This is a genomic window from Clostridioides sp. ES-W-0016-02, assembly GCF_020641035.1.
In the GTDB taxonomy this organism is placed as follows: domain Bacteria; phylum Bacillota; class Clostridia; order Peptostreptococcales; family Peptostreptococcaceae; genus Clostridioides.
In genome coordinates this window covers 3,246,869-3,708,241 of record NZ_CP061361.1, presented here as the reverse complement: position 1 = coordinate 3,708,241, position 461,373 = coordinate 3,246,869, and the positions used below count along the sequence as shown (strand labels likewise).

Below are 461,373 nucleotides of genomic sequence, written 5' to 3'. Positions count from 1 at the left end.
AATACTAAAATATTGACAAATGATGATATAATGAAATATGAGATAGCCTCTGAACTAGGTCTTATGGACAAAGTTGGAGAACGTGGGTGGGCAGGACTTACAGCTAAAGAAGCTGGAAGAATTGGAGGTATGCTTACATCACGCAAAAAGAGGCTGAGAAAGATTGTGGAGGGGCAGAATAAAAAGGATGAGTCAATATAGTGATTTTGCGTTTGTATATGATGAACTTATGAATGAAGTTGATTATGATGGATGGGTTAAATATATAGAAGATATAATAGCTAATGAAGGTGTAAAAGTAAAAAATATATTGGAATTAGCATGTGGTACAGGTAATCTCACAATTCCATTAACTAAAAAGAGCTATGATATAGCTGGAATTGATATATCTGATGAAATGCTTAGTGTAGCAAGAGAAAAGGCAGAAAAAGAAGGCGTAGAGTTAGTTTTACTTCAACAAGATATATCAGAGCTGGACTTTGATATATCCGATTTGGATTGTGTACTTTGTGCTTGTGATGGATTTAATTATATAACTTATGATGATGATTTAGAAAATGTATTTTCAAAAACATATGAATTATTAAAGAAAGATGGAATCTTTATATTTGATATAAGTTCATTTTATAAATTAGCCAATATATTAGGAGATAATATGTATGGAGAAAACAGAGAAGATATAGCTTATATGTGGCAAAATTACTTTGATGATGAAGAAAATTTGATTGAAATGGAACTGACATTTTTTATTAAAGATGAAGATGGAAAGTTTGAAAGATTTGAAGAAGTACATCAACAAAGGGCATATACTGAGGATGAAATAATTGATATGCTTAAAAAATCTGGATTTAGGGATATAAAATCTTATGGAGATTTTACATTTGAAAAACCTAATGAAGAAAGTCAAAGGATATTCTTTGTATGTAAAAAATAAAGCTTTTCTTGTTGTGTACAAAAAGAAGTGTTATTAATATAAAATATTATTGGTAAAAATAAAAAAGGTAAAGTTTTCTGTATTAAAAATTAAAGTAATTTAAAGTAGTAATATAGAAAAAATAATAATATAGAAAAATAGTATGATTAACAAAATGTGGAGGAATACAGATGAAAGATTATGTACTAAGAGCGACATCAGGAAATGGTCAAGTTAGAGCATTTGTTGCAACTACTAGAAATACAGTAGAAGAAGCTAGAAGATTACATGAAACTACAAAAGTAGCAACAGCAGCACTTGGTAGAACATTAACAGCAACATCTATAATGGGATTGATGATGAAAAATGACAGTGATAAATTGACTGTAATAATAAAAGGTGGTGGACCAATTGGAACTATCATCGCAACAGCAAATTCTAAGGGGATAGTAAAAGGCTATGTAGGAAATCCTCATGTAGAAGTTGAAGATTATCCAAATGGAAAGTTGAATGTTGCAGCAGCAGTGGGGACAGAAGGTGTTGTAAAAGTTATTAAAGACTTAGGTCTTAGAGAGCCATATAATGGAACTTATCCATTAGTAAGTGGAGAAATTGCAGAAGACTTTACTTATTACTTTGCAGTGTCAGAACAAACTCCATCAGTGGTAGCTTTAGGTGTTCTTACAAAAGAGGATGAAGTTGAGTTTGCTGGAGGCTTTATAGTTCAATTAATGCCAGATGCAGAAGAAGAAACTATCGCAAAATTAGAAGAAAATGTAGCTAAATTACCTTCAATAACTAATATGTTAAAGGAAGGAAACTTACCAGAAGATATATTAAATAGAGTTTTAGATGGTTTAGAGCCTAAAGTACTTGATACTTGTGAAGTTGGATTTGAGTGTGAGTGCTCAAAGGAAAGAGTGAAAACTGCTTTAGTGGCAATAGGGAAAAAATCTTTGGCTCAAATAATAGAAGAAGATAAACAGGCAGAAGTTGGATGTCAGTTCTGTAACGAGAAATATATGTATAGTGAAGAAGAGTTGATTGAAATTTTAAAGGAAATGTAGAATAAAATGAATGTGGAATATTAAAATAGTAGCATTAATAGTGAAATATTAAAATATCAGTATTAATATAGAAATTTAAATATAATTCATTAAAAATAAGAGTTATATGTTAAAAGATGTTAAGAAAGAAATCTAAGATATGTTGAGAAAGATAAACTTAATAAATTTTAAGAATTAAAGGGCTTTCTAATTGCAGTATTTGTAATATTGCGATTGGAGAGCTTTTTTAGTTTATTGTGCCTTGTGTCAAAGATTGTATAAAGCTACAAATTATTGTAAAATAATTTGTGTATTTTAACCTATTTACAACAAAAATTTACAAGATATTTGAATTGATAAAAAGGAGAAAATTTTAAGAATGGAAAACAAAAAAAAGCACATAGTCATAAGTATATTAATACTGTTTATGATATTTATAATGGCTATTAACCTTAATGGTAAACTCGAGACACCTATTCCACAGAGCAATAGCAGAAAATTTAAATCTAATGCTGTATTTTACCCACAGCATCAAGATGATGAAGTCTTATGGGGAGGAAGTGCTATTGTTAATGCAATAAAACAATGTGGAACTGATAATGTATATGTTGTGTTGGTATCAGATGGCTCTGGAGTGAACGTTTTTAGAGCTAATACTAAATTTAGAAATTTAACTAGGAAGCAAAAGGAAGAGCTTAGGAACAATGAATTTAAGTCAGCACTAAAAGAGCTTGGAGTAAAACAACAAAATATAATTATACTTGCTGATATAGATAAAAAAGAGGGGACACATTATAAGTTAATGGAAAAGACAATATTAGATTTTGAACATAAATTTAAGGGTGATGTCACTCATATAGCTCATCATTATAAGTACGATGACCATATAATGCATAGAAAAAATGGGGCAGTTTTAAAGAAGCTTAAACGTGAACGTAAGATAAAAGATGACTTGTATTTTATAAAACCAAAATATGTAAAGTACATACCAAGAAATGAAAGAGCTATTTATAAAGCAACTAATTTTAATGATTATAGTAAGGTCAAAAGTGCGTGTTATGAATATAAGGTTGTAAATTCAAAACGAAAAATGTATGGTATAGGGTATATCTCAGCACATAGCTATTTTGAAAACCTTTTAAATGACCCTGAACTTACGTCTGTGTTAAGTGAAGATTAAAGTAATTTACATAAAGGTATCTTAAAAATATTATTTACTAATGATAAAAAAGTATTTGAGGATAATAAGAATATATTATGATTAGACAAGGTTTAGTATCTCAGTTATGATTTTAAAAATCATTTTGAGGTACTTTTTTTATGCTCTTAATAAGTTTATATAGACTTTTTATATGAAATTTTAAACCCTACAGTATACAACCAAGGGATAGGTCACGTGCTATAATTTGCTATAAAAACAATTTAGGAGGGTAAAGTATGGGTAATGAATTTATAGTTTTAAAAGGATGTAAGGAAAATAATCTAGATAATATTTCATTAAAAATACCAAAAAGAAAAATAACTATATTTACAGGTGTATCTGGTTCTGGAAAATCGTCTATTGTTTTTGAAACAATTGCAAAAGAATCACAACGTCAATTAAATGAGAGATTTAGTACTTTTGTAAGAAGTTTTTTACCTAAGTATGGAGAAGTTAAAGCTGATTGTATAGAAAATTTATCAACACCGATTATTATAGACCAAAGTAGACTTGGAGGTAATTCAAGGTCAACCTTAGGTACTATCACAGATGTAAATTCCTTTTTAAGGGCTTTATATTCTAGATTTGGAAGCAAGCATATAGGTAATGCTAACATGTTTTCCTTTAATGATGTTAATGGTATGTGTCCAGATTGTCATGGGCTTGGGAAAAAACTAATACCTAACATGAAGCATATTCTTGATATGAATAAATCGCTAAATGAGGGTGCTATTTTGCTTTCAGGTTTCGGAGTGGGTTCTTGGCACTGGAATATATTTGCCGAATCAGGATACTTTAATATTGATAAGAAAATATGTGATTATTCAGAGAAAGAGCTGAAAAAATTTTTATATGGTGAGCCAGAAAAGATTACAGTAGAAGAAACTGGAAAAATAAATATGACATATGAAGGCTTAATGGTTAAGTTTAATCGTCTATATCTAAGTAAAGAAGGAGAAATTTCTGAGACTACTAAGAAAAAATTGAGTAAACTCCTTATAGAAGACAAGTGTCCTGTTTGCAATGGAAGAAGACTTCATGAAAGCGTATATAAATCTTTAATTAATGGCTACAATATTGCAGACTTGACAAGTATGCAACTTGATGAATTAGTTAAGGTTATTAAAGATATAAATGAGCCAGAAGCACAACCTCTACTTAAAGGAATACTAGAAAAACTAAATAACATCATAGATATAGGTCTAGGGTACTTAACTTTAGATAGGGAAACATCATCACTATCAGGTGGAGAATCTCAGCGTGTAAAGATGGTAAAATATTTAAATAGTAACCTTGTAGATTTGATGTATATTTTTGATGAGCCAAGTATAGGTCTTCATCCAAGAGATGTTTATAAATTAAATAATCTTCTAAGAAAATTACGTGATAAAGGAAATACAATTATAGTTGTTGAGCATGACCCAGATGTTATTAAAATTGCAGACCACATTGTAGATGTAGGTCCAAAAGCTGGTAGGTATGGGGGTAAAGTTGTATATGAAGGAAGTTATGAAAAGTTGCTTTCAAGTGGGACATTGACAGGAAATGCCTTAAATAAAGCTCTTTCTATTAAGGAAAATGTAAGAGAACATAGAGGATATTTAGAGGTTAAAGATTGTAATAAAAACAATTTAAAAAATATATCTATAAAGATACCTAAAGGTGTATTAACTTTAGTGACAGGAGTAGCAGGAGCTGGTAAGAGTACATTAATTAAACATGAATTTTTAAAGCAAAATACAGATGCTGTATTAATAGACCAAAGCCCTGTATCAGCTAATTCTAGGTCAAGCTTAGCAACATATAGTGGAATTATGAACGATATAAGAAACAGTTTTGCAAAAGTAAATGGTGTTAAAGCGTCTTTGTTTAGCTCAAACTCAGAAGGAGCTTGTGATAATTGTAAAGGCTCTGGAACAGTACAAACAAACCTTGCATTTATGGAAAGTATAAAAAGCACTTGCAATATTTGTGAAGGAAAAAAATTTAAAAAAGAAGTTTTAGAATATAGATTTCAAGGGCAAAATATAATAGAAATTCTTGAAATGTCGGTTTCAGATGCGATTGAATTTTTTAGTCTAAAACAGATTAAAAAGAAATTACAGTGCATTGAAAAAATGGGAATCGGATACCTTACTTTAGGGCAAACTCTGGATACATTATCTGGAGGAGAGTGTCAAAGATTAAAGCTTGCTAATGAATTAAATAAGGAAAGTTCAGTGTATATATTAGATGAGCCGACAACAGGTCTTCATATGGCTGACATTGAAAATTTTATAAGTATAATTGAAGAGATTGTAGATAATGGAAATACAGTTATCATAATTGAACATAATATAGATATAATTAAAAGAGCAGATTGGATTATTGATATGGGTCCTGAGGGAGGGACAAAAGGTGGGAAAGTAATCTTTGAAGGAACTCCAAAACAATTGTCTAACAATAAAATATCGCTAACAGCAAAATATATAGTATAATAAATAAAATACAATAAATATAGATGATATATGAGTAAATATAATGGGTATATAATATGATAGTTAAGTTTAACAATAATAAATAATATGATAAATATTCAAATTTAATTAAATATAGTGTCAGAAATCCGTTTAAATAGCAAGTTTTTAACGGTTCTGACATTTTTTATTATTTTCATGAAGATTGACAAGGTAGGATTTTCTATTAGTTACTTTTTAGTGTCTACTTGAAAGTTTGATATTATGACCTTAACATGTAATTTATGGAATAATTTACTTAGTGTAGTAAGATGCAGTCTATAACTAAACTATAATTTTATAATTTGAATCTTATTAAGTAAAACTCATAAAAGGAGTGTAAGTAATGCTAAACGATATGCTAACGCTATTATCTGAAAGAAGTGATTTTTTTATAAAACTATCCATCGAACATTTGACAATTTCTATTATTTCTATAATAATTGCAATTGTTTTAGGTGGTATAATTGGTATCATTGTAAGTGAATTTCACAAGTCTTCTAAGCCCATCTTGGGGACTATCAATTTTCTATACACTATACCATCTATTTCTATGTTAGGTTTTTTGATACCATTATCTGGAATTGGAAATACTACAGCTGTTATTGCTCTTACTATATATGCATTATTACCTATGGTTAGAAATACATATACTGGAATTACTAACGTAGATAAAAATATACTTGAAGCAGCGAAAGGTATGGGAAGTACAGACTTTCAGATACTATATAAAATAAAACTTCCACTAGCCTTACCTGTTATTATGTCTGGGATTAGAAACATGGTTATTATGACAATTGCATTGACTGGTATCGCTTCATTTATAGGTGCTGGTGGTCTGGGGGTAGCTATATATAGAGGAATCACAACAAACAACACAGTAATGACAGTCACTGGAAGCATTCTTATTGCTCTATTGGCTTTGTTATTTGATTTTATTCTAGGATTAGTAGAAAGATTTTTACAAAGAAAAAGAAAAAAGAAAAATAGGAAAAAAGTATTTGCCATTCTAGGAAGTCTTATCCTCATAACAACTATCTTTACATCTTATTTTTTTAACTCTGCAAAGACTCAAACTATTCATATTGCTACAAAACCAATGACTGAACAATATATTCTTGGTGAAATGTTGGATATTTTAATTGAAAAAAATACAGATTTAAAAGTAGAAATTACACAAGGTGTAGGCGGAGGAACATCCAATATTCAGCCAGCTATGGAGAATGGAGAATTTGATATTTATCCAGAGTATACAGGGACAGGATGGAATATGGTACTGAAGAAAAATGAATTATACACTGAAAATATGTTTGAGAAATTACAATCTGAATATAAAACTAAACTTAAAATGCAGTGGACTGGGATGTATGGTTTTTCTAATAGTTATGCGTTGGCAGTCAGAAAAGAAATTGCAGATAAATATAAATTAAAGAATATCTCAGATTTGAGAGATATATCTTCTAAATTGACATTTGGTGCAGAGTATGATTTTTATGAAAGAGAAGATGGCTATACTCCACTATGCAATACCTATGACTTACACTTTAAAAACACAGTTGATTTAGATATTGGACTTAAATATCAGGCAATCAATGAGGGAAAAATTGATGTAATGCCTATATTTACAACTGATGGTCAGTATAGTGTTTCAGATGTTGTAGTTTTAAATGATGATAAAAGCTTTTATCCATCTTATCAATGTGGAAATGTTATTCGTTCAGAGGTGTTAGAGGAACACCCAGAGCTTTCAAAAGTATTCCAGATGGTTAAAAATATTTTAACTGATAAAGAGATGGCTAAATTGAATTACGATGTAGAAAATAATAATTTAGAGCCTAGAGAAGTTGCACATGAGTTTTTGAACAAAAAGGGACTTTTATAATTGGAGGAAATATAATGACACCTATTATACAATTTAAAAATATTGAAAAACAATATAATGATAAAACAATCATAAATAATCTAAATTTAGATATAGAAAAAGGAGAATTTTTAACTGTTATTGGGTCATCTGGAAGTGGAAAAACAACACTTCTAAAAATGATTAATGGTCTTATTTTGCCAGATGGAGGAGATATTTTAATTAATAAAACAGACATTAAAAATGAGGACTTAATTAAATTAAGAAGAAAAATAGGCTATTGTGTGCAGGGAAGTGTTCTTTTTCCTCATATGACTGTTGAAGAAAATATTTCATATGTGCCAAATCTCCTTAATCGAAAAAATAAGTTAGAGATAAAAAATGCTGTAGACAAATGGATGCAAATCGTAGGATTACCAAATGATATGAAAACAAGATACCCATCTGAATTATCAGGTGGTCAGCAACAGCGTGTAGGGATTGCACGTGCTTTAGCTTCTTCGCCAGAAATCTTATTGATGGATGAACCTTTTGGAGCTGTTGATGAAATTACACGAAAACAGTTACAAAAAGAGATAAAAGAAATTCATAAAAAAACAGGAATTACGATTATCTTTATTACACATGATATTTATGAGGCCTTGATTTTGGGTACAAAAACTTTAGTATTGAATCATGGAGTCATTCAACAATATGATACTCCTGAAAATATTTTAAATGCTCCTGCGAATCAATTTGTAGACCAATTACTGAATGTAAAAAAATCTATAACAAGTTATGATGACTTAAAAGAATAAAGTTAATCCAAAAATTAAATTATGATAATACTGAAAAGCTATTGACCTTGAGTTAACTTTAAGTCGTATACTAAAAATGTAAGAATAGTTAAGCAAGGCATAGGAGGTATTAAATATGGATAGAGAAAGAGATTTAGGTACAGGAGCAGTTTTCCCTATTGGGGAAGAAAACAAAGCATTTGCACAGTATTTTACAGGAGAATGTTATTTAAATATGCTTACTACTAAGGGTGTGGGAATTGGTAATGTGACTTTTGCTCCTTCTACAATCAATTCATGGCACATACATCATAAGGGTGGACAGATTTTACTTGTAACTGGAGGTAGAGGATATTATCAAGAGTTTGGAAAACCAGCTCAGGAATTGCATGCAGGTGATGTAGTTAATATACCACCAGATGTAAAACACTGGCATGGAGCTGCACCAGATAGTTGGTTTCAGCATCTAGCTGTAGAAGTACCAGCAGAGGGAGCCTTCAATGAATGGTTGGAGCCTGTATCTGATGAAGACTATGGTAAACTAAAATAGAATATTTATAAACTTATAAAAAATGAAGAGTGTATATTAGTTAAAATTACTAAATATACACTCTTTTTATTTTGAATTAATGAAAACTTAAGAGAATAATAGTTTTTTAGAAAATAAAATTAGTATAATAAAATAGGAAACTCAATGATTTAATGTGTATAAAAAATATGGAGGAAATAAAATGGAAACTATAATGGTTGTAGAAGATGATATTATGCTTAATAATGGTATATGTTTTAACTTACAAAGTGATGGATTTCGAGTTGTACCAACATATAGTCTAAAAGAAGCTAAAGAGAAATTTGAGAAAGAAAAAATAGATTTAATGATATTAGATGTAAATCTTCCTGATGGAAATGGATTTGACTTGTGCAAAGAAATAAGAGCTAGTTCAAAAGTAGGTATTCTGTTTTTGACAGCATGTGATATGGAATCTGATATTGTAAATGGATTTAAGATAGGAGCAGATGATTACATAACAAAGCCATTTAGTATAAACATATTGATACAAAGAATAAAAGCACTGCTTAGAAGATGTAATGTTGAAATACAAGAAGAGGTCTTATTTGAGGGAGAATTTGAATTTAATTTTGATAATATGACTGTAACTAGAAATAGCGAAAATATAATCCTTTCACCTATAGAATATAGAATTCTAAAGAAATTGGTGCAACATAAAAATGAAATAGTTACAAGACAAGCATTGATAGATGCAATATGGGACAATGATAGTGAGTATATGGAAGAACATGCATTGACTGTAAATATAAATAGATTGAGAAAGAGAATAGACCAGAAAACATCAAAGCATAAGTACATAAGAACTATTTATGGAATAGGTTATATGTGGGTTGGTGAACAAGATGAAAAATAATAAAAGTTTAAATAAGAACTATTACAAGAACATTTCTATTATATATTTCATAGTGTCATGTTTATCCTTAATAATAATAAGAATGCAAACTAACAAAATTTTATATGTGCATCCTGACTTAGCTGAATTTATTGTAAATATTAATTGTATAATTTTAATTTTTATATTTACTATGTTTTTTATATCGTTATTTTTTGTATATAAAATAAGAAAAGACATAGTTGAATTTAGTAGCAATATCATATATAACATAGATGAATTTATATCGGGTAATAAAAATATGCACTTTGATTTAAATAAAGATACTTTAACTGCAAAAGTTCAAAATAAAATTAAATATATGATAGAGGTTATGGAAGTTAAAAACAGCAAGTATTCAGAGGAAAAAGAAAATATAAAAACTTTAATATCAGATATATCGCATCAAATAAAAATACCAATAGCTAATATATCTATGTATAATGAGACTCTAATACAAAAAGAGTTAGATAGAAAGAATCAAGTATTGTTTTTAGAAAACATGCAAAGTCAGGTAAATAAATTGGACTGGCTGGGAAAAGCACTTATAAAAATTTCTAGGTTAGAAACTGGTATTATATCTTTGAATACGACTAAAAGCAGAATAAGTGATACTATTGCAAGTGCATTAAGTGGAGTCTTTTTAAAATTAGAAGAAAAAAATATATTACTAGAAATTGATTTAGATGATAAAATTGAAGTTTGTCACGATAAAAAGTGGACTAGTGAAGCTTTATTTAATATTATAGAAAATGCAGTAAAGTATACCAATGAGGAAGGAAAGATAAGTATAAAGACTGATAAAATGGATATATTCACTAAAATTATCATAAGTGACAATGGAATGGGTATAGATGAGAGTGAAATAAACAATATATTTAAAAGGTTCTATAGAAGTAGAGAAGTTGGGAATATAGAAGGTATTGGAGTTGGATTGTACTTAGCAAGAGAAATTATAAATAAACAGAATGGATATATAAAAGTAGATTCTCAAAAAAATATTGGAACTACATTTAATATTTATATGAAAAATTAGACTTAGCATTTATTTAAAATTGATGTTTATAATATATAACTTGAAAATAAAATCAAAAATTCTTAGAAGTAGTGTATATAGTGTTTATTAGATAACATTATATGCACTATTTTTAGTTTCACTTCAATAAATATCACAAAATATCTCAAAATTGTTATAATTCATATCTAAAATATAACAGCACTGTGAGGATTGGATAGGGGCTTACATGATAATATCTAAGTAAGGAATCAATAAGCGTGAAAGTTTAATATACAATTAAAAAATATATAAAATAAAGTAAGAGGGAGATTTGATTATGAAAATACTGGAGACTAATAATTTAAAAAAATATTATGGAAAAGGTGAAAATATAGTAAAAGCTTTAGATGGAATAAATATAAGTATAAATAGAGGGGAGTTTGTAGCTATAGTTGGGACTTCAGGTAGTGGAAAAAGTACCTTGTTACATATGATAGGGGGACTTGATAGAGCAAGTGATGGAAAAGTAATTGTTGATAATAATGATATATTTGCTATGGATGATGAAGAACTTACAATATTTAGAAGACGTAATGTAGGCTTTATATTTCAAAATTATAATTTAGTTCCAATACTAAATGTTTATGAAAATATAGTATTACCTATAGAACTTGATGGATGTAAAATAGACACTAAATATATAGATGAGATAATAGAAGTTTTAGGATTAAGTCAAAAAGTGGATGACCTACCAAATAATCTATCAGGAGGACAGCAACAGAGAGTAGCTATTGCAAGAGCTTTAGCAACAAAACCATCAATAATACTAGCTGATGAACCAACAGGTAATTTAGATAGCAAAACAGAACAAGATGTGCTAGGACTTTTAAAAGTTACTAGTAATAAGTTTAGCCAAACTATAATTATGATAACTCATAATGAACAAATTGCTCAAATGGCTGATAGAATTATAAGGATTGAGGATGGAAAAGTTGTAAATAGAGGTGAGAACAATGTTACAGAATAACAATAAGGAAATTATAAAAAAGTTAAGTAATAGAAGTTTCAAAACAAATAAAATGAGAAATATAGTTTCAGTGCTTGCAATAGTATTGACAACAGTTTTGTTTACATCATTGTTTACAGTGGGATATAGTATGTTGGACGCTTTTAATAGTTACAAAGCTATGGAATATGGGACAAAGAACCATGTTCAATTTCAAGCTTTAAGTAATAGGCAAATTGAAATTATAAAAAAAGATAGTTCAGTAGACAAAAACAGTATTGGAATAGTAAAAAACATAGCAAGTTTAAAAAATCCAGAGTTTTCAACTCAGACAGTGAATTTAACCGTTTATGATAAAAAAAGTCTTGAAAATGCTGCAAATGTAGAGATGATTGAAGGGAGTTTACCAAAAAATAATGATGAAATAGTCATGCCTACAAAGATATTAGATATGTTAGATATACCTCATAAAATAGGTGCTGAAGTAAAATTAATAATTCCAAAAACTAAAGATGGGGTACTAACTAATGAAAAAGAAACGTTCAAATTTAAACTAGTTGGATATTTTGAATACAAAACAGCTACAGCAATACCTCTTCATGATGTATTTACGAGTGAAGCTTTCTATGATAATTACAAAAAAACAAATGAAGTAGCTCCTACAAGTGTATCCTTTAATTTTTTTAATGATAAAGATTTGCAGTCTAAATTTGATAAACTAACTGAGAAAATCCAACCTTATTCAGGAAAATCAACTATAAATCCTATATATTTAAGTAAACAAGCAACTACTTTCAAAGAAGTTGTTAAAAATGTATTACCAATAATCTTAATTGTAATGCTTATACTTTTAAGTGGATATTTATTAATTTATAATATTTTTTATATTTCAGTTGTTAAAGATATAAAATATTATGGATTATTAAAAACAATAGGAACATCTCCATATCAATTAAAAAAATTGATTATTAAACAAGCTAATAGATTATGTATAATAGCTATACCAATAGGTTTATTATTGGGATTTTTAATAGGAATAGTGTTTGTTCCTCTAGTTGGTAAGTTTATGGATGGATTAAATAAAACTGCATTTGAATATTTTAATCCGTTAATATTTGTATTTGCCGTTGTATTTTCATATGTAACTGTTAGATTGTCATGCAAAAAACCTGCTAAGATTGTAAGTTCTGTATCTCCTATAGATGCTGTAAGATATAGTGATAAAAGTAATAAGATTAAACGTAAGTCTAAAAGAGGGAAAAGTGGTTCTAAAATTCATAAGATGGCATTTGCAAATGTGTTTAGAAATAGACGCAAAGCTATTTTAGTTTTAGTTTCTATGTCACTAAGTTGTATAATATTTTTGACTGTATCTGCAATTATAAGTAGCTCTAATCCAGAAAGAGCTGCTGAAGGTATGATGTTAGGGGATATAGAAATACGTCATGGACTTGCAGACACTGCTAAATCTGAAGATAACGAAGTTGCTCCAATTGACGAAAATCTTATAAAAGATATTAAGAATCTTGATGGAGTGAGTAATGTAAGTAAGGTGTACAAGGATTTAAGTTATATAGTTTATGAAGGAGATTTAAAAGATGAGATATTGACTCAAAAAGTAGATGAAGAATATAAAAAGCAATTTCTTCAGGGCAGAGACCCAAAAGAAATTGCAGAAAATAATGGTTTTTTAGCCTCAGATACAGTTGGATTATCTTCAGGTAGATTATTAAGTAAACTATCAAAAAACAATATTATATATTCTCAAAAGAATTCTAAAATACTGTCAGGTTCTATAGATGAGAAAAAATTTGATGAAGGTGGATATGTAGTAATTACTGGGCATGAAGGAAGTAAAATAAAAGCAGGAGATAAAATTAAGTTTAGATATTTAAAAGGAGATACTATAGGGAAAGGATATATAGATAAAGAGTTTAAAGTCATGGCAGTTTTTGATGGTGCACAAAATTTTAATATGGGGATGTACATTAATGAAAATGACTTTAAAAATATGGTTATAAAGCCATATATAGAAAATCTGGTAATTGATATAAATGGTGATGTGAAGTCTGTTGAAAATAAAATAAATAATTTGAATAAGAAATACAATAATCCATATACAAAAGTTTATTCAAAAAATATCTATATAGAAGAGGCAAGAGAGAGTCAAAAGGTTATAAAGATTGTAGGTATGAGTGCGGTATTTATAATAGGATTGATTGGAGTGCTAAACTTTATAAATACTATGATAACAAATATAATGTCTCGTAAACAAGAGTTTGCAATGATTGAGGCAGTAGGAATGACAAGAAAACAGCTTCAAAGAATGATAATGCTTGAAGGTTTTTATTATGGGGTGATAATAACTATTGTAAATCTTACTTTTGGAAGTATCGCAACATTTTTAGGGTTTAATATTATGAAATTAAGATATTCTGTGTATGCTTATCCATTAGGGGCGCTTATAATAAGTATATTAATAGTATTTTTGATAACGTCTATAGTGCCTTTAATAGTTTATCATAATGTTTCTAAGGATAGTATTGTTGAAAGAATTAGGGAAGCTGAATAATAATTAAATATAATAGAAACTGAATAATGGTTAAATATAATTCAAGCTAAATAATAATTAAATGTAGCATAAAAAAATATTTTTTTATATGCACAATAGAAAGAGGATGTCGCATTAGCACGTTAAATTTGTTCTGTGATAGCTCTTTTTTGCTTATAATAATACATTTAGAATGCTTTTTTTAATGATGGATATATATTACACATTTGTTTTTTACTATTTTATTGTGCAGTTTAGAAATGTTATGAGTTAACAACACAATAATGTATTTTGATAAAACATTTTTTTACATTGGCTTAAAAATCTTCTAAATTTCATATTTTGCTTTACTTGAGCGAAAGATCCTTCTGCTTGTATACTTCTATTCATTCTAAGCTGACATCCCTCTGGGCTCATAATTATATTTAAGTTTTCTTTTTTCATGAAATAACTTAGACACTTGTAAGTTCCTAGTTTTATTCTCAAGAGGAATTTTGCTATTATTCTTCTTGAGACAACTGCTTTTATACTGAGAATTATGGTATTCTTTAAAAGTGTGACAAGTTATTTCACTTTTATAGCCTGTTTTTGATTTCCTATTTATTATTTTATGAGCAAATAATTTTTTACTATTTTTACAAATATAATAATCATTTGCTTCATTATAGTCTATATTATCAATATGTCCAATATCAGTTTTATATATTCTAGTTTTACTAATTTCATAATTTGTAGGTTTTATGAAAGATAATTGATCATTACGCTCTAAAAATGTATAGTTTTCCTCAACTTCATATCCAGCATCAGCTATTATTTTAGGATATTTAAACTTAGTATAGTCATCAATAAATTTTAAAAATGGTATTAATGCTGTAGTATTAGTAAGTTGATGTACTAAACTTACCCAAACCATATATTCTGAATTTACAGCAAATTGTATATTATATGCTGGTTTCAGTTGTCCATTTTTCATTCTCATAAAAGTTACATCATTATCTGTTTTAGAATAACTATTTCGTTAACCCATTATATGAAGATCTTTAGTATATTTTTAAAATCTATCAATATAATTATTTAATTGCTTGATATGTTTTTGAACAATAGACTTTTTCTTTCCTTTTTCATGAATAAATGTTATTTTTGATTCTTTTGATATTGATAAAGATACTTTAAAGTGTGATATTAATGAAAATAATCCTAAGTTTAAAAACTTATTGAGAAGAGATTTTGTATTATATAATATTAGATGAGGTATAGGTATATACGCCAATTTAGATGATGATCTTTATGATTATCCTAGTAAAGTATATCGTTATGCTATAGCGCTTAGAAATATAAATATATTAGGTGTTTCTAATTCATAAAAAGTTAATAGAATTATTCTAATTGTGAAATTAACAATCTATACATTTATAAATATTGCCCATTAAATTTCACAACAAATGCTTTTATAAAGTGGAATAAATATAAATTACATAATAAAGATGAATATATAATATCTCATCTAGTTTTTAACTTTAAAGAAATAGAATAAAAAAGTAAGTTATTTAGAATGAAAACGAGTAAAATAATTAATAGTTATGAATGCTATTATTTCAAATACAGAAAATAAGAAATAGTTATAAATTAGATACAGTTAATAAAAAAATAAAATATATAATTTTATTTTGATATTTATTTAAAATAAAAATAAAAATTTAATAATTATTTTATGAATATAAATTTATAAAATAAAAGAATAAAAATAAAATAAATGATTTGGATTATATGGTTTAGATAAAATATTTGCTGAATATCTATCTTTAACATAAGAACTATGTTAGTTATGAATATAAATTTTGTAAAATAAGTAAAATTCAGGTACTAATTATACAAAATTTTTATATATAAAAGTTATGTATTATATATTTATGATTATAATTGTTTTATTTTTAATTAAATCTATTCTATTATAATAGAATAGATTGTAAAAAAAATAAAATATTAATAGTATATTGTTGAAAAATGAAAAAAAGATTTCGAAAAAATTATGTTAAAAGTTTATGTAGATGAAAATAAATATTAAATATAAAAAAGAAAAATAAATATTGAATAATTATTTGATTAGTTATAATAAGGCTATTAAATAATAATAAAATTATGTACAAATTATTTTTGCTTCAAAATAACAAGAATACAATGCATTTTTTGAATATTTTGAAAAAATGAATATAATATGTTTTTTATTATATTTTTTTGTATATAAAAAAGTATTGTAATGAGTAAAAAAAAATAGTAAACTGATTTCATAAAAATGATTTTTATATGAATCTTAAGAATAGGGAGGGGTTTATTGGAAATATATAGATTTATTGATTTGGAATCTAAAAATAGAGTTATAAACTTTATAAACTTATATTTCGATGAGATAAAGAAACAGTTCATTAATAAAAGTTTAAATCTCAATTATGCAGAAAGTATATTATTATCTATTGCAGATGGATTTTTTTTATTTAATTCAAATGAAAAAGAAATTTTTGATGAAATAGGATATTTCTTATGCAAGTACATAAAAGAAGATTTAGAAAAATATGGGATATATAAATCTTTAGGAATGCTATCAGGTTTTGGATACACATGTTTTTGTGTAAATTCATATAGTAATATTACTGGTAATTTGAAAAAATTTTCTAATACTTTAAATAACATACTATTAAATGAAGTTTATGAAAATGTAAAAAAATATTACCATCAAGATTTATGTGTTGATAAATATGATTTAATATCAGGTATTTCAGGGAATTTATATTATTTGCTTGATTGTAATTTTATTTTAGATTGTGATATAAAGAAAATTAAATATATAGTTAGATATTTGGTTTATCTTTCTTTATACGATAATGAATTTATTAATTATTTTATTTCAAAATTTGATTCTTTAACTAATCTTGAAAAAGAAAATTCTAAGTTTAAAAATGGATCTTTAAATTTTGGATTATCTCATGGTATTATAGCTCCATTAGTTGCAATATCAAAAGCTTATTCTTTAGGTTTTATTGTTAGTGAAATAGAAGATTCTATAAAGACAATTTATTCATTATATAATAATGAACATTTTAAAATCAAGAAGAATGGATTAGAATTTTGGCCATCTCAAATTTCTATGGATGAATATTTAAATAAGACAGTTGTAAAATACTTTGTAATGAATTCAAGTTGGTGTTATGGTAATTTTAGCATATATAGATGTCTTTATAAAACTCTAGAATATTATGATTTATCAGAAAAAAATAAAAAAAGATATTTGGAATGTTTATATAACATATCAATAATAAATATAGATGAACATAATTTATTAAGTCCTTCATTATGCCATGGATATGCAGGAGTTCTTTGTCAGATTTTACAATGCTACTATGAGACAAGTGATTGTCAATATTTAAAACAGATAAGTAATATTTTAAAAAAAATAGAAAGCTTATACAATAATAACAACTTAATGATTGAGAAAGATTATAAAATATTAATGGATGATAATAACATATTTAGAGAAGGATTTAAGTATGATTTTTCATTATTAGAAGGCAGAACTGGAATAGTTTTATCTTTTCTAAATTTATTTAATAACAATTTAAGTTATTGTAAATTACTACTTATTGATTAAATGGAAGTGATTATTATTAAACTAAAAATCTTAAAAATGAAACAAATAATGAACTTAATTTTAGAAACTGATAAAAAATTTATCTTTATAAGTCTAATATCTTCAGTAATTTTATCAATTATACCATTATTATCTATAAATTTAATGCAAGAGATAATTAATTTATTACAAATAGGTAATAAGAATCTAGAAAAGATTTTCTCTATTGTAGTTTTATATTTGATTATTAATTTGGTACTCTCTATACTAGAGATGTTGTTAAGTTATTATAATAGCAAATTTGGATTAAAATTTAATTTGCATTTAGAAAACTTGATTTTAAGAAAAGCATCAAAACTATCACTAAAAGACTTTGAAGATAGTGATGTATATGACAAGTTCAATAGAGCTCAATCAGAAATTAATGATAAAATTATACTTATGATTAGTACTATGATTGAACTGATAACTATATCAACAACTAGTATTTTATATATTTTGAAATTTATGAGTTTCAATATTTGGATGATGCCTTTTATTATAATTATACCTATTATAAAATATTTTATCATAAACAAACTTAATATTAAACAATATAATATTATTAGAAATAGAACAAATGAATATAGAAAGTCATGGTATTATAGTTATTTAATTACCAATGGAGATGCTTTCAAAGAATTGAAAATAAACAATTTATTTTCTTATTTTATAAAAAAGTACACTACATATAAAATTAAGTTTAATAAACAAGATCTAACATTGGCAAAAGAAAGATTAACTAAAATGTCAATTTTAAATGTATTAGAAGAAATTATTGATGGTATATTATTTGTAATAATAATATATTATGGAATAATTAGAATTATATTAATAGGTGATGTTATTACATATACAAAATTAATAATGAATATTAAAGATAATATTAAGAAATTTTTGAATTCAATGACAACATTGAAAGAAAACAGTTTATATGTAGATATGTTTTTTGAACTTTTAGATATGACAGATGAAGTTGATTTTCAAGTAAAAAAAGATTTAACAAAAATAGATTCTATCAAAAAGATTGAATTAAAAAACGTGTTTTTCAAATATAAAGAGAAACAAGATTATATATTAAAGGATATAAACCTAGTTTTAGAAAAAGGAAAATCTTATGCAATTGTAGGTTTAAATGGAAGTGGAAAAACTACTCTGGGAAAATTAATAATGGGATACTATTTCGATTATAAAGGTGAAATTTTAATTGATGGAATTAGTCTTAGAGATATAGATATGGATTCATATAGAGAAAAAATGGGTTTTTTATTTCAAGACTTTCTAAGATTTGAAGCAACATTCAGAGAAAATATTTACTATGGAAATTTAAATCTAATTGATAATGATATAAATTTAGACAAGATAACAAATAGATTTGATTTAAATAAGATTTTAGAGGGTGAGAATGATAAATATGATACTCAACTGGGATATTGGTTTGATTCTGGAAAACAAATTTCAATGGGACAATGGCATAGAGTTGCATTAGCAAGAACTTTTGTTAAAGATGCAGATGTATATTTGCTAGATGAACCAAATTCTAGTTTGGATCCTCTAACTGAAAATAGCTTATCGAATTTATATTCTGAAGTTTTTGAAAATAAAATAGGGATAATAGTAACTCACAGATTCATAAATATTGTAAAGAAAGTTGATGAAATAATAGTCATGGATAGTGGCATTGTTATAGAGCAAGGAACACATGAAAGCTTATTGAAATATGGGGATTTGTATTCAAAGCTTTATAAAATACAATTAGAAGGAGATGTTTTTTATGGAGAATGCTAATATATATAAATGTCATGATGTTTTCATGGTGAGAACACCATCTTTGCCAATAAACATATACTCAGAATTGGATAGCAAATATAATGAAAATGTAGAAAAACTAATTCAGGATTATAATTTATACGATTTTTTTGGAGAGAATTTACTTATATCAAGTAAAAATTTATATGATTCTTTTAAAAAATATACTATTAATAAAGAAGAAGGTAAACAAAAAAAAATAAGGAAATATAATGAAAGTATTTTGAAATATTTGATAAGATCATCATCAAGACCGACTCCATTTGGAGGACTTAGTAAGGTTGGATTAGCAAAATTTACTGGTGAAAATGAAAATGAGAAAAATAAATTAATAAGTATATCTAAGGATTTAGTAGTTAAAAAAATTAGTGTTGATAATTCTTGGTTTCACTATATAGTTAATTTATTTGAAAGTGATAGAGATATCTTAATTCAACTTAACTTAAAAATAAATCCATTATGTTATAAATATGGAAATAGATTTAAAAATCCCTATTGCTCTAACTTAGGTAATGAAAATAACATAAATAGAAATAACATTAAATATTCAAACTTAGTAAAACAGATTAAGGAAGAACTAAAATCTTTTAAAAGTTTTAATGAACTATGTTCATCTATATTGGATATGTATGAAGGAATTGACGAATCAATTGTTTATGATACTATCATTAAACTTATAAAAAGTGAATTTATACTAACTGAGTTGAGAACCGATTTGTTGACTTCAAACCCATTAAAAAAACTAATTTCGAAACTTGAGTTAATAGAATTAAATGAAGAGAAAAAAATAATTTTATCAAAATTAAAGGAACTGGATTATTTAATATTTCTTTATAATAATTGTAATTTAAATAATATTAATAGTATTTTTTCTATAATGGAAAGTATACATAAAGTAAATTCATACTTAATGTTGAATACTGGGATTAAATTTAATAATAATTCAATCAATCTTAATATAAAAAAAGATTTAGAAGAATTTGTAAATATTTTTAAATACTTATATGTTGATAAGAAGTATATAAATGAGAATAAACATTTAGAACAAGAATTCCAAGAAAAATATGGGTCTAATACAGAAATTTCTTTTATAGAATTTATTGACTCTAATGGTTTTAATGCAATAAATAAATTTAGATATAAAAATGATTATAATAATATAATGTCTGAAAGAGAAGAAAAAATAAATGATTTATTAGATAAAAAGTTAAGCTTATATCAACTAAATCATAATGATGAAATAGTAATAGAAGAAAATGATATAAAAGATGATATTAAGTCATGTATTGATTTACCTATATCATTTGATTTAAATATTTTTATAACACAAGATAAAATGAACAAATATAATTACTTTCTTGGTCCTAACAGTGGGAGTATCGAAGGGGGTGCTATGTTTCAAAGATTTGAAGAAGTTTTAGATGAAAAATTATTTGAGGAGCATAGGAATATATATGATGAAAAAAATGAAATAATTGATAATGATCATATAATAGCAGAAATAAAAGAAATAAACTCTTATGGAAGGATTACTAATATATTCAATAAAACAAGAAATTATGAGCATTATATAAACTGTGGATTTCCTTCTAAAAGTATTGATTCAGATATTAACATAGCAGATTTATCGGTAGGTATAGATGATAATGATTTATTTTATATTAAGTACAAAGATAATAAAAAAATAAAGTTTGTATTAGATAATATGATAAATCCAAACTTAATAAATGATGTAGCATATATTTTATATCGTATAACAAGTAACTATAATAATCACTTTTTATCTAGGATATATATGTTCAAAAATATTAACAGATTTTACATACCAAGAATAAAAATTGGAAAGGTCATAGTTTTTCCTAAGACATGGATATTAAACTCTCATGATTTTTCAATAGAGAATCGTTCTAAATTTCACTCTGAGTTAAAAGTATACATAAATAAGTTTTCTATTGATAAATTTGTTTATTTAAAAAATGATGATAATCGTTTATTGATAAATTTGGAAAAGGAGATATATAGTGAAATAGTATTATCTTCATTAAGAAAAAATAAAGTAATTGAACTTTGTGAAGTTGAAAGTAATCTTATTGATGGGAGCATAGTAACTGATGAGAATAACAATAACTATGTGTCAGAATTTGTATTTACATTTATGGTAGAAAATTATAAAAAAACTAAACCAATAAGACAAGGTAAAAGAGTAATAAATAATTATAGATGTTTTAATTTATTTTCAGATGGGTGGATTTATTTCAAACTCTATGGTATAGGAGATAGAGATCTAGAAATATTAAATTCTATTGTAGATGATTTAATTCCTAATTTAGATAAACACTTATTTTTCTTCATCAGATATTCAGATACTATAGGAGAACATTTAAGAGTACGATTTAAATTTGAGAACAAAGAAAGTTCTTTAAATAATATAACAATAATTAGTAATTGGATAGAGCAAATACAAAATGATGGAATGATTAATAAAGTAATATTTGATGTTTATGAGAGAGAAACGAATAGGTATGGAGGTTTCAATCTTATTAGTAAAGCTGAAGAACTATTTGAATCTGATAGTAAATTTGTAATATCATTATTAAATCATTTTGATACTTCAAATCAAGAAGAGTTAGATAAAATTTATCTATTTGGAGTGATTTCTATTTTAAAAACATTAACTCAAAATCTAGAAGAACTATATGAAATGTTAAGAATATTTGATGACTTAGAATATAGAAAAAATTTTCATAAATACGACTTTAATTATGTTAGCTTTGTTGAAAATATTATAAATGAAAAATTTGAAGGATTTATGGAAGAAGAACAGTTGTTAAAAGAATATCTACATAGGAAAAATAAACTAATTCAATTTAAAAAATTAATTTACAATGAAGAATCAATTGTTAATATTGATGATCTCAGAGATGTACTCTTATCAATATCACACATGTTTTGCAATCGTCTACATGGTAATAGAAATTATGAAAAAAGAATTTTATCATTAGCTTTTTTGTCAACTAATAAAATTATTAATCAATTAAAATACAAACAATAATCATGTAAATAACAAATGCTTTGTAAATATATAAAAAATACAAGGAGATGAACGTAAATGGGTAAATTTGATGATTTTGATATTGATTTAAAAGAAAATAAAAATGGTAATGATGTAGAACCTCGTTTAACTGGTGCTGTATGCTTTAGTATAAATGTATCACTTGAAGCTTGTACAACAGTAATGTCAAAAGTTACATGTGGAGAGAGTGGTAATTGTAATATTACAAAGATAAGTAAATGTACAGGTAGATAATTTAATTAACATTTATGATTAAATAAATTTTATAAAGCATTTGTTATAAATATAGTATTAGTAGTCCTTTACAAGTAAAAATATAGCTGAGTTTGAGTTTTGTAATGAATAGGCTCAGCTATATCATTGGTTAATTTCAATTCAATTTTAATGATTAACTAAATAGTTTTATTAAGCAATAATACTTAAAAGAAAGTTTATAAAATGTAGAAACATATTTTAGTAGTACAATATATTTTATCAAAATTTATTTAAGATATAAAAATCACTGATTGTTATTTAATAAACAAATTATTCTAACAATTGCTAGTTTGAATAACAATAATTCAAAAACAAAAGAAATTATAAAAACTTAAATAGTAATCATGTAAGTAACAGGTGCTTTATGAATATATAAAAATACAAGGAGATGAATATAAATGGGTAAATTTGATGATTTTGATATTGATTTAAAAGAAAATAAAAATAATGAGGTACATGCAGAGCCTCGTAAAACTGGTGGAGAGATATGCTTTAGTATAAATGTATCACTTCAAGCTTGTACAACAGTAATGTCAAAAGTTACATGTGGAGAGAGTGGTAATTGTAATATTACAAAGATAAGTAAGTGTACAGGTAGATAATTTAATTAACATTTATGATTAAGTAAATTTTATAAAGCATTTGTTATAAATATAACATTAGTATATCTCTATAAGTAAAAACATAGCTGAGTCTAAGTATTCTAATAATTATTATAAAAAATTTAGACTCAGTTATATCATCATTTGATTTCAATTTAATTTTAATGATTTTTATACATTATTTTTTATAAAAAATTAAAAAGGGAGGTTATGTTTATTGAATTTACAATCAAAATGGATAAACTTTTTAAATCCAATATATATTAGTAATGAAAAAAAAAGAAAAAAAATACAAACTATAATATTTTTTTCTATAACTTATGGTTTATCCTATTCATTAGGTCTACTATCAATATGTTTTAGAGACTCTATAGCTCAAGAAAGTTTTGCTGGATTTATGATGATATTACCATTATCTTCAGTTTCTATTGCAAAATTTTACACAGAAGGAAGAACTAATGATAAATATGATTTTTATTCATCAATAATATTATTTTTCATTACCTATTTATTTTTTTTTATTATTGAATTATTAAATTTAATAAATATTAATCAATTTCAATTAGTGAATTCTAGTTTAATTTTAATAAGTAGCTTATGCGTTATTGTCTATTCTTTTAGAATAAAAAGTTTACATATTTTGAAAAATTTTAAAATAGGTATTTTACTAATTTTTTATTTTATATTTTCTCAAATTGTTTTTGGAGTAATAATAAGTGATAATCAATTTAATTATAAAAATTTCTTGAATTATATATTCCTTCCTATAGTATCATTAACATATATTTATCCTTTTTTATCTGAAGAATATGGTTGGAGATATTTTTTACAAAGTATTTTTTTTGATAGATTTGGTAAAAAAATAGGTATTATAATGGTAGGAACCTGTTGGAGTTTATGGCATTTACCATTACAATTTACACTATATAGTCCCAAAGCTCCAATAATTGGATCTATAGCCCATTTGATATATGGTATTGGACTTTCTATATTTTTAGGTTATGTTTATATGAAAACTAAGAATATATGGTACTGTTCTATAATTCATGTTTTAATTAATAGTTTAGGTGTCATTTTCAATGACTCTGAAATGGTCATTAGTTATCATACTATTATAAAAAGATTGATATTTATATTATTGTTTTATATTCCATTTCTACTCACAAAAGAATACAATAAAGATTTATAACTAATTTATATAAAATAAAGTTTCAAATAAATGTTTTTATAGAAAACTCATTATAACAGTGAAAAATAAATAATTCTATATTTAAATTTAAAAGTATTGTATAAGAAATTAGTTTATAGATGATTTTAATAATATATTATACTTTATTAAAATTTACATTAAATATACAAAAAATTATTAATTTTTTATTGAATTAAAAAAGTTAGATATACTAAATTTTTCATTGAAAAATTTTAATGTGAGGTGTTTATTATTAAAAAGAATATTGTAGCAATTACTGGCTCAAATAATGCTAATTCCAAGACAAAGAAAGTTACAGATAAAATACTTGATGAACTTATAAAACTTAATTCAGGGTATGAATATAAGAATATTTTATTAGGTGATTTTGATATTAAGTACTGTATTGGATGCCAAAAATGTTTTAAAAATGGATTTTGTGAAATGGATAACTTTGATAATTTTACTCTTATTCGTGAAGATATGAAAAATGCAGATATTATAATTTTTACTTCTCCTGTATATGTTGATAGTGTACCTGGAATAATGAAAACATTTTTAGATAGATTATCGTATCAGTGTCATATCTTAAGTCTTTCAGGAAAATTAGGTTTTACTTTAGCAGTTGGAGATCAAGGTGGAACAGAAAAAGTTAATGAGCATTTAGATAGTATGCTTAAACACTTAGGTGTTAAGGTATTATCGAGCTATAGTTTTTTAAATATAAATGATTCAATTCATGAAAAAACATCTTTGATAGCGAAGGATATATTAAAGAAGACACAAGAGAATTATGGATATTCTAATTATTATCTAGAGCGATTGTTCAAAGCTTATAAAGTAGAATATATATCCGAAGCCTATAAGAATAAAATATCAAAACATAATGAAATAAAATTTTGGAATCAAAATTGGATAAAAAAAACTGATTCATTTCAAGAATTCGCTATAAAAAAAAGGAGTATAGATCATGATTTTACAGAAAAGTAAGATTGAACTAGAAAATGAGTATTTTGAGAAAATTAAATACATTATTGAATGGTATATGTTGTCTATAAAAGAAGAGTATATAAATGATTATATACCACCATTTAGATATGAAGATTATTTAATTACAATTTCAGAGTTTTTGCCATTGATAAATAATGAGAGTAGAGAAGAATATATAGAAATGGGATATAGTTTAGCAAAAGGGATAAAACATAAATTAGAATATGAATTTGAAAATTATAAAAATCCTTATATGTATTCTGATTTAGGATATATGGCTTTCTCAGTATATTTATTTAATAAAAAAACTGGGCTTTTAGAGAAGTTTTTATACTCACTAAATAATTTATTGCTAAATGAATGTTATAAAAAAGTTATAGTTCTAACAAGTAATAATATATTTGATGTAAATACAAAAAATACTGATTATGATTCAATATATGGAGTATCAGGAGTATTAAACTATCTTTTAGAATTTAAATGGAGAGATGAAGATCTTTTTAAGATAATAAAACTTGGGGAATATCTTATGTCGCTTTGCCTTGAATATGAATATAAAGGATATATGGTTCCAAGATTTCATATTAAACCTGAAAATTTAATAAATGAAAAGTATAAATATATATTCCCGGAAGGAAGTTTAGATTTTGGTATGGCTCATGGTATGTTAGCGCCTTTGATTTCAATAACAAAATTGAAAAGTAAGGTTGAAAATATAAGAGAAATTGATAAGGCTATAGATAAAATTTTCAACTTATATGATGTATTTTTAAATAAAGATGATGGGTATTATAAATGGCCATCACAATTATCTATTGAAGACTATTTAAAAGAAGAAAGTAATTACAATTCTTTTGCAATGTCAAGGTGGTGTTATGGAGGGATTAGCATAGCTAAGGGATTGAGAAATGCTTCTTTAAACTTAAAAAATGATAAATTAGTGAAGAAATATGATAACATATTAAAGAATTTATTGACATATAAATATGATGAGTATTATTTGACTACACCTATTTTATGTCATGGTCACAGTAGTATTTTATCTGTAATGACAATAATGTATAAAGAAACTAATGATAAAGATTATTTGTATAATCTTAATATGACCTTGAAAGAAATATTTCAATTATTTGAACCATCATTAAAGTATGGTTTTAAAACATTAGATGATTCAATAATAGATAGTACTTCATTTTTAGAAGGAACAACTGGAATAATCTTATCATTAATTTCTATATTAAGTAAAGAATCTGATTATGAGAAATTATTATTTTTATCTTAAATTAAAAAATTTAGTATAAAAGATATAATTTTTAATTTTACATCTTTTATACTAAATTAGTTTATCAAAATATGTGTGAAGCTGAAGGCTCTAATGTTTTTGGATGTAATTGTCTTATACTGTATTTTTTCAATATTTATAAAGTTAAAATATTACCAAGAATCTGTATTAGAGCAAAATGTAATAATGTTTATATGAGTAAGTGAATATAGTATAAGGATTTTGGCTTTGTACATAAAAATAAAAATACTTGACAAACCATTGGAATATTAATCGTGTCCAAATACATATTAGAGGAGACAAAATTATAGAAGTTCTAGAATCATGAAAAAATATTAGAATAATAGATATAGAAAAGAACTTGTAAGCTAGGGTAGATTTCTGGGTTTAAAATAACGTATTTAATTTATTTGTATAGAACAATTAAAAATTTACTTATTGAGATAATTAAAAAATAACTGTCACAGAAAAAATAATTTACTCATGTGACAGCCATTTTTGATATTATGTTTTTGTTTTTTATCTGAAAAATTTAAAATAAAAATGTTATTTTAATAATCTAAATAAAATTTATTTTAATATTAATTTTTTATTTTCTTAATATATCACTTTTAGTCAGTCCATTTGATTTACCTTGAGGAGTCCAATGATAATTAGACATAGATTTAAATAGAAATCTAGGAAAGTTAGGTGATATAAAAATATTATCTTTACTAGAAGTGTTACTATCTATGTTGTTACTAAGTATATTCTTTGATAGTTCTCCTAATGAAGTTCCTAAGCTTTTTTTGGGACCTTTACCTAAAGGAGTAGATTGTAATGAACCTAGCATTTCTCCTCCACCAATTCCTATCCCTTGAACCCATGTAAAGTTAACCCTTTTACACCAATTTTCTATCATTTGAATTGCTAAATGAGTTTGTTTCCCTTCATAGAATCCACAGTTAACTATTGCATATACTGGAATAGATTTTTTATTTAGTTTCTTCGCACATTCTTCACATTCCTCTAAAAAACGAATTAAATGAGAAGGAATGCCATCTACATAAAGAGGAAATGCAATTATTAACCTATCACAAGTAAGTATGGCTTCAATAGCTTTAGGATATTTAGATACATTGTCTATTTTAAATGTGAGAATGTCATTATCCTTTTGTATAAGTTTTTCTACTTCAGATAAAAAGTATTGTGAATTATTTTCTTTTACTTTTGGGCTTCCATTTATCATTACTATATTCATAAAGATTCACCTCTTACATCTTGTGGATTTTTAAAAAATGAAACAGAATGTTCCTTCATATTGAGATTTACAGCATTTGCACGTACTAGATTAGTAGCAGTGTCTTTTTCAGTATCTGTAATACAATCCCCATAGAATAAAGCCTTTAAATTTATCTGTTTTTCATATCTATTTTTATGATGCATTTCATTATTCTTTATTACAAAGTATGGAAGGAGATAGCTTATACTTCTATCAAGTATATTCTTAATAAATGGGCTAAATCCACCGTAACAACATCTACTTATTATAATAAGTTCATCAGAATCAGCTATCAATTTACCCATATTTCTGTAATAGTCTTTTATGACACATGTAGTAGGTGTTTTAATCCAACAACCAAAACAACCAATACACTTGTGGATTTCTTCAGTGTTTGAAAGTATTTTTATATTGTTATCAAGTTTAGGTAATAAATTATCTAAATCTTTTTCAGTTAAATCATGTATTAAAAGTCTCATAAATTTTACCCCCTTTATATTATGTAGGTTGACTTTTATAATTCTATCCTACAATTTTTTTAATAAATCATTACACCAATTAATTACAAAACTATAATAGTCAACGCCATAAATCATTGTGAAATACATACATGTGTATTGGTCAATACAACAATTTTGTTCTACCTCAGTTTTTTGTGCATCTAATTTATTTAAAAGTAATTCAATTTCAGCTATCAACATTTTTAAGTTTGTTTCAATTATTTCTTTAGGTAAGTACTCATAAAAAAATATGTTAACAAGGTGGTTATGCTTTGTCTTAGAAAATTTAATTGGTTTTTCTAACCACTCGAGAAAGTATGATTTCCCTATATCAGTTATGGAATATAGTTTTTTTAATTTGCCCCCATCTATAACTTCGCGATAGTAGATATAATCTTTTTCTTCTAATCTTTTAAGCGCAGGATAAATACTACCAAAACTAGCATCAAAAAAGTATGAAGTACTTTGTGACATCTTTTGTTTTAAATCATATCCACTTAATTCTTTTTCCATCAGAAATCCTAAAATAATGTATTCTAACATAGTGCCTCCTAATATCGTTTATGTATATATTGTTTAGTTATATATCGTTTTGATATATTAATTATTACAAATAATGGGTAGACTGTCAATATGTTTTTAAATTAAGTTTTAAACAGAAATACAGATTATCGCTTAAACACTAGGTTTATTATCAATATCTTAAGTTTTAAGAGTTGAATTTACCACTTACATAAGAACTTTGATATGATAATATGATTAAAAGCATATAAATTATTTGAATAGTGCACAAAACCGCAGATTGTATATAATTCACTAATTAGTGAATTATATACAATCTGCGGTTTTTATTCGCTGAATTTATAGCCAACACCCCAAACAGCCAATATATTGTGGATTGTCTGAGTCAGTCTCTATTTTTTTCTTAGTTTTGTACAAATGACGACGTTAGATTATTAACCTTTTATGGTATTGTCATAGCTCCAGATGCTTTCGTATAGCTGTTTTTTTGCAAATTTAACTACTTCCATCCAGTTATAACCTTCTAGTCAATTTCAAATTTTCTAGTCAGTCAATGATAAAGATAAACTGAAATTTGGGAACTCCATGTTATGCCCATAATAGATTTACTTGCTGGATAACAAAAATAATTTTTTTGTAGTGCTGGCATTCACTTTTATCGTTGCTTTCACTGGAAAAAGAACATTTCCGCTATTGATATAGGTGCTAACATTCAAAAAATCCCATACCTTCAAATGCCACCTTTAATAATGGCATTGACACTTTGTTTTTACCACTAATGTTTATGACACGAAAAAGAGCAATATATTTTTCCAACTTAAAGAACCTCCATCTATTATAAATAATCTTTGCTTCAACTTTCAATTTGCATTTACACCCAACGCTTAAATACTACAATTTCAGCATCAGAATCATAAACGCTATACTCAGATACCATGAGATATTTTTCATCAGCAATAATTCCATAATATCTGTCACTGTCTTTTTTGCTAAGCTGATTTCCAAAGTAAATTTTATTATCGTCCCAAAACTTTACAAGCTGCCCTTTTGGCAAGCTATATTCAATGTTAATGAAAGAGCCTTTCAGTGCATTAAGTTCTGTGACTTCTTCCATATCTTGTATATTAAGTGCATTAAATGCTGCAATCAAATTCTTTTTGAATTTGTATAGAGCATCTTTACCTTCTTTCAAACATAATGCAACCAAGCACTCTGAACCAAAAGGATGACCTTTCGTTTCATCACATCCGTTACAAGTGTTACTCAATTCGCATTTCCTACAATCAACTCCGCAAATAGACTTAGTCATTTTTAATTTTCCTCCTTAAATTTTATTTTATCGAGTACGTCTTATCTACTTAGTTTGGATTTTACAGTGGATAGGCGTACATCTTTTTCACAGGTCTAATGTACTTAAAATACTGGTCTGGGTTATAATAAAAGTACATGATTCTTCCAGGGGTAATATCAGGACAGTAACCCTTACCAATGTAATCAAAAGTTGCCATAGCCATTTCAATCTTTTCTTCAACACTACAATTTTCCTGTTCATAATTAAATGGACCATGTTCAAAGATGATATACTCGGCTTCAGGAATATCAATCATAAGCATTTGTGGCGGAAGTTCCCCTTTATAATCAAAAGGAAGTCGTACGCCCCAACACTCTGTACGGAGAATACCCCAATCGCAGAGCCTGCCATCTGGACTGTTTATATAAGCCATAATCTGACCACTTCCACAGTTAGCTTCGCTTCCACCATCATCATCCAATTTACCCTTGATGCTGTCGAGCAAACCACAAATTGTTTCGTGGTCCTGTCCTAGAATAAGGTTTTGTTTTCTCCAAAAATCCCAATACCCGTTACTTTCATTGTTTTTAATGTACAAAAATTTATGTGCAGGTATGGTTGCAAAATAAATCTTGACACCATCTGTTGATTTAATCATTCCTATTTCTCCTAATCCTAAAAAGTAGCGGTCAAAAGGGGTTATTTTTGTACGAAGAACGACTGGCTTAGGATTTTTTCGATATTCACTTGGTGTTACACCATAAGTTCTTTTGAAAGCTCTGGTAAAAGCTTCATGTGATGAAAATCCATAATCAAAAGCAATGTCCAATAGACTCTTATCACTGTCCCTAACCTCTTTTAATGCAAAGGCTAATTTTCTATTCCGCAAGTAATCTCTAAACTGCATACCCGATATTTCTTTGAATTTTTTCGTTGTATAAAATTCAGAATATCCTAATTTGCGAGAAAGAAAGCGTAACGTTAAGACTTCGCCGTTGTAATTTTTAATACATTTGTCAATCTCGTCAATGATTATCTGAATTTGTTGTTGCCACTCATACATTTAACTATTCACCTCGTTTCAATTACCCTACATTCATTATAACGAAATAGAGAAGTTATGGCTTGATTTTACTTGTTGTCATTTAATTTTAATTCTGTGGATTTGCATCTTGTCTAATTTACTATATTATGTCACATTGACATGACAGCTTAAAAGGAATTAAGAATTAGGAACTATTGACAAAGTGTAAATTTAGCAGTAAAATAATTGCATGAGCAAATAGATTGTTGCGCTCGCAACAAAAATATAAATAACAATATTAAGGAGAGAACATGAGAGAGCTATTAAAATGGGTTTCCATTATAAATAGATATAACGCAAACTATATTGATAGGAAATTGGCTGATATTGGAATTAATAATAGCCAATATTTTTATGTATTACACATATGTAGTAATCCAGGTATTACACAGGATACTATATTTAAAAGAATTCTTGTAAATCCTAGTAATATAACAAGAGCTTTGGCAAACCTAGAAAAAGAAGGGTTTATCACTAGAGAACCAAGTGTTAAAGATAAAAGAACATGGCATCTGTATCCTACAGAAAAATCTTTGGCATGTTATGATGAAATAATAAAAATAACGAATGGATATGTAGAGGAATTGTTAAGTTCATTTAAAAAAGAAGAGCAAGAGTTGTTCATGTCAATGTTAAAAAAGACTGCTTTTATAGCTATTGATATGAATGAAGAAGCAAAATTGGAGGCGAAGGAAGATGGAAGAAAAATATAAAGAACCATTGGAGTATGAGAAAGTTTCAAAATTATTGACTAAGTATGCAATACCTAGCATTATAGCAATGTTAGTAAGTGCGTTATATAACATAGTTGACCAAATTTTTATCGGGCAAGGTGTTGGAGTGTTAGGTAATGCTGCTACAAATGTTAGCTTTCCACTAACAACAATATGTACTGCAATTGCTTTATTATTAGGTATTGGTGGAGCATCTAAGTGCTCATTAGAATTAGGTGCTAAAAATTCAGAAAAAGCTACAAAATCAGCGGGAAATTCTATTTGTCTAATGGCTATCTTTGGAATAAGTTTGTTTATAATAGTATCAATATTTTTAACACCACTATTGAAATTCTTTGGTTCCACATCAGAAATATTACCTTATGCACACACATACACAAAGATTACATCAATTGGATTGCCATTTCTTATAATGTCTACTGGAATGAGTAAGTTGATACTTGCTGATGGAAAACCAAAAGCTTCTATGTTTTGTATGTTGGTAGGAGCAGTTATTAACACAATTTTAAATCCACTATTCATATTTGTGCTTGATATGGGAATTGCTGGGTCTGCTTTAGCTACTGTTATTGGTCAACTTATATCTTTTGGCTTTAGTGTTTATTATGTAATGAATTTTCAACATATTAAACTACATAAGAAAAGTTTTAAATTAGAAAGTATAATTTATAAACATATATTTGCGCTAGGTTCAAGTTCATGTTTTAACCAATTAGCAATGACTGTAACACAAATAGTTATGAATAATACGTTGGCATATTACGGAGCTAGGTCAGTTTATGGAAGTGAAATTCCACTTGCTTGTGTTGGTATCATTATTAAAGTAAATATGATTTTTATATCTATAATTATTGGTATATCACAAGGGATGCAACCAATTATAGGATACAATTATGGAGCTGAAAAATATAATCGTGTAAAAGAAGCATATAAGTTAGCAGTAGGAAGTGCAACTGTTATATCTGTTATTGCATTCTTATGCTTCCAATTCTTCCCACGACAAATTACATCTATATTTGGTAATGGGAATGAAACTTACTTTATATTTGCAGAACATTATTTTAGAACTTTCTTGTTCTTAACATTTATAAATGGTGTTCAAATAGTATCATCAACTTTCTTTACATCAATTGGAAAATCAGTACTGGGACTTTTTACTTCTTTGACTCGTCAGATTCTGTTTTTAATTCCATTAATAGTGATTTTACCAATGTTTATGGGTATTGATGGAGTAATGTATGCGGGGCCAATAGCGGATGCCGCTGCTGCAATGGTATGTATATATTTTGCAGTTCATGAAATGAAATCATTGACTATAAAGCAAAATAAAGTAGTGAGTAATCATAAGGAGATTGTAGAGGTATAAGATAATCTTCAATAGTTCTAACAGCATAGTAATCAAATTATTTTTTATGGTAAGTAAATTGTTTTTATTGAATTTACTTACCATATTTTAATTATAAATAGTTATTTATCTCCATTTAGTTACATCATTTAACTTTAATCTAGGTCTTTTTGCTGGTTGTTCATCAGGATAACCTAACGATATTGCTGCAACCAATTGACTATCTGTATCTAACCACTCACATAATTCACGATATGCAAAGTACACATCACAAATCCAAAGACTACCTAAACCTAATTCTGCAGCTGTAAGAGACATATTTTGAATTGCAGCTCCAATTGATTGTATGTTTGCCATCTCATAAAAACGTTCTTCAGCAGATAAGTTTTCTAAAGGTGACTTTCCCAACTTGTTTAAAATAAAAATTGTTATGGGAGCTTGTTTCATAATTTCAACAGTATAATTTGCTCCTGCAATATGTTGACGACTTTCTGGAAGAAGTCCATTGTTATCAATTTCATTTTGAATACCTTTGCTCATCGCTCTAAGCATAGATTCTTTTTCTTTTTCAGTGACAACAATAAATTTCCATGGTTGTCTATTTTTAGATGAAGGTGCATCTATTCCAGCTTCAATTATTTTTTCTATAGTTTCATGTGAAATATTTTGATTTTTATATTTTCTAATGCTACGTCTTTTCGATATAGAATTGCTTATCATTATAGTAACCTCCATTTATTTTTGTTAATTTTTCCAAGTAAGGTTTTTATTTAAAAGATTATATTAGTTTTAAAAATATATTTAGATAAAATCTATTTATATAAAATATATTTACGTTATGTTTACAAAAAACATATTCACATATAGAAGAATTGTTTTAATTATTTTATCATTAATTTAGAAAAAAGTCATTGTCTTTAGAAGTAGAACATGAGAATTCTGGTAAAAATAACACTGAAAATTTAATGTAGCTTTATCAAGGTATTAGTACTTGTATATTTACAACCTAGTGCAGAAAGCTCACTCTTTTAGGTGTGGATGGATAGCATAGATAGTGTATAAAAATATTGACATTAAGGGATTAACATACTATAATTATTTAAACATAAATATAAACATAAACATAAAAACAAAAATAAATACTTATGAGGTGATGTAATGAGATTTGATATGGATAATCTGTTATATATACTAATTTATATGACATTATTAGTATCTATCCTTGGATGCATAATTTACTTTTGTAAAGACCTCTTATATCATAAAATTAAATATGTTTTAAGGAAAAACATATTTATAAATAGATTTACATATTCTGAAAAAAGATTGCCTAAGCATTATATTGTTTTTCAAAAATATGATATTTGGAGGTATTATAGTATATTTTAATTTGAAATGATTCTATTACAGTTCAAGAATTTAAAATAAAAGGAGAGAATAGAATGGATTTCATTTCAAATATACTACAAGAGGTATTAAATATATTATTTAGTTTTACAGGAGATTTTGGGATTGCAATAGTACTTATAACTTTAATAGTAAAGTTGATGCTAATGCCATTGTCATTAAAACAAAGATTTTCTATGAAAAAACAACAAGAATTGGCAGAAAAGATGGAACATATAAAAGAAAAATATAAGGATAATGCTAAAGAACTTGAAAAGCAACTACAGATGCACTCTGTGGAAAGTATGAAGAGTATGATTGGGTGTTCCACAATTTTACTACAAATGCCAGTAATATATGCACTGTATCATGTATGCTTAAACATGCCAAAGGGATTTACGACAGTTATAATTCCTTGGATTGCTAATTTAAATACAGCTGATAATTTATTTATACTACCTTGTATATACACATTAACTATGCTAGCTCCAAATTTAATAAATTATATACCATATTTTAAGGTGAGTTCTCAAAGAACATTTAATAAACAAACGATTATAATGACTACTATAACGAGTCTTATAATAACTGTTAGAACTCCAGTAGCCCTAGGTCTATATTTTATAACAAGTGCAATTTATGCATTAATTGAAGAGATTTGCTTTAGAATATATTTTAATCAAAAAAATAAACTAGTATTAAAATAATATAATAAGTATTTTATAAATTCTTAGCCTGCCAACATGAATCAAAGTTGGCAGGCTATTTTTATAAATTGGTAGGTTATTTTTATAAACATATTATTTTCTAAAAAATAGTTACAAAATAAATTAATATAAACTAAAATAAAGTTAAAAAACTGAGATGATAAAATAATAATGGCTAAAATATTAGTAGTAGAAGATGAAAAAAGAATGCAAGATATCATTGTAGAATATATGCAAAAAGGAGGATATACTTGCATAACTGCTGATGATGGAGTAGAAGCACTTACAATAGTGAAGAATAATGATATAGATTTAATGATATTGGATATTATGATGCCATATTTAGATGGATTCTCAGTATGTAGAGTTTCACGTGAAATGACTAATATACCTATTATTATGTTGACAGCTAAAGGTGAAGAAGAAGATAAATTAAAAGGCTATGAGTATGGGGCTGATGATTATAAAATGTTATGATGTATGAGAGTATCTCATTAAAATGATTTTTTATAAAAAGATTGTTCAAAAACTTCATGATTTCAATAATCACAGATTTAGGAGTATAGAGAAGCTTTTTATCAAGAATAGGAGAAATATTTTATTTTCAACATGGTATAGTGGGGAAGATGTAAGCCTTAAATGTAGTTGAAGTAGAGTAGTTAAAGAATTAAGAAGACTCAATAATTAAGAATATTATAGAAAGGAATAATGTATTATGAAAATGCCCAATAAGATTGAAAATATTATGTTTGCTCCCTGTGGGATGAACTGTAAAGTCTGTTATAAACATTGTTATTCAAAGAAACCTTGTCAGGGATGTTATGCAGGTGACTTGGGGAAACCAGAACATTGCAGAAAGTGTAATATAAAAGAGTGTACAAAGATAGAAAAGATTACATACTGTTTTGAATGTGAAAAATTTCCATGCAAATTGGTCAAAAACTTGGAAAAAAGTTACAATAAAAGATACGAAGAGAGCCTTATAAAAAATAATATTTTAGCTAAAGAGTCTGGAATAACTACTTTGATGGAAGCAGAATTAAAAAAATGGACTTGTATTTATTGTGGTGGCATTATTTCTTTACATGACTCTGAATGTTCTGAGTGTCATGCTAAAAAGGAATCAAAATAATAATAGCCTTATTGGCATATAGCTTTTCTCCGTTTCATTTAATTCTTGATGAAAATGAATATGTAAATGAAACGGAGGTCTATAAAATTTGAACTAGGTTAATTAAAACTATTGTAGTGATTAAAACTATCTTAGTGTATTATGTATAAAAATCAAAATAGAACAATTAAAATTTATCTAGTATATTACCTAGTTTATTTAGTGTATTACTTGATTTTTTTAGTATATTACTTAGTTTCTTTAGCATATTATTTAATTTCTTTTGATTTAAAGATGCCTTGCTTATAAAATTGTCCTGAATAAGGAATAGATAAAGCAAAAAATGCAATTATTACACCTGAAACAATAATCAAGAAATTAATAGATACCATATCAGCAAGTGGTCCAAAGAGTATCATCCCAAGAGGTATAAGACCAGTATATATAATAGTAGGTAAGCCCAATACACGACCTTGCATTTCTGGTACTACATGTTCTTGCAACATGGTCATAGCTGTTGCTTGAATAATTGGGATTGAAAAACTGGTAAAAAACATGAATATGAAAAATTGCCAAGCTTGTGTAACAGACCCCAAAATAATAGAAAAGATAGCATAAGATAACATTGCCAAGAAAAATGTCTTATTTCGATTTTTAAAGCCACCAAATATTCCTATAACTAATCCACCTAGAACCATACCTGAAAAGCCAATCATTTCAATAATAGATAGATAAATATACCCCTTACCAAATGTACGCTCAATCAATAATCCTATAAGAAAGCCTGATGGTACGCAAAGAAAAATGAAAGCGCCATAAGTAAAAACTACTTTTCTAATAAATTTATCCGAAAAAGAGTATTTTATTCCAGATATCATGTCTGTTAAAAATGATACTTTTTCAGTTTGTTTTATTATATTATGTTTAGGTATTTTAATGAAGCAGAGTAATACAATAGCAATAATTGCAGTAATAATATCAATTAAAAGTACTTGAGATATTTTATTTCCTAGACCAAGAATTGCTGCGGATACAATAGGAACTATAAATTGAACTATAGATTGAAGACTGCCATTCATACCATTAAAACGCATTAAGTGTTCCTCTGGCACAAGTTGAGGAATCAGTGCATTTACAGCAGGTGTCTGTACACCACTTCCTAAAGAACGAATAATAGATACAACAGCAATTGCGATTAATTCATTTTCTCCTTTAATTCCTGACATCATAAGCATAAGTAGTATTAGTGTAGAAGCAGCGATTATAGTATCAGATACAATGATGAGTATTTTTCGATTATAGTAATCTGCCCATACACCTGCAAAAAAAGATATTAGCATTTGTGGTATGAAGGAGCATACAGTTAAGATTGTTACCCATATGCCTGATGACGTTTGAAGTGTGATATACCATATCATTGCCATCTGTACAAGTGATGAACCAAATAGGGAAATATATTGGCTCACTAAAAAGGTAAGGATTTTTTGCTTCCATGTAAAATGAGTATTTTTGTTTTCCATTCTATTCCTCCTTTGATTTGTGTGTTTAATTTTTCTTGCTCTTAAGAATAACACACAAATCAAAGTATGGAGTTAGAGTGGAGGGTTAAGAAAATTGTTCTTTCATGCTTTGAAGATGAGATTTCATTGATTTTGTGTTGTATTCCGCCTCTTTCAATGAGGTTATCAATTTGTCACATACTGAGATAATTTCATCATCGTCTTTTGGAGTATCAATAATATTTTTAATATTAGCATTGGGATTACAAGACAAAGCATTTAACATTCTTAAAATAGCTGAAAGAGAATAGTTTGCAGAGCGTAACGAATTAATAATTTTAAGGCGCTTTATATCTTCATCAGTATATACACGATAACCATTTTGCTTTCTTTTTACTTTTAATAACCCGTTCATTTCCCAATTTCTTAAAGTATCTATTGTAACCTTTAAGTATTCTGAGGTTTCTTTTCTAGTTAAAAATAACTTGTCTGTCTCTTGTGTGTTTCCATTTAAAATTTCTTTAACAATATTGATTGCTTCCTCAGCATTTGATTTTTCTATTTCTAATTGTTGTAAGTAGTGACTAACAAGAGAAATAGCTTTGTCAAAATCTTTATTTGCTGATGTTCTGACAATCTCAATTGCATTTTTTCTCAATCCTCTTTGTGTAACTTCAATTTTTAAGGCTGTACGAGCAAATTTAAATTGCTCTATATGAAAATCGTTAAAAATACGATAGCCATTAGGATTACGCTTAGGTTTAGGTATTAGTTCAAGTTCTTCATATAAACGTACTGTATTAGGATGTATACCAATTAAATCTGCTATTTCTGATGTTGTGTAGGTATTCATTTATATTCAACTCCTCTTGTGTGTATATAGCATCAACAATAATATCACTAAACGAAAGTCTGGTGTTATAGTGGAGGGTTGTTATAATCATTCCATATACAACTATTCTATTATAGAAGTAAGTATATGTTTTTTAATAAGCTGCCATCTATCACGAGGTTTAAAAACTATCTTAGATGGTATTGCTATAACCAAATCGTACTTTGGTATACAACAGATGGCATTTCCTCCAGCTCCCATTGCTGAATACCAAAGAGTTCCATCTTCTTCACATAGCCACCATAGATAACCATACTCATTGGAATTCATTTTGGTTGATTCTTCAATCCATGATTTAGATATAATACATTTATTATTCCAAATACCATCATTTAAATACAGAGAACCAAATCGTAACATATCTCTGGCACTCAATGTAAGTCCCCAGCCACCAGCAGTATTACCTTGCCTGTCTTTTGCCCAACCTTTAAGATTTTTTCCAAATAAATCTTCAAAATCAAAATTTTCTATATCATAATCGGGTATTTCTCTCATACCAATAGGTTTGAATAGATGTTCATTAGCAAACTCACGAGCACACTTTCCTGTAGTATTTGTAATAATAGCTGAAAGTAGGTGAACTCCAGCTGAAGAATATTTGAAAGTTCCAATGTTTTTGTTTTGACCAAGTTGATTTAGGGCATATTTTACCCAATCTCGTTGTTTAGAAAGTCTCTCTAATGATTCAGTTGTATTTTTAAAAGGGTATGGTGCAGTCATCGTAAGCAAGTGGCGTATAGTTACTGCTTTTTTGTATATATCAGCAGGGCTACAATTATATTCAGGAAAAAAATCAACAACTTTTTGCTCAACATCCTCTATATAACCCTTGTCTATTGCGATACCAATTAGGGCTGATATGATACTTTTTGTGACAGATGCAACATGAAAAGTATCGTCAGCATTATAACCATTATAATATTTTTCAAAGACGATATTTCCTCTTCTCGCTATGATTATTGCGTTTATATTGCTATATTGTGAGATTATTAAAGGCTCAAGCTGTGAAAGTTTTTTTGAATCCATTCCAACACTTGAAGGGTCTATATTTTCAAATTTCAAATCTAAGCAGTAGCCTTTATCCATTATAAATACCTCCCTGTTATAGACTTTGAGTTTTCTTTTAGTTGTTGAGGAGAACCCTCTGCAATGAGATATCCGCCTTTGTCTCCTCCTTCTGGACCAAGTTCAATAATCCAGTCACAAGTATTTAGAACTTCTATATCATGTTCAACAACAATTACAGAATTTCCATTTTCGATTAATTCATCCAACAATTGAATTAGTTTAGCAGTATCATACAGACTTAGACCAGTAGTGGGTTCATCCAACACATAGAGTATATTGCCTTTTCGTTTTTTACCAATCTCTTTTGCAAGCTTGATTCTTTGAGATTCTCCACCACTTAAAGTAGGGGTAGGTTGACCTAGCTTTATATAACCCATACCAATTTGTTCTAGTACTTTTAAGTGTGAAACAATATTTGGAGTATCTTCAAAAAAAACAACAGCTTCAGATACACTCATATTTAAGACATCATAGATATTTTTATTCTTATATTTAATGGATAGGGATTCATCATTAAATCTTTTTCCATGACACTCATTACATATACTGTCCATACTTAAATTATTTCCCAACCAGATTTTTTCATATCCACTACCACTACACTTAGGACAAGCACCTTTTGAATTGAATGAAAAATGCCCAGCAGTGAAATTTTGTTTTATTGATTCTGGTTGACCTGCAAATAAAAGACGTATCTTATCCCATATCCCAATATAAGAGGCAGGAGTTGAGTTCATATTTCTACCAATAGGAGTTTGAGATATTTCTGAATATCCAGAGATATATTGTGTACCACTTAATTTATCAGCAATAGTTTCTACAATTGTATAATCATCCTCATTACTTACTTCATTTTCTTTAAGAGTGGTTTTATTATTACTTGCTTGATTGTTGAAGTAACTTCTAAGAAGAGGGAGTAATGTATCTGATATAAGGGAACTTTTTCCACTACCAGATTTTCCAGCTATTCCAACCATAGCACCTAAAGGTAATGATGCAGTAACGTTTTTAAGATTATTTGTACTTGCATTTTGAACAACTATACAATGCATTTTTTCAATGTCCGTAATATTTTTAGATGATGTTCTAGTAGGCATGGAGTATTTTCCTGAGATATATTGTCCAGTAATTGATTCATTTGACTTAAGTAGACCTTCTAAATCTCCTTGATATATTAATTGTCCACCTTCAATACCAGCTTTTGGCCCTATATCAATAATATGTTCTGCCATATTAATTGTATTTTTGTCGTGTTCAACTACAATGACAGTGTTACCTAAATCTTTTAAATCTTTAATGGATTTTAGAATGTCGATTTTTTCGGATTCATGTAATCCCGCAGTTGGTTCGTCAAGTACGTAAATTAATGAGTCCATCTCTGAATCAAGGTGAGAATTTAAAAATAGCCTTTGTATTTCTCCACCACTTAAAGTTGACATCTCTCTGTATAAGGACAGATGACCTAGTCGTGCCTTTATTAGATTATTTGTCTTAATTAAAATATCAGCTATTAAATTTTTACCTAGAATAGTTAGTTTGTCTTGATTCAATAATGACTTTAGGAATTCATGAACTTCTAAAATGCTCATCTTTCCAAGTTCACCAATATGCTTTCCATTTAATAAAACTTGGCGTGCTTCTTCACCAATTTTAAAACCATGGCACTCAGAACAAGTAGTCATTCTATAAATACCATTTAAGTCTTCACCTCTTTGGTGACGACCATGAAGTACTTTTGCTAAAGAAGAACTTTGTTTTCCATTTTCATAGTGACCATATAGTACCTCGTTTTGTACTTCCTCAGGCAATTGTAAGAATGGTATATCTAAGTAATCTTTGAACTTCTTAGATAACACTCTCAAATATCCTGGTGTGATTTGGGCTCTATCCAAAACTTTTTTTAGGGTAGTGCGCTTATCCAAGATAAGTTTTTCAATATTAATCTCAAAGTATGCTCCACGTCCAGAACATTTCATACACATTCCATCTGAAGAGGTATATGAGAAATAACTTGGTCTTAAGCGTTCTTCTTTATTACCACAATTATTACAAATAAGATTGTTGTCTACAGGAGTGTTACACGCAGAACATATTACTTGTCCTTCTCCTGCATATAATAGTGTAAGCATACTAATAATATTGGTTCTAGTACCTACTGTTGAACGAGGATTACTCTGACGGATGATATTTTGTTTAACAGCTATAGTAGGAGCTAATCCTTGAATATTGTCAAATTTATTCTCATTATCAATGCCTGAAAGTATGCCTAAGGACTGTAAGTACTGTTTACGCCCCTCCTCAAATACAATATCGAACATAAGACTGGATTTACCTGAACCACTAACACCTGTTGCAACTACAAGCTTATTTTTGGGGATAGAGATATTTATATTTTTTAGGTTATGTATTTTTGCACCTTTGATTTTTATTTCTTTCATTGACTCACCTCATTTTATTAATTTTATCAAACTATAAAATTGGTATGTTTTAATCATTAATATAAGAAGAGGTTAAGCGAAATCATAGTATTAAAAAGGCTCTATAGGTAAATATATATCAACTATATGTTTATTTTGTGGGTGACTATTTGGGTCATTAAGATATACTTCAAAAGGAAAAGAATTACGTAGTTTATGTTCATCATTTGATAGCCATTCATTATACATAAAATCCCAAGCATCACTATATTCATCTTGAAAAATACTAAAATGTCCCACCAGATATTTCCCAGAAGGTATTGTAATATTGCCAAGGTCGCTATTTTCTTTGACAACAATATTATCTGGAATTGTCATACAAATACTAGTCCTCAAATGATGTTCTTGTGTAAATTGAGGATTATCATGATAAATAGCTAATATCTTTGTCTTTTCAAGTTCAATTAGATTCTGCTCATTTGCATAATCAAAGAGTTTTTCTACAATCTTTGGAAAGTGACTGGCCAAATTTCCATATGACCCAGTGTATCTAATATAAGCTGTATTTACATTATCAAGTTCTAAGATTTCAATTTCTCCCTTAACCTCTCTCTTATTTTTAGATTTAAGTTTTGATATGTGTCTATTATACTGAGAAATTTTATATGGTTCTTTGCAATTCTTGCTATAATTGTTTCTATATTTTATAGGGCTTATCTTATAATAATTTTTGAAGGCTCGCGAAAAAACTGCGGAATCAGTAAAACCGAAATAATGTGCAATATCAGTAACTGTCATATCAGTACGATGAATAAGAAAAGAAGTGGCTCCTTCTAGTTTTAACCTATTTACATACTGTGACAATGTTTCTTTTTCTATTGCTTTGAAAATTCTATGAAAATGAAACTTTGAAAAACCTGCTATATTAGAAAGCTCTTCAAGAGAAAGAGAATCATACAAATGCTCTTCTATGTAGTCTTGTACTTTGCAAATACGACGTAAGTATTCTTTTTTAATTTGGGAATCGGTCATAAGTATACCTCCTTATTGTAAAAATATATATTTTAAATACCCTTATTTATAGTAAATAAAGCGTTGAGTATGTGAAATTTAAAGTAAAAAAATGTTAAATAGATTTTTTATTAGGAGTTTTTCTTATATATAACAACAATTTATATTATAAGAGAATTTCTATCTTACTTTGTAACACTTAGTATAACATAGTGATATATTTTTAGATTGTATATTTGATTATACATTTATATAAAGTTAGAGACTATAACATAGACAAAAACTTAATATCTAGTAGGGTTGTAAACTTTGATACTAAGAACAATATATCAATTTTAAGAAAATGTTTACTAAATAATAAAATATTTATATTAAAAAAATTATTAAATTTATTGTTTAAATAAAAAAGTTAAATCTCATCTATTAACATAGAGCCTTTAAAACTTTAAAATGAAAAATATAGAAGACTGATTTTTAATAAAATATAATCATCTAATAAATTATTAAGAAATACAAAAATACTTACAAACAACTATTTATTTTAATTGGGGGAATAAGAATATGAACAATGGTTTTTATCAATTAAATTCAGCAGTATTATATTTTAACGAGCGAAGTGATGTAAACAAAATAAGGTTTAATCACTATATAATGAGAAAAGAAAACATACAAAGATTAAGGGGAACTTTACCAAGGGGACAGTTTATGATGACTGTAAGAAAGGCTGCATCTGACCTTGATTTATCAATATCTACAATAAGTAGGCTTGTAAATGAATTTATAGATTTAGGAATATTGAGACTAATAAGTCGAGGAGTGAAGGGAAATTGTTGCTCTGTATATAGTTATATATGCTCTGAAAGTAATGATACAGGTGTAATAAAGAAACGTAGAAGTTTTTTTGAAGATATATTAGAAAATATTAATGAAACAAATAATAGTAGCCAAAAGGTATCAAAACATGAATATAAGTATGACAAAGATAAGGCCAGTGATACCAATATGTATAGCTATGTAGATAAAGAGTATAGACAATGGGGTTATGACCCAGAATTTCATACTGTAGATGAAACAGAAGATGTAACAAAGAAAAAAGAATTATTAAAAAAAAATTTAAAAAAAGAGTTATTAAAAAAGAACTCCAAGAAAAATACTGATGTGGAAGAGGAATACTGTTATATAGAAAGTATTTATGAAAATATTATAAAAAAGTTAAATAAAGAGTCAGGGGAAAGTTTTAGGTTTGATTCAGAAACAGATAATAAACTTATAGCTGAAAGAAGAAAAGAAGGCCATAGCTTAGAAGATTTTTATAAAGTTATAGAATCAAGAGTGAAGAGCTGGAAGGAGACTCCTACGCTAGTGGATATAAAGCCAGAGATTCTATTTGGTCATGAATTCAAGACTTACTTAAATAAAAAGTGATTATAGTGGATAAGAGATATAAGTGGATAAGAGATATACTAGAATAGATATTATGAAAAATCTAAAATTTAGATATAGTTTATGTTCAGATATATTATATGTATAGAAAATAGGGTTATTAGTGTTATTAATAATAAAAAATATTACTGGAATTTTTAAAATTCCAGTAATATAAAATTTAAATTACAGTAATAAATAAGAAAATTTTTATAAACTATATCATTAGAGTTATATACTATACTGTATCAACTTCATATTCTAATATTTTTCCAGTGATTGCACTGATTGTTATATCATATTCATTATTTCCCTTTATTATTTCGCCTTCATATTCTTTATCATCTTTATCATATTCAAATTTTACTATTTTACCACCAGGTACTTTGTTTAGCATTATTGACTTAGCTTTTTCAATGCTAATTATAGAGTTATTGTTATTAGAATCACTATTATTGTGATTATTATCAAAGTCATCATAATCATTATCATCATAATCATTGTCCATATCAATATCTATAATTCTTCCATCAAATGCATTTATCTCTATTTCATATGTTTTATTATCTTTTACAACTTTAGCCTCATATTCATTATCGCCAGCATCATATTTACAGTATATTAAATTACCATTAGGAATGGCATCTAGTATTATAGATTTAGCTTTATCTAAAGATATATTTTTGACACCTAAATTATTATTTATATCATCATCTTTTTCAATTTCTATTATTTTACCAGAGTAGGCATCTATTTCTACTTCATATACAATATTATCCTTTATAACCTTACTGTCGTATTTATTATCATCTTGGTCGTAGTAACAAACTAAAACATTACTTTCTGGAACAGCTTGTTTTAATATTTCCTTAGCTTCAATTAAAGATATTTTTTTAGTTTTATTTCTTATATCGATATTTTTTAGCTTTAAGATATCCTCAAATGCTTTTTGGTTATCACCTCCGCCAACTTGTGTTACTTCTTTTATGTCTTTATTGTTAATAAAATCTTTTTGGCTGTTTACAAGAGTGCCATTAGATATTATTACAGGAGAATTTTCTTTGGCTGCCAATACTCCTATTGATAATGCGTCTACTAGTGCATTTTCCTTGTTCATACCATCTTTAGTAACAAACACATTTTTTATACTTTTGGTTTTGTAAAACTGTTCAATAATTTTGGCATTGGTATTGTTTCTATCTGAACCACTGATTCTTTCTTTATTCGGATATTTTTTTACTGTATTGTCTGATAAAATCTTATTTCCACCAACTATATAAGATTTTTTTATAGACCTATTGTGTAAGAAATTTATACTGCTATTATTGCTGTTTTCCTCTGATACTAGTATTATAGGCATATTATGTATTGCTGATGGAGAAGCTATGCTAACTGCATCAGATAACCCCTTTAATCCATTTACAACTGCTACATTTTCCACTTTTTTTATTTTATCTATTTCTTTAAGTAAATTTGTAGACATTTCATAGATATTATTTCCTACTATTTTATTTACCTTTATGTTGAGTGATTTTATTTCATTTTCTACTTTATTAGATATACTATTTCCACTGTCCACTATATATACATTATCTACGCCAAGTCTTTTAAGTTCAGTTTTAGTTGAACTTTCTATACTATTATCATTTACTAATAGTATAGGAGCATTTTTTAATTTAGCAAAAGGATTTGCACAAAGTGCACTTTGAATAGAGTTGCCATTGACTATAATTGCTACTTTTGATTGAACCCATCCTAATTTACTCACTTCTACAGCCGTTTCATATCTTGTTTTACCTATTAATCTTTCTTGCTTTGTTATGTTGTTTGCAAAGATTACTGAAGAGCTAGAAAAAAACATCATACCTGCCACTAATATAGCTAAGTTTTTCTTATTCATATTTTTTACCTCACAATCCTTATATTTTATTATTTAGTATGAACTAGTAAAATATAATCTTAAAATCAAGTTACTATTAAATGTAACATTTTAAAATTAACAGATAAGATTATTCAATATAAAGCTTTTATTTTATTATTTAACATTGTATCATAAATCTTTGGAAAAATGTTTTCGACATTGAATATATGTAAATCAGGATGGATTATTTTTATCATTTGATAAATAGGTTTTTCCCCATTATTTCATGTGTTCTAAAACAGGGACAAAGCTTATTCCTAAATCTGTTAGGAAATATTCTACTTTAGGTGGAATTTCTTGATAAATTTTTATAGTATTTAATTAAAAAATAAAAAAACTATTGACTTGAAGTTAACTCTAAGTAGTAAAGTATAATTATAGAAAATTTATAAATATTTAAAAACATAAGTTAAAAAAGTAGAGAATACATAAAGGGGGAAGCAGGACAATGGAACAAAAAAAATTAGGGTTTGGGTTAATGCGTTTACCAATAAAAGACGAAAATGATGCTACAAGTATTGATATGGATTACTTAAATAATATGGTTGATACTTTTTTAGAGAGAGGATTCACATATTTTGATACAGCATATGTATACCATATGGGTAAAAGTGAAATAGCACTTAGAGAATCTCTAGTAAAGAGACATAAAAGAGAAAGTTTTACCGTAGCTACAAAACTACCACTAATGGCTTTAAAAACAAAAGAAGAGCAGGAGCCTATTTTTAATGAACAGTTAGAAAAATGTGGTGTAGATTATTTTGATTATTATCTTTTACATAACATTGGTGTATCACATTATGAAATAGCTAAAAAATTTGACAGTTTCAAGTTTATTGAAGAAAAGAAAAAAGAAGGAAAAATAAAAAATATTGGTTTTTCTTTTCATGATAGTGCAGAACTATTAGACAAAGTATTGAATGAGCATCCAGAAGTAGATTTTGTGCAGTTACAAATTAATTATTTAGATTGGGATAATGAAAGCATACAATCTAGAAAGTGTTATGAAGTAGCAAAGAAACACAATAAACCTGTTATAGTTATGGAACCAGTAAAAGGTGGTACACTAGCAAAAATACCAGAAAGAGCAGAAAAATTATTTAACGATTATAATCCAGATATGTCAGTGCCATCATGGGCAATTCGTTTTGCAGCAAGTAAAGATAATGTCATGATGGTTTTAAGTGGAATGTCAAATATGGAACAACTATTAGACAACACAGGGTATATGCAAAATTTTGAACCATTTGTACAGGAAGAATATGATGTTATAAATGAAGCAGTGGAAATTATAAATGAAGCAATTGCAGTTCCATGTACTGCTTGCCAGTATTGCGTAGAAGGATGTCCAAAAAATATCGCTATTCCAAACTATTTTGCTTTATACAATGCAGAAAAGCAAGCTCTTAATACTGGATTTTCAACACAAATGGTTTATTATAATAACTACATTAAAACTTATGGAAAAGCATCAGATTGTATTGGATGTAAACAGTGTGAAAAAAATTGTCCACAACATATTAAAATTGTAGAATCTCTAAAGAATGTAGCAGAAATATTTGAAAAATAATTGCTACTATAAAATAATTAATGATATATAAAGAACTTGAAGTTAATTAAGTATAAGTGAAATAATTAATGTTATATAGAAAAGTTGAAGTTAATGAAATATAAGTAAAATAATTAATGTTATATAGAAAAGTCGAAGTTAATGAAATATCAGTTAAACTATTTAATCCGATTTTAAATTATACAGTATCAAGAAAGGAGGAGGATTTGTATGACAATTTCAGAAGTAAGTAGAAAATACGAACTTTCAGCAGATACTTTACGATATTATGAACGAATTGGTTTAATACCACCTGTAAATAGAAATAAAAGTGGAATTAGGTCTTTTACAGAAAAAGATTGTGAGTGGGTTAATTTCATCAAATGTATGAGAAGTGCAGGACTTTCCATTGAGACATTGATTGAATATGTAACTATGTTTCAACAAGGGAACAAAACTATCAAAGCGAGAAAAGAACTTTTAATAGAACAACGAAATCAGCTTTCTAGAAGAATTGAAGATATGCAGAAAACTTTAGAACGATTAAATAGTAAAATTGATGGATACGAGGATAAAGTTATTGAAAAAGAAAAAACATTAAAAAATAATAGTGAGAGTCAAAGAACGGAGGTATTGTCTTATGAATAAAAGTGTACTTGTATTGTCTGCAAGCCCTAGAAAAGGTGGTAATTCTGATTTATTATGTGACCAATTTATGCAAGGGGCATTAGAATCTAAAAACCAAGTAGAGAAAATATTTTTAAAAGATAAGGATGTTAAATATTGTATAGGATGTGGAGTCTGTTACGAGAAAGGTGGAAACTGTTCACAAAAAGATGACATGGAAGAAATTCTTGAAAAAATGATTAAAGCAGATGTGATTGTTTTGGCAACTCCAGTTTATTTTTATACTATGAATGCACAGATGAAAACTATGATTGATAGAACTTGTTCGAGATACACTGAAATTTCTGGAAAAGAGTTTTATTTCATCGTTGCTGCAGCCGACAATAGTGAGCAGGCTATGGAAAGAACATTAGAAGGATTCAGAGGATTTACGTCATGTCTAAATGGTGCTAAGGAAAAAGGTATAGTGTATGGCATAGGAGCTTGGCATGTAGGTGACATCAAAGAAAGTGTAGCAATGAATCATGCCTATGAAATGGGCAAGTCAGTGTAGTGAAGAGAGATTTTTAAGAGTATCAGATTTACTAAATTTTATTGATAAAGTGAGTTCAGAATAATCTAGACAAAATAATCTTGATAAAATAAATAGTAGACTAAAATGTATTCTACCATTTAGAGGCTGTAAGTAGATTTGTGTAAAACAAATTTACCTACAGCTTTTTGTTGTATATAATTGGTAAACTAGATAATTAGTTTTTTCATCCATAGCATCAGTCTTCATATTTTATTATCATATCATAAATATAAATACTAATTTTATAAAGTGAATAAATTATAAAATAAATATAAATAAATTATATATAAAATATAAACGGTTTATAAACAAATCAACTACTGATAAGATGAATTTTAATGATAGTATAAGAGTTACAGGAAGTATATGATTATAGTTAAAATGCACTTATTCCTGTAAATACAAACAATTTAAATTTTAAAAGGAGGAATTAATCATGGCAATTGAAACTAAAACTCCAGACTGGGTTAATGTGCTGGAACTAAACAGTGAAATAGACATTACTGGAAAAAAAGATGTAAGTGATATGATACAAGAAATTGTTTCTGATGAATCATTAAAGGATTCCGTTATATATTTTCCAAATGGTGACTATTTATTTGAAAAAGGTATCAAAATTAGCCAACAAATAACACTTCAAGGAAATTCTTATTATGGGGGAGATGTTCCAGAATTAAGTGAAAGTGAAGAAGATAAAAAAACATTCATAGGAGCAACAAATTTTATAACTAGAGGCGTTTCTAATATGAGTATCATTACATTAGCAGAGAAAAATCAAACTGTAAAGAATATTAACTTTTACTATGATAATCGCGAAAAAAATAAATTACCTGAAGATGTATCTGCTATAACAGAAGGAGAAGGAGTACAAGCTCTATCACATTTTGAACATCTATATATTTCTGGATTTTCAGGAACAGGAATTGAAGTTCCACTTTATGCAAATGGTAATGATATTACTGTTACTTCATGTGGTCTTGGTATAAAACTTGGAGAAAAATCAATGCTTTCTAGTAGTAAGATTTATGGATGTAAAAATGGAATGGAAATTACAACTGGTGTCAGCTTAAACAATATAAGAATAGAAGACATTCAAGAAGTAGGTATTAATAATAAAGGGCTTGGTTTCAATCTTATTATGAATCTTGCAGTTGATAAATGTGGATACTGCGGATTTATGTTTGAAAAAATGTCTCATAGCCAGATAACTGCAAGATTTACTAACTGTAGCCAATATTATAAAAATGTTGACTATGATACTTATAAGAATCTTCCAGACAAAAAAGAAGAGGCTTATTCTATATTCTATGGAGACACTTTAGATAACTGCAATATTGTATTGGTAAATAATAATGTTGATACTCTAGAAAATGGTTTAGAGCGTAAAATACATGTAATTAAAGCAAATGATACTAAAAATGTAACTCTAGAATGTGATGCTGAGGCTGATAATTTTATACAATGTGCAAAAGGAAACTTATTATTAGAGAATGGTAGGAATACTTACAAGTTCTATGATGGTGAGATTTGTTCTGTAGGTGGAGTTCAAGTTTCTGATGTAAATCAGGGTGATTTACTTAAGATAGTTGACAATACACTTTATGTAGATGATGGTGGGAAAGATTTAGTAGTTCCTAAACTACAAAAAAACTCTGTTATATCTTCAATATTAAACTCTGAGGAAGAGATAAGCAAGTTGCATAGTGGGACATGGGAACAAATTGGTATAAAAACAGTTAATGAAGAACCTATGTATTATTATAAAAAAATAGAAGATTAGTTTTAAAATTAGGAGGTAGTGAATTATGGGAGAACCGATAATAATTAAAGAAACAGATGGCTGGATTAATGTTTTAGATTATGGAGTCTTTAATGATGAAACAAAAGATGTAAGTTCTAGGGTGCAAGAAATTATAAATGCTGCACCAGAAGACTCTATTATATATTTTCCAAGAGGGCAGTACTTATTTACAAATGGTATAGAGATTAACAAACGATTAACACTATGTGGAGATGCCTATTTTAGGTCAAATAATCCAACTAATGAGTATTTTTATTCAGGAACAACACAATTTTCTGGTAAATTTGATAAAGAAGATGAGGCAAATGGTACAATGGAAAGTTTTGCAATGATAACAGTAAAGGGAGTAAAACATTGTATTAAAAGTATTTCTTTTCAATCAGATAACTGTGATAATGCGAAGTCGCCTGATGCACCTCCTGCAAATGGTGAATCAGGATTTCATCATGAGATAGTATTTGCACACAAAGGCAAATATATATCAGCAATTGTATGTGAAAATGTATCAGAAGGGCCTGGTCATTATGAAAATGTGGACTTTGGTGGTTTTGGTGAAATTGCACTTAAGATGCCTAATAATTCCACAGTAAATGATATAACTGTTTTTTCATGTAATCGTGGAATTAGTACAGGAGAAAATTCAATAATTACTAATGGAAAGACTTGGGGATGTGATTATGGAATGGAAATTTCTACTGGAACATTTATAAATGGTATGAGAGTAGAAGAAGTTGGTAGGATTGCTATTAACAATATTGGTAAGGGCTTAAACTTTGTTACAAATGTTACAATTGACCAATGTGGATATTGCGGATTCAAGTTTGACTCAATGTCTAATACATACATATCAGGAAATATCTCAAGATGTGGGCAATTTTATTTTAATTTTAACTATGATGACTATTTGAAGTTAGACGAGAGAGTTAAGGAAGCTTATTCCTTATTTTATGGGAATTCAATAGAGTCAAGTAATATAACAATCTCAAATACTAATGTAGATTATTGGGACGATAAAGGGAAAGATAAATTTGATGAAGGAAAAGGGGATCTAAGATATAGTCCTCATAAGGTATACCTTATAAAAGCTCTTGAAGCCAATAATATATTATTAAGATGTCCTGTAGATGCTACTGATCTGGTTGTTGGGTCAGAAAAAGGAAACCTAATGTACAATAATAAAGAACAAACTGTTATATTTTATAATGGAAAAATAAGTAGTATCAATGGAGTTGATATATCTGAAGAAGAGCATAATAACAAAATTATGATAAAAAAAGGTGAGATGTATATAAATAGTGATGATAAAGATATTAAAATGTATACTCCACAAATAAATGATATTATGACAGCAGGAAATGAAAGTAGTGATACAGTTGCTGATAATTATGGTGGAAAATGGGAGAAAATTGCTCAAAAAGTAGAGTTTGGAATGATGGTAAGATATCATAAAATGATAGAAAAGTAAGCAAATGTATGGTATTTAAACTCGCTCGTTACTAGTGGTCTAGTTGTTATAGTATAGTTAAATTTATAACTATGAAAAATTCATCTAATACCAAAAATACATAATATTTTGGTATTGAGTAAATAAGAAAGGAATAAATAATATTATGGAAGAAATTAAAAATGAAATAACAATTAACATATTAGAAAGATATCCTAAGATTAAAAACGATGGTTCAGAAGATGTGGGACCTTTCATACAGGAAGTTATTGATAAGTTACCACTTAAGTCTTGTATTTTATATTTCCCCAAAGGTAAATACTTATTTGAAACTGGTGTTACAATTGATAAAGAAATAACCTTACTGGGAGATTCTAATTCATCAACATCTGCTACAGAATTTATAACTCATGGAGTTCCTAATATGAGTATTATTACATTGACAAAAATGAAACAATGTATTAAAAATATAAGTTTTTACTCTGATAGCTGTGAGGTACTTGTCAATGATGAACCACCAACACATGGGAACCCACATTATCATTATGAAATGCTGACTAAGAAAAATAATAAAAATGAAAAACTTGATAATGTGTCAGCAATTACAACTGATGGCCTGGATGATGCTACCAGAGGTCTTGGTCATTATGAAAATCTTTATATAAGTGGTTTCTCAGGTATAGGAATTCAGATACCATATTACGCAATTTCAAATGATATTACAGTTAACTCTTGCGGATTAGGTATTGATACAGGTATTGATGCAATTATTTCTAACAGTAGAATATCCGAATGTGGAGATGGAATGAGAATTATGACTGGCACTAGTATAAATAATGTAAGGATAGAGAAGATACAAAAAGTTGGTCTTATAAGTAGTCAAAATGGGAAGCTTGAGGGATTTGGAAGCTACAAAATCAATAATATTACAATCGATCAATGTGGTCAGTGTGGATTTTTGTTTGGGTTAGTAATTGATACTTATATATCTGGAATTATAAGAAGATGTGGACAACGTTATTATAATACAGATTATAATACTTATTTAAATATAAAAGATGAAAAAGAAGATGCATATTCTTTATTTTGTGGAAATTATTTTAAGAATAGTTATGTTAATTTGCTTAGTGATAATAAAGATAACTGGGACGATGGTTTAGAATATAAGCATAAAGTTTATGTATTTGAAATTCTTGAAATACCAGATTCTACACTGAAATGTAACATAGATGCTAATGATTATATAGTAAAAGCAAAAGATGGAGGTGGAAATTTAAGATTACAAAACAACTTTAATGATTATATATTTATTGACTCATCTGTTCCAGAAATTATTAATGGAATTAATTTGGTCGGATATCACAAAAATGAAAATTTATTTCTATTAGAGAAAGGTGAGTTTAGCTTTAAAAACAGCACTGATGAGAAGAAAAAAAAGGTATTCAAACCTAAAGCTGGACTTATTGTTAAATCAACAGATTCAGATATTTCTAAGATAGAATCTACTTATGGAGGGAAATGGGTAAAAATTGGTTCTGAACTTATTGGAAAAGAAACTGTATATTATTATAAAGTGTCCTAAAGGAAGAACTAGCAAATTCAGAAAATAAGTACTAAATAATATAAAAAAATGAATCCTTGTAATAGGATTCATTTTTTATAAATAAAAGCTGAATATAATAATACAAAAACTAATATAGAAGCAGTACATGTAGGAGGAAATTTAAGATTACAAAATAACTTTAATGATTATATAGTAAAAGCAATACATAAAGGCTATAATTAGATTTACAGAAAAGTAAATTTATCCACAGCCTTTTGGTATACACAGTTTTTCAATATGCACAGAATTTTGATATACATACAAATCTATGCACATTTTTATCATTTATTTGATATCTAAATTTATGTGTGTTTTAGTAGCATATTAAACAGATTTCTGCATAATATCATTCTCTTTACTAATTAACTTTTTTAGGTTTTTCCAATCTATTTCTTCCATATTAGCAAAATAATGTCCACTTCCTACGCAAGTTATATAGGACTTGCCATCTAATTCAAATGAAGAACCACCAATACATTTTGGATTACATTTTTTACAAGTACGAGTTTTTGTAATACTATCTTTAATAGTTTTAGAACATTCCTCCACAGTATCTCTATATGTATTTAGATTATAAAGGTTTGCTTTAACTCTCCATTTTTTCTCATTACATTCAATAGTAAATAGACTACGCTTTGGTTTTTTAGTTGAATATAATATACGATAAGAGCGAGCTCCTGTTCGTGGTTCAATCTTGCAATCGAGTGATTGACCAAGCTTATGAAAATCATAAGCAATATTATAATCTTTCCCACTTAGTACTTTTAGCATTTCTTCTGTTGTTTCTGCTGTTAATGGACTTTTGTTCATAATTAAAAACCCCCTATATAAATAAAAATTTTGCATATAAATAGTAGCTTTATATACAAATAAAAACTAATAATAGTATAGTCAATCAAGTTATCAAAATCAATAAAATAGCTGTAATCTTACATTATTAGGCATGAAATGAGAGGTATTGTTTTGTAGAGGTAAAGACTTAATAGTATGAAAATTCACTCAAACATGATACAATCCTATAAAAGATTTAAAAAATAAGAGGGGAGAAAGTTGCTGAAATAATTTTATACTTTACTTATATTTTATAAAATAAACGTATATCTTATAAAATAAATGGGGTCATTAAAAAATAGTTTTGTAAGTTTTCAGCAGCAGTAGTGGAATGATAATTTTTTGGTTACTATTATACTTGGCTATTATATTTTCAATAGGTTCTATGATAACAAAAGTAAATAAGGTCTGGATTAAAGTGTTGCTATTTGTAGCAGTAGGATTGTCAACCATAGTTCTTTCATACATGATAGCATAATAACTTAAAACTTTAGAACTATTTAAATAAAATTCGCAAATTCTCAAAACAAGAATTCTCAAGTTGGTAAAATTCCAGATATGAGAAAAAAATTAGTACTATAAAAAAACTATTTTCGGATTATTTTTTATGGAAAGGTTTCAATTTAGGTGTTTTAAGTGGTTCTATAAAGTTTTATGAATAAAAAGAAATTGGCATGCTAATTGCTTTAATAAATATTAACATGAACACAAATAAATATAATAATCTGAGTATTGATTATTTGAAACTTTGGACTTGATTTCTTGTCTAGAGGTTCATATTAATATTGGTGTTTAGGAAATTTTATTTTCCTGTAAATATAACTTAATAATAGGAGGTGAAATCATGTCAAAAGTAGTAATAGCTACAGAGAAAGCTCCAGGAGCAATTGGACCATATTCTCAAGCAATACAAGTTGGAAATATAGTTTCTACATCAGGTCAACTTCCAATAGACATGAAGACAGGCGAGTTAGTATCTGACCCAAAAGAAGCAACAAAAGCTTCTTTAGACAATGTAAAAGCAATACTAGAACAAGCTGGTACAACTATGGATAAAGTATTTAAAACTACAGTTTTCGTAAAAGATTTAAAAGATTTTAATGATATTAATGAAGTGTACGCTACATATTTTAAAGAAAATCCACCAGCAAGATCATGTGTACAAGTTGCTCAATTACCAAAAGATGCAGTTTTAGAAATTGAAGCAATGGCAGTATTATAATAATAAAACCAATGACAAAACTAATGAAAATTAAAAACTAATAAAAAAAGTCTACAATTAAAAAGTTTATATTAAAAAAGTCTATATAAAAATCTATCTAAATATTTAACTATTGAGCTTTTCTTATATAACATATATTTTTGTGCCAAAAATATATTTGTTATAGGAGGAAAGCTTTTTTTATTTTATTATTTGTGTATTATAATTAAAGTAATCCTAATATAAAACAATCTTTTTATAATTATTATTATGTATTTCAATGTAAATATATAAATAAGTAATGTTTTATATATATTTTAAAAATTAACTATATGTTAAAATATAGCTAAACTGATAATTTAGTAAATTAAATTCTAATGGGGGAAACTATGGTAAGTAAATTAAAAGAATTTCAACAGGAAATGATAAAATACACTGAAACAGTAGCTAGCGTGTTAGATGTAGATATTGAAATAGTTGATGATAGATTAATAAGAATTAGTGGCACAGGTCTGTATAAATCAAAAATAAATGAAAGCGTTGTTACTGAAGGTTTTCTTTATGATAAAGTTATACAGACAGGTCAGGAGTTAGTCGTATTAGATATATGTGATAATCAGCTTTGTATAGAATGTTCCCATTACATGAAATGCCTAAATAAAGTAATAATAGCAGTTCCAATAAAATATAATAATCGTACTATAGGAGTAATTGGCGCTATTAGTACAGATAAAACTAAAAAAGTAGAAATAAGTGCAAAAATAGATAATTATTTGAAGTTTGTCAATCATATATGCGATTTAATTTCTATGAAGATAGAAGAACATGAAGTGTCAAAAAGTAGCAGTAGAAAAATGAACATGATGATAGAAATAATTGAAAATGTTGAAAAAGGTGTTGTTATATTAGATATAAATAGCAAAATATCTTATATAAACAATATTGCTTTGAAAAAATTAGATATTGGAAAAGATATAATAGAAAATACAGTAAAAATAGTATCTGTTGAATCTTCTTCAAATGGACATGAATTACTAGAAATTGATATTGATAACAAAATTTATAATATAAATGCCAAAATAATTCCTGTATATCCATATATAAATCAATATGACAAGATAATTATATTTGATAAGACATATATAAACCATAAAGGACATGGGAAAGTCAATAGTGGATGGGGAAATAGTGATATAGAGTCTATAATTGGGAACTCAGAATCAATGGTGAAAGTTAAAGAGAGAACTAAGAAATTAGCAAAGTCAAATTCAACAGTTCTTATAACTGGTGAAAGTGGTACAGGGAAAGAGCTAATTGCTAGAGCTATACATGCTGAAGGAAGTAGATGGAATAAGCCATTTATTGCTATAAACTGTGCTGCTATTCCAGAAAACCTTCTTGAAAGTGAGTTATTTGGCTATATAAAAGGTGCATTTAGTGGGGCTAGTAGTGGAGGTAAGGTTGGTAAGTTTGAACTTGCAAATGAAGGGGTCATATTTCTTGACGAAATGGGAGACCTATCTATGCCTTTACAAGCAAAGTTACTTAGAGTTTTGCAGGAAAGAAAATTTGCAAGAATTGGCTCAAATAAACTTATAGATTTAGATATAAGAGTAATTGCTGCAACGAATAAAAACTTACTTAAGTTGGTGAATGAAGGTAAGTTTAGAGATGATTTGTACTATAGGTTAAACGTAATTCCTATAAATTTGCCACCTCTTAGGGAAAGAAAAGATGATATTGAAACTATAATGATGAAATTTGTTTCCAAGTATTCTTTAGAATTAGATATAAAATTGAATCAAATAGAAAAAAATGTAATGAATATGTTGGTTAATTATAATTGGCCGGGAAATATAAGAGAATTAGAAAATGCAGTTGAATATATGATGAATTTAGTTGGAGAAGATGGAATAATCTATAAAGATATGCTTCCATTAGATATTTTGAACTATTATAATATTGAAGGAAATAGTTTTAAGAGTAATAATGAGGTAACAAAGTTTGAAGATGATATAGTCGGGGGAATAGTAGAAAACCAAGAAAAAATACTTTCAATTAAAGAATTGGAGTTAACTTACATACATAAGTTGTTAAATAAATATGGAAGAGATACAAAGACAAAAAAGAAAATAGCAAAAGATTTAGGGATAGGTTTAGCTACATTATACAGAAAACTAGAAGAGGAACAACAATAAATTAAACATAGAAAATAGTTTTAAATGTATGGCAATGTGATTTGTAGGTCAATAAAAATAAAGCCTCTATAATAGAAGTGTCACTAGAAGAGACTAATATAGTAATAATACTATATAAAAATAAAATTATAAGCTTGTAAGATATTGAGTCAGTATAAATAATAGAAAATAAAAGTTTGAGCTTATAAAGTACAAATATGTAAAACATAAAAATAACAGTATTATAGAAAGCTAAAATAAAAACATAAAATATAGAAGGTTATAACAATATAAATATAGAAGGTAAAAATAGTAATATACAAGACAAAATAACAGACATATAGAAAAGTAAAAGCATAATAAAGGAAAATAAAAACAAAGAAACGGTTTCTCGAAATGATAATTCTCGTATTGATAAAAATTTCCCAATATGAGAATTTTTTCTTTTATAAATCTTATTTTTCACACTCAGATTTTACAACATTTAAATAAATTTGAAAAAAGTATGTAATTCCAACATAAAAAAAATATTTTTAGAATAAATAATATTGGCACAGTAATTGCTTTATATAAAGACACAAAGATAAAAAATTAATAATGACATCGAAAAATTTGAAAGGGGAATATAAAATAAATGAGAGAAATAAAATGGAAATTAAATAACTTACCTAAAGCAGAGGAAAAAGAAAAAGGAATTGAATTTTTAAAGGACGAAGAAATTGCAAAAGCTAAAGCATTTCATGAGAGTTTTCCACAATATGAAAAAACTCCTTTAGTTAAATTAGATAACTTAGCAAAATTATTAGGAGTTAGCGGAATATATGTTAAAGATGAATCTTATAGATTTGGATTAAATGCATTTAAAGTTTTGGGTGGTTCTTACTCTATGGGTAAATACTTAGCTCAAAGATTAAATAAAGATATATCAGAGTTAGGATATGAAAAATTAACTTCAAAAGAAATAAAAGACCAATTAGGAGAAATAACTTTCTTTACAGCTACAGATGGAAATCATGGTAGAGGAGTTGCTTGGACAGCTAATAAATTAGGTCAAAAATCTGTTGTATTAATGCCAAAAGGTTCTTCTGAATTTAGATTAAATAAAATCAAAGGAGAAGGTGCAGATGCTAGTATAACAGACTTAAATTATGATGATGCAGTAAGATTAGCTAATGATTATGCAGAAGCTGATGACCATGGAGTAATGGTTCAAGATACAGCATGGGATGGATATGAAGAAATACCAGCATGGATAATGCAAGGATATGGAACTATGGCTAAAGAAGCTATAGAACAATTAAAAGAATATGGAGTAGATAGACCAACGCATGTATTTGTGCAAGCAGGAGTTGGTTCGCTTGCTGGTGCAGTTCAAGGATATGTTGCTTCAATATATGATGAATGCCCAATAACAGTAGTAGTAGAAGCTGATGAGGCAGATTGTTACTATAAATCAGCAGAAGCAGGAGATGGAAAACCAAGATTTGTAGGTGGAGATATGCCAACTATAATGGCAGGTCTTGCTTGTGGAGAACCAAATACTATAGGATTTGAAGTATTAAAAAATTATTCATCAGCATTCGTTTCAGCACCAGACTGGGTTTCTGCTAAAGGTATGAGAGTTTTAGGAAATCCTCTAAGAGGAGATGAAAAAGTAATCTCTGGAGAATCTGGAGCAGTTACAACTGGAGCATTAGTTTCAATACTTGAAAGTGAAGATTTAAAAGATTTAAGAGAGGCTTTGAAATTAGATGAAAACTCTAAAGTATTATTAATAAGTACAGAAGGAGACACTGACCCAGACAAATATAAAGATATAGTTTGGAATGGAGAATACCAAAGTAAATAAAAAATTTAAAATAAAAAATAAATAAAGTCTAAATAAAAGTTTAATAAGTGAAATATTAATAAGTAAATAAGTAAAATACCAATAAATAAAGTGAAACATCAATAAATTAAAAATTATATGGGGGAATATCAAAATGTTAAATGAAATAAGAAAAAAACAATTAACTGAAGTATGCCAAGATTTAATAAGAAATGCTAGTTATTCAGGTCAAGAAGAAAATGTAGTAAAGGCAATTGAAGAAAATTTTGCTATGCTAGGTTTTGACAGCTGGTCAAGAGATAGATATGGAAATATAATAGGATGCATAAAAGGAAACAAACCAGGGAAAAAAATATTATTTGATGGGCATATAGATACAGTTCCAGTTCCAGATGCAAGTAAGTGGAGTGTTCCTCCTTTTGAAGCAAGAATAGTAGACGGAAAAATATATGGTAGAGGAACTTCTGATATGAAGGGTCAAGTAAGTGCTATGATGGCGGCTGTTTCATACTTTGCAGAAGATACTAATAAAGACTTCGAAGGTGAATTATATGTAGCAGGAGTTGTTCATGAAGAAATATTTGAAGGAGTTTCAGCTAGAGAAATAAGTAAAGCTGTTAAACCTGATTATGTTGTAATCGGAGAATCTTCAGAACTAAACTTAAAGATTGGTCAAAGAGGTAGAGGAGAAATAGTTGTAGAAACTTTTGGTAAACCAGCTCACTCTGCTAACCCAGAAAAAGGTATAAATGCAGTTTATAAAATGGCTAATGTAATTCAAAGAATACAACAATTAGTACCTCCAACTCATCCAGTTTTAGGTGATGGAATATTAGTTTTAACAGATATAAAATCTTCTCCATATCCAGGTGCATCAGTGGTGCCAGATTATTGTAAAGCTACTTTTGATAGAAGATTATTAGTTGGAGAAACAAGAGAAGGAGTACTAGCTCCAATACAAGCATTATTAGATGAAATGATGAAAGAAGACTCAGAATTAAATGCAAAAGTTTCTTATGCATCTGAAAAAGCTGACTGTTATACAGGAAATACTATAGAAAGTGAAAGATTCTTCCCAGGTTGGTTATATGATGAAGATGATGAATTTGTTCAAGCAGCATACAAAGGATTAAAAGAAGCTGGAATAGATTCAGAAATAACTCAATATTCATTCTGTACAAATGGAAGCCATTATGCAGGTGAGGCTGGGATAAGAACTATAGGATTTGGTCCTTCTAAAGAAAATCTTGCTCATACAATAGATGAACATATAGAGTTAGACCAATTATTCAAAGGTGCAGAAGGATATTATGGAATATTAAAATCAGTTTATAAAAAATAATTAGGAGATGGTTTTGTGAGAACTTTAATAAAACATGGGCTTATAGTAGATGGAAATAAAACACCAGCATATGAAGGGGATATTTTAATAGAAAACGAAAAAATATTAAAAATATCACAGGATTTAAACGAAGAAGCTGACAAAGTTATAGATGCAAAAGGTAGAGTTATATGTCCAGGTTTCATAGATACTCATAGCCATTCAGACCTAGTGATTTTGGTTAATCCATATAATGAGGTAAAGATTAGACAGGGAATTACAACAGAAGTGTTGGGCCAAGATGGAATATCTATGGCCCCTCTACCTCAAGAGCATATATCTTCTTGGAGAAAAAATTTAGCAGGCCTAGATGGTGAAAGTGATGAAATTGATTGGAAATATGAAACAACAGAAAACTATTTAAAAATGATGGATGAAAATGGGGTAGGGTTAAATGAAACTTATTTAGTACCTCATGGAAATGTAAGAATGGAAGCAATGGGGCTTGAAGATAGACCTGCCACTAAAGAGGAAATTCAAAAGATGTGTGAAATCACAGAAAGAGAATTAAGGGCAGGAGCTATAGGATTATCAACTGGACTTATATATATACCTTGTGCGTATTCATTGACAGAAGAAATTATAGAGATGTGTAAAGTAGTAGCAAAATACGATGGAGTATTTGTGGTTCATCAAAGAAGTGAAGCAGATACAATTTTAACATCAATGGAAGAAATTATAGAAATTGGAAAGCAATCAGGAGTAAAAGTTCACTTCTCACACTTTAAGGTTTGTGGTAAATCAAATTGGAAGTATATACCTCAAGTTATAGAACTTTTAGAAAAAGCAGAAAAAGAAGGTATAAGAGTATCATTTGACCAATATCCTTATGCAGCTGGAAGTACAATGCTTGGAGTAGTTTTACCTCCATGGGCACATTCGGGAGGAACTGATAAATTAATAGAAAGATTAAGTGATGAAAACGAAAGAGCAAAAATGAAAAAAGATATAGCAAATGGAATCGAAGGTTGGGATAACTTTATAGAATTTGCTGGAATAGACCAAATTTTTGTAACAAGTGTAAAGACAGAAAAAAATCAAGATACAATTGGTAAGAGCCTGCTAGAAATTGGAAAGATGAGAGGTAAAGACCCATTAGATGCAACGTTTGATTTATTAAAAGAAGAAGAAAATGCAGTTGGAATGGTAGATTTCTATGGATTGGAAGAACATATAATAGGTTTTATGAAAAGAGACGAGCAAAATGTATGTACAGATGGTCTTTTAGCAGGTAAGCCACATCCAAGAGCATATGGTTCTTTCCCTAAAATACTAGGAAGATATGTTAGAGAATTAAATGTACTAACAGTTGAAGAAGCTGTTTATAAAATGACTAAAAAAGCAGCAGTAAGCTTTAGTATAAAAGATAGAGGTGAACTAAAAGAAGGATATTTTGCAGACTTAGTTATATTTGACAAGGATACTGTTAGTGGATGTGATGATTTTATCAATTCCATGCAATATCCGACAGGTATAGATTATGTAATTATAAATGGAAATTGTGTTGTTGAAGAAGGAAAATACAATAAAATTAAAGCAGGAAAAGTACTTAAAAATTAAATCTTAGCTTTAAGGAGGAATAAATTTATGATTTTAGTGGGGAATGGGAGGCTAATAAGCCAAGATTCTTTAAATCCCTATATGGAAGATGGATGTGTTGTAATAAATGACAATCTGATTGAAGATATAGGTACTACTGAGGAAATGAAAGCGAAATATCCAGGACATGAATTTATAGATGCAGGCAAGAAGATAATCATGCCTGGTCTAATAAATTCACATATGCATATATACAGTTCATTTGCTAGAGGTATGGCAGTTCCAGGAAAACCATCTGAAAATTTTTTAGAAATATTAAACAATTTATGGTGGAGACTTGATAAACAACTTACACTAGAAGATACAAAATACAGTGCATATGCAACTTATATAGAATGTATAAAAAATGGTGTCACAACAGTTTATGACCATCATGCAAGTCCAAATGCAATTGAAGGTAGTTTATTTACAATATCAGATGTTGCAAAAGATTTGGGAATAAGAACATGCCTTTGTTATGAGGTATCTGATAGAGATGGTGGAGATACAATACAACAAGGTATCAATGAAAATGTAAATTTCATAAAATATGCTCAAAAAGATGATACAGACATGATAAAGGGAATGTTTGGTCTTCATGCTGCATTTACATTGTCTGATGATACATTAAATAAGTGTGCCTCAGAAATGGCTGGTCTTGATACAGGTTATCATGTACATGTTGCTGAAGGATTAGCAGACTTACAATATAATGTAGATAAATATGGAAAAAGAGTTTTAGAAAGATTTAATGATTTTGGTGTTCTAAAAGAAAAGACTATAGCAGTTCATTGTATATATATAAGTACAGATGAAATCAATCTTTTAAATAAAACAAATACATTTGTAGTTCATAATCCAGAATCTAATATGGGAAATGCAGTTGGATGTTCTCCTGCAATAGAATTACTAAAAAGAGGTGTTACAGTAGGTCTAGGAACTGACGGATACACTAGTGATATGTTTGAATCGTTAAAGGTTGCTAATATAATTCATAAACACCACTTAAGTGACCCAAGAGTTGGATTTGGAGAATCACAAACAATGTTATTTGATAACAATAAAAAAATAGCAAAGGCTTATTATAAAAATGACCTAGGCATACTTAAAAAAGGTGCTTATGCGGATGTCATAGTAGTTGATTATACACCACATACTCCATTGACAGAAAACACAATAGGGGGACACATCATATTTGGAATGAGTGGAAGAAGCGTGGATACAACTATTATAAATGGAAAAGTACTTATGAAAGACAGAAAATTGGTAAACATTGATGAAGAAAGTATTCTAGCTAAGAGTAGAGAACTAAGTCAGAACCTATGGAATAGAATCTAAATAATTGATAATGACATACAAGTAAGAGAGAAGAATATAAGTGTTAAAAATAAAACTTAGACAAAAGTAGAATTTAAATGAAGTATATAGATAAAAAATATATGGAATAGAATATTAAACTAAATATAGAAGGGAGACCCAACATGTCTCAAAATGAAAGCCCTAAAATAGCTCCAGTAGATGAAAGGTTACCTGTATCCAAATCCTGGGTATTTTCACTACAGCACGTTTTAGCAATGTGTGCAGGAGCGGTAGCAGTTCCTATGATGATAGGAAGTGCTGCACGACTAGATCATGCTAGTATTGTTTTTTTAATAAATGCTTGCTTGTTTATGGCAGGTATAGGAACACTCATACAAAGTGTTGGTATAGGAAATATTGTAGGCGCTAAAATACCAGTAATTGAAGGAACTAGTTTTGCCGCTGTGGCAGGTATGACAGCAATAGCCTCATCATATAGTGATTCTCAAGTTGCAATACAGACAGTATTTGGCTCTGTAATAGTAGCTGGACTATTTTGTATATTACTTGCTCCAGTATTTGAAAAACTAATAAGATTCTTCCCTAGTGTAGTTACTGGAACAGTTGTTATGGTAATAGGTATTTCACTATTCCCAGTTGGGATAAAGTGGATAACTGACAACAAATTGGAAGCGGTTGAACCAAACTCATTAGCATTAGCTTTAGCAGTATTGGCGATAACTTTACTTTCATTTAAGTTCTTAAAAGGAATTTGGAATAGTACAGCGATATTGGTAGGTATAGTACTTGGTACATTACTTTCTATGGCAGTTGGAATGGCTGATTTTAGTGCAGTAAGTGGAGTTGGTTGGCTTAACTTAAATGTACCTTTAAAATTTGGAATGCCTAGATTTGAACCATCTGCAATATTATCATTATGCTTAATTATGTTAGTACTTATGACAGAATCAGTTGGTAATATGATAGCTATTCACGAAATGGTAGACAAAGAGGTAACTGGTAAAAATATTAAAAGAGGTCTATTTGGAGATGGAATATCTACAGCTTTATCTGGAATATTCAATTCATTTCCAATAACTCCATTTGGTCAAAATACAGGAATTGTTGGACTTACAGGTATAAAATCAAGATTTATTGCAGTTTATGCAGGGGTAATATTGCTAGTACTTGGTTTCTTACCAAAGTTTGCAGCAATAATAGGAGCAATACCTAAGCCTGTTCTTGGTGGAGTAGGATTTGCAATGTTTGGAATGGTAATGGTTGGAGGAGTAAAAACTCTAAGTAAAGTAAAATTTGATGGAACTAAAAATGGAGTGATAGTAGCAGTTAGTGTTGGGTTATCTATGATACCACTGACAAATCCTGATTTCTATCATAATTTTCCAACTTGGGTGCAAACGATATTCCACAGTGGAATAACAACAGGAAGTTTATCAGCAGTACTTTTGAATATCTTCTTCAATGAATTAGGTTCAAAAAAGGAAAAAACTTCTAAGACTGAAGAAGCAAAATAAGAAGAAATAAATGAAAAGCAACATAGACAAAAGAGTATCTAAGCTAAATATTAAAAAATATATTTAATTAAGGGAGAGATAATAATATGGCTAATTTAAAAGTTAATTTATATGGAATGGAATTCTTAAATCCAGTTATGACAGCGGCAGGTCCTGGAGCAAAAGATGGTGATCTCTGTCAAGAGGCAGCAAAAGGTGGAGCAGGAGCTATATGTACAAAAACTATATCTGTGTTACCAGCAGATGTACCAAGACCATGTATGGCAAAAACTAACAGTGGTTTCTTAAATACAGAATTATGGTCAGAGCTTCCAAAAGAACAATGGATAGAAGAAGAATACAAAAAAGTAAAAGCAGCAGGTCTTCCAGTAATAGTAAGTATGGGATATTCAGCAGAACAAATAGCTGAGGTTGCACCTTTAGTAAAACCTTACGCAGATGCAGTTGAATTATCAACTCATTATGTAGGCACAGATGTTGCTCCAATAGTAAATGCTTTAAAAGCTGCAAAAGCTGTTTTAGATGTACCAGTATTTATGAAAATGAGTCCTCATACTGATATTCAAACTATTGCAAAAGCTGTTGAAGAAGCAGGAGCAGATGGACTTGTAATGATAAACTCATTTGGACCATGTATGGCAATAGATGTAAACACAGGATACCCTATAATGGGAAGTAAAGCAGGATATGGATGGTTATCAGGAGCTCCTATAAGACCATTAGCAATAAGATGTATATATGAAGCTTCTCAAGTTGTAAATATACCAATTATAGGTGTTGGTGGAATAACTTGTGGAAAAGATGTAGCTGAAATGATGATGGCAGGAGCAAGTGCTGTTCAAGTATGTACAGAAGCAATCCTTAAAGGGCCTTCTATATATGGAAAAATTGCTAAAGAATTAAATGATTTCTTAGATGAAAATGGATATGCTGATGTTAATGAAATCAAAGGATTAACTCATAAGAAAATGGCAGCTAGAGGATTTAGAACTCATGCAGTGGCTCCAGTTGTAGATGATAATAAGTGTATCAAATGTAAACAATGTGTAACAAGCTGTGTATATGAAGCTTTAGAAGTGACAGATAAATTAAATATAGATGTGGATAAGTGCTTTGGTTGTGGATTATGTGTAACTAGATGTCCAAAAGGTGCTTTAAGTATTTGCTACAATCAAGTAGAAGCTGTTAATGAATAATAATTATATAGAATTTTAGTAATTAACTTAGAGTAATAAATATATTAAGATAATAAAATATATTAGATAAGCAAGTTTATACATTAATAATACAACGTGAAGTTAATAATCTTATGACGTTGATTTAACTAAACATTAGTTTAATTAAATATCATTTTAATTAAATATTAATTTAATTAAATAATGGTTTAATCTAAATATAAATTTACTGTGTATAAGTGCTCTAATCAAATTACTTTAAGTTAATTTCTTCAGATAAAATAAATTGATACGTTATAAGTAAGGTGGAGTCTATATGGGAATTGTTTTAAAAGGTGGGAAAGTAGTAACAAGTGAAAAAACTTACTGTGCAGATGTAAGAATAGAAAATGAGAAAATAGTTGATATAGGTGTTGATATATCAAAAGAAAATGATGAAGTAGTTGATGTTAGTGATTCTTATATTATACCAGGAGGTATAGATACACACACTCACTTTGATTTAGATACAGGAACTACTAAGACAGCAGATAATTTTGAAACAGGAACAAAAGCTGCAATAGCTGGAGGTACTACTACTATCTTAGATTTTGCTACACAATCTAGAGGTTGTTCTTTAAAAGAAGGATTAGATGAATGGCATGAAAAAGCTAGAGATAAATCTTATTCAGACTATGGTTTTCACATGGCTATAACAGATTGGAATGCTTCAGTTTGTAATGAAATGGAAGACATGGTGAAAGAGGGAGTATCTTCATTTAAATTGTATATGGCATATAAAGGAAGCCTTCAAGTTGATGATGGTGTCATCTTTGAAGCTTTGAGAAAAGCAGAAGAGGTAGGAGGGATTATTGGATTCCATTGTGAAAATGGGGATATAATATGTGAACTTGTGGATAAAGCAAAAGCAGAAAATAATCTATCTCCAAAATATCATCAATTAACTAGACCAGCTATATTAGAAGCAGAAGCAACTTCAAGACTGATGAAGATAGCAGAAGTGGCAAATTCTAAGGTGTACGTTGTTCACCTAAGTTGTAAAGAATCTTTGGAAGAAGTTCTAAAAGCTAAACAAAGAGGAGTAGATGTGATAGTTGAAACTTGTCCTCAATACCTTCTATTAAGTGATGAATTATATGATTTAGAAGGATTTGAAAGTGCTAAATATGTAATGTCACCACCTTTAAGGGATAAAGAAAATAATGAAATTTTATGGAATGCTATTTTAAATAATCAAATAGATACTATAGGTACAGACCACTGTTCTTTTAATTATAGGGGGCAAAAGGAACTTGGAATAAACGATTTCAGTAAAATTCCTAATGGTTCGCCAGGGGTGGAACATAGGATGAGTCTTTTATACACATATGGAGTCTGTAAAAATAAAATATCTATCAACAAGATGGTAGAAGTAACATCGACTAATGCCGCCAAATTATTTGGAATGTATCCTGAAAAAGGAACTATAGAAATAGGTAGTGATGCAGATATATTAGTTTTAAATCCAAATAAAAAATATAAAATAGAAGCAAAAAAACAATTACAAAATGTAGATTATACGCCTTATGAAGGTTATGAAGTAAATTGTCAAATAGAACATGTTTATTTAAGAGGAAAAGAAGTTGTTAGAGAGGGAGAATTAATTTGTAATACTCCAAGTGGGAGATATATAAAAAGGCGTCTAACAGAGGGGGCTAGAGAATGGTAGAATTTATATTAAATGGAGAGAAAGTTGTTGCAAAAGAAGGCAAAAAACTTTTAGACTTCCTTAGAGAAGATATGAATATAACTTCAGTTAAAAATGGATGTTCAGAAGGTGCTTGCGGAACTTGTATGGTCATAATAGATGGTAAAGCAACTAAAGCATGTGTATTTAAAACTGATAAATTAGCTGGGAAAAATATAACAACTATAGAAGGATTATCAGAAAGAGAAAGAGATGTTTTTGCATATTCTTTTGCCAGCCAAGGAGCTGTTCAATGTGGATTTTGCATCCCAGGTATGGTAATTAGTTCAAAAGCGCTTATAGACGTTAATAATAATCCTACTGAAGATGACATAAAAAAAGCTTTAAAAGGTAATATATGTAGATGTACAGGTTATGTAAAAATAATTAAAGCTGTGAGTTTGGCAGCAAAGATATTTAGAGAAGATATAGATGTGCCAAAAGTAAACTGCAAAGGTCTAGTTGGTGAAAGTCTTCATAGAGTTGATGCAGTAGGCAAAACACTTGGATACTCTGAATATGTAGATGATATAAGATTAGAAGGTATGATTTATGGTTCAGCAGTTAGAGCCAAATATCCAAGAGCATTAGTTAAAAAGATAGATATAGAAGAAGCAAAAGCTTACCCAGGAGTTGTTGCAGTTCTTACAGCTAAAGATATTCCAGGAACTATAAAAGTAGGTCACTTAAAGAAAGATTGGGATACTTTAATTCCAGAAGGTGAAATAACTAGATACTTAGGAGATGGAATAGTTTTAGTAGCAGCAGAAACTAGAGAAGCATTAGAAGAAGCGAAAAAACTAGTTAAGATAGATTATGAAGAATTGACACCTTTAAGTACTACAGCAGAGGCTCTTAAAGAAGATGCTCCAAATATACATGAAACAGGTAATGTACTTGTTAAGGAACATTTAGTAAGAGGAAATGCTGAAGAAAAAATAAGGAACTCAAAATACGTTGTAACTAAAAAATACACTACACCTGCAACAGAACATGCATTTTTAGAACCTGAATGTGCAGTAGCAGGTCCTTATGAAGAAGATGGAGTAATAATTTACTCAACAGACCAAGGTGTGTTTGCTACTCAACATGAATGTGCAGATATGTTAGGATTACCACATGAAAAAGTAAGAGTGATAAATAAGATGGTAGGAGGCGGATTTGGTGGAAAAGAAGATATGAGTGTTCAACACCATGCAGCCTTACTTGCATACCACACAAAGAGATTTGTAAAAGTACAGCTTACTAGAAAAGAAAGTATAATTGTTCATCCAAAAAGACATGCTACAGAAATGGAATTTACAACAGCATGTGATGAAAATGGATATCTAACAGGTATGAAAGCAACTATAATATCTGATACAGGTGCTTATGCATCTCTTGGAGGACCAGTATTGCAAAGATTATGTACTCATGCAGCAGGACCATACAATTATCAGGATATTGATATAACTGGAACAGCAGTATATACTAATAATCCTCCTGGAGGAGCATTTAGAGGTTTTGGAGTTACACAAAGCTGTTTTGCTACAGAATGTAATCTAAATTTACTTGCTGAAATGGCTGGAATATCACCTTGGGAAATAAGATATAAAAATGCAATAAGACCTGGTCAAGTTTTACCAAATGGTCAATTTGCAGATGAAGGAACAGCAATGGCAGAAACATTAGAAGCTGTAAAAGAAGAGTATGAAAAACACCCACGTGCAGGTATAGCTTGTGCAATGAAAAATAGTGGTGTAGGAGTTGGGATACCTGATGTGGGAAGATGTAGACTGGTAATAAAAGATGGTAAAGTTCATATAAGAACAAGTGCCTCTTGTATAGGTCAAGGTCTTGGTACGGTTATGACTCAAGTAGTTTGTGAAACTGCAAATTTACTACCTGAAAACATAGTGCATGAAGTTCCAGATACTCACTTGACACCAGATTCTGGTAATACTACAGCTTCAAGACAGACAGTATTTACAGGGGAGGCTACTAAGGTTGCAGCAATTAAATTAAAAGAAGCTTTAGCAACTGGAAAAGCATTATCTGATTTAGAGGGAGAAGAATTTTACGGAGAATATGCAAGTGTTACAGACAAAATGGGTTCTGATAAAGAAAATCCAGTAAGCCATGTAGCTTATGGATATGCAACACAAGTTGTAATGCTAGATGAAAATGGAAAATTAGAAAAAGTAGTAGCAGCACATGATGTAGGAAGAGCTATAAACCCAATCAGTTTAGAGGGGCAAATAGAAGGTGGAGTTGTTATGGGTCTTGGATATGCCTTAACAGAGGATTACCCAGTAGTCAACTCTGTACCTACAGCTAAATTTGGTACATTAGGCTTATTTAAATCTACAGATATACCAGAAATACAAGCCGTAATAGTTGAAAAAAACAAAGATTTATTGGCATATGGTGCAAAAGGAGTAGGAGAGATTTGTACAGTTCCCACTGCACCAGCAGTGCAAAATGCCTATTATGTATTTGATAAAGAGTTTAGAACTGAACTACCACTTCAAAATACGCCATATAGTAAAAAAAAATAACAAAAAAATAAATATTAAATAAAAAAAATCAATTAAATTGTAAATAAAAAAAACCCTTTTGCATAAGGTATATTTTAAATGATAGAATATACATATACAGGAGGGTTTTTCTTTTATAAAATAAGTTTAATAAAATTGAGAGGTGAGCAAAATGAATTTTAATAATAGTCTAGAGTTAACTCAGTCTCAGAAGCTAATCATGACTACACAACTTAAGCAATCATTATCAATATTAAATATGAGTAAGTTGGAGTTAGAAGAAGAGATTAAAAGGGAAGCAGAGAATAACCCATTAGTCGAAGTTGAGAAAAGTGGGGAGATAAATTGGGAAGAATATATAAAAGATATGGAAAAATCAAGACGTTTAGATAGAACAGAAATAAGTTATAACCCTGACAATGAAGTTAATCTAGAAAATTTAGTTAAATATTCGTCAAATTTATATGAGGATTTGAAGTTTCAGATAAGCTTATATAAGCTAACAGATAAACAAATGGAAGTCTGTGAGTATATAATTGATAGCTTAGATGAGGACGGATATTTGAGAACTGAGGAAAAAGTAATTGTTGATACTTTAAAGATAGATGAAGAACTTTTTGAAAAATGCTTGATTAGTGTTCAGCAGTTGGAACCTAGTGGAGTAGGTGCAAGAAGTCTTTCAGAATGTCTGATGATTCAAATGGCAAGCTTAGGAATATATAATGAAATTTTAGAGGAAATCGTTACAAAAGACTTAAATTTAATTGCAAATAATAAATATAAAGAGATAAGCAAGAAGTACAATATGTCACTACAAAAATGCGTTGAACTAATAAATATAATTAAAACATTAGACCCTAAGCCAGGAAGAACCTGTTCAGTAGAAAAAAGTGTATATATACAACCAGATGTAACAGTTGAAAAAATTGATGATGAATTTATTGTGTATTTAAATGAAAAAGACTCCTATCAAATAAAAATAAACAGTTATTATAAAGACATACTAAAAAATTCACAGTCTGACGAAAGTGCAAAAGAATTTATAAAAGAAAGACTAAATTCGGCAACAGGGCTTATGAAAAATATAGAAAGTAGAAAGACTACAGTACTTAAAATTGCAGAAGAAATAGTAAAAGCTCAAGATGAGTTTTTGAGAAAAGGAACAAAATATATAAAGCCCTTAAAAATGAAAGACATAGCAGAAAAATTAGATTTTCATGAATCTACTATAAGTAGAGGTGTAAATGGGAAATATATGCTGACACCTTTTGGAGTATATGAATTTAGGTACTTTTTCAGTAGTGCTATTGAAACTGAAAATCATGAAATGGCATCTAGTACAAGCATAAAAAAAATTATAAAGGAAACAATAAAAGACGAAAATAAAAAGAAACCTTTAAGTGATGACCATATATCTAAGCTATTAAAAGAAAAAGGAATCAATGTTGCAAGAAGAACAGTTGCCAAGTATCGTGAAGAATTAGGAATTTTGTCTTCAAGTAAGAGAAAAGAATATTAGTGAAAAGAGAAAGAAGTATCAGTAAAATGAGGGGAAATGCTAATTAAAATACAAATGAGCATTATACAAATGAATTTAAGTATTGGAAAGAAAAGTATTAGAAAGAAAATTAAATATTAGGAAAAATCAGGAATTAGAACGATAACTAGAGTCAAAAAAATACAGAGATAAATAAACTGTTATTGTTAATTTTAAGAGCATAAAAATAAAAACATAAAGTATAAAAACAAAGACATATAGAATCTAGCAGAGTAGAACATACAAGATTGAGTCAAAAATATTAGAATAAAAACCAAAAAATATATGGAAAAAATATTATATAAAAAATAAAAAATACTGTACTTTGAAAATGGTGGAGAAATTGCTATAAAACAAAAAAATAAAAAAGTTTTTGAAAAACTATTGAAATCTATACGCAAATCCTATAAAATAAAATTATCTTGTGGGACTTAAATAAACACTAGGGACAAAAAAAGTCCCTAAAGGAAAGCAATAAGGAGTATGTTATGAAGAACTTATTAGAAATTCAAAAGAAACTAATTCCACAGGCAATTGAACTTATGGAAAGAAGATACTCTATTTTAAGACAAATATCTTTAAGTGAACCAATAGGTAGAAGAACTTTATCAAATGTATTAGAAATTAGTGAAAGAATAATTAGGTCAGAAACAGAGTTTTTAAAAGAACAAGGACTTATAGATGTTGCTGTATCTGGAATGACTATCACTAAAGAAGGTTCTGATTTATTAGATAAACTTAAAGACATCATGAGTGACATCATGGGATTGTCTAAGTTACAAGATAGGGTCAGAGAAAAGCTTGGAATAAAAAAGGTAATACTAGTTCCTGGAAGCTGTGATGAAAATGGAAGCTTATTAAAAGATGTAACTAGATATGGATGCGAGTATTTCTTAGGTATTTTAAAAGATGGAGATATAGTTTCAATAACAGGGGGAAGCACTATGTTAGAGTTTTCAAATGTTATTAAAACTGATAAGAGATATCCAAACTCTACAATAGTGCCAGCTAGAGGAAGTATGGGAACTGATGTAGAGATGCAGTCTAATAGTATAGTTGCTTCAGTAAGTAAGAAATTACACTCTAATTGCAAACTTTTACATATACCAGATGAATTGGACGAGAGTGCAATGAAAACTCTTAGCCAAGTGCCAGAGATTAAGACAACTTTGGAGTATATTAAAAGAACAGACATTTTAGTTTTCAGCATAGGTAGAGCAGATGTCATGGCAAAGAGAAGAAAACTTCCAGAAGATAAAGTTAACGAGATATTATCTAAAAATGCAGTTGGAGAAGCATTTGGATATTATTTCAACAAAGATGGAGAAATAGTTTATAAATTAAATACTGTTGGAATTGATTTAGAGACAGTTAAAGAAGTAAAAGAAACTATTGCAATCTTTGCAGGAACAGAAAAAGTAGAAGCCTTATTAGCCATATCAAATATGCATAAAAACATGGTTCTTGTAACAGATGAAGAAAGTGCTTATAAGATATTGTCATTATTATAAAAGTCGAAAACTAGCACAGAGCTAGACAACATACATTTACTTTATAGGAGGTAGCGAAAATGGTTAAAGTAGCTATAAATGGATTTGGAAGAATAGGAAGATTAGCATTAAGAAAAATGATGGAGCAACAAGATAAGTTTGAAGTTGTTGCAATAAACGACTTAACAGATGCTAAAATGTTAGCTCATTTATTTAAATATGATACAGCTCAAGGAAGATTTAACGGTGAAATAGAAGTTAAAGAAGGTGCTTTTATAGTAAACGGAAAAGAAATAAAAGTAACAGCAGAAAGAAATCCTGCTGACCTACCATGGGCTGAATTAGGAGTAGATATAGTATTAGAATGTACAGGATTCTTTACTTCTAAAGATAAAGCAGAAGCTCATATACAAGCAGGAGCTAAAAAAGTTGTTATATCTGCACCAGCAACTGGAGATTTAAAAACAATAGTATTCAACACAAACAGTGACATATTAGATGGTTCTGAAACAGTTATATCAGGAGCTTCTTGTACAACTAACTGTTTAGCTCCAATGGCTAAAGTATTAAATGATAAATATGGTATAGAAAAAGGATTAATGACTACTATACATGCATATACTAATGACCAAAATACTTTAGATGGTCCTCATCCAAAAGGTGATTTAAGAAGAGCTAGAGCTGCTGCTGGAAACATAGTTCCAAACACTACAGGAGCTGCAAAAGCAATCGGTTTAGTAATACCTGCATTAAAAGGAAAATTAGATGGAGCAGCACAAAGAGTACCAGTTGTAACTGGTTCAATAACTGAATTAGTTTGTACATTAGGAAAAAATGTTACAGTTGAAGAAATAAATGCAGCTATGAAAGAAGCTTCAAACGAATCTTTCGGATACACTGAAGAAATGTTAGTATCTTCTGATATAATCGGAATAAGCTACGGTTCATTATTTGACGCTACTCAAACAAAAGTTATGGAAGTAGATGGAAAACAATTAGTTAAAGTTGTTTCTTGGTATGATAATGAAATGTCTTATACTTCTCAATTAATAAGAACTTTAGGATACTTTGCACAATTAGCAAAATAGTCAGCTTTTAGAAAATAGAAAAGTAGATTGACAAAGTCCGAGTTTGTAGTTTAACACTACGGACTCTGGACTTTTTTTAAGAAAAAATATATAAAATACACCTAAATAATGTTACATACTATATATAAAAATATGATAATATGATATATTTAATAGGGTAAAAGTATGTACTATATTATACTTGGCAATAAAAAATTACTTTATTAAAAGGAGAGATATTTATGTCAATGCTAAACAAAAAAACTATAGAAGATATTGATGTGTGCGGGAAAAAAGTATTAGTGAGATGTGACTTTAATGTACCATTACAAGATGGTGTAATTACTGATGAAAATAGATTAAACGGAGCTTTACCAACGATTCAATATTTAATTTCTAAAGGAGCAAAAGTTATATTATGTTCTCATTTAGGAAAACCAAAGGGAGAAGCTAAACCAGAATTATCTTTAGCACCAGTTGCAAAGAGATTATCTGAAATGTTAGGTAAAGAAGTTGTATTTGCAGCAGATGATAATGTTGTAGGAGAAAATGCAAAAAAAGCTACTGAAAAAATGGAAAACGGAGATGTAGTGTTATTAGAAAATACTAGATATAGAAAAGAAGAAACTAAAAATGAAGAAAACTACTCTAAAGAATTAGCTTCACTTGCTGAAATATTTGTAAATGATGCATTTGGAACTGCTCATAGAGCGCATTGTTCAACAGTTGGAGCAGGAGAATTTTTACAAGAGAGAGTTTGCGGATACTTAATTCAAAAAGAATTAAAATTCTTAGGAGAAGCTGTTGCCAATCCTGTAAGACCATTTACAGCTATACTTGGGGGAGCTAAAGTTTCTGATAAATTAGCTGTTATAAATGAACTATTAGAAAAAGTTGATAATCTAATAATAGGTGGAGGAATGGCTTATACATTCTTAAAAGCTCAAGGTTATGAAGTAGGAACATCTTTACTTGAAATAGATAAAGTAGAATATGCAAAAGAAATGATGGAAAAATCTAAGGCAAAAGGCGTTAACTTATTATTGCCAGTAGATGTTGTTATGGCAGACCACTTTGCACCAGATGCAACTCCAATAGTAACAGAAGATGCTAATGTAAAAGAAGATTATATGGGACTAGATATGGGACCTAAGACTATAGCAAACTTTGTAAAAGCCATAAAAGAATCAAAAACTGTAGTATGGAACGGACCAATGGGAGTATTTGAATTTGAAAACTTTGCAAATGGAACACTATCAGTAGCTAAAGCCATGGCAGAATTAACTGATGCAACTACTGTAATTGGTGGTGGTGATAGTGCAGCAGCAGTTAATCAATTAGGATTTGGTGATAAGATGACTCACGTATCAACAGGTGGAGGAGCATCACTAGAATTTTTAGAAGGTAAAGAATTACCAGGTATTGCAGCATTAGATAATAAATAAACTACTATATAGAGGAGATTGTAAAATGAGAAAACCTATAATTGCAGGAAATTGGAAAATGCATAAAACAATAAAAGAAGCTTTAGAATTTGTAAATGAAGTTAAAGGAAAAGTTAATGCTGATAAGGCAGAAGCTGTTATATGTGCACCATTTACTTTATTGAAGGATTTAAAAGAAGCTACTAAGGGTACAAATATAAAGATAGGTGCTCAAAACATGCACTTTGAAGAAAAAGGAGCATTTACAGGAGAAGTTTCACCTCTTATGTTAAAAGAAATAGATATGGACTATGTTATAATAGGACATTCAGAAAGAAGACAGTATTTCAATGAAACTGATGAAACTGTAAACAAAAAAGTTTTAAAAGCTTTAGAAGTAGAAATAGACCCAATACTATGTGTTGGTGAAACTTTAGAGCAAAGAGAAGCTGGAAAAACTAAAGATGTTTGTAAAGTTCAAGTTGAAAAAGCTTTAGAAAATGTTCTTAAAGATGATTTAGCAAAAGTAGTTGTTGCATATGAGCCAATCTGGGCTATTGGAACTGGTAAAACTGCAACTGCTGAAGATGCTAATGATGTTATATCTTATATAAGAGAAGTTATAAAAGGATTATATGGAGAATTAGCTAATGAAGTTAGAATACAATACGGTGGAAGTGTTAAACCTTCAAATGTAGCTGAAATAATGGGTCAAAGTGATATAGATGGAGCTTTAGTAGGTGGAGCTAGTTTAGCTGCTAATGACTATTTAGACCTTGTTAATTTCTAAGGAGTGAAATGATGAAAAAACCAGTTGCTTTAATTATTATGGACGGATTTGGATATAATAAGGAAGTTAAGGGAAATGCAATTGCTGAGTCCAAAACTCCTAATTTAGACAGAATAATGAAAGAATATCCAAACACATTAATAAATGCTAGTGGTCTTGATGTTGGTCTACCTGATGGTCAAATGGGAAATTCAGAAGTTGGCCATACTAATATAGGTGCAGGTAGAATTGTATATCAAGATTTAACTAGAATAACAAAATCTATAAAAGATGGTGATTTTTTTAATAATAAAGTTTTATGTGAAGCTATGGACAATGCAAAAGAACATTCTCTTCATGTAATGGGTCTTTTGTCTGATGGTGGAGTACATTCACATATAGACCATCTTAAAGCTATAATCAAAATGGCAAAAGATAAAGGTGTAGAAAAAGTATATGTTCATGCATTTACTGATGGTAGAGATACGGACCCTCAAAGCGCATTGGAATATGCTAAGGAAGTACAAGCTAGTATGAATGAAATTGGAGTAGGTGAATTTGCTACAGTTTCTGGTAGATACTATGCAATGGATAGAGATAAGAGATGGGAAAGAGTAGAGCTTGCATACAATGCCATGGCTAGAGGTATTGGCGAAAAAGCAACTTCTATTGAAGAAGCTATTCAAAACTCTTATGATAATGGAAAAAATGATGAATTTATAATGCCAACAGTTATTGTTAAAGATGATAAAGCAGTTGGAAGTATAAAAGAAAATGATTCAATTATATTCTTCAATTTCAGACCAGATAGAGCAAGACAAATAACAAGAGCTTTAGTAAGTGAAGAGTTTGATGGATTTAAAAGAGAAGAAATTAAAAACTTCTTTGTATGTTTAACAGAGTACGATATAACTATAAAAGAAGTGCATATAGCATTTGGACCACAATCTTTAACTAATACTCTGGGTGAATATCTTGCGAAAAATGGAAAAACTCAATTAAGAGCTGCTGAAACTGAAAAATATGCGCATGTTACTTTCTTCTTCAATGGTGGAGTAGAAGAGCCAAACAAAGGTGAAGAGAGATTATTAATACCTTCTCCAAAGGTTGCAACTTACGACTTACAACCAGAGATGTCTGCATATGAATTAACAGACAAAGCTTTAGAAAAACTAGGAGAAGATAAGTTTGACTTTATAGTTTTAAACTTTGCAAACCCTGACATGGTAGGTCATACAGGAAATATTGAAGCAGCTATAAAGGCTGTTGAGACTGTAGATACTTGTGTAGGAAAATTAGTAGATAAAATAATAGAGCTAGGTGGAAGCGCAATAATAACTGCTGACCACGGAAATGCTGAATACATGTTAGACCCACAAACAGGAAAGACTGTAACAGCCCACTCTATTAATCCAGTACCATTTGTGGTTGTTGGACAAGAATTTGAAGGTGCAAAATTATTAGACGCAGGAAGATTATCTGATATAGCGCCAACTGTTTTAGATATGATGAAGTTAGAAAAACCAGAAGAAATGACTGGTCATTCACTTATTTCAAAATAGTTAAGCTTAATAAGTATTATCTATTAATCTAGTGCCATTTGAAATTTTTGCTAAAGAATTTGAATATGCAAAATTAGGTGCTAGAAATTGAATTAATAAGTTTATAAATTGAATTGATAAGTAGAATAGTAACTTACAATAAAGTAAACTTAAAAGTATTTCAGTCTAAGTGAATTTTATAAAGTTTAAGTAAAATGATGTAAAAAATAATAATTAATATATATTATAAAATCAAAAATTATTAGAATCATTAGTTGTAAATTTTGTGTTTCATGTTTTAAGTTTATCTGTATATTTATGTATTGAAGATTGATTTTGGCTAATAGATAAGTTAAAAATTATAAAAAATAAAATAAAAATAGAAACTTTTACAAATTTACCCATCAAATAAATTTGTATCTAATTTTCAAAAATAACTTTCTGTACTATAATATAATAAGTAGATTAAAACTAGTAGACGGATGTTTACAGTAAATGAAAATTTAACTAATAGAAAAATCGAAGGGAGATATACAAATGTCAGTTATTGAATTAGTATATGCTAGAGAAGTATTAGACTCAAGAGGAAATCCAACTGTAGAAGTTGAAGTAGTATTAGAAGATGGAGCAATGGGAAGAGCAATAGTTCCATCAGGTGCATCTACAGGAGCTTTTGAAGCTGTTGAATTAAGAGATGGAGACAAAGGAAGATACTTAGGAAAAGGTGTAGAAACAGCTGTTGCTAACGTAAATGAAATAATAGCACCAGAAATCGAAGGAATGGATGCATTTGACCAACCAGCTATAGATGCAATGATGATAGAATTAGATGGAACTCCAAACAAAGGTAAATTAGGAGCTAATGCTATATTAGGTGTTTCAATGGCAGTAGCTAGAGCAGCTGCTGATGAAATAGGTTTACCATTATTCCAATACTTAGGTGGAGTAAATGCTAAGCAATTACCTGTTCCAATGATGAACATATTAAATGGTGGAGAACATGCTGATAATAACGTTGATGTTCAAGAGTTCATGATATTACCAGTAGGAGCTTGTTGCTTTAAAGAAGGTTTAAGAATGGGAGCAGAAGTATTCCATTCATTAAAGAAAGTTTTAGGAGAAAAAGGATTAGCTTGTGGTGTAGGTGACGAAGGTGGATTCGCTCCAAACTTAGGTTCAAACAGAGAAGCTTTAGAATTAATAGTTGAAGCTATAACAAAAGCTGGATATAAGCCAGGAGAAGATGTTATGTTAGGACTTGATGTTGCTGCTACAGAAATGTACAATAAAGAAACTAAAAAATACGTTTTAGCTGGAGAAGGAAAAGAATTAACTGCTGCTGAAATGGTTGCTTTATATGAAGATTGGTCAAACAACTTCCCAATAATAACTATAGAAGATGGTTTAGATGAAGAAGATTGGGATGGATGGAAATTATTAACTGAAAAATTAGGAAACAAATTACAATTAGTTGGAGATGACTTATTTGTTACTAATACAGAAAGATTAGAAAAAGGAATTGAAAATGGAGTAGCTAACTCTATATTAGTTAAAGTTAACCAAATAGGTACAATAACTGAAACTCTAGATGCAATAGAAATGGCTAAGAGAGCAGGGTACACTGCTGTTATATCTCATAGATCAGGAGAAACTGAAGATTCTACTATAGCAGATTTAGCTGTTGCAGTAAATGCTGGACAAATAAAAACTGGTGCTCCATCAAGAACTGATAGAGTTGCTAAATACAACCAATTATTAAGAATAGAAGAAATGGTTGGAGAGCAAGCTAGATACTGTGGATTAAAATCTTTCTATAACTTAAAAAAATAGTTTTTAAGGATTAAAAAGATAGTATAAAAGATTTTAAGTTTATCTTATAAGAGATAAATGGGATAAGTGTTAATTGATTTTTCAAAGCACTTATCCCTTTTTATATGTAAGCCATTTTTATTAGGAAAATAAATAAAAGCTTTGAAATAATTGCTATAATTAAAAACTATAGATATATTTTGATGGCTTTTGATATCAGTTTTGTTTGTGATTTATAACATAATAGTCTTGAAATGACTATATTATTGTGATACACTAAAGAGTAATGAAATTTAAGTAATAGAAAGATAGGAGGGGCAAGAATGGGCAACATTTTAATGGGTGTGCAAGTAGTACTAGGGATTTTACTAGTAATTAGCATAATGCCTCAAGATTCTAAGAATGCTTTACCTTCAGAGTTTGGTGGAGAAGGAAGTCAAGCTTACTTTAAACCAAAAGGAAAACAAGCATTTCTTGCTAGAGTTACAAAGATAACAGCAGTATTATTTTTTATAAATGCATTGGCACTACTTATAGTTAAGAAGTAGTGGTATTGTTGAATAACTGGCCATTATTTAATTAGTGCATTTTGGTTACATTTAAAAATTAAATTTAGTTTTTAATAAAAGTACGTCAACATAAAAAAGTACGTAAAGTAAAAGCTGGACTAATGATTTTATATTATTGGTCCAGTTTTTATTTTATGAATTGAGTCAGATATTTATAAAATAAATTTTTGATATATCTATTTTTGTTATATAGTTTTTAATATCTAGCTTTTGATATATCTAATTTTTAATCATTCTAGTATGCACAATCAACTTGATAATTTGCAAAATAGATACCATACTAAGCATCATTATTAAAAAAAAGTAGGAACTGTTAGTATATTGTGTATTTGTTAATATAAACTTTAATAAAAGAGTGTTGATTATTATTGTTAAAAGACCCATTAATTTACCAAATAAATTATAGTTCTTTTTTAAAATAGTGTTTTGAATTAGCAGTATAATTGCAATTATAGTAAAAACGATAAGAATAGCTATTAGAGCTATTTTAAGTGATTCAATAGGATAATCTCTTTCAAAGTTTCTGTTAGTGTATGTTACCCACCTATGCATTCCCATTCTTGTATTTGCATATTTTTCAAAAACCTTACATCCTATTAGAAAAGCAATTTGAAATAGTATTGTAATACTATAGAGTGTTTTCTTCATTAGTATTTCTCCTTATTATATTAAATTATAGACAAACTAAAAATATTATATTGATTTATATTATAATGTTTACTACTAAAATATTATAATATAAATCAATATAATTTAATAGTAAGACATAAATAGAATGTTATATAGAAATTTTGTATAAAGAGTAAGATGAAGTATAGATATTTTGTATAGCCAATATTATGTATAAGCTGTAGAATTATTGAATAGAAAAAAGCTATATGATATACTTTTTAGATGAAAACTAGATAAGATGGAGGGAAAAACGTGAAAAAAAGGTTATTAAGTTTAATATTATGTATAGCTATGATTGCGACTTTATTAGTTGGGTGTTCAAACAACAATTCAAATGAAGCAAGTAATAAAGATGCTAATGCGGAAAAGGTTACAGCTGACCCAGTTGATACAACAAAAGTATTTGTATCACCTAAGTGGGTAAAAAGTGTTATTGATGGAAATCAACCAGAGTCTAAAAATTATGTTATTGCAGAAGGCTCATGGGGAGCAACTGAACAAAATGAAGGCTACTTGAAACAGCATATACCAGGAGCTATTCATATTGATACAGACTCTTTAGAATATGATAATGATGAAGGAGTAAAAGACTTTGATAACTACAATATCAAACCAGCAGATGTAGTTGAAAAAGTATTACTTAGCAATGGTATTACATCAGATACAACTGTTATACTATATGGTTCTGATTCAGGAGTAGATAGAATAGCATTCATTTGTCTTTGGGCTGGTGTTAAAAATGTTAAAGTTATGGATGGGAGTATTGAAGCATGGAAAAATGCAAAATATGATGTAGAAAAAGGAGCAGTAGAGCCAAAATCTCAAAAAGAGTTTGGTGTAAAAGTTCCAGCTCATCCAGAATATGTAATGGATATAAAAGATGTAGAAAATAAATTAAAAAATGACCCTAACTTTAGACTAGTAAGTATAAGAAGCTTAGAAGAGTTCTCTGGAAAAACAAGTGGTTACAATTATATTGATAAAGCTGGAGAGCCAAAGGGTGCTGTATGGGGGCGTGCAGGTACTGATGCAAGCAGTATGCAAGATTATATGAATGAAGATGGAAGCTATGTAGATTTTGATAAAGTATTAGGTTATTTTAAAGATATTGATGTGACAAAAGATACAAATACAACATTTTATTGTGGAACTGGATGGAGAGCAACTATTCCTTGGTTAATGTGCTATGAAAATGGATGGAAAAACATCACTTTATTTGATGGTGGATGGTGGCAATGGCAAACACAACCTAATCTGCCAGTACAAGTAGGAAATCCTAAAGAGGGGGATGTTAAGTATACAACTGTAGGTGAATTATCAACTGATAAAGCTAAAAAATAATATAAAAAAAGAGGATATGCCAATATAATTTTTATAAGTAATAAGCTATATCCTATTTTTTAAAAAACTTGAAATTTTATGAGTTTCAGTAAAGAATACAAGTTTCAATAGAGAATATGAATTTCAATATAAAAGGTGAACTATATTTATTATAGGCCACCTTTTATATATTTTTTTGAGTTATGAGTAGTACTTATTTTCTGTATATATTTATTACAATATCAATATATATTTACTATGCTATCAATATGTGTTTCTTACAATACAAGTATATATTTCTTATTATACCAAATTATACTATAGGATATTACTAAATAAGATTATTCTGTTTTAAGATAAATATTATTATAAATACTGTGATTATGGAAAATGCAGAGGTAAATACTACAATTTGTCCAGCAAGTTCACTATCAGAATTCATCTGTTGGGCCATTGTAAATGAAGAAATAGCAGTTGGAGCAGATAACATTATCATAAGTGAAGCTAATTCTACATTTCTAAATCCAAGAAAAATGCTAATTGGTAAAAATATAGCAGGTATAAGAATAAGTTTTCCGCACACTCCCAGTATAATTGGTCTTATATGTCCTTTTATAGCAGAAAAGCTGAAAGACCCACCTAGAATTATAAGTGATAGGGGAGTAGCAATTTTGGAAATATCACCAATGGTTTTATGTAAAAACTCAGGGATTTTAATATTTAAAATAAGCATTATCAATCCTATTACAGAAGCTATTATGAGAGGATTTGTTAAAACACCTTTAATCATGTGCTTTATATTTATTTTACCACCTCTAAAAATCTCAAGTATTATGACTGATAATACATTGAACATAGGAACAATAACTGCAATTAATAAAGATGTAACCCCAATATTTTTATCACCAAATAGTGAGATTGTTACAGGTATACCAAATATAACAAAATTACTGCGAAAGATACCTTGTATTAATGCACCTCTTGTTTTATTATCTTTTTCAATCTTAGGTATAATAAAAACTAAGAGTAAAAAGATTGAAAAAATACTTATAATAGCTACAGCCATAAGTTTGAGGTTAAGAGAACCATTTAAATCCGTATTGTATATATTAAAAAATAATAGTAATGGCAGGAAAGATTTGAAACAAACATTATTCATTTTATTTAAAGTATGTTCATCAAATAAACTTAATTTTTTCAGAACATACCCAAGTGACATTGTGAGAAACAAAGGAAGAACTACATTTATAGATAGAATTAAATTTTCCAAAGTTTATTCTCCATAACTTGACAATTCGATTAAATTTCCATCAGGGTCTCTTAAGTAAATAGACTTCATTTCACCAAAGGCTCCTGTGCGTTCTACAATTCCTTGCTTAATTTTAATACCATTTTGTTCTAAGTTTGTTTTTGTCATGTCAATATTAGTATTTATCTCAAAACACAAATCAGCACTACCTGTTTGTACGTTTTTGCTGTGAGGTGAAAGTTCATGACCTTTTAAATGGACATTTATTTTGAAATCTCCAGAGTAAAGTTCATATCTTTCATTTGCCATCTTTAATGTAAAACCAAGCTTTTTATAAAAATTTATGCAGTTTTCTATATTATTAGTAGTAATGACCACATGGTCTATTTTTTTTATCATAATAACTCCTCGAAATTTTATATAGATTTATTAAATGTGTTTATATCTTCTTTTAATAAGGCATAAAATAATAATTAGTTAAATATAAGAAATAACCTGAAATTAATTGATTTAATAGTTAAATAAAATATAAAAAATAATTCGAATCCATTGAATCAACAATTAATTAAAATAGAAAAATAATTTAATAGCAATTAAGCTAATCATTAATTAAGTGTAACAAATTAATGATTAGCTATAGTAAATCTAATTAATTAGAATAACTCCCTTTAAGTGTAAATATATCTAAAATATGCCCATCCATGGCTTCAAAAAACTCATTCATATAAAATCCCTTTTCAAGATTAAGAGTAGTATCAAGGGCAAACACATGTATTTCATAAACATGTGGTCTATCTGGAGGAGCCATACCACCATAAACACTAGCTTCTAATCTACCAATATCACCTAATTTACTATGCCAACTAGTAGTCCCTTGAATAAAATCAGTAGCTGTTATGCTTTCATTTTCCTTTAATTCATCTTTTGTTATATTTGCAGCTAGCCAATGTATCCATGCAAATCCACATACAGGAACTGAATCTTTGTCCTCTAAAAATACAGCAAAGGACACTGTATGTTCTGGAGCATCTTCAAATTTTAGAGGTAATGAATATGTAGGCATACCACCTTTATTAAATTGATTTCCTCTTTTTCCATATTTATCTTCTATAACACCGTTTACTATACCTGTACTAGTTACTTTCATAATAATTTGCCTCCTAAATATATAATAAATTAATAAAAATTTTCTGTAAGTTTATTATATACCAGTTGTAAATAATGGTAAATTACTTACTTTACCATTCTCTAGCATGAAATTAATTCCTATATCTTGCATTATAGCCAAAGCATCTAACATCTGCTTTCCACGAATAGGTGTAAGTGAATATTCAACTTTAAGTGGATATCCTTCATAGGTTTTTTTATCAACCATCCCAAATTCAATCAATTCTTTAAGTTGTTCAAGCAACATTTTTTGGTTGATTCCATTAATCTCTTTTTCTAGTTTTGATAGAGAAGTTGGACCTATACGTAATCTCCATAATATAATAGACTTCCATTTACCTTTTATCATATCATGTGTTAGTTCTAATGGACATGTATATTTTTCACGAAGCTTCAAGTATAGTCACCTCCAATTTATTTTGCCAAAATACGTTTTGAAGCAAGTTTATATACAAGTTCAACTTTTTTATTTGAAACATCCCATGAGTTTAATTCGTTTTTTACTAAATCTGGATGTTTTTTACTTATGTCTCTGAGAGCATTTCCAACAGATTTTCTTAAGTATTCACTGTCCTCATCTTTTAAACTAGAAAGCAATGATATAGCTACAGTGGGGTTGGTCTTAAAATAGTCTCGGATAGTCCAAACTCTAAGCCCTTCTGTTACAGCTCTCTTTATATTTGGGTTGTCAGAACTTAACCACTCTTTTATCACAGGAAGTGATTTATCATATCCAACTTCACTACAATAATAATCAAATGATTTAGCTAATATTTCTTGTACTCTCCAGTTTTCATCTTTACTCACATTGTTTTTTAAAAATAATAAGGCTTCAGAAATATGTATTGATATAAAGCCTAATATAAACACTGCTAATTCTCTTACTTGATAGTATTCTGATCTATATAAGTAAATTGATAGATAATAACACTTCTTTGAGTCATTATTTTTTACAATTTTTTTAGCAATATTTTCGATTTCTTTAAAACCATTTTCTATGGTAATAATTTTTGCAATTACTTCTTCCAAGTTTATCTCCTCCAATAAGTAGATTAGTTTAAATTTAATATATTATTTATAATAAAAAAATTTATTTAATTTATATAAAATAAAGACTTGTCAAAAAACGTTTGCAAGCCTTTAATATTAGAATAAATAAAAAACAATAAAAAATCAACCTAATTTAACATATAAATTTACTTTTATTATAAGTTTTATATTATAAAAAGTTATATTTAAAAAATTAATTGAGTTATATAAATTTAACTTAATTTGAGTATACTAATAGAATAAATTATTATATATTAATACTTAGATGGAATGAATATTTTACCAATTCTATATGATGGTGTATAATTAGGTGATAAAGTAGCTGTAATAATGATATTTTAAGTAAATTACAATTGTGCTTATGATAACTTAAACTATTATTAGAGAATTATCATAACTTTTTTAAAGATTTATTAAGATAATTTCAATTAAATATAAAAAACATATAATAATTGATTTAACTTGAAACAATAATAAAAGAATATAAAAAACGGTGTGTGAAGATATATGAAAGGTAATATAGAAGATATACAAAGGGTAATATAATAGAAAACTAAAAAAATAATATAACAAGAAAGTAAAATAGGAGGAAAAAATGATACCAGGACTTAAAGAGAGTTTGTTAGGATTAATAAACGAAAGTGCATATAATCCTCTAAAAAAGGAAGAATTAGCAGAAATTTTTGATATACATTCATCAGAAATGCCAATGTTCTATAATTTTTTAGAAGAATTAGAGGAAGATGGATATATATGTTTTACTAAGAAAAATAAAATAGTATCATCAAATCAAATGGGATATTTTGTTGGTAAATTTACATCACATAAAAAAGGCTTTGGATTTGTAGAATCTGATGTTGAATACACACAAGATTTATTTATCTCAAGTGACAATATAAATGGAGCTATGCATAATGATAGAGTTATGGCAGAGATAGTTGTACCTGCAACTGAAGAAAAAAGAGCAGAAGGACGAATCGTAAAAATTATAAAGAGAGAAATAACTAAAATAGTAGGTACTTTTCAATCAAGTAAAACTTTTGGATTTGTAACACCAGACAATAAGAAATTTACTAAGGATGTATATATACCTAAAAGATATTTTAGTGGTGCAGTAGATAATGATAAGGTAGTTTGTGAAATTACAGTATGGCCACAAGAAGATAGAAAACCAGAAGGAAAGATTATAGAAATACTGGGTCAAAAAGGTGAAAGAGGAGTAGAAATAGACTCTATAATAAGAGAACATGGTCTTCCAGAAGAATTTCCTAAAAAGGTATTGCAAGAAGCAGAAGCTGTTGCTGTTGAAATTCCAGAAGAAGAGGTAAAAAGAAGAAGAGATTTAAGAGATTTAAATATATTTACTATAGATGGAGATGACGCAAAAGATTTAGATGATGCTATATCAATAGAGGTATTATCTAATGGAAACTTTAAATTAGGGGTTCATATAGCTGATGTTACACATTATGTAAGAGAAAAAAATAAATTAGATAAAGAAGCTTTAAAAAGGGCTACATCTGTATATTTAGTAGATAAAGTAATTCCAATGTTGCCAAAGACTCTTTCTAATGGAGTATGTAGTTTAAATCCATTTGAAGACAAATTAACTCTTTCTATATTTATGGAAATAGACCATAAGGGAAATGTAGTTAAGCATGAAATATGTGAATCTATAATAAATTCAAAGGCTAGAATGACTTATACAGAAGTATCCGATATATTAGAAAAAGATGATGAAAAGCTTAAAAAAACTTTTGAACATGTTGTAGATGATTTTAAAAATTCTGAAATTTTGGCTAGAATTCTTATGTCAAGAAGAGAAAAAAGAGGGGCTATAGACTTTAACTTCCCAGAAGCAAAGATAATTCTAAATGGAAATGGAGAAGTTGCAGATATAAAACCATATGAAAGAAGAATTTCTAATAAAATAATAGAAGAGTTTATGCTTATAAGTAATGAAACAATTGCTGAACATTTTTATTGGATGGGTATACCATTTGTGTATAGAATACATGAAACACCATCTTTAGAAAAAATGGAAGAATTGAGTAAATTTATATCTACATTTGGATATACAATAAAAGGTGATAAAGAAGAAGTACATCCAAAGGCATTACAAGGAATAATAGAGAAGATAAAAGGCAAAACAGAAGAGGGAGCAATCAGTACCATAATGCTTCGTTCTTTAAAACAGGCTAAGTATTCACCAGAATGTAGTGGACACTTTGGGTTAGCTGCTAAATTCTATTGTCACTTTACTTCACCAATAAGAAGATATCCTGACCTTCAAATTCATAGAATAATAAAAGAGTCTTTAAATAATAAGATAAATGGAAAGAGACAAGAGCAACTTACTACTATAGTAGATTATGCATCTGTTCAATCATCTGAAAAAGAGAGAAAAGCAGAATTGGCTGAAAGAGATGTACATGACTTCTATAAGGCTCTTTATATGAAGGATAAAGTTGGTCAAGAGTTTGAAGGTGTTGTATCTAGTGTAACTTCATTTGGAATATTTGTTGAGCTAGATAATACTATAGAAGGATTGATAAGACTTGCAAATATGAATGATGACTATTATATCTATGATGAAAGTTCTTATAGTGTGTTAGGTGAGAGAACCAAGAAGTCATATAAAATAGGTGACCTTGTTAAGATAAAAGTTGAAGGTGTAAATGTAGACTTTAAAGAAATTGACTTTGAGATAGTTGAAAAGATTGAAGAATAAACAAAATATAAAGAATAAGGTTTAATATTTGAAAATAAGAGTAAACAGGAAAAAATTAATATCTTAAAATAAGAAAATACAGAAATATTTAAAAGTAGACATGAACATTTGTAGTGTTTATGGTATGACTAAATGTAGAATATTTGATAAAAAGGAGATGTTTAGACCATATTTAGCATTTGGCAAAAAATATATATTAAAAAATAGATTTTTATAGGAAATAAGTGTATCATTTAGAACTTGAGATACACTTATTTTTTATTTTATATAATTTTGACACGACAACACATGTATTTTACTAAAAAGATAGAACTAGTTTATGCAATATTAGTGCATGTGTGTGCGTAATAAAATTCTTTGGTTCCACATCAGAAATATTACCTCATGTATACTTTGATTTTTAAGATGTAATGACATTTTTTTTAGTGAATTTTCTTGTCAATACCTTTTGTTATGAGTTAAAATTATAAAAATACTACTTAGGAGGGAAGTAATTATGGGCATGATAGGAAGTTACTTTAGAATAAGTGAAGAAAATATTTTGAAATTACAACAATCAACAGATAACTTAGAGGATTTTATGTTTGAAGATGTACAGGAAGATAGCAGTATTAATATTGATAAAGCATGGCATGCAATTCAGTTTACTCTAACTGGTTGTCCTTTTGGTGGAGATAATGCTAATATTTTTAGTAAATTAGTGTTGAGTGGAAACACATTTATGGAAATTGAAGGAGAATTTTATCCTATGTTAATTACAGCTAATGATGTAAAAAAACTATCAGAGGCAATGAACAATTTGGAAGAAGAAGAATTTAGAAAAAAATTTAGTGTCAGTGAAATGCTAGAAAATGAAATTTATCCTGTTATGGATGATGAAGATGAGGATGAATTTTTTGAATATGTATGGGCTAATTTAATTGAACTTAAAAAATTTATGCAAGTAGCTTCTAATGAGGGACAAGCTGTAATATTTTGTATAATGTAATGATTATTATAAAGCTATTTATCATAAGATTGTAAGTTTTATAAAGTTGTTTACTATAAAGTTGTAAATTTTAATAAAGTTAGATATGAGTAAATGATGCCTTTATAAACGTACATATTGAAACAGCAGTAGAATGTAATCCAATTATAGTAATTTTAAAAGAACTTTTTAAATAGTAATATTATCTTTAGACACTTCAATTATTTTTAAATCACTATAGTACAGAAGTCATTAGTATATAAGCGTATTTATTTTATTTATTAAGAGAAATTAGAATCTTTAGAAAAAATTTAGAAATTTCTAAATAATATCTTAAGTTTTAGAATTTATTATGGAAATATAATAAAAAATTAATAAAAATAAAATACTATAAAATGATTTATGGGGGTGTACTTATATATGGAAATGAAAATATCAGTGTCTAATCTCAGTAAGAGGTTTGGTTCAAAATTGGCTCTTGAAAATGTAAACATTGAAATTGATAGTGGAATGTTTGGACTTTTGGGAAGAAATGGAGCAGGAAAAACAACATTTATGCGAATTCTAGCTACTTTATTGTCAAAAACTGATGGCTCAATAGATATGTGTGGAATTCCTATAGAAAAAACGAAAGAAATTAGAGATATGGTTGGTTACCTTCCTCAAGATTTTTCAATGTATCCAAATATGACAGTGTATGAAGCAATGGATTATCTAGCTGTTTTATCAAATATACCATCAGGAAAAAGAAGAAAAATTATCAATAAGTTATTAAGTAAAGTAAATTTAACTAATCATCAAAGAGTAAAAGTAAAATCTTTGTCTGGAGGTATGAATAGAAGACTTGGAATTGCCCAAGCGCTGATTCACAATCCTAAAGTTTTAATCGTAGATGAACCAACAGCAGGACTTGACCCAGAAGAGCGTATACGATTTAGAAATTTATTATGTGAGATTGCCAATGATAGAATAGTTATATTATCAACACATATTGTAGGAGACATAGAAGCAACATGTGAAAATATAGCTATATTAGATAATGGAAAAGTTATATATAATGGAACAACTGAGGCATTAACAAAACTTGCTTATGGAAAAGTATATAGTGTTGAAGTAGATAAAAAGGACATAGAAAATATAAAAAATAGATTTGTAGTTATAGGTATGTTGACTCAAGGTGGAAAAGCTACACTTAGAATCATATCAGAAGAAAAACCTTTTGAAACAGCAGTAGAATGTAATCCAACTATCGAAGATGGCTATATGCTTATGATGGGAGGAAATAAGATATGAATCTATTTATAAAAGAGTGTAAAAACATATTAAAAAGCACAGTCTATTATGTTTTTATTGTAGTATTAGTAGTTTTCTATATTTCACAACTTGGAAGCTCAGTTTCAGAAGATGTAAGCAAAAATATTCCTAATGAAGGGAATCCATTAGTTGCTCCTCAAAGAGTAGAAAACATTGATGAATACTACTTAAAACACAATCAATATCCATATGGTCAAAAAGAATCTTTGAAGTCTGATAAAGTAATTCCAAGTGCAACTATAAGTTTAATTAGAGAATATCAAGAAAATTCATATACAACATATCCAATGGGAATTATTAAGCATATAAAATTAAATGAAAGCAAAACCCAAACTATAGAGAAGTATATTGAGGAGATAACTGGTAACAGTATTGACAAAGTAAACTCAATTTGGGAAAGTGGAGAAAATATAGAAATAAATTCTTCTAAATTATCATTTGAAAAATTTGAAGAAATAATGCAAAGCGTAGATGAAATTTTAGGTGGTGGGTCTGCGTATGCCATTGATAAATTACAAAGATTTGGTATAGTTCCAATTACTTATGAAGAAGCTATGCAAAATTATAACTATACAATACAAAAAGATAAAGTAACTAATGGTTATGCAAGAATTTTTTGTGACTATATTGGTATAATTTTAAGTATATTTCCAGTATTTGTAGCAGTTTTTATGTCAATGAAAGATAGACGTTCAAGAATGAGCGAAATTGTCTATTCAAAACAAGCATCAACATCTAAAATAATTTTATCAAGATATTTTGCTCTTGTATTTATGATGATGTTGCCAGTTTTAATTTTAGGTATAAAAGAATTACTTCCTTTAATTTCATTTGCTAAAGATGAAGGAATTTCTGTTGATAATTTAGCATTTATAAAATATACACTGTGGTGGTTATTGCCAACTCTTATGATAGTTACAGCTGTAGGAGTGAGTCTGACTGTTTTAACAGACACACCAGTAGCAATTATTGTTCAATTAATTTGGTGGTTTTACAGTATAAACTCTATAGGTCTTGAAGGAGATTATCCATCAATGGGACTAATGATAAGACATAATAATGTACTAAATGGAACTATTATAGCAGAAAACTTTAATACTATTATGAGTAATAGACTTTTAATAGGATTGGGAGCATTAATAATTGTCTTGATAACTACATTTTTATATGAACAAAAAAGAAGGGGGAATCTTAATGTTGGTTCAAAGTTTTCAAAATTATTTAGTTTTAATCAAAGAAAACTTCAAATTAAGCACTCTAATTAATCTAATATGTTCAATTGGTATGTTATGTTTGATTCCATTTATACAAGGGGTAGCAAATTTAGATAGTGTTTCAGCAGCTATATGTCTTGAAAACTATGTTGTAATAGTAGGAATAATAATGATAGTTCCTATATTTTACTTAGAACAATCAAAGGAAATTGATGAGATAGTATCATCAAAATCAGTATCTCAAGTAGTTATACAATTAATAAGAATAATAATGTCAATTATAAGTATACTTGTGTTAATTGCTGGATTTGTACTGATGTTAAAACATCTTGGAGGCAATTTTCCTATATTTAAATATATTGTGGGGAGTTTTGCATCAGCTATGTTTATAGGAAGTTTAGGTATGTTATTTTCTAATTTATTTAACAATACTATTATAGGATATATGGTATCTATAGGATATTTAATTTTAAATATGATGACTAAAGATAAGTATGTTGGAAATTTCTTTATAATGTCTATGAGTCGAGGTAGCTTTGATGAAAAGTATTGGTTGATATGTGGAAGTATTGTGCTTATGGTTGTATCTCTTTTGATAAAGCCAATAAAGAGAAAGATTGGTTAGTTAGATTAAAATTGTTTATTGTAGGTAAATTAAATAGAGTAATACAAAAGTTGTTTATTGCGGATACATTAAACAGAGTGATATTAAAGTTGTTTATTGCAGGTAAATTGAATAGAGTGATATTAAAGTTGTTTATTGCAGGCAAAGTAAGTATACTAATATAAAAATTGTTTATTATAGTAAAACTAAATAGATTAATAATAGGCATTTTTAGGTTAATAATCAGAACTATAATAAAAGTTATTAGATTTATAATATATGCTATCAATAATTTTATTTAATTGGATTTATTGATAATTGAATGATTTAACGCAGATAAGATTTGAATTAGAGCATTAGGTAAAACGAATATATCTTTAAATATGAATTTATATTTATAAAAGAGGCTATTAGTAGATTTGAGGCTGTAAGTAGATTTGTGTGTAGAAACAAATTTACCTACAGCTTTTTTATATTTACACTGATGTCTTTATATTATAAAATATATCTATTTACTAAATTTTATCTAAAGATGTCAAAAGTATATTTTATATTAACTTTACATGAATAGTTTTATAAAATTTTCATAAAATTTCTATTTTTGCTTAGAAACCTTATTATTCATATTATCATTAGTAGGCATGGCTCCAAAGCTTAGTTTTTCGTACATTACTTGAGTAGGAGCTAACCAAACTGTACCATTTCCAGTAAATGTATTTAAGAAACCTTCACCATTTAAAGCAGAACCAATTAAAGATTTATCTGACTTTGTAACAGAAAAATTAACTCCAGATGTTCTGGCTATTGCAAAGTTACCATCTACTTTTAATTCTTCTCCATTGCTCAATTCATATTCTACAATTTCACTTTGAGGCACAACACATTCTAGAACAACTACACCAGTACCACTTAACTCTATTTGGAAGAAACCTTCACCACCAAGTAAAGCAGAAGAGAAGTTCTTTTGCGTAAATGCCTTTACTTCTATAGTGTCAGAGCAACAATAGAATAGACCTTTATCGACGATTATAGAATCATTATCAAGGCTCATAAATAAATAATGTCTAAAAGAAGGCTCTAAGTAAACTTCGCCAGTACCCTTATATGTAGGTTTCATCATTGATTCATTAGTAAGTGCTCCTGATATTCCTTTTTTGAAAAGACCTCCAACACCACCAATTTTAGTTTCAGAAGATATCTTTCCTTTATAATAGTACAGTGCACCAGCTTCTGTTTTTATTGATGAATTATTTAATTTTATCTTAATTTGTCTAGCCTTCAAGCCAGCTTCTCTAGCAAAATATAATCCCATTGCCATCATTGGGCTAGAAGCACCTTCAAGTTTTTCAAATTCTAATATTTCAAATTCACTTCTACCATCTGATGTATTTTCTAAAATTTTTACTTTTTTGCTTAAATCCATACAAATTTCTCCCTACTATATTAAAATTTATCTCTAAAATCTTATAAGATATAACTATATATTACATTTTTTTTGAAAAATTAGCTACTTTATCATCAAAGTTTTACATAGATATTAAGAAATTTTAAGAATATTTATAATTGAAGTATATTGTTTGAGTACGTATTTTGAGTAGTATTTATAATTTGTGGGTATTATATTTTATGGGAGTGTTAAAATTATTTAAAAGTGAAAAGTGAAAAGTGAAAAGTGAAAAGTGAAAAGTGAAAAGTGAAAAGTGAAAAGTGAAAAGTGAAAAGTGAAAAGTAGGTATTAGAGTATTAAAATTTTTGTTTTGAGTTTGATAGATTATTTTTAGTAATTTATTTTGACTTTGCATTAAATAGAGTAGATGCAATTTCTTACAATATGTTGTTATATTATTTAATATATCTTGCTTAATTAGTTTAATGTATGAGTTGTCATATTGACTAAAGTACTTGAATATGTTATCATACAGGGTAGTCAAAAGATTTGTAGATATAAAATAATTAGTAAATTTTTAGTATATATTAAAGAAATTTCTAGCAAAGAAGGTGAGATTTATATGGCTGGTAAAAAAATATTAGCAACAAACAAAAGAGCAAGACATGAATATTTTATAGAGGAAACCTATGAGTGTGGAATTGAATTAAAAGGAACAGAAGTAAAATCAATAAGACAGGGTAAAGTCAACCTAAGTGATGGATTTGCATCTGTAGATAACAGTGAAGTATTTTTAAAACAAGTTCATATAAGTCCATATGAGCAAGGAAATATATTTAATGTTGACCCTCTAAGAGTGAGAAAGTTATTGCTTCACAAGCATGAGATAAGAAAACTTATTGGAGCAACTACTATAAAGGGGTATTCACTTATACCACTTAGTTTATATTTAAAAAATGGTAAAGTTAAAGTAGAGATTGCTTTAGCAAAAGGTAAGAAGTTATATGACAAGCGTCAAGATATGGCTAAGAAAGATGCCCAAAGACGTATAGAAAGAGAAATGACAGGGAAATATTAAACTAGTTAAAAATGTATTTTTTAGAATAAAATTCTTTATTATCTAGAACATAACATTGATTTTTATTCTTAAAAGTATTATATTATATATACATTAAAAATTTAATAAGAATGGTGATAAAGTTTGCGAAGAGTCTAATGGACTATAAACTACTCAAGGGGGCGTAAAGGTTTCGACGTGGGTTTGGAACTTGAGGCTGCGTGTCGTGTTACTCTGGGTCACGTAAAAACTGGGGAACTTTAAAATAAACGCAGACGATAATTTCGCGATAGCAGCCTAGTTGCTGCTCGTCCCTCTTAGCCCTCCTGCCGGCTAAGACTGGACGTCATTATGCAGGGAACTACTTTGAGGGTGTCTCGACTTAGGGTAGATTAATTGGGACTGGCTAAGCATAGAGCCTGCCACTTGGCGTTATGTAAGGTGAGATATTAGTAAAGTTGGCTACACATGTAGATGCAGCGAGGAAAAGATTTGCGGACAGGGGTTCGACTCCCCTCGTCTCCACCAATTTTGAAAAAAGAATGATGAAATACTTGGAAATACTAGTCTTTAGTGACTAGTATTTTTTGTTTTGGTGACGAAATCCACCAACCGTACCCCAACCACAGAAAAAGAGGTTTTTTTTGATGGTAAAAAAGACGCTAATTATCAAATAAGTAATTGATATTTATGCATAATATGATTATATAATAAAATAAGGATAGCATTATTTTTTAAATTGTTAATATTAATAATATATTAAATGCTAAAATCTTCTGTTTTATCTACAATATACTAGAGTTTAATTTTAAAATATAAATTGTAATTATCTTGAAAGAACGTTTTATATTACTAACAAATTCAAGTAAGTAAACTCATTATATAATATAGAATTGTAGTAAAAAAAGAGAATGGGGATGATATAATAAAATTAGAAAATAGGTATCATGACAGTAATTATTAAGAGATAGTTTAGGAGGGAATAATGACATTTGAAGAAATTATGGAATTTAATAAGCCTTACAATCAAAAAAATTTTGATGAACTGGTAAATGCAATTAAAGCTGGTTATGTAGTCCCATATATTGGAGCAGGCATGTCTATGTTATTTAAAGATATATATCCTTCATGGAGTACATTTTTAAATAACACAAGTGAAGAATATTTAGAAGATGAGGATAAAATTTTATTTAAAAAAATAGAGGATTATGAAAAAAAAGCAGAGTTTTTATATGAAGAATTGGCGAAAGTTAGATTTTCTAAACATTTAAAAAAAGTTTTTGGGGCAGGTTATCTGGATGCAAAAGATAAAGACGATTTTATTGATAAATGTGTCTATTTAATTCCTATAATTTTTGGCTCAGGATTAATTATAACTACTAATTATGATAAAGTACTAGAAAAAAATTATGGATTACACAATAAAACAGTTTTAGTGTCACATCCAGGTCACTTTGAAGCATTAAATAATGCACTTAGAAATAATGAATTAGTATTGTATAAAATTCATGGGGATATTACAGAGCCTATAACATCTATTGTGTTAACAAAAGAACAATATGAAAAAGCATATAGTAATGATGAATTGAGAAAGATGCTTACACAAGTATATACAAGTAAAGAGTTGTTATTTCTTGGATGTAGTTTGGAAAAGGATAGACCGTTGGAATTATTACAGCAAGTATCAGAGGCAGGAATGGGTCATTATGCTATTATTCCAGTTAGTAGTGAGAAAAAGAAACATAGACGAATAGAGTTAGAAAATGAATATTATACACAAACCATTATGTATCCTGAAGGTAAGCATGAATGTGTAAGAATAATACTTGAACGAATTTTGCAAATAGTTTTGCCAGATGAATATAGAAGATTAAAAGATAGGTCTTTAAAGGAAAGTAGGTTAACTAATTTATCTTGTAGATTAACAGAGAAATGGTTTCAAAATCAGAATGATATACAGATAAAAAACCTTGGAGATAGATATTTACCAGAATTGAATGTAGAATTGAGTTTAGAAAATACGTTTAATGCATTAGGAAAAAATGAAGAATTTAAACATCGTTTTGATGAGAAAACAGATAAAGTTCTATCGAGTATAAAGAAACGGAAAATAAATGAAGTGGAAGTAGATGTACTAGTTATAGAAGAAATAATACAACAATTTTATGATAAAACTAATGAAAGATTAGATGTCAAGTTGTTAAAAAAGCACTTTGAAAAAATAAGTGCAGCACTTGATAATAGAATAAATAATTTTAAAAATATAATTGTAAATGAAGACTGTGAAAAAAGTAAAAAAAGAGAAGATGAAATATACAAATTGAAGCAGACTCAAAAAGATATCTATGTATATATAAAATATTTGGATTCTAAGGAAATAAAAGTAGTTAATAGCCCTTATATTTTATTACATAGTGCAGGTGGTATGGGGAAATCTCATATAATTGCACATACTATTGAGAAAAGAAATATGGATGGGCATAAGTCTATATTATTTTTAGGGCAACATTTTAAGTTGGATAAAACACCAATTAAACATATGTTAGAAATATTAGAAATTGAGTGTGAGTTTGAAGAATTATTAGAAATACTTAATGAAATAGGAGAAAAAGAGCAACAGCGTGTGATATTATTTATAGATGCATTGAATGAAGGTCAAGGAAAAGAGCTTTGGAAATATTATTTAAATGGTATTGTAGAACAGATAAAGAAATATCCATGGATTGGACTAATATTATCAATAAGAAGTGAATATATACCATCTTTAATAGATAATAATAACAAGTTAAAAGAGAATTTGGTTTTTATAGAGCATCAAGGATTTTCTAGTATAGAACATAAAGCTATGAAAAAGTATTTTGATTATTATGGAATACCTTATTCTAATATTCCAATGCCAAATCAAGAATTTAGAAACCCTCTTTTTTTGAGAATTATGTGTGAAACTTTTAAAGGAGAAGAGATTAACTTAGATACTATTAGTTTTACAGATATTTATAAAAATTATTTGAATATACTTAATCTTAGAATATCTGAATCATGCAATTATAGTAGACATGCCAATGTAGTTACAGAAGTACTTAATGAAATGATTAAATATAAATATGGAGATGGTCTTGGGAATAATTTAATACCAGCAAACAAGTGTGTAGAGATTATAATAAATATTGCAAGTAAGTATAAGATTAACAATGTGATAATAGATGAACTTATAGCAAATGGAATAGTTAATAAAACAGTCAATTTAAATGATAAAGAATATATGCATGTGACATATGAGAAGTTAGAAGATTATTTATATGCAAATTTGTTGGTTAAAGAGTTAAAAGAAATTGGGGTAGTAGATTTTTCACATAAGTATAAATATTTAGTAGAATATGAGGATATATTAGAAGTATTGGCAATTGTTTTATCTGAAGAGACAGGCTCAGATATACCTAATGAAGTTTTTGAAGTTTTTAAAGATAAAGAAACAAATTATAATGTTATTAGTGCATTTATTAATGCACTAATATGGCGTAAGAAATCTACAATTACTGAAAAAACACTAGATTATATTAATAAAATAGTTTTAGGTAAATCTTATTATAAAATAGATTTTTATAATGTACTTATCTTAATTTCTACAAAGGTTAATCATACATTAAATGCAGATTATATAGTAAAATATATTTTACAAAATACTATGGCAGATAGAGATGCTATCTTTATACCTATATTTAATGAAATTTATGAAGAAGAAGAGTCTTCTATTAAGCGATTATTAGGATGGTGCTTTGATTCTAAAGGTTTTGATAATACTTCAAATGAAACAATTAGATTGTCAGCTATGATGATTGCAACGTTTTTAATTTCTTCAAATAGAAACTTAAGAGATAAAAGTACAAAAGCTCTTGTAAATCTATTAACAGGGAAAATGAATATTGTAATAGATTTACTTAAAACATTTGAAGATGTAGATGACCCATATATTATTGAACGATTATATGCAGTTGCATTTGGATGTGTTGTATCAGAGCAATCAGAAGAGATGATAGAGGCATTGGCAGTTTATGTATATAATAAAATATTTGATGTAGATTATGTTTATCCCAATATTTTATTAAGAGATTATGCAAAAAATATTGTAGATTATGCAAAATATAAAATTGATAGTTCAGTATTAAAAGATATGGATGTTGAACCACCATATAAATCAATTTTTCCTAAAGTACCAACTGATGAAGAAATTGAGGGATATAAGTATGACTATAAGGCATCAGATTTTAAAGATTATTATTGGAGTCAAAACACTATCTTAGATTCTATGGTAGTAGAATATACTAGAGATGGACAACCAGGATGGTATGGAGATTTTGGAAGATATATATTCCAACACTATTTCCATAAATGGAAAGGTCTAGACTATAACGATTTAAAGAATATAGCTATTAAGAAAGTTTTTGACATGGGATATGATGTAAATAAACATGGTAAATTTGATAGAACAGTACAAAATGGTAGATTAAGAGATAGTAAATATGAAAGAATAGGAAAGAAATATCAATGGATTGCATTATATGAACTTGCAGCGCAAGCTGCTGATAATTATAAGATAGAAGTGTATACAAATGCTTATGGTACTAAAAAAGAAATTTATTGTAAGGGTACATTTGAGCCAGATATTAGGAATATTGATCCAACTGTCATGACAGTAATAAATAATAATAACAATAAAAAAGTACATAATCAATTATTTCAATTTTCTCCAATACCTAATAATGAGTGGTTAGGAGATTTTAGTGATTTACCAAGCATAAATGATATGGTAAATAGTGTTTACAAAAATCAAGACTTTTTATTACTTAATGGATGGTATACTTGGAAGGAGGAAAATGATTTTAAAAATAAGAACTATAAAAATCCTGAAAAAGATATGTGGGTATTAATCAATAGCTATATAATTAAAAATGACCAACTAGAACCAATAGTGAATGATCTAAAGGGAAAAGACTTTATGGGTAGATGGCTTACTGAACCTAATAGTAATTATACTCTTTATAATAAGGAATATTATTGGGCAGATGGATATTACTTTTTTCAAAATTCATATTATTGTGGAGAAGAGTGGGTACAAATAGATGAACATAAGAATATCTTAGAAAAGGATTATAAAGTATTATTGCCAACTTATAGTTATACTACTGAACGAGAAGGTGACATATTTCAAGAAGACTTTTCTGACACATGGCATAAACCTTGTAGTACTCTATTTTATGAGTTGAAATTGAGATATGGTCAGGGAGATTCAATTCTATACAATGATTATGGTGAAGTTGTTTGTTTTGAAAGTAGTGAATTACTTAATGAAGATATAGGATTCTTTATTAATAAGGAAATTTTCTTAAAATATCTTAATGAACAAGGATATAGTGTATTTTGGACAATGCTAGCAGAAAAAAGAGTTTTAGAAGAACCATATATGGATAGAAAATACATACAACCAACTATATCAGGAGTATATACCCTAAATGGAGAAAATAGACTTGTAGGAGAGACAATAGAGAGTGAATATTAATACCTTGATATAATTATAGAAATTTTATTTAAGTATATTTAAGAAGACAGGTTTTATTATCAATACTTATAAGATAGTTAATTAAGTGCAATATTTTGATTATTAAATATTGGTAAAAAGATTTATATAATTGAGATTAGATTATAAATATCTTATAGCCGAATTATTATGGCTAATTAAATAACTAATAAATATATAGTTAGTCAAAATAGGATAAACAAATATTTGAAAGAGCAGGTATAGTTTTTATGGAAGCTAATAAGACATTGTTACAATCACTATATAAAAAAATCATATTAGAATTTTCCAAACAGACAGGAAAAAGCTTGGAAGAAAGTATGGATTATTTATATACTTCTGAAACATATAAACTTATAAGTGAGGGTGTATCAGATATGCACTGTAAGGGTCATATATACTTGGCTCAAGAATTAATGCTAGAAAATGGATTAATGTATCATAAAGGCTATCCAAGATAAATAGTTAAAACTAGATACGAATTAAGGATACAAGATAATATGAAATTAATTTGTATCCTTATTTTGGTTTTGTAATTAACTATATGAAATCATAATATTTATATGTATTTGATTTTTACAATGAAAATATTTTATCCAACTTTTCTACAGCTTCAACCTTCTTATCTTCCATAACTTGAGTATATATATTTAAAGTTATTGATATATCATAATGACCCATTAAAACTTGTACAGTTTTAGGAGGGACATCATTCTCAAAAAGTCTAGTTGCATAAGTTTTCCTAAGACCATGAAACTTTATAGGCTCTATATTTAAGCTGTTTAATATAGATTTTAAATTCCTTAAAGGTCTTTTATCATCTATAGGAACACCTAATTCATTGCAAAATACATAATTATCATTTCTATATAATTCTCCAGCCTTTAATATATCTGTATTTTGATTTACTTTATGTTCTTTCAATTTGTTTAAGACATCCTTTGGAATAGGCACAGTTCTGTAAGAATTTGATGTCTTTGGCTCTTGTTCTAATACTTTAAGCTCTCTATTTCCATTTTTATCTATAAGATATGTTCTTTGAAGAGTTCTTTTAACTGTTAAATTAGAACTCTTAAAATCAATATCAAACCATTTAAGTCCTAATAATTCTCCTAATCTAAGTCCAGTACCAAGAGCAAGTAAAAATAATACCTCTAATTTATGACCCTCTATAGCTTTTATAAAACTCTTTTGTTGTTCAAGAGTCAATATTTCAAGCTTATTTTCTTTTTTCTCAACTGGTATATTTACCATAGTGCAATAATTACGTTGTATAAGACATTGTTTTTCAGCTTCTGATAAGCAGGTTTTAAGTTTAGTGTTTATTTGCCTTATAGTAGGTATACTTTTATTGGAATCAAGCAATCTATTGTAATATTTTTGTATGTGAGATACTCTTAAGTCCTTTAACTTAACATTACCTAAATCAGTATCTTTAATATAATTACGATATATGCTTTCATATCTTTCAAATGACTTGGGTTTTAAATCTTTTATTCTATATTCAAACAACCAATTGTAAAACCAATGTTCTAAAGTTATTTTATCATCTGAAATATCAGAGCTTAAATAATATTGTTTTTTATAAGCATCTAATTTATCTTTAACTTCCTTTTGAGTTTTACCATAAAATTCTTTTCTTATTGGTTTACCATCTTCATTGTAACCAATCATTATACGTGAACGCCAACCATCTTTATATTTTCCGATAGAGCCTTCTCCATTAGCTCTTTTAGTTGCCATTTTTAAACAGCTCCTTATATGATTTATAGTTATATCCATCAAAGAATGTAATACATTTCTCCAATAAGAATTTTATAACTTCATCAGCTTCTAGTGTTTCATAGAAGTTTAGCATTAATGTGTTGTATTCTTGTTTATGTTTAGCTGGTATTGATAGAACTCCTATATCATTACTTATAAGTATTAAGTTTGAGGTAAGTCTAGCAGTTCTTTTGTTACCATCATAGAAGAATTGACAATAGGACAACCATAAATTTATTATTATAGCCTTTTCTAAGGGGTTAGTTATTTTATTTACGATACTTATGTCACTTATAAATAAATCATTTAATAGAGTGGCTTCTATGCACTCATATTTAGTAGTACCAGCTATACCTATATTACCATTTCTGAAATCTCCAACGATTAGAGCTTCATCTCTTGCAACTATTTTATGTATAGAGCAAATTGTATCTTTATTTAAAGATAAGTTTTCTTTGTTACTTAATTTTATTACATAATCCCATGATGATTTTATATTTAGTATTTGATTTTGGTCACTTAATTTATGTCCACCCACTGTTATACCATCAAGTAATGTTTGTACTTCTGGGAATGTAAAGGGGTTATTTTCTAGGTTACCCATATCATATACAAATTCACTTATCATTCTTCTAATATATGTTAAAGTATATTTTTTATCTCCATGAGGTAGGTTAGTAGGGAATTTATATATGTATTTTGGTATATATGATTTATTCATGATTGTAGCTCCTTCCATATCTAATTTTTATTTATTAACTATGAATGTATAAAAGTTAATAAGTAAACCAATATTTTAAAAATGTGCAATACTAATATTCTTCATCCTCATCTTCAATAATACCATTAGAATTTTCTTGTATAAAATTTTCAACAAGACTATTTATCACCCAATTTAGATTTTTAGAGAAGTCTTTGAAGTCAGAAAAGTTTAAGTTAATTGGTTTTATTGTGTCTGCATTGTCTATAATTTCAAACTTTGTTTTATAGTCTGTCTTTATATCATAACCATAATTTTCTAATATATAAATCACTAAATCAAACTCAGACTTGTCTATATAATGAGAAACTGGAGTATTATCTATGTCAATATCTTTATTTATAAAATCAATAAGAAAGTCATTTACAATATATCCAGTCTGAGGGTTTCTATAAAGGATTGTTTGGTTATCTATTTTTATCTCTTCTAATGGGAATCCAAATAAATCTTCAATATTGGCATAAGTAGCAAGTGCTATTTTTTTTAATATTTCAATTCTAGGCATTTTTGTTCCATTTTCATAATTTATAACTTCATTTTCAGAGCAATTTATTTTTTCTGAGAGCTCTTTGACAGAGATATTATTTATGTTTCTAAATTTGCTTATATTATTTCCGATGAGTTTTGCTGAGTAATTATCAAATGTTTTTACCACTGAATCAAATTCTTTTAAATTAGTATAATTATTTGTTGAAGTATCTAAATCATTTTCTTCAATAATAAGTCTATTTATAGGAATTGATAAAGCAGTAGATATTTTTTTTATCATATCTAAATTAGGTTTTCTTTGGTTTTGTTCATATTTAGCTATAGCATGAACTGAACAACCAATTTTGTTAGCTAGCTCATCTCTTGACATATTTAATGATTTTCTATATTGTTTAATCTTTTCTCCGATTGTACTATTTATCATAATTTCACCTCAAATACATTATAGCACGAAATGGGTGTATTAATACACTTAAATATATTGACAAAGCACGAAATGGGTGTTATTCTGTTTTATAGAAAGATAAAAAGGCACAATATGGGTATGAGAGGAAGGAGGAAATCAATGAAGCTCAAATTAAAAAGAATTGAAAAAGGTATAAAGCAATATGAATTAGCTGAGAAAGTTGGTATTTCAAGATATTATTTATCTTCTTTGGAAAGAGGCAAATCAAAAAATCCAAGTAATATGTTGATGTTAAAATTGGCTCAAGAACTAGATACAAGCGTAGAAGAATTATTTTTTGATAAGGGGGAATGATGTATGGCAGATACAAATAATCTGGAAGTTCTTAAAACACTACAAGCTACATTGAATATACTTGTAAAGCAAGAACAAGAAGCACAAGAAAAGGCAAAAGGGTACAAGGAGATACAGACATATAGAAGAGATAAAGCTCAACTTATCACTTGTAAAGAAGCTTCTAAAACTTATCCAATAGGGGAATCAAAGTTTCGACAGTTATGTCATTCTAAAAATAAAGGATTTCCTTGTATATGGATAGATAATAGAGTTTATATAATAAAAAATAAACTAGATGATTGGTTTATTGAAAATGCAAATGGTATAAAATTATAGGTTTAAGTGGGTGATAGTACTTGAGTAATCTAGGTTGGATAAAGCTTCATAGAAAGATAAAAGAAAGCCCACTATATAAAGATTGTAATTCCAAACAAAGAGATATACTCATAAACTTATTACTGTCAGTTAATCATAAGCCTAATAAATGGGTTTATGGAGGTAAAGAATATGAAGTTAAATCAGGACAGTTAATAACATCTTTGGAAAGTATAGCAAATATGTGTTCAAAAGATGTAAGTATTCAGAATGTAAGAACTGCTTTAAAGAAATTTGAAAGATATGGATTTCTAACAAATGAATCAACAAACAAAAATAGGCTTATAACTATTGAAAACTGGGAGCTATATCAATCTAATGAAGAAAATCAACAGACTAATCAACATGTAATTAACAAGCAACTAACAACTAACAAGAATGTAAATAATGAAAAAAGTAAAATATACAGTGAAATTATAGAAAAATTCAATAATACTTGTACAGAACTATCAAAAGTAAAGAAACTTACAGAGGCTAGAAAAAAAGTAATTAATGCTAGGATAAAAGAATATGATAAAGAGACTGTATTAGAAATTATTCATATAGTTAGTAAAACTAGTTTTTTAAATGGAAGCAATGAAAAAGGTTGGAAGGCAAATTTTGATTGGATAATGAGCCCAAATAATTTTATTAAGATATTAGAAGGCAATTATCAAGATAAATCAATTAATGTCAAAGTAGATGCAGAAGCATATAGTCCAGATGATTCACAATTAAAGTGGTAGGGAGTTTATATTATGGATAATATGAGTAATTTAGTTAAGAACACAGAAGCAGAACAATCTATATTAGGTAGTATTTTACTAGATTCGAGGAAAATGGAAGAGATTGAAATATTAATAAGTGAAGATATGTTTTATCATCAAGAACACAAACATATATTCAATTCAGTGAAAGATATACATAAAAGGGATGAGCCTATAGATATAATAACTCTTACAGAAGATTTAAAGAAAAAGGGGCTTATAGATTATGTTGGAGGTATAAGTTATTTGACAAAACTATCAACAATAGTTCCAACTATAGGTAATGTATCTCATTATATTGAGATAGTTATTGAAAAATATAAAAATAGAAATATAATTGATAAATTTAATAAATTCAAATTAGGTGAAATAGATGATAATACACTTATATATCAATTAGAAAAATACATTAATGAAGTCAATCAGAAATTGGTTAAGAAGGATTCTAGTATAACAGCTATATCAGAAAGAGCCTTTGAATATATAAATGATGAAATTGAAGAAGGTATCAATATAGGAATAAAATTTTTAGATGAAACTATTGGAGGTCTATATAGTGGTGAATTAATTACAATAGCGGCCAAAAGTGGAAGAGGAAAAACAGCACTAGCCTTACAGATAATGAGAAATGTAGTATTTCAAGGTAAAAAAGTACTTTTTATAAGTGGTGAAATGAGTGATATACAAATTTTGTTTAGAAACATAGCTTCTTTAACTGGAATATCAGTTGTAAAAATGAAGAATAGAAATCTAAATGAAGAAGAAATAATTAAATACATAAATGCTTTAAGTACTTTAAATCAGGAGAATAATCTATATATTAATGATTCAGTGAATACAATATCAGGAATTAAGAGGGAGATAAAAAGTATTAAACCAGATGTTGTTATAATTGATTATCTTCAGATTTTGGATTATGAAGGTAAAGAAGTTGGAGAAGCTAAATTTGCTGATTTATCAAGGCAAATAAAAAAGATTACTTTAGACTTTAATATTCCAATTATACAGTTGGCTCAATTAAATGATGAATTGAAGGATGAAAGACCAAAAGGTGATAGAGTAATGAGAAGTTCAAAACAGATATATATGGATTCTAATTCAGTTATATATATTCATAGACCTACAGAGAAAGAGGCTCTTGATTATTGTAAGACAATGGGAATAGAGGATATAAAAGAATTAAGGTGTAGAGAAAAAGGTTTTGGAGCTAGTTTAAGTGAGATTATAGTTGCTAAAAATAGAGATGGGGAATCAGGTTTTAGACCTTATTGGTATATAGGAAGTTTGTTTTCTTTTAAGGAATGTAAGAAGGTAAGTATATAATCCTTAATTGTATGCAATAAAGATTTAAAATATATAGTATTTAGATTGAAAAATTTATTAGAAAAAGGTAGTTGCCATATAAATATAACAACTACCTTTATAAATTAGGTACTTAATGTACACTAACCTACACAAGTTAAGTATATATTAAGTACCAGATGAAAGTCAAGGAGGTACTAAAATGTATGATGAAATTATAGAAATATATTTTGATTATTGGATAAATGAACATATGTATAGGAAAGTACTAGAAAAAGATGAGTATTATAATGATAGATGTAAAGAAATTAAGAAAGTTAACAAATTACTAGAAAAAAATTTATCAGAAGAAGAGAAAATGGATGTGTTGATAGAGTTAAATGATTTGTTTAATTCAGTTATAGAGATTGAAAGAGAACTTGGTTATAAGCTTGGTTTTAAGGCAGGAGCTAGATTTATGATTGAATTATTAAATAGTTAATTTATATAAGAGATGTTAGAAATTTAGTAGAAGGTATAACAAATAAAAGTTTATAATAGATTAAATAGTATATAATTTGTGTTTTTTGAACATAAAAAAGCTATAAGTAAATTTGTGTTTACAAAGATTTACTTATAGCTCAGCTTTTATAAGATACATTTCATTTTACTTAATAATTTTGTTTGGTGAATATTATTTTTAAATATCTAAAAATGTAAATTATGCTATTTAATCATTTTTATATTACTTTTGATTGAATAAAGATTTATCTTTAGAAATTTCATCAGCTAGATTGGATATTGTATCATTAAGTAAAACAGTACAATCCTCTTCTAAAGCAGATTGAGCAATTGTATCTATTAAATCAAAATAAAAATTTTCATCACCAGTAAGCCTATACCAAAAATCTTGACCAACAACTACTGGATACTCTTCATTAATTCTTTTATAGTGAGCATTAAGCTCATTTTCTGTTCCATAAAAAACACCAACAATTAAGTCATTATAAGATAATGAAAGTCCATTTGTTCTAGCAAGTCTTTTAACTGAGCTAAAGTGGTCAATTATGGTTTTAACATCATCTTTATTAATAGTGTTTGGTCCAGCTTTAATTTGACAGAATTTCCTTCTACCATCAATACAATCAATAAACTCTATATCAATGCCAGAAGTTGTAGAGGCAAAACCATCTAAAGTGGTAATACAGAATTTTTGTAAATTAGTTCCAAAGGAAGTATTAATTGAAGTACCTAAAACTCTTGGATAAATCAATGCTTTAGCAATATCTTCAGGTTTATTTGATCCTGTTAAGAAACTAGCTAAGTATTTAACTAAAAAAGGATTTATATTAAATGCCTTTAAATTTAACTTAATAGTATTCTTTTTATGATTAGCAACCAAAGTATTGGTGAAAAAATCTTTGGCTTTATCTAGTATTTCTTGTTTTTCTAATTCAGTCATAAAATAATCCCCCTAAAAAGTATTAATGTCATTATACAATATATTCCATAATGTGTAAAATTATGAGGTAATATTAGGTTGTTTACAGATATTTTATTTTAAGTTTTTATAACTACTTACATAAAAATTAGAATTATGATAATATATCCTTAAATAGTTAATGTATTTTATTAACTATTTAAGGGTATATTATCTATAAGAGGTGAACTAAATGAAAAAAATAACTATTGATAAAAATAGAGTGAGAAAAATTATGAAAGAGAAAAATATAAGAAGTCAGAATCAACTGGCATTAAATATGGGCATAACTAAGAATCAGTTATCTGCAATATTATCAGAAAAATTTACACCTATAAAAAGTAATGTAGAAAAATTATGTGAAGTGCTAGATATTGGATTCGATGAAATTATGTGTTTGGAAGATATAAATGAAAAGCAACTGAAATTTACAAATATTTGTAGCAGTAATGAAGATTATATAGAGCATAGAGATTGTACATATAAAGAACTCAGTGAATATGAATTAAATCCTAAAGAGAGAAATAAAAGTAATAAACATATAGATATAAGTAATGTACTAGCTAAAAGAGCATATACATGTGTTGAATTATTTGCAGGAGCAGGAGGATTAGCATTAGGCCTTGAAAAAGCTGGTTTTAAAGAGGTTGGATTAGTAGAATGGGATAAATATGCTTGTGATACATTAAAATTAAATAGACCAGACTGGAATGTTATACAGGGTGACATTGTTAAAATAGCAGAAAAAGGAATAAAGAATTATATTGATAATAATATAGAGATAGATTTGCTATCAGGTGGTTATCCATGCCAAGCATTTAGCTATGCGGGTAAGAAGCTAGGGTTAGAGGATGTAAGAGGGACATTGTTTTATTCATATGCTAAAATTCTAGAAGAGTTAAAGCCTAAGGTGTTTTTAGCAGAGAATGTTAGAGGTCTTGTATCTCATGATTATGGAAAAACATTAAAGACTATGATAGATGTATTTAGCGAGATTGGATACAATGTAAAATATGAGATACTAAAGGCTGTGAACTATGGAGTTGCACAAAAGAGAGAAAGAGTTATTATAATAGGAACAAGAAAAGATTTGTCACATGTGGATTTTAAGTTCCCGAAGCCGTTTGAATATGTTGCTACATTAAGAGATGCACTTAAAAATGTTCCAGAATCGGAAGGAGCTAGATATCCTGAGAGGAAGAAAAAAGTGTTAGATATGGTACCACCGGGTGGGTGTTGGATAGATTTACCAGATGAGGTGGCAAGAGATTATATGGGAAAAAGTTATTATAGCGGTGGCGGAAAAAGAGGTATGGCAAGGCGAATAAGTTGGGATGAACCATGCCTAACTTTAACATGTAGTCCTGCACAAAAGCAAACTGAAAGGTGTCATCCAGATGAGACTAGACCATTCACAACTAGAGAGTATGCTAGAATTCAAAGTTTTCCTGATGAGTGGGAGTTTACAGGGTCAGTTAGTCAGGTGTATAAGCAGATAGGAAATGCAGTTCCTGTTAAGCTAGGAAAGGCTGTTGGATTAAGTATAGTAGATTACCTTAATAAAATAGAAAAAATATATGTCACTGAGGAAGTTGCAGTAACTGAAGAAGAGTGTGTAATTTAATTGTTATGTAGATATTTATACAATCGTTGAAAATATTAGCCTTAGATAACTAGCGTTTTTATTTTTATTATTACAATTTAATATAAATTTTGAAAGAGAGCAAAAAAATTGCTCTCTTTAATTTTATTATGTACTTATTTATAAACTAGTCATAACTTAATTTTTTGTATATATGATTTTTATATATTTATTAAAAATATTGAGCTATATATTTGTTATTTTTAGAAAAAAAGTAGCATAAATTAAAGGTTTTTAAAGATGTATGTCTAACTTTAAAAATGTATGTGTAATTTTATAAATAAAGCATAACAATTTAAATAAATACTTGAGGGAATAAAATGATATTAAATAAGATATAAATAATTGGAAATATTACTCACTTTAAAATTTTTATGAATAGTAGAATACAAAAAACACATGAAATTCTATTAATATAAATATTTTGGGGAATTTTAAAAAATATATGGTGAAGAGGTGGATGATTTTACATTGGTTTAAATTACACTAAGTTTAGGTCAGGTAAATCAGAGATATAAATTATATGGGTGCGATGTAAATAAATACATATACTTACCTTGAAAAATTATAATCCAACTACAAAAGTAAATAATGAAAAAGTCAAAAAAGTAGTGTGATACTAGCTTTTATAGAATCAATAAAACAATTAAAATATCATTTTAAGTATATTAAATTGAAAAATTATAAAGGGGAGATGGAATATGAAAAGCTTAAAAGCATTAATTGTAGGAGTAAGTAAATATAGTATAGTTAAAAATAAAGATTTGCTATTTTGCAAAAATGATATAATTGAGATTAATAATGTGTTACATAAAAGACTGGGGACTACTTCGAATAATATAAGAACTTTAGGTATGGAGTATGAAGTCAGAAAAGATTTATTTTTTAAAACTTTTCAAGAAATAAGCGATTCTGTAGGAGATGATGATACATTTATATTTTACTTTTCAGGGCATGGATGCATATGTAATAACGGAGTGCATTACTTAGTATTAAGTGATGAATTAGTTTCTATTCAATTTGTAATTGATTTTATAGAAGGATTAAATTGTAAAAATAAAATTGTATTTATTGATTGTTGCTTTGCAGGTAAATTTAATGTAAGTGACAAACAAAAAATGAATATTAAAGACATATTTTCCTTGTTTGATAGAAAAGGATGTGCAGTGTTAGTATCAAGTAGTGAATATCAAGAATCATTTTCTCTTCCAGATAGTTCAATTAGTAGATTTACAAGTTTATTATCAGAAGCGTTAAGAAATGAATACATAGTAAGAAAAGGGGAGTTATCTTTAAGAGCAATAAGCAAGTATATTAATTTGCGTATGAATATATTGAACAAAAATTATATAAACTGTAAACAAAATCCTATCTTTAGGTCTAACATACTGGGAGATATATATTTTAATGTAAAAGATTATAAATCTTATATAAAAAAGAAAGTTTTTCAAGAGCATGACGATTACATAATATACAATGTCAAACCTTTACATATAAGTATAATAAAAAGATATTCAGTAGAAGTTATATTAAAAAATAAATTCTCCTATTGTGATATATCAGAAATATCTAATGAGGTTTTTGATATAGTTAAGTCTGTTGAAGTTTATAATAGTGAAATAGGAGAAGATAGATTAAAAGGAAAAGATGCTAATATAATATGGGTATATTTTGGCAAAGATGAAATTGATATGATAAATGGAATATATATGTGTAAAACTACTTGGATTGATAAATATCAAGAGAAAGATATATGGTATAGTGTAAATGGGAAAAATAAATTTTTTATCAACGGTGTTCACACTGAAACATATGATAACTACGAAAGCTTAAAATCATATATAAGTCAAAATACAATCACTAAAGAAAAGGCAGTATACGAAGTTAAAGAAATTTTAACAAATATGATAAACATATCTGAAGAAGTTATATCCTTCTATAATGAATATGAAAATAAGAAAATATGTGAAGATAATATTTTTCAAATTATAGATAGTAGAAAGAAAAAAATGGATGAGTGTTACAATAAAGTTATAAATTTAGATTTTCCACCAATTGAAATTAAAGATTGGTTTGATAAATGTATAAACTTAGTGTCAACTATACAAAATTTTGGAGTTTATTGGGATCATAGTAGAACTGAGGAAAATAGAAAGCAATGTATGGAAATGAATATAGAGGATTATTACAAAGATTTAAGAGAAGTCATAAGATTAAGTGAGGAGATATAGAATTAAATTTTTCCATAGTTGTACTGATATAGAATTATAAGTCAGATTGGTACTTTATTGGTTACGAATTTAAATTAAAATAAGTTGTTTACACTAAACATGATAGAAGATACAATTATAAATCCATTTATAAATTATATTGGTATTGATTTAAATAATTAGATATTTATTTTGAAAAAGTCTAGTAAATATTTAAAAACGTATAATATGTTGTTAATGGAACTTTTATAAAATTGAAAGATTATATCATCCACTATTCCCCCCCCCCAATAATACCCCAACTACAAAAATAAACAATAAAAAATATCCGAAAAAATCAGTTTAACATCATAACCAAATAGCTATATACCTACATTTACAAAAACCAACAAAACAATCAAATAACCACTTATAGACTCCCCTCGTCTCCACCATTAAAAGCCATCAAAAATATTAGCAATTTGCTAATATTTTTTTTGTGAAAATTATTCTAATAACATATATAATTAACTTATAAAACATATATGAAGGGGTAAAACTATATGGCTAAAATTGACAATATGATGTCTATATTATGGATATTAAACTCAGATAAAAAAGTTACTGCAAAACAAATATCTGAAAAACTAGAAATAAACATAAGGACTGTCTACAGATACATTGATGCATTATCTGCTAGTGGAGTACCTATAATTTCAGATACAGGTCATAATGGTGGATATACACTTTTGAATAACTTCATTAAAGCACCTCTTTTTTTTGATACAGAAGAGCAAACTGCTCTACTTCATGCAGCTATATTTGCTAAAGAAGAGGGATGTTTCTTAGATGACACATTAGATAAAGCAACATCAAAGTTAAAAATGTATTCAAATCAAAAACAAGAAGAAATTTTAACAAAACATTTAATAGGTTTTGAAGTAATAAAACCCACTGGAAAAATATCTATAGAATCTGTACTTAAAAAGTTGAAAAATAGTATAGTAAATGAATTATCTATAGAAATCAACTATCGTACAGGTCGTGAAGAAAAATCAAAATGTAGGATTATAAATCCATATGGAATTGTTCATTGGAATAATAATTGGTATATAGTAGCATTTTGTCAAATGAGAAATGAAATTCGTAGTTTTAGGGTAGATAGAATTGGTAGTGTCATAGAAACATCAAATACTTTTAGTAGACCAAAGGAATTCTCTGCAAGTGAATTTTTTATAAAAGGGATTATGGATGAAACAAAAGATGAAGATAATCTTATAACATTAGTTATAGAAGGAAGGATGAATGCATTGGACAACTTATGTCAGCATTGGCTTCTAGGATATTATTTGAAAGAAAGGACTCCAAATAAAGTAATATTTAAACTTCAAGAAGATATAATATTTACCTATGTACCAAATATACTTATACCTTATAGAAAATCGATACAAATAATTGAACCATTAAGTCTTAGGGATAAAATGGTTGAAAATTTACTCGAATTAATTAATCATTATCAAATTTAATAACTTGACTGACAGAGTATGTCAGTTAAGTTATTTTACAATTAGGTATATTAATTAATCATATAAGGAGAAAAAAATGAAAAATAGAAAAGTATATATGTATGTATTTGATACTATGTCAGATTGGGAAGTTGGATATTTAACTGCTGAATTAAATACAGGAAGATATTTTAAAAAAGGATTAAAACCATTAAAAGTACTTACAGTAGGAATTAATAAAAATCCTATTATAACAATGGGTGGATTAAAAGTTTTACCTGAGCTTACAATTGATGAGTTTAATATGGAAAGTAATGATTTATTAATTTTGCCAGGGGGAAATACTTGGACATCTATAGGTCATGAGAAAATATTAGAAAAATCTAAAGAAGCTTTTGAACAAGGGTCTATAGTTGCAGCTATTTGTGGTGCTACTTTAGGGCTAGCTAAAAAGGGTTTACTAGATTTTAGAAATCATACAAGTAATGATTTAGAATTTCTAAAAATGGTGATACCAAGTTATTCTGGAGAAAAATATTATAAAATGGAATCTGCAGTTAATGATGAAAATTTAATTACTGCTTCAGGAATTGCACCATTAGAATTTACGATACAAGTTTTAAAAGTTTTAGATGTTTTTAAAGAAGAAGCATTAAGTTCTTGGTTAAACCTTTATAAAACTCATGATTCTAAATATTTTTTCGAACTAATGAATTGTAATAAAGAAGTTTAAGATTTGTTTTTAAATGTAATGTAGTATAATATAGTTATAGATAAAATAAAAAGAAACTATAATCTAGTGGGTAGAGTAGTGGTTTTTAGTATAGATTACTTTTTAGTGAACTTGAATTTAATTTTAAATTCAAATTCTAAACCACTTTTTCTACGACCAATAGATAAGTGGTTTTTTAGTTTATTATATGTGTAATTAGTACTTATAGCAATACAAATAGAAACGATAGCTCCTATAATAAAATTTATAATTAGTTCTATACAGAGTACACCTAGTTCCTACATACTATAGGAGCTAGGACTATATGAAACCACCACTCATAGATTGTAGTTTCTTTTGTTGTGTTATATCATAGAATAGTAAAGTGATGTATATTTTTAATAAAAACTTAGAGTTGTATATGAAATGAATTAATCGTGGGTATTATTCCTGCGATTCGTCTCTACCAATTTGTAAAAAAGAATAATGAAATACTTGGAAATACTAGTCAATATTGACTAGTATTTTTTATTTTGGTGATGAAATCTACCAACTGTATCTCAACCACAGAAAAATGTTTTTTGAGGGGATATGGGGGTTCATTTAGGTTGTATAATTATATATTTCAATATTACATGTTCATTAGGAAAATAGTTAGCAAATGATATGATTGATAGAATAGATATAGTAAACTAATCTAGCACTGTATTGTAATGTTTATTAAAGAATATGTTTTTATAGTAGAAGAGTTTTTTAAATAGACAGTTCCATAAAAATGAGTGAAGAAGTAGTTTTATAATATTATTTGTAACTATTTGATGTTTATTATGAAATTTTTTATAAGTTATATTTATCAAGATATTACTAAATATTTACAATATTCTATTGCAATTTATTTGGAAAAGTTATATATTTATAACATAAGGTGTTATAAATATATAACTTTTAAGGAGTGATTTTATATGTCTAGATCAGAACTTGGTGTTAAAGCAAATCTTGTTTCAGAGTTACTAATGCTATCCTATTTTTTTATAGACTTATTATTAAAAAAGTTTATTTTTAAAGGGGAAGGTATTTGGGTTACTTTTATAATTTTATTAGCTTTTTGGGCATGTGATTTCATGTATAATAAGAAATATAATGATTTAGTTGATGAAGCATCAAAATTTATGCTATTAAAGGTTGATCAGATTGCATCAAAAATAATGCTATACTCTATATTTGTAATAGCTGTTTTCTTTTCAGCCAATCATACAAGAGCTTTGGATATATCAAATTTAGATATAGGTATAATTCTTATTGCTGTTTTATTTATACAATCTTTATCTAAATTAATTTTGTATATATATTTTGATAAAAGGGGGATATGTAACTAAGTGGCAATATTGATGAAAACAAAAATTAAAGAATATAGAGAAAAACTCCTTATGACACAAAATGAACTTGCCAAATCAGTTGGGGTAAGACGTGAGACTATTGTGCACTTAGAAAATGGAAAATATAATCCTTCTTTAAAGTTAGCGATGGATATTGCTAAAGTATTTAATACTACAGTAGAAAATTTGTTTAAATTTATTGAAGAAGAATAGTGGATAGATTGTAAATATTTATAAAATGATTAATGAAATATAGTTATTTAATTATTAAGTTTGTTAAAAATATTTATATATAATATAATGTGTGATTAATGTTAGATTATAATTGTTTTAAGATAAGAAGAGTATTATAAATTATAAAAATTAGTGAATATACAGTTAAATAATAAATAAAAATTTAAAGTTTAGATGCGAGGAGGGGGTATAGTTTTATGGAAGCTAATAAGACATTGTTGCAATCACTATATAAAAAAATTATATTACAATTTTCCAAAAATACAGGTAAAAGTTTGGATTATTTATATACTTCTGAAACATATAAACTTATAAGTGAGGGTGTATCAGATATGCATTGTAAGGGTCATATATACTTAACTCAAGAATTAATGCTAGAAAATGGATTAATGTATCATAAGGGCTATCCAAGGTAAATAGTTAAAAAAGCAGATAGAGTCTGGAAATATTTATGTGTATTTTTTAAATGAAAAATTATTTTTTAAGTGATAATTAGATATTTATTGATAAGGCTATGGTTGTAAAAATCATAGCCTTACTTTCATGTTTTTTCTATTTTTCGAAAAATTATTATCTATTTAAGAAAATTTCTTGATTTTTTTGAAATATTTCTTTATTAACTTAGAGTTAAATTTCTTTTTTAAAAATAAATACTTAAATGAGTTAAAATCTGAGTCCAATTTCTAATTATCTGAGTCCATTTTTCAAAAATATCCATATTTGCTAAGTATAATGATTTGTGTAAAGAATCATCTGAAGGAAAAATATACTTTGATTTAGTAACCTTTCTTAATAATCTATTGTAACTTTCTATTGAATTTGTAGTATATATCAATGTTCTCATCTCTTGAGGATATTTAAAATATGTTGCTAGTTCATTCCAATTGTTTCGCTGACCTCTTAATGCTTTGTATATTGATTACCCCATTTTTTCTCTAAGAGCGATAGATCACTTAACGCTACTTCTTCTGTAATTGCAGCATATACTTTCTTTAAATATTTTGCAAATTCTTTTCTATTTTTGTATGATATATAATTTAAAGTGTTTCTAATTTGATGCACAACACATCTTTGTATTTCAGTATCAGAAAATACTGCTTTAATTGTATCAGAAAATCCAATTACAGAAGCTATTAATATAACCTTAACTCCTCTATTTCTAACATATGTAAATACATTTAGCTAATACTTTCAACCTTTATTTTCTCCAATCCATATCCCTAAGACCTCCTTTATACATTCTAAGTTAATACCTATAGTTATATATGTTGCTTTGTTTATTATTCTACCTTCACTTCTAACTTTATAATGTATAGTATCCATAAATACAATTGGATAAATTATACCAAGTGGTCTATTTTGCTATTCATGAGCTAAAGGTATAACTCTATCAGTAATTTTAGCTATTAGTGAATGGGATATATCAATTCCGTAAATATTTTTAAGATGACTTGATATATTTCAAGTAGACATGCCTTTTGAGTACATTCCAATCACTTGGTTATCTATTCCTGATATATCATTTTCGTAGTTTCTAATTACCTTTGGTTCAAAATCTCCATTTCGGGCCCTTGGAATATTTAAAGTTATTTCTCCAAAATCTGATTTAACATTTTTATTTTTATATCAATTTCTAGAGTTTTTAGTGTTTCTATTATTATATCTATCATAACCTAAATGCTCATCAAACTCTATTTCTAACATCTGGTGAATTGTACTTGCAAATAAATTTTTCAACATATCTTGAACATCTGTAGTTATTTTAACATCATATTCTTCAATAAGTTTTTTTCACTTTGTTAAAGATAAAAAGTGTGAACTTTTCTTTATATAGTGATATTTGATGTTCTAATCATCACTACTTTTTGGAAAAATACACACTTTATATTAAAGCCACTAGAAATAATAGAAGAATATAAATTTACTTATAGAGTTATCCTAGATATTTTTATTTAGTTGATTAAAGTAATATCAAACATAATATATTTACCAGTTAATAATACACCAATATTAAAATCTCCACTTTCGATATTTACTGATTTTAACTTTCCATCTTCATTAGATGCAAGTTCATTTATTTGATTATTTAAATCAGAGTAATCTATATTATTTTTAACTATAATATTTGATAAACTATGAAATAAAGTATCCTCTACTTTGAATTTATTACCTTTAAATGTATCTTTATCAGTATTTATTGCTAAAGTAACTCTCCAAGATCCTTCATTAGCTTTAGAAATATATTCTGCAATTAAAATATCACCAATTGTAGTGTTTGAATTATTCATATGTGTCTTATAAATATCTCCAGGTTTTTTTTCTATACCTTCATCAAATTCTCTATCCTTAATCTCTATACCATTTTCTTTAAATAGTTTTTCTACTTGAGGTAAGACTTCTTTATTTAATTTATCCATCTTTTCTAAAGTAAAATTAGATACACTTTGAGTATCAGATGGTACTTGAGTTATTTTATTACTCTTATTGTTATTATTTGCTGATTCACATCCTATAGTTAAAGATGTTGTTGCTACTAATAAAAGTGCTACTATGTGACTTTTTGTTATTTTCATACTTTTTCTCCTTATATATAATCGTTTTATTTGATAATAAGAAGTTTATAATATATTAAAATGAAACTCAATGCTATAGCTAAAGAGTAAACATACAATTAACATATGATGTATAGTTTGTAGCGTATTAATTTATGGATGATACTAAAGGAAGAATTTCCATAATAAAACAAAGAGATTAGCTTGTGATAAATCAAATATACAAGAACTACGTTTATGTAAACATAAGATTAACATTAAGATGTTACACTCATACCAGAGTTAAGGATTAGCTCTAAAGCCTAACATTTATCAAAGTAAATATTAAGATGTTATATTGGTGATGAGAAATACAAATATAAGATAAATTATGGAAAATATTAAAGTGTAATTATATATTTACAGTACTTTACAATACTTAAGGAGGAATATCATGAAAAAACCAAAAAAACTTATAGTTATAGCAGCTATTACAATAACTCTAGCAGGATCGGGGGCATACATAGGGCTTAATAAAAATGCAGAGGCAAAACAGCAACAGCAAATGAATTTAACAATGAACACTCTATCAGTAGAAAAAGGAAATATAAAATCAGTTGTATCAGCTGGAGGAAAAGTTTCATTAATTGATGCAGAAGGAAACAATCCAAATGCCATTAAAATAATTGTATCAGTGAATCAATATGATGTATCTCAGTTAGAAGTAAATCAAATAGTTGAGATAAATGCAAAGGCATTTCCAGATGAAACTATAAAAGGAACAATAACTGAAATATCTAACAAAGCAGAAGAGGGAGAGAGTCCGACATACAATGTAACTGTGGCAGTTTCTAACCTGATACTTGAAGTTGGAGAGAGTAAATACGAAGAAATAAGTGTAAGAAAAGGACCATCTAAAGAATATGGAAAAGTAGCTAAAATAGAAAAAGGAGATAAATTCCACATATTAGAAAGAAAAGGAAGCTGGATGAGAGTTAGATTAGAAGATAACACACAAGGGTGGATACAAAAACATGGAGTTAAGTTAGAAGGAATAGATAAAAAAGATGTAAAGGTAAAAATAGCTAGCAATGATACAATTCTTAGAAAGAATAATGCATCTAATAGTAAGAGTCTTGGTAAATTATTACAAGGTGAAGAAGTAGCAATACTAGATAAAAAAGAGAATTGGTATAAAGTTGAAACTAGTGACAAAACTATTGGATGGATTTTAGAAAATAATTTAACTATACAAAGTCTTAAAGATGGTATGTCTGTAACAGGTACAATCATAATAAACGAAAAAAATGATGTAATAAAGATTCCTGTAATGGCGGTTCAAAAAGATGAAAAAGGATACTTTGTTACTCTTGCAAGTACAAGTGAAAAAAAATACATTGAAACAGGAATTACGGATTCAGAATATATAGAAGTTACAAAAGGACTTTCAGAAAATGAAAGTATAAGTATACAGTCATTTAAAGGCTCTGTTGAAAATTCAGGGGCAGAATTAAATTCAACAATGGAAAAATCAATAGAATAGAAAGGTGATAATATATGAATGATTATGTAATACAAGTTAAGGACTTAGTGAAATCATATAGCATAGGTGATGAAAAAATAACTATATTAAAAAAGGTTTCATTAGATATTAAAAAAGGCGAATTTGTATCTATAATAGGTCCATCAGGTTCAGGTAAATCAACTTTTATGAATATTATTGGTTGTTTAGATTTAGCTGATAATGGTGAATACATACTGGACGGAAAAAGTATAACATCACTAAGTGAAGATGAGTTAAGTGCTGTAAGAAATAAGACAATAGGATTTATATTCCAAAGTTTTAACTTATTAAATAAATTATCAGCTTTAGAAAATATAGAACTTCCTCTTATATACCAAGGTAAAACGCCTAAAGAAAGAAGAGAAATAGCTATAGAATGTCTGAAAAAGGTTGGACTACAAGATAAATTAAATAATAGGCCGAATCAATTATCTGGAGGGCAACAACAAAGAGTAGCAATAGCAAGAGCTCTAGCTACAAATCCACAAATACTTCTAGCTGATGAGCCAACAGGAGCATTAGATAGTAAAACAAGTAAAGAAATACTTGAGATATTAGAAGGTCTAAACCAAGAAGGTAAAACTATAATTATGATAACTCATGACATGGATATAGCAAGAAATGCTAAAAGATTGATAAGAATTAAAGATGGTGAAATTTTTGAATAGGGGGTGGCGTATATGAATATTTTCCAAATAGTTAAGATGGCATTAGGAGAAATCAAAGCTAATAAACTACGCTCATTTCTTACTACATTAGGTATATCAATTGGTACAGCCAGTGTAATTCTATTCGTTACAATATCTATAGGTAGTAAACAAAGTATGTATAAAAGTTTTGAATCAAAGCCACTAGATTTAATAACTACAAGTGTATATGGAGATAAAAAAATAACTGAATTTGATATAAAAGTATTGAAAAGTAGTTCGAATGTAAAAGAAATATCTCCAGAAATAAGTGATTCAGCAACTGTGAGTTATGATAAAAAAGATAGTAAAAAAAGTATAGTTGGAACGGATGAAAACTATGCAAAACTAAACAACACTAAAATCAAGAGTGGTAGATTTATTATGCCAATTGACAATGATAAATCAACTAAAGTTATAGTATTAGGGAGTAAAGTTGCCAGTGAATTATTCCCTAAAGGAGATGTACTTGGAAAAACAATAAATATTAAGTCTATACCATACAAAGTTATAGGTGTATTAAGTAAGATTGATGAAGCTTATAATAGCCCAGAAGATGATACTATATATATGCCTTATAAAACAGCACAAATTGTTTTAGGAGTAAGTGATATATCTAAATTAAATGTACAATCTGCTTCAAATGATAGTGTTACAAATACAATGGATGAAATAAAAGCTCACTTTACTAAAAAAGGTATGGCACCAAACGATTCTTATGTATCAAGTAATAAAGAAATGATAGATTCAATGAAATCAATGGATGCCATTATGAACCTAATGGTAGGAGCAATAGCAAGTGTATCTTTATTCGTAGCAGGTATAGGTATAATGAACATGATGTTAGTATCTGTAAATGAGAGGACTAAAGAAATAGGTATAAGAAAAGCGTTAGGGTCTCCTAGAAACTTTATACTAGTACAGTTCTTAGTAGAATCTCTTACAATAAGCTTAATAGGTGGAATATTAGGTTCTTCAATAGGTATACTTGGATCATTTCCAATACTAGGAACAATGGGGGCTGAGCCTTATATAGCATGGAATGTAGTATTTGCTGCAGTTGGATTTGCAGTATTTATGGGAGTAGTGTTTGGAATATCTCCTGCAAATAAAGCATCTAAGTTACAACCAATAGTAGCACTTAAATCAGAATAAAATTACACATCAAATAATTTGTTAGATAATTAATATACTGTTTAGCAAATTTAATAAATATTAGTTTTATGAAAAAGGTAATAAAATAAAAAATATATAAAATAAAAGGAGAGAAAAAATGAAATTTAATAAGAAATTTACAGCAATAGTAATAGTATCAATGGTGGCTCTTAGCGTAATTGGATGTGAAGGTAAGAAGGAAATAAATAATACACCAAAAGAGACAGAGCAACAGAATAATTTACCAAAACTAGGCGAGGAACAAATAGAAAAAGGTCTTGAAGATGGAACAATAGGACGTGATCAATAAAAAATATATATGATTACATCAAATACCTTAGAATAATATGAAACATAAAAATAAACCTAGTGGTTAATAACAAGATACTGGGTTTATTTTTATTTTATATAATTAATATTTAATAAAATTCAGTGATATGCTTATCTTTAATATACAAAATGTGTATACTTATAAATAACTTAACATTACTTATTATATAATAAGTAGATGGATGTTTTATAATCCCAACTAATAAGCTTAAAACATATAAATATATCGTCAACTCGTTGCTAAAGCAACAGATACAGTCGTTATCTACATGAAATAGTGCGTCTACACATGGTTTAAGTGAAGCAAATTTTTTATTTATGAAGTGGCAAAAGATTAATATATAGTTATAAGTTCTGAAATTTCTGCTTTATACGCTAATGAGATATAGGAATTAGTAAATAGTGGAATTATGTTTATAAAAAATAACTAAATTAAAGTATCCTAAGTAAATATGATGATAACAGAAAATGCTTATACCAATTGGATATGAGTATTTTGTGCTTTAATATAAAATAAGCAACTATATAAAAATCTATTAAGAATTAGAATATAGCTATTATAGATTTATTTTCTACAATTAACAATATAGCATGAGATATAAATCGAAGAGCCTAAACAATAAACTTATAAGGTAGAGTAATTAATAGTATGTTCAACTAAACTGAGAAAAAACAATATATTTTATTAGGATTGGTATTTTTAATATCGTTTATATTAATATCTGTAAGGATAGTAGTATTTAAAATATTTACACAGATTATGAATTTTTCAGATTTTTATTAATTTCAATAGAGTTTTTGGTAGTACTAAGTATAGATTACTTTATATTTATATTGATTCAAAAAAATATTAAATTAGACTCATAAATCTTTTTATTATTGATATAGATTCTAATTCAAATGAAAACGTTAGCAATTGAATTTATGAATAAGATAAATGACCTTCTATGATAAAAATTATGATGAGAGTAACAAAAAAGATTATAGTCTATATATATAAATATAAAATACATTGAAAGAAAACGTTGACAAAATATATCTAATGTTTTATCATAATAATTGGAATTAGGTAGTAATTGTTTAAGTACAAGCTAAGCTTATTCATTAATAATAGCAGTATCCTAGGAAGGATTGTGCCCATTATTATGGATAAGCTTTTTTTATGCTCAAAAGGAGGATAATCATGATAATTAATAAGATATTAAATAATAATGTTGTAATTACATTAGATGGCAATGATGAAGAAATTATTGTCATGGGCAGAGGCATTGGATATCAAAAATCAAAAGGCGATTTAATAGATAAAACTAAAGTAAATAAAGTATTTAGAATATCAAATAAAGAAATATCAAATAAGTTGCAGGAATTACTTAATAATATTCCTATGGAGCACATGAAATTATCAAGTGAAATTATAGAGTATGCACAAATAAAGTTAAACAAGAAGTTAAATGAAAGTATTTATATATCATTAAGTGACCATACATACTCTGCAATTCAAAGAATGAAAGAAGGAATAAACGTAAAGAATGCAATACTTTGGGAAACTAAAAAGTTCTATAAAGAAGAGTTTGAAATTGGAATGAAAGCGCTAGATATTATTGAAAGCAGAACAGGTGTAAAATTACCTGAAGATGAAGCTGGATTTATAGCTTTTCATATAGTAAATGCTCAGTTAAGTGAAGGTCATACTTTGGCATCTGATATTACAAAGTTAATACAAGAAGTACTTAGTATAGTTAGATATCATTTTAGGATAGAATTTCATGAGGAATCAGTATTTTATTATAGATTTATAATGCATCTGAAATTTTTTGCACAGAGATTACTTTCAAATAGTGTACATGAAGGTGAGACAGATAAAGACTTATTAATTATTATTAGGTCTAAATATAATAAAGAGTTTGAATGTGTAGTTAAAATTAACAATTTTATTAAAAAACAATATAACTACATATTAACAGATGATGAACTTATATATTTAACAATACATTTAGCTAAAGTAGTTAAAGATTCAAATATGTAAGTTGATAATTTTTCAGCAGTATATAGGCAGTATATAGTAAGAGTTATTGAAAGGAGTGATACTAACAAAACTATACCTATGGTTGGATGGTAACATTGAGTTGGCCAAACCTTCAAATTTCAAAAAATTTATTTAAAAGAAATATGGAGGAAAAAATGGGAAAATACAAACAATTAGCACAAGACATAGTAAAAAATGTTGGTGGAAAAGAAAATATTAGTGGATTAGTACACTGTATTACAAGACTACGTTTTACATTAAAAGATGAAAGTATAGCAAATGACGATGTGTTGAAAAATATGGAAGGTATTGTTACTGTAATGAAAAGTGGAGGGCAATATCAAGTAGTTATAGGAAATCATGTTGAAGCTGTCTATAAAGATGTAGTTGAAATAATTGGCTTAGATGACTCAAGTGCAAATTCGGAAACGAAAAAGTCAGGTAGTATGTTGGATAAATGTATAGATATAATATCAGGAATTTTTCAGCCAGTACTAGGAATAATGGCAGCCTGTGGTATGTTAAAAGGATTTAATGCTTTATTTGTAGCAATGGGATTATATAGTAATGTGTCTGGTGGATATATGGTAATAAATGCAGCAGGAGATGCATTATTTACATTCCTTCCTTTATTTTTAGGATATACTTCAGCTAAAAAATTTGGTCTAAAACCAATGTTGGGATTAGCACTAGGAGCTGCAATGTGTTATCCTGCCATACAAGGTAGCAGTATATCCGCAGGTACAGATGCAATGTATACTTTATTTAAAGGAACAATGTTTGCATCACCAGTATATATTGATTTCTTTGGATTACCAATAATATCAATGGATTACACTGGAACAGTTGTACCAATTATATTTATAGTGTATTTTGCATCTAAGTGTGAAAAATTATTTAACAAGATTGTTCCAGACTTAGTTAAGTTTTTCTTTGTACCAATGCTTACATTATTGGTAGCAATACCTGTTGCACTTATAGTTATAGGTCCTATAGCAACATTTGGCTCTACACTTATTTCGCAAATTGTAATTTCGATAAGAGATTTTAGTCCACTATTAGCAGGTGCTATAGTAGGGTTCACTTGGCAAATTCTTGTTATTTTTGGTATGCACTGGGGATTCATTCCTGTATATATAAACAATGTTATGACTTTAGGATACGATAATGTTATGATGCCATTCTTTGCTTGTACATTTGCAAGTTCAGCAGTTGTATTAGCGATATTCTTTAAGACTAAAGATAAGAAATTAAAAGAGATGGCAATACCAAACTTTATATCTGGTATATTTGGAGTTACAGAACCAGCAATTTATGGAATATTATTACCTTTAAAGAAACCATTTATAATAAGTTGTATTGCTAGTGGTATTGGAGGAGCTTTCTATGGATTCTTTAATCTTAGAAAGTTTATAACTGGAGGGATGGGAATATTCGAACTTCCAGCAATGATTGAACCAGATGGGGGAACGGGTAACTTAATAGTAGCTCTTTCTGGTATAGCTATATCAATGGTTGTAGCTTTTGTATTAACTATGGTGTTATATAAAGACAAGAAAGAAGAAGCAAAAGATAAGGGAAAAGAGGAAATAAAAGAAGAAACAAAAGAAGTTAAGTCTACTAAATTAGAAAAAGAAATAGTAGTAAGCCCTATAAAAGGTGAAGTATTAAATTTAAGTGATATAGAGGATGCGGCATTTGCATCTGGTGTACTAGGTCAAGGTGTAGCAATAATACCTAGTGATGGAAAGGTAGTTGCGCCAGTAGATGGAGTGGTTACAACTTTATTTCCAAGTTTACATGCTATAGGAATTCTATCAGATGAAGGTGTCGAAGTGCTTATTCATATTGGATTAAATACTATTCAGTTAGAAGGAAGAGGTTTTGAGGCATGTATAAAGCAAGGTGATAGGATTACAAAAGGTCAAACTATATTAAACTTTGATATTGATGTAATAAAGAAATCGGGATATAGTGTTGTAACTCCAGTTGTTATTACAAATTCATCACAATTTTTAGATGTGGTAGAAACAAAAAGTAAAAATGCTGAATTAGAAGATAATCTGATTACAGTTATATTTTAGGAAGAGATTAAAGTATTAATAAAAGACTAAAGCATTAGCATAAGTTAATGCTTTAGTTGTAATTTTAGGAGGCTTAACTATGAGTTTTAAAAAAGATTTTTTATGGGGAGGAGCTACTGCAGCTAATCAATGTGAAGGTGGATATAATGAAGATGAAAGAGGTCTAGCAAATGTAGATGTATGTCCAACAGGAAAAGATAGAACAGCAGTTATTACAGGAAAATTAAAAATGTTTGATTTTGATGATGAGCATTATTATCCAGCTCAAACTGGTATTGATATGTACCATAATTATAAAGAAGATATAAAGTTATTTGGTGAAATGGGATTTAAAGTATATAGAATGAGTATTGCATGGAGTAGAATATTCCCAAAAGGTGACGAAGAAACACCAAATGAAAAGGGGCTTCAGTTTTATGAAAATATATTTAAAGAATGTAAAAAGTATAACATAGAGCCACTAGTTACTATTACACATTTTGATTGTCCAATGCATTTGATTGAAAAGTATGGTGCATGGCGTAATCGTAAAATGATAGGCTTTTATGAGAAACTATGTAATGTTATCTTTAGAAGATATAAAGGATTAGTGAAGTATTGGTTAACTTTTAATGAAATAAATATGATTTTACATGCTCCATTTATGGGTGCTGGTATTTGTTTTGAGGAAGGAGAAGATGTTGAAAAGATAAAATATCAGGCTGCTCACCATGAACTTGTAGCTAGTGCAGTTGCAACTAAAATAGCACATGAAGTTGATGCAAATAACTTAGTTGGATGTATGTTTGCGGCTGGAAGTGTATATCCTTATAGTTGCAATCCTAATGATGTATGGGAAGCTACGAAGTTAGATAGAGAAAATTATTTCTTTGTAGACGTGCAATCTAGAGGAAAATATCCTAATTATGCATTAAAATATATGGAACAAAAGGGTATTACACCAGAAATGGAGATTGGTGATATTGAATTATTGAATAAATATACAGTAGATTTTATTTCATTCTCATATTACAACAGCCGTTGTGTTAGAACTGATGAAAACTCAGATGATGTAGCTGAAGGAAATATATTTACATCTACTAAAAATCCATATCTTTCATACAGCCAATGGGGATGGCCAATTGACCCGCTAGGTCTAAGAATTACATTAAATCATGTATATGATAGATATGAAAAGCCATTATTTATTGTAGAAAATGGATTAGGTGCAAAAGATATAGCTGATGAAAATGGCTATGTAGAAGATGATTACAGAATTGATTATTTAAGAGAACATATAAAAGCTATGTACGATGCAGTTTCTATAGATGGTGTAGATTTATTAGGTTATACTACATGGGGGCCTATTGATTTAGTAAGTGCTGGCACAGGTGAAATGGAAAAGCGTTATGGATTTATATATGTAGACAGAGATAATATTGGTAATGGAAGTTTGAGAAGAACGAAAAAGAAAAGTTTTGAATGGTATAAGAAAGTAATTGCTTCAAATGGTGAAGATTTAGATTAGGGAAGAAGAATATAAAACTAATGATATGTATGATTTTTTCTATTTTACCTACCATCAAAATTTAAGATAATTAAAGAAGAAATAATAAAAAAATAATATATAAAAATCCAAAAAGGGAGTTGAATTTAAAGTTTGATTAGAAAAAATCAATTTTGAGACAACTTCTTTTTAATATTTTTGATACTAATATAGCATGCACTATGGTACGAGTATCTTTAAAATTAAATAGCTCACCAAACATAGTTTTATTTCTCAAATGATGACCATATACTATTACACTTTTACCATTTTAAAAATTATTTCTATAATCCATGAAGATGCTATCTGTTGTAGAGTTTAAATGAATACTTATAAAACAATCACAATTATTGAAGTCTGTTTTGAGCTTATTGAGTATAGAGAATGGAATTTATCATCTAATGGAATAGTTTTTTTAAAAAAGATTTTTTGTAATTAACTATGATATAGACTTCTAAAAATTATTTAGTGAAAAGGAACTCAGAGTGTATAATAAAAGTTCCTTTTTCAAAAGGAAAACTATTGTCATTTTCGAACTTTTATTATCCTGATATTATTTAAATATAACAACAACAAAATAAATCACAAACAAATCAAAACTAAAATTTAAAATATCAGGAGGTATAATATGTTAATAAATATGAAGGAAATGTTAAAAGTAGCACAAGAAAATCAATTTGCAGTACCAGCATTTAATATAGGGAGTGGGCAAATACTTAAAGCAGTAGTACAGAGTGCTAATGAAAAAAATGCACCAGTAATACTTGCAATACACCCAAATGAGTTAAGTTTCCTAGAAGATAGCTTTGTAGCTAGTTGTATAGAAGAAGCACATAAGAGTAAGGTACCTATGGTAATACACTTAGACCATGGAGCAAATAAAAGTCAAATATTAAGAGCTATAAGATGTGGATTTACATCAGTAATGATTGATGGCTCACATTTATCATATGAAGAAAATGTAGCAATATCTAGGGCAGTAGTAGAAATTGCAAAAGGATTAAATATATCTGTAGAAGGAGAACTTGGAACAATAGGAACAACTGGAACATCAGGAGAAGGTGGTTCTGATGAAATAATATATACAAATCCACAATTAGCTAGGGATTTTGTTGAAAAAACAGGTGTAGACACATTAGCCATTGCAATTGGTACAGCACATGGTATATATCCAAAAGGGTTTAAACCAGAGCTTAAATTAGATTTATTAAAAGAAATAAAAGAAGTAGTAGATATACCTTTAGTTCTTCATGGCGGATCGTCAAATCCAGATGAAGAAATAGCACAAGCAGTTAAACTAGGAGTTTGTAAAGTAAATATTTCAAGTGATGTTAAATCAGCGTATTATAAGAAGTGCAGAGAAGTATTAGAACAAAATCCAAGTTTATATGAACCAGATGCTATATATCCACAATGTATAGAAGCTGCAAGGGAAGTTATAGAGTTTAAAATGAATTTATTCAATGACATAGATAAATTAAAATGCTTTTCACCAAAAGAAGAATCAGTGATTGGATAACAAATTAAAGGGAGGGGCGAATTTATGGTAGACAAAATATTACGTAGTGATTGTATTGTATTAGATAAACAATTACAAACTAAAAAAGATGTAATTGATTATATGGCAAATCATTTGTATCATGGAAATTATATAAATGATAAAGAAAAGTTTATAATTGATATTAATAAACGTGAAAAAGAATCACCAACTAACATGGGAAATTTAATAGCTATCCCTCATGCTAAGTCAAGTACAGTAAAGCGACCTGTAATGATGTATTTAAGAACAGATAAGGATATCACGGATAATGATGGTCAAAAACTTAGGTCATTTTTTATGATAGCAGTTCCAGAGTCAGGTTTAGACGAGCATCTTAAGATTATATCTAAACTAGCTACATATTTAATGGATGAAAATCTTATTAAGAACCTACTAAGTGCAGAAACTCCATATGAAATATTAGATATATTTAATTATAAAGCTGTAGAATCAGGAGATTCAAGTAATAATCAAAATAAAGGTCTTATAGTTGGAATAACAGGATGTCCAACAGGTATAGCTCATACTTTTATGGCAAAAAAAGCGTTAGAAGAAGCAGGTCAAGAACTTGGATATGAAGTTAAAATAGAAACACATGGAGCCATAGGTGTAGAAAATAAGTTAACTAAAGAAGATATAAAAAGAGCTGAATACGTAATAATAGCTTGTGATAGAGAAGTTCAAACAAGTAGATTTATAGGAAAGAAAGTATTACAAAAGAAAGTAGCAGATGCTAAGAATGTTTCATTAGCCAAAAATTTAATTATAAATGCTGAAAATGGAATGGCTAAAGAAATTAAGCCAGGTGGGAAAACTTTAGAAGATTCAAAAGAAATACTTCAAGGGTCAGAGAAAAAAGGTATTTATAAGCACTTAATGAATGGTGTATCTGAAATGATTCCATTTGTAGTAATAGGTGGGATTGGTATAGCTATAGCATTTATGTTTGGTATATTTGCATCAGACCCAACTCATGAAACATACAATCCTATAGCTGGATTCTTTGGACAACTTGGAGGCGATTCAGCATTTAAGTTATTCATACCAATACTTGCTGGTTTTATAGCTAAATCAATTGCAGGAAGACAAGGTTTTGCTCCTGCTATGATAGCTGGTTTTATGGCAGTTATTGGAGGTTCAGGATTCCTAGGAGGTATGGTAGCAGGATTTGCAACTGGATATATAGCTTTAGGAGTAATGAAGATAACAGAAAACTTACCAGATGTATTAAAAGGGGTAAATGCTGTACTGATATGTCCACTGCTGATTGCATTCACAAGTGGAGCTATAATGTTCTTCGTAGTTAATACACCAGCATCATGGTTAAATGAAGCTTTACAGTCCTGGTTACAAAGTATGTCTGGAACTAATAAAGTATTATTAGGTGCAATATTAGCAGGAATGATGGCATCAGATATGGGAGGACCTATTAATAAAACAGCTTCTGCATTTGGATTAGCTATGTTTTCTAGTAATGTATTTGAACCATCAGCAGCATTAATGGTGGGTGGAATGGTACCTCCATTAGCAATAGCATTAGCCATGTTAATATTTAAAAATAAGTTTACTAAAGAAGAAAGAAAGTCAGCACTACCAACTGCTATAATGGGAGCATCTTTTATAACGGAAGGAGCAATACCCTTTGCAGCTGCAGATCCGTTAAGAATGATTCCAGCAAACATAATTGGTTCTTGTATAGGTGGGGCAATATGTATGAGTTTAGATATAACCTTGATGGCACCACATGGAGGAATATTTGTAATACCATTTGCATGTAGTGCACCAGTTGCGTATATAGCTTGTATATTAGCCGGTACAGTAATAACAACCTTAATTATAGGAATAACAAAGCCTACTATAAAGGGTGGAAGTGGTGAAGTTGAAGTACTTGGTGCTTAAATTATAAATAAGAGTTAAAATAAGGATATTGGAAGTAGTTAGCAACCTCTCAATATCCTTATTTTTTATTTTAAAATTATATCCTATATTATATCGATTTTGTAAAGTGTATCATAAATTCTTTTATGATACAGAAGTATTTTAGTATTTTTACATAGTTATTAAATATGCTAAAATAGTAATTAATAGAAATATCAAAAAATGGGTAGGGGGCATAAGTATGCTTGCATCAAGGCAAATTGAATTTCTTAAATTGATATTAAATGAAAATGAATATAGACCTATAAAATACTTTAAAGATAAATTAAATGTATCAGATAAAACATTACAAAAAGATTTGAAGATGATTGAGATATACTTAGAAACTTTCGGTATAAAAATTGATATAAAAAGGGGTTGCGGAATATTAATAGAAGCATCAGCAAAGAAAGATATAGACCTAATTAATAGTTTAAATATACAACCAAAGGGAAATAAGTCTTTATCAGTAGAGCAAAGAAGAATGGAAATTTTAAAATATCTATTATTAAATTCAAATAATATAACTTCAATAAATCAGTTATCGGATAAATATTATGTAAGTAAAACTTCTATAGTAAATGATTTTAAATATATAGAGGAATGGATAAAAGAATATAATTTAAAACTTAATAAAACCTTAGAGGGAACTAAAATTATAGGTAAAGAAGTAGATATAAGGAAATCGATTGCTAAGATGGTAGATGATTTATTAGATGAAAATTATGAACAGCACGATATATCTGAGTTAACCAGATTAGATTCTGCTACATTTAGTGCATTGATAAATTTATTTGATATTGATTCTATTATATTTGTAGAAACTATAATTACAGAATTAGAAGATAATTTAGGATATGTTATAAGTCAGCCCTACTATATAAATTTAATTACACATATACTTATATGCTTAAAGAGAGTTGAAGAAGGTAATCAAATAGATTTTCAGGAAGAAAAGGAAGTCTCTATATGTAATTTGGATGAGTTAGTATATCAAAAGGTCACTACACTTATAGGTAAAATAGAAAATAGATACAGAGTAAAAATAACTAAAGATGAAATTAAATATATATATATATATTTAGTATCATCTGGATTTAGTAGCGAAAGCAATAAGCGTTGCAATGATGAATCAGATATATTAAGTGATAGTGAAAAAATATCATCTATAATGATAGAGAATATGTCACAGTTTTTAAATATAAATCTTAAAGATGATGAACTACTGCAAAAAAGTCTGACATCTCATGTAAGACACATGTTAAACAGATTAAGATATGATATCCAAATAAAAAATCCATTATTAGAAGAGATACAAGAGCGATTTTCTGAGGTATTGGGGTTATGCATGATGACTATAAATATTATGACAGAGCATTATAATCTGAAGAATATTAGTATAGATGAAGTTTCGTATATTGCTACATATTTTCAAGCAGCTATAGAAAGGAATATGAGTAGTAAAAGAGTAATAGTCGTTTGTAATACAGGATATGGAACATCTCAGCTTCTTGCTGCTAGATTAAAAAGAGAATTTCCTGAATGGACTATAGTTGATATAATTCCCATGCATCAGTTGAATAAGCGAAATTTGGATGATGTAGATTTTGTAATATCTACTGTAAATTTAGATTTGAAAGAGAAATCACATATAGTTGTATCAGTACTATTAATGGAAAGTGATATTAATAATATAAAAAATGCTTTACTTAATAAACCTAGAAAAAGTATGGACTTAGATACAAACTTATTAGGAGTATATTTAAAAGATAATATATATTTTAATTTTGATGTAAGCCAGATGAGAAGTTTAATAGGTATGAATTTAAGCAGTAAGTATGAATCTATTGCATTAGGAAAAGATTTAAATATATATATATGCAATCAAAGTAAAGTAAATAAGGGAATAATGAATGTCAATAATATTAATAGAACGATTGACCTTTACTTAGAAACTAGTAATCATAGTTTTTTAAAACATATTCTGATTGAAGTATCAAATCTATATAGGCAAAAGAACTATATAAATTATATAATAGATTGCGAAAGAGAAGAGGATATTAAAATATTATTTGATAACAATGTACTGGAGAAAATAAATGGAAATTAGAGAAATATTAAGCGAAGAAAGTGTTATTTTAGACTTAAAATCAACTACAAAAGAAGGTATAATACAAGAATTAGTAGATAAATTATATGATAAAGGAAGTATAACTTCAAAAAGTAAGTTTATAAAGGCACTAAAGCATAGAGAGAAAATGGGCTCTACAAGTATAGGTTATCAAATGGCTATGCCACATGGAAAAACAAAGTATGTAAAGAAAGCATCTGTGGTAATAGGTAAATCTAGAGAAGGTGTAGATTGGCCAAGTATAGATGGCTTGCCTGTAAAATTAGTAATTATGTTTGCTATGCCACAATCTGAAGGTAAAGAAGATATAATGTTAATATCTAAAATATCTTATATTTTAGGTGGTAAAGATATAAGTGAAAGGCTTTTAAGTGCACATACCAAAAAAGAAATAGTAGGTGTATTTTATGAAGCATAGATATTGTATAAACTATAAATTCGAATTTATTTTGGAATGAAAAATGTGTTATCATCGTTACCGATTATAAACATGTGCCAAATTATTGATATGAGTTATTAGGATTAAACAAAGGAAAGTTATTAGTTGATAATAATGTAGCAGGATTCATGGAGAGATTTGCTAAAAAGGAAGAGAGAGTTTATTTTATAGTAAGAGATAAAAAAGACGAGCTTAAATTTCAAGCTTGTCTTTTTTATTATACAAAACCTATAATACTTTAAAATCTATAAAAAACTTGTGTAATAGAGGTATTAAAAATTTAATGGTAATCAAATTCTTTACCAATGAATATAAAAAACATCTTCGTGTTATAATAGTTTAAACTAATGAACGAAAGGTAGATGAATGTATATGAAATATCAACATATAATTGAAGTTAATAAAGACCTTTGTATTGGATGTGGACTTTGTAAAAATGATTGTCCAGTAAATAATATAATTATAGAAAATAAAAAATCAGTAATTAAAAAACAAGATTGTCTAATGTGTGGACACTGTGCAGCAATCTGTCCCAAAGAAGCTATTACACTTACTGGGTTTGATGAACCACCAATAGAACTTACAAATAAGCCAAACTTAGACTCAGATGAATTACTAATGGCAATTAAATCTAGAAGAAGTATCCGGAAATTTAAAGATAAAGAAGTTTCTTCAGAAATTGTAAAGCAAATTATTGAAGCAGGTAGATACACACCTAGTGCTAAAAATTCACAAGATGTATCATATATTGTTTTAGACAATAAAAAAGCAATATATGAAAAGGAAGCAGTGAGATTTTTTAGAAAAATAAAACCTATTGCAAATATTGCTGTTAAATATTCAAAGGAAGTTGAGGTTGATGATAACTTTTTCTTCAAGCATGCTCCTATTGCAATAATGATAGTAACAAAAGATAAGATTAGTGGTTCACTTGCAGCATCTAATATGGCACTAATGGCAGAATCTTATGGTCTGGGGGTTTTATTTAGTGGATATTTTTCAGATGTAGCAAATAATTCACCAAAGTTAAAAAAACTTTTAGGTCTAAAACACTGGGATCATGTACTTATGACACTAGTGATTGGCTATCCAGATGTTAAATATAGACGTACTGCACAAAAAGAACCAGCAAGTGTTAGATACTTATAAGGTATGGAGGAGTTTATGGAAAAGGAATGTCAGCAAAGAATACAAGAAATAACATCTAAATTTAAAGAATGTCGTAAAGCTATTTCTGCTATGGGAGATGAAACTAGACAGTTGATTTTAATAACACTCCTAGAAAGTGACTTCAATGGTATACGAGTAGGAGAAATTACAGAAAAAACACATCTTTCTCGTCCTGCTGTATCTCATCATCTTAAAATATTGAAAGAAGCAGAAATTGTTAATGTACGTAGAGAAGGAACTAGAAATTATTATTATCTTGATTCAAAAAAATCACAATGGAAATCACTAACAGAGCTAATAAATCTTATATTTGTTGGAATACAACATATTGGTGAAGATGATGTAAGAAAAGGTGAGTAAAGTAAATTGATTTAGCAAAAAGGGGTTGTCGCATGAATAAATTAAATTTGTTCTGTGATAGCTCTTTTTTATGTATAAAAATATATACATGAATGTTAAGATTAGTTGATAGAATTTAAGTAATAAATCTAATACTATAAACATAGGAGGTATGAAAAATATGATTAATACGAATTTGAAAAGACTAAGAAAAATTCACCAGTACACACAAGAAGAATTAGCTGAAAAACTTAATGTTTCTAGACAATCAGTAGCAAAATGGGAAAATGGAGAATCTACTCCTGATATAGATAGTTGTATTAAACTTGCAAAATTGTATAATGTCAGATTAGATGATTTAGTTAATCATTCTGAAGAAAAATCAGGGATTATAGTACCACCTACAGGAAAATTTTTCTTTGGAGCTGTCGTAGTTGGTGAACGTGGTCAGATTGTTATTCCAAAAGAAGCAAGGGATGTATTTAATATAAACTCAGGGGACAAATTATTGATACTAGGAGATGAAGAAAGAGGATTAGGAATTGTTCATCAACGTGATTTGATAAATTTTATAGGTCATATGGGGGTAATAAGTAAAGAAGAGTAATTTAAAAAAATTATAAAAGGATGGATAAAATATGGGTAAAATAGTATTTTTCAGTATTCCTGCATATGGTCACACCAATCCTACCGTTGAAGTAGTTCGTGAATTGGTAGATAGAAGGAATGAGGTATTGTATTATTCTTTTAATGAATTTAAAGATAAAATTGAAGGCGCTGGAGCAAAATTTATTTGTTGTGATAAATATCTTCCAGAATTACGTCCTGGAGATGAGAAAAAAATTGGTAAAGATTTTTCTGGGTTAATTGAGATGATAGTAGATACTACCATATCTTTAGATGAAAAAGTTTGTAGAGAACTTAAAGAATTTAATCCAGATTGTATTGTATCAGATTCACTAAGTTTTTGGGGAAAATTATTTGCACAAAAACTTAATATTCCATATATATGTTCTACAACAACTTTCGCGATTAATAAACATACAGCGAAGATGATGAAACAAAGCTTTATAGAAATTATATGTATGTTTTTTGGTATGAGACGCATTAATAAAAAAATAAAGCTTTTACGAAGAAAAGGATATGAGGTAAAAAACTTTATTTCTATAGTTTCTAATGATGATGATACGAATACTATTGTATATACATCAAAAGAATTTCAACCAATGGTAGAAACTTTTTCTAGTAAATATTCATTTGTAGGGCCATCAGTATCAAAGGTAATTATTGGACCCAAAGAGAGAAAGAAAAAGCTAATATATATTTCACTTGGTACAATTAATAATAAAAATATTAACTTTTATAAAAACTGTATAAATGCATTTGAAGATTATGAGGTTGATGTAATTATGTCTGTTGGTAGTGATACTGATATTAAAAGTTTAGGACATATACCAAATAATTTTGAAGTTAAAAATAGTGTCAAACAGACTACTGTACTTCAAGAAACTGATGTGTTTATTACTCATTGTGGGATGAATAGTGTTAATGAAAGTTTATATTATGGAGTACCTATGGTATTATTTCCACAACATTCGGAGCAGAGAATGGTAGCTAATAGAGTTACTTATTTGGGCGCAGGGCTCATGTTAAAAGAAAATAAATCAAAAGATATTAAAGATGCAGTATTTCAAGTTATGAATGATAATGAATACAAAGAAAATGCAACTAAACTATCAAAAAGTTTTTATAATGCAGGAGGTTCAAAAAAAGCAGCAGATGTGATATTACAGTTTATATGTGATAGTAGAGCAATTAAAATATAGTAAATTGGTTAAAATGGACAATACATACCACTTAATCAAAATACTGACAGTGGGGTCACTTAACCTACCAGTTGGGGCATATATATTGATACTAAATATGAGAGATGTTATATTTTAATAAAAAAATATAACATCTCTTTTTTAGTATATTATATCAAGTTTTTAACATTAGAACTGAAAAAAATTTAGATTGAAGTAGGGAGGATTAATATGAAAAAGTATAAAGTTATTTTAGGAGTATTAATTATAAGTATTATAAGTGTAACAGGGTTTGTTGTGTATAAAAACTACATTAAACCATGGAAGGAGGCTGAAATATATATTAACAAATATATGGTAAAGCAAGATATTTCAAAAGATAATATAAAGAGTATTACAAGAGAAAAAGCAAAGAAAGCAAGCTACAAAGGAATACTATATAGAGTATATTACAAAGATGACCCTCAATATGAATATCAATATTTTTATAGTGATGATTATTATGCTCTATATGTAAATAAAGTAATGTTACAAATTTATGATATGGAAAATAATAATAAACTTTTAAAAAGCAATGAAGAATTAAAAGGTGTAAAGCATCCACCAATTTATCTTAAAGGCATGTTGGATAAATAGCTCATGATAAAATAGGAGTATTTTTATTGAAAAATAGATACATAACATTATATTCAATCTTAAAAAAGTATATTGTATAAAAAGTAATATATAGTAGGAATCTTCTAGAATAACTTCTGAATGATAATCATTTAAGTATAAAGTACATGGTGATATAAGAAGATTAAGAATAATTCTAAAACTATAAACTTGTAATTTATTGTCAGAATATATTGACAAAAGTAAAGTTTGAAATTATAATTTATATCAAGAATAGTTTGACAAAATAAAAACTAGTGACCTTATTTTAGTAAATTTATTTTTTTTTACTAATTTAAGAATAATTTAGGACTACTATAGACATATAGTTTATCATTTATTTAATATGACAAATAATTGTTATTGCTAGGAATACGATTTCTAAAGTCGCTAGATATAGTCTAACTTAAAGAGGGGAGGCATTAGCAAATACAAGTTTGCACCTAAAGAAGACTTAAAAGAAATAGTTAAAATAAGGTATCTCTTAACAATATTAATGGATATGTTATTAATTTATATTAGGTATTTTAGGAATAATTTGAGACGTATAAAATATCATCAAAAAATATCAAATTGTGCTATATGTAGTTGAGAATAACTACAGAATACACACTTTATAATTATTGTTTTATTGATAAAAATTATTATATTTAGGAGGAAACAACAATGGAAAATTTTTGGAATCCGCTTACTTGCTTTACTGTATGTGTAATGATTTATGCTTTTAGTGAGTTTTTATCTAAGAAAACAAAAGGTACAATTTCAACATTGCTATTTGTATGTATTATATTTTTATTAGGCTTTTGGACAAATATTCTTCCAAAAGACGTTACAGGAGCATCAGGGATATTAGCTGCAATGAGTAACTTTGGTATAGCATTGTTAATAACCAACTTGGGAACGCTTATAAACCTTGAGGATTTATGCCATGAATGGAAAACAGTTGTAATTGCATTAGTAGGTATTGTAGGCATAGCGGTTGGTTGTTTCACAGTTGGTAGTATGTTATTTGGTAGAGAGTATGCTTTAATAGCAGCACCTCCAATAGCAGGTTCTACTGTTGCTGGTATTATTGTAACAACGGTTGCAGAAGCAGCAAATAGACCTGAACTTGCAGCATTTGTAATCCTAGTATTGTCATTTCAAAAATTCTTTGGTATTCCTATAACAACATATTGCATAAATAAAGAATTAAAATTTAAAAGAGATAGGGGAGATTTCTTAAAGGATGTATCAAAGAGTAATTTTAAGCTTCCAAGTATGAGAATTTTTAAAGAAGAATCAAATAAGAAATCCTCCAATCTAGTATATCTTGCAAAACTTTCATTTGTTGCTATGATTGGGAACTTTGTAGGATTAGCTACTCTAATACCAGAATTTACTCCAGCAAATTATTATTTAAATCCAAATATAGCATGCTTGTTAGTAGGTTTAATTTTTACACGAATAGGATTTTTAGAAAAGGGAATTTTAGATAAATCTCAATCTAATGGAATTATAATGTTTGGATGTATGTTAATGTTACCTGGAGGACTTGCTAAGGTAACTCCAACAGCATTATTTGCAATGATTGTTCCAACTATAGGAATTCTAGTTGTAGGAGCTGTATTCATAATACTATTTACTGCAATTGTAGGAAAGTTATTAGGATACTCTCCAAGAATGTCAGCAGCAATTGGTGTAACTTGTATGCTTGCTTATCCAGCAACACAGATAATTTCTAATGAAGGTATTGATGCTATGGAAGGAACTGTAGAAGAGAAGCAAAGGGCAACAGATTATTTATTACCAAAAATGATTATAGGGGGATTTGTTACTGTAACTATTGCTTCAGTGGCATTTGCTAGTATAATAGGTCCACTTATATTTGGTTAATGTAAAATAGATTTATGGGAGGTAAAGTTAATGATAGGAAATATTTCTATAAATGAGATAGATGAAAAAAGACTCAAACTTGATGATTTAAGTAAGAAAATATGGAAAAATCCAGAGAAAGCATTTAAAGAATTCAAAGCATGTGAAAATACAGCAAATTTTCTAAGAAGTGAAGGATTTGATGTAGAAATAGGAGTAGGAGGTTTAGATACAGCTATTAAGGCTAGTTTTGGCTCAGGAAAACCAGTTATAGGTTTTATGGGAGAGTTTGATGCGCTACCTGGTTTAAACCAAAAAGTTTCAACAAAGCAAGAAGCATTTGAATTGGGAGGTTATGGTCATGGATGTGGACATAACTTATTATGTACTGCACATGTAGGAGCAGTAGTAGGACTTAAAAGAGAAATGATAGAAAACCATTTAAGTGGAACTATAGTATTTTATGCATGTCCAGGAGAAGAACAATTAACAGGTAAAGGATTTATGGCTAGAGGTGGCGCATTTGAAGGATTAGACTTAGCTATAAATTTTCATCCAAATAAGATTAGTGAAGCTACAATTGGTATATCAACAGCTGTTAACTCTGTAAAATTTCATTTTAAAGGAAAAACTGCACATGCTGGTTCAGACCCTGAAAATGGAAGAAGTGCTTTAGATGCTGTGGAACTTACTAACGTAGGAGCTAATTATTTGAGAGAACATGTTACTTCTGATGTAAGAATTCATTATACCATTACAGATGGAGGAGTAGCACCTAACATAGTTCCTGATAAAGCATCAGTATGGTATTATACAAGAGCTTTAAGTAGGGAAGCTGTAGAAAATACATATGAAAGACTTATAAAAGTAGCAAAAGGAGCTGCAATGATGACTGAGACTGAGGTTGAAGTAGAGTTTTTAGGAGGATGTTATAATACTCTAAATAATCATGTCTTAGCAAATCTTGTGTCAGAATGTATGGATAATATTAAACAAGAGCCTTGGACTCAAGATGAATTGGATTTTGCAGCTGAATTAGATAGACAAAGCCCACAACAATATAAGGCTATGATAAATAAATATAATTTACCAGAAGGAACTCATCTATATTATGGTGGAGGAAATGTTACGAACTTTAATAGCTATGGTTCTACTGATATTGGAGATGTAATGCATATAGTTCCTACAGCCTACTTTTTTACAGGATGTACAAACTTAGGGGCACCTGGGCATAGTTGGCAGTTTACATCTTGTGCAGGAAGTTCTATTGGAGAAAAAGGTATGATATATGCGGCAAAAATTATGGCTATGTTTGGAGCTAAGATACTGAATAATCCAGATATAGCTAAAAAGGCAAAAGAAGAATTCGATAAATCTATGAATGGAAAAACATATAAGTGTCCTATTCCAGATGATATTCCAACTCCTTAAATGAGATATAAAGTTTAAAATATAAGATTACAATTTTTATGCCAGCATTTTTTAATTATCAAAAGAACACGAAATTTTACTGTTTATTTGCTCATTGCGAAGTGAAATGGCTAGAAAATAATTTTAATAGGGAATAACATAAATTATTAATAAATATCACAAAAGGTATATCTTAAAAACCAAATATGGGATATACCTTTTAGAAAACCATATAACTTTATTTACTATTCAATGATAAAATATTTTTATGTACTCTAGATTTTAATGTTTGTTTTCTGATATAAATAATTTGTATACCCTCTCAGGTCTACCTTTTGTTGAGTTTTGTTTTTCGTATAATATAGTAGCATTTCCAGACTTTAGTAGACTACTTAAAAATCTATTGGCAGTTCTTACTGTTACATTTAAACAAGAAGATAATTCCTTAGGAGTAACTTCATCTTTTTGTAGAATTTCAATAACGGATATAATCTTTTGAATAGTAAGAGTAGACAATTTGGAATTTTTAGCAATTGTATTTATGTGTGGAGTTACTTTATTTGAAACAGTAAGTAATTTATCACATAGTAAAGGGCCTATTGTCTCAGAACTTTCATTAACTAAGAAACTGTAGTTTAAAGGATTTATTTTAGATTCCTTATTAGCATTTATAGCATTAGACATGGCTTGTTTTATATTATTACCAATTCCATACCCAACACATACTTTAAGGTTTATACTATTTTCAATAGATTCTTTTATATAACATGTAGTGAAATTTTTAGTTAATGATTTAATGGTCTCACATTTAGTAAAAATCTTAAAAGAGCTAGTATCCTTTTCAATTATAAAATCAGTTAATTTATCTTTTTTTAGATTGTTTAATATTTTATAAATTTGGTCTATAGTATAATCATAATGGTTCATATCTTTAACTGTTATATATATTACACCAGGTTGGTTTACCTTCATTCTATGCAGATGAATGTCCTTTATTAATTCATTAAAAGTACTTTTCAATAAATTTATGTCAGGATATATGAAGTGAAAATTTACTCCTGCATCTTGTAACATAGGGACAATACTACTAAAACGAGTAGTAGAAAAATCAATTTTCCCTTCATTCCATAACTTAATATGTTTTTTTTCAATATTTTTTTCAAGCTCTGCTATATCAGATAAACTCATCTTAGAGGCATTTTCATTAATACTACACATTAAATCTCCAAATGTACCATTTGATAGATAATATGATATGTCTTTTGGATTATCTGCCCAATCCATTAGGTCAAAGTATGCTCTAGAAAAATCTAATGTATTGTATTTAAAAATAAGTTTTAGAAACATATCGTAATAACTTTGTAAATCAGTACCAAAATCAACTAAAGGTTTTTTTATAGTACCAACTTTTTTTGTAATAGCTTCCTTAGGTATAGGTCCACTGACTGCGAATCCATCAAACTTATCTTCGATTTCTAGATATAAATCTCCAACATGAGAAAAGTTTTTATAAATATATATTTCAATTTCTGCATTAATATTTAATTTTTTTATAGAATTCGCTACAAATTCTTTTAAAAATTCAGTTGTTATGATTGCTATTTTCATAGATTACTTCCTTTTCAATTATTATAGTTATTTATATAACTTTTACTTTTTCTATTCATGGCAAAACTATATTTCTTTGTACTATTATATATAATAATATCATGCTCAAATATTTATTGTCTAACTAATTATAATCTATACAAGATGAAGGATAAATTACAAGTACTTTCTGAATCAATGATGATTCCTATTATATTACTTGTTCTAGCAGGGATATTTATAGAATTAGGGTTAGCTTTTGCAAATATGGAAAATGTTTCTGATTTAAGGCTTGTGGATTAATACATGAAGACTTATTTATAAATATATTCATTAAAGTAATAAATGATTTAGGATTTATTGTAATGAGATACTTACCAATATTCTTTATAGTTACTTATGTAATATTCACATGTGCAATTAAGAAGTTTGATATAAAGACACCAGGAAGAAGCTCAGAAGAAGTTAAGCTTTACAGTAAGAAAGAGTATAGATAAAGACAAGATGTAGATAATTTTAAAGCAGTAAATAATTGTGCAGTAGAAGATACAGTAGAAGACAAAGATACAGAACTTGTACATTCTATAATAGAAGGTTTAGCAGGAAGTGACAATATAAAAAGTATTACGAACTGTGCAACTAGGTCTAGAGTAGAGCTAAACCCAATAGATGGATTCTATGAGGATGGTTTTTGGGTAAATGAGCTAGGTGCAAGTGGAGTTGTTAGGAAGAAAAATTCAGTTCAAGTTATATTTGGGCCAAGAGTTATTACAATAGCATCTAAAATTAAAGTTGTGTTAGGTGTAGATTGATGAGTATAAAGCCATGTAAATTAGATTAGTTTGCATGGCTTTTTTAGTTGCAAGAGTATTATAGTTATTTTGAATCTATGGAAAACTTGTGCATAATAGCCACATCTACTAAATAAACTTATGATTTCAAAATAGAACGGTTAAATTAAAAAATAATGAAGTGTAATACAATTAAACATGGTAAAACATAATGAAACATAACTAAAAATACAGAAAAATATAAAAAAATATAGCTAAATATAATAAAACATAATATAATTACTTTGAAGGGGGTGACAAAATGTGGGAGTTTTATAATAATTTAATAGATAAAATACCAGAAAACATAAGAGTAAAAGATTTTATTATAGGCTCAGAGTTTGCTATGGTAATAACAGATTATGGAGCAGGTATTAGTCATTTATTATCTGATAAAAGATTTCCTTTTGAAAACGATATAAAAATAAATATGTCTTTAAAAGATTTATGCAAGTCAATTAAATCTTGGAATTTTATAGAAGCTAGTTTAGGATTAGCAGCAATAAATTCTTATTATAATCAGAATATTTGCAATAAAACATTAAACCTAGAGAAAATTAATCATCATTTCATTTCCATGATTGATGATTCATCAAAAAAAATAGCAGTAGTAGAGGGAAATCTTCAAAATAAAAATAAAATTAAATTTAGATATGATGTGGATTTTTTCAATAGAAAAATAGTAGAAGAGGATTACAACATATCAGCATATGGATATTTAGTAGAAAACTATGATAGTACATATTTAGGTGGAGACTTAATTATTAATAAACATTTAATAAAAATAGCAAATGATTCACTTAATAAAGAAAGCATAATTTGTGATATATCGACACCTATATCTTCAGATTTCAAAAAATTAGGCATAAAAAATATAGGTGGATTTGTTGTAGATGATATAGATAAATGTTTTAATTTAGTAAAAATAAGTGCACCTTATGAGGATATTGAAAAGACAGGTAACATAATGAAAATAGTAGAGACAAAAGGGGATTAAATAAGTGAATAAGAGTGCAAAAAGTAATAAATTAATTATGTTTTGTTTAGTTATAATATTGATTGCATTGATATTAGTATCATTAGCACTTGGAAAATATCCAGTAGAACCACATCAAGTATTTGGAATTTTAGTTTCGAAAATATGTAATATAGATAAGTTTTGGACAGATAGCATGGAAACTATATTTTTAAATGTTAGATTACCAAGAATAGTACTTGCATGTTTAGTAGGTGGGGCATTGGCAGCTGCAGGAGCATCATATCAATATATTTTTTTAAATCCTATGGCATCACCAGATATACTAGGGGCATCATCAGGAGCAGCATTTGGAGCTGCTTTAGCATTATTTCTTTATAAAAGTGGTAGAGAGGTTACGGTTAGTGCATTCATCTTTAGTTTAATTACTGTAATTTTAGTCTATTTTATAAGTGAAAGAACAAAGGGAAGTAAAGTGTTAGGCTTAATTTTATCTGGTATTATGGTAAGTTCATTATTTTCTTCAGGTACATCTTTTATAAAACTTGTAGCAGACCCTAATGACCAGTTACCTGCAATTACATATTGGTTAATGGGAAGTTTATCAGGAGTTAAAATATCTGACATAAAATTTGCAATTATTCCTATGTTAATAGGTATAGTACCTCTAATACTTATTAGCTGGCAAATAAACATATTGACTGTAGGAGAAGATGAGGCAAGAACGATGGGGATAAATACAAAGCGTATAAGATTTATTACTATTATATGTGCTACACTTTTAACTTCTGCAAGTGTTGCTGTAAGTGGAATGATAGGTTGGGTTGGTCTTGTAATACCACATTTATCTAGAAGATTAGTTGGAAATAATTTTGTTTATTTATTGCCAACATCAGCTATGTTTGGAGCATCGTTTTTGTTGTTAGTTGATAATGTATCTAGAAATTTATGGACTAGTGAGATACCTATAGGTATATTAACATCGTTTATTGGTGTACCATTTTTCATATATCTGATTACGAAAAGAGGGGATTAATATGATTTTAGAAGTTAAAGATCTCAGTTATTTTTATAAAAATCAAAATGTACTTAATCAAATATCCTTTAATGTTGAAGGTAGTCAGTTACTATGTATATTAGGACCTAATGGTGCAGGGAAAAGTACTATGTTTAAGTGTATACTTCAGTTATTAAAAGGATATAAAGGTGAAATATTATTGGATGGAAAAAACTTGAAGGATTACAAAATTAAGAATCTAGCAAGAAAAATAGCTTATATCCCTCAGTCTCATAATCCTGTATTTAGTTATTCTGCTGTTGAAATGGTATTGATGGGAACAACATCACAAATTTCACCTATGTCTAAACCTACTAAAAAACAAATGGAAATAGTTGAAGAATCTTTAGACAAAATAGGAATTTCCTATTTAAAAGATAGGAATTTTATAAATTTAAGTGGAGGAGAAAGACAATTAGTACTTATTGCAAGAGCTTTAGCTCAAAATGCAAAGATACTTATTATGGACGAGCCAACCTCTGATTTAGATTATGGTAATCAAATTAGAGTATTAAATACAGTAAAAGAATTAACAAGGGATGGATATATAATAATTCAGTCAACACATAATCCAGACCAAGCCTTTTTGTATGCAGACAAGGTTTTAGCTTTATACAATCATGAAATATTAGCTTTTGGTGTGCCTAAGTACATAATTAATTCTGGCCTAATTAAAAAATTATATAACATAGATGTAGAATTAAACAGCTTATATGATGATAAAATTAGAGTCTGCATACCAAAAAGTGTAACTATATAATTTACTTAAGGGGGATAAAATGAAAAAGAAATTATTATCATTGTTATTGGTACTAACTTTAGTAATAACATCTTTAGTTGGATGTACATCGTCAAATGGTGATGCTAAAGAAAAAAAAGAGGATAAAAATGCATCTAAAACAATAATGTTTACTGATTCAGTAGGTAGAAAAGTTGAGATTCCAGCAAATATTGAAAAAATAGCACCTTCAGGAAGTTTAGCACAAATCGTACTATTTTCAGTAGCACCAGATAAGCTAGTTGGACTATCAGGAGATTGGACAGAGGATTCAAAAGACTATGTGGATAAAAAGTATACTAGTCTTCCTGTTTTTGGTCAATTTTATGGTAAGGGAGATTTAAATATGGAAGCCCTTGCAGCAGCAGAACCACAAGTAATTATCGATATAGGTGAGAAGAAAGGTAGCATGAAAGAAGATTTAGATTCTATACAAGAACAAACAGGTATACCAACTATATTTATAGAAGCTACAACTGCTAATATGTCAGAATGTTACACTAAGCTAGGAGAAATCTTAAATGTAGAAGATAATGCAAAAGTATTAGCTGATTACTGTAAAACTACTTATGATACAACTGTAGAAACGATGAAGAAAATAGGTGATAAGAATAAAGTAAACCTTGCTTATTGCGTAGGAGACACAGGAACAAATATAATCGCAGAAGGGTCTTTCCACTCTGAGATTATTAATATACTTGCAAATAATGTTGCAAAGCTCAATGACCCATCAAGTAAAGGCAATGGAAATGAAGTATCGTTAGAACAATTATATTTATGGAATCCAGATGTAATAGTGTTTGCACCACAGAGTATATATAGTAAAGTAGGAAGTCAAGCTGAATGGCAAAAAATAAGTGCTATATCTAGTGGTAAATACTATGAAGCACCAAGTACGCCATATAATTGGATGGGATTCCCTCCATCTGTAAATAGATATATGGGTATGATTTGGCTATCTGAAATACTTTATCCAGAGCATTTTAATTATGATTTAAAAGAAAAAACAAAAGAATTTTATAAGTTATTTTATCATGTTGATTTAAGTGATGAACAATATAGCAAATTAACTAAAAACGCTATTAAATAATATATAGATATAAAGTTACTAAATAATGTGTAGGCATAAAGTTATTAAATAATATATAGACATAAATTAAAAGAAAGTAGGATTTTACCTACTTTCTTTCGTAAAAAGGGGAATTGATATGAAACTAATTACAGTAGCAGGGCCACCATCATCCGGAAAAACATCTGTTATTCTTCATCTAATTAAAGCTATGGAGGCAGAAGAAAATAAGGTTGGAGTAGTAAAGTTTGACTGTCTTACATCTTTTGACCAGATTAGATATGAAGAGAATAATATACCTGTTCAAATTGGACTATCTGGTAAAATTTGTCCAGACCATTTTTTTATAAGTAATATTGAAGATGCACTTTATTGGTCTAAAAAATTAAACTTAGATATTTTAATTACTGAAAGTGCAGGGCTTTGTAATCGTTGCTCACCCTATATAAAAACTATACCAGCAGTTTGTGTAATAGATAATTTATCAGGGATAAATACACCTAGAAAAATAGGACCAATGCTAAAATATGCTGATATTGTTGTAATTACAAAAGGAGACATAGTATCACAAGCAGAAAGGGAGGTATTTTCCTTTAATGTACGTCAAGTAAACTCAAAAGCTAAGATAATATTTATAAATGGAATCACAGGACAAGGAGTATTTTTACTTAAGAAATATTTAAGTGATATAAAAGAAATAACCACGCTTAGGGAAAAACAATTACGTTTTACAACACCAGCATCAGTGTGTTCTTACTGTACTGGAGAGACTAGAATTGGAGAATCTTATCAAATGGGAATGATAAAGAAAATGGAGTTTGACTATGAAATATGATAATTATGAAAATTTACTAAACATGTCTATAAAAGAGATAAAAGAAAACTACTCTATGGCCTTTGATTTTTTCTTAAATTACAATCTAAGTAATGTAGATGATTCAATTACTTTTAATAATCTAATAGAATCTTTAGATGAGGAATTTTATATAACTTTTGGGATAGAAAAAGAAGAATTATACATTAAATTGGTGGAGTTTTTAAAAGAATTTGGCCAAGATGAAAAGAGTTTAAATATAGAAAGCATTACTATTAATGGTGGGTACAATAAGCTAAAAGAAAAAGAAGCTATCTCATTGAAAATAAAGGCTGGAGAAATTATAAGTATTGTTGGACCTACAGGTTCAGGAAAAAGTAGACTGTTAGAGGATATTGAATGTTTAGCCCAGAGAGACACTCCTACTAACAGACAAATATTAATAAATGAAAGTATTCCAAGTGATGAAACTCGTTTTGTTATGGATGGAAAGCTAGTAGCTCAACTTTCACAAAATATGAATTTTGTAATGGATTTAACAGTAGAAGAATTTTTACAAATGCACTCTAAAAGTCGTTTTTGTAAAAATCAAGATGACATAGTAAAAAAATGCTTTTATTGTGCTAATAAACTAGCTGGAGAAAAATTTGAATTAACCACAAAGATAACCCAATTATCAGGAGGTCAATCAAGAGCTCTTATGATATCGGATACTGCATATATGAGTTCTTCACCAATAGTTTTAATTGATGAAATTGAAAATGCAGGTATAGATAGAAAGGAAGCTCTAAGACTATTATCTAAAAAGGAAAAAATAATTTTGATTTCAACACATGACCCTATATTAGCTTTAAACGCTAATAAAAGAATAGTTATTAAAAATGGTGGAATTTCAAAGGTAATATCTACAACAGATGAAGAAATAGAAAGTATTAAATACATAGAAAGCTTAGATAATATTTTACTAGATATTAGGCACAAGGTTAGAAAAGGTGAAGTCTTAAATAGAAAAGAAATAGAGAGTATTGTACAGGAGGAGGTAAATGACTTTGTGGGAACTTTATGATGATTTAATAGAAGGAATTCCTAAGGAGATAATAGTTGAAGATATAGCTGTTGGGCAACATAATATTTTAGTAAGAAGTAGTGTAGGTAGTGGTATAGGTTTTGTATATAGTGAAGATGGGCGTCCTCCAGAGTTTGTAAAATCTTTTAAAGGAAAATCTTTATATGAAATAGCTGGATGTATTAAGTCTTGGAATATCACAGAATCAGGAATTGGCTTGGCTGCAATAAATTCTTATTATAATTCTGTAAAAGTTTCAAAAGAAAATAATATAAAGTTAAATGAAAACAATTTTATAGAAGATAGAATTAATGACCCTTTTATTTCATACCAGAATATGATAAGGGGAAAAAAGGTAGCGGTTATAGGTCATTTTCACTATTTAGAACAACTATTTGCACCTGTTTGTGATTTATCCATAATAGAAAGTGAAGATATATATGGTGATTATCCAGAGACTTCAGCACCATATATCTTACCTGAACAGGACTTTGTAGTTATATCTTGTTACACATTAAGTACAAAAACTTTTCCTTGGTATTTAGAATTAAGCAAAAATGCTTATGTGGTATTGGTAGGTCCAGCAACTCCAATGGCACCTATATTATTTAAGTATGGAGTAAATGATTTATCAGGATTTGTAATTAAAGAACATGATAAAGTAATGAGCATAATAAGTGGAAATGAGAGAAACAGTATGTTTTACAGTACAGGTCAGAAAGTAAATTTAAAAGACGGTGGGGAAATTTAAATATGAGAATGAATTGGAATGATACTACAATAAAATCTTTTGTTGATGCAAGTGAATATACTGGTTTTCACAAGATATTAGCTAAAGAAGTAATTCCGTACATCAAAGATAGCCAAACTTTTTGTGATGTAGGTTGTGGATTAGGTTTAATAGATATGTATTTAAGCAAAGAACTGAAAGATATAACTTGTATTGATATAAACCAAAATGCTATAAATTATTTAGAAAAATCAATAAAAGACAATAATATAAGCAATATTAGGTGTATGGTAAAAGATTTTAAAGATATAAATACAAAATTTGATACTATACTAATTTCTTTTTTTTCATATGAGAATATAGAATTTTTTACTGGGCATTGTGATAGATTAATTGCAATTGTTAATGATAAGTCCAAAACTCATATTCCAGTATCTAAGAAAAGAATGGATGTGGTGGAAAGACATAGTTCAAAAAATTTAAAAGTATTATTAGATGAAAAGAAACTTAGATATGAATTAATACCATTAAGTCTTGAATTTGGACAGACATTTACTTGTGAAGATGACATAGTTAGGTATGCTAAGTCTTATGATGAAGGCGGAGAGTATGAAACTATATACAATCATATTATGAAAAATATAGTTAAGGGAGATAAAGTAGCTTATTACCTTCCATATGAAAAAAATATATCTGTTTTTATAATAGACTTTAATAGATAGATAATTGTAAATTTTAATTTTGCATATAGTGCTATATTTTGATTTAAGTTGACAATTTATATAAGATTGCATACAATTAAACTAAGAATTGAATAAACGTATTTAAAGAGTAGGGAAGTTGGTGAAAATCCAACACGAACCCATCACTGTAAGCATGGATAAATTCTGCATAGCCAACAGATGTTATTTAGAAAGGCTGAGAAAATGAAATGTAAGTCAGATACCTACATTAAATATTAGTAAATAAATTTAGGGGGGAGCAACTAGATTTATTGTCTTGTATATGGAATTTAGAATTTAAAGTATACATATTAAAATGGGATGTTATAGCATTATTTGCTATAACTTTTTTTATGCTCATATTTCTAAATAAGGGGGAAATGTATTATGAGGAAGATTTCAAAAGGGAAGCTGAGTAGTATAATTTTAGCAATTATGCTGATGTTATCATTGATAACAGGGTGTAGTAAACCAGAGGAAAATAATGATGTTAGTAAGATGAATAATGAAAAGGAAGTAGTTTTAGCAGCAGCTAGAGATTTGGCACCAGGTGAACAAGATGCTTATTACACAAGTTCTATACTCTATGTTTGGGAACCGTTAATAGGGTTGGGTGATGATGGAAAACCAAAGGCAGAACTTGCAGAAAAATGGTCAAATTCAGGTGATTATAAAGAATGGACATTTACAATAAAGAAGGGTGTAAAATTCCATGATGGTGTAGATTTGAATGCAGATTCAGTAGTAAAAAATTTTGAACGTTATATGAATATGAAAACGAAATCTTCACCTTTTTATTCGTTTGATATAGAAAAGACATATCCTAATTTACAAAGTGTGGATAAAGTTTCTGACTATGAAGTTAAACTTACTTTCAGTAAACCAATATCAACTTTAATATACAACATGGCTAGATTTGGAAGTGCTATGTATAGTCCAGAGTGTTTTGATGTAAAAACGGGAGACTTTACTAAGTATGCACAAGGAACTGGTCCATTTAAGATAAAAGAACGAGAAAAAGAACAATTTGTTTTGTTAGAGAGAAATCAAGACTATTATGGAGATAAAAGTAAAGTTAAAAATGTAAGAGTAAATGTAATTAAAGATGCACAAACTCGTTACACAGCACTTAAATCAGAGGAAATTATGGGTGTTATGGATTTAGGGGCTATTACTCCAGAGTTAGCTAGTGAGCTAATAAAGGATGAAAACTTTGAGATTAAAACATCTCCATCAACAATAACTCAATTTGTATCTACAAACGGTACTAGGGCACCATTTAATAATGTTAAGATAAAAGAAGCACTAAGCTTGTTGGTGGATAGAGAAACTATAGTAAATAAATTTTATGGAGGATATGGAACTCCGACTATGAATATATTGAACCAAGGTTCACCTTTTGCTAAGGAAATTAAACCTGTTTATGATGCAGAAAAAGCAAAAAAAATTATAAAGAATGAGTTAAAAGGGGAAACAAAAGAGTTAGAGTTTATAATACCATCTTATGGTGTAGACCGTTATCCATACAAAACTGTAGCAGAGTATATACAATCTGTATTAAGTGAAGTTGGATTAAACTCTAAAATAACTATACTTGATGGTGCTGCTTTTAAGGAAGCACAAAAAACAGGAAATTATGACATAGCACTTCACACTCAAGGGCTTCCAAATGCAGAACCATTTTCTATATTTGATAGTTATATGAGAAGCACAGGGTCAAGTAATATAGCTTATTCATTGGGCTATAAAAATGAAAGAGCAGATGAATTAATAGGTCAATTAGAAAAAACAATGGATTTAGATAAAAGAAGTAAAATATATGATGAGCTTCAAGATATATCATCAGAACACCCATCAGCTATACCATTATTTGAAGATGTTAACTTAATTGCCTATAATAAAAAAATAACTGGATACAAACCTACATTATATGGGACTACATTAGCAAATATGGAGTGGAGTAAGTAGTGAAAACACCATTTAAATATTTAATTAGAAGGATATTGATGACTATCCCTATTTTGATAGGAATAACTTTTCTAGGATTTATATTAGGGGTTATAGCACCTGGTGACCCAGCAGTTGAATATTTAAGCATGGATGGTATTTCTGCTCCTACAGATGAAGAAATAGAAAGAGTTAGAGAAGAGTTAGGGTTAAATGATAATATTATAGTTCAGTATATTAATTGGACTAAAAAAGCTATGACTGGAGATTTAGGACTTTCCTATATCAAAAAGACATCTATCACAGAAGAGATATTAAGAAGGTTACCAATAACCTTCTCTTTATCTTTAATGGCTATGTTTTTTGTTATAGTGTTATCTATACCATTAGCTATAATCATGGCTTTAAAAAAGGATTCAGCGATAGATAAGATTGGCACTTTTGTATCTTTACTTATGATATCTATTCCAGGGTTTTGGTTAGCTATTATTATGTTAAGTATATTTTGTGAGAATCTTAGATGGCTACCTACGAGTGGGTATGGTACGATTAAACATTTAATAATGCCTGGATTTGTTTTAGCAGCTGGGACTATAGGAACTGTAGCAAGGTTAAATAGAGCAACTTTAATAGAAAGTATAGGACAAAACTATATAACAGTGGCAAAAGCTAAGGGTCTGTCAAATAAAATAGTTATTTTTAAGTATGCTTTTTTAAATTCATTAATGCCCATTGTAACAGTTCTGGGAAACTATTTTGGTGCTATTTTAGGAGGCTCCACAGTGGTTGAGGTTATTTTTAGTATTCCAGGTATGGGAAGTTATGTAATACAAGGAATAATGAGTAGAGATTATCCAGTGGTACAAGGATATGTGCTATTTACAGGAATTATATTTATAGTGTTTAATTTAATTGTAGACATATGTTACCTATTTCTTAATCCTAAAATGAGGGTGGGAGGTAAATGAGATGAATAAATTTAAAGAAATGTTATTTATACATAAACTAGCTTTTTTAGTGCTAATAATTATGATACTTGTTGCAATATTTGCACCAGAGTTAGCTCCATATGACCCTAATAAAGTACAAATGGATGATAGATTAATGGGAATTTCTAGAGAACATATACTTGGTACAGATACTCTAGGCAGAGATATTCTAAGTAGGATATTATATGGAGCCAGAGTATCAATATCTTTAGCTTTTTTAGCAACCTTATTAACAATGCTATTTGGTAGTTTTGTGGGTATAATAGCAGGATATTGTGGTGGGATAGTAGATACGATAATACAGTCAATTGTAAATATATTTCAAGGTCTTCCAAGTCTTAGCTTTATGATTGCTCTTGCTGGAGTTCTTGGGCCAGGTATAAAAAGTTTATTAATTGCAATAGTATTCACTTCTTGGGCTGGTTTTTCAAGAATAGTTAGAGGAGAGGTATTAAAGGTAAAAGAAGAAAAATATGTTGAAGGTGCAAGAGCACTAGGGGCTAGTCATATTTATATAATTTTGCACTATATAATTCCAAATATATTTGCTCCTTTTATAGTACTATTTGCAATAAGGGTAGGAAAAAGTGTACTTTCTATGGCATCGTTAAGTTTTTTAGGTCTAGGAATACAACCCCCACAAGCAGATTGGGGTGTTATGATAAATGATGCTAAGACTCATTTTAGAAGCTATCCAAATCTATTATTAGCACCTGGGTTTAGTATATTATTATTGTGTTGCAGTATAAATTTAATTGGAGATGCACTAAGGGATATGTTTGATGAAAAAAGCAACACTTTAAGCCAATATCTTTAGAAGGAATAAAAACTATGAATAGAGATATAAGTATAAAAGATTTAAAAATTCATTTTAATACTAAGGAAGGAAAAGTAAGAGCTGTAGATGGAATATCTAGAACCTTTCAAAGTGGTAAAATTACAGGAATTATTGGAGAAACTGGAAGTGGAAAATCGGTACTAGGACTAGGGATTTTGAACCTTGTATCTAATAACTCAACTGTTTCAGGCAGTGTCTTATATGAAGAAAAAGATTTGCTAAAAATTAAAGAAAATGAAATTAGAGAAATCAGAGGGAAAAAAATAGCGTTAATACCCCAAAATCCATCAAGTTCTTTTAATCCAATATTGAAAATAGGAAGTCATATGAATGAACTTTTTTATTATCATGGAAAAGAAAAAAAGAATTCTTGTAAGAGTAAAAGTTTGGAGATATTAAAAAATTTTTTTTTCTCAAATAGTGAGTTGGTTTATAATTCGTATGGATTTCAGTTAAGTGGAGGTATGAGTCAAAGAGCATTAGCAGCTATAGGGACAGCACTAAAACCTAACTGGGTAATTGCAGATGAACCAACTAAAGGGTTGGATGCAATAATAAGAAAGCAAGTATATGAAGTATTTTATGATTTAAGAAGTAATATGGGCGTTAGCATGATACTTATAACTCATGATTTAATGCTAGCTAAAAAGCTTTGTGATGAAGTTGTAGTTATGTATGCAGGTAAAATCATAGAAGAGGGTACAAAAAATAGTATCTTTAATAATCCACTACATCCTTATACGAGAGGTTTAATTGATTCACAGCCAAATAAAAAATTAATACCCATTGAAGGGATAGCGCCAAGTCTAACAAACTTACCAAAAGGATGTAGATTTTCTCCGAGATGCAAGGTTGCAAAAAAAACATGTATTGATTATGAACCAAGACTATTTGATGTTAATGGTTCAAAAGTGAGGTGTTTTCTTTATGATAAGAGTTTGCAACCTTTATAAGGAGTTTAAAAGCGGAATAATCAATAAAAAGATAGTTAAGGCGGTAGATGATGTATCTTTTGAAATCAAAGAGGGAAAAACCTTAGGTCTTGTAGGAGAAAGTGGATGCGGAAAATCAACTTTATCAAGGCTTATTTTAAGACTTATTAAATGTGACAGAGGTAAAATTTATTTTAATGGTAGAGATATCAGTAATTATGATTTTTCTCAAATGAGGGATTTAAGAAAAGAGATACAGATAATATTTCAACATCCAGATTCTGCCCTAAGCCCTAAAAAAACTATATATGGGAGCCTTGTGGAACCATTAAAAATTCATAAACTCTATGAAAAGAATAAAGCAAGAGAATACATAATGGAATATTTAAGTTTTGTTGGGCTTAGTGAGGAAATTTTAAATAGATACCCACATCAAGTAAGTGGAGGACAAATACAAAGAGTTGCTTTAGCTAGAGTGCTTTTATTAAATCCTAAATTTATGATATTAGATGAACCTACATCAATGCTAGATGTATCTGTGCAAGCTCAAGTTATACAGGTTTTGAAGAAAGCTCAAAAACAGTTTAATATAACCTATTTATTTATATCTCATGATATAGACTTAGTAAAAGAAGTTAGTGATGAGGTTGCAGTCATGTTAAATGGCAAGATAGTTGAAATTATAGATGCTAAGGAATTGTATAAAAGTGCAAAGCATGCTTATACCAAAGAGCTTGTTGAGAATTTCACTAATTTTTAAAATATAGTAATCAATTGTTTAATTAATCAATCATTACATTAGTAAGAGTAGTTTTTTGAGTATAGAAAATTACAAATCTCGCCCTAATATTTTTAGAAAGGAAGAGTAATTATGTACTATAAAGATATAGATTTTGAGAAAAAATGGCATGAGTATATTGAAAGTAAAGAAGGATATGCAAGAGAAAGAGCTTTTGATGATGAAGCGGAAAGAAAGTTTTTTAAAAAATTATCTCATAAATATGATGATAAGCCAACGCTTTATGATTATTCAAAAGAAGTATTTAATTTTGTAGATAAGTTAATAGATGAAGGAAAAAATCTTATAGAAATTGGTGCAGGTACCGGAAAATTTACTATTCCACTTTCTAAGAAATGTAAAGGTATAATTGCTAATGATTTTTCAATAGATATGCTTAATGTGCTTGAAGGAAAGGCTAGGGAACATAATATAACTAATATAGATACAATACAAGGAAAATGGGAAGAGATTAATGTTGGGCATAGTGATTATATTTTATCTGTGAATTCTCTTTATCGAATTTGGGATATTAAAGATGCTTTGAGTAAGATGGATAAGCTAGCTAAAGAAAAAGTGATTATAGTGAGAACTATTCAAAAACCATTATTTAATGATTTGTATATGGATTTAGGTGATAAAGATAGAACTTGTCCAGATTATATATACATTCCAAATATACTACATTCTTTAAATATATGTGCAGATATAAAGTTTATTGATGTAGAAAATGAAATTGAATTCGATAGTGTAGAGGATATACTTTTTAAAATGGAAACAGAATTAAATAAAAAGATTAACTTTAGCGATATGTTGGATAAGTATATAGATAAGATAATAGAAAAAAGAGAAAACAAATATATTTTTAGACATAAAACTAAAGTTGTAATTATATACTGGAATAGTATAAGCTAGATTTGTTAATATTATGGAAGCATATAAACTCTTCTGAAAATATTTACAATCTCGACATATTATGCTACAATTATTTAGAATAAATAAAATTTAATAAGAATTACCTCATCTAATAAAAAGATTGAGGTAGAGGTCGCATTTACTAAGATTAATATTGAAGAGGTCGGAAGCCAATGAAGCAATATAAAAGGAGTAAGTGCCGAAGTGCTAGTGTCCAAATCTAGTGCTGGGGCTGTATTTAATAAGTACAGTACTGTCATCAAAATTATCCCGAATTTTGATGGAGAGCTATCTTAACTAAGATAAAGGGAAGATGTAGGTATATTGTATTTAGCGCATTCAGCTCAACATGTATCCATGTTGAGCTTTTTTACATCTATATAAAATAGGATAGAAAAGGGAAGCAATAATAAAATATTTTAATTTTAAAAGTGGGGGAGATTAAAAATGAGCAGTTTAAAAAAGAAAAAGTTTACTATGCCACAGACACTTACTATAATATTTTTACTAATAGTAGTAATGGCAGTTCTTACTTGGATAGTACCAAGTGGAAATTTTGAAAGGGTAGATATAGATGGAAGGTCGGTTGTTGTAGCTGGAACTTATGAAAAAGCAGCATCAAATCCACAAGGAATTACTGATGTATTTACAGCACCTATAAATGGATTTATAGATGCAGCTGAAGTAGTTGGATTTGTTTTGATAGTTGGAGGAGCTTTTGGAATAGTTAACAAAACAGGAGCTATAGAAGCTGTTATAGCTCATACTGTAAATAAAATGAAAAGATTCCAATTCTTAATAATACCTATATCAATGATTCTATTTGGATTAGGTGGAACAACATTTGGAATGAGTGAAGAAACACTACCTTTTTATATGATATTTATTCCACTCATGACCAGTATGGGATATGATTCATTAACAGCAGTGGCTACAGTATTTATAGGAGCAACAGCTGGATTTGGAGCAGCTACTACTAATCCTTTCTCTGTAGGAATAGCACAAGCATTGTCACAAATAACACCAGGTTCTGGGATAGAGTTGAGAGTTGTTATGTTTATAATATATATGGCTATATCTATAGGATTTGTTATGATGTATGCCAATAAAGTTAAAAAAGACCCTAAGAAGTCTTTAGTACATGGTATATCATTGAATCAAGAATCAATGGCTAATACTGATACAAACATAAAAGAATTTACAAAAAGAGAAGCTATGGTAATAGCAATTTTCACAATAGGTATGGCAATTATGATATATGGAGTTTTAAAGCTAGGATGGTACATAACTGAAATTGCAATGATATTTACAGCTATAGGTATAATATCAGGAATAGCATCAGGGCTTAAACAAGATGACATAGTTAATTCATTTATAAGTGGAGCAGGAGATTTAATGACAGCAGGGCTATGTATAGCATTTGCACGTGGAATAGTAATAATAGCAGAAAATGGATTTATAATAGATACAATTTTAAATTCTGCCGCAAATTTATTAAATGGACTTCCAAAGACTATATTTATAAATTTAACTTTCTTAATAGAAGGTTTAATAGCATTTTTTATACCATCTGCATCAGGACTTGCATCACTTACAATACCTGTACTTGCTCCACTTGGAGATTTAGTAGATGTATCTAGACAAATGATAGTTACAGCTTATCAATTTGGTATAGGTGTAACTAACTTAATAACACCTACATCAGGTGTTTTAATGGGAGCACTAGCAGTAGCTAATATTCCTTGGTCAAAGTGGGTTAGATTTGTAATGCCTTTAATGGTAGTATTAACAATTACTGTAATGGTGTTTTTAACAATAGGATTATTTGTTGGATTCTAATAGGAGGTATATTATGATTGAAAGTATAAAGAAAAGAGCTTATGAGATAGAGAATGAACTGGGAAAAGAAATTGAAGAAGTATGTGATTTTATATTTAACAATCCAGAACTAGGAGAAGAAGAATATATATCATCAAAGTACTTGGTAGATAAAATGAAGGAATATGGATTTGATACAACTTATCCATATTGTAATATGGATACTGCTTTTAGAGCAGAACTAGGGGATAATGATGGTCCAACTATAGCATTTTTAGCTGAGTATGACGCATTGCCTGGATATGGAGAAAATAAAGAACCAGGTCATGCTTGTGGACATAACTGGATTGCTGCATCTACATTAGGAGCTTGTATAGTGCTAAGTAAGTTAAAAGAAAATTTTAAAGGAAAAATTGTACTAATAGGAACACCAGCTGAAGAAACAACAGGAGGAAAGTGTGATTTAGTTAAGGCAGGAGCTTTTGATGATATTGATGTAAGTTATCAGATGCATATAGAAGCTTTTAATAACATAAACTGCAAGGCTTTGGCAATAGATTCAATAGAGTTTAGTTTTGAAGGGGTATCAGCACATGCAGCTAGCCATCCTCATATGGGTGTTAATGCATTAGATGCAGTACAACTTACTTTTGCAGGAATAAATGCACTAAGACAGCATGTAAAATCAGATGTTAGAATACATGGGATAGTTTCAAATGGAGGAGAAGCTCCAAACATAGTTCCAGAAAAAGCTGCCTGTGAATTTTTTGTAAGAGCTGCTGAAAGAAGTTATTTAGATGAAGTAACTAAAAAGGTTATAAACTGTGCAAAAGGTGCAGAGTTAATGACAGGTGCTAAACTTTCTTATAGATACTTTGAAAATTCTTTTGACAATATAATAAATAATAAGGTGCTTCAGAATATAACAAAGAATAATCTAATTGAGGCAGGTATAACAGATATATTAGAAGGAAAAGAAGGTCCAGTAGGTTCTACAGACATAGGAAACGTAAGCCAAGTTTGTCCTACTATGTATACGGAAATAGCTCTAGACATAAATCCAATGGTATATGTTCATGAAAAAGAGTTTCTAAATTATGCAAATTCTGAGGAAGCTTATGATAAACTTCACAAAGCAGTAAAGGCAATGGTAGGATGTGCATTAGAAATTTACCTAGAAGATGGGCTACTTGATGAGATTAAGAAAAATCATTTGAATTAATTTAAATTAAAAATAAGATAAAAAGGTATTACCAGAAAGTTGGTAATACCTTTTTATTTTTTGATAGGAGTCATGTTTTTGTAGATTCTATAGCTAAAGTTATATTATTTATCTAATCTTAATCATATAATAATATTTCTAGCTTAAGGTTAAATAAAAAATAAGAAATCTATCAATTTGGCATAACTTTTGCTTTATATAAGTTAAAAGATTTTGAACTATATTAGAACTATTAAAATTTTATATAATATAAACAAAAGAAAGGATAGATTTATAATGAAAACAATAGCAGTAGTAACTGATGGATTATCTAAATTAGAGTGTTTTTTAAATAAAAACCTAAAGCTGATATTTAAAGATAAAGTAATAATAAAAAACTATTATTTAAATAGAATAACAGAAGAAGAATCGATAAAAGATGACATAATATTAGTAATGATAGATGATAGAGTATTGAAAATAAAAAAATATGTAAAAGATGTCTCAAAGATAATAATTATAAATAGAACTATAAAGCAAAAGGATATATACAAGTTATTTTCATTACCAGAAGGAATAGATGTATTAGTAGTAAATGATAATAAGCACACTGTATTAGAAACAATATCTAATTTATACAATATAGGAATAAATCACTTAAATTTCATACCATATAATCCTAATGAAGAATATAGAAATATTAAGATAGCTGTAACACCAGGAGAAGCAGATTTAGTTCCAAAATATATTGAAGAAGTTATTGATTTAGGGCATAGGTATATTGATAGTTCAACATTTATTCAAATAATAGCAAAACTCAAACTGGATGATAAGGAAATTACTGAGAGGCTAATTAAGTATATAGATGAAGTGATTAGTTTATATTCAGGAATAAATACTAAATATAAAGAACTTACTATAAAAGCAGATGAATTGAATTCTATAATAAACTTATCAAACCTAGGTATGGCAATGATATCAGAGAAGGAAAATGTAATTATTTGTAATAATAGCTTGAGTGATATACTAGATATTAAAAATGATATTATAGGAAAAAATATAGATGAATTAGAGAATGAAAATATTAAAAAGATTTTTAGATTAAGTAAGGCACATGATGAAGTTATAAAGTTTAATAATAAATATTTAAATGTAAATAAGTATAATATAGAAAGTTTTGGAAGGGTGACTGGATATTATTTTTGTATTCAAGAAATAACTTACATAAGGAAATTGGAACAAAACCTATCAAAGAAGCTTAGAGAAAAGGGACAAGTTGCTAGGTATACCTTTGATGACATAAAAACAGTATCAGTAAAAATGGAAAGAACTAAAGAGCTAGGTATGAAAATAGCGGAATCTGATTATACAGTTCTTATAACTGGAGAAAGTGGAACAGGAAAAGAACTTATGGCTCAGTCTATTCATAATGCATCACCAAGGCATAGTCAGCCATTTATAGCGATAAACTGTGCAGCTATGCCAGAAAACCTACTTGAAAGTGAACTTTTTGGATATGAAGAAGGTGCTTTTACAGGTGCTTTAAGAGGAGGGAAAAAAGGTTTATTTGAGCAAGCTAATAATGGAACTATATTTTTAGATGAAATAGGAGACATGCCCATATATTTACAAAGCAAATTACTTAGAGTATTACAAGAAAATCAAGTCATGAGAGTTGGGGGGGAAAATGTAATAGACACTGATGTAAGAGTAATTGCAGCTACAAATAAAAATTTATTAGAAATGATAAAAAAAGATAGGTTCAGAACTGATTTATATTATAGGATAAATGTATTGCCTATAAACATACCACCTTTAAGAGAGAGAAAAGAAGATATAGAAGTTATGCTAAAGCATTTTATGAAAAGGAAGAGGGAAATTAGTCAAGATGTTAAAGGCATTATTAATGCATATGAATGGCCAGGGAATATAAGAGAATTAAAAAATACAGCTATGTATATTAACATTATGAGTTCTGAACATGTTATTTTAATTAATGACTTACCTCATAATTTACTAAATATAACTGAAGACTATAGTAAAGAAATAAGTACATTAAAAGATAGAACATCTATAGAAAAAGTAAGATTAGTAATGGAATGCTTAAAAAATGCCAATAACCTTAATAAAAACATAGGTAGAAATGGTATTGTTAATTCAATAAATGAATTAGGTTATAGTATAACAGAAGGTGAGGTAAGGGGAATACTTAATATACTTAAAGAACTAGATTTGATAATATGTGAATCAGGTAGAAAGGGAAGTGAGTTAAATAGAAGAGGAAAAAATATATTAAATAGTATTTAATAGGTTAATAAAAAGGAAAGTATGAATGCCTATTTTGCCTATTAATTAGAATTAACACTATTCAAAAAGTCGAATTAAATAGGATTAAAATAAAATATAAATCAATAGAGTGATTTATATAACTGATTCCTTAGAAAAAGTATTTTAAAAATAAATTAGAATTTTTAAACAATTAAAATATTGGTATGCTACTTGCTCTTTAAGAGAGAAGTAGCATTTTTTATTGTTCATAAATAATTTAAGGGGTGAAGAAAGTGATTAAAAAGAAATATCCAGTAATAGGAATATCAGGAAACTTATTAATTGATGAAGGGGGGATGTTTCCTGGTTATGAAAGGGCTTATGTAAATAATGACTATATACAGTCAGTAGCTATGTGTAAAGCTATACCATATATTGTACCAATTGTATATGATGATGAGATTATAAAGGAACAAGTATCAAATATAGATGGACTTATACTATCAGGAGGACAAGATGTAAATCCTCTTATATGGAAGGAGGAACCTCATAATAAGCTAGGTGCAATATCACCTAAAAGAGATGTTTTTGATATGAAGTTATTAAAGTATGCTTTAGATATGAAAAAACCAGTGTTAGGTATATGTAGAGGTGAACAAATTATAAATGTAGCTGAGGGAGGGAGTTTATATCAAGATTTATCTTTAATTGAAGGAGCTTACATAAAACATAATCAGCAACATTTATCTAATATACCTACACATACAGCACAGATAAAAGAGGGTACAAAGTTGTATGAAATATTAGGAGAACAAGAAATCCTAGTTAATAGTTTCCATCATTTAGTTGTCAATAAGGTAGCTCCAGGATATATTGTTTCAGCTACTGCTAAAGATGGTTTAATTGAAGCTATAGAAAAGGATGGGAATGAGTTTGTAATAGGCATACAATGGCATCCAGAAATGATGACTAAGGATTGTGATAATATGAAAAAAATATTTATGGCGATAGTTAAAGAAGCATCTAAAGAAAAATAATTATAACTATATTTTAAGTTGAGTTTGGAGGAATAACAATGAAAAAAAGTGTTAAGTTAGGTTTCTGGAGTATTGTATTATTAGGGATTAATGCAATAATAGGGTCAGGTATATTTGGCTTACCTGGAGATGCATATACAAGTATAGGTCCAGCGAGTATCTTAGTATTAGTTTTTTGTATGTTTTTAGCTGTCTCTATTGCTTTATGTTTTGCTGAAGCAGGGAGTTGGTTTGATACTGATGGAGGGCCGTATCTTTATGCAAAAGAGGCCTTTGGAGATTTTATTGGGTTTGAAGTTGGATTTATGAAGTGGATAGTTAGTATGATTGCTTGGGCAACTATGGCAAACTTTTTTGCAGTCACACTATCATCTATATGGCCTCAAGCAGCAGAGCCACTTATTAAAAATATAATAATTGGTATATTAGTTGGAGGGCTTGGGCTTATAAATTTTATGGGAATGAAGCAATCTAAGCATTTAAACAATATAATGACTATAGGAAAATTATTACCAATAGTTTTATTTATAGCTGTAGGTTTATTTTTTATAAAAGGCTCTAATTTTACGCCATTTATAATAATACAAAAAGGTCAAAGTACATCATCAGCTTTTGTAGCAGTATCAATAACTTTATTTTATGCTTTTACGGGGTTTGAATCTTTAGCTGTTGCAGCAAAAGATATGGAAAATCCTAAGAAAAATGTACCTAAGGCATTAGTAATGGTAATGTTTGTAGTATCAGTAATATATATGCTTATATTGGGGATAAGTATAGGTGTATTGGGAGATGGATTAAGAGGGTCAGCGACTCCTGTTGCAGATGCTGCTATTAAAATGTTAGGTCCTATAGGTGGATATATAATTACAATAGGGACTATAGTATCTGTTGGAGGAATAAATATTGCATCATCTATATTTACACCAAGGTCTGCGGCTGCTTTGGTCGAGCAAGGATTAATGCCTAAGTCTATAAGAAAAACTAATAAAAATGGAGCTCCATATATAGCAATTATAGTTTCTGTTATAGGAACTTTATTAATAGCATGGTCAGGGTCATTTACAACACTATCTCAAATAAGTGTTGTATCTAGATTTATTCAATATATTCCTACCTGTCTAGCTGTATTAATATTAAGGAAGAAGTATGCTGGTAAAGACATAAACTTTAGGATACCTGGAGGAGTGATTATACCAATATTTGCAGTAGCTATAAGTATAGTATTATTGATAAAAGCAGGTATTGATGAACCAATGAAGATAGTTTGGGGACTAGGTGGTATGGTAATTGTAGTTCCTATATATTTCTATATGACTAATGTATATTCAAAAAAATATAATGATATTGAAGTCAAGTAATTCTTATAATTATTAGAGAATAAAATTATAAAGATTGTAATAAATTTTCTATCTATAAATTGGATGTATAAATATAATCGTGTGTAGTTTTGGAATTTTATCTCTAGTATTGAAATTCACAAAGGGCTATATTTATAGATATTTTATAAGGATTCTTTTAAATTTATGATAAGCGGTATAGCATTTTGGTGTTATACTGCTTTTTGTATAAATAGTTTTATTTTTTTACTGCTCTAGTTGCGTAAAATGATGGAATATTAAATTCATGAAGATTACCAGAACCATTTGTATCTTGATAAATATCTGTTAAAATAAATCCTGCTTGTAGTTGTCCACCTATTTGTTCTTCAATTGTATGAGAAAATTGAATTCTCCAATCATTTTGGATTGATTCATCATATATATTTTTATTTTTTTAAGGATTAAATGGAAGCCTATATTGGAATTCTGTTCCTTCTTCATTAAATACAAAATTGATGCCATTATCAAGTCCAGATAAAAGTATACCACCTTTTTTTAGTATACGATAACACTCTTTCCAAATTGGTAATACATCTTCTACATAACAATTAGAAACTGGATGAAATATTAAGTCAAAACTTTCATCTTTAAAAGGTAGTGGCTTTGCCATGTCAGCTTGTACAAGTTCAATAGAATACTTTTCCCTTTCTGCAACCTTTTTTTCACTTAATAATTGTGAAGTTGAATAATCTAAAACTGTACATTGAGCTCCCAATGCAGTGAAAATTGGCATTTGTTGTCCGCCTCCAGACGCTAATCCTAGTATTTTTGTATTTTTCATATCACAGAACCAATTTTTCAGAACGGGTTTAGTGGGTGTCAGTACAACGGACCAATCTCCAGCTTTGGCTCGTTCAAAAACTTCATGACTGATAGGTTGTCCCCATTCCCAGCCTTCTTTATTCCATTTATCAAAGGTCTTTGAGTTTATTTCTGTATATTTAGATTCCATAGTTTTATCCTCCTAAATTATGATTTGACAACTTGCTAATTATGATAAAGTATAGCATATTTCTAGTAAGAGCTGGATGTAAACAAGAAACTGTATGTACAAAGAAAGGAGTAGAGTATAAAATAGAATGTAAATTAAAATTTATAAATTTTTATTTTTAAAATAAGGAGTAGATAAATATGAAAATATTAATTTCTATAGATTCTTTGAAAGGCAGTTTATCTTCAATTGAGGCAGCAAATGCAATAAAAAAGGGGATATTAAAAGTTGAAAAAGATGCAAAAGTAAAGATATTGCCACTTGCAGATGGTGGGGAAGGAACAGTAGACGCTTTAGTACAAGGTATGAATGGTGAAAAAGAAACTATAGAAGTCACTGGACCAATAATTACGAAAGTAAATGCGACATATGGATTATTAAAAAGTACAAATACAGCAATAATAGAAATGGCTCAAGCATCAGGATTAACATTAGTTCCAACTGAACTTAGAAATCCTTTAAACACCACAACTTACGGTGTTGGAGAAATAATAAAAGAAGCAATAAATAAAGGCTATAGAAATTTTATAGTTGGAATAGGTGGAAGTGCTACTAATGATGCTGGGGTAGGTATGCTTCAAGCTTTAGGATTTGAGTTTTATGATGAAAACAACAACTTAGTAGGGTTAGGTGGAAAAGTTTTAAATGAAATAAGACATATAAAAATAGATAATAGGTTAAAAGAATTAGATAAATGTAGCTTTAAAATAGCTTGTGATGTGAATAATCCACTGTTTGGTAAAAATGGAGCAGCGTACATATATGGACCTCAAAAAGGTGCAACACCAAAAATAATTGAAGAGTTAGATAATGGCCTTAGAAATTTTGCTAAGATAGTTAAAAGTGATTTAGATAAAGACATAGCCAATATAGAAGGTACTGGAGCAGCAGGTGGATTAGGTTTTGCATTTTTAGCGTTTTTAAATTCAAAATTAGAATCTGGAGTAAAAATAATATTAGAAGAAATTAAAATAGAGAACGAGTTAAAATGTGCAGACTTTGTAATAACTGGAGAAGGTAAATTGGATAATCAAACAGCTATGGGCAAAGCACCAATAGGAGTTGCAAAGATGGCTAAAAAATATGGGGCAAAAGTAATAGGTTTGGCTGGAGCAACGACAGAAGATGCAGTTAAGTGTAATGAAGAAGGGATAGATGCTTATTTTTCTATAGTAAATAGGGCTATGACCATAGAAGAAGCAATGGATAAGGAAACGGCAAGTAATAATATGACTGCCACAACAGTACAAATATTTAATCTTATAAAGGTATTAAAAGGTACTAAATAAAAAGACTGACATAGCTAGGGTTTGATATTGAAATAAGTCCTTTAGAGGATATATTAATCCATATTGAAAATAATTTTAACTATTCATAATAAGCTACTTGTAGGCTAAAAAATTTGTAATTACTCAATCTTAGTGATTAAGTAATTACTTTTTTATTGCAAAATAAGATAGTAATAACAGAATAAATTAAAGTACAGAACTATAATATTCTAAATTTATATTTATAGACATTGACTAAATCATAATTGTGTATAAAAATAAGTAGTTAAGAGGTAATATATTATAATATGCGATAAATTTAGACAAATAAAAGTATATACAAGGAGAGCGAAAATATGATAATTGAGTTAAACAAAAGAAATTCTGAAAATCTAACGAAAACGGAAATGGAAATAATTAAATTTATAAATCAAAATGAGTCAATATTATCAGAATTGTCCATAGTAGAGATTGCTCATGAAACATATTCGTCTCCAGCAACTGTTTCAAGAGCAATTAGAAAATGTGGCCTAAATGGATTTAATGAACTTAGATACAGGTTGACAGTAAAAGATGAAAATAATGATATACACAATATGGGGGATATAATAAACAAGTCTTTTATAGAAGCACAACGAGTTATAGAACAAATATCCTTAACTACACTAATTAATATAATAAAAACTATAAATGAATCTAGTAAGATATACGTCTTAGCAAGAGGTCTTACTGAATATGTAGCAAAAGAGTTTAGCCTTAAGTTACAATTACTTGATTTTAATGTGTTTTTTATAAATGACCCTAATATAATGAAAATAAAATCTAAATCAATGAAAGAAGATGAACTTATAATCATATTTTCGTTGAATGGAAACACTAAAGAACTTGTAGAATCAGCACAAAATGCCAATTTAAGTGGAGCCAAAGTTATAACATGTTGTTGTAGTGAAAATGCAAAACTTATAAACTATTCTGATTTATATATTGTAGGATATAAACATTATCATATCTCAATCTCTGAGTATGAAGTGTCATCTAGGTTACCATTGTACATTATATCTAGGATAATTATAGATTATATGGTCAAATATAATAATTCTGAAAATTAAATTGAAAAAGTCTATGAAAATCTATTTTCTTTTTATGAAAAGATTTTCATAGACTTTTTTATTATAATGAAAACATACACAGCAGAAGCAAGGGGGAAGACAATGATATATACATTAACCACGAATCCAGCAATAGATATGAACATATCTACTAACGGTATAAAAAGTAAATTAGTAAATCGTACATCAAATGCTACATATTCTCCTAATGGAAAAGGTTTAAATGTGACATTTGTACTAGGTTATTATGGTATAGAGTCCAAGATATTAGGTTTTTTTGGAGGATTCTCAGGAAAATATATAGTTGAAGAAAGTGAAAAGAAAGGGTTTGATGTACTACCTACCTGGGTAGAAGATACTACTCGTATAAATATATTTTTAAATGATGGAAATGATGAGTTTAAATTTGTAAACTCTGGGTCATATGTAAATGCAAAGCAAAAGCTAGAAATGATAGAGAAGATAGAGTCATTAGAAGATATAAATTACTTGTCAATAAGTGGAAGTTTACCACCTGGTATTGATGATAATTACTATGAAGATATATTTGAGATTTGTAAAAATAAAAATATAAAAACAATACTTGATATAAGTTCACCGAAATTAAAGGAGTTATTAGAATATAATCCATACTTGATAAAACCAAATGATGAAGAAATCAAAGATATATTTGGAATTATTGTAAGAGATGAAGAGGACATTAAGGATGTGCTTAAGTTACTACATTTGAAAGGAGCTCAAAATATATTACTAACTTTAGGAGAAAAAGGTTCTTATTTTTACAATGGAGAAGCAATTTATTATGCTAGTGCTCAACCAGTTACAGTTGTTAGCTCTGCATGTGCTGGTGATTCTGCATTAGCTGCTTTTTTAAGTATATGGTTGGAAAATCCAGAAGATATTGAAGAAGCATTGAAAAGGTCTGCTGCAACGGGTGCAAGTGTGGCTGAAAGTAATGGTATCGGTAGTTTGGCGAATGTAGAAGAGTACATAAAAAATATAAAAGTCAGAAAGGTGGTATAAAAATGGGGAGAAAGATAATCCTTGGGGTAACAGGTTGTCCAACTGGAATTGCACATACATTTATGGCAGAAGAAGCATTAAAAAAATCAGCTAAAGAATTAGGATGTGATATAAAAGTTGAAACAAATGGAGCCATAGGAGTAGAGAATAAATTAACAGCAAAAGATATCGAAATGGCAGATGCAATAATAGTTGCTTGTGATAAAAACGTTGATATGGATAGATTTAATGGAAAACCAGTAATAGAGGTACCTGTAAAAGAAGGTATACACAAAGCTAGTGAGCTTATACAAAAGTGTATTGATGGTAAAGTAGCAGTTAGAAAGGGAAATACATCAAGTAGCAAATTTACAGAAGAAGGGAATTTGTCGTTTGGTCAAAAACTATATAAAGACTTAATGAATGGAGTATCTCATATGCTACCTTTAGTAGTAGCAGGCGGAGTGCTAACTGCTATATCATTTTTGTGGGGGATTTACTCATTTGACCCAAATTCAGAACAGTATAATCAGATAGCAGCTACATTAAAATCTGTTGGTGGATATTCTATGAATTTGATGGTTCCTGTATTAGCGGCGTTTATAGCTCAATCTGTATCAGGTAGACCTGGTATGTTGGCAGGGCTTGTTGGAGGAATGATATCGTTTGACACAGGTTCAGGGTTCTTAGGTGGAATTATATCGGGATTTTTGGCAGGTTATGCAGTTAAATTATTTGTGTACTTATTGAGAAAATTACCAAGACAGTTAGAAGGACTTAAATCTATTTTTATAATTCCTATAGTCAGTGTGGGTGTTGTTGGTATATCTATGTTGTTACTTGGGGGACCATGTTCAGCTCTTAACAATGCTATGATGAATTTCCTTTCAGGGTTACAGAACTCAAGTCCTATAATCCTAGGATTAGTAATAGGATGTATGTCAGCATTTGATATGGGAGGTCCAGTAAATAAAGCAGCATATGTGACTGGAACTATGCTTCTAGGTCAAGGAAACTACTTATTTATGGCAGGTGTATCTGCAGCTTGTATAACACCACCATTAGTAATAGCTATAGCATCTACTTTATTTAAAAATAGATTTACAGAAGAAGACAGAGCGGCAGGATTAATTAATTATATACTAGGTAGTACTCATATAACAGAAGGAGCGATACCTTTCGCGGCAAAGAATCCACTGAAAGTGTTGCCAGTACTTATGATTGGGTCATCAATATCAGCGATTTTAACTTACATAATGAAAATAGAAGTACCAGCTCCACATGGAGGATTTTTAGTCTTAGGACTAGTAAATAAGCCGCTTTTATGGGTAGGATGTATACTTGCAGGTTCATTAGTAGGCGCAATACTTTATATGATAGTTACACCTAAGGTAGTAAATAACAATAATACTACAGAAAATACAGATGAAATTAAAAATGAATATAAAAAGGAAATTACAAAATCGGAAAACGTATCTAATAAAGTCTCTTTGTATAACGAAGAAACAGTAGTTTTAGATGTTAAAGGAAAAAGTAAAACAGATGTAATTGATGAAATGGTTGAAATACTTGATAAATCAGGTGTTCTTTTAGATAAAAATAAATTTAAAGAAGAAATTCATAAGAGAGAAGAAATATCATCTACAGGTTTTGGTATGGGCATAGCGATACCACACGCAAAAACAGATGCAGTAAAAGTACCACGAGTAGCAGTTGGTGTATCAAAAGAAGGGTTTGATTTTGAATCAGAGGATGGAAGCCCAGTACATCTTATATTTATGATAGCAGCTACAGACAATGGTGATAATTTACATTTAAAGACATTGTCTCAACTATCTGCAAAACTAATGGACGAAGAATTTTTAAATGAGTTAATAAATAGTAAGACAAGCATAGAAATAGTATCAAAATTAAATAATGAAGAAATTAAATCATTATAAATATATAGGAGGATGAATTATGGCATTAGTGACAACTAAACAAATATTATTAGATGCACAAGAAGGGCATTATGCAGTAGGAGCATTTAATGTTGAAAATATGGAGATGGTTATGGCAGTAATAGAAGCTGCTGAAGAACTTAAATCACCTGTAATACTACAGACAACACCTTCAACAATAAAGTATGCAGGATTGGATTATTATTTAGCAAATGTAAAGGTTGCATCAGAGAAGGCAAGTATTCCTGTGGCTATGCACTTAGACCATGGTTCAAGTTTTGGGCTAGCAATGCAGGCACTTAGAGTTGGATATACTTCTATTATGATTGATGGTTCTCATGAAAGTTACGAAGATAATATATCAGTATCTAAAGCTGTTGTAGATGCATGTACACCTTCAGATATACCTGTTGAAGCTGAATTAGGTAAAGTTGGAGGTAAGGAAGACGATTTAGATGGTGGTGATGGTGGAGCATATACAGACCCACTAGAAGCAAAAGAATTTGTAGAAAGAACAGGGGTATCATCTTTAGCAGTAGCAATAGGTACGGCACATGGGTTATATAAGGGAGAGCCAAAGCTTGATTTAGATAGATTGTCTGAAATTAGAGAGGTTGTATCAGTTCCATTAGTATTACATGGTGGGTCAGGGATACCAGATGAGATTATTAAAGAATCTATAAAAAGAGGGATTTGCAAGGTTAATTATGCAACAGAGTTAAGGATTGCTTATAGTAATGGGGTTAAGGATGTGCTTAATTCTGACCCAGAGGTAATTGACCCTAAGAAATATGGTAAAAAAGGTCTAGATTCGGTTAAAGAATTTGTTAAGAGTAGGATGGAAGTTTGTGGATGTGTAGGAAAAGTAGTAGGGGCAGTGGAGTACTGTTAATAAAATCTAATTATAAATATATAAAATAAAGTAAGAGGTTTATTATAAACCTCTTACTTTATTTTATATATTTAAGAGAATAAATGAGCAGTTTGGAGGGATATGTATGGTAATTAGAAATAAATAAAAATACAACCACTTAATACAGATTTAGAATCTAAATTTATATTAAGAGATTGTATTTAATTAAATTAATACAAATATTACATAATTGAATCATTAATATTAAAATTAATGAAAAATGAAGTAGAAAATATTGTTATACAAATATATGTATATAAATTTATCATAATATTTAATAAATTAGATATGATATACAACTTATTAAGAAGAACTAGATGTACTTCTATTATATTGAGATATAAAACCTTTAGGCATTTTACTTATAAAATACACAACCATAATACAAGATAAAGGCTTGTCTACTATATTGCTAAGGATTCTTGGAAAGAATGCAGCAGTAAATATCTTATGACCAGACTGAACTAAAAAACCGACCAATAAATCAGCACCACTTCCACTTAAACCACCAAACAATAAAAAATAAAAGTTGATGAAAATAAATTTATAATAATAATAGATATTCCATTATCAAGATTTTAAATACTATAAATAATATGGAGTCTCTAAAATAAACTTTAAGTATATAGAGCTTAAGTATATAGGAAGTATTTATTATTTGTATGGTTTTTAATTTATTAGAATTATAGGTAAGGTGTATATTATAAATTTGAATATTAAGATTTTTTTGAGGGATAGTAGACAAACTATTCCTTATTTTTATAACTAAGAATAAGTGTTATAGATGACAATAAGGATAACAAGGGATTTGTTTATTTGTGAGTATTAGGTTATACAAAAGCTGTTATCTATAACTAAATTGGAAAATTCTATCAAATTTTGGAAAACGATTGACAAAGAGAACTAAATAAAGTATATTATTAGTAAGTTAGTTTAATGTACAAATAAATTATATGCAATGTTTAATATATGAAATTAAGATATTAGACTGAGTTATTTAATTTTAAAGTACATCAAAATGGAATATTAAATTATCGATTTAGGAGGATGGCTGTGGTAAGAATATTTGAAGATTATATTGAAAAAAGATTTGACAATGAACTACTGCGAATAGAAGCATGGGGAAAAAATTCTTTACGTATTAGGTCATTTGTCGACCAAAATTTTATTGATGAAAATTATGCTCTTAATGAAAAACCTAAGTTGAATAAAGAAGATATTAAAATCGACAAGAGTGAAGATGGTAGTGTAAGTATTAAAAATGGAAAAGTAAAGGCTATCTTAGACCATAGAGATAGAATTACATTTTATAACGATAAAAATGAAATATTGTTAAAGGAATTTATTAGATTAAGAGCTGTAAAACACGATGATGGTGGAGAAGATGTAGGAACCATTGAAATTACCAAAGACTTTAACTCCACACTTAAATTAAAATCAAGAGAATATAGACCAAGTTGTAATGGAGAATTTGAAGTAACTACTAGATTTGAGTCTAAACCTTGTGAAAAGGTTTTTGGGATGGGACAATACCAACATGAATTTCTAGATTTAAAGAATACCATTTTGGAGTTAGCTCAAAGAAATTCTCAAATATCAGTTCCTTATTATATTTCTAGCTTAGGTTATGGATTTTTATGGAATAATCCAGGGATTGGAAGAGTATCTTTTGCAAAGAACATAACAGAGTGGAAGATGTTTTCTACAAACTTTATAGATTATTGGATTACTTGTGGAGAAAGCCCAAAAGAGTTAAGTAAAAATTACTCTCAAGTTACAGGAACTGTACCTATGATGCCTGAAAACCTATTAGGGCTATGGCAAAGTAAATTAAGATATAGAACTTCAGAGGAAGTTTTGGATGTTGTGAAAGAATACTCAAAAAGAGGCATTAAACTTTCGTCAATTGCAATCGACTATTTTCATTGGCCTAAGCAAGGTGAATATAAATTTGACCTAGATTATTGGAAAAATCCTAAGGAATTAGTTAGGAAACTAAAAGAAGAGTATTCAGTAGAACCAATAGTATCTGTATGGCCTACAGTTCAAAGTGATGCAGAAAACTACAATGATTATTTAGAAAATGGATATTTAGTCAATGTTAATCGTGGTGTCAGAATGACAATGCAAATTCAAGGAAATACAGTATTTGTAGACATGACAAATAGAGATGCAAGGGACTATGTTTGGGATAGAATAGATAAAAATTATAAGCAACTGGGAATTGATTATTATTGGTTAGATGTAGCTGAACCTGGATATTCTGTTTATGATTTTGATAATTATAGATACAAAAAAGGAAATGTTTTAAGCTGTGGTAACATTTATCCTATTGATTATTTAAAAATGATTTATCATGGTTTACATGATGATACAGAGTCAGTTGTAACTCTTGTAAGAGGAGCTTGGGCAGGAGCTCAAAAGTATGGAGCTTTAGTATGGTCTGGTGATATTGATTCTAGTTTTGAGGCTTTTAATAATCAAGTAAATACAGGGTTAAATATGGGACTAGCAGGTATACCATGGTGGACGACAGATATTGGAGGTTTCCATGGAGGAAATCCTAACGACCCAGAATTTAGAGAACTTATGGTGAGATGGTTCCAATATGCTACTTTTTCACCAATTTTAAGAATGCATGGAGATAGATTGCCTCATAGCAAACCATTATCAAATAAAGGTGGAGGTTCAATGGTAACTGGAGCTCCTAATGAGATATGGTCTTATGGTGAAGACGTTGAAGTAATTCTTACAAAGTTCATCAAAATTAGAGAAAGTATAAAAACTTATTTATCAAAATTGATGAAAGAAGCTCATGAAGAAGGAACACCAATTATGAGAACTTTATTTTATGAATTTCCTGAAGATGATAAAACTTGGGAGATTGATAATACATATATGCTTGGAGATGAAATTTTGGTTGCTCCAATAATGAATTATAAAGATAGAAGTAGAAAAGTATATTTGCCAAAAGGATATACATGGGAGAATATCTTTAGTGGGGTTAGTTATGAAGGTGGAAAAACTTATGAAATTGAATGCCCACTTGAAGAAATTCCTATTTTCTTAAAGCAAAATTCTAAGCATAATTTTGAAGAACTAAAAAATATTTTGAGAGAGGTGAAATCATAATGGAGCCACAATTATGGCAATTATTATTAATCGTACTTTATGGATTTTTTATAAACTATGAAAAAAATTCAACAATGTTTGGTACATATCAACCAGTAACAGCAGGTTTTATTACTGGTCTTATCCTAGGTGATATAAACACAGGTTTATATATTGGAGGTACATTACAACTATTATCATTAGGTATTAGTAACTTTGGTGGAGCATCAATACCTGATTATCAAACAGCAAGTATAGTAGCTACATTTATAACTATTACAACTAAGCAAGAAGCATCTGTAGGAATTTCTATAGGTATCCCAGTTGCTTTATTGATGGTACAGTTAGATGTTCTTAGAAATACTATTGGTATATGGCTAGTTCATAAAGCAGAAGATGGAGCTAGAAAAGGAAATTATAAAAATATAACATATATGCAAATGTTAGGAGTATTATTAACAGCAGCTACAACAGGTATTCCAGTAGCTCTATCTGTAATATTTGGACCTTCTTTAATTAACACAATTTTAAAATATACACCTGAATGGTTAACAGGTGGTTTAACAGTAGCTGGAGGATTACTTCCAGCGGTAGGAATAGGATTATTACTTAGATACCTTCCTGCTAAGGAGTATTTTAGTTATTTAGTAATTGGTTTTGTTTTAGCAGTATATATGAAAGTACCATTGTTAGGTGTAGCTTTAATTGGAGGAGCAATTGCACTTATAATTTACAAAAAGAATGTAGAAAATCAAGCACAACATTATACTGTGGCAGGAGGTATGGATGAAGATGAGTGATAATGTATCAGTAAATAAATCAAATGAAAAAGTTAAGAAAAGTGTTCTATGGCGTTGGTTTTTCACAAGTTCTGTTTCTTCAAATTATGAGAAGATGCAAGCTTTAGCATATTGTTATGCAGTACTACCATTTTTAAAGGTAGTATATAAAGATAACCCAGAAAAACTTCAAAAAGCTGTATTAAATCATTTACAGTTTTTCAATACTAATCCATGGGTTGCACCTTATATTTTGGGTATTAATGTAGCTATGGAGGAATTATCAAGTGAAGATACTGAGGAGGCTGTTACTTCAATTAAAACAGGATTGATGGGACCAGTAGCAGGTTTAGGAGATAGTTTATTTGTTGTTATTCCATGGACAATTTTTGGAGCAATAGCAGCTAACATGGCGATAGATGGAAGTCCATTTGGAATCTTATTATGGATTGCAGTGAGTGTAGCGTTAAAATTATTAAGTATACCACTATTTAATGCTGGATATACATCAGGTACTAAGCTAATATCTTCAATTGAAAAAAGTTTGAAGATTTTAACTGAGAGTACATCTATTTTAGGATTAATGGTGGTGGGAGCATTGATACCATCTGTAGTAAAAGCTAATGTTGCTTTGAACTTTCAACAAGGCGACTTTACAATGAAAGGTCAAGAAATATTAGACCAAATTATGCCTGGATTAGTTCCTGCAATTTTAGTTTTAGTTGTGTATTGGGCTCTTAAAAAGAACATAAAGCCTATATACTTAATTTTAGGTGTAATGGTTGTTTCAATAATTTTATATGCATTAGGTATTTTAAAATAAGGAAAGGGTGATATTTAGATATGGAAATGAAAGGCATTAAAAATATTCGTATAGATGACCGTTTAATCCATGGTCAAGTTGCAACTATGTGGAGTAATAAATTAGGTGTTACAAGATTAATGGTAGTAAATGATGCAGTAGCTAATAATTCTGTTCAAAAACAAGTTCTAAGAATGGCTACACCTGCGGGAATAGCATCATCTATAATTACAGAAGAAACTGCCATAAAAAATATTACTGCTGGTAAGTATGAAGGACAAAATGTATTATTAATTGTAAAGTCTCCTGTTGACCTTATTCCATTTATAGAAGCAGGATTAAAGATACATAATATAAATGTTGGAAATATGTCAAGTAGAAAAGATACAACAGTATTAAAATCTAATATCAGTGTTACAGAAGAAGAGAAGGAAGCATTTAGAAAACTCCTAGATGAAGGAATTGAAATTACAACTATAATGACACCTGATGACAAAAAAACTTATCTTGTAGATATTTTATAAAATTAGAGAGGTGTATTAAAGTGAATAGTATTATTTTGATGAGTCATGGAAATATGGCTGAAGAAGTTTTGAATTCTGCAAAAATGATAATAGGGGATACTATAAATTATCCTACTGTAAATATGAAACAGGATGATGGAATTGAAGGAACAATAAAAAAACTAAAAAAAGCTTTAGAAGTATATAAAGAAAGTTCAGAAATAGTTATAATGGTGGATTTAATTGGTGGAACGCCATGTAATGCTGCTTTATTAGAGGCCAGTATTGATAGTAGAATTAAAATCATTTCAGGGTTAAATTTAGGTATGGTTATTGAATCAGCTTTTTCAGATGAAAAAGAATTAGCAGTAAAGTTAGAGAAGATAGGTAAAGACAATATTTCTATAGTTGAACCTACAATGAGTTTATTATCTGATGATGAATAGAAACTTTATATTAATATCTAATTAATGTACAACTTCTGAGAAAGAGAATATAAATAATCTTGTGTAAACTCCAGAATAAATTTAATTTTAGAATTTATACTTTAAAGGGGTTATGGCTGTGTAGTCATAACCCTTATTTAAGATTATTACCATCTTTATAAAAATAGCATCTATATAAAGCTATTCTTAATTTTTTTGACTTTAATAATGACTGTAACTAATATTTCATTAAGATGAATATTTAATCGATTTAATACTTTAGGTCAGGTTCTAAAACTTTGAATTCACTTATATATAATACTGGAAGTTATTAAATAAAGTGATTTATGAAGTGATTCATCTGTTGTAAATGTCGATTTAGATGTAGTTACCTTTTTCAGTGTTCCATTACAATTATAGTATAAGTAATGGGTTTGAATTCGTTTAGGTATTAAAAAATGTAACTAGCTTTTTAAGCTAGTTTTTAGATTACTCATTATAGTGTAGTTATTTTATCATTTATTTCGTTCATCAAAGTTAAATTTTGTATATTTAAAAAGCTCTTGATATTTACAGCAGAACCACCATATAGAGATGCCTCAGACCCTAATGATGAAATTTCTATATTTATACCTTTGTTAAAAGAACTAACTAACATATCTTTTGTAATCTGTAATATCTCAGGTATATCTCTAATTATTTGGCTATTTAAATAGATTATCTCAGGAGCATAGGTTGCAATAGCATTATTTATAGCTATTGATAAGTAACTGCAAAAATCCTTAATAACTTTTTTAGCATTTTGATTATTTGCATAGTATAGCTGTTTTACCATATTAGAATCCATCTTAGGGATATTTTCTAAAGAAGAAAGTTGTTCAAATACTTTTTTCTCTGAACAATATTGTTCTAAACATCCAAGGTTTCCACAAGGACAGGGTTTACCATTAGGCATGATAATAGTATGGCCAATTTCGCCGCTCATACCATTTCTACCATTATATAATTTATTGTTTATTATAATGCCTGAACCAAATCCACTGTGAATACTAAGACTAAGTAATGAACTATGTATCGTTGAGAAAGTACTCTCAGCTAAAGCTGTTAAATTTGCCTCATTTTCTATATGAATAGGGAAGTCGTATTTTTCACTAAGGATACTATATAAATCAATCTCATTAAGATTATAATATGGAGTAAACAGTATTTTATTTTCACAAGTAATTCCATGTATAGCCAGAGTGAATCCTACTACATTATAAGGAGTATCTATTTTGGATATATTATAACTATTTATGACTTCATCTATTAGTTGTATGACATTATCTTTATTTATCTGTATATCTGTCAAATTCTTTGACTTTATAATAGTTCCATCTAAATAAGATAGAGAAGAGAATATATAGTCATATCCAATATCCATACTTAAAGAAATCCCTGCACATTTATTAAATACTAAAAGTATGGGTTTTCTTCCACCACTATGAGTGCTATTTCCAATTCCTATTTCATGGACTAGAGATTCATCAATAAGTTTTTTGGTAATAGCAGATATAGTTGCTTTGTTTAATCCTATGGTAGAGGCGATACTCGCTCTAGAAATAGGACCATTTTTTATAATTTGTTCAAGTACCAATCTTTCATTCATTTCTCGAATAGTGTATTTATCAGTAACCAATTTGATATTCCTCCTTAAAATAATATTGTAATACTTTTTAGTTAAAAATAAAAGGTTATTTTGCATTGACAAAGATAATTAAATATTTTATTATTAGTTCATAAGTTAGTTTAATATACTAACAAAAATAAAGCAAGTAAAATATATCTAAACATAAAAAAATTGGAATAGGAAAACGATAATTATAAGTACTATCTCAAGGAGGGATTAAATTGGAGTATGTATTAGGTGTAGATATTGGTACATCAGGTACGAAAACTGTCTTATTTGATAAACTAGGAAATACTATAGAAAGCTGTACATATGAATATCCTCTTATACAAGAGAAATCAGGTTGGGCAGAACAGGATGCTAATGACTGGTGGAAAGCTGTAGTAGAATCTATAAGACATGTAATTCAAAGTTCAAATATAAGTAGTGAATATATAAAAGGAATTGGATTATCAGGACAGATGCATGGTCTAGTTATGCTAGATAAAGAAGGTAATACATTAAGAAACTCTATAATATGGTGTGACCAACGTACAATAAAAGAATGTGAAGAGATAACTGACTTAGTGGGAAAAGAAAGATTAATTGAAATAACTGCTAATCCAGCACTTACAGGCTTTACAGCATCAAAAATATTATGGGTTAGAAATAACGAACCTGATATTTACAAAAATACTAATAAAATACTTCTTCCAAAAGACTATATAAGATACAAGTTGACAGGAAAGTATGCTACAGAAGTATCAGATGCAAGTGGTATGCAGTTACTTGATATAAGTAAAAGAAATTGGAGTGATGAAGTACTTGAAAAGTTAAATATCGATAAAAACCTTTTAGGTAAAGTTTATGAATCTCAAGAAATAACAGGATATGTGACTAAAGAGGTAGCAGACTTAACAGGGCTTAAAGAAGGAACAATAGTTGTAGGAGGAGCTGGAGACCAAGCAGCAGGAGCTATAGGAAATGGAATAGTTGAAGAAGGGGTAGTTTCATCTACTATTGGCACATCAGGGGTGGTATTTGCATATACAAAAGAACCTAAAGTTGATAAAGAAGGTAGAGTTCATACTTTCTGTCACGCAGTACCAAATACATGGCATGTTATGGGTGTTACTCAAGGGGCAGGATTATCATTAAAATGGTTTAAGGATAATTTCTGTCAAAGAGAAATAGAAATTTCAAAATCTTTAGAGAAAGATGTATATGAAATTATAAATGGGCAAGTAAGTCAGGTATCATCAGGATGTAATGGATTACTTTACTTACCATATATGATGGGAGAGAGGACTCCTCATCTTGACCCTTATGCTAGAGGAGTGTTCTTTGGATTATCTCCAATGCACTCTAAAAAAGAAATGGCAAGAGCAATTATGGAGGGTGTTTCATACAGTTTAAAAGATTGTATGGATATAATACAAAGCCTTAATATAGATGTTAATGAAGTAAGAGCCTCTGGAGGAGGAGGTAAAAGTAAAGTCTGGAGACAGATGCAGGCAGATATGTTTAATCAAGATGTATATACTATAAACTCAAGTGAAGGTCCAGCATTGGGAGTTGCAATTCTTGCACTAGTAGGGTCAGGAATATATGAAAATATACAACAAGCTTGCAATGTCATAATAAAAACTTCAACTAAGTTAGAACCAATAAATGAAAATGTGGACATGTACAAGAGATATCACAAATTGTATAAAAAATTATACAAGTCTTTAAAAGATGATTTTAAGATGTTAGATGAAGCAGTTAATTTTAAAGATAAATAATTAAAACAGGTTTAAACTAATAAAAAATATTACATACATCATATGTGTAAAACATTGGGAGGATATAAAATGAGTGAAATATTTAAAGGAATAGGACAAGTAAAATTTGAAGGAATAAATTCTGAAAATGAGTTAGCATTTAGATACTACAATCCTGAACAAGTAGTAGGAGATAAGACTATGAAAGAGCACTTAAGGTTTGCAATGAGTTACTGGCATACTTTATGTGGAGAAAGTAATGACCCATTTGGAGTAGGTACAGTAGATAGACCTTGGAATAACATGACAAATCCAATGGAAATAGCAAAGTTTAAAGTTGATGCAGGATTTGAATTTATGACTAAGATGGGAATTGAGTATTTCTGTTTCCATGATAGAGATATAGCTCCAGAAGGAAAAGATTTAGCTGAAACAAATAAAATATTAGATGAAATAGTTGAGTACATAAAACTTAAAATGAAAGAGACAGGTATAAAATTGTTATGGGGAACTGCTAATATGTTTGGTAATCCAAGATTTGTTCATGGGGCATCTACAACTTGTAATGCTGATGTTTACGCTTATGCAGCGGCTCAAGTGAAAAAGGCTATGGAAGTTACTAAGTATTTAGGTGGAGAAAACTTTGTATTCTGGGGTGGAAGAGAAGGTTATGAAACTTTACTTAATACTAATACAGAACTTGAAATGGATAACTTTGCAAGATTTCTAAAAATGGCTGTAGATTATGCTAAAGAAATTGGATTTACTGGACAATTCTTAATAGAACCTAAGCCAAAGGAGCCTACTAAACATCAATATGACTTTGATACTGCTACAGTTTTAGGATTCTTAAGAAAGTACAATTTAGATAAATACTTCAAAATGAATATAGAAGCAAACCATGCAACACTTGCAGGTCATACTTTCCAACATGAGTTAAATATAGCTAGAATAAACAATGTTTTAGGAAGTGTTGATGCAAATCAAGGAGATTTATTATTAGGATGGGATACAGACCAATTCCCAACAAATATATATGATGCAACACTTGCAATGTATGAAGTGTTAAAGCAAGGTGGAATAGCACCAGGTGGATTTAACTTTGACTCTAAAGTAAGAAGAGCATCTTTTGAAGTAGAAGATTTATTTTTAGCTTATATTGCAGGAATGGATACATTTGCAAAAGGATTATTAATAGCTCATAAATTATTAGAGGATGAAGTATTTGAAAACTTTACTAAAGATAGATATGTAAGTTTTAGTGAAGGTATAGGTAAAGACATAGTAGAAGGTAAGGTTGGATTTAAGGAATTAGAAACTTATGCACTACAAATGTCAACTATAAAGAATAAGTCTGGAAGACAAGAAATGTTAGAAAACATACTTAATAGGTATATATATGAAGTTGATACAATTTGCAACAAGTAGTTGTATAGTTATGAATCTTAACTGATTAAATAAAAACTAGGGAGTATTCTCTAGCTTTTATTTTAAAGTGGAAGACTAAAGATGCAAAGTAAGAGACTAAAGATACTAAAAAATTAATTTAAATTACAACAAAGTGCCTATATTTGAATAATAAATCCAAAATAGGCACTTTAAAATTATTGTAACCAGAATGGCATATCTACAAATGGAGTAAATTCATCAAATAAGTCCAAATAATCTTGGGATTTTTGTGGTTCATTACATTTTGCTAGACCATTTTCAATAGCTTCAATAATATTAACTTCTTTTGTTATTAGCTTTGCCCATATTTCTTTGGACGCATCAATTGAAACATCAGCTTCTATATCACTATCTTGACCATGTATTTCAATAATTCCTCTACGTAACTCTAAATTAAACACTTCATTAGTATCAGTTACACATGCTAGTAGTGTCATATGAACAGCAGAACTTTTAGGACCATTTAGCTTAACTTTGAAAGATTCAAACATAGCTTTGGATGTTAGACCTATAAATGAATTTGAAAAAGGAGGGAATCCTGCATTGGCTCCACCTTGTTTTACTATCTGTTCAAAAGTTCCATCTAATGCCATTGCACTAGTTAGATACCAATTACGCCAAGTGGCATTCTCTGTTTGATATCCAAGCATACGAACAGCAGATGCCTTAAGGCTTCTAGCTTCCATATCGTTATTATTTATACGGATAGGATAGTTTAATATTTCTGCAGCCCATTCATAATCTTTGTCATCGATAGCCTTTTTAGCTTCAGTTAATATTACTTCACGACCACCCATAATTTTTATATATTTTTTAGCTGCATCTTTAGGATAAATAGGATTTAATTTACTTGCTTCACCATTAAACCAGCCTATATATTGGTCATAAACACCTTTAATGCCTTGTTTAAAAGTTCCATAAAATTCACCTAAACGTTCTCTTTGAAATAGATGCGGGGGAAGTTGTCCTAATTCATTTATTGCATAATCAGGAGTATATCCCATATTTATAAGTCTAACTGTTTGGTCATGAGTATACTGTATAGCATCTCTATAGTCTGTTAGAAGAGAAGTACATTCATCTTTACCATGTAGTGGTCTCATATGAGTTCCAACTAAATAATGTGGTTGATAATTACGAATTTTATCAATTCCTGCATACCATTTCTTAGCATCGCGAACAGTACCTCTAACAGTATATATGTTAGGAAATATTTCGCCTTGAACAGCATCTCCAACAAACATTATCTTTTCTTTAGGTAAAAATACACATACAGCATCTTCAGTTTCAGCCTCACAGTGGAATAACTCTAAATCAACACCTGATATAGTAATTTTCAATCCATTTTCAACAGATACAAATGTGTTTGGTGTAATAAATTTATTAGAACCTTTAGATAAAACAGGTCCACAACCTAAGTTAACATAGCCATGTTCTCCTTTGGGAAGTATAGAACCATACATCCAAACAGCTCTTCCCATTCTAATATCTAGTAGTTCCCCACTAGCTTGAGAGAAATGTTTTATAAATGTTTCATCGACAATAACTAAAACTTCTTTATTTTGGCTTTGTTCTTGACTTACACAGACACTCATACCGCCCCAATGGTCACCATGATTATGAGAAACTATGACTGCTTTGACTGGTTTATCAGTGATTTTACGAAAGCCCTTCATTATTTCTTCCATCATTTCTATAGTTTCAGCTGGGTCTATGATTATAATGCCATCAGTTCCTTCAATCATAACTGGATAAGATAATCCAAATCCAACAGCACTATATACATTTTCACCTGTTTTATAAATTTTTTGTTCCATTGTTTTAGAATGTTCTGTCAATCTAGGATTAACAAACTTCGATTTTTCAGTATAAGCGAAATTACTCATAGACATAACTCCTTTTAAATATTAAAAATTTTATTAGTTTACTCTAGTAACAACAGGAGGTAACCATTTACCACAAATAGCATCTATCAAGTGTTAGGTACTTCTATTATTACAGGTTCTTTACGTAAGTCAAGCCAAGCTGTTGAGTATGTAGTATCATTGTTTGGTGCTGGTATAAACGATGTTTGTGGTGATGCTACAGTGGCAGTATGAGCAAATTCATTAAAATTTGTTAATTTAGTTTGGGGATTCATAATCTGTGTATATAGCAATTCATACATACTTACTTACTATTGGATATCCATATATATAAGTATTTTTAACTATTTTAAGTAAATCATTCTTATTCATTGAGAATTCCTCCTTTAAAATAACCTTACTATGTTCCATGAACATGTTATTATTACAAACAACATAACAGCATTATAAGCAATGATTAATTTTGCCTTACTTATTTTTTTATTAATAGCAGTACCTAACAACCCACCTAAAACTGCAGCAAGTATTATGCATAATAACATTGATATATTAAGACCTAAAGGTATAGAGCTTGAAATTAACAGAGTTATTATTTTTGAAGCTTGAGAGAATAGTATCAGTATTATTGAGTTAACAGATGCGTTCTTTAAATCCATCGAGAAAAACAACGTCAGGGCTGTTATGTTTATAGGACCACCACCTATTCCTAAAAAAGATGAAATCATTCCTAAAGTATATCCAAGTAAAATTATAAATATACGATTCTTTATATGGAATTGTTTTTTATTAGGTAGATTTATGTATATTAATATAGATATTAATAAAGTAAAAAGAAGTCCATTCTGAATTATTTTTACAAGTTTATCTTTGTTAATAAATTCAACTATAAATTCAAATATTTCAGTACCAATTAAACCTCCTAAAATTGCTCCACTTCCAAGCAATATAGTTGTTGGTTTTTCAAATTTAGTTTTATATCTAATATGTTTAATAACAGCTGAACAAGACATAGTAAATACAGCACAAGTTGATAAAAAACTTATAACTGAAGCATCTAGTGTAGTTACTGCATCTAGCACTGGTTTTATAATAATTCCTCCACCAAGTCCAGAAATTGCTCCTACAATAGATGCAATAAATCCTACAATGAAAAATATCATATGTGTTTCTCCTATCCTAAAGTTTTATGCTAATTTTATTAATAGTAAGTATGCCCTAAAACAGTAAAATAATTTATTTTTAATAAGGGTTAAATTTGAAATAATTCATATATTTTTACAAATACTATTATCTATAATGAAATATAAAACTATGTAATATTAATAGTAGAAAATAAAAAAGGATTATATAAAAAATAGGATATAAAAACTTAATATTATCATTAGTAATAAATTAAACTTAAAAATAGTAATGGTTGTATAAAAAATAATTGACTTGTTAAAAGAAAATATAGAAAATTCTATATCAAATAAGATTACAGTATGTATGGTTGCAGTTAAAAATTAATTATAATATTTATGATAGTTTTGTAAAATAATATATGCACTTAGATATAAAAGAAAATTATTTAAATAGTAATTTTACTTTAGAGTAGCCACATTCAAGTATATTTATATATTTAGAGGTTTTTTATAGAATCATAAGAAGACGAATTTTAAGTATATTTGTGGAAATATAAATTATAATAAGATATAAGTATTAGTGTAGAATAGTTATAATAATATAGGCTATTAAAATATAAACTTGGAGAGTTGATGAAAATTGTATGAAAAAGAAAATATTGTTTTTAGGAATTATTTGTATATCTATAATTTTACTAAGTAATAATACTTATTCCCAAAAGAAGCAACTATCTGAGGAAGAAAAGATAGATGACTTTAAATATGTATATAATGTTATAAAAACAGGGTATCCTTACTTGGATGTAAATAAGAGACTTAATCATATTGACTGGTTAGAAAATAAGGACAAATATATAAAAAGAATTAAAAATACTGAAAGTGATGAAGAGTTTATAGAAGAAGTATCCTCTATATTATCAGAATTAAACAATAAACATACTGAGTTAATAGATAATAAAAACAGATATGAACTTTTTAAAAAATCATACTCTAATAATAATTGGTATGACTTTCTTAATGACAAAAAAGTTGTAGATAGATATAATTCTATAAATACTAAAATAAAAATACCAAATGATATTTTTGTAAAAAAAGAACTGATTTTAGAAGATATAATTAAAGGTAAGGTTGGATACATGTATTTACCATCAATGTCACCACAAAATGGGTCAATGGATAAGGATTTAAAAATGATAGGAGATTATGTTAATACTTTAGAAAAATATCAAACTCTAATTATTGATATAAGAGGAAATTCAGGCGGAAGTGATAGGTATTGGAAAGGAATTGTATCTAAACTTATAAAAAATGATATAAAAATAGATGGTTATAGACTCTATAGAAATAATAATAAAATAGTTAAAAAATACACCAATGCAAGAAATATAAAGTTAGAGCCTATAGAAAACCTACCAGTAGGTGTAAAGAAAAATGCACCAAAGGAAACTTTAAAAAATTTTAGTGATTTTGAAAAAACTTCTTATACCATAAATACTAATAATGATTTGGAATTTAAAGGTAATATATACTTACTTGTAGATGAAAAAGTATATTCATCATCAGAGTCGTTTTCTATGTTTTGTAAAGAGACTAAGTTTGCAACTTTAGTAGGAGAAACTACTGGAGGTGATGGTGGAGGAATAGACCCTGTGTTGTTTGAGTTAAAAAATAGTGGTTTAATAGTTAGAATGTCAAGTTGTATGTATTTAAACAAAGACGGAATATGCGATGAAGAATTTAAAACTATTCCTGAGTTTAAAGTAAAAGACTGTAAAAGAACAACAAATTTTAAAGATGATAACAGTATAAAAAAGGTATTAAAGCTTGAAAATATCAATTATTAAATAACAATTAAATGTTGCTGGATATTATTTTAGAGATTTATCTTTAGCATTAAAAATTATAGAAAAATTGTAAAAAAGTAACTCAAAATGATTTTAAATGATTTTGAGTTACTTTTTTATGTAAGTTTTGAAGTTTTTTATAAGATTTATTTGTCCTTTTAGAATTTGATTGGAACCTCTATACAAAGATTATAATAATTTCAATAGAGCATTAAAAAGCAATAAAATATAATAAATAGCAATAAAATACAAAATAAATTTGACTTTTTGATATTCTTAAACTAATATATTATTATTATTATTATTATCAAATGAAAGGTAAGTGTAGTTATGGAGGAAAAGTTTTATACAATAGACCAAGTTGCGAATATTTTAGAAATGCATCATAAAACAATAAGAAAGTTTATAAAAGATGGGAAATTAAAAGCTAATAAACTCGGTAAGCAGTGGAGAGTATCACAAGAGGATTTAAATAGTTTTATGGATGTAAAGAGTGAAAATGAAGATAAGGGTATAGAATTTAGGTTAAATGCATCTGAAAACTTAGCGAGCATCCCAAAAGTTAATGTATCTACAGTAGTTGAGATAAATAATATATCTAATAATGAATATTCACGTTTATCAAATTTGCTTTTGGCACTTACAAATAATCCAACTTCAATATCAAGTGGTTCTACCATTAATTTGAAGTATGCCGAAAATGAAAATAGGCTTAGGGTTATGTTATGGGGAGATATAAAGTTTATTGAGGAAATGTTAAGCTCTATATCTTTATTAATAGAAAATATTTAAAGTAGAAATGAGGAACTAAAATGAATTACGATATAAGAGAACAAAAGGATAAAAAATATATTTTTGTAGATAGTAAATTTAGTAATGAAGAAGAAATCATGGATATTATATCACTGTGTATGGAACATGGTACAGATTATTTGATGTTTAGTAAGAATTCACTTACAGATAATTTTTTTAATTTAAAGACAGGTTTGGCAGGTATTACAATACAAAAATTTATAAATTATAGGATACAAGTTGCTGCAATTGTTGATGATAAAAATAGGATAAATAAAAGATTTTCAGAACTAATGTTAGAGTTAAATAAATCAAATAATTTTAGACTATTTGATAATTTTGAGGATGCTAAAAATTATATTTTAAATCTAAAATGACGGAGATTAATAAAATAAATAATATAAGTAAGGCATTTAGAAGTATTGAATATAAAAATAAAATACATATATATGATGATTATTTAATAAGTAAATGATATTTTCAGAATTAAGAAATTAATATAAATACAAACTTAAGAAACATATTTATTAATAACCTTTCTATGTTACAAAAGTGTAATACTGGTAGATAAAATGTAATATTTACATAAGGATTTAACCGTACAAAACCTTTAAAATAAAGATATACTAAGAAATGAACAAGTGGAGGTTATTAATTATGAAAGAAATATTAAAAATAAAGAATATATCAAAAGATTATGGTATAAAAGGATTTAAAACAAATGTATTAAAAAGTATATCTCTCACAGTTAACGAAGGTGATTTTATAGCAATAATGGGTCCATCAGGTGCAGGAAAAACAACATTACTTAATCTAATGTCTACACTTGACAAACAAACCTCAGGAGAAATAATACTCGATGGAATTAACATATCTAAAGTAAAAAATAATGAACTATCAAAATTAAGAAGAGAGAAGATAGGATTTATATTTCAAGACTATAACTTATTAGATAATATGACACTCATGAATAATATAGCACTTCCTCTGGCATTAGGGAAAAAGAAAAGTAAAGAAATTGAAGGTAAGGTATTTTCGATAGCCAAAAAATTTGGATTAGAAAATCATTTAGATAAATATCCATATCAATTATCAGGAGGTCAAAAACAAAGAGGTGCAGCAGCGAGGTCACTAATTACAAATCCAGCAGTAGTATTTGCTGATGAGCCAACAGGTGCTTTAGATTCTAAATCAGCTTATGAACTTTTAAACTCATTAGAAAGAATAAATAAAGAGAATAATGCTACTATTATAATGATTACACATGACCCTCTAACAGCAAGTTATTCAAATGAAGTATATATGATAAATGATGGAACTATAAAGTGTAAATTAAACAAAGGAAGTAGTAGAAAAGAATTTTATGGAAAAATTATGGATATGTTGGCCTCTATGGGAGGTGAAATGTAAGTGAGTGTACTTGGAATTGCTTATAATAATTTTAAAAGTAATATAAGAACTTATCTGGCATTTTTTATATCTATGGTCTTTTCAGTAGTTGTACTGACTAATTTTGAATTACTAAGATATGGTGATGCCATAAATGTATTGCAAGGGGAAAATCAGAAATTCACATTATCAGTGTTAATATCTGTAATAATAATATTGTCAGTATTTTTATTTTTCTTTATATGGTATGCGACAAATATATTCTTTAAAAATAGGTCAAAAGAAATAGGTATACTATCTTTTATGGGGTTGGATTTATATACTATAGGAAAAATATATTTTGTAGAAAATATGCTTATAGGAATAAGCTCTTGTATCACAGGAATACTTATAGGGATAATAACATCTAGATTTTTCCAGGTAGTAATAATAAAATTATCAGGATTTGATATAAATGTATCCAATGGGTTTAGTATCAAAGCTATAATGTATGCCAGTTTGATATTTATTTCTATATTTATGATAATGACTATAAAAGGTTTTGTAACAATATGTAGAAGTAGTGTAATAAACCTAATTAACACATCTAAGAAACAAGACAAAATACCAAAAGTAGGTATAGGATTATACATATTAGCCATAATATCAATTTTAGTATTAGGATATGGTTATTATCTTTCTATGGATATACGCTCTGGAAACATAGCTAGTGTAATACCAGTTATAGTGATAATAATAATAGGTACTTATGGTTTATTTAAATCAGTTATGCCTGTTGTATTTCATATGATAATGAAAAATAAAAAGGTATTATTCAATGGAAATAATATAATAGCAATAAACAATATAAATTATAGATTAAATAAAAACTATAAAACTTACTCTATAATAGCTATAATTATAACGACTACAATATCAACCCTTGGTGCATCAGTTGCCATAAAACATATGCAACAAAATGCTCAAGAACAGAGGAATGTATATACTGTTAGTATAGTTTCAATAGATAAAAATGAAGTAGATAGAACACAAATAGAAGATATAATAAAAGATACTAATAGTATAAGATATTCAGTAAATCCAGAACTAATAGCTTTAGAAAATCCAGATAGCAAAGATGATTATGATAAATTAAATATAATAATGAAATACAGTGATTTTTACAATATTCTCAAAGTAAATGGAAATGAGAAGGAATTAAAAGAGTATGGCGAAAAATTAGTTGAAGGAAATAATGTAATGCAGTTAAAAAGTCCTCAAACGATATTAACATTAGCTAAAAAAGAAACTAGTGTGAACATTGATGGACAAGTATATAATATTACAAAAGGGGAAATAAAAGTACCAGTATTGGGAACAGGGATTAATGACAGCATTATAGTAGTAAATGATAACATCTACTCTAAGTTAAAAGACAAAGGAGAACAAATATATTTTTATGGAGCGAAAGTATCTGAGGAAGAAAATAGCCAAAAGATGTTCGATAATATTGAAAAAAATTTAAGTATGAAAAGTGGCTACATGAGAAATGGATATAAAGCTCAAAACGAAAGTCAATGGATGAAATTTGCATATGTAGTGCTTGTATTTTTATTTTTAGTATTTACGCTTGTGGCTGGAAGCATAATATACATGAAAATATATAGTGATGCTTATGAAGATAGAGATAAATATAAAACTTTATTGAAGATAGGAACTACAGAAAAAGAAATAAATAAAGCTGTCTTTAAAGAAGTAGCTATATTTTACACTTTACCAATGTTAAGTGCAACAATATCAAGTTACTTTGCATTAAGACTAGCAGGCAGTTTACTAATGGCTGATTTATTTAGTATATATATATTAAGCTTAGTAATATGCTTAATAATCTTCATAATATATGGAGCAGTATCTATTAATAAGTTTAAGAAGGTAATATACGAAAATTAATCAACAAATTTATTAAAACAAAGAGACTCTTACAATAAGAGTCTCTTATTAATTAGGTTTAAGCCGTTTGACTAATAAATGTATACAAAATATAATATGATAGAGATAATTTATATTATAATAAAATATTAAAATAATGGAGATTGCATAAATGTATAAAATTTTATTAATAGAAGATGATATTGATTTATCAAAAGAAATTGCTTTGGCGTTAGAACGATGGGGATTTAAAGTAGAAGTAATTGATAATTTTGAACTGATTTTAGAAGAATTTATAGATAAAAAACCAGATGTAGTACTTTTGGATGTTAATTTACCACTGTATAATGGATTTTACTGGTGCGAGAAAATAAGGGGTGTTTCAAATGTTCCAATCATATTCCTTTCATCAAGAGATTCTGATATGGATTTAATAATGGGAATAAATAATGGAGGAGATGATTATATTACAAAACCATTTTCTATAGATATCTTAGTTACCAAAATAAATGGGATAATAAGAAGAGCTTATAATTATAGCGACTCTAATAGTATTTTATACTACAAAGATTTAATGTTTGATGTAGGAAAAGGAATTATAAAACACAAGTACAAGGAAAAAGATATAGAATTGACTAAAAACGAAATAAAAATTTTAAACTTATTATTAAAAAATAAAAATAAAGTTGTATCAAGAGAAAGTCTTATGATGACTTTATGGGATAATGATGAATTTGTTACAGATAATGCTCTTACTGTAAATATAAATAGATTGAGAAGTAAGGTTAAAGAGTTAGGTGTTGATGATTTTATAAAAACTAAAAAGGGAATAGGATATATAATATAATGATAGTAAAATATTTAAAAGACAGATTCAAGTATATTGTGCTTTTTTTTATTATCATTAGTATAATAAATATTTACTTATTTGCTATAAATATATTTGAGAATCAATATGCAGAGTTAATATACTTAGATTTTCTAGCTTTACTCATAATAATAGTATTTTTTATTGTAGATTATATAAACTTTAAAAATAGCTATAAAGATTTATGTAAGTGTCTAGAAAATAATGATGATATAGACAACTACTTGATTAGTGGACAATCCTTTGAAGCAAATATCATGAGAGATATTATTGGAAATTTGAAATCAAAGAATAATGATGATACAAAAAATTACAAACAATCTCTAAAAGAATTAGATGAATACATAGCTAAATGGGTTCATGAAATAAAGATTCCAATATCATCTTTGAGTATAATTACAGATAGATTAAATAATATAGAAGATAGTATAGATATTAAGAATCAAATTGCAAAAATAAACTTTTTAGTAAATTCTATTTTATATAGTAGTAGAAGTAATAGTATGTTTGAGGACATATTTATGAATAAAGTTAATTTAGAAAAATTAATAAAATCCTCTATAAAGAATAACTCGTTTTTACTCATAAAAAACAATATTGAAGTTAGTTTAAACAACTTAAATTATACTGTTTACACTGATTCTAAATGTATAGCCTATATTTTAGACCAAATTATTAATAATGCTATAAAATACTCAAAAGAAGTTGGTAAAATTGAATTTAATGCAAAGCCATTAGAAAACGGAGTATTGTTATCTATAAAGGATTATGGTATAGGTATAAATGAAGAGGATATATGTAGAGTTTTTAATAGAGGATTTACAGGAACAAATGGAAGAAATAGATTGTATAAATCTACTGGAATGGGATTATACTTTGCAAAAAAGATGATAGATAACTTAGGTCATAAGATTGATGTATACTCAGAAAATGGTGTTTATACAATTTTTAATATTCATTTTTATAATATATCTGATTATTTAAATCTAAATAATTAAATTAATAGATTGAATGTATCCACTTTAAATCTAAAAAATATAGTAGTATTTTTACTGTAGAATATAATTTGAAATAGTATTACGAATCAAAAAGCAGGGAGATTATCTACCTGCTTTTTGATTCGTAATACTATTTATAAAAATTATTATCTCTGAGAACTTGAGCACGTATACGGTTAATTAAAAACTGTTTTAATTTAGTTAAGCAGAAAAATAAAATAGCTCTATTTTCAAATTCTGTTCTATCAACAGGTAGAGGTTGATTTTGCATACTAAGCATTAACCTGCCCAATTCTTCAAGAAGAAGATTTCCTGTTTCGGCTTCAAATTCAGTATAACCTATCTTATGTATGAAAGCAGATAGAATATGAGCTTGTGGTGGAGTAGAGTCTAGTTGAGATATATAACTATACAAGTCTTCTAAGATATCCCGTTGGCTTTTTATAATATCCATATGTTCTAAGAAAAATTTAGTATCACTTAATAAAGTATTATTAATATTATCATAAGTTTCAGAAATACTACTATCAATAAGTGAATTTAAGGTATATAAATCTCTACTGAACCTATTTTCTTTTTTAGGATTTACAATAATATCGGCAATATCTATAAGCACAATACTCACTTCTTCTTGTAACTTTTTTTGGACTTCATAGATTTTATGTATATTTGTTGGAATATACATATTTATTATGACACCTATTCCAGTACCTATTGCAAATATTCCAGCTTCATTTAAAATCCATTTTATAGATGTTTCTCCTTGTAGGAAGTAATGGGATGCAATTACTACACACATGGCAATAACATCTTGAATTTTTAATAAAAAACAAAGTGGTATAATTATGAATATAAATATTGAAAATGAAGTCAAATTATATCCTAAAATATTAAAACATAAATAGGAAAAAATAGTACATAAAAGAAAACCATAAACCTTTCCAATAGAACCCTTAAGCGTTTCTTTTTTAGTGTCCTTTACTGTAAGTAGTACTATAACTCCAGCGACCATAGAGTATTCTAATTTTAACAGCCAAGCAATAGATATAGCAAGAGAGCATCCAAGAGATAATTTTATTACTTTAAGTGAATTAATATTATTCAAATATAAACCTCCTGTGAACAAATATAATAAAGATAATTTTAACATAAAACTAATAGGGTTTGAAATGTAATTAATTGTACTTAATTATTTTATTGCCCTATTTAGCTAAATACAATCAATATATTTTTATTTTATGAAAGTTTTTTGTATATATTATTTGCCAGTGTAAAATCTCATACGTTTGCTTGAGTTAAAAATATTAACAAAAATGATGTAATAATTGTTGCTTTTGATGATTTGTTAATAATACCAATAAATAGCGCTATAAAGCTCATACTGACAAGTATAACTGACTTTAAAATATGATTATGTGATTATAAGTATAGTATGTTCATAAGAATATTAGAAATGCAAGAAAACTGGTATACATCATGATGATATTTTTTTTATTTCATATCATAATAACAAATAAAAATAGTTGTAGCAAATGAAAATAGTCAAAAATGTATATACTATTATTAATAAAAAATAAAATTATATAATTAATATGATTTTATAATTGGTTTGGTATGGTGATTTTTAACTTTTATGTTATACTATTTATAAAAGTAAGTATAAAGATAAAAATACATAATTAAATATGTATGAGAAGTTTTAAATAGCCTTATTAATGAACTTAATTATTGTTCATAATGACAAATTGGAGGAGATAAACATGAAAATCACTGAAGGATACATGCCTTTTGAAGGTTTTAAAACCTATTACCGTATAGTGGGAGAAGCTACAGAAGGAAAGAAACCATTAGTACTACTTCACGGAGGTCCAGGTTCTACACATAACTATTTTGAAGTATTGGACAAGATAGCTGAAAGTGGAAGACAAGTTATAATGTATGACCAAATTGGTTGTGGTAATTCATTTGTAGAAGGGCATCCTGAGTTATTTAATGCAGACACTTGGATAAAAGAACTTATAGAACTAAGAAAACATCTAGGGCTTGATGAAATACATCTATTAGGTCAGTCTTGGGGAGGTATGCAGGCTATTTGGTATGCTATTGAATATAAACCAAAGGGTATCAAGTCGTACATTCTTTCATCTACTCTTTCTTCTGCAAAACTTTGGGAAAAAGAACAAAAAAGAAGAATATCATATATGAGTGAAGCTGACCAAAAAGCGTTACTTGATGCAGTAAATACTGGAGATTACTCTAGTAAAGAATATAATGATGCATTAGAAAAGTTTATGGAGATGTATTGTGCTGGGGAAGTAACTGAAGATTCTCCTGAATGTTTAAGAAGACCTAAAAAGTCTGGTTCTGAAGCATATATTGTAGGATGGGGATATAATGAATTTTCTCCTACAGGTACTCTTTCTGGATATGAGTTTACAGATAGATTACATGAAATAAAGGAACCTTGTTTAGTAACTAGTGGAGCGATAGATTTGTGTTCACCATATATTGCAAAGACTATGTATGATAGGATACCTAATAGTAAATGGGAACTATTTGAATATTCAAGACATATGCCATTTGTTGAAGAAAATGATAAATATATAGAAGTTCTAACTAAATGGTTAAATGAAAATGATTAAGCTTATATAAATTTATAAAAGAGATTAAACTGATTGTTTAATCTCTTTTTTTATTATTTTATTATAAATTAGAGTATTTTTTATATGTGATAAATTTTGAATAAGAATAATATGAACAATTGTAAAAAGTTTAAAAGTATTTAAAGAGAAAAAAAGTCTTAAAACCTCAATAAATCATACAAATCATTAAAAAACTACTATAATTAACATATAATAACAGAATTTAAAAACACTTAGTTTTATGAGATTTTAGAAATTTTTTTTAAAATTGGTATAATTATTCTGTTTAAACTTGCTTAAAAAGTATATTTATTATAATAAGAAACAATTATATAAATAGGAATAGATTATTATATTAATATATAAATAAAAATAACTATAGAAGGAAAGGCATATTATGGAAAAGTCAAAAGTTATTGAAATGATAAAAAATAATCCTAATATTATAGCAACTATAAATAATCCAACTGATGAGATGAAACTATTAGCTATCAAAGAAAATGGACTTGTACTAGAATATATAAATAATCCAACTAGAGAGATGCAAGAATTAGCAATTGATAACAATATTAGAGCAATTAAATTTATAAATGACCCAACAGAAGATATGATGATAAAAGCAGTAAATGATGGATGGAGTATATTAGACTATATAAAAAATCCAACTGATAAAGTGATTAAATTAGCTATAAATCAAGCAGGGTGGGCTATTAAATATTCTAAAAATCCAAGTGAAGAGTTACAATTATTAGCAGTAAGAAAAAATTATGATTCGATAAAGTTTATAAAACAACCTTATGAAAGTGTACAAGAAGAAGCAGTAAAAATAAGTTATGATGCATTAAGATATATAGATTTTCCTAGCTATAATACAGAACTTATAGCTATTAAGAATAATGAGGCAGCTATTAACTTTATAACTAATTTAGATAAGAATAAAATATTAGAATTCCTAAAAGTAAATATTTTAGTGATTAAGTATATTGTAAAGAAAATATCTAAAGAGGAATTAGAAGAAGTATTAAAAGAAGTACTATCAAAAGAAGATGTTGAAGAAAAGTATATTAGAGATTTTTTAAATTGTAATATTATAGATAGAAACAGTGACTATATAGCAATAGACAAGATGATGTTTATTTACAAATATGGAAGTAAAACAGCAAAAAAAATAGCTGTAGACGAAAAATTGAAAATTATGTAGGAGAGAGAAAAAATGAATTTTATAGATACATTAAAAAGCGTTGACTTAATATTATCCACTGGAGAAGTACCTCTAATAGTTGGTGAAAGTGGGATAGGAAAAACAGCTCTAGCAAAAAAACTTGCCAAAGAAAATAATTGGAGTTTGATTGTAATTGATGGAAATCTACTTAAAGAGGGTGAAATAGGAGGTCTTCCAACTATAGAATCTTATGTAGGAATTAATTCTAATGGATATAAGACAGAAAAGAAAACTACAGTATATGCTGTTCATAATAAATTAAGAGAAATTGATGAAGAAATATCTAAAGGAAAAACAGTTCTTTTATTTATAGATGAGATAAATCGTTGTGAGCATACTGTACAACAAGAACTTATGAATCTAATTTTAAATAGAGAAATTAATGGATACAAGTTACATGATGATGTAAAGATTTTAGCAGCAATGAATCCATCAAGTAAATATGGTTCAGATTTCGATTATCAAGTTGTAGATATGGATTCAGCTCAAGAAAATAGATTTGTTTGGTTAAATATGGAGAGTGACCATACACAATGGTTGAAATGGGCAATAGATGAAGGAATTGAAAAAAAGATTATAGAGTTTATTTCAACTTTCCCAGAATATCTGCATAAAACAAATGAAGATGATGTAAGAGCAACTCCGAGAAGTTATGAGAGAGTTTCTAAAATTTATAAAGTTTATAAGGACAAAAAGAAAGCAATTCCTAGAACAGTATTTCTAAATGTTATAAAGGGGAATGTAGGTAAGGTTATAGCAGAAGAGTTTATAAGTTTTATTGAATCAGATTCTAGTCCATTGATATCTTATGAAGATGTTTTTTTAGGTGATACTATTGATGAACATCTTGTAGAAAGAGTAAAAAATGAAAGTCATACAAGACTTTATTTATCAGCGATAAATATTCTAAAAAACTTAGAATTAAATATGAAAAATGATGAGTATGAATCAAAATATTATATTGATAGATTTATTGAGTTCTTAAAAATATATCCTATAGATTTAATGATAGGAATTATGAAAGATATTAGAAATAGCTATATTGAAGTGTATAAAAAAGCTATAGAAAATGAAGAGTTTGTAAAATCTTACTTTGAGTCATATCGTTTAATAAGGGGATAATATATGGAAAATTATTTTGATAAGCAGGCAAAAGAACTCTATATTAAAGCTAGTGAAATTATAAATACTCATTCTATGTTAAAGGCAAATCGTGCTAATGAGAAATTTGAGGTAGATATACCAAAAGATTTTAAAGATGAATTTTTTAGTCTTGTAGATAAAGTTAGCTTAAGCCTTATGGAAGAAAAAGATAATTTTTATGGCTATTTTTTGTTTCAGATGTCAAGAGAGATAAGATTTGATATAAGTAGTCCTACAGGTGTGAATTTTAAAGGAGCTAAATACGTCATATACTTTAATCCAATAATTTTTTTAACTCTCAGTATAGAACAGATGGAAAGTACAATAAAGCATGAAATTTATCATATAGTATCTATGCATTTGGTAAGAGCAAAAGAATTAAAAGGAAAGTATAGTACATTAGCCATTAATATGGCAATGGATATAGTAGTAAATAAATATTTGAATAATTTACCACCATATGCTACTACTTTAGAATGGGTAAATCTAAAATACTCTCTAAAGCTAGAGCCATATGAACCTTTTGAGTATTATGTAGAAAAGATTCAAACTGAATTAGATTTGTTAGAAGAGGATGAAGATGGTGAAGAAGATGATAGCGACAAGTATGGAACTATAGAAACTGATTATAGACCAGAAAAAACTCATGATATATGGGAAGAATCCGATGATATAGATGAAAGAACTCTTAGAGAATTTACAGAGAAATTTATTGATAGTTCTCAAAAAGGTAAAATTCCAACACACTTAGAAAACATGATAGCAGCCCTTAAAAATAGTAAAGGCGAATTACCATGGAATTTATATCTTAGTAGGTTAATGGGAACTGTTGAAAACAATAAAAAGAAGACTATAACAAGGAGAAATAGAAGACAGCCTAATCGATTAGATTTAAGAGGAGAACTTAGAAGTCATAAAGCAGAAATAGCCGTTGCTATTGATATAAGTGGAAGTATTAGTGATGAAGAATTTAAACAAGCAATTAAAGAAGTTCTTAATATAGTTAAAAATTATAATCATGAAATTACTATTATAGAGTGTGACAGTGAAATTAGACGTGTATATAAAGCAAAAACTATAAAAGATATAAAAGATAGAGTTAAAATAGGTGGAGGCACAAAATTTACTCCAGTTTTCGAATATGCTAATAATAAAAAGATTAACTTATTAGTTTACTTTACTGATGGTAAAGGTGAAAATAAGCTACAAGTAATACCTAGAGGTTATAAAGTTTTATGGGTTATTTCTGGAAATGGAGATAAACTTTCACTGAGAGAGCATTATGGAGCAGTTAAAAAACTTAGTAAAGTTGAAACAAAAGATGATATATTAGAGATAAACGATATTAGAAATGATGGATACTCAATGAATAGTCAAGCACCAATTTTATAAATATTATAATGGGTATGATTGTTATGATTTGTTCGATTGTTATGGTTTACTTACTATCCAAATTAATGAAAAATACATTGATTAATAGTCAATGTATTTTTTATTATTTAAACAATAAAAGTTTTACTTAGCTTAAACTCTCAAAATATGGTACAATTAGTATATAGTAGATAGTTTTGATGATGTAAATTCAGTTGTCAAAACTATTTTTTGTTAAGGATGGTGAGGTTTTGTGTTTAAGATTGATGATTATATAATGTACGGAATGACAGGTGTTTGTAAAGTTTTGGACATAACAAACGAAAAAATTACAAATGGTGTACAAAAAGAATATTATGTATTAAGTCCCCTTTATTCTAATAATACAATAATAAAAATACCTGTTGATAATAAGAAAGTTCCAATGAGAAAGATACTTTCTGAAGTTACTGTGGCTTCGCTAATAAATGATATACCTAATATGGATACATCATGGATAGATAATGAAAAAATGAGAAGTGAGCAATTTAAAGTGATGCTTAGAAGTGGTAAGTGTGAAGAGTTACTTAAATTAATAAGAAGTATATACTGTAATAAAGAACATATAAAATCTCTTGGTAAAAAATCACATCAAGCAGACGATAATATGATGAAAGAAGCAGAAAGATTATTAAACGAAGAGTTTGCAACTGTTTTGAATATTTCTCCTGATGAAGTTACTTCATATATATCAAGTCATATACCGCAATAAAGTATTTTTTATATTATCTCCTACTTAAAAAGTATAGCATAGTTAAAACTATAAAGAAAAAGAAAATAATATTTAAATATAATTTTACAATAAGTATTTATGAATATTTTATTGCTATTTTTAATTATTTCAGAATATTATTTATTCGCATTGTTTTACTAAAAATTGAATATATAATATTATAGGAATTATTAAAATGATGTTTATAATATACAATTCTTAAAAAATTAAATTATTATTGAAAATACTTTTTAATCAAGGGGATGATTGAATGGTAAGTTTAATAAGCATGTTGAAAATCTGAAGTAAAATTAATAATATTATAAGAGTATTATCATTTAAAATATATGACAATATAAAATATATTCTAGTGTTAATTGATAAGGTGACTACTATATTAAATAGAAGTCACCTTATTTAATTTTACCTACATCGTAAAAATTTATATTTTATTAAAGTAAAATAGGCTCATTTAAGTTACACATAGTTTTAATTTCTATGTAAAAAATCTTATTTTTAGCTTCATATAAACAAACTTTAACTTAAATTTATCCAGATTATTATTTTTATATTATTGCTAGAATTAAGTATATTACGAAGATGTTTTTAAATATTAACATTAAATTATTTGGAATTATACTAATATAAACATAAGCTATATTTATTATAAATACTACAATTTAGCTATTTATTTAAGAAATAATTATTTTTTATAAATGAAAACATAGATTAGATAAATGCTTCTAGCTTAGAAGAGTACATTATAAATATAATCGACAAAATAAGACTAAATATATCTTTATAATTTGAATTGATATATTTGCTGTATATTTATAGTGTAACTTGAAAAATTATAGATATACAAAATTTAGAGTATTTCTAAAATAGTAATATATAATAATTACTATAGTTTGTTTTTAATCAAACTTTTTTATTTTAATTAAGTAAATATTAAGTTAACAGATAAAAAATGATGGATTTTAAAGAATTTAAATTTATTAAAAAAGTATTTACTACTTTTATTGTATTTATTTGACAATTTTATTGATTGTGTATTTAGAATAATTATGTTTAGGTGTAAATTTAGAATTTATAAGTTTAAGAAATAAAGTTATATCTTAAATATGAAGTATCTCTACTATTCTAAAAATTAATGAAATTTATTAAATTAATCAAAAAAATAACAATCATTTAAAAGTTAAAAATAGTTAATTAAAATTGATTAGAATATCCTTTTTTTTAATTTTATCATTGATAATATTTCTTAAATAATAAATATTCTTTGGTGGAGTATAGTCTAAATAATATAAGTTGCATATCAAAACCCTATCCAATAAATAATATGAATACATAGAACAACAAAATTTCATATCTAAAAAACTATTTTGAGGCTTAGTTTAACTTATATTTCCAGACAAAAAAATTATATAATATACTTGACAAGTATAATTTGATTTATTCTAATTATTTACTGTCGATTATTCGATTTTTTTCTTATTTTTTTGTTGCATATAAGTATGTGTTTATGGTACGATTTACATGGTGAAATAAATAAAGGGAGGTGAAAAATAAATATTCGTGAAAAAGTTTTCAAATTGAGGTATTTTATGGTTAATAAATTATAAATAGTATCACCTCAATTAATAATGTCAAAGCGAATATCTAGGTAATCACTTTAAAACAACAGTTTTTATATTTAGGTTCACAGAATTCATGTGTATGTTTAACAAGAAATAAATTTAATCTGTGAAGAGATAGTAGTTTATTTATTTAAGTTGACAAGTAATTGAATGAAGTATTTAGAAATTTTTCAAAAAAATAAAGACAGTATTTATTTGTATAAATACATGTTGCTTTATTCAAAACTCCTTTAAAAAGGCAATAGTAAGGTGATTACACCGTTTGCCATAAAAGGAGGAATTTAGTTTGTAAAATACTATCAAGTAAAAAAATAAGAATTGCATATAGTAAAGAGTTTCACATTTAATTAGTAGTAGTTAAATTAGAAAAAATTACTAGAGTGATGAATTTAGAAGTTAGATATAAAATTATCCATTGTGTTATGGCAATATTGTATTTAAGCTAAATAATAATTAATGAACTAATAATTTATAGTTTGGTTTTTTGTGGTGTCAATTTATAAAGATAACAGGTTATAAATATACCTGAAAATAATGAATTTATATAATTTAAATTTATAGCTATATTATTTTGAATTTATTGACAATAAAGATGTTAATCTTTATTCCATGAAAACATCTAGATTCTACAAATAAAAACGCAATTATCTTAATAATTATTACGAATTGTTTTACAAAACAATATCACCATATCTTTCATTGAAAGAAAGAGTCTGGATAAAACGTAGAAAATATAAAAATACAATTAAGAAAGGATTTAAACTTATGAGCACAACAGTAAATAAAAAGGGTAAATTCCCTATAGGATTTTATATCTGTGCAACAACTTTCTCGTTTGAAAGAGCAGCATATTATTCTGCAAAGTTTTTAATTTATATATTCCTTACAACAGCAATTGTTAAAGGTGGTCTTGGAATAGATAAAGGACAAGCAGCTATAATGCAAGCTAACCTTGTTGCATTCACATATCTTGCGCCAATAATTGGAGGATATATATCAGATAGATGGATAGGAGCTAGGTATACTATACCTATAGGTATGCTTATCATGGGGATAGGATACTATCTTGGTTCTATTGCAACTACAGCTTCTATGGTAAATGCAATGATAATTCTAGTTTCAATTGGTACTGCATTCTTTAAAGGAAATGTATCAGCAGTAAATGGACAACTTTTTGATAATCAAGAAGAACTTGATACAGCATTCTCAGTACAATATTCTTTTGTTAATATAGGTTCTTTCATCGGAACAACAGCAGTAGGTATACTTTATGCCAATACATTCATGAAAAATGGAGTATATGGTTTCTCTCAATGTTTCTTCATAGCAGCTGTTCTTTGTGTAATTGGTGCAATATGGTTCACATATGGATGGAGATTCCTTGGAAATGCAGGAAAAAGACCTTTTAAAGAAGGTGTGGTAGCTGAGAAAGTTGAAGAAAAAGATAATGCTCCTCTTACAAGTATGGATAAGAAGAGAATTTGGGCTATTATACTTATTTCATTCTTCTCTGTAATTTTCTGGTTATTCTGGTATCTAACTTATCTTGCAGTTTATGATTATGGTGCAGCGTTTGTAAACATGACTATTGGAGGATTTGACATTCCTTTAGCTTGGTTTGACTCATTAAATGCACTTGTATGTATTGTACTAGGTCCAGTTCTTGGAGCGTTATGGTTTAAACTTGCCAGTAGACCACAAGGTGATATAAGTTTATTTAAAAAGACAGGTCTTGGATTAATATTCTTAGGTCTTGCATTCTTAATGCTTGTTGGAGCAGAGCTTACAAGAGGTGTTGGAGCTCCTGAAACTGTTAAAGCTAGTATAATATGGATAATTATGTTTGGTATACTTCTAAGTTTTGGAGAAATGTTATTCTCACCACTTGGGAACTCTTTCGTAAGTAAGTATGCTCCTAAAAAACTTCTAGGTGTTCTTATGGGAGTTTGGACATTTGCTACTTTTATAGCTGGTCAAGGATATGGATATATATATGCATTTACTCTTAAATTTGATATGATTAAAGTATATACTATAATTCCAGTGATACTATTTGTTGCAGCTATATTATTATTCTTATTTGACAAGACATTAAGTAAACTTGTTGAGGAAGATAACTAATCAATAAATAACTATTATACTAATGAGATTAATTTAGTATAGTTATATTGTATTAGATTGATATAAAGCTAATTGGTAATAATCATAAAGTATTACTTTTTAACACGATATATGGTGAAATAAGTTTATTAAATAAAATATATAAATAAAAATACTAGTCAATTAAGACTAGTATTTTTATTTATTGTTAAATCAGATAAAGAATTAATACACAATTTCTCCACTTAAAATAGTATAGGCACTTCCTCCAATTTTTACAGAAGTGATATCATTGTTTTCTTTAGATATATTTACATATACCTTTCCAGGTCTATTTATAAAGTTTCCTTCTTCACCAATAAAGTCAGTTTTATCTAAAATATTGTGTTGTACTATATAAGATGATACACAAGCATTGCCAGTTCCACATACAGGGTCTTCTGTGACTCCAACATATGGAGCTATAGATCTTAAATGATAGTCACAATTTTTATCTATAGTTTCTATACAAAATGGAGTTATTCCAATTAGATTATTATCAGCACTAAATTCTTTTATTTTATTTAAGTCTGGAGAAATATTTTCTAAATCATCTAGAGACTTTAATCCAAAAACAAGCCACCAAATTCCTGTATTTACTTTCATAATTGGATATTCAAGAAGTCTATCTTCTTTTACACCTATCATTTGTGCAATCTCTTTTTTATAGCTATTTAGATTTTCGAATTTAGGAGGATTTTGTTCCATCATAAATATGTTTTCATTATCTATTTTCTTAAGTTCTACAGATAGTACACCAGCTTTTGTCTCTTGATAAAAGATATTCTTATTAGTATTAAGTTTTCTTTCTTCTAAAAGAGCATGGAATGTTCCTATTGTAGCATGACCACACAAGTCAACTTCTAAGCCAGGTGTGAAAAATTGAACCTTGAAATCTGCTACATCAGATTCTGAAACAAATGCAGTTTCTGATAAATTCATTTCCTTTGCTATATTCTGTTTGATTTCATCAGAAATATTGGACGCATCTGTGACTACACCAGCAGGATTTCCTCCAAAAGGTATTGTTGTAAATGCATCAACTTGTTTGATTTTAACTTTATTCATCTTTAAGACCCCCTTTTATTTTTTGTGAAATATAAATTTCATGTTGTATGTATTGATTTCCAATATATAAAATATTAGAATTTTTTGTCCAAATTGAAATAGCTTCATTACCTTCAGATAAATTTCCTGTTAATATTTCAGAATCATCTACAATTAAAAGAATACCTTTATAAAGTTTTTTGTTTTTAAGTGTAGTTTCATTACCTCCATGGATATGAATATTGCTTAGACCTTCTATCTTTTTATCTTCCAAAAGTAGTATTTCAACATTAACATTTTTTTTAGAAGCAGTTAAAAGCTCATCTTTTAGGTCAAGAATTTCTTCATGAGAACAAGAAATTATAATTTCTTGTTTGGCGTTATTTATCATTTCGATTGCTTTTTTTAATATATTTTTAGAGCTTTTTATGTTTAAAACATATTCTATACTTTTTCCTTTATTTAATACCTGTAAGTTGTTTTCTAGTTTGTCCATAGAATTATTGAATTCTTCTTTTTTACTTTTTAGTAATTCATTAGGGTTTATAGGTACATATTTTATAGGATCAGTTTCAATATTGATAATTATATTATTGTTAAGTAATTTTGTTATATTTTCGTAGACTTTTGATTGTGGTACACCTGATAATTTACTTATTTCATAACCAGTTAGAGGGTTTTCCTTTAGTAATGATATGTAGATTTGTGATTCATATTTGGTAAATCCTATGTTTTGTAGTTCGTTAACTATAGTATCCATATATAAACTCCTTTAACAAAAGTATAATAACTACCTTAGTAGGTACTAATATTATTTTATAAAGTATATATATAATTGTCAATCATACAAAGCAAAAAATTAAGTTATAAATTAGAAAAGTTTTTTAGTGTATTTTTGAAATGAAGCTCAAATTTAGTTAACATATATATAAAGTTTACAGATTTCTATAATTACTACATAAGTAACTATTGAATTTGCATAAATAAGTTTAATTAATGTTTGATTATGATGATAATCTTAAGAGTGTTAAAAATAGATGGTTACAAAAAAGTGACTAATTGAACTAGTACATAAGTCGTAGTATATTAATATCAAGAAAACAATAAAATAATAAAGGAGATATATATTATGGCAAAAATAATAAATAACAATGAATTTATAAATGAAGTAAATAACAAAGATGGATTAGTAGTGGTGGATTTCTTTGCTACATGGTGTGGACCTTGTAAAATGTTATCACCAGTATACGAGGCTTTAGGAAACGAAATGTCTGAAAAAGCAAATTTCTTAAAAGTAGATATAGACCAAAGTATGGAATTAGCCCAAAAGTTTGAAGTTTCTACAGTACCAACTGTAATAATATTCAAAGATGGTAAACCTATAGATAGATTAATAGGGTTTATACCTAAAGATAATTTGAAAAATAAAATTGAATCATATATATAACTAATTTCGATTATTTATAAGATTTATTTATGTAGTTACAAATAAGTGCCTAATTGTCAGTGATATTGGCTATTGATATTATATTTATATAAAAGAAAAAAGAAAGGTTACTAGAAAATAGGTGAGATTATGAGATACGACATTGCAATAATAGGAAGCGGACCAGCAGGACAAGGTCAAACTGCTGTATCTAGTGCAATTTCACATTTAGATAAACAGAAAATAAAAAAATCTGTACTTGTTGATACTTATTAAGTAAAAGTAAATAGTAGTACTAGTGGTTATAACTATAAGTTTATATTTATAATATAGTTAATAAATTTTTACATATATTTGAAATTATTATAAGTATTTATTGTTGTTTTATACAATATTAAAAGAAGTATTTAAAGTTAATAAAATAGAAATTACAGATATTATTTATTTAATACACTCCTAACACCAAAAGAAGTTATTTCAAAATAAAGATTTGACTACAGAAAAAAGTGGACTTTATCAGATGAGTCCACTTTTTTTGTAAAGTGTTGAATAGTCTATATGTAAATAAAAAAGGGTATCTCATTTATAATTTAAGAATATTGTAAGACATCCCCTTTTTAAGTGTGCAATAAAATTGTCTTTTTAGCTATTACTTATCTATTACTAAAAAGGAATAAAAAAATTTTATTTAAAAGCCAAATTTTTAATAGCATATAAATAATTCTCTTTCGTATTTTTAAATTTAATAAACTTAAGTTTTAGTTATGAGCTTGTTTAATATAGGTTATGTTCTTGTAAAGAATTTTGTTAATTAATTCTTATTAATCTATATTTTGGAATTATTAAATATGATGAACAAGTTAATAGTTATATTGGTAGAGATATTAAATAGAATATTAATTAAGCATAAATTTGACAAGTATGAATATTTGAATAATAATAAGGTTAGATTTTATATAAGAATTAAATAATTATAATATAATTAACATTCAATAAACATTAATTATATATAATGATTAAGTTGATATTTTATTTAGGAGATGATTATATGAGAGTATTAATAATAGAAGATAATAAAGAGCTTTCTTATAATATGAAGATAGGGCTGGAAAATGAAGGATTAGTAGTAGATATAGCAAATTGCGGATTAGATGGAGAAGAGAAAGCATTTATAAATGACTATGATGCTATATTATTAGATTTAAATTTACCAGATAGAGATGGAATAGAGATATTAGAATTTTTTAGAAGTAATAATCTAAATACTCCTATAATAATTGTAACAGCAAGAGATGGAGTAAATGAATTGGCAAAAGGTCTTGATTTGGGAGCTGATGATTATATAGTAAAGCCATTTCAAATTATAGAATTGAGAGCTAGGATACAAGCAGTTATAAGAAGATTTTATGGTAGGACAAATTCAAATATAGAGGCAGGTCCTCTTACAATAAGTCCATCATCTAGAAAAGTGTATGTGTATAACAAAGAAGTAAACTTAGGAACTAAAGAATTTGATATAGCAGAATATATTGCAAGTAGATATCCAGATATTGTATCAAGTATAGATATATCAGAACATGTTTATGATGAATACTTTGACCCATTATCATCTGTATTAAGGGTGCATATAGCTAGATTAAAAAAGAAATTAAGAGAAGTTGCAGGAAAAGAGATAATAATAACTACTAGAGGGATAGGATATTCTATATGCAAGGATTAAAAGATAAAAAAACTATAGTTTTAATTTTATATTCTGTTATAGTCTTTATAATTTTTACAGTAGGTTTGAAATATATTATAAATATATCTAATACAAGTAAAGAATTAATAGCTAATGATTCAAATTCATATTATGGAACGAATATAGATAATACTTATAACACTATGGAAGATAAGACTTTAGATAAAAGATTAAGTTTTGATTATAATATTGTACTTAATAGTAACTTTAATATAATTATAATGTTATTTTTTGCCTTTACAGTAACCTCTAACTTTATCCTTTTATCAATATTGAATAGACTAGAGTTTAAAGAAAGAATGGAGATATTAAATAATATAAATAATATAGAAGATGAAGACGAAGTGTTGAGTATAGACCCTATTATGTCTAAAGTATATAAAGATTTAAAAGATAAATTTGATTCTCATATTGAAGATTATAAAAGATTAAATTCATATTTATCTCATGAACAAAAAAATGCCATAGCAATACTTAGAACAAGCTTAGAATTAAGCGGAAATGAAGAACTATTGAATACTCTCAATAAAGTTGCAAATAATGTAGAAGATGTACTTGCAATAAGTGATACAAAAAATAATGAAGATATGTATGAAGTTGACATAGCTTTAATATGTGCACAAGTATGTGACCACTATTCTAAAGTATATGCTAATTTAAGTTTTGATTTTGATGAAGATGAAAATATGAGTATCTATGGGAAAGAAAAGTGGATTTATAGAGGTGTATCCAATCTTTTAGACAATGCAATAAAATATGGTGAAGGTAAAGATATATGTGTAAATGTGAAAAATCAAAAAGGTAGTGTTATTGTATCAGTAAGAGATAATGGCATTGGAATGAGCAAACAGAGTATGAAAAAAATATTTTATGATAGATATAGAATAAATGAATTAAATAAAGATGGATATGGTATAGGTCTTAGTTTAGTAAAACATGTATGTAACTTATGTAATGGATTTATATGGGTAGAAAGTGAAGAAGGTAAAGGGTCAATTTTTTATTTAGTATTTAAAGAATATAAAGAATAAATTAAGATAGATATAATAACTCTAAGACACGATTGAATTGGTAAGAGGAGATGTGAAGTGTATATTTTAAATAATGCAATCAAAAACTTACTTAGAAATAAATTGCGTAATTCATTTAGTACAGTTGTTATATTATTGATGGTCTTAGCAATATTAATTTCCTCAATAATAAATTCAAACGTTAATGTGATAAAGGCGAATTATGAGAAAAAATTTGAATCAGAAGTTCAAATTAAGCTTGATGCTAAAAAGATTGTTCAAAGTGATTCAGGAGAATCTCTAATAAAATATAGTAACTTGAGTGTAAATGATTATTTAAATTTTGCAAAGTCAAAATATGTAAAAAAAGTATCTTTTATTGGAAATATCACAGCACACTTTGATAATAAAAAATATAATTCTAATGATGACAGACAAATCTTATATGATGATATGAGGGCTGAAAATTGCGGGATTATGGGATATACAGAAAAGAATGAAAGTCTTAAGCACTATAATCTGGAAAAGGTAAAAGGGCGATTATTTCAAAAAGATAATGAATGTATGGTAAGCGAAGAATTTATTGATATTAATAAGTTGAAAATTGGAGACACGATATCTCTATTAAGTGATTATAGTACTAATACAAAACTGAATTTAAAAATAGTAGGAACATATAAGAAAAAAGATAATAAGAATGTTAACGATATAGAAATAGCTCAAGATGAAAGTATATATGATAATATATTAACTACGTATAATACTTTAGTAGAATTTGAAAAGAAGATTGAATCAGAAAATTCAATAATTTATACAAATGCTAGGTTTTTATTGATAGACTCTAATAGTAGAAAAGATTTTGAGAAAGAGGTAAGAGATAAAGGTCTAAGTGACATTTATAAAGTTACTATAGATGAGTTTGCGTACAGTAAATTAATAACTCCAATGCAACATTTGTCTAATATAGCTTTTACAGTTACGCTTGGAATATTAATATTAGGTTCGATATTATTGATGATAAATTCTATAATATCAATAAAAAAAATAAAGTATTACATTAGTGTGTTAATATTAACTGGAATGCCTAAATTTAAGATAGTTCAGAGTTTCATATGTGAAAGTATTATGATAACTTTAGTATGCCTTATACTTGGAGGAGGAATTGTAAGTATATCAGCTTCAAAACTATCAAATTATGTTTTTGAATATCAAAATCAATATAATGTAATACATAATGTTGATTTACTGAATAATAGAGAATATAAAAATATAGATATAAATAGTGATGATATCAAACAAGAAATAAAAAGTTTAAGAGATAAATTGATTCCAAATCTGATATTTAAGATAATTATTGTAGCGATAATATTGATATTATTAACTAGCATAGTGGCCATATATAGTACAATTGTATATAAACCAATACAGATAATTTATGATAGAAATTAGGTGATGTAGATTGGTAATACTAGAACTGATAGATGTTAATTACAAGTATGAGGGAAGTAATAAATATGTATTAAAAGATGTAAGTGCCAAATTTGAAACTGGAAAAATGTATGTTGTTATAGGAAAGCCTCGGGCAGGAAAGAGTACTTTGTTATCTATAATATCAGGTCTTGATGATTATACTGATGGAAGTATTATTTACAAGGGTAAGGATTTAAGAGATATAAATAAGGATATGTATAGAAATAAAGATGTAGGAGTCATATTTAAAGATTATAACTTATTAAATAATGAAACTATTTTGGAGAATATGTTTTTACCAATGAGAATTAGTGAAAATAAGAAAAAGAATAAGAGGGAAATAGCATGTAAAATTCTACAAAAGGTAGGAATTGATAGAGAAAAAGTACTGGATAGAGTAGAAAACTTATCTTATTATGATAAACAAAAAGTGTGTATTGCTAAGTCATTATCTAATAATCCTGACTTAATAGTATGTGATGATATTATAGAAAGCACGGATGATAAAAGTGAAGAAAGTCTAATAAATGTGTTTTACAATTTGGCACATAAAGATAATAAATGTGTGATAATAGCAACAAGTTCAGAGGAAGTTGCTTTATTTGCTGATGAGATATGGGGAATAAATAATGGAAAATTAATGTTTATAAAAAGTAAAGAAAAGAATATGGATTAAACTTTAAAGAAGTTGTTTCAGTTTATATTGAAATTATATGAAAAATATTTAAATTACACGAAAATGAGCTACAGTTGGGGGGAACTGTAGCTCATTCTATTTTGGGGGAGATAGGTTGAACTTATTGGTTATCCGTATCATATTTTTAGTATAGTCACTTATTTTAGATTATATACATTTTTTTATAAATTTTACATAAAATGTTAAATGTTATAATTGCTTAGATATTATTAGAAGTGATAAAGTTATAATTAGAGAAAATTAATGAAAAAATGTATTATAAATAATTGGAAAATATTATATAAGGTATTAAAATATTAATGTATTTACAGCAATTTAGGAAAAAATACGAAATCTATTCATAAATACAAAATAAAAATATAATTTAAAAAATATTTGATAAAAATTTCATATAAAGAATATTTTATATTAATCTCATTTTAGGTATATCTATTAAAAAAAAACTTATAATACAATATAATTTAAATTTCAATAAATACTTAATAAATGCGCATTTAGATACTTGAAAATACTGGAAAATATATGGTGTAATAAAAAATCTTGAATAACTTTAAAGAATTGAATATATATAATAAATATTTAAATATATTTAAATAAAAAAATACAAAAAACGACAATTATATAGTGTGCAATTAAAATATTTTGCAATTGTAGTATTATAGGGGAAAATGCAAAATATATGCGAAAGTGAAATTTTAAATATTGACATTAAATTAAATATAATATACTATGTAAGTGTGATGAAACATTTTTTTCAGAGGGGATTTATAGTGAATATAAAAAAAGTATTTAATAACAATGTAGTAGTAAGCTCCCTAGAAGATGGCACAGAAATAATTGTAACTGGTGCTGGAGTTGGATTCAAGAAAAAAGTAGGAGATTTGATAGATGAAAGTTTGATTTCTAAGAAATATTTTGTTCAAGATAATCAAAAAGACAAATACAATCAAATACTTAATAAAACCTCAATTGAATATTTTAAAATTTCAGAAGAAATTATAGAAAAAGCTAATGAAGTTTTAAATACTCAAGTAAATGATTCAATAATATTGGCTTTAACTAGTCACATAGAATTCGCTGTCCAAAGAGAAAAACAGGGTATAAAATTACCAAACCTGATACTTAATGAAACAAAACAACTTTATAGAGAAGAATTTGAATTTGGATTATGGGCAATTGATGAAATTGAAAAAAAGATAGGTATAAAGTTGCCTGAAGATGAAGCAGGCTATATTGCTATTCATATAATCAATGGATTAGAAAATTCTCAAAAAGATGAAGGTATTAATATACTAGAGTTTTCAAAACAAGTTGTTCAGATAATAGAAGAAGTACATGGATTTAAATTAGATGTAAACTCACTGAATTACTCTAGGCTTATAACTCACTTAAAGTTTTTCGTTCAAAGAATTTTAAGAAAAGAAACTTACAAAGATAGTGATGTTGAAGATATGTATAAACTAGTAAATAAAAACTATAATAAACCTAAAGTATGTACTGAAGAAATTGCAGCATTGGTATTAGACAGATTTGGATATAAAATTAGTAAAGAAGAAGAATTATATCTAATGATTCATATAAATAAAATAACAAACAGTGGTTGTTAGGATTGTAACTGATAAAGCAGGCAAAACCTAAGTCATTGAACTTAATTTTAGTTAAGTTTTTTGATTTAGGCTTTTTTATTGAATACAGACAGTGACTTTTAGGATTGTAACTGGTTAAGCAGGCAAAACCTAAATCATTGAACTTAATTATTAGATTAAGTTTTTTGATTTAGGTTTTTTTATTAAATAAACACAATGGATTTTAGGATTGTAACTGGTTGAGCAGGCAAAACCTAAATCATTGAACTTAGTTATTAGATTAAGTTTTTTGATTTAGGTTTTTTTATTAAATACAAACAGTGACTTTTAGGGTTGTAACTGGTTGAGCAGGCAAAACCTAAATCATTGAACTTAGTTATTGGATTAAGTTTTTTGATTTAGGTTTTTCTATAAATTAGATTATGTTTTTTATATAAAAATAGGAGGGTGAAAATATGAAAAAAAATAAGTTAGGTCTATGGAATTTCTTCCAAATGTTAGGAAAAACGTTTATGTTCCCAATAGCATTACTTAGTGTTTCTGGTATGATGCTAGGTCTTGGGGCTGGTTTTACAGATCCTAAGATGATTGCAATGGTTCCATTTCTAGGAAATGAATATGTTAATATGATTTTAAATTTCATGTTAACAATAGGATTATTTGCATTTAATAACTTGGGAGCATTATTTGCAATGGCAATTCCACTAGGATTATTAAAAAAAGAAAAAGAGTTTGGTGCATTTTCAGGTTTAGTAGGATTTATAGCAATGCATATAGGTACAAATTTTTATTTAACAAGAGCTGATTTATTAGTAGCAGCAGACCAAATGTCAACTAATGGTCAAGCCATGATTATGGGTATACAAACATATAACACAAGTGTTTTAGGTGGTATTATAGCAGGTTTAATTGTTTATGCAATGTATGATAAAGTTAGTAATTTGAAAATACCAGAATCACTAGGATTCTATAGTGGACCAAGATTAGTTCCAATTGTTAGTTTAATAGTTATGAGTATTGTGGGATTATTAATACCTATTGTTTGGCCACCATTTTTCAATGCGTTCCAAAGTTTAGGAAGATGGATTTCTTCAGCAGGGCCATTAGGATATTTTTCATATGCAGTAGCTGAAAGGGTTACAATACCATTTGGATTAAACCACCTTGTAACATCTGTATTCCGTTTTACACCAATAGGTGGAACTGCTGTTATTGATGGAGAAACATACTTTGGAACATTGAATATGTTTATGGCATATGTGGAGAATAATCAGATTATACCTCTTGATTTAGCTGGTAAAATGGAGCAAGGTAAATTAATGATTCAATATGGTTTAGCTGGAGCTGCATTAGCTATATATCGTACAGCAAAACCAGAAAATAGAAAAGCACTTAAAGGGCTTTTAATATCAGGAGTGTTGACAGTTATTATAGGTGGAATAAGTGAACCAATAGAGTTTTTATTCTTATTTATCTCACCAGCATTATTTGCTTTCCATACATTTATGAATGGTTTAGCAAACATGGTACTTCCATACTTAGGTGTATTGATGGGATTCACAGGAGATTTAATAGCATTTATAAGTTTTGGAGTCTTGAGAGGAACAGCTACAGGATGGCCAATAGCAGTATTAGTAGCAGCTTTATACTTTGCAATATATTACTTTGTATTTAAATGGGCAATTCTTAAATTTAATATAAAAACTCCAGGACGTGAAGATAAAGAAATAAAAGTTTCTGAAGGAAATGGTTCAGATTTTAAAAATCTATCTACATACAAAGGTCAGCAAATGATAGCAGCGCTAGGAGGGAAATCTAACATACTATCATTAGATAATTGTGTAACTAGATTACGTTTAAAATTACAAGATGTATCACTAATAAATGAAGATGCAATTAAAGAAGCTGGTGGTATAGCAGTTGTTAAATTAGATGAACACACAATTCAAGTAATTATAGGTACTCAAGTGTATTCTTTAAGAAAGCAAATGGATAAGGCGATGGAAGGTCATTTGGAGGAATGTAATGATTAACTTTGATAAAAAAGTAAACCGATTGGGTACATATTGTACCCAATGGGATTATGTAGAAGATAGATTTGGAAAAAAAGGATTACTTCCTTTTACAATATCAGATATGGATTTGGAATTTCCAAATGAGATAACAGAAGTATTGAAAGAAAGATTAAATCATAGAGTATTAGGATATAGCAGATGGAAGCATGATGATTTTAAAGATTCTATCAGAAATTGGTACTCTAAGAGATTTAATTGCAGTATTGATAGCAATTGGATATATTACAGTCCAAGTGTAATGTATTCAATTAGTAAACTCATTGAAATTTTTAGTGATGAAGGAGATGGAGTATTACTAAACACTCCTGCATACAATGCTTTTTATGAAGTAATAGGAAATAACAATCGCAATATTATAAAATCTCCTCTTACAAATAAGAATGGATTTTACTCTATTGATTTTGATGATTTTGAGAAAAAATGTAAAGATTCTAAGATATTTATTTTATGTAATCCTCATAACCCAACAGGTAGGGTGTGGAGTGAATTAGAGCTTATTAAGATTGTAAGGATTTGTAAGGAAAATAATGTAAAAATAATATCAGATGATATACATATGGATATTGTATATGATAGTAAAATGACACCTGTTTTAAATGTGGCAGACAATTATTTGGAGTCTATATTTATTTGTACATCAGCATCTAAGTCTTTTAATATACCAGCATTGACTGGGTCATATGTAATTATACCTAATGAAGAGATAAGAACTAAGTTTGAAAATATAACTAGATATCGTGATTTTGTAAATTCACCAGCTATACTAGCTATTTTGGGAACAATGACTTGTTATAATGACTGTGAATATTGGCTAGATGAGTTACTGAAATACATTAAAGAGAATCTTCAATATACAATTAACTATATAGAAGATAATTTAAGGCCATTAAAGTTGGTTATGCCAGAAGGTTGTTACTTTGCTTGGATTGATTTCTCGGAGCTTAAAATAAGTAGTGAAAAATTCCAAAATCTATTAATAGATATTGGTGAAGTTGCTATTATGGGAGGCAAGGTATATGGAGAAGAAAGTGAGTTTTATTTGAGGTTAAATGTGGCATGTTCAAGAGAAAAACTTGAAGATGGTTTAAATAGAATTAAAAAAACTATAGATTATATTGCAAAAAATATTTAATATAGAAGGGGAGATGATTATGAACTATTTAAAAACAATGGTTGATGTTATGACTACTGAAATGAATGCTATAAAGTGTTTAATAGATGAAGCAGGTATTGAATATGAAAATATAGTTAATGAAATTGCAAATTGTAAAGGTAAAGTGATTTTTATGGGTGTAGGTAAATCTGCACATATAGGTAAAAAATTGGCAGCTACATTTGCAAGTACTGGTACACCAAGTTTTTTTGTACATGCAACAGAGGCAGTACATGGAGATTTAGGAATGATTGAAAGTCGAGATATTACAATTTTAATCTCAAATAGTGGTAATTCTATGGAAGTTGTAAATTGTATAAAATATGTTAAGGCAATAGGTTCTAAAACAATTGCTTTTACCTCAAATAGAAATTCAGTATTGGCAAAGGAGTGCGATTATGCTTTAATATATCCTGCAAAGGGTGAAGCTGACCACTTAAATTTAGCACCAACAACATCATCTACGATTACTTTGGTTTTAGGAGATTCTATTGCATGTGCATTATCTAAAAACAGTAATTTTGACTCAGCTGATTTTTATAAATATCATCCAGGAGGAAGTTTAGGTGAAAAACTAAAGGCAGCTAATAATGGTTAAAAGTAAAAAGGAGAGTATATTTTATGTTTAAAATGTTTAAGAAAAAATCAATAAAATCACCAATATCAGGAAAGGTAATAGAGTTATCTAAAATACCAGATGCTGTATTTTCTCAAAAACTTATGGGCGAAGGTGTAGCTATAGATTCTACAGGTGATATTGTTTATGCTCCATATAATGGTAAGGTGGCAGTTTTAGCAGAAACTAAACATGCACTTGTTATAGAATTAGAAAATGGAATGGAACTTCTTATTCATGTTGGTTTAGATACTGTAAACTTAAAAGGTGAAGGATTTGAAGCATTAGTAAGTGTAGGAGACCAAGTAAAAGAGGGGACACCAATGTTAAAAATTGACCGTTCATTAATTGAATCAAATGGTATCTCACTTATTACTCCAGTTACAATAACTAATCATTCGGAGTACAATATGAATACATATAATGTAGGTAATAATGTAGAGGGTGGAAAAGATACTGTAATTGAGTTTAAATAAAAAGTATAAAATAAAAGATTACTGTCTATAAACTTATGTTGTACAATGTAAATTTAATATAAATATGTTAGATAAAAAGGGACTTACTTGATTTTAAATTGAGTAGTTCCTTTTATTTTATGTAATTAGTTTTACACTTTTTTATGTAATTAGTTTTATACTCTTCTCTTTGTATATAAGAATAGCTAATTATAAATAATAATTGTTCAAATAGAGATTTAAATATATTGTTTTGAGATACATTATAATTTAAACGGTGTATAATATATGAACTTCATAAACTTAAAATAGAAATGTTGACAATGATAATAAACTTTAGTAATATATGTTTATTGAAATAATAAACCATATACTGGAGGTGAATAATATGAAGATTGAAAATCTTTCTATTAAAGATATCAAAAAAGGTTATATATTCAATGCAGATTTAAATTGTTATAGTTGCATTATTTGTGGAAAAACGTATGAAGTAGGAGAAATATACAGAGTTGGTGACAGATTTTTTGAAGCATCAAGAGCTATTGAATTGCATACAGAATTAAAACATGGTAACTATTTGGAACAATTGGTCAATAATGATTCAAAGTACAATACATTAACAGATAATCAAAAACAATTATTTAAATTATTTATTAGTGATTTATCAGATAAAGAAATTGCAAAAGAGCTTGGTGTATCTACTTCTACAATACGTCATCAAAAATTTATGTTTAGAGAAAAAGCAAAACAAGCTAAGCTATACTTGGCTTTATATGAATCTGTATTTGAAGATAAATCTAATAGAGATAGTATTATAATACCAATCCACGAACATGCCAAAATGGTAGATGAGAGATACGTAGTAACTGAAGAAGAAAGAAAACACATTTTAGAAACATCATTTGAAAGTATGAATCCTCTAAAATTAAAAGCTTTTTCATCAAAAGAAAAGAAAAAAGTTGTTATTTTGTCTAAAATTTTAGAACAATTTGAGCAAGGAAAGCAATATTCAGAAAAAGAAGTTAATCAAATTTTAGAGTCTATATATTATGATTTTGCAACGATTAGAAGATATTTAATTGAATATGGTTTTATGAGTAGAAATAAAGAATGTACAAAGTATTGGTTAACATAATAAAAAGCCAAAACCTATCAGTATATAAAGCTATTTCTTGCTTGATTAGCTGTGAAAGGAGTTAAAAATGAATGATGAGTTGAAATCTATTTTGTACAATGAAGGTGTAGACATTATTCGTTTTGTTGATATATCTGAATTTCCAATAAATCAAACACTAGGCTTTTCTAAGGCGATTTTATTTTGTATAGGATTATCAAAGAAGTTTATTAAAGATATATATAATAATTTACCTACAGACAGAGATGAGTTTTTGGAAAAAGAGGAAAAGGTGGAAAAACTAGCTGATTGGATTTCTGAATATCTTCAAAAAAAAGGTTATAGTGCTTATGCTCAATCAGAAAAAAATAATATAGAACACAGATACATTGAAAGAGGATATATTGACCCTAAGATGCAATCAGGTATTAGCCCTTTACCACATAAGACAATAGCGAATATTAGTGGTATTGGATTCATGGGGAAAAATAATTTATTTATCACTGAGGAATTTGGATGTGCTTTTAGCATGTGTACAGTACTTACGGATGCACCAATTTCTGTTGAAAAGCATCCTTTGATTGCTTCAAAATGTGGTGATTGCAGTGTTTGTGTAGAAAAATGCCCTGCAAAAGCTATACATGGAAATGCTTGGACTTTTCAAGGGGGAAGAGAGTCTATAATCGATATTTCTAAATGTTTTTGTGTTTTAAAATGTATGGTAAATTGCCAATGGTCATTGAAATATGCAAATCAAAAACTATAATCTAGATATGAGATAGATATTTTTATTGTATTTTAGCTTTCTTAAAAAAATAAGCTTATAGGGTGCTTGATAATTGCACCCTTTTTAATATTATTAAATATAATAATTTAGACTGATGTTAATGATAGTCTGAATTAGGATTAATATTATCATGTTTTTTATCAAAGTCAAGAATAAAGTAAAAATAAAATAATATGTCCTTCTTTATTTTTCTAAAAATGTATTGTATTATTGATTCAGTGGTAAATACGATGAAATTAAGTTGGATAACAATAATTATTCAGTATTTACATTACATTATAAGTTGGTTATGTATATCAAACATAGAAGAAAAGTAACATATGATTTTGTGTGAAATGAACTAAAAAATATATTTATTCATATTACACCGAATTATGGAGTGGAGGAGAAAGATTATGAAAAAAGATACATCTCATGTAATTAAGCGGGCCGAGCGATTTCAGGTCATTTTGATTGGAGAAGGGCTTCTTGTAGGCGCTATAGCTGGTTTGATTGTACTTTTATATAGGATACTTTTGGGGCAGGCTGGTATCTGGCTTAACCAAATATTAAATTTTGCAAAAGGTTCAACTGTGAAAACAGCAGTTTGGTTTGCAGTGCTTGCACTGCTTGCGTGGATTGTATCAAGGCTAGTAAATTGGGAGCCAATGATTTCAGGTAGTGGTATTCCTCAGCTAGAAGGAGAGATGACAGGGAAAATCAAGCAAGTATGGTGGCGTGTGTTGCCAGCCAAATTTGTTGGAGGATTCTTATCGCTTATGGGTGGTCTTGCCTTGGGAAGAGAAGGACCTTCTATACAGCTTGGTGCTATGGCAGGAAAGGGTATTTCCAGAGCTCTTGATAGAGGAAAGACAGAGGAAAAGTTCTTGCTTACTTGTGGGGCAAGTGCAGGATTATCAGCAGCCTTTCATGCACCACTGGCAGGTGTCATGTTTTCACTGGAAGAAATACATAAAAACTTTTCAGTGTCTGTTTTGATTTCTGTGATGACAGCATCTCTAACAGCGGACTATATATCAGCTAATTTTCTAGGAATGGAATCAGTGTTCCAGTTTGATATTGGAAATGTGTTACCACAGAGTTATTATTGGTTGATACTGATTTTAGGTGTTGTGCTTGGCGTTATGGGGGCATTTTATAATTGGTTTACCTTATTTGTTCAGTCTTTATATAAAAAGATTCCCAAAATAGGTACATTTGGAAAAATATTGATTCCATTTTTTATGGCTGGTATTTTGGGTCTTTTGATGCCTGAGGTGCTTGGAAGTGGGCATAATCTGGTGGAAGCACTAACAAGCCATGAATATTTGTTGGGAATGGTAGTTTTGATTTTTGTCATCCGTTTTGTATTTTCGGCTGTTAGTTTTGGGTCTGGTGCGCCAGGAGGAATCTTCTTCCCGCTACTTGTTTTAGGAGCCTTTATTGGGGGAATGTTCGGAATGGTAGGTGTACAGTTTTTTGGAATGAACTTAGACTATGTCAATAATTTTATACTTCTGGCTATGGCAGGGTATTTTACTGCCATTGTACGTGCGCCTTTGACTGGAATTATATTGATTTTTGAAATGACAGGTTCTGTCAGCCAGATGCTTTCCCTATCCGTTATTTCAATTGTGGCGTATATTGTGGCTACACTTCTGAAATCTAAGCCGATTTATGAAAGTCTTCTGGAGAGATTACTTGAGAAAAATGGAGAACCTGTTCATAGAGAGAGGGGAGAGAAAATACTAGATCAGTTTTCCATTATGTTTGGTTCTCCTGTTGCTAACAAAGCAATTCAGGATATTCAATGGCCAGAAAATTGTCTTTTGGTAGCCATTCAAAGAGGAGGAGAAGAAATTATTCCAAAAGGAAAAACAATTCTTAAGGCAAGTGATATAATTGTTACCATGACAGATGAGAGAGACAGTAGTGTTGTGTATGATAAAATGGAAAAACTTTGCAAAGAAAATACATCATATATTGTCTAGGGATAATAAGCTATAAAAAAGATGTTTTCTGTGTGAATGAAAACTAGTAAATAATGTGTGTGTAGAATGTGGTCTGGACAATTCTAAGAGTGATATCAGCTATACTTTTAGATGGAGGTTAAATTATGATAGTAAGTGTAAGTAGAAGAACTGATATACCTGCTTTTTATAGTAAGTGGTTTTTTAACAGACTTAAAGAGGGTTTTGTGTATGTTGTTAATCCGATGAATCCAAAACAAGTCAGTAAGATAGAGTTAAATCCACATACTGTTGATTGCTTTATATTTTGGACAAAAGATGCAACTCCAATGATATGTGATTTGAACAAATTAAAAGACTACAAATATTATTTTCACTATACTATAACTCCATATGGTAAAGATGTAGAAACACGAATTTTAGATAAAAAGAAGATAATAGAGTCATTTAAAGAATTGTCTAAAAGCATAGGAAAAGAAAGAGTAATTTTGAGATATGACCCAATTTTTCTAAATGAAAAGTATAACTTAGATTATCATATAAAAGCATTTGAGAGATTATGTAGTCAACTTAATAGATTTACAGAAAAATGTATAATAAGTTTTATAGATTTATACAAGAAAACAAAAGTTAATACAAAGTCATTACATATAAAACCTATACAAATTAAAGAAATAGAAATATTGTCGAAGGAACTTTTTAGAATATCTAATAAGTATAATATAACACTTGAAATATGTTGTGATGAATATAATTTAAGTAAGTTTGGCATTGGAAAAAGTAAATGTATTGATGATAAGTTAATATCAAAGATTATAGGTAGTGAAGTGAAAGTCAAAAAGGATGATACACAAAGGGATATTTGTGGATGTGTTAAGAGTATTGATATAGGGCAGTACAATACTTGTAGACATTATTGTTTATATTGTTATGCTAATTTTAATTATACACGAGTAGAAGAAAATTGTAGACTATATAATGAAGAAAATAGAGTACTTGTAGGTGCTATAAGAGAAGATGCAAAAATAACTGTTAGAAATATGAAGACTATTAAAATAGATAAAAACAATAATAATCAGATTAGTATATTTGATTAAAAGTAAATATAAAATGGTTACTACTTTAATATGTTGAAAAAATATATAAAAAAGTAAATGTAAAATAAACACTATTTTAATGTGTTAAAAAAATATAAAATTGTAATAATAGAACAAGTATAAATAGATATTTTCTATAAGATAATAATTACTATAAAATGTATGGGGTTATGACAATGCTCTAGAGAGAAGCAATTCAGTAATTGTACTGTTTAGCTTCTCTCTTTTAATATTTATTACTATTTATGGTTTTATTAAGATTCATCCATAAGTGATAAATTAGTGGCAATATAGACTCTTAATTATAGCTAAATCAGTGATAAACACAGTATTTTAGAGGATAATCAATTTTTCATTTTAATTTATATAAATAAATATCTATTTTATTGTGCTTAACATAAAAACACCAAACATGATTAATATTATTCCAAGAAAAATAGCAAGCCACTCTCTTTTATTTTTCTTTTCTTTAAAGAAGATAATTCCTCCTAAAGTAGCTACTATAACACAACTCTGAGAAATAGAAAAACTTATCGTAACTCCCAAAGTATTGGTTGTAATAAACATACCTAAATTTGCTATTGACCACAATACTCCAGTAATTAGATTAAATAAAACATTTTCCTTATGTAAAGTCTCTCTAGAAAAATACTTAACAATAATTGATGCAGTTATTAACATCCCAACAGATTGAGGCAATATAATTCTATATCCTTCAATTGAAAATATTTGATTAGCTACAACATATAGTGCTAAAAACAAGGATGATAATAATGTAACTCCAATACATTTCAACATATTGCTATTAGTAGATTTTTTTGTTTGATAATTTGTGAGAAGTATACCTATTATTATACATAAGATTGATAAGGTGCCAATCAAAAACATTTTAGAACTAGTCCATTCATTAAATAAGATTGCAGCTAGTAAAGTTGTAAAAGTTAATTGTGAACCATTTGAAATTGGCATTACTTTAGATACACTAGCAATTTGAATTGCTTTAAACTGCATTAACTGACCTAAACTCCAAAATATCCCAGAAATCATACTCACGCAAAATGAAAAAAATGTAATCTCAGGATGCATAACTAAAGTTATTATAGTGGAAAATATAAACGCACTTATAGAGGTACCTAAAAGTTGTTCGTAGGGAGAACTTTTTTTGAGGTTTGCAGCTATGGGCATTAATCCCCACCCTATTACAGGAAGTAATGCAATAATTATTGTCAGCATTAAATTATTTCCTTTCATATTAAATTTAGACAGTTTTTAATTTATCATCTAAAATTAAAGTATTCAATACATAAAAATTACCGTATTTAATCAGGAAATATTAGTAGTTTTGTAGAAAAACATTTTCCATTAAAATAAAAACAAAGGGAAGGAGTAAGTTTGAAAATGTTAACTGATATGATTCAAAATCGTGAAATTAGAATAATAAAGTTTTTATTAAAAGAAGGTCATACAACTGTTAAAGCAATAGCAGATGATTTAGATGTTTCAGAAAAAACAGTTTCAAAATCTCTCAAAGAAGTAGAAATAGTACTTAAAAAGATAGGTCTTTCTTTAGTGAGAAAACCTAAAATAGGTGTTTATATTGAAGGAGATTTAAGAAAAATACTTCCTTACCTAGATAATAAAGGAAGTCAAATTCCTACAACAAGAGAGGAGAGAGTTATATATATATACTCAATTTTGTTAAAAAGTAATGATTATATTACTATACAACAACTTTCTGAAGAATTATATATAAGTCGAGGAACAATTGAAAGAGATTTAGCTGAGGTTGAAAAATTACTAAAAAGTGAAGGAGTTTCTATATATAAGAAACCTAGTAAAGGAATTAAATTGAATATAAGTGAAAGAGACAAAAGACAGCTTACTGCTAAGTTTATACATAAATTTTGGAGTAGAAATTGGTATATTAAGCAAGAACAAGAAAGTTTTTATCAAGCTTTTGAGAAGATACAAGCAGATGTGAATGGTATCTTTTTTGAGGATGATTTATCTATCATTATTGAGATTCTTAGAACTTTTAGTGAGGAAAGAAAATTTGAGTTTTCTGATTATGAATTTCAATCACTGGTTATTCATTTAGCTATAGCAGTAGAAAGAATTAGAAAAGGTGAATATATAGAAGAAAATTTATATACTAATAAGATAGAAAATAATCAAATGCCAAATACAAATTATCTAGCAAAGCAACTAGAAGAAAAATTTTCAATATTATTGCCAAATTCTGAAATTGGATATATAAATCTGCACTTAGTAGCTGCTGACCAGCATAGAAACACTACTGAACTAAAAAGTAATTCAAGTAAACCTTATGAAGCGAATACAAACAATATCTCAAATCTTCGAGAAATTATCAAAAATACATTGTATAAGACAGCCTATGATAAAGATTTAATTGATGGATTAACTACACATATACATTCGTCGATAAATAGATTGACATATGGTCTTAGTATCAAAAACCCATATGTAAATACAATTAAGCAAAACTTTTCTCTATCATTTGAACAAGCTTTAAACTTGAAAAAAGTAATTGAATTTATATATGATATTCGAATAAATGATGACGAATGTGCTTATATAGCACTACATTTTGAAGCTTTTAGAGAAAGAATGAAAGAACTACCACAAAGCATTAGGGTAATTCTAGTATGTAGTACAGGGTTAGGTTCTTCTAGGTTATTATCTGCAAGGTTAAAAAAATACTTCCCTATGGTAAAGATTGAAAAGATACTTTCTGTCCAAGAATTAGTATCTAGTAAAATTGATGCAGATTTAGTAATCAGTACTATTTATTTAGAATTAGAAACTATTCCAACTATAGTAGTTAGCCCTATTTTAAATGAAAATGATATAAGAACTTTAGAGAAAAACATACAAAATGTTCCAAGAACTACTTCTGGAAAATCTAAATCTTTTAAAAAGTTAATATTTGAGGAAAATATTTTGTTAAATATTGAGGCATCAGATTATGAAGATGTAATTAGATGTATAACAGATAACTTAATAAAAAGAGGTTATGCGAAAGAAGGTATAGCTGAAAGTGCAATTGAAAGAGAAAATTTATCTTACACATCTTTTCAATATATAGCTACACCTCATGCTAATCCTAGTTATATTAAAAAATCTAATATATCTGTTGCAACTTTAAAAAATCCTATTATATGGGGAAATGAAAATGTAGAAGTTGTTTTCTTTATTTCATTAGAAAATGACAAAAATTTGGAGCTTGATGAAATATATGAAGTTTTTTATGACTTCATTGACAATAAAAAAAATATAAATAACATATTAAGTGCAACTTCACCAAAAGAAGTGTACGATTTGCTAATGGAGGAGAATATATAGTGAAAATATCAGATGTATTGAAGGAAGAGCAGATTGTTTTTAATCTTGATGCAACTACCAAGGAAGAAACAATAAAAAAATTAAGTAGTATATTTGTTGAAAATGGGATTGTGGATAATGAAGAAGAATATGTTAAGTCTGTTTTAGAAAGAGAAGAACATGCAACTACAGGTATTGGGAATGGTATTGCTATTCCTCATGGGAAAAGTGATGCTGTTAAGAAATCTTCTATAATATTTGCAAAATCCAAAAATAAAATTGAATGGGAAGCCTTAGATGAAAAACCAGTAGATAGCATTTTCTTGTTGGCTATAAGTAACATTGATAAAGACAGTAACCACCTTGTCTTATTGTCTAAATTGGCAACTAAGTTAATGGATGATGACAATGTGGATGCATTAAAATTAGCTGATTCAGCACAAGAAGTAATTAAAATATTTAATGAGGGAGAAATGTAGAGATGAAAAGAAAAATTATAGCAGTAACAGCATGTGCAACAGGGGTTGCACATACATATATGGCAGCACAAGCATTAAAGAAGGCTTCAAAAAAAATGGGTCATCTTATAAAAGTTGAAACACAAGGAGCAACTGGAATTGACAATGAATTAACTGAAAAAGATGCGCAAATTGCAGAAGTAGTAATATTTGCTGTAGATACTAAAGTTAGAAATGCTGAACGTTTTGAAGGCAAAGAAATATTAGAAGTACCAGTTAATGCACCTATAAAAGATGCAGAAAAGGTAATCAATGATGCACTAAAGTTAATTGACACTAAATAAATGGAGGGAAATATAATGTTAAAAAAGATAGTCTCTGAGTTAAAAAAGCATGTTTTAACAGGAATCTCATATATGATTCCATTAGTAATTGCAGGTGCTATGATAATGGCAATATCTCGTGTAGGGGGTTCTTTATATAATATACCAGATATATGGGACGTTAAATATGCAGAAAGTGCTAGTAGTATTGTTAGATTATTACATGATTTAGATGGTTTTGGAGGCACTGCTTTAGGATTAATGTTTCCTGTAATTGCAGCCTTTATAGGATTTTCTATAGCTGATAAATTAGCTATAGTACCAGGACTTGTTGGAGGTATGATTGCTAAGGATATTGGAGCAGGTTTTTTAGGAGCTTTAGCAGTTGGTTTAATCGCAGGATATACATGTTTATTTATTAAAAATAATGTTAAATTACCAAAGTCAGCAGCTTCAATAGTACCAATATTTATAGTACCAGTATTTGGAACATTAATAACTGTTATATTAATTAATTATGTCATAGGCATTCCTTTTGCAACATTAAATACTGGCTTAGAAAATTGGTTAAATGGATTATCAGGTACAAATCAAATATTGATGGCAGCTATTATTGGAGCAATGATGGCAGTTGACCTAGGTGGGCCAGTTAATAAAGCAGCTTTGACAACATCACTTGCATTATTAACAAGTGGGATTTACGCACCTAATACAGCAGCAATGGTAGGAATTGTTATACCACCACTAGGCTTAGGTCTTGCTACTATATTAGCAAAACAAAAATATAATAAGCAGCTGCGTGAAGCTGGTAAATCATCTCTTATAATGGGGTTGATTGGAGTTAGTGAAGGAGCAATTCCTTTTGCAGTAGAATCTCCATTAAAAGTAATACCATCATGTGTAATTGGTACAGCAATTGCCTCAGCTATGGCAGTTGGATTAGGTTCAGTGAATGCAACTCCAATTAGTGGATTTTATGGATGGTTTACAGTAGAAAACTGGCCAATGTATGTATTATCAATTGCAGTAGGAACAGTAATTGTAGCAGGTTTAGTTATAATATTACGTGGAAATCCAGTTATCGAAGATGATGAATTTGAAGATGATGAATTTGATGAAGCAGAATGGGAATCTTAAAATTCAATAAAAATTTAAGAAAAGTAATAATTTAGGTTTAATATAAATTTTATAGTTAGTATAAGTTTTGAGTATTGTTGAGTCTTGATTACAGCCTAAAAATATTAAAATGAAGAAATAGAGGAGCATAAATGATAAAAGCACATATTGTTAATCATACACACTGGGACAGAGAGTGGTATTTTACTTCTGGAGATGCATTAGTACTTAGTGAGCAATTATTTACAGATATAATTGATGAGTTAGAGCGTAATCCAGATGTAAGTTTTGTACTTGATGGACAACTTTCTATTTTGGATGATTATACACAAGTACATAAAGAAAAAATAGAAAGTATTAAAAAATTAATAGAAGAAAAAAGATTATATATCGGACCATGGTTTACACAAACAGATGCATTCTTCGCTAGAGGGGAATCTATTTTAAGAAATTTAATGATTGGAATATTTGAAAGTAAAAAGTATGGTGAGTACATGAAAATCGGGTATTTACCAGATACCTTTGGTTTTAATGCACAGATGCCTATTTTATTAAGACATGTAGGGATTGATAATATTTTCTTTTGGAGGGGTATCCACTTAGGAAAGCAAGTTCAATCACCGTATTTTAAATGGAAAAGTTTAAATGGAGAAAAGTATATATATGCTGTAAATATGCCACATGGATATGGAACTGGTATGCTTTTAGAACCTTCACCAAAGTATGTCAATGGACGATTAGACCCCGCTATTGATTTTATTAAATCATATAGTGATGTAGAAGAGGTATTAATACCTTCAGGAAATGACCAATTAAATATAATAGGTGATTTTAAAAATAAAGTTGAAGAGATTAATAATATTGGAAAGTATTCTTATATAACAAGTTCATATCAAGACTTTTTGAAATATGTAAAATCCATAGAATCATTAGAAAGCTACAGAGGTGAATTTAGAGAACCAGTGCTTGCAAGAATACATAAATCAATTGGTTCTAGTAGAATGGATATAAAATTAGCATGTGATAAACTTGAAAATAAATTAATTAAGAGAATAGAGCCATTACTAGTAATTGCTAAAAAGAGTGGAATAGAAATAAGCAATCAATTATTAATAAACACATGGAAAAAGCTTTTAGAAGGGCAAGCTCATGACAGTTTGGCTGGTTGTGTAACTGATACTGTAACAGATGATATTCTTCACCGTATAAGAGAAGCTAATGAAATCTGTGATAGCATTGAAAATACTATTGTAAAGAAAATTTCAGAAGGGCTTAAGTTATCTCAAAATGATGTATTAGTGTTTAATTCAGAAGCTAAAAGATTTAATGGATATAAAGAAATACAAGTAGTGAGTAATAGTAAAAATATTTGTTTTAAAGAAAATTTAGATGCTACTATAATTGAAGAAACTTACATACAACCAAGAGAAAATGTATTGGAAGAGACACCTGCTGGTAATATATTTATTGAAGAACCAGGTTATTATATACTAAAAGTAAGAATAAATATACAACTTCCTGCACTTGGTTATAAAGTTATTAGTTTTGAAACAAGTAATAAAGAGATGTTGTCACTTAGTGAGTCTAATAATACCTTTATATCTAACGATAAATACAAGGTAATATATAAAGATGGAAGCTTGGATTTACAACTTAAAGATGGAACTTATATATCAAACTTTTTAACTTTAAAAGATAGCGGAAATGCAGGAGATACTTATGATTTCTCACCATTACAAGATGATGACGAGATAGAACTTTTGTTTAATAGTGTTTCGACAAAAAGAACTTTAGGATATGAAAAGATAGTAGTTGAAGGTACAACTTTACTACCACTTACATTGGAAGATAGAAAAGATAAAAATCTCAATGGAAAATTAAATGTAAGAGCTAGCATTATTTTATCAAAAGATAATCCATTGATAGAGGTAAAACTTCATGTCAACAATACAATATGTAATCATAGATTACGTGTTCATGTAAAAACGGATATAAATGATAATAAAAATATAGCATCATTACCATTTGGATATATAACAAGAGAAAATGGGGTTTTAAGTAATTGGGAAAATACTTATAGTGAAATGCCTATAGATTTGGAACCTTTGGAAAGTAATATTACACTTACTAATGATAAGAGAAGTTGTACTGTCTTTACTAGAGGAATAAAGGAGTATCAACATGTCAATGATGAAATAGCGTTGACTTTACTTGCTACTACAGATGAATTAGGAAAACCTGATTTATTATATAGACCAGGACGTGCTTCTGGAGATACCACTAAAAAGGGACATATCAGAATTAAAACTGAAAAGGCACAAATACTTAGAGAAGTAGAGTTTTCATTTGCAATATATATGAGTTCTAAATCTTTTGATGAATCAGAAGTTGCAAGTTTAACTCATAACTATTTGCAAGAATCTATAAATTATCAATTACAGGATTATAACTTCTTTTTATATCGTATAGATAATAAGATTCAAAGGTCAATTGTTGAAAAATCTGTGAACAGAGAGTTAGAGATAATATCTTTACCAGAAAATTATCTTGTATCAGCATGTTATCTTTCTTACTATGATAAAGAGAAGTTTGTAATAAGGTTAGAAAATCCAACAAGTGAGAAGTTGATATTAGATGAGCAAATATTTAAAGATAGAAACGGGAAAGTTATAAATGCAATAGAAGAATTAGAGGAACAACAAATATATGAAATAGCACCTTTTGAAGTTATTTCAATATTATTAGATTTATAAGTGTAAAAGTAAGTTTATCATTTAATAATCTGGCAGATAAATATCTGTCAGATTTTTTAATTTGTATAATTTTGGGTAGATATCAAGGTATGGGTTTGATGTTGTATATAGAAATTATTAAAACAGGATAAAGAACTTAGATAAAGAATTATTATATAAGAGCTAAATTTATTTAATATAGTTAACTTTAATTTTATGTAGTTATAAATATGTAGTTACAAAAAAGTACCCAATTGTGATGCATTTATAAAACTGATATAGTAATTATATGAAACCTCAGAAATATTTTAAAACTAAAATATATATTAACAACCTTAAACTAGTAAATCTCAACACATTTGTAACATTTATAAATTAAATAAAAGCATGTCTTAATAATTAATAAAAAGAAAGAGGAGATAAAATGTATAATATAGATGATATGATATATGACTGTCCAGTAGAGGCATTATCAAGCATATTAGGTAAAAAATGGGTAGCTATAATAATATGGGAGTTACAAAAAGATAAAAAAAGATTTGGAGAATTACAAAGAGCCATTCCAGAATGTAGTAAGAAAATGTTGACTCAACAATTAGATTTTTTAATTGAGCAAGGAATTATAATCAACAATAAAAAATCAATTAATAATATTGTAGAATCAACATATTTTTTAAGTGAGTCAGGGGTACTATTACTTCCTGTTATGGAAAAGATGATTATGTGGAGCAATAATAATTTAAATTGCGATAAGTAAGCTTTTAAATTACTTTTGAATTTACAGTGACTTAATTAGGCTATCGTGAGAATAAAAGTAAAAGCAATAAAAGGACATAATTTTTTATTGTAATAATGTAAATAGAATGAGGAGGAGCTTTAATTTGCAAAATATAAATTTATTTGTGGTATTTATAGAAGGGATATTATCGTTTTTTTCGCCATGTATATTACCAATACTACCTATTTATCTAAGTATACTGTCAAATAGTAGTGTGGAAAATTTAAAAGAAGGAAAAACTAATTTTATAAAAAGTTCTCTATTTAAAAATACTATCTTATTTACTCTAGGAATTTCAACAACCTTTTTTATATTAGGTTCATCAGTAAGAGTATTGAGTATGTTTTTTAATGAGAATAAAGACTTAATAATGTTTATAGGTGGGATTATAATTATTATCATGGGATTGTTTTATATGGGAATAATTAAGTCTTCAATACTAAATAGAGAAAAAAGATTAAATGTAAAGTTTAAAGAAATGAGAGCAATAACAGCATATTTACTTGGATTTACATTTAGTTTTGGGTGGACACCTTGTATTGGGCCAATATTAGCATCTGTATTAGTAATGGTTTCTAGTTCAACTAATCATTTGAATGCAAATCTTTTAATAGTAGTATATACCATTGGATTTATTTTGCCATTTATAATTACAGCTATGTTCTATAGTAAGTTGTTTAAGACTATAGATAAAATAAAATCTAATATGGAAATTATTAAAAAGATAGGTGGAGCTATACTTATAATATCAGGAATATTAATGATGATAAATGGGTTTGAAAGTGTGAGCAAGCATTTTAATGTTCCACAAAAAAATAAAGTTGAAAATAATCAAAGTGTGAATCAAGAAGATAATAAACAAGGAAATTCTAATGGCAATACACAAGAAGAGTCTGGTAACAGGGATAATAAAAAAGAATCTAATAATGAAAATAGTGATAACGGCTCTAATGATGAAGAGAGAATAAAATCTATTGATTTTACTTTAACTGACCAATATGGTAAAACACATAAATTAAGTGATTATGAAGGTAAGGTTGTGTTTTTAAATTTCTGGGCTACATGGTGTCCTCCATGTAAAGAGGAAATGCCTCATATAGAGCAGTTGTACAAGGATTATAAGAAAAATAATGAAGATGTAGTAATTTTAGGTGTAGCATCACCTAATTTAGGTAGAGAAGGTTCAAGAGAACATGTAATTAACTTTTTAAAAGATGAAGGCTATACTTTTCCCGTTGCACTTGATGAAGATGGAGAATTAGCATATCAATATGGAATTAATGCTTTTCCAACTACATTTATAATTGATAAAGAAGGATATGTAACACAGTACATTCCAGGAGCAATGAATAAAGAGACTATGATGTCTTTCATTGAAAATCAAAAAAATAAAAAGTATTAATATAGAAGGTTACAAAAAAGTACCTAATTGTACCACCTAGAAAATCTTGTTATAGTAAGAGTATAAATAACAAAGGAAAGGGTTGAAATTTATATGAAAAAAACATTTGATGCAATAATAATAGGATTTGGAAAAGGTGGAAAGACATTAGCAGGAGATTTAGCTAATAGAGGATTAAAGGTAGCTTTAGTAGAAAAGTCAAATAAAATGTATGGAGGAACATGTATAAATGTAGCATGTATCCCAACTAAAAGCTTAGAAAATTCAGCAAACAATGTAAAAAATATAAACTCTTGGAATGATGCACAAATCGAATATGCAAAAGCTATAGAAAAAAAAGAAACTTTGGTTACAAAGCTTAGAGAAGCTAACTATAATAAATTAAATTCAAATGATAATGTAACTATATTTACAGGAATGGCGACTTTTATTGATGAAAATACAGTAGAAGTAAAAACTGAAAATGAAGTTTATGAATTAGTATCAGAGAAGATATTTATCAATACTGGCTCAAAATCATTTATACCTAATATAAAAGGTATTGAAAACAATAAGATAGTATATAATAGTGAATCTCTTATGAATTTAAGAACCTTACCTAAAAAAATGACAATTATAGGTGCTGGGTTTATAGGTTTAGAATTTGCAGGCATCTATAGTTCCTTTGGAACAGAAGTTACAATATTAAATTCAAATAATGGGATTTTACCAAATGAAGATATTGAAGATTCAGAAGAAATAATAAAATTACTTGAAAAGAGAAATGTAAAAATTATAAATAATGCAAAGGTAAAAGAGATTAAGGAAGTTTCTAATTTAGCTACAGTAGAATATGATATAAATAGTGAATTAAAGGAAATAACAAGTGATATAATACTTGTTGCTACAGGTAGAAAAGCAAATACTGAAGGTTTAGGACTTGAAAATGCAGGCATAGAGTTAAATGAAAGAGGATTTATTAAAGTATCAGATAACCTTAAGACTAATAAAAAACACATATGGGCTATAGGAGATATAAATGGAGGTCCTCAATTTACTTATATATCACTAGATGACTATCGTATAATAATCAATCAATTATTTGGAAATAAGACTAGAACGACTAGTAATAGAAAAAATATACCAAATGCTATATTCATAAGTCCAGCATTTTCAAGAGTTGGTCTTAATGTTAAACAAGCAAAGGAAAAAGGATATGATGTATTAGTAGCAAAGATGCCAGTTGAGGCAATTCCAAGAGCTAAACAAATTGGAAAGACAGATGGATTTATAAAAATCGTAATAGATAAAAATTCCAATAGGATACTTGGTGCTAGCATGATATGTGAAGATTCTAGTGAGATTATACATTTAATTCAGTTAGCCATAGATTTAGAAGTAGAATATACATATTTAAGAGACCGTGTTTATGCACATCCAACTATGACAGAGGCTCTTAATGATGTTTTATCTCCTAATATGATAAAGGAAGTATAGAATAAGTGTAATATATAAATAAAGTCTAAAATTATCATTATAAATAAATTTTAAAGAAAGGATACTATGAGAAGTTACTAATAGTATCCTTTCTTTACATTATAAAGTATAAATATAGTAAAAAAGTAATTATTTTGTATTTAAGAGAGTATTAAAAGGTATAATCTAAATATTGAATAATATAAATGGATAAGATAATATTAGCAAACTTCATATTAAGGCGGTGAAATATTCTATGAATAAAATATCTAAAAGAGGCTTTGATGAGAGTGATAAACGATGGTTTTCAAGTAAAGAACTTGTAAGACTTGTAAAGGCTCAAGAAGAAATAGAATGGTTAATAAATAGAGATTATAAAATAGACCCAGTTGTAACTTTTGTGGGAGATAGATATCAGTTTTCAATAAGACAAAGAGATGCACTAAAGAGAGCAGTATGTACTGATGAAAAAAATAAAATAAGACAATCAAAGATACTTTCCTTAGATAAAATAAATGAAGGAATTATATACATAGATGGTTTTAATTTGATAATAGCTCTAGAAGTAGCATTATCTGGAGGAACTCTAGTCATAGGTAGAGATGGAAATATAAGAGATTTAGCAGGTCTTAGAGGAACATATAAAATTATAGATAAAACAGAAGAAGCTTTAAATCTAATAGGAAAGTTTTTTAATAAATATAAGGCTACAAAAATTAAATTTTACTTAGATGCACCAGTTTCTAATTCTGGAAATCTAAGATATAAGATATTAGAACATGCCAGGGTATGGAAAATTGAAACAGAAGTAGAGCTAGTAAAAAATGCAGATGTTATATTAGAAAAACTTGATAGAGTAGTTAGCAGTGATGCTGTTATAGTTGATAAATGTATAAGTTATTTTAATGTAGCTAGAAGTATAATTGAAGAATATATTAAAGATTGTAATATTGTAAATTTAAATGGATAATAACCTTTAATTATACAGAGTAAGTTTAAAAATAGAAGAACGAATATATATCGAATTTCATAAAGTATTGTAAAAAGACATATGAGAGGATGGGTATGTGTGAAGCTATTTAAAATAAACATTAAAAAATACAGAGCACCTATATATAAATATGCTTTAGTAAATGTAAATTTGAGGTCTGCGAAATCTACAAGTTCAAGTATTATAACTGTAATACCTAAAGGTTCTAAATTAGAGGTTCTAGATGAAGAAGATGATTGGATTAAAGTAATCTACAATTTTCAAGAAGGGTATGTATACAGAGATTTAATATCAGTAAGCGAATATGCTTGGAGTAATTTAAATTTAAGAGAAGATAAGTCTACAACTTCTACTATAATTACAGTAATTCCTGAAAAGTCTAGAGTCGAAGTTCTACAGGTAGAAGGGGACTGGAGTAAAGTTATATATGATGATAAAACAGGTTATGTTTTTAATTATTTCTTGTCAAGTGATGGAAATAAACCTAATGAATTAGATTATAAGTATTTTTACACTGATATGACTAAATTTGTTAATGAAAATAACATTAAAAGTACTAGTGACTATCTAATTACCACAGACCTTAAAAATAAATACACTTATATTTTTAAGAAAGATAATGGAGGTTGGGGTCAATTATATAAATGGGAATGTACTATAGGTAAACCTGAAACTCCAACTATAACAGGTATTTTTTATATAAGTGGGAGAAAACCTTCTTTTGGAACAGATGAGTATTCAGTTAAGTACGCTACTAGAATTAAAGGTGGGTATTATTATCATTCTGTGTTATATAATTCAACAGGAAGTTATATAATAGATGCTAGGCTTGGTGAAGCTCTTAGCCATGGATGTATAAGACTAAGTACAGAAAATGCTAAGTGGATATATGACAATATACCAGACACAACAACAGTTATAATTCATTAAAAATACTATTTATTAATTTTAAAGAGTTTGAAATTAAATTAAAAATATGGATTTAGTTTAGATAATAAGAGAGTGTCTATAATCAAATAAAAATATTTTGAGACACTCCCTTATAAATATACATAATTAATTTATAAGTGTGATTATATTAAGAGATTTTCTTAAATAATTCTATAATTTTGTCTTTATCAAAGAAAACAGGATTGGCTCCAGCACAAGCATCTTTCATAGAATTTTCAGCAAGCAACTCAAAATTAGGATTATCAACACCAACATCTTTTAAAGATTTTGGAATTCCTACCTCTTCTGAAAGAGCTTTTATTTTATCTATTACAAAATCAACACATTCCTTATCTGATTTGCCATGTATATTCATTCCAATGATCTCAGCTATTGGACGGAATTTAGAAGGTGCAGATTTAGCATTTTCTTCTTCAACTATTGGTAGCAACATAGCATTACATACTCCATGAGGTAAATCATATAAACCTCCTAATTGATGAGCCATAGCATGTACATTTCCAAGACCTGCATTACTAAAAGCAATTCCATTTAGAAAACAAGCATAACACATTTGTTCTCTAGCATCTATATCATTACCATCTTTAACAGCTCTAGGAAGATATTCAAATATCTGCTTTATAGAATATAGCGCAGTTGAATCTGTAACATCATAAGCTCCATTAGCCACTACAGCTTCTATAGCATGAGTCAGTGCATCCATACCAGTAGCTGCTGTCAAATTAGCTGGCTTACTAATCATTAATTCTGGGTCATTAACTGTCATTGTAGCTAGTGCATTTGTATCAACCATTATCATTTTTACATGCCTATCTTCATCCGTTATAACATAATTTATTGTAACTTCAGCTGATGTACCAGCAGTAGTAGTTATAGCAACTATAGGAAGACATTTTTTAGAAGTTTTATTTACACCTTCATAATCTCTAATGTCACCGCCATTGGTAGCTAATATAGAAATAGCTTTACCACAATCTTGTGGAGAACCACCACCTATAGTTATAACGAAGTCGCAATTTTCTGATTTTAGTATTTCAAGTCCATTATTGACATTAGTCACAGTTGGGTTTGGTTTAACTTCATCATAAATAGCAAAGTTCACACCTATTTGAGACAACATATCTGTTACTTTTTTTACAGTACCATTTGAAGTTAGAAATTTATCGCTAACGATAAATGCTTTTTTAGTGCCTAAGGATTTAATTGAGTCTTTAGATTCAATAAGACACCCTTTTCCAAGTAAGTTTATTGGTGGTACATAATAGATACTCATAGTTAAAATCTCCTTTTTTGAATTAATTTTTATGTACAATATACATACCTACAATAGTCTTATACTAATTCACATATTAGATATTGGTTTTTGAGGTTAAAATATATATCGTGAGTTTTTATATAAGAACTAAGTTCGTAATTACGATTATGATTAGAATTTAACATAGTATTTTTATCATGTCAATAAAAATATTAAAAATAAAAAAGAGCATAAAAAAACAAAGTTGCTGTAATTAAGTCAGCAACTTTGTTTTTATCAATCTAATTTATTATAATATCTTCATTACGTTCTTCCATCATAGATTGAATATTTTTTTGTGCATTTAGAAGTAATTTTTTTATCAGTTCTATTTTTTCTTCACTAGACCTAAAAAGTGGAAGTGTTACGCTAACAGCGGCCCTTATACATCCGTTTTTTCTTATTGGTACAGCAAGGCATTTTAGGTATTCCATTGATTCTTCACATTCTGAAGCTATTTGAGTTTCACGAACTTCAAGAAGCTGGTCATATAAAATATCAAAGTCAGTAATTGATTTTTTTGTAAATCCTTTTAATCCGTCTGGATATAAATTTATTAGTTTTTCCTTATCAAAATCACATAAAAGTGCTTTACCAAGACCTGTACAATTAGCAGGTATCTTTTTACCAACATAAGAAATAAGTCTAATTGGCTCTGGAGAGTCAACTTTTCCAATATAAAGAACTTCGTTATTGTCGAGTATACCAAGTTGACAAGTTTCAGAACAAGAATTAACTATATTAGTCATTTCATCAATTATGTAGTTAAAAATAGTTCTTTTCTCAAAAAACGAAGACCCCAATGTGTAAGAACGTATACCTATGGAATATTTAGATGTATTTTTATCAATAGTAATGTATTTTCTAGCATTAAGTGTATGAACTATAGGAAAGATACTACTTTTTGGAGCATTGATAGCATCTGCTATTTCTGTAAGAGTATATCCATTCTCAGATTCAGCTAATGCTTCTAAAATATCTAATATCCTAGCTGTTGGGCGATGATTATCTGAAGTCATAAATTTCCCCCTATCTTTGTTAATTTAAAGTGTTAGAATATGTTGATTTTAGCATACTGTGTGATAATTTACAATGTAGAAATAAAATATATGACAGTATGTGCAAATAAGCTTTAATTATAAATATTTATAGATGATTTTTTTGATGAAAATTCATACTAAAAACTTGAAATAATTTCCAAAATATACCTGAGAAAGTGAACTGTATTTAGCTATATAATTTAAGATAAGACAATAATAATCGTATTTTATATAAAAATATCGAAATATTGTGAATTTAGATTATATAAATTGGGATATATAGATGTGAAATGAGAAAAATTACTTTTTATATTTTGCATATAATGAAGATAATTGCTAACTATTGCTATATTATCAGATAATTTGAAAAAATTTTGACAAAAATTTATTTTTTTTATTGACTCATAATTGGGAAAATGCTATCATTAATTCAAAGATTCGTAAATAAAAACTTAGTTCTTAAATACGAACCGAAACGGCCGTTAAAATTAAAGCTAAAAAATTTAATACAAGTAATTAAATATCATGTTTTAGGAGGAGTAACTTTATGATAATGGATTTTATTAAAAAAATTCCTGCAGGTATGATGATAGTTCCAATGTTTATAGCAGCTTTCATTAATACATTTTGCCCAGATATTGTACAAATAGGTTCATTTACAACAGCAGTATTCTCAAGTGTTGGCTCTGCAACTATAATAGGGGTTCAACTAGTATGTCTTGGAACTCAGCTTCAATTTAAAGAAATGCCAAAAGTATTAAAAAGAGGAGGAATACTTCTTGGTTCTAAATTTGCTATAGGTGCTTTAATAGGCATACTTATAGGAAAATTATTTGGAATGGATGGAGTATTAGGTCTTACAACTTTGGCAGTTATAAGTGCAGTTACAAATAGTAATGGTAGTATATATCTTTCATTAATGACTTCATATGGAGATGAAACAGATTGTGCAACTATGAGTTTACTTACTTTGAATGATGGTCCATTTTTTACATTGATAGCTCTTGGGACTTCAGGACTTGCAAATGTTCCATTAATGTCATTATTAGCTGCAATCGTACCAATACTTGTTGGTATGATAATAGGTAATTTTGACAAAAAGATGAAAGAATTTTTAGAACCAGGATGTAATTTATTAGTACCCTTTGTAGGTTTTGCACTTGGAAGTAGCATAAATCTTGCAAGTATATTAAAAGGAGGACTATCTGGAGTATTACTTGGATTAATATCTGTGTTTGTAGGAGGTGTATTTATAGTATTCTGTGATAGATTTATAGGTAAACGTCCAGGGTATGCAGGATGGGCTGTAGCTACAACTGCAGGGAATGCAATTGCTGTTCCTGCTGCTGTTGCATTAGTTGATCCAACATGGCAACCATATGTTGCAACAGCTACAACTCAAGTAGCAGCTGCAGTAGTTGTTACTGCAATATTAGTTCCTCTTATAACTAGCTGGTGGGCCAAGAAATATGGATGTCCTAAATTCCCAAAACAAAAAGATGATGGGACAATAGTAGCCTGATGAATACAGATATATAATTGCTAAGATGATTTTGTATATTAATAAAATTATATTATTTATAAAGGAGAATAAAGATAATGATAAATGCAGTGATAATTGATGAAAAAGATAATGTTGCAGTGGCTATTGAGGCAATATCTAAGAATAGTGAAATTAATTTTAAATTAAAAGATAAAACAATAAAGACAATAACAGCTTTAGATGATATAACTATTTATCATAAATTGGCTATAAAGGATATGGCTGAGGGAGATAAAGTTACTAAATATGGAGAACACATAGGAGAAGCTAATCAAGAAATAAAAATTGGTCAACATGTACATATTCACAATGTTAAAAGTGTTAGAGAAGATTTAGATAAACAAATTGTATCGAACATATAAAGTAACATTTATAATTCAATAAAAGTTATATTTAGTATTAAATGATTAAATAAGTAGGATTATAGTTATCTAATTAGCAATAAGAATAAAATTTATAGTACAAGAAAATCAAATAAAGTATGATAAATAGACTATTTTAGGAGGAAATCAATATGAAATTTTATGGATATAAAAGACCAGATGGAAGAGTTGGCATAAGAAATCACATATTAATATTACCTACAAGTGTGTGTGCATCAGATACAACGAGAATTATAGCCTCACAAGTTCAAGGAGCTGTTACTTTTAATAATCAAAATGGCTGTTCTCAAGTAAGTTCAGACCAACAATTAACTATGGATGTTATGGCTGGATATGCAGCAAATCCTAATGTATATGGTGTGATAGTTGTGTCTTTAGGTTGTGAAAATTGTCAAAATGACTTGGTAGTTGATGCAATAAAAGAGAGAACAAATAAACCAATAAAGACTCTTGTAATACAAGAAGAACATGGAACTTTAAAAACTATAGAAAAAGCTGTTCGTTATGCTAGAGAAATGGCACAAGAAGCTTCTATACTTAGAAAAGAAGAATTCCCAATATCTGAACTTATATTAGGGACTGAATGTGGTGGGTCTGACCCAACAAGTGGGCTAGCTGCTAATCCGCTAATAGGAGAATTAAGTGATAGACTTGTTGATTTAGGGTCTACTTCAATTTTAAGTGAAACTACTGAATTTATAGGAGCAGAACATATATTAGCTAGAAGAGCAGTAAATGAAGAAGTAAAAGAAAAAATACTACATATAGTACATAGATATGAAAATTCATTAAAATTAGTTGGAGAAGAAGTTAGAGAAGGAAATCCATCTCCTGGAAATATAGCCGGTGGACTTACAAGTTTGGAAGAAAAATCACTAGGCTGTATACACAAAGGTGGGCACAGAGTAATAAGTGAAGTATATGATTATGCAAAGCAAATTGATAAGAAGGGTCTTGTAATAATGGATACACCAGGAAATGATGCCTCATCTGTTGCGGGTATGGTTGCAGGAGGAGCTCAAGTAGTAGTATTTAGTACAGGGAGAGGGACTCCATCAGGAAATCCAATAGCTCCAGTAATAAAAATAACTGGAAATAAAATAACTTTTGCAAATATGGAAGATAATATGGATTTTGATGCTAGTCCAGTTATATATGGACCACAGACAATGGAAGAATTGACAGATGATTTATTAAATCTAGTTGTAGATGTAGCAAATGGTAAGCAATCAAAAGCAGAATCACTTGGATATACTGAAATGGCAATAGCTAGAGTATGTAATTATGTATAAAATATAAGACTTAAAAAAGTATGCACTTAGAATTTTACTAAAGGGTGATAGTATGAAGTTTGTTAGTTTTAGTAGTATAGAAGATACATCTAAAAAGGTAGGAATTCTCTCAAAGGATGAATTGTTTGTTATTGATGTCAATTCCATAAGTCTTAGCAAATTTTTTATAGATGTAAATGATTTAATTCAAGGTATATCTCAGGATGATATTATTAAGTTAAAAAATATTATAAGTGAAGAATCATTTAATGACTATAATGTTTTTAAAAAAGAGGAGTGCACTATACATGTTCCTATAGAAAAGCCAATACACGATATTTTATGTGTAGGAGTAAACTATAAAGAACATCTTGAAGAAACTCAAACTCATTTTGATAGTAGCTTTGAAGAACCTGAGAAAACAGTCTATTTTACAAAACGTGTGACAAAGGCGATAGGTCCAGAAGATGAGATAGATGCTCACTTTGATATAAATAATCAGTTGGATTATGAGGTTGAACTTGGAGTAGTAATAGGTAAAACAGGTGTTAATATAGAAAAAGAAGATGTAGAAGATTATATCTTTGGTTACACTGTGATAAATGATATTTCTGCTAGAAAGTTGCAAAAAGAACATGTTCAATGGTTTAGGGGAAAGGGATTAGATACATTTACATCTTTAGGGCCATGTATCTTACATAAAAGTGCAGTTTCTTTTCCAGTAAAACTTAATGTATATAGTAGAGTAAATGATGAAGAAAGACAAAATTCTAATACAGAGTTATTCATATCAGATATCTCAGATATAATTTCAGAACTTTCAAAAGGGATGACTTTAGAGGCAGGGGATATTATAGCAACTGGAACACCCTCTGGAGTAGGGATGGGCTTTTCTCCTCCTCTATATATGAATAGTGGAGATGTAATTGAATGTGAGATTGAAAGTATTGGAATATTGAAAAATTATGTTAAGTAAATGTTTTATTATATATAATCTTAAAACATAGGCTATAAGCATATTAAATGAACATATCAAAATAAATTTTAGGAGTTTAAATTATGAAAGCAGAATTTTTGACACCAGTTGTTACAATATTTGATGAAGACGGAAATTTAGATAGAGAAGGAAACAAAAAAGTATATGATTACCTTATAGATGGGGGAGTAGATGGTCTAGTTATAATGGGAAGTACTGGAGAGTTCTTTAATATGTCTATGGATATGCAAAAAGAACTTATAGATTTAGTGGTTAATCATGTCGATAAGAGGGTTAAAGTGTTTATAGGTACAAGTCGTATGTGTGCAGATGAGTCTATAGAACTTTCAAATTATGCACATAATAGTGGAGCAGATGGAGTTATGATAATAAGTCCTTATTATTTCTCGCTTGATGATGATAGTATTGAACTTTTTTATAGTAAGATAGCTGAGAACACAGATGCTGAAATATACCTATATAATTATCCAGATAGAACTGGTTATGATTTAAGTCCAGAACTTACATTAAAGCTTGCAAGAAAGCATGAAAACATAGTTGGATATAAAGATACAGTAACTTTAATGGGACATACTAGAGATTTAATAAATACTATGAAAACAGAGTTCCCAAACTTTAAGATATACAGTGGATATGATGAAAATTTTATACACAACTTAATGTCTGGAGGAGCAGGATGTATAGGAGGATTATCAAATCTAATTCCAGAAGTATGTTCTAAATGGGCTGAAGCTTATAATAATAAGGATATGGATAAAGTTATCGAAATTCAAAAATATATTAATAAAGCAATGGATTTTTATTTAATAACAAATCCATTTATACCAGCAATGAAGAAAGCTATGAATATTAGAGGATTAGAAATAAGTGACTACGTAACTGCTCCATTTATAAAACCAGATGAAAATCAAGTATGTAAAATTAAAACTTTGATGGATGAATTAAATATAAACTAAGAAGATAAAGAGGGTTTTAGATTGATTTTTATAGTCATTTTAAGCCCTCTTTTTGAGTGGATATATTAAATCAACCTTGCAAAGTAATTAACAATAAACTACAATTATCTTAATGAAAAATTAAATGTAAATAATACTAGGGTACTATTTTAGTTTAATAGGGAAAGTGATGTAAATTCACTACAGCCCCCGCTACTGTATACGGATACAAAATCAAATCCACTGAGATTCATAATAATTTTGGGAAGGTTGATGGAGGACAGGCCGTGAGTCAGGAGACCTGCCCAGTATTACATAAATACAATTTAGGGTGGAGATTGTAGTTTATAATAAAATGAGATATCAATTCATTTTTTATAAAATTGATATAGAAGCTTCTCCTTGCTAATTTAGGAGAGGTTTTTTATTTTGCTAAAAAGCTATATTTATAAAATTAATTTTAGTAAAATATTTTTTTAAAATATGTGTAGCCACTCATAAAAAATAAAATAATGGAGTGAAAGTGATGAAATTCAAGTCAAATGTTTTAAAGCAGTTTTTTTTAGTTGTAATGGTAATTTTTTTGGCAGGAGGTATTGTAGGTTGTAGCAAAAAAGACAAAACTAATGAACAAGTTAGTAATGGGAAAAAATTAGAATTAAAATATGCAAGTGGATTTAGTGTTGAGAATTTAGAAGATGGAATTAAAAAGGTTGTTGATGGAGATAATAGAGAACTAATTTTGATTCCTAAAAAGATAAAAATACCTGAAAAATACAAGAATGCAAATATAGTTAGAACACCTGTGGATAATGTATTGATAGCATCTACAACACAAGCTTGTTCTTTAAGGACAATAGGTGAGTTAGATAGTATAAAAGCAGTAACAACAGAAGAACAATATTGGACTATCAAAGAAATTAAAAATTTAATGAAGGATGGGAAGATACATTATGTTGGTTCAAATTTAGCACCAGATTATGAAAAAATAGTAGACTTAAATCCTGACTTGACTATAGTGAGTAGTGGTTTATCAGAAGCGGATACAAAATTTATAGATAAATTAGAAGAATTGGGACTTAACTATGTTGTAGATAATGAATATAAGGAACAAAATCCATTTGGAAGAATGGAGTGGACAAGCTTGATAGCTGCATTTTATGATAAAGAGGATACAGCTGCTAGTGAATTAGATAAAACAGTACAAAAAATAGAAGAGGTTAGTAAAAAAATAAAAAACAAAAGTAAACCTAAAGTTGTATGGGCATCTGTATATGAAGGTAATGCTTATATAGCACCTAAAAATTCATATGTAGATAATATGATAAACATGGCAGGTGGAATAAATGCTTGTGCTTCAATCGATTCAAATGAAGGGCGAGTAAGTATTGAGCAATTACATGAAGTGGCAAAAGATGCAGATATATTTGTATATTCATCAAGTTCAGATTATGCACCAAATTTAGAGTCTATAAAATCTAGTGCACCAGTGTTATCTGATTTAGATGTTGTCAAAAATGGAAATTTATGGGTGTTTGCTCCGGATTATTATCAATCAGTGGATAAGACAGATGAATTAATAGTGGATTTAGTTGAAATATTTCACCCAGGTACTACAGGTGAAAAGATTAAGCATTATATAAATTATGATAAATAATAAATAAGATTAAATTAACAAGAAAACTTTATAAATTTGAGTTAATCTAGTTTTATTAAGAGGAGTATATAGATGGACTTTACCAATAAAAACAGAATTAAAAATACTACTATATTTATAATCTTAATTGTAGGTATAATACTTACTTTTTTGATATGTGTAGCATTTGGTTCTGTAAAAATCGAATTTAAAGAAATAATAGATGTTGTATTAAGAGGAATGGATAGTACAGAACACTATAAAATAATTTATAATATAAGGATTCCTAGAGTCCTTGCAACTATGGTGGGAGGTGCATGTTTAGCAGTATCTGGTATTTTACTACAGATATTTTTTAAAAACCCAATAGTTGAACCATATATATTAGGGGTGTCTTCAGGAGCGACTTTATCAGTAGCACTTATGATTTTAGGAGGATATACATTAGGATTTGAAAGTATAAATTCAATGAGTATATTTATAGCAGCATTTGTAGGAGCTTTAATTGTAATGTCTATAGTTATTCTATTTGCCAGCAAAGTAAAAAATATAACAACACTTTTGGTGATAGGAATTATGACTGGCTATGTATGTAGTGGAATTACAAATATATTACAATCATTTGCAAATAATGAAAAATTGAAGGAATTTACTATGTGGTCTATGGGTAGTTTTTCCGGATTTACATGGGAAAAAGTAGAAATACTTATGATAGTTGGGATATTAGGTCTTTTGATGACTATATTCATAATAAAACCTCTAAATGCTTTTTTACTAGGAGAAGAATATGCAAAGAGTATTGGTGTAAATATAAAATTTTTTAGATTTTTGGTAGTATTTATATCAAGTATACTAGCGGCAATAGTATCAGCATTTGCAGGTTCTATAGGATTTATTGGTCTTGCAGTACCACAAATCTCAAAATTGATATTTAAAACATCAGACAATAGAGTATTGGTACCAGTAGTAATTCTTTTAGGAAGTATAGTTACAGCTCTTTGTGATTTAGTATCCAGAGTAATTTTGTCACCAATAGAATTGCCAATAAGTGCAATAACTTCATTACTAGGTGCTCCAATTGTAATAATGTTATTGATGAAAAGGAAGGATAGGGCTTAGACATGTTGAAAACTAATAATTTAAGTGTTGGATATGATAAAAAAGTGGTTGTAAGTGATATAAACATAGAGGTGAAAAAAGGAGAAATATTATGTCTTTTGGGAAGCAATGGAGCTGGAAAAACTACTATATTAAGGTCTCTATCTAAACTTATAACACCGATAAAAGGAGAAATATATTTAAATGATATGGATGTAAGGCATATATCCAGAAAGACATTATCTAAAATGATGGCTTTAGTACTTACAAATAGATTATTAGGAGATTTAATGACTGTACAAGATGTAGTTAATATGGGGAGATATCCTTATACAGGATTTTTTGGAAATCTCTCTAAAAAAGATTTAATGATGGTGGATGATTCATTAAAATCTGTAAATGCCATTCATTTAAAAAAAAGATATTTTGATGAACTTAGTGATGGTGAAAAACAAAAGGTCTTGGTTGCAAGAGCATTAGTTCAAGAGCCAGAAATAATAATATTAGATGAACCTACAACCCATTTAGATATAAAGCATAGATTGGAACTTATGAACATACTAAAAAAATTAAGTAAGGAAAAATCAATATCAGTAATACTTTCATTACATGAAATAGATATAGCACTAAAAAGTTGTGATAAGGTTGCTCTTGTAAAAAATAACAAAGTTATAGCTTATGGTCAGCCAGAAGATATGGTAGACGAAAATATGATAAATTCACTCTATGAATTAGAGGATAAAAATTTTAATAGTTTATTAGGTGCAGTAGAAATTAGCAATAAATCAAAAAATGAAGTTTTTATAATTGGTGGAGGCGGTAAAGCAACACCAATCTACAGAGCTTTTACTAAAAGAGGTATAGGTATATATTCTGGCATAATACATGAAAATGATATTGATTATGAAATTGGTAGGACTATGGGCATAAAGTTGTTTACAGAAAAGCCATTTGAGTCAATAAGTGATGAAAGTTTCGATTTGGCTATTAGAAATTTAAATAATTCTAAGATTATAATAGACACAGGATTTAGCGTAGGAGAAACTAATAAAAGAAATATAGATATTATAAAAGAGGCTTTAAAAATAAATAAAAAAGTTTATTCATTTAGAAATAAAAGTGAGAGTAATAAGTATTATAAGAGTCTGAGTAATAATATAGAATATGTAGATAAAGTTTCTAAAATGGTGGATAGTATTGATATAAATAATTTACTGTAAATTGTAACTTATGGCATATTTAGAAATGATAAAATATATAAAAGAGTATCATAAGGAGATTTTTAAAGTGCATTTTTTAAATCTCTAGATACTCTTTTTTAGAAAATATTTATTTAGTAATACATTTTTTTATTGTGTATTTTCAATTACACACTTCAATAAAAAAATAATACTTTACAGATAACCAACAGCTTCTTCTCTAGTTAAAAAAAAGTGAATTCCTGTAGTTGATTCTTTCCATCTATTTTCATGAAAATTTTCAGCTACCACCATTTCTCCTACTCTATATATAAAATTTTCATCAGCATATGCACGAGCAGTTTTAAAAGATTCTTTGCCATCTATACTTGTAATCGACAGTACTTTTGCTTTATCACATCTACAAGCATTTGATGTAGCAGATACTCTTTTTGCGTCACTTGGTATTAATAATTGTACCATTCTAAAATTAAAACATTTTTTATAGCCTATAAACGCTCCTGTTTCAGGACAGTATAATTTAAAAAAACGAGTACTTTCATCTGATATTACTCCATCCAATGTAGCATATTCTAAATTAGAATTTTCTAGATTAGTACCTCTAATATCTGAGTTAGATAAATTACAAAATCTAAAATTTGCACCACTTAAGTCTGTATTTTTTAATATAGAATTTTTTAATGAACAATCTGAAAAATAAGAATTCTTAAAGCTAGAGTTTTCTAAATCTGCATTTTCTAAATTTAAATTGATAAGGTCAGACCAGGAAAAGTCAATATTACTTAAATAATATCCTCTTAAATCCATATTTTCTAATCTTACTTCTTTTAAATCAGCTCTTTCTCCATCGTTATTATTTTTAAGCCATAAATAATGTTTCTCAAGTGTTTTTTCTAATTCTTGTTTAGAAATAGTTTTCATTAAAATCACCTTCACAAATTTATTTTTATATATTTAGTAGCAAAATAGTCATATATTTAATTATATAACAATGAATAAAAAACTTCTAAATAATATATAAAATATTAAATATATTATTGAAGATTTATTATCTCTAGTAACATATAAACACTGGGTAAACATTTTTATGGTTTTATTTAAAGAATAAAATAATATCAGTAATACAATAATAAAAGTTTAGATATAAAAAAATTTGTGTATATACTATATGTAGTATATAATAGATAAAGCACTAACTATATGTAGTGCTTTTGTTTTTGAAAAATACTTATTATGCCCTATAATTATAGGTTGTTTTTGGAATTTACGCTGATAAATATTAAAAGAAATAATAAGTAAATTAAATGAAATTATAGCACAAGATTATGTTAAAAGGACGGTAAATAATGAATTGGATAGAGCTTAACAATCAAGTGATAATTAAAAATGAACAAGGGAAATATCAACTGGAAAAGGATAAGGAAGCCCTAAGTAGTTACATAGAAGAATTTATAAATCCAAAGTTAAAGAAATTTAATAATCTAGAAGAAAGATTGAAGTATCTAATGGATGAAGGTTATTATTTAGAAGAAGTAATACATAAATATAGCATGGATTTTATTAAAAAGATATACAAACTTATTGAGGAACATAAATTTAAGTTTCAATCATATATGAGTGCAAATAAATTTTATCAAAATTATGCATTAAAAAGTAATGATGGAAAAGAGATATTAGAAACATATAATGAAAAAGTATTAATTGTAGCTTTAACATTAGGAAATGGTGATGAGAGTCTAGCTTTAAACTTGGCAGACAAAATAGTAAAACAAGAATTTCAACCAGCTACACCTACATTTTTAAATGCTGGAAGAAAGAGAGCAGGAGAAATGGTATCATGTTTTTTACTATCTGTAGAAGATAGCACAGAAGGTATTTCATATGCGATATCTTCATCAAATCATTTATCAAAAATAGGTGGAGGAGTTGCGTTAAACTTATCTAAGCTTAGAGCATCAGGTGAATCTATTAAAGATATAGAAGGTGCAGCTGGAGGTGTTGTTGGAGTAGCTAAAATGTTGGAACAATCATTCAGCTATTTTAATCAGATGGGAGCTAGACAAGGTTCTGGTGCAGTTTATCTCACAGTATTTCATCCTGATTTTGAATTATTGATGGATACTAAAAAGATAAATGCTGATGAAAAAATAAGACTTGCTACATTATCGCTGGGAGCTATTATACCTGATAAATTTATGGAGTTAGCAGAAAAAAATGAAGTAGCTTATGCATTTTATCCTCATACTGTGTATAAAAAGTATGGAGTTTACCTTGATGAGATAGAAATGAGTGAGTGGTATGATAGATTAGTTAATGATGAAGATATAAGAAAAAAAGAAATAAATCCTAGACAAATGTTGACTAAAATAGCACAAATGCAACAAGAAAGTGGATATCCATATGTAGTGTATATAGATACAGCCAATAGGGAACATACATTGAAAGAGGTTGGTATGGTAAAAATGTCTAACTTGTGTTGTGAAATCTTCCAGTATCAAACATCTTCAGAAATAGAAGGCTATGGTGGAGAAAATAAATGGGGTCAAGATATAAGTTGTAATCTTGGTTCTTTAAATATAGCAAATGTTATGGACAATAAAACTATAGAAAGCACAGTTGAGACATCAATAAGAGCATTGACATTTGTAGCAGATAAAACAGACATAAAGCCAGTACCAACTGTAAATAATAGTAATAGCAAATCTCATTCTATAGGATTGGGAGCTATGAATTTGCATGGATACTTAGTAAGAGAAAATATTTTATATACTTCAGAGGATGCTGTAGAGTTTTCTGATGTATTTTTTGCAATGATTAGATATTATTCAATTAAAGCATCTATGAAAATAGCTATAGAAAAAAATCAAACTTTTGAAGGGTTTGAAAAATCAGAATATGCTAAGGGAAGAAAAAGCAAGGTATTATCAAAATACTATGAACAATCTTATCTACCTAAGCTAGAAAAGGTAAAAGCATTATTTGAAGGTATTTATATACCAACAAAAGAAGATTGGACAAAATTATTAGATGAGGTCAAAGAAAAAGGTATATATAATGCATATTTAATGGCAGTAGCCCCAACTCAAAGCATTAGTTATGTCCAAAATGCAACATCAAGTATAATGCCAATTACTGAGCCAGTAGAAGTAAGAACATATGGAGATTCAACCACAATATATCCAATGCCATTTTTAACTAATGAAAATATGTTGTATTATCAATCAGCATATAGAATGGATATGAGGAAAGTTATAGATTTAGTATCAACAGTTCAACAACATGTTGACCAAGGAATATCAACAACATTGTTTGTTACAGATGAAAAGACAACTAGAGATATAGCTAGACATTACATATATGCATATAAAAAAGGTCTTAAAAGTTTATATTACACAAGAACAAAGATGACAAGAGATACTCATGAGTGTCTAGTATGTTCAGTATAGGGAGAGAAATATATGACATTTAAATTACATAAAACACATGATGCAGTTAATTGGAATAAAGAAGAAGATGGATTCACACAGGCTTTTTGGGAACAAAATGTAAAACAATTTTGGCTTCCTGAAGAAATATCTGTCTCTAAAGATATTAAGGTATGGAATGAATTAGATGATAATGAAAAAGACTTATATAAAAAAGTGTTAGGTGGACTGACCTTATTGGATACAAAGCAAGGGAATAATGGAATTCCATCAATGATGGGTTTAACAGATAATCTTCAAAGAAAAGCAGTTTTATCTTTTATGGGTACTATGGAAGAAATACATGCAAAAAGTTATTCTTCCATATTTATGACTTTGCTTTCTAACTCCGAGATAGATGATTTATTTGAATGGATAGAAACAGAGCCAACATTACAACGAAAGGCTGATTTAGTTCTAGCTCAATATGAAAATACTACAAACCAAAAGAATTTATATTTATCAATGGTTACAAGCGTGTTTTTGGAGAGTTTCTTGTTTTATTCAGGATTCTTTTATCCATTGTATCTGTCTGGTCAAGGAAAAATGGTGGCTAGTGGAGAAATAATATCACTTATTCTTAGAGATGAATCTTTACATGGTAAATACATAGGGCTTCTTGCACAAGAGATATACAATTCATTTAATAATACTGATAAGAAAAAATTAGAAGATAAGATGTATTCTATACTTGCTAGTCTTATGGAAAATGAGATAGAGTATACAAATGTAATATATAAAGATAGTGGACTTGAAGAAGAGGTTGTAGATTTTTTGAAATACAATGCAAATAGAGCTTTAGAAAATTTAGGATTTGAAAGACTCTATAATGTAAATGCTATCAATCCAATTGTGTTAAATGGACTTAGTACTGAAACTAAAACACATGATTTCTTTTCAACTAAAGGTAATGGATATCAAAAAGGGGTCTATGAAGAGTTAGAAGATGAAGATTTTATAATATAATTTATTTTATAAAATGTGACACGCTGATGTCACCTTTAGCATGATAATATCAATGTATAAAATGTATATACGGAGGTATTTTTTATGAAATATGAATGGAGAAAAAAAGATAAAGAGTTATATTTACCTAAGAAGAATCCTGTGATAGTTGAAGTACCAGAGCAGAAATTTATCATGTTAAAAGGCAGTGGAGACCCAAATACTAAAGAATTTACTGAAGCAATAGGAGTACTTTACTCTTTGGCATATGCAATAAAAACTATGCCTCAAAAGGGAATTGTACCAGAAGGGTATTTTGATTATACTGTTTTTCCTTTAGAAGGTATATGGAATAAGGGAGAAAAAAGCAAATGTTCAGATATACTTATTAAAGAAGATTTGATTTATACTATAATGATACGTCAGCCAGATTTTGTTACACAAGACCTGTTAAATAAAGCTATTGATATATTAAAAAAGAAGAAACCACATAATCTTCTTGAAAAAGTTAGATTTGGGTCTATTAATGAAGGTCTATGTGTTCAAATGCTTCATATAGGCTCATATGATGATGAACCAGAAAGCTTTGACATTATGAGTGAATTTTGTAAAAAAAATAAGCTTCTAAGAAAATCTTATATACATCGTGAAATTTATATAAGTGATGCTAGAAAAGTATCTCCTGAGTCATTGAAAACTGTTTTGCGTTTTGAAGTAGAAAGGGAAATGTAAGCATTATATTATGATATTAGATTGCTTTATTTTTATACTATAATAAAGTAATGAGGTGATTATATGAAAAGTAATAGATTATTTGAAATTATTTATATCCTGTTAGATAAGAAAAGAGTAACTGCAAAGGAGTTAGCTGAACACTTTGAAGTATCTAGGCGAACTATTTGTAGAGATATTGAAATATTGTCATCTTCTGGTATTCCAATTTATACTGATAAAGGTAGAAATGGTGGTATAGGTATTTTAGATAATTTTACTTTTGATAAATCTATTTTATCTGAGCAAGAGCAGAAAGAAATTCTAGCATCACTAGAGGGTTTAAATATGCTTAAATATCCAGATATGAATTCTACATTAGCAAAACTTAGAGCCTTGTTTTGTAAATCAGATTTAAATTGGATAACTGTTGATTTTTCTCATTGGTGTAGTAATGATGTAGAAAAAGATAAATTTATAAAGATAAAATCAGCTATATTAGATTGTAATATTATAACTTTTGAGTATATAAATACTTATGGAAAGATAACTAAACGTTGTGTAGAGCCACTTATGCTTTGGTTTAAAGAAAAGTCATGGTATATTAAAGCTTATTGTCGTCAAAAAAATGATTATAGAATTTTTAAGGTCGTAAGGATGAAGAATATCTGTATTTGTGAGCAGACATTTATACGAAGCATACCAATTGAAGTGGGAGAGATAAAAGAAGATAAGAATAAAAATATTATTTTAAAATTGAAAATTTCTAAAGATATAGCATATAGAGTTTATGATGAATTTGATATTGATAATATATTATACGATAACGATGGAAATTTTATTGTAAATGTACAGTATCCTCAAAATGATTGGATTTATGGATATGTGCTCTCTTTTGGAAATCACATTGAAGTATTAGAACCCATAGATGTTAGAGATAAGATTTTACAGATTGTTGATGATATTAAAATAAAATATTTATAATTATTGTAAAAAGTGAAGTATTAATTAGACTTCACTTTTTTAGTTTACTGGTAAAACCCAGTTTGATTTTTGTATAATATGTATATTTTTACATGTGTAACATTGACATCAAATTATCGAAACTAATTATATATTTGTCATTATAAGTAGATTAATAGTAAAATGTATATCTTATTGTTAAAATAAATTGAATGTATTATTTTAATATTGTAAGTAAAAAAGTGAAAAATTGTAAATAAACATTATTTTTTAAAGAAAAAATTAATATATTGACAAAAATAAAGTACTCATTTAAACTAATAGTTGAGAATAATATTCAATATTAAATAATAGGAGGAGCTATGAATAAATATCTTCTAATAAATCCAGTAGCAGAAAAAATGTATGAGGAAAAGTTTAATACTATTAAAGAAACTTTGATAAAAAAAGGGTACATAATGGTTGAATGTGAGGCACAATTAGAATATGTAAAGAATCAGTACAAAGAATATGCAAAAAAGACTGAAAACACGATATTAGATTGTAGATGTCCAGAAAGCATAAATCTTTTAAAAAGAAATAATTTGATAGATGGTTTTGAAGTTCCTATGATAGAACCAATATTAGTAAGGACTTGTAGAGTTTTATACGAAAAATATATTAAGAGTAAAGAGGATATGTTAATAGTAACCTGTCCATGTACACAATTAAGAGATTTTGCTAGTGAAAAATTTAAGTATAAAGATAATGCTCTATTTTATACATGGAAGGAATTTGCTGAAAAAGAAGGTATAAAATCACTTGGAAAAATAGATGAATCTCCAATTCCATTAGGGTATTTTAAGGATTCTTTTGAAAAAGTTCTTGAAGTGTCAAGCGAAGATGAAATATTAAGTAAAATACAAGAAATTAAAAATGGCTCTGAGGATAAGTATGATATAGTAGAAATGTTTTATTGTAAAGATGGATGTAATAATGGAGATGGTTTGTAAATGGGCAATAAAATTAATGATAAACTTTTAAGGTTAATAAAAAGTGTTTTGATATTTTTTATAATTCTTGTATTGTGGAAAATTACAAATTATCTTGGTATTTGGAGTGAATATATATTACCACCACCTGAAAAAGTGTATAGTACATTTTTAAATATGATAAATGATGGTTCAATATTTGTTAATGTATATGCAAGTATGAAAAGAGTTTTGATAGGGTTTGTAATAAGTACAATTATAGGTGTTCCTTTAGGTATATTCTTTGGAATTTATGGTAAAGTTTATGAGTACTTTAAATCATTAATAAATTTTTTGAGAAATACACCACCACTTGCTTTAATACCAATGCTTATATTGTGGTTTGGTATAGGTGAAGAATCAAAAATAATAATTATAATTTTGGCATCTTTTTTCCCAATCTTTACAAGTACATTAAAGGGGATTAGAAATTGTGATTCAAAGTTAATTGAAGTAGGTAGAGTATTTGAATTGTCAAAGCTTCAGATAATATTTAGAATAATTATTCCTAATGCAATTCTCGATATTGCTATTGGTCTAAAGTTAGCACTTGGATATAGTTTTAGAGCAATTATAGGAGCTGAGCTTGTAGCTGCTTCATCTGGTCTTGGATACTTAATATCTGATGGAAAAGAAATGTCTAGGACAGATGTTGTTATTGTAGGAATAATTGTAATTGGACTTCTAGGAATAATTACAGACTATATATTTTCAATTATTGTAAAAAAGGTAAGTAAGGGAAAGATGGTGGAAGCATATGAGTAATACAGTATGTAATTCTGGGTATATAATCAGAAATCTATCTAAAAGTTATAAAGTTGATAATGAAGAACATGTAGTGCTTAGTGATATTTCTTTAGATATAGACAGAAGTCATATAACTGTAATTTTAGGTGAAAGTGGATGTGGGAAGACTACTTTACTTAGGGCAATTGCATCACTTGAAGATATAAATAGTGGTGATATTAGGTTTGTAAAAGATAATAAAGAGTATAAACCTAATGTTGGTTTTGTATTTCAAGAAAGTAGATTGATGCCTTGGCTAAATGTGAGCGAAAACATAGCTTTTCACAATCAACAAAAAAGTAATCTTTTAAATAAAATATTCAATAAATTAAATCACTCAAAAAGTACCATTAATAAAGATAGGCATGATAATAATATTTATTTAAATGAGAAGAACAAAGTAAGTGAATCAAATAAGCAAGACAGTATTGATATAGAAAAATATCTTAAAATGATGAACTTACAGAAGTTTAAAAATTCTTATCCAAATGAGCTTTCAGGAGGTATGGCACAGAGAGTAAGTATAGCTAGAGCACTTTCTTTTAATCCAGATATGTTGTTTATGGACGAGCCTTTTTCAGCACTAGATTATTTTACAAGGATTGATATGCAAAATGAAGTTGTAAGAATACATAAGTCAACCAATAAAGGTGTAATATTTGTAACTCATGATATTGATGAAGCATTAAAGATAGGCAAGAAAATAGTTGTTTTTACAAATGAAAGAAAAATAGAAGAATTTAATATAGAGGATGATTATAATAGAGATTTAACTTCAAATTACTATATTAAATTAAAAAAAGATATTTTAATGACAATGAAATCAAATAAAGGCATTTAAAGAAATTAATAATATTTTAAGGAGTAAAAATATGAAATTAAAAAAACTATTGATAGGTATAACAATATTGACACTTGCGACAGCATCTTTAGCTGGATGTGCAAAAAAGAATGATAGTGAAAATCTTTCAGAAATAAATTTAACTTATGTAAAATCACCACTAAATGTACCTTCTATAATTCAAAAACAGGATGATTTATTTGGGAAAGAATTTAAAAAGAATAATATAAAAGTTAATTTTCATGAAATTACTACAGGACCAGAGCAAACACAGGCTTTAGCTGCTGGAGAAATAGACTTTTTACACGCATTAGGTGGTACATCAGCTTTGATAGCTGCATCTAATGGAGTGGAATTAAAGATACTAAACACTTATAGTAGGTCACCAAAAGGATTTATGATTTTAACAAATAATGATTCAATAAAATCAGCAGCAGATTTAGAAGGTAAGAAAGTAGCAGGACCAAAAGGGACTATATTACATCAAGTATTAATTGCAGCACTTGATAAAGAAGGATTAAGTATGGATGGTGTAGAGTTTGTTAACATGGGTATTCCAGAAGCATCAGCAGCTCTTTCTGATGGTAGTGTTGATGCTGCATTGATTGCTGGACCAGCAGCTCTTAAAGCCATGAAGTCTGGAAGTAAACTTGTAGCAAATGGTGAAGGTTTAGTAGATGGCATAATAGTAACTGCTGTTAGTACGGATTTTGCTGAAAAACATCCAGAGGTAGTTGAAAGATTTATGAAAGTTGAAAAAGAAACTTTAGAATATGTAGATAATAACTTTGATGAAGCTATGGAAAAGGTAGCAAAAGAAGTTGATTTAAGCGTTGAAGAAACTAAAGAATTATATGCTTGGTATGATTTTAGTTTAGATATAACAGACAAAGATATATCTTCTCTTGAGGAGACACAAGACTTCTTAATAAAAAATGGATTACAAGAGAAAAAAGTAAACATAAAAGAATTAATATATAATGCTAAGTAGTAGTGATAATAGTGTTAAAAGTTTAAGTTACCTTATTTAAGGTAACTTTTTCTATTCTATTGATAAAAATATATGCTAATGGTATGTTTATATAGCGAAGAGATATGTTTTAATTTTAAATTATTAGAGTGTTTTTAAATATATAATATATTTATTTACAGATAGAAGAAGATATTTTTATAGTATTTTATATAAGGTATTTTATAATACAATTATATTAATAAAGTTAACAATAATATTTTATTATATATAGATACAAAGATATCATGCTTAATATAGATAGTATACAGGTATAAATGTAATATATAATATTATGTAAATAAGTGTATATCAAACAAAAAATTAGAAAATTATAAGTATAAATATTACCAATATTCGTTAATAAATATTAATATATTGTATTTTGAAATTTAATAAATTGATAGATATCTGAGTAGGTATCTATACTATACATAAAGCCATATGTGAAAGTTATATGAATATATGGTAAATAAGAAAACTAAAATATGGAGGAATTATATGAGTCATAAAATATATATTGTAGAAGATGATATATCAATAAGTACATTACTTAAAGATTATATAGAGAAATATGGATTTGAAGTAATGGTTGAAGAAAACTTTGATAATATAATTACTACATTTGTAAATTTCAAGCCAGACTTAGTGCTTTTAGATGTAAATTTACCAAAATTTGATGGATTCTATTGGTGTAGATGTATTAGACAACAGTCAAATATTCCTATAATTTTTGTATCAGCTAGAGATAGTAATTTAGACCAGATTAGAGCTTTAGAAAGTGGAGCTGATGACTATATAACAAAGCCTTTTTATTATGATGTAGTAATGGCAAAGATAAAAAGTCAGATAAGAAGGGTATATGGTGAATATTCGCCTAAAATAGATGAGAGAATATTAGAACTAGATGGATTAAAATTTTATCCAGAAAGGTTAGAGATAGAGTTAGAGGATAAGACTTTGGTTATCACCAAAAAAGAAGGAATATTACTTGAGTGTCTTATAAAAAAATACCCTAAAGTAGTAAGTAGAGATTATCTATTAGAAAAGATATGGGATGATATTGAGTTTGTAGAGGAAAATACTCTAAATGTAAATGTTAGCAGAATAAGAAAAAGATTTGAGGAGTTAGGTATAAATGATGCTGTTCAAACTGTACGAGGAGTAGGATATAAATTAAATAAAAATTGGTAAGGAGAAAATATGAAATTATTATTTAAAGATTGTAAAGGCTATATTTTTATATATTATTTAGGAATATCTATGACAATTATTTATTGTAGTCTTATGAAATTTATTAGTGTAGAAGAAGCTTTGTATATCTTATTGTTTAGTACTTTTATATTATTATGTTTTTTGGTATATAAATATTATAAAAACAGAGAAGTATATACTATATTTACAAAAGGTATAAGCTCTTTAGATGAATCCTTTTTATATTTAGGGAACTCTTTTTTCGGAGAAAACATATCAGTTATTTTAAAACAACAACATAGATTATATCAATCAATGATTCAAGAACATAAAAAAATACATAGTGAACACTTAACTTTTATCAACCAATGGATTCATCAAATGAAAACTCCAATATCAGTTATAAGTCTTCAACTTCAGGAATATGAAGGTGAAGAAGTTACTGAAAATATAAAAAAAGAGATAGATAGACTTAATAAAGGCTTAAACATGGCCATGTATTTCGCAAGAGTGGATGAATTTCAGAAAGATTTTGTGGTTGAAAAAGCTAATTTGAATGATATCATAGTAGATACTATAAATGAGGAAAAGAGATTATTCATAAAGAATGGTATAATTCCTAAAATACATATAGATAAATCTATTTATATTTATACAGATATAAAATGGATGAAATTTATAATAAATCAGTTAATTACAAATGGAGTTAAATATTCCAAAGATTACAGTAAAGATTTAATTATAAAATCTGAAGAAAATAATAAGTCTATAATTTTAAGTATAATAGACAAAGGTGTTGGAATTGTATCTAAAGATATAAAAAGAGTATTTGACCCATTTTTTACAGGAGAAAATGGACGTAAATTTGGAGAATCCACAGGTATGGGACTCTATTTAGTAAAAAAAGTATGTGACAACTTAGGTCATATGGTCAATATAAAATCAGAAGTTGGGAAAGGAACTGAAGTTTCAATAATATTCAGTAAAGATAATATAAACTAATAAGAGGCTATTTTAAGATGGATTAATATTGTATTTATAATTTAAATATCTTGTTAAAATTAATGTGTCCATATATTTTAATGAGATTTATAATTATACAATCTAATTTTAAAATAGTTTATTTTTTGCAAACATTACATAGATGTAATGTTTGTGTAATGTTTGTAGATAGTGAAACTTTCTAATGTCAATTAAAATTAGTATAAGAAATGACATAAGAAAAGAAATTTTAAGAAGATTATATAGTAGGGAAAGGGTGTTTATCAATGAGTTTGGATATCATTTTTATATTAAAGTCAATCATAATAGCTATAGTGGAGGGACTTACAGAATTTATTCCAGTATCATCTACAGGTCATATGATTTTGGTGGGAAGTTTGATAGATTTTAAAGGTCAATTTGCTGAAATGTTTGAAGTTGTAATACAACTTGGAGCTATCCTAGCAGTAGTAGTACTTTATTGGAAAAAAATAAAGAATAGTGTTATAGAGTTTTTTAAATTTATATTTACTGGAGGAAAGGAAGGAAAAATTGGATTTAAGTTTGGAATAAATGTTATTGTAGGTTGCATACCATTTGGAATTGTGGGAGTTATATTTTATGATAACATAAAAGCATTGTTTAATTTACAATCTGTAATTGTAGGGTTTATAGTTGGAGGAATTTTATTATTAGTTGTAGAAACTCTATTCAGAAAAAAGAAGCACTCAACAGATAATATAGATAAAATTACTCCAGTACAAGCTTTGAAGATTGGTGTATTACAAGTTTTATCTGCGTGGCCAGGAATGTCAAGAAGTGCATCCACTATTATGGGTGGATGGATAGCAGGGCTTAATTCTCCTACAGCAGCGGAATTTTCTTTTTTCTTAGCTATACCAGCAATGGTAGCTTCTTCAGGACTAGATTTATTTGAATTTGATTATTCAATAATGACACCAACTTTATGGATTGCTTTAATTGTTGGGTTTATAGTAGCTTTTCTTGTGTCTATAGTAGTTATGGAAAAGTTCGTAAATTTTTTAAAGAAAAAACCAATGAGAGTATTTGCTGTATATAGAATAGTGGCAGGTATAGTACTTGCTGTATTAGCTTTTACTAACATAATTAGTATATAAACTAAAATAAATTCAGTATTTATATAAAATTTCTTTAATTAATATGAGTAGTATTTAATATATACTGCATGTCATTTTATAACTTATAAAGGAGCTATAAATAATGAAAACTTTAATTGTGAGTAATTTGAGCAAGGTATATGGTAAAAAAATGATTTTTAATGCATTAAACAATATAAGTTTTAGTATAGATGATGGAGAATTTGTAGGAATTATGGGACCATCTGGAAGTGGAAAGACCACTCTTTTAAATATGATTTCTACTATAGATAAGCCAACTACAGGAAAAATAGAATTAAAAGGTAAAAATCCATTATCACTAAAAGGTGAAGAACTTGCATTATTTAGACGAAGAGAGTTGGGGTTTGTATTTCAAGATTTTAATCTATTGGATACTTTAACTATTGGCGAAAATATAGTATTGCCATTGACATTGGATAAGGTAAGTGTAAAAGAGCAAGATGAAAAGCTAAATGAAGTATCTAAAATTTTAGGTATAGAAGACTTATTAAATAAAAGAACTTTTGAAGTGTCTGGCGGTCAAGCTCAGAGAACTGCTATTGCTAGGGCATTAATCAATAAACCATCAATACTTTTGGCAGATGAGCCAACAGGTAATTTAGATTCAAAGTCATCAAAGACTGTAATGGAACTATTTCAAAAGATAAATAAAGACAATAAAGTCACTACTATGATGGTAACTCATGACCCATTAGCAGCAAGCTATTGTAATCGTATTTTATTTATAAAGGATGGAGCTATATACAATGAAATATATAAGGAAAATAGTAGAGAACAATTTTATCAAGAAGTAATGGATGTGCTTACATTATTGGGAGGCGATAATTAATGAACATAAAACAATTTGCCATTAATAATATTTCAAGAAATATTAAAGCATATCTAGGATATTTAACAAGTATTGTTATATCCTCGTCACTACTTTTTTCTTTTATTATGTTTACAGGTCATCCAGATTTAGATATATCTCAATTTCCTGACTATTTAAAAGAGGGGCTTAAGATGAGTAAAATAATTGCATATTTGTTTTTATTCTTCTTTGTATTTTATTCAGTGAGTGTTTTTCTTAAAAGTAGATATAAAGAGTTTGGAATACTCTATATTACAGGTATATCAAAACGACAAGTAATGAAATTGGTTCTTATAGAAAATATAGTAATAAATATAGTATCTTCTGTAATTGGAATAATAGTAGGTTTAATTTTTTCAAAGGTATTTTTAGTAGTTATGTCTACCTTTTTAGAATTATCACCTCTAAACTTTTATATACCATTAAATGCAATGTTTTCCACTTTAATTTATTTTATGGTTTTAGCTATATTAACATCTATATTTACTTCTTTTATAATTAAAGAAAATCAAGTATTGAGGTTACTTAAAGGTACAAAAACTCCAAAACCAGAGCCTAAAACATCACTAATACTTGCTATATTAAGTATTTGCCTGTTTGTAATAGCATATTATAGTGCTGTTACATCAACTGACCAGTATACAACTTATTTACGATTAGTTCCAGTTACATCTCTTACTATAGTAGCAACTTATTTATTCTTTTCTCAATTTAGTGTGTACTTTATAAAAAAATTGAAGATGAAGAAAAGTTTTTATAGAAGAAATACAAATATGCTTTGGATTTCAAATTTAATTTATAAGGTAAAGGATAATGCTAGGATATTCTTTTTGATAACTATAACTTCTGCAGTGGCATTCACTGCTATAGGTACAGTTTACTCATTTTGGAAAGATGTAAAACGTCAAATTAATTTAATATACCCTAACACAATATATTATTCAACAATGACTCTGCATAATGACACTAATAAACCTGATAGTAAAGAGAAAGATAAGGAAAGAATGAGTTTTATAGAAAGTAAGTTAAAAAAAGAAGGTATAGATTATGAAAGAGTTAATGGTGAGTTTAAAACTGTATTTCCTAAGAAAAGTGATTTTAATGTAAGAATAATTAAAGAATCCAAGTACTTAGAAATTACGAAGAGTATAGGGGTTAAGCCTATAAATTTTGAAGATAATGAATGTATATCATTATTTTCATCAGGACTACCTGGTAATAAAAAGGTAAAAGAAAATGTCATTATAGGGAATATAAGCTTAAGAGTGGCAAAACAGGTAGAAGAATGTGTTATGCCAGCATATTATAAAAATATGTATGTGGTAAAGGATAATTTTTATGATAGTATAAAATCAAAATTTATAGTAGATAGATTCTCAGCATTTGAGGTAAAAGGTTCAAGTGAAACTATAGATGTATGTAAACAATTCGAAGATAAATTTGATAATGAGTCTGGAATGCAACCATATTTGTTTTTCTCCAAAGAATTAATGATAGAAACTGGTAAACTAACATATTCTACATTTATGTTTTTAGCAATATTTATAGGTTTAATTTTCTTTGTTACTACAAGCAGTTTCTTATATAATAAGTTTTATATGGATTGTCAAGTTGACAAGAAAAAGTATGAACAGTTAAATAAATTGGGGATGACATATAAGGAGATTAAGAGAGCTTCAACCATTGAGATTGGGATTGTGTTTTTGTTACCTTATGTAGTAGCTGTTATACATTCGATATTTGCACTTACTGCACTGAAAAATTCATTTGATATAGAGGTTGCGTCATCTGCGATTTTAGTAATGGGAAGCTTGTTTATAGTTCAAATAGTGTATTTCTTACTTGTAAGAAATAGTTATTTAAAAGAGATAAGATTAAATTTAGTCAATTTTTAATGGATATAATTAACTAATAACAAAAAGGTTTAAAATTAATTAATATTACTGAAATTATAAATGTTTATTTTTTCAGTAATATTTTTTATTGTATTAATTATTAAGATTCTATACTAATATGACATAATAAATGTCAAAATTATAAAAATATTCTACTTATATAAAGTATAAAGAGGTTATATGCACATATCTGTAGAAATAAATAATATAAAATATTAATTAATGTTATTAGGGGGTGTTATTTATTAGTAAATTAGCTAATGCATTGAGAATGATGATATTAATTCAAAGTAGAGGTAAAATGAAATGCAAAGAGTTAGCAGAAGAGTTGGAAGTAAGTGAAAGGCAAATAAAAAGTTAGATTATTAGATAATGAAGTTTCAATTCTAGATATGATAAATTCACAACTAAAGTATAATAATGATATTTATAAAAATCATGGATAGTAAAGATAAACAACTGAAACCAGCATATAATATATAGTTTGCTTAAGTTCAATATAATAAGCAACCAACACTACAACATTAATAATATTTTTAGCTCTATTTGTTAAGTATGTTTTTGTTTATAATAGAGACTTTATGTAAAGTAATTAAAAATATACTTGTTAATACAAGTAAAAAGGAGTTATCACAGAATAAATTTAATTTGCTCATACAACATTAATCCAAAATTTTTTACTTACTAAAATTTAATAATAGTAAATTTTAGTAAATTATTGACTTTTATAGAAATTTACAATATCATGAGTTAAGTATAGTTATATTTATGCATATTGTTGGAAAGGAGGGTTTTAATGGCTAATGAAGAAATCCGTGAGGAAAATATAAAAAAAGTATTAAATTGTGCTATTGAATGCTTTAAAATTCATGGTCTGGAAGCAACTACAGTTACAATGGTCGCAAAAAAAGTTGGTCTTACAACTCGTTCTCTCCAAAGATACTTTGGTAACAAAAATAATTTGGTGATGCAGGCTATGGCCTTATTGCTAAATCAATCATATATTGAAATTAAAAATTCTTTTGAGAGTAAAGAATTTTTATCTAAAACAGGCTTTGAACAAATAATAGAAATCCTAAAAATAAGAGCAGAACATGTTAAAAAGCATTTTGAAGTTACAATCAACCTTACTGAGTTAGAAGTGTATTTTTCTAAAAATAATTTAAATCTAGAAATATTTAGAAATTACATGGGAGGTTCTGGATATGTGGATATTGCATTGTCTAAATCTCTTGATCTTGCTTTAAATGATTCATCTATTAGAAGTGATATAGATAAAATTGCTGCTATTGATGTTCTATCAACAACATATAAGGGTTTGTTGCAAAGAATAGCTTTTTTATATAACAATAAAGAAATAAAAAATGAAGTAAGCCCTGATAGATTAATAGATTCATTTATCAAAGTTATAACTTTATATTTAAAAGGCTAACACTGTATGATGGTGATATGGTGTTTTTTTATAAGTAATCCTGTCGCATATAAGGACATATACTAATAAGAAAAAAGAAAAGATGCAATCAAAAGAATTTAACATTATTTTATGTTGATATGACATTTTTTAAAAACAATACTAAAAGGAGATATATAGTATGAAAAATTTGAATCCATGTTTAAATGGAGAAAATATTATTATACCTGCTCTTAAAAATATCCTTATTGTTGATGATAATAAGGTCAATCGACAAATACTCAATAAAATTTTGAGTAGCCAATACAACATAATTGAAGCAGAAAATGGAGAAGTTGCATTATCTATTCTGCATCAAAATCATGAAAATATATCTGTAGTTTTACTTGATATTATTATGCCTGTTTTAAATGGTTATGAGTTACTTAAACGAATGCATGAGGACATTTTTTTGTCTAAAATTCCTACTATTGTAACAAGTGGTCAAAATAGTGAAGATGCTGAGATTAAAGCCTTATCTTTAGGTGCAAATGATTATATCATTAAGCCATATAAACCAGAGATTATCAAGCATCGTGTCTCTAACACAATATATCTTAGAGAAACATCTGCATTTATAAACTTAGTACAAAACGATTCGTTGACTAGCACATTTAGCAAAGAATATTTTTATATGTGTGTTGCAGAAACACTTCAAAGCAATCCACAAAAACAATACGATCTCATTTGTTTAGATATTGAACGATTCAAGCTGGTTAATGATATGTATGGTATTAAAGTCGGTGATGATCTGTTAAAGCATGTTGGAAAGACGCTCATTAGTATTGTCAATGAATATGGTATTTGTGGACGTATAGCAGCAGACGAATTTATTTGTTTAGTTCCTCATTGTGAAGAATATCAAAATGAATATTTTAAAAATATAACTGAAATGATTAATGGTTTTTCTGATACAATAAAAATAAATTTAATTTTACGTTATGGAATTTACTGTATTGAAGATAGATCTACTCCTATCAATATTATGTGTGACAGAGCTAACCTCGCAAAAGAATCTATAAAAGGTAAATACGATACTTATTTTGCTTATTATGATGATAATATCAGACAAAAACTTTTAGATGAACAAATGATTGTTTCAGATATGAAAAATGCTTTGATAGAAAATCAATTCAAGGTATATTTTCAGCCTAAATATGATTTAAAGACACAAGAAATTGTAGGAGCTGAGGCATTAGTTCGCTGGATTCATCCTACCAAAGGTTTTATGCTTCCTAGTAATTTTATTCCCATTTTCGAAAAAAATGGATTTATTACTGATCTTGATATTTATGTATGGGATCAATGTTGTCAAAAGATAAGAGCATGGATAGATATGGGGTACACTTCAATTCCAATTTCCATTAATGTATCTCGTGCTGACATTTATAATCCTAGTATAGTAGAAATTTTGATTTCTATGATTCAAAAATATAAGCTTAGTCCAAAAAATCTACATTTGGAAATCACAGAAACTGCTTATACTGAAAATCCAGAACAACTGATTGAAGTAGTATTAAAACTGAAAAAGATAGGATTTATTATTGAGATGGATGATTTTGGAACAGGTTATTCCTCACTTAATATGCTCTCTGAGCTTCCAATTGATGTTTTAAAACTAGATATGCGATTTATTAAAAGAGAAGAAAAGAAAAATAATGACAGAAGTATTTTAAGTTTTATTATAAGTCTTGCAAAATGGATGGATTTAAAGGTTATAGCAGAAGGTGTAGAAACTGAAGTTCAAGTACAGCTTTTAAAAGCATTGAACTGTGAGTATGCACAAGGGTATTATTACTCAAAGCCACTACCACAGGAACAGTTTGAACAACATTTATTAAAATCTCATATACAAGTAGTGAATAAAAATAAAAAAGAATGTCAACATTTTGTTAAGAATTTTAAAGATAAAAAAAATATTATGCTTGTTTTAGATCCTGATTCTGTTGATTTTTCAAGGCTTAAAAAAGATTATAAATATCAATTTTTTGTAGAACATGTACATAGAGCATCTGATGCCATAGACTTTATTATCGAATTAGAAGAAAAAATTTCAGTTCTTATAGTAAGTATTTCTAAATATATCAGGCCTAAGCAGATGTTGCAAATACTTGATGTCTGCAAGAAAATCAATGTTACAGTAATCGTATTGTATGATAAGATATATGATAAAAAAAATAAAATCCTAAGCATGGATATATATGACTATGTTGAAAGGCCATATGATTTACTACAGTTAAATCTACGTATCCAAAATGCTATTGCATTTGCTAAAATGAAAAAATTTGAATATGAAAAAGAAGTTAACTCAACTATTATAGAAATGAGAAAACGTGCTGAACATGATGCGTTGACAGGTCTATTAAACCGTGCTGAATATGAAGTACGAATTGATAATTTTTTTCATAATAATTACAATCCAAGTGGTATTTTTGTAATATTAGATATAGACAATTTCAAGTCTATTAATGATACCTATGGACATGTAGTTGGCGATAAGGTATTATACATGGTTGCTGAAATGATAAAACACATTTTTCCAGAAACAGATATCATTGGACGCATTGGTGGCGATGAATTTTCCTTGTTTATTCCCTATACCATTCCATTTTTGCAATTGCAGGAAAAGATGATTCACATATGTAAACCTAATAATTTAGATGTCAATAATATCACTATTTCTTGTTCGGCAGGCGTTTGCCTTACTCCTGATTATGGTATTAATCGTAAAGAACTTTATAAAAATGCAGATATTGCACTTCTATTAGCAAAGCGACATGGTAAAAGCAAATTTGAAATATTTAGTCAAGGTATGAAATTGCCAACTCCTTCTTCTCTTGAAAACAAGAGCAAATACTTGCTGACAATGTTTTAGATGTTATATTTGCTTGTGATGCTATAAACAATAAAGTCATTTATATCAATGAAACAGTGTGTAAACTGATTGGAAAAGATAAAGAGAGTTTTATAGGTCAAAAATGTTACCAATTATTTTGTTATCAATATTGCAACTGTGATATTGTGAATATCTTAATCAAAGGTTTGATTTTTATGAGGAAATTAGAACTATTCTCACACTTATGAATATACCAAAGAATAAAAATTATAAAAGAGAAATATAAGCTTGGTATATGAATTTCAATTTGAGAAATCAGATATAATAGATTTGTTTAAAGAATTGTCTAAGGAGATAAAATGGTATGAATATAGAAGAGGAAAAAAATAACTTAATAGATGATAGTCAATATCAACTTGAACTATATCGTTCATCAAGCTTGGGTGGAGTTTATACTGTCAAAATGGATGATAAGTTTACTTTATTATATGGAAATGACCTGTACTTTCAGCTACATGGATATCAGAAGGAAAAATTACTAAATAAAAGCTGTACCATTTTTATTCATCCAGAAGACCTTAAAAATGTGCAAGAGGCTCTTTTTAAGGCAAAGAAGGCGAATAGTAAAACAGCTGAATGGGAAATGCGTATTTTGACTGGTGATGGAAAAATTAAGCATACACTTGTAAGTGGACGTTTTAATATTCGAAATTATGAGAAAGTATTTGATGGCTACATTACTGATATCACAAAGCAAAAACAAATGGAGGAGAAGATATTACAGTTAACCGAAATTGAAACAGATCTACGTAAGCAAATAGAACTTTATCGTACTACAGATCTTGGTGGTGTTTTCACTGTAGTAGTAGATGAAAATTTCACACTGCTTTATGGAAATGATAAGTACTATAAAATACATGAATATACAAAAGAGAGCATGCTAGAACGTATTCACAATCATTGTTCAGAATATGTTCATCCTTATGACTTACCTATAGTGCATGAGATTATTCACACTGCATTAAACTCTGGGAAAGATTACGTGGAGTGGGACATGCGTGTTATAACTGGCAATGGAAATATTCGATATATTCTTTGTAGTGGTGTATTTGATAATAAAGATGGAGTAACTCTTATGAATGGTGTAGTAATGGATATTACCAAACAAAAAAGGATCGAACAAGCATTGCGTGAGAGTGAAGAGAAATTTAGGATTGCAACTGAAAATTCTGATGTAGCGTTTTGGTCATACAATTTTGAGAAAAAAGAAATTTTCCAAACACAATCATCAAAATTTATGCATGGATATGACAACATTGTAAAAAATGTGCCTGAATCACTAGTTGAAGAGGGCTATATTCGTAGCGATTCTATCAAAGAATATTTAGAAATGTACTATAAAATGAGAAATGGAGCCAAAACTGTTTCTGGTGAATTTTGGATGAAGAATTTAGATACTAATGGATGGTGGTGTGAACATATAGACTATACTACTGTTTTTGATGAAACTGGAAAACCAGTTTATGCCCACGCCATAGGTAAAGATGTTACCACTAAAAAACTTGCAGAAAGTCGCTATAATGAGGAAATTTCATACAAAAATGCACTTATATCTGAAGATATAGTTGCAAGTATGCGTGTTGACCTTACATCTGGTTTGGTAGAGGAAGTCGATTCACCATATGAGGAAATAATTGAAAATTATTTTGGAAAAAACTATAGTGAGTGTGTTGCTATCTTGTCTGATTTACTTATTAATGATGAACAGAAAAACGATTTTTTATCATCAATGCAGACAGATATTTTGGTTGAAGATTTTAAAAATGGAGAGACCAAAAAAAATTTCCATGTACAACGTAAAATGCCAGATAATACATATCGTTGGGTGTCTACTACCATTAAACTCTTTCAAAAACCAAATAGTGACCATATTGTTGGTTTTCTATATAGTTATGATATTAATAATGAAATACTATTTCATCAAATTATGGATCTAATTTCACATACCAACTATGATTTTGTAGGTTACATCAATGCGATTAATGCTAGTTATATTTTATTCGCTGATAATGGTAAAAAAGTTTTATCCAAGAACACGAAAAAAAGTTATGAAAGTACTATTTCTGAATACTTTTCAAAATATTTAGATAGAAAACAGCATGATGAAATAATAAATAAACTATTACTTTCTGTTGTTACAAAAGAACTAGAGACTAAAAATGTTTATACTATTGAATATACTATTAAGGTTGAAAATGGTGTAGAGAAAAGAAAACAATTAAAATTTGCTTATATTGATAAACAAGCGCAAACGCTTTTTTACACGCAAAGTGACATTACTGAGATTATAAATAATGAAAAGAAGCATCAAGAAATTCTTCATGATGCTTTGGTAGCAGCAAAACAGGCAAATAAAGCAAAAACTGAATTTTTATCCCATATGAGCCATGAAATACGCACTCCTATGAATGCAATTATTGGTATGTCTACATTGGCTGCACAGGTTGTCAATGATACTGAACAGGTTTCTGATTGTTTATCTAAGATAGGTATTTCAGCACGTTTTCTACTGTCATTGATTAATGATATTCTGGATATGAGTCGTATTGAAAGTGGTAAGCTTTCTGTAAAACAAGAAAAAATACCATTTGAAGAATTTATAAATGGTATTAACGCCATAAGCTATACGCAGGCACAAGATAAAGGTGTTGATTATGATGCTATTGTTACAAGCTTTACCGAAAATTACTATATTGGTGATGCCATGAAACTTCAACAGGTATTGGTTAATATTATCAGTAATGCAATCAAATTTACACCAAAAGGTGGTAAAGTACAGTTTATTATAAGTCAAGAAAAACAAACCAAGGATTTTGCAAACATGAAATTTATTATTAATGACACAGGTGTAGGTATTAGTGAAGATTTTATCAATCATATTTTTGAGCCATTTACACAACAGCATATGGGTTCTACAGCCATGTATGGTGGAACTGGGTTAGGTCTTGCTATTTGCAAACACCTTGTAGAACTAATGGGTGGAGAAATCAGTGTAAATAGTATTGAGGGAGTTGGTAGTGAATTTGTAATTGAACTAAAGTTAGGAGTGAGCGAAGAGAGTCATAAAAAATCCATAAAAAAATCTCAAGTTCACTTTAATAAAATGAAGGCACTTATTGTAGATGATGATATTATCATCTGTCGACATACAGAGCAAATTTTAGAAGATATGGGTTTAAAAGCAGATTATGTAGACTCAGGGATGAGTGCCATTAAACGAGTGCAAGAACTTTGGAATAAAGATGTATATTATGATATTATATTAGTTGACTGGAAGATGCCTAATATGGATGGGATTGAGACAACTCGAGCATTAAGAAAAATTGTAGGTCAAAATGTTACTATAATCATCATGACAGCTTATGATTGGCTTTCAATAGAAAAAGAAGCAAAAAGTGCAGGAGTTAATATGCTGATTAGTAAGCCATTATTTCGTGATTCTATTTCATCTGCATTTGAAAAAATATATATGAAAAAAGATGAAGAAATTGTGCCACCAAATGAATGTGTATATGATTTTACTGGTAAACGAGTATTGCTTGTAGAAGATCATATGCTAAATATTGAGGTAGCCAAACGATTACTTAATTCTAAAAATTTAGAAGTTGATGTTGCAGAAAACGGATTGCTTGGTATTGAGGCATTTGCTTCTGCACCAGCAGGATACTATGATGCTATCCTTATGGATATACGTATGCCAGTTATGGATGGACTTTTAGCTGCAAAATCTATTCGTCAAATGCGTAAGAAAAATGCAGCAACTATTCCTATAATTGCCATGACTGCTAATGCTTTTGATGAAGATATAGAGAAAACAAAGGAAGCAGGAATGAATGCCCATATTGCTAAACCTGTAGAGCCAAAGAAATTATTCAGTACCATAAATAATTTCTTTTCTTGTGAGAATAAATAATAAATTGAGAGTTAACTAAGTTTATACAAGAAGAAGGATAAGAATAATATCGTGGTTTGGATATGATGGGTAATATATATAATCTTACTTATATAAAGGAGTGTATAATGATAATGAGTATGTTTATAGATAAACTTTCAACATATGGTGTAAATATTGAAAAGGTCATGGAACGATTTGTAAATGACGAGAACTTATACTACACTTGTCTCTTGTCTTTTATAGAAGATACTTCTTTTGACAAACTTGGTGAGGCAATAGAAAATAGAGATTTCAGCTATGCTTTTGAGCAATCTCATACTCTAAAGGGTGTGTCTGGTAATCTAGGACTTACAGGAATTTTTAAATCTGTATGTATAATTGTAGAGTCTCTAAGACACAATGAATACGATAATCTACAACAACTTTTCCAAATTGTTCTTGCAGAAAAAGAAAAGTTAGAACAAATATTAAGTACCCTTATAGTAGACAGTTAAAATAATAAAATTGATACTATGAGGGTATTAAATTTTTATGTCAATAAAATCTAAAATAAACTTTGAGGTAAAAACTAAATCAGTTGAAAATAATGATAATTACCAATTGAGTTCATTTAAATATAAAGTTTTATATTAACTAAGTTATATCTAAATAAAATACACTTGCACTATAAATATGACAAAAAATCAATATAAAAACGAGGTGAAATAAAATTTATGATAAGAAAATCAAATGATAAAGACATAAGTAAAATCATGGAAATATGGGAAGAAAGCACAATCAAAGCACATGACTTTATAAGTAAAGAATACTGGAAAAATAACTATAATACTGTCAAAAGTGAATATATACCCATATCAGATACATTTGTATATGATGATGGCGAAGAAATAAAAGGATTTATAAGCATAATAGAAAAAAGCTTTATAGGGGCCTTATTCATAAACTCAAACTATCAAAGTCTAGGAATAGGAAGTAAACTCTTAGACTATGCAACTAAAGAATATAAAAATTTAAACCTAGCAGTATACAAAGACAATAAAAAAGCAGTTGTATTTTATAATAAAAAAGGATTTAATATAATAAAAGAGCAAATAAATGAAGACTCAGGATTTAAAGAATACATAATGGAATATAGTAAATAACATTAATATATTCTATTAGAAGAATAATAAATGTATTTGTTATTCAGTTAGTATATTTGTAAAAATAATTTTTAAAATTATAAATTATATGTACTTGAGATATTAAAAATATAATGATATGGGAGGATAAAGTGAGGATAAAGTAATGAATAAAAGAGCATTTATGCATTATATTAGAATAAGAGGATAGCGCACAAGTTGTGGCTATTTTACAAAAACCTATAACATGATTTTATATAAGATAGAAAAATATACCTTATATAAGTAGCCATAATTTCGTGCTGTTTAAATTGAATAGTAATACTAAAACTATTTATGATAAAGAATTATTTGAATCAAGACATGAAATATATAATTCTAAAGTATATGATAATTTAATAGAAGAAACAAAGTATGTAATGCATAACCACATTTTAGATGCTGGATGTGGAGAAGGATATTTCTTAAATAAATTATATGAAGATAAAAATATTAAATATAATTTCTCCTGCAAATTATAAGGAATTTACAAGGGCTTTAAATGATGATGGAATAATAGTAAAGATTGTCCAATAATCAAATTATTTAAAAGAAATAAGGAAAAGTATACAGGGAAATATAAAGAATAATGATTATAATAATAAAAACATTGTAGCTGGATTTAAAAAACACCTTGATGTAATTTATGAAAATAGAATCAATTATAAAACTGATATCAATATATTAAATTTAATGAACTTAGTTAAAATGACTCCTTTAACATCAACATCAGATGAAGAAGAGATTTTAAGGTTGATAGAGTCAGGGATATTTAATATAACAATTGATTTAAGAGTTATGGTCGGTACATTAAAGAGATAGAAAATAAAATTTGTCCAAAATTAATAAAAATTATATTACTAAAAATTGCTATGAAATTAGTTTAATAATATCTAATTTCATAGCAATTTTAATTACCATTAAAGTGTCTATGCAAAAAGCATTTAAATTATATCTCCAAATATGTCCACAAAAATTTCTATAATAATATTTAATAATATAGTATTCTTATTTGAAATTATTTTTAAAATATAAAATATTAAAGCTTAAAATATTCTTGTTGAGAAGAATCTATTTCAGAACCACAATTGCTACAACAATAAGACGTTGAAACATACCCAAATTCTTCAGTATTCTCATTAAACTCCATTTTTTTCTTTGCAATAATTCCTACTTTAGTTAAGCTAGAACCACAATTATCACAGTTTTGAATTTTACATATACTATACAATTTGTCAGTAGTTACATTCTCTATTAATTTATCACAATTACAACATTTAATAGAAGAAATCTCATTAGATACTTCAATCGGTTCAGCATCTTGAAAAGAAAATTTATATGTTATATCATTTGACACTCTATAGCCTGTATCAAAAATATTTGTATTACAATTTGGACACATATATTTTGGAATATATACATCTTTTTTTTCAAAAGTGTCCTTTTCAGTATTGCGATTTGAATCATCTAAAGAGGAGTTTTCACCTATGGTATATTTTTTATTTAAGTTTAAAAGGTAATTGTAAATCTTTTTATATTTATTTTGTTTTGCTGTGTATAAAAAATGACTCATTATATCTGGATAGTCTTTATTTTTTGATGGCATATTTAAATCTATATAATTGTTTTCAATTGCAAAAGATAGTATATTGTAATAATCATATTTTACTGCAAAAAATAATAACATTTCATCAAAAACTTTATCTACTATCTTATCAGAAATACTTATCCAAAAATCTGGGGATTCTAGATAAACTTTTTTACTAAGTTCATCTAGTTCTTTATCTATGTTGTTTAATTGATTTTCATTAGTTTTCATATTGTCACTTCCTTGTTAATTTATTATATGAAATAAAATCTCATATAAAATATATCATATTATAATTTACAAGTATAGGGCAAATAGATTTGTTTATAAGTAAAATTTTATAAATAACCATTAAAACATAAAGGATTAGAAGCAAGTTTACTTATAAGTTGAATGTAAACCTATACAATATTTTAGGTTGACAAAAAAACAGCTTTCTTTTATACTAAAACAAAGCTTTAATAGAAGATTTGTATATGTACATATAAACTAAATTGAATAAGACATATGAAGGGAATTATGAAAATGAAAAATAATAGAGTAAATATTCAAGATTTAACTAAAATGTCAATATGTGTAGCATTATTATGTATATCATCATACATATATATACCATTACCATTTACACCAGCAGGAGTAACAGCACAAACAATAATGATAAATCTAATAGCTTTAATATTAACACCAAGACAAGCATTTAGTACAGTTGGTGTATACATAATGATAGGTTTAATTGGAATACCTGTATTTGGAGGAGGAGCATCTGGAATTGGTAAATTACTAAGTCCAACAGGTGGTTTTTATTTTGGATTTTTATTTGCAGCACTAATTATTAGCTTATTAAAAGGTAAAAATAATGATATTAAGAGATATATACCAATAACAATTTTTGTTGGTATGCCTATTATATATTTTATGGGAACAGTATTTATGTGTTACTTTAATCAAATGACGGTAGAAGCAGCACTTTTTGCAGCTGTTGTACCATTTTTAATTGGAGATACAATAAAAGCAATTATTGCATCTTTTTTAGGTGTTAAATTAAATAACGTACTAAAAAGAAATCTATGATGAAGAGAGGATATAATGTATGGAAGATGTTTTTATACTAGGAGGATTAAGAAGTCATATTGGTCTAAAAAATGGAATTTTTCAATGTGTTCAACCAGAATTACTAGGAGCAAAGGTTTTAAAACACCTAATTGAAAAGTATGAGATTGATAAGATTGATGAGATTATATGTGGAAATGCAGTTGGTACAGGAGGAAATATCACAAGATTAATGACTTTAACAGCGGGAATAGAAAGTGAAGTTCCTGCTTTTACTGTAGATATGCAATGTGCTTCTGCTATGATGAGCTTAGATATAGCATTTTCAAAGATTAAATCTGGGCAATGCGATTTAATTATTGCAGGAGGTTTTGAGAGTAGTTCTCTACAACCAATGCGTACATATCATAAAAACGATAGGAGGTATAATATTAATAATCCAAGCTATGCAGTTGCTCAATTTTCTCCAGATAATAATAGTGAGAATAGTATGCTTGAAGGTGCAGAAAGAGTGGCAAAGCTATATAAAATTGAGAAAGCAGAATTAGATTATTGGGTGAAAGAAAGTCATAGAAGAGCAAAAAACACAAGAGAAGAAAAATTTCTTGAAGATATTATATTTCCTATAGATAGCAATACATATGATGAAGGTATACGTGATAAAATGAGCCAAAGATTATTAGATAGGATACCTTCAATTTTAGGAAAGGGAAGTATTACAAATGCAGCAAATGCATGTCTTATTAATGATGGGGCTTCATTTCTTATTCTGTGTTCTAAAAAATATTTAGAGAATACAAAAAAGAATCCAAAGGCTAAAGTTATCAATTCTTGTACAATAGGAACAGAGCCACAATTAAGTCCAACATCTGCTATAAAAGCTATGGAGAGGCTTTTGGATATAGAAAAGCTTAACTATATGGACATATCTGCTATTGAATTTAATGAAGCATTTGCAGTTATAGATGTTTTATTTCAAAGAAAATATCCAGAATTAATTGATAGATATAATATATTTGGAGGGGCTTTAGCATATGGTCATCCATATGGTGCTTCTGGTGCAATTATTGCGTTACATCTTTTAAAAGCACTTGAAAAGACTAATGGGAAGTATGGAATTTGCTCTATAGCAGCTGCTGGAGGATTGGGTTCTGCTTTATTGATTGAAAGGGTGTAGATTATGAATTACTATGAACTTTTAAAAGTAAAAAGAAACAACTATAAAGATAAAGATTTTTTGATTATAGATGGAGAAAAGTATACTTATGACAATATATTAAGAGATAGTGAGGAGATTGGGAGACAGATTTCTATAGGTGAAAATATTCCTGTTTTAATTTATTCTAAAAATATAAAGTTCCAATTAGTAAGTTTTTTAGGTGTTAACTATTCAAATAATGTTCCTATCATTTGTCATTATAATCTTTCTAAAATAGTATTAAGTGATATTTTAATAAAGAATAATATTTCAATTATTATATCCGATGAGAATATAGATATAAATGATTTATCTAATGGTAGTTGCAATAGAATATTAAAGGTAGCTAATTCTTCTACAGAACATTATAGTATAAATGTATATCAATATAATAATATTTTAAACTATTTAGATAAAGAGATTTGTATGGGAGCTTTATCTTCAGGCTCTACAAATGTACCAAAAGTATTATATAGAACATATGAAAGCTGGGCTGGATTTTTTCCTATACAAAATGAAATTTTCCATATTTCTGAGGACTCTATTTTATTTATCAATGGAACACTTAGTTTTACAGGAAATCTAAATTCTATAATGTCAGTACTATATGAAGGTGGTAGTGTTGTAATAAATTCAGGTTTAAATTGTAAAACATGGATAAATGTAATAAAACAATATAATATAACTAATATATATCTTATACCTACAAAGCTTCAGTTACTGGTTAAATATTTAAGTGAGATAATAGTTAAAGTTAGAAGTGTTTTTACAGGTTCTCAATTGTTGTTTGAGGATACAGCAATAAAAATAAAAAAATATATGCCAGATTCTGAAATCATTTTATATTATGGAGCAAGTGAATTAAACTACATTACATATTTGTGTTATGATGAATTGATTGAGAAACCACTAAGTGTAGGTAAACCATTTCCAAAAATAGATGTATATATTAAGGATGGAATAATTTTTGTAAATACCAAATATGCAGTATATAATGCATCAGAGCCTTATTCTGTCAATGACATTGGATATTTTGATGATGATGGATATTTGATATTTGAAGGAAGAAGTGATGATGTTGTAAACATTGGTGGATTTAAAGTCAGTTCTATCAAACTTGAAAATATAGTAAAAAGAATTCCTCAAGTTGAAGATGCAGTTGCATTACCTTATTTAGATACTATAAGAGGAAGTCAAATTGCATTATTTGTAACAACCATAGGTAAGATTACAAAAAAGGATTTATTGATTATGATTAGAAATTATTTAATTAGAAATGAAATTCCAAGAAAAATTATTTTTTTAGATTCATTACCATATACATCTTCTGAAAAGATAGATAGATTGGCACTATTAGAAATGTTAGAAGTATAATATTTAATAATTTTAGTGAACCAATATATTGATAAAAACATATTGTATATAGTAAAGGAGGCTTACAATATGTCAAATCAATACGATATAACTGTTATAGGCGGAGACCTGCGACAAGTGTACATGGTAAAAAAACTAATTAATAAAGGATATTCTGTAGTTATATATGGAATAGCAAATGAAATTATAAATGGAATCGCTGGAAAAGCAACTTCACTAGCTGAAGCACTATCCAAAAGTTCCATTATTTTATGTCCAATTCCATTTACAAAAAATCAATTTAGTATTGAAAATACTGATGGTTGTCTCGATGCTACTATTGATAACTTGTTAATTAACTTATCTCCTAATCAAATACTATTTGGAGGAAACATACCAACTAAAGTTTACAAATTTTGTGAGCAACACTCTATTCAGGTTTATGATTTTATGAAGATGAATGATGTTGCTATTTTAAATGCAGTTGCTACAGCTGAAGGAGCTATAGCAGAAGCGATTAAAAGAAGTCTAATCAATATGCACCAAAGTAACTGTCTAGTACTAGGCTTTGGAAGGTGTGCACAAATACTTGCTAAAAAATTATATGCTTTAGATGCAAATGTATGTGTTGGAGCAAGAAATAATGATGCAAGGAGTACGGCTAATGCATTTGGGTATTCTAGTATTTCTTTAAATCAACTTGATGAAAATCTTTTAAAGTTTGATTATATTTTTAATACCATACCAGAATGTATTTTAACAAAAGAAAAATTAGAAAAAGTATCAAGAGAAGTAACTATTATAGATATAGCTTCTTCTCCTGGTGGATTAGATTATTCTGTTACACAAAATTTAGGTATTAATGCAAATCTTTGTCTTGGGCTTCCTGGTAAATACTCACCAAAGACATCTGGTGAAATTCTTGTTAACGCTATAGAAAATATTATAAATGAAAGAAGGGATTAGAGATGAGACTTGAAGGACTTACAATTGGAGTAGGATTTACTGGTTCGTTTTGTACTTATGATAAAATATTTATAGAGTTAGAGAATTTGGTAAAAGCAGGAGCAAATGTACACACTATATTTTCAGATGTATCACAAAATATAGATTGTAGATTTGGAAATTCTGAGGAATTTATGAAAAAAGCATATGAACTGACAGGAAATAAACCTATTGTTACAATTGAAGAAGCAGAACCATTTGGACCTAAAGGAATTGCTGATATTATAATAATAGCCCCTTGTACTGGAAATACTGCTGCTAAGCTAGCAAATGGCATTACAGACTCTCCAGTATTGATGGCAGCAAAAGGTCATCTTCGCAATGATAAACCACTTGTAGTATCAATATCAACTAATGATGCTCTAAGTTTTAATTTCAAAAACATTGGAACTCTTCTTAACTCTAAAAACATATATTTTGTACCTTTTGGTCAAGATAATTGTAATGCAAAGCCTAATTCTATGATTGCACATACAGAGTTAATAATTCCAACAATAGAGCTTGCTCTTGATAATAAACAGTTACAACCTGTTATAAAAAGTCCACATCAATAGATTAATGATGTAATCTGATATACATGTATATTTAGTAATATTAACAAAGTCCAGCAATCTTATTTGCTGGACTTTAACTTGTAATATATTAAGTATATTTTATTTCACAGTATATAAAAATTATCAGTGTGTATATCTCTAATTATAATACATATTATAACTGTTTGTATATCTCAGAGTATTTAATTTACTCTTTAAGTCTTTATTTTCTTCTTAATGTATTTTTTTCTTTATAACTTTTATACAATACTATACTTGAAAAAAATCTTTTGATTTTTTCATTAAAAAAATGAAAATATAAGTGTTAAAATAATAACGTTATCCTTAAGCGTTGAGATGAATTTATTCACGATTTATATAAAAAATAAAGTAATATATAATTAATCTAGATATTTGTAAAGTATATTATTATTAATATAAATAATATAATACTAAATAAAAAATAAAATGTTAAAAAAATAACTTGAAAATGCAAAGATAACATGCTATACTGTTAATAAATTAACAGAAAAAGAAGATTATACTATTCTAGGAGGGCATTGAAATGGCTAATAAAGAACAGACTATAATAGAAAATAAAAGGGGAGAAGAAGCTATGGCAGATAATGCATGCGTTGTAAATAATGTTGAAAATTTAGTTAAAAAATTAGCAAAAATTAGAGAAGCTCAAAGAATCTTTGCTACATACACTCAAGAGCAAGTAGATAAGATTTTTTTAGCAGCATCTTTAGCAGCTAATAAGCAAAGAGTTCCTCTAGCTATAATGGCACAAAAAGAAACTGGTATGGGAATTGCTGAGGATAAAGTTATAAAGAATCACTATGCATCAGAATATATATACAATGCATATAAAGAAACTAAAACTTGTGGTGTTATAGAGAGAGATGAAGCCTTTGGTATGACTAAAATAGCTGAGCCAATAGGAGTTGTTGCAGCAGTTATACCTACAACTAATCCAACTTCTACTGCTATATTTAAATCACTTTTAGCTCTAAAAACTAGAAATGGAATAATATTTTCTCCACATCCAAGAGCAAAAAATTCTACTATAGAGGCAGCAAAGGTAGTTCTTGAAGCTGCTGTTCTGGCTGGAGCTCCTGAAGGTATAATCGGATGGATTGATGAGCCATCTTTGGAATTAACTACGACTGTTATGAAGGAAGTTGACTTAACTCTTGCTACAGGAGGTCCTGGAATGGTTAAATCAGCATATTCATCTGGAAAACCAGCTATTGGAGTCGGTGCAGGTAATACACCAGCAATAATTGATGACAGCGCAGATATAAAAACTGCTGTAAATTCAATTCTTGTATCTAAGACATTCGATAATGGTATGATATGTGCTTCTGAACAATCAGTTATAGTATTGGAAAATATATATAATGAAGTTAAAAAAGAATTTAAAGAGCGTGGTGCTTACTTATTAAATAAAGAAGAAACAGAAAAATTAAGAAATGTAATTTTAGTAAATGGGGGATTAAACTCTAAAATCGTTGGTCAAACAGCTTGCACAATAGCAACATTAGCAGGTTTTGAAGTTCCAGTTGATGCTAAAGTTTTAATAGGTGAGGTTGAATCAGTTGAAATAGAAGAAGCTTTTGCTCATGAAAAACTTTCACCAGTACTTGCAATGTATAAAGCAAACAACTTTGATGATGCAGTTAGTAAAGCAGAAAAATTGGTAGAAGATGGAGGGTTTGGTCATACATCTTCATTATATATTGATGATGTAAATCAGAGAGAAAAGCTTGATAAATTTACTAAAGCTATGAAAACTTGTAGAATTTTAATTAATACTCCTTCTTCTCAAGGGGGTATAGGTGATTTATATAATTTTAAACTAGCTCCTTCTCTTACTTTAGGATGTGGTTCTTGGGGAGGAAATTCAGTATCTGAAAATGTAGGAGTTAAGCACTTACTTAATATTAAGACAGTAGCTGAGAGGAGAGAAAATATGCTTTGGTTTAGAGCACCAGAAAAAGTTTATTTTAAAAAAGGTTGTTTAGGAGTGGCGTTAAAAGAACTTAAAGATGTAATGAATAAAAAGAGAGCTTTTATTGTAACAGATACATTCCTTTACAATAATGGATATACTAAGACAGTTACTGACTTATTAGATGAAATGAACATCAAGCATACTACTTTCTTTGAAGTTGAACCAGACCCAACTTTAGAATGTGCTAAGATAGGTGCTAAAGCTATGAGAGAGTTTAATCCAGATGTAATAATATCTATAGGTGGAGGAAGTGCAATGGATGCAGGTAAGATAATGTGGACATTATATGAGCATCCAGAAGTAGATTTCCAAGACCTAGCAATGAGATTTATGGATATAAGAAAAAGAGTGTATGCGTTCCCTAAAATGGGTGAAAAAGCTAGTTTTGTAGCTATACCAACATCAGCAGGGACTGGTTCAGAAGTAACTCCATTTGCAGTTATAACTGACCAAGATACAGGTGTTAAATATCCATTAGCTGATTATGAGTTGATGCCAAATATGGCTATAGTTGATGCGGATATGATGATGAATATGCCAAAAGGATTAACTTCTGCTTCTGGTATTGATGCTTTGACTCATGCATTAGAAGCATATGTATCTATGCTTGCAACTGACTATACAAATGGTCTAGCTTTACAAGCTATTAAGAGCATATTTGAATATCTTCCACGTGCATACGATAATGGAGCAAAAGACTCAGAAGCAAGAGAAAAAATGGCAAATGCTTCTACAATGGCAGGAATGGCTTTTGCAAATGCATTTTTAGGTGTTTGTCACTCTATGGCTCACAAGTTAGGTGCTTTCCATCATGTACCACATGGTGTTGCAAATGCTCTTTTAATAACAGGTGTTATGAAATTTAATTCTTCTAATGCACCAAAGAAAATGGGAGCTTTCTCTCAATATAAGTATCCAGAGGCATTAAAGAGATACGCTGAAATAGCTTCATTCTTGGGATTAAAAGGAAATTCTGATGAAGAAAAATTCCAAAGTTTATTGATAGCTATTGAAGATTTAAAGAGTAAAGTTGGTATTCCTAAAACTATAAAAGAATTTGGTGTTGAGGAATCTAAATTTATAGATTCACTAGATGAAATGGTGATTCAAGCCTTTGATGACCAATGTACAGGTGCGAATCCAAGATATCCTCTTATGAATGAAATAAAAGAAATGTATTTAAATTCATATTATGGAAAATAAATTTACTATAAAACTTACTATAAAATAAATAAACTAAAATCCTGTATACATTAGATATATAATATCATTGTATATGGGATTTTTCATTTAAAAAAACATAAATAGTTTTGAAACTTTAATTCAAAATTCAATTAAATAATGTTATTATAATAATTAGAATGAATCTATATGTAATATTTGGGTATATTTGTATGTAAGATAAGTAATAAATTTGTATTAATAAAGATATAAATAGGGATATAAAGTGTTGACTAATTAAGGGAGGGGTAAGATGACTAAAAGAAATAAAAGTGTTACATTAATTATAATTCTTTTAATGGCATCATTATTTCTGATATTAGGATATCTATATATAGAAGATACAAGAAAACTTCTTATATCAGAGGCAGAAGTACATATAAAAGAAGTTGCGATACAAGGTTCTCAGTTAGCACAAAGACAAATTGAAAAAGATTTAGATATTTTAAATATTTTTTCAAGTTATTATACTTCAAATCCTAACATGTCTAATGAAGAAAAAATAAAAAAGCTTTTAGATGAAATGGAAAACCAAAAATTTTATACTATGGCAATTGTTGATATAAATGGGAATGCAGAAAATACTAAGGGTAATAAGTTTTCTGTTAAGGATAGAGAATTCTTCAAAAATTCAATTAATGGTAAAAAGTATGTTTCAAGCCCATATATTGATGAAGTAAATAAGTCTGTAAAAAAGATTACTATCTCAGTACCAATATTAAATAATGATAAAGTAGTTGGAGTTTTGTATTGTACTTATGATGTCAATACTCTAATGAAACTTATAAATGTATCTTTTTATGAAAATAATAGTATATCTTATGTTGTAAAAAATAATGGGACAGTTATACTTCATCCTCAACAAGATAGATTATCAAGAAATATTTATGAATTGTTAAAGCAGGATAATGATATTAAAGATGTAAATCAATTAAAAAAACAATTAGAAGAAAATAAAACAGGTGCTGCAATCTTAAATATGTCAGGAGAAAGACGATACCTAGGATATGCTACTATGGATAATGGAAAGAAAAAAGATAATTATATAAAGGATTGGAACTTGATTTTTTCAATTCCAGAAAATGTTATATTCCGTAATTCTGAGCAAATTATTAAGAGAGCTGTATATGCAGTATTATTGATTATATTTGTGTTTATTGCAATTATTTTCTATATAATGTACATAAAAAAATCTAATGAAAAAGAAATATTAAGTTTAGCATATGAAGATAGAGTTACACATATAGGAAATCAAAATAAATTTTATAGAGAATGTAGTAAGTATCTTTTAAATAAACCATCTTTAAATTATATTATAGTATATTTTGATATTGATAATTTTAAAATGATTAATGATACTTTTGGATATGAATTTGGTGATAATCTATTAATTACTATAGCAAGTGCTTTAAAAGAGGAACTAACAGAAGGTGAAATATATGCACGGCTTTCAAGTGACTATTTTGCTATTTTTTGTGAATACAAAAATGGAAGAAATAAAATTATAAAAAAAATTGATAGTATACGAAGTAATATTGAAAATAATCTAAATACAGTATTTGAAATTTCTCTTTGTGTGGGTATTTACTTCGTAGAAGAAGGAGAAGTAGATGCTCAAAAGGCTGTAAATAAAGCTAATATGGCAAGGTCTATTGCCAAAGGTAAAAATATAAACTATGCTATTTATAATGAAGATGTTAGAAATAAGCTTAGTGAGGAATCTATAATTTTAGATGATATAAAGACAGCATTAGTAAAGAATCAATTTGAAGTTTATTATCAACCTAAGTTTTCACTTGTAAATGGTGAGATGATAGGAAGTGAAGCACTGATAAGATGGAATCATCCTGAACATGGGTTTATAAGTCCAGCTATATTTATTCCAATAGCAGAAAAAAGTCAATTGATTTTAAAAATAGGTAGATTTGTATTTGAAAGAGTTTGTAGCGATTTATCTAAATGGGAAAAACAAGGGAAAAAATTAGTACCAGTTTCAGTAAACCTATCTAGAGTTGAGTTATATCAACCAGATATTGTAAAATTTATCAATAGTACTATCCAAACATATAACATACATTCAAATTTAATTGAATTAGAGATAACAGAAACTGTAGTTATTAATGAATTAAATATACTAAAAAGTGTTTTAAATGAATTAAGGAAGCATGGATTTTCAATTTCTATGGATGATTTTGGAACAGGTTATTCTTCTATTAGTTGTCTAAGGGACATGCCAATTGATGTATTAAAATTAGATAAGTCTTTTCTTAATGGTATTGAAAATGATGAGAAAAGTCGTAATATAGCAAAGTCTATAGTATCTCTAGCAAAATCATTAGATTTAATTGTAATTATAGAAGGCGTTGAGAGTAAGAAACAGGCTGAGTTAATGAAGCAATTTGGATGTGATTTAGTTCAGGGGTTTTATTTTGCAAGACCAATGCCAGTTCAAAATTTTATGAAATTACTTTAAAAATAAAATTTATTTTTTCATATAAAACACTATTATATATGCTTGGATTTAATAAATGCTTGCTAGATAATTAGTGTTTTTATTTTGTAAGATTCAGATATGAGGAAAGTAATTATCTTTTATAAAAATCTGTTAAAAATAAATTATTTTGGATATAAATATGTTATTAACAAAAGAATAGTACTATAATGTATAGATGATAAAAAACTTAAATAAAAATTTAATGATAGGAGTTGTTTGAGTATGATAGATATAAGCATTGATAAAAAACTTAAGGACAAATGGCCTGATGCAAAATTAGGATGTATCCAAGCAAAAGTAGTAGTAAATAAAAGCTCAGAAAAGTTAATAAATGGGATAAATGAGTTTTGTGATATTTTGAATCAAAAGCTAGAAATTGAAGATATTACGAAATTGGATAAGATTAAAGATGCAAGAGATGCATATAAAGAACTTGGTAAAAATCCAAGTAGATATAGAACGTCTTCAGAAGCATTAGTTAGAAGAATTGTTCAAGGTAAGGGTCTATATACAATAAATAATATAGTTGAAATAAATAATCTAATATCTATAAAATCATTATATCCAGTTGGTACATATAATGTAAGTAAACTACATCCACCAATATGTTTTACTGTAGGTGATGAAGGCGAGCAGTATAAAGGTATTGGAAAAGAGTTGATAAATATAGAAAATCTACCTATATTATCTGATTCATTAGGTAAATTTGGAAGCCCAACTAGTGATTCCGAGAGAGCTATGATAACAACAGATGCAATTGAAATACTAATTTGTATATTTTCATTTAGTTCGGAATCAGATATTGAAGAGTACTTTGGATACGCTAAGGATTTACTTAAAGAGTATGCAGATGGAAAGGATATAGAAACTAAAATAATTAAATAATAATTATATAAAATGTATATAACAACGTTATGTTAAGTTGGAGACTAATATATAAGAATGAATCAAAAAAGGAAACTAACAAGATATTAGTTTCTTTTTTTGGAAATAGTAGTTTAATGTAACAAAAATAGACAGATAGCCACACTGATGCTTAAAAGTATGGTAATATATTATTATAGCAGAGGTTATATTTAAGGGATTTTGAAAGGGGGAATTGACAATAATCATTTTATCTGAAATATAAATTGATATCATGTAAATAACTCTATCTTTAAAAATATAAATTAATAATATAATAGTTTGGGTATATAGAAGAAACAAGGTTTTTTAAAACTAGTAAAGTACATAGGTAATTATAATGAAGAAAGGATTTAGTTATGATTGAAGGAAAAGAGGCAAAACAAGAAAGTGGGCAAAAAAATCTAAAAGTTAAGATAGCTATAGTAGTAGGTGTTTTGATTGTAGCTTATATAGGGATGGCAATCTTTTTTAGAAATCATTTTTACTTTGGTACAACTATTAATGGTGTGAAAGCTTCAGGAAAGACAGTTGAACAAGTAAATGATTTATTAACATCAAGTACTAATTCTTATACTTTAAGTCTAGAGGAAAGAAACAATAAAAAAGAACAAATAAAAGCAAAAGATATAGATTTAAAGTTTACACCAGATGATAAGGTTCAAAAAATAAAAGATAGCCAAAGTGCGTTTGGATGGATTGGTGGAATATTTAAATCTAAAGAGTATAATAATATGGTAACTCTTTCATATGATAAAGATTTACTAGAAAAAGGGTTTAATGCTTTATCTTGTTTTGATAGTAAAAATGTTGTAGAGCCTAAGAGTGCATACCCTAAGTATGATAGCAGTAAAAATGCTTATGTTATAGTACCAGAAGTACTTGGAAACAAAGTAAAAAAAGATGATTTTTATAAATTAGTAAAAAAATCAATTAATTCTGGTGTTACTTCTGTTTCTTTAGAGGAGAGTAAATTATATGAAGTTCCAAACAATACAAAGGATTCAGAAAAGTTAAAAGAGGCTATTAAGACATTAGATAAATATGTCAGTGTAGTTGTTACATATGATTTTAGTGACCGTAAGGAAACTTTAGATGGTTCTGAGATTAATAAGTGGTTAAAGGTAGACTCAGAAAAAAATTATGACATAACTTTCGATAATGATGTGATGGTAGAGTATACAAGAGGATTAAGCAAAAAATATAGTACTTTTGGAGATTCAAGACCATTTAAAACTGCAACTGGCAAAGAGATTACTATTTCAGGTGGAATTTATGGATGGTTGATAGATAAAAAGAAAGAAGCAGAAGCTTTAGTTGATGTTGTAAAAGCTGGAAAAAATGTTACAAGAGAACCTATCTACATACAAAAAGCTGTATCTCGTAATAAAGATGATATTGGTAATACATATGTTGAGATTAGTCTTTCTGACCAACACATGTGGTTCTTTAAGAATGGAGAAATGCTTGTATCAACAGATGTTGTAACAGGCGATTTAGGTAGAGGATTTGCTACCCCATCAGGGATATATCCTCTTAACTATAAAGCTAGAAATGTTTCTTTAACTGGTCAAGGCTATAGTTCACCTGTAAGTTATTGGCTTCCATTTAATGGAAATATAGGAATTCATGATGCTACTTGGAGAGGTTCTTTTGGTGGAGGTATATATAGATCTTCAGGTTCACATGGATGTGTAAACACACCTTTTTCTAAGGCAAAGAAAATCTATGAAAATATAGAACCAGGTACACCAATTATTTTATACTAGTAAAAATATTGTTTATAACGATTAAGTGAAGTCATCTTAGTTTTTTTAGATGGCTTCTTTTTTATATAGAAAGGAATGTATATAATGAATGAAAAATTAATTAAAATTTTAGATGAAGCAAAGAACGATTCAGAGTTTAAGAAAGAGATTATGGAAACAAGAAAACAACGTGATGTTATGGATTCATTTTGTAAAGTAGTTACATCTAGAGGATATGATATAACGATAGGTGAACTTTTTTCTATAGGAGAAGAATATACATCCAATCTTTTAAAAAGCGTAAATGGAGGAGCTGCATATCCTATTGAAGGTTGGAGTGATTGGTTCGAGGATTTTTTCATCATGTTGGCGAATATATAATATATAAACTAATTAGTGGTATTACTTATTTAAAGTTAAGATAATGATTGAGGGACTAAAGTATTTAAAAATAAGTGTAAATTTTATCAATCTTAAAAAAGGATTAACTTATATCTAATAAATTTAGAAAAAATTAAACTAAAATAAGCTGACAAAAATCGATATGAGCTGATGATTTATAAAAGTTAGATGAAAAAATATAAGATATTTCTAAAAATTCAAAAAAAACAATAAGTTTTATCATTCTATGTGTTGAAAAAAAAGATAAAAATAATTTATATGGAATAAATAAAGTTATATGTAAAAAAAAATTGAAATAAAAATTGAAAATGTCGATAAACCGTTAATTTCAAAACAAAATAACGCTATTGACAAACCATATTGCTTTAAATTATAATTATTGAAAATAATGATATTTAAAAATCATACTCATGTCATAGTCTAAAAGTAAGTCAAAAAAGAATGTAAGTCTAAGCAAGTACTACTCTAAAATATGTTTTATTAAAAAATAAATGTTGAAAAAAATTAATTATTATATAAAAATGCTGTTTATACTTTAACAATGAGGTAGTAATCTAATTAGAATAAAAAACTCTAATTAGTTATATACATAGTAAAAAGGTAAGAGAGGTGATTTGGATGGCTTTTGAAATAATAAAAAGCATTGTTGAGGCAGAGCAGACAGCAGACAGTATTAAAGTAAAAGCTGTTACTGATGCAGAGTCTATCAGAGCTGATGCTGTAAACGAATGTGAAAGCATCTTGACTGATGTAAAAAAGCAAGCAAAGCTTATGGAAGAAACTCTTGTTGAGAAGGCAGTCACCGACAGTAAAGCAGAGGTTGATAAAATCTTGGCAGATGCTAAAAGTGAATGTCTGAAAATTGAAAAAACTGCGACAGAAAGACGAAGTAAGGCAATCGAAGCGGTTATTGGAAAGGTAGTGAGATAATATGGCAATAGTTAATATGAACAAGATATCTATTGTTGGCTTAGAAGCTCAAAAAAGCCAAATTTTAAAGCTACTTATGAACCGTGGATTTGTTCAGATTGATGATAGTGCCTTTCTTACTGAAATGGATGAGTTAAAAAATCATCTTACAAAAGATGGTGAGGAGTCAGAGGTTATAATGCTAGAACAGAAGATGGCACATGTGAATCAAGCGATTGACATTGTTTCTTCACTAGTGAAACAAAAGAAAGCTATGTTTGCACCAAAAAGAGAATTTAACAAAATTGACAGTGAAAAAGAAGATGAAATTTATGCTGAAGTTTTGGAGTTAAATAATCTAAATAAAGAGATAGGTACAATAAGGAGTAACATAAATTTATTAAATAATAATAAAAGTATGTTAGAGCCATGGGTAAACTTTGATGTTCCTTTTGAAAAGATGGAAACTAAGTATACAAAAACTATTCTAGGAACTATACCCACAAATGCAAATATTGATGCTTTAAGAGTTAGACTAGAGGATGAAGTGCCAGAAAGTGTTCTTGGAATTATTGATTCTGACAAGTTAATGAACTATGTTTATTTAATTACTTTAAAAGAAACTTTTGATAATGCTACAGAAGTTCTTAAAGAATTTAATTTTACAATAGTTACATTACCAAGTGAGGAAGGTACACCATCACAAGCTATCAAGAAATACAATGAAATGATAATTAGACAGGAAAACGTTTCTAAAAATAAGACAGAAGAAATCAAAAATCATGGAAATAATATACACATGCTTGAAAATCTATATGACTTTTACACTATAGAAAGAGACCAGAAAAAGATTATAGAGAGACTTGTAAAAACAAAAACAACATTCTGTCTTAATGGTTGGTTACCAAGTAAAAGTGCAAGCGACCTAATTAGTGAAATCACAGAAAAGTTTGATTGTTGTGTTCAAACAGAGGAAGGAAACAAAGAAGAAGGTTTCCCGATTCTACTTGAAAACAATAAACTTGTAACACCTTTTGAAAGTGTAACAAACATGTACAGTTGTCCAAGCACAAAAGATATTGACCCAAATACGATTATGACTTTTTTCTATGTTGTATTCTTTGGAATGATGCTAAGTGATGCTGCATATGGGATAATAATTGCCCTAGCTTGTGGATTTATTGTATACAAATCAAAAATGAAAAAGGGTGAAGGAAATTTAATTAAACTTATTGGTATTTGTGGAGTTTCAACTACTATATGGGGTCTTATATTCGGGGGTATTTTGGGGGATTTAGTTCCTATAAAAGCTTTAATTAATCCTTTAGAGGATGTTATGGTACTTATGGGGATGTCATTACTGTTCGGTATTATCCATATATATGTAGGTTTGGGAATTAAAGCATATACATTAATAAGAGATGGAAAGGTAATAGATGCAATTTTTGATATAGGGTTTTGGTATTTATGTATAACAGGGGTATGTCTACTTATAATACCTTTTGTTGCAGGAGATATTGGCGTATTTTCTGAAGTAGGAAAATATTTAGCAATTATAGGTGCTATAGGTCTTATCCTTACTCAAGGAAGAAGCTTTAAAGGTGTTCCTGTTAAGCTTTTTAAAGGATTTTCAAGTCTTTATGGTATAACAAGTTATTTTGCTGATATATTATCTTATACAAGAATTATGGCTCTTTGTCTAACAACAGGAGTTATAGGGCAGGTTATCAATCTTTTAGGGGCTATAGCTGGTCCAATATTTGCAGTTGTAATTGGTGTTGTAGGACACACAATAAACCTTCTTATAAATGCACTAGGTGCATATGTTCATACAAGTAGGTTACAGTATGTAGAATTTTTCAATAAGTTTTATGAAGGCGGAGGAGTTCCTTTTGTTCCGTTTAAGTATAAAACAAAATATACAAGCATTAATAAAAAGGAGATGTAAATATGGAATTTTTAAACGCGTTAGGAAATGGTCAATTTTTGGCAATATCAGGAGCTGCTATAGCAGCGTTATTTGCAGGTATGGGTTCTGCTAAAGGTACTTCAATAGCAGGTCAAGCCGCAGCAGGTGTTGTAACAGAAGACCCTAGTAAATTCGGTCAACTTCTAGTTTTGCAACTTCTTCCTGGTACACAAGGTCTATATGGATTTATCATAGCTTTCCTTATTTTATCAAAAGCAGGAATTATTGGTGGAGATGCGATACCAACATCAGCTCAAGGTTTACAACTTCTTATGGCAGGACTTCCAATTGGTCTAGTTGGCTTAGTATCAGGTATTGCACAAGGTAAGGCAGCAGCAGCAGGGGTTGGAATAGTTGCTAAAAGACCTGAAGAACTTGGTAAAGCTATAACATTTGCAGCGATAGTTGAAACATATGCTCTTTTAGGACTACTTGTTTCTTTCTTAGCTTACAATGGAATTGCAGTTGGTTAATTATAGAATATAATTCATAAGTAAAAAAAATGAAAAGGAGGAAGCACTCCTATGGGTAATGAACAAAAAATGATTGACAGAATTATAGCTGATGCCAAACAAGAGGCACAAGAAATATTGGATAAAGCTAAAAGTGAAGCAGATTTAAAGATAAGTTCAGCTAATGAAAAAGCTGAAAAGGAAATGGCTTCCTATACAAAGCTTGCAGAGGCAGAAGCAGAGAAAGCAGCTTCTAAGGAAATATCAGGAGCTTATATGGAGGCTAAGAAACAAATATTATCAAAGAAACAACAGATTTTAGAAGCAGTAATTTTAGAAGCTAAAAATAAACTTCTAAATCTTAAAGATAGTGAATATGAACAAATTATATTAAATATGATTGAAAAAGCGAATTGTACAGATGGATCTGAGATAGTATTATCTAAAAAAGATAGAAAAACATTAAAAGATGTATTATCTAAAAAAGGCATTAAAGTATCTGATGAAACTAGAGATATTACTGGAGGTTTCATAGTTAAAAAAGGTGACATTGAGTATAATTATTCGTTTGAAGCTATAATTGCAGTAGAGCATGAAGATATTGAGCAAATTGCAGCAGAAATTTTGTTTAATTAAGGAGGGGGGTTAAAAGATGGCAGAAGAAAAAACTTATCCCTATGCCGTGGCACGAATAAGAGTGCTTGAAAAACAGCTTCTTAACAGACAAATGTTTATTCAAATGGCAGAAGCTAAAAGCCCTGAAGACTCTTTAAGAATTATAGCAGAAGCGGGTTATACGGATTCGTCAAATAATAATGTTCACAATTTTGAGAATGTTTTGACTCAAGAATTATCTAAAACATATGAAATTCTTAAAGGTCTAGCCCCTGAAGAAAAATTTGTTGATGTATTCCTTTATAAAAATGATTATCATAACTTAAAAGTTTTGATTAAAGAAGAAATTTCTGGTGTAGATGGTGAAAAGTACTTAATTGATGGAGGTACAATTTCACTTGCGAAGCTTAAAGAATCTTTAGCAAATCGTAGTTTTAGTGATTTACCTAAGATAATGGCAGGAGCAATAATAGATGCATTTGATATTTATAGTAAAACACAAAATGGTCAGATGGTTGATATTGTTTTAGATAAAGCAACTTTTTCAAGTATGAAAGAGACAGCTACAGAAAGTCAAAATAAATTTGTAATAGATTATGTTATGAAAGTTTGTGATTTAACAAATCTAAAGAGTTTTATAAGAGTTAAAAACATGAAGAAAGATTTTGATATGTTTATGAATGTGTTTGTTTCAGGTGGCTCACTTGATAAAGAAAAATTCTTAGAAGCTTTTTCTTCAGACACTCCAGCATCATGTTTTAAATCTACTTCTTACTCTGATGTCTGTAAAAATGGCATGGATAGTGGATTTACTGTCTTTGAAAAACTTTGTGATGATTATCTTATGGAATATGTTAGAGATGCAAAATTTAAACCTCTTACACTAGAACCGCTAATTGCATATTTATATGCTAAAGAATCAGAAATAAAAACAATTAGGATTATTATGACTAGTAAGCTTAATAATATAGACGCAGATACTATAAAAGAAAGGCTAAGGGATGCTTATGTATAAGGTAGGAGTAGTTGGAGATAAAGATAGCATCATGGGATTTTTAGCTCTTGGAATAGATATCTTCCCAGCCTATGATAGTGACGAAATTAAAAAAAGTATACATAAGTTGGTTGAAGATGAATATGCGATAATTTATATTACAGAACAGGCGTCATTGCTTGCAAAAGAATCAATAGCAAAATACAAAGACTATCAACTTCCTGCTATTATAGTTATTCCAGGTATTGGAGGAAGTATGGGATTAGGTATGAATGAAGTAAGAGAATCTAGTAAACGTGCTATAGGTGCAGATATATTATTTAAAGAATAGATGCAAATTGAATAAGAGACAATCTCAAATTTTGTTAATGCTAAAAAATGTATTGATAAAATATAGGAGGGAATATTTAAATTTTGATAAAGTATATGATTGCAGGTGAGAGAATATGAAAACAGGCACAATTGTAAAGGTGTCAGGACCGCTTGTTGTAGCGGAGGGCATGAGAGATGCGAATATGTTTGACGTCGTAAGAGTTTCTGATAAACATCTTATAGGCGAGATTATTGAAATGCATGGAGATAAGGCTTCTATACAGGTTTATGAGGAAACTTCTGGTCTAGGACCAGGAGAAGAAGTGGTTTCTCTTGGAATGCCTATGAGTGTTGAACTTGGGCCAGGTCTTATTTCAACTATTTATGATGGTATTCAACGTCCACTTGAAAAAATGTATGAAATTTCAGGTACTAATATAACTAAAGGTGTTGAAGTATCTTCACTTGATAGAACAATTAAATGGGAATTCAAACCTAAAAAATCTGCTGGTGATAAAGTCGTAGCAGGAGATATAATTGGGGTAGTTCAAGAAACTGCTGTAGTGGAATGTAAGATTATGGTTCCTTATGGCGTAAAAGGTACTATAAAAGAAATATATTCTGGAGAATTTACTGTTGAGGATACAGTTTGTGTTATCACAGACGAAAAAGGTAATGATATAGCTGTAACTATGATGCAAAAATGGCCAGTTAGAAAAGAAAGACCATATAGGGAAAAGAAAACACCAGATTCACTTCTTGTTACAGGTCAAAGAGTTATAGATACATTTTTCCCAATTACAAAAGGTGGGGTAGCAGCTATTCCAGGACCTTTTGGAAGTGGAAAAACTGTTACACAGCATCAGCTTGCTAAATGGGCAGATGCAGATATAGTTGTATATATAGGATGTGGAGAACGTGGAAATGAAATGACAGATGTTCTTCTTGAATTCCCTGAACTAAAAGACCCGAGAACAGGTGAGTCACTTATGCAAAGAACAGTACTTATAGCTAATACATCAGATATGCCAGTTGCTGCGCGTGAGGCCTCTATATACACTGGTATTACAATAGCTGAATATTTTAGAGATATGGGATACAGTGTTGCACTTATGGCAGATTCTACATCAAGATGGGCAGAGGCTCTTAGAGAGATGAGTGGTCGCTTGGAAGAGATGCCAGGTGAAGAAGGTTACCCAGCGTATTTAGGTTCGCGTCTTGCTCAATTCTATGAGAGAGCAGGAAAAGTAAACTGTCTAGGTATGGATGATAGAGAAGGAACTCTTACAGCAATTGGTGCTGTTTCTCCTCCTGGTGGTGATACATCAGAACCTGTTAGCCAAGCAACACTTCGTATAGTAAAAGTATTCTGGGGACTTGATGCTTCATTAGCATATAAACGTCACTTCCCAGCAATTAACTGGTTAACAAGTTATTCACTTTATCAGGAGAAAGTTGATGTATGGGCAGATAAAAATGTAAATGATAATTTCTCAGCTCAAAGAGCTCAAGCTATGAAACTTTTGCAAGTTGAATCTGAGCTTCAAGAGATAGTTCAATTGGTTGGTGTTGACTCACTTTCAGATGGAGATAGATTGATACTAGAAGTCACTCGTTCTATAAGAGAGGACTTCCTTCATCAAAACTCTTTCCATGAAGTTGATACTTATACATCACTTCACAAACAGTATAGAATGATGGGGCTTATTCTAAAATTCTATAAGTCAGCACAAGATGCTATTAAGCAAAATGTTACTATAAATGATATTATCAAGCTTTCAGTTCTTGAAAAGATTGGTCGTGCTAAGTATGTAGAAGAAGATAAACTAGATGCTGCTTACGATGCAATTGAAGATGAAATAGACAACGAGCTTGCTGACCTTATTAAAAAGAGGGGGGCTGAAGAACTATGATAAAGGAATATAAGTCAATACAAGAGGTAGCTGGTCCTCTTATGTTAATAAACGGCGTAGAAGGTGTAAAATTTGATGAACTTGGAGAAATTGAGCTTTCAAGTGGAGAAATTCGTCGTTGTAAAGTTCTAGAAGTGAATGAAGATACTGCACTTGTTCAACTTTTTGAAAGTTCAACAGGTATAAACCTTGCTGAAAGTAAAGTACGTTTTTTAGGAAAGAGTCTTGATTTTGGAGTTTCACCAGACATATTAGGTCGTGTTTTTAGTGGGATGGGTAAACCTATTGATGGTGGACCAGAAATTATACCAGATAAAAGACTTGATATAAATGGTGCACCTATAAATCCAGCAGCACGTGATTATCCAGCTGAGTTTATACAGACTGGTGTTTCTGCTATAGACGGGCTTAATACCTTGGTTAGAGGGCAAAAACTTCCTATATTCTCAGGTTCTGGTTTGCCACATGCTAATCTTGCAGTTCAAATTGCAAGACAGGCAAAAGTTCGTGGAACTGACTCTAAGTTTGCCGTTGTATTTGCAGCTGTTGGTATAACTTTTGAAGATGCAGATTTCTTCATAAGTGATTTTAAAGCAACAGGAGCAATTGACCGTTCTGTGGTATTTGTAAACCTTGCAAATGACCCAGCAGTAGAGCGTGTATCTACACCTAGAATGGCACTTACAGCAGCAGAATACCTTGCTTTTGAGCAAGATATGCATGTACTTGTTATAATAACAGATATTACAAACTATGCAGAAGCATTACGTGAAGTTTCCGCAGCCAAAAAAGAAGTTCCAGGACGTCGTGGATATCCAGGTTATCTTTATACTGACCTTGCTACAATGTATGAAAGAGCAGGAAAAATGAAAGGACATGAAGGGTCTATAACAATGATTCCAATACTTACAATGCCTGAGGATGATAAAACACATCCAATTCCTGACCTTACAGGATACATTACAGAAGGACAAATTATACTTAACCGTGAACTTTATAAAAAAGATATACAACCTCCTATAGATGTTTTACCATCACTTTCTCGTCTTAAAGATAAGGGGATTGGTAAAGGTAAGACTCGTGAGGACCACGCAGATACAATGAACCAGCTTTTTGCAGCATATTCAAGAGGTAAAGATGCAAAAGAACTTATGGCAATATTGGGTGAATCTGCACTTTCTGAAATTGATTTAATGTATGCAAAATTTGCAGATGAATTTGAGAAAGAATACGTTTCACAAGGATTTAGAACTGACAGAACTATTGAGCAAACATTAGAAATTGGATGGAAGCTTCTTAGTATGTTACCAAAAAGTGAACTTAAACGTATTCGTGATGAATATTTTGAAAAATATATGCCTAAGGAGTGATATCTGTGGCTAGATTAAATATAAATCCAACACGTATGGAAATGACTAGACTTAAGAAACTCCTTAAAACTGCGACAAGAGGTCATAAGCTTCTTAAAGATAAGCTTGATGAACTTATGAAACAATTTCTTGAAATTGTAAGAGAAAATAAGCGATTACGTGAAGAAGCAGAAAATGCTCTCGATGCTGCTTATAAAAATTTTATAATTGCAAGGGCCGTTATGAGTCAGGAGTATCTAGGTTCAGCACTTATGATGCCAAAACAATCTGTTTCTGTAGGTGTTTCTACAAGAAACATAATGAGTGTTGATGTTCCTGTGTTTGACTTTAAAACTGAAAACAATCAAAGTGATATTTATCCTTATGGTCTTGCTTTTACATCAGGTGAATTAGATTCTGCTATGGAAGCATTTTCAGATGCAATGGAACCACTTTTAAGACTTGCAGAAAGTGAAAAAAGTGCACAGCTTCTTGCACAAGAGATAGAAAAGACACGTAGACGTGTTAATGCTCTTGAAAATGTAATGATACCAAATTACATTGAAACTATTAAGTATATTGCTATGAAGCTTGAAGAAAATGAGAGAGCAAGTACTACTAGACTTATGAAGGTTAAGGATATGGTGCTTAAAAAAGCACTTGAAGAAAAAAAGAAAAATGATTTGGTTGGATAATTAAATACTTATAAAAATAAGCCTAACATCCTAGTTTATAGGAGTTAGGCTTTTTAGTGCAAGTAAGCACATATTCGGAATTGGCGGTATCAATTAATTACCTATTAATCTCTCAATATTCATTTCAATACTCCAGATGTAAAAGTTATGTATATTCTACCTTGTATATAAAAAAGCTCAAATAAAATCATACTCATATGGGTAAAAGGGTGTTTTTTATAAGAATTTTTATGAAGATATAATGGTCTATATGCCTAGAACTTTGTAAAAAAATAATAAATTTAACAAAAATTTCTAAAAATTAACGAACTGTTAATTTACACTTAACTTCGTATTAACAAATTAGGTGTATTATATAAACATAAGCAAAAACAATAAAAAACAATTAAAAAAAGACAAAAACACAAAAAGGGGGAAGATATGAAAGAATTTATATTTACTTGTCTGTGTATTGTAGTAATTGCATTTATGACAAGTTGCATATCAACAACACCACAAACTACTCAAGGAAAAGGAAATAATAAACTTACAATATATGCAGCATTAGAAGAAGAGCAAATAGCTTACTATATGGAAGGATTTAGAGAAGAGTATCCTAATATTGATGTAGAAATAGTTATGGATTCTCATGGTGTAATAGCTTCAAAATTATTAGCAGAAAAGGATAATCCACAAGCAGATGTTATATGGGGATTATCAGCAATGAATATGATAGAACTAAAAGAAGATGGGGCACTTGAAGCATATAAGCCTAAAAATTATGACAAGGTAGATAAGAGATTTAAGGATACTGGAAAAGATGTATCATGGGTAGGTATGAGTGTACCAGAGACAGCAATAGTAGTTAATTACAAAGAACTTGAAAAATTAGGCCTAGATGTTCCAAAAGGATATAATGATTTAATAAAACCAGAGTACAAAGGTCTTATAACAATGCCAAATCCAGCATCATCTGGTACAGGTTATCTTACAGTATCAGGACTTATTCAAATGATGGGTGAAAAAGAAGCTTATAATTACATGGATAAACTACATAAGAATATAGCTACATATACACATTCAGGTTCGAAACCTGCAAAACTAGCTGGTTCAGGAGAATACCCAATAGGCATTACACTTGGATATAGAGCTACACAGCAATTGTCTAGTGGAGAACCTATAGAAGTAGTATTTCCAAAAGAAGGTTCAGGTTGGGATTTAGAAGCAAATGCTTTGGTTAAGAAAGATAATATAAAAAAAGAAGCAAAATTGTTTTTAGATTGGGCAATAAGTGATTCAGCTATGGACAGATATGCACATGAAGTAGCAGTGACTTCTATAAAGACAGATAATCCTGTACCAAAAGGTTACTCTAAACGTCCATTAGAACAGCTGATTAAAGAAGTTGATTTAAACTCTGCATCAAAAAATAGAAGTGCAGTGTTAAAAACTTGGGAATCAAAGTATGGTTCAAAATCTGAAAGTAAGTAAAAGTTAAATGGATTTTTTAATAGAAATAGAGAAAAGAAATTTATAAGAAAAATTAAAATATAAAATTAGAAAAACAAATATAATTGTATAAGGGGAGATTAGATATGAGTTACTTAAAAATAAATAATGTGTTCAAGAGTTATGACCAAAAAAGAGTGTTAAACAATATTAGTTTAGATATTGAAGAAGGTGAGTTTCTATGTTTACTTGGACCTAGTGGATGTGGAAAAACTACATTACTTAGAATAATAGCAGGGCTTGAAGATGTAAATAGTGGAGCTATAATTCTTCAAGATAAAGATATAACAGAGTTAGAGCCATCAAAGAGAGGTTTTGGGATAGTATTTCAATCATATGCATTATTTCCAAATATGACAGCATATAATAATATAGCTTTTCCGCTTAAAGAAAGAAAGGTACCAAAAGAAAAGATAGATAAGAAGGTTAGAGAAGTGCTTGAAACAGTTGGATTGAGTAATGAAGCTCATAAGTATCCTAAAGCATTGTCAGGAGGTCAACAGCAGAGAATTGCAATAGCAAGAGCATTAGCACTTGAGCCAAAGTTTTTACTTTTAGATGAGCCAATGTCTGCACTTGATGCAAAAGTTAGACACAAACTTAGAATGGATATTAAAAAACTACAGAAAGAATTAAATATAACAACAATAATGGTAACACATGACCAGGAAGAAGCTATAACTATGGCAGACAAAATTGCAATCTTAAATGGTGGTGACATAATGCAAATAGGGACTCCAGAAGAAATATATCAAAATCCTCAAAACCTATTTACAGCTCAATTTATAGGAGATACAAACTGTTTTGATAGAGGAGATTCTATATTAACTGTAAGACCAGAATATGTTCAAATAGAAAAGTCAACAAAAGAAAATTGTCATGGAACAATATCTAATATAGAATTTAGAGGGAATCTATTGAGAGTGGAAATAAAAGATAAATTAAATGAAAATTTTATAATAAGTGATGTTTCTATAAAAGAATGGGTTAATTTAAATTTAGTAGAGGGTGACTTTGTAAGTGTAAGTATAGATGAAAAATACTATTTAAAGTATCCAAAAGTTAAAGGAGCATAAATATATGAATAATAATGCTATAAGTTCTAAAAGTTTAAATATTAAATCTAAAATAAATTTAGATATAAAAAAATGTATGCTTACAGTATTAGTTATGTCTTTGGTAATATTTTTATTGGCGCCCATAATCTATCTGTTTGTACAAGCATTTTTAGATAAAGATGGAGTTTTTGTTGGATTACAAAATTTTAAAGAGTATTTAGCTTCTGAAGCACTGTTAAATTCTCTGAAAAATACAATATTTGTATCTGTTATATCAACTGTAATATCTTTAACTCTCGCACTAGTGTATGCATATGCACTAACAAGAACAAAGATTAAGTTTAAAGGACTTCTTAAATCTATAGCGATGTTTCCTATGTTTGCCCCTACAATGATGCATGCTATAGGTTTGGTATATTTATTTGGAAATCAAGGGGTAGTGACTAATTTACTTGGAATAAATATTCCGATATATGGTTCAATTGGAATAGTATTAGCACAAATTATATATGTATTTCCTCAATCATTTCAGATACTTTATATATCACTAAATTCAACTGATTATAGATTATATGAAGCTAGCAATGCTATGGGAATAAGCAAGATAAGAGAGTTTTTAAGTATAACGATACCTAGCATTAAGTACTCTTTAATAAGTTCAGCATTTGTATCATTCACATTGTGCTTTACAGACTTTGGGGCTCCAAAAGTTATTGGAGGAGATTTCAATGTATTATCAATAGATGTATACAAGCAAATTATAGGGCAGCAAAATATGCCTATGGGAGCAACTGTATCAATATTACTTTTGATACCTGCAATAATATCTTTTATAGTAACTAAAAAAATCGAAAAAAATCAAAATTCATATATAAATTCAAAATCAATCCCATATAAGGTTAAATTTAATAAGTTAAGAGACAGTATATTTGGAGTCATTGTAGGAATTATTGCATTTGGAATAATAGCTGTAATGTTGACTGTAATCTTATCTTCACTAATATCTGTTTGGCCATATGATTTAAGACTCACACTTGAACACTTTTCTATGAAAAGTAGTATTGATGGAATTAAGCCATTTATAAATTCAATAGAAATGTCATTCCTGACAGCTATTCTTGGGACAAGTTTTGTTTTCTTATTTGCATATCTAAACGAAAAAACAGAAAAAGCTCCATATTTAAAATCATTTGGATATTTTTTAAGTACATTGCCTATGGCATTACCAGGGTTAGTGTTAGGTATAGCTTATGTACTATTCTTTAATAAATTAGAGTTTAATCTAATGGATACAATATACATTAAGAACTTGTTTAATGGATTGTATGGAACATTATTTATTATGGTTATATGCAATGTGGTACATTTTTTCTCAGTAGCTTTTATAACTGCAACTACAGCTATTAAGAAAGTGGACAAAGAATTAGACATGGTGGCAAAATCAATGGGAATAAATAGTGCATCAATTCTTAAGAATGTAACAATACCACTTTGTTTGCCAGCAGTTTTAGAAAACTTTATGTATTTTTTCTTAAATTCTATGGTAACAATATCAGCACTAGTATTTATATATACAGCAAGTTCAAAGGTAGCAGCTATATCAATTGTACAGTTAGATGATAAGGGAAGTACAGCACAAGCAGCAGCACTAGCTGTATTGATATTAATTACAAATGTACTAGTTAAGGTAATACATGAATTTATAAAAAATCGTTTGGAAAAAAGAGCAAATTTTAACTAAAGAAGTTATTGTATAAAAATACACATATTAAAGAAGTCTATTCTTATAATTTATTGTTTATAGAATAGACTTTTTTATATAAATTTAAAATAAATATTAATCGTTTTTATTAATTTTTCTTTTGTTACAATACATTTCAGAATCTGCACGATGGTATGTATCAAATAAAGAGTTGTCTAAGTTTTCATCGAAAACTGCATATCCAATAGACATGGATAAATTTAATTCATTAGTAGCGTTTTCTTCAATTATTTTTAAATTAATCTTATTGACAATACTATCTATTTCTTCATGATAAGAATCTTTTAAAATAATTATATACTCATCTCCACCAACACGATAAACTATATGTTTTTTATTTATTACATCTTGTATAATTTTACTTGCATTTTTAATGTATAAATCTCCTGTTTGATGGCCAAATTTATCATTGATTTTTTTAAGACCATCTAAATCTATTGACATTATAGAAATTGGTTGTTTAAGATTTGAATTGTTTAAGTTATTCATATCTATTTCAAAAGCGTTTCTATTTTTTAATCCTGTTAGATAATCAGTATTGGCAAAATCAGTATATGTAGGATTAGATATACGTTTAAACAGGATTACTGCTACTAATGCTGATATTAAACAGGTTAATAAAGCTATAAAAGGAGTAACTATACTTATAAATCTAAAAGTATTGTATTGATGTTTTGCTTCAAATTCAATTCCCATTACTCCAACGACTTTACCAACATCATTATGGATGGGAAAGTACGATATAAATATATGTCCCCAAGATGTTTTTTTTATTTTTTTAGGTAGCAATATATTATTATCTAGTGCTTTGTTAAGGTCACCCCAAATCTCTTTTTCTATCAAATCACCAGCATTTCTAAAATCGCTTCTAGATGAATCTAAACCATCAACAACATATACTAATGAGCCATCTTTTGTTTTTTTTGCAGTGTATAAGTACATAACTCCAGTAGTATTCTTTACAGATTCCAATAGCACTTTAGCACTTTTATAAGACTCTTTTGAGTGGTCTTTTTCAGAATTAATTTCAATAAAGGTATCTTTATCAAGATTTTTTTCTACATACTTATATATATGTCTTGACCTCTCACTTAAAGTATAAATCATATCATTATAAGTGAGTGCATAATTAAAAAAATAAACACATGAAGAAGAAATTATTACAATAATTGCAGTAAGTATTGAAACTTGCATATCAACTCTATTGAATTTTTTATTTATTTCCATATCCCAAATTTTTTGTAAAAAAATATTTCACAAAATCTCCCCATAATTAATGTATATCTATAAATATTACCATAATATACATCTATATTATCAAAATCATCTAAAAATTACAATCTATAATTTAGCTTAAAAGATTCAAATACAAGGCTTTTTAAAATTACACTATACTTTAATAAATAAACATTATAATATCTTAATAGTATTTATATTATAATTATTTTATTTATTAATACCTGCTAATATATCACATACTATGTCAATTCTTTTAAATGGTGTAATAATATAATAACCATCTACATAAGGTTCAATTTCTTTTGCTATTTGAGTTGATATATTGATAGCAAGTTTAGTAGATTGTTCTTTTGAAGCATCTTTGTACATGTCTATAATGTCTTGTGAAACAGTAATTCCTGAAATTTCATTATTCATAAAACAAGCATTTTTGTAACTTACTACAGGTATAATTCCACCTAGTATCTTTGCAGGAAGTATTTCCTTAGCTTTTTTTAAGTTTAATAAAGCTTGCTCTGTTAAAACTGGTTGAGTTAAAAACATAGTAACCCCATTTTCTATTTTAATCTTAGCGTGCTTAAGTTGAGAATCAAAGTTTGTTGCATTTATATTTAAAGCTCCAAATATATTAAATGGAGTATTAAATGTATCTTTATTTAAAGTTTTTATGTAATTTGCTAGTATAGAAGAGTTAAAACTGAACATGGCCTTTATTTCATCTCTTTCAGCAGAAGGTATAGGGTCTCCAGTTACTACTAACACGTTGTTTATGTTTTCAATATTTAATCCTAAAAGAAGAGCTTTTGTAGCATTAATATTTCTATCTCTACATGTCATATGTGGAATAGGAGTGATGTCTAACTTTCTCTTTATTTTACAAGCTAATAAACTACTATCAACTCTTGCTCTTGCTATAGGGCAGTCAGCAATTGTTATTGCATCAACTCCGTAGTTTTTTAGTTTTTCAGCACTATTCATAAAAAATTCAATATCTGTATCAATAGGAGGGTCTAATTCAACTGCTATAATTTTTTTACCTCCATCAATCTTTTCTAAGAGCTCGTTTTTTGCTACAGATTTAATTTTTTCTTTTGGAGAAATATCATTTTTTATGGTAACATTGCCCTTGTATAAAGAATTTATTATTTCAACAGTTTTTTTGATAAATTCAGGTGTTGTACCACAGCATCCACCTAGTATCTGAACTCCTTGATTTAATATTTCTAGCATCTGTTCTGAAAAATAGTCTGAGTTATCTTCAAAAAATGTACGATTATTGATAATAGTTGGATAGCCTGCATTAGGCATAATAGAAACTATATTGTCATTAATATCAAGTGTCTTTATAAAATGTAATAAATGGTGTGGGCCAGAGATACAATTAAATCCTAATGCATCAATATTTTTGTCCTTGGAAATAGATTTAAAGATGTTAGTTCCACTTTTTCCAAGTCTAGTAAAGCCCTCTGGATTAACTGCAAATTCTGTTAAGATAAATGCATTTGGTTGTTTTTCTTTTATATAACTTGAGATTTCTGGTAAATATTCATCACTACTAAATGTTTCAAATAGAAAATTAGTTGCTCCAATTTCTAAAAATACATCTACTATTTTCTTATAGTCAGGTAACAAATTTCTATCATTTAGAGCAGGTATTGGACCAATATCAGCAAATATAAATACATCTGTATTTCTTGTTGCCTCTAATGCAATTTCATACCCACTTTTTATAATATCTTTGACAGTTTTAAAATCACACTCTAGAAGTGTTTCATTTGCTGCAAAAGTATTTGTCTTAATAGCCATACATCCAGCTTTTATATATTCCTCGTGGATAGACAATATTGTAGATGCATCATTTATATTGGCTATTTCACAATTGAAAGGACTATTTTTTAGTTTGGAATAGTATGTACCCATTGCACCATCAAAAACTAAAACAGAGTCTTTGATATATTCATTTATGTTCATTGCTTCACCTCATACGAATTTAAAATATTTTAAGTATTAGTATATCAACCCCAAAAAAACTTGTCAATCTTTGGAAAATATAGTGGAATATATTGGCCTATATAACAAGTTTGTTGGTGATTTTGATATATTTACTTAATGGTATTAAAATAAGAACCATAGTGGTGAGATAGTGATATAATTATATCTATTGCTGAAAATCAATGATAAACATTACCATATTTTATTATAGTTAACACAATTTGAAACTACATAGACAGGTAATATATATTAAATAATCTAAAAATGCTATATTATAAGTAAATTCTTGTAAATGGGGTATATTGTACAGAGTAGAATTTGTATTAATGACTGGGAAGAATAATATAGATATTCAAGGTGTTAAATGTACTGTTATAGAGAAATAATATATGGTAGATTAGAAAAGTAGAAGCTAAAAATCATTTTAAATTAGTAACTTTATTTCAACTTATTGAGTTTAAATATAATAAATTTATTTATGATGGTAAATTTACTTAAATAAACATAGTAGTTGATTTAAGTGTACAATTAAAGGGCTTTTTAATTTTATAATTATAATATAAAAGAGGTGGAAAATGAAAAATAGACTTGATTTAACAGAAGGAAGGATTACTGAAAAGTTACTTAAACTATCACTCCCAATAATGGGGACTTCATTTATACAAATGGGATATAACATGATAGACATGATATGGGTTGGTAAAGCTGGAAGTAAAGCAGTAGCTGCAGTTGGGACAGCGGGATTTTTTCCATGGCTTGCAATGGCATTTATTATGATTTCAAAAGTAGGTGGTGAAGTAAAGGTAGCACAAAGTATAGGAGAAAATAATATAAGCACTACTAAATCATATATAAAATAAGCAGTAGAAATAAACCTTATGTTGGCAATAATATATACTATGGTTTTGATAGTACTCAATAAACAACTAATAGGTTTTTTCAGATTGGGAGATTTAGAAGTTATATCTATGTCCAGACAATATTTAATAATAGTAGCTTTAGGTATGGTATTTTATTTTATCAATCCAGTATTTACTGCAATTTTCAATGGACTTGGGAATAGTAGAACACCTTTTTGCATCAATACAATAGGGCTAATAACTAATATTATACTTGACCCTGTTCTAATTTTTGGATGGGGACCTGCTCCAAAACTTGGAGTTGCAGGAGCTGCTATTGCTACTGTATTTGCACAAATAGTAGTTACTACATGTTTTCTATATATAATACTTAAGAGTAAAGAGGAGTATTTTAAGATAAAAATCTTCAGAAAAATAGAACTTAAATACTATAAAGTGTTATATAAGTTAGGTTTTCCTGTAGCTATACAAAGTGGAATGTTTACAATATTTTCAATGTTGCTTGGTGTAATAGTGGCTTCATGGGGGCCTGTTGCAGTTGCAGTGCAAAAAGTAGGGTCACAAATAGAAGCAATATCATGGATGACTGCTGAAGGATTAGCTGTTGCATTAGGAAGCTTTGTTGGACAAAATTATGGAGCCAAAAAGTATTCTAGAATAAATAAAGGATGTAAAATAGCTATAATTGTATCTTCTATACTTGGAATAATGACAACCTTAGTATTGATATTTGCAGGTGGAAGTATTTTTTCTGTTTTTATAGATGAAAGTGAAGCAATAGAAAAAGGAGCTATGTATCTTAAAATATTAGGATACTCTCAGTTTTTTATGTGTCTAGAAATAATAACAACAGGAGCTTTTAAAGGATTAGGTAGAACCTATATACCTTCTATAATAGTTACTGTATTGACTGGTGCAAGAGTACCATTAGCTTACTTTATATCTAGACCAGAAATATTAGGATTAAATGGTGTTTGGTGGAGTATAACAATATCAAGTATATTAAAGGGAATATTAATGATAAGTTTATTTATATATCTGCTTAAACTTGGGAAATTATATAAGGTGTCTAAATAAAATTTAATTTATATTAAATGTATAGACATTTTGTTTGTTTGTATATAAAATTAACTTATCATATAAAAGTTCGAATTGATTAGGAGTGAATTAAATGAAAGAACCAATTTATAAAGTTATAGAAAATCATGTAAGAGAATTAATAAATTCAGATAGTTTGAAAGAAGGGGATTTAATCCCATCTGAAAAGCAATTAAGTGAAGAATTTAATGTGACTAGAATGACTGTAAGGTCAGCATTAAATAATTTAGTTAAGGAAGGTTATATAACTAGGCAAAGAGGTGTAGGAAGTATAGTACTCGCAAATAAAATATACGATAATATATCTTCTGTAAGTGGATTTACTAAGGAGATGGAAAGTAAAGGCTATAAAGTATCTAATATATTGGTATCTCTTGAAATAGTTCAAGCAGATGAAGAATTATCAAGTAAATTGAATATTAGCTTAGGAGAAAATGTATGGGAGATAAAAAGAGTAAGATTGGCAGATGAAACGAGGGTTTCATATATGATTACATATATGCCAGTTAAGTTATTTCCAAATTTAAATAAAATTCATTGTGAAAATTCACTTTATAATTTTGTGGAAGAAGTATGTGGATATAAAATAGCTATGTCAGAGAGAGAAGTACAAGCTGTAATATCAAATGAGGAATGTATGACTAATTTAGAAATTGAAGAACCAGAAGCACTTTTATATATAAATCAAGTTTGTAAGTTGCAAAATAGTGAGGTTTTTGAATACTCACACACATATCATCATGGATATACTTTAACTTTAAGTGCTGTTGTCGAATAAAAATTAAGAAAAAATGAAAAAGTTTTCTTGAAATGTATATACATTTGATATATAATAATATCAAGAAATAAATGTATATACATTTAAAAATAAAATATATACATTAAAATAAAAATTAATAAATAAGGACACTTTAAATGTATAGTTTAAAGATATTGTGACTTAAAAAGATACTTAATAAATTCTAATTTGGAGGTAAGAAAATGATAAAAATAATGTTAGCTTGTTCAGCAGGAATGTCAACTAGTTTATTGGTTACAAAAATGGAGAATGCCGCGAAGGAAAACGGTATAGAAGCAAAAATATGGGCTATATCAGAAGTGAACTTAAAAAATGAAATAGAAAATTGTGATGTCTTACTTTTAGGACCTCAAGTTAGATATGTATTAGGAAAAGCAACTGAAATGGCAAAACCATATAATATTCCAGTAGAAGTTATAAATATGATGGATTATGGAAGATGTAATGGGAAAGCTGTCCTAGATAGAGCAGTGGAGTTAAATAATTCAAAATAAAGTTGTACTGGAGGATGTAAAATGGAAAAATTCATGTCATTTATGGATAAATATATAGTGCCTGTAGCTGCAAAGGTAGGAGCTCAAAGGCACTTAGTAGCAGTAAGGGATGCATTTATAGCAATGATACCTATAACTATGGTAGGTGCATTGGGAACATTGATAAACAACTTGCCATTAGAAGCATATAAAAATCTGATGGCAAGTATATTTGGAGAAAATTGGACTATGTTTGGAGGAGACCTTTGGTGGGGAGCTATAGGTACGATGGCAGTATTTTTAGTAATAGGTGTTGCCTATTTCCTAGCAAAGTCTTATGAAAGTGATGGATTACAAGCTGGGCTTATAGCACTATCTATCTTTTTTATAATGGCTCCACAAATTGGTAAGATAGTTCCAGAAGGTGGTACTAGCGCAGTTGAAGGATGGGGAATGATACAACAGACTTACTTAGGAACAGCAGCAATATTTAACATAGGAGAACCATTAATATTTGGGCTTCCAATAGTTTTAAATCCTATTTTTATGATTCCATTTGTACTTGCACCAGTAGTATGTAGTGCTGTATCATATTTAGCAATAGATTTTGGATTAGTAGCACCAGTAATTTTACCTAAAATACCTTGGGTAACACCTCCTATATTAGGTGGGGCAATGGCTACAGGTGATTGGACTGGAGGAGCTTTAGCACTATTTAATTTAATATTGTCAATATTAATATATATTCCGTTTGTTATAGCATCTGAAAAAATGGAAGCTAAAAAATTAACAAAAATTGACAACTAGGTAATTTTATTCGGCAATAAATAGATAAAGTTTTATAATATATACTAAATTATAAGTAAGGATGGTATAATGAGATGAAAAATGGGCTAAAAATAGTTACAATTGGAGGAGGTTCAAGTTATACTCCTGAACTTGTAGAAGGTTTTATAAATAGATATAAGGAGCTACCTGTAAAGGAGTTATGGCTTGTAGATATAGAAGATGGAAAAGAAAAACTAGAGATAGTAGGAAATCTAGCTAAAAGAATGGTAAAAAAAGCTGGAATAGATATGAAAATAAATCTTACTTTAGATAGAAGAGAAGCTTTAAAAGACGCAGATTTTGTAACAACACAACTCAGAGTAGGTCTTTTAGATGCAAGAATTAAAGATGAAACTATTCCTTTATCTCATGGAGTTATGGGACAGGAAACTAATGGTGCAGGTGGGTTGTTTAAAGCTCTTCGTACAATACCAGTTATATTTGATATAATAAAAGATGTGGAAGAATTATGTCCAAATGCATGGATGGTGAACTTTACAAATCCAACAGGAATAATAACAGAAGCTGTATTCAAATACACTAACTTTAAAAAATATATAGGTCTATGCAATGTACCAATTCATTTAAAAAATGATGTAGCTAAACTATTCAATGTAGAAAGTGATAGAATAAGTATGGATTTTGCAGGTCTTAATCATATGGTTTATGGTCTTAATGTAGCTTTAGACGGAGAAGATGTTACAAAAGAAGCAATAGATAAATTTGTTAAAGCAGATATAAGTATGCAAAATATAAAGGCAATTGATTTTAATGCTGATTTTATAAAATCTTTAGGTGCTATACCTTGCCCATATCATAGATATTATTATAAAACTAAAGAAATGCTTGAAGATGAGTTAATAGAGTTTAAAGAGGGAAAAGCTAGAGGTCAAGTGGTTAAAGAATTAGAAGAACAATTATTTGAACTATATAAAGATGAAAAGCTAGATATAAAACCACCTCAACTTGAAAAAAGAGGAGGAGCTTATTATAGTGATGCTGCTTGTAATCTAATAAGTTCTATCTACAATGATAAAAAAGACATCCAAGTAGTTAATACATTAAATAATGGGGCTATAAGAGACTTTAAAGATGAGCAGGCGGTAGAAGTAAGTAGTGTAATAACAAAAAATGGACCAAGACCATTAAGTATAGGCTATTTACCAGATTCTGTACATGGGTTAGTAAGTCAAATTAAGTCATTTGAAGTTTTAGCAGCCAAAGCAGCTGTATATGGAGATTATGAATCTGCTTTATTGGCACTTTGTATAAATCCATTGATTCCATCGGATGATTTGGCAAAAACTATATTAGATGAAATGTTAGAAGCTCATAAAGATTATCTTCCTAGATTTAATAGATAGTTTATAGAAAGTAGGTTATGGTATGACTAAAATTATAATAAATGCAGATGACTTTGGATATTGCGAAGCTGTGAATTATGGTATAATATCAGCTCATAATAATGGAATAGTTAAGTCCACATCTATGATGGCAAATATGCCTGGTGTAGAACATGGAGTAAAGCTACTTAAAGAAAATAGAGATTTAAATTGTGGAGTTCATATGACTTTAAGTTGTGGTAGACCATTATTGTCTAACTTAAAAACTATTGTTGATAAAGAAGGTTTTTTTATTAGAAGAATTACAGACGAAATTATTAAAAAAATGGATTATGATGAGATTTATGAAGAACTTTGTGCTCAAATAGAGAGAGTAAAAGAACTTGGAATAGACATATCTCATTTAGATAGTCATCATCATATTCATACTTTAGTAAATTTAAAACCAGTAATAGAGAAAATTGTAAATAAGTATAATCTTCCAATAAGAGGAGGGTTTGAATACGATTTAGAGTATTCAAAAATAGTTCCATTAATAGATAGCTTTTATAAAGAAAATGTGAGTGAAGAGTATTTTATAAAAAATATAGAAGAAATAATGAAGTATGATGTAGTGGATATTATGTCTCACCCAGCTTTTTTAGACGATTATATTTTAAATTCTACATCTTATGCAATTGATAGAACAAAAGAGCATAAAATACTTACATCTAAAAAAGTCAAAGAGTTTTTGAGAGAAAATGGATTAGTCATATCAAGCTATAGAGATATTTAGGAGGTATACAGATGGATGAGAAGATGATAGAAATATCTTTTGGAATAATTGGATTTGCAGGCGATGCAAAAGGTCTAGCTTTTGAAGCTATAAAAGAAGCAAAGAACGGAAATATAGATGAAGCTAGAGAGTGTATTGAAAAGTCAAAAGAGTCAATTCATAAAGCACATAAGTTCCAAACAGAGTTAATACAAAATGAAGCTAATGGTAATAAAACTGAAATGAGTGTTATATTAGTTCATGCACAAGACCATTTAATGACATCTATGAACTTTCAACAACTAGCAGAAGAATTTGTAGATTTGTATGAAAGATTGGAAAGCAAGTAGTCTAATTTAACTATTATGAAAGAGTGTTTTTAATAATTTCTATAATTATTAAAAACACTCTTTTTTATTAAAATATGTTAAAAAGTTATAACTTAGCAATTTATTATTCTTTTATTAATGTTCTAAAATTTAGATTTCTCGTAATTGTAAGGTATACTAGTACCTACAACTACATCTTCAATTTTTTCAATAATAAGCCAATCATCCATATTTCCTTGATGGTCGAAATCAAGAGGTGTTATTTCTTGAACATTTTCAAATTCAACTAAGCATAAGCATTTTTTATGCCAACGAACTTTTTGCTTATCAGATAAATTTAGTTTTGGTTGATTTTCATCTAGAACTTTACAAATTTCGTCTTCTGTTAATTTAATATAGTTGTCTACTTTTTTAACAGTAGCTTTTGCAGAAATTCTTGAAGTTCCTTTTTCCATAAAATAAAGTAACTCTTCTTGAAATACTCTGCTATGTGGTATTTTTCTACCAGCAGCACCTCTAATTACCATTGTCTTCGTTCCAGCCAAAATTTTATCTAATACCTTTTCTCCTTTTTTACCTGCATTATCACAATATACTAAATGTACCACGCTTTAAATCCTCCTTACTAAATTACTATTCTGTATCTTGCATTTTATCATTGTTTAACTGAAAAGTCATTCTATTTATTATATTTACATAAAGAACAGATATAAAATTTATTGTTCAATGAAAGAAAACCTTATCTATAGTATATTTAATTAAGATTAATTAGGAATTTTTATCCTTTTGCAAAATAATATTGACTAAAACTAGAAAAATGCTATAATAAATATGTGCTTATGATAATCAATATCATGTAAGTATAATAAACAAGTAGGAGAAATAATCATGAAAAAAATAAAATCATTAGCAATATTTATATCTATTATAACTACGTTAGTACTTGTTACGGCATGTTCAGATAGTAACACAGATAATAAAGAAAAATCAGATACAAGAGTTGTACAATCTGTTAAGGGAGAGGTGAAGATACCATCAAATCCTAAAAAAATAGTTGATATATCAGGAAGTAGTGAGGAATTGTTAATAGCTGGTCATAAACCTATTGCAACAGCAAATGTAGACTCATATGAAACTGATAAATTGCCAAGTTACATAAGAGAAGAACTTAAAGATGTAAAGATAGTAGGTCACTCTATGATGGATACTATGGATATGGAAGCTATATTAGAAGCAAATCCAGATTTAATAATAATGAGTCAAAGACAAGAAAAAATCTATGACCAATTAAAAGAAATAGCTCCTGTAGTCATGATGAAAGATTATGCAAATGACTGGAGAAGTAAGTTAACTGATGTTTCAAAAATATTTGATAAAGAAGACGAAGCTAAGGATTGGTTACAAAAGTATGATGAAAAAGCTACAAAACTAGGTAAAGAAGTTGTAGAAAAAAATGGAGAAAAAACTTATTTACCAGTATTAGCAAGTTCGGGACAATTTATGGTGTTTAGTGATGGAGGAATTGGAACTTTAATTAATGATGATATGAAATTAGCTAGACCTAAAAATATGCCAAAGCAAGATGGAATAACATTGCCAATGGTAAGTATGGAGGGTCTTACAGATATAGATGCAGACCATATAATTGTGATAGCTACAGAATCAGATAAAAAAGATTTAGAAAATAGTGCTATATGGGCTCAAATGAGAGCAGTAAAAGATGGAAATGTAACAATACTTGATGCAGCTCCATTTTTCAGCCAATCATATAATCCAATTGGAAAAGAGTTGTTATTAGAATCAGTTAAAAATGAATTAACAAAGTAATTCTTAACTTATTAGGTGTGAGATAATGATGTTCATTTTTCACACCTATTTTTAATAAGTTTAAAATCATAAAATACTTAATAAATATATTACTGCACTGGAATTAAAAGGGAAAAGGAGGTAGGATAATTGACTACACTTAGTAAAAAAAATCTGACTTATTCGTTGATATTAATAAGTATAGTTGCACTTGTATTTGGAATTGTATTATCCATAACTATTGGGGCTAAAGATATGAATCTATCGACTGTTATAAGTAGTTTAATAAATATGGAAGATGGAATAAATATGAGAATAGTGAAGGATGTTAGACTTCCAAGGGCAATAGCAGCAGCACTTGTTGGAGGATTTTTAGCAGTTTCAGGTGCTATAATGCAAGGAATAACAAGAAATCCTATAGCTGAACCTTCTGTTATAGGAATTACACAGGGAGCTACATTTGCTATTGCAATATCATTAGTACTTCAACAAAAATTTCCTAAACTTATACATGGGAACTTTAGTGTAATGATATTTGCATTTATTGGAGCAAGTATAAGTGGTTTATTTATATATTTTGTAAGTTCAAAATCAAGAGGAAGAGTTAATAATGTAAAATTAGCTCTTGCAGGGGTAGCTCTTGGTACATTGTTAATTTCTTTGGCCTCTGCAATATCTATGTACTTTAATCTATCTCAGCAATTAAGTTTTTGGATATCAGGAGGACTTGTAGGCGTAACGTGGGAAGGTATAAAGCTATTATTTATAGTTGGAGGTATTGGATTTATCCTATCTATGATTATGGCCCCAAGAATAACTATCCTAAGTCTTGGAGAAGAAGTGGCAATAGGGTTAGGGCAAAAAACTGACATTGTTAGATTTATATGTATAGTATTAGTAATATTAATGACTGGAGCATCTGTTTCAGTATCAGGTAATATTATTTTTATAGGTCTTATAGTTCCTCAGATAGCTAAAGGAATAGTAGGCTCAGATTATAAGTATATAATACCAAGTTCTTTGGTTCTAGGAGCTGTGCTACTTGTATATACGGATATATTAAGTAGAATGATAAATCCTCCATATGAGACTCCAGTGGGCTCTATAACAGCTCTTATAGGAGTTCCAATATTTATATATCTTGTTAGAAAGGGGAATAAATAGGTGCTATGAAAAATATTATAAAAACAAATTCTAAAACTTTACTTGTTATTTCAATTTTAATGGTACTTATTTTTATTGCTTTTCTAGTTAGTTTAAATTTAGGTTCATTTTCTATAGAACCAATGGATGTCATAAAGACTTTTATAGGACAAGGTCAACGTAATCATGAAATTGCAATATTTAAACTGAGATTGCCAAGGATAATAATAGCTTTATTGGTTGGTTCAGCATTATCAACAGCAGGTGTAATACTTCAAGGAGTTACAAAGAATGATTTGGCTGACTCTGGAATTTTGGGTATAAATTCAGGAGCAGCATTATTTGTAGTAGTTTATATATATCTTATGAATGGTAATGTTTATGAAGGTATGAGTAATCTCACTGTATTTACAATGCCAGTTGTTGCACTTGTAGGAGCTTTGTTTGGAGCATTTTTGATATATTCTCTTGCATGGAAAGGTGGAATAAATTCATCAAGGTTACTACTGATTGGTATAGGTGTAAATATAGCTTTTACTTCAATTTTGACGATATTTCAATTGAAATTTACAACACAAGAATTTAATAGAGTTATGGTATGGACATCAGGTAGCATTTGGGGAACTAGTTGGAAATATGTAATAGCTGTACTTCCATTTATAGTGATTTTTATGGGAATAACTATGTATAAGGCTAAGTATATTGATGTTTTGAACTTAGGTGATGAAGTGTCTACAAGTCTTGGTGTAGATGTGGAGAAGCAAAGAAGAAGACTCATAATATATGCAGTAATTTTATCTGGTGTATCAACATCAGTAGCAGGTAGTATTTCGTTTTTAGGTTTAATAGCACCACACATAGGAAGAAAGATAATAGGTCCAAGACATAAAAGACTAATACCAGTATCAGCGCTGATAGGTACATTATTACTTTTGGTGGCAGACACTATATCTAGAAATCTTCTTGCTCCTATAGAAATACCAGTAGGTATAGTTGTATCCATAATAGGAGTACCATACTTTATTTATTTAATGTTGTCAAATGATTAGGAAAGGGTGTTATTATGAATTGTATAAATACTAAAAATCTAAATGTATCATATGGAAATACCGATATTATAAAAGATTTAAATTTAAATATACCAAAAGGAAAAATAACTACTATAATAGGGGCTAATGGTTGTGGAAAGTCTACAATACTTAAAACAATAGGGAGAATTATTAGCCCTAAAAATGGAAGTATATATATAAATGGAGAAGATATATATAAGAAAAAATCTAAGGAGATAGCGAAAAGTATGGCTGTACTTCCACAAAGCCCTCAAGCTCCTAGCGGGCTTACTGTTTCAGAGCTAATTTCATATGGAAGATTCCCTCATAAAAGTGGATTTGGAAATTCTAGTAGAGAAGACAGAGATATTGTAAATTGGAGCTTAGAAGTTACTGGAATTTCAGAATTTAAGGATAGAAATATGGAAGATTTGTCAGGCGGACAAAGACAAAGAGCATGGATAGCTATGGCTTTGGCACAAGAGACTGATATACTTTTGTTAGATGAGCCTACAACATATTTAGATTTAGCTCATCAATTAGAAATACTAAAATTATTAGAGGAATTAAACAAAAAACAAGGAAGAACTATTGTCATGGTAATACATGAACTTAATAACGCAGCACGATTTGCTGACCACATGATAGGTATTAAGAAAGGTAAGATAGTTTGTCAAGGTAATGCATACGATGTTATGACAAAAGACAATCTGAAGGAGTTGTTTAATATCGATGCAGAGATAGCTACAGACCCAAGGACAAATAAACCAATTTGTATAACTTATGACATGGTATAAATGGTGACAACATGGAAAATCAAGAAGCATTAAGACATGAAAAAATATGGATTTTATTATTTAGATACTCAATACCTGCAATAATAGCTATGATGGTAACATCGCTTTACAATGTAGTAGATAGAGCCTTTATTGGTTCTATGGAAGGAGTTGGGTCTATAGCTATTGCAGGACTTGGTGTAACTATGCCAGTGTTTACACTGATAATAGCTTTTGGAATGTTAGTATCAGTAGGTGCTAGTACAAGCTTGTCTATAAAGCTAGGAGAAAGAAATAAAAAAGAAGCAGAAAAAATATTGGGTAATGCCCTTACACTATCTATAATTATTTCTATAATTATAACTGTATTAGGATTAGTTTTTTTAGAAGACATACTTTTTCTTTTGGGAGCAAGCAAAGATTCAATATCTTATGCAAAAGATTATATGAGTGTTATATTGCTTGGAACTCCATTTAATCTAATTGCATTTTCTTTAAATAATGCAATTAGAGCAGAGGGAAATCCTAAGTTAGCAGCTAGAACAATGATAGTAGGTTGTATACTAAATTTGATATTAGACCCAATATTCATATTTGTGTTTAACTTAGGTATAAAAGGAGCAGCTATAGCAACTGTACTCTGTCAAGTAGTGGTGTTTACTTGGGTAGCCCATTATTTTATAAGAGGAAAATCTAATTTAAAATTAAAAAAATACAATTTAAAATTAGATACAAATATAACCAAAAAAATATTTGCAATAGGTATGACACCATTTGCAATGGAAGTAGCTATAAGTATAACTCATGTATTTACTAATAACTCTCTAAAGGCTTATGGTGGAGATTTAGCTATTGGAGCTATGACAGCTCTTACATCTATTTTATTGATGTTTATGATGCCTGTATTTGGTCTAAATCAAGGTATGCAAACTATAATATCATATAATTATGGAGCAAAGCAATTTGAACGTACAAAGAAAACCTTAATATTGTCTATCATAGTATCTATAGTTATATTATCTTTTGGATTTTTAGTAGTGCAGGTATACCCTGAAGTATTTGTTGGCATATTCAATAAAGATTCAAATCTAATGGAAATAGCTGTAAGAGGTATAAATATAAATTTAATCACTTTACCTATAATGGGGATTTCTATTATTGGGCCTGTGTATTTTCAATGTGTGAGTAAAGTTAAACATTCTATGTTTTTGACTCTTTTGAGACAGTTTATTTTATTTATACCATTAATTATTGTACTTCCAATTCGATTTAATTTAGATGGAGTTTGGTTAGCACAGCCAATTGCAGATTTTATTGCTATGATAATTGTATTATTGTTCTTAAGACGAGAATTTAAGATGAATCAAGCATAAAATGTTGAAAAATAAAAAGTCCTGTCTCAAAATGATTAAAATCATTTTATAGAGACAGGATATTATTTTACAGCATCGTTTGTATTGACTTCATCTAGTGTTTTTCCAAAAGTCATTTTTTCAAATATTTCTTGAGGTATAGGTTTAGAAAAAACATATCCTTGTATCATATCACAATTAATTTTCTTTAGATATTCCATCTGTAAGATTGTTTCAACACCCTCTGATACACTATTCATATTTAATTTTTTTGCTAGCTCAACTACAGATTCTATTACATAATTTTCAGATACATTATCTGCGTTGGGAGAACTAAAAAATGCTCGGTCAAGTTTTAGAGTATCAACTTTTATTTCTTTTAGCATGTTAAGTGAAGAATATCCACTTCCAAAATCATCTAGTGAACATTGAAAACCTTCCTCATGGATTTGGTCTATTACATTGAGTAACATTTGTAAGTTATCAAAGATGAGTGTCTCAGTTAATTCGATTTCCAAAAGTTTAGCAGGGACATCGTATTTATCACGAATTGTTTTGTATTTTTCTAAAAAATCTTTATTATTTAAATGAGCACGTGAAAAATTAACTGAAATAGGTATTGGAGTTTCCCCATTATCTATCCATTTTCGTATCATGGCACACGATTTTTCAAACACATAATGGTCAAGTTTGATGATGAAGCCATTTTTTTCAAAAAAAGGAATAAAATCATTTGGTGGAATAAGACCTCTATCTGGGTCTTGCCATCGCACTAATGCTTCTGCACCTACAATATTATTGTTTTTAAGGTTTACTTTAGGTTGGAGATAGACTACAAATTCATTATTATCTAATGCTTCTTCCATTCTATTTTCCATTTCTTTTTCTTTAAGCATTCTCAAACGTTCTAAATCACTATAAAATACACATGTGTAAAGTGGATGAGTTACAGTATTTCCTTTAATGTTTTTTCGTGCTACATTTGCACGGTCTTGAATTGATACTAGTGGTATATTTGGGTCATCAATTTTATAGACACCTATGGAAAGAGCTATAAAATATTTACATTCTTTATCTTTGTTGAAACTGTTAATATCATTTGTAATATTTTCTATGTACTTAAGAATTTCTTTTTGTGAAATAGTTTTAATAAGAATATTAAACTGGTCATTAGAAACTCTACAAAGTAATTCTTCTCGTTCCAAATAATTAGCAATTACATCATGTATATATTTTAATGTTTTATCTCCAGCATCACTACCAAAAGAATCATTAATAAGTTTGAATTTATTAATATTTATAGATACTAATGAATAGGTTCCTGCTGAAGTTTATTCTATGATTGCTTTAGCTTCCATATCAAAACGTGCCTTACTATAGCCTTTAGTTACAGGGTCTACATAGGCGATTTTTATAAGTTGTTCTCTATTTTTGCGATTTATAAATATAATTAATATGATAAGTAATAAAAATAATATAATAATTAAAATGTTGATAAAGACTGCTTTTTTTAGAAGTAAATCAAACTGTGCATTTGCTACTTTTACTGGAACAATTGAAAGTAGATATAGGTTTTCCTCTTCCAGAGGAACATAGTGCATAGCTTTATAAATACCATCATCCAATGTAAAGTACATAGAACCTTTTTTGTTCTCTTTTAAATTTGTCTTCATTTCTCTAAGAGTATCTTTACCAGTATAGCTTCCATGTTTTTTAATTGTGTCAAAAAAGTTTACAACATTTTTTGGTGCGTTTTTGTTGTCTGAACTTACAATGAAATTTCCATTTTTGTCAATGATTTGAGAAAATCCTTCACCACCAAAACTCTCCACGCTTAGTAACATTCTCATAGTATCAAGAGTATTCCAAGCAGTAATAGCTCCAGTTATTTTATCATCTTCATAAAGTGGTACAGAATATAAAATTCCATATATACCAGATTGAGATTTGATTGGAGTAATTGTCTCCTCACCTTGAAGCGCTTTTCTATAAAAATACTGCTCTTTAACATTACCTGTACTTTCATCAGTGCCTATAAAATTCCCACTAGAATCAGCAACACCTAACCAATCAAACTTCAGTAATTCTGATTTTTTAGATAAATATTCAGTGACATTTTTATTGTTATCACTAAACTGAAAGTAAGTATCTCCTATAGAGTATAATATTTTAAATATACTTTTACATTTTTCATTAATTGTAGTGGAGACACTCTCTGAGATTTCTGTAAGATACCGTTCTGTTTCACGATGAGTTACTTTACGCAGTGTCATAACAAAAGAAACACAAACTAAGGACACAATTATAAGGAGTGTTAGCAATAAGGTAATTATTATTTTTTTATTTTGTACGCTTTTAGTATACATTTTTTATGTTCCATCCTCCATCCTTTATTGGCTTACAAAGAAGACTCCTCTCAGACATATTATACCAAATATTTCTATCTGTGAAGGTACTAAATTTTATCTTTACGTCTATTCTTATGTAAATTATTTTAAAAAGTAGAGAAGCTATTCTTATAATTTATACTGGAATTTAATTAAATAATATTGTTATGAATTAGAATATTTTATAAATAAAAAAAGAACTGTTTTCAAAATTATTTTAACTATTTTGATACAGTCCTTTTTGAGGTTGAAAAAACATTTATAAAGGATTTTTAATTTATAGTATATGTACAAATATTGAATTCATAAAACAATACCTTATATTTATTACAAACTAGAAAGTAGATGCAATTCTGTAAATACCAAATTCTCTATGGCCAAGGCTTTCAGCTTTAGTGTGTTTACCATTACATACTTCCACTATTTCATCGAATATTTCCTTACCTATATCTTTAATTTTAGCGCCCTCTGTTATAATTCTACCTGCATTTATATCGATATTATCTATCATTTTATTGTATGTATCACTGTTTCCAGTAATTTTAATAACTGGCGAAATTGGGCTTCCTGTTGGAGTACCTCTACCAGTTGAGAAGATTACAATCTGTGCACCACCTGCCACCATACCAGTGATAGAATCTATATCTTGACCTGGAGTATCCATAAAATATAAACCTTTTTTATCTGAAGGTAAAATTTCAGCATATTCAAGAGCACCCTTGAATGGTTTGTTCCCTGCTTTATACATACAGCCAAGTGATTTTTCTTCAATTGTTGATAATCCACCAGCTTTATTACCTGGAGTAGGTTGACCACTACGTAAATCTTCTCCCATAGTAATTGCTCTTTTTTCTACATCATTTACAAATTTAAGAAATTTTTCTTTCATGTTTTCATCTTCAAAGCGAGTAGCCAATAAATGTTCTGCACCAATTACTTCTGTAGTCTCACTTAATATACTACTGCCACCCTCATCTATAAGAAGATTTGATGCAATTCCTATTGAAGGGTTTGATGCAATTCCACTTGTTGGGTCAGAACCACCACATTCAAGTGCCAATGTAATTTCGCTCATATCAAATTCAACTCTTACTTCTTTTGATATTTCACGAGCCATCTGACTTGCTATTTCAGCACCTTTAGCTATTGCTTTTAGTGTTCCACCACATTCTTGTATAACAACATAGTCGACTTTTTTTCCTGTTGTAGATATTTCAGATGCTAAATCTTTTGCTTGAATACCATCACATCCAAGTCCAACTACTAAAACAGCAGCTACATTAGGGTTTTTACCAAATCCTATCAATGTTTTTTCTGTAAGCTCTATATCAGAGCCAATTTGACAACATCCATGTTGGTGTGGGATAGCTATTGCTCCAGGAACAAGTGCTGCAACTCTTGTAGCTGTCTCACTTGAACAGACAGATGTTGGAATAACTAAAATATGATTACGAATACCATATTGTCCATTTTCTCTTAAATAACCCATTAGTTTCATTTTTATTACCTCCTATTTTTTATCTCCGCGACCACGCGTACTTTCAATATTATGTACATGAACATAGTCACCAGTTTTTATGTCAACTGTTGCAATTCCTATAATCTCTCCATATTTATAAACAACATCACCTTTTTTCACATCTTCTGTAGCCATTTTATGAAAAACAGGAATATTATCATTTACTATATAAGATTTTCCATCAATTGAAACTTTTTCACCTTTAACTAAAGGTCTAACACATGTAACTAGATTGTCTTTTTCATTTGCATGAATAATTGCATTCATATTTTTACCTCCTAAAAATATTAGTTTACTTCTATGTTTTTATTTGTTTTAAAAATAGCTTTTTTTCTTTTTTCTCTTTTATCCAAATAGGAGACGAGCATTGGACAGCATATTGCTGTAACAATGATAGCTGCAGCAACTTGTACTGTTGAAACAGCCGCAATTGTAGCAAGTGTAGGGTCAATAGCGGCTAAAGCTTCAGGAGTACCAGCCGCATTACCTGCTGTCGTACCAGTAGCTGCACCTACTGCTGGATGTTCTGCACGTATAAGTTTCATTACAAAATATCCACCCATACCTGTTATTAGAGTTACAGCAAGACCTAGTATAACTCCAGGGAATCCAGCAGTTATAATTTGGTTAAAGTTTAATGCAGCTCCTAAAGGAAAAGCAAAGAAAGGTATTAACAATGTTGTACCAGGTGCAAGAAATTCTCGTATATCTTCATCGAGATTACCAAGTATAAATCCAAGTAATATTGGTATGAGTGCTGCAAATAAAGCTACTATAGGCACATTTGCAAGTCCAGTTACTCCAAAGGCAAGCATCGTAAAAAATGGACCATCATTTAGAGATAAGATAGATATCGCACCAACATCTGTAGAATCTCCATATTCACCAGCAAGAGCAGCAAAGAGACCTCCATTTGAATTAGTCATAGTAGCAACTATAGCAAGAGGTGTAATACCAATTATGCCTTTAGGCCCAATGAATTTACTAACAATAATACCTAGTACTGCACCAATTACAAATTTTGTTGCCGTGAGTACTATGCCCTTAGTCAAAGGTTTGCCTGCTTGTCTTATGTTGATTTGAGCGCCATTACATAGACAAAATAGAGCAAGTATACTCATTGCACCAGTTTTAAATAAGGAAGTTGTAAATCCTCCAATTTCAAGAGCCTGTGGACATACTGTATTAAATAGTGCTCCCAATAGCAGGGGACAGACCATAAGTCCTCCTGGTATCTTTTTCACCGATTTTAAGATATGCATCTAGTATCACTCCTTTTAATTTTTATATAAGTATTTAAAAGCAATTACTATGCCAATATAGGTGTTATATAGTTTTTATTTTTATAAGTATTTTTAATATTCGTATAAAATACTGTAGATTGCTTAGATTAAAAAAATTATATGGAAAAATGTAGCGAAAAAAATAATCTATTTATTATGTAGTAGAATTTTAAATAGAAATAAAGAAACGTTTTATGTATTAAAATTAAACATAAAACGTTTCGATATATTATATATGTATTATTTTTAAACATCACTTTCAATTTCTTTTAACTTTCTCCATAGGGTGGAGCGAGTGATTTTTAGTATTTCACAAGTTTTTGTAGTGTTTCTATTATTTTCATTATAGACTTTATAGATATATTTCTTTTCTAGTGTTTTTAAGTCTAAGTTATTACATTTAAAATCAGCCTTATCTGTATCATTTATAGTATTTGCATATTCACTATTGTATTTTTCTGATAAAATTGAATCAAATGATTCTATAATAACAGCTCTCTCGATTATTCCTTCTAATTCTCTTATATTTCCTTCATATTCTTTTTCAAGAAGAGCTTGTCTGATATTTGGAGTGATAATTAAAGGTATCTTATTGTATTTAGCTGAATATTTTTTTATGAAAAATTCTGATAATTTTATGATGTCTTCTTTTCTCTCCTTGAGTGAAGGAAGATACAATGTTAATATATTTATTCTAAAGTAAAGGTCTCGTCTAAATAAACCATCACGCATCATATCTTTTAAGTCTTTATTTGAAGCACAAATTATTTTTACATCTATGGGAATAACTTTATCACCACCAATTCTCATAACTTGCTTTTCTTGCAAGACTCTTAATAATCTTCCTTGAAGTTCAATTGGAATTTCACTTATTTCATCGAGAAAGATTGTTCCTTCATGTGCCAATTCAAATACACCTGTTTTTCCTTTTTTTCTTGCTCCTGTGAATGAGCCCTCCTCATATCCAAAGAACTCACTTTCTATTAAAGATGGAGGTATTGCAGCACAGTTTACAGCAACAAAAGGAGCATTTTTACGTTTGCTATAATTATGAATACTTTGACAAAATAACTCTTTACCAACACCAGATTCCCCTGTAATAATCATTGGAGTATCATAGCAAGCATATTTTTTTGCAACTTCTATACAGTCTTTTGTTTTTTCACTTGCATAGATTATATCATCAAATGTGTATTTAGCAGATAGACCTTTGTTTAATAGACTTCTTCTTATTGTATGCTCAAATGAACTTATTTCCTTACTGTCTTGAAATGTAGAAACTGCTCCTTGAATTTGACCATCAACGATAATTGGAACTCTATTTGTAATGATTTTTGTACTTCCTATATTCTGTATTTCACCAATTTGTGGTTCCATGGTTTCAACTACTTGAGGTAAAACTGTGTTTGGAATAACATCTATAACATTATGATAAAGTGCATTTTCTTTTTTTATACCAAATATTTTTTCAGCACTCTTATTAAATAATGTGATTTTAAAATTTTTATCAACTGTTATTATTCCATCATGTACAAAATCTGTCATAGCTTCTATCTGTAATCTTCTTTTTTGCTCATCTTTAGTTGCGTCGAGTATTTGTTCAGCTTGTTGAATGGCTCTAAGTATGTTTTCTTCTCTAGATTCAATTAATATTCCCTTACAATTAAGTCTTTCAACAATATGTGCAACAGTAGTATCACCTATATATGTATTGATGCCTTTTTTTCTATATTTTTCTATAGCATCATAAATTTCTTCTTCCTTTTCAATTTCAATCATCGTTATTTTCTTATTCAATATTTCTTCTATAATATCAAAGCCATATATAACATTATTAAATCCAATTATCCCAAATGGTTCATTTGAATTTTTAACTTCCTTATAGCTTTCTATAATATCATAAGCATCTACTTTAATCTCAACTATAGGTATGTTATATGTTTCTTTTAACATATTATAAGTTCCACCTCTACTTATGATAATTCTAGTACCATGGTTAATACTTTTTTCGGCAAGTGGTATTCCTTCTTTTAAATTACCAAATACAACATCAATGTTTGTATACTTATATTTTTTTACTATGTGAATCGATTTTTCATAGGTTCCTTTAGTAGGAGCAATAACAAGTATTTCTTTCATAATAATTCCTCCATATTTCATCAAATAAACTTAAAGATTATTATCATAACTAAATTTTATCAGTGATATTTTAATATTTTACTTTATATTTAATTCTAAATAAAGTATTTTTAAATAAATTATTATAAAAGACTGCCTAAAAATAAGATTTTAGAATTCTAAAGTTTTTTTAGTACAGTCTTTTAATATATAATAACATCTATTTGTCAAATCTATTTACCTTAAATAATCTCATATTTTTATCTTCTTCTCCAAGGTATAGCTTACTAAGCATTATACCTCCTAATATTGCAAAAAGTATTCCATTAGCTCCATAGCCTAAACAGTACCATAAGTTATGGTTTTTGTTATCAGGTCCAATAAAACCTAAGTTATCTAAAGTAGAAGCAAAGCAACCACAATACTTGTACTCAATTTGTATATCTTTTATATCCTTAAACATGCCCTTTAGCCTTTGTTCTAAAATATCATATTTTTTATTTGCTAAAGCCTCATCTTCTATATCACTAAAGTCTACATCTTCGCCACCTATAATCAATCTATTATCCTTAGTGGTTCTTAGATAATTATATGGGTCACAATTGTCTCTAATCAGAATATTGTCTTTCCAAGAATCAATATCTTTAAGTGGTTTTGTAGCTATATTAAAGGTATTAGATTTAGTTGCAAAATTTCTATTTGTAAATAAACTTGTATTATATCCTGTAGCCACAATTAGTTTTTTACCATAAACTTTATAACCATAAGACACTTCAGCTGTTACTTTATCATTTGAAAAGTCTATTTTTTTTACTTCTGTATTTTCATATACTTCAAGACCTTTTTTTAGACTTACATCAATGAGATGCTGACTATATTTATATGGGTCTAGTTCTCGTCCACCATTTTTTGCTATCAATCCTGACTTTAAATCAAAACCAAAAGGATTTGTAGATTCATCAATATACTCAACATCAAATCCATTTTCTTTTCTTAAATCATATTCTTCTTTTATAGCTTTTATTTCAAGTTTATTGGCAGTGTAAAGTAAAGTATCTCTTTTTGCATAATCACACTTATTTCCATGCAATTCTATAAATTTATCTAACTCTTCAAGTGCTGATACACAAAGATTATAAGCTTTTAAGGCATCAGTTAGAGTCATTACTTCTGTCAAATCTATCAAATTGTCATCCAATTCATACTGTAAAAGTGATGTGGTTACACTAGTACTTCCATGCGCAATCCTTCCTTTTTCAAGGATAACTGATTTTATATTATTTTTAGCTAAATAGTATGCACAAATACATCCTGTTACGCCGCCTCCAACGATTATAACATCTGTATCAATATCATCAGTAAGGTATGGAAATTGTCTTGGAATTTTATTTATACTGGTAAAAATAGGTTTACCTTTTACATATTCTTGATTCATATATTTCACTCCTAAAATTTATTATGTATGAGTGTATTATTTTCTATAGTAAATAATATTATACATTTTAATTTCTTATATAAATGGGTATGTATAAATAAAAATGTGATAACATTTTAGTGTAAAACATATGTATAATATATTCATAAGCAATTTGGTATATAATGATGATTAACAAGTAAAAAAGATTGAATAAAAGTTAAATAAAAATTTAAAATAGGAGGTAAATTTATGCTTTCAAAAGATATTGCTTCAAAGGTATTAGAAAAGTGTCTAGTTACTGGAGGAGATTTTGCTGAGATTTTTGAAGAAGACACTATAAATAATTCTATTGGCTTAATAGATAATAAAGTAGAAAATGCAATAGGTGGAAGAACCTATGGTATAGGAATAAGAATATTTAAAGGGTTAAAGAGTATATATGCTTATACAAGTGACAATTCATTAAATAGTTTGTTGGATGTAGCGTATAAAGCTGCTGTTGCATTAGGTAAATTGGAAGATGGAAAAAGTGTAATATTAAATGACAGTATTAAAATAAATAACATACATAATATAAAAATTTATCCAAATTCAATAGGTAATAGAGATAAAGTAAATGTTATGAAGGTTGCATATAAGAGTGCAAAAGAATTTAGTAGTGATATATCTCAAGTAAGTGTTAGCTATTCAGATAAAGACCAAAAAATATTAATTGCAAACACTGAAGGTATATATGTTGAAGATAGAAGAATAAGAACCAGACTGGGAATAAGTTCAATTGCATCTAAAGGTAATGAAAATCAAACTGGATTTGAAGGACCTGGAGGTTGTAAAGGATTTGAAATATTTGAAGATATAGACCCAGAATACTATGCAAAAGAATCAGCTAGAGTAGCACATACTATGTTGCATGCTAAAAATTGTCCAGCAGGTAATATGATGGTAGCAATAGATAATGGCTTTGGTGGAGTAATATTTCATGAAGCTTGTGGACATTCTTTAGAAGCTACATCAGTTGCAAAGGGAAACTCCGTATTTGCAGATAAATTAGGTCAGCAAATTGCATCTACGAAGATTACAGCTATAGATGATGGTACAATACCAAATTACTGGGGCTCTATGAATATAGATGATGAGGGAAATCCAGCTCAAAAAAATATACTGATTGAAAATGGGATTTTGAAGTCTTATATGATAGACAAACTTAATGGTAGACGAATGGGAATGAATCCTACAGGAAGTTCTCGTAGACAGAATTATAAATTTGCTCCTACTTCGAGAATGACTAATACTTATATTGCTGCTGGAGAAGATAAACCAGAAGATATTATAAAGTCAATACCAGATGGACTTTATGCTAAAAAAATGGGTGGTGGGTCTGTAAATCCTGTAACAGGAGAGTTTAATTTTGCAGTTTCAGAAGGTTACTTGATAAAAAATGGAGAAATACAAGAGCCAGTTAGAGGTGCTAGTTTAATTGGAAAAGGTAGTGATGTACTTATGAATATAGATATGGTTGGTGATAACTTAAAACAAGCTCAGGGTATGTGTGGTTCATCATCAGGAAGTATACCAACTAATGTAGGTCAGCCTATGATAAGGGTAAAAGAAATTACTGTAGGTGGAAGATAGGAGGGATAATTATGGAACTTAAAAGTTTTAAGGATATATTATTTAAAAAAGCTCTAAGTGAAGGATTTGAAGAGTGTGAAGTGTATTATTCCACAGGGGAAAATTTAAGTATAAATATATATGAAGGAGAAGTTGAGAAATACAATCTTGATAAGTCTTTTGGTTTATCTTTTAGAGGTAAGGTAAATGGAAAGGTAGGTTATTCTTATACAGAAATTTTAGATGATAAAGCTGTTGATATGTTGATAAAAAATGTAAAAGATGGGGTAAGAGCTATCGAAAATGAAGATGTACAATTTATATATGAAGGAGATAAGCACTATAATGATGTAAAGACTTATTCTAAAGAGTTAGAAAATTTAGAAGCAGATAAGTTGATTGATTTAGCTCTAGAAATGGAAAGAGAGACTAAAGCTTATTCAGATAAGGTAGTAAATTTATCTAGATGCACTATATCTTATTCTGTATCAAGTAATGGTATATATAATACTAAAGGTCTTGATTTAAGTAATAAAACTAATATGCTTATAGGGTTTGTAGTTCCTATCATAGAAGACAATGGACAAAAGTATGATGGAGTGGGATATAATATAGCAAATTCTATTGAAGAAATAAAGCCTTGTGAGATAGCAAAGCTTGGAGTTGAAAATGCTTTATCTAAAATAGGTGGAAAGAGTATACCATCAGGCAAATATAAAACTATATTGTTTAATGAAGCAATGGTATCTTTACTTAGTACATTTTCTGGAATATTTAATGCTGATTCAGCCCAAAAAGGATTATCTTTGTTGAAAGATAGAGAGGGAGATATGATAGCATCTCCTATAGTTACAATAGTTGATGACCCACTTTTAGAAAATGGTATGGCATCTACTCCTTTCGATGATGAGGGAGTAGCTACATTTAAAAAAGAAGTTGTTTCAAATGGAAAGCTTATAACTTTACTTCATAACTTAAAGACAGCCAATAAGGCAAATATAAAGACTACAGGAAATGGAATAAAATCTTCGTATTCATCACCTATAAGCATATATCCCACTAATTTTTATATAGAGAAAGGAGATAAATCTCTAGATGAAATTATGAAGGATATAGGTGAAGGATTGATGGTTATTAGTTTTGCAGGTCTTCATTCAGGGGCAAATTCAGTAACAGGAGATTTTTCTTTAGCAGCTAAAGGTTTTTATATTAAAGATGGTAAAAAAGCATTTCCAGTAGAGCAAATTACAGTAGCTGGTAATTACTTCGATTTATTAAAAGATATTGAAGTTATAGGAGACGATTTAGAATTTCCAATGAGTAGTATAGGTTCACCTTCAGTTGTTATTAAAGAGTTATCAGTAGCAGGAAAAGATGAATAGATACAGAAAATAATTGCACAAATATAAAGGTAAATATAAATCCATGTTAATTTTTATTAGCATGGATTTTTTATTAATTTAAGTTATTTATTAAACCCTAACTATCCTAATAAAGTTATATGTCAAAGCTTTGATGAATACAATTAATATCATATGCTAATTTTAAAGGAGGATGTATTATGAGTGATGCACATTACGATATGCACAAGAGAAAGGGCTACTCAAGTGATGAGCCGTATCCAGAAATAAAAGTTTTAGGGCCGAATAAGTATTATGCAGAGCTATTAATGGATGATTATTCTGGTGTAGCGAGTGAATTTACAAGTGTAACCCAGTACTTATACCATGACTTTGATTTAGATGAAAATTATAGAGAACTGAGTGAAATGTGGATAAATATATCTATAACAGAAATGTTACATATGGAGATATTAGCAAAGACTATAAGATTATTGGGTGGAAATCCTATATATAGAGGTTCGACAAGTTCTTGTGGTGCATATTGGAATGGTGGTTTTGTATTTTATGGAGATTCTATTTGTAGTAGATTAAAATCGGATTTACATTTAGAGTATGTGGCTATTGAGAATTATTACAAGGATATAAGTATTATTGAAGACCCTTATATAAAAGCTATATTAAATAGAATAATTTTAGATGAAAAGGTCCATGTAGGTTTGTTTAAAAAAGCAATAGAAAAGTATTGCAGATAAACTCGAAAGTTTATTTATTCATCATTTTATTCATATATATAAAATGACTATCATACATTTTCTTGAAGGGAGTTGCTATTGATATGTATTATGTATATGTAAATGATATAAATATAGCAGTTTATGATTTAAATCCGAGTGCTAAAAAAACAGTACTTTTTATACATGGCTGGCCATTAGGACATAAGATATTTGAATATCAAACAAATATATTACCAAAACTCGGATATAGAACCGTTTCAATTGATTTAAGAGGGTTTGGTAAGTCTGCTGCAACATCAGGAGGGTATAATTATAGTCAATTAGCAGATGATATTTATAAGGTGGTACATGCCATTGGATTAAGAGATTTTACCCTTGTTGGTTTTTCAATGGGAGGAGCAATTGTACTTAGATATATGAGTCTGTTTCATGGCTATGGAGTATCAAAATTAGCATTACTTGCTGCTGCTGCACCATCGTTTGTACAAAGACCTCCAGAGTTTCCATATGGTATGACACGTGAGGATGTTAATAAACTGATAGCTCAGGCATGTACTGATAGACCAGAAATGGTAAGTAATTTTGGAGAAAAAGTGTTTGCATCGAATCCATCAGAAAGCTTTAGAAGGTGGTTTAACGACATTGGTTTTAGTGCATCAGGTATTGGAACTATTGGAACAGCTGTATCTTTAAGAGATGAAAAATTGTTTAATGATTTAAAATGTGTAAGAGTGCCTACTGGTATATTTCATGGGAAATTAGACCAAGTATGCCCATATGAATTTGCAGTTTTTATGAATGAAAAAATAGAGGATTCAACTTTATATACTTTTGAGTATAGCGGTCATGCAATATTCTATGATGAACTTAAACTATTTAATCAAGAATTCTTGCAGTTTTTAGAGGAATAGAAATATCTTATTAATAATTAAAAATATGGTGATATTATATAAAATGGTATAGATTAAATTCTATACCATTTTATTTTTGAGTAGAAAATATTACCAAATAGTATAAAATATGATTTTTAAGATTTAAAATTTTTTTAAAAAGTGCTACAATAGACCAAATTATTAGTTTCTATATTAACTAAACAGGAGGTGATGGTATGAAAAAACATAATATTTTATTTGTATCAACTGATGACAAAATAAATATAGATATCTCAAAACAATTAGAAAATATATTTGGAGAATTTTGTAATATAGATAATTTAGTCTATATGGATAGCATAAATATTGAACTATTAAAGTATGAACTTATAGTGTGTTCAGATAATGAGATAAAAGAGCATATACACAATAATATCGATAAAAATATACCTATTGTAATAGTACATCGTACAATAAATATTGAAAATATAAACCAGATAATAAGTATAGAAAATGATTCTGAAGTTATGGTTATAGATGATTATAAAGAGTCAGCAGATGAAACAGCCAAGATAATTAGAAAATTAGGATTAATTCATATTAATTTAATACCATATTATCCAGGATGTGATAAGTCTAAATGTGAGATTGGAATTATTACAGGAAGTAGAAATAGAGTACCACAGAACTTAAAGCAAATAATAGATATAGGTGCTAAAATAATAGATATAAATACAGTTATAGAAATCTTTACAAAACTTAATATATCTATAGATAAATTACATATTATCAAAGAAAAATATAATGAAGACACAGTAAGTGGATATAGATACTATACAACTATGAATAAAACTATGAAGAGTTTTTTGGAGATTATCGATGAAGGGATTGCTTCTATTGATAAATTAGGGAAGTTTATATATTGCAATAAAGTATTTTCTAATCTAGTTGGAGTAGACCAAAATCAGATTATATCTAATAATTTTATGGATTTATTTAGTGATAAAATTATCAAAAAAATATTTTTTCAAGAGGATGAAGTCAGTGATGAAGTAGTAAGCCTAAATAACAAAAAACTCATAATTAATAAAGTAAATGTGTATGAAAATAATGAGCGAATAAAAAGTATTATAAGCATTAAAGATATAAGTGCAATTCAGATGCTTGAGGATAAGATTCAAAATAAATTTCAGACAAAGGGATTTGTATCAAAGTACACATTTGAGAATGTTGTAGGTGAGACTAAAATAATAAAAGAAAAAATTAATATCGCAAGAAAGATAGCATCTACAGATTTTTCTGTGTTGATACTTGGAGAAAATGGAACAGGAAAGGAAATATTTGCTCAGGCAATACATAATGAATCTCTAAGAAAAGACAAGCCGTTTGTTGCAGTTAATCTATCTTCTTTGTCAGATACACTTATTGAAAGTGAGCTTTTTGGCTATGAAGAAGGAAGTTTCACAGGTGCGATAAAAGGCGGAAAAATAGGGATATTTGAAAGAGCGCATACAGGAACAATTTTTTTAGATGAGATAGGTGATATATCTCTAGAGGTACAGCAAAGATTGTTGAGAGTCTTACAAGAAAAAGAAGTTATGAGAATGGGTGGAAGTAAAATTATACCAGTAGATGTTAGGATTATAGCTGCTACAAATAAGGATTTAAAGAAAAAAATTAAAGAAGGTTCTTTTAGGGAAGATTTGTATTATAGGATTAATGTATTACATATAGAAATACCAAGGCTTAGAGAGCGTAAGGAAGATATACCTCTTATAAGTAAGTATTTTTTGGATGAAATAAATAGTAATAAATGTTTTACAGAAAAATCAATGCAAGTATTAAAATTGTATGAGTGGCCAGGTAATGTAAGGGAGCTTAAGAATTTGATTTATTATATTGACACTATAGTGGAGGAAGATAGAGTAGACTATGAGCATTTGCCAGAACAATTTAAATTTGAAAATAACAATACTTTAGTTAATGAAAATTTTGATTCAATTATATTGGATTTCAAACAATCAAATTTCTTTAATGAAAGTATTTGTATATTGATGAGTATAGAAACTTGGAATAATAAAAATATATCATTAGGAAGAAATAAATTACAAGAAATCTTAAAAGAAAAAAGTATGACATTAAGTGTAGACCAAATTAGAAAAAAAATAGATAAATTAAAAAATCATGGATTGCTGTCATCTGGAGTAAAAAAACAAGGGAGTTTTATAACTGATGAAGGAAAGAATTTTATATCATATATAAAATTTAAGGGGGAAATATAGGGGGATATAAATGTAAAATCCCCTAAAAACTCCCTATAATAATCTTAAATAAGTAAAATTATTTTAAATATTGAGATAATTTTAAAAATATTAAATTAAAAATAAAAAATATTATTTCTAATAAACAGTAGTAAATCATCACTTTACTACTGTTTTTATTTTTGAAAGATTTAGTATGCAATTAAAATTTATATTTTGGCATATCAATTGCTACATAGTGAAAATATAAAAAATTGTAGAATTTGGAGGATATTGTTATGAAGTCAGCTTATAAAGGCTATGAAGCTTATAGTTATTTAGAAAAGGGAAAAGATATCTCATCTATTGAGATGTGTAAAGGAGATAAGAGAGTAAAAGAATACCTTATCGAGTTAGATGATATTCAAGAAGCTAAGGTTAAAAATATAGTGGATGACAAAATATTTATATCACTACATGAACATCCAGTTTTATTTCCAGAACACTTAGAAAGAGATATATTTGAATACAATAGAGAGGGTAAACAAAGATGTGCTTATGAAGCATTATCAAGAGGATATTACGATGCTATATTTGATAATTTAATGGATGGTGTATGTACAATAACATCAAGCTCAGGATGGAAGTGGGATGATATATTAATAGATTTAGGTATGAGATTATGTGACTTAGCACACCAAGATTTTGTTATAAAGTGTGAAAAAGTAGAAGATATATACAGAGCAAAAAAAGAAGGAAAAGTGGCCTTGATACCTACTTTAGAAGGAGCTGCACCAATAGAAAATGAACTTGATAGAATAGATATTTTGTATGGATTTGGCATAAGGTTAATGGGTATAACATACAGTGAATCTAATGCATTGGGTTCAGGATTGAAAGAAGAAAAAGATGGTGGGCTTACGAATTTTGGTAGAAAAGCTGTTGAAAGAATGAATAAGATTGGAATGGCAATAGATTGCTCTCATGTTGGAGTTCAAACGACACTTGATGTTATAGAACACAGTAAGGACCCAATAATATTGAGTCATGTTGGGGCAAGAAGTCTGTGGAACATAAAGAGATTAACGCCAGATGAAGTACTAATAGCATGTGCGAAAAAGGGTGGGGTCATAGGTGTAGAAGCAGCACCACATACTACAATAACTGAAAAAAACAAAGAACATTCAATAGAGTCATTTATGGAACATTTTGAGTATATTAAAAATCTAGTAGGGATAGACCATGTGGCTTTTGGACCAGATACAGTATACGGTGACCATGTTAAATTACATTCAGTGTTAGCTGCTAAATTTGATATTAAAAAAATAACTGGGACAAAGGAGCATCCTAAAGTAGAGTATGTAAAAGGTCTTGAAAATCCAACTGAAACTTCAAAAAATATTGTCAGATATTTAGTAAAACATGGATATAGTGATGAGGAAATAGAAAAGGTGTTGGGTGGAAACATACTTAGAGTATTGAATAAGGTTTGGAAATAAGGCTTAAATGTTTTAATAAAATTTGAGGATTTATAGGGAGGTTTTTTGCAATGGATTATTTAAAATTAGCCAATCATCCACTTTTGTGGATAGCAAGTACAGTAGCTGTATCAATAGTAGTAGTACAATCTCTTGTATTTGCTATAAAATCTTGTAAAGTTGGGAAGACGATGGGAATAACTGATAAGCAAATAAAATCAGCTATTAAGAGTAGTGCTATTTCAGCTATAGGCCCATCAATGACTATATTTGCTGGGATGGTTTCACTTATAGTAACTATGGGTGGACCTATAGCATGGATGAGATTATCATTTATAGGTTCTGTAATTTTTGAATCTATGTCAGCTGGGTTTGGAACAGATGCTTTAGGGATAACTTTAGGTTCTCCTGAGATGACAAAAGTAGCATTTACAAATGCAGTTTGGACTATGATATTAGGTTCTTTAGGGTGGATAATATTTACATTATTGTTTGGGCATAAGTTAGATAAAATAACGAATGTTATTTCTAGTGGTAAGAAATCCTTTATACCAATAATATCTGTAGGAGCAATGTTAGGTTCATTTGCATACCTAAATGCTGATAGAGTGTTGCGTTTTGACAATGGAACAATTGCATGTATAAGTGGAATGATAATAATGGTAATACTTTGTATGATTGAAAAAAAGAAAAATATAAAATGGCTGAGAGAGTGGGGTCTTACAATATCAATGTTTAGTGGGATGATAATAGGTTCAATAATATAAGGGGGGAGTTTTATGAGTAAAGTAAAATCTATATACAATGAAGAGTACTTACCTTTTATGATAAGGTATGGTAGATTGACATTATCTTTAGGTATTATAGCAGCATTAGTTCCTGGAATAATTTTAAGTTTTGGATTTGGTCTTATGCCTCCAATATCAGCATTATTAGCAAGTACAATGGCAATAGTTAGTATGAGCGCACCAAACTACATAATAGAGCCAGTTTCTTATTCACCAATTTTAGGGATACCAGGAACTTATATGAGTTTTCTTTCTGGAAATATATCTAATATGAGACTGCCATGTTCAATAGCAGCTCAAAAAGCAGCAGAAGTTGAATCTGGAACAGAAGAAGGTTCAATAATATCTACTATAGGAATAGCTGTATCTATTCTAGTAAATATAAGTATTTTGACTTTTGGAGTAATTTTAGGAGGAAGTGTGTTGTCTAAAATACCACCTGAAGTAGTAGAAAAATTGAATTTAATCTTACCAGCTCTATTTGGGTCAGTGTTTGGACAAGTTTTTTTACAAGATAAAAAACTAGGATTAGTAGCAATTGTAATAGCTGTATTGACTATTATATTATCAAAGCAAGGTATAATACCACAATCTTTAGTAGTTCTTATATGTGTATTTGGTACTATATTGATTGCAAGAGTTATGCATAAAGATAAACTTAGAGACTAGTAAAATTAAAGAAGTAAAAAGTTTAAAATATAAAGAATTATAGTAAAGGCTACTGCAATAAAATTATATTTTAAGGGGTGAATAATGTGGCATATGATTTAGTTTTAAAAAATGGATTTATAATAGATGGGACTGGAGAAAGTGGTTTTTATGGAGATATAGCTATAAAAAATAATTTAATAGTAAGAATAGATTCTGAGATAAATGATGATACAAATAAAATGATAGATTGTCATAAAAAAGTTGTAACACCTGGATTTATTGACCCTCATGTTCATGAAGAAATAGTAGCAATACTAGATGGTAAATTTGAAAAATTCCTAAAACAAGGTGTTACAACAACTATAAATGGTAATTGTGGTCATTCTATAACACCATATTCTTCTGAGAATATATATGAATATATGTATAAGAATGGTCTATTACTTGAAGAAGAAAAAAAGTATCTTATAGATAAAAATAAGCATTGGGATAGTTTTATAGAATATTGTGATCTTATATCTAAGAGTGGAATAGCTATTAATATGGGATTTTTATTGGGTCATGGGACTATAAGAAGGAGTGTTATGGGAGGGTCTAAAGATAGACCTCCTACAAAAAAAGAAAAAAATGAAATTACAGATATAATAAATGATGGCATGAAAAGTGGTGCTTTTGGAATATCTACTGGATTGGCATATATACCAAGTAAGTATGCTGATATTGATGAACTTGTTGATATTGCAAAGTTAATTAAGGATCATGATGGTATATATACATCTCATATTAGAGATTACATAGGAAGATATAATGCAGTAAAAGAGACTATAGAGGTAGGTCAAAAAAGTGGTGCTAGAGTCCAAGTATCACATTTAAGTCCAGTTGAAATAGAAGCCTTTGATGAGATATTAAAAGCTAGATACAATGGTGTTGATATAATGGTTGATACAGTACCAAGAAGTTCTGGACATTGTATGAAGAAAAAAAGAGTACTTCAATTTATTATGGCAATATCATCTAGTTTGTTTGAATTAGGTATGGATGGAGTTATGGATGCTCTTAGTAATGAAGAAGGAAGAGCTTTGATATTAAAAGAGGCATTTATACTTGGAGATAGAGGAAGTATAATACTTCTAAATACCAATGATATTGATATGGAAAAGAAATCAATACGTGAAATAGCTATGCAAAAAGGTATAGATGAGAATAAGTTATTACTAGATTTACTTTTATATGGAGATGAAGAACTTATATTTTGCCTAGGGGGAATGTACAGGGGAGATTTTCCTGATAAATTACATGATAAAAAGATAATAAATAATCCATTTGTTATGGTTGGTTCAGATTGTTTGTTTAGTGTAGGTGGAGATATGTCATGGTTTGAGCTTCAAAGAAGAGGGGCATTTCCAATTTTCTTTGATATGTATAAAAAATCAGGTGTAAGATTGGAAGAAGTAGTAAGAAGGGTAACTTCATTACCAGCTAACCAGTTTAAAATAAAGGATAGAGGTATACTTAAAGAGGGTAAAATAGCTGATATAGCGGTTATTGATATGGAAAACTACGGCTATCCTAGGTCTGAAGAGATTGACTTCTCAAATCCACAGTTATTAGCCAAAGGTGTTGAATATGTAATTGTAAATGGAAAAATTGCATTAGAAGAAGGTAAAGTTACTAAAAATCCATGTGGTGAAGTATTAAAAAGATAGATTATTAAAAAGATAAAGTATTAAAAAATAATAGAAATTTAGAAATTAAATAAATAGCTAGTAAGAAAAAACGAAGTTTGAATATTATTTAAATAAAAATCACTCTTCGTTTTTTCTCGTAATAGTAATAGATATTAATTTATAGCAATAATAAAAAGCATGAGTAATAATAAATATACAAAAAATAATTTACTTTTATAATAAAAAATTAAGATTTTTATTTATTGAAATATGTAGAAAAATTGGGAAAATAAATGGTTATAATTTTGAAAAATAAATTTTTTGTAAGTATGTAAAGATAAACTTTTTATAAAAAAATGTTAAAAAAATATCTAATAGAAGAGAATTTAAATATCAGAGAATGAGAAAATAATAAAAAATAATTATTTTTTTTATATATATTAAAATAATATTGTATTATAAAATATATATACTATGTCTGATTTAATTAAATAAACAATAAAATATTTATATTTATCCAATAATTAAAATTTTTATGATTATTATATATATCTTTATTTATTATATTTACTGAAATAGTGTTATATGGCTAAAATAAGAAGTTGTATATATTTTATAGAAATAAATATTAAACTGAACTTCGATAATAAAATAACAAAAATTTGAAAATTAAAGTATTTTAATACTGATTTTATTCTACAAATTGATTATTATTTTTACTTTAATAATTCTAAATAAAACTAAAATTAAATTGTCAGAATAATCTTGACAGTATAAAATCGTGACTGTATAATACAATTAAAAATCGGATTAATTACCTAGCTTACAAAAAATAAAAATGATGCTAAAAGCAAACGTTTTATTTTTTTAGTAACTAATCCTCCGCCACTCCTTAAATTAGAGCTTTTCTAATTTCAAAATGTATTACTAAAACTTCATAATGTAACTGTGCAATATTTATTAGGCTCTAACTTTTAAGGTTACTAATAATTTATTACATAGCTCCATACATTTGGCGGCAATGGCGGGAGCGATAAGGGGTAAGATATGGAAAATTACAAGTATGGATTTAATGACAAGCCAAAGCTTCTAACAGCAATACCGCTTAGTATGCAACATGTTTTTTCTGCTTTTGCAGGTACTATGTCAGGTGCTATTTTAGTAGCTGTGGGCATGGGTCTCTCACTAAGTGAGACTGCATTTTTGATTCAATGTTCGATGTTGATTGCAGGAGTGAGCACCATACTGCAATCTATGGGAATTGGACCAATAGGGTCACGGTTGCCAATTGTTACTGGTGGAAGTTTCACCTTTGTAGCACCATTAATTGCCTTAAGTACAAATAATGATGTTGGTATTGCTGGAGCTTTTGGAGCAGTACTTGTAGGAAGTCTAGTTTTAACTTTAGTAGGACCTCTTGCAGTAAAATATTTACATAAATATTTTACACCTACTGTTACAGGAAGTGTTGTTTTGGCAGTAGGGTTATCACTTATGAGTTCTTCATTTGACTACGCAGTATCTTTTGATGCTCATGGACCTAATGTAGTTGCTAATTTTTCTTTAGCTATATTCACATTATTATTAACACTCATTTTAAATCAATTTGGAAAAGGTTTTCTAAAAGTAGCATCCATAATAATTTCAATAGTAATAGGGTATGTAGTAGCAATAATATTTGGTATGGTTGACTTTTCTAGTATGGCACAAGCAAATTGGTTTGCAATGCCAAAACCTATATACTGGGGATTGGAGTTCAACTTGGGAGCTATTATAACCATATGTACAATTCATATTGTTACAGTTATGGAAATAATAGGAGATACGACAGGTGTTGTCAGTTCTGTTGAAAACCGTCTACCTACACAAAAAGAATTGATGAGAGCTGTGAGAGCAGATGGAGTTGGAAGTTGTTTTGCAGCTTTGTTTAATGGGCTTCCAGTTATATCAGGTAGTCCAAACATAGGAATAATTTGTATGACAGGAGTTGCAAGTAGGTACATAGTAGCACTTGGAGGAGTAATGTTAGGCGTATTAGCATTTTTCCCAAAGTTTGCCCAGATATTAGCTTTAACACCAGACCCAGTTATTGGAGGAACATTAGTTATGATGTTTGGAACAATTGCATCATCAGGTATTAAGGTTATTGGAATGGGAAAGATGACAAATCGTAATATAACAATTTTAGCAGTCTCATTGGGCATTGGTATGGGTGGTTATTTTAATCAAGCTGCATTAGCATTTTTACCAAGCATTGTAGTCACTTTAATGACTGGTATATCTGGAACAGCTTTATTATCTTTAATACTAAATATTGTATTGCCTAAGGAAAAAGAAGATGTAGTGGAAAGTAAAGTAAGTTGTAAAGCTTAGAGAATGTAATTCTAAAGGATATCCAAGAAGGAGCGCCTTGCTTCTATTTTTTTTACCAAAAATAGAATTGAACTTTGAAGGAAACCTAATAGCTTGCATTTGAGCAGAATATAATCTGAAAGGATATCCAAGAAGGAGCGCCTTGCTTCTATTTTTTTTACCCAAAAACCTTAAAAAACTAAATAATCAAAAGATATGATACTCATTTTAATAAAAGTATAATCTGAAAGGATATCCAGGAGGAGCGCCTTGCCCCTCCTTTTTTAACAGTAATTATGGATTTTACTTGTCAAAGGCGAGTAAATAACTTGGATAAATTAATCAAAGATTAAATTTCATAGAAAATATTAAAATTTAAATTATGTGGGGAGAAGGTGGAGATTATAGATGTTATTGAACTTGATATAAATGGCAGATTGAGAAAGGTGAGTATAAAAAAAAGCTGGACTTTACTTTATGTTTTAAGAGAAGTGTTTAATTTAACTGGAAGTAAGTGTGGATGTAGTACTGGTGATTGTGGAGCTTGTAAAATAATTTTAGATGGAGAAGCAGTTAATTCATGTCTGATTCTAGCAAGAAACGCAGTTGGGAAAAAGATATTGACAATTGAAGGGTTGTCAGATGGAATCAATATACATCCAATTCAACAAGCATTTATTGATTGTGGAGCTGTTCAATGTGGATATTGCACTCCAGGGATGATAATGTCGGCAAAAGCCTTACTAGACAAAAATCCAAATCCTTCTGAGGAAGATGTTAGAAAGTCTATAGATAACAATCTTTGCAGATGTACAGGATATGTAAAAATTGTTGAGGCTATACTTTTATCAGCAAAAAGGATGGGGGGTATAACCTGTGAGTAATAAATTTAAAATTATTGGTGAGAGAGTCCCAATAAGAGATGCTGTACTTAAAGCTACTGGCCAACTTAAATATACTGCGGATATGAAAATTCCAAATATGCTTTATGCTAAGGTTTTATTCAGCCCTATAGCGCATGCAAAAATTAAAAAAATAGACACATCAAAAGCTGAAAAATTAGAAGGTGTAAAAGCCATAGCCACTTATAAAAACTCACCTCAAAAAGCCTTTAATAGTGCCATGAGATTTTATGAACATGAGTTGCCAGAGGTTGAACATATCTTTGATGATACTGTTCGTTTTGTTGGTGATAAAGTTGCAGCTGTTGCAGCTGAAGATTTACAAACTGCTGAAAAAGCATTGAAGCTTATTGAGGTTGAATACGAAGAATTACCATCAGTATTTAATCCAGAAGAAGCAATACAAGAGGGTGCATATCCAATCCATAAAGGTGGAAACAAGCTTGCAGTAAGTGTACAACAGTGTGGAAATATTGAAGAAGCTATGAAAAAAGCTGATTATATTTTTGAAGATAAGTATACACTTCCAGCTATACATCATGGTGCAATAGAAACTCATGTGGCTATTGCAGATTATGATTACAGTGGAAAACTTACTGTTTATAGTCCTAATCAAAATACTTTTGGCTTTAGGATAATCTTATCTAAGTTATTTGAAGTACCAATGAATAAAGTTAGACTAGTAAGTCCAGCTATTGGAGGAGCTTTTGGAGGTAAATTAGAGATTACAATTGAGCCAATTGTAGCATTATTAGCAAAACTATCAGGTAGGCCAGTTAAACTAGAACTTAACAGGAGAGAAACTATTGCTTCAACAAGAACTAGACATGGTGCAGTTGTATATCTAAAAACAGGTGTTATGAAAGATGGTCAAATTGTAGCACAAGATATGAAAGTTCTAACAAATACAGGAGCATATGCATCAAGTGCTTTAAATGTAATTGGAGCAATGAGTCATAAAGTATTTAAAGCATATAAGATTGAAAATATGAGATATACAGGAATACCAGTGTATACAAACACACCAATTGCAGGAGCAATGAGAGGATATGGTTCTCCACAAGCTTTTTTTGCACAACAATCCCAACTAAATAAAATTGCAAAAAAACTAAATATGGATATTTTAGATTTACAGCTTAAGAACTTAGTTGAACCAGATGGAATAGACCAACGATTTAAAAGTCCTCATGGTAATCCAAGACCAATAGACTGTATAAAAAAAGGTGCTGAAATATTTGACTGGAAAAAACAAATAAGACAGCAAAATGAATCAAATGGTAGGTTTTTAATTGGTGTAGGTATGGCAGTTGGTTCACATGGAAATGGATGCTTTGGGGCACATAGAGATATAACAGCCTTAATGTTGAAAATGAATGAAGATGGTTCAGCTGTATTATATACAGGTACTCATGATATGGGAAATGCATCTGTAAGTGTCCAGGTGCAAATTATATCTGAAGTACTTGGAATAAGCCAGGAAAAAATAGAATGTATACAGGCAGATACAGAAGCATCACCATGGAATTTAGGAGATTACGCAAGTAGAGGAGTTTTTGTATCCGGAAATGCAGCTTTAAAAGTAGCAAACTCAGTAAAAAAAGAGCTTTTAAAAGAAGCATCCCAACTCTTAAAAGAGGATGAAGAATATATAGAATTTAAGGACGATAGAGTTTATTCTATCAAAAATAACAACAAACAAGCCACTTTATGCGATGTCATGATACATGCTCAAAGGGTAAGTTTAAGAGAGATTATAGGAGCTGAAACTTTTGCATCTCAAACTGGAGCAAGTTCATATGGTGTACATTTTGCTAAAGTTGAGGTTGATACTAAACTGGCAAGTGTAAGAGTTTTAGAATATGTTGCAGTACATGATGTGGGTAAAGCTTTGAACCCAATGTCTGTAGAAGGTCAGATTGAAGGAGCAATTCAAATGGGAATAGGATATGCGTTAACTGAAGCGCTTGAGTTTGATAATAGAGGAAGAATAAAAGCTAATTCATTTCGCTCTTATCATATGATAAAGGCTAGTGAAATGCCACAAATAAAAGTTGGAATGATAGAATGTGGAGAACCTGGAGGTCCATTTGGAGCTAAGAGTATAGGTGAATGTTCTGTTGTACCATCAGCACCAGCAGTAGCAAATGCAGTAGCAAATGCGTTAAACTGTGATTTTTATAGTTTGCCATTAAAGAAAAATATTTTAATGGATAATATAAATATTTAATGTTGTTTTATACAAAAGAAATTAGTTATACAAAGTAAAAAGATATTTATTTAAAATACTTTAGATATTGTAATGTAAGATATTTTTCTAAATATAAGTTTGAATTATAAGAATGTAGAGGATGTGATGGATTGTGAATTTAAGATTTAAAGATAAGGTTGTTGTGATAACAGGAGGAGGGCAAGGATTAGGAGCAGGATTTGCTTTAGATTTTGCTATTGAAGGAGCAACAGTAGTCTTAATTGGTAGAACTAAAAGTAAATTGGATAATGTTGCAGAAAGAATCATTAAATCTGGTGGTAAAGCCTTTGTTTCAGTTTGTGATGTAAGCAAACCAGAAGAAGTAGAAGTTTGTTTTAGTGAAGTAATAGATAAATTTGAGCGTGTAGATGTATTGATTAATAATGTAGCTCTCCATAAATCAGCTCCAGTAGTTGATACTACAATTGAAGATTGGGATGCTCAGATAAAGACTAATTTAAGTGGAACTTTTTATTGTACTAAGGCTGTTCTTAGAACAATGATTGATAAAAAGTATGGAAAAATAATAAATATTAGTTCTACAGCAGCAAAACATTTTTTTCCGGGTTTTGGGGCATATGCTGCTTCTAAAGGTGGGATGGTAAGTTTTACTCAAACTTTATCAGAAGAAGTAAAAGAGTATGGAATCAATGTAAATGCAATATATTTAGGTATGACTAATACTGAATATACAAGAAAAAGATTTGACTATGATGATGCAGTTACGATACCACTTGAAGAAATGTTGCAAGTGGAAGAAGTATCAAAAGTTGTAACTTTCTTAGCATCTGATGAAGCAAGTCCAATAATGGGAGCTGCAATTGATGTATGTGGGAAGAAGGCATAAATAAAATATATATTGAGAGGTATAAAGATGATAAGTTTAAACAAGAAAGCTATGGTGGTAGTAAGAGAGATACTGGAAGATGCAGAAGCATTAGGGTGTGAAGTTGTTAAGATGGATTGTGGAGCAACTATAATTGATATGGGATTAAATTGTAGTGGAAGCTGGAAAGCAGGTGTTTTATTTACTAGGGCTTCTATAGGCGACCTAGGAACAGTATCATTAGGAGATTTTAAATTAAATGATGAATATTCTTTCTCAGCAGTTGAAGTATTTATAGATAAACCATTGATTGCATGTATGGGTTCACAGATTGCTGGATGGAAACTTGGAGAAGGTGAATTTGCAACTATTGGGTCAGGACCAGCAAGAGCTTTAGCAAGAGTTAAATCAGACTGGTATTTTGAAATGACTCCATATAAAGACACTTATCATGAGGCAGTCCTATGTATCCAAGATATAAAATATCCTAATGATGAAACGGTCTTAGAGGTTGCAAATGCTTGTAAAGTAAAACCAGAAGACACATATATATTAATTTCACCAAGTACATGTATTGTAGCATCAATGCAAGTGTCAGCAAGAATTATTGAGCAAGTATGCCATAAGATGTTTGAAAAAAACTTTGATGCAGGTCAAATTGTACTTGCTAGAGGAAAAGCACCAATCGCACCTGTATTAAAAGATGAACTTAAGACTATGGGAAGAATAAATGATGCATTGATTTATGGTAGTGAAACTGAGTTTTGGGTGGATTCGACTGATACTGCTATTGCAAAAACTATACACCAGTTGGCAGGGAAAACTTCGTCTCCAAATTATGGAGAGTTGTTTGAAGATGTATTTGAGAAGGCAGGAAGAGACTTTTTCTATGTAGACCATGATGTACACTCAATAGGCAAAATACAGATACATAATATAAATACTGGGAAATCATTTTCGGCAGGAGAAATAAATTACTCAGTACTTGAAAAAAGTTTCTTAAAATAAACAACTTAAAAATTTATTGATTCAGGGGGAGATAAGATGGCATTAGGTAAGTTAAGATTAGAAAAATTATACCGTGACATGGTTATGATTCGCAGATTTGAAGAAGTAATAGAAGTATATGCTGCCAATGGAACAATACCAGGATTTGTTCATTTAAGTATAGGGCAAGAAGCTTGTCAAGCAGGCATAGTTGATGCACTTAGAAAAACAGATTATAAATTTCCAGACCATAGAGGTCATGGAACTATAGCACTTTGTGGTACTGACCCAAAACTTGTAATGGCAGAAATTTTTGCTAAGGCTACAGGAATAAATGGTGGTAGAGGCGGTTCAATGCATATAAATGATATTGAATGTAGAAATATGGGGTTTAATGGAATACAGGGTTCAACTATGGTAACTTGTCTTGGTACAGCTTTTGCATCTGTGTATAAAGAAACAGATGATGTTACAGCAGTATTTCTAGGAGATGGAACTTTAGGAGAAGGAACTTGCCACGAAAGTCTTAATATGGCAGCAACATGGAAACTTCCTATAATATATTGCCTACTTAATAATCAATATGCTATATCTACACACTATACAGATTCACATCCTCAAAAAGAATTAAAAACTTGGGGAGAGGGGTATGAGATTCCAAGTTATAGGGTAGATGGAAATGATGTAGAAGCAGTAATTGAGATAGTGGAAATAGCAGCAGATAGGGCAAGAAAAGGTGAAGGACCAACTTTAATAGAATTTCTCACTTATCGCTGGCAAGGTCATTTTGCAGGAGACCCAGCAGCATATAGACCTGAAGAAGAAGTTAAGTATTGGAAAGATAGAGACCCAATCAAGTTAACTAGAAAGATACTTATTGAAAGAGAAGGTATGTCAGATGAATCACTTAAGCAAATAGAAGAAGAAATAGAGGCTGATGTTCAAGAAATGCTGAGATTCTCATTGGAGAGTCCATCACCAGATATTAAAGATGCAGTTACACACACATATGTTGATAGAGAGGTGGAGATAAGATAATGGGAAGAAAACTTTCATATGGAATGGCAATAAATGAAGCACTTCATCAAGCTATGGAAAATGATGATAGAGTTTTTATACTAGGTGAAGATGTAGCTAAAATGGGTGGAGATTTTGGGATTACTAAAGGAATAATGGCTAAGTGGCCAAATAGAATAAAAGATACAGCTTTATCAGAATCAGCTATATTGGGATTATCAAATGGTGCAGCACTTTGTGGACTAAGACCAGTTCCAGAGATAATGTTTGCAGATTTTTTGGGAGTTTGTTTTGACCAACTTGTAAATAATGCAGCAAAATTAAATTTTATGTTCCAAGGAAAAGCACATTGCCCAATTACTGTTCGTGCTGTACAGGGAGGTGGTATACGCTGTGCATATCATCATTCAGTTTGTGCAGAGTCATGGTTTATGAATACACCTGGGCTTGTAGTAGTTTCACCAACAACACCTTATGAAGCTAAAGGGATGTTGCTTTCAGCTATAAAAAACGATAATCCTGTATTATTTTTAGAACATAAAATGCTATACAATGTTAAAGGAGAAGTGCCAGTTGAGCCATATGAAATTCCTCTATATGAAGCTGAGATTGAAAAAACTGGAAGTGATATTACTATAGTAGCTACTCAAATGATGTTAGGGTTAGCACATAAAGCAGCAAGTCAACTTGAAAAAGAAGGGATTAGTGTAGAGATAATCGACCTTAGAACTGTATTTCCTTATGATAAAAAAACTATAGTAGAGTCAGTTGCGAAAACTAGTCGATTGGTTATTGCTCAAGAAGGTCCAAGAGTTGGAGGATGGGCTGCTGAAATATCTGCAATGATAAATGAAGATGTATTTGAGTATCTAAGTGCACCAATAAAAAGAGTTACATCAATTGATGCTCCAGTAGCATATGCACCAGTTTTAGAGGATTTTGTTCTACCAAAATTAGAAAATCTAATTAAGGCTTGTAAGGAAGTTATGCAATATTAGTTAGGGGAGGATAAACAATGATTACAGAGGTTAAGATGCCGAAGTTTGGTCTTTCTATGGAGGAAGGAACAATTGGCACATGGTTGATTGAAGAAGGAAGTGTAGTAAATAAGGGTGATGAAATTTTAGAAGTTGAAACTGACAAGATTACTAATACTGTTGAAGCACCAGAAAGTGGGGTATTGAGAAAAAAATTTTTTGAAGAGGGCGATATTGCTAATTGTGGAGAACTAATTTGTATAATTGCAGAAGCCAATGAAGATATTAGTGGATTTAATTTGATAGATAAAACTGATAATGAAAAAGAGGTAGATATTTTAAGTTTAGAAAATGCAACTAAGAAAAAAGATTTAAATATAGACAAAAAAATAACTCCGAGAGCTAAAAAAATAGCTGAGGAAAAAGGAATTAACTATTCAAATATAGAGGGTACAGGAATACATGGTTCAATAACAATTGATGATTTGAAAAATTTCATGAACAATAATCCAGTAGAAGAAGTTATGGAAGTCAATCAAAATAAAGTAGTAGAAAAAGAAGTACGGCAAGAAGTTACCAATATTTCTCAAGTTAATAACATTAAGGTAAATATAGGAGAAAATGATTTGGTAACTAAGATGACACCAATGCAAAATGTAATAGCAAAAAAAATGCATGAGAGTTTATTGACAACAGCTCAAACTACAATTGCCACTGAATTAGAAATTACTAACTTATCAAAAGTATATAAAGGATTGAAAGAAAAGTATAAAAAAGTAGGAGTTAAATTAAGTTATACAGCTCTTATAATAAAGGCTGTAGCTGAAGCACTTGAAAATCATCCTAAACTTAGAACACAAATAGTTGATGAAAATCATTTTAAAGTAAGTAGCGAAATTAATATAGGTGTAGCTGTAGACATTCCAAATGGCTTGGTGGTACCTATAATAAAAAATGCAAATTTAAAAGATTTAAAAACAATATGTATTGAACTAAGTGATTTAAGTGATAGAGCTAAAAATAACAAGTTAAATTCTGATGAAATGAGTAATGGAACTATTACTATAACTAACTTAGGGATGTTTGGAATAACATACTTTACCCCAGTATTAAATACACCAGAAAGTGCAATTTTAGGTATTGGAAGTATAATAGAAAAAGTTCTTGTAAAAGATGGTGCATTTTACGCTGGTTCAACAATGAATATGAGTTTAACTCATGACCATAGAGTAGTAGACGGAGCTCCTGGAGCACGTTTTCTTCAAGAAGTCACACAAAATCTTTTAGATTTTAGATGGATGTAATTCAGCCAGATTTAAAGTGATTTTATAGTATACCAGTAATCTGACAGATAGTTTGTTATGCGTTTCTCGAAAGATTTTTTCTCTCCAAACTATCTGTCAAAATTAAGATATAGCAAAAAATTATATGGAGGTTACTACATGAGAAAAGTAGATTTGATAATTAAAAACGCTTATCTAATTTCAATGAATAATGAGAGGGAAATACTAAATGATGCTTGTATAATAATTGAAAAGAACAAGATAATTGATATAGGAAAGAAGAATTTACTAGAAAAATACATCTCTGAAAAAATTATAGATGCTAGAGGTAAATTTGTTTTACCTGGATTTATAAGTACTCATTCTCATCTATTTCAGACTTTGCTAAAGGGATTAGGAAGAGATAAATTATTGTTAGACTGGCTTGATAGCTCTGTTAGAAGAGCTATACATAAAATAGATGAAGAATGTTGCTATTATGCAGCTTTAACAGGATGTATAGAAGCAATTAGAACAGGTACAACTACTATACTTGACTATATGTACTGTCATGGAAAAGAAGGTCTTGATGATAGTATAATTCAAGCATTTGAAGACTTAGGAATAAGAGGAATACTTGGTAGAGGATTTACAGATACAAGTAAATTCCCAAAAGAATTTGGTTGTACCTATCATGATACAGAACAAAAGTTTTTTGATGATGTCAGAAGATTAGAGAAAAAATATAGAGACCACTCGAGAATAAGTTTAGCATTAGCTCCTGGTATTATATGGGATAACACAGAAGAAGGATACAAAGAAATGAGAAATATAGCCAATGAGCTTCATATTCCAATAACTATGCATTTACTTGAGACTAAGGACGATGATAAATACTGTTTAGAAGATAGAGGTATGAAGACTGTGCCATATCTTGAAAAAGTAGGAATTTTAGGGCCTGACTTTATTGCAGTCCACTGCATACAAATGTCAGATGAAGATATAGAGTTATTTAAAAAATATGATGTTAAAATATCTCATAATCCAGTATCTAATATGGTTCTAGCAGCAGGAGTAGCACCAATTCCAAAGCTTATTGAAAATGGATTGACTATAAGTTTAGCTTGTGATGGCTCAGCGAGTAATGATACTCAAAATATGTTAGAAGTAATGAAAATGACTACATTATTACAAAAAGTTACTCATAGAGATGCAAAGCTTTTACCTTCGTCAAGTGTACTGGAAATGGCAACACTTGGAGGAGCAAAATCCATAAATAAATTAGACTGCTTAGGGTCAATAGAGATAGGAAAAAATGCTGATATTATAATTTATAATCCATATAAAAGTGCAATTTCTATACCAGTTCACGACCCAATTAGTTCATTAATATATTCATCTACTCCAAATAATATAGAAACTTCTATTATAGATGGAAAAGTAGTTATGGATAAGAATCAAATAGTTAATATAGATGAAGAAAAAGTAATCTATAAAACTCAAAAAATATCAAGTAAGTTAATAGAGGATGTTGGTCTAGGAAATATGCAATGGGGAAAAAGAATTTATGGATTATAAAAAATAATTGAGAGAAGGTGGTCAAAGTATGAATAAGCTTGAGTTTTTCAATATACCAAAACATAACTTAAAAATAAATGTATTAAATAGAAATGAAAAGATATTAGACAATCTAAAAGAAGAATCTAATGAAAATATCTGTATACCAGATGCTTTAGAGTATTATACAGAGTTGTTTTTTCCAAAATCAAAAGATAAAAGACCATATATATTTTCATCTATGGTGCTTTCATCTGATGGAAAAATGGCATATGAAGACAATAAAGCAGGCCCTTTAATTGGAAAAAATAATTTTGTTGATCCAGATGGAGCCTTGGCAGATTTTTGGGTTTTAAATGTTCTAAGAGCATATTCAGATGCTGTAATTATAGGGGCTAGAACGTTGCAAAATGAACCTGGGATAACATGTCATGTATTTGATGAAAGTTTGACACAGCAAAGAAAAGACTATTTAAATAAAAAATATCAGCCATGTGGAGTAGTAGTTTCTTTTGATGCTAGAGATATTCCATTTGACCATTATACATTTAGAGTTGATAAGAGTCAGGAATATAAAATGGTTATAGCCACATCTCCAAATGGTTGGGATTATATAAAAGAAAATTCTCCTTTAAAACACATATGTATAGGGAGTTTTAATTCAATTAAGGATGTTGATGATTATAAATTTGAAGAATTATACAAAGATTTTGATGTTTGTCCTGTAATTGTTACTGGTAAAGATAGTACTCCAGACTCTAAGATATTACTTTATGTACTTAAAAGTCTAGGGATAGAAAAAATGTGTATCGAATCTCCTTCATACTGTACTCACCTAATTGAAAATGAATTATTAGACGAATATTTTATGAATTATTCCATGGTATTTGTTGGTGGGAAAATGACTCCAGGCTGTACAACAGCTTATAGCCATTTAGAACATCCACATTCGGAACTATTGATAGTAGGAATGCATAGAAATAATTTTATTTTTACACGTCAGAAACTTTGTTATGGTATTAAAAATAAAGTAGATTTAACAAGCTATAAATATTGATACTAAAATTTTAATTATAGATATTAATATCTATAACTTAAAAGGAGGAAAAATAAATATGAACGCTGATTTAATCGTAATTGGTGGTGGTCCAGGTGGGTATGTTGCAGCGATTCGAGGAGCTCAACTGGGGTTAAAAGTTATAATTGTAGAAAAGAATGAATTTGGAGGTACTTGTCTAAATACAGGTTGTATTCCTACAAAGACACTATTTAAAGATGCACAGGTTTTAAATTATTTTAATTATGCTGAAGAATATGGGATAAAAGTTGATGAATATAAATTAGACTTGGAAAAAGTTCAGAAAAGAAAGAAACATATAGTTAAGACCTTAACTAGTGGTGTAAAAGGATTATTAAAAGCAAATAAAGTGACTGTAGAAAAGGGAGAAGCAAAGTTAATAAGTAAGGATTCTGTAGAGATAAAATTAGAAGATGGCTCAAAGAAGATAATTAAAGGAAAAAATATTTTAATTGCATCTGGTTCAAAATCTTCTAAGCCTCCTATTAAAGGGATTGATTTGGAGGGAGTAATAACAAGTAAAGAAGCTTTAGAAATAACTAAGTTGCCTCAGAAATTAGTAATAATTGGAGGTGGAGTTATAGGAATTGAGTTTGCAGGAATTTTAAATGAATTTGGTTCAGATGTAACTATAGTTGAGTTCTTGAATAATATAATTCCTATGGTTGATAATGAGGTATCTAGTAGGTTAACTAAACTACTTAATAAAAGGGGGATTAAAATACTACTTTCATCAAAAGTAGAAGAAATATCTAAGAGTGATAAAGAACTAGTAGTAGATATAAATCAGAATGGAGAAAAAACAAAGATTGCTTGTAATAATGTACTTGTATCTACAGGAAGAGAGTTAGATGTAGATGGACTAAATCTAGATAATTTAGGCATCAAATATGATAAAAAGGGAATAAAAGTCGATGAAAATTACTGCACATCTGTACCAGGTATTTATGCAATTGGAGATGTAATTGGAGGAATAATGCTTGCACATGTTGCATCTGAAGAAGGCAAAGTAGTTGTTGAACGAATTGTAGGGGAAAAAACAAGTGTAGATTATGACTTAGTACCAAATTCCATTTTTACTTTTCCAGAGGTATCTACAGTTGGATTGTCTGAAGAAGAAGCCAAAAATAAAAACTTAGACTATGTCGTTGGTAAATTTCAGTTTTCTGGTAATGGAAAAGCTCTTACAATGAATGATTCAGATGGTATGGTTAAGGTAATTGCTTCAAAAGATAAGACTACAATATATGGGGTTCATATCATAGGGCCTAATGCTAGTGATTTAATTCATGAAGCTGTAATTGCAATGAAAGCAATGTTGACAGTTGAAGAAGTTGCAAGTACTATGCATGGACATCCAACCTTATCAGAAGCTTTTGCAGAAGCTACTATGGGAATAGTAGGTAAAGCAATACATGTACCTCCTGCTAGAAGGTAGTCTTGCAAGAAGTAAAAATGAAGAGTGGTTATATGCAAGAATATTATGTTAAAAGTACTTAAATGTAAAAAGCATTTAAATAAAAAAGTAGTCAAATATTAAAGAGGGAAGTATATAATATGAAATTAAAATCATTTGAAAGACCTTTATTTATTGAAGAGCTAACTTTTAGGATAGATACTAAATTAATAGAAAAGTACTTACAATTAGATTATGAGATTTGGATTAAAGGTCTAGAATTATTAGAAGGATTTGCTGGTTCTGAGATATGGATTAGTGAAAGTAATCCAGGAGAAATAACATCAATAATATATTGGACAGATTACAAGTACTATAAAAATATTGATAAAGATTGGCTAAATGATAGAAAGAAAAGAATGTCTGAATTAATGGGAGAAGGAAATTTAGAGTTTGTAAGAGCAGAGCATGATGTCAATAAAAAGTATAAACTTAGAGAATATAAATAATAAGATTAAGTGCACTAAACAACTATACATAAATAATATTTTAGTTAAAATAAATATCATTTAAGTTAAGAATTAACTAGATTAAGATGTGTATAGCTCAAAATTAATTGTTAATAAATTCATGGTCGTAAAGAAAAATAAAATTTATGGGAGGATTTATTTTATGAAAGAGCACGATACATCAAAATTTCATCTAGAGGGGAAACCGCCTTTTAAGGAAGCTTTACCTTTAGGATTACAGCATTTTGTTTCAATGATAGCTGGTAATATGGTTCCAGCTATGCTTATATCGAATATAGTAGGGCTTGATAAACAGATGTCAACTATGCTTATGCAAGGTGCTATGTTGGTAGCTGGAATAGCAACTTTACTACAATTGTACTCAATACCACTATTTAAAGGGCATAGGCTTGGTTCAAAGCTTCCTGTAATAATGGGAACAAATTATGTGTTTTTAGGTGCATGTCTTTCAGTAGCTGGAAAATATGGGCTTAAAGCTCTTTTTGGAGCTCAAATTGGAGGGGCAATAGTAGTGTTTTTTATAGCCTTTGGAATTAAGAAGATAAGACATTTATTTACTCCAATTATAGCAGGTACAATGATTGCCTGTATGGGTATTAGTCTATTTCCAACCGCTGTAAAAAATTTAGCTGGGGGAGAAGGCTCAGCCACATTTGGAGAACCTATAAATTTCGCAATAGGACTTATAGTTGTTGTAGTCATAATTTTGCTTATGAAATTTGGCAAGGGTTTGGTTCAAGATGCTGCAATTTTAATAGGTATAATATTTGGTTATTTAGTATCACTTGCATTTGGATTGGTTGATTTTTCTGCAATTCAAGGGACATCAATACTTTCTTTTCCAAAGCCATTGGCATTTGGTCTAGAATTTAGACTTGATTTAATATTAATGTTTGCCATTTTATTTATGGTAGCTATAGCTGATATGATGGGAGCAGCAACAATTGCTACAATGGGAGCTATGAATAGAGAGGTTACAGATAAAGAATTAGAGTCTGCTACAATGGGAAATGCATTAACATCTATAATTGCATCTGTATTTAGTTCAATACCAACAGGAGTATTTGGTCAAAATGCTGCAATCGTAGCTATAAATAAAGTTACTAGTAGATTTGTATTGTCAATTACAGGAGTAGTATTAATTTTAGTTGGATTTTCGCCATTATTGGGTGCAATAATAACTACTATACCTTCATGCATAATAGGAGGGGTCGCTTTAATCGTATTTTCATCAATTGCTATGGCTGGTTATGATATGATAAGTCAATGTGGATTTACGTCAGATAACAATCTTATAGCAGGAGTTTCAATTACCTTAAGTATAGGTATAACTTCAGTTCCTCAGACTTTAGAAAAGTTTCCAGAGATTATTAGAACCTTAGTTGGAAATTCTTGTATAGTATCAGTATTTATTGTAGCAATGATAATTAAATATATATTATCAATAAAATCGAATAAGTCTAATGATATAAACATAGAGGCTTAAATTAAAATTTGTGGGAGGTATAGTTATGGCTAAGATACTAGGAATATGTGGAAGTCCAAGAAAAGGAGCAACTGAATATGCAATACTACAAGCTTTAGAGGAAGCTAAAGAAATACCAGGAATAGAAACTGACTTTTGGACTGTAAGAGGAAAAAATATAGGTCCATGTATACATTGTGATGCTTGTATGAGAAAAGCAGAAAAATGTACTATACAAGATGATATGGGCGAACTAGAGAAAAAATTGTTAGAAGCAGATGGATTTATAATAGGTTCTCCTGTTTATGATATGGGAATAACTGCTCAATTGACTGCTGTGTTAAATAGATTAAGACATATGTATTTAGTACATGGATGTAATTTGCAAAATAAAGTAGGAGCTGCTATAACTACTGGTGGAACTAGATATGGTGGACAAGAAATGGCCAGATTACCAATAATAAATTTCTTTTTAATGCATGAGGTATTGGTAACAGGAGGACTTATTGGAGGATACACTGGTGCTAGTATTTGGAGTAAAGATGCAAAAGAACAAGGTGCAAAAGATGATGAAGTAGGCATGAATACGATAAAAAGACTTGGGAGAGGTCTAGCAGAAGCTGTTAAAATATCTAAATATGGTCTTGAAAAATGGAATATTGAAAAAGAAGAATTAGGAATAACAAGTGAAACTGAAAAAAGTCCTGTAAAAGACCACTAAAATTTATATTGCCCATACGTAAAATTTAATTAGCCCCTCTTAATATATTATACAACCCATCATAAATATTAAGAGGGGTAATTTTGTATTTAAAATTATTTGTAATAAAATAAGATATATTAATAAATATGATAGAATATATATTATAAATTAAATTTTATAAATATAAGGGGGGAACTTTGAGTTCTTATAAATTTCTTATGTTATAAGATTATAAGGGCCAATATTTTATGCGGGAGTTATTAAATGTAACACTTATAATAGTACTTGTTTTAATAAATGCATTTTTTGTAGCTTGTGAATTTGCTATGGTAAAGCTTCGTAGTTCTAGGATAGATACTATGATAGCTGAAGGTAATAATAATGCTAAAAGGTGTAAAATAATAAAAGATAATCTAAATTCATATCTTTCTGCATGTCAACTTGGGATAACACTTTGTTCACTTGCACTAGGATGGATGGGAGAATCTACAGTTAAAGAGTTAATATTGCCAATAATAAGTATATTTAATCTTAGTGAAAGTGTTATATATACAATATCAATTTCTATTTCCTTTTTAATTATAACAATGGTAGAAGTTGTAATAGGGGAGCTTGTTCCTAAAGCCTTAGCACTTTATAATACAGAGAGAATAATGCTAAGTACATCTTTTTTGTTGATTGGATTTTATAAATTGACATATCCAATAATATACTTTTTTAATCTAAGCACTGATTTATTTCTTAAGCCATTTGGATATTCACAAGCAGATGAAGTTGATGAGCCACATACAGGTGATGAAATAAGATTATTAGTTGAAGAAAGCTATAAAAGTGGGCTTATAGATGAATCAGAGCAAAGATTAGTTGACAATATTTTTGAATTTGAAGAAAAGAAAATTAGAGAGATAATGGTACCTAGAACTGATATGATTTGTATATATGAAAGTGACTCGGAGGAAAAGATATTATCTATTTTGAGAGATGAAGGTGTTACTAGGTATCCAGTATGTAAGAAAAATAAAGATGATATATTAGGATTTGTACATATAAGAGATTTGTATAATCAAAAAATAAACAGAAATAAAATTGAACTAGGAGAAATACTTAGAGATATTATATATATATCAGAAAATTGTACTATAGATAAGGCTCTTGAGAAATTAAGAAAAGAAAAACTCCAACTTGCTATAGTGGTAGATGAATATGGTGGTACATCTGGTGTAGTAACAATTGAAGATATACTGGAAGAGATAGTAGGAGAAATTCAAGATGAATTTGATAAAGAAGAAACTCATATTAAGAAAATAGGAACAAGTTCTTACTTAGTTGATGGAACTGAATCAATCAATGATATCAATAAATACTTTGGGCTTGATATAGAACATGATGGATTTGATAGTATAGGTGGTTGGATATCCTATATGCTTGGTTCAAACATTAAAGTAAATCAAAGTGTAACTTTTGAAAATTACAATTTTACTATATTAGAATTGGATAAATTGAGGGTTGTAAAATTAATCATAAAAAGTGTAATATAATTATATCAAAAAATATTGGAGGAATTGTATGCAAAAAGTAGAAGGAATTATTTTTGATATGGATGGAGTTTTGTTTGATTCAGAGAGAATCTCTCTTGAATTTTGGATAGAGACATTTGAAAAGTATGGATATACTATGACTAAAGAAATATATACATCTGTTATGGGAAGGAATCGTAAAGGGATAATAGAAGGTCTTACTAAGATATATGATAGCTCTGTGCCAATATTAGATTTGTATGATGAGAAAACTAAAAATATGATTGAATTTATGGATAGAGAAGGAGCTCCTATCAAATTAGGAGTTAATGAATTAATATCTTTTTTAAAGAAAAATGGGTATAAAATGGCAGTTGCAACTTCTACAAAACGAGAAAGAGCAGTTAAAAGATTAGCCAAAGCAAATTTAAAAGAATACTTTGATGCTATAGTTTGTGGAGATGATGTTGTAAACTCTAAGCCAAATCCAGAAATATTCTTAAAGGCAGCCAAAAAGATAAATGTTAATCCAGAAAATTGCATTGTTATAGAGGATTCCCCTATGGGAGTAGAGGCTGCTTATAATGGGGGTATAAAATGTATAAATGTACCTGACTTAAAAGAGCCAGATGAACAAATTAAAGAACAATCACATAAGATACTTGAAAATTTATTGGAAGTTAGAGAATACCTAAAAAGTTTAGAATCTAAAGAATGTTGTAGCCTATAATATGAAATATTAAATCAAAGAATTTAAATTTAATTTCTTTGATTTAGAATAAATCCATGAATATGAGAAAAAATAATTATAAACAATTAGGAGGAATATTCATGGATAGTGTAGGTTCTCTATTATATTTTTTATTTAATTTTTTCTTGTATGGTTTTATAGGTTGGATAATTGAAAATTTATATAGTTATTTTACTCAAGGTCATTTTCAAGAAGATGGATTTTTGAATGGTCCGTTTAAACCAATGTATGCAATTGCAATGTCTATTATAATAGAGGTCTCAAGGTTTATTGACCCAAATAATATATTTGCATTGCTTTTACTATGTTTAGTAGTGCCAACAACAGTAGAGTACATCACAGGCATAATTATGAAGGTATATTTTAATAAGGTATATTGGGATTATTCAGACTATAAGTACAATAATAGAGGAATAATATGTTTAAAATTTTCTATGTACTGGACTATATTGACTTTTATTGGAGTAAGGTATCTTCAAGTGTATGTAGTTGATAATTTATATAGTTTAATAATACCTTATTGGCCAATTATAGCAACTGTATTATTGATAGCATTGTTTGTGGATGAAATTTTTACTATAAAATTCCTGAGAGGAAATAGAGATATAATATAACTTTAGAAGTATAAGGTAAGTTTAGATTGTAGTTAAAAGAAAGCTATGCTAAAATGGTGAAATCATTTAAAGTTGGCTTTCTTTTTTATTTGATGAAGTTAACATTCTAATAAGTTTCAAAAGTTTATATAGAGTATTATTTATTATATGGTATTACTTATTTAAAATAAATTATAAAGAATGAGGAGTGTTTGAATGGTGAGTAAAATAAGATTTTGTATTATTGGTACAAGTAATATATCAAAACTATTTTTAAGAGCTGCATCTAGGATTGAAGAGTTTGAACTAGTTGCTGTATATTCAAGAGATTTAGAAAAAGCTAAGGAATTTGGAAAGATGCATGGGGCAAGTCTGTTTTTTGACGATTTAGAAACCATGGCTAAATCAGATGGTATAGATGCTATATACATAGCTTCTCCAAACGCAATGCATTCAAAACAAGCTATTACCTGTCTAAAACACAAAAAACATGTGTTGTGTGAAAAATCATTAGCATCTAACTTAGAGGAAGTAAAATTAATGATAAAGGTTGCAAGAGACAATAATGTATTGCTTATGGAAGCTATGAGAATTACATGTGTTCCAAATTTTAAAGCAGTTAAAGAAAATTTACATAAGATAGGTAAAATAAGAAGATTTTTTGGAAGCTATTGTCAGTATTCTTCAAGATATGATAAATATAAAAATGGAATTATAGAAAATGCATTTAAAAAAGAACTGTCAAATGGTTCATTGATGGATATTGGAGTGTACTGCATACACCCTATGATAAATCTATTTGGTGCTCCAAAATGTGTGAAATCATTTTCTCATATGCTTCAAACTGGAGTAGATGGAGAAGGTTTGGCTATATTCCAATATGATGGTATGGATGCAGTAGTTCAGTATTCTAAAATAGCTGATTCTTACATACCATCTGAGATACAAGGAGAAAAGGGAAGTATAATAATTGAAAAACTTAATTTGTTTGAAAGGGTGGTTATTAGATATAAAGATGGAACTGAAGAAGATATATCTATTTTAAAGGAAAAAGAAGAAGAGAAACCTAGAGAAATAGAAGGAATATATCATGAACTTATTGAGTTTATAACTCTTATAAATAATAATAAAATAGAGTCTGGTATAAACTCACATGAAAATTCAAAGATAGTAATGGGAATTATGGATGAGATAAGAAGACAAGGAAAGATTGTCTATCCAGCTGACAGTCTGTAATTTATTTAAAAATATATAGGATATGAGGTGGTAAATATGGAGAATATAAATTGGGCTATATTGGGTCCTGGAACTATTGCATCAGAATTTGCACAAGCTATGAGTGAGGTGAATTGTAAAGTGTATGCTGTTGCTTCAAGAAGTCTTGAAAGAGCAAAAAACTTTGCAAATAAGTTTGATATAGAAAATGTGTATGATGATTATGATAAAATGCTAGAGAATAAGAATATAGATGTAGTGTATATATCTACTCCACATTGCAATCACTATGAATATATAATGAAAAGTCTAAAAAATGGTAAACATGTGTTGTGTGAAAAAGCTATAACAGTAAATGGAAGTCAACTAACTGATATTATAACTTTAGCTATTGAAAAGAACTTAATAGTAGCAGAGGCGATGACTATTTATTATATGCCTTTATATAAAAAATTAAAGGAGATAGTAGAGTCTGGAAGTTTGGGAAAAATTAAAATGATACAAGTATCCTTTGGAAGTTGCAAGGATTATGATGTTAATAATAGATTTTTTAGTCAAGATTTAGCTGGTGGGGCATTGCTTGATATTGGTACATATGCACTTTCATTTGCTAGGTACTTTATGTCATCTCAACCGAATGAAATTTTAACAACTGTTAAGAAATTTGAAACAGGTGTGGATGAACAATCTGGAATAATTTTAAAGAATTCTGAGAATGAGATGGCTGTAATATCATTAACTATGAGAGCTAAGATGCCAAAAAGAGGTATTCTTGCATGTGAATTAGGATTTATAACTGTAGAAAATTTCCCAAGAGCATCAAAAGCTACAATAATTTATACAGATGGTGGAAGAATTGAAACTCTAGAATATGGTGATACAGAAAAAGCTTTAAAGTATGAAATTGAATATGTCAATAATTGTATATTAAATAAAATAAAAGCCAATACTCTAGAATCATCTATAGATGTCATGAATTTAATGGATGAAATAAGAAAGCAATGGGGATTAAGATATACTTTTGAGTAAATTTAATTTTAAAATAAGTTAAATTATATACACAATTAAGTATTAAAATGTCAAATTATAAAAAGAAGAAAATCACTAAAAAGATTCCTTTTTCAGTGAATTTCTTCTTTTTTTTTACAAATTTGTAACAGAATAAAAAAAAGTTTTGGAGATTTTATTACAATTTTGTAGTTGAATATATACATTAAAACTAATATGATTAATAATAACATAAATTTGAATATTTTTAGAGGAGAGAAAATATGAGAAAATTGATATACTTTATTACACCATTTATAATAGGCGTAGTATTTTTATTTGGGTTAGACAAATTTCTTGATTCTAAAACTGATGAACTTTTGAGGGAGAAAAATCTACTTCCAATTATGGATGATACTTTAAGTGATATAAAGGATAAAGGTGTTACAGCAAATAATCATTTTTTGAGAGAAAAAGATATTATGATTTTGGGGTCATCAGAACTTAGTAATTCAACAAAACAACATCCAAAGTACTATTTTAATACAGATAGGAGCAAAAACAAAGTATTTGCAATTGGTAGAGCTTATACTCAGACATTACAAGATGCTGCAGTGTTAGGAAGTATGAATCCTAATATTGATAATAAGAAGGTTGTCTTGTTAATTTCTATGCAATGGTTTATGGAAAAAGATGGAGTCACAAGTCACCATTACCAGTCTAGGTTTTCACCAATACAATTTTATCGTTTTTTAGATAATCCAAAGATATCTAAACAAAATAAGATTGAATATATAAAAAAATCAAGTAAGCTTTTATGGGGTAGTGACGAATATAAGGCAGAAGCATTGTATGCCAAGCTATATGAACCTAAGACAGTGTATGAGAAAGCTGAGAAGGTGTTATTAGAGCCTTATTTTCAAGGGAGAAAATACTGTATAGAGCTTAAAGAAAAAGGGATACTTTATAAGAAATTAATTAGGCTAGATAAACACAAAAAAGAAGGAAGAAAAAAACCTATAAATTGGTCACATGAGAAAAAGAAAGCTATTGAAGATGCTAAGAAGAGAGTAGGTAACAATCCTCTAAACATTGACAAGTATTATTACAATGAGCATTTTAAAGATGGTCTAGAGCAATATAGAGGAAGAGATAAGGGCATAGACTTAGTAACATCTAAGGAATTTGAAAGTTATAAGCTTTTATTAAATGTATGCAAGGACTTAGATATTAAACCAGTTGTTGTACTAATTCCAAGTATGGGCAAATTCTATGATTTAACTGGTATCTCTGAGAAAGAAAGAAATCAGTTTTATGATAAGGCACAGAATATAGCAGAAAGTAAAGGCTTTGAAGTTATGAATCTTAAAGATAAAGGTAAAGAGAAATATTATTTAAGAGATGTAATGCATCTTGGAACGAAAGGATGGGTAGATGTCTGTGAGAGATTATTTAAAATATTTAAAGAGCAATAAAGAATTAGTAACTAGTATTTGTTTAACTATGATTATAATATTGGCAATAGGTGTTTTAACATTTACACCATTTAAAGAGTTGCCATTTATTTATAATGGATTTTAAAGGAGAATTTTTATATGAAAATTATTGAAGGAATAAAAAAATATTCAAATACAAATAGAATAGCATTGACATGTAATGGAGATAAACTTTCTTATAAAGATTTAAATGAGTATTCAGATGCTATATCAGTTTTTCTAAAAAATGTATACAAAGAAGAAGATACTCCTATAGTAATCTATGGTAATAAAGAAAATATGATAATGGCATGTATGATAGGAGCTTTAAAATCAGGTAGAGCATATGTTCCTCTTGATATTAGTTTTCCACTAGATAGAGTTTTTGAAGTTACTAAGGAAGTAAAACCAAAAGTATTATTTAACTTTAGTGATGAAAAAGACTTTGGAGATATCAATGTAATTGATAAGAATAAATTAAATGATATAATAAGTGAGTATAAAGGAAAGTCATTACATAAAGAAAACTGGGTAAAAGGTGACGAGAATGCATATATACTATTTACATCAGGTAGTACTGGAAAGCCAAAAGGGGTTCAAATAAGTTCAAATAACTTAGATAGTTTTGTAGATTGGATAAGTCCTTATTTAAATATAGATGGAAGTGAAAAAGTAATAATGAATCAAGCAGCATATTCTTTTGACCTTTCAGTGACAACAATATACCCTGGTCTTGTTCATGGAGCTACATTATTTTCAATATCAAAAGATGTACTAGCAGATTATAAAGAGCTATTCAAACAATTTGGCGAATCTAATATTGCAGTATGGGTATCAACACCTTCTTTTGCAGGTGTATGTGTAACAGAAAAAGAGTTTAATAGTAAGATGCTTCCTAAACTTGAATCCATGATATTTATAGGAGAAGCACTTTCAAAAAATCTTACTAAAGAACTTATGAGTAGATTTCCAAATACAAGAGTTATCAATGGATATGGACCAACTGAAGCTACTGTTGGCGTAAGTGTAAATGATATGACTCAAGAAGCTATAGATGATGAAAAGAGCCTTCCAGTTGGATATCCTATGCAAAATTGTAAAATAAAAATACTTGATGAAAATGGAAATGAACTGAAAGAAAATGAAAAAGGTGAGATTATAATAGTTGGACCATCAGTTTCAAAAGGTTACTTTAATAATAAAGAGAAGACTGAAGAAGTATTTTTCTATGATGAAATAGATAGTGTAAAGTGGCGAGCTTATAAAACTGGTGATATGGGATATCTCTTAGATGGAACTATATACTATTGTGGAAGAAAAGATTTTCAAATTAAGTTAAATGGATTTAGGATTGAAATAGAAGATATAGAAAATAATTTGAGAAAAGTTCATAATGTAAAAAACGCAGTAGTTTTACCAATATATAAGGATGAAAAAATTGCTTATTTAAAAGGTATTGTTGAGTTAAATGAGAAGAATGATTTAGGTAATATCAAAAATGGGATGATGATAAAAAAGGAACTAGGAAAGTATATACCTTCGTATATGATTCCAAGAAATATTGCAATAATTTCTGAGTTTCCAACAAATATCAATGGTAAAATAGACAGAAAGAAACTTATGGAGGAAATTTAATGATTTTTTCACAGTATGGAGATTATTTTTATCTTTACATATTATTATTAACATCAATACCAGCAGTGATTTTAGGTTTAATGGGTAAAAATATAAAGTATTATGGTATGTTGGCAAGTTTATTTATGATATTTTTGATTGTAGGAATAGATGTTCAGTTTAAATACTTGTTGATATTTATCATTTTAGAAGTAATAATAGTCAAAGGATACGAATATGTAAGAAGAAAAACTAAAAATAAATATATCTATTGGGGATTTTTGTCTGCATCAATGCTTCCGATAATAATTAATAAAATATCTCCAGTTACATCTTTTGGATTGATTGGATTTATTGGAATATCATACTTAAATTTCAGGGCTATACAAATGGTTATTGAAATTTATGATGGTGCTATAAAAGAAGTTAAGATTTCAGATATGCTTTATTTTATGTTGTTTTTTCCAACACTGAGTTCTGGTCCTATTGACAGGTCAAGACGATTTGAACAGGATTTAGAGAAGAAAATATCTAGAAAAGAGTATCTAGAAGAATACTTATTGCCTGGAATAAAAAACATTGTTATGGGAGTAGGTTATAAGTTTGTTATAGCATTTTTGATAAATACATATTGGGTGTCAATAATACCTAAAGATATGAGGTTTATAAACATTTTAAGTTATATGTATGCATATAGTTTATACCTGTTCTTTGATTTTGCAGGATACAGTTTATTTGCTATAGGTACAGGATATATATTTGGAATAAAAGTACCTATAAACTTTGATAAACCATTTATAAGTAAGGATATGAAAGAGTTTTGGACAAGATGGCATATAAGTCTTTCAAGATGGTTTGGAGATTATATTTTTTCAAGATTTGTTATGTCTTCAATGAGAAAGAAAAGATTTAAGAAAAGAACTACTGCTGCTCATGTAGCTCAGATGATAACAATGATAACAATGGGATTTTGGCATGGACTAACTTGGTTTTACATTGCTTATGGTGTGTATCAAGGCTTAGCACTTGTCTTAACTGATATATATCAGAGAAAATCTAAATTTTATAAGAAACATAAAAAAGAAAAATGGTTTGAGAGAGTTCAAATTTTCATTACATTCCATATTGTATGTTTTGGATTATTGATATTCTCAGGATATTTAGCTTAATTTTAAGGAGGCAAATTTATGCAGGAAACAGTTATAGAAATATTTGAAGATGTATTAGGAACTGATGAGATAAGAGATGATTTAGACCTTAACTTATTTGAAACAGAGCTTTTAGACTCATTAGCTATAATTGAAGTTTTACTTGAGATTGAAAATAGACTTGGAATAGAACTTCAACCAACTGATTTAGAAAGAAAAGACATGTCTACTGTAAATAATTTAGTAAAATTCTTAGAAACAAGAAAATAAATTAATAACTAAACGTTTAATTATTAATTTACATAATAAAAGATTATAAAGTCCATCTAATATTGATATTTGATGGATTTTTTTATTGTAAAGAGATATAACTTAGTTGTATAAATAATAAAATAGTGAAAAGTTCAAGGTATGAATGAAAGATTGCATGCTATATAAATTAATAGTAATATCTATTGTAAGATATACTATATTAAATTGAGTGAAATATCTTTTGTCATATATTAGAATTACTTTATGAGCTTAGATGTTAATTATAATCTTATAAAAGTAGAATACATATTTAGGAGGAGAACTTAATGTCTTTAAATTCAATAGATAGAAAAAAAGAAATATTAGAACTGTTAGATGCAAAAGGAAAGGTAAATACTAAAGAATTAGTAAAAAAACTAGAAGTATCATCGGAAACAATAAGAAGGTATTTGGAAGAATTAGAAAGTGAAAATAAGTTAAAAAAGGTTTATGGTGGTGCTGTAAAAATAAATTATGGAGTAATTGAGCCAGAACATATAAAAAGAAATAGCACTAATTTAGAAAAGAAACAAAGTATTGCTAAGTATGCAGCTAAATTTGTGAATGATAATGAATCAATTGTAATAGATGAAGGGACTACTAATTTACAAATTGTGGATTACATAGTTTCTATAAAAAATCTAAAGGTTATCACCAGTTCTTATCCTGTGCTATCAAAGTTGATTTCATATGAAAACCAAGGCGTATTTGATGGAGAAGTTATATTCATTGGTGGTAAAGTAAATTTAAAACATCAAAGAACAGCATGTCAGATGTCAATAGATGCTATGAAAAACTTATATGTAGATAAAGCATTTATATCTAGTGAAGGTATAATTGACAGCTTTGGAATTAGTAGCATAGACCAAAGTAAAGCTTTATTGTCAAAAGAGTATATAAGAAATTCAAAGGAAAGTTTTGTATTATGTGATAGTTCTAAGATAGGAATTGTAAGTATGTACAAGATAGCTGATTTGAATGAATTAGATTTTGTTATTTGTGATGCAGAACCTCCAAATGAATGGAGAGATAAATTAAATGAATCAAATATAACATGGATAGAAGCAAAATAGAAATGATAAATTTATAAAATTTAACCAATTCATAGATTTAACCTAGAAAGAAGATTACAAATTTTAATTTTTTGTATAGAGTTTTAATGTGATTTTTATATTGAAAACTAAAAACAAGTAAAAACAACTAAAAACATAGATTTAATATACATTTAACCTAAATATGATGTATAATTAACATGAAAAAGTTATACTTTAAAAGTAAAAACAATTAAAAACACAAAAATTCTAAATGAGAATCTATGGAGGTTATAAATATGAAAAAGTTATATGGAGAAAAAATAAAGGCAGTAGTATTTGACTGGGCTGGAACAACAGTAGATTATGGATGTTTTGCACCTCTTAATGTATTTATAGAGATATTTAAAAGAAGAGGTATAGATGTAACAATGGAAGAAGCAAGAAAACCTATGGGAAAATTAAAAATAGATCATATAAGAGAAATGTGCGAAATGGATAGAATAAAAAATATTTGGGCAGAGAATTTTGGAGGATTTCCAACAGAGGAAGATGTAAACAAACTTTATGCTGAATTTGAACCTATGTTATTTGAAACTCTAGAAGAGTATACAACTCCAATTCCTCATGTTGTTGAAACTATTGAGAGATTAAGACAAAATGGATTAAAAATAGGTTCTACAACAGGTTATACAAGAGAAATGATGAATATAGTTGAACCAAATGCAGCTAAAAAGGGATATTCACCAGATTTTCTTGTAACTCCATCAGAAGTATCTCAAGGAAGACCATATCCTTGGATGTGTTATAAAAACGCTGAAGCTTTGGGAGTATCTCCAATGAGTGCTATGGTAAAAGTTGGAGATACATTAAGTGATGTAAAAGAAGGTGTAAATGCTGGAATGTGGAGTGTTGCTGTAATAAAAGGTTCAAGTGAATTAGGACTTACACAAGAAGAAGTAGAAAATATGGATAAAGAAGAATTAAAAGTTAAGATGGAAGCAGTTTCAAAGAAATTTAAAGAAGCAGGAGCACATTTTGTTATAGAAACTATGGCTGAATTAGAAGATGTTTTAGTAAAAATAGAAAATGAAACAATTAAGTCAGATTTTGTACCAGAAAATGATTACATATTACTTACACCAGGACCATTATCTACTACTAAATCAGTAAGAGCATCTATGTTAAAAGATTGGTGTACATGGGATGTTGAATATAATGATTTGGTACAAGATGTTAGAAGAAGACTAGTATCTTTAGCTACAAAAAATACAGAAAAATACACAAGTGTATTAATGCAAGGTAGTGGTACTTTCTCAGTGGAAGCTACAATAGGAAGCACTATTCCAAAGAATGGTAAACTTCTTGTAATTGCAAATGGAGCATATGGGAAGAGAATGAAGGACATATGCAGTTATTTAAATATAGAATATGTTGACTGTACATTTAGTGATGTAGAAGCAGTTGACTTAAACAGAGTGGAAAATTTATTGAAAGAAAATAAAGATATTACACATATATCAATGGTTCATTGTGAAACTACTACAGGTAGATTAAATCCTATACAAGATATAGGTAAGATTGCAAAAAAATATAATAAAGTTTATATAGTTGATGCAATGAGTAGTTTTGGTGGAATTAAAATTGATGTTGAAGACTTTAATATAGATTTTTTAGTGAGTAGCTCTAATAAATGTATACAAGGAGTACCAGGATTTGGTTTTATAATAGCTAACAGAGAAGAATTAGCTAAATGCAAAGGAATTGCTAAATCTTTATCTCTTGATGTATACGCTCAATGGGAAACTATGGAGAATAATAATGGTAAATGGAGATTTACTTCTCCTACACATGTTGTAAGAGCTTTTTATCAAGCATTACTAGAGCTAGAGGAAGAAGGTTCTGTTGAAAAAAGATATGCTAGATATAAAGAAAATCAATTTACAATATCTTCGAGATTAAAATCTCTAGGGTTTGATACATTGGTGAATGATGATGCTCAATCACCTGTAATAACAACTTTCCTATATCCTAAGAATGCAAAATTTGAATTTATGGAATTCTACACTTATCTAAAAGAAAATGGATTTGTTATTTATCCAGGTAAATTGACTGATGTAGATACATTCAGAATAGGAAGTATAGGAGAAGTTTATCCAAAAGATATGGATAGATTAGCTGAGGTAATCGAGAAATTTATCAACATGTAGATTATAGAAGTTCATTGATAGATTATAAAGTTTAGAGACAAGTATATGTAAATAGTTAAATAATAGAGGAGTATTTTATTTGAATTGGAAATCTAAGAAAGATTCATAGCTCATATAAAATATTTCCTCTATTATTTTTTTGGCTATCTTTAAAGGAGCATTGTTTTATTCATCGAGATTATTATACTTGACAACGTAACAATGTTTTGTTATATTATATTCAAGAACAAAATAAGTTATTGAAAGGAAATCATTATGGATGGAGAATTACGTTCGCTAAATTTTAATGGAATGGGAAAATGTAAAGGTGGAATTTTTGATGAAGTTAATATAGCAGGTACAGGAAAAATAGATGGAAATATAAAATGTAATAAATTTGATTCTTCAGGTTCAGCAAAAGTGATTGGAACAACGGAATGTAATGAATTTTTTACAGCAGGATTGAGTAAAATTGAAGGAAATATATTGGCATCACAAGTGACAATATTTGGACTTCTTAAGTGTACTGGAGACATAAACTCAAGTAAAGTTAAGTCTGGAGGAATTATCAATGTTGGAGGAAACTTAAAGTCAGATATTATTAGCGGAGAAGGATGTCTAAAAATCAATAAAAGCATAGAATGCGAAAGTGTTGACTTAAGTGGAATTTTGGATTGTAATGGATTTTTAAATTGTGAAGAACTTAAGATAAGTTTGCATGGAACTTCTAATCTAAACGAAGTTGGTGCATGTAGTGTAAATATAAAAAAGGGACATGGCGATTATTGTAAAAGCTTTTATAGAGCTGAAAAAAAGAGTGGAGATTTTGAAAAGGCATCTTCTAATCTTAGAAATCTAGGTCTACTGTCAGTTAAAAAATATACAGAAAGTAGATTATTAGCAAATGTTATAGAAGCAGATGAAATCAGTTTAGAAAATAGTGAAGTTAAAATTGTAAGAGGTAAAAATATTAACATAGGCAAAGGTTGTTATATAGAGAGTTTGGAGTACAGTGAAAACATAGATATTGATGAAAGTTCAATAGTTGTTGAAATAAAGAATGTAAATGGAAAAGTAAGTCTAAATAATGAAAAAGTAAATCTAAATAAAGATAAGTAATATTTAGGCTTAAAATAAAATTTAAAATGAGGTAATGATATGGAAAATGGAACTATAAAAATACTTGGAGAAGGATTTATCAATAGTGGAGAATATGAAAGTATAAAAATTATGGGAAGTGCTAGGTCAAAAGGAAATATAAAATGTAATGAAGTAAATGTATTTGGAAATGTAAAGTTTGATGGAGACATTAGTATAAAAAACTTTGTAGTAAATGGAAAAGCTACTATAAAAGGGAGTCTTAAAGCTGAACGTGTAAGGGTTAATGGGCAACTTAGTATAGATGGAGATGCAGAAATAGATGACTTGATTATAACTGCTCAACAGAAAATTAATGGAAATTTAAAGTGTAATAATGTTACAGTAAAAGGTCAATTAATTGTAAGTGAAAGTATTTATGCACAGGATATAAAAGTTTATGGTGAAATGAGAAATAAAGAAAATATAGAATGTGAAGATATAAAGGTTCATGGAGCAATAAAATGTGATGGTCTTTTAAATGGAGAAAACATATATATCTATTCAGGAGGAGGTTCTTATTGTAAGGAGATAGGAGCAACTAATATAGAAATAGGTAGAAGTAAAGATATTTTTACATTTGGGATTAAATTTATTAACATTTTTTCAGGCAAATTTAAATGTAATTTGATAGAGGGAGATTCTATTGAATTAGAAGATGTTTCAATAAAGGATATACGAGGAAAAAGCATATCCTTAGTAAGCAATTGTGATGTTGAAAATATTGAATACAGTGACAAGTTGTTAGTTTCAGATAATTCGAGTGTAAAAAATAGTACAAAGGTGGGCTAGAAAAATTATGGAAGAATTGATATCTAAGAAAGATTTATTAAGCAAAACTAATATATCTTATGGGCAGCTATATAGATGGAAAAGAAAAAATATAATACCAGAAGAATGGTTTATAAAAAAATCAGCTTTTACAGGTCAAGAGACGTTTTTTCCAAGAGATAAAATACTAGAAAGAATAGAGTTAATACTATCTATGAAAGAAGATACATCTCTTGATGATATTGCAAACATGTTTACAAAAAAAGATACCAATAAAGAGTTTGACATTGACTTTATTTTGGAGAAAGAAGCTATATGTAATTACACAAAAGAAATATTTCAAAATTTATATAAAAAAGAACAGAGTATAGGCAAAAAGGAATTGCTTATATTGAGTATAATAGAGAAATTTTTAGTTAAATCCACAATAACATTTGAAGAATTAAAATTAATAGTAAATATAATAGAAGAAAATTTTAAATCAATATACAATGAAAATGGAAGAATTTATTTGTTTAGGAAGTTTGGTGTTCCATTTGTAATAGGATGCTTGGATTATAAACAAGTAAAATTTGAAAAGGATGTAGTTAAAATTGTTGAAATTGACTTAATGAAAGAAATAAATGATATAAGTATTAAGTTATCATAGTAGATTATTGTAGATTACTTATTATGTAGGAGAAGAGTTAGGATTTAAGTATGTGGAAAACGCACACTAATGCAAAAGTGTGCGTTTTTATTTTTCTATAAATTTTCTTAAATACTACATTTTTTTGAGAGTTTAAATATCCTATTGACTATAGTACTAATTAGTACTATACTAAAATAGTACTGATTAGTACTTTTATATTGGGAGGGATATTATGGAAATTCGTGAACAAATTAAACTTGTAAATGCTGTTTTAAGTGGAACTTTAGATTTATACAGGGTATGGGCTAAAAAACATGATTTAAATTATAATGCATTAGTTATCTTATATACTTTAGATGAGTATAAGGTATGTACGCAAAAGCAAATTTGTGAGTGGTGGGCTTTACCTAAACAGACAGTACATGGGATTTTGATGGAATTTGAAAAGAAGGGATACATTACTATTTCATCTAATTCTGAAAATAAAAGAGAGCGTCTGGTTTCTTTTACAAAGAGTGGAAAACAATTTACTGATTCAATATTAGAACCACTTCATAGCATGGAAGAAAAGGCTATTGAAAAATTAGGAGATGAAAAATGGAATCAACTTATTGCTTGTAATACTGCATACTATGAATTGTTAAAGGAGGAAATTAAAAATGGATAATGTATTAGCTAAAAAATTTACATTTACTTCTTTACTATCTTTTGCAATTCCTAATGTTATTATGATGATTAGTTTATCTATGTACATTATTGTTGATGGTATGTTTATTTCTCGTTTGCTTGGTACAATAGCATTATCATCTACGAATATGGTATATCCAGCTATCAGTTTTGAAATGGCTGTAGCAATCATGGTTGCAACAGGTGGAAGTGCTATAGTTGCTAGAAAGATGGGGGAAGGAAAACAAGAGGAAGCAAGAAAAAATTTGAGTTTCTTAATCATTGTAGAAATATTTATTGGTATTTTTATTGCTATTATTGGAAACTTGTTTATTGATGAAATTATTTTGTTTTTAGGTGCAAGTTCAATACAAGCTCCTTTGTGTATTACTTATGCTAAAATACTTTTTAGCTTTGCACCTGCATTTTTTCTTCAAACAGCATTTCAGACTTTTCTGGTTACTTCTGGTAAACCAACACTTGGTCTGATTGTTACGTTGTTAGCTGGAGTTGTGAATATTGTGCTGGATTATATCTTTATGGTTCCATTGAATATGGGTATTGCTGGTGCAGCGATTGCAACTGGATTAGGTTATTGTATTCCTGCAATTGTAGGTTTAGCCTATTTCTTTTTTGCAAGAAATAATCCTCTGCACTTTGTAAAACCAGAACTAAATTGGAATGTGCTTTTTCGTTCTTGTACAAATGGGTCATCGGAAATGGTAACAAACTTAGCAAATGCTGTAACAACATTTATGTTTAACTATACTTTTTTGCAATATTATGGTGAAAATGGTGTTGCTTCTATAACAATTATCCTGTATTTCCAATACATCTTTACAGCTATTTATTTTGGCTATTCCAATGGAATAGCTCCAATTATCAGTTTTAAATATGGACATGGTGATAAAAAGCAACTACAAGATATATTTAAGAACAGTATATTATTTTTGATTATTAGTTCAATAGTATCGAATATTTTAATTCATTTGACTATAACAAAGTCATTGACTATTTTTACTTCAATTAACAGTGATGTTTACAATATTACACTTTATGGTTTTTCCTTCTATTCTCTAGCTTTTGTGATTATGGGATTTGGTATTTTTTCTTCTGCAATGTTTACAGCATTTTCTGATGGGAAAACATCAGCTATTATATCCTTTTCTAGAACGTTTATTTTTATTTTAGGTGCTATTCTTATTCTTCCAAATATATTTGGAGAAATAGGAGTTTGGATAGCTGTCCCTGTTGCAGAATTTTTAGGATTATTTATTTCTCTTTTATTTTTGATTAGAAAAAAACATTATGGCTATTGTAAATAAAACCTTAATTAAGGTCAATCCTATTACTCATACTACAACAGATAAGAATGTAAAAAGCAAGTTGTAAAATAAGATAGAAGTATACCCCAACAATACGAAACATATTGTTACAATATGTGGTGTAGGATATAAATTCAATGACAAATTGAAACAGCAAAAGGAGAAGTGCCATTTTTAATAATTGCACTTCTCTTTATTTTTATTGTATCAAAGTCTTTGATAAATATTAAATAAGTGGTAAAATTAGTTCTCAAGTTTTTTTATACTTTTAGAATACTGTATTTAATGGATAATATCATTTTTATAATATAATTTCATATTAGAATAATCTAATATTTATAAAACTAGATAGTATCAATATAATAAATTGCTTAAATACAGTAGATTATTTTTACTTATTCAAATAATGAATTTTTAAAGTCCAAGAAATATCCTTGTGGATGAAGACAAACAGGGCAAGCTTTTGGAGCTTCTTTACCAATATGAATATGTCCACAGTTTGTACATATCCATTGGATATCTTCATTTCTTCTAAATAAAGTACCTTCTTCTAAATCAGTAGCATATCTACCAAATCTATCACCATGAACTTTTTCTATTTCAGCTATATTTTCAAATAATTTAGCTATAGCTTCAAAACCTTCTTCACGTGCTGTTTTTCCAAAGTTTTTATATACATCATCCCACTCTTGAAGCTCATTATGTTGTGCAGCTTTAAGATGTTGAGCTGTTTTATCATATAAATCTACAGGATATGCTCCTGATATACTTATATTTTCTCCAGCAAATTCTTTTAATTTAGTAAAAAATTGTTTTGCATGTGACTTTTCTTGGTCAGCAGTATAATTAAATAAAGATTCTATTATATATAATCCTTCTTTTTTTGCTACAGATGCAGAAATATTATATCTATTTCTAGCCTGGCTTTCACCTGCAAAAGCTCTCAATAAATTTTCTTTAGTTTTACTGTCTTTTAAATTCATATTATACCTCTCTATTAACAATAAATTTTTACAATATTTGATTCTTTTTATTTATTATTCCAAAACTAGATATAATTATGCTCAATTTAGTCAGCATTTTTGAAATTATTATTGATTTTTTTTAAAATTCTAAGAAATTCTTGCTTTTCCTTTTCTGTGATATTACAGTAGGCTGTTTCTTTAACTTGTGATGAAATACTATTGAATGTATCCTCTATTAGCATTGCTTTCTTTGTAAGTTTTATATATGTAATACGTTTGTCATTGTCACTCTTTTGTCTTTCTATATATCCTAGACTTATAAGTTTATTAACTAATACTGTAACAGTAGATTTGTCTTTTCCTATTTTAGTTGCAATTTCTTTCATTGTAAGTATTCCATTATTTTCATAAAGTGCAGTGAGTATATTTCCATGTGTAGGCAACAATTCATTTAAACCGTTTTTATTGAGTTTATTTTCAATGAATTTAAGCATATTAGCTTTTGTCTTACTTATAAAATGTATGATATATTTATCTTCCATAAATTAATCTCCAATCTTTAAATTATTTGAGGTACTTTGAAATAAAAAGTAGTTTGACATAAAACTATTTTTCAACTATAATTAGTTTAACATAAAACTAAATGTATTGGGAGGAAATTTATGAGTAAAAATTTTAAATCACTATATATTACAGAAGAAGAGGGACGTTTTAAGAGAAATATAATCGAAAGAGATATAGATGAACTACCAGAAGGAGATGTTCTGATAAAAGTAAAATATTCTTCACTAAATTATAAGGATGCACTTTCAGCAAATGGAAATAAGGGTGTAACTAGAAAATATCCTCATACTCCAGGAATAGATGCATCTGGTGTAGTAGAATTTAGTAGTTGTGATGATTTTAAAGTTGGAGATGAAGTTTTGGTAACAGGTTATGATTTAGGAATGAACACCTCTGGAGGATTTTCAGAATATATAAGAGTTCCTTCTAATTGGGTTGTCAAACTTCCAACTAATCTTTCTCTAAAAGAAGCAATGGATTATGGTACAGCAGGATTTACAGCAGCTTTATCTGTATATAAATTTGTAAATACTGTAGACAAAGATATGGGAGATGTACTAGTTACTGGTGGTACTGGAGGAGTTGCTGTGATTGCAACTAAAATATTAGTTAAATTGGGATATTCAGTTGCAGTTTCAACAGGAAAATTGGAAGAACAAAAAGACACATTATTAAAACTAGGTGTTAAAGATGTTATACATAGATCAGAAGTAGATGATAATTCAGGGAGACCTCTACTTAGACCAAGATGGGCTGGAGTAATAGATACAGTAGGAGGAAATACTTTATCAACAGCAATAAAGACAACTAATTATTGTGGAGCAGTTACAACATGTGGTAATGCAGGTGGAATTGATTTTACAAGTTCAGTATATCCATTTATATTAAAAGGTGTTACTTTATATGGTATAGATTCTGTAGATTGTCCAATGAATTTGAGATTAAAAATATGGGACTTATTGTCAAATGAATGGAAGCTAGAAGATTTAGATGACATGGTAACTGTAGTATCATTAAATGAATTGAGTAAAAGCATAGATTCAATAATAGAAGGAAAGCATGTAGGAAGAACAGTAGTTGATTTAGGATTGTAGTGAAGGTTAGGTTTATAGTTAAGTTAACTGATTCTGAATATATAATTGGTTCTTAATATATAGTTAAGTAAGTTTTAATGTAAAACTATAACATCAAATCATAAAATAAAAAATGAGATACCTTAAAATTATTTTATTTAAGAGTATCTCATTTTGATTTTTATGTAAAAAGTTTATGTAAAGATTTTGGATAAAAAGACTATTCGTGAACAATTAATTCAAATACATCAGGTCTTGAATAGTGACCCTCTGAATCAAAATCTAGTCTACTAAGAACTATTTGTTCTAAATCTAAATCAGCTATTAATATTTCTTCTTTATTGAAAATAGGGCCTGCTACATATTTTCCAAAAGGGTCAACTATGCAACTTCCACCTGGACACATAATCTCTGGTTCTGCATCAAGTTCTTTATAATAGTTAAGGTCAGTTGGGTACATATTTTTTTCAACATATTGATTGCATCCAATAACAAAGCATCTTCCTTCTAAAGCGATATGCTTCATAGTTGATTGCCACTCTTCTCTTGAATCAGCAGTAGGGGCTATATAAAGTTTTACACCTTTAGCATAAAGAGCTGTTCTAGCTAGTGGCATGTAGTTTTCCCAACAAATTAATGAACCCATTTTCCCATATGGAGTATCAACAACTGTAAGAGTGCTTCCATCACCTTCACCCCAAATGCATCTTTCTGTTCCTGTAGGTTTAAGTTTTCTATGTTTACCAATAAGTTTACCTTCTGGTGAGAAAAATAAGTTTGTACAATAAAGAGTGCAATTTATATCGTTTCCATCTCTTTCTGTTATTCCCATTGATAGATATACTCCTGCTTCTTGGGCTGCTTTTCCTAATAAATCTGTTGTAGCACTAGGTACTGGTACAGAATTATCATAGTATCTTTTCCAATCTTCTCTACCTTTCATTGTTCTACTTCCAACAACAAATCCAAATGAAAGTCCTCTTGGATATGCAGGTATAAATGCTTCTGGGAAAACTACTATATTTGCCCCTTTTCTACCAGCTTCTTTAATTAATTCTAATGCTTTTTCAACAGTTTTATCTAAGTCCATTATAATTGGTGATGCCTGAACAACAGCAATTCTTACATTTTTATTTTCTTTGTTCATAAAAACCTCCTAAAAAATATTTGAATTTGTTGATTTGAACAGATTACATCAGGTTTTATTTGAGAAAAAAGTATCTTATCTTGTAAATAATGATGTAACTGTATATTTAAAATGATACATCATGATTTAGCAAATTACAATTATACAAAAAAATAATTCATATTAAGTACTTTTTTTTATTAACATATAATATTAATTTTTCACATCAATATTATGACTATTAAATTATAATATTTGTAATGAATAGTATTTATTTCTTGGCGAACAATAATTAAAAATGAGATTTTTATATATTAATATTAGTTAATATTAAAAAAAATAAGCTTAATGAAATACGAATAATTAATTATAAAATACTAAAATAAATTTATCAAAATAGACAATTTAAGGAGAACTTTATGAAAGAAAAAATTTATTATAATGGAAATATCCTTACAATGGAAGATTCAATATGTGGAGATGCTATTCTTATAAAAGATAAAATAATAAAAAAAATAGGAACAAAAGAAGAAATTCTAGCTTTAAAAAATAATGAAACAGAAGTCATAGATTTGCAGGGTAAAACATTGATGCCTTCCTTTATAGATTCACACAGTCATTTGACAGCTTTTGCTACTACCCTAAGATTAGTTCCTTTAGAAGATGCAACTAGCTTTAAAGATATAGTAAAGAAAATACAAGATTTTAAAGATTCAAATGATATAAAAAAGGGTGAATGGATAATTGGTTTTTCGTATGATAACAATTTTTTAGAAGAAAATATTCATCCAGATAAAGATTTATTAGATAGTGCATCTTTAGAAAATCCAATACTAATTTCACATGCTTCTGGTCACATGGGAGTTGCAAATACTTTAGGATTAAAAAAATTAGGTGTTACTCATGAAACACAAGACCCAGAAGGAGGGCATATAGGCAGAGTCAAAGGGAGTAAAGAGCCAAATGGATACTTGGAGGAAAATGCCTTTTTTAAAGTATCATCTAAAATAAAACAACCATCATTAGATGAAGTTTGTAATCTAATTGAAAAAGTACAAGATATTTATTTAAGTTATGGTATTACAACAGCACAAGAGGGATTAATGGCAGATAATCAATTTAATCTCTTAAAACTAATGTCAAATCAAAATAGACTAAAAATAGATATTGTAGGATATGTAGATTTAAAAAATAGTAAATCTGTAAAAGATGATAATAAAAATTTTGTAAAGAAATATGTAAATAAATTTAAAATAGGAGGATATAAGATATTTTTAGATGGTTCTCCTCAAGGAAAGACAGCATGGTTAACGAAACCATATGAAAATTCAGAAGATGGTTATCGTGGGTATTCTATATATAAAGATGAGGAAGTAGAGAAATTTATAAACATTTCAGTAGAAGAAAAAATGCAACTTTTAACTCATTGTAATGGGGATGCAGCGGCAGACCAGTTGATAAACTTATTTGAAAAAGTTATAACAGGAAAAAATATTAAAGATAATATGAGACCTGTGATGATACATGCTCAAACTGTAAGAGAAGACCAAATTGATGAAATGGAAAAAATAAACATGATACCCTCATACTTTGTAGCTCACACATACTATTGGGGAGATATTCATATTAAAAACCTTGGGGAAGATAGAGCATTTAAGATTAGTCCAATTAAAACAACTATAGAAAAAGGTTTAATTTATACTTTACATCAAGATACACCTGTAATAGCACCTAATATGCTTGAAACAATATGGTGTGCGGTTAATAGAATTACAAAAAAAGGAGTATTGATAGGTGAAAATGAAAAAATAAGCCCATTAGAAGCTTTAAAAGGTGTTACTATAAATGCAGCATATCAATATTTTGAAGAAGATAAAAAGGGTTCAATCAAAGAAGGCAAGCTAGCTAATTTAATAGTACTAGATGAAAATCCACTTACTGTTGACTCTCTTAAAATAAAAGATATTAAAGTTTTACAAACAATAGTAGAAGGGGAAGTATTATATTCATTAAAATAGATATGAATTATATTCTTTTAAATATTATGTAAAAGTATTGTATAAAAAATATTATGTAAAAATAAAATCTAATAAAATAGGTAGAGTTAAATAATATTATATGTGACTGAAGGGCTAGCTTATTAGGTCTAAAGGTTAATTGCCATAATTTTATTAATTCTACCTTGAAAATTTGTGTTTTTAGGACACAACTATGTAGATTACCTTACTTTCAACTTCACTTGGATTTCCCCATTTATGTCTCATACCAAAAGGTATTTTTACACTATCACCTTCATTTAATTCAAATATATCATCTTCCAAACTAAGTTCAACACTTCCTTTAAGTATATAAGCAACTTCGTCTCCAGCATGCCCATTTTTTTCTTTACAGTAAGACTTAGGAGATAAATTCATAATAGCAAATTCGAATTTATTAAATGGATTATTGGATAACATTTCATATAAAATATTTTCTGATTCTGGAAAAATTACTATTTTTCTAAGATTGTTTCTTACAATTAATTCTGAATCATCAATAGAAGGAACGAAAAAAGTAATTAATGGTACATTTAAAGCATTTGAAATTGATTTTAAAAAATTTATGGATGGATTTACGCTTCCTTTTTCTATTTGACTAATTAAAGAAGGTGTAACTTTAATTAATTTAGATAAATCTTTTATACTAATGTTCTGTTTTTTTCTACATAAAGTCAATTTTTTACCTATACTTGAATTACTCATTAAAATCCTCCTATTCTAACATCTGACAAAGAATATATAAAGAATTATATCATAAGGTAAAAAAATTTATATGAAAATTGATAATTATATAAGATTGATAAAAAAAAAGTCAAAATAGATAATTGATTGCTAAAATTAGCATAATTATAATGAAAGTAAAAGTAAGATTAATGATGAAAAATTAAATTATATTAATTTAATTAAATATAATTTGACAATATGTAAAAAAGTGAGTAAAATATAACTAAATAAAAATAATAGGTTCGGATAAGACAGAAAAAGATTTCTTAACCTTAAGCAAATATACTATTATCAAAGTTAACTGAGATTAAGAGATAACATCCAATCTTAAAGTATTGAGGAGGAAAAAATGCTTGATATAAAAAGAATAAGAGAAAACTTAGATTGTATAAAAAAAGCAATGGAAAGAAGAGGTGAAAAAGCCTTTAATCTTGATGAAGTAGTTAAGTTAGATGATGAAAGAAGAAAAATTCTTCAAGAAGTTGAGGTTATGAAAAACGAATTAAATACTGCATCTAAAAATATACCAAATCTTATAAAAGAAGGTAAAGATGTAGAAAATGAAAAAATTAAGCTAAAAGAGTTATCTGACAAGATTAAAGTTATAGACCAAAACCTTAAAGATGTAGAGGAAAAAATGGAATACTTGTTAATGAGAATTCCAAATGTACCACATTCAGAAGTACCACAAGGGGAAACCGATGAAGATAATGTTGAGGTGAGAACTTGGGGTAAGACGTCTAATTTTGATTTTGAATCTAAAGCTCATTGGGAAATAGGGACTGAGTTAGGTATACTTGATTTTGAAACAGCTGGTAAAATAACTGGTTCAAGATTCACTCTTTATAAGGGATTAGGAGCTAGATTAGAAAGGGCATTATTAAATTTTTATCTAGATACAAATACAACAGTAAATGGATACACAGAAATTATTCCACCATTTATGGCAAATAGAAATAGTTTTTTGGGTACAGGACAACTACCTAAGTTTGAAGAGGATATGTTCAAAATAGAAGGATTAGATTACTTTTTAATTCCAACATCAGAAGTTCCTTTAACTAATATACATGCTAATGAAATACTTAAATTTGAGCAACTACCAATAAATTATACAGCATATACTCCTTGTTTTAGGTCAGAAGCTGGTTCTGCTGGAAGGGATACAAGAGGTTTGGTAAGACAACATCAATTTAATAAAGTAGAAATGGTAAAAATAGTAGCTCCAGAAGAATCTTACAATGAATTAGAAAAATTAACTAATAATGCTGAGAATATGCTACAATTATTAAATTTACCATATAGAGTAGTAAAAATATGTACAGGTGACTTAGGATTTACGGCTTCTTTTAAATATGATGTAGAAGTTTGGATGCCAAGTTATAACAGATATGTTGAAATTTCATCTTGTTCAAACTGTGAAGATTTTCAAGCCAGAAGAGCTGGAATAAGATTTAAAAGAGACAAAAATTCTAAAGCTGAATATGCACATACATTAAATGGTTCTGGACTGGCTATTGGAAGAAGTGTAGCAGCTATATTGGAAAATTACCAACAAGCAGATGGCTCTGTAATAGTTCCAGAAGTTTTAAGACCATATATGGGTGTTTCTGTTATTAAATAACAATTAAGATATATATTTTTAAATAATAAAGTAAGCTATAAATAATTAAAAAATAATAATTAATATAATAATGTGTACAAACTAATGAATATTGATATAGTATAGCTATCATATGAAAGAGTATGTGCACATTTTTATTTGATAATTTATTTAAGGGTAAATGAATATAAATAATCTATAAACAGAAAGGGTTTTTTTATGAAAATTCAAAATACTGAGTGGGGATATATTGAATGGAAACATACTTATGATGAGAATAACCCAAAACAAGCTATGAATATATATATCGCAGTTACTATGCCAGGTAAAAAACATTTTAATCATGTTCATTATGGTCAAGAACAGATGATATATATTTTAGAAGGAGAAGGGTTATATATTATAAATGGAGTTTGGAAGCCATTTTCGCAAGGTATGATTTTTTACATAGAATCTGGTAGCACACATGAGTCTATAAATACAGGAGATGGACCAATAAAAGAACTTATTGTTTCAAATAATGTAGGAAATATAGGAGAAAGTGAAGTTATAGAAATCAATCCTAATAGCGATTTAAAAAAGACCTTAATAAATTATAGTGAAAGTACTTTAAATTTATATGCAGCAGTAGAATCAATTCGTGGTCAGTTTATTGATCCATTTAAAATTCCACTGATTATATATGATGATTCTTGGAACATAGTTTTAAAAAATCCATATTTTCCATTATTTTGTTTTGAAAAGTGTAACCCTATGAAGTTTCCTAAAAATTGCGATTGTATGAATCAAAAAAGTAGCAATCAATTCATATGTAAGTATGGGATAACTATATATAATATTCCAATATTATACAAGAACAATAGTATTGGAGTTATTCGAGGAGGATATGTATTGTTATCTGATTTAAATCTAGATACTACTCATAGTAATTTATATGATATTCCAGAAGGTGCTGCTAGAAGCATAAAAAGATTATTAAAGCAAATATCTAAAAACATAATAAATTTTTGTTCATTTAATGATATAAGAAAAGATTTACAAGAGAAAGAACAAACTATTGCAAGAACATATCACTATGGAGAACAACTTGAAATGAATCTAAAGGTAGCACAGGATACGGTTACTAATTTGAGAATAAATCATCATTTTTTATTTAATACTTTAAATTCAATGGCAAGTATAGCACTTGATGATGGTTGCTATGATTTATATAGTGCAATAATAGATTTGTCTAAAATGTTTAGATATACAATGAGGTCGGATTTAAGGTTTGTAGAATTAGAAGCTGAAATATTATATATTAAAAATTATTTAAATTTGCAAAAGTTACGTTATGGTAATGCATTAAAAGTTGAATATGTTATTCCCAAAGAGTTATATAAGATTTCTGTACCTTTCAATTTTATTCAACCTATTGTAGAGAATGCTTTTACACATGGTTTTAGAGATATTGATAAAGAAAAGCAAATTAAAATAGTTGCAAGTGTAGATTGTCAGTATGCTGTTATAAAAATCTGTAATAATGGAACTATTTTGGATGAAGGTACTATTGAAAAAGTGAAAACAGGTATTCATAGTAATAATGGTCATGGTCTATCTTTAATATATACAAAGTTCACATCTGCTTATGGAAGTGATTTTGAGATGAATATTAAATCAAATAGTAAAGAAGGTACTTATATAATTATTAAAATCCCTCTTGAAAATGAATAAAGAATATGTATAAAACTTAGATAAAATTAATAAGTTTTATCAGTATAAAGAAATATATTAGATGTTTCTATATTATTTTTTACATCTTACTTTTTTGTACATCATTAAGCTAAAAGGGAGGAATTCTCATGAGAAGAGCACTAATAATAGATGATGAAGAAGCTGTTTTAAAAATAATAACACATTTTATAGAGATGAAAGATATGCCAATAGAAATTGTTGGGAGAGCAACTTCTGGTGACGAAGCAGTAGAAAAGATAATTAGTTTAGAGCCAGATATAGTATTTATAGACATTCAGATGCCGATATATAATGGGTTGGAAGTAATAGAAAGAACATCTCACATATCTAAAAAAATAAAATTTGTGGTAATAACTGCCTTTGATTATTTTGAATATGCCCAAAAAGCTTTAAGATTAAATGTAAAAGATATACTTCTTAAACCACTAGACTTGAAGGAGTTTACTAGGTCTGTAGAAAAGATTATTGGTTATCAGTATACTAGCAATGATTTGTTAAATGAAATACTAGAGTATATAAATTTAAATTATAGTGAGGATTTAAAATTAAATGATTGTGCTAAATTATTTTTAACTAATCCATCCAATATATCTAGGATTTTTAAAAGTAATTTGAATACTACCTTTATATCATATTTAAATCATATACGAATAGAAAAATCTATAGAATTGCTTGAAAATACAAAAAAAAGTATAAATGAGATTGCGGAAATAGTTGGATATAACAGTCTAAATAACTTTTATAAGAATTTTAAGATAGAAAAAGGGATGACACCCAAAGTTTATAAATTGAATATTAAAAATTGAAATTGATAAATAAAAAGTCAATATAGATAATTGTTTGAAAATGTCTGGATAAGTATACTTTAATTAATAACAAAAATTAAAGCGCTTTAAACATATTTAATAACATTGAACCTTATAAAAGATGTACCTATATATATAAAAAAATATATATAAATAAAAATTAAAAAATATACAAAATAAAAAAAGTGAATTAAATATTATTCTAAAAAGACAGAATATTCATTTAAATTCGCTGTAAATTTATATTTGTTAAAGAAGGTAACTTTATAATGGAGGTAAGTTGATATGTCAGACAAAGTAAATATTAAAAATGTTATCTGTATTGCAGGTGCTTATTTAGCAACAGCAATAGGTTCAGGATTTGCGACTGGTCAAGAAATACTCCAATTTTTTGCATCCCAAGGATATATGGGATTGATTGGAGCATTAATATCGATGGTACTATTCTCATTTCTTGGTGTTGAAGTCATAACAAGGGGGAGAGAGTTAAAACTTAAAGAGCCAACAAGAATTTACACTTTTTATTGTGGAAAGATTCTAGGAAAATTTTATGAATGGTTTAGTCCAATATTTTTATTTGGAATTCTGATAGTAATGATTTCAGGTGCTGGTTCAACTTTAACTGAATATTATGGAATAAATCCTTATTTAGGAAGGGTATTAATGTCTATTGCTACACTAATCACAGTATCCATGGGTCTTGAAAAATTAGTAAATATACTTGGGCGCATTGGACCAGTAATAGCAGTATTTACTATTGCAGTTGGATTAATAAGTTTATTTAAGCACTTAGATGGATTACCTGTTGTTGGAGAGGCAATGAAAAATATTGAAGTTACAAAAGCATCAGGAAGCCCAATAGTTTCAGGTGTAATTTACAATACATTAAATATAATTGTAATGATTGTATTTTTAACAGGTATGGGAGCTTCTGTTGAAAATAAAAAAGATGCTTTCTGGGGAGGATTATTAGGTGGTGTAGTTTTTATGACTGCTGGTATAGTTATGTATCTAGCTATGATTTCAGATATAGGTAACCTGTATATGAAAGAGATACCATCCCTTTATCTAGCAGATAATATATCTCCTATTGTAGGTGTATGTTTCTCAGTTGCACTTATATTAGGTATCTATACAACTGCTGTTCCACTTTTATGGTCTGTGACTAATAGAATTGTTGAAGACAAACACCCTAAATTTAAATTAGTTACAACAGTAGTAGCTATTTTGGCTTGTATTGGTGGCTTTTTACCATTTGGTAAGCTAGTAAATATTTTATATCCATACACAGGTTATATGGGACTTTTAATTTTAGTTTGCATGGTATATAGGGCAATTACATGTAGAGAAAAATCAACTCAAAGTCAGGAATAAATATAGTTAGGATAATTGATAGTTGAGAAAATTTCTTATTGTAATACAAATTATAAAAAAGTCAAAATAGTTAAATAAATTGCAAATTTTGATAATATAATTAATTAAAATATTATAGTAGAATATAAATATAAATAAAAATTAATTAAATTTATAAAAATAATTAAATTAAGAAGAGGTGTTATTATGTTAAAAACAACAAGAATTTCAGACCCAGAGTTATACGAAATTGTAGCTGGTGAATTGGTTAGACAAGAGCATAATATCGAGATGATAGCTTCTGAAAGTACAGCACCAACAGAAGTACTTGAATTAAGTGGATGTGTATTTACAAATAAAACAGAAGAGGGTTATCCAGGAGCACGTTTCCAAGCAGGTTCTGAAGAAGCAGATAAACTTGAAAATCTAGCAATAAAACGTGCAAAAGAAATATTTGGAGCAGAACATGTAAATGTACAGCCTTACTCAGGTTCTACAGCTAACTATTGTGTATATTCAGCAATATTAAAGCCAAATGATACTGTTTTAAGTATGCGTCTTGACCAAGGGGGACACTTAACACATGGTAGTACAGTAAACTTCTTACATGATATTTATAAATATGAATTTTATGGTGTAGATTCAAATACTGGTCGTATAGATTATGATGCTCTTGAAGCGAAGGCAAAAGAGTGTAAACCAAAACTTATAATTGCAGGGGCGAGTTCATATCCAAGATTGATAGATTATGAAAGAATATCAAATGTTGCAAAAGAAGTAGGAGCTTATTTTATGGTAGATATGGCTCATGTTGCAGGTTTGGTGGCAGCAAAAGTAATACCTAGTCCTGTACCTTATGCAGATTTTGTTTCTTCATCTACAACAAAAACTTTCTGTGGACCAAGAAGTGGTATTGTGCTTTGTAAAGCTGAACATGCAAAGAAACTTGATAAAGGTGTTTTCCCAGGAACATTAGGTTCTATACATCTTAACACAGTTGCAGCGAAAACGTTTTCGCTATTGTATTTAGGGACAGATGAGTTTCGTAAAATAATGGAGCAAGTAGTAGTAAATGCTAAAACTTTGGCAGCTGAACTTATTTCTCACGGATTTAGTATAGTAAGTGGTGGAACTGATAATCATATAGTAATGGTTGATTTAAGAAGTAAAAATTTGACAGGAAAGCAGTTTGAAAAGGCTCTTGAATATGTAGGAATAACGGTTAATAAAAATGTTATACCTGATGACCCACAATCACCATTTGTAACTAGTGGCGTTCGTATCGGTCTTACATCAATATCTCAAAGAGGTCTTAAAGAAAAAGAAGTTGTGCAAATAGCAGGAATAATGAATAAGGTAGCAGAAAATATTGATAATAAAGAAGTATTAGATGAATGTAGGGTAGAAGCTCAGGAACTTATAGCTAAATTCCCATTATATCCAGAAGGATATTTTGAAGATTAAGTATATTGATTTATATAGCTCACAACCTATAAAGCCTATAACATAAAACCCAATAATATATAATTATTATAAGGAGATGCCTCAAAATAAAACTTTGAATCATCTCCTTTTTTTGTAGAAAAATAGAAAATGGAATTTCTAAGAACTCCTAATCTATGTAATAATTTAAATGAAAGTTTATTTAAAATCTTAAAAAACTGTGAACCATTGATATAAGAGGAAAATAGGTATGTTATTGCCAACAATGGACAGCAGTATAGTCTATTTAATACTTATGATACACAAATGTAGATCTCATTGTGGAAAGCCGCACTTGTGTGTTATAATGTTGTAAAAAATAAATTTGGAGTAATGCCATGATTGAAAACTACGTTTTGTGTGAAATTGAGGAATTAAAGAGAAAAATACATGAAAACATTAATGTGAATGATGATGTTATTTGTGGGATTTGTGATAAACTGATTTCGATTTCAAAAGAAAGTAAAGATTGGCAAAGTGTGGCTTTTGGACATGTATGGCGTGCCGATTATTATTTCTATGTGGAATCAAATATGAAATGCGTATCAAAAGAGTTGGAGTATGCACAAGAGTATATTAATGAAAAGAATCCAAGTGAATTATTAGAAAAATTTTATGCACTGTGTAGTTTACTTTCTTTAAATTCATATGATAAACAGTCTGCATTTAGATACACTTTAAAAGCATTGGATGTTTCTGAAAGATTAGACATCAGACATCGCATTGGTATAAATTATGGGAATATTAGTGCTTATTATTTGGACTATGAATTATATGATGAAGCACTGTTCTATTTAGATAAATCAATGGAAGTATTGCGTTCTTTGCCAGATACGAAGCCACGTTTTCTGCGAATGCTGTTAATTAATTTCATTAATATATATTTAAAATTAGGTAAGCTTGAATTGATGAAATCAACTATTGAAGAATTGAGTTTACTTCCCTTCGAAGAGAAAGATTTAAAAATATATGTTGATTATGCATATTTGCTTTATTATGCAGAGATACAGAATCAAGAAAAGAGTTTATATTATCTACAGGAAATGCAGAATGATGGACTTATGACTTTTCCAAATCGTGTTTATCTCATAGAATTTTTGATGAATGCATTAGAAGCAATGATATCTATCAAAAACAAAGTAAAATCAAGTGAATTATTACAATCCTTACAAGAGCTAATAAAAGAAGATGAACCAGAGCCTTTATTGAAATTATGTAAATTGAATATTAAGTATTCACAGAAATTTGAGACAAAAAAAGAATTATATTACCATTACCACGAGTATTATGATTTATATTTAAAAGCACAAAATCAAGTAAATCTATTAAAAGTAGAAGGTTTACGTGCAAAAATTGAATTGAATGACACTTATACTAAGTATACTCAATCAAAAAAAGTATTAGAAGAATTATATGACCTTGTAAATTATGATGAATTGACTAATGTATACAATCGTTATTATTTTAATATTAAGCAAGATGAAATTCTCAATAGTAATAGATATACTAATATTGGTCTTGCAATATTTGATATTGATTACTTTAAAGAATACAATGATTATTATGGTCATTTGGAAGGTGATGAAATATTAAAACAAGTAGCAAGTAGCTTGAAAGAAAAGGCAAATGAACAAATGGCAGTCTTTCGCTATGGTGGTGATGAATTTGTTTGTCTTAGCTGGGATTTGAATTTTGAACAAATGGCTGAATATGTTAATCAAGTAAAAGAAGCAATAAAAGAAAAAAGTCTTGAACATATACATTCACGATGTGAAAAAATAATAACATTGTCAATTGGATATGGTAATAAGACAGTTTCAACTAAAGTTGATGTACTTAATTTATTTGATGAAGTAGATAAAGCACTATATGATGTAAAGAATAATGGTAGAAATAATGCTAAATCAATAATTGCTATGGAAGAGGTGCATAATGAATAACTATAATGTAGCACTTGAACAAATTCAATTGCTGATTGATCGAATTCAGTGTCGTTTTGAGCATAATTCTAGGTTTAATAAACACGATTGTGATAGGTTACTAATGATATCAGAACAGTTAAACTACTTCTATGGACAAGCATTGGCTCATGTGTATTTGGCACAATATTTTCAAATGAAATGGGATGTAGATGCTTATAATTTTCATTCAGAGAAGGCAAGAGAAATTGCTGAGAATAAAAATTATTTTGATGTTTTAATTGAATATTTTAAAATAGAGGGCTTGCGAAATGTTACTATTTGTGACGAAATAGCAGCTCTTACTATATATTTAGAAGGAATCCAAATTGCTTATAAAATTAAAGATAAAAAATCATGTGCTATTTTCTATAACAATATTGCTGATATATTTTACACAAGTGGTGTATATAAAATTGCAGAGCAATTCTATACAAAAGCATTAGATGTTATAAAAGATATTCCTATAAAAAGTGTGCTTTTTTATTACAAGTCTATACTTGTGAATCTATTACACCTTTCTTGTGTTCAAGGAGAATTAGATAAAGCCCTGAAGTATCATGAAAAATGTTTAAGCGTAAAATGTGAAGTTGGCATTTTACCTTTATTATTTATGGAAGGAGAAATACGTCTTTTATTATTAGAAAATAAGGAAACAGAAGCGTTACATAAAATAGATAGTTTGATAAATAAGTTGATTAAAAATAAGGAAGAAGCGTTTTTACTGAAATCCATTTATTTATATTTAATGGAATTTTTGCTTTTGTTGAAAAGAGAAGAAGATGCAGCATGGTGCTTAAACCAATTAGACACATTGTATAAAAATACGAATCAAAATATAATGATACAAATTCAAAAATTACATGTTCAATATTCAATTCTATTTGGGCATGAAACTGATGAACTTTATGAAACTTTTTATGAAACCATATTAAAAGGAGAAATGGACAGTAAGATATCAATGGGCGAAAGCTTCAAAAGTCTTCTTTCTCTCTATGAAAGAGAAAAAGAACAGAATCTTATGTTGGAAAAGCAAGTTAGTCTACAAACAGTAGCAGATATAGATGAACTTACAAAAATTTATAATCGAAGATACTGTAGTAAACTTATAAGTAAATTAATCCAAGATGATGAGGTTTTATCCATTGGATATGTTATGGTTGATATCGATTTTTTCAAAGAATATAATGATTACTATGGTCATTTAAAAGGTGATGAGGCAATAAAAGAAGTTACTACTTTATTAAAGAAGAACTTACCAAACAATGCTTTTGCTGCACGATATGGAGGAGATGAATTCACCTGTATATTTGTTGATAGAAGTGATGATGAAATTATTACATTTGTTGAATCAGTTCAAAAAGAGCTGAGAGACAAAAATATTGTACATTTAAAAAGTAAAAATTCCAAACAGCTCACTTTATCTTTTGGGATATATAATGAGATACATATGCATGGTTGTGATGAATTAACTCTTATTAAAAATGCTGATTTAGCCTTATACCAATCCAAAAATAAGGGAAGAAATGTATATACAATTTATAAACAAAGGAGCCAATCGTAATGGAAACGGAAAATAATAGCACCTTAAAGCGTGATATGTATGATACTTCATATATTTTGGAAAAATATTGTAAGATAAAAGGTAGTGATGAAAGATATGCTTTAATACACTTGAACATTAAAAATTTTCGCTATTTTAATACAAAGTATGGAAGTAAAGCAGGTGATGAAATTCTGACATTGGTTTTTCAAAAAATAACCACATTTTTAGAAGAAAAGGAGTACGCTGCATATTTATATGCGGATAACTTTGCTTTTTTAGTAAGGTGTGATGATTCTAACTATCTTATATATGAACGATTGATACCACTAATTGACATATTATATCGTATAGATGATGAGCGGATTTATAGAAATCTTTTTATGTCTATGGGTATTTATGTGATTATTAACCCAGAAGTCTCATTTTATGATGCACTAAATTATGCGAATTTGTGTAGGAAAGAAAGTGAAGCTTTACTTAATAGAAGTTCTTGTATAGAACTTTATGGTGATTCTTTTTATAATAGTTATATGGACCGTATGAAACTGGAAATAGAGACAGCAGATGCATATAAAGGTTATGAATTTGTCACGTACTTACAGCCCAAAATCAGTCTAATAAATGGAAAGGTTATAGGTGCAGAGGCATTACTTCGTTGGTTTGATAAAGATGGAAACAGCATCCCATTATATAAATTTCTGCCTATTTTAAACCAAAATGGCTACATTAAATTAATTGATATTGATACTTTTGAACAAATGTGTCAGTACTTGGATACAAGAATAAAAAACAATCAGAAAGTTGTGCCAATTAGTTTTAATATTTCAAAGTCACATTTTTATGACCCAGGGATTGTTCAAAATTACATTGATGTGTTTGAAAAATATGATATTCCAAAGCACTATATTGAAATTGAATTTATGGAATCAATTTCTTTAAATGATACTGAACGTTTAAAAAAAGTAGTATCTGATTTCAAAGAATATGGGTTTACATGTTCACTAGATGATTTTGGAGATGGTTATTCTTCTTTTAATGTATTACTTAATGCTCATTTTGATATTATCAAAATGGACCGTCAGTTTTTTTTAAATAACTTAAATGGCAATAGTAGTTTAGTAATAAAGACTATTATAGATTTAATTCATTCTTTAAATATGAAAGTGATTGCTGAAGGTGTAGAATCTAAAGAACATATAGAGTCTTTAAAAGAGTATAGATGTGATATGGTTCAAGGTTATTATTATTATAAACCTATGTCAATTGATTCATTTAATATGATATTGGATGTGCAGGATGATTGTTAGGAATTATATGAATTAATTATTTAGAGGGAGAAAAATATGAGATACAAAAAAATTATAACATTATTAGTAGTAGCTATACTTGCACTAAATTTGGTGGCATGTTCCACACCTACTCAAGGAGATGCAATAAAAGGCTCAGTTTTTCAGGGGACTCAAGGAAAAGAAATGGTAACGTTAAATGTTACATCTGAGCCAACAGAATTGAATCCAATGAGAATGAGTGATACTATTGCACAAAGTATTCTCTATCATTGCATGGCTGGATTCACAAAGTTGAATGAGAAGGATGAGCCAGTGGCTGATTTAGCAGAACGTTGGGATATAAATGATGCGAACACTATTTATACAATGCATCTAAGAAAAGATGCAAAATGGTCAAATGGAGACCCAGTAACCGCGAATGATTTTTACTATTCCTGGGTGACACAGATGACGCCTTCTACTGGAAGTATATTTGCTTCGTATATATACAAGAATATTAAAAATGGAGAAGCATTTTATAAGGGTGAGATTGACGAATCACAGCTTGGGTTAAAAGTATTAGATGATTATACATTAGAAATTCAATGGTCTCATCCAATGACTAATGGCTTGTTTTATTTGTCACAGCCATATTTTTTGCCAATAAATAAAAAGGCTTATAAGGCAATTGGTGATAAACAGTACGCTAAAGAGGCCGATAAAATGGTAACAAATGGTGCATATAAAATAACAGAATGGGTTCATGATGACCATATTACAATGGAGAAGGCTGAAGAATATTATAATGCATCAGAAATTAATATTCCTAAAGTTAAGTTGGTTATGATAGGAGATGCAAATACAAGTTTGAATGCATTTACTGCTGGAGAAATTGACCTTTGTAACCTATATAACGAACAAATTAAACTCGTGAGAGACAAAAGTAAAGATACTATTCAATCCTATATAGATGGAGGATCTTGGTATTTAAGCTTTAATACACAAAATGAGTATCTTTCTAACATAAACCTAAGAAAAGCACTTGCCTATTCTATTGATGTACAAAGTCTACTTAATAATGTAATTAATGATGGTTCTATAGCAGCCAATGGTCTTGTACCAGGTGTTATAAAAGGTGTTGATGGTAAAAGTTATGCAGAAAAACGTGGTAGCTTATTTAAGTATGACAAAGATAAGGCAAGGGAATTCCTTGACAAGGCACTTCAAGAACTTGGGATAGAAAAGAAAGATATTAAACTTGTATTTTGGACATCAGATACAACATATAATCAGAATCAGGCTGCCTACTTGCAACAACAATGGAAAGAAAATCTTGGACTGGATGTAGAACTGAAATCTACAGCAGTCAAAGCTTTGTCTGAAGCAAAAAGAAATGGTGATTATAGTTTTGCAGTGGATGCTTGGGGTCCTTCTGAGAATGATGCAATTACATTTTTGGAGAACTATACAACAGAAAATATGAACAATTATGGAAAGTATTCCAATCCAAAGTATGATAAGTTGATTGAGGATTCAACTCATGAGAGTGATTCTAAAAAGCGTCAAGAGATACTGATACAGGCAGAAAAAATTCTAATGGATGATATGGTTATAGGACCGATGTATTTTACATGTACTACTTATGCAGTTTCTGACAAACTAGTTGGTCTAGTACGTACACCATTTCAATTCTTTAACGTTTTAAATGCACATATTAAGTAAATAAAAAACATGACAGGAGCAGACAATATGTCTTTACAAATGAGGTATATCGCTAAGCGACTTATTTATGCGGTACTTACTGTATGGGTTTTGATTTCCATTACATTTTTACTGATGCAGATGCTTCCAGGAGACCCTTTTTCTGGACTTAAGGTAATTAATCCTGAGATAAAAGCTTCTTTAGCCACAAAATATGGTCTAGATAAACCTGTATTAGAGCAGTACGGAATATATGTGAATAATTTGATACATGGAGATTTTGGTTCTTCAATTGTTTCTGGTCGTCAAGTCACAGATATTATAGCCCAGGCATTCCCAGTTTCTTTAGAACTGGGAATACGGGCTTTGATTTTTGCAATCATTTTGGGATTTTTGTCAGGTATTATAGCTGCTTTGAAGCATAGGACAAAGTGGGACACATTGATGATGATTTTGGTGCTTCTTGGGGTGTCTGTTCCATCATTTATTATTGGTGCTTTGTTGCAGTATTTTTTTGGAATTGTGCTGTTTCAATTTACTGGTATCCATTTTTTTGCAATTATAGGATGGGGGAGTGAAAATAGCAAGATTTTACCTGCATTTGCGCTAGCTTTTGGCTCTATGGCAAGTATTGGAAGATTAATGCGCTCTAGTATGCTTGATGTACTTGGGCAGGATTATATTCGTACAGCAAAAGTGAAAGGAATCAAGAAAAAAGATATTATCCTTCATCATTGTCTACGCAATGCATTAATGCCAGTGATAACAGTTCTTGGTCCTATGACAGCAGTTCTGTTGACTGGGACATTTGCTGTAGAATATGTATTTTCTATTCCAGGTCTTGGAAAATACTTTGTGGACTCAGTACAGGCCAATGACTATCCAGTGATTATAGGAACAACATTATTTTTTGGTATGTTTCTTGTGTTGTGTAATCTAATCGTGGATATTTTGAACAGCTGTATAGACCCTCGCGTGAGATTAGGAGGTGAGGAAAATAGATAGTAGTAAAAGAGTACTTGTTCATGAAGATTTTTCATCTATTGATGGCTGTAATTCAGATATGACTAATAACGAACAGGTGTATCCCTCTATGAGTTTTGCAAGGGAGACCATATCCATACTACGCCACAATAAAATTGCAGTAGTATCATTTATAATGATACTTATTCTTATGATAGGTTCAGTATTTTTTCCAATATTTTGTAATTTTGATTTTTCATCTCAGAATGTGGCATATGCAAATAACCCCTTTTTTAGTAAAGATATGAGTAGTGGTTTTACTCATATCTTTGGTACAGATAATCTTGGGCGTGATATTTTTGTACGTATCTGGTATGGGACACGAGTATCACTTCTAGTAGCAGGGGTGGTAGCTATCATAGACTGCATAGTAGGAGTAGTATATGGTAGTATTTCTGGATATATAGGTGGTATGGTTGACAATGTAATGATGCGTACATTGGAAATCATTAGTGGAATTCCATACCTTGTTGTTGTTCTTTTACTTATGGCAGTGCTTCCACAGGGAATTGGAACTTTGATTATTGCCTATACCCTTGTAGGATGGACTAGTATGGCACGATTGGTAAGAGGACAGGTGGTTTCTCTTATGGGGAGAGAATTTATAATTGCTGCAAAAATTATGGGAGCAAGTATGGGACGGATTATTTTCTTCCACTTAATTCCTAATATGTTAGGTATTATAATTGTACACATGACATTGAGCATTCCAGGAATTATATTTACAGAAGCATTCCTATCAATGTTGGGAATGGGAGTTCCACCACCATATCCATCATTGGGAATTATGGCAAATGAAGGTGTTGCTGTTTTTCAGACTTATCCAGCAAGGCTTGTAGTGCCAGGATTATTTATTTGTCTGATAATGCTTTCTTTCAATCTCTTGGGAGACCAACTTCAAGATGCTCTAAATCCTAGATTAAGGAGGTCTGCTTATTATGGACGACATTCTAAGAATTAAGGAATTAAATGTATCTTTTGATATGTACGAAGGAACAGTAAATGCAGTTCGAGGTGTATCGCTTTCCATGAACAGTGGCGAGATTCTTGCGTTAGTGGGTGAAAGTGGTTGTGGTAAAAGTGTAATGGCACAGTCAATTTTGCAACTAAATCCTTCACCACCAGCTAAAATTATGGCTGAGGAATTGAAACTTCTCAATTTTGATATTTTGAATGCATCAGAAAAAGAGATGGAACGAATAAGAGGTACTTTAGCAAGTATGATTTTTCAAGACCCTTTGACCTGTTTGAATCCTACAATGAAAATAGGTAAGCAGATTACAGAGTCACTATATAGAAAAGAGAAAATGTCATCATCTGATTGTAAGAAAGAGGCAGTTAGATTACTTGAAATGGTACAGATACCAAATGCTGAACTACAAGCAGAACAGTACCCTCATCAATTTTCAGGAGGTATGCAACAACGTGTAATGATTGCTATGGCTTTGGCATGCAATCCTAAACTACTTATTGCAGACGAACCAACAACAGCTCTTGATGTTACTACACAACTGCAAATCTTGAAATTGATTGCTAAAATTAGAAAAGAGATGGGAACAGCTGTACTTTTGATTACTCATGATTTTGGTGTTGTAGCAAACTTGGCAGACCGTGTAGCAGTGATGTATGCTGGAAAAATTGTGGAAGAAAGTGGTGTGAAAGAACTTTTTAATAGAGCAACACACCCATATACACAGGCACTGTTAAGAACACTTCCTACATCAGGTGTTATAGGGGAACGCATATCTATATTGGGAAGTCCACCAAACTTATCTGATTTGCCAGTCGGTTGTTCTTTTTCAAAGAGGTGTCCATATTGTATGAAGATTTGTTTGAGAGAAGAGCCACCTTTATTTGAGGTTTCAAATAGTCACAGTGCTTCTTGTTGGCGTCTGCATGAAAGTTTTCCAAAGGAGGAATTGGATGATGGAAAAATTACTTGAATTAAATAATGTATCCAAGAGCTTCCCTCTAGGAAGAAAGCGCAAAAATATTGCTGTCAATCATGTGAACCTAACTATTTATAAAGGTGAAACTCTAGGGCTTGTTGGAGAATCTGGTTGTGGAAAATCAACTCTTGCAAGAGTTATTATGGGTGTATATCCATCAAGCGAAGGTGAAATATTATTTCAAGGCAAAAAGTTAGAACTACATAGACAAAGTAGAAGAAAGGCATTTGCACAACATACACAAATGATATTTCAGGACCCATATATGTCTTTAGACCCACATATGACAGTAGAATCTATTATTGCAGAAAATTTGAAGGTTCATGGGATGTTGGATAAAAATACAAGAACACAAAAAGTATATGAATTGTTAGAAATGACTGGGCTTTTGAGAGAACACGCAGGACGTTTCCCACATGAGTTTTCAGGAGGGCAAAGACAAAGAATTAGTATTGCACGTGCACTCGTGGTTCAGCCAGATTTTATTATATGTGATGAACCAGTGTCAGCACTGGATAATTCTATTCAGAGTCAGATTATAAATCTTTTATATAAGTTAAAGATGGAGCTTGGTCTTACTTATCTATTTATTTCACATGACTTAAGCATGGTACGTTATATTTCTGATAGGATTGCTGTGATGTATGCTGGTAGAATCGTGGAAATTGGAAATGCTGAGGCGGTTTACAATACACCTTTACATCCATATACACAGATGCTTTTGCGTGCAGTTTTGACTCCAAATCCGAATAGCAGAAATATACTACATGAAGAAGTAGATGTACAAGACGAAGTCAAAATTTTTTCGAATTCTGAAAAAGGATGTCCTTTTGTGGAGCGTTGTCCAGTATCAGCAGAATATTGTAGAAAAGAAATGCCTGAATTATTTGAACATAAACAGAATCATCTAGTTGCTTGCTATATGGCAAGTGAAGGATTTAGCTATTATAAAAAGTAATTTTTTAGTGTAATGATAAATTAATTTTATTTAAAATACATATGCTTTACCTCTTGTACTCAAATTTCTTAAATATTAAAATTTAGAATATTAATTAAAAAAGAAGTAGTAAAAAATAGCTTATAAAAATTCAACAGAGGAGTTGAACTTAAAATTTGATTAGAAAAAAATCAATTTTTAGACAACTCCTTATTTTTTTTGAAAAGTAATATACAAGCTATCATAAGCATATAATTCTCTATAGATAATTAACAAGGGGGATAAAGTTATGAGGTATTATAATAAACCTACCAAAGAAGTCTTAAAATACTTAAAGACAAATCCAGAAGTTGGACTTGCTGATAATGAGGTAGAAGAGAGGAAGCTTAGATATGGATTAAATGAATTTACGATAAAAGAAGGACGAACATTTTGGGACGAGTTGGGGGAAAGTCTGACAGAACCTATGATATTAATTCTTATAGGAGCAGCAGTAATAAGCTCATTTGTGGGAGAATTGCATGATGCATTAGGTATTTTAGGAGCTATCTTTATTGGTATTTCCATAGGTATAATAACTGAAGGGAAATCTAAAAAAGCTGCTCATGCTCTATCAAAATTAACAGAGAATATAGAGGTAAAGGTACTTAGAAATGGAAAGATAGTTAAAATATCAAAAAATGATTTAGTACCAGGAGATATTGTATATATAGAAACAGGAGATATGATACCAGCAGATGGAAGGCTTATACAATCTATAAATCTAAAGCTTAGAGAAGATATGTTAACAGGCGAATCTGATGATGTAGCTAAAAATGCTGATGCTATATTAGATATGGAGGTAGTTTATTCTAAAACAGAAATAATTGAACAAGATACAATACCAGCAAAACAAATCAATATGGTATTTGGGGGAACTCTTGTAGCATATGGTAGAGGGATAATGGTTGTTACTCATATTGGTGATAAGACAGAGATGGGTAAGATAGCACAGAACTTATCAAATGATGACCAGCAAACTCCACTTCAAATTAAATTAGGTAAGTTAGGTGCTAAAATAGCAGGTATATCAGGTGTAATAGCTACATTATTATGTATGTTTATGATTATACAAATGCAAAGAAGAGGTATGCTAATTTTGGATACAAGCAGTATTTTATCTTTTTTACAATCATTAGAGCCTGCTAAAAATGCATATATGGTTTGTATTGCTTTAATAGTTGCAACAGTACCAGAAGGTTTACCAACTATGATAAATATTACTTTAGCCATAACAATGCAAAAGATGGCAAAGATAAATGCATTAGTAACAAAGAAAGAAGCCTGTGAAACTATAGGTTCTGTCTCTGTAATATGTTCTGATAAGACAGGTACTTTGACACAAAATAAGATGATGGTAGAAGTAGCATATGTTGATGGTAAGTATATAAGTAGTGGAGAATATCAAAGTAATAGTTATTTTGAACAAAACTGTATAGTGAACTCAACAGCTGATATAGAAAAGGAAGACAATTCATTTAAATATATTGGAAGTGCAACAGAGTGTGCATTACTTTTATATCATAACGATAAAAATTATAATGAAATGAGAAAACAAACTTATTTAATATCACAAATCCCCTTTAGTTCAGAAGAAAAGAAAATGTCAACATTAATTCGTCAAGAGGATTCAGATATACTACTTTCAAAAGGAGCTCCAGAAGTATTATTAAAGAAATGTTCTTATGTACAACAAGGAAAAAGTATTGTCCCAATAACTCCTAAAATAGAAAAAGGTATTCTCGATGAAATTAAAAAACTACAAATTAAATCTATGAGAACATTGGGGTTTGCTTATAAAAAGATGACTAAATCTAGAACAGAAGTTGCAATAACTTCAGAAGGAGAATTGAATTTAATCGGAAATCCAAGAGGGTATGAGAAGGAAGAAAATTTAGTATTTAGTGGCTTTGTAGGAATAGTAGACCCATTGAGAGCAGGTGTTAAAGAGTCTATTGATAAGGCATTTAATGCAGGTGTAGATGTAAAAATGCTTACAGGGGATAATATCAATACAGCAACTGCTATTGGAGATGAATTAGGATTATTAAATGATGGTAAAAAGGCAGTTGAAGCAACCTATATAGATGTACTGACAGATGAAGAGTTAAGAGAAGAAATAAAAGGAATATCTATTGTCGCAAGAAGTAAACCAGATACAAAGATGAGAATAGTTTCTGCACTTCAAAAAAGTGGTGAGGTTGTAGCCGTAACAGGTGATGGTATAAATGATGCTCCAGCTCTTAGTCAAGCAGATGTTGGTATCGCTATGGGAATCTCAGGTACAGAAGTATCTAAAAATGCAGCAGATATAATATTGACTGATGATAGTTTTAGTACAATAGTAGAGGGAATAAAATGGGGAAGAGGTATTTATGAAAACTTCCAAAGATTTATACAGTTCCAGCTTACTGTAAATATAGTAGCATTTATAATTGCTATAATATCTCAACTTACTGGTAAAGATATGCCATTTACTACGATACAATTATTATGGGTAAATATAATAATGGATGGTCCTCCAGCTCTTGCATTAGGATTAGAACCTGTTAGAGATTATGTATTGAAAAGAAAGCCAATAAATAGACATTCTGGAATAATAGCTAGGTCTATGTCTGTTAATATTATTATAAATGCTATACTTATGATTACAATTGTATTTACACAATCAGCTTTTAATATATTGGGAGCAACTCCAGAAGAACAAGGTACAGTTATATTTTCATTATTTGCATTCAGTGCTCTTTTTAATGCATTAAATTGTAGAGAATTTGGATTAAACAGTACAATACCAAATCTATTTAAAAATAAATTAGCATTACAAGTAATAGTTGTGACAGGGGTGATTCAAATAATATTTACCCAAGTATTCCAAAGTTTCTTCAATTCAGTGTCACTAGGGTTTGATATGTGGATAAAGATAATATTATTCGCATCGACTATTCTATTGTCAAATGAATTTGTAAAATTACTTCTTAGAACAATAAAAAATAGTAAGAAAGTAAATCTTAATAATAAAAATTAGATTATAAAATTTCGCAAAATCGTATTAATACTACGCTTTTGCGGTTTTATTTGTTTTTGTGTAAGTGATTTCAAAATACTATTTATCACTTTTTTGTATGGTACATTATTATACTTAAAAAGATGATTGACCATTAAAATATGGTATTTAGCAAAATATTCGTGAGATTTAAAGATTATTATTGCTACTAATTTACTGCCATTAAATGAGTCCTGATATGATGTAAAGAGTCTTGAAGATATAAACTGATAAACAACATAATTTTAAAAGTATTTGATATGAAATAATGATATATAATCTTTTAATGGTAAAGAGTTTCTTTACCAATGTCGCAATATTTATTTTGTCTGATATAATGGTTAAAGAACATTAACGAAACATATTGAGGAGAACTAAAAGAGTAAAAATACAAATAAAAAGTATATCTGAGTATTTAAGTAAGTTAAAAATATGTATGGGTTTAAAAATAGGAATTTTATAAAGGAGTTGCTAAAATTATGATTGTATATTTTTCTGGGACTGGTAATAGTGAATATGTAGCAAAAAGAATGGGTAAAGAGCTTCAGAATGAAGTATTGAATATATTTGAAAAAATTCGAACTAGGGATTATTCTCATTTAGCATCTGAAAGACCATGGGTTATCGTTGTACCAACTTATGCATGGCGTATTCCACGTATTGTGCATGAATGGTTGATGAAAACAGAACTTAGTGGAAATAAGAATATTTATTTTGTAATGACCTGTGGGGCTGATATTGGCAATTCAGGCACATACTTGAAGAAATTGTGTAAAGCAAAAGGGATGAATTACAGAGGATGTGCTTCTGTAGTCATGCCAGAAAACTATATTGCGCTTTTTAGTACACCAAGTAAAGAAGAAGCTCTAGTAACGATTGAACAAGCTGAGCAGAAAATATCATCTACAATACACTGTATTAGAACTGATATAGCATTCCCAGAATCGAAAGCAACATTTAAGGCTAAATTCAGTAGTGGATTGGTCAATAATATATTTTATCCAGTATTTGTTCATTCTAAAAAATTTTATGTGACAGATGCTTGTGTTTCTTGTAAGAAATGTGAAAATGTATGTCCACTTGGAAATATACACCTTAATGATGGAAAGCCAAACTGGGGAAATCATTGCACTCATTGCATGGCTTGTATATGTCGATGTCCAAAAGAAGCTATTGAATATGGCGAACATAGCAAGGGGATGGCACGTTATATTTGCCCAAAGGAAATCTAAAAATAAATGACTTAAATTAATCCTGATGTATTTTGATGAGGGTGCTTTAAAAGCAATCATTATATAACATAGATTTTATTTAATGGAGTATTAATTTAAAAGACAGTTGATAAATAGTCAGCTGTCTTTTTTTAATCAATTAAATTAATTAGTCATCATAATTAAATTATAATGAAACTTGTATTATAGATATTTTTCAATTTTACTTTGTTCAATTACACGTTTACCTAATAAGGTAATTGCCTGTTTTGGGCAATTATTAACACAGCGATAACACATAGTACATTGATTTCCTGGTATAGCAACACCATTTTTCACAACAATATTTTTCAAGCAACATAGGCTTACACATTTTCCACAGCCAATACATTTATCAGCACTTATTTTTAATTTGTCTGAATAGTATTTTGTTTTATTAATAAAATATAACCTTTGTCCAAATAAACCTGCTATATGATGAAAAATTCCGATTCCATCTTGTGGTGGAGTTCCATCTTGTATTTTTCTTACAGCATGCTTTATTTTTTGCTCTGCATTTGTTATGAGTTTCTTGTTGCTTTCTAAAGTCTTTTTTAATGCCTTTTCATCAGCAATGCTATCAGGCATTTTTAAATGTAAACCTCCAATAGTGACTGCACCATATTTTTTAAGCAAACGAGCTAAGATACCTGCTCCATCTCCACTGAATAACCCCATTGTTGCAATAATAAAAACTCGCTTGTCTTTCCATAAATTTTGATGATTGATTATAAAGTCCTTTAATATTTTAGGTATGTTGCTGTATTGTGTAGGATAGCTAAATACAATATCTTTATGCTGACTAATTTGATGTAACAATTGCTTATCTTCAATAGAAAATGCTTTTGATGTCATATCATATTCCTGCAAAAACTTTTCTATACAATATTTTGAATTGCCTGTTCCACTGAAATATATTCCTAGCATAATTTTTCTCCAAATCTTAATTTATTGACTTATTTGTTTTATTCTACCATGAGTATATTTAAAAGTCATTTTTTTATGTTTTGAATAGATATTTGAGCAAAAGTTATGTGAATTAATTTTGATATGTAGAAAATAGAGCATTTTTTATTGATTTAAAAATGTTGTTAATAAAGAATTTTTTATTTTACTTAGATATAAATTAATATAAAAAATCTGTTATAAATATGTTGGTTTGATTATAAATAAGATATTTCTATGCTACTTAATAAATAAAAGTTGTCAATTAAGATGCATATAAATAACTAGTATTATGAAAAATATAATAGAGAATTTGTTTGTGATATTATTTTATATTTATATGAGTAGGAAGTGACTATAGGTTATAATAGTAGAAAGCTTAATAAGTGAATGTTAAGGAATAAATGCAATTAATAAAAATTTAAAAATTTTATCTAAAGGGATATATAGAAAGGAAAATATTTATGAAGTTTAAAAGGTGGGTCAGTATAATTTTATCTATAATAGTTATAAGTGCTCTTCTTGTGGGTTGCACAAATAAATCTAATTCGGATACAGTATCAAATGAAAAAATATCATATGAAATAAATTCAACAAAAAATAGCAATAATAAGGTTGAAACTAATAAATTTAATTTAGGAACATCAGAAATGGTTATAAGAGGTAAATCTATACCATTTAATATGGAAGGAATAATATCAGTACCTGAAAATATAAAAGAAAAAGCACCTGTAGTATTAATCTTTCATGGACAACATGGAGATGGAGAAAATGATTTTGAAGATGGATTTAAATATCTTACTGAGGCTTTGGCAAAAAATGGTATAATAGGAGTATCTATTGATACCTCAGTAAATTATACTTTTAAGTATGGAGAACCAGTGGAAAATGAAAGAATAACTTATTTAGCTCAAACATATATACAAACTTTTAAAGACATAAACGAAGGTAAGAAAAATGGATTTGGGTTATACCTCAAAGATAAAGTTGATTTAAATAGAATTGGTCTTATAGGACATTCTGTAGCAGGTTCAGGGGTAATTAAAATAGCAGAAGACCAAATACAAAAAGGATTCAAAGGGATAAAAGGAATTATATCACTTACACCAGCGTATAATAGCCCGATAGAAAAGTTTCCTGATATACCAACAGCAATAATAGTTTCAGAGTATGATGGAGATGTTGTTCATAGTGGAGATGATATTTTTTATGATATATCTTTAGATAAAAATAGAAAAAGCCCACTGGGTCTAACTTATCTAGTGGGAGGAAATCATAATGCATACAACTCAGTTTTAGGAGAAAAAGAGTTTTCTAAGCCACAGACTACTAATGGAACTTATCCTGAGAAATTAGGACAAGAAGAACATAGAGATTTTTTCTCTAATTATGCAGTTGACTATATGAAATCTATTTTTGAGTTTGATAGTAGTGAATCACCTATCTTCAATAAAAAAGGATTGCCTTATAAAATGTATGGATATCAGACTTTAAATAAAGTTAAATATAGTGAATCTGTAGAATTATTCAATAAAAAGACATTTAAAAATATAAGTTCAAGTAATGTTGATATAAAAGAATTGGTTGAATCAGAGAGATTGAATAAAGATACTGCAAAAATATTTATCAATACTGGAGTGAATGAAGATTTAGACTTGTTACAAGTTGATTGGAAATCTGAAAGTGGAAAAATAGAACTACCTTTAAATAATAATAACTTAGGAGCTTATTCTGCACTAAAGTTTAGATGGGCATTAAACTCTCCTAGTAAATTAAATAATAAAGATAATGTAGTTTCTTTCAAACTTAGCTTAGTTGATTCTAAGGGAAAAGAAAGCAGTATCATTGTAGAAAATGATAAAGTATCTGCTATGAAGTATTTTGAAGGAGAAGTTATAAAAGATGAATATGTAGAAGGGAAGTTTATGGAATTCTGGTCAAGATATACTCCAATAAGTGATACAGTAATACCACTTGAAAAATTTAGAAATATAAATTTATCTAATATAAAGAATGTTACAATTGAATTTGAAAGTCCAGAAACTGGTTCAATTATGTTAAATAAAATAGTTGGTATAAAATAATAAAAGTGGTTCTAGATAAAAGTATAAAGTATCTAGAACCAATTTTATTAGACATTATTAATTTTAGTCAGAGATATAAAACTACTTCATATTAACTATAAGAAAAGAAAATTAAGAATATTTTACTGATATAGAACAAGTTTAAAGAATTTTATATCTAAATTGTGTTATCATGAGTAAAGATATCAAGTTTCGAGTTTATTAATAAAATAAAAGACAGGGAGGTAAGTTTCATGTTCTCAAAAATCCTAGTCAAAACATTTATCAAAGATAGTGAGAATGTTCAAGATAAAGTTGTTAGAAATAAGTATGGTTATGTAGCAGGAATAGTAGGCATAATATCTAATTTAGTTTTATTTATAGTAAAGGTTTCTATAGGTGTACTTACATCAAGTATAGCTATAATGGCTGATGCGTTTAATAATCTTTCTGATATGGCATCTTCAGCAATAACTATGATAGGGTTTAAACTAGCAAGTAAACCAGCTGACAAAGAACATCCTTTTGGGCATGGTAGAATAGAATATCTATCAGCATTAATAGTAGCTTTTATGGTTATGTTGGTTGGACTTCAATTTGTGAAATCGTCTATAGAAAGAATAACAAATCCAGTTCCTATAAAGTTTGAATTAGTACCACTGATACTTTTAATTGCATCTATAATGGTTAAAATATGGTTGAGTCGCTTTAATAAATTTATGGGAAATAAAATTAATTCATCAGCATTAAAAGCAGTGTCATTGGATGCTTTGGGAGATGTATTTACATCAAGTTGTGTAGTTATATCTTTTATTTTGGCTAGATTTACTGATTTACCTATAGATGGATATGTAGGTATTGTAGTATCATTAGTAATACTTTATGCAGGATTTTCTCTTGTAAAAGATACTATAAATCCTCTTCTTGGGGAAGCTCCAGATGAAGAAATGGTCAAATCTATTTTAGAATTATTATTATCTTATGAACATATAATAGGTACACATGATTTAATAATCCATAATTATGGAGTTGGAAGATGCATTGCATCTATACATGCAGAAATTCCAGCGAATATAGATATAATGGAAATTCATGAAATTATAGATACTGCTGAGAGAGAAATATCTGAAAAGTTGGATATATATTTGGTAATTCATATGGACCCTATATGCCTTGATGATGAAGAGGTTATATCATCAAAAAGAGAACTTGAAGAAATACTTAAGAAAAACAGCCTTATAAAATCTATGCATGATTTTAGGATAGTTGGAAAAGGAAGTAAGAAGAATTTAGTCTTTGATATAGTAGTTAATCCTTCTGAATTTTCTAAAGGTATGTCAGAAGAAGATCTAAAAGCAGATATAACAAAACTAGTTAAGGAGATGAATCCTGATTATAATTGTGTAATTGTTGTAGACAAGGATTTTATTTAATGATGATAAAAAAATAAAGGAAAAAAATGTAAAAAATATAGACAATAAAACATAGACATAATATAATGGATATATAACTGTATTTAATTTGAATATAATAATTTTTAATTATTTTTATAAAAAAATTATAGAGACGTTGAAGTATATCCTATTACTGGGCACCTTATGGGTATACAGAGTCAATGGTGCAACCGGCTATGAATATAAATTTTATTTATTTCATAGCTTTTTTTGTATAGTTTTTTGATAAAAAAAGTTAAATTATATTGGGTATTTATGGAATTTTACAAGAGTGTAAATAGATTAGAGGGGAGCAATCTATATGAAGAAAGGAAATAAAAAGGCATTATTAATCAGTTTAATTATGATTTTAAGTATGATAGTTACTACAATATATCCATCTGTATCTTATGCATCAGAATTAGAAGGCAGTGGGTCTATACAAAGCAATTCAAATAATTTACCAACTGGAGATGGAAAACAAGAAGAAAATAAGAAACCAGAACAGACTCCAGAGGGAGATAAGCAAGAAGAAAATAAGAAACCAGAACAGACTCCAGAAGGGGATAAACAAGAAGAAAATAAGAAGCCAGAGCAAACGCCAGAAGGAGATAAGCAAGAAGAAAATAAGAAGCCAGAGCAAACGCCAGAAGGGGATAAACAAGAGGAAAATAAGAAGCCAGAACAGACTCCAGAAGGAGATAAGCAAGAAGAAAATAAGAAGCCAGAGCAAACTCCAGAAGGAGAGAAACCAGAAGAAAACAAGAAACCAGAACAAACTTCGATAGAGGATGAAAATTTACTTAAGACTTTAGAAGAAGAACTTAATGAAGATAATGAAGACCACGGATTTATCGTAAAAATTAATAATGATGCAATAGAAACAGAGTCAATGAAAAAAATTACATTTAATTTAACTTATACTCCAACATCAAAAGGGATAAAAGCAGGTGACTCAATAACTTTTAAGGTTCCAGATGTATTTAATAAAGTTAATTTAGATTATACAAGTGAATGTTTTGATAAAACAGAGAGTAATGGAGAGTATACGCTTACATTTAGAGAATTACCTAATGGTCAAAGTGTAATGCAAGGAAAAATTGGATTAGAAGCATATGTGAATAAAGTTAATGAAGAAACAAGTGCCAAAATTCATATTGAAACTACTGGAAAGATAGAAAGTGGAAATGGAGATGTGGATATAGAAATAAAACCTGGCGATAAAGAAGACATTGAAGAAGCTAAAGGAACACTTAAGAAGCTTGTTGAAGGAAGAGAGTCAACTACTGTATTTATGCCAGTTAAAAATAAAGATGTAAATTATACTATACAAGTAAATGAAAAAGAAGAAGAATTAAAAGATATTACTTTATATGACGAACTCCCTGAAGGAATGACATTAATAAAAGATTCTGTAAGTATAGTAGCAAGCAATGGAAAAGAAGTAAGTGATTTTAATATTGAACAAGGTGAAAATTCTATTTCAGTTACTTTTGGAGATATAGATAAAGCGTATACTGTTAAGTATAAGGCTAGAATTAGTGATGAAAATGCAAAACATGGTAACAAATATAAGAATATAGCTAGATTAGAATCTGCAGGTAATAAAGTTCAAGAAGATGATGCTATTGTAAGTATATTTGATAGAGGAAATGATTATCTTTTGACTAAGGGGCATTCAGGAGCAACAAATATTACTCAAGTAGGTCAAGTAATCAACTATCAGATTTCAATAAATGATGATAAATCACCAGTAAGTAATGTGGTTATAACAGATAATATACCAGAAGGTATGAGATTAACTACTGCTGGAGAAGCTGGGCATGATTTTAGAGTTGTAGAAGTTCCAATGAATGGTGGCTGGACTCCTTGGAGTAAAGAAAAAATTGCAAATAATATTTCATATAAAACAGAAGAAAAAAGAAATGAAAGTGGGCAAGTAGAAAAAGTTATAACTGGATTTACAATTAATCTTAGTGAGGAAGAAGTAGAATCAAAGTTCTTTATAGCATATACATTAAAAGTTATTAGTATTGAAGATAGTTATACAAATAGAGCTGTTCTTGATGCGAATAATAGTCAAGTAGATAAAAGAGATGAGATAAGTTTTAAGAAGAACTCTGGATTAATAAGTGCCAAAAAAGAGGTTGATAAAAAGGTATTAGATGGAAATGATAACCAAATAGTTAAGTATAAAATAAACATGTCAACTTATGGTGTTTATGATGCAGGGCAAGTAAATATTTTAGATGAAGTAAATCCAAAATTAAAAATATCTAATATAAAATACTCTGATAATCTTGAACTTAAAAAAGAAGCTGAAGATGGAAAAAATACTATAAGATTAGTAAATAAATATGAATTTAAGCAAATAAAAGAAGGTGAACCTGTACAAGGTTGGGTTACATTTGATGCAGATTTTACAGATGTAAAAGTAGGGGAGACTATACAAAATGTAGCTCAGATTAATGGTTCAAGTCCTCCTGGTGTAGAAACTACTAAACAAGGATATGCTTTTGAAGCTAAGAAGGTAGACAGTTCAGATAAAAGTGCTCTTGAAGGTGCAAAATTTAATTTGGAAAATACCTTTGGAATAGTAGTAGTTAAGGATTTAGTTAGTAATGAAGATGGTATAATTGAATCTAGTGTCAAAAATCCAGGAACATATTATTTAGTGGAGACAATGGCTCCAAGTGGATATGAAAAATTAAAGGGTAAAATAAAGGTGGAAATTGATAGAAAAAATATTGGTAAAATTGTTGATATTGGGAATATAGAAAATGTAAAACAAGAAAATATTCCAGTAAATCCATCAGTACCACCAGGTACAGATGAACCAACAGTGAATCCACCAGTGCCACCAAGTACAGATAAGCCAAGTAAACCATCAAGACCATCTGATACAGAGGAAGCAACAATAAATCCACCAATACCACAATCAGAAAACGTGGTAAATCCACCAATACCACCATCAGAAGATGTAATAGAAAAGCCTGTTAAACAAATTGTTCCAATACCAGAAGTAGTAAACCCACCAGTGCCACAGGAAAAGAATAATACAGTAAAAGATAATACTGTAGTAAATCCACCAGTGCCACCAAAGACAGGTGATAGTACTACAATTACTGTAGAAATACTTTTAGGATTAGGAGCTATTGTAGGACTTATTATATTGAGAAGAAAGAAAAACATCAATTAGACCCTAACATTATAAAAATATAAGTAATATTAAAAAATATCTTCTAAAACAATATTTTCAAGTGAGAATATTGTTAGAAGATATTTTTTTTTGGAGTATTATGTAAAAAAACAATCGTTTTTTAGAAGAAAAATCCAAAAAACTATAGACAAAGAGACAGATATAAGATATAATATAAATATAAAATTAAACGAGGCAAAACTAGGGAAACCTAGTCACGCAAAGCTATAGGGGCTAAAGTTTAAATAAACTACGCCAGCCAGTTGCCGAAAAGAGTAAAAATTTCTTTTTGTATATACAAAGATACTCTTGGGTATCTTTTTTATTTTGAAATTTATTACTCCCGGCCTAACTCAAAGGAGGGAATAATATGAAACCAAGTAAAAAATTATTAATCGCTATAATATCAATATTTTTAATAAGTTCAGTTCCAGTAAGTGCACATGCAGATAGTGCAACTTTAAAAAACAATAAAGAAACACTTAGTGAAATAGTGGTTCTTCCAAATGGAAATTACGATAAAAAAGAAGCTAATGCTATGATAAATAGACTTGCTAATATAGATGGAAAATATTTAAATGTATTAAAACAAGATAACTTAAAAATAAAATTATTAAGTGGAAAATTAACAGATGAAAAAGAATATGCTTATTTAAAAGGTGTAGTTCCTAAGGGATGGGAAAATACTGGTAAAACTTGGGATGATGTTCCTGGTTTAGGTGGAAGTACAGTAGCTCTTAGAATAGGATTTAGTAACAAAGGTAAAGGTCATGATGCAATAAACTTAGAATTACATGAAACAGCACACGCAGTAGACCATCTTGCATTAAATGATATTTCTAAATCAGCACAATTTAAACAAATATTTGCTAAAGAAGGGCGTTCTTTAGGAAATGTAAATTATTTAGGTGTATATCCAGAAGAATTCTTTGCTGAGGCATTTGCATATTACTACTTAAATCAAGACACAAATAGTAAATTAAAAGCAGCTTGTCCACAAACTTATAGCTTTTTACAAAACTTAGCAAAATAGAAAATTTATATAAAAAAATTAAGAGATGCTAGTATGCTAGCATCTCTTTTATATTGCGTGAAAAACTAATTAATTTAATCTTATGTATATATTTATTACTGACTTTTATATAATGACTCAATATGTTTATTATGAGATTGAGTTATTATTGTAGGTATAATAGAAACTATTGAACCAATTACTATCAATAGAATTCCTATAATCATATTAATAGGAATAAATTCTTTAAGAATTAGTAATGCCAGTATTGGAGATATTACTGGCTTAAAGAAAAATACTAAAGATGTAAGGCTAGTAGATGTAGCTTCCATTGCCATAAAATAAAGTGCATAACCAACACCTGTAACAAATACAAATACGTAAATCATAGTAGGTATGTTGTGTAAGGTATAACCACTAAAAATAGGTATATTTGCAAATACATGTAGTCCTTTTTTATTTAATATATTTGATATAAAATTAATCTTAGTAAGTAGAACCAATACAAGCATTTCTAAACTACCAAATATAAAGCTGAAACAAGTCACAACTATTCCACCAAATTTTAACGTTTTTCTTTTACCAAAAACAGTGTACATTGAAAAAATAATGGCAGAAGATAGTGTTAAGAATATACCACTAAAAGTTAATTTTGTGTGCAGTGGATTTATAATAACTATAATTCCAAGGACTTCTAATATAAGTGAAATTATATTGTGCCTATAGATTTTTTCCTTTAGAATCAAATAAGCTAGAAGCATAACAAATACTGGATTACAACTAAATAAGACAGCAACTACAGATGTTTTTGTGTTTAGTACAGCTAACTGGTACAATGACATACTTACTACAACACACATAAAACCTAAAAAAGCAAAGTATTTTAAATCTGATTTTGTAATAGAAAGACTAAGGGATTTTAATCTTTTTATAGCAAAAGGTAATAAGACTAAGCCACCAACAAAAAATCTTGATAAGGTTATTTGTATGGGATTAAAGTCATTAGTAACTGTCTTTAGACTAATTTCCATTGAACTAAAAAATAGGGTAGTTAGTATTATATAAACATAACCTTTTTTCAAATCAAACACCTCCTTGTAATTTATACTAGTACTATAAGCTACAATATTCAAGTACATTGGTATAAAATGGTATATAAATATAAGCTATAAAATTATAAGCTACCTTAATATAGAATATAAAATTCTACACTAAGGTAGCTAATTATTTGTAATTATATTTATTTAATTATTTTAAATTGTACAATTTAGATAATTTTTCAAATGCTGGTAGAGAACTCTTAACTTTATCGTAAGATACACAGTATGATACTCTAAAGTGTCCTGGGCAACCAAAAGAAGAACCTGGAACCAATAGTAAATTAAATTGTTTAGCATCAGCACAGAATTTTTTATCATCTTCAATTGGAGCTTTTGGGAATAAATAGAATGTACCACTAGGTTTAACACAAGAAAATCCCATTTCTATTAAGCTATTATATAAAAGGTCAAAGTTCTTTTTGTAAATATTTACATCAACTTCTGCATCTAAGCTTCTTGCAATAACTCTTTGGAAAAGAGAAGGAGCATTTACAAATCCAAGTATTCTATTTGCAACATTTAATGAAGACATAACATCATCAAAATCATCCATTTCTCCATTAGCCACAATATATCCTATACGTTCACCAGGTAGAGACAATGATTTACTATAAGAGTATCCTATAAATGAATTTTTATAGTATTTTAATATACAAGGAACTTTAGCATCATCATAAATTATTTCTCTATATGGTTCATCAGAAATTAAATATATATTTGTATTAAATTCTTTTTGTTTTGTATCTAGTAATTCTCCAAGGTTTTTTAGCAATTCTTCAGAATAAATAACACCAGTAGGATTGTTTGGAGTGTTTATTATTAGAGCTCTTGTCTTTGGAGTAATAGCATTTTTTAGAGCATATAAATCTGGTTCAAAAGTTTCTATATTTGTAGGGACTTCGATTAGTTTTCCATCATAGTTTTCTGTATAATTTTTATATTCACCAAAATATGGTGCAAAAGCAATAACTTCGTCATCAGGATTTAAAAGAGTTTTTAAAATGATATTTAGCCCACCAGCAGCTCCACAAGTCATAACTAAGTTATCTCTTGTAAGGTTTAATCCATTTTTTTTATTTATGTGGCTGGCAATAGCATCTCTTACATCTTCATATCCTGAGTTGTTCATATATCCATGAACTAGATTTGGAGATTCTTCATTTAAAATATCGCTTATAACTGCTTTAATAGTTTCTGGAGGCTCAACACTTGGATTTCCTATACTAAAATCAAAAACATTTTCTTCTCCGTATATATCGGAAAGTTTTTTTCCCTCTTCAAACATGGCTCTTATAACAGAGCTGTTTGCAACTAAAGTTTGCATTTTATTAGATATCATATGTAACACTCCCTTTTATAGATTTATATTGCTTATGTATATATTACCATATTTTTACTGAATTTAGACAATTTTCGAAAAATTATTTGCTTGAAAATATAAACTTTTATATAAAATATATTTATGTATGATGTATATAAAAAATTACAAATTCTAACTAAAGAAGAATTATATTTTATGATAATTTTATAAGGTAGTATAAAAATATACAGTTATAAGGCAAAATATTCTTGACTGTATCAAGTATTTAATATAATATAGTTGATATAGTCAAATATATTATATTAGAATTATAGAGGGGAAATTAAAAATGGATTTTAAAAATTTACAGAATGAGAGTTTATCGTATATTATTTGTTATTTACAAAGGAACTTTAAACTTTATTGTGAAAAATGTCTAAAGCCATATAAGCTTACGAATGGTCTATATTTTTATTTAATTTATATCAATAAGAATAGGAATTGTTCTTTGAATGATATTTCGACGGAATTCGAGGTGGATAAAGCTCATACTACAAGAACTATCTCTAGATTAGAACAAGATGGTTACATAGAAAAGATTCAAAACCCTAATGATAGTAGAGCTTTTCAATTGAGAGTAACAGATAAGGGTGAAGAAGTACTGGGAGATATAAAAAACATATTTTCAAAGTGGGATAGTAATATAAAAAAAGAGTTTTTGGATGAAGAATACAAAGAATTAGTAAAGAAATTACATACAGTAAAAGATATAAAGGCAACAGTGGAGGAAGAATAGGATGTATAGCAACTTATTAAAGTCAATTAAAATTGGAAACTTAGAATTAAAAAATAGAGTATCTTTTGCACCTACAAGTATGGGTCTTAATCTGGAAGAACGAATTAACAAGCTTTGTAAAATTGCTAAATCAGGAGTAGCTTTAATTACTATAGGAGATGTATCAGTTAGACCTAGTTTTCATAAAATGGCTCTAAGCTTATCCAATGAAGATGGAATTAGAGAGTATAAAAAAATTGTAGATGCAATACATGATTCAGGGGCGAAAGTTTCAGCACAAATATTTTGTTCAGATTATGACATAAATTTAATCAGAAATACTATGAAATCGGGAATTACTTCACATGACGAAATAAAAAAAATTATGGATGATGGAGTAAAGGATTATGTAACAAATATGAAAAAAGAAGAAATAAAAAATATTATAGAGTTGTTTAGAGTAACAGCATTGAATGCAAAAAAAGCAGGATTTGATATGATTCAAATTCATGGAGATAGACTTATAGGAAGCTTTTCATCCAGTATATACAACAGTAGAACTGATGAATATGGTGGAAGTTATGATAATAGAAGTAGATTTGCAAGTGAAATAATTAGTAGTATTCGTAATAATATAAAGGATGTTCCAATAGACTATAAACTTGCAATTAGACAAGAAAATCCTCATTATGGCAATGCAGGAGTTTTATTTTCTGAAGTAGAGCATTTTGTAAAAAAATTTGAATCACTTGGGGTAAATAGTTTTCATGTAACATTAGCAAATCATTCCAAATTAGAAGATACCATACCAGTTAATAATCATCCTTATTTTAAAGATGAAGGATGCTTTTTGTATTTAGCTGATGAAGTTAAAAAACACACAAACCTTCCAGTTTGTGGTGTTGGGAAGCTATCTAGTCCAGACTTCATAGAAAGTGTTATATCAAATAACAGAGTAGATATGGTTGCTATGTCGAGACAACTATTGGCAGACAGTGATTGGTTGCAGAAAGTAAGAGAGGAAAGAGTAGATGATATCAAGAAGTGTTGCTACTGCAATAAAAAATGTGCAGATGCATTACAGACACATTCTCAATTTGGTTGTATATTAGATTAATAAAATCTTATAGTAATTGAAAACTTAATGGTATTAAGAAATTTTAGATAAATAATTAACATATAGGAGGATATATCATGAAAAGTTTAATTTTATATTCAAGTTTAACTGGAAATACTAAAAAAATTGCTCAATCTATATATGATACAATGCAAGGCGAAAAAGAAATTAAAAATATCAGTGAAGTAACTGATAATAATGTTGACTATGAAAAATATGATATAATATTCTTGGGATATTGGGTAGATAAGGGTATTTGTGATAAAAATTCAAAACTAGTCTTTGAAAATATTCACAACAAAAAGCTAGCTTTATTTGGAACAATGGGAGCAAATACAAAGGGTAACTATGGAATTAACATTATGGACAAAGTGAAAGATGTCTTTTCGAAAGATAATGAAATAGTTGGGTCATTTATATGCCAAGGAAAGATTGCAGAAGGTTTAAAGGTAAAATATGAAGAAATGCTAAAGCTTCATCCTGAAAATGAACATATTCGTGAGCAATTAAAAGGTCATGAAGAGTCTCAAAGTCATCCAGATGAGCAAGATGTATCTGAAGCTGTTAGATTTACAAAAGATATAATGGCTAAAGTTAGTGATATGTAATAGTTTAAATTAGATAGAAAGGGAGTTTGCAATATGAAAGAGAGTAACGATATTATAATTTCAGTTGGCTCTAAGCAAAGACTGCAAAATACAATTGCAATAAAACTTTGTTTAGAGCCTAATAGATAAAGATAATATTTAGGCTAAATTGTTTTTGTGCAGTCTTTGCTTTTATTTACAATTAAAAATGTAGATGGGAGCAGAGTATTATGAAGTATGAAAAAGCACAAAATATATTGCCAGAAGAGATACTTGAATTAATTCAAGAATATACAGATGGTAGTTATTTATATATACCACGAAAGTCTGAAAATAAAAAAGCTTGGGGCGAAAATAGTGGTTCAAGAAATATCTTGAAAGAAAGAAATAGGGAAATACTTGATAAGTACAATAAAGGTATTTCTGTTAAAGAACTTACAAAAGACTACTATTTAACGGAGCATAGTATAAGACGAATAATCAGAGAAGAAAAAAGTGATTGAAAATAGAATATTAATGTTCTAAAGATAGATTTATATAACAAAAAATTAAGAAGAGACTTTTTAACAAAGTCTCTTTTTTCGTACAAAATTAGTACAGGTTTGTTTATGAACTTGAGGGATAATCTATTTAAATGGTATGATTTTATTGAGGAATTTCTAAATTTTAAGAAGAGGAATAGAACAATGAGTATTTTAAATGTAAATAATATAAGTTATGGATTTGGAGATAGAACATTATTTAAAGACATATCTTTTAGATTGTTAAGAGGAGAGCATGTAGGTCTTGTTGGAAAAAATGGCGAGGGAAAATCTACATTTATGAATATAATAACAGGTCAGCTAATTCCAGATAGTGGTGATATACAATGGAGTAGTAAAGTAAGAGTTGGATATATGGATCAACACACTAAACTAGAAAAAGGTAATACAATAAAAGATATTTTAAGAGAATCTTTTAAGGAACTTTTTTATATGGAAAGTGAAATGAATAGCATATACAGTAAAATGGGAGAAATGAATGAACATGAGATAAATAAGTCTCTTGAAAAAGTTGCAAATATACAAGAATTTTTAAATAACAATGAATTTTACAATATTGATTCAAAGATAGATTCAATTGCCCTAGGTCTTGGGTTTAGACATATTGGACTTGATAGAGATGTTTCAGAATTGAGTGGAGGTCAAAGAACAAAGGTATTATTAGGCAAATTATTGTTAGATAAACCAGATATATTGCTTTTAGATGAACCTACAAACTATTTGGATGAAGAACATATAGAATGGTTAAGAAAATATCTTCAAAATTATGAAAATGCATTCATATTGATATCACATGATTTGGAGTTTTTAAATAGTGTTGTGAATGTGGTGTGTCATCTTGAAAATATGACATTGACAAGATATATTGGTAATTATGAAAATTTTCAAAAGATGTATAAAGAAAACAAGAGAAATTTAAGAATAGCTCAAGAAAAACAAATTAGAGAAATATCAAAGCTAGAAGAATATATTGCAAAAAATAAAGTTAGAGCATCAACCAGTAAGATGGCAAAATCAAGACAGAAAAAATTAGATAAAATAGAAAGAATAAGTATATCAAAGGAAAAAGTAAGACCTCACTTTGACTTTAAAATATCCAAAAAATCTGGGAAAATGATATTTGAAGCTAAGAACTTAGTTATAGGATATGAAACAGCATTAAGTAAACCTATAAATTTAATTATGGAAAGAGGAGAAAAGGTAGCTTTAATAGGTGCAAATGGCATAGGAAAATCAACCTTATTAAAAAGCTTGATTGGAATAAATAAACCAATAAGTGGAAGTATTGAAGTAGGAGAAGAACAAAATGTTGGATATTTTGAACAGGAAGTTAAAGAAATAAGTGATAAAAAACTTATTGATGAGGTGTGGTATGAATTTCCAACATACACAAGATATGAAATAAGAAAAATGCTATCAAGATGTGGTTTAACTAATCAACATATAGAAAGCAAGCTTTCTATATTAAGTGGTGGAGAACAAGCTAAAGTAAGGTTATGTAAACTTATAAATAATCCTAGTAATATATTAATACTAGATGAGCCAACAAACCACTTAGATTCTGAAGCAAAGGAAGAACTAAAAAAAGCTTTAATATCATATGAAGGCAGTATAATTTTAGTCTGCCATGAGCCAGAGTTTTATAATGATATAGTTAATAAAATTTGGGATTGTGAGAAGTGGGCAATTAATTATTTAATATGATAGAAAATCTTATACGACTTGTTATATCTTTTATCAATTTTAATATAAGACAGGCTAATTTGACTTTTGGACTGAGAAAGATATGAAAAGACTAAATTAATAGAAAGGCATGGCATTTATTTGCGATGCCTTTTTTAATAGAATCAAAAAAATGATAAAAATACTTGACTGTAAACCATGTTTATACTGTATCTTATATAATAATCAAGCAGTTTTAGATACACACAAGGAGGAGATTATTACAAAGTGTGGTATTATTGAGAATGGAATATTGGCGAATAAAATAATGAAATAAAACATTAAAGAAGACTTAGAGCAATAAAAAAGAAAGATATTAGGTAATTCAATAAATCGAAAGGTGGTGTTTAAAAATGATAATTAAAGAAGTTGAAGAAAAAACTGGACTAACACGTTCTAATATTCGATTTTATGAGAAAGAAATGCTAATTCAGCCCATTCGTAATGAGAGTAATGGTTATAGAGAGTATTCAGATGAAAATATAGAGGACATCAAAAAAATTGCATATTTACGTACATTAGGGATTTCTATTGATGATATTCGTAATATTATACTTCAGCAAATATCTTTATATGAGATTGTTGAAAAACAGGAACAAGTTCTCAAAACTCAAATATATGATTTGGAAAATGCAAAAACTATGTGTGAAAAAATGCTTAAATTTAATGAACTAAGTTATCTAAATTTAAAAGTAGAAGAATATATAACTGAGATACCAGAATATTGGAATGAAAATAAACATACTTTAAAACTGGACTCTGTAAGTTTCTTATATATGTGGGGAGGAAATATTACATGGGGAATTATAACCATTGCTTGTTTACTGATTGCAATCATAGCATTTCCAAAACTGCCAACTCAAATTCCTGTGCAATGGAATAATGGTATAGCCAATAGTGTAGATAAAAAATTTATTTATGCTTATCCAATTATTTGTGTTGTATTCAGATTTATTTTACGTCCATTTACATGTAGATGGTTACAAATACGAGCTTTCTATAGTGATACTATTGCAGATTATTTGACAAACTTTTTATGCTTTGTAGCTTTATCCGTAGAAGTATTTTCAATATTTTTTGTCTACAATATTGTCAAGAACGTTACAGTTATTCTTTTTGTAGATACCTGTGTATTTATGATTTTATTACTAGTATGATGGAATAAAATATACCAAAAAACAAGCAACTCTCAAAAAATGAGTAAGGAGTGAACTTACTTTCCATAAAGAATTTAGGGTACGTGCTAAGGTACATTTTCCATGTTGATGAAGTAAGATAAAAGCAAAAGCTTACTTTAGCATCATTTGTTTAAATTTTGATAGCGAAATAAAAAAGAATGCCAGAGTTGATAAAAATATAGTGTTTATGAGGATTCTGGCATTTTGTATATTCATATTTAAAAACTTTGCTTATTGAGAATCAGTGGAAAATTATTATTTTTATTGGAAAAGCTAATAATTCAGACTTCAATCTCTACATGTTATCTCTCTACATATTATCTAAAAAAGCTAAGAAATCAACTTTGTATATTTTTCGTGGTCTACCTCTTTGATTATCCAGTTTTGTGTTTACAATAGTTGCAATACCAGCCTTATATAAGATACTTAGGATTCTATTTGCACTTCTAAGAGTTATATTCATATAGTCTGATAATATTTCTGCTGATACATTATTTGAATTTCTATCATTAATCATACTCATAATTTTAGATACATTTACATTAGATAAAGGAATGAAAGAAGCAACTTTATTAGCTATTGAACTTTCTTCCAGGTCATTAGAATTTTTATTTGAATATAAAGGTCCTATTATATTATTAGTGTCATTTACTATAAACGTACAATTTCCACCTAGAGAAGCTGATTTACTATTTGCCTGACGAGCGTTCTGTTCTGCATGAATATTTGTGTTGCCAATTCCCCAACCAATATTTAAGCTATACTTGATTTCTTTTAAGTCTTCTGAAATAAAAAATTCTGTATAATCCTTAGTCATATTATTTAGCATTTCTTTAGTAGTATGTATTTCTATTTTCATGTCATTTTTTTTGACTTGAACTCCATAGAACCCATTTCTTGATAAAGAATTTAAGATAGTATTGTATATTTGATTTTGTATCTCATCATTTTTAAATATTAGGTCATCATTTATATACTCTGAGCTATTTATTGTGACTATACAAGTTGCAGATTTATTTTTATCTAAATTTTTTAATGTTATTTCGTTTATTACAGATTTAAATGTGTTTAAGATTGATTCAGTAGATGGCACCATATAAATACAATCATATCCAAGTCCATTTAATTCACAATTAATTATATAATTTCTAGTAATAGAAAGGTTAATCTTATTATTTTTTAATAAATCTAAGTGTATCTCCAATAATTTATCATTTAATTTTTTAAAGTCATATACAGGTTGAGGAATATTGAAATCTCTAATTGTATATGGACAGTTTTTAGAATCTATCAATGAATAGATGTCATAATAGTTATTATCTTCTCTTAAAAAATCAATAAATGATTTTGTAAAATCAATCTCTCTTTTACTATTTAATAGTTTAAATAAGTATTTATAAAAATCTCTTTCATCAAGCTTTAAGAAACTTAATGGGACCTTTATATCCTCTATATTTATTATAAGCTCACTATATGGAATTAGACCACTACAAACAAATCCATCAAAATTATCTACTTGTTCATTATATATATTTGGCAAATTACTAAAAGGATTTTCGCCTTTTAGTTCAATGTATGTAATTTCGCAAATATCTTTTAATTCTTCGAGAGCTTGTTTAAAGTTATCTGCCATAAAATAAGATGTTGTTAAAAAGCCAATCTTATATTTCATAAAACCTCCTTTAAAATTTCGAAAGTATTGTAACTAATTATCAATTTATAACCTCATTTTATAATAGTAGATAAAAAGCGTCAATTTATTTTACAAAGTAAAAATTAAAAGAAAAATCAGAAAATAAAAAATATACTGAAAAATGTTGACTGATGAAAATGATTGTGTTATTTTGTAATTAAGGACTAGTCTTTTAAAATTTCCTAAAGTATAAACTCAGCTTTTAGGAAAAAAATTTTATTCAAAAATAAAGGAGATTATTATGATTACATATTTAAAGGAGATTTCTAAATTTGTTGACGAGAATAGAGAAGAAATAATTTCACTGTGGAAAGAGATTGTTAATATTGAAAGCTATACAAACTGTAAAGAGAGTGTAAATAAATTGGCTGATAGATTAAAATGTGAGTTTGAAAAAGAAGGATTAGATTGTGATTTAATAGATGCTGGAAATAATGGCAGTACATTAATAGGTACACTTGGTTCTAACAGAAATAAGAAACCAATAATTTTTTCAGGGCATATGGATACTGTCTTTGAAATAGGTACATTTGGAGAAAATCCATTTAAAATAATGGAAGGAAAAGCATATGGGCCAGGTGTGTTAGATATGAAAGGTGGAATAGTAATTTCTTTATATGTTATCAAAGCTTTAAATAAGATAGGATACAAAGATAGACCAATAAAAATAGTCTTTTCAGGTGATGAAGAGATAGGACATAAGGATTCAAATGGAGGAGACATTATATTAAAAGAAGCAAAAGGTGGTCTATGTGCATTCAATATGGAAACTGGGTTGGTAGATAATAGCTTATGTGTAGGTAGAAAAGGAAGAATCGGGTGTAATATAAATGTAAAAGGTGTAGAAACACATGCAGGAAATGATTTTGAAGGTGGAAGAAATGCAATAGAAGAAATGGCTAATAAGATATTACAAATACAAAAATTGACTAATCTTGAAGTTGGGACTACAGCAAGTGTAAGTATAATTAAAGGAGGAAGAGTATCAAATTCTATTCCTGAAGATTGTAGTATAGAAGTAGACCTTAGATTTGAAAAAGTAGAAGAAATGGAGAATGTTAAAAAAAGAATTCAAGAAATATGTGAAGATACTTACATAGAAGGAACCTCTACATATGTTGATTTTATAAGTGAAATGATGCCATTTGAAACTACAGAGGATGTTATGAAGTTTCACAAATTTGTAAATACAGTATCAAAAGAAAATGGGTTTGGTGAAATAAATTCTAAGAGACTTGGAGGAAGTTCAGATGCTAGCTATTTAACTATTGCAAACGTTCCTGCGATATGTTCTTTTGGAGTAAAGGGAGAATGGAATCATACATCAAGAGAATATGCATTAGTAGATTCTATGTTTGAAAGGGTAAAATTGATTTCTACGATTGTTTTAAATTTAGATAAATTTGATATATAAAAGGGGGATTTTATATGGATACAACAGCTGGAGATAATAAGGTAACATGGAAAGGATATATGTCTTTATTTGTATTGATAATACTATTTTCTGGTATTTTTAAGGAGAGTCAAGGATTTCTAAAAGCTTTAGACTTTGCTAACTTAACTGGCTCATTTGGTACTATTTCAGATGGCGTAGACTTTATGGGAAAGGGTGGAACTGGTGCAAAGGATGGTTTTTTATTTGCACTTACTTTAATACCAACTGTGTGTTTTGCTGTAGGACTTATTGATGTAGTTGAATCTATGGGAGGGATGAAAGCTGCATCAAAAATATTTAATCCATTACTTAAACCTTTACTTGGGATACCTGGAATAGCGGGTATAGCATTTGTATCTTCATTTACTAGTTCAGATGTAGCCTCAATAATGACAAAAGAATTATGTGAAAGCGGAGAAATAACGGATGATGAAAGAACTATATTTGTAGCTTATCAATATGCTGGTTCAGCAGTTATATTAAATACAATAAATACTCAAGCTCCACTTTTGCCAATAGCATTATTGGCATTAGGTCCAATAATACTTATAGAGATATTCTGTAAGATACTTGGTGCCAATCTAGTTAGACTAATTATAAATATAAAAAATAAAAAGAATAAAAATAAGGGGGCTGCGTAATATGAGTCAACAAAATACTGGAAGTACAATTGTAAATAGTAAACCAAAAAAAACTGTTGTTGAAACATTTATGGGAGGCGCAAAAAAAGGTTTTTACATAGGTGTTGAACAAATATTGCCAGCCATGATAATGGGGTATGTAATAGTACAATTTCTACAATTGACTGGTCTAGTTGATATTTTAGGAAATGTTTTTGGTCCAGTAATGGGGATTTTTGGACTACCTGGAGAATCAGTCGTAGTTTTGATAGCGGCTTTCTTTGCTAAGGCAGCAGGAGCAGCTACAGCCGCAAATTTATTTGCACAAGGTATAATTACAGCATCACAAGCAACTATTTTGATTATGCCATGTATGTTAATGGGTACTCTAGTTGGTCATTACGCTAGAATAGTTCTTGTAGCTAATACTAGCACTAAGTATAGAATGTTACTATTAGCAGTTCCTATATTTGATGCAGTGGTAGGTATGTTGATAGTTAGAGTTTTACTTACTTTTATGGGATTAATGTAAAAATTAAATAAAACTAACATAATAATGTCATGATGATGTACTAATTAAAAAATGATATGTTAATTAAAAAAGAAGTTTACTAGTATAGTAGTAAACTTCTTTTAGATTTTCTATGTTTTTAGAGTTTTTTTTAAAACTTTCTATGTTTTGTTTTAATATCTTTAAATCAACAATAAATTAAATTCATTTTTAGTTAATATCAATATAAATTTATTATGATTTTATTTTTAAAGTACAATATGTTTTGAATTTTCTCGTATATCTACTTCAATGACTTTTTCTATTGTATCTCCTCTAAAGCCTAGTAAATTACTTGTTAAGTTTGCAGTAGAACAAGAGTGGTTAGGTATGATTCTTATCCTATCACCTATTTTTATATTAGTTTTTCCATTTACTTTAATTTTACCAACTTCTTCTGAAAGTGAATCAATAATAAGTTCTGGATGTCCACAAACTATACCATAGCCAACAATACTACTATTTCCATGAGCACCCTTATCTAGTCCAAGGCATTTACTTCCACAATCAACTAAATAATATCCATCACTATTTTTTGATATTACAGTACATACGACAGTAAGAGCACACATCTTTTCAGTAGCACATCCTAAAGCTATTTGTATAGCATCATAATATACATAGTTTCCAGGTCTTACAGCAGTGATAGTTTTAGAAGTGGCTTCAGTTTCAACTGTTGGAGTGCTTCCAGAAGCTACAATATCTATATTAAATCCATTATCAGTTAATAATTTAGATGCCTTTTCCATAGCAGAATTTTCTTGAACACAAACATCTGGTACACCTTCTGGAGAACTGCAACCGTATACTTGACCTGGATGTGAGCTTATTCCAACAATCTTTATACTTTCTAGTTTTGAAATTTCAATAGCAAGTTCTACTACTTTTTCTGGTTTAACACCAAAACGGTGTAATCCGCAATCTACAATAAGAAGTAGTTTACATTCAATTTTAGCTAGAGAAAAAGCCTTGCTGTAAGCTCTTGCACATTCTATATTATCTGTGGCACATATTAAATTTATTTTTGAAGCCATGGTTACTACCCTATTTATATTTGCATCTCCCATGTAAGGGTAAGCCAACATAATATCTTTAAAGCCAGCATTTATCAAAGCTTCAGCTTCATCAAGAGTTCCAACAAGAAATCCAGTAGCACCTGCATCTTTTTGAAGTTTTGCAATATATGTACTTTTATGAGTTTTAAGCATAGGCCAAAGCTGTTTGTTATTCTTTGTACAAATTTCTTGTATTGTATTTATATTTTCTTCTAACTGGTCTAAATCTAGTAAAAAGCTTGGTGTAGCAATTTCTGAAATTTTCATATTGTTTACCACCTTTCAATAAAAATAAAATCAATCACAGGTCTTAATTTTACGATATTAATAAATATTATGATAAGATTAATTTTATAATATAAATATCTTCTAATTATATTATAGAACCAGTATGAGGTTAGAGCAATATTTATTTAGATTAATTAGAATTTTCAATATATTTATTGGTTATCAAATTATGTAACTATTAAACTGTATATATAATAATGTTTTATTTTTGTGGTTTTACTTAAAACTGTTTGAGTTTTATTTAATAGGGTATTTTAAATAGGTGAAAATTTTATTTCAGCATAAAAAACTTATATTATAAATTTTGGAGGTAGCAAATATGAGAAAAGTGGTACTTTATATTGCAATGAGTTTAGATGGTTATATAGCAGAAGAAGATGGTAGTGTAGCTTTTTTAGATGAAGTAGCTTCAGATTCTCAACAGGAAGATTATAATACTTTTTACGATACAATTGATACAGTTATTATGGGAAATTCAACATATACACAAATAATAAATGAACTAAGCCCAAATGAATGGTTTTATAAAGGGAAAGAATGTTATGTGTATTCAAAGACTACTAGTGGAGTTAATGAAAATGTAAAGTATACCAATTTGGAACCTAAAAAACTAATTGAGCAAATTAGAGCAGAGAAAAATGGGAAAGATATCTGGATAATTGGAGGAAGTGAAATAGTAGAATTATTTACAAAAGATAATCTAATTGATGATTATTTTGTATATGTATTGCCAATAATATTAGGTAGAGGAATTCCATTATTTAAAGCTGGAATACAGAGAACAAACTTAAATCTTAAAAAGGTTAGTAATATAGAACAACTTGTAAAATTAGAATATAGTAAAAAACAAGTATAAAGTATGTGCTGGCTTGTTATCATTTTATAAAATAAAGTATTTAAAAACTTAAATTATATATGAATTGACATTACTTGTCAAATATGGTAACATATAAGCGACTTATCGGAGGGTGTATTAAAAAGAATATGCTGGAGAAGAGAGTGCACTAACTCTTTTCTCCTTTTTTTATAAAAGCAAGTATTCATAAGCTTGGCATTACTACATAATAATTACACTGTCTCAAAAATTAAGAAAGGAGTAGAATATGAAATTAATTTTAAATTATTTAAAAAATTATAAGTTATTAATAGCATTAAATATACTGGCTATATTTAGTTTTGCATTAGTTGAATTAGGTATACCAACAATAATAGCTAAAATAATTGATAATGGTATTGCAAATCAAAACACAACTTACATAAAACAAATGGGAATAGTAATAGTTGTTATTTCTATTATAGGAGTTGTAGGTAGTGTATTATTGGGTTATTGTTCTGCAAAAATATCAACAGGAGTAACTAGAGATATAAGAAATGATATATTTAAAAAATCTCAAGAATTTTCACACACTGAATACAATAAATTTGGGATTTCTTCAATGATTACAAGAACTACAAATGATGCATTTCAAATTCAACAATTTGTAAATATACTTCTTAGAACAGCTTTATTAACTCCAGTCATGTTTATTATAAGTATAATCATGACAATTAGAACAAGTGTAGAGCTTTCTTTGGTATTAGCTATATCAGTTCCTTTTATAATTATTGGAGTAGCAGTAATAGCAAAAATTTCTCAATCAATATCGTCTAAACAACAAAAAGGACTGGATAAACTAAACCTTATATCAAGAGAAAATTTAACGGGAATAAGAGTAATCAGAGCATTTGGGAATGATGACTATGAGACAAAAAGATTTGAAGAAACAAATACATATTATGCTAATGTTTCTAAAAAATTGTTTAAGCTTATGTCAATTACTCAACCCGCATTCTTTTTATTATTAAATATAGCTGTTTTGGCTGTGTTTTGGATTTCAAGTGAAAAAATAAATATTGGAGAAATTCAAGTTGGACAATTGGTTGCATTTTTGGAATATCTTTTCCATGCTATGTTTTCAATTATGCTTTTTTCAATGGTATTTATCATGTATCCAAGAGCAGAAGTTTCAGCAAATAGAATAAAAGAAATTTTAGAAGAAGAACCACTTATAAAAAATCCTAAAAATGGAGTAAAAGATACTGAAAATAAAGGACTTATAGAATTTGACAATGTAACATTTACTTATCCAGATGGAGAAGCTTCTGTGCTTAAAGATATTTCGTTTACTGCAAAGACTGGTGAAACAGTTGCCTTTATAGGTAGTACTGGTAGTGGAAAAAGTACCTTAATTAACTTGATACCTAGATTTTATGATGTAACAGAAGGTAGTATTAAGATAAATGGAGTAGATATAAGGGAATATGACTTAAAGGCTTTAAGAAAAAAGATAGGGTTTATACCTCAGAAGGCATTGCTTTTTACTGGTAGTATAGCAAATAATATTAGATTTGGTAAAAATAAAGCAGGAACATCAGAATTAGAACATTCAGCCAAAGTTGCACAGGCATATGAGTTTATATCAAAAAAACCTAGAAAATTTGATGAATTAATTAGTGAAGGTGGAGCTAATGTATCTGGAGGTCAAAAGCAAAGACTTTCTATTGCCAGAGCTATTATAAGAAAACCTGAAATATATATATTTGATGATAGCTTCTCTGCATTAGATTTTAAGACTGATGCAATACTTCGTTCTAAGCTAAAAAAAGAAACAAAAGATGCAATTGTATTGATTGTTGCACAGAGAATTAGCTCAATTATTGATGCTGATAAAATTGTAGTACTAAATGAAGGACAAGTTGTTGGAATGGGAACTCATAAGGAATTATTGAAAAATTGTGAAATATACTATGAAATTGCAACATCTCAGTTGAAAAAGGAGGAATTGGAATAATGAAAAAGTCTAAAGGTTTTAAAAAAACAATTGGTAGACTTCTTCCATTTGTAAAGCAATATAAATTTTCATTTATTATAGCTATTATATGTATAATTTTAGCAGCTACTATGAATGCAATTGCTCCTAAAACAGAGGGATTAATAATAACACAATTAACTAAAGATGTAATTCGTATAGCAAAAGGAATACCAGGAGCATCTGTGAATTTTAACTATGTAGTAAAAATTTTGGCACTCTTAGCATGTATATATGTTGCTAATGCAATTTTTACGTATGCTTCAAGTTTTTTACTTACAAATGCTATTCAAAATACGATGAGAGACTTAAGAAATGAAGTAGAAAATAAGATAAGAAAACTGCCTATTAGTTACTTTGACAGCAATAGTTTTGGAGATGTACTAAGCCGTATATCAAATGATGTAGATACAATATCAAATGCCTTACAACAGAGTTTTATGCAAATTATTAACTCAATTTTAGTAATAATTTTGGCAATTTCTATGATGTTTACAATTAATGTATATATGGCATTTATAGCTCTTTTTATAATTCCAATTAGTTATTTTGTATCTAAGTTTATAGTAAAAAAATCACAAAAGCGATTTTCATTACAACAAAATGCTCTTGGAAAATTAAATGGAAAAGTACAAGAGATGTATACTGGATTTAATGAAATAAAATTATATGGTAAAGAAGAAGACTCTATAGAAGAATTTAAAAAAGTAAATCAAGAACTTTGTGAAAATGGATTTAAGGCACAATTTATATCAAGTATGATGAATCCAATGGTTTCATTAGTAACTTATTTTGGAATTGCAGCAGTAGCAGTAGTTGGTTCTATATATGCAGTGAGTGGAGGGATAACAGTTGGAAATTTACAAGCATTTGTACGTTACATATGGCAAATAAATCAGCCTCTTTCACAGATGACACAATTATCAACTGTAATACAATCTTCTTTTGCAGCAATAGAGCGTGTATTTGAAATTTTGGATGAAGAAGAGGAAACTCCTGATGTTGAAAATCCAGTTAAGATAGAAAATGTACAAGGAAATGTTACATTTGAACATGTGAATTTTGGATATGGAGAAAGTGAGACTTTAATAGAAGATTTAAATGTAGAAATAAAAAGTGGTCAAATGGTAGCTATTGTTGGTCCTACTGGAGCAGGTAAAACAACATTAATAAACTTATTGATGAGGTTTTATGATGTAAAGGGAGGAGCTATTAAAGTAGATGGAGTAGATATCAGAAATATGAGACGTGAAGATTTACGTTCAATGTTTGGAATGGTACTTCAAGATACATGGTTATTTAATGGTACTATTTTTGAAAATATAGAATATGGTAGATTTGGAGCTACTAAGGAAGAAATTATACAAGCAGCAAAAGTAGCAAATGTACATCACTTTATAACTACACTTCCAGATGGCTACAATATGTTTTTAAATGAAGAAGCATCTAATATATCGTTGGGAGAAAAACAACTTTTAACTATAGCTAGAGCTTTTATATCAGACCCTTCAATATTGATATTAGATGAGGCTACTAGTTCTGTTGATACTAGATTAGAATTGATGCTTCAAAAGGCAATGAGAAATCTTATGAATGGTAGAACTAGTTTTGTTATAGCACATAGACTTTCTACAATTCGTAATGCTGATTTGATTTTGGTTATGAATAATGGAAGTATTATAGAGCAAGGTAATCATGATGAACTAATGGAAAAAGGCGGATTTTATGAGAAGCTTTATAATAGCCAATTTGCAGATACAGAATCTGAATAGTAAAATATCTGCATGAATAATAGCTAAAATTTAAATTGATAATGTTAGAATTGAAAAGAGTATCAGCAAAGTTATTTTTTAATAAAATTACTGATACTCTTTATATTTAAGCTTAAAAATATTTATATTTGACAATTAATCTTGTTATATCTGATAGCTAGAATTGCAGTATTTTTCTTTTTTACCTTTTTGTTCTCTGACATATAATAACTCACTTAACTTATCGATGTAATAACAATCATCACTTATGCGAATTAAACTAGTTAGATAATATCCGTCTTTACTTCGAGGAATTTTTTTGTTTATAGCTAAGTCAATAGCTGTCTTTGCTGCCTCAAAATGTTTTAAGTGTGTATGACCTTCTTCAAAATTCTTTCTAGTATTATAAACTACATAACCTTTTTTAACTTGAAAAACTATAAATTCTTTTTTTTCATATATTTTATTAAACATTTAATCAGCCTTTCTCAAGATAGTTTTATAGTATAACAATAGAAGCTTCTAAAAAATTTTATAAAGAGTATAAATATTATGTAAATTATAGACCTAAAGGCTATAATTTTATAAAGATAAATTTTTTATTACTTATATGTTAATTCATAGAAGTTAAAAGTAAATTATCTTTAAGTTAAACAAAAGTAAAATAAAAGACTAGTTATAATATTTATATGAAAAAGTACAAAATATAGTATAAAAATATAGAAAAATTAAATTATTTACTTGCAGTTTCTAGTTCCGTAAGTATATTTACCTTGAGATATATTATCATCATGAAAATATATTCTCTCACAAACTTTATCACCCCATAGAATATTTTTTGTTATTTTATGTGATGTATCTCCTGTAAATACCTCAGCAACAGTGGTATCAGTAACATCACAATAAAGGGATGCAAACTGCTTAAACCAAGGATTTTCTTCAAAGCGTGAAAGCCAGGAAGCTCCATAAGGACAGTGTAACTCTTCAAATTCAGGAACCCAACCTAAAAATGGAACATCAGTTATACTAGCAATATTGTCAGCAATCAATTCATCTCCATTTTCATTGGCTCTTTCTCTCATAGAAATAGCTCTTTCTTCTGATCTTTCAAACAAAACTTTTTTTAATATTTCAGCAGTTTTTTCATTTCCAAATTCCTCAACTAATACTTTGGTAAAATAAAAATATAAATCACCAAAATGTTTACAAGCCATACGAACTTCTTCAATAGCATAATCTTTGTCAATAGTTTCATTAGTTACAGTATCTTTGTTCAAAAAAATCACTCCTTAAAATAATAGTAGTTACATTATAATTATAGAGTATTTTTTATAAATAAGAAATTGATTTGAGATAAATAACATTTTAGTAAATGTAAATAGATTATTAAAATAATTTATTATTACAAAAATCTTCTAAATTGATGTATTTAGGAGTCTCCATATGAATAAGTGTTGTTTTGTAAATATCTTCAGTACATCCATTAGATATATTATTAAAAATATCTGTATGCTCTTTTAATGTTGTTTCTAGTCTTCCCTCATGTGATAATGAATCAAGAGCTAATTTTTTTATTCTGTACATATAGCTGTTGAACATCTTATCAAATTCAGTATTTTGAGCATATGAGACGATTGTTGTGTGAAATAAAGTATCATATTCTGCAAATGTGTTTAAATTCTTATCACTTGATACAATCTCTTTTTGTTTATCTAAAAGATACTTTAATTTATCTATAGTTTGAATTGCTCTAGGCTCTTTGTATTGGCTCGTAATCAAAAAAGTACAAAATCCTTCTATTGCAGAACGTATTTGAAATATCTCTACAATTTCATTGGCTGTGATTTGATGAATTTTGAAACCCTTACTTGGAATGATATCTATAAAACCATCTTGACTGAGTCTTTGAAGAGCATCTCTTATAGGAGTTCTTGAGATTCCTATTTCACTTGCAAGCTTTGTTTCAGAATATATTTCATTTTCTATTATTTCACCAGATAGTATTAATTCTTTTAAATAGTCATATGCTTGTTCTTGTAATCTTTTAAATGTAGCCATATTTTACCCCTCCTAAACAATGTAAAAATACAAAAACTTATATAATGTTAAGAATACAACATAGTAAAATTAAGGTCAATCCTTTGAAATTTAAATTATATATTGGTTGATATGGCGATATAAATAAAGGTTTAGTTGAATGATACTTAATTATTGATAAAAATAGTTGATATAAAGAAAAATAATTAATATAAAGTATGATTAAATATAATATAAAAATAGTGTGGTTTATTTAACATAAATAGTATGCGTTAAATATAATGATTATAGATAAAATCTATTATATAAATCTAAAAATCGTGTTTTATTGTTAAAATAAATACTTTTATATTTTATATTGACCGGTATACTGGTGTGTAGTATACTTTAAATCATAAAAAACGTTTTCAAAAATATGAAAATATGGAGGGGTATATAATGAAATTAGGATTTATCGGATTAGGAATAATGGGAAAACCAATGGCCAAAAACTTACTAAAAGATGGATGTAATCTTTTAGTATATGACATTAATAAATGTGCTGTAGATGAGCTTGTATCGTATGGTGCAAAATATGCAAGTCTTTCAGAAATAGGTGAAGAGTGTGAGATTGTATTTACAATACTTCCAAATGGAGCTATTGTTCAAGATATATTATTTGGAGCTAATGGTTTAACAAATACTTTAAAAGAGGGAAGTATAATTGTAGATATGAGTTCAGTTACACCTACAGAATCTATGTTATGTGCAGAAAAATTAAAGCAAATGAACTTAGAATTTATAGATTCGCCAGTAAGTGGAGGTGAACCAAAAGCAATTGATGGAACACTTGCTTTTATGGCTGGTGGTAAAGAAGAGGTATATAAAAAAGTAGAGCCATTCTTTAATATAATGGGAAGTTCAGCTATCTTAATTGGAGATAATGGTAGTGGAAGTGTTACAAAACTTACAAATCAAGTAATAGTTAATCTTACAATAGCAGCAGTATCTGAAGCATTTGTACTTGCAGCCAAAGCAGGAGCAGACCCAGATAAAGTGTACAAAGCGATAAGGGGAGGTTTAGCTGGCAGTACAATATTGGATGCAAAAATACCAATGATTATGAATCGTGATTTTAAACCAGGTGGGAAAATATCTATCAATCTAAAAGATATAAAAAATGTAATGCAGACAGCACATAATTTGGATGTGCCACTACCTATGACAAGTCAGCTATTAGAAATTATGCAAACATTAAAAGTACATGGACACTTAGAAGATGACCATGGTGGAATAGCTCAATATTTTGAAAAATTAGCAGGTGTTGAAATAAAAAAACACAATAACTAATGGCAAAGATATTGATGATATAGTAGATATGTATTATAAAAATTAGATTTAGATTATATTATACAGAGATGATAGAGTTACAGTATCATAATAAAAGAAAAAATAAGGTCAAGAGATAATAAAGTAAATTATAAAGGGGAAAAGATTATGATTACAGGATATGGACTTTTGATAGCATTTATTATATCTATAGGAATTTTGCTTGTGTCAATTATCAAGTTTAAAGTAAACCCATTTTTGGCATTACTTATAACATCAATAATTACAGGATTTATGGTTAAAATGCCTATAAATGAAATTTCAACTACAATATCAACTGGATTTGGAAATACATTAGGTAGTATTGGTATTGTAATTGGACTTGGAATAATATTTGGAAATATACTTTCAGAATCAAGAGCAACAGAATCTATTGCAAAGGGATTGTTGGCTAGAACTGGAGAAAAAAATAGTGCGTTAGCTATAACTACAGCAGGATTTTTAATTTCAATTCCAGTGTTTATGGATGCTGCATTTGTTATAATGATGCCTATAGTTAAATATGTTTCGAGAGTAACTAAGAAGTCTCTTATGGTTTTTGTATGTGCATTAGGCGTTGGTACAATAGTAGGTCATGCACTTGTAATACCAACACCAGGGCCTTTAGCTGTTGCAGCAAATGTAAATGCAAATGTAGGTAGTTTTATACTTTATTCTATAATTGTTGCATTTCCAGCAGCTCTTGCAGGAGGATGGATTTATGGAAAACGTTTTGAAAAATATCCAGCTTATGCAATTGACGAAAATAATAGAGAAAAAAATTTAGAACAAGAAAAAGAGAGTATTGAACTTGAAGATGATAACTCTAATAAAGTCCCTGGTTTTGGAGTTTCTATGTTTTCTTTATTATTCCCAATACTTCTTATACTTGTATCAAATGTATTTAGTATGTTTTTAGAAAAAGGTTCTAAAATGAGTGGAATACTTGCTTTTATAGGCGATAAGAATATAGCAATATTACTTGGAATATTGGTAGCAATAGTATTTTTAAAGAAGTACATAAGTAAACCTATGGGAGATGTTGTTATTGAAGCTGCCGATTCAGCAGGATTGATACTATTAATAACAGGTTCAGGGGGAGCATTTGGTAGTGTTATAAATGCTAGTGGAATAGGAAACTTCTTAGTTGACACTATGTCTGGTCTTAGTATATCAGTTGTAGTACTTGGATTCTTATTAAGTGCATTACTTAGAATTTCTCAGGGTTCTGCTACTGTAGCACTAGTGACTACCTCATCAATTTTAGGACCGACAATTTTAGCAACTGGGATGTCACCAGTTTTAGTAGGGCTTGCTATATGTGCTGGTGGCGTTGGTTTTTCTCTTCCAAACGATTCTGGATTCTGGGTACTTTCAAGATTTAGTGGATTGTCAGTTAAAGATACTTTAAATTCATGGACAATAGGAGGTACAATAGCTGGTATTACAGCATTTGCAATGGTTTTATTACTTAGTGTTATAAATGGTATTATACCACTTCCAGGCTTATAAAAAATATAAATATTAAACATATGCATACTGTAATAAATTGCATAAAGGGGGATTTTTAGTGAGAGAAGTCAATTCAATTAACATAGATATACTCGATACTTTTAAGAACGTAGATGAAGATAAATTAAATAAATTACTTGTAAATGAACTTAAAAATTTAAATAGAAAAATTATTGTATTAGATGATGACCCAACTGGAGTACAAACAGTTCATGATGTTTCTGTATATACTGATTGGGATAAGAATAGCATAGAACAAGGTTTTGATGAAGAAAATAGTATGTTTTTTATACTTACTAATTCAAGGGGATTTACAGTTTCTCAAACAACAGAAGTGCATAAGAAAATTTCAAAAAATATTGTGGATATTTCTCAAAAAGTTAATAAGGATTTTATTATTATAAGCCGAAGTGATTCAACAATGAGGGGGCATTATCCTCTTGAAACTAATCTGTTGAAAAATGAGGTGGAAAAATTATCAGGGAAAATATTTGATGGTGAAATAATAATGCCATTTTTCAAAGAAGGTGGAAGATTTACGATAGATAATGTGCATTATGTAAAAGAAGGAGAAATGCTTGTACCAGCGGGAATGACTGAATTTGCAAAAGATAAATCTTTTGGATATAAATCTTCTGATATAGGAGAATGGTGTGAAGAAAAAACAAATGGAGAATATAAATCTAGTGATATGATATACATTTCATTAGAGGAACTTAGAAGTTTAAATATTGATAGTATGACAGAAAAGCTTAAAATGGCTAAGAATTTCAACAAAATCATTGTAAATGCAATAGATTATGTAGATGTAAAGGTATTTACAATTGCGTTTATACGTGCAGTAAACAGTGGCAAAGAATTTATATTTAGAAGCGCTGCTGCTATAACAAAGATACTTGGAGGTGTAAGTGATAAGGAATTACTTACTAAAGAGGAATTAGTATCAAAAGATAATACTAATGGAGGTATTATACTTGTTGGTTCACATGTAAATAAAACTACTCAACAACTAGAAGAACTTAAAAATTGTAAATATCCTATAGAATTTATAGAGTTTAATCAACATTTAGTTTTGAGAGAAGATGGATTAAAAAATGAAGTAAAAAGAGTTATACAAGTTGTAGAAGAGAGAATAACTAATGGAAAGACTGTTGCTGTGTATACTAGACGTGAGCGTTTTGATTTAGATACGAATGATAAAGATAAACAACTTATGGTTTCTGTAGAAATTTCAGATGCTGTAACTAGTATAGTTGGTATGCTTAATGTAAGACCAAATTTTATTATAGCAAAAGGTGGAATTACATCTAGTGATGTTGGAACTAAGGCGCTAAAAGTAAAAAAGGCTACTGTAATGGGTCAAATAAAACCTGGTATACCAGTATGGATGACAGGAGAAGAAAGTAAATTTCCTAATATGCCATATATAATTTTCCCTGGCAATGTTGGAGAAGTTAGTACACTTAGAGAAGCTGTTGAAGTATTAATGGGCTAGAAGATTTGATTTAAAAATAAGGATAAGTCAATAGTAAGTTTTAGAATATATTAAATAAGGTTTAGAATATTATCAATAATATTCTAAACCTTATTTGTATTTATAAATATTTATATTATAATATGGCATATAATTTAGATTATTTATTTTTTTTGATTGATTTAATATCTTCTTTGATTTTATTTAAAATATCTTTATGCTTATTAGAGCTTATATTAGGGAACGCCTTAATAATACGTCTATGAAGTAATTTGTGGCTAGATAGTAGAGTATTAAGCTTGTTTTTAAGTTCTTCAATTCTATTTTTAGCATAACGATAATTTTCTCTTTCTTTTAATATTTCAAATCTATCCTCTAAAGTCTCAAGTCTATTTTCAACCAAAGTCTCAAGTTTATTCTCAATAGTTTCTTGTGTAATAATTTTGTAGTATTCCTTTTTATCTTTTAATTCCTTAATTATAAGATTGATTTGTTTTAATTTACCATTTAATTGTAAAATTGTGTGTACTGTAATTATTAAATCTAAAACAAAATAAATTTCTATGGATATACCAAGAATAAATAGTATATTTTTAGGAATATAATCTATGAAATCAACTACAATAGGATGTATTATCAGCATTACAATTAATGACAACACACCAAACATAAGTGAATTTTCTAGGCACACTCTTCCATGAATGTTGAACTTGTGATTGGAATAATCCCACCACTTCATATTAAATATTTTTTCTAATACAAAACTTGTAAAATACTCCATTATGCTGGTGATAATTATACTAAACACAAATAATAAGGGAATATTATGAACAAAAGGAGTTAATGTAGCTACTATTGCTAGTGCTCCAAATCCATATATAGGACAAAATGGCCCATTTAAAAAACCTCTATTTACAAATTGTTTTTGTAAAACAGAACAATATGTAGTCTCACAACACCACCCTATAAAACTATAAATTACAAAATAAAGAAATTGGATATAAAATGTACTCATAAGCACCTCATTTCTAGTTAATATAACATTATATAATACTATATATCTGGTATTTTCTTTCACAATTAACTATATTACTTTAAATTTAATTTACATATTGATTATACCAATTTATAGAAATTTATCAAATTTAATTGCAATTATAATATTATATGCAAAACTATAATAATGAGATTTTATTTAAAATAAATAAGGGTGTCAAGTATAATCAAATCAATATCTGTAGATACTCTACAGTATATTGTTTTGATTACCTTTGACACCCTATATTATTTATATTTTGTTTATTTACATTTAAAACTAGAACAACATGTTTCAGTGTAAAGATTTACTCTATCAGTTTCAGGAGCTACTACTATATTATCAAGATTACATAAGCTACCATCTTTATTATACTTACAAGTCTTGACACTACAAACTAATTCTTCACAATTTCTATTGTTAACATTATTAGATAGATTACTATAAATAGATTCATCTAAAAACGAACTACAGCAAGTATGTCTATCATTATGAGCTTGTTCACCATTTATAAAAATTTTATCTGCATAACATATATGGCTGTTATTATGTGAGCAGTTAGTTACATTACAATTGATTCTTTCCAAAGTTATTACCTCCTAAACTATTATTTATTATAAATTATGTCCATATAATTGCAAGAATATAACATTTAAGAGAAAACTTCCTTTTAGAAGATATCTATTTTTAGATTAATTTGAAATACAGATATATTTTCTTCTAAAATTTACCTAAATTGTATAAAAACTTACAGCTTGGAGAAAATAATAGAAAAAGGAGGCGTAATCAATGTTTGAAAAGAAGAAAAAAGAATTATTTCCTTGGAAAATATCTGCATTAGTACTAGTAGGAGTATTTGTATTAAGTAGTGGAGTTTATATAGGAACAAAGTTAAAAAATAATGGAGTTCAAACTGGTAAAGTTGTAAGTGCTAGTGCGAATATGAATGAAGAATCAAAAGAAGCTTTTGGATTAAATAAAAACTGTGAAGTTTGGCTTCAAAGCGAAGGTGAGAATGAAACTAACTATAAGAGAGTACTTACGATGGCTGGAGTAGTTCCAGAGTCATTATTAGATAAGACAAAATCAGAAATAGTATCATATTTTAAGCAAGAATATCCAACTAAAACAATAAAGAGTATGGATAAAAATGAAATCATATTAGTAGAATCTAAAAACAGTGATAATAAAGATGTACAAGCAATGAACACTACTATAAAAGGTAAATATACAATTGAAAATGATAATGGAAATATAGCATTGTATAAATATGATGATAGTGGAAATAAAACATTAGTAGAAAAAACTAAAATAAGAGTAGATTCACTTCCTAAGACTGTTCAAGATGAACTTAAAAAAGGTGTAGTTATGGATACAGAGGAAGAGGCCTATTCAAGATTAGAAGATTTTGCAAGTTAATATTTCAAATTGATATTAAGATTCAAAACATATTTAATGCCTATTAAAATACAATAATTTATTTGTACTAAATATAAAAGTTATATTGGAGTGAGAAGTTCGCTTTGATATAACTTTTTTATTTGATTTTATTAAATCTCTAAGAATACTCGTGACTTTAGTCATGAGATGAATTAGGGAAATAGTAAGCGTATAGAGAAGTTTGTATGTAGAGATAGTAAACAATCTATCCAATATACCACTTGAATTGCTGGAAACCCCTAAAGCTTATGTGAACGACAACCTCTAATACGATTAATGTAGAATTTAGCTACAGGTTAAATTTTCTCTACTGTCATTGTTTTTTACCAAAACATTGGCTTTACAGTAAAGATATGTTATAATCATCTTAGAAAGCGAAGTGATATATATCATGTATTTAACTGTAAAACAGCAGGTAAAACATCTTTCAAAGGAAGATTATAAGAATATTAAAGAGCTTTCTCGTATAGCTAAAAATTTAGCTAATGAAGCAATCTATAATATTAGGCAATATTACTTCCAAGAAGGCGAATATCTAAATTATGAAAAGAATTATGTTCTTCTGAAAGATAGTCCTAATTACAAAAATTTAAATTCCAATATGGCTCAACAAATTTTGAAGGAAGTAGATGGTTCATTTAAGTCTTTTTTTGGACTGCTTAAATTAGTGAAAAAAGGTAAATATTCTTTCAAAGATATAAAATTACCACATTATCTTCCAAAAGATGGATTTACTACACTTGTCATTGGTTTTGTTCGATTAAATAATAATCAATTAATAATTCCATATTCACGTCAATTTGGAAAAGAACATAAAAAAGTTATAATAACGATTCCGCCAATTCTTAAAGATAAGAAAATTAAGGAAATTCGTATTATACCAAAAGCAAAAGCTAGGTTCTTTGAAATTCAATACACTTACGAAGTGAAAGAAGAACAAAGAAAATTAAATAAAAACAAAGTACTAGCAATTGATTTTGGAATTAATAATTTAGCAACTTGTATTACTTCTACTGGTGAAAGTTTTATTGTTGATGGAAAGCGTTTAAAATCAATAAATCAATGGTATAATAAACAAAATGCACGACTTCAAAGTATTAAAGATTTACAGGGGTATGTAAAACGAAATACCAATCGACAAAAATCGAATACTCGCAATCGAAACAATAAAGTAAATGATTATATGGCTAAAACAGCTCGTATTATTATTAATTATTGTTTAAAAAATGATATTGGTATTTTAGTTTGTGGGTATAATGAAACTTTTCAATACAGAAGTAATATCGGGAAAGTTAATAATCAAACATTTGTACATATTCCTTTTGGTAAATTACGTGATAAATTAGAATATCTATGTAAACTATATGGAATTACTTTTTTAAAACAAGAAGAAAGTTATACTTCCAAAGCTAGCTTTTTTGATAAAGATATTATACCAGCTTATAATGACGATAATCCAAAGGAGTATGAGTTCTCTGGAAAAAGAATTAAAAGAGGATTGTATCAAACTAAAAAAGGAATGATTTTAAATGCTGATGTTAATGGTGCATTAAATATTTTGAGAAAAAGTAATGTTGTGTCCTTAGATGGACTATACAGTAGGGGCGAACTGGACACGCCTGTACGTATCAAAGTAGCTTAGGTTATTTTGAACGTAATCGAACTCTGCGATTTTAGTCGTGGGAGGTTCAGGGTATAATAATTTAGAACATAAGTTTTTATGAGAAATACATTTTGGTATTTCTTTTATTTTTAGGAGGAATTTTTTAAAATGATGATATTGGGGATTGACCCAGGTATAGCCATAGTTGGATATGGTATAATTGAATATAAAAATAGTAAATTTAAAGTAATAGATTATGGAGCAGTGACAACACCTGCGCATATGAATATCTCTAAGAGGTTAGAACTTGTATATAAAGGAATTGATACAATAGTAAAGAATTACAATATAGATGAAGTTGGAATGGAGGAACTATTCTTTAACAAGAATGTAAAGACTGCTATAACAGTAGCACAGGCTAGAGGGGTTACTATGCTTGCTTGTGCACATAATGGTAAACCAATATATGAATACACTCCGCTTCAAGTAAAACAAGGTGTAGTTGGATATGGTAGAGCAGACAAAGCACAAGTTCAACAGATGGTAACCTCATTTTTAAGTTTAAAAAAAGTTCCAAAGCCAGATGATGTTGCAGATGCTCTAGCTGTGGCTATTTGCCATGCTCATTCAAATAAACTTGAAAAAACTTTAAAGAATATAGGTGGGAAGTATGTATAGTTATATAAAAGGTACAGTAGAAGAAATTTATATAGACAGTATAGTTGTTGAAAACAATGATATAGGATATAAGATAAATGTGTCATCCAATACAATAATGAATTTGCAAATAGGGAATACTGCAAAAATATATACTAAACTAATAGTAAGAGAAGATGATATGAGTCTTTGCGGTTTTGCAAGCAGGGAAGAATTAAAGATGTTTGAATTGCTTACATCTGTATCAAAAATAGGACCTAAGGTGGGGCTTTCAATACTATCATTTGCATCACCAGCGCAACTAGGAGCTTATATTTTAAGCGAAGATGTTGGGAAACTATCTAAAGCTCCAGGCGTTGGTAAAAAGACAGCAGAGAGAATCGTTTTAGAACTTAAAGATAAAGTAGATAAAAATAATATAGACTTTGAACCAACATTATTATCACAAAAACCTACTTTCATATCTCAAGATGAATCTATAGATGCACTTGTAGCTTTGGGGTATACCTTAGCAGAATCAAAAGAGGCAGTTCAAAAATGTAAAAAAGATGGTATGAATACAGAAGACATTATAAAAAAAGCACTTACATATATAATGAGTAAATCTATGAAGTAGCATTTAATTTGTGAATGTAAAATAATATTTAAAATAAAGTAGATTTGCAAAATTACGGAAGGAGGGGTATAAATGCAAGATTTTGAAGATGAAAATAGGATAATAACTTCTACTATGAAGGTGGAAGATATAGATATAGAAAATAGTTTAAGACCAAAAACACTAGAAGATTATTTGGGTCAAGAAAAATCCAAAGAGCAACTTAGTATATTTATAGAGGCAGCAAAATCAAGAAATGAGCAGTTAGACCATGTACTTTTATATGGACCACCAGGGCTTGGAAAAACTACACTAGCAAGTATAATAGCTAATGAGATGGGAGTAAATTTGAGGATTACATCAGGACCTGCAATAGAGAGAGCTGGAGACTTAGCAGCTATACTTACAAATTTGAATGAAAATGATGTTTTATTTATAGATGAGATACATAGAATCAATAGGAGTGTTGAAGAAGTATTGTATCCAGCAATGGAAGATTTTTGTTTAGATATAATAATAGGAAAAGGACCATCTGCTAGAAGTATAAGGCTTGACCTTCCTAAGTTTACACTTATTGGAGCTACTACAAGAGCTGGTATGCTTACAAATCCACTTAGAGATAGATTTGGTGTTATTTGTAAATTAGATTATTATACAGTTGATGAACTTTCAAAAATAGTGCTTAGGTCATCAAATATTTTAGATGCAGAAATACAATCTCAAGGAGCTTTAGAGCTTGCAAAACGCTCAAGAGGAACTCCAAGAATAGCAAATAGATTGCTAAAAAGAGTTAGAGATTTTGCACAGGTTAGGGCTGATGGAAGGATAACTGATGAAGTTGCAAAGGATGCTCTTGAACTTTTAGGAGTTGATAATTTAGGTCTTGATTTTGTGGATGAAAAGCTTCTTATAACTATAATAGAAAAATTTAGGGGTGGTCCTGTAGGTCTTGATACGTTAGCAGCTTCAATTGGTGAAGATAGGAATACAATAGAAGATGTGTATGAGCCGTATTTACTTCAACTAGGGTTTATAAATAGAGGGCCTAGAGGTAGAGTAGCCATGCCATTAGCCTATGAACATCTAAAAATACCTTATCCTAGTGATAGATAAGAATAGAAGAAAGAGGTATCAATTAAAAAAATAATCATTAAATTAAAATATTTCTAAAATGGGCAAAAATTCAAACATATCCACAAAATGGTAATTATATCTGTAGATACTGTGGATAAATACAAGGAAAAATGTGTGTACTGTATCTATATATTGTGGATAAGACGTGTATAACGTGGAAAAATATCTATATATTGTGGATATGCTGTATGTTAAAAATAGGGATTTATTGATAGATTATGGTAATATTGTAGAAAATAAGTTGTTTTTTTGATATTATTGTAGCTAGAGAAATTTTAAGAGAGGAAGTTTGACATTGAAAACAAGTGATTTTAAATTTGATTTACCACAGGAACTTATAGCTCAAGTTCCTATAGAAGATAGAGCTAGTTCAAGATTGATGGTATTAGATAAAGAAACAGGAGAAATTGAGCATAAAGTATTTAGAGATATAATAGAATATTTAAATCCAGGAGATTGTTTAGTTTTAAATAATACTAGAGTTATACCTGCTAGATTAATAGGGGAAAAACTTGAGACTGGTGGAAAAATTGAATTTTTATTATTAAAAAGAACAGAGGAAGATACTTGGCAAGCTTTAGTAAAGCCAGGTAAAAGAGCAAAAGTGGGAACTAAGTTTTCCTTTGGAAATGGGAAATTAATTGGAGAAGTTGTAGATTTATCAGATGAAGGTTCAAGAATTATAAAGTTTCATTATGATGGAATTTTCGAAGAGATTTTAGATGAGCTTGGAAATATGCCACTTCCTCCATATATAACTGCTAGATTAGAGGAAAAAGAAAGATACCAAACTGTTTACTCAAAACATAATGGCTCAGCAGCGGCACCTACAGCAGGTTTACACTTTACAGAAGAATTATTAAATGAAATAAAAGAAAAAGGTGTAGATATAGCATTTATAACTTTACACGTTGGTTTAGGTACTTTTAGGCCAGTAAAAGTGGATGATGTTTTAAATCATAAGATGCATTCAGAGTATTATATGGTTAGTCAAGAGGCAGCTGACAAAATAAATAAAGCAAAAAAAGATGGGAACAATGTAGTATGTGTTGGAACTACTAGTTGTAGGACTATAGAATCAGCTTGTGATAAAAATGGCAAGATGAAAGAAACTAGTGGATGGACAGATATATTTATATATCCAAGTTATAAATTTAAGGTTTTGGATAGACTTATAACTAATTTCCATTTACCAGAGTCTACCTTAATCATGTTAGTAAGTGCTATCTGTGGAAAAGAAAATGTTTTAAATGCATATAATGAGGCAGTAAAAGAAAGATATAGATTCTTCAGTTTTGGAGATGCTATGATTATAAAGTAGGGAGGGAATAGATGCATAGCTTACAAAAACAAAAAAAGAATAACCCTATATTAAAGATTGCTTTTATCTTTGAACGTGTATTAGCAGTAGTAGTTTTAATAGCAGTATTTTTAGGTACAATAGATGTATTAAGACTTATGTGGGGAGCATATATAGTTGATTTTCAAAACCCAGTACAATACAGTCAGCTTAATGATTTCTTAGCACAAATATTACTTTTGGTGATAGGTGTTGAGCTTGTAGTAATGCTATCACTTCATATACCAGGAGCATTTATTGAGGCACTACTATATGCTATAGCTAGAAAAATGTTATTGCTTCCTAAAAATGAAGGAATGATAGATGTTTTAATTGGAGTTATAGCTATTGCAGGACTATTTGCTATAAAAAAGTTTTTAGTAACAAAAGACAAGAGTGCTCTTAATATAACGAGTATTCATGATGAAGAAGCAATCAAAGAACAACAAAGTAAAGAAGATAAAGATAAATCTATTTAGAAAATATATTAGATATTTAGATTAGTGAAAATATATGTTATGAATAACTAGAAATAAAAATTATTAAGGAGATATTTATGTACGCAGTAAGATACGAACTGATAAAAACTTGTAAACAAAGTGGTGCAAGGCTTGGAAGATTACACACGCCACATGGGATTATAGAAACACCAATATTTATGCCTGTTGGGACTCAAGCAACAGTAAAGTCTATGACACCAGAAGAATTAAAAGAGATTGGCTCACAAATAATACTTAGTAACACTTATCATCTATATATGAGACCAGGACATGAACTTATAAAAAAAGCTGGTGGACTTCATGAGTTTATGAACTGGGATAAGCCAATACTTACAGATAGTGGAGGATTTCAAGTATTTAGCTTAGGGCCTTTGAGAAAGATAAAAGAAGAAGGTGTAGAATTTAGGTCACACCTAGACGGTTCAAAACATTTTTTAACTCCAGAAAAAGCTATGGAAATACAAAATGCGTTAGGTTCAGACATAATGATGGCATTTGATGAGTGTGCGCCATACCCAGCAGATAGAGAGTATGTAAAGAATTCATTAGAAAGAACAACAAGATGGTTAAAAAGATGTAAAGATGCCCATAATAATACAGACAAGCAAGCTTTATTTGGTATAATACAAGGTGGAATGTATAAAGATTTAAGAGAGCAATCAGCGAAAGAAATAACAAGCATTGATTTACCTGGATATGCGATTGGTGGACTTAGTGTTGGAGAACCAAAGCCACTTATGTACGATGTACTAGAACACACAACTCCATTTATGCCAAAGGACAAACCAAGATACTTAATGGGAGTTGGTAGTCCAGATGATTTAGTGGAAGGTGTTATAAGAGGAGTAGATATGTTTGACTGTGTTTTACCTACTCGTATAGCTAGAAATGGAACTGCAATGACTAGTCAAGGTAAAGTAGTAGTTAGAAATGCAACTTATGCTGAAGACTTTACTCCACTTGACCCTGAATGTGATTGTTATGCTTGTAAAAATTATTCAAGAGCTTATATAAGACATCTTGTAAAAGCAAATGAAATACTGGGTGCAAGATTGATAACTACTCATAATCTTCACTTTTTACTAAATTTAATGAAACAAATAAGACAAGCAATAATGGAAGATAGATTACTTGATTTTAGAAATGAATTTTTTGCAAAATATGGATATGAAATATAGGTTTTGCACTATTAATTATAATCATTTTAATATATAATATTCAATAGTACTCAAAGCTAAAGAAAGTAAATTGTTGTATAAACATTTATTACGATTTGCAAAAGAGTATAATTTACAAAGGAGTGAAAAATTAATGCCACAGCAACAAATAATGATGAGTATAGGTCTATGGGTAGTAGTAATTGCAATCTTTTATTTCCTAATGATTAGACCTCAAAAGAAAAAAGACAAACAATTGAAAGAAATGAGAAGTAGCCTAGGTGTAGGAGACAAAGTCATTACAATAGGTGGAATAGTAGCTAATGTAGCTAAAGTTGAAGATGATGTTGTAATATTAGAATTAGGACCAAACAGAACTAAAGTTCCATTTGAAAAATGGGCTATAGGGACAGTTCAATCTAGAAAAGAAGAAATAGAAGAACAGTAAAATAGTAATTTAAAAGCCTTTTCTCGAATATATATTAATTTGAGAGGAGGTTTTTTTATGGGAAAATCTAATTATATTTTTAAAGGTTTGGGATATGCATATATAATAACTTTGGCTGTTTTATTAGTGTATAACTTATTTTTGACATTTACAGATATCGGTGGAGATAATATAACTATGGTTGCATCATTTATAACTACTATTTCTGCAGCTATAGGAGGTTTTTACACTTCAAAACACATGCAAGAAAAGGGACTTATGTATGGGCTTTTAGTTGGACTTTTGTACATAGTGTGTATTTTTTTGACTGTGTTTTTAGCACAAGAGAGCTTCATATTTGAAGTAGGAATGATTTATAAGTTATTGCTTATATCAGCAGCAGGAGGTATTGGAGGCGTATTAGGTGTCAATTTTAAATAGAGTTTATATTAAAGTGGTTTTGTGATATAATCAATAGGAAACAATTAGAAATGGAGGCGTTGAAAATGGAAAATAAACATGTAAAAACTTTATCTCAAGCTACTTTAAAGCAAAGTGCTGCAAAAGGTGGATGTGGAGAGTGTCAAACTTCTTGTCAATCAGCTTGTAAAACTTCTTGTACAGTTGCAAATCAAGAGTGTGAAAGATAGAAAATTATTGATTTAGTTGTTTGTAAGAGGGTATCTCAAAATGGTTCTTTTATCATTAATGAGGTATCCTTTTTTATTTTTTGTCTCCATATAAAATGTTTAATATGTTTATAAAAAATAAGGTTTGACTTGTTAGTGTTTAATTTTTTATATATTCAAAATCTAACTTTTTATTCTTATATTTCTAATATATGCATTAGTAAATTATGTAAACTTATAAAATGTATTGATAAATAATATTATATATAATATTATCTATATGTGGGAAATACGAATATAAAAAATTAAATACAATATTCGGAGGACATAAATATGTTAAGTAACAAAAAGAGAAGTATGGCAATAGTAATGGCAGGAGCTACAGTTATGAGTGCAGCAGCACCAATATTCGCAGACAACACTGTGTCAGAAAATGTTGATAAAAATTACACAGTAAGTGCAAAAGATTCTACTAAACTAATCGAAGAGGTTAGAAAAGCATTAGAGATTAAGTTTGAAGAGACAAAAGCAGGAGCGAATGTAAATGATAGAGTTTATGATATAAAAGTAGATAATGTAAACTTAACTAATGCAACTCAATTACAAAACAAGATAAACTCATTAGTAGAAGGACAAAGTTTAAAAGTTACTATACAAGATAAAGGCCATCAAACTATAGGTGGAAAAGTAGTTGACTATAAAATTGAAAACTACAAAACAGCTCAAGAAATAGTAGATGCAGTTAATGCTTTCAATGCAACTTTAGCAGAAGATTCTGATAGCAAGTTAACAGCAACTATAAAGTCTACTAGTACAGTTGAAGTAAAAAGAGCAAAAGATTCAAAAAATACAATTACAGTAAATGTAGGAGACCAACATTTAGACTTTGCAAAACCAGTAACATCAGAAGAAGGTACTTTTGAAGGATATGAAAAGCGTTACAGCGATATAGAATCAAAAGAATTACATACAATAACAGTTAAAAATGCAGATTTACAAGACATATCAGCAGAAGATTTATTTGATGGAGTTAGATTAACTACATTAGGTAGAGAAATAGTTAATAAAGTTAAAAATGGATATACTTTAACATTTGAGAATGAAGCAATACTTACTCAAGAGCAAGAAGATAGTGATGATAAAGATAAGCCAGAAAAGTCAAGCTTTGATATGGTTTTAAGTAAGACAAATGAAAAGCCAGAAACAATAAGTGTATCAAGTAAAAACCATAAATTAGTTAGAGATTTACACAAAGTACTAACTGATGTAAAAGACGGAAAAGAATTAAAAGTAGAAGTTTTATCTGGAGATTCAAGATTTACAACAGCAGTAGAAGTTAGTAAGGAAAGATTCAAAGATGGAGAAGCAGATTCAATAATTTTAGTTGGAGAAGATGCTATAGTTGATGGATTAGCATCAGCACCACTTGCATCTCAAAAAAATGCACCAATACTATTATCTAAAAAAGATTCATTACCATCAGAAATAGAAGCTGAGATATTAAGAGTACTTGGAAGTAACTTATCTTCTAAGAAAATATATATAGTAGGTGGAGAATCTAAAATATCAAAAGAAACTGAAGAAAAACTTTCTAAATTGGGTGTAAGTAAAGTTGAGAGAGTTTCTGGAGATGATAGATTTGAAACTTCTTTAGAAATAGCAAAACAATTAAAAGATACATTTAAAACTGCATTTGTAGTAGGTGGAAATGGAGAAGCAGATGCTATGAGTATATCTGCTAGAGCTGCTCAATTTGGAGCTCCAATAATAGTTACAGGTAACGAGTTAGATGCAAGTGCTGAAAAATTATTAAAAGGAAAAGAATTAGAAATCGTTGGTGGAGAGAATTCTGTATCAAAAGAAGTTGAAGATAAATTAGTGGAAATAGATTTAAACAACAAAGTTGAAAGACTAGCTGGAGAAAACAGAAAAGATACTAATGCTAAAGTAATCAACAAGTACTATGCAGGAGCAACTAAAGCATATGTTGCAAAAGACGGTTATGTAGGTGGAAATGGACAATTAGTTGATGCACTTACAGCAGCACCACTTGCAGCTAGTTCAAAAGCACCAATAGTATTAACTACAGAAGAACTTTCTAAGTCACAGGAAGAAGTAGTTGAGTTAAGACTTAAAAATGCTACTAAGTTAGTACAAATAGGTGAAGGAATAGCTAAAAATGCTATTGAGAAAATAGCAGAAAAAATAAACTTATTTAAATAAGAACTAATAGTATATAAAAATTGATATTATAAGTTTGTTTAGATAATATAAAATTTCTATAATGTACATTTATACAAGATGCTTAGATAAGATATGATGTCTACAATATAAAATATATACAAATAATGAAATAAAAAGAATAACAGTAAAGAATAACAACAAGGTATCTCATTTAGATTTAATTTGAGATACCTTGTTGTTTTATTTTTTGATTATAATACTGTAAAATTCATATTATAAAAAAATTATTATAAATGATATTGTTTATAATGATTAAACATCTTATTAACATATATTATTTTGAATTTATTACTTAATTAAATAAAATAAGTTATAATGTTTTGAATTTACGGAGAATAAAGACTTTAATTATAGTATTTGAGTTATATGGATAACTATGGTATTATATATAAAATATGGTAACAAAACTGTAACTTTTTATTGAGAATGGATAAAATTATTGATAAAAAATACGAAAAATATATTGGGGGTAAATAATAATATGAAGAATAGTAAAAAGATATTAGCTATAGGACTTACACTATCTTTAGTAATGGTAAATACTCCTATAGTAAATGCGTTGACATCCGTTGAACAAATAAAAGGTAATGACAGGTATGAAACAGCAGCAAAAATAGCAGATAAACAAAGCTATAATACAGCAATACTAATTAATTCAGATAATAGCTTGGCAGATGGTCTTAGTGCAAGTGGTTTAGCTGGAGCTTTAAATGCGCCTATTTTAATGACAAAACAAAATCAAATTCCAAGTACTACTATGGAAAGACTGAACAAAGCAAACACTGTATATATAATAGGTTCAGAATCGACAATAAGTAAAAATATTGAAAATCAATTACTTTCTAAAAAGAAGGTTGTACAAAGAATATTTGGTGAAAATAGATTTGATACGAGCGTAAAAATAGCTGAGAAAATTAAAGAAATCAAGCCTATTGATAAGGTAATTATAGCTAATGGAGTCACAGGAGAAGCAGATGCGATAAGTGCATCACCAGTAGCGGCAAGAGATGGAGTACCTATAATACTTACAGATGGAAATAGTGTAGGGTTTGATACTACAGGATTAAAGAGTTATGCACTTGGTACTAGTGAAATAATAAGTGATGAATTGGTCAAAAGTACAAATTCTGTTAGGTTAGGTGGAACAGATAGATTTGACACCAATAAGAGAGTTATACAAGAGTTTTATAAAAACAGTAAAGAGTTTTACTTAAGCAAGGGTCTACAATTAACGGATGCATTAGTTGCTTCTACAATAGCAAAAAATGCTCCTGTAGTATTAGTGGAAAATGGTAGCAATAAGAGTGTTTTAAGTGGAGCAGATAAACTTACAGTACTTGGAGGGATAAATCAGAATGTAATCAAACAGTGTATAAATCAAGCTTCTCCAAATCAACAAGGACTATATTATAATCCAAATGATAGAGCATTTAAGGACAGAATAAAGGGAAAAGTGTATGCTCATATAAGACAATATAGAAAAGAAAACGGAGTAAAAGAGTTATCTGTAGCAAGTAGATTAGAGGGATTAGCAAATGATTGGTCTAATTTAATGGCAAATAAGAAGACTTTATCTCACACAATAAATGGCAAAAACTCATACTCTACTTTTCTAAAGTACTTAGATTGGAGTGAGATTAAATCTGGATATGTTGCAGTTCAAGGTGAAAATATAATTAAATATAAAATTCCAGATAAACCCGTTTATACAAATAGAGATGCAGATGATATAGGAAATTTTATTTTCAATGAGTGGAAGACAAATCCTGAAGAAGGTACCAATATGCTACATAAAGGATATGAAATAATGGGATTTGGAATAGCCATAACGGGGGATAAGACTATATACGCAACACATGAGTTTTATGGAAGATATAAAGAATAAATATTTGTTATGATTTAGGCATCTTACAAAATGTAACTACACACAAAATGATAGCTGTGAGAAAATAATATATAAATAATAAAATTATAATGGAAAATAACATTTATATTAATACAATAATATAAATGTTATTTTTTTAAAAATTTAGTGAAAAAATTGTATCAAAAAGTTTAAATATGGTATAAAATGGGTAAGAAAGTAGTGAAAATTAAATGGCAAAATTAGGGAAACTTAATGACGCAAAACTATAGGGGTTAAAGCTTTTAAAGCCATATCAGCCAGTTGCTAAAAAGAGTAAAGTCTTTTTATTTTATAATTAAGATTCTCTTTGAGTGTCTTTTTTTATTGTCTGAAACTATAGTATTTAAATTCATGAGAAATTAGAAATTTATTGAGGGAGGATTGTTGTTTCATGAAAAAAGCAATATCTTGTGTACTAGCAGTATCAATGTGTAGTGCACCACTAAACGTTTTTGCAGAACCTATCTTAGAGGGGAAGTTAAGGGCAGTTGAAAAATCAGTTACAGAGAAGTTAAAGGGGAATCTTGAAGTAGATTTAAATTTTTCACTTCCAATAAAAAATAATGAATCAGAAAGTATAACTAATACACAATTGGAATTAAAAGATGATAGTAATAACAGTGGAATAATAAAGCTTGGAGAAAAAGATTCAGGAACATTAAATATTGGGGCAGATAACATAGAGTATACTATAAAAAAACTATCTGCAAGTAGAAGTGAAATAAAAAATAAAGATGAAAATATATCATATTATAATATTGTATTTAATAATTTACCTGTTGGAAAATACAATGTAGAAGTCTCTGGAGGAGGATTCAAGAGTAAGGAAATTAAGGACATTGATATATCAAGTTATTCACAAAGAGTTTTGTTAAGTAATAGAGCAAGTGTAGATGATAAAAATAAACCTCTAAACTATGAACTATTCTTGATGGGTGATGTGAATAATGATGGGAAAGTTGATAAGAAGGATTATGAGGATGTATTGAAAAATATAAACTCAAATAAAAGTGAATATGATTTAAATAGAGATGGAAAGGTAGATATTGCTGACTTAGACTATGTTCAGAAAAATTTAGGGCAAAGTGAAGATGAAAAAAGCCTAGAGAGTATAGTATCTACCAATCCTATAGTAGATACAAGTAAAGTAACATTAGAAAAAAACAGTGATACAAATATTCAAGGTACTGTAGAGGATTTATTCAGTGGAGATAATAGTGGAGTTAAAATATCTCCAGCAAATGCAGATGATAAGATATCAGAAGAAAAACCAGCAGTAATGGATATAGCTTTATCAGAAGCACTTGATATGGAAGTCATAAATATAAAAGCACCTGAAGGGAATGCTCCAGCAAAAGGAATAGTTGAAGTTACAGATAAAGATGGTAATGTTCAACAGATTCCTTATGAAAATAAAGAATATGTAGAAACTTTAAAAGAAGAGCAGAAGCAAGAGGAAGTAAATAATGAGCAAGAAGAAACAAATAATAAAGATGAAAATATAGAGCAGTCTGACAATAATTTAGACAATAATCAAGAAGAAAAAAATGATAAAGAAGATTCAAATACAACTGATAAAGAAAACAACGATAAAGAAAATTCATCAACAGATAAGTCTGATTCAGACAAAGATACATCAAAACAAGAAGACAATATCAGCAAAGATGATAATTCTACAACATCTACATATGGTAGGTCAGCAGTAGAAACATATGCAGAAGTTCAAAATAGTGATATAGTAATAAATCTTGGTAAACAAGTAGCAGTAAAAAAGATAACAATAAAAATAACAGCTACAACAGCAAATGATAGAAATCTTGCAGAAATATCTAAAGTTGAATTTTTAAATAATGTTTATAAAGAAATACCAAAACCAGATATGAATATACCTAAAATCAATAAAATATCGACTAGTACTGCTGTTGGAAACGAAAAAGTATCTTTTTATTGGAATAATGAAGTAAATGTATCTGCATATGAACTTGTATTAGATACGATTGACAGTAAAGGAAAAGTACTATCGACTAAAAAATTACAAACGAGTAAAAACACTATAGATGTAAGAGATATACAAGCATATGGATTATATAGAGTGAGCATACAGTCTTTAAATGGAGATTGGGCTAGTGGATATAAAGAGGCAACAGCAGAAAACTTAGATGGAGTCCCAGAAAATGTAGACTCAAACTATAAGCCTATACAATTTAGTCCAGACAGTATAATAGAATTTCAAGTTGTTCCAGATACAAAACCAGAACCACCAGAAGGTATAAATGTCAAAGGTAGATTTAAGGCTCTTGATGTAAGCTGGAAAAATCATAAACAAGCTAAAGACTTTGATTTATATTATAGAGAAAAAAGTTCTAATGGCTCTTGGATAAAATATAATGACAAACTTATTCGTGGAACAAGTTTAAAAATAGAGGGGCTTAAGGATAATACAACATATGAAGTTAGAATGACAGCTACGAACCATTTAGGTACGAGTGGAATGTCTAAAACATATATAGGAACAACTGAGAGTGTTGATGCTCCAACAACACCTAACTATAGACTAATTAATACTCCTAAGTTAGATGCAGGTTTTGGGATACCAACAAATCATATAGTAGATGTTACTTATCCAGCTGGATATGATAAAAGTGAATATAGTGACAAAAATCCATTTAATAAATTTAATATAGTAGATGGAGATTTTACAACACATTGGACATTCCCAAAATATAATGCTGCTGAGGGAACAAATAGAGGTCCAATCATAACTTTTGATAAAGCTTATACGATGGATACTTTTATGGCTACCCCTCGTTTTGATGTTTCTGATAAGACAATCAATGACTTTGAAATAAAATACTGGGATGAAAATGGTCAAGTACATAATTTAGGAGATGTACCCTTTGAAACAAAAACAGACCCTGTAAATAATAATATATATGTAATGGTAAGATTAAAGGAACCAATAAATGCTACTAAGATACAAGTAAGTGTTTGTTCTTCTTATTCATATAAGTCTAATATATCAGAACTTAAATTCTATGAATATGACAGTATAGAAAAAGATGTAAGAAATCTATTTGTAGATGACTTACAAGTTGAATTAAAAGAAGATGTAACTCAAGAAAAAATAACAGAATTAAAAGATAGAATTAGTACTCCTGATAAAGTGAGTGGGGAATATCATCCATACAAGACAATTATTGATAGAGAATTAAAATTAGCTCAAGACTTATATAATGATAGAGCTACACTTGCTGATGTAACAACTGTAAATCAAGATATAAATGTTTCAGGAAAGTATAAAGATAAGAGTGGAAACTATACTGTTAAGTCCAATAATTTAGGTATGGGAAATGACTGGCAAGCATTGGGTGTAGCTGCTAGAGCTGGAGATGAAATCACAGTATATGTTGGAAGTAAAAGTGGTAGAACTCCTAAGTTAATATATACACAATACTATGGAGAGTCGGGTGCATATAAGAGTGGAGAAATAAATCTTAACACTGGTAAAAATGTAATTCAGTTAAGTAAGCTTCATAGTCTAGATGTAGAATGTGGAGGAAGCTTGTATATAAGATACCCTTATGATGCTCCAAGTGGTGGAGATATAAAAGTACGTGTAGCAGGAGCTACTAAGATACCACATCTTAACTTAAATGGAATGATAAATGATAAGAGCCCTGAAGGAGTTTCTGCATCTAAGAAAAAGATAAGAGCCTATATAGAAGAATTAGCTAAATATAAGAATGATATAAAGGGAGAGCCATATTATCCAGGAACGAATATTGGCAATTCATATGGATATTCAGAAACAACGGGTGTATTAAACACTACAGATATTGAAAGTGATAAAGTTACGTTAAATGTTCCTGCAACAGCTGTATACCAAGGAATATCAAGTGGAAATTCTGATTTAAATACACAAGTAGATAGATTATACAGTAGTATGCTTGCATGGGAACAAATAATGGACTTAATATACTCAGAAAGAGGAGTATTTAAGACACAAGATTTAGATGGCAATGGAACTATAGATGATAATGAATTTGACATAACTAAAAATGATATGGCTCCTAAATCTCGTATGAATATAAAATATCAAAGAATGTTTATTGGAGCATTTATGTATGCTTCTGGTTTACATGTAGGAGTAGAATACGGTTCAGTTCCAGGACTTATGAATGGAGTACCTTTCCAAATAGATGCTACTGGAAAAGCTACAGGAGGAAGTTTGTTTGGATGGGGAATAGGTCATGAGATAGGACATGTTACAGACATTGGGAAGATGACATATAGCGAAACTAGTAACAATGTACTTGCTTTACTTGCTCAAACATTTGATGATAAGACACATTCAAGACTTGAAGGTTCAACAATGGACAAGATATATGAACATGTAACTTCAAACAGTGTAGGTATACCAAGTAATGTATTTGAGAGACTTGGAATGTTGTGGCAACTACATTTAGCTTATGATAATGATTTTACTGGTTCAATGCTAAAGAATAACTCAGACGCTGATTTAAGCAATGACACATTCTATGCTAAGATTTCAAGAAAATATAGAGCACTTTCAAGTGATGACCCAATAAATAATTTACCAAAAGACCAAATGTTAGTAGCAATGGCATCAAGTGTTGTTGAAAAAGATTTAAGAGATTACTTTAAAGCATGGGGAGTAGAAATTACACCAGAGTTAAACAGTATAATGGATGGTAAAAAGTACGAAAAAGAGTCTAGAAAGATACAATATATAAATGATGAAGCTAGAAGAAAGATTTTAAATGAAAATATATCTAGTATGGCAGAAGATACTAAAGTAAGTGCTGGTTTTGCTGATGGAGTACAAAGTGGTTCTCTATTTAAATCTAATAAAATATCTATAGACCTAGATGTTGACAAAGACAAAGACAAGATATTGGGATACGAGATAATAAGAAGTGATGGAAACTACTTAGATGGTGAAAATGGAACTCAAGTAAAATATAGAACAGTAGGGTTTGTAGATGCAAAAGGAAATAGTCAAGCTAAATTTACTGATAATATATCTCCTCTTAATAATAGAGCATTTACATATAAAGTAGTTGCATACGATTATCATCTAAATCCAACAGATGAGTTTGAAATTGGTACTGTAAAATTATCAGATGAAGGAAAAATAAACAAATCAGCATGGTCATTTATAACAAACACTGTTTCTGATGATGATGTTAGAACTGAAAATGACTCACATGGACCATTACAAAATCCAGAGATTGATAACATCAAGGATAATGATGCAAGTACTACATATAAAGGAAAAAGAATAAGTAAAGCTGAGTGGAACAAAGACCCTCAAAAAGACCCAGATATAAATGTAGAAGAAAATCCATATATAATAGTAGATATGAAGGAAACATTACCTATAGTAGGGCTAAAATATACAAAGCCAAAAACTGAAGCTAGAAAGTTCTCATTAAAAGGATTATTCAACCTTAGAAAGGATACTAGTACAACATACAATCCTTTAACTAATTACAAAATACAAGTAAGTAATGATAAAAAGAATTGGGAAGATGTTAGCCAAGGAACTTTTGAATATGGACAAGACTTAGTTGGTGGAGGAAAAGACCAAGATAATGAAGCTAGAGTTACATTTAATAAAGATGGTAAGCTTTGGACATACCAAGCTAGATATGTAAAACTAATATCAAACAATAAGTCTAATATAGAGGTTGCAGAACTTGATGTAATAGGACCTCCAGGTGACAATATAGAGATTGGAACAGTAAATAGTGTAGACCAAACTCGCACTAATGGAATTGGAAAATTAGCAGAAGACTATGTATATCAAAAGGATGACACTAATACGAGTGAAGATGAAACAGCTAAGATTCCAGCAGGTTCAATAGTAATTACAGGTGAATACAGTGGAAATCCAGCATTTAATTTACCATTACTTATAGATAAAAATAATAAAACTATCTCTGGGGAAGCACTTTTATTTGCAGAGGTACCAGAAAAAGGTGAATTAGGTGAAATAAGCAAAGGTACATGGGTTTACTATCTGCCAAAAGAAAGCTTTGATTCTTTAAGTGATAAAGTTAAGGCAGAATTATATAGATATAATGACCTTCAAGGAGATACTCCAATAGGTCAAAGATTTGTAAGTGATACAATGTATGTACCTGTGGAAGCTAAAACTTATGATGAGTTAAAGACGATAAGTCTTACTGATAGTAATAGTAAAGCGAGAAAAGCTACAAAGAATACTATTGATGTTAGCAATAAGAAGGTTATATCTATAAATAATAAAGTAAAAGGTAATATTGTCAGAGATAAATAAGTAATAGAAATCTAAAAAAAACTAAACATGCTAGTGCCAATAGTGGATATTTAGTAGGATTAGGTACTAGAAAAGTTTTAAAAGAGTAAGATGTTAAAAGTAAAGTATATATAATGTAACTATAAGTTTAGGGTAATTTATAAATTAAATATAAAAGCCAGATAGATAAAGGATTTTATCTATCTGGCTGATGGTAGATAAGGACGGGTGTTAATGAGTAAAGGAAAATCTCTTATAAGAACTATTGCAGTGTCAACTATGACAGTAGCTGTAACTGGTAGTGCTACATGTGCATATGCTGCTCCAGTGTTACAAGGAACAAAGACATATGAAAAAGTAAATACTATAGATATATCTGTGGATTCAGTAGAAAATATAGTATATTCATTTCAAGCTAGTATAAAAGTACAAGGTGAGGTTGAAGTACTAGATAATGAGCCAGGCCAAAAGATTAAGTGGTCTGATAATATAGAAGTTCAGATAAAAAGTGGAAATGCAAATGCCAATTGTGTTTCAACATATGATAAAGCAAGTAATACAACAACATTAGATATATATGTTACATCAAATGAAGATTTGTTAGATGGAAATACATTAAATATAGGAAGAATATCAGTAAAAAAATCTGGAAGTAATTCAAGTGCTAAGTATAAAATATTGGGTAATGGGGAAAATTCCAAACCAGCTTTAAAAATTGTAACTTACAACAATAAAACCGTTGATTATGAAAGTATAGATTCTAGTGAAAGTTTAAACTTTACTCTTATCAATGAGAATGAAGTAAAACCAATAGGAGGAACTGGAACTAGTAAAAACGATCCTGAAAAATATAAGGTTGAGAAAAGTGAATCACTTGAATATTTATTAAATAATATTAGAATAAACTATTCTGTTGTTAGTAAAGAAACAGAAGAAAGTGGTTCAAATATAATATTGAAGCTTGGATTATCACAAAAATCAAGTAAAGGAAGAAAAGCTACAATAAGTAAGTATGTTGAAGTTACACTTCCAAAAAGTTTAGAGTATGTAGTTGATAATGAGTTAGCTAAACCAGATGAATTACCACCAGACAATTCTGATGACAATAATAATGGTGGAAATAATAATTCAGGTGGTTCATCTGGAGGTAGTAGTTCTGGTGGAGGAAGTTCAAGCGACTCTACATCTAATGTTACAGTAAAAAAATTAAAAGGTGCAGATAGATTTGAAACTGCTGTTAAAATATCTCAAAGTGGATGGACAAAGTCAGATACAGTTGTGATAGTAAATGGAGAAGACAGAAGTATGGTGGATGGGCTTACTGCAACACCACTTGCTAGTGTAAAAAATTCACCAATTCTTTTATCTTCAAATGATAAACTTCCTCAAAAAACTATAGAAGAACTAAAAAGATTAAATCCATCAAAAGTAATTGTAGTAGGTGGAAATAACTCAATGCCAAATTCAGTTGTTGAAGCTATTAAAGGCATAAATTCAAAGATATCAGTACAAAGAATAGGTGGAGAAACAAGATATCAAACTTCTATTAATATAGCAAAAGAAATTGATAAGACAAATAATGTAAGCAAGTTGTATATAGGAGCAGGAAATGGAGAAGCAGATTCATTATCAATAGCATCATTAGCTGGAAAGGAAAAAACTCCAATAGTACTTACACAAAAAGATGGTGTAGACAATGAAGCTGAACAATTTATTAAATCGAATAAAGTATCAAATATATACTTTATTGGTGGAGTAGAAAAGATATCTAACAAGGCTATTGAGCAAGTTGGAAAAATAACGAATAAAGATGTATCAAAAAATAGAATAGCAGGTCAAAATAGACAAGAGACAAATGCTAAAGTAATAGATAAATTCTATTCTCAATCTAAACTTGATGGGGTTGTAGTTGCTAATCAAGATAAACTTATAGATGCTTTGGCAGTTGCTCCATTGGCAGCTAAAAATAATTCGCCAGTTGTACTTGCTACAAATACGTTAGATAAATCACAAGAATCATCATTAAAAAATAAAAATTCATCTAAGTTGTTTGAAGTGGGTGGAGGAATAGCTTCATCTGTAGTAGATAAGATTAAGAGTTTAATTGAATCAAAATAAATATAAGTAAGCTTAAAATAAGAATGTATTTAGATATAAATCATATGTCTAAGTGCATTCTTATTTTTATTTATATTATCTTAATAATATTATGCTGGAATATATGTGAAAATTTAAGTAGAATTAAATTTAATTTGTAAAGTGATGTAAATTATTTTTAATAATGAAATATATCTTACAAATATTTAAAATATAACTAGAGATAGTTTTTGAATTTTTAATTAAATAAAATATTAATATATAGACGTAATATATTTATATAAGATATACTTTATAATATACAAAAAATAACAAAATAATAAAAAAAAGTAAAAACCATATAAATATAAAACATAAAAATCATCAGGGGGATATGAAAATGAATAAAAAAATATTATCATTAGGTCTAGCAGTATCATTAATCTTGGTAAACTTCAAAAGTGTAAATGCATCATCAGTAGTAGAAAAAATATATGGCAAAGATAGATATGAAACAGCAGCAAAGATAGCTGACAAACAAACTTATGAAACAGTTATTTTAGTAAATACAGAAAAATCTCTTGCAGATGGATTAAGTGCAAGTGGGTTGTCAGGTGCAACAAAAGCACCAATATTATTTACACAAAAAAATAAGATACCAACAGAGACAAATAAGTGTCTAAAAAATATCAAAAAAGCATACATAATAGGTACAGAAGATACTATAAGTAAATCAGTAGAAAAAGAGCTAGATTCTAAACATATAGAAGTAAAGAGAATTGGTGGAGAAGATAGGCTAAAAACAAGTTATCTAATAGCTAAAGAAATAGCAACTATAAAAAAGGTGGATAAGGTACTATTAACTAATGCCTATAGTGGAGAAGCAGATGCTATGAGTGTATCATCAGTAGCTACTAGAGATGGTGTTCCAATTATACTTACAGATGGAAAGAGTGTGCCTTTTGATGTTAAAAGTGTACAATCATATTGTATAGGCTCAGAAGAAATAATGAGTAGTGCTCTAGTTAAAAATACAAACTCAGTAAGAATAGAAGGAACTGACCGATTTGAAACCAATGAGAAGGTAATTGACTATTTTTATAAAAATGTAGATAGGTTCTATGTATCAGATGGCTATCAATTAGTAGATGCTATAGCAGCTGCACCATTGACTAAAGATTTTCCAATGGTATTAGTTAATGATGGTAGTAGTAAGCTTGTATTAGAAGGAGCTAAACATATAACTTCTATAGGAGAGTTAAGTAATAAGGTAATAGAAGAATGTATAAGTGCATCAAAATCAAATGGGCAATCTCCAACAATCACAATAGGAGCTACAGAGATATATAAAGGGGAAAAGTTTGATACTAGTAAGTTGAATATAGTAGCTAAAGATAACACTGGGAAGGTTTTACCAATAGAAATTGATGGATTTATAGATACAAATAGAGTAGGTACATATATATTGACACTAAAGGCTACAGATGAATGGGGAAAAAGCACAGAAAAAAGGGTAGAAATAAAAGTGCTAGATGATAAAACTCATGATTATAATAGTCAAGAATTTAAAAAGATGGTGTCTACTGAAATGTATAACCTAATTAATTCTTATAGAAAAGAAAAAGGAAAAGATTCTTTAGTAGTATCTAGTAGGCTAGAAGGAATGGCAAATGCATGGTCTAAGTATATGATGGATAAAAAAGTTTTTGCGCATTATATAGATGGGAAAAATGCTCCACAAGTATTTTCTGAATTTGGAATGAGAAGTGAAGAGAATATAGCATATATTTATATTAATTCTAAGAGTGTTCAAACGACTCAAGATGCTAAAGATATGGCAAAGACTATATTTGAAGTGTGGAAGAAGTCTCCTGAATACAATACAAATATGCTTAGTGATGATTTTTCTAGTACTGGATTTGGACTTTATATATTATCTGATGGTCAGGTACATGCTACTCAAGAATTTTTAAATGGTAATGAAGGTAGTTTGTAAAAAACTACCATAAATCTTGTTTTTTTATTAATTTACTGATATCATAAAATTTAAAATCACATCTAAAGTACTTTTTGTAGTCTATTTTGTTATTGCTTTATAGGTTATGGTATTTTAGGTGTTTTTTATTTTAGACATTTATAAATTTTAAGGGAATAACTACTGAGGATGTAATTTATAATGAGTTGAATTATTAAAAGATTGGTAGGAGGAGTTTTATGAAGGTAAATAAGAGAATATTATCAATAGGATTGACAGTATCATTAATAATGGCAGGGGCAATAAATATCAATGCATTTTCAAGTATAGAGAAGA

Annotated in this window: 386 protein-coding genes, 1 other RNA gene, 3 pseudogenes and 6 riboswitches (2 of these 396 only partly in view); of the genes and pseudogenes, 321 read left to right on the top strand and 69 right to left on the bottom strand. The window is 28.5% G+C overall.

Annotated features, from left to right (window positions below):
- The 12 genes from IC758_RS17190 to IC758_RS17135 form a co-directional block, all read left to right on the top strand.
- Window positions 1–201 carry the 3' portion of a small, acid-soluble spore protein, alpha/beta type gene (locus tag IC758_RS17190; protein WP_227433989.1) on the top strand. The gene continues 33 nt to the left of window position 1, outside the view, so only the last 201 of its 234 coding nucleotides appear in the window; its start codon lies off the left edge, out of view; its stop codon occupies window positions 199–201.
- The gene (locus tag IC758_RS17185) at window positions 188–934 is read left to right on the top strand and encodes a class I SAM-dependent DNA methyltransferase (protein WP_227831537.1); all 747 of its coding nucleotides are present in this window, start codon (window positions 188–190) and stop codon (window positions 932–934) included. Before IC758_RS17190 ends, IC758_RS17185 begins: the two co-directional genes overlap by 14 nt.
- A 170-nt stretch (window positions 935–1,104) precedes the next feature.
- Window positions 1,105–1,980 carry an Hsp33 family molecular chaperone HslO gene (gene hslO, locus IC758_RS17180; protein ID WP_227433730.1) on the top strand — a complete coding sequence of 292 codons (876 nt, stop codon included), beginning with the start codon at window positions 1,105–1,107 and terminating at the stop codon, window positions 1,978–1,980.
- A gap of 358 nt (window positions 1,981–2,338) precedes the next feature.
- Complete coding sequence (locus IC758_RS17175) at window positions 2,339–3,139, top strand: PIG-L family deacetylase (protein WP_227824468.1); 801 nt, start codon at window positions 2,339–2,341, stop codon at window positions 3,137–3,139.
- A gap of 257 nt (window positions 3,140–3,396) precedes the next feature.
- The gene (locus tag IC758_RS17170; RefSeq protein WP_227860634.1) at window positions 3,397–5,637 is read left to right on the top strand and encodes an ATP-binding cassette domain-containing protein; all 2,241 of its coding nucleotides are present in this window, start codon (window positions 3,397–3,399) and stop codon (window positions 5,635–5,637) included.
- 364 nt (window positions 5,638–6,001) lie between these two features.
- On the top strand, window positions 6,002–7,537 hold the full coding sequence (locus IC758_RS17165; RefSeq protein WP_227433733.1) for a glycine betaine ABC transporter substrate-binding protein: 1,536 nt from the start codon (window positions 6,002–6,004) through the stop codon (window positions 7,535–7,537).
- A 14-nt stretch (window positions 7,538–7,551) separates the two neighbouring features.
- Window positions 7,552–8,313 (top strand): ABC transporter ATP-binding protein, encoded by a 762-nt coding sequence (locus IC758_RS17160; RefSeq protein WP_227481883.1) that lies wholly within the window; start codon window positions 7,552–7,554, stop codon window positions 8,311–8,313.
- A gap of 115 nt (window positions 8,314–8,428) precedes the next feature.
- The gene (locus tag IC758_RS17155) at window positions 8,429–8,842 is read left to right on the top strand and encodes a cupin domain-containing protein (RefSeq protein WP_227433735.1); all 414 of its coding nucleotides are present in this window, start codon (window positions 8,429–8,431) and stop codon (window positions 8,840–8,842) included.
- A gap of 181 nt (window positions 8,843–9,023) precedes the next feature.
- Entirely contained in the window at window positions 9,024–9,716 is a 693-nt protein-coding gene (locus IC758_RS17150; RefSeq protein ID WP_227824465.1) for a response regulator transcription factor, read from the top strand.
- Window positions 9,706–10,770, top strand: coding sequence for a sensor histidine kinase (locus tag IC758_RS17145; RefSeq protein WP_227835090.1), 1,065 nt, complete (start codon window positions 9,706–9,708; stop codon window positions 10,768–10,770). The genes IC758_RS17150 and IC758_RS17145 overlap by 11 nt, the downstream gene beginning before the upstream one ends.
- Before the next feature lie 298 nt (window positions 10,771–11,068).
- Window positions 11,069–11,758, top strand: coding sequence for an ABC transporter ATP-binding protein (locus IC758_RS17140; RefSeq protein ID WP_227433738.1), 690 nt, complete (start codon window positions 11,069–11,071; stop codon window positions 11,756–11,758).
- A complete protein-coding gene (locus IC758_RS17135; protein WP_227860633.1) occupies window positions 11,745–14,309 on the top strand; it encodes an ABC transporter permease in 2,565 nt (854 codons plus the stop codon). The genes IC758_RS17140 and IC758_RS17135 overlap by 14 nt, the downstream gene beginning before the upstream one ends.
- Window positions 14,310–14,558: 249 nt before the next feature.
- Here IC758_RS17135 and IC758_RS17130 read toward each other — a convergent pair whose 3' ends face one another.
- Both IC758_RS17130 and IC758_RS17125 read right to left on the bottom strand, forming a co-directional pair.
- Complete coding sequence (locus IC758_RS17130; protein WP_227860632.1) at window positions 14,559–14,678, bottom strand: hypothetical protein; 120 nt, start codon at window positions 14,676–14,678, stop codon at window positions 14,559–14,561.
- Window position 14,679: 1 nt separating this feature from the next.
- Window positions 14,680–15,267 carry a hypothetical protein gene (locus IC758_RS17125; protein ID WP_227835093.1) on the bottom strand — a complete coding sequence of 196 codons (588 nt, stop codon included), beginning with the start codon at window positions 15,265–15,267 and terminating at the stop codon, window positions 14,680–14,682.
- A 1,353-nt stretch (window positions 15,268–16,620) separates the two neighbouring features.
- On the opposite strand from IC758_RS17125, the gene IC758_RS17120 reads away from it, so the two are divergent.
- From IC758_RS17120 to IC758_RS17085, 8 genes are all read left to right on the top strand, one after another.
- Complete coding sequence (locus tag IC758_RS17120) at window positions 16,621–17,931, top strand: lanthionine synthetase LanC family protein (protein WP_227835094.1); 1,311 nt, start codon at window positions 16,621–16,623, stop codon at window positions 17,929–17,931.
- Between the two features lie 48 nt (window positions 17,932–17,979).
- Window positions 17,980–19,737 carry an ABC transporter ATP-binding protein gene (locus tag IC758_RS17115; RefSeq protein WP_227835095.1) on the top strand — a complete coding sequence of 586 codons (1,758 nt, stop codon included), beginning with the start codon at window positions 17,980–17,982 and terminating at the stop codon, window positions 19,735–19,737.
- Window positions 19,724–22,810 carry a lantibiotic dehydratase gene (locus tag IC758_RS17110; protein WP_227860631.1) on the top strand — a complete coding sequence of 1,029 codons (3,087 nt, stop codon included), beginning with the start codon at window positions 19,724–19,726 and terminating at the stop codon, window positions 22,808–22,810. Before IC758_RS17115 ends, IC758_RS17110 begins: the two co-directional genes overlap by 14 nt.
- A 57-nt stretch (window positions 22,811–22,867) precedes the next feature.
- The gene (locus tag IC758_RS17105) at window positions 22,868–23,065 is read left to right on the top strand and encodes a hypothetical protein (protein WP_227835097.1); all 198 of its coding nucleotides are present in this window, start codon (window positions 22,868–22,870) and stop codon (window positions 23,063–23,065) included.
- Window positions 23,066–23,484: 419 nt separating this feature from the next.
- Window positions 23,485–23,688: a hypothetical protein gene (locus IC758_RS17100; RefSeq protein WP_227835098.1), complete on the top strand. Its 204-nt coding sequence runs from the start codon at window positions 23,485–23,487 to the stop codon at window positions 23,686–23,688.
- Window positions 23,689–23,905: 217 nt separating this feature from the next.
- Window positions 23,906–24,877: a CPBP family intramembrane glutamic endopeptidase gene (locus IC758_RS17095; RefSeq protein WP_227860630.1), complete on the top strand. Its 972-nt coding sequence runs from the start codon at window positions 23,906–23,908 to the stop codon at window positions 24,875–24,877.
- A 243-nt stretch (window positions 24,878–25,120) separates the two neighbouring features.
- Window positions 25,121–25,867, top strand: coding sequence for a flavodoxin family protein (locus IC758_RS17090; protein WP_227835100.1), 747 nt, complete (start codon window positions 25,121–25,123; stop codon window positions 25,865–25,867).
- A complete protein-coding gene (locus tag IC758_RS17085) occupies window positions 25,848–27,149 on the top strand; it encodes a lanthionine synthetase LanC family protein (protein WP_227835101.1) in 1,302 nt (433 codons plus the stop codon). The genes IC758_RS17090 and IC758_RS17085 overlap by 20 nt, the downstream gene beginning before the upstream one ends.
- A 589-nt stretch (window positions 27,150–27,738) precedes the next feature.
- On the opposite strand, the gene IC758_RS17080 is transcribed toward IC758_RS17085, so the two are convergent.
- The 6 genes from IC758_RS17080 to IC758_RS17055 form a co-directional block, all read right to left on the bottom strand.
- On the bottom strand, window positions 27,739–28,389 hold the full coding sequence (locus tag IC758_RS17080) for an NAD(P)H-dependent oxidoreductase (protein ID WP_227433740.1): 651 nt from the start codon (window positions 28,387–28,389) through the stop codon (window positions 27,739–27,741).
- Window positions 28,386–28,889, bottom strand: a complete 504-nt coding sequence (locus IC758_RS17075) for a flavodoxin family protein (RefSeq protein ID WP_227860629.1) — start codon at window positions 28,887–28,889, stop codon at window positions 28,386–28,388. Before IC758_RS17075 ends, IC758_RS17080 begins: the two co-directional genes overlap by 4 nt.
- A gap of 48 nt (window positions 28,890–28,937) precedes the next feature.
- Window positions 28,938–29,453 carry a helix-turn-helix transcriptional regulator gene (locus IC758_RS17070; RefSeq protein WP_227433742.1) on the bottom strand — a complete coding sequence of 172 codons (516 nt, stop codon included), beginning with the start codon at window positions 29,451–29,453 and terminating at the stop codon, window positions 28,938–28,940.
- A 684-nt stretch (window positions 29,454–30,137) separates the two neighbouring features.
- Entirely contained in the window at window positions 30,138–30,296 is a 159-nt protein-coding gene (locus tag IC758_RS17065) for a DUF1697 domain-containing protein (protein WP_227831545.1), read from the bottom strand.
- 7 nt (window positions 30,297–30,303) lie between these two features.
- Window positions 30,304–30,741 carry a DUF3795 domain-containing protein gene (locus IC758_RS17060; RefSeq protein WP_227860628.1) on the bottom strand — a complete coding sequence of 146 codons (438 nt, stop codon included), beginning with the start codon at window positions 30,739–30,741 and terminating at the stop codon, window positions 30,304–30,306.
- Window positions 30,742–30,802: 61 nt separating this feature from the next.
- Window positions 30,803–31,786: a helix-turn-helix transcriptional regulator gene (locus tag IC758_RS17055; RefSeq protein ID WP_227835548.1), complete on the bottom strand. Its 984-nt coding sequence runs from the start codon at window positions 31,784–31,786 to the stop codon at window positions 30,803–30,805.
- 272 nt (window positions 31,787–32,058) lie between these two features.
- Between IC758_RS17055 and IC758_RS17050 the strand changes: the two genes are divergently transcribed.
- Both IC758_RS17050 and IC758_RS17045 read left to right on the top strand, forming a co-directional pair.
- Window positions 32,059–32,520, top strand: a complete 462-nt coding sequence (locus IC758_RS17050; RefSeq protein WP_227433746.1) for a MarR family winged helix-turn-helix transcriptional regulator — start codon at window positions 32,059–32,061, stop codon at window positions 32,518–32,520.
- Window positions 32,504–33,907, top strand: coding sequence for an MATE family efflux transporter (locus IC758_RS17045; RefSeq protein ID WP_227481893.1), 1,404 nt, complete (start codon window positions 32,504–32,506; stop codon window positions 33,905–33,907). The genes IC758_RS17050 and IC758_RS17045 overlap by 17 nt, the downstream gene beginning before the upstream one ends.
- A gap of 105 nt (window positions 33,908–34,012) precedes the next feature.
- On the opposite strand, the gene IC758_RS17040 is transcribed toward IC758_RS17045, so the two are convergent.
- Window positions 34,013–34,606 carry a nitroreductase family protein gene (locus IC758_RS17040; RefSeq protein ID WP_227860627.1) on the bottom strand — a complete coding sequence of 198 codons (594 nt, stop codon included), beginning with the start codon at window positions 34,604–34,606 and terminating at the stop codon, window positions 34,013–34,015.
- Window positions 34,607–35,328: 722 nt separating this feature from the next.
- On the opposite strand from IC758_RS17040, the gene IC758_RS17035 reads away from it, so the two are divergent.
- The 3 genes from IC758_RS17035 (at window position 35,329) to IC758_RS17025 (ending at window position 37,111) form a co-directional block, all read left to right on the top strand.
- On the top strand, window positions 35,329–35,979 hold the full coding sequence (locus IC758_RS17035) for a YidC/Oxa1 family membrane protein insertase (RefSeq protein WP_227433749.1): 651 nt from the start codon (window positions 35,329–35,331) through the stop codon (window positions 35,977–35,979).
- Window positions 35,980–36,150: 171 nt separating this feature from the next.
- The gene (locus IC758_RS17030; protein WP_413927153.1) at window positions 36,151–36,456 is read left to right on the top strand and encodes a response regulator; all 306 of its coding nucleotides are present in this window, start codon (window positions 36,151–36,153) and stop codon (window positions 36,454–36,456) included.
- Window positions 36,457–36,694: 238 nt separating this feature from the next.
- A complete protein-coding gene (locus tag IC758_RS17025; RefSeq protein WP_227433750.1) occupies window positions 36,695–37,111 on the top strand; it encodes a DUF3795 domain-containing protein in 417 nt (138 codons plus the stop codon).
- 248 nt (window positions 37,112–37,359) lie between these two features.
- Here the strand turns inward: IC758_RS17025 and IC758_RS17020 are convergent, their stop codons facing one another.
- From IC758_RS17020 to IC758_RS17000, 5 genes are all read right to left on the bottom strand, one after another.
- The gene (locus IC758_RS17020; protein WP_227835551.1) at window positions 37,360–38,610 is read right to left on the bottom strand and encodes an MFS transporter; all 1,251 of its coding nucleotides are present in this window, start codon (window positions 38,608–38,610) and stop codon (window positions 37,360–37,362) included.
- 85 nt (window positions 38,611–38,695) lie between these two features.
- Entirely contained in the window at window positions 38,696–39,442 is a 747-nt protein-coding gene (locus tag IC758_RS17015) for a MerR family transcriptional regulator (RefSeq protein ID WP_227860626.1), read from the bottom strand.
- A gap of 102 nt (window positions 39,443–39,544) precedes the next feature.
- Window positions 39,545–40,567, bottom strand: a complete 1,023-nt coding sequence (locus IC758_RS17010) for a serine hydrolase domain-containing protein (protein ID WP_227860625.1) — start codon at window positions 40,565–40,567, stop codon at window positions 39,545–39,547.
- The gene (locus IC758_RS17005; RefSeq protein WP_227860624.1) at window positions 40,567–42,987 is read right to left on the bottom strand and encodes an excinuclease ABC subunit UvrA; all 2,421 of its coding nucleotides are present in this window, start codon (window positions 42,985–42,987) and stop codon (window positions 40,567–40,569) included. The genes IC758_RS17010 and IC758_RS17005 overlap by 1 nt, the downstream gene beginning before the upstream one ends.
- Before the next feature lie 90 nt (window positions 42,988–43,077).
- Window positions 43,078–43,998, bottom strand: a complete 921-nt coding sequence (locus IC758_RS17000; RefSeq protein ID WP_227433754.1) for an AraC family transcriptional regulator — start codon at window positions 43,996–43,998, stop codon at window positions 43,078–43,080.
- Window positions 43,999–44,538: 540 nt separating this feature from the next.
- Here IC758_RS17000 and IC758_RS16995 point away from each other — a divergent pair.
- Entirely contained in the window at window positions 44,539–45,402 is an 864-nt protein-coding gene (locus IC758_RS16995) for a conserved phage C-terminal domain-containing protein (RefSeq protein WP_227860623.1), read from the top strand.
- A 235-nt stretch (window positions 45,403–45,637) separates the two neighbouring features.
- Here the strand turns inward: IC758_RS16995 and IC758_RS16990 are convergent, their stop codons facing one another.
- Both IC758_RS16990 and IC758_RS16985 read right to left on the bottom strand, forming a co-directional pair.
- The gene (locus IC758_RS16990) at window positions 45,638–47,299 is read right to left on the bottom strand and encodes a cell wall-binding repeat-containing protein (RefSeq protein ID WP_227860622.1); all 1,662 of its coding nucleotides are present in this window, start codon (window positions 47,297–47,299) and stop codon (window positions 45,638–45,640) included.
- Window positions 47,300–47,539: 240 nt separating this feature from the next.
- Window positions 47,540–47,614 (bottom strand): hypothetical protein, encoded by a 75-nt coding sequence (locus tag IC758_RS16985; RefSeq protein ID WP_413927713.1) that lies wholly within the window; start codon window positions 47,612–47,614, stop codon window positions 47,540–47,542.
- A 154-nt stretch (window positions 47,615–47,768) separates the two neighbouring features.
- Here IC758_RS16985 and IC758_RS16980 point away from each other — a divergent pair, with 154 nt between their 5' ends.
- From IC758_RS16980 to IC758_RS16955, 6 genes are all read left to right on the top strand, one after another.
- A complete protein-coding gene (locus IC758_RS16980) occupies window positions 47,769–48,890 on the top strand; it encodes an aldo/keto reductase (RefSeq protein ID WP_227835110.1) in 1,122 nt (373 codons plus the stop codon).
- A 210-nt stretch (window positions 48,891–49,100) separates the two neighbouring features.
- Entirely contained in the window at window positions 49,101–49,517 is a 417-nt protein-coding gene (locus IC758_RS16975) for a MerR family transcriptional regulator (RefSeq protein WP_227433758.1), read from the top strand.
- Window positions 49,510–50,049, top strand: coding sequence for a flavodoxin family protein (locus IC758_RS16970; protein ID WP_227433759.1), 540 nt, complete (start codon window positions 49,510–49,512; stop codon window positions 50,047–50,049). The genes IC758_RS16975 and IC758_RS16970 overlap by 8 nt, the downstream gene beginning before the upstream one ends.
- A 457-nt stretch (window positions 50,050–50,506) precedes the next feature.
- Entirely contained in the window at window positions 50,507–51,850 is a 1,344-nt protein-coding gene (locus tag IC758_RS16965) for a glycoside hydrolase family 55 protein (RefSeq protein WP_227860621.1), read from the top strand.
- 25 nt (window positions 51,851–51,875) lie between these two features.
- Entirely contained in the window at window positions 51,876–53,336 is a 1,461-nt protein-coding gene (locus IC758_RS16960) for a glycoside hydrolase family 55 protein (RefSeq protein ID WP_227835561.1), read from the top strand.
- A gap of 145 nt (window positions 53,337–53,481) precedes the next feature.
- Window positions 53,482–54,897, top strand: a complete 1,416-nt coding sequence (locus IC758_RS16955; protein ID WP_227835562.1) for a glycoside hydrolase family 55 protein — start codon at window positions 53,482–53,484, stop codon at window positions 54,895–54,897.
- 345 nt (window positions 54,898–55,242) lie between these two features.
- On the opposite strand, the gene IC758_RS16950 is transcribed toward IC758_RS16955, so the two are convergent.
- Window positions 55,243–55,728, bottom strand: a complete 486-nt coding sequence (locus IC758_RS16950; RefSeq protein ID WP_227835114.1) for a hypothetical protein — start codon at window positions 55,726–55,728, stop codon at window positions 55,243–55,245.
- 352 nt (window positions 55,729–56,080) lie between these two features.
- On the opposite strand from IC758_RS16950, the gene IC758_RS16945 reads away from it, so the two are divergent.
- The 19 genes from IC758_RS16945 to secG all read left to right on the top strand — a co-directional run bounded on the left by IC758_RS16945 (window position 56,081) and on the right by secG (window position 82,350).
- On the top strand, window positions 56,081–56,227 hold the full coding sequence (locus tag IC758_RS16945) for a hypothetical protein (RefSeq protein WP_054274210.1): 147 nt from the start codon (window positions 56,081–56,083) through the stop codon (window positions 56,225–56,227).
- Window positions 56,228–56,593: 366 nt separating this feature from the next.
- Window positions 56,594–56,971, top strand: a complete 378-nt coding sequence (locus IC758_RS16940; RefSeq protein ID WP_227433761.1) for a RidA family protein — start codon at window positions 56,594–56,596, stop codon at window positions 56,969–56,971.
- Window positions 56,972–57,339: 368 nt separating this feature from the next.
- Window positions 57,340–59,148 carry a sigma 54-interacting transcriptional regulator gene (locus IC758_RS16935; protein ID WP_227835115.1) on the top strand — a complete coding sequence of 603 codons (1,809 nt, stop codon included), beginning with the start codon at window positions 57,340–57,342 and terminating at the stop codon, window positions 59,146–59,148.
- Between the two features lie 613 nt (window positions 59,149–59,761).
- Window positions 59,762–60,976, top strand: coding sequence for a diaminopropionate ammonia-lyase (gene dpaL / locus IC758_RS16930; RefSeq protein ID WP_227433763.1), 1,215 nt, complete (start codon window positions 59,762–59,764; stop codon window positions 60,974–60,976).
- 133 nt (window positions 60,977–61,109) lie between these two features.
- Window positions 61,110–62,297 (top strand): YgeY family selenium metabolism-linked hydrolase, encoded by a 1,188-nt coding sequence (locus IC758_RS16925; RefSeq protein WP_227481903.1) that lies wholly within the window; start codon window positions 61,110–61,112, stop codon window positions 62,295–62,297.
- A 15-nt stretch (window positions 62,298–62,312) separates the two neighbouring features.
- Entirely contained in the window at window positions 62,313–63,896 is a 1,584-nt protein-coding gene (locus tag IC758_RS16920) for an N-acyl-D-amino-acid deacylase family protein (RefSeq protein ID WP_227433765.1), read from the top strand.
- 27 nt (window positions 63,897–63,923) lie between these two features.
- Window positions 63,924–65,252, top strand: coding sequence for a putative aminohydrolase SsnA (gene ssnA / locus IC758_RS16915; protein ID WP_227433766.1), 1,329 nt, complete (start codon window positions 63,924–63,926; stop codon window positions 65,250–65,252).
- Window positions 65,253–65,395: 143 nt separating this feature from the next.
- Window positions 65,396–66,748 (top strand): nucleobase:cation symporter-2 family protein, encoded by a 1,353-nt coding sequence (locus tag IC758_RS16910; RefSeq protein ID WP_227433767.1) that lies wholly within the window; start codon window positions 65,396–65,398, stop codon window positions 66,746–66,748.
- Window positions 66,749–66,834: 86 nt separating this feature from the next.
- The gene (locus tag IC758_RS16905) at window positions 66,835–67,944 is read left to right on the top strand and encodes a 4Fe-4S binding protein (protein WP_227433768.1); all 1,110 of its coding nucleotides are present in this window, start codon (window positions 66,835–66,837) and stop codon (window positions 67,942–67,944) included.
- 295 nt (window positions 67,945–68,239) lie between these two features.
- Complete coding sequence (hydA, locus tag IC758_RS16900) at window positions 68,240–69,631, top strand: dihydropyrimidinase (RefSeq protein WP_227433769.1); 1,392 nt, start codon at window positions 68,240–68,242, stop codon at window positions 69,629–69,631.
- The gene (gene xdh, locus IC758_RS16895) at window positions 69,625–72,186 is read left to right on the top strand and encodes a selenium-dependent xanthine dehydrogenase (RefSeq protein ID WP_227831559.1); all 2,562 of its coding nucleotides are present in this window, start codon (window positions 69,625–69,627) and stop codon (window positions 72,184–72,186) included. Before hydA ends, xdh begins: the two co-directional genes overlap by 7 nt.
- Window positions 72,187–72,337: 151 nt before the next feature.
- Complete coding sequence (gene rpoN, locus IC758_RS16890; RefSeq protein ID WP_227433771.1) at window positions 72,338–73,684, top strand: RNA polymerase factor sigma-54; 1,347 nt, start codon at window positions 72,338–72,340, stop codon at window positions 73,682–73,684.
- A gap of 506 nt (window positions 73,685–74,190) precedes the next feature.
- On the top strand, window positions 74,191–75,213 hold the full coding sequence (locus IC758_RS16885; RefSeq protein WP_227433772.1) for a sugar-binding transcriptional regulator: 1,023 nt from the start codon (window positions 74,191–74,193) through the stop codon (window positions 75,211–75,213).
- A 59-nt stretch (window positions 75,214–75,272) separates the two neighbouring features.
- Window positions 75,273–76,280 (top strand): type I glyceraldehyde-3-phosphate dehydrogenase, encoded by a 1,008-nt coding sequence (gene gap, locus IC758_RS16880; protein WP_227433773.1) that lies wholly within the window; start codon window positions 75,273–75,275, stop codon window positions 76,278–76,280.
- Window positions 76,281–76,501: 221 nt separating this feature from the next.
- Window positions 76,502–77,704 carry a phosphoglycerate kinase gene (locus IC758_RS16875; protein ID WP_227860620.1) on the top strand — a complete coding sequence of 401 codons (1,203 nt, stop codon included), beginning with the start codon at window positions 76,502–76,504 and terminating at the stop codon, window positions 77,702–77,704.
- A 25-nt stretch (window positions 77,705–77,729) separates the two neighbouring features.
- The gene (tpiA, locus tag IC758_RS16870; protein WP_227433775.1) at window positions 77,730–78,473 is read left to right on the top strand and encodes a triose-phosphate isomerase; all 744 of its coding nucleotides are present in this window, start codon (window positions 77,730–77,732) and stop codon (window positions 78,471–78,473) included.
- A gap of 11 nt (window positions 78,474–78,484) precedes the next feature.
- The gene (gene gpmI / locus IC758_RS16865; RefSeq protein ID WP_413926637.1) at window positions 78,485–80,014 is read left to right on the top strand and encodes a 2,3-bisphosphoglycerate-independent phosphoglycerate mutase; all 1,530 of its coding nucleotides are present in this window, start codon (window positions 78,485–78,487) and stop codon (window positions 80,012–80,014) included.
- A gap of 516 nt (window positions 80,015–80,530) precedes the next feature.
- Entirely contained in the window at window positions 80,531–81,823 is a 1,293-nt protein-coding gene (eno, locus tag IC758_RS16860) for a phosphopyruvate hydratase (RefSeq protein ID WP_227433777.1), read from the top strand.
- A gap of 302 nt (window positions 81,824–82,125) precedes the next feature.
- The gene (gene secG / locus IC758_RS16855) at window positions 82,126–82,350 is read left to right on the top strand and encodes a preprotein translocase subunit SecG (protein WP_227433778.1); all 225 of its coding nucleotides are present in this window, start codon (window positions 82,126–82,128) and stop codon (window positions 82,348–82,350) included.
- A 240-nt stretch (window positions 82,351–82,590) separates the two neighbouring features.
- Here the strand turns inward: secG and IC758_RS16850 are convergent, their stop codons facing one another.
- Complete coding sequence (locus IC758_RS16850; RefSeq protein WP_227433779.1) at window positions 82,591–83,019, bottom strand: hypothetical protein; 429 nt, start codon at window positions 83,017–83,019, stop codon at window positions 82,591–82,593.
- Window positions 83,020–83,295: 276 nt separating this feature from the next.
- On the opposite strand from IC758_RS16850, the gene IC758_RS16845 reads away from it, so the two are divergent.
- Window positions 83,296–84,384 (top strand): sulfurtransferase, encoded by a 1,089-nt coding sequence (locus IC758_RS16845; protein WP_227433780.1) that lies wholly within the window; start codon window positions 83,296–83,298, stop codon window positions 84,382–84,384.
- Window positions 84,385–84,694: 310 nt separating this feature from the next.
- On the opposite strand, the gene IC758_RS16840 is transcribed toward IC758_RS16845, so the two are convergent.
- The 5 genes from IC758_RS16840 to IC758_RS16820 form a co-directional block, all read right to left on the bottom strand.
- A complete protein-coding gene (locus IC758_RS16840; RefSeq protein ID WP_413926640.1) occupies window positions 84,695–85,582 on the bottom strand; it encodes an AEC family transporter in 888 nt (295 codons plus the stop codon).
- Window positions 85,583–85,636: 54 nt separating this feature from the next.
- On the bottom strand, window positions 85,637–86,011 hold the full coding sequence (locus IC758_RS16835; RefSeq protein ID WP_227433782.1) for a VOC family protein: 375 nt from the start codon (window positions 86,009–86,011) through the stop codon (window positions 85,637–85,639).
- 250 nt (window positions 86,012–86,261) lie between these two features.
- The gene (locus tag IC758_RS16830; protein ID WP_227433783.1) at window positions 86,262–86,759 is read right to left on the bottom strand and encodes a YbhB/YbcL family Raf kinase inhibitor-like protein; all 498 of its coding nucleotides are present in this window, start codon (window positions 86,757–86,759) and stop codon (window positions 86,262–86,264) included.
- Window positions 86,760–86,813: 54 nt separating this feature from the next.
- Window positions 86,814–87,176, bottom strand: a complete 363-nt coding sequence (locus IC758_RS16825; RefSeq protein ID WP_227433784.1) for a winged helix-turn-helix transcriptional regulator — start codon at window positions 87,174–87,176, stop codon at window positions 86,814–86,816.
- 17 nt (window positions 87,177–87,193) lie between these two features.
- Window positions 87,194–87,808, bottom strand: coding sequence for a DNA alkylation repair protein (locus IC758_RS16820; RefSeq protein ID WP_227433785.1), 615 nt, complete (start codon window positions 87,806–87,808; stop codon window positions 87,194–87,196).
- A gap of 616 nt (window positions 87,809–88,424) precedes the next feature.
- On the opposite strand from IC758_RS16820, the gene rnr reads away from it, so the two are divergent.
- The 5 genes from rnr to IC758_RS16795 all read left to right on the top strand — a co-directional run bounded on the left by rnr (window position 88,425) and on the right by IC758_RS16795 (window position 94,680).
- Window positions 88,425–90,560: a ribonuclease R gene (gene rnr / locus IC758_RS16815; RefSeq protein WP_227433786.1), complete on the top strand. Its 2,136-nt coding sequence runs from the start codon at window positions 88,425–88,427 to the stop codon at window positions 90,558–90,560.
- Window positions 90,561–91,056: 496 nt separating this feature from the next.
- Window positions 91,057–91,548, top strand: a complete 492-nt coding sequence (locus IC758_RS16810) for a YfbM family protein (protein ID WP_227433787.1) — start codon at window positions 91,057–91,059, stop codon at window positions 91,546–91,548.
- Between the two features lie 399 nt (window positions 91,549–91,947).
- Complete coding sequence (locus tag IC758_RS16805; RefSeq protein ID WP_227433788.1) at window positions 91,948–92,820, top strand: ABC transporter ATP-binding protein; 873 nt, start codon at window positions 91,948–91,950, stop codon at window positions 92,818–92,820.
- On the top strand, window positions 92,817–94,106 hold the full coding sequence (locus IC758_RS16800) for an ABC transporter permease (RefSeq protein ID WP_227831566.1): 1,290 nt from the start codon (window positions 92,817–92,819) through the stop codon (window positions 94,104–94,106). The genes IC758_RS16805 and IC758_RS16800 overlap by 4 nt, the downstream gene beginning before the upstream one ends.
- On the top strand, window positions 94,036–94,680 hold the full coding sequence (locus IC758_RS16795; protein WP_227860619.1) for an ABC transporter permease: 645 nt from the start codon (window positions 94,036–94,038) through the stop codon (window positions 94,678–94,680). Before IC758_RS16800 ends, IC758_RS16795 begins: the two co-directional genes overlap by 71 nt.
- Before the next feature lie 574 nt (window positions 94,681–95,254).
- Here the strand turns inward: IC758_RS16795 and IC758_RS16790 are convergent.
- Window positions 95,255–96,082, bottom strand: a complete 828-nt coding sequence (locus IC758_RS16790) for an AIM24 family protein (RefSeq protein ID WP_227433791.1) — start codon at window positions 96,080–96,082, stop codon at window positions 95,255–95,257.
- A 586-nt stretch (window positions 96,083–96,668) separates the two neighbouring features.
- Between IC758_RS16790 and smpB the strand changes: the two genes are divergently transcribed.
- The 4 genes from smpB (at window position 96,669) to IC758_RS16770 (ending at window position 103,139) form a co-directional block, all read left to right on the top strand.
- Window positions 96,669–97,124, top strand: coding sequence for an SsrA-binding protein SmpB (gene smpB, locus IC758_RS16785; RefSeq protein ID WP_054275121.1), 456 nt, complete (start codon window positions 96,669–96,671; stop codon window positions 97,122–97,124).
- 157 nt (window positions 97,125–97,281) lie between these two features.
- Window positions 97,282–97,631, top strand: a transfer-messenger RNA (tmRNA) gene (gene ssrA / locus IC758_RS16780).
- A 457-nt stretch (window positions 97,632–98,088) separates the two neighbouring features.
- Entirely contained in the window at window positions 98,089–102,660 is a 4,572-nt protein-coding gene (locus IC758_RS16775; protein ID WP_227860618.1) for an SIR2 family protein, read from the top strand.
- A 248-nt stretch (window positions 102,661–102,908) separates the two neighbouring features.
- Window positions 102,909–103,139, top strand: coding sequence for a hypothetical protein (locus IC758_RS16770; RefSeq protein WP_114108499.1), 231 nt, complete (start codon window positions 102,909–102,911; stop codon window positions 103,137–103,139).
- A gap of 115 nt (window positions 103,140–103,254) precedes the next feature.
- Here IC758_RS16770 and IC758_RS16765 read toward each other — a convergent pair whose 3' ends face one another.
- The 3 genes from IC758_RS16765 to IC758_RS16755 all read right to left on the bottom strand — a co-directional run bounded on the left by IC758_RS16765 (window position 103,255) and on the right by IC758_RS16755 (window position 106,115).
- Window positions 103,255–104,421, bottom strand: coding sequence for a tyrosine-type recombinase/integrase (locus IC758_RS16765; protein WP_227860617.1), 1,167 nt, complete (start codon window positions 104,419–104,421; stop codon window positions 103,255–103,257).
- Complete coding sequence (locus IC758_RS16760) at window positions 104,411–105,163, bottom strand: Fic family protein (protein WP_227860616.1); 753 nt, start codon at window positions 105,161–105,163, stop codon at window positions 104,411–104,413. The genes IC758_RS16765 and IC758_RS16760 overlap by 11 nt, the downstream gene beginning before the upstream one ends.
- A gap of 91 nt (window positions 105,164–105,254) precedes the next feature.
- Entirely contained in the window at window positions 105,255–106,115 is an 861-nt protein-coding gene (locus IC758_RS16755) for a helix-turn-helix domain-containing protein (RefSeq protein WP_227860615.1), read from the bottom strand.
- Window positions 106,116–106,256: 141 nt separating this feature from the next.
- On the opposite strand from IC758_RS16755, the gene IC758_RS16750 reads away from it, so the two are divergent.
- The 5 genes from IC758_RS16750 (at window position 106,257) to IC758_RS16730 (ending at window position 109,337) form a co-directional block, all read left to right on the top strand.
- Window positions 106,257–106,451: a helix-turn-helix transcriptional regulator gene (locus tag IC758_RS16750; protein WP_070112955.1), complete on the top strand. Its 195-nt coding sequence runs from the start codon at window positions 106,257–106,259 to the stop codon at window positions 106,449–106,451.
- Between the two features lie 3 nt (window positions 106,452–106,454).
- A complete protein-coding gene (locus tag IC758_RS16745) occupies window positions 106,455–106,769 on the top strand; it encodes a hypothetical protein (protein ID WP_227860614.1) in 315 nt (104 codons plus the stop codon).
- Window positions 106,770–106,789: 20 nt separating this feature from the next.
- Window positions 106,790–107,533, top strand: a complete 744-nt coding sequence (locus tag IC758_RS16740) for a hypothetical protein (protein ID WP_227860613.1) — start codon at window positions 106,790–106,792, stop codon at window positions 107,531–107,533.
- Window positions 107,534–107,545: 12 nt separating this feature from the next.
- Window positions 107,546–108,877, top strand: coding sequence for a replicative DNA helicase (locus tag IC758_RS16735; protein ID WP_227860612.1), 1,332 nt, complete (start codon window positions 107,546–107,548; stop codon window positions 108,875–108,877).
- Window positions 108,878–109,058: 181 nt separating this feature from the next.
- Entirely contained in the window at window positions 109,059–109,337 is a 279-nt protein-coding gene (locus IC758_RS16730) for a DUF6809 family protein (RefSeq protein WP_227860611.1), read from the top strand.
- Between the two features lie 243 nt (window positions 109,338–109,580).
- On the opposite strand, the gene IC758_RS16725 is transcribed toward IC758_RS16730, so the two are convergent.
- On the bottom strand, window positions 109,581–110,297 hold the full coding sequence (locus tag IC758_RS16725; protein ID WP_074136607.1) for a PmeII family type II restriction endonuclease: 717 nt from the start codon (window positions 110,295–110,297) through the stop codon (window positions 109,581–109,583).
- A gap of 211 nt (window positions 110,298–110,508) precedes the next feature.
- On the opposite strand from IC758_RS16725, the gene dcm reads away from it, so the two are divergent.
- The 7 genes from dcm (at window position 110,509) to IC758_RS16690 (ending at window position 118,389) form a co-directional block, all read left to right on the top strand.
- Window positions 110,509–111,939, top strand: a complete 1,431-nt coding sequence (gene dcm, locus IC758_RS16720) for a DNA (cytosine-5-)-methyltransferase (protein WP_227860610.1) — start codon at window positions 110,509–110,511, stop codon at window positions 111,937–111,939.
- 719 nt (window positions 111,940–112,658) lie between these two features.
- A complete protein-coding gene (locus tag IC758_RS16715) occupies window positions 112,659–114,188 on the top strand; it encodes a caspase family protein (RefSeq protein WP_227860609.1) in 1,530 nt (509 codons plus the stop codon).
- Between the two features lie 521 nt (window positions 114,189–114,709).
- Window positions 114,710–115,672: a helix-turn-helix transcriptional regulator gene (locus IC758_RS16710; RefSeq protein WP_227433810.1), complete on the top strand. Its 963-nt coding sequence runs from the start codon at window positions 114,710–114,712 to the stop codon at window positions 115,670–115,672.
- A 76-nt stretch (window positions 115,673–115,748) separates the two neighbouring features.
- Window positions 115,749–116,384, top strand: a complete 636-nt coding sequence (locus IC758_RS16705; protein ID WP_227433811.1) for a type 1 glutamine amidotransferase family protein — start codon at window positions 115,749–115,751, stop codon at window positions 116,382–116,384.
- A gap of 941 nt (window positions 116,385–117,325) precedes the next feature.
- The gene (locus IC758_RS16700) at window positions 117,326–117,739 is read left to right on the top strand and encodes a hypothetical protein (RefSeq protein WP_227433812.1); all 414 of its coding nucleotides are present in this window, start codon (window positions 117,326–117,328) and stop codon (window positions 117,737–117,739) included.
- Window positions 117,740–117,952: a helix-turn-helix transcriptional regulator gene (locus tag IC758_RS16695; RefSeq protein ID WP_227433813.1), complete on the top strand. Its 213-nt coding sequence runs from the start codon at window positions 117,740–117,742 to the stop codon at window positions 117,950–117,952.
- Window positions 117,953–118,170: 218 nt separating this feature from the next.
- A complete protein-coding gene (locus IC758_RS16690; RefSeq protein WP_227433814.1) occupies window positions 118,171–118,389 on the top strand; it encodes a hypothetical protein in 219 nt (72 codons plus the stop codon).
- Window positions 118,390–118,613: 224 nt separating this feature from the next.
- Here the strand turns inward: IC758_RS16690 and IC758_RS16685 are convergent.
- A pseudogene (locus IC758_RS16685) lies at window positions 118,614–119,755 on the bottom strand (IS256 family transposase).
- Between the two features lie 170 nt (window positions 119,756–119,925).
- Window positions 119,926–120,546: a hypothetical protein gene (locus IC758_RS16680; protein ID WP_227433815.1), complete on the bottom strand. Its 621-nt coding sequence runs from the start codon at window positions 120,544–120,546 to the stop codon at window positions 119,926–119,928.
- 412 nt (window positions 120,547–120,958) lie between these two features.
- Between IC758_RS16680 and IC758_RS16675 the strand changes: the two genes are divergently transcribed.
- The 19 genes and pseudogenes from IC758_RS16675 (at window position 120,959) to IC758_RS16590 (ending at window position 143,154) form a co-directional block, all read left to right on the top strand.
- Window positions 120,959–122,047: an SH3 domain-containing protein gene (locus IC758_RS16675; protein ID WP_227433816.1), complete on the top strand. Its 1,089-nt coding sequence runs from the start codon at window positions 120,959–120,961 to the stop codon at window positions 122,045–122,047.
- Between the two features lie 14 nt (window positions 122,048–122,061).
- On the top strand, window positions 122,062–122,736 hold the full coding sequence (locus IC758_RS16670; RefSeq protein WP_227433817.1) for an ABC transporter ATP-binding protein: 675 nt from the start codon (window positions 122,062–122,064) through the stop codon (window positions 122,734–122,736).
- A gap of 12 nt (window positions 122,737–122,748) precedes the next feature.
- On the top strand, window positions 122,749–123,909 hold the full coding sequence (locus tag IC758_RS16665; RefSeq protein WP_227433818.1) for an ABC transporter permease: 1,161 nt from the start codon (window positions 122,749–122,751) through the stop codon (window positions 123,907–123,909).
- Window positions 123,910–124,027: 118 nt separating this feature from the next.
- A complete protein-coding gene (locus IC758_RS16660) occupies window positions 124,028–124,219 on the top strand; it encodes a hypothetical protein (RefSeq protein WP_227433819.1) in 192 nt (63 codons plus the stop codon).
- 1,203 nt (window positions 124,220–125,422) lie between these two features.
- Window positions 125,423–126,265, top strand: coding sequence for a BglG family transcription antiterminator LicT (gene licT / locus IC758_RS16655; RefSeq protein WP_227433820.1), 843 nt, complete (start codon window positions 125,423–125,425; stop codon window positions 126,263–126,265).
- Window positions 126,266–126,420: 155 nt separating this feature from the next.
- A complete protein-coding gene (locus IC758_RS16650; protein ID WP_227860608.1) occupies window positions 126,421–128,349 on the top strand; it encodes a beta-glucoside-specific PTS transporter subunit IIABC in 1,929 nt (642 codons plus the stop codon).
- A gap of 79 nt (window positions 128,350–128,428) precedes the next feature.
- Window positions 128,429–129,856 carry a 6-phospho-beta-glucosidase gene (locus IC758_RS16645; protein ID WP_227860607.1) on the top strand — a complete coding sequence of 476 codons (1,428 nt, stop codon included), beginning with the start codon at window positions 128,429–128,431 and terminating at the stop codon, window positions 129,854–129,856.
- A gap of 646 nt (window positions 129,857–130,502) precedes the next feature.
- On the top strand, window positions 130,503–131,393 hold the full coding sequence (locus tag IC758_RS16640; RefSeq protein ID WP_227835140.1) for a ketose-bisphosphate aldolase: 891 nt from the start codon (window positions 130,503–130,505) through the stop codon (window positions 131,391–131,393).
- 24 nt (window positions 131,394–131,417) lie between these two features.
- A complete protein-coding gene (locus IC758_RS16635; protein WP_227433824.1) occupies window positions 131,418–133,313 on the top strand; it encodes a fructose-specific PTS transporter subunit EIIC in 1,896 nt (631 codons plus the stop codon).
- 220 nt (window positions 133,314–133,533) lie between these two features.
- Complete coding sequence (locus tag IC758_RS16630) at window positions 133,534–135,441, top strand: BglG family transcription antiterminator (protein ID WP_227433825.1); 1,908 nt, start codon at window positions 133,534–133,536, stop codon at window positions 135,439–135,441.
- Entirely contained in the window at window positions 135,431–135,880 is a 450-nt protein-coding gene (locus IC758_RS16625; protein ID WP_227433826.1) for a PTS sugar transporter subunit IIA, read from the top strand. Before IC758_RS16630 ends, IC758_RS16625 begins: the two co-directional genes overlap by 11 nt.
- A gap of 393 nt (window positions 135,881–136,273) precedes the next feature.
- Window positions 136,274–137,050: a nitroreductase family protein gene (locus tag IC758_RS16620; protein WP_227860606.1), complete on the top strand. Its 777-nt coding sequence runs from the start codon at window positions 136,274–136,276 to the stop codon at window positions 137,048–137,050.
- 15 nt (window positions 137,051–137,065) lie between these two features.
- On the top strand, window positions 137,066–137,431 hold the full coding sequence (locus IC758_RS16615) for an ArsR/SmtB family transcription factor (RefSeq protein WP_227433828.1): 366 nt from the start codon (window positions 137,066–137,068) through the stop codon (window positions 137,429–137,431).
- Window positions 137,432–137,582: 151 nt separating this feature from the next.
- A pseudogene (locus IC758_RS21270) lies at window positions 137,583–137,726 on the top strand (helix-turn-helix transcriptional regulator); the annotation flags it as partial.
- Window positions 137,727–137,801: 75 nt separating this feature from the next.
- The gene (locus tag IC758_RS21265; protein WP_413926638.1) at window positions 137,802–138,017 is read left to right on the top strand and encodes an AbrB/MazE/SpoVT family DNA-binding domain-containing protein; all 216 of its coding nucleotides are present in this window, start codon (window positions 137,802–137,804) and stop codon (window positions 138,015–138,017) included.
- Window positions 138,018–138,048: 31 nt separating this feature from the next.
- On the top strand, window positions 138,049–139,236 hold the full coding sequence (locus tag IC758_RS16605; RefSeq protein WP_227860605.1) for a macrolide family glycosyltransferase: 1,188 nt from the start codon (window positions 138,049–138,051) through the stop codon (window positions 139,234–139,236).
- 210 nt (window positions 139,237–139,446) lie between these two features.
- On the top strand, window positions 139,447–139,851 hold the full coding sequence (locus IC758_RS16600) for a DUF3139 domain-containing protein (protein ID WP_227433831.1): 405 nt from the start codon (window positions 139,447–139,449) through the stop codon (window positions 139,849–139,851).
- 684 nt (window positions 139,852–140,535) lie between these two features.
- On the top strand, window positions 140,536–141,744 hold the full coding sequence (locus tag IC758_RS16595) for a hypothetical protein (RefSeq protein ID WP_227860604.1): 1,209 nt from the start codon (window positions 140,536–140,538) through the stop codon (window positions 141,742–141,744).
- A 30-nt stretch (window positions 141,745–141,774) separates the two neighbouring features.
- Window positions 141,775–143,154 (top strand): M20 family metallopeptidase, encoded by a 1,380-nt coding sequence (locus IC758_RS16590; RefSeq protein ID WP_227860603.1) that lies wholly within the window; start codon window positions 141,775–141,777, stop codon window positions 143,152–143,154.
- Window positions 143,155–143,415: 261 nt separating this feature from the next.
- Here IC758_RS16590 and IC758_RS16585 read toward each other — a convergent pair whose 3' ends face one another.
- Window positions 143,416–144,741 (bottom strand): hypothetical protein, encoded by a 1,326-nt coding sequence (locus IC758_RS16585; RefSeq protein WP_227860602.1) that lies wholly within the window; start codon window positions 144,739–144,741, stop codon window positions 143,416–143,418.
- 144 nt (window positions 144,742–144,885) lie between these two features.
- Here IC758_RS16585 and IC758_RS16580 point away from each other — a divergent pair, with 144 nt between their 5' ends.
- The 22 genes from IC758_RS16580 to IC758_RS16480 all read left to right on the top strand — a co-directional run bounded on the left by IC758_RS16580 (window position 144,886) and on the right by IC758_RS16480 (window position 166,843).
- On the top strand, window positions 144,886–145,023 hold the full coding sequence (locus tag IC758_RS16580; protein WP_227481944.1) for a hypothetical protein: 138 nt from the start codon (window positions 144,886–144,888) through the stop codon (window positions 145,021–145,023).
- Between the two features lie 62 nt (window positions 145,024–145,085).
- A complete protein-coding gene (locus tag IC758_RS21070; RefSeq protein WP_255613126.1) occupies window positions 145,086–145,217 on the top strand; it encodes a hypothetical protein in 132 nt (43 codons plus the stop codon).
- An 87-nt stretch (window positions 145,218–145,304) separates the two neighbouring features.
- Window positions 145,305–145,532 carry a PTS transporter subunit EIIB gene (locus IC758_RS21260; RefSeq protein WP_227824610.1) on the top strand — a complete coding sequence of 76 codons (228 nt, stop codon included), beginning with the start codon at window positions 145,305–145,307 and terminating at the stop codon, window positions 145,530–145,532.
- Between the two features lie 280 nt (window positions 145,533–145,812).
- Window positions 145,813–146,547 carry an enolase N-terminal-like fold-containing protein gene (locus IC758_RS16570; RefSeq protein WP_227860601.1) on the top strand — a complete coding sequence of 245 codons (735 nt, stop codon included), beginning with the start codon at window positions 145,813–145,815 and terminating at the stop codon, window positions 146,545–146,547.
- A gap of 4 nt (window positions 146,548–146,551) precedes the next feature.
- Entirely contained in the window at window positions 146,552–147,562 is a 1,011-nt protein-coding gene (locus IC758_RS16565) for a FecCD family ABC transporter permease (protein WP_413927692.1), read from the top strand.
- Between the two features lies 1 nt (window position 147,563).
- Window positions 147,564–148,343 carry an ABC transporter ATP-binding protein gene (locus tag IC758_RS16560; protein ID WP_227860600.1) on the top strand — a complete coding sequence of 260 codons (780 nt, stop codon included), beginning with the start codon at window positions 147,564–147,566 and terminating at the stop codon, window positions 148,341–148,343.
- Window positions 148,344–148,362: 19 nt separating this feature from the next.
- On the top strand, window positions 148,363–149,451 hold the full coding sequence (locus IC758_RS16555; protein ID WP_227835152.1) for an ABC transporter substrate-binding protein: 1,089 nt from the start codon (window positions 148,363–148,365) through the stop codon (window positions 149,449–149,451).
- 118 nt (window positions 149,452–149,569) lie between these two features.
- Window positions 149,570–150,265, top strand: a complete 696-nt coding sequence (locus IC758_RS16550) for a GTP-binding protein (RefSeq protein WP_227433850.1) — start codon at window positions 149,570–149,572, stop codon at window positions 150,263–150,265.
- The gene (locus tag IC758_RS16545) at window positions 150,255–151,310 is read left to right on the top strand and encodes an ATP-binding cassette domain-containing protein (protein ID WP_227481947.1); all 1,056 of its coding nucleotides are present in this window, start codon (window positions 150,255–150,257) and stop codon (window positions 151,308–151,310) included. Before IC758_RS16550 ends, IC758_RS16545 begins: the two co-directional genes overlap by 11 nt.
- Window positions 151,288–152,061 (top strand): Rossmann-like domain-containing protein, encoded by a 774-nt coding sequence (locus IC758_RS16540; RefSeq protein ID WP_227835153.1) that lies wholly within the window; start codon window positions 151,288–151,290, stop codon window positions 152,059–152,061. Before IC758_RS16545 ends, IC758_RS16540 begins: the two co-directional genes overlap by 23 nt.
- Before the next feature lie 2 nt (window positions 152,062–152,063).
- Window positions 152,064–152,762, top strand: a complete 699-nt coding sequence (locus IC758_RS16535; RefSeq protein ID WP_227835154.1) for a methyltransferase — start codon at window positions 152,064–152,066, stop codon at window positions 152,760–152,762.
- 88 nt (window positions 152,763–152,850) lie between these two features.
- Window positions 152,851–152,988, top strand: a riboswitch (cobalamin riboswitch).
- A 161-nt stretch (window positions 152,989–153,149) separates the two neighbouring features.
- Window positions 153,150–154,730: an ABC transporter substrate-binding protein gene (locus tag IC758_RS16530; protein WP_227835155.1), complete on the top strand. Its 1,581-nt coding sequence runs from the start codon at window positions 153,150–153,152 to the stop codon at window positions 154,728–154,730.
- On the top strand, window positions 154,730–155,677 hold the full coding sequence (locus IC758_RS16525) for an ABC transporter permease (RefSeq protein WP_227824403.1): 948 nt from the start codon (window positions 154,730–154,732) through the stop codon (window positions 155,675–155,677). Before IC758_RS16530 ends, IC758_RS16525 begins: the two co-directional genes overlap by 1 nt.
- A gap of 1 nt (window position 155,678) precedes the next feature.
- Window positions 155,679–156,515: an ABC transporter permease gene (locus tag IC758_RS16520; RefSeq protein ID WP_227835156.1), complete on the top strand. Its 837-nt coding sequence runs from the start codon at window positions 155,679–155,681 to the stop codon at window positions 156,513–156,515.
- Between the two features lie 14 nt (window positions 156,516–156,529).
- Window positions 156,530–157,489: an ABC transporter ATP-binding protein gene (locus IC758_RS16515; RefSeq protein ID WP_227835157.1), complete on the top strand. Its 960-nt coding sequence runs from the start codon at window positions 156,530–156,532 to the stop codon at window positions 157,487–157,489.
- The gene (locus IC758_RS16510; protein ID WP_227824401.1) at window positions 157,464–158,228 is read left to right on the top strand and encodes an ABC transporter ATP-binding protein; all 765 of its coding nucleotides are present in this window, start codon (window positions 157,464–157,466) and stop codon (window positions 158,226–158,228) included. The genes IC758_RS16515 and IC758_RS16510 overlap by 26 nt, the downstream gene beginning before the upstream one ends.
- 111 nt (window positions 158,229–158,339) lie before the next feature.
- Window positions 158,340–159,161: a class I SAM-dependent methyltransferase gene (locus tag IC758_RS16505; protein WP_227860599.1), complete on the top strand. Its 822-nt coding sequence runs from the start codon at window positions 158,340–158,342 to the stop codon at window positions 159,159–159,161.
- A gap of 119 nt (window positions 159,162–159,280) precedes the next feature.
- Window positions 159,281–159,460, top strand: a riboswitch (Lysine riboswitch).
- A gap of 148 nt (window positions 159,461–159,608) precedes the next feature.
- Window positions 159,609–161,000 carry a YfcC family protein gene (locus IC758_RS16500; RefSeq protein ID WP_227433860.1) on the top strand — a complete coding sequence of 464 codons (1,392 nt, stop codon included), beginning with the start codon at window positions 159,609–159,611 and terminating at the stop codon, window positions 160,998–161,000.
- A gap of 13 nt (window positions 161,001–161,013) precedes the next feature.
- Complete coding sequence (locus IC758_RS16495; RefSeq protein WP_227481955.1) at window positions 161,014–162,201, top strand: M20 family metallopeptidase; 1,188 nt, start codon at window positions 161,014–161,016, stop codon at window positions 162,199–162,201.
- Between the two features lie 276 nt (window positions 162,202–162,477).
- Window positions 162,478–164,487: a sigma-54 interaction domain-containing protein gene (locus tag IC758_RS16490; RefSeq protein ID WP_227860598.1), complete on the top strand. Its 2,010-nt coding sequence runs from the start codon at window positions 162,478–162,480 to the stop codon at window positions 164,485–164,487.
- A 254-nt stretch (window positions 164,488–164,741) separates the two neighbouring features.
- Entirely contained in the window at window positions 164,742–165,485 is a 744-nt protein-coding gene (locus IC758_RS16485) for a gamma-glutamyl-gamma-aminobutyrate hydrolase family protein (protein ID WP_227433863.1), read from the top strand.
- A 38-nt stretch (window positions 165,486–165,523) separates the two neighbouring features.
- On the top strand, window positions 165,524–166,843 hold the full coding sequence (locus IC758_RS16480) for an APC family permease (RefSeq protein ID WP_227835160.1): 1,320 nt from the start codon (window positions 165,524–165,526) through the stop codon (window positions 166,841–166,843).
- Window positions 166,844–167,258: 415 nt separating this feature from the next.
- Here IC758_RS16480 and IC758_RS16475 read toward each other — a convergent pair whose 3' ends face one another.
- Window positions 167,259–167,816, bottom strand: coding sequence for a class I SAM-dependent methyltransferase (locus IC758_RS16475; protein WP_413927584.1), 558 nt, complete (start codon window positions 167,814–167,816; stop codon window positions 167,259–167,261).
- A gap of 179 nt (window positions 167,817–167,995) precedes the next feature.
- Here IC758_RS16475 and IC758_RS16470 point away from each other — a divergent pair, with 179 nt between their 5' ends.
- The 5 genes from IC758_RS16470 to gatY all read left to right on the top strand — a co-directional run bounded on the left by IC758_RS16470 (window position 167,996) and on the right by gatY (window position 174,066).
- Window positions 167,996–169,144 carry a glycerate kinase gene (locus IC758_RS16470; RefSeq protein WP_227835161.1) on the top strand — a complete coding sequence of 383 codons (1,149 nt, stop codon included), beginning with the start codon at window positions 167,996–167,998 and terminating at the stop codon, window positions 169,142–169,144.
- Window positions 169,145–169,479: 335 nt separating this feature from the next.
- Entirely contained in the window at window positions 169,480–170,232 is a 753-nt protein-coding gene (locus tag IC758_RS16465) for a MurR/RpiR family transcriptional regulator (protein WP_227851227.1), read from the top strand.
- Between the two features lie 102 nt (window positions 170,233–170,334).
- Window positions 170,335–171,255 carry a 1-phosphofructokinase family hexose kinase gene (locus IC758_RS16460; RefSeq protein ID WP_227835162.1) on the top strand — a complete coding sequence of 307 codons (921 nt, stop codon included), beginning with the start codon at window positions 170,335–170,337 and terminating at the stop codon, window positions 171,253–171,255.
- A 2-nt stretch (window positions 171,256–171,257) separates the two neighbouring features.
- Window positions 171,258–173,174: a PTS fructose transporter subunit IIABC gene (locus tag IC758_RS16455; protein WP_227830948.1), complete on the top strand. Its 1,917-nt coding sequence runs from the start codon at window positions 171,258–171,260 to the stop codon at window positions 173,172–173,174.
- 19 nt (window positions 173,175–173,193) lie between these two features.
- Entirely contained in the window at window positions 173,194–174,066 is an 873-nt protein-coding gene (gene gatY, locus IC758_RS16450; RefSeq protein ID WP_227855177.1) for a tagatose-bisphosphate aldolase subunit GatY, read from the top strand.
- 324 nt (window positions 174,067–174,390) lie between these two features.
- Here gatY and IC758_RS16445 read toward each other — a convergent pair whose 3' ends face one another.
- Window positions 174,391–174,603, bottom strand: coding sequence for a hypothetical protein (locus IC758_RS16445; protein ID WP_227481963.1), 213 nt, complete (start codon window positions 174,601–174,603; stop codon window positions 174,391–174,393).
- A gap of 531 nt (window positions 174,604–175,134) precedes the next feature.
- Here IC758_RS16445 and IC758_RS16440 point away from each other — a divergent pair.
- Genes IC758_RS16440 through IC758_RS16420 form a run of 5 tightly spaced genes read left to right on the top strand, consistent with a single transcriptional unit; the run spans window position 175,135 to window position 179,728 of the window.
- Window positions 175,135–177,219, top strand: coding sequence for a TIM-barrel domain-containing protein (locus tag IC758_RS16440; RefSeq protein WP_255619386.1), 2,085 nt, complete (start codon window positions 175,135–175,137; stop codon window positions 177,217–177,219).
- Window positions 177,219–177,998 (top strand): PTS mannose/fructose/sorbose/N-acetylgalactosamine transporter subunit IIC, encoded by a 780-nt coding sequence (locus IC758_RS16435; RefSeq protein WP_227481965.1) that lies wholly within the window; start codon window positions 177,219–177,221, stop codon window positions 177,996–177,998. The genes IC758_RS16440 and IC758_RS16435 overlap by 1 nt, the downstream gene beginning before the upstream one ends.
- Complete coding sequence (locus tag IC758_RS16430) at window positions 177,985–178,800, top strand: PTS system mannose/fructose/sorbose family transporter subunit IID (protein ID WP_223153229.1); 816 nt, start codon at window positions 177,985–177,987, stop codon at window positions 178,798–178,800. The genes IC758_RS16435 and IC758_RS16430 overlap by 14 nt, the downstream gene beginning before the upstream one ends.
- 20 nt (window positions 178,801–178,820) lie before the next feature.
- The gene (locus IC758_RS16425; protein ID WP_227835165.1) at window positions 178,821–179,303 is read left to right on the top strand and encodes a PTS sugar transporter subunit IIB; all 483 of its coding nucleotides are present in this window, start codon (window positions 178,821–178,823) and stop codon (window positions 179,301–179,303) included.
- 20 nt (window positions 179,304–179,323) lie between these two features.
- On the top strand, window positions 179,324–179,728 hold the full coding sequence (locus IC758_RS16420; RefSeq protein WP_227835166.1) for a PTS sugar transporter subunit IIA: 405 nt from the start codon (window positions 179,324–179,326) through the stop codon (window positions 179,726–179,728).
- A gap of 475 nt (window positions 179,729–180,203) precedes the next feature.
- Here the strand turns inward: IC758_RS16420 and IC758_RS16415 are convergent, their stop codons facing one another.
- Window positions 180,204–181,385: an ROK family transcriptional regulator gene (locus IC758_RS16415; RefSeq protein WP_227835167.1), complete on the bottom strand. Its 1,182-nt coding sequence runs from the start codon at window positions 181,383–181,385 to the stop codon at window positions 180,204–180,206.
- Window positions 181,386–181,591: 206 nt separating this feature from the next.
- On the opposite strand from IC758_RS16415, the gene xylB reads away from it, so the two are divergent.
- Both xylB and xylA read left to right on the top strand, forming a co-directional pair.
- Window positions 181,592–183,139, top strand: coding sequence for a xylulokinase (gene xylB / locus IC758_RS16410; RefSeq protein ID WP_413927174.1), 1,548 nt, complete (start codon window positions 181,592–181,594; stop codon window positions 183,137–183,139).
- Between the two features lie 69 nt (window positions 183,140–183,208).
- Window positions 183,209–184,546 (top strand): xylose isomerase, encoded by a 1,338-nt coding sequence (xylA, locus tag IC758_RS16405; protein ID WP_227481971.1) that lies wholly within the window; start codon window positions 183,209–183,211, stop codon window positions 184,544–184,546.
- Window positions 184,547–184,722: 176 nt separating this feature from the next.
- On the opposite strand, the gene IC758_RS16400 is transcribed toward xylA, so the two are convergent.
- From IC758_RS16400 to IC758_RS16390, 3 genes are all read right to left on the bottom strand, one after another.
- Window positions 184,723–186,453: an alkyl sulfatase dimerization domain-containing protein gene (locus tag IC758_RS16400; RefSeq protein ID WP_227830942.1), complete on the bottom strand. Its 1,731-nt coding sequence runs from the start codon at window positions 186,451–186,453 to the stop codon at window positions 184,723–184,725.
- Between the two features lie 86 nt (window positions 186,454–186,539).
- The gene (locus tag IC758_RS16395) at window positions 186,540–186,734 is read right to left on the bottom strand and encodes a DUF1254 domain-containing protein (protein WP_227860597.1); all 195 of its coding nucleotides are present in this window, start codon (window positions 186,732–186,734) and stop codon (window positions 186,540–186,542) included.
- 84 nt (window positions 186,735–186,818) lie between these two features.
- Window positions 186,819–187,592, bottom strand: a complete 774-nt coding sequence (locus IC758_RS16390) for a sulfite exporter TauE/SafE family protein (protein ID WP_227860596.1) — start codon at window positions 187,590–187,592, stop codon at window positions 186,819–186,821.
- A 605-nt stretch (window positions 187,593–188,197) separates the two neighbouring features.
- Between IC758_RS16390 and IC758_RS16385 the strand changes: the two genes are divergently transcribed.
- The 7 genes from IC758_RS16385 to IC758_RS16355 all read left to right on the top strand — a co-directional run bounded on the left by IC758_RS16385 (window position 188,198) and on the right by IC758_RS16355 (window position 195,352).
- Entirely contained in the window at window positions 188,198–189,397 is a 1,200-nt protein-coding gene (locus IC758_RS16385; RefSeq protein WP_227433879.1) for a S41 family peptidase, read from the top strand.
- A gap of 330 nt (window positions 189,398–189,727) precedes the next feature.
- Complete coding sequence (locus IC758_RS16380; protein ID WP_227433880.1) at window positions 189,728–190,189, top strand: helix-turn-helix domain-containing protein; 462 nt, start codon at window positions 189,728–189,730, stop codon at window positions 190,187–190,189.
- Window positions 190,190–190,209: 20 nt separating this feature from the next.
- Entirely contained in the window at window positions 190,210–190,566 is a 357-nt protein-coding gene (locus tag IC758_RS16375; RefSeq protein WP_227433881.1) for a DUF4180 domain-containing protein, read from the top strand.
- A 280-nt stretch (window positions 190,567–190,846) separates the two neighbouring features.
- Complete coding sequence (locus tag IC758_RS16370; RefSeq protein WP_227433882.1) at window positions 190,847–191,599, top strand: ABC transporter ATP-binding protein; 753 nt, start codon at window positions 190,847–190,849, stop codon at window positions 191,597–191,599.
- Window positions 191,600–193,507, top strand: a complete 1,908-nt coding sequence (locus tag IC758_RS16365) for an ABC transporter permease (RefSeq protein ID WP_227835171.1) — start codon at window positions 191,600–191,602, stop codon at window positions 193,505–193,507.
- Between the two features lie 151 nt (window positions 193,508–193,658).
- Complete coding sequence (locus tag IC758_RS16360) at window positions 193,659–194,333, top strand: response regulator transcription factor (RefSeq protein ID WP_227433884.1); 675 nt, start codon at window positions 193,659–193,661, stop codon at window positions 194,331–194,333.
- Window positions 194,333–195,352, top strand: coding sequence for a sensor histidine kinase (locus tag IC758_RS16355; protein WP_227835637.1), 1,020 nt, complete (start codon window positions 194,333–194,335; stop codon window positions 195,350–195,352). The genes IC758_RS16360 and IC758_RS16355 overlap by 1 nt, the downstream gene beginning before the upstream one ends.
- A gap of 130 nt (window positions 195,353–195,482) precedes the next feature.
- Here the strand turns inward: IC758_RS16355 and IC758_RS16350 are convergent, their stop codons facing one another.
- Window positions 195,483–196,457 (bottom strand): aromatic acid exporter family protein, encoded by a 975-nt coding sequence (locus IC758_RS16350; RefSeq protein WP_227835638.1) that lies wholly within the window; start codon window positions 196,455–196,457, stop codon window positions 195,483–195,485.
- Between the two features lie 655 nt (window positions 196,458–197,112).
- Between IC758_RS16350 and pepI the strand changes: the two genes are divergently transcribed.
- The 6 genes from pepI (at window position 197,113) to IC758_RS16320 (ending at window position 206,242) form a co-directional block, all read left to right on the top strand.
- Entirely contained in the window at window positions 197,113–197,994 is an 882-nt protein-coding gene (pepI, locus tag IC758_RS16345) for a proline iminopeptidase (protein ID WP_227433887.1), read from the top strand.
- A 397-nt stretch (window positions 197,995–198,391) separates the two neighbouring features.
- Window positions 198,392–199,195 (top strand): hypothetical protein, encoded by an 804-nt coding sequence (locus IC758_RS16340; RefSeq protein WP_227830927.1) that lies wholly within the window; start codon window positions 198,392–198,394, stop codon window positions 199,193–199,195.
- Window positions 199,196–199,207: 12 nt separating this feature from the next.
- Window positions 199,208–200,338, top strand: a complete 1,131-nt coding sequence (locus IC758_RS16335; RefSeq protein ID WP_227830926.1) for an AAA family ATPase — start codon at window positions 199,208–199,210, stop codon at window positions 200,336–200,338.
- A gap of 3 nt (window positions 200,339–200,341) precedes the next feature.
- The gene (locus IC758_RS16330; RefSeq protein ID WP_227830925.1) at window positions 200,342–201,751 is read left to right on the top strand and encodes a VWA-like domain-containing protein; all 1,410 of its coding nucleotides are present in this window, start codon (window positions 200,342–200,344) and stop codon (window positions 201,749–201,751) included.
- A 232-nt stretch (window positions 201,752–201,983) separates the two neighbouring features.
- Window positions 201,984–202,481, top strand: coding sequence for a CarD family transcriptional regulator (locus IC758_RS16325; protein ID WP_227433891.1), 498 nt, complete (start codon window positions 201,984–201,986; stop codon window positions 202,479–202,481).
- Window positions 202,482–204,886: 2,405 nt separating this feature from the next.
- Complete coding sequence (locus tag IC758_RS16320) at window positions 204,887–206,242, top strand: peptide MFS transporter (RefSeq protein ID WP_227433892.1); 1,356 nt, start codon at window positions 204,887–204,889, stop codon at window positions 206,240–206,242.
- Window positions 206,243–206,446: 204 nt separating this feature from the next.
- Here IC758_RS16320 and IC758_RS16315 read toward each other — a convergent pair whose 3' ends face one another.
- Both IC758_RS16315 and IC758_RS16310 read right to left on the bottom strand, forming a co-directional pair.
- Window positions 206,447–207,328 carry a PhzF family phenazine biosynthesis protein gene (locus IC758_RS16315; protein ID WP_227481982.1) on the bottom strand — a complete coding sequence of 294 codons (882 nt, stop codon included), beginning with the start codon at window positions 207,326–207,328 and terminating at the stop codon, window positions 206,447–206,449.
- On the bottom strand, window positions 207,321–208,067 hold the full coding sequence (locus tag IC758_RS16310) for a TrmB family transcriptional regulator (RefSeq protein WP_227481983.1): 747 nt from the start codon (window positions 208,065–208,067) through the stop codon (window positions 207,321–207,323). Before IC758_RS16310 ends, IC758_RS16315 begins: the two co-directional genes overlap by 8 nt.
- Before the next feature lie 369 nt (window positions 208,068–208,436).
- Between IC758_RS16310 and trxA the strand changes: the two genes are divergently transcribed.
- The 15 genes from trxA (at window position 208,437) to IC758_RS16240 (ending at window position 224,483) form a co-directional block, all read left to right on the top strand.
- Window positions 208,437–208,754, top strand: a complete 318-nt coding sequence (trxA, locus tag IC758_RS16305) for a thioredoxin (protein WP_227860595.1) — start codon at window positions 208,437–208,439, stop codon at window positions 208,752–208,754.
- 129 nt (window positions 208,755–208,883) lie between these two features.
- Window positions 208,884–209,009, top strand: coding sequence for a hypothetical protein (locus IC758_RS21065; RefSeq protein ID WP_255606358.1), 126 nt, complete (start codon window positions 208,884–208,886; stop codon window positions 209,007–209,009).
- A gap of 772 nt (window positions 209,010–209,781) precedes the next feature.
- Window positions 209,782–210,453 carry a response regulator transcription factor gene (locus IC758_RS16300; RefSeq protein ID WP_227433896.1) on the top strand — a complete coding sequence of 224 codons (672 nt, stop codon included), beginning with the start codon at window positions 209,782–209,784 and terminating at the stop codon, window positions 210,451–210,453.
- Window positions 210,441–211,505, top strand: a complete 1,065-nt coding sequence (locus tag IC758_RS16295; protein WP_227835174.1) for a sensor histidine kinase — start codon at window positions 210,441–210,443, stop codon at window positions 211,503–211,505. The genes IC758_RS16300 and IC758_RS16295 overlap by 13 nt, the downstream gene beginning before the upstream one ends.
- Window positions 211,506–211,562: 57 nt before the next feature.
- Window positions 211,563–212,933 carry an FtsX-like permease family protein gene (locus IC758_RS16290; RefSeq protein WP_227835175.1) on the top strand — a complete coding sequence of 457 codons (1,371 nt, stop codon included), beginning with the start codon at window positions 211,563–211,565 and terminating at the stop codon, window positions 212,931–212,933.
- A gap of 10 nt (window positions 212,934–212,943) precedes the next feature.
- Entirely contained in the window at window positions 212,944–213,630 is a 687-nt protein-coding gene (locus IC758_RS16285; protein WP_227433899.1) for an ATP-binding cassette domain-containing protein, read from the top strand.
- Window positions 213,631–214,421: 791 nt separating this feature from the next.
- The gene (locus tag IC758_RS16280) at window positions 214,422–215,258 is read left to right on the top strand and encodes a PRD domain-containing protein (protein ID WP_227860594.1); all 837 of its coding nucleotides are present in this window, start codon (window positions 214,422–214,424) and stop codon (window positions 215,256–215,258) included.
- Between the two features lie 434 nt (window positions 215,259–215,692).
- Window positions 215,693–217,270: a PTS transporter subunit EIIC gene (locus tag IC758_RS16275; RefSeq protein WP_227830917.1), complete on the top strand. Its 1,578-nt coding sequence runs from the start codon at window positions 215,693–215,695 to the stop codon at window positions 217,268–217,270.
- Window positions 217,263–218,444, top strand: coding sequence for a MalY/PatB family protein (locus IC758_RS16270; RefSeq protein ID WP_227481990.1), 1,182 nt, complete (start codon window positions 217,263–217,265; stop codon window positions 218,442–218,444). Before IC758_RS16275 ends, IC758_RS16270 begins: the two co-directional genes overlap by 8 nt.
- Before the next feature lie 19 nt (window positions 218,445–218,463).
- A complete protein-coding gene (locus IC758_RS16265) occupies window positions 218,464–219,063 on the top strand; it encodes a KpsF/GutQ family sugar-phosphate isomerase (protein ID WP_227481991.1) in 600 nt (199 codons plus the stop codon).
- 23 nt (window positions 219,064–219,086) lie between these two features.
- Window positions 219,087–219,557, top strand: a complete 471-nt coding sequence (locus tag IC758_RS16260; protein ID WP_227481992.1) for a PTS glucose transporter subunit IIA — start codon at window positions 219,087–219,089, stop codon at window positions 219,555–219,557.
- A gap of 367 nt (window positions 219,558–219,924) precedes the next feature.
- Complete coding sequence (locus tag IC758_RS16255) at window positions 219,925–220,671, top strand: DUF2087 domain-containing protein (RefSeq protein WP_227433905.1); 747 nt, start codon at window positions 219,925–219,927, stop codon at window positions 220,669–220,671.
- Window positions 220,672–220,738: 67 nt separating this feature from the next.
- The gene (locus tag IC758_RS16250) at window positions 220,739–221,416 is read left to right on the top strand and encodes an epoxyqueuosine reductase (protein WP_227824376.1); all 678 of its coding nucleotides are present in this window, start codon (window positions 220,739–220,741) and stop codon (window positions 221,414–221,416) included.
- Window positions 221,417–221,832: 416 nt separating this feature from the next.
- Window positions 221,833–223,407, top strand: coding sequence for a ClC family H(+)/Cl(-) exchange transporter (locus IC758_RS16245; protein WP_227433907.1), 1,575 nt, complete (start codon window positions 221,833–221,835; stop codon window positions 223,405–223,407).
- Window positions 223,408–223,532: 125 nt separating this feature from the next.
- The gene (locus IC758_RS16240) at window positions 223,533–224,483 is read left to right on the top strand and encodes a DUF1848 domain-containing protein (protein WP_227860593.1); all 951 of its coding nucleotides are present in this window, start codon (window positions 223,533–223,535) and stop codon (window positions 224,481–224,483) included.
- 378 nt (window positions 224,484–224,861) lie between these two features.
- Here the strand turns inward: IC758_RS16240 and IC758_RS16235 are convergent, their stop codons facing one another.
- Entirely contained in the window at window positions 224,862–225,716 is an 855-nt protein-coding gene (locus IC758_RS16235) for a GRP family sugar transporter (RefSeq protein WP_227860592.1), read from the bottom strand.
- A 165-nt stretch (window positions 225,717–225,881) separates the two neighbouring features.
- On the opposite strand from IC758_RS16235, the gene IC758_RS16230 reads away from it, so the two are divergent.
- The 10 genes from IC758_RS16230 to IC758_RS16185 all read left to right on the top strand — a co-directional run bounded on the left by IC758_RS16230 (window position 225,882) and on the right by IC758_RS16185 (window position 238,010).
- Window positions 225,882–227,846 carry a BglG family transcription antiterminator gene (locus IC758_RS16230; protein ID WP_227433994.1) on the top strand — a complete coding sequence of 655 codons (1,965 nt, stop codon included), beginning with the start codon at window positions 225,882–225,884 and terminating at the stop codon, window positions 227,844–227,846.
- A complete protein-coding gene (locus IC758_RS16225) occupies window positions 227,846–228,304 on the top strand; it encodes a PTS sugar transporter subunit IIA (protein ID WP_227433910.1) in 459 nt (152 codons plus the stop codon). The genes IC758_RS16230 and IC758_RS16225 overlap by 1 nt, the downstream gene beginning before the upstream one ends.
- Before the next feature lie 2 nt (window positions 228,305–228,306).
- A complete protein-coding gene (locus tag IC758_RS16220; RefSeq protein ID WP_227433911.1) occupies window positions 228,307–228,627 on the top strand; it encodes a PTS fructose transporter subunit IIB in 321 nt (106 codons plus the stop codon).
- Between the two features lie 15 nt (window positions 228,628–228,642).
- Complete coding sequence (locus IC758_RS16215; RefSeq protein ID WP_227433912.1) at window positions 228,643–229,743, top strand: PTS fructose transporter subunit IIC; 1,101 nt, start codon at window positions 228,643–228,645, stop codon at window positions 229,741–229,743.
- Between the two features lie 131 nt (window positions 229,744–229,874).
- The gene (locus tag IC758_RS16210; RefSeq protein WP_227851205.1) at window positions 229,875–232,475 is read left to right on the top strand and encodes an alpha-mannosidase; all 2,601 of its coding nucleotides are present in this window, start codon (window positions 229,875–229,877) and stop codon (window positions 232,473–232,475) included.
- 403 nt (window positions 232,476–232,878) lie between these two features.
- On the top strand, window positions 232,879–233,211 hold the full coding sequence (locus tag IC758_RS16205; RefSeq protein ID WP_227433914.1) for a winged helix-turn-helix transcriptional regulator: 333 nt from the start codon (window positions 232,879–232,881) through the stop codon (window positions 233,209–233,211).
- Between the two features lie 124 nt (window positions 233,212–233,335).
- Window positions 233,336–234,634, top strand: a complete 1,299-nt coding sequence (locus tag IC758_RS16200; protein ID WP_227433915.1) for a cytochrome c biogenesis protein/redoxin — start codon at window positions 233,336–233,338, stop codon at window positions 234,632–234,634.
- 93 nt (window positions 234,635–234,727) lie between these two features.
- Window positions 234,728–236,110 carry a dihydrolipoyl dehydrogenase family protein gene (locus IC758_RS16195; protein ID WP_227433916.1) on the top strand — a complete coding sequence of 461 codons (1,383 nt, stop codon included), beginning with the start codon at window positions 234,728–234,730 and terminating at the stop codon, window positions 236,108–236,110.
- A gap of 235 nt (window positions 236,111–236,345) precedes the next feature.
- Entirely contained in the window at window positions 236,346–237,059 is a 714-nt protein-coding gene (locus IC758_RS16190; RefSeq protein ID WP_227433917.1) for a DUF434 domain-containing protein, read from the top strand.
- An 81-nt stretch (window positions 237,060–237,140) separates the two neighbouring features.
- Window positions 237,141–238,010, top strand: coding sequence for a L,D-transpeptidase family protein (locus tag IC758_RS16185; protein WP_227433918.1), 870 nt, complete (start codon window positions 237,141–237,143; stop codon window positions 238,008–238,010).
- Window positions 238,011–238,158: 148 nt separating this feature from the next.
- Here the strand turns inward: IC758_RS16185 and IC758_RS16180 are convergent, their stop codons facing one another.
- Both IC758_RS16180 and IC758_RS16175 read right to left on the bottom strand, forming a co-directional pair.
- Window positions 238,159–239,304 carry an iron-containing alcohol dehydrogenase gene (locus IC758_RS16180; RefSeq protein WP_227433919.1) on the bottom strand — a complete coding sequence of 382 codons (1,146 nt, stop codon included), beginning with the start codon at window positions 239,302–239,304 and terminating at the stop codon, window positions 238,159–238,161.
- A gap of 263 nt (window positions 239,305–239,567) precedes the next feature.
- Window positions 239,568–240,344 (bottom strand): IclR family transcriptional regulator, encoded by a 777-nt coding sequence (locus IC758_RS16175; RefSeq protein ID WP_227433920.1) that lies wholly within the window; start codon window positions 240,342–240,344, stop codon window positions 239,568–239,570.
- A gap of 568 nt (window positions 240,345–240,912) precedes the next feature.
- Here IC758_RS16175 and IC758_RS16170 point away from each other — a divergent pair.
- The 8 genes from IC758_RS16170 to IC758_RS16135 all read left to right on the top strand — a co-directional run bounded on the left by IC758_RS16170 (window position 240,913) and on the right by IC758_RS16135 (window position 249,448).
- Window positions 240,913–241,887 (top strand): 2-keto-3-deoxygluconate permease, encoded by a 975-nt coding sequence (locus tag IC758_RS16170; protein ID WP_227433921.1) that lies wholly within the window; start codon window positions 240,913–240,915, stop codon window positions 241,885–241,887.
- 77 nt (window positions 241,888–241,964) lie between these two features.
- Window positions 241,965–242,270, top strand: coding sequence for a UxaA family hydrolase (locus IC758_RS16165; protein ID WP_227433922.1), 306 nt, complete (start codon window positions 241,965–241,967; stop codon window positions 242,268–242,270).
- Between the two features lie 152 nt (window positions 242,271–242,422).
- Entirely contained in the window at window positions 242,423–243,583 is a 1,161-nt protein-coding gene (locus IC758_RS16160; protein ID WP_227433923.1) for a UxaA family hydrolase, read from the top strand.
- Window positions 243,584–243,635: 52 nt separating this feature from the next.
- Window positions 243,636–244,538 carry a fumarylacetoacetate hydrolase family protein gene (locus IC758_RS16155; RefSeq protein WP_227433924.1) on the top strand — a complete coding sequence of 301 codons (903 nt, stop codon included), beginning with the start codon at window positions 243,636–243,638 and terminating at the stop codon, window positions 244,536–244,538.
- Between the two features lie 83 nt (window positions 244,539–244,621).
- Window positions 244,622–245,515, top strand: a complete 894-nt coding sequence (locus tag IC758_RS16150; protein WP_227830910.1) for a dihydrodipicolinate synthase family protein — start codon at window positions 244,622–244,624, stop codon at window positions 245,513–245,515.
- Between the two features lie 122 nt (window positions 245,516–245,637).
- A riboswitch (cobalamin riboswitch) is annotated at window positions 245,638–245,818 on the top strand.
- Window positions 245,819–246,020: 202 nt separating this feature from the next.
- Window positions 246,021–247,151 (top strand): ABC transporter substrate-binding protein, encoded by a 1,131-nt coding sequence (locus IC758_RS16145; RefSeq protein ID WP_227835653.1) that lies wholly within the window; start codon window positions 246,021–246,023, stop codon window positions 247,149–247,151.
- A gap of 72 nt (window positions 247,152–247,223) precedes the next feature.
- Complete coding sequence (locus tag IC758_RS16140; RefSeq protein WP_227860591.1) at window positions 247,224–248,249, top strand: FecCD family ABC transporter permease; 1,026 nt, start codon at window positions 247,224–247,226, stop codon at window positions 248,247–248,249.
- Between the two features lie 2 nt (window positions 248,250–248,251).
- The gene (locus IC758_RS16135; RefSeq protein ID WP_227482007.1) at window positions 248,252–249,448 is read left to right on the top strand and encodes an ABC transporter ATP-binding protein; all 1,197 of its coding nucleotides are present in this window, start codon (window positions 248,252–248,254) and stop codon (window positions 249,446–249,448) included.
- Between the two features lie 174 nt (window positions 249,449–249,622).
- Here the strand turns inward: IC758_RS16135 and IC758_RS16130 are convergent, their stop codons facing one another.
- On the bottom strand, window positions 249,623–250,348 hold the full coding sequence (locus IC758_RS16130; protein WP_227824368.1) for a pentapeptide repeat-containing protein: 726 nt from the start codon (window positions 250,346–250,348) through the stop codon (window positions 249,623–249,625).
- A 425-nt stretch (window positions 250,349–250,773) separates the two neighbouring features.
- Here IC758_RS16130 and nrdE point away from each other — a divergent pair, with 425 nt between their 5' ends.
- The 22 genes from nrdE (at window position 250,774) to IC758_RS21060 (ending at window position 275,459) form a co-directional block, all read left to right on the top strand.
- On the top strand, window positions 250,774–252,873 hold the full coding sequence (gene nrdE / locus IC758_RS16125; RefSeq protein WP_227482009.1) for a class 1b ribonucleoside-diphosphate reductase subunit alpha: 2,100 nt from the start codon (window positions 250,774–250,776) through the stop codon (window positions 252,871–252,873).
- A 12-nt stretch (window positions 252,874–252,885) separates the two neighbouring features.
- Window positions 252,886–253,857: a class 1b ribonucleoside-diphosphate reductase subunit beta gene (gene nrdF, locus IC758_RS16120; protein WP_227433931.1), complete on the top strand. Its 972-nt coding sequence runs from the start codon at window positions 252,886–252,888 to the stop codon at window positions 253,855–253,857.
- An 84-nt stretch (window positions 253,858–253,941) separates the two neighbouring features.
- On the top strand, window positions 253,942–254,568 hold the full coding sequence (locus IC758_RS16115) for a GyrI-like domain-containing protein (RefSeq protein ID WP_227482010.1): 627 nt from the start codon (window positions 253,942–253,944) through the stop codon (window positions 254,566–254,568).
- Between the two features lie 63 nt (window positions 254,569–254,631).
- Window positions 254,632–255,531, top strand: coding sequence for a helix-turn-helix transcriptional regulator (locus IC758_RS16110; RefSeq protein ID WP_227482011.1), 900 nt, complete (start codon window positions 254,632–254,634; stop codon window positions 255,529–255,531).
- Between the two features lie 341 nt (window positions 255,532–255,872).
- On the top strand, window positions 255,873–256,502 hold the full coding sequence (locus IC758_RS16105) for a hypothetical protein (protein ID WP_227835187.1): 630 nt from the start codon (window positions 255,873–255,875) through the stop codon (window positions 256,500–256,502).
- Complete coding sequence (locus tag IC758_RS16100) at window positions 256,503–257,285, top strand: ABC transporter permease (RefSeq protein ID WP_227482013.1); 783 nt, start codon at window positions 256,503–256,505, stop codon at window positions 257,283–257,285. It abuts the gene before it with no gap.
- Window positions 257,278–258,147, top strand: a complete 870-nt coding sequence (locus IC758_RS16095; protein WP_227482014.1) for an ABC transporter ATP-binding protein — start codon at window positions 257,278–257,280, stop codon at window positions 258,145–258,147. The genes IC758_RS16100 and IC758_RS16095 overlap by 8 nt, the downstream gene beginning before the upstream one ends.
- A 31-nt stretch (window positions 258,148–258,178) precedes the next feature.
- Window positions 258,179–259,138, top strand: coding sequence for an ABC transporter substrate-binding protein (locus IC758_RS16090; protein WP_227482015.1), 960 nt, complete (start codon window positions 258,179–258,181; stop codon window positions 259,136–259,138).
- Between the two features lie 519 nt (window positions 259,139–259,657).
- Window positions 259,658–260,350 (top strand): response regulator transcription factor, encoded by a 693-nt coding sequence (locus tag IC758_RS16085; protein ID WP_227482016.1) that lies wholly within the window; start codon window positions 259,658–259,660, stop codon window positions 260,348–260,350.
- A gap of 9 nt (window positions 260,351–260,359) precedes the next feature.
- Window positions 260,360–261,352, top strand: coding sequence for a sensor histidine kinase (locus tag IC758_RS16080; protein ID WP_227482017.1), 993 nt, complete (start codon window positions 260,360–260,362; stop codon window positions 261,350–261,352).
- 266 nt (window positions 261,353–261,618) lie between these two features.
- Window positions 261,619–262,470 (top strand): undecaprenyl-diphosphate phosphatase, encoded by an 852-nt coding sequence (locus IC758_RS16075; protein WP_227433940.1) that lies wholly within the window; start codon window positions 261,619–261,621, stop codon window positions 262,468–262,470.
- A gap of 103 nt (window positions 262,471–262,573) precedes the next feature.
- Entirely contained in the window at window positions 262,574–263,320 is a 747-nt protein-coding gene (locus tag IC758_RS16070) for an ABC transporter ATP-binding protein (protein ID WP_227433941.1), read from the top strand.
- Window positions 263,320–265,236: an FtsX-like permease family protein gene (locus tag IC758_RS16065; RefSeq protein WP_227824360.1), complete on the top strand. Its 1,917-nt coding sequence runs from the start codon at window positions 263,320–263,322 to the stop codon at window positions 265,234–265,236. The genes IC758_RS16070 and IC758_RS16065 overlap by 1 nt, the downstream gene beginning before the upstream one ends.
- A gap of 235 nt (window positions 265,237–265,471) precedes the next feature.
- Complete coding sequence (locus IC758_RS16060) at window positions 265,472–265,597, top strand: HTH domain-containing protein (RefSeq protein WP_227835189.1); 126 nt, start codon at window positions 265,472–265,474, stop codon at window positions 265,595–265,597.
- Between the two features lie 435 nt (window positions 265,598–266,032).
- Complete coding sequence (locus IC758_RS16055) at window positions 266,033–266,668, top strand: TetR/AcrR family transcriptional regulator (RefSeq protein WP_227830902.1); 636 nt, start codon at window positions 266,033–266,035, stop codon at window positions 266,666–266,668.
- A 160-nt stretch (window positions 266,669–266,828) separates the two neighbouring features.
- Complete coding sequence (locus IC758_RS16050; RefSeq protein WP_227860590.1) at window positions 266,829–269,561, top strand: EAL domain-containing protein; 2,733 nt, start codon at window positions 266,829–266,831, stop codon at window positions 269,559–269,561.
- 56 nt (window positions 269,562–269,617) lie between these two features.
- The gene (locus tag IC758_RS21255) at window positions 269,618–269,770 is read left to right on the top strand and encodes a hypothetical protein (RefSeq protein ID WP_413927691.1); all 153 of its coding nucleotides are present in this window, start codon (window positions 269,618–269,620) and stop codon (window positions 269,768–269,770) included.
- Between the two features lie 116 nt (window positions 269,771–269,886).
- Window positions 269,887–273,495, top strand: coding sequence for a PAS domain-containing hybrid sensor histidine kinase/response regulator (locus IC758_RS16040; RefSeq protein ID WP_227860589.1), 3,609 nt, complete (start codon window positions 269,887–269,889; stop codon window positions 273,493–273,495).
- Window positions 273,496–273,602: 107 nt separating this feature from the next.
- On the top strand, window positions 273,603–273,971 hold the full coding sequence (locus IC758_RS16035) for an Hpt domain-containing protein (RefSeq protein ID WP_227830899.1): 369 nt from the start codon (window positions 273,603–273,605) through the stop codon (window positions 273,969–273,971).
- Between the two features lie 219 nt (window positions 273,972–274,190).
- Window positions 274,191–274,619: an N-acetyltransferase gene (locus IC758_RS16030; protein WP_227830898.1), complete on the top strand. Its 429-nt coding sequence runs from the start codon at window positions 274,191–274,193 to the stop codon at window positions 274,617–274,619.
- A 278-nt stretch (window positions 274,620–274,897) separates the two neighbouring features.
- The gene (locus tag IC758_RS16025) at window positions 274,898–275,119 is read left to right on the top strand and encodes a hypothetical protein (RefSeq protein WP_227433952.1); all 222 of its coding nucleotides are present in this window, start codon (window positions 274,898–274,900) and stop codon (window positions 275,117–275,119) included.
- Between the two features lie 211 nt (window positions 275,120–275,330).
- Window positions 275,331–275,459: a hypothetical protein gene (locus IC758_RS21060; RefSeq protein ID WP_255630934.1), complete on the top strand. Its 129-nt coding sequence runs from the start codon at window positions 275,331–275,333 to the stop codon at window positions 275,457–275,459.
- Between the two features lie 217 nt (window positions 275,460–275,676).
- Here the strand turns inward: IC758_RS21060 and IC758_RS16020 are convergent, their stop codons facing one another.
- Complete coding sequence (locus tag IC758_RS16020) at window positions 275,677–276,456, bottom strand: hypothetical protein (protein WP_227860588.1); 780 nt, start codon at window positions 276,454–276,456, stop codon at window positions 275,677–275,679.
- A 294-nt stretch (window positions 276,457–276,750) separates the two neighbouring features.
- Here IC758_RS16020 and IC758_RS16015 point away from each other — a divergent pair, with 294 nt between their 5' ends.
- The 22 genes from IC758_RS16015 (at window position 276,751) to IC758_RS15910 (ending at window position 303,644) form a co-directional block, all read left to right on the top strand.
- Window positions 276,751–277,296, top strand: coding sequence for a biotin transporter BioY (locus IC758_RS16015; protein ID WP_227433954.1), 546 nt, complete (start codon window positions 276,751–276,753; stop codon window positions 277,294–277,296).
- Window positions 277,297–277,315: 19 nt separating this feature from the next.
- A complete protein-coding gene (locus IC758_RS16010) occupies window positions 277,316–278,452 on the top strand; it encodes a thiolase family protein (RefSeq protein WP_227482026.1) in 1,137 nt (378 codons plus the stop codon).
- 3 nt (window positions 278,453–278,455) lie between these two features.
- The gene (locus IC758_RS16005; RefSeq protein WP_227860587.1) at window positions 278,456–279,847 is read left to right on the top strand and encodes an AMP-binding protein; all 1,392 of its coding nucleotides are present in this window, start codon (window positions 278,456–278,458) and stop codon (window positions 279,845–279,847) included.
- 69 nt (window positions 279,848–279,916) lie between these two features.
- On the top strand, window positions 279,917–280,792 hold the full coding sequence (dpsA, locus tag IC758_RS16000; RefSeq protein WP_227482028.1) for a dipicolinate synthase subunit DpsA: 876 nt from the start codon (window positions 279,917–279,919) through the stop codon (window positions 280,790–280,792).
- A 2-nt stretch (window positions 280,793–280,794) separates the two neighbouring features.
- Window positions 280,795–281,385, top strand: a complete 591-nt coding sequence (locus IC758_RS15995; protein ID WP_227433958.1) for a dipicolinate synthase subunit B — start codon at window positions 280,795–280,797, stop codon at window positions 281,383–281,385.
- A gap of 595 nt (window positions 281,386–281,980) precedes the next feature.
- A complete protein-coding gene (adhE, locus tag IC758_RS15990) occupies window positions 281,981–284,584 on the top strand; it encodes a bifunctional acetaldehyde-CoA/alcohol dehydrogenase (RefSeq protein WP_227824608.1) in 2,604 nt (867 codons plus the stop codon).
- A gap of 271 nt (window positions 284,585–284,855) precedes the next feature.
- A complete protein-coding gene (locus IC758_RS15985) occupies window positions 284,856–287,075 on the top strand; it encodes an EAL domain-containing protein (protein ID WP_227824356.1) in 2,220 nt (739 codons plus the stop codon).
- 243 nt (window positions 287,076–287,318) lie between these two features.
- A complete protein-coding gene (locus IC758_RS15980) occupies window positions 287,319–287,981 on the top strand; it encodes a B3/4 domain-containing protein (RefSeq protein ID WP_227433960.1) in 663 nt (220 codons plus the stop codon).
- A 377-nt stretch (window positions 287,982–288,358) separates the two neighbouring features.
- On the top strand, window positions 288,359–289,768 hold the full coding sequence (locus IC758_RS15975) for a L,D-transpeptidase family protein (protein ID WP_227433961.1): 1,410 nt from the start codon (window positions 288,359–288,361) through the stop codon (window positions 289,766–289,768).
- A gap of 84 nt (window positions 289,769–289,852) precedes the next feature.
- Window positions 289,853–290,128, top strand: a complete 276-nt coding sequence (locus IC758_RS15970; RefSeq protein ID WP_227860586.1) for a Nif11-like leader peptide family natural product precursor — start codon at window positions 289,853–289,855, stop codon at window positions 290,126–290,128.
- A gap of 639 nt (window positions 290,129–290,767) precedes the next feature.
- The gene (locus tag IC758_RS15965; RefSeq protein WP_227433997.1) at window positions 290,768–291,079 is read left to right on the top strand and encodes a hypothetical protein; all 312 of its coding nucleotides are present in this window, start codon (window positions 290,768–290,770) and stop codon (window positions 291,077–291,079) included.
- Window position 291,080: 1 nt separating this feature from the next.
- The gene (locus tag IC758_RS15960; RefSeq protein WP_227482031.1) at window positions 291,081–293,006 is read left to right on the top strand and encodes a V-type ATP synthase subunit I; all 1,926 of its coding nucleotides are present in this window, start codon (window positions 291,081–291,083) and stop codon (window positions 293,004–293,006) included.
- A gap of 2 nt (window positions 293,007–293,008) precedes the next feature.
- Window positions 293,009–293,500 carry a V-type ATP synthase subunit K gene (locus IC758_RS15955; RefSeq protein ID WP_021385913.1) on the top strand — a complete coding sequence of 164 codons (492 nt, stop codon included), beginning with the start codon at window positions 293,009–293,011 and terminating at the stop codon, window positions 293,498–293,500.
- Window positions 293,501–293,551: 51 nt separating this feature from the next.
- Entirely contained in the window at window positions 293,552–294,115 is a 564-nt protein-coding gene (locus IC758_RS15950) for a V-type ATP synthase subunit E (RefSeq protein WP_227433964.1), read from the top strand.
- A 16-nt stretch (window positions 294,116–294,131) separates the two neighbouring features.
- Window positions 294,132–295,109 carry a V-type ATP synthase subunit C gene (locus tag IC758_RS15945; protein ID WP_227433965.1) on the top strand — a complete coding sequence of 326 codons (978 nt, stop codon included), beginning with the start codon at window positions 294,132–294,134 and terminating at the stop codon, window positions 295,107–295,109.
- A complete protein-coding gene (locus tag IC758_RS15940; protein WP_009893746.1) occupies window positions 295,102–295,419 on the top strand; it encodes a V-type ATP synthase subunit F in 318 nt (105 codons plus the stop codon). The genes IC758_RS15945 and IC758_RS15940 overlap by 8 nt, the downstream gene beginning before the upstream one ends.
- Before the next feature lie 115 nt (window positions 295,420–295,534).
- Window positions 295,535–297,313 carry a V-type ATP synthase subunit A gene (locus IC758_RS15935; protein WP_227433967.1) on the top strand — a complete coding sequence of 593 codons (1,779 nt, stop codon included), beginning with the start codon at window positions 295,535–295,537 and terminating at the stop codon, window positions 297,311–297,313.
- Window positions 297,310–298,683 carry a V-type ATP synthase subunit B gene (locus IC758_RS15930; protein WP_227433968.1) on the top strand — a complete coding sequence of 458 codons (1,374 nt, stop codon included), beginning with the start codon at window positions 297,310–297,312 and terminating at the stop codon, window positions 298,681–298,683. The genes IC758_RS15935 and IC758_RS15930 overlap by 4 nt, the downstream gene beginning before the upstream one ends.
- Before the next feature lie 5 nt (window positions 298,684–298,688).
- Window positions 298,689–299,357: a V-type ATP synthase subunit D gene (locus IC758_RS15925; protein WP_227482033.1), complete on the top strand. Its 669-nt coding sequence runs from the start codon at window positions 298,689–298,691 to the stop codon at window positions 299,355–299,357.
- 420 nt (window positions 299,358–299,777) lie between these two features.
- Window positions 299,778–300,827 carry a putative 2-aminoethylphosphonate ABC transporter substrate-binding protein gene (locus IC758_RS15920; RefSeq protein WP_227433970.1) on the top strand — a complete coding sequence of 350 codons (1,050 nt, stop codon included), beginning with the start codon at window positions 299,778–299,780 and terminating at the stop codon, window positions 300,825–300,827.
- A 104-nt stretch (window positions 300,828–300,931) separates the two neighbouring features.
- Window positions 300,932–301,921 carry an ABC transporter ATP-binding protein gene (locus IC758_RS15915; protein WP_227433971.1) on the top strand — a complete coding sequence of 330 codons (990 nt, stop codon included), beginning with the start codon at window positions 300,932–300,934 and terminating at the stop codon, window positions 301,919–301,921.
- A 4-nt stretch (window positions 301,922–301,925) separates the two neighbouring features.
- A complete protein-coding gene (locus IC758_RS15910) occupies window positions 301,926–303,644 on the top strand; it encodes a putative 2-aminoethylphosphonate ABC transporter permease subunit (protein ID WP_227855198.1) in 1,719 nt (572 codons plus the stop codon).
- 96 nt (window positions 303,645–303,740) lie between these two features.
- Here IC758_RS15910 and IC758_RS15905 read toward each other — a convergent pair whose 3' ends face one another.
- Entirely contained in the window at window positions 303,741–304,892 is a 1,152-nt protein-coding gene (locus IC758_RS15905) for a GGDEF domain-containing protein (RefSeq protein ID WP_227482035.1), read from the bottom strand.
- Between the two features lie 219 nt (window positions 304,893–305,111).
- Window positions 305,112–306,875, bottom strand: a complete 1,764-nt coding sequence (locus IC758_RS15900; protein WP_227855199.1) for a bifunctional homocysteine S-methyltransferase/methylenetetrahydrofolate reductase — start codon at window positions 306,873–306,875, stop codon at window positions 305,112–305,114.
- Between the two features lie 596 nt (window positions 306,876–307,471).
- Here IC758_RS15900 and IC758_RS15895 point away from each other — a divergent pair.
- The 7 genes and pseudogenes from IC758_RS15895 (at window position 307,472) to IC758_RS15865 (ending at window position 313,401) form a co-directional block, all read left to right on the top strand.
- A pseudogene (locus IC758_RS15895) lies at window positions 307,472–308,833 on the top strand (MATE family efflux transporter).
- Between the two features lie 94 nt (window positions 308,834–308,927).
- Window positions 308,928–309,632 carry a GntR family transcriptional regulator gene (locus IC758_RS15890; RefSeq protein WP_227433976.1) on the top strand — a complete coding sequence of 235 codons (705 nt, stop codon included), beginning with the start codon at window positions 308,928–308,930 and terminating at the stop codon, window positions 309,630–309,632.
- A 203-nt stretch (window positions 309,633–309,835) separates the two neighbouring features.
- Complete coding sequence (locus IC758_RS15885; RefSeq protein ID WP_227433977.1) at window positions 309,836–310,147, top strand: PTS sugar transporter subunit IIB; 312 nt, start codon at window positions 309,836–309,838, stop codon at window positions 310,145–310,147.
- Between the two features lie 21 nt (window positions 310,148–310,168).
- The gene (locus IC758_RS15880; RefSeq protein ID WP_227855200.1) at window positions 310,169–310,933 is read left to right on the top strand and encodes a hypothetical protein; all 765 of its coding nucleotides are present in this window, start codon (window positions 310,169–310,171) and stop codon (window positions 310,931–310,933) included.
- 74 nt (window positions 310,934–311,007) lie between these two features.
- Window positions 311,008–312,318, top strand: coding sequence for a 6-phospho-beta-glucosidase (locus IC758_RS15875; protein WP_227433979.1), 1,311 nt, complete (start codon window positions 311,008–311,010; stop codon window positions 312,316–312,318).
- 22 nt (window positions 312,319–312,340) lie between these two features.
- Window positions 312,341–313,072 carry a chitin disaccharide deacetylase gene (gene chbG / locus IC758_RS15870; protein WP_227433980.1) on the top strand — a complete coding sequence of 244 codons (732 nt, stop codon included), beginning with the start codon at window positions 312,341–312,343 and terminating at the stop codon, window positions 313,070–313,072.
- 11 nt (window positions 313,073–313,083) lie between these two features.
- Window positions 313,084–313,401, top strand: coding sequence for a PTS lactose/cellobiose transporter subunit IIA (locus IC758_RS15865; protein WP_227860585.1), 318 nt, complete (start codon window positions 313,084–313,086; stop codon window positions 313,399–313,401).
- A 122-nt stretch (window positions 313,402–313,523) separates the two neighbouring features.
- On the opposite strand, the gene IC758_RS15860 is transcribed toward IC758_RS15865, so the two are convergent.
- On the bottom strand, window positions 313,524–313,988 hold the full coding sequence (locus tag IC758_RS15860) for a hypothetical protein (protein ID WP_227846026.1): 465 nt from the start codon (window positions 313,986–313,988) through the stop codon (window positions 313,524–313,526).
- A 280-nt stretch (window positions 313,989–314,268) separates the two neighbouring features.
- Between IC758_RS15860 and IC758_RS15855 the strand changes: the two genes are divergently transcribed.
- The 5 genes from IC758_RS15855 to IC758_RS15835 all read left to right on the top strand — a co-directional run bounded on the left by IC758_RS15855 (window position 314,269) and on the right by IC758_RS15835 (window position 319,527).
- Window positions 314,269–315,207, top strand: coding sequence for an ABC transporter substrate-binding protein (locus IC758_RS15855; RefSeq protein ID WP_227433983.1), 939 nt, complete (start codon window positions 314,269–314,271; stop codon window positions 315,205–315,207).
- 129 nt (window positions 315,208–315,336) lie between these two features.
- The gene (locus IC758_RS15850; protein ID WP_227433984.1) at window positions 315,337–316,350 is read left to right on the top strand and encodes a FecCD family ABC transporter permease; all 1,014 of its coding nucleotides are present in this window, start codon (window positions 315,337–315,339) and stop codon (window positions 316,348–316,350) included.
- A 5-nt stretch (window positions 316,351–316,355) separates the two neighbouring features.
- Entirely contained in the window at window positions 316,356–317,378 is a 1,023-nt protein-coding gene (locus IC758_RS15845) for a FecCD family ABC transporter permease (RefSeq protein ID WP_227860584.1), read from the top strand.
- A 14-nt stretch (window positions 317,379–317,392) separates the two neighbouring features.
- A complete protein-coding gene (locus IC758_RS15840) occupies window positions 317,393–318,175 on the top strand; it encodes an ABC transporter ATP-binding protein (RefSeq protein ID WP_227433986.1) in 783 nt (260 codons plus the stop codon).
- Between the two features lie 11 nt (window positions 318,176–318,186).
- Window positions 318,187–319,527: an MATE family efflux transporter gene (locus IC758_RS15835; RefSeq protein WP_227860583.1), complete on the top strand. Its 1,341-nt coding sequence runs from the start codon at window positions 318,187–318,189 to the stop codon at window positions 319,525–319,527.
- Between the two features lie 62 nt (window positions 319,528–319,589).
- Here IC758_RS15835 and IC758_RS15830 read toward each other — a convergent pair whose 3' ends face one another.
- The 7 genes from IC758_RS15830 to IC758_RS15800 all read right to left on the bottom strand — a co-directional run bounded on the left by IC758_RS15830 (window position 319,590) and on the right by IC758_RS15800 (window position 328,248).
- A complete protein-coding gene (locus IC758_RS15830; protein ID WP_255630993.1) occupies window positions 319,590–320,783 on the bottom strand; it encodes a GGDEF domain-containing phosphodiesterase in 1,194 nt (397 codons plus the stop codon).
- Window positions 320,784–320,837: 54 nt separating this feature from the next.
- Window positions 320,838–321,872 (bottom strand): cache domain-containing protein, encoded by a 1,035-nt coding sequence (locus IC758_RS15825; RefSeq protein WP_227860582.1) that lies wholly within the window; start codon window positions 321,870–321,872, stop codon window positions 320,838–320,840.
- Between the two features lie 355 nt (window positions 321,873–322,227).
- A complete protein-coding gene (locus IC758_RS15820; RefSeq protein ID WP_227824348.1) occupies window positions 322,228–323,391 on the bottom strand; it encodes a UxaA family hydrolase in 1,164 nt (387 codons plus the stop codon).
- Window positions 323,392–323,403: 12 nt separating this feature from the next.
- The gene (locus tag IC758_RS15815; RefSeq protein WP_009891186.1) at window positions 323,404–323,679 is read right to left on the bottom strand and encodes a UxaA family hydrolase; all 276 of its coding nucleotides are present in this window, start codon (window positions 323,677–323,679) and stop codon (window positions 323,404–323,406) included.
- A 20-nt stretch (window positions 323,680–323,699) separates the two neighbouring features.
- Window positions 323,700–324,674, bottom strand: coding sequence for a 2-keto-3-deoxygluconate permease (locus tag IC758_RS15810; protein ID WP_227434334.1), 975 nt, complete (start codon window positions 324,672–324,674; stop codon window positions 323,700–323,702).
- Between the two features lie 267 nt (window positions 324,675–324,941).
- Entirely contained in the window at window positions 324,942–326,834 is a 1,893-nt protein-coding gene (locus IC758_RS15805) for a sigma 54-interacting transcriptional regulator (RefSeq protein WP_227434335.1), read from the bottom strand.
- 199 nt (window positions 326,835–327,033) lie between these two features.
- A complete protein-coding gene (locus IC758_RS15800) occupies window positions 327,034–328,248 on the bottom strand; it encodes an NAD(P)/FAD-dependent oxidoreductase (protein ID WP_227482047.1) in 1,215 nt (404 codons plus the stop codon).
- Between the two features lie 231 nt (window positions 328,249–328,479).
- On the opposite strand from IC758_RS15800, the gene IC758_RS15795 reads away from it, so the two are divergent.
- The 40 genes from IC758_RS15795 (at window position 328,480) to IC758_RS15600 (ending at window position 374,255) form a co-directional block, all read left to right on the top strand.
- Window positions 328,480–329,862: a TldD/PmbA family protein gene (locus IC758_RS15795; RefSeq protein ID WP_227482048.1), complete on the top strand. Its 1,383-nt coding sequence runs from the start codon at window positions 328,480–328,482 to the stop codon at window positions 329,860–329,862.
- Window positions 329,863–329,873: 11 nt separating this feature from the next.
- Entirely contained in the window at window positions 329,874–331,223 is a 1,350-nt protein-coding gene (locus tag IC758_RS15790; protein WP_227860581.1) for a TldD/PmbA family protein, read from the top strand.
- Window positions 331,224–331,402: 179 nt separating this feature from the next.
- Window positions 331,403–331,936: a ferritin-like domain-containing protein gene (locus IC758_RS15785; RefSeq protein WP_227434339.1), complete on the top strand. Its 534-nt coding sequence runs from the start codon at window positions 331,403–331,405 to the stop codon at window positions 331,934–331,936.
- An 83-nt stretch (window positions 331,937–332,019) separates the two neighbouring features.
- On the top strand, window positions 332,020–332,829 hold the full coding sequence (locus IC758_RS15780; protein WP_227434340.1) for an alpha/beta fold hydrolase: 810 nt from the start codon (window positions 332,020–332,022) through the stop codon (window positions 332,827–332,829).
- Between the two features lie 197 nt (window positions 332,830–333,026).
- Window positions 333,027–335,072 (top strand): sigma-54 interaction domain-containing protein, encoded by a 2,046-nt coding sequence (locus tag IC758_RS15775; RefSeq protein ID WP_227860580.1) that lies wholly within the window; start codon window positions 333,027–333,029, stop codon window positions 335,070–335,072.
- 257 nt (window positions 335,073–335,329) lie between these two features.
- Window positions 335,330–336,529 (top strand): dipeptidase, encoded by a 1,200-nt coding sequence (locus IC758_RS15770; RefSeq protein ID WP_227860579.1) that lies wholly within the window; start codon window positions 335,330–335,332, stop codon window positions 336,527–336,529.
- 50 nt (window positions 336,530–336,579) lie between these two features.
- The gene (locus IC758_RS15765) at window positions 336,580–337,275 is read left to right on the top strand and encodes a DUF5058 family protein (RefSeq protein ID WP_227434343.1); all 696 of its coding nucleotides are present in this window, start codon (window positions 336,580–336,582) and stop codon (window positions 337,273–337,275) included.
- Between the two features lie 12 nt (window positions 337,276–337,287).
- Window positions 337,288–337,965: a hypothetical protein gene (locus IC758_RS15760; RefSeq protein ID WP_227482053.1), complete on the top strand. Its 678-nt coding sequence runs from the start codon at window positions 337,288–337,290 to the stop codon at window positions 337,963–337,965.
- 86 nt (window positions 337,966–338,051) lie between these two features.
- Window positions 338,052–339,653 carry an N-acyl-D-amino-acid deacylase family protein gene (locus tag IC758_RS15755; RefSeq protein ID WP_227860578.1) on the top strand — a complete coding sequence of 534 codons (1,602 nt, stop codon included), beginning with the start codon at window positions 338,052–338,054 and terminating at the stop codon, window positions 339,651–339,653.
- Between the two features lie 1,008 nt (window positions 339,654–340,661).
- The gene (locus IC758_RS15750) at window positions 340,662–341,987 is read left to right on the top strand and encodes a uracil-xanthine permease family protein (protein ID WP_227434346.1); all 1,326 of its coding nucleotides are present in this window, start codon (window positions 340,662–340,664) and stop codon (window positions 341,985–341,987) included.
- Between the two features lie 374 nt (window positions 341,988–342,361).
- Window positions 342,362–342,850, top strand: a complete 489-nt coding sequence (locus tag IC758_RS15745) for a (2Fe-2S)-binding protein (protein WP_413927142.1) — start codon at window positions 342,362–342,364, stop codon at window positions 342,848–342,850.
- Complete coding sequence (locus IC758_RS15740; protein WP_227860577.1) at window positions 342,843–345,095, top strand: molybdopterin cofactor-binding domain-containing protein; 2,253 nt, start codon at window positions 342,843–342,845, stop codon at window positions 345,093–345,095. The genes IC758_RS15745 and IC758_RS15740 overlap by 8 nt, the downstream gene beginning before the upstream one ends.
- Window positions 345,096–345,228: 133 nt before the next feature.
- Complete coding sequence (locus IC758_RS15735) at window positions 345,229–345,963, top strand: SDR family NAD(P)-dependent oxidoreductase (protein ID WP_227434348.1); 735 nt, start codon at window positions 345,229–345,231, stop codon at window positions 345,961–345,963.
- Window positions 345,964–345,990: 27 nt separating this feature from the next.
- A complete protein-coding gene (mch, locus tag IC758_RS15730; protein WP_227434349.1) occupies window positions 345,991–346,950 on the top strand; it encodes a methenyltetrahydromethanopterin cyclohydrolase in 960 nt (319 codons plus the stop codon).
- 36 nt (window positions 346,951–346,986) lie between these two features.
- Window positions 346,987–347,967, top strand: coding sequence for a thiamine pyrophosphate-dependent dehydrogenase E1 component subunit alpha (locus IC758_RS15725; protein ID WP_227434350.1), 981 nt, complete (start codon window positions 346,987–346,989; stop codon window positions 347,965–347,967).
- Window positions 347,967–348,944, top strand: coding sequence for an alpha-ketoacid dehydrogenase subunit beta (locus IC758_RS15720; RefSeq protein ID WP_227434351.1), 978 nt, complete (start codon window positions 347,967–347,969; stop codon window positions 348,942–348,944). The genes IC758_RS15725 and IC758_RS15720 overlap by 1 nt, the downstream gene beginning before the upstream one ends.
- Before the next feature lie 17 nt (window positions 348,945–348,961).
- A complete protein-coding gene (locus tag IC758_RS15715) occupies window positions 348,962–350,227 on the top strand; it encodes a dihydrolipoamide acetyltransferase family protein (protein ID WP_227434352.1) in 1,266 nt (421 codons plus the stop codon).
- 138 nt (window positions 350,228–350,365) lie between these two features.
- Window positions 350,366–351,763, top strand: a complete 1,398-nt coding sequence (locus IC758_RS15710; protein ID WP_227482060.1) for an amidohydrolase — start codon at window positions 350,366–350,368, stop codon at window positions 351,761–351,763.
- 28 nt (window positions 351,764–351,791) lie between these two features.
- Complete coding sequence (locus IC758_RS15705) at window positions 351,792–352,799, top strand: dihydrofolate reductase family protein (protein WP_227434354.1); 1,008 nt, start codon at window positions 351,792–351,794, stop codon at window positions 352,797–352,799.
- Between the two features lie 58 nt (window positions 352,800–352,857).
- On the top strand, window positions 352,858–354,258 hold the full coding sequence (gene lpdA, locus IC758_RS15700; protein WP_227434355.1) for a dihydrolipoyl dehydrogenase: 1,401 nt from the start codon (window positions 352,858–352,860) through the stop codon (window positions 354,256–354,258).
- 119 nt (window positions 354,259–354,377) lie between these two features.
- Window positions 354,378–354,725 carry a TIGR03792 family protein gene (locus tag IC758_RS15695; protein ID WP_227434356.1) on the top strand — a complete coding sequence of 116 codons (348 nt, stop codon included), beginning with the start codon at window positions 354,378–354,380 and terminating at the stop codon, window positions 354,723–354,725.
- 163 nt (window positions 354,726–354,888) lie between these two features.
- The gene (locus IC758_RS15690) at window positions 354,889–356,232 is read left to right on the top strand and encodes a uracil-xanthine permease family protein (RefSeq protein WP_227434357.1); all 1,344 of its coding nucleotides are present in this window, start codon (window positions 354,889–354,891) and stop codon (window positions 356,230–356,232) included.
- Window positions 356,233–356,257: 25 nt separating this feature from the next.
- Window positions 356,258–356,932 carry a flavodoxin family protein gene (locus IC758_RS15685; RefSeq protein WP_227434358.1) on the top strand — a complete coding sequence of 225 codons (675 nt, stop codon included), beginning with the start codon at window positions 356,258–356,260 and terminating at the stop codon, window positions 356,930–356,932.
- Between the two features lie 230 nt (window positions 356,933–357,162).
- Window positions 357,163–358,452 (top strand): hemolysin family protein, encoded by a 1,290-nt coding sequence (locus IC758_RS15680; RefSeq protein WP_227434359.1) that lies wholly within the window; start codon window positions 357,163–357,165, stop codon window positions 358,450–358,452.
- Window positions 358,453–358,480: 28 nt separating this feature from the next.
- Window positions 358,481–359,161: an HAD family hydrolase gene (locus IC758_RS15675; protein ID WP_227434360.1), complete on the top strand. Its 681-nt coding sequence runs from the start codon at window positions 358,481–358,483 to the stop codon at window positions 359,159–359,161.
- 101 nt (window positions 359,162–359,262) lie between these two features.
- Window positions 359,263–359,796 (top strand): putative ABC transporter permease, encoded by a 534-nt coding sequence (locus IC758_RS15670; RefSeq protein WP_227434361.1) that lies wholly within the window; start codon window positions 359,263–359,265, stop codon window positions 359,794–359,796.
- Window positions 359,797–359,991: 195 nt separating this feature from the next.
- A complete protein-coding gene (locus IC758_RS15665) occupies window positions 359,992–361,011 on the top strand; it encodes a Gfo/Idh/MocA family protein (RefSeq protein ID WP_227835213.1) in 1,020 nt (339 codons plus the stop codon).
- Window positions 361,012–361,047: 36 nt separating this feature from the next.
- Window positions 361,048–362,019 carry a Gfo/Idh/MocA family protein gene (locus tag IC758_RS15660; protein ID WP_227434363.1) on the top strand — a complete coding sequence of 324 codons (972 nt, stop codon included), beginning with the start codon at window positions 361,048–361,050 and terminating at the stop codon, window positions 362,017–362,019.
- A gap of 242 nt (window positions 362,020–362,261) precedes the next feature.
- A complete protein-coding gene (dltD, locus tag IC758_RS15655; RefSeq protein WP_227434364.1) occupies window positions 362,262–363,452 on the top strand; it encodes a D-alanyl-lipoteichoic acid biosynthesis protein DltD in 1,191 nt (396 codons plus the stop codon).
- Window positions 363,418–363,558: a hypothetical protein gene (locus IC758_RS15650; RefSeq protein ID WP_227434522.1), complete on the top strand. Its 141-nt coding sequence runs from the start codon at window positions 363,418–363,420 to the stop codon at window positions 363,556–363,558. The genes dltD and IC758_RS15650 overlap by 35 nt, the downstream gene beginning before the upstream one ends.
- Before the next feature lie 14 nt (window positions 363,559–363,572).
- Window positions 363,573–365,087, top strand: a complete 1,515-nt coding sequence (locus IC758_RS15645) for a D-alanine--poly(phosphoribitol) ligase (RefSeq protein ID WP_227830874.1) — start codon at window positions 363,573–363,575, stop codon at window positions 365,085–365,087.
- On the top strand, window positions 365,087–366,235 hold the full coding sequence (dltB, locus tag IC758_RS15640) for a D-alanyl-lipoteichoic acid biosynthesis protein DltB (RefSeq protein WP_227434366.1): 1,149 nt from the start codon (window positions 365,087–365,089) through the stop codon (window positions 366,233–366,235). Before IC758_RS15645 ends, dltB begins: the two co-directional genes overlap by 1 nt.
- Window positions 366,236–366,253: 18 nt before the next feature.
- Window positions 366,254–366,484 carry a D-alanine--poly(phosphoribitol) ligase subunit DltC gene (gene dltC / locus IC758_RS15635; RefSeq protein ID WP_227434367.1) on the top strand — a complete coding sequence of 77 codons (231 nt, stop codon included), beginning with the start codon at window positions 366,254–366,256 and terminating at the stop codon, window positions 366,482–366,484.
- Window positions 366,485–366,792: 308 nt separating this feature from the next.
- A complete protein-coding gene (locus tag IC758_RS15630; protein ID WP_227434368.1) occupies window positions 366,793–367,578 on the top strand; it encodes a DeoR/GlpR family DNA-binding transcription regulator in 786 nt (261 codons plus the stop codon).
- A gap of 257 nt (window positions 367,579–367,835) precedes the next feature.
- The gene (gene phnW, locus IC758_RS21250; RefSeq protein ID WP_227830873.1) at window positions 367,836–369,746 is read left to right on the top strand and encodes a 2-aminoethylphosphonate--pyruvate transaminase; all 1,911 of its coding nucleotides are present in this window, start codon (window positions 367,836–367,838) and stop codon (window positions 369,744–369,746) included.
- 255 nt (window positions 369,747–370,001) lie between these two features.
- Window positions 370,002–370,844, top strand: a complete 843-nt coding sequence (locus IC758_RS15620) for a hypothetical protein (RefSeq protein ID WP_227851175.1) — start codon at window positions 370,002–370,004, stop codon at window positions 370,842–370,844.
- 39 nt (window positions 370,845–370,883) lie between these two features.
- Window positions 370,884–371,654, top strand: a complete 771-nt coding sequence (locus IC758_RS15615; protein ID WP_227482069.1) for a polymer-forming cytoskeletal protein — start codon at window positions 370,884–370,886, stop codon at window positions 371,652–371,654.
- A gap of 7 nt (window positions 371,655–371,661) precedes the next feature.
- Window positions 371,662–372,282, top strand: a complete 621-nt coding sequence (locus tag IC758_RS15610; RefSeq protein ID WP_227434372.1) for a YhbD family protein — start codon at window positions 371,662–371,664, stop codon at window positions 372,280–372,282.
- A 214-nt stretch (window positions 372,283–372,496) separates the two neighbouring features.
- On the top strand, window positions 372,497–372,931 hold the full coding sequence (locus tag IC758_RS15605) for a MarR family winged helix-turn-helix transcriptional regulator (RefSeq protein WP_227434373.1): 435 nt from the start codon (window positions 372,497–372,499) through the stop codon (window positions 372,929–372,931).
- A complete protein-coding gene (locus tag IC758_RS15600) occupies window positions 372,924–374,255 on the top strand; it encodes an MATE family efflux transporter (RefSeq protein WP_227860576.1) in 1,332 nt (443 codons plus the stop codon). Before IC758_RS15605 ends, IC758_RS15600 begins: the two co-directional genes overlap by 8 nt.
- A 395-nt stretch (window positions 374,256–374,650) precedes the next feature.
- On the opposite strand, the gene rbr is transcribed toward IC758_RS15600, so the two are convergent.
- Together rbr and IC758_RS15590 are read right to left on the bottom strand one after the other, a co-directional pair.
- Window positions 374,651–375,238, bottom strand: coding sequence for a rubrerythrin (gene rbr / locus IC758_RS15595; protein ID WP_227434375.1), 588 nt, complete (start codon window positions 375,236–375,238; stop codon window positions 374,651–374,653).
- Between the two features lie 86 nt (window positions 375,239–375,324).
- Window positions 375,325–375,762: a MarR family winged helix-turn-helix transcriptional regulator gene (locus IC758_RS15590; protein ID WP_227434376.1), complete on the bottom strand. Its 438-nt coding sequence runs from the start codon at window positions 375,760–375,762 to the stop codon at window positions 375,325–375,327.
- A 120-nt stretch (window positions 375,763–375,882) separates the two neighbouring features.
- Here IC758_RS15590 and IC758_RS15585 point away from each other — a divergent pair, with 120 nt between their 5' ends.
- Window positions 375,883–376,878, top strand: coding sequence for a YhdH/YhfP family quinone oxidoreductase (locus IC758_RS15585; protein WP_227482070.1), 996 nt, complete (start codon window positions 375,883–375,885; stop codon window positions 376,876–376,878).
- Window positions 376,879–377,077: 199 nt separating this feature from the next.
- On the opposite strand, the gene IC758_RS15580 is transcribed toward IC758_RS15585, so the two are convergent.
- Window positions 377,078–378,004, bottom strand: a complete 927-nt coding sequence (locus IC758_RS15580; protein WP_227482071.1) for a carbon-nitrogen hydrolase family protein — start codon at window positions 378,002–378,004, stop codon at window positions 377,078–377,080.
- Between the two features lie 398 nt (window positions 378,005–378,402).
- Here IC758_RS15580 and IC758_RS15575 point away from each other — a divergent pair, with 398 nt between their 5' ends.
- The gene (locus tag IC758_RS15575) at window positions 378,403–380,001 is read left to right on the top strand and encodes an amidohydrolase (protein WP_227860575.1); all 1,599 of its coding nucleotides are present in this window, start codon (window positions 378,403–378,405) and stop codon (window positions 379,999–380,001) included.
- Window positions 380,002–380,181: 180 nt separating this feature from the next.
- Here the strand turns inward: IC758_RS15575 and IC758_RS15570 are convergent, their stop codons facing one another.
- On the bottom strand, window positions 380,182–380,724 hold the full coding sequence (locus tag IC758_RS15570) for a helix-turn-helix domain-containing protein (protein ID WP_227434380.1): 543 nt from the start codon (window positions 380,722–380,724) through the stop codon (window positions 380,182–380,184).
- Between the two features lie 370 nt (window positions 380,725–381,094).
- On the opposite strand from IC758_RS15570, the gene serS reads away from it, so the two are divergent.
- The 15 genes from serS to IC758_RS15495 all read left to right on the top strand — a co-directional run bounded on the left by serS (window position 381,095) and on the right by IC758_RS15495 (window position 402,416).
- On the top strand, window positions 381,095–382,366 hold the full coding sequence (serS, locus tag IC758_RS15565; protein ID WP_227482072.1) for a serine--tRNA ligase: 1,272 nt from the start codon (window positions 381,095–381,097) through the stop codon (window positions 382,364–382,366).
- Window positions 382,367–382,564: 198 nt separating this feature from the next.
- A complete protein-coding gene (locus IC758_RS15560; RefSeq protein WP_227434382.1) occupies window positions 382,565–384,058 on the top strand; it encodes a histidine kinase in 1,494 nt (497 codons plus the stop codon).
- A gap of 128 nt (window positions 384,059–384,186) precedes the next feature.
- Window positions 384,187–384,885, top strand: coding sequence for a response regulator transcription factor (locus IC758_RS15555; RefSeq protein WP_227434383.1), 699 nt, complete (start codon window positions 384,187–384,189; stop codon window positions 384,883–384,885).
- 285 nt (window positions 384,886–385,170) lie between these two features.
- Window positions 385,171–386,259: a hypothetical protein gene (locus IC758_RS15550; RefSeq protein WP_227434384.1), complete on the top strand. Its 1,089-nt coding sequence runs from the start codon at window positions 385,171–385,173 to the stop codon at window positions 386,257–386,259.
- Window positions 386,260–386,445: 186 nt separating this feature from the next.
- Window positions 386,446–387,702, top strand: coding sequence for a serine hydroxymethyltransferase (gene glyA / locus IC758_RS15545; protein ID WP_227434385.1), 1,257 nt, complete (start codon window positions 386,446–386,448; stop codon window positions 387,700–387,702).
- A gap of 356 nt (window positions 387,703–388,058) precedes the next feature.
- Window positions 388,059–389,660, top strand: a complete 1,602-nt coding sequence (locus IC758_RS15540) for a GGDEF domain-containing protein (protein ID WP_227434386.1) — start codon at window positions 388,059–388,061, stop codon at window positions 389,658–389,660.
- The gene (locus IC758_RS15535; protein WP_227824330.1) at window positions 389,653–391,242 is read left to right on the top strand and encodes a GGDEF domain-containing protein; all 1,590 of its coding nucleotides are present in this window, start codon (window positions 389,653–389,655) and stop codon (window positions 391,240–391,242) included. Before IC758_RS15540 ends, IC758_RS15535 begins: the two co-directional genes overlap by 8 nt.
- Window positions 391,242–392,531, top strand: a complete 1,290-nt coding sequence (locus tag IC758_RS15530; protein ID WP_227824329.1) for an EAL domain-containing protein — start codon at window positions 391,242–391,244, stop codon at window positions 392,529–392,531. The genes IC758_RS15535 and IC758_RS15530 overlap by 1 nt, the downstream gene beginning before the upstream one ends.
- A gap of 36 nt (window positions 392,532–392,567) precedes the next feature.
- Window positions 392,568–394,214: a peptide ABC transporter substrate-binding protein gene (locus tag IC758_RS15525; protein ID WP_227830863.1), complete on the top strand. Its 1,647-nt coding sequence runs from the start codon at window positions 392,568–392,570 to the stop codon at window positions 394,212–394,214.
- 27 nt (window positions 394,215–394,241) lie between these two features.
- Window positions 394,242–395,198 carry an ABC transporter permease gene (locus IC758_RS15520; RefSeq protein ID WP_227482076.1) on the top strand — a complete coding sequence of 319 codons (957 nt, stop codon included), beginning with the start codon at window positions 394,242–394,244 and terminating at the stop codon, window positions 395,196–395,198.
- Complete coding sequence (locus tag IC758_RS15515) at window positions 395,182–396,177, top strand: ABC transporter permease (protein WP_227482077.1); 996 nt, start codon at window positions 395,182–395,184, stop codon at window positions 396,175–396,177. The genes IC758_RS15520 and IC758_RS15515 overlap by 17 nt, the downstream gene beginning before the upstream one ends.
- Entirely contained in the window at window positions 396,155–397,159 is a 1,005-nt protein-coding gene (locus tag IC758_RS15510; protein ID WP_227482078.1) for an ABC transporter ATP-binding protein, read from the top strand. Before IC758_RS15515 ends, IC758_RS15510 begins: the two co-directional genes overlap by 23 nt.
- Window positions 397,143–398,123 (top strand): ABC transporter ATP-binding protein, encoded by a 981-nt coding sequence (locus IC758_RS15505; protein ID WP_227824326.1) that lies wholly within the window; start codon window positions 397,143–397,145, stop codon window positions 398,121–398,123. Before IC758_RS15510 ends, IC758_RS15505 begins: the two co-directional genes overlap by 17 nt.
- Window positions 398,124–398,391: 268 nt before the next feature.
- A complete protein-coding gene (locus tag IC758_RS15500; RefSeq protein ID WP_227824325.1) occupies window positions 398,392–401,166 on the top strand; it encodes a calcium-translocating P-type ATPase, PMCA-type in 2,775 nt (924 codons plus the stop codon).
- Window positions 401,167–401,663: 497 nt separating this feature from the next.
- Entirely contained in the window at window positions 401,664–402,416 is a 753-nt protein-coding gene (locus IC758_RS15495; protein ID WP_227824324.1) for an EFR1 family ferrodoxin, read from the top strand.
- 183 nt (window positions 402,417–402,599) lie between these two features.
- On the opposite strand, the gene IC758_RS15490 is transcribed toward IC758_RS15495, so the two are convergent.
- Complete coding sequence (locus IC758_RS15490) at window positions 402,600–403,361, bottom strand: EFR1 family ferrodoxin (protein WP_227482082.1); 762 nt, start codon at window positions 403,359–403,361, stop codon at window positions 402,600–402,602.
- A 482-nt stretch (window positions 403,362–403,843) separates the two neighbouring features.
- On the opposite strand from IC758_RS15490, the gene IC758_RS15485 reads away from it, so the two are divergent.
- From IC758_RS15485 to IC758_RS15470, 4 genes are all read left to right on the top strand, one after another.
- Entirely contained in the window at window positions 403,844–405,463 is a 1,620-nt protein-coding gene (locus IC758_RS15485) for a hypothetical protein (protein ID WP_227835689.1), read from the top strand.
- 233 nt (window positions 405,464–405,696) lie between these two features.
- A complete protein-coding gene (locus IC758_RS15480; RefSeq protein WP_227824321.1) occupies window positions 405,697–406,875 on the top strand; it encodes a cation diffusion facilitator family transporter in 1,179 nt (392 codons plus the stop codon).
- Window positions 406,876–406,995: 120 nt separating this feature from the next.
- A riboswitch (cyclic di-GMP riboswitch) is annotated at window positions 406,996–407,081 on the top strand.
- 116 nt (window positions 407,082–407,197) lie between these two features.
- Complete coding sequence (locus IC758_RS15475) at window positions 407,198–410,074, top strand: SrtB-anchored collagen-binding adhesin (protein ID WP_227860574.1); 2,877 nt, start codon at window positions 407,198–407,200, stop codon at window positions 410,072–410,074.
- A 184-nt stretch (window positions 410,075–410,258) separates the two neighbouring features.
- A riboswitch (cyclic di-GMP riboswitch) is annotated at window positions 410,259–410,345 on the top strand.
- A 99-nt stretch (window positions 410,346–410,444) separates the two neighbouring features.
- Complete coding sequence (locus IC758_RS15470; protein ID WP_227434400.1) at window positions 410,445–411,107, top strand: anthrax toxin lethal factor-related metalloendopeptidase; 663 nt, start codon at window positions 410,445–410,447, stop codon at window positions 411,105–411,107.
- 95 nt (window positions 411,108–411,202) lie between these two features.
- On the opposite strand, the gene IC758_RS15465 is transcribed toward IC758_RS15470, so the two are convergent.
- Complete coding sequence (locus IC758_RS15465; protein WP_227860573.1) at window positions 411,203–412,168, bottom strand: DMT family transporter; 966 nt, start codon at window positions 412,166–412,168, stop codon at window positions 411,203–411,205.
- 166 nt (window positions 412,169–412,334) lie between these two features.
- Complete coding sequence (locus IC758_RS15460) at window positions 412,335–413,525, bottom strand: pyridoxal phosphate-dependent aminotransferase (protein ID WP_227851168.1); 1,191 nt, start codon at window positions 413,523–413,525, stop codon at window positions 412,335–412,337.
- A gap of 310 nt (window positions 413,526–413,835) precedes the next feature.
- On the opposite strand from IC758_RS15460, the gene bilQ reads away from it, so the two are divergent.
- From bilQ to IC758_RS15430, 6 genes are all read left to right on the top strand, one after another.
- On the top strand, window positions 413,836–414,282 hold the full coding sequence (gene bilQ, locus IC758_RS15455; protein WP_227434403.1) for a bilirubin utilization transcriptional regulator BilQ: 447 nt from the start codon (window positions 413,836–413,838) through the stop codon (window positions 414,280–414,282).
- A gap of 1 nt (window position 414,283) precedes the next feature.
- Window positions 414,284–415,378, top strand: coding sequence for a bilirubin reductase (bilR, locus tag IC758_RS15450; RefSeq protein WP_227860572.1), 1,095 nt, complete (start codon window positions 414,284–414,286; stop codon window positions 415,376–415,378).
- 77 nt (window positions 415,379–415,455) lie between these two features.
- The gene (gene bilS, locus IC758_RS15445; protein WP_227860571.1) at window positions 415,456–415,986 is read left to right on the top strand and encodes a flavodoxin family protein BilS; all 531 of its coding nucleotides are present in this window, start codon (window positions 415,456–415,458) and stop codon (window positions 415,984–415,986) included.
- Window positions 415,987–416,195: 209 nt separating this feature from the next.
- Complete coding sequence (locus tag IC758_RS15440) at window positions 416,196–416,468, top strand: CD3324 family protein (RefSeq protein ID WP_227434406.1); 273 nt, start codon at window positions 416,196–416,198, stop codon at window positions 416,466–416,468.
- Window positions 416,469–416,651: 183 nt separating this feature from the next.
- Window positions 416,652–418,211, top strand: coding sequence for an ABC-F family ATP-binding cassette domain-containing protein (locus IC758_RS15435; protein WP_227860570.1), 1,560 nt, complete (start codon window positions 416,652–416,654; stop codon window positions 418,209–418,211).
- A 371-nt stretch (window positions 418,212–418,582) separates the two neighbouring features.
- Window positions 418,583–419,386, top strand: a complete 804-nt coding sequence (locus tag IC758_RS15430; protein WP_227860569.1) for a MerR family transcriptional regulator — start codon at window positions 418,583–418,585, stop codon at window positions 419,384–419,386.
- A gap of 331 nt (window positions 419,387–419,717) precedes the next feature.
- On the opposite strand, the gene IC758_RS15425 is transcribed toward IC758_RS15430, so the two are convergent.
- Entirely contained in the window at window positions 419,718–421,079 is a 1,362-nt protein-coding gene (locus IC758_RS15425; protein ID WP_227860568.1) for a hypothetical protein, read from the bottom strand.
- A 262-nt stretch (window positions 421,080–421,341) separates the two neighbouring features.
- Between IC758_RS15425 and IC758_RS15420 the strand changes: the two genes are divergently transcribed.
- Genes IC758_RS15420 through IC758_RS15410 form a run of 3 tightly spaced genes read left to right on the top strand, consistent with a single transcriptional unit; the run spans window position 421,342 to window position 423,687 of the window.
- Window positions 421,342–422,514, top strand: a complete 1,173-nt coding sequence (locus IC758_RS15420; RefSeq protein WP_227860567.1) for a M20 family metallopeptidase — start codon at window positions 421,342–421,344, stop codon at window positions 422,512–422,514.
- 14 nt (window positions 422,515–422,528) lie between these two features.
- Entirely contained in the window at window positions 422,529–423,176 is a 648-nt protein-coding gene (locus IC758_RS15415; RefSeq protein ID WP_227835230.1) for a nucleoside recognition domain-containing protein, read from the top strand.
- Between the two features lies 1 nt (window position 423,177).
- Entirely contained in the window at window positions 423,178–423,687 is a 510-nt protein-coding gene (locus IC758_RS15410) for a YjiG family protein (RefSeq protein WP_227482092.1), read from the top strand.
- 227 nt (window positions 423,688–423,914) lie between these two features.
- On the opposite strand, the gene IC758_RS15405 is transcribed toward IC758_RS15410, so the two are convergent.
- On the bottom strand, window positions 423,915–425,027 hold the full coding sequence (locus IC758_RS15405; RefSeq protein WP_227860566.1) for an alanine racemase: 1,113 nt from the start codon (window positions 425,025–425,027) through the stop codon (window positions 423,915–423,917).
- 340 nt (window positions 425,028–425,367) lie between these two features.
- Between IC758_RS15405 and IC758_RS15400 the strand changes: the two genes are divergently transcribed.
- The 3 genes from IC758_RS15400 to IC758_RS15390 all read left to right on the top strand — a co-directional run bounded on the left by IC758_RS15400 (window position 425,368) and on the right by IC758_RS15390 (window position 429,669).
- Complete coding sequence (locus IC758_RS15400) at window positions 425,368–425,904, top strand: dihydrofolate reductase family protein (RefSeq protein ID WP_227434414.1); 537 nt, start codon at window positions 425,368–425,370, stop codon at window positions 425,902–425,904.
- A 247-nt stretch (window positions 425,905–426,151) separates the two neighbouring features.
- Window positions 426,152–427,879 carry an ABC transporter ATP-binding protein gene (locus IC758_RS15395; RefSeq protein WP_227434415.1) on the top strand — a complete coding sequence of 576 codons (1,728 nt, stop codon included), beginning with the start codon at window positions 426,152–426,154 and terminating at the stop codon, window positions 427,877–427,879.
- On the top strand, window positions 427,879–429,669 hold the full coding sequence (locus tag IC758_RS15390; RefSeq protein WP_227434416.1) for an ABC transporter ATP-binding protein: 1,791 nt from the start codon (window positions 427,879–427,881) through the stop codon (window positions 429,667–429,669). The genes IC758_RS15395 and IC758_RS15390 overlap by 1 nt, the downstream gene beginning before the upstream one ends.
- A gap of 144 nt (window positions 429,670–429,813) precedes the next feature.
- Here the strand turns inward: IC758_RS15390 and IC758_RS15385 are convergent, their stop codons facing one another.
- From IC758_RS15385 to IC758_RS15375, 3 genes are all read right to left on the bottom strand, one after another.
- Window positions 429,814–430,122 (bottom strand): hypothetical protein, encoded by a 309-nt coding sequence (locus IC758_RS15385; protein WP_227434417.1) that lies wholly within the window; start codon window positions 430,120–430,122, stop codon window positions 429,814–429,816.
- Window positions 430,123–430,385: 263 nt separating this feature from the next.
- Window positions 430,386–430,934 (bottom strand): L-2-amino-thiazoline-4-carboxylic acid hydrolase, encoded by a 549-nt coding sequence (locus IC758_RS15380; RefSeq protein ID WP_227434418.1) that lies wholly within the window; start codon window positions 430,932–430,934, stop codon window positions 430,386–430,388.
- A 100-nt stretch (window positions 430,935–431,034) separates the two neighbouring features.
- Window positions 431,035–431,706 carry a GntR family transcriptional regulator gene (locus IC758_RS15375; protein WP_227434419.1) on the bottom strand — a complete coding sequence of 224 codons (672 nt, stop codon included), beginning with the start codon at window positions 431,704–431,706 and terminating at the stop codon, window positions 431,035–431,037.
- Window positions 431,707–432,123: 417 nt separating this feature from the next.
- Here IC758_RS15375 and garR point away from each other — a divergent pair, with 417 nt between their 5' ends.
- The 3 genes from garR to IC758_RS15360 all read left to right on the top strand — a co-directional run bounded on the left by garR (window position 432,124) and on the right by IC758_RS15360 (window position 436,039).
- The gene (garR, locus tag IC758_RS15370; protein WP_227824313.1) at window positions 432,124–433,014 is read left to right on the top strand and encodes a 2-hydroxy-3-oxopropionate reductase; all 891 of its coding nucleotides are present in this window, start codon (window positions 432,124–432,126) and stop codon (window positions 433,012–433,014) included.
- A gap of 147 nt (window positions 433,015–433,161) precedes the next feature.
- Window positions 433,162–434,544, top strand: a complete 1,383-nt coding sequence (locus IC758_RS15365) for a GntP family permease (protein ID WP_227824312.1) — start codon at window positions 433,162–433,164, stop codon at window positions 434,542–434,544.
- Between the two features lie 58 nt (window positions 434,545–434,602).
- On the top strand, window positions 434,603–436,039 hold the full coding sequence (locus tag IC758_RS15360; protein WP_227830851.1) for a four-carbon acid sugar kinase family protein: 1,437 nt from the start codon (window positions 434,603–434,605) through the stop codon (window positions 436,037–436,039).
- Between the two features lie 139 nt (window positions 436,040–436,178).
- Here the strand turns inward: IC758_RS15360 and IC758_RS15355 are convergent, their stop codons facing one another.
- Both IC758_RS15355 and IC758_RS15350 read right to left on the bottom strand, forming a co-directional pair.
- Window positions 436,179–437,033 (bottom strand): putative ABC transporter permease, encoded by an 855-nt coding sequence (locus IC758_RS15355; protein ID WP_227482098.1) that lies wholly within the window; start codon window positions 437,031–437,033, stop codon window positions 436,179–436,181.
- A 284-nt stretch (window positions 437,034–437,317) separates the two neighbouring features.
- On the bottom strand, window positions 437,318–437,641 hold the full coding sequence (locus IC758_RS15350) for a DUF1540 domain-containing protein (RefSeq protein WP_227434424.1): 324 nt from the start codon (window positions 437,639–437,641) through the stop codon (window positions 437,318–437,320).
- A 202-nt stretch (window positions 437,642–437,843) separates the two neighbouring features.
- On the opposite strand from IC758_RS15350, the gene IC758_RS15345 reads away from it, so the two are divergent.
- From IC758_RS15345 to IC758_RS15265, 17 genes are all read left to right on the top strand, one after another.
- Entirely contained in the window at window positions 437,844–438,473 is a 630-nt protein-coding gene (locus tag IC758_RS15345; RefSeq protein WP_227434425.1) for a BofC C-terminal domain-containing protein, read from the top strand.
- 412 nt (window positions 438,474–438,885) lie between these two features.
- Complete coding sequence (locus tag IC758_RS15340; protein ID WP_227846053.1) at window positions 438,886–440,136, top strand: RNA-guided endonuclease InsQ/TnpB family protein; 1,251 nt, start codon at window positions 438,886–438,888, stop codon at window positions 440,134–440,136.
- 129 nt (window positions 440,137–440,265) lie between these two features.
- A complete protein-coding gene (ruvC, locus tag IC758_RS15335; protein ID WP_227434427.1) occupies window positions 440,266–440,775 on the top strand; it encodes a crossover junction endodeoxyribonuclease RuvC in 510 nt (169 codons plus the stop codon).
- Window positions 440,768–441,370 carry a Holliday junction branch migration protein RuvA gene (ruvA, locus tag IC758_RS15330; RefSeq protein ID WP_227824309.1) on the top strand — a complete coding sequence of 201 codons (603 nt, stop codon included), beginning with the start codon at window positions 440,768–440,770 and terminating at the stop codon, window positions 441,368–441,370. The genes ruvC and ruvA overlap by 8 nt, the downstream gene beginning before the upstream one ends.
- 72 nt (window positions 441,371–441,442) lie before the next feature.
- On the top strand, window positions 441,443–442,462 hold the full coding sequence (gene ruvB / locus IC758_RS15325) for a Holliday junction branch migration DNA helicase RuvB (protein ID WP_227434429.1): 1,020 nt from the start codon (window positions 441,443–441,445) through the stop codon (window positions 442,460–442,462).
- Between the two features lie 316 nt (window positions 442,463–442,778).
- Window positions 442,779–443,804, top strand: coding sequence for a tRNA preQ1(34) S-adenosylmethionine ribosyltransferase-isomerase QueA (queA, locus tag IC758_RS15320; RefSeq protein WP_227860565.1), 1,026 nt, complete (start codon window positions 442,779–442,781; stop codon window positions 443,802–443,804).
- 11 nt (window positions 443,805–443,815) lie between these two features.
- Window positions 443,816–444,301: a phosphate-starvation-inducible PsiE family protein gene (locus tag IC758_RS15315; RefSeq protein WP_227482100.1), complete on the top strand. Its 486-nt coding sequence runs from the start codon at window positions 443,816–443,818 to the stop codon at window positions 444,299–444,301.
- Between the two features lie 77 nt (window positions 444,302–444,378).
- Complete coding sequence (gene tgt, locus IC758_RS15310; RefSeq protein WP_227434432.1) at window positions 444,379–445,500, top strand: tRNA guanosine(34) transglycosylase Tgt; 1,122 nt, start codon at window positions 444,379–444,381, stop codon at window positions 445,498–445,500.
- Between the two features lie 133 nt (window positions 445,501–445,633).
- Window positions 445,634–445,927 (top strand): preprotein translocase subunit YajC, encoded by a 294-nt coding sequence (gene yajC / locus IC758_RS15305; RefSeq protein ID WP_227434433.1) that lies wholly within the window; start codon window positions 445,634–445,636, stop codon window positions 445,925–445,927.
- Between the two features lie 57 nt (window positions 445,928–445,984).
- Window positions 445,985–446,347, top strand: coding sequence for a TIGR04086 family membrane protein (locus tag IC758_RS15300; RefSeq protein ID WP_227434434.1), 363 nt, complete (start codon window positions 445,985–445,987; stop codon window positions 446,345–446,347).
- A gap of 65 nt (window positions 446,348–446,412) precedes the next feature.
- Entirely contained in the window at window positions 446,413–446,556 is a 144-nt protein-coding gene (scfA, locus tag IC758_RS15295; protein WP_009891067.1) for a six-cysteine ranthipeptide SCIFF, read from the top strand.
- Window positions 446,557–446,868: 312 nt separating this feature from the next.
- Window positions 446,869–448,758, top strand: coding sequence for a cell wall-binding protein Cwp8 (locus IC758_RS15290; RefSeq protein WP_227851162.1), 1,890 nt, complete (start codon window positions 446,869–446,871; stop codon window positions 448,756–448,758).
- A 502-nt stretch (window positions 448,759–449,260) separates the two neighbouring features.
- On the top strand, window positions 449,261–450,664 hold the full coding sequence (locus tag IC758_RS15285) for a cell wall-binding protein Cwp9 (RefSeq protein WP_227835235.1): 1,404 nt from the start codon (window positions 449,261–449,263) through the stop codon (window positions 450,662–450,664).
- 204 nt (window positions 450,665–450,868) lie between these two features.
- Window positions 450,869–450,954: riboswitch (cyclic di-GMP riboswitch) on the top strand.
- Between the two features lie 122 nt (window positions 450,955–451,076).
- The gene (locus IC758_RS15280; RefSeq protein WP_227860564.1) at window positions 451,077–457,007 is read left to right on the top strand and encodes a M60 family metallopeptidase; all 5,931 of its coding nucleotides are present in this window, start codon (window positions 451,077–451,079) and stop codon (window positions 457,005–457,007) included.
- A gap of 213 nt (window positions 457,008–457,220) precedes the next feature.
- Window positions 457,221–459,104 (top strand): cell wall-binding repeat-containing protein, encoded by a 1,884-nt coding sequence (locus IC758_RS15275; RefSeq protein ID WP_227860563.1) that lies wholly within the window; start codon window positions 457,221–457,223, stop codon window positions 459,102–459,104.
- A 352-nt stretch (window positions 459,105–459,456) separates the two neighbouring features.
- On the top strand, window positions 459,457–461,058 hold the full coding sequence (locus tag IC758_RS15270; protein ID WP_227835238.1) for a cell wall-binding repeat-containing protein: 1,602 nt from the start codon (window positions 459,457–459,459) through the stop codon (window positions 461,056–461,058).
- Between the two features lie 218 nt (window positions 461,059–461,276).
- Window positions 461,277–461,373: the beginning of a cell wall-binding repeat-containing protein gene (locus IC758_RS15265; protein ID WP_227860562.1), read on the top strand. The gene runs 1,502 nt beyond the window's last position; only the first 97 of its 1,599 coding nucleotides appear in the window; it begins with the start codon at window positions 461,277–461,279; its stop codon lies off the right edge, out of view.

Bases quoted from the DNA above. Each gene is read 5' to 3' on its own strand.
- IC758_RS17185 (WP_227831537.1), top strand. From the start codon at position 188: ATGAGTCAATATAGTGATTTTGCGTTTGTATATGATGAACTTATGAAT.
- hslO (WP_227433730.1), top strand. From the start codon at position 1,105: ATGAAAGATTATGTACTAAGAGCGACATCAGGAAATGGTCAAGTTAGA.
- IC758_RS17175 (WP_227824468.1), top strand. From the start codon at position 2,339: ATGGAAAACAAAAAAAAGCACATAGTCATAAGTATATTAATACTGTTT.
- IC758_RS17170 (WP_227860634.1), top strand. From the start codon at position 3,397: ATGGGTAATGAATTTATAGTTTTAAAAGGATGTAAGGAAAATAATCTA.
- IC758_RS17165 (WP_227433733.1), top strand. From the start codon at position 6,002: ATGCTAAACGATATGCTAACGCTATTATCTGAAAGAAGTGATTTTTTT.
- IC758_RS17160 (WP_227481883.1), top strand. From the start codon at position 7,552: ATGACACCTATTATACAATTTAAAAATATTGAAAAACAATATAATGAT.
- IC758_RS17155 (WP_227433735.1), top strand. From the start codon at position 8,429: ATGGATAGAGAAAGAGATTTAGGTACAGGAGCAGTTTTCCCTATTGGG.
- IC758_RS17150 (WP_227824465.1), top strand. From the start codon at position 9,024: ATGGAAACTATAATGGTTGTAGAAGATGATATTATGCTTAATAATGGT.
- IC758_RS17145 (WP_227835090.1), top strand. From the start codon at position 9,706: ATGAAAAATAATAAAAGTTTAAATAAGAACTATTACAAGAACATTTCT.
- IC758_RS17140 (WP_227433738.1), top strand. From the start codon at position 11,069: ATGAAAATACTGGAGACTAATAATTTAAAAAAATATTATGGAAAAGGT.
- IC758_RS17135 (WP_227860633.1), top strand. From the start codon at position 11,745: ATGTTACAGAATAACAATAAGGAAATTATAAAAAAGTTAAGTAATAGA.
- IC758_RS17130 (WP_227860632.1), bottom strand. From the start codon at position 14,678: ATGAATAGAAGTATACAAGCAGAAGGATCTTTCGCTCAAGTAAAGCAA.
- IC758_RS17125 (WP_227835093.1), bottom strand. From the start codon at position 15,267: ATGAGAATGAAAAATGGACAACTGAAACCAGCATATAATATACAATTT.
- IC758_RS17115 (WP_227835095.1), top strand. From the start codon at position 17,980: ATGAACTTAATTTTAGAAACTGATAAAAAATTTATCTTTATAAGTCTA.
- IC758_RS17110 (WP_227860631.1), top strand. From the start codon at position 19,724: ATGGAGAATGCTAATATATATAAATGTCATGATGTTTTCATGGTGAGA.
- IC758_RS17105 (WP_227835097.1), top strand. From the start codon at position 22,868: ATGGGTAAATTTGATGATTTTGATATTGATTTAAAAGAAAATAAAAAT.
- IC758_RS17100 (WP_227835098.1), top strand. From the start codon at position 23,485: ATGGGTAAATTTGATGATTTTGATATTGATTTAAAAGAAAATAAAAAT.
- IC758_RS17085 (WP_227835101.1), top strand. From the start codon at position 25,848: ATGATTTTACAGAAAAGTAAGATTGAACTAGAAAATGAGTATTTTGAG.
- IC758_RS17080 (WP_227433740.1), bottom strand. From the start codon at position 28,389: ATGAATATAGTAATGATAAATGGAAGCCCAAAAGTAAAAGAAAATAAT.
- IC758_RS17075 (WP_227860629.1), bottom strand. From the start codon at position 28,889: ATGAGACTTTTAATACATGATTTAACTGAAAAAGATTTAGATAATTTA.
- IC758_RS17070 (WP_227433742.1), bottom strand. From the start codon at position 29,453: ATGTTAGAATACATTATTTTAGGATTTCTGATGGAAAAAGAATTAAGT.
- IC758_RS17060 (WP_227860628.1), bottom strand. From the start codon at position 30,741: ATGACTAAGTCTATTTGCGGAGTTGATTGTAGGAAATGCGAATTGAGT.
- IC758_RS17055 (WP_227835548.1), bottom strand. From the start codon at position 31,786: ATGTATGAGTGGCAACAACAAATTCAGATAATCATTGACGAGATTGAC.
- IC758_RS17050 (WP_227433746.1), top strand. From the start codon at position 32,059: ATGAGAGAGCTATTAAAATGGGTTTCCATTATAAATAGATATAACGCA.
- IC758_RS17045 (WP_227481893.1), top strand. From the start codon at position 32,504: ATGGAAGAAAAATATAAAGAACCATTGGAGTATGAGAAAGTTTCAAAA.
- IC758_RS17040 (WP_227860627.1), bottom strand. From the start codon at position 34,606: ATGATAAGCAATTCTATATCGAAAAGACGTAGCATTAGAAAATATAAA.
- IC758_RS17035 (WP_227433749.1), top strand. From the start codon at position 35,329: ATGGATTTCATTTCAAATATACTACAAGAGGTATTAAATATATTATTT.
- IC758_RS17030 (WP_413927153.1), top strand. From the start codon at position 36,151: ATGGCTAAAATATTAGTAGTAGAAGATGAAAAAAGAATGCAAGATATC.
- IC758_RS17025 (WP_227433750.1), top strand. From the start codon at position 36,695: ATGAAAATGCCCAATAAGATTGAAAATATTATGTTTGCTCCCTGTGGG.
- IC758_RS17020 (WP_227835551.1), bottom strand. From the start codon at position 38,610: ATGGAAAACAAAAATACTCATTTTACATGGAAGCAAAAAATCCTTACC.
- IC758_RS17015 (WP_227860626.1), bottom strand. From the start codon at position 39,442: ATGAATACCTACACAACATCAGAAATAGCAGATTTAATTGGTATACAT.
- IC758_RS17010 (WP_227860625.1), bottom strand. From the start codon at position 40,567: ATGGATAAAGGCTACTGCTTAGATTTGAAATTTGAAAATATAGACCCT.
- IC758_RS17005 (WP_227860624.1), bottom strand. From the start codon at position 42,987: ATGAAAGAAATAAAAATCAAAGGTGCAAAAATACATAACCTAAAAAAT.
- IC758_RS17000 (WP_227433754.1), bottom strand. From the start codon at position 43,998: ATGACCGATTCCCAAATTAAAAAAGAATACTTACGTCGTATTTGCAAA.
- IC758_RS16995 (WP_227860623.1), top strand. From the start codon at position 44,539: ATGAACAATGGTTTTTATCAATTAAATTCAGCAGTATTATATTTTAAC.
- IC758_RS16990 (WP_227860622.1), bottom strand. From the start codon at position 47,299: ATGAATAAGAAAAACTTAGCTATATTAGTGGCAGGTATGATGTTTTTT.
- IC758_RS16980 (WP_227835110.1), top strand. From the start codon at position 47,769: ATGGAACAAAAAAAATTAGGGTTTGGGTTAATGCGTTTACCAATAAAA.
- IC758_RS16975 (WP_227433758.1), top strand. From the start codon at position 49,101: ATGACAATTTCAGAAGTAAGTAGAAAATACGAACTTTCAGCAGATACT.
- IC758_RS16970 (WP_227433759.1), top strand. From the start codon at position 49,510: ATGAATAAAAGTGTACTTGTATTGTCTGCAAGCCCTAGAAAAGGTGGT.
- IC758_RS16965 (WP_227860621.1), top strand. From the start codon at position 50,507: ATGGCAATTGAAACTAAAACTCCAGACTGGGTTAATGTGCTGGAACTA.
- IC758_RS16960 (WP_227835561.1), top strand. From the start codon at position 51,876: ATGGGAGAACCGATAATAATTAAAGAAACAGATGGCTGGATTAATGTT.
- IC758_RS16955 (WP_227835562.1), top strand. From the start codon at position 53,482: ATGGAAGAAATTAAAAATGAAATAACAATTAACATATTAGAAAGATAT.
- IC758_RS16950 (WP_227835114.1), bottom strand. From the start codon at position 55,728: ATGAACAAAAGTCCATTAACAGCAGAAACAACAGAAGAAATGCTAAAA.
- IC758_RS16945 (WP_054274210.1), top strand. From the start codon at position 56,081: ATGATAATTTTTTGGTTACTATTATACTTGGCTATTATATTTTCAATA.
- IC758_RS16940 (WP_227433761.1), top strand. From the start codon at position 56,594: ATGTCAAAAGTAGTAATAGCTACAGAGAAAGCTCCAGGAGCAATTGGA.
- IC758_RS16935 (WP_227835115.1), top strand. From the start codon at position 57,340: ATGGTAAGTAAATTAAAAGAATTTCAACAGGAAATGATAAAATACACT.
- dpaL (WP_227433763.1), top strand. From the start codon at position 59,762: ATGAGAGAAATAAAATGGAAATTAAATAACTTACCTAAAGCAGAGGAA.
- IC758_RS16925 (WP_227481903.1), top strand. From the start codon at position 61,110: ATGTTAAATGAAATAAGAAAAAAACAATTAACTGAAGTATGCCAAGAT.
- ssnA (WP_227433766.1), top strand. From the start codon at position 63,924: ATGATTTTAGTGGGGAATGGGAGGCTAATAAGCCAAGATTCTTTAAAT.
- IC758_RS16910 (WP_227433767.1), top strand. From the start codon at position 65,396: ATGTCTCAAAATGAAAGCCCTAAAATAGCTCCAGTAGATGAAAGGTTA.
- IC758_RS16905 (WP_227433768.1), top strand. From the start codon at position 66,835: ATGGCTAATTTAAAAGTTAATTTATATGGAATGGAATTCTTAAATCCA.
- hydA (WP_227433769.1), top strand. From the start codon at position 68,240: ATGGGAATTGTTTTAAAAGGTGGGAAAGTAGTAACAAGTGAAAAAACT.
- xdh (WP_227831559.1), top strand. From the start codon at position 69,625: ATGGTAGAATTTATATTAAATGGAGAGAAAGTTGTTGCAAAAGAAGGC.
- rpoN (WP_227433771.1), top strand. From the start codon at position 72,338: ATGAATTTTAATAATAGTCTAGAGTTAACTCAGTCTCAGAAGCTAATC.
- IC758_RS16885 (WP_227433772.1), top strand. From the start codon at position 74,191: ATGAAGAACTTATTAGAAATTCAAAAGAAACTAATTCCACAGGCAATT.
- gap (WP_227433773.1), top strand. From the start codon at position 75,273: ATGGTTAAAGTAGCTATAAATGGATTTGGAAGAATAGGAAGATTAGCA.
- IC758_RS16875 (WP_227860620.1), top strand. From the start codon at position 76,502: ATGTCAATGCTAAACAAAAAAACTATAGAAGATATTGATGTGTGCGGG.
- tpiA (WP_227433775.1), top strand. From the start codon at position 77,730: ATGAGAAAACCTATAATTGCAGGAAATTGGAAAATGCATAAAACAATA.
- gpmI (WP_413926637.1), top strand. From the start codon at position 78,485: ATGAAAAAACCAGTTGCTTTAATTATTATGGACGGATTTGGATATAAT.
- eno (WP_227433777.1), top strand. From the start codon at position 80,531: ATGTCAGTTATTGAATTAGTATATGCTAGAGAAGTATTAGACTCAAGA.
- secG (WP_227433778.1), top strand. From the start codon at position 82,126: ATGGGCAACATTTTAATGGGTGTGCAAGTAGTACTAGGGATTTTACTA.
- IC758_RS16850 (WP_227433779.1), bottom strand. From the start codon at position 83,019: ATGAAGAAAACACTCTATAGTATTACAATACTATTTCAAATTGCTTTT.
- IC758_RS16840 (WP_413926640.1), bottom strand. From the start codon at position 85,582: ATGTCACTTGGGTATGTTCTGAAAAAATTAAGTTTATTTGATGAACAT.
- IC758_RS16835 (WP_227433782.1), bottom strand. From the start codon at position 86,011: ATGATAAAAAAAATAGACCATGTGGTCATTACTACTAATAATATAGAA.
- IC758_RS16830 (WP_227433783.1), bottom strand. From the start codon at position 86,759: ATGAAAGTAACTAGTACAGGTATAGTAAACGGTGTTATAGAAGATAAA.
- rnr (WP_227433786.1), top strand. From the start codon at position 88,425: ATGATACCAGGACTTAAAGAGAGTTTGTTAGGATTAATAAACGAAAGT.
- IC758_RS16810 (WP_227433787.1), top strand. From the start codon at position 91,057: ATGGGCATGATAGGAAGTTACTTTAGAATAAGTGAAGAAAATATTTTG.
- IC758_RS16805 (WP_227433788.1), top strand. From the start codon at position 91,948: ATGGAAATGAAAATATCAGTGTCTAATCTCAGTAAGAGGTTTGGTTCA.
- IC758_RS16800 (WP_227831566.1), top strand. From the start codon at position 92,817: ATGAATCTATTTATAAAAGAGTGTAAAAACATATTAAAAAGCACAGTC.
- IC758_RS16795 (WP_227860619.1), top strand. From the start codon at position 94,036: ATGTTGGTTCAAAGTTTTCAAAATTATTTAGTTTTAATCAAAGAAAAC.
- IC758_RS16790 (WP_227433791.1), bottom strand. From the start codon at position 96,082: ATGGATTTAAGCAAAAAAGTAAAAATTTTAGAAAATACATCAGATGGT.
- smpB (WP_054275121.1), top strand. From the start codon at position 96,669: ATGGCTGGTAAAAAAATATTAGCAACAAACAAAAGAGCAAGACATGAA.
- IC758_RS16775 (WP_227860618.1), top strand. From the start codon at position 98,089: ATGACATTTGAAGAAATTATGGAATTTAATAAGCCTTACAATCAAAAA.
- IC758_RS16770 (WP_114108499.1), top strand. From the start codon at position 102,909: ATGGAAGCTAATAAGACATTGTTACAATCACTATATAAAAAAATCATA.
- IC758_RS16765 (WP_227860617.1), bottom strand. From the start codon at position 104,421: ATGGCAACTAAAAGAGCTAATGGAGAAGGCTCTATCGGAAAATATAAA.
- IC758_RS16760 (WP_227860616.1), bottom strand. From the start codon at position 105,163: ATGAATAAATCATATATACCAAAATACATATATAAATTCCCTACTAAC.
- IC758_RS16755 (WP_227860615.1), bottom strand. From the start codon at position 106,115: ATGATAAATAGTACAATCGGAGAAAAGATTAAACAATATAGAAAATCA.
- IC758_RS16750 (WP_070112955.1), top strand. From the start codon at position 106,257: ATGAAGCTCAAATTAAAAAGAATTGAAAAAGGTATAAAGCAATATGAA.
- IC758_RS16745 (WP_227860614.1), top strand. From the start codon at position 106,455: ATGGCAGATACAAATAATCTGGAAGTTCTTAAAACACTACAAGCTACA.
- IC758_RS16735 (WP_227860612.1), top strand. From the start codon at position 107,546: ATGGATAATATGAGTAATTTAGTTAAGAACACAGAAGCAGAACAATCT.
- IC758_RS16730 (WP_227860611.1), top strand. From the start codon at position 109,059: ATGTATGATGAAATTATAGAAATATATTTTGATTATTGGATAAATGAA.
- IC758_RS16725 (WP_074136607.1), bottom strand. From the start codon at position 110,297: ATGACTGAATTAGAAAAACAAGAAATACTAGATAAAGCCAAAGATTTT.
- dcm (WP_227860610.1), top strand. From the start codon at position 110,509: ATGAAAAAAATAACTATTGATAAAAATAGAGTGAGAAAAATTATGAAA.
- IC758_RS16715 (WP_227860609.1), top strand. From the start codon at position 112,659: ATGAAAAGCTTAAAAGCATTAATTGTAGGAGTAAGTAAATATAGTATA.
- IC758_RS16710 (WP_227433810.1), top strand. From the start codon at position 114,710: ATGGCTAAAATTGACAATATGATGTCTATATTATGGATATTAAACTCA.
- IC758_RS16705 (WP_227433811.1), top strand. From the start codon at position 115,749: ATGAAAAATAGAAAAGTATATATGTATGTATTTGATACTATGTCAGAT.
- IC758_RS16700 (WP_227433812.1), top strand. From the start codon at position 117,326: ATGTCTAGATCAGAACTTGGTGTTAAAGCAAATCTTGTTTCAGAGTTA.
- IC758_RS16690 (WP_227433814.1), top strand. From the start codon at position 118,171: ATGGAAGCTAATAAGACATTGTTGCAATCACTATATAAAAAAATTATA.
- IC758_RS16680 (WP_227433815.1), bottom strand. From the start codon at position 120,546: ATGAAAATAACAAAAAGTCACATAGTAGCACTTTTATTAGTAGCAACA.
- IC758_RS16675 (WP_227433816.1), top strand. From the start codon at position 120,959: ATGAAAAAACCAAAAAAACTTATAGTTATAGCAGCTATTACAATAACT.
- IC758_RS16670 (WP_227433817.1), top strand. From the start codon at position 122,062: ATGAATGATTATGTAATACAAGTTAAGGACTTAGTGAAATCATATAGC.
- IC758_RS16665 (WP_227433818.1), top strand. From the start codon at position 122,749: ATGAATATTTTCCAAATAGTTAAGATGGCATTAGGAGAAATCAAAGCT.
- IC758_RS16660 (WP_227433819.1), top strand. From the start codon at position 124,028: ATGAAATTTAATAAGAAATTTACAGCAATAGTAATAGTATCAATGGTG.
- licT (WP_227433820.1), top strand. From the start codon at position 125,423: ATGATAATTAATAAGATATTAAATAATAATGTTGTAATTACATTAGAT.
- IC758_RS16650 (WP_227860608.1), top strand. From the start codon at position 126,421: ATGGGAAAATACAAACAATTAGCACAAGACATAGTAAAAAATGTTGGT.
- IC758_RS16645 (WP_227860607.1), top strand. From the start codon at position 128,429: ATGAGTTTTAAAAAAGATTTTTTATGGGGAGGAGCTACTGCAGCTAAT.
- IC758_RS16640 (WP_227835140.1), top strand. From the start codon at position 130,503: ATGTTAATAAATATGAAGGAAATGTTAAAAGTAGCACAAGAAAATCAA.
- IC758_RS16635 (WP_227433824.1), top strand. From the start codon at position 131,418: ATGGTAGACAAAATATTACGTAGTGATTGTATTGTATTAGATAAACAA.
- IC758_RS16630 (WP_227433825.1), top strand. From the start codon at position 133,534: ATGCTTGCATCAAGGCAAATTGAATTTCTTAAATTGATATTAAATGAA.
- IC758_RS16625 (WP_227433826.1), top strand. From the start codon at position 135,431: ATGGAAATTAGAGAAATATTAAGCGAAGAAAGTGTTATTTTAGACTTA.
- IC758_RS16620 (WP_227860606.1), top strand. From the start codon at position 136,274: ATGAAATATCAACATATAATTGAAGTTAATAAAGACCTTTGTATTGGA.
- IC758_RS16615 (WP_227433828.1), top strand. From the start codon at position 137,066: ATGGAAAAGGAATGTCAGCAAAGAATACAAGAAATAACATCTAAATTT.
- IC758_RS16605 (WP_227860605.1), top strand. From the start codon at position 138,049: ATGGGTAAAATAGTATTTTTCAGTATTCCTGCATATGGTCACACCAAT.
- IC758_RS16600 (WP_227433831.1), top strand. From the start codon at position 139,447: ATGAAAAAGTATAAAGTTATTTTAGGAGTATTAATTATAAGTATTATA.
- IC758_RS16595 (WP_227860604.1), top strand. From the start codon at position 140,536: ATGGAAAATTTTTGGAATCCGCTTACTTGCTTTACTGTATGTGTAATG.
- IC758_RS16590 (WP_227860603.1), top strand. From the start codon at position 141,775: ATGATAGGAAATATTTCTATAAATGAGATAGATGAAAAAAGACTCAAA.
- IC758_RS16585 (WP_227860602.1), bottom strand. From the start codon at position 144,741: ATGAAAATAGCAATCATAACAACTGAATTTTTAAAAGAATTTGTAGCG.
- IC758_RS16580 (WP_227481944.1), top strand. From the start codon at position 144,886: ATGAAGGATAAATTACAAGTACTTTCTGAATCAATGATGATTCCTATT.
- IC758_RS21070 (WP_255613126.1), top strand. From the start codon at position 145,086: ATGAGATACTTACCAATATTCTTTATAGTTACTTATGTAATATTCACA.
- IC758_RS16570 (WP_227860601.1), top strand. From the start codon at position 145,813: ATGTGGGAGTTTTATAATAATTTAATAGATAAAATACCAGAAAACATA.
- IC758_RS16560 (WP_227860600.1), top strand. From the start codon at position 147,564: ATGATTTTAGAAGTTAAAGATCTCAGTTATTTTTATAAAAATCAAAAT.
- IC758_RS16555 (WP_227835152.1), top strand. From the start codon at position 148,363: ATGAAAAAGAAATTATTATCATTGTTATTGGTACTAACTTTAGTAATA.
- IC758_RS16550 (WP_227433850.1), top strand. From the start codon at position 149,570: ATGAAACTAATTACAGTAGCAGGGCCACCATCATCCGGAAAAACATCT.
- IC758_RS16545 (WP_227481947.1), top strand. From the start codon at position 150,255: ATGAAATATGATAATTATGAAAATTTACTAAACATGTCTATAAAAGAG.
- IC758_RS16540 (WP_227835153.1), top strand. From the start codon at position 151,288: ATGACTTTGTGGGAACTTTATGATGATTTAATAGAAGGAATTCCTAAG.
- IC758_RS16535 (WP_227835154.1), top strand. From the start codon at position 152,064: ATGAGAATGAATTGGAATGATACTACAATAAAATCTTTTGTTGATGCA.
- IC758_RS16530 (WP_227835155.1), top strand. From the start codon at position 153,150: ATGAGGAAGATTTCAAAAGGGAAGCTGAGTAGTATAATTTTAGCAATT.
- IC758_RS16520 (WP_227835156.1), top strand. From the start codon at position 155,679: ATGAATAAATTTAAAGAAATGTTATTTATACATAAACTAGCTTTTTTA.
- IC758_RS16515 (WP_227835157.1), top strand. From the start codon at position 156,530: ATGAATAGAGATATAAGTATAAAAGATTTAAAAATTCATTTTAATACT.
- IC758_RS16510 (WP_227824401.1), top strand. From the start codon at position 157,464: ATGATAAGAGTTTGCAACCTTTATAAGGAGTTTAAAAGCGGAATAATC.
- IC758_RS16505 (WP_227860599.1), top strand. From the start codon at position 158,340: ATGTACTATAAAGATATAGATTTTGAGAAAAAATGGCATGAGTATATT.
- IC758_RS16500 (WP_227433860.1), top strand. From the start codon at position 159,609: ATGAGCAGTTTAAAAAAGAAAAAGTTTACTATGCCACAGACACTTACT.
- IC758_RS16495 (WP_227481955.1), top strand. From the start codon at position 161,014: ATGATTGAAAGTATAAAGAAAAGAGCTTATGAGATAGAGAATGAACTG.
- IC758_RS16490 (WP_227860598.1), top strand. From the start codon at position 162,478: ATGAAAACAATAGCAGTAGTAACTGATGGATTATCTAAATTAGAGTGT.
- IC758_RS16480 (WP_227835160.1), top strand. From the start codon at position 165,524: ATGAAAAAAAGTGTTAAGTTAGGTTTCTGGAGTATTGTATTATTAGGG.
- IC758_RS16475 (WP_413927584.1), bottom strand. From the start codon at position 167,816: ATGGAATCTAAATATACAGAAATAAACTCAAAGACCTTTGATAAATGG.
- IC758_RS16470 (WP_227835161.1), top strand. From the start codon at position 167,996: ATGAAAATATTAATTTCTATAGATTCTTTGAAAGGCAGTTTATCTTCA.
- IC758_RS16465 (WP_227851227.1), top strand. From the start codon at position 169,480: ATGATAATTGAGTTAAACAAAAGAAATTCTGAAAATCTAACGAAAACG.
- IC758_RS16460 (WP_227835162.1), top strand. From the start codon at position 170,335: ATGATATATACATTAACCACGAATCCAGCAATAGATATGAACATATCT.
- IC758_RS16455 (WP_227830948.1), top strand. From the start codon at position 171,258: ATGGGGAGAAAGATAATCCTTGGGGTAACAGGTTGTCCAACTGGAATT.
- gatY (WP_227855177.1), top strand. From the start codon at position 173,194: ATGGCATTAGTGACAACTAAACAAATATTATTAGATGCACAAGAAGGG.
- IC758_RS16440 (WP_255619386.1), top strand. From the start codon at position 175,135: ATGGCTGTGGTAAGAATATTTGAAGATTATATTGAAAAAAGATTTGAC.
- IC758_RS16435 (WP_227481965.1), top strand. From the start codon at position 177,219: ATGGAGCCACAATTATGGCAATTATTATTAATCGTACTTTATGGATTT.
- IC758_RS16430 (WP_223153229.1), top strand. From the start codon at position 177,985: ATGAAGATGAGTGATAATGTATCAGTAAATAAATCAAATGAAAAAGTT.
- IC758_RS16425 (WP_227835165.1), top strand. From the start codon at position 178,821: ATGGAAATGAAAGGCATTAAAAATATTCGTATAGATGACCGTTTAATC.
- xylA (WP_227481971.1), top strand. From the start codon at position 183,209: ATGAGTGAAATATTTAAAGGAATAGGACAAGTAAAATTTGAAGGAATA.
- IC758_RS16400 (WP_227830942.1), bottom strand. From the start codon at position 186,453: ATGAGTAATTTCGCTTATACTGAAAAATCGAAGTTTGTTAATCCTAGA.
- IC758_RS16395 (WP_227860597.1), bottom strand. From the start codon at position 186,734: ATGTATGAATTGCTATATACACAGATTATGAATCCCCAAACTAAATTA.
- IC758_RS16390 (WP_227860596.1), bottom strand. From the start codon at position 187,592: ATGATATTTTTCATTGTAGGATTTATTGCATCTATTGTAGGAGCAATT.
- IC758_RS16385 (WP_227433879.1), top strand. From the start codon at position 188,198: ATGAAAAAGAAAATATTGTTTTTAGGAATTATTTGTATATCTATAATT.
- IC758_RS16380 (WP_227433880.1), top strand. From the start codon at position 189,728: ATGGAGGAAAAGTTTTATACAATAGACCAAGTTGCGAATATTTTAGAA.
- IC758_RS16375 (WP_227433881.1), top strand. From the start codon at position 190,210: ATGAATTACGATATAAGAGAACAAAAGGATAAAAAATATATTTTTGTA.
- IC758_RS16370 (WP_227433882.1), top strand. From the start codon at position 190,847: ATGAAAGAAATATTAAAAATAAAGAATATATCAAAAGATTATGGTATA.
- IC758_RS16360 (WP_227433884.1), top strand. From the start codon at position 193,659: ATGTATAAAATTTTATTAATAGAAGATGATATTGATTTATCAAAAGAA.
- IC758_RS16355 (WP_227835637.1), top strand. From the start codon at position 194,333: ATGATAGTAAAATATTTAAAAGACAGATTCAAGTATATTGTGCTTTTT.
- pepI (WP_227433887.1), top strand. From the start codon at position 197,113: ATGAAAATCACTGAAGGATACATGCCTTTTGAAGGTTTTAAAACCTAT.
- IC758_RS16340 (WP_227830927.1), top strand. From the start codon at position 198,392: ATGGAAAAGTCAAAAGTTATTGAAATGATAAAAAATAATCCTAATATT.
- IC758_RS16335 (WP_227830926.1), top strand. From the start codon at position 199,208: ATGAATTTTATAGATACATTAAAAAGCGTTGACTTAATATTATCCACT.
- IC758_RS16330 (WP_227830925.1), top strand. From the start codon at position 200,342: ATGGAAAATTATTTTGATAAGCAGGCAAAAGAACTCTATATTAAAGCT.
- IC758_RS16320 (WP_227433892.1), top strand. From the start codon at position 204,887: ATGAGCACAACAGTAAATAAAAAGGGTAAATTCCCTATAGGATTTTAT.
- IC758_RS16315 (WP_227481982.1), bottom strand. From the start codon at position 207,328: ATGAATAAAGTTAAAATCAAACAAGTTGATGCATTTACAACAATACCT.
- IC758_RS16310 (WP_227481983.1), bottom strand. From the start codon at position 208,067: ATGGATACTATAGTTAACGAACTACAAAACATAGGATTTACCAAATAT.
- trxA (WP_227860595.1), top strand. From the start codon at position 208,437: ATGGCAAAAATAATAAATAACAATGAATTTATAAATGAAGTAAATAAC.
- IC758_RS21065 (WP_255606358.1), top strand. From the start codon at position 208,884: ATGAGATACGACATTGCAATAATAGGAAGCGGACCAGCAGGACAAGGT.
- IC758_RS16300 (WP_227433896.1), top strand. From the start codon at position 209,782: ATGAGAGTATTAATAATAGAAGATAATAAAGAGCTTTCTTATAATATG.
- IC758_RS16295 (WP_227835174.1), top strand. From the start codon at position 210,441: ATGCAAGGATTAAAAGATAAAAAAACTATAGTTTTAATTTTATATTCT.
- IC758_RS16275 (WP_227830917.1), top strand. From the start codon at position 215,693: ATGAAAAAAAATAAGTTAGGTCTATGGAATTTCTTCCAAATGTTAGGA.
- IC758_RS16270 (WP_227481990.1), top strand. From the start codon at position 217,263: ATGATTAACTTTGATAAAAAAGTAAACCGATTGGGTACATATTGTACC.
- IC758_RS16265 (WP_227481991.1), top strand. From the start codon at position 218,464: ATGAACTATTTAAAAACAATGGTTGATGTTATGACTACTGAAATGAAT.
- IC758_RS16260 (WP_227481992.1), top strand. From the start codon at position 219,087: ATGTTTAAAATGTTTAAGAAAAAATCAATAAAATCACCAATATCAGGA.
- IC758_RS16255 (WP_227433905.1), top strand. From the start codon at position 219,925: ATGAAGATTGAAAATCTTTCTATTAAAGATATCAAAAAAGGTTATATA.
- IC758_RS16250 (WP_227824376.1), top strand. From the start codon at position 220,739: ATGAATGATGAGTTGAAATCTATTTTGTACAATGAAGGTGTAGACATT.
- IC758_RS16245 (WP_227433907.1), top strand. From the start codon at position 221,833: ATGAAAAAAGATACATCTCATGTAATTAAGCGGGCCGAGCGATTTCAG.
- IC758_RS16240 (WP_227860593.1), top strand. From the start codon at position 223,533: ATGATAGTAAGTGTAAGTAGAAGAACTGATATACCTGCTTTTTATAGT.
- IC758_RS16235 (WP_227860592.1), bottom strand. From the start codon at position 225,716: ATGCTGACAATAATTATTGCATTACTTCCTGTAATAGGGTGGGGATTA.
- IC758_RS16230 (WP_227433994.1), top strand. From the start codon at position 225,882: ATGTTAACTGATATGATTCAAAATCGTGAAATTAGAATAATAAAGTTT.
- IC758_RS16220 (WP_227433911.1), top strand. From the start codon at position 228,307: ATGAAAAGAAAAATTATAGCAGTAACAGCATGTGCAACAGGGGTTGCA.
- IC758_RS16215 (WP_227433912.1), top strand. From the start codon at position 228,643: ATGTTAAAAAAGATAGTCTCTGAGTTAAAAAAGCATGTTTTAACAGGA.
- IC758_RS16210 (WP_227851205.1), top strand. From the start codon at position 229,875: ATGATAAAAGCACATATTGTTAATCATACACACTGGGACAGAGAGTGG.
- IC758_RS16205 (WP_227433914.1), top strand. From the start codon at position 232,879: ATGTATAATATAGATGATATGATATATGACTGTCCAGTAGAGGCATTA.
- IC758_RS16195 (WP_227433916.1), top strand. From the start codon at position 234,728: ATGAAAAAAACATTTGATGCAATAATAATAGGATTTGGAAAAGGTGGA.
- IC758_RS16190 (WP_227433917.1), top strand. From the start codon at position 236,346: ATGAATAAAATATCTAAAAGAGGCTTTGATGAGAGTGATAAACGATGG.
- IC758_RS16185 (WP_227433918.1), top strand. From the start codon at position 237,141: ATGAGAGGATGGGTATGTGTGAAGCTATTTAAAATAAACATTAAAAAA.
- IC758_RS16180 (WP_227433919.1), bottom strand. From the start codon at position 239,304: ATGAGTATCTATTATGTACCACCAATAAACTTACTTGGAAAAGGGTGT.
- IC758_RS16175 (WP_227433920.1), bottom strand. From the start codon at position 240,344: ATGACTTCAGATAATCATCGCCCAACAGCTAGGATATTAGATATTTTA.
- IC758_RS16170 (WP_227433921.1), top strand. From the start codon at position 240,913: ATGATAATGGATTTTATTAAAAAAATTCCTGCAGGTATGATGATAGTT.
- IC758_RS16165 (WP_227433922.1), top strand. From the start codon at position 241,965: ATGATAAATGCAGTGATAATTGATGAAAAAGATAATGTTGCAGTGGCT.
- IC758_RS16160 (WP_227433923.1), top strand. From the start codon at position 242,423: ATGAAATTTTATGGATATAAAAGACCAGATGGAAGAGTTGGCATAAGA.
- IC758_RS16155 (WP_227433924.1), top strand. From the start codon at position 243,636: ATGAAGTTTGTTAGTTTTAGTAGTATAGAAGATACATCTAAAAAGGTA.
- IC758_RS16150 (WP_227830910.1), top strand. From the start codon at position 244,622: ATGAAAGCAGAATTTTTGACACCAGTTGTTACAATATTTGATGAAGAC.
- IC758_RS16145 (WP_227835653.1), top strand. From the start codon at position 246,021: ATGAAATTCAAGTCAAATGTTTTAAAGCAGTTTTTTTTAGTTGTAATG.
- IC758_RS16140 (WP_227860591.1), top strand. From the start codon at position 247,224: ATGGACTTTACCAATAAAAACAGAATTAAAAATACTACTATATTTATA.
- IC758_RS16135 (WP_227482007.1), top strand. From the start codon at position 248,252: ATGTTGAAAACTAATAATTTAAGTGTTGGATATGATAAAAAAGTGGTT.
- IC758_RS16130 (WP_227824368.1), bottom strand. From the start codon at position 250,348: ATGAAAACTATTTCTAAACAAGAATTAGAAAAAACACTTGAGAAACAT.
- nrdE (WP_227482009.1), top strand. From the start codon at position 250,774: ATGAATTGGATAGAGCTTAACAATCAAGTGATAATTAAAAATGAACAA.
- nrdF (WP_227433931.1), top strand. From the start codon at position 252,886: ATGACATTTAAATTACATAAAACACATGATGCAGTTAATTGGAATAAA.
- IC758_RS16115 (WP_227482010.1), top strand. From the start codon at position 253,942: ATGAAATATGAATGGAGAAAAAAAGATAAAGAGTTATATTTACCTAAG.
- IC758_RS16110 (WP_227482011.1), top strand. From the start codon at position 254,632: ATGAAAAGTAATAGATTATTTGAAATTATTTATATCCTGTTAGATAAG.
- IC758_RS16105 (WP_227835187.1), top strand. From the start codon at position 255,873: ATGAATAAATATCTTCTAATAAATCCAGTAGCAGAAAAAATGTATGAG.
- IC758_RS16100 (WP_227482013.1), top strand. From the start codon at position 256,503: ATGGGCAATAAAATTAATGATAAACTTTTAAGGTTAATAAAAAGTGTT.
- IC758_RS16095 (WP_227482014.1), top strand. From the start codon at position 257,278: ATGAGTAATACAGTATGTAATTCTGGGTATATAATCAGAAATCTATCT.
- IC758_RS16090 (WP_227482015.1), top strand. From the start codon at position 258,179: ATGAAATTAAAAAAACTATTGATAGGTATAACAATATTGACACTTGCG.
- IC758_RS16085 (WP_227482016.1), top strand. From the start codon at position 259,658: ATGAGTCATAAAATATATATTGTAGAAGATGATATATCAATAAGTACA.
- IC758_RS16080 (WP_227482017.1), top strand. From the start codon at position 260,360: ATGAAATTATTATTTAAAGATTGTAAAGGCTATATTTTTATATATTAT.
- IC758_RS16075 (WP_227433940.1), top strand. From the start codon at position 261,619: ATGAGTTTGGATATCATTTTTATATTAAAGTCAATCATAATAGCTATA.
- IC758_RS16070 (WP_227433941.1), top strand. From the start codon at position 262,574: ATGAAAACTTTAATTGTGAGTAATTTGAGCAAGGTATATGGTAAAAAA.
- IC758_RS16065 (WP_227824360.1), top strand. From the start codon at position 263,320: ATGAACATAAAACAATTTGCCATTAATAATATTTCAAGAAATATTAAA.
- IC758_RS16055 (WP_227830902.1), top strand. From the start codon at position 266,033: ATGGCTAATGAAGAAATCCGTGAGGAAAATATAAAAAAAGTATTAAAT.
- IC758_RS16050 (WP_227860590.1), top strand. From the start codon at position 266,829: ATGAAAAATTTGAATCCATGTTTAAATGGAGAAAATATTATTATACCT.
- IC758_RS16040 (WP_227860589.1), top strand. From the start codon at position 269,887: ATGAATATAGAAGAGGAAAAAAATAACTTAATAGATGATAGTCAATAT.
- IC758_RS16035 (WP_227830899.1), top strand. From the start codon at position 273,603: ATGATAATGAGTATGTTTATAGATAAACTTTCAACATATGGTGTAAAT.
- IC758_RS16030 (WP_227830898.1), top strand. From the start codon at position 274,191: ATGATAAGAAAATCAAATGATAAAGACATAAGTAAAATCATGGAAATA.
- IC758_RS21060 (WP_255630934.1), top strand. From the start codon at position 275,331: ATGAACTTAGTTAAAATGACTCCTTTAACATCAACATCAGATGAAGAA.
- IC758_RS16020 (WP_227860588.1), bottom strand. From the start codon at position 276,456: ATGAAAACTAATGAAAATCAATTAAACAACATAGATAAAGAACTAGAT.
- IC758_RS16015 (WP_227433954.1), top strand. From the start codon at position 276,751: ATGAAAAATAATAGAGTAAATATTCAAGATTTAACTAAAATGTCAATA.
- IC758_RS16010 (WP_227482026.1), top strand. From the start codon at position 277,316: ATGGAAGATGTTTTTATACTAGGAGGATTAAGAAGTCATATTGGTCTA.
- IC758_RS16005 (WP_227860587.1), top strand. From the start codon at position 278,456: ATGAATTACTATGAACTTTTAAAAGTAAAAAGAAACAACTATAAAGAT.
- dpsA (WP_227482028.1), top strand. From the start codon at position 279,917: ATGTCAAATCAATACGATATAACTGTTATAGGCGGAGACCTGCGACAA.
- IC758_RS15995 (WP_227433958.1), top strand. From the start codon at position 280,795: ATGAGACTTGAAGGACTTACAATTGGAGTAGGATTTACTGGTTCGTTT.
- adhE (WP_227824608.1), top strand. From the start codon at position 281,981: ATGGCAGATAATGCATGCGTTGTAAATAATGTTGAAAATTTAGTTAAA.
- IC758_RS15985 (WP_227824356.1), top strand. From the start codon at position 284,856: ATGACTAAAAGAAATAAAAGTGTTACATTAATTATAATTCTTTTAATG.
- IC758_RS15980 (WP_227433960.1), top strand. From the start codon at position 287,319: ATGATAGATATAAGCATTGATAAAAAACTTAAGGACAAATGGCCTGAT.
- IC758_RS15975 (WP_227433961.1), top strand. From the start codon at position 288,359: ATGATTGAAGGAAAAGAGGCAAAACAAGAAAGTGGGCAAAAAAATCTA.
- IC758_RS15970 (WP_227860586.1), top strand. From the start codon at position 289,853: ATGAATGAAAAATTAATTAAAATTTTAGATGAAGCAAAGAACGATTCA.
- IC758_RS15965 (WP_227433997.1), top strand. From the start codon at position 290,768: ATGGCTTTTGAAATAATAAAAAGCATTGTTGAGGCAGAGCAGACAGCA.
- IC758_RS15960 (WP_227482031.1), top strand. From the start codon at position 291,081: ATGGCAATAGTTAATATGAACAAGATATCTATTGTTGGCTTAGAAGCT.
- IC758_RS15955 (WP_021385913.1), top strand. From the start codon at position 293,009: ATGGAATTTTTAAACGCGTTAGGAAATGGTCAATTTTTGGCAATATCA.
- IC758_RS15950 (WP_227433964.1), top strand. From the start codon at position 293,552: ATGGGTAATGAACAAAAAATGATTGACAGAATTATAGCTGATGCCAAA.
- IC758_RS15945 (WP_227433965.1), top strand. From the start codon at position 294,132: ATGGCAGAAGAAAAAACTTATCCCTATGCCGTGGCACGAATAAGAGTG.
- IC758_RS15940 (WP_009893746.1), top strand. From the start codon at position 295,102: ATGTATAAGGTAGGAGTAGTTGGAGATAAAGATAGCATCATGGGATTT.
- IC758_RS15935 (WP_227433967.1), top strand. From the start codon at position 295,535: ATGAAAACAGGCACAATTGTAAAGGTGTCAGGACCGCTTGTTGTAGCG.
- IC758_RS15930 (WP_227433968.1), top strand. From the start codon at position 297,310: ATGATAAAGGAATATAAGTCAATACAAGAGGTAGCTGGTCCTCTTATG.
- IC758_RS15920 (WP_227433970.1), top strand. From the start codon at position 299,778: ATGAAAGAATTTATATTTACTTGTCTGTGTATTGTAGTAATTGCATTT.
- IC758_RS15915 (WP_227433971.1), top strand. From the start codon at position 300,932: ATGAGTTACTTAAAAATAAATAATGTGTTCAAGAGTTATGACCAAAAA.
- IC758_RS15910 (WP_227855198.1), top strand. From the start codon at position 301,926: ATGAATAATAATGCTATAAGTTCTAAAAGTTTAAATATTAAATCTAAA.
- IC758_RS15905 (WP_227482035.1), bottom strand. From the start codon at position 304,892: ATGGAAATAAATAAAAAATTCAATAGAGTTGATATGCAAGTTTCAATA.
- IC758_RS15900 (WP_227855199.1), bottom strand. From the start codon at position 306,875: ATGAACATAAATGAATATATCAAAGACTCTGTTTTAGTTTTTGATGGT.
- IC758_RS15890 (WP_227433976.1), top strand. From the start codon at position 308,928: ATGAAAGAACCAATTTATAAAGTTATAGAAAATCATGTAAGAGAATTA.
- IC758_RS15885 (WP_227433977.1), top strand. From the start codon at position 309,836: ATGATAAAAATAATGTTAGCTTGTTCAGCAGGAATGTCAACTAGTTTA.
- IC758_RS15880 (WP_227855200.1), top strand. From the start codon at position 310,169: ATGGAAAAATTCATGTCATTTATGGATAAATATATAGTGCCTGTAGCT.
- IC758_RS15875 (WP_227433979.1), top strand. From the start codon at position 311,008: ATGAAAAATGGGCTAAAAATAGTTACAATTGGAGGAGGTTCAAGTTAT.
- chbG (WP_227433980.1), top strand. From the start codon at position 312,341: ATGACTAAAATTATAATAAATGCAGATGACTTTGGATATTGCGAAGCT.
- IC758_RS15865 (WP_227860585.1), top strand. From the start codon at position 313,084: ATGGATGAGAAGATGATAGAAATATCTTTTGGAATAATTGGATTTGCA.
- IC758_RS15855 (WP_227433983.1), top strand. From the start codon at position 314,269: ATGAAAAAAATAAAATCATTAGCAATATTTATATCTATTATAACTACG.
- IC758_RS15845 (WP_227860584.1), top strand. From the start codon at position 316,356: ATGAAAAATATTATAAAAACAAATTCTAAAACTTTACTTGTTATTTCA.
- IC758_RS15840 (WP_227433986.1), top strand. From the start codon at position 317,393: ATGAATTGTATAAATACTAAAAATCTAAATGTATCATATGGAAATACC.
- IC758_RS15835 (WP_227860583.1), top strand. From the start codon at position 318,187: ATGGAAAATCAAGAAGCATTAAGACATGAAAAAATATGGATTTTATTA.
- IC758_RS15825 (WP_227860582.1), bottom strand. From the start codon at position 321,872: ATGTATACTAAAAGCGTACAAAATAAAAAAATAATAATTACCTTATTG.
- IC758_RS15820 (WP_227824348.1), bottom strand. From the start codon at position 323,391: ATGAAACTAATGGGTTATTTAAGAGAAAATGGACAATATGGTATTCGT.
- IC758_RS15815 (WP_009891186.1), bottom strand. From the start codon at position 323,679: ATGAATGCAATTATTCATGCAAATGAAAAAGACAATCTAGTTACATGT.
- IC758_RS15810 (WP_227434334.1), bottom strand. From the start codon at position 324,674: ATGCATATCTTAAAATCGGTGAAAAAGATACCAGGAGGACTTATGGTC.
- IC758_RS15805 (WP_227434335.1), bottom strand. From the start codon at position 326,834: ATGAAAGAAATACTTGTTATTGCTCCTACTAAAGGAACCTATGAAAAA.
- IC758_RS15800 (WP_227482047.1), bottom strand. From the start codon at position 328,248: ATGAATCAAGAATATGTAAAAGGTAAACCTATTTTTACCAGTATAAAT.
- IC758_RS15795 (WP_227482048.1), top strand. From the start codon at position 328,480: ATGCTTTCAAAAGATATTGCTTCAAAGGTATTAGAAAAGTGTCTAGTT.
- IC758_RS15790 (WP_227860581.1), top strand. From the start codon at position 329,874: ATGGAACTTAAAAGTTTTAAGGATATATTATTTAAAAAAGCTCTAAGT.
- IC758_RS15785 (WP_227434339.1), top strand. From the start codon at position 331,403: ATGAGTGATGCACATTACGATATGCACAAGAGAAAGGGCTACTCAAGT.
- IC758_RS15780 (WP_227434340.1), top strand. From the start codon at position 332,020: ATGTATTATGTATATGTAAATGATATAAATATAGCAGTTTATGATTTA.
- IC758_RS15775 (WP_227860580.1), top strand. From the start codon at position 333,027: ATGAAAAAACATAATATTTTATTTGTATCAACTGATGACAAAATAAAT.
- IC758_RS15770 (WP_227860579.1), top strand. From the start codon at position 335,330: ATGAAGTCAGCTTATAAAGGCTATGAAGCTTATAGTTATTTAGAAAAG.
- IC758_RS15765 (WP_227434343.1), top strand. From the start codon at position 336,580: ATGGATTATTTAAAATTAGCCAATCATCCACTTTTGTGGATAGCAAGT.
- IC758_RS15760 (WP_227482053.1), top strand. From the start codon at position 337,288: ATGAGTAAAGTAAAATCTATATACAATGAAGAGTACTTACCTTTTATG.
- IC758_RS15750 (WP_227434346.1), top strand. From the start codon at position 340,662: ATGGAAAATTACAAGTATGGATTTAATGACAAGCCAAAGCTTCTAACA.
- mch (WP_227434349.1), top strand. From the start codon at position 345,991: ATGATAAGTTTAAACAAGAAAGCTATGGTGGTAGTAAGAGAGATACTG.
- IC758_RS15725 (WP_227434350.1), top strand. From the start codon at position 346,987: ATGGCATTAGGTAAGTTAAGATTAGAAAAATTATACCGTGACATGGTT.
- IC758_RS15720 (WP_227434351.1), top strand. From the start codon at position 347,967: ATGGGAAGAAAACTTTCATATGGAATGGCAATAAATGAAGCACTTCAT.
- IC758_RS15715 (WP_227434352.1), top strand. From the start codon at position 348,962: ATGATTACAGAGGTTAAGATGCCGAAGTTTGGTCTTTCTATGGAGGAA.
- IC758_RS15710 (WP_227482060.1), top strand. From the start codon at position 350,366: ATGAGAAAAGTAGATTTGATAATTAAAAACGCTTATCTAATTTCAATG.
- IC758_RS15705 (WP_227434354.1), top strand. From the start codon at position 351,792: ATGAATAAGCTTGAGTTTTTCAATATACCAAAACATAACTTAAAAATA.
- lpdA (WP_227434355.1), top strand. From the start codon at position 352,858: ATGAACGCTGATTTAATCGTAATTGGTGGTGGTCCAGGTGGGTATGTT.
- IC758_RS15695 (WP_227434356.1), top strand. From the start codon at position 354,378: ATGAAATTAAAATCATTTGAAAGACCTTTATTTATTGAAGAGCTAACT.
- IC758_RS15690 (WP_227434357.1), top strand. From the start codon at position 354,889: ATGAAAGAGCACGATACATCAAAATTTCATCTAGAGGGGAAACCGCCT.
- IC758_RS15685 (WP_227434358.1), top strand. From the start codon at position 356,258: ATGGCTAAGATACTAGGAATATGTGGAAGTCCAAGAAAAGGAGCAACT.
- IC758_RS15680 (WP_227434359.1), top strand. From the start codon at position 357,163: ATGCGGGAGTTATTAAATGTAACACTTATAATAGTACTTGTTTTAATA.
- IC758_RS15675 (WP_227434360.1), top strand. From the start codon at position 358,481: ATGCAAAAAGTAGAAGGAATTATTTTTGATATGGATGGAGTTTTGTTT.
- IC758_RS15670 (WP_227434361.1), top strand. From the start codon at position 359,263: ATGGATAGTGTAGGTTCTCTATTATATTTTTTATTTAATTTTTTCTTG.
- IC758_RS15665 (WP_227835213.1), top strand. From the start codon at position 359,992: ATGGTGAGTAAAATAAGATTTTGTATTATTGGTACAAGTAATATATCA.
- IC758_RS15660 (WP_227434363.1), top strand. From the start codon at position 361,048: ATGGAGAATATAAATTGGGCTATATTGGGTCCTGGAACTATTGCATCA.
- dltD (WP_227434364.1), top strand. From the start codon at position 362,262: ATGAGAAAATTGATATACTTTATTACACCATTTATAATAGGCGTAGTA.
- IC758_RS15645 (WP_227830874.1), top strand. From the start codon at position 363,573: ATGAAAATTATTGAAGGAATAAAAAAATATTCAAATACAAATAGAATA.
- dltB (WP_227434366.1), top strand. From the start codon at position 365,087: ATGATTTTTTCACAGTATGGAGATTATTTTTATCTTTACATATTATTA.
- dltC (WP_227434367.1), top strand. From the start codon at position 366,254: ATGCAGGAAACAGTTATAGAAATATTTGAAGATGTATTAGGAACTGAT.
- IC758_RS15630 (WP_227434368.1), top strand. From the start codon at position 366,793: ATGTCTTTAAATTCAATAGATAGAAAAAAAGAAATATTAGAACTGTTA.
- phnW (WP_227830873.1), top strand. From the start codon at position 367,836: ATGAAAAAGTTATATGGAGAAAAAATAAAGGCAGTAGTATTTGACTGG.
- IC758_RS15620 (WP_227851175.1), top strand. From the start codon at position 370,002: ATGGATGGAGAATTACGTTCGCTAAATTTTAATGGAATGGGAAAATGT.
- IC758_RS15615 (WP_227482069.1), top strand. From the start codon at position 370,884: ATGGAAAATGGAACTATAAAAATACTTGGAGAAGGATTTATCAATAGT.
- IC758_RS15610 (WP_227434372.1), top strand. From the start codon at position 371,662: ATGGAAGAATTGATATCTAAGAAAGATTTATTAAGCAAAACTAATATA.
- IC758_RS15605 (WP_227434373.1), top strand. From the start codon at position 372,497: ATGGAAATTCGTGAACAAATTAAACTTGTAAATGCTGTTTTAAGTGGA.
- IC758_RS15600 (WP_227860576.1), top strand. From the start codon at position 372,924: ATGGATAATGTATTAGCTAAAAAATTTACATTTACTTCTTTACTATCT.
- rbr (WP_227434375.1), bottom strand. From the start codon at position 375,238: ATGAATTTAAAAGACAGTAAAACTAAAGAAAATTTATTGAGAGCTTTT.
- IC758_RS15590 (WP_227434376.1), bottom strand. From the start codon at position 375,762: ATGGAAGATAAATATATCATACATTTTATAAGTAAGACAAAAGCTAAT.
- IC758_RS15585 (WP_227482070.1), top strand. From the start codon at position 375,883: ATGAGTAAAAATTTTAAATCACTATATATTACAGAAGAAGAGGGACGT.
- IC758_RS15580 (WP_227482071.1), bottom strand. From the start codon at position 378,004: ATGAACAAAGAAAATAAAAATGTAAGAATTGCTGTTGTTCAGGCATCA.
- IC758_RS15575 (WP_227860575.1), top strand. From the start codon at position 378,403: ATGAAAGAAAAAATTTATTATAATGGAAATATCCTTACAATGGAAGAT.
- IC758_RS15570 (WP_227434380.1), bottom strand. From the start codon at position 380,724: ATGAGTAATTCAAGTATAGGTAAAAAATTGACTTTATGTAGAAAAAAA.
- serS (WP_227482072.1), top strand. From the start codon at position 381,095: ATGCTTGATATAAAAAGAATAAGAGAAAACTTAGATTGTATAAAAAAA.
- IC758_RS15560 (WP_227434382.1), top strand. From the start codon at position 382,565: ATGAAAATTCAAAATACTGAGTGGGGATATATTGAATGGAAACATACT.
- IC758_RS15555 (WP_227434383.1), top strand. From the start codon at position 384,187: ATGAGAAGAGCACTAATAATAGATGATGAAGAAGCTGTTTTAAAAATA.
- IC758_RS15550 (WP_227434384.1), top strand. From the start codon at position 385,171: ATGTCAGACAAAGTAAATATTAAAAATGTTATCTGTATTGCAGGTGCT.
- glyA (WP_227434385.1), top strand. From the start codon at position 386,446: ATGTTAAAAACAACAAGAATTTCAGACCCAGAGTTATACGAAATTGTA.
- IC758_RS15540 (WP_227434386.1), top strand. From the start codon at position 388,059: ATGATTGAAAACTACGTTTTGTGTGAAATTGAGGAATTAAAGAGAAAA.
- IC758_RS15535 (WP_227824330.1), top strand. From the start codon at position 389,653: ATGAATAACTATAATGTAGCACTTGAACAAATTCAATTGCTGATTGAT.
- IC758_RS15530 (WP_227824329.1), top strand. From the start codon at position 391,242: ATGGAAACGGAAAATAATAGCACCTTAAAGCGTGATATGTATGATACT.
- IC758_RS15525 (WP_227830863.1), top strand. From the start codon at position 392,568: ATGAGATACAAAAAAATTATAACATTATTAGTAGTAGCTATACTTGCA.
- IC758_RS15520 (WP_227482076.1), top strand. From the start codon at position 394,242: ATGTCTTTACAAATGAGGTATATCGCTAAGCGACTTATTTATGCGGTA.
- IC758_RS15510 (WP_227482078.1), top strand. From the start codon at position 396,155: ATGGACGACATTCTAAGAATTAAGGAATTAAATGTATCTTTTGATATG.
- IC758_RS15505 (WP_227824326.1), top strand. From the start codon at position 397,143: ATGGAAAAATTACTTGAATTAAATAATGTATCCAAGAGCTTCCCTCTA.
- IC758_RS15500 (WP_227824325.1), top strand. From the start codon at position 398,392: ATGAGGTATTATAATAAACCTACCAAAGAAGTCTTAAAATACTTAAAG.
- IC758_RS15495 (WP_227824324.1), top strand. From the start codon at position 401,664: ATGATTGTATATTTTTCTGGGACTGGTAATAGTGAATATGTAGCAAAA.
- IC758_RS15490 (WP_227482082.1), bottom strand. From the start codon at position 403,361: ATGCTAGGAATATATTTCAGTGGAACAGGCAATTCAAAATATTGTATA.
- IC758_RS15485 (WP_227835689.1), top strand. From the start codon at position 403,844: ATGAAGTTTAAAAGGTGGGTCAGTATAATTTTATCTATAATAGTTATA.
- IC758_RS15480 (WP_227824321.1), top strand. From the start codon at position 405,697: ATGTTCTCAAAAATCCTAGTCAAAACATTTATCAAAGATAGTGAGAAT.
- IC758_RS15475 (WP_227860574.1), top strand. From the start codon at position 407,198: ATGAAGAAAGGAAATAAAAAGGCATTATTAATCAGTTTAATTATGATT.
- IC758_RS15470 (WP_227434400.1), top strand. From the start codon at position 410,445: ATGAAACCAAGTAAAAAATTATTAATCGCTATAATATCAATATTTTTA.
- IC758_RS15460 (WP_227851168.1), bottom strand. From the start codon at position 413,525: ATGATATCTAATAAAATGCAAACTTTAGTTGCAAACAGCTCTGTTATA.
- bilQ (WP_227434403.1), top strand. From the start codon at position 413,836: ATGGATTTTAAAAATTTACAGAATGAGAGTTTATCGTATATTATTTGT.
- bilR (WP_227860572.1), top strand. From the start codon at position 414,284: ATGTATAGCAACTTATTAAAGTCAATTAAAATTGGAAACTTAGAATTA.
- bilS (WP_227860571.1), top strand. From the start codon at position 415,456: ATGAAAAGTTTAATTTTATATTCAAGTTTAACTGGAAATACTAAAAAA.
- IC758_RS15440 (WP_227434406.1), top strand. From the start codon at position 416,196: ATGAAGTATGAAAAAGCACAAAATATATTGCCAGAAGAGATACTTGAA.
- IC758_RS15435 (WP_227860570.1), top strand. From the start codon at position 416,652: ATGAGTATTTTAAATGTAAATAATATAAGTTATGGATTTGGAGATAGA.
- IC758_RS15430 (WP_227860569.1), top strand. From the start codon at position 418,583: ATGATAATTAAAGAAGTTGAAGAAAAAACTGGACTAACACGTTCTAAT.
- IC758_RS15425 (WP_227860568.1), bottom strand. From the start codon at position 421,079: ATGAAATATAAGATTGGCTTTTTAACAACATCTTATTTTATGGCAGAT.
- IC758_RS15420 (WP_227860567.1), top strand. From the start codon at position 421,342: ATGATTACATATTTAAAGGAGATTTCTAAATTTGTTGACGAGAATAGA.
- IC758_RS15415 (WP_227835230.1), top strand. From the start codon at position 422,529: ATGGATACAACAGCTGGAGATAATAAGGTAACATGGAAAGGATATATG.
- IC758_RS15410 (WP_227482092.1), top strand. From the start codon at position 423,178: ATGAGTCAACAAAATACTGGAAGTACAATTGTAAATAGTAAACCAAAA.
- IC758_RS15405 (WP_227860566.1), bottom strand. From the start codon at position 425,027: ATGAAAATTTCAGAAATTGCTACACCAAGCTTTTTACTAGATTTAGAC.
- IC758_RS15400 (WP_227434414.1), top strand. From the start codon at position 425,368: ATGAGAAAAGTGGTACTTTATATTGCAATGAGTTTAGATGGTTATATA.
- IC758_RS15395 (WP_227434415.1), top strand. From the start codon at position 426,152: ATGAAATTAATTTTAAATTATTTAAAAAATTATAAGTTATTAATAGCA.
- IC758_RS15390 (WP_227434416.1), top strand. From the start codon at position 427,879: ATGAAAAAGTCTAAAGGTTTTAAAAAAACAATTGGTAGACTTCTTCCA.
- IC758_RS15385 (WP_227434417.1), bottom strand. From the start codon at position 430,122: ATGTTTAATAAAATATATGAAAAAAAAGAATTTATAGTTTTTCAAGTT.
- IC758_RS15375 (WP_227434419.1), bottom strand. From the start codon at position 431,706: ATGGCTACATTTAAAAGATTACAAGAACAAGCATATGACTATTTAAAA.
- garR (WP_227824313.1), top strand. From the start codon at position 432,124: ATGAAATTAGGATTTATCGGATTAGGAATAATGGGAAAACCAATGGCC.
- IC758_RS15365 (WP_227824312.1), top strand. From the start codon at position 433,162: ATGATTACAGGATATGGACTTTTGATAGCATTTATTATATCTATAGGA.
- IC758_RS15355 (WP_227482098.1), bottom strand. From the start codon at position 437,033: ATGAGTACATTTTATATCCAATTTCTTTATTTTGTAATTTATAGTTTT.
- IC758_RS15345 (WP_227434425.1), top strand. From the start codon at position 437,844: ATGTTTGAAAAGAAGAAAAAAGAATTATTTCCTTGGAAAATATCTGCA.
- IC758_RS15340 (WP_227846053.1), top strand. From the start codon at position 438,886: ATGTATTTAACTGTAAAACAGCAGGTAAAACATCTTTCAAAGGAAGAT.
- ruvC (WP_227434427.1), top strand. From the start codon at position 440,266: ATGATGATATTGGGGATTGACCCAGGTATAGCCATAGTTGGATATGGT.
- ruvA (WP_227824309.1), top strand. From the start codon at position 440,768: ATGTATAGTTATATAAAAGGTACAGTAGAAGAAATTTATATAGACAGT.
- ruvB (WP_227434429.1), top strand. From the start codon at position 441,443: ATGCAAGATTTTGAAGATGAAAATAGGATAATAACTTCTACTATGAAG.
- IC758_RS15315 (WP_227482100.1), top strand. From the start codon at position 443,816: ATGCATAGCTTACAAAAACAAAAAAAGAATAACCCTATATTAAAGATT.
- tgt (WP_227434432.1), top strand. From the start codon at position 444,379: ATGTACGCAGTAAGATACGAACTGATAAAAACTTGTAAACAAAGTGGT.
- yajC (WP_227434433.1), top strand. From the start codon at position 445,634: ATGCCACAGCAACAAATAATGATGAGTATAGGTCTATGGGTAGTAGTA.
- IC758_RS15300 (WP_227434434.1), top strand. From the start codon at position 445,985: ATGGGAAAATCTAATTATATTTTTAAAGGTTTGGGATATGCATATATA.
- scfA (WP_009891067.1), top strand. From the start codon at position 446,413: ATGGAAAATAAACATGTAAAAACTTTATCTCAAGCTACTTTAAAGCAA.
- IC758_RS15290 (WP_227851162.1), top strand. From the start codon at position 446,869: ATGTTAAGTAACAAAAAGAGAAGTATGGCAATAGTAATGGCAGGAGCT.
- IC758_RS15285 (WP_227835235.1), top strand. From the start codon at position 449,261: ATGAAGAATAGTAAAAAGATATTAGCTATAGGACTTACACTATCTTTA.
- IC758_RS15280 (WP_227860564.1), top strand. From the start codon at position 451,077: ATGAAAAAAGCAATATCTTGTGTACTAGCAGTATCAATGTGTAGTGCA.
- IC758_RS15275 (WP_227860563.1), top strand. From the start codon at position 457,221: ATGAGTAAAGGAAAATCTCTTATAAGAACTATTGCAGTGTCAACTATG.
- IC758_RS15270 (WP_227835238.1), top strand. From the start codon at position 459,457: ATGAAAATGAATAAAAAAATATTATCATTAGGTCTAGCAGTATCATTA.